The 461,373-nt window shown below is 43.0% G+C and carries 381 protein-coding genes, 3 tRNA genes and 2 riboswitches (2 of these 386 running past the window's edge); of the genes, 185 read left to right on the forward strand and 199 right to left on the reverse strand.

Annotation, left to right across the window (positions count from 1 at the left end; genetic code table 11):
- The 6 genes from FO440_RS02290 to FO440_RS02315 form a co-directional block, all read left to right on the forward strand.
- Positions 1–450 carry the final stretch of an ABC transporter permease gene (locus tag FO440_RS02290; RefSeq protein WP_144246606.1) on the forward strand. The gene continues 1,980 nt to the left of window position 1, outside the view, so 450 of the gene's 2,430 nt are visible here — the last part of the coding sequence; its start codon lies off the left edge, out of view; the stop codon is at positions 448–450.
- A 13-nt stretch (positions 451–463) separates the two neighbouring features.
- Entirely contained in the window at positions 464–2,839 is a 2,376-nt protein-coding gene (locus FO440_RS02295) for an ABC transporter permease (RefSeq protein WP_144246607.1), read from the forward strand.
- Between the two features lie 21 nt (positions 2,840–2,860).
- On the forward strand, positions 2,861–5,275 hold the full coding sequence (locus tag FO440_RS02300) for an ABC transporter permease (RefSeq protein ID WP_144246608.1): 2,415 nt from the start codon (positions 2,861–2,863) through the stop codon (positions 5,273–5,275).
- A gap of 19 nt (positions 5,276–5,294) precedes the next feature.
- Entirely contained in the window at positions 5,295–7,676 is a 2,382-nt protein-coding gene (locus FO440_RS02305) for an ABC transporter permease (protein ID WP_144246609.1), read from the forward strand.
- A 125-nt stretch (positions 7,677–7,801) separates the two neighbouring features.
- Positions 7,802–8,479, forward strand: coding sequence for an ABC transporter ATP-binding protein (locus FO440_RS02310; protein WP_144246610.1), 678 nt, complete (start codon positions 7,802–7,804; stop codon positions 8,477–8,479).
- 1 nt (position 8,480) lies between these two features.
- On the forward strand, positions 8,481–9,923 hold the full coding sequence (locus tag FO440_RS02315) for a TolC family protein (RefSeq protein ID WP_246104156.1): 1,443 nt from the start codon (positions 8,481–8,483) through the stop codon (positions 9,921–9,923).
- Here FO440_RS02315 and FO440_RS02320 read toward each other — a convergent pair.
- Positions 9,918–11,510, reverse strand: coding sequence for a CotH kinase family protein (locus tag FO440_RS02320; protein ID WP_186292550.1), 1,593 nt, complete (start codon positions 11,508–11,510; stop codon positions 9,918–9,920). The genes FO440_RS02315 and FO440_RS02320 overlap by 6 nt on opposite strands.
- A 369-nt stretch (positions 11,511–11,879) precedes the next feature.
- Here FO440_RS02320 and FO440_RS02325 point away from each other — a divergent pair, with 369 nt between their 5' ends.
- On the forward strand, positions 11,880–12,125 hold the full coding sequence (locus FO440_RS02325; protein WP_144246612.1) for an HTH domain-containing protein: 246 nt from the start codon (positions 11,880–11,882) through the stop codon (positions 12,123–12,125).
- A gap of 52 nt (positions 12,126–12,177) precedes the next feature.
- Here FO440_RS02325 and FO440_RS02330 read toward each other — a convergent pair whose 3' ends face one another.
- The 14 genes from FO440_RS02330 to FO440_RS02395 all read right to left on the reverse strand — a co-directional run bounded on the left by FO440_RS02330 (position 12,178) and on the right by FO440_RS02395 (position 34,900).
- The gene (locus tag FO440_RS02330) at positions 12,178–13,320 is read right to left on the reverse strand and encodes a 6-bladed beta-propeller (RefSeq protein ID WP_144246613.1); all 1,143 of its coding nucleotides are present in this window, start codon (positions 13,318–13,320) and stop codon (positions 12,178–12,180) included.
- Positions 13,321–13,388: 68 nt separating this feature from the next.
- Positions 13,389–13,877, reverse strand: a complete 489-nt coding sequence (locus FO440_RS02335; RefSeq protein ID WP_144246614.1) for a hypothetical protein — start codon at positions 13,875–13,877, stop codon at positions 13,389–13,391.
- 160 nt (positions 13,878–14,037) lie between these two features.
- A complete protein-coding gene (locus FO440_RS02340; RefSeq protein WP_144246615.1) occupies positions 14,038–15,372 on the reverse strand; it encodes an ArnT family glycosyltransferase in 1,335 nt (444 codons plus the stop codon).
- A 326-nt stretch (positions 15,373–15,698) separates the two neighbouring features.
- Positions 15,699–16,817 carry a PKD domain-containing protein gene (locus tag FO440_RS02345; RefSeq protein WP_144246616.1) on the reverse strand — a complete coding sequence of 373 codons (1,119 nt, stop codon included), beginning with the start codon at positions 16,815–16,817 and terminating at the stop codon, positions 15,699–15,701.
- A gap of 29 nt (positions 16,818–16,846) precedes the next feature.
- Positions 16,847–18,325: a carbohydrate-binding protein gene (locus FO440_RS02350; protein ID WP_144246617.1), complete on the reverse strand. Its 1,479-nt coding sequence runs from the start codon at positions 18,323–18,325 to the stop codon at positions 16,847–16,849.
- Positions 18,326–18,400: 75 nt separating this feature from the next.
- A complete protein-coding gene (locus FO440_RS02355) occupies positions 18,401–20,269 on the reverse strand; it encodes a DUF4983 domain-containing protein (protein ID WP_144246618.1) in 1,869 nt (622 codons plus the stop codon).
- 97 nt (positions 20,270–20,366) lie between these two features.
- Positions 20,367–21,983 carry a DUF5008 domain-containing protein gene (locus tag FO440_RS02360; protein ID WP_144246619.1) on the reverse strand — a complete coding sequence of 539 codons (1,617 nt, stop codon included), beginning with the start codon at positions 21,981–21,983 and terminating at the stop codon, positions 20,367–20,369.
- A gap of 74 nt (positions 21,984–22,057) precedes the next feature.
- The gene (locus FO440_RS02365) at positions 22,058–22,888 is read right to left on the reverse strand and encodes a fasciclin domain-containing protein (RefSeq protein WP_144246620.1); all 831 of its coding nucleotides are present in this window, start codon (positions 22,886–22,888) and stop codon (positions 22,058–22,060) included.
- Positions 22,889–22,906: 18 nt separating this feature from the next.
- Positions 22,907–24,565, reverse strand: a complete 1,659-nt coding sequence (locus FO440_RS02370) for a RagB/SusD family nutrient uptake outer membrane protein (RefSeq protein ID WP_144246621.1) — start codon at positions 24,563–24,565, stop codon at positions 22,907–22,909.
- Between the two features lie 21 nt (positions 24,566–24,586).
- Positions 24,587–27,712, reverse strand: coding sequence for a SusC/RagA family TonB-linked outer membrane protein (locus FO440_RS02375; RefSeq protein WP_246104157.1), 3,126 nt, complete (start codon positions 27,710–27,712; stop codon positions 24,587–24,589).
- Positions 27,713–27,804: 92 nt separating this feature from the next.
- Complete coding sequence (locus tag FO440_RS02380; RefSeq protein WP_144246623.1) at positions 27,805–28,941, reverse strand: DUF5007 domain-containing protein; 1,137 nt, start codon at positions 28,939–28,941, stop codon at positions 27,805–27,807.
- 28 nt (positions 28,942–28,969) lie between these two features.
- Positions 28,970–30,217 carry a fasciclin domain-containing protein gene (locus FO440_RS02385; protein ID WP_144246624.1) on the reverse strand — a complete coding sequence of 416 codons (1,248 nt, stop codon included), beginning with the start codon at positions 30,215–30,217 and terminating at the stop codon, positions 28,970–28,972.
- Between the two features lie 21 nt (positions 30,218–30,238).
- The gene (locus FO440_RS02390; RefSeq protein ID WP_144246625.1) at positions 30,239–31,825 is read right to left on the reverse strand and encodes a RagB/SusD family nutrient uptake outer membrane protein; all 1,587 of its coding nucleotides are present in this window, start codon (positions 31,823–31,825) and stop codon (positions 30,239–30,241) included.
- A gap of 48 nt (positions 31,826–31,873) precedes the next feature.
- A complete protein-coding gene (locus FO440_RS02395) occupies positions 31,874–34,900 on the reverse strand; it encodes a SusC/RagA family TonB-linked outer membrane protein (RefSeq protein WP_144246626.1) in 3,027 nt (1,008 codons plus the stop codon).
- 838 nt (positions 34,901–35,738) lie between these two features.
- Here FO440_RS02395 and FO440_RS02400 point away from each other — a divergent pair.
- Entirely contained in the window at positions 35,739–38,480 is a 2,742-nt protein-coding gene (locus FO440_RS02400; RefSeq protein ID WP_144246627.1) for a carboxypeptidase-like regulatory domain-containing protein, read from the forward strand.
- A gap of 96 nt (positions 38,481–38,576) precedes the next feature.
- Here FO440_RS02400 and FO440_RS02405 read toward each other — a convergent pair whose 3' ends face one another.
- From FO440_RS02405 to FO440_RS02550, 31 genes are all read right to left on the reverse strand, one after another.
- Complete coding sequence (locus FO440_RS02405; RefSeq protein ID WP_144246628.1) at positions 38,577–38,798, reverse strand: hypothetical protein; 222 nt, start codon at positions 38,796–38,798, stop codon at positions 38,577–38,579.
- Positions 38,799–38,899: 101 nt separating this feature from the next.
- Positions 38,900–39,070, reverse strand: coding sequence for a hypothetical protein (locus FO440_RS24290; RefSeq protein WP_186292551.1), 171 nt, complete (start codon positions 39,068–39,070; stop codon positions 38,900–38,902).
- 102 nt (positions 39,071–39,172) lie between these two features.
- Positions 39,173–40,585 (reverse strand): glycoside hydrolase family 125 protein, encoded by a 1,413-nt coding sequence (locus FO440_RS02410; protein WP_144246629.1) that lies wholly within the window; start codon positions 40,583–40,585, stop codon positions 39,173–39,175.
- A 323-nt stretch (positions 40,586–40,908) separates the two neighbouring features.
- The gene (locus FO440_RS02415) at positions 40,909–42,813 is read right to left on the reverse strand and encodes a polysaccharide biosynthesis protein (RefSeq protein ID WP_144246630.1); all 1,905 of its coding nucleotides are present in this window, start codon (positions 42,811–42,813) and stop codon (positions 40,909–40,911) included.
- Between the two features lie 310 nt (positions 42,814–43,123).
- Positions 43,124–44,260: a DegT/DnrJ/EryC1/StrS family aminotransferase gene (locus FO440_RS02420; RefSeq protein ID WP_144246631.1), complete on the reverse strand. Its 1,137-nt coding sequence runs from the start codon at positions 44,258–44,260 to the stop codon at positions 43,124–43,126.
- A 2-nt stretch (positions 44,261–44,262) separates the two neighbouring features.
- Complete coding sequence (locus FO440_RS02425; RefSeq protein WP_246104158.1) at positions 44,263–44,877, reverse strand: acetyltransferase; 615 nt, start codon at positions 44,875–44,877, stop codon at positions 44,263–44,265.
- Entirely contained in the window at positions 44,874–45,482 is a 609-nt protein-coding gene (locus tag FO440_RS02430; protein ID WP_144246632.1) for a sugar transferase, read from the reverse strand. Before FO440_RS02430 ends, FO440_RS02425 begins: the two co-directional genes overlap by 4 nt.
- Positions 45,475–46,689: a glycosyltransferase family 4 protein gene (locus FO440_RS02435; RefSeq protein ID WP_144246633.1), complete on the reverse strand. Its 1,215-nt coding sequence runs from the start codon at positions 46,687–46,689 to the stop codon at positions 45,475–45,477. Before FO440_RS02435 ends, FO440_RS02430 begins: the two co-directional genes overlap by 8 nt.
- Positions 46,689–47,831, reverse strand: coding sequence for a non-hydrolyzing UDP-N-acetylglucosamine 2-epimerase (wecB, locus tag FO440_RS02440; RefSeq protein ID WP_144246634.1), 1,143 nt, complete (start codon positions 47,829–47,831; stop codon positions 46,689–46,691). The genes FO440_RS02435 and wecB overlap by 1 nt, the downstream gene beginning before the upstream one ends.
- A 23-nt stretch (positions 47,832–47,854) precedes the next feature.
- Complete coding sequence (locus tag FO440_RS02445) at positions 47,855–48,976, reverse strand: polysaccharide biosynthesis C-terminal domain-containing protein (protein WP_144246635.1); 1,122 nt, start codon at positions 48,974–48,976, stop codon at positions 47,855–47,857.
- An 11-nt stretch (positions 48,977–48,987) separates the two neighbouring features.
- Positions 48,988–49,419 carry a WxcM-like domain-containing protein gene (locus FO440_RS02450; protein WP_144246636.1) on the reverse strand — a complete coding sequence of 144 codons (432 nt, stop codon included), beginning with the start codon at positions 49,417–49,419 and terminating at the stop codon, positions 48,988–48,990.
- Positions 49,416–50,450, reverse strand: a complete 1,035-nt coding sequence (locus FO440_RS02455; protein ID WP_144246637.1) for an SDR family NAD(P)-dependent oxidoreductase — start codon at positions 50,448–50,450, stop codon at positions 49,416–49,418. Before FO440_RS02455 ends, FO440_RS02450 begins: the two co-directional genes overlap by 4 nt.
- Positions 50,443–51,642, reverse strand: coding sequence for a glycosyltransferase (locus FO440_RS02460; protein ID WP_144246638.1), 1,200 nt, complete (start codon positions 51,640–51,642; stop codon positions 50,443–50,445). Before FO440_RS02460 ends, FO440_RS02455 begins: the two co-directional genes overlap by 8 nt.
- A gap of 85 nt (positions 51,643–51,727) precedes the next feature.
- A complete protein-coding gene (locus FO440_RS02465; RefSeq protein ID WP_144246639.1) occupies positions 51,728–52,957 on the reverse strand; it encodes an O-antigen ligase family protein in 1,230 nt (409 codons plus the stop codon).
- A 19-nt stretch (positions 52,958–52,976) separates the two neighbouring features.
- The gene (locus tag FO440_RS02470; RefSeq protein WP_222103917.1) at positions 52,977–53,678 is read right to left on the reverse strand and encodes a CatB-related O-acetyltransferase; all 702 of its coding nucleotides are present in this window, start codon (positions 53,676–53,678) and stop codon (positions 52,977–52,979) included.
- 34 nt (positions 53,679–53,712) lie between these two features.
- Entirely contained in the window at positions 53,713–54,837 is a 1,125-nt protein-coding gene (locus FO440_RS02475) for a glycosyltransferase (protein WP_144246640.1), read from the reverse strand.
- Positions 54,834–56,294: a lipopolysaccharide biosynthesis protein gene (locus FO440_RS02480; RefSeq protein ID WP_144246641.1), complete on the reverse strand. Its 1,461-nt coding sequence runs from the start codon at positions 56,292–56,294 to the stop codon at positions 54,834–54,836. The genes FO440_RS02475 and FO440_RS02480 overlap by 4 nt, the downstream gene beginning before the upstream one ends.
- Before the next feature lie 98 nt (positions 56,295–56,392).
- Complete coding sequence (locus FO440_RS02485) at positions 56,393–57,727, reverse strand: nucleotide sugar dehydrogenase (protein ID WP_144246642.1); 1,335 nt, start codon at positions 57,725–57,727, stop codon at positions 56,393–56,395.
- Positions 57,728–57,730: 3 nt separating this feature from the next.
- A complete protein-coding gene (locus FO440_RS02490) occupies positions 57,731–59,863 on the reverse strand; it encodes a hypothetical protein (protein ID WP_144246643.1) in 2,133 nt (710 codons plus the stop codon).
- Positions 59,864–59,915: 52 nt separating this feature from the next.
- Positions 59,916–62,273, reverse strand: coding sequence for a GumC family protein (locus tag FO440_RS02495; RefSeq protein ID WP_144246644.1), 2,358 nt, complete (start codon positions 62,271–62,273; stop codon positions 59,916–59,918).
- A gap of 20 nt (positions 62,274–62,293) precedes the next feature.
- Positions 62,294–63,130 carry a polysaccharide biosynthesis/export family protein gene (locus FO440_RS02500; RefSeq protein ID WP_144246645.1) on the reverse strand — a complete coding sequence of 279 codons (837 nt, stop codon included), beginning with the start codon at positions 63,128–63,130 and terminating at the stop codon, positions 62,294–62,296.
- A 113-nt stretch (positions 63,131–63,243) separates the two neighbouring features.
- Positions 63,244–65,403, reverse strand: coding sequence for a glycoside hydrolase family 31 protein (locus FO440_RS02505; protein ID WP_222103918.1), 2,160 nt, complete (start codon positions 65,401–65,403; stop codon positions 63,244–63,246).
- Between the two features lie 304 nt (positions 65,404–65,707).
- Positions 65,708–66,430 (reverse strand): hypothetical protein, encoded by a 723-nt coding sequence (locus FO440_RS02510; protein WP_144246646.1) that lies wholly within the window; start codon positions 66,428–66,430, stop codon positions 65,708–65,710.
- A 208-nt stretch (positions 66,431–66,638) separates the two neighbouring features.
- The gene (locus FO440_RS02515; protein ID WP_144246647.1) at positions 66,639–67,985 is read right to left on the reverse strand and encodes an alkaline phosphatase family protein; all 1,347 of its coding nucleotides are present in this window, start codon (positions 67,983–67,985) and stop codon (positions 66,639–66,641) included.
- 11 nt (positions 67,986–67,996) lie between these two features.
- Positions 67,997–69,199: a metabolite traffic protein EboE gene (gene eboE / locus FO440_RS02520; RefSeq protein WP_144246648.1), complete on the reverse strand. Its 1,203-nt coding sequence runs from the start codon at positions 69,197–69,199 to the stop codon at positions 67,997–67,999.
- 100 nt (positions 69,200–69,299) lie between these two features.
- Complete coding sequence (locus tag FO440_RS02525) at positions 69,300–70,463, reverse strand: 3-dehydroquinate synthase (protein WP_144246649.1); 1,164 nt, start codon at positions 70,461–70,463, stop codon at positions 69,300–69,302.
- 625 nt (positions 70,464–71,088) lie between these two features.
- Complete coding sequence (eboC, locus tag FO440_RS02530; RefSeq protein WP_222103919.1) at positions 71,089–71,979, reverse strand: UbiA-like protein EboC; 891 nt, start codon at positions 71,977–71,979, stop codon at positions 71,089–71,091.
- Between the two features lies 1 nt (position 71,980).
- The gene (locus FO440_RS02535; RefSeq protein ID WP_144246650.1) at positions 71,981–72,967 is read right to left on the reverse strand and encodes a TatD family hydrolase; all 987 of its coding nucleotides are present in this window, start codon (positions 72,965–72,967) and stop codon (positions 71,981–71,983) included.
- Positions 72,968–72,980: 13 nt separating this feature from the next.
- Entirely contained in the window at positions 72,981–73,814 is an 834-nt protein-coding gene (locus tag FO440_RS02540; protein WP_186292552.1) for an EboA domain-containing protein, read from the reverse strand.
- Between the two features lie 6 nt (positions 73,815–73,820).
- Positions 73,821–74,198, reverse strand: a complete 378-nt coding sequence (locus FO440_RS02545; RefSeq protein ID WP_246104159.1) for a transmembrane 220 family protein — start codon at positions 74,196–74,198, stop codon at positions 73,821–73,823.
- A 142-nt stretch (positions 74,199–74,340) separates the two neighbouring features.
- The gene (locus FO440_RS02550; RefSeq protein ID WP_144246651.1) at positions 74,341–75,723 is read right to left on the reverse strand and encodes a voltage-gated chloride channel family protein; all 1,383 of its coding nucleotides are present in this window, start codon (positions 75,721–75,723) and stop codon (positions 74,341–74,343) included.
- A gap of 49 nt (positions 75,724–75,772) precedes the next feature.
- Positions 75,773–75,837, reverse strand: a riboswitch (Fluoride riboswitch).
- A gap of 144 nt (positions 75,838–75,981) precedes the next feature.
- Here FO440_RS02550 and FO440_RS02555 point away from each other — a divergent pair.
- A complete protein-coding gene (locus tag FO440_RS02555; RefSeq protein WP_144246652.1) occupies positions 75,982–76,584 on the forward strand; it encodes a class I SAM-dependent methyltransferase in 603 nt (200 codons plus the stop codon).
- A gap of 43 nt (positions 76,585–76,627) precedes the next feature.
- On the opposite strand, the gene FO440_RS02560 is transcribed toward FO440_RS02555, so the two are convergent.
- From FO440_RS02560 to FO440_RS02575, 4 genes are all read right to left on the reverse strand, one after another.
- Complete coding sequence (locus FO440_RS02560) at positions 76,628–78,814, reverse strand: TonB-dependent receptor (RefSeq protein ID WP_144246653.1); 2,187 nt, start codon at positions 78,812–78,814, stop codon at positions 76,628–76,630.
- A 54-nt stretch (positions 78,815–78,868) separates the two neighbouring features.
- On the reverse strand, positions 78,869–79,183 hold the full coding sequence (locus FO440_RS02565; protein WP_144246654.1) for a DUF6660 family protein: 315 nt from the start codon (positions 79,181–79,183) through the stop codon (positions 78,869–78,871).
- 239 nt (positions 79,184–79,422) lie between these two features.
- On the reverse strand, positions 79,423–80,166 hold the full coding sequence (locus tag FO440_RS02570; protein ID WP_144246655.1) for an SDR family oxidoreductase: 744 nt from the start codon (positions 80,164–80,166) through the stop codon (positions 79,423–79,425).
- Positions 80,167–80,177: 11 nt separating this feature from the next.
- Complete coding sequence (locus tag FO440_RS02575; RefSeq protein WP_144246656.1) at positions 80,178–81,164, reverse strand: aldo/keto reductase; 987 nt, start codon at positions 81,162–81,164, stop codon at positions 80,178–80,180.
- Positions 81,165–81,341: 177 nt separating this feature from the next.
- Here FO440_RS02575 and FO440_RS02580 point away from each other — a divergent pair, with 177 nt between their 5' ends.
- Entirely contained in the window at positions 81,342–82,238 is an 897-nt protein-coding gene (locus tag FO440_RS02580; protein ID WP_144246657.1) for a helix-turn-helix domain-containing protein, read from the forward strand.
- Here FO440_RS02580 and FO440_RS02585 read toward each other — a convergent pair.
- From FO440_RS02585 to FO440_RS02595, 3 genes are all read right to left on the reverse strand, one after another.
- Positions 82,235–82,591: a DUF2304 domain-containing protein gene (locus FO440_RS02585; protein WP_144246658.1), complete on the reverse strand. Its 357-nt coding sequence runs from the start codon at positions 82,589–82,591 to the stop codon at positions 82,235–82,237. The two genes, FO440_RS02580 and FO440_RS02585, sit on opposite strands and share 4 nt — an antisense overlap.
- Positions 82,592–82,593: 2 nt before the next feature.
- Positions 82,594–83,304 (reverse strand): glycosyltransferase family 2 protein, encoded by a 711-nt coding sequence (locus FO440_RS02590; RefSeq protein WP_144246659.1) that lies wholly within the window; start codon positions 83,302–83,304, stop codon positions 82,594–82,596.
- A 112-nt stretch (positions 83,305–83,416) separates the two neighbouring features.
- Positions 83,417–85,909 carry a S9 family peptidase gene (locus FO440_RS02595; RefSeq protein WP_144246660.1) on the reverse strand — a complete coding sequence of 831 codons (2,493 nt, stop codon included), beginning with the start codon at positions 85,907–85,909 and terminating at the stop codon, positions 83,417–83,419.
- Between the two features lie 257 nt (positions 85,910–86,166).
- On the opposite strand from FO440_RS02595, the gene FO440_RS02600 reads away from it, so the two are divergent.
- Both FO440_RS02600 and pdeM read left to right on the forward strand, forming a co-directional pair.
- Positions 86,167–86,700 (forward strand): ExbD/TolR family protein, encoded by a 534-nt coding sequence (locus FO440_RS02600; RefSeq protein ID WP_144246661.1) that lies wholly within the window; start codon positions 86,167–86,169, stop codon positions 86,698–86,700.
- Positions 86,701–86,821: 121 nt separating this feature from the next.
- On the forward strand, positions 86,822–87,487 hold the full coding sequence (pdeM, locus tag FO440_RS02605; protein ID WP_144246662.1) for a ligase-associated DNA damage response endonuclease PdeM: 666 nt from the start codon (positions 86,822–86,824) through the stop codon (positions 87,485–87,487).
- Here pdeM and FO440_RS02610 read toward each other — a convergent pair.
- Positions 87,484–88,623: a TlpA family protein disulfide reductase gene (locus FO440_RS02610; protein WP_144246663.1), complete on the reverse strand. Its 1,140-nt coding sequence runs from the start codon at positions 88,621–88,623 to the stop codon at positions 87,484–87,486. The two genes, pdeM and FO440_RS02610, sit on opposite strands and share 4 nt — an antisense overlap.
- Before the next feature lie 200 nt (positions 88,624–88,823).
- Here FO440_RS02610 and FO440_RS02615 point away from each other — a divergent pair, with 200 nt between their 5' ends.
- The 4 genes from FO440_RS02615 to FO440_RS02630 all read left to right on the forward strand — a co-directional run bounded on the left by FO440_RS02615 (position 88,824) and on the right by FO440_RS02630 (position 92,682).
- Positions 88,824–89,609: a succinate dehydrogenase cytochrome b subunit gene (locus FO440_RS02615; RefSeq protein WP_144246664.1), complete on the forward strand. Its 786-nt coding sequence runs from the start codon at positions 88,824–88,826 to the stop codon at positions 89,607–89,609.
- A gap of 119 nt (positions 89,610–89,728) precedes the next feature.
- Positions 89,729–91,663, forward strand: coding sequence for a fumarate reductase/succinate dehydrogenase flavoprotein subunit (locus FO440_RS02620; protein WP_144246665.1), 1,935 nt, complete (start codon positions 89,729–89,731; stop codon positions 91,661–91,663).
- Positions 91,664–91,674: 11 nt separating this feature from the next.
- Positions 91,675–92,454 carry a succinate dehydrogenase/fumarate reductase iron-sulfur subunit gene (locus FO440_RS02625; protein ID WP_246104160.1) on the forward strand — a complete coding sequence of 260 codons (780 nt, stop codon included), beginning with the start codon at positions 91,675–91,677 and terminating at the stop codon, positions 92,452–92,454.
- Positions 92,455–92,460: 6 nt separating this feature from the next.
- Positions 92,461–92,682: a DUF7336 domain-containing protein gene (locus FO440_RS02630; protein WP_144246667.1), complete on the forward strand. Its 222-nt coding sequence runs from the start codon at positions 92,461–92,463 to the stop codon at positions 92,680–92,682.
- Between the two features lie 420 nt (positions 92,683–93,102).
- On the opposite strand, the gene FO440_RS02635 is transcribed toward FO440_RS02630, so the two are convergent.
- Both FO440_RS02635 and FO440_RS02640 read right to left on the reverse strand, forming a co-directional pair.
- Positions 93,103–93,399 carry a type II toxin-antitoxin system RelE/ParE family toxin gene (locus FO440_RS02635; protein ID WP_144246668.1) on the reverse strand — a complete coding sequence of 99 codons (297 nt, stop codon included), beginning with the start codon at positions 93,397–93,399 and terminating at the stop codon, positions 93,103–93,105.
- Between the two features lie 7 nt (positions 93,400–93,406).
- Positions 93,407–93,616 (reverse strand): hypothetical protein, encoded by a 210-nt coding sequence (locus FO440_RS02640; protein WP_144246669.1) that lies wholly within the window; start codon positions 93,614–93,616, stop codon positions 93,407–93,409.
- A gap of 304 nt (positions 93,617–93,920) precedes the next feature.
- Here FO440_RS02640 and FO440_RS02645 point away from each other — a divergent pair, with 304 nt between their 5' ends.
- Positions 93,921–94,199, forward strand: coding sequence for a hypothetical protein (locus FO440_RS02645; protein WP_144246670.1), 279 nt, complete (start codon positions 93,921–93,923; stop codon positions 94,197–94,199).
- 83 nt (positions 94,200–94,282) lie between these two features.
- Here FO440_RS02645 and FO440_RS02650 read toward each other — a convergent pair whose 3' ends face one another.
- Complete coding sequence (locus tag FO440_RS02650) at positions 94,283–94,531, reverse strand: hypothetical protein (protein ID WP_144246671.1); 249 nt, start codon at positions 94,529–94,531, stop codon at positions 94,283–94,285.
- Positions 94,532–94,562: 31 nt separating this feature from the next.
- The gene (locus FO440_RS02655) at positions 94,563–95,117 is read right to left on the reverse strand and encodes a class I SAM-dependent methyltransferase (protein WP_186292555.1); all 555 of its coding nucleotides are present in this window, start codon (positions 95,115–95,117) and stop codon (positions 94,563–94,565) included.
- A 328-nt stretch (positions 95,118–95,445) separates the two neighbouring features.
- On the opposite strand from FO440_RS02655, the gene FO440_RS02660 reads away from it, so the two are divergent.
- A complete protein-coding gene (locus FO440_RS02660) occupies positions 95,446–95,769 on the forward strand; it encodes a hypothetical protein (RefSeq protein ID WP_144246673.1) in 324 nt (107 codons plus the stop codon).
- 11 nt (positions 95,770–95,780) lie between these two features.
- On the opposite strand, the gene FO440_RS02665 is transcribed toward FO440_RS02660, so the two are convergent.
- Positions 95,781–96,674 carry a hypothetical protein gene (locus FO440_RS02665; RefSeq protein WP_144246674.1) on the reverse strand — a complete coding sequence of 298 codons (894 nt, stop codon included), beginning with the start codon at positions 96,672–96,674 and terminating at the stop codon, positions 95,781–95,783.
- Positions 96,675–96,677: 3 nt separating this feature from the next.
- Positions 96,678–98,378 carry an SMP-30/gluconolactonase/LRE family protein gene (locus FO440_RS02670; protein ID WP_144246675.1) on the reverse strand — a complete coding sequence of 567 codons (1,701 nt, stop codon included), beginning with the start codon at positions 98,376–98,378 and terminating at the stop codon, positions 96,678–96,680.
- 90 nt (positions 98,379–98,468) lie between these two features.
- Between FO440_RS02670 and FO440_RS02675 the strand changes: the two genes are divergently transcribed.
- From FO440_RS02675 to FO440_RS02700, 6 genes are all read left to right on the forward strand, one after another.
- Complete coding sequence (locus tag FO440_RS02675) at positions 98,469–99,191, forward strand: class I SAM-dependent methyltransferase (protein ID WP_144246676.1); 723 nt, start codon at positions 98,469–98,471, stop codon at positions 99,189–99,191.
- A 24-nt stretch (positions 99,192–99,215) separates the two neighbouring features.
- Entirely contained in the window at positions 99,216–99,989 is a 774-nt protein-coding gene (locus FO440_RS02680) for a M90 family metallopeptidase (protein WP_144246677.1), read from the forward strand.
- A 64-nt stretch (positions 99,990–100,053) separates the two neighbouring features.
- Positions 100,054–101,418 carry a sulfatase family protein gene (locus FO440_RS02685; protein ID WP_144246678.1) on the forward strand — a complete coding sequence of 455 codons (1,365 nt, stop codon included), beginning with the start codon at positions 100,054–100,056 and terminating at the stop codon, positions 101,416–101,418.
- 268 nt (positions 101,419–101,686) lie between these two features.
- Positions 101,687–103,057 carry a Gfo/Idh/MocA family protein gene (locus tag FO440_RS02690; protein ID WP_144246679.1) on the forward strand — a complete coding sequence of 457 codons (1,371 nt, stop codon included), beginning with the start codon at positions 101,687–101,689 and terminating at the stop codon, positions 103,055–103,057.
- A gap of 144 nt (positions 103,058–103,201) precedes the next feature.
- Complete coding sequence (locus tag FO440_RS02695) at positions 103,202–104,227, forward strand: DUF6807 domain-containing protein (RefSeq protein WP_144246680.1); 1,026 nt, start codon at positions 103,202–103,204, stop codon at positions 104,225–104,227.
- 7 nt (positions 104,228–104,234) lie between these two features.
- Positions 104,235–104,777, forward strand: a complete 543-nt coding sequence (locus tag FO440_RS02700) for a DUF922 domain-containing protein (protein WP_144246681.1) — start codon at positions 104,235–104,237, stop codon at positions 104,775–104,777.
- Positions 104,778–104,783: 6 nt separating this feature from the next.
- On the opposite strand, the gene FO440_RS02705 is transcribed toward FO440_RS02700, so the two are convergent.
- Complete coding sequence (locus FO440_RS02705) at positions 104,784–105,446, reverse strand: NAD-dependent epimerase/dehydratase family protein (RefSeq protein ID WP_144246682.1); 663 nt, start codon at positions 105,444–105,446, stop codon at positions 104,784–104,786.
- A gap of 159 nt (positions 105,447–105,605) precedes the next feature.
- Between FO440_RS02705 and FO440_RS02710 the strand changes: the two genes are divergently transcribed.
- Positions 105,606–106,961, forward strand: a complete 1,356-nt coding sequence (locus tag FO440_RS02710; protein WP_186292556.1) for an MFS transporter — start codon at positions 105,606–105,608, stop codon at positions 106,959–106,961.
- Positions 106,962–107,152: 191 nt separating this feature from the next.
- On the opposite strand, the gene FO440_RS02715 is transcribed toward FO440_RS02710, so the two are convergent.
- The 3 genes from FO440_RS02715 to FO440_RS02725 all read right to left on the reverse strand — a co-directional run bounded on the left by FO440_RS02715 (position 107,153) and on the right by FO440_RS02725 (position 109,256).
- A complete protein-coding gene (locus tag FO440_RS02715; protein WP_144246684.1) occupies positions 107,153–107,530 on the reverse strand; it encodes a VOC family protein in 378 nt (125 codons plus the stop codon).
- A gap of 204 nt (positions 107,531–107,734) precedes the next feature.
- Entirely contained in the window at positions 107,735–107,983 is a 249-nt protein-coding gene (locus FO440_RS02720) for a hypothetical protein (protein WP_144246685.1), read from the reverse strand.
- 70 nt (positions 107,984–108,053) lie between these two features.
- Positions 108,054–109,256 (reverse strand): glycosyltransferase WbsX family protein, encoded by a 1,203-nt coding sequence (locus tag FO440_RS02725; protein WP_144246686.1) that lies wholly within the window; start codon positions 109,254–109,256, stop codon positions 108,054–108,056.
- Positions 109,257–109,431: 175 nt separating this feature from the next.
- Between FO440_RS02725 and FO440_RS02730 the strand changes: the two genes are divergently transcribed.
- Both FO440_RS02730 and FO440_RS02735 read left to right on the forward strand, forming a co-directional pair.
- The gene (locus FO440_RS02730) at positions 109,432–110,652 is read left to right on the forward strand and encodes a glycosyl hydrolase family 8 (RefSeq protein WP_144246687.1); all 1,221 of its coding nucleotides are present in this window, start codon (positions 109,432–109,434) and stop codon (positions 110,650–110,652) included.
- A gap of 59 nt (positions 110,653–110,711) precedes the next feature.
- Positions 110,712–111,590, forward strand: a complete 879-nt coding sequence (locus FO440_RS02735; protein WP_144246688.1) for a PfkB family carbohydrate kinase — start codon at positions 110,712–110,714, stop codon at positions 111,588–111,590.
- A 1-nt stretch (position 111,591) separates the two neighbouring features.
- On the opposite strand, the gene FO440_RS02740 is transcribed toward FO440_RS02735, so the two are convergent.
- Positions 111,592–112,902: a flavin monoamine oxidase family protein gene (locus FO440_RS02740; RefSeq protein ID WP_144246689.1), complete on the reverse strand. Its 1,311-nt coding sequence runs from the start codon at positions 112,900–112,902 to the stop codon at positions 111,592–111,594.
- A 474-nt stretch (positions 112,903–113,376) separates the two neighbouring features.
- Between FO440_RS02740 and FO440_RS02745 the strand changes: the two genes are divergently transcribed.
- From FO440_RS02745 to FO440_RS02755, 3 genes are all read left to right on the forward strand, one after another.
- Complete coding sequence (locus FO440_RS02745; RefSeq protein WP_144246690.1) at positions 113,377–114,825, forward strand: circularly permuted type 2 ATP-grasp protein; 1,449 nt, start codon at positions 113,377–113,379, stop codon at positions 114,823–114,825.
- Positions 114,826–114,931: 106 nt separating this feature from the next.
- The gene (locus tag FO440_RS02750; RefSeq protein ID WP_144246691.1) at positions 114,932–115,867 is read left to right on the forward strand and encodes an alpha-E domain-containing protein; all 936 of its coding nucleotides are present in this window, start codon (positions 114,932–114,934) and stop codon (positions 115,865–115,867) included.
- Between the two features lie 60 nt (positions 115,868–115,927).
- Entirely contained in the window at positions 115,928–116,908 is a 981-nt protein-coding gene (locus tag FO440_RS02755) for a transglutaminase family protein (protein WP_144246692.1), read from the forward strand.
- Positions 116,909–116,917: 9 nt separating this feature from the next.
- On the opposite strand, the gene FO440_RS02760 is transcribed toward FO440_RS02755, so the two are convergent.
- The 3 genes from FO440_RS02760 to FO440_RS02770 form a co-directional block, all read right to left on the reverse strand.
- Positions 116,918–117,418, reverse strand: coding sequence for a TlpA family protein disulfide reductase (locus tag FO440_RS02760; protein WP_144246693.1), 501 nt, complete (start codon positions 117,416–117,418; stop codon positions 116,918–116,920).
- 9 nt (positions 117,419–117,427) lie between these two features.
- Positions 117,428–118,444 carry a Gfo/Idh/MocA family oxidoreductase gene (locus tag FO440_RS02765; protein WP_144246694.1) on the reverse strand — a complete coding sequence of 339 codons (1,017 nt, stop codon included), beginning with the start codon at positions 118,442–118,444 and terminating at the stop codon, positions 117,428–117,430.
- Between the two features lie 130 nt (positions 118,445–118,574).
- The gene (locus FO440_RS02770; RefSeq protein ID WP_144246695.1) at positions 118,575–120,953 is read right to left on the reverse strand and encodes an alpha-L-rhamnosidase-related protein; all 2,379 of its coding nucleotides are present in this window, start codon (positions 120,951–120,953) and stop codon (positions 118,575–118,577) included.
- A gap of 241 nt (positions 120,954–121,194) precedes the next feature.
- Here FO440_RS02770 and FO440_RS02775 point away from each other — a divergent pair, with 241 nt between their 5' ends.
- Positions 121,195–121,620 carry a hypothetical protein gene (locus FO440_RS02775; protein WP_144246696.1) on the forward strand — a complete coding sequence of 142 codons (426 nt, stop codon included), beginning with the start codon at positions 121,195–121,197 and terminating at the stop codon, positions 121,618–121,620.
- 179 nt (positions 121,621–121,799) lie between these two features.
- Here the strand turns inward: FO440_RS02775 and FO440_RS02780 are convergent, their stop codons facing one another.
- Entirely contained in the window at positions 121,800–122,612 is an 813-nt protein-coding gene (locus tag FO440_RS02780; protein ID WP_144246697.1) for an enoyl-ACP reductase FabI, read from the reverse strand.
- 180 nt (positions 122,613–122,792) lie between these two features.
- Here FO440_RS02780 and FO440_RS02785 point away from each other — a divergent pair, with 180 nt between their 5' ends.
- Positions 122,793–125,066, forward strand: coding sequence for a GH92 family glycosyl hydrolase (locus FO440_RS02785; RefSeq protein ID WP_186292557.1), 2,274 nt, complete (start codon positions 122,793–122,795; stop codon positions 125,064–125,066).
- A 30-nt stretch (positions 125,067–125,096) separates the two neighbouring features.
- On the opposite strand, the gene recN is transcribed toward FO440_RS02785, so the two are convergent.
- The 3 genes from recN to FO440_RS02800 all read right to left on the reverse strand — a co-directional run bounded on the left by recN (position 125,097) and on the right by FO440_RS02800 (position 129,464).
- Positions 125,097–126,788: a DNA repair protein RecN gene (recN, locus tag FO440_RS02790; protein WP_144246699.1), complete on the reverse strand. Its 1,692-nt coding sequence runs from the start codon at positions 126,786–126,788 to the stop codon at positions 125,097–125,099.
- Between the two features lie 117 nt (positions 126,789–126,905).
- Positions 126,906–129,023 carry a M56 family metallopeptidase gene (locus FO440_RS02795; protein WP_144246700.1) on the reverse strand — a complete coding sequence of 706 codons (2,118 nt, stop codon included), beginning with the start codon at positions 129,021–129,023 and terminating at the stop codon, positions 126,906–126,908.
- A gap of 66 nt (positions 129,024–129,089) precedes the next feature.
- Positions 129,090–129,464, reverse strand: a complete 375-nt coding sequence (locus FO440_RS02800; RefSeq protein WP_144246701.1) for a BlaI/MecI/CopY family transcriptional regulator — start codon at positions 129,462–129,464, stop codon at positions 129,090–129,092.
- Between the two features lie 234 nt (positions 129,465–129,698).
- On the opposite strand from FO440_RS02800, the gene FO440_RS02805 reads away from it, so the two are divergent.
- Together FO440_RS02805 and FO440_RS02810 are read left to right on the forward strand one after the other, a co-directional pair.
- On the forward strand, positions 129,699–130,676 hold the full coding sequence (locus tag FO440_RS02805) for a glycoside hydrolase family protein (RefSeq protein ID WP_144246702.1): 978 nt from the start codon (positions 129,699–129,701) through the stop codon (positions 130,674–130,676).
- Between the two features lie 14 nt (positions 130,677–130,690).
- Positions 130,691–131,887, forward strand: a complete 1,197-nt coding sequence (locus FO440_RS02810) for a DUF2252 domain-containing protein (RefSeq protein ID WP_144246703.1) — start codon at positions 130,691–130,693, stop codon at positions 131,885–131,887.
- Positions 131,888–132,280: 393 nt separating this feature from the next.
- Here FO440_RS02810 and FO440_RS02815 read toward each other — a convergent pair whose 3' ends face one another.
- The 6 genes from FO440_RS02815 to FO440_RS02840 form a co-directional block, all read right to left on the reverse strand.
- Positions 132,281–132,787: a hypothetical protein gene (locus FO440_RS02815; RefSeq protein WP_144246704.1), complete on the reverse strand. Its 507-nt coding sequence runs from the start codon at positions 132,785–132,787 to the stop codon at positions 132,281–132,283.
- 39 nt (positions 132,788–132,826) lie between these two features.
- Entirely contained in the window at positions 132,827–133,327 is a 501-nt protein-coding gene (locus FO440_RS02820; protein WP_144246705.1) for a hypothetical protein, read from the reverse strand.
- Between the two features lie 402 nt (positions 133,328–133,729).
- Entirely contained in the window at positions 133,730–133,954 is a 225-nt protein-coding gene (locus FO440_RS02825; protein ID WP_144246706.1) for a DUF4287 domain-containing protein, read from the reverse strand.
- Positions 133,951–134,391 (reverse strand): DinB family protein, encoded by a 441-nt coding sequence (locus FO440_RS02830; protein WP_144246707.1) that lies wholly within the window; start codon positions 134,389–134,391, stop codon positions 133,951–133,953. Before FO440_RS02830 ends, FO440_RS02825 begins: the two co-directional genes overlap by 4 nt.
- Entirely contained in the window at positions 134,388–134,789 is a 402-nt protein-coding gene (locus tag FO440_RS02835) for a VOC family protein (protein WP_246104161.1), read from the reverse strand. The genes FO440_RS02830 and FO440_RS02835 overlap by 4 nt, the downstream gene beginning before the upstream one ends.
- Positions 134,790–134,833: 44 nt before the next feature.
- Positions 134,834–135,286: a helix-turn-helix transcriptional regulator gene (locus FO440_RS02840; protein WP_144246709.1), complete on the reverse strand. Its 453-nt coding sequence runs from the start codon at positions 135,284–135,286 to the stop codon at positions 134,834–134,836.
- Positions 135,287–135,346: 60 nt separating this feature from the next.
- On the opposite strand from FO440_RS02840, the gene FO440_RS02845 reads away from it, so the two are divergent.
- Positions 135,347–135,589 carry a hypothetical protein gene (locus FO440_RS02845; RefSeq protein WP_144246710.1) on the forward strand — a complete coding sequence of 81 codons (243 nt, stop codon included), beginning with the start codon at positions 135,347–135,349 and terminating at the stop codon, positions 135,587–135,589.
- Between the two features lie 236 nt (positions 135,590–135,825).
- On the opposite strand, the gene FO440_RS02850 is transcribed toward FO440_RS02845, so the two are convergent.
- A complete protein-coding gene (locus FO440_RS02850; RefSeq protein WP_144246711.1) occupies positions 135,826–137,175 on the reverse strand; it encodes an OmpA family protein in 1,350 nt (449 codons plus the stop codon).
- Between the two features lie 399 nt (positions 137,176–137,574).
- On the opposite strand from FO440_RS02850, the gene FO440_RS02855 reads away from it, so the two are divergent.
- From FO440_RS02855 to FO440_RS02865, 3 genes are read left to right on the forward strand one after another with little or no spacing between them, the layout of a single operon-like run.
- A complete protein-coding gene (locus FO440_RS02855; RefSeq protein ID WP_144246712.1) occupies positions 137,575–139,356 on the forward strand; it encodes a sensor histidine kinase in 1,782 nt (593 codons plus the stop codon).
- A gap of 55 nt (positions 139,357–139,411) precedes the next feature.
- Entirely contained in the window at positions 139,412–140,104 is a 693-nt protein-coding gene (locus FO440_RS02860; protein WP_144246713.1) for a response regulator transcription factor, read from the forward strand.
- A 49-nt stretch (positions 140,105–140,153) separates the two neighbouring features.
- A complete protein-coding gene (locus FO440_RS02865; RefSeq protein WP_144246714.1) occupies positions 140,154–140,726 on the forward strand; it encodes a sugar O-acetyltransferase in 573 nt (190 codons plus the stop codon).
- 76 nt (positions 140,727–140,802) lie between these two features.
- Here FO440_RS02865 and FO440_RS02870 read toward each other — a convergent pair whose 3' ends face one another.
- A complete protein-coding gene (locus tag FO440_RS02870; protein WP_144246715.1) occupies positions 140,803–143,091 on the reverse strand; it encodes a GH92 family glycosyl hydrolase in 2,289 nt (762 codons plus the stop codon).
- Between the two features lie 167 nt (positions 143,092–143,258).
- Between FO440_RS02870 and FO440_RS02875 the strand changes: the two genes are divergently transcribed.
- The 13 genes from FO440_RS02875 to FO440_RS02935 all read left to right on the forward strand — a co-directional run bounded on the left by FO440_RS02875 (position 143,259) and on the right by FO440_RS02935 (position 161,752).
- Complete coding sequence (locus tag FO440_RS02875) at positions 143,259–143,837, forward strand: LemA family protein (protein WP_144246716.1); 579 nt, start codon at positions 143,259–143,261, stop codon at positions 143,835–143,837.
- A 93-nt stretch (positions 143,838–143,930) separates the two neighbouring features.
- Positions 143,931–144,362, forward strand: a complete 432-nt coding sequence (locus FO440_RS02880) for a TPM domain-containing protein (RefSeq protein WP_144246717.1) — start codon at positions 143,931–143,933, stop codon at positions 144,360–144,362.
- A gap of 10 nt (positions 144,363–144,372) precedes the next feature.
- On the forward strand, positions 144,373–145,164 hold the full coding sequence (locus tag FO440_RS02885; RefSeq protein ID WP_144246718.1) for a TPM domain-containing protein: 792 nt from the start codon (positions 144,373–144,375) through the stop codon (positions 145,162–145,164).
- An 18-nt stretch (positions 145,165–145,182) separates the two neighbouring features.
- Positions 145,183–145,404 (forward strand): hypothetical protein, encoded by a 222-nt coding sequence (locus tag FO440_RS02890; RefSeq protein ID WP_144246719.1) that lies wholly within the window; start codon positions 145,183–145,185, stop codon positions 145,402–145,404.
- A 178-nt stretch (positions 145,405–145,582) separates the two neighbouring features.
- Complete coding sequence (locus FO440_RS02895; RefSeq protein WP_144246720.1) at positions 145,583–146,134, forward strand: NUDIX hydrolase; 552 nt, start codon at positions 145,583–145,585, stop codon at positions 146,132–146,134.
- Between the two features lie 118 nt (positions 146,135–146,252).
- Entirely contained in the window at positions 146,253–148,172 is a 1,920-nt protein-coding gene (gene nagB / locus FO440_RS02900; protein WP_144246721.1) for a glucosamine-6-phosphate deaminase, read from the forward strand.
- 302 nt (positions 148,173–148,474) lie between these two features.
- Positions 148,475–148,987 carry a hypothetical protein gene (locus FO440_RS02905; protein ID WP_144246722.1) on the forward strand — a complete coding sequence of 171 codons (513 nt, stop codon included), beginning with the start codon at positions 148,475–148,477 and terminating at the stop codon, positions 148,985–148,987.
- Positions 148,988–149,471: 484 nt separating this feature from the next.
- On the forward strand, positions 149,472–150,587 hold the full coding sequence (locus FO440_RS02910) for an acyltransferase family protein (protein WP_144246723.1): 1,116 nt from the start codon (positions 149,472–149,474) through the stop codon (positions 150,585–150,587).
- 95 nt (positions 150,588–150,682) lie between these two features.
- A complete protein-coding gene (locus tag FO440_RS02915; RefSeq protein ID WP_144246724.1) occupies positions 150,683–153,541 on the forward strand; it encodes a M16 family metallopeptidase in 2,859 nt (952 codons plus the stop codon).
- Between the two features lie 97 nt (positions 153,542–153,638).
- Positions 153,639–156,308, forward strand: coding sequence for a ligase-associated DNA damage response DEXH box helicase (locus FO440_RS02920; RefSeq protein ID WP_144246725.1), 2,670 nt, complete (start codon positions 153,639–153,641; stop codon positions 156,306–156,308).
- Between the two features lie 257 nt (positions 156,309–156,565).
- Positions 156,566–157,939 (forward strand): acid phosphatase, encoded by a 1,374-nt coding sequence (acpA, locus tag FO440_RS02925; RefSeq protein ID WP_246104162.1) that lies wholly within the window; start codon positions 156,566–156,568, stop codon positions 157,937–157,939.
- Positions 157,940–158,078: 139 nt separating this feature from the next.
- Complete coding sequence (locus FO440_RS02930; RefSeq protein ID WP_144246726.1) at positions 158,079–159,875, forward strand: cytochrome-c peroxidase; 1,797 nt, start codon at positions 158,079–158,081, stop codon at positions 159,873–159,875.
- Between the two features lie 128 nt (positions 159,876–160,003).
- Positions 160,004–161,752 (forward strand): arylsulfatase, encoded by a 1,749-nt coding sequence (locus FO440_RS02935; protein WP_144246727.1) that lies wholly within the window; start codon positions 160,004–160,006, stop codon positions 161,750–161,752.
- 124 nt (positions 161,753–161,876) lie between these two features.
- On the opposite strand, the gene FO440_RS02940 is transcribed toward FO440_RS02935, so the two are convergent.
- The 3 genes from FO440_RS02940 to FO440_RS02950 all read right to left on the reverse strand — a co-directional run bounded on the left by FO440_RS02940 (position 161,877) and on the right by FO440_RS02950 (position 164,426).
- Positions 161,877–163,259: a S41 family peptidase gene (locus tag FO440_RS02940; RefSeq protein WP_144246728.1), complete on the reverse strand. Its 1,383-nt coding sequence runs from the start codon at positions 163,257–163,259 to the stop codon at positions 161,877–161,879.
- A 125-nt stretch (positions 163,260–163,384) separates the two neighbouring features.
- Positions 163,385–163,696: a toxin-antitoxin system YwqK family antitoxin gene (locus FO440_RS02945; RefSeq protein WP_144248188.1), complete on the reverse strand. Its 312-nt coding sequence runs from the start codon at positions 163,694–163,696 to the stop codon at positions 163,385–163,387.
- Position 163,697: 1 nt separating this feature from the next.
- Entirely contained in the window at positions 163,698–164,426 is a 729-nt protein-coding gene (locus FO440_RS02950) for a GntR family transcriptional regulator (protein WP_144246729.1), read from the reverse strand.
- Between the two features lie 176 nt (positions 164,427–164,602).
- Here FO440_RS02950 and FO440_RS02955 point away from each other — a divergent pair, with 176 nt between their 5' ends.
- Genes FO440_RS02955 through FO440_RS02965 form a run of 3 tightly spaced genes read left to right on the forward strand, consistent with a single transcriptional unit; the run spans position 164,603 to position 170,184 of the window.
- Entirely contained in the window at positions 164,603–166,408 is a 1,806-nt protein-coding gene (locus FO440_RS02955) for a class I mannose-6-phosphate isomerase (protein WP_144246730.1), read from the forward strand.
- Entirely contained in the window at positions 166,409–167,815 is a 1,407-nt protein-coding gene (locus FO440_RS02960; protein ID WP_144246731.1) for a sugar porter family MFS transporter, read from the forward strand.
- A 14-nt stretch (positions 167,816–167,829) separates the two neighbouring features.
- Positions 167,830–170,184, forward strand: coding sequence for a GH92 family glycosyl hydrolase (locus FO440_RS02965; protein WP_144246732.1), 2,355 nt, complete (start codon positions 167,830–167,832; stop codon positions 170,182–170,184).
- 104 nt (positions 170,185–170,288) lie between these two features.
- On the opposite strand, the gene FO440_RS02970 is transcribed toward FO440_RS02965, so the two are convergent.
- The gene (locus FO440_RS02970) at positions 170,289–170,873 is read right to left on the reverse strand and encodes a DUF1543 domain-containing protein (RefSeq protein WP_144246733.1); all 585 of its coding nucleotides are present in this window, start codon (positions 170,871–170,873) and stop codon (positions 170,289–170,291) included.
- 184 nt (positions 170,874–171,057) lie between these two features.
- On the opposite strand from FO440_RS02970, the gene FO440_RS02975 reads away from it, so the two are divergent.
- Positions 171,058–172,557 (forward strand): glycoside hydrolase family 76 protein, encoded by a 1,500-nt coding sequence (locus FO440_RS02975; RefSeq protein ID WP_144246734.1) that lies wholly within the window; start codon positions 171,058–171,060, stop codon positions 172,555–172,557.
- A 12-nt stretch (positions 172,558–172,569) separates the two neighbouring features.
- Here FO440_RS02975 and bshA read toward each other — a convergent pair whose 3' ends face one another.
- On the reverse strand, positions 172,570–173,709 hold the full coding sequence (gene bshA / locus FO440_RS02980) for an N-acetyl-alpha-D-glucosaminyl L-malate synthase BshA (protein ID WP_144246735.1): 1,140 nt from the start codon (positions 173,707–173,709) through the stop codon (positions 172,570–172,572).
- A 146-nt stretch (positions 173,710–173,855) separates the two neighbouring features.
- Between bshA and FO440_RS02985 the strand changes: the two genes are divergently transcribed.
- Positions 173,856–174,278, forward strand: a complete 423-nt coding sequence (locus FO440_RS02985; RefSeq protein ID WP_144246736.1) for a VOC family protein — start codon at positions 173,856–173,858, stop codon at positions 174,276–174,278.
- A gap of 144 nt (positions 174,279–174,422) precedes the next feature.
- On the opposite strand, the gene FO440_RS02990 is transcribed toward FO440_RS02985, so the two are convergent.
- The 3 genes from FO440_RS02990 to FO440_RS03000 form a co-directional block, all read right to left on the reverse strand.
- Positions 174,423–176,231 carry a serine hydrolase domain-containing protein gene (locus tag FO440_RS02990; RefSeq protein WP_144246737.1) on the reverse strand — a complete coding sequence of 603 codons (1,809 nt, stop codon included), beginning with the start codon at positions 176,229–176,231 and terminating at the stop codon, positions 174,423–174,425.
- Positions 176,218–177,849 (reverse strand): amidohydrolase, encoded by a 1,632-nt coding sequence (locus tag FO440_RS02995; RefSeq protein WP_144246738.1) that lies wholly within the window; start codon positions 177,847–177,849, stop codon positions 176,218–176,220. Before FO440_RS02995 ends, FO440_RS02990 begins: the two co-directional genes overlap by 14 nt.
- Before the next feature lie 92 nt (positions 177,850–177,941).
- Positions 177,942–179,105: a retropepsin-like aspartic protease gene (locus tag FO440_RS03000; RefSeq protein WP_144246739.1), complete on the reverse strand. Its 1,164-nt coding sequence runs from the start codon at positions 179,103–179,105 to the stop codon at positions 177,942–177,944.
- A 200-nt stretch (positions 179,106–179,305) separates the two neighbouring features.
- Between FO440_RS03000 and mutL the strand changes: the two genes are divergently transcribed.
- From mutL to FO440_RS03030, 6 genes are all read left to right on the forward strand, one after another.
- Positions 179,306–181,168 carry a DNA mismatch repair endonuclease MutL gene (gene mutL / locus FO440_RS03005; RefSeq protein ID WP_144246740.1) on the forward strand — a complete coding sequence of 621 codons (1,863 nt, stop codon included), beginning with the start codon at positions 179,306–179,308 and terminating at the stop codon, positions 181,166–181,168.
- An 87-nt stretch (positions 181,169–181,255) separates the two neighbouring features.
- Positions 181,256–181,900 (forward strand): rhomboid family intramembrane serine protease, encoded by a 645-nt coding sequence (locus FO440_RS03010; protein WP_246104163.1) that lies wholly within the window; start codon positions 181,256–181,258, stop codon positions 181,898–181,900.
- A gap of 18 nt (positions 181,901–181,918) precedes the next feature.
- A complete protein-coding gene (locus FO440_RS03015) occupies positions 181,919–182,779 on the forward strand; it encodes a rhomboid family intramembrane serine protease (RefSeq protein ID WP_144246742.1) in 861 nt (286 codons plus the stop codon).
- Entirely contained in the window at positions 182,776–183,888 is a 1,113-nt protein-coding gene (locus FO440_RS03020; protein WP_144246743.1) for an endonuclease/exonuclease/phosphatase family protein, read from the forward strand. The genes FO440_RS03015 and FO440_RS03020 overlap by 4 nt, the downstream gene beginning before the upstream one ends.
- A 195-nt stretch (positions 183,889–184,083) precedes the next feature.
- On the forward strand, positions 184,084–185,547 hold the full coding sequence (cysS, locus tag FO440_RS03025; RefSeq protein WP_144246744.1) for a cysteine--tRNA ligase: 1,464 nt from the start codon (positions 184,084–184,086) through the stop codon (positions 185,545–185,547).
- Between the two features lie 94 nt (positions 185,548–185,641).
- Complete coding sequence (locus FO440_RS03030) at positions 185,642–186,505, forward strand: hypothetical protein (RefSeq protein WP_144246745.1); 864 nt, start codon at positions 185,642–185,644, stop codon at positions 186,503–186,505.
- Positions 186,506–186,625: 120 nt separating this feature from the next.
- Here the strand turns inward: FO440_RS03030 and FO440_RS03035 are convergent, their stop codons facing one another.
- Positions 186,626–187,588 (reverse strand): AAA family ATPase, encoded by a 963-nt coding sequence (locus tag FO440_RS03035; protein ID WP_144246746.1) that lies wholly within the window; start codon positions 187,586–187,588, stop codon positions 186,626–186,628.
- Between the two features lie 13 nt (positions 187,589–187,601).
- Complete coding sequence (locus FO440_RS03040; RefSeq protein ID WP_144246747.1) at positions 187,602–188,987, reverse strand: peptidylprolyl isomerase; 1,386 nt, start codon at positions 188,985–188,987, stop codon at positions 187,602–187,604.
- A 171-nt stretch (positions 188,988–189,158) separates the two neighbouring features.
- On the opposite strand from FO440_RS03040, the gene FO440_RS03045 reads away from it, so the two are divergent.
- Positions 189,159–189,731, forward strand: a complete 573-nt coding sequence (locus FO440_RS03045; RefSeq protein ID WP_144246748.1) for a hypothetical protein — start codon at positions 189,159–189,161, stop codon at positions 189,729–189,731.
- A gap of 3 nt (positions 189,732–189,734) precedes the next feature.
- A complete protein-coding gene (locus FO440_RS03050) occupies positions 189,735–190,346 on the forward strand; it encodes a non-canonical purine NTP diphosphatase (RefSeq protein ID WP_144246749.1) in 612 nt (203 codons plus the stop codon).
- Positions 190,347–190,357: 11 nt separating this feature from the next.
- Here FO440_RS03050 and FO440_RS03055 read toward each other — a convergent pair whose 3' ends face one another.
- Entirely contained in the window at positions 190,358–193,069 is a 2,712-nt protein-coding gene (locus FO440_RS03055; protein ID WP_144246750.1) for an OstA-like protein, read from the reverse strand.
- A gap of 47 nt (positions 193,070–193,116) precedes the next feature.
- On the opposite strand from FO440_RS03055, the gene tilS reads away from it, so the two are divergent.
- Together tilS and FO440_RS03065 are read left to right on the forward strand one after the other, a co-directional pair.
- Positions 193,117–194,454: a tRNA lysidine(34) synthetase TilS gene (tilS, locus tag FO440_RS03060; protein ID WP_246104164.1), complete on the forward strand. Its 1,338-nt coding sequence runs from the start codon at positions 193,117–193,119 to the stop codon at positions 194,452–194,454.
- Positions 194,451–194,939, forward strand: coding sequence for a hypothetical protein (locus FO440_RS03065; protein ID WP_144246751.1), 489 nt, complete (start codon positions 194,451–194,453; stop codon positions 194,937–194,939). The genes tilS and FO440_RS03065 overlap by 4 nt, the downstream gene beginning before the upstream one ends.
- Positions 194,940–194,945: 6 nt before the next feature.
- Here the strand turns inward: FO440_RS03065 and FO440_RS03070 are convergent, their stop codons facing one another.
- Both FO440_RS03070 and FO440_RS03075 read right to left on the reverse strand, forming a co-directional pair.
- On the reverse strand, positions 194,946–195,779 hold the full coding sequence (locus tag FO440_RS03070; protein ID WP_144246752.1) for an alpha/beta fold hydrolase: 834 nt from the start codon (positions 195,777–195,779) through the stop codon (positions 194,946–194,948).
- Positions 195,779–197,293, reverse strand: coding sequence for an alpha/beta fold hydrolase (locus FO440_RS03075; RefSeq protein WP_144246753.1), 1,515 nt, complete (start codon positions 197,291–197,293; stop codon positions 195,779–195,781). Before FO440_RS03075 ends, FO440_RS03070 begins: the two co-directional genes overlap by 1 nt.
- Positions 197,294–197,441: 148 nt before the next feature.
- Between FO440_RS03075 and FO440_RS03080 the strand changes: the two genes are divergently transcribed.
- Both FO440_RS03080 and FO440_RS03085 read left to right on the forward strand, forming a co-directional pair.
- On the forward strand, positions 197,442–199,109 hold the full coding sequence (locus FO440_RS03080) for an ATP-binding cassette domain-containing protein (RefSeq protein ID WP_144246754.1): 1,668 nt from the start codon (positions 197,442–197,444) through the stop codon (positions 199,107–199,109).
- Positions 199,102–200,178, forward strand: a complete 1,077-nt coding sequence (locus FO440_RS03085; RefSeq protein ID WP_186292558.1) for a glycosyltransferase — start codon at positions 199,102–199,104, stop codon at positions 200,176–200,178. Before FO440_RS03080 ends, FO440_RS03085 begins: the two co-directional genes overlap by 8 nt.
- Here the strand turns inward: FO440_RS03085 and FO440_RS03090 are convergent.
- The gene (locus tag FO440_RS03090) at positions 200,154–201,251 is read right to left on the reverse strand and encodes a glycosyltransferase family 4 protein (RefSeq protein WP_144246756.1); all 1,098 of its coding nucleotides are present in this window, start codon (positions 201,249–201,251) and stop codon (positions 200,154–200,156) included. The genes FO440_RS03085 and FO440_RS03090 overlap by 25 nt on opposite strands.
- A 113-nt stretch (positions 201,252–201,364) precedes the next feature.
- Here FO440_RS03090 and FO440_RS03095 point away from each other — a divergent pair, with 113 nt between their 5' ends.
- A complete protein-coding gene (locus FO440_RS03095) occupies positions 201,365–202,282 on the forward strand; it encodes a hypothetical protein (protein WP_144246757.1) in 918 nt (305 codons plus the stop codon).
- Positions 202,283–202,291: 9 nt separating this feature from the next.
- On the opposite strand, the gene FO440_RS03100 is transcribed toward FO440_RS03095, so the two are convergent.
- The 4 genes from FO440_RS03100 to FO440_RS03115 are packed head-to-tail and all read right to left on the reverse strand — an operon-like array spanning position 202,292 to position 206,124.
- Positions 202,292–203,239 (reverse strand): GNAT family N-acetyltransferase, encoded by a 948-nt coding sequence (locus FO440_RS03100; RefSeq protein WP_144246758.1) that lies wholly within the window; start codon positions 203,237–203,239, stop codon positions 202,292–202,294.
- Positions 203,232–204,239 carry a polysaccharide deacetylase family protein gene (locus tag FO440_RS03105; RefSeq protein WP_144246759.1) on the reverse strand — a complete coding sequence of 336 codons (1,008 nt, stop codon included), beginning with the start codon at positions 204,237–204,239 and terminating at the stop codon, positions 203,232–203,234. The genes FO440_RS03100 and FO440_RS03105 overlap by 8 nt, the downstream gene beginning before the upstream one ends.
- 6 nt (positions 204,240–204,245) lie before the next feature.
- Positions 204,246–205,385: an amidohydrolase family protein gene (locus tag FO440_RS03110; protein WP_144246760.1), complete on the reverse strand. Its 1,140-nt coding sequence runs from the start codon at positions 205,383–205,385 to the stop codon at positions 204,246–204,248.
- Entirely contained in the window at positions 205,348–206,124 is a 777-nt protein-coding gene (locus FO440_RS03115; RefSeq protein ID WP_144246761.1) for a class I SAM-dependent methyltransferase, read from the reverse strand. Before FO440_RS03115 ends, FO440_RS03110 begins: the two co-directional genes overlap by 38 nt.
- 211 nt (positions 206,125–206,335) lie before the next feature.
- Between FO440_RS03115 and FO440_RS03120 the strand changes: the two genes are divergently transcribed.
- From FO440_RS03120 to FO440_RS03140, 5 genes are read left to right on the forward strand one after another with little or no spacing between them, the layout of a single operon-like run.
- Positions 206,336–207,838, forward strand: a complete 1,503-nt coding sequence (locus FO440_RS03120; protein ID WP_144246762.1) for a B12-binding domain-containing radical SAM protein — start codon at positions 206,336–206,338, stop codon at positions 207,836–207,838.
- Positions 207,839–207,850: 12 nt separating this feature from the next.
- Positions 207,851–208,585 carry a class I SAM-dependent methyltransferase gene (locus FO440_RS03125; RefSeq protein WP_144246763.1) on the forward strand — a complete coding sequence of 245 codons (735 nt, stop codon included), beginning with the start codon at positions 207,851–207,853 and terminating at the stop codon, positions 208,583–208,585.
- An 8-nt stretch (positions 208,586–208,593) separates the two neighbouring features.
- Positions 208,594–209,634 (forward strand): radical SAM protein, encoded by a 1,041-nt coding sequence (locus FO440_RS03130; RefSeq protein ID WP_144246764.1) that lies wholly within the window; start codon positions 208,594–208,596, stop codon positions 209,632–209,634.
- 3 nt (positions 209,635–209,637) lie between these two features.
- Entirely contained in the window at positions 209,638–211,101 is a 1,464-nt protein-coding gene (locus FO440_RS03135; protein ID WP_144246765.1) for a B12-binding domain-containing radical SAM protein, read from the forward strand.
- Positions 211,101–211,922 carry a class I SAM-dependent methyltransferase gene (locus FO440_RS03140; RefSeq protein ID WP_144246766.1) on the forward strand — a complete coding sequence of 274 codons (822 nt, stop codon included), beginning with the start codon at positions 211,101–211,103 and terminating at the stop codon, positions 211,920–211,922. Before FO440_RS03135 ends, FO440_RS03140 begins: the two co-directional genes overlap by 1 nt.
- A gap of 10 nt (positions 211,923–211,932) precedes the next feature.
- On the opposite strand, the gene cysM is transcribed toward FO440_RS03140, so the two are convergent.
- The 14 genes from cysM to FO440_RS03210 all read right to left on the reverse strand — a co-directional run bounded on the left by cysM (position 211,933) and on the right by FO440_RS03210 (position 225,281).
- Positions 211,933–212,805: a cysteine synthase CysM gene (gene cysM, locus FO440_RS03145; RefSeq protein ID WP_144246767.1), complete on the reverse strand. Its 873-nt coding sequence runs from the start codon at positions 212,803–212,805 to the stop codon at positions 211,933–211,935.
- A 1-nt stretch (position 212,806) separates the two neighbouring features.
- A complete protein-coding gene (gene epsC / locus FO440_RS03150; RefSeq protein ID WP_144246768.1) occupies positions 212,807–213,613 on the reverse strand; it encodes a serine O-acetyltransferase EpsC in 807 nt (268 codons plus the stop codon).
- A 96-nt stretch (positions 213,614–213,709) separates the two neighbouring features.
- Positions 213,710–215,686, reverse strand: a complete 1,977-nt coding sequence (locus FO440_RS03155; RefSeq protein WP_144246769.1) for an alpha-ketoacid dehydrogenase subunit alpha/beta — start codon at positions 215,684–215,686, stop codon at positions 213,710–213,712.
- 40 nt (positions 215,687–215,726) lie between these two features.
- Complete coding sequence (locus FO440_RS03160) at positions 215,727–216,287, reverse strand: dihydrofolate reductase family protein (protein ID WP_144246770.1); 561 nt, start codon at positions 216,285–216,287, stop codon at positions 215,727–215,729.
- 3 nt (positions 216,288–216,290) lie between these two features.
- Positions 216,291–217,679, reverse strand: coding sequence for a LutB/LldF family L-lactate oxidation iron-sulfur protein (locus FO440_RS03165; protein ID WP_144246771.1), 1,389 nt, complete (start codon positions 217,677–217,679; stop codon positions 216,291–216,293).
- Positions 217,680–217,767: 88 nt separating this feature from the next.
- A complete protein-coding gene (rpiB, locus tag FO440_RS03170; RefSeq protein ID WP_144246772.1) occupies positions 217,768–218,202 on the reverse strand; it encodes a ribose 5-phosphate isomerase B in 435 nt (144 codons plus the stop codon).
- Positions 218,203–218,214: 12 nt separating this feature from the next.
- Positions 218,215–219,066: a twin-arginine translocase subunit TatC gene (gene tatC, locus FO440_RS03175; RefSeq protein WP_144246773.1), complete on the reverse strand. Its 852-nt coding sequence runs from the start codon at positions 219,064–219,066 to the stop codon at positions 218,215–218,217.
- Positions 219,067–219,131: 65 nt separating this feature from the next.
- Positions 219,132–220,472, reverse strand: coding sequence for an acetyl-CoA carboxylase biotin carboxylase subunit (accC, locus tag FO440_RS03180; protein ID WP_144246774.1), 1,341 nt, complete (start codon positions 220,470–220,472; stop codon positions 219,132–219,134).
- 152 nt (positions 220,473–220,624) lie between these two features.
- Positions 220,625–221,095, reverse strand: a complete 471-nt coding sequence (accB, locus tag FO440_RS03185) for an acetyl-CoA carboxylase biotin carboxyl carrier protein (RefSeq protein ID WP_144246775.1) — start codon at positions 221,093–221,095, stop codon at positions 220,625–220,627.
- Positions 221,096–221,273: 178 nt separating this feature from the next.
- Positions 221,274–222,263, reverse strand: coding sequence for a beta-ketoacyl-ACP synthase III (locus FO440_RS03190; protein ID WP_144246776.1), 990 nt, complete (start codon positions 222,261–222,263; stop codon positions 221,274–221,276).
- 13 nt (positions 222,264–222,276) lie between these two features.
- On the reverse strand, positions 222,277–223,212 hold the full coding sequence (gene plsX / locus FO440_RS03195; protein ID WP_144246777.1) for a phosphate acyltransferase PlsX: 936 nt from the start codon (positions 223,210–223,212) through the stop codon (positions 222,277–222,279).
- Between the two features lie 15 nt (positions 223,213–223,227).
- Positions 223,228–223,416, reverse strand: coding sequence for a 50S ribosomal protein L32 (gene rpmF / locus FO440_RS03200; RefSeq protein WP_144246778.1), 189 nt, complete (start codon positions 223,414–223,416; stop codon positions 223,228–223,230).
- Between the two features lie 15 nt (positions 223,417–223,431).
- Complete coding sequence (locus tag FO440_RS03205; RefSeq protein ID WP_246104165.1) at positions 223,432–223,914, reverse strand: YceD family protein; 483 nt, start codon at positions 223,912–223,914, stop codon at positions 223,432–223,434.
- Between the two features lie 182 nt (positions 223,915–224,096).
- Positions 224,097–225,281 (reverse strand): DUF5009 domain-containing protein, encoded by a 1,185-nt coding sequence (locus tag FO440_RS03210; protein ID WP_144246780.1) that lies wholly within the window; start codon positions 225,279–225,281, stop codon positions 224,097–224,099.
- A gap of 180 nt (positions 225,282–225,461) precedes the next feature.
- Between FO440_RS03210 and FO440_RS03215 the strand changes: the two genes are divergently transcribed.
- The 3 genes from FO440_RS03215 to FO440_RS03225 all read left to right on the forward strand — a co-directional run bounded on the left by FO440_RS03215 (position 225,462) and on the right by FO440_RS03225 (position 229,809).
- Entirely contained in the window at positions 225,462–226,184 is a 723-nt protein-coding gene (locus tag FO440_RS03215; protein ID WP_144246781.1) for a 3-keto-disaccharide hydrolase, read from the forward strand.
- Positions 226,185–226,278: 94 nt separating this feature from the next.
- Entirely contained in the window at positions 226,279–227,634 is a 1,356-nt protein-coding gene (locus tag FO440_RS03220; protein ID WP_144246782.1) for a sigma-54-dependent transcriptional regulator, read from the forward strand.
- Between the two features lie 168 nt (positions 227,635–227,802).
- Positions 227,803–229,809: a KUP/HAK/KT family potassium transporter gene (locus tag FO440_RS03225; protein WP_144246783.1), complete on the forward strand. Its 2,007-nt coding sequence runs from the start codon at positions 227,803–227,805 to the stop codon at positions 229,807–229,809.
- Between the two features lie 49 nt (positions 229,810–229,858).
- Here the strand turns inward: FO440_RS03225 and FO440_RS03230 are convergent, their stop codons facing one another.
- From FO440_RS03230 to FO440_RS03255, 6 genes are all read right to left on the reverse strand, one after another.
- The gene (locus tag FO440_RS03230) at positions 229,859–230,548 is read right to left on the reverse strand and encodes a YdcF family protein (RefSeq protein WP_186292559.1); all 690 of its coding nucleotides are present in this window, start codon (positions 230,546–230,548) and stop codon (positions 229,859–229,861) included.
- 248 nt (positions 230,549–230,796) lie between these two features.
- Positions 230,797–232,305: a sialate O-acetylesterase gene (locus FO440_RS03235; protein ID WP_144246785.1), complete on the reverse strand. Its 1,509-nt coding sequence runs from the start codon at positions 232,303–232,305 to the stop codon at positions 230,797–230,799.
- Between the two features lie 305 nt (positions 232,306–232,610).
- Positions 232,611–234,125: a hypothetical protein gene (locus tag FO440_RS03240; RefSeq protein WP_144246786.1), complete on the reverse strand. Its 1,515-nt coding sequence runs from the start codon at positions 234,123–234,125 to the stop codon at positions 232,611–232,613.
- Positions 234,126–234,181: 56 nt separating this feature from the next.
- Positions 234,182–235,864, reverse strand: a complete 1,683-nt coding sequence (locus FO440_RS03245) for a PQQ-dependent sugar dehydrogenase (RefSeq protein ID WP_186292560.1) — start codon at positions 235,862–235,864, stop codon at positions 234,182–234,184.
- A gap of 164 nt (positions 235,865–236,028) precedes the next feature.
- Positions 236,029–237,012: a family 43 glycosylhydrolase gene (locus FO440_RS03250; protein WP_144246788.1), complete on the reverse strand. Its 984-nt coding sequence runs from the start codon at positions 237,010–237,012 to the stop codon at positions 236,029–236,031.
- A 20-nt stretch (positions 237,013–237,032) separates the two neighbouring features.
- Complete coding sequence (locus tag FO440_RS03255; protein ID WP_144246789.1) at positions 237,033–238,061, reverse strand: GntR family transcriptional regulator; 1,029 nt, start codon at positions 238,059–238,061, stop codon at positions 237,033–237,035.
- Between the two features lie 153 nt (positions 238,062–238,214).
- Between FO440_RS03255 and FO440_RS03260 the strand changes: the two genes are divergently transcribed.
- From FO440_RS03260 to FO440_RS03280, 5 genes are read left to right on the forward strand one after another with little or no spacing between them, the layout of a single operon-like run.
- Complete coding sequence (locus tag FO440_RS03260; protein WP_144246790.1) at positions 238,215–240,911, forward strand: glycoside hydrolase family 78 protein; 2,697 nt, start codon at positions 238,215–238,217, stop codon at positions 240,909–240,911.
- A gap of 11 nt (positions 240,912–240,922) precedes the next feature.
- Positions 240,923–242,050 (forward strand): L-rhamnose/proton symporter RhaT, encoded by a 1,128-nt coding sequence (gene rhaT / locus FO440_RS03265; RefSeq protein ID WP_144246791.1) that lies wholly within the window; start codon positions 240,923–240,925, stop codon positions 242,048–242,050.
- Positions 242,051–242,079: 29 nt separating this feature from the next.
- Positions 242,080–244,200, forward strand: a complete 2,121-nt coding sequence (locus tag FO440_RS03270) for a bifunctional aldolase/short-chain dehydrogenase (protein WP_144246792.1) — start codon at positions 242,080–242,082, stop codon at positions 244,198–244,200.
- Between the two features lie 4 nt (positions 244,201–244,204).
- Complete coding sequence (locus tag FO440_RS03275) at positions 244,205–245,473, forward strand: L-rhamnose isomerase (RefSeq protein ID WP_144246793.1); 1,269 nt, start codon at positions 244,205–244,207, stop codon at positions 245,471–245,473.
- A 1-nt stretch (position 245,474) separates the two neighbouring features.
- The gene (locus tag FO440_RS03280) at positions 245,475–246,773 is read left to right on the forward strand and encodes an FGGY-family carbohydrate kinase (RefSeq protein WP_144246794.1); all 1,299 of its coding nucleotides are present in this window, start codon (positions 245,475–245,477) and stop codon (positions 246,771–246,773) included.
- Between the two features lie 112 nt (positions 246,774–246,885).
- Here the strand turns inward: FO440_RS03280 and FO440_RS03285 are convergent, their stop codons facing one another.
- Both FO440_RS03285 and cobA read right to left on the reverse strand, forming a co-directional pair.
- Complete coding sequence (locus FO440_RS03285; protein ID WP_144246795.1) at positions 246,886–247,236, reverse strand: DUF7009 family protein; 351 nt, start codon at positions 247,234–247,236, stop codon at positions 246,886–246,888.
- 12 nt (positions 247,237–247,248) lie between these two features.
- A complete protein-coding gene (cobA, locus tag FO440_RS03290) occupies positions 247,249–247,977 on the reverse strand; it encodes a uroporphyrinogen-III C-methyltransferase (protein ID WP_144246796.1) in 729 nt (242 codons plus the stop codon).
- Positions 247,978–248,255: 278 nt separating this feature from the next.
- On the opposite strand from cobA, the gene nirB reads away from it, so the two are divergent.
- Entirely contained in the window at positions 248,256–250,748 is a 2,493-nt protein-coding gene (gene nirB, locus FO440_RS03295; RefSeq protein ID WP_144246797.1) for a nitrite reductase large subunit NirB, read from the forward strand.
- 25 nt (positions 250,749–250,773) lie between these two features.
- The gene (nirD, locus tag FO440_RS03300; protein ID WP_144246798.1) at positions 250,774–251,118 is read left to right on the forward strand and encodes a nitrite reductase small subunit NirD; all 345 of its coding nucleotides are present in this window, start codon (positions 250,774–250,776) and stop codon (positions 251,116–251,118) included.
- Here nirD and FO440_RS03305 read toward each other — a convergent pair.
- Positions 251,115–251,807 (reverse strand): Crp/Fnr family transcriptional regulator, encoded by a 693-nt coding sequence (locus FO440_RS03305; RefSeq protein WP_144246799.1) that lies wholly within the window; start codon positions 251,805–251,807, stop codon positions 251,115–251,117. The genes nirD and FO440_RS03305 overlap by 4 nt on opposite strands.
- Before the next feature lie 449 nt (positions 251,808–252,256).
- Here FO440_RS03305 and FO440_RS03310 point away from each other — a divergent pair, with 449 nt between their 5' ends.
- From FO440_RS03310 to FO440_RS03325, 4 genes are read left to right on the forward strand one after another with little or no spacing between them, the layout of a single operon-like run.
- Positions 252,257–253,597, forward strand: coding sequence for a hypothetical protein (locus FO440_RS03310; protein ID WP_144246800.1), 1,341 nt, complete (start codon positions 252,257–252,259; stop codon positions 253,595–253,597).
- Positions 253,598–253,614: 17 nt separating this feature from the next.
- Positions 253,615–254,910 carry an MFS transporter gene (locus tag FO440_RS03315; RefSeq protein WP_144246801.1) on the forward strand — a complete coding sequence of 432 codons (1,296 nt, stop codon included), beginning with the start codon at positions 253,615–253,617 and terminating at the stop codon, positions 254,908–254,910.
- Positions 254,911–254,921: 11 nt separating this feature from the next.
- On the forward strand, positions 254,922–258,440 hold the full coding sequence (locus FO440_RS03320) for a nitrate reductase (protein WP_144246802.1): 3,519 nt from the start codon (positions 254,922–254,924) through the stop codon (positions 258,438–258,440).
- Positions 258,440–259,858, forward strand: a complete 1,419-nt coding sequence (locus FO440_RS03325; RefSeq protein WP_144246803.1) for a rubredoxin domain-containing protein — start codon at positions 258,440–258,442, stop codon at positions 259,856–259,858. The genes FO440_RS03320 and FO440_RS03325 overlap by 1 nt, the downstream gene beginning before the upstream one ends.
- Positions 259,859–260,301: 443 nt before the next feature.
- Here the strand turns inward: FO440_RS03325 and rlmF are convergent, their stop codons facing one another.
- Positions 260,302–261,255, reverse strand: a complete 954-nt coding sequence (gene rlmF, locus FO440_RS03330; protein WP_144246804.1) for a 23S rRNA (adenine(1618)-N(6))-methyltransferase RlmF — start codon at positions 261,253–261,255, stop codon at positions 260,302–260,304.
- Between the two features lie 88 nt (positions 261,256–261,343).
- Here rlmF and FO440_RS03335 point away from each other — a divergent pair, with 88 nt between their 5' ends.
- Entirely contained in the window at positions 261,344–261,862 is a 519-nt protein-coding gene (locus tag FO440_RS03335) for a hypothetical protein (protein ID WP_144246805.1), read from the forward strand.
- A 12-nt stretch (positions 261,863–261,874) separates the two neighbouring features.
- Here FO440_RS03335 and FO440_RS03340 read toward each other — a convergent pair whose 3' ends face one another.
- On the reverse strand, positions 261,875–262,750 hold the full coding sequence (locus tag FO440_RS03340) for an AraC family transcriptional regulator (protein WP_144246806.1): 876 nt from the start codon (positions 262,748–262,750) through the stop codon (positions 261,875–261,877).
- A 157-nt stretch (positions 262,751–262,907) separates the two neighbouring features.
- Between FO440_RS03340 and FO440_RS03345 the strand changes: the two genes are divergently transcribed.
- On the forward strand, positions 262,908–264,419 hold the full coding sequence (locus FO440_RS03345; protein WP_144246807.1) for an alpha-L-fucosidase: 1,512 nt from the start codon (positions 262,908–262,910) through the stop codon (positions 264,417–264,419).
- 41 nt (positions 264,420–264,460) lie between these two features.
- Here FO440_RS03345 and FO440_RS03350 read toward each other — a convergent pair whose 3' ends face one another.
- Together FO440_RS03350 and FO440_RS03355 are read right to left on the reverse strand one after the other, a co-directional pair.
- Positions 264,461–265,855, reverse strand: coding sequence for a tetratricopeptide repeat protein (locus FO440_RS03350; protein WP_144246808.1), 1,395 nt, complete (start codon positions 265,853–265,855; stop codon positions 264,461–264,463).
- Between the two features lie 71 nt (positions 265,856–265,926).
- A complete protein-coding gene (locus tag FO440_RS03355) occupies positions 265,927–266,115 on the reverse strand; it encodes a hypothetical protein (RefSeq protein ID WP_144246809.1) in 189 nt (62 codons plus the stop codon).
- 334 nt (positions 266,116–266,449) lie between these two features.
- Here FO440_RS03355 and FO440_RS03360 point away from each other — a divergent pair, with 334 nt between their 5' ends.
- Both FO440_RS03360 and FO440_RS03365 read left to right on the forward strand, forming a co-directional pair.
- Positions 266,450–268,933 carry an alpha-L-rhamnosidase C-terminal domain-containing protein gene (locus FO440_RS03360; protein ID WP_144246810.1) on the forward strand — a complete coding sequence of 828 codons (2,484 nt, stop codon included), beginning with the start codon at positions 266,450–266,452 and terminating at the stop codon, positions 268,931–268,933.
- 8 nt (positions 268,934–268,941) lie between these two features.
- Positions 268,942–269,832: a helix-turn-helix domain-containing protein gene (locus tag FO440_RS03365; protein WP_144246811.1), complete on the forward strand. Its 891-nt coding sequence runs from the start codon at positions 268,942–268,944 to the stop codon at positions 269,830–269,832.
- Here the strand turns inward: FO440_RS03365 and FO440_RS03370 are convergent.
- From FO440_RS03370 to FO440_RS03390, 5 genes are all read right to left on the reverse strand, one after another.
- Complete coding sequence (locus tag FO440_RS03370; RefSeq protein WP_144246812.1) at positions 269,820–270,638, reverse strand: sugar phosphate isomerase/epimerase family protein; 819 nt, start codon at positions 270,636–270,638, stop codon at positions 269,820–269,822. The two genes, FO440_RS03365 and FO440_RS03370, sit on opposite strands and share 13 nt — an antisense overlap.
- 25 nt (positions 270,639–270,663) lie before the next feature.
- Positions 270,664–273,165, reverse strand: a complete 2,502-nt coding sequence (locus FO440_RS03375) for an alpha-L-rhamnosidase-related protein (RefSeq protein WP_144246813.1) — start codon at positions 273,163–273,165, stop codon at positions 270,664–270,666.
- Between the two features lie 37 nt (positions 273,166–273,202).
- A complete protein-coding gene (locus FO440_RS03380) occupies positions 273,203–274,015 on the reverse strand; it encodes a phytanoyl-CoA dioxygenase family protein (RefSeq protein WP_144246814.1) in 813 nt (270 codons plus the stop codon).
- Between the two features lie 125 nt (positions 274,016–274,140).
- Entirely contained in the window at positions 274,141–274,854 is a 714-nt protein-coding gene (locus FO440_RS03385; protein ID WP_144246815.1) for a LytR/AlgR family response regulator transcription factor, read from the reverse strand.
- Positions 274,844–275,902: a sensor histidine kinase gene (locus tag FO440_RS03390; protein WP_144246816.1), complete on the reverse strand. Its 1,059-nt coding sequence runs from the start codon at positions 275,900–275,902 to the stop codon at positions 274,844–274,846. The genes FO440_RS03385 and FO440_RS03390 overlap by 11 nt, the downstream gene beginning before the upstream one ends.
- 245 nt (positions 275,903–276,147) lie before the next feature.
- On the opposite strand from FO440_RS03390, the gene FO440_RS03395 reads away from it, so the two are divergent.
- The 6 genes from FO440_RS03395 to FO440_RS03420 all read left to right on the forward strand — a co-directional run bounded on the left by FO440_RS03395 (position 276,148) and on the right by FO440_RS03420 (position 281,271).
- Positions 276,148–276,765 (forward strand): porin family protein, encoded by a 618-nt coding sequence (locus tag FO440_RS03395; RefSeq protein WP_144246817.1) that lies wholly within the window; start codon positions 276,148–276,150, stop codon positions 276,763–276,765.
- Between the two features lie 25 nt (positions 276,766–276,790).
- Entirely contained in the window at positions 276,791–277,879 is a 1,089-nt protein-coding gene (locus FO440_RS03400) for a hypothetical protein (RefSeq protein WP_144246818.1), read from the forward strand.
- A 57-nt stretch (positions 277,880–277,936) separates the two neighbouring features.
- Positions 277,937–278,425: a hypothetical protein gene (locus FO440_RS03405; RefSeq protein WP_144246819.1), complete on the forward strand. Its 489-nt coding sequence runs from the start codon at positions 277,937–277,939 to the stop codon at positions 278,423–278,425.
- Between the two features lie 28 nt (positions 278,426–278,453).
- A complete protein-coding gene (locus tag FO440_RS03410) occupies positions 278,454–279,476 on the forward strand; it encodes a hypothetical protein (RefSeq protein ID WP_144246820.1) in 1,023 nt (340 codons plus the stop codon).
- A gap of 147 nt (positions 279,477–279,623) precedes the next feature.
- Positions 279,624–280,100: a hypothetical protein gene (locus FO440_RS03415; RefSeq protein ID WP_144246821.1), complete on the forward strand. Its 477-nt coding sequence runs from the start codon at positions 279,624–279,626 to the stop codon at positions 280,098–280,100.
- A gap of 112 nt (positions 280,101–280,212) precedes the next feature.
- Positions 280,213–281,271 carry a glycoside hydrolase family 43 protein gene (locus FO440_RS03420; protein WP_246104166.1) on the forward strand — a complete coding sequence of 353 codons (1,059 nt, stop codon included), beginning with the start codon at positions 280,213–280,215 and terminating at the stop codon, positions 281,269–281,271.
- A gap of 79 nt (positions 281,272–281,350) precedes the next feature.
- Here FO440_RS03420 and FO440_RS03425 read toward each other — a convergent pair whose 3' ends face one another.
- The 3 genes from FO440_RS03425 to FO440_RS03435 all read right to left on the reverse strand — a co-directional run bounded on the left by FO440_RS03425 (position 281,351) and on the right by FO440_RS03435 (position 284,704).
- Positions 281,351–282,073, reverse strand: a complete 723-nt coding sequence (locus FO440_RS03425) for a hypothetical protein (RefSeq protein WP_144246822.1) — start codon at positions 282,071–282,073, stop codon at positions 281,351–281,353.
- A gap of 287 nt (positions 282,074–282,360) precedes the next feature.
- On the reverse strand, positions 282,361–283,227 hold the full coding sequence (locus FO440_RS03430; RefSeq protein WP_144246823.1) for a metallophosphoesterase family protein: 867 nt from the start codon (positions 283,225–283,227) through the stop codon (positions 282,361–282,363).
- Between the two features lie 61 nt (positions 283,228–283,288).
- A complete protein-coding gene (locus tag FO440_RS03435; protein WP_144246824.1) occupies positions 283,289–284,704 on the reverse strand; it encodes a DUF3943 domain-containing protein in 1,416 nt (471 codons plus the stop codon).
- Positions 284,705–284,881: 177 nt separating this feature from the next.
- Here FO440_RS03435 and FO440_RS03440 point away from each other — a divergent pair, with 177 nt between their 5' ends.
- Entirely contained in the window at positions 284,882–285,964 is a 1,083-nt protein-coding gene (locus FO440_RS03440) for an MBL fold metallo-hydrolase (protein ID WP_144246825.1), read from the forward strand.
- 13 nt (positions 285,965–285,977) lie between these two features.
- Positions 285,978–288,584 (forward strand): DUF5686 and carboxypeptidase-like regulatory domain-containing protein, encoded by a 2,607-nt coding sequence (locus tag FO440_RS03445; RefSeq protein ID WP_144246826.1) that lies wholly within the window; start codon positions 285,978–285,980, stop codon positions 288,582–288,584.
- Between the two features lie 37 nt (positions 288,585–288,621).
- Here the strand turns inward: FO440_RS03445 and FO440_RS03450 are convergent.
- Positions 288,622–288,693 (reverse strand) — tRNA-Cys (locus FO440_RS03450).
- 7 nt (positions 288,694–288,700) lie between these two features.
- On the reverse strand, positions 288,701–289,831 hold the full coding sequence (locus FO440_RS03455) for a cysteine desulfurase family protein (RefSeq protein ID WP_144246827.1): 1,131 nt from the start codon (positions 289,829–289,831) through the stop codon (positions 288,701–288,703).
- Between the two features lie 56 nt (positions 289,832–289,887).
- A riboswitch (SAM riboswitch) is annotated at positions 289,888–289,996 on the reverse strand.
- Between the two features lie 261 nt (positions 289,997–290,257).
- Here FO440_RS03455 and FO440_RS03460 point away from each other — a divergent pair.
- Positions 290,258–291,202 (forward strand): PIG-L family deacetylase, encoded by a 945-nt coding sequence (locus tag FO440_RS03460; RefSeq protein WP_144246828.1) that lies wholly within the window; start codon positions 290,258–290,260, stop codon positions 291,200–291,202.
- A gap of 208 nt (positions 291,203–291,410) precedes the next feature.
- On the opposite strand, the gene FO440_RS03465 is transcribed toward FO440_RS03460, so the two are convergent.
- The 3 genes from FO440_RS03465 to metG form a co-directional block, all read right to left on the reverse strand.
- The gene (locus FO440_RS03465; protein WP_144246829.1) at positions 291,411–292,454 is read right to left on the reverse strand and encodes an aldo/keto reductase; all 1,044 of its coding nucleotides are present in this window, start codon (positions 292,452–292,454) and stop codon (positions 291,411–291,413) included.
- A 170-nt stretch (positions 292,455–292,624) separates the two neighbouring features.
- Positions 292,625–292,696, reverse strand: a tRNA-Arg gene (locus FO440_RS03470).
- 122 nt (positions 292,697–292,818) lie between these two features.
- Positions 292,819–294,888: a methionine--tRNA ligase gene (gene metG, locus FO440_RS03475; RefSeq protein ID WP_144246830.1), complete on the reverse strand. Its 2,070-nt coding sequence runs from the start codon at positions 294,886–294,888 to the stop codon at positions 292,819–292,821.
- 86 nt (positions 294,889–294,974) lie between these two features.
- Here metG and FO440_RS03480 point away from each other — a divergent pair, with 86 nt between their 5' ends.
- Positions 294,975–295,895 (forward strand): S66 peptidase family protein, encoded by a 921-nt coding sequence (locus FO440_RS03480; RefSeq protein WP_144246831.1) that lies wholly within the window; start codon positions 294,975–294,977, stop codon positions 295,893–295,895.
- Positions 295,896–295,963: 68 nt separating this feature from the next.
- Here the strand turns inward: FO440_RS03480 and FO440_RS03485 are convergent, their stop codons facing one another.
- The 4 genes from FO440_RS03485 to FO440_RS03500 are packed head-to-tail and all read right to left on the reverse strand — an operon-like array spanning position 295,964 to position 301,882.
- Positions 295,964–296,476 carry a lipid-binding protein gene (locus FO440_RS03485; RefSeq protein WP_144246832.1) on the reverse strand — a complete coding sequence of 171 codons (513 nt, stop codon included), beginning with the start codon at positions 296,474–296,476 and terminating at the stop codon, positions 295,964–295,966.
- An 8-nt stretch (positions 296,477–296,484) separates the two neighbouring features.
- The gene (locus tag FO440_RS03490) at positions 296,485–297,144 is read right to left on the reverse strand and encodes a DUF5011 domain-containing protein (protein ID WP_144246833.1); all 660 of its coding nucleotides are present in this window, start codon (positions 297,142–297,144) and stop codon (positions 296,485–296,487) included.
- A 24-nt stretch (positions 297,145–297,168) separates the two neighbouring features.
- Positions 297,169–298,662: a SusD/RagB family nutrient-binding outer membrane lipoprotein gene (locus tag FO440_RS03495; protein ID WP_144246834.1), complete on the reverse strand. Its 1,494-nt coding sequence runs from the start codon at positions 298,660–298,662 to the stop codon at positions 297,169–297,171.
- Positions 298,663–298,675: 13 nt separating this feature from the next.
- Positions 298,676–301,882, reverse strand: a complete 3,207-nt coding sequence (locus FO440_RS03500; protein ID WP_144246835.1) for a SusC/RagA family TonB-linked outer membrane protein — start codon at positions 301,880–301,882, stop codon at positions 298,676–298,678.
- Positions 301,883–302,069: 187 nt separating this feature from the next.
- Between FO440_RS03500 and FO440_RS03505 the strand changes: the two genes are divergently transcribed.
- From FO440_RS03505 to FO440_RS03515, 3 genes are all read left to right on the forward strand, one after another.
- Positions 302,070–302,402: a PadR family transcriptional regulator gene (locus FO440_RS03505; RefSeq protein ID WP_144246836.1), complete on the forward strand. Its 333-nt coding sequence runs from the start codon at positions 302,070–302,072 to the stop codon at positions 302,400–302,402.
- Positions 302,403–302,427: 25 nt separating this feature from the next.
- Positions 302,428–304,071 carry a PspC domain-containing protein gene (locus FO440_RS03510; RefSeq protein ID WP_186292562.1) on the forward strand — a complete coding sequence of 548 codons (1,644 nt, stop codon included), beginning with the start codon at positions 302,428–302,430 and terminating at the stop codon, positions 304,069–304,071.
- A gap of 373 nt (positions 304,072–304,444) precedes the next feature.
- The gene (locus FO440_RS03515; RefSeq protein WP_144246838.1) at positions 304,445–306,880 is read left to right on the forward strand and encodes an outer membrane beta-barrel family protein; all 2,436 of its coding nucleotides are present in this window, start codon (positions 304,445–304,447) and stop codon (positions 306,878–306,880) included.
- A gap of 385 nt (positions 306,881–307,265) precedes the next feature.
- Here the strand turns inward: FO440_RS03515 and FO440_RS03520 are convergent, their stop codons facing one another.
- Positions 307,266–309,758 (reverse strand): M14 metallopeptidase family protein, encoded by a 2,493-nt coding sequence (locus FO440_RS03520; RefSeq protein WP_144246839.1) that lies wholly within the window; start codon positions 309,756–309,758, stop codon positions 307,266–307,268.
- Positions 309,759–309,987: 229 nt separating this feature from the next.
- Here FO440_RS03520 and FO440_RS03525 point away from each other — a divergent pair, with 229 nt between their 5' ends.
- Positions 309,988–310,998: a beta-ketoacyl-ACP synthase III gene (locus FO440_RS03525; RefSeq protein WP_144246840.1), complete on the forward strand. Its 1,011-nt coding sequence runs from the start codon at positions 309,988–309,990 to the stop codon at positions 310,996–310,998.
- Positions 310,999–311,045: 47 nt separating this feature from the next.
- On the opposite strand, the gene FO440_RS03530 is transcribed toward FO440_RS03525, so the two are convergent.
- The 4 genes from FO440_RS03530 to folP all read right to left on the reverse strand — a co-directional run bounded on the left by FO440_RS03530 (position 311,046) and on the right by folP (position 318,081).
- The gene (locus tag FO440_RS03530) at positions 311,046–313,940 is read right to left on the reverse strand and encodes a glycoside hydrolase family 38 N-terminal domain-containing protein (protein ID WP_144246841.1); all 2,895 of its coding nucleotides are present in this window, start codon (positions 313,938–313,940) and stop codon (positions 311,046–311,048) included.
- Positions 313,941–314,039: 99 nt separating this feature from the next.
- Entirely contained in the window at positions 314,040–315,743 is a 1,704-nt protein-coding gene (locus FO440_RS03535) for an arylsulfatase (RefSeq protein WP_144246842.1), read from the reverse strand.
- 42 nt (positions 315,744–315,785) lie between these two features.
- Positions 315,786–317,174: a sulfatase family protein gene (locus FO440_RS03540; RefSeq protein WP_144246843.1), complete on the reverse strand. Its 1,389-nt coding sequence runs from the start codon at positions 317,172–317,174 to the stop codon at positions 315,786–315,788.
- A gap of 49 nt (positions 317,175–317,223) precedes the next feature.
- The gene (gene folP / locus FO440_RS03545; RefSeq protein WP_144246844.1) at positions 317,224–318,081 is read right to left on the reverse strand and encodes a dihydropteroate synthase; all 858 of its coding nucleotides are present in this window, start codon (positions 318,079–318,081) and stop codon (positions 317,224–317,226) included.
- Between the two features lie 168 nt (positions 318,082–318,249).
- Between folP and FO440_RS03550 the strand changes: the two genes are divergently transcribed.
- The 4 genes from FO440_RS03550 to FO440_RS03565 are packed head-to-tail and all read left to right on the forward strand — an operon-like array spanning position 318,250 to position 321,432.
- On the forward strand, positions 318,250–318,732 hold the full coding sequence (locus FO440_RS03550) for a DUF1599 domain-containing protein (protein WP_144246845.1): 483 nt from the start codon (positions 318,250–318,252) through the stop codon (positions 318,730–318,732).
- Positions 318,729–319,880: a BT_3928 family protein gene (locus FO440_RS03555; protein WP_144246846.1), complete on the forward strand. Its 1,152-nt coding sequence runs from the start codon at positions 318,729–318,731 to the stop codon at positions 319,878–319,880. The genes FO440_RS03550 and FO440_RS03555 overlap by 4 nt, the downstream gene beginning before the upstream one ends.
- Complete coding sequence (locus tag FO440_RS03560) at positions 319,877–320,935, forward strand: ABC transporter permease (protein ID WP_144246847.1); 1,059 nt, start codon at positions 319,877–319,879, stop codon at positions 320,933–320,935. The genes FO440_RS03555 and FO440_RS03560 overlap by 4 nt, the downstream gene beginning before the upstream one ends.
- On the forward strand, positions 320,932–321,432 hold the full coding sequence (locus FO440_RS03565) for a shikimate kinase (RefSeq protein ID WP_144246848.1): 501 nt from the start codon (positions 320,932–320,934) through the stop codon (positions 321,430–321,432). The genes FO440_RS03560 and FO440_RS03565 overlap by 4 nt, the downstream gene beginning before the upstream one ends.
- Positions 321,433–321,437: 5 nt before the next feature.
- Here FO440_RS03565 and FO440_RS03570 read toward each other — a convergent pair whose 3' ends face one another.
- The 3 genes from FO440_RS03570 to FO440_RS03580 form a co-directional block, all read right to left on the reverse strand.
- Positions 321,438–322,286, reverse strand: coding sequence for an N-acetylmuramoyl-L-alanine amidase family protein (locus FO440_RS03570; protein ID WP_144246849.1), 849 nt, complete (start codon positions 322,284–322,286; stop codon positions 321,438–321,440).
- A gap of 17 nt (positions 322,287–322,303) precedes the next feature.
- Entirely contained in the window at positions 322,304–322,735 is a 432-nt protein-coding gene (locus FO440_RS03575; protein ID WP_144246850.1) for a Fur family transcriptional regulator, read from the reverse strand.
- Between the two features lie 78 nt (positions 322,736–322,813).
- Positions 322,814–323,257, reverse strand: coding sequence for a MerC domain-containing protein (locus FO440_RS03580; RefSeq protein WP_144246851.1), 444 nt, complete (start codon positions 323,255–323,257; stop codon positions 322,814–322,816).
- A gap of 239 nt (positions 323,258–323,496) precedes the next feature.
- On the opposite strand from FO440_RS03580, the gene FO440_RS03585 reads away from it, so the two are divergent.
- Complete coding sequence (locus tag FO440_RS03585) at positions 323,497–323,913, forward strand: response regulator (protein ID WP_144246852.1); 417 nt, start codon at positions 323,497–323,499, stop codon at positions 323,911–323,913.
- 16 nt (positions 323,914–323,929) lie between these two features.
- Here FO440_RS03585 and FO440_RS03590 read toward each other — a convergent pair whose 3' ends face one another.
- Positions 323,930–324,703 carry an MBL fold metallo-hydrolase gene (locus tag FO440_RS03590; protein ID WP_144246853.1) on the reverse strand — a complete coding sequence of 258 codons (774 nt, stop codon included), beginning with the start codon at positions 324,701–324,703 and terminating at the stop codon, positions 323,930–323,932.
- 57 nt (positions 324,704–324,760) lie between these two features.
- Here FO440_RS03590 and recJ point away from each other — a divergent pair, with 57 nt between their 5' ends.
- The 4 genes from recJ to FO440_RS03610 all read left to right on the forward strand — a co-directional run bounded on the left by recJ (position 324,761) and on the right by FO440_RS03610 (position 329,377).
- Complete coding sequence (gene recJ / locus FO440_RS03595; RefSeq protein WP_144246854.1) at positions 324,761–326,461, forward strand: single-stranded-DNA-specific exonuclease RecJ; 1,701 nt, start codon at positions 324,761–324,763, stop codon at positions 326,459–326,461.
- A gap of 66 nt (positions 326,462–326,527) precedes the next feature.
- On the forward strand, positions 326,528–327,268 hold the full coding sequence (gene lptB, locus FO440_RS03600) for an LPS export ABC transporter ATP-binding protein (RefSeq protein WP_144246855.1): 741 nt from the start codon (positions 326,528–326,530) through the stop codon (positions 327,266–327,268).
- An 8-nt stretch (positions 327,269–327,276) separates the two neighbouring features.
- Complete coding sequence (locus tag FO440_RS03605) at positions 327,277–328,797, forward strand: GH3 auxin-responsive promoter family protein (protein WP_144246856.1); 1,521 nt, start codon at positions 327,277–327,279, stop codon at positions 328,795–328,797.
- A 10-nt stretch (positions 328,798–328,807) separates the two neighbouring features.
- Positions 328,808–329,377, forward strand: coding sequence for a hypothetical protein (locus FO440_RS03610; protein ID WP_144246857.1), 570 nt, complete (start codon positions 328,808–328,810; stop codon positions 329,375–329,377).
- Positions 329,378–329,380: 3 nt separating this feature from the next.
- On the opposite strand, the gene FO440_RS03615 is transcribed toward FO440_RS03610, so the two are convergent.
- A complete protein-coding gene (locus FO440_RS03615) occupies positions 329,381–330,523 on the reverse strand; it encodes an FAD-dependent oxidoreductase (RefSeq protein ID WP_144246858.1) in 1,143 nt (380 codons plus the stop codon).
- 235 nt (positions 330,524–330,758) lie between these two features.
- Here FO440_RS03615 and FO440_RS03620 point away from each other — a divergent pair, with 235 nt between their 5' ends.
- The 11 genes from FO440_RS03620 (at position 330,759) to FO440_RS03670 (ending at position 338,062) form a co-directional block, all read left to right on the forward strand.
- Positions 330,759–330,992 (forward strand): hypothetical protein, encoded by a 234-nt coding sequence (locus FO440_RS03620; protein WP_144246859.1) that lies wholly within the window; start codon positions 330,759–330,761, stop codon positions 330,990–330,992.
- Between the two features lie 64 nt (positions 330,993–331,056).
- Complete coding sequence (locus FO440_RS03625; RefSeq protein WP_144246860.1) at positions 331,057–331,479, forward strand: cobalamin B12-binding domain-containing protein; 423 nt, start codon at positions 331,057–331,059, stop codon at positions 331,477–331,479.
- A 9-nt stretch (positions 331,480–331,488) separates the two neighbouring features.
- On the forward strand, positions 331,489–332,271 hold the full coding sequence (locus FO440_RS03630; protein WP_144246861.1) for an enoyl-CoA hydratase/isomerase family protein: 783 nt from the start codon (positions 331,489–331,491) through the stop codon (positions 332,269–332,271).
- 170 nt (positions 332,272–332,441) lie between these two features.
- Positions 332,442–333,026, forward strand: coding sequence for an outer membrane beta-barrel protein (locus FO440_RS03635; RefSeq protein ID WP_144246862.1), 585 nt, complete (start codon positions 332,442–332,444; stop codon positions 333,024–333,026).
- A 234-nt stretch (positions 333,027–333,260) separates the two neighbouring features.
- Positions 333,261–333,881, forward strand: a complete 621-nt coding sequence (locus FO440_RS03640) for a hypothetical protein (RefSeq protein ID WP_144246863.1) — start codon at positions 333,261–333,263, stop codon at positions 333,879–333,881.
- Between the two features lie 142 nt (positions 333,882–334,023).
- Entirely contained in the window at positions 334,024–335,475 is a 1,452-nt protein-coding gene (locus tag FO440_RS03645; protein WP_144246864.1) for a sigma-54-dependent transcriptional regulator, read from the forward strand.
- A gap of 6 nt (positions 335,476–335,481) precedes the next feature.
- Positions 335,482–335,679, forward strand: coding sequence for a histidine kinase dimerization/phospho-acceptor domain-containing protein (locus tag FO440_RS03650; protein WP_144246865.1), 198 nt, complete (start codon positions 335,482–335,484; stop codon positions 335,677–335,679).
- A gap of 42 nt (positions 335,680–335,721) precedes the next feature.
- On the forward strand, positions 335,722–336,765 hold the full coding sequence (locus FO440_RS03655; protein WP_144246866.1) for an AI-2E family transporter: 1,044 nt from the start codon (positions 335,722–335,724) through the stop codon (positions 336,763–336,765).
- Positions 336,766–336,921: 156 nt separating this feature from the next.
- Entirely contained in the window at positions 336,922–337,188 is a 267-nt protein-coding gene (locus FO440_RS03660; RefSeq protein WP_144246867.1) for a YtxH domain-containing protein, read from the forward strand.
- A gap of 72 nt (positions 337,189–337,260) precedes the next feature.
- On the forward strand, positions 337,261–337,635 hold the full coding sequence (locus FO440_RS03665; RefSeq protein ID WP_144246868.1) for a phage holin family protein: 375 nt from the start codon (positions 337,261–337,263) through the stop codon (positions 337,633–337,635).
- Positions 337,613–338,062 carry a hypothetical protein gene (locus FO440_RS03670; protein WP_144246869.1) on the forward strand — a complete coding sequence of 150 codons (450 nt, stop codon included), beginning with the start codon at positions 337,613–337,615 and terminating at the stop codon, positions 338,060–338,062. Before FO440_RS03665 ends, FO440_RS03670 begins: the two co-directional genes overlap by 23 nt.
- Positions 338,063–338,145: 83 nt before the next feature.
- On the opposite strand, the gene FO440_RS03675 is transcribed toward FO440_RS03670, so the two are convergent.
- Together FO440_RS03675 and FO440_RS03680 are read right to left on the reverse strand one after the other, a co-directional pair.
- Positions 338,146–338,907 (reverse strand): phosphosulfolactate synthase, encoded by a 762-nt coding sequence (locus tag FO440_RS03675; protein WP_144246870.1) that lies wholly within the window; start codon positions 338,905–338,907, stop codon positions 338,146–338,148.
- Between the two features lie 90 nt (positions 338,908–338,997).
- The gene (locus tag FO440_RS03680; protein ID WP_144246871.1) at positions 338,998–340,401 is read right to left on the reverse strand and encodes a tetratricopeptide repeat protein; all 1,404 of its coding nucleotides are present in this window, start codon (positions 340,399–340,401) and stop codon (positions 338,998–339,000) included.
- A gap of 240 nt (positions 340,402–340,641) precedes the next feature.
- On the opposite strand from FO440_RS03680, the gene amaB reads away from it, so the two are divergent.
- Together amaB and FO440_RS03690 are read left to right on the forward strand one after the other, a co-directional pair.
- Positions 340,642–342,186, forward strand: coding sequence for an L-piperidine-6-carboxylate dehydrogenase (gene amaB, locus FO440_RS03685; protein WP_144246872.1), 1,545 nt, complete (start codon positions 340,642–340,644; stop codon positions 342,184–342,186).
- Positions 342,187–342,300: 114 nt separating this feature from the next.
- Entirely contained in the window at positions 342,301–343,950 is a 1,650-nt protein-coding gene (locus FO440_RS03690; protein ID WP_144246873.1) for a S8 family serine peptidase, read from the forward strand.
- 109 nt (positions 343,951–344,059) lie between these two features.
- On the opposite strand, the gene FO440_RS03695 is transcribed toward FO440_RS03690, so the two are convergent.
- Positions 344,060–345,208, reverse strand: coding sequence for a redoxin domain-containing protein (locus tag FO440_RS03695; protein ID WP_144246874.1), 1,149 nt, complete (start codon positions 345,206–345,208; stop codon positions 344,060–344,062).
- Between the two features lie 176 nt (positions 345,209–345,384).
- Between FO440_RS03695 and FO440_RS03700 the strand changes: the two genes are divergently transcribed.
- Positions 345,385–346,368 carry a pyruvate dehydrogenase complex E1 component subunit beta gene (locus FO440_RS03700; RefSeq protein WP_144246875.1) on the forward strand — a complete coding sequence of 328 codons (984 nt, stop codon included), beginning with the start codon at positions 345,385–345,387 and terminating at the stop codon, positions 346,366–346,368.
- A gap of 237 nt (positions 346,369–346,605) precedes the next feature.
- Complete coding sequence (locus FO440_RS03705) at positions 346,606–347,370, forward strand: GDSL-type esterase/lipase family protein (protein WP_144246876.1); 765 nt, start codon at positions 346,606–346,608, stop codon at positions 347,368–347,370.
- Here FO440_RS03705 and FO440_RS03710 read toward each other — a convergent pair whose 3' ends face one another.
- From FO440_RS03710 to FO440_RS03720, 3 genes are all read right to left on the reverse strand, one after another.
- Positions 347,371–348,771: a UDP-N-acetylmuramoyl-tripeptide--D-alanyl-D-alanine ligase gene (locus FO440_RS03710; RefSeq protein WP_317129781.1), complete on the reverse strand. Its 1,401-nt coding sequence runs from the start codon at positions 348,769–348,771 to the stop codon at positions 347,371–347,373. It lies immediately after the preceding gene.
- Positions 348,772–348,800: 29 nt separating this feature from the next.
- Positions 348,801–350,957, reverse strand: coding sequence for a DNA helicase RecQ (recQ, locus tag FO440_RS03715; RefSeq protein ID WP_144246877.1), 2,157 nt, complete (start codon positions 350,955–350,957; stop codon positions 348,801–348,803).
- A gap of 105 nt (positions 350,958–351,062) precedes the next feature.
- The gene (locus tag FO440_RS03720) at positions 351,063–352,364 is read right to left on the reverse strand and encodes a glucosidase family protein (RefSeq protein WP_144246878.1); all 1,302 of its coding nucleotides are present in this window, start codon (positions 352,362–352,364) and stop codon (positions 351,063–351,065) included.
- Positions 352,365–352,626: 262 nt separating this feature from the next.
- Here FO440_RS03720 and FO440_RS03725 point away from each other — a divergent pair, with 262 nt between their 5' ends.
- A complete protein-coding gene (locus tag FO440_RS03725; RefSeq protein ID WP_144246879.1) occupies positions 352,627–353,487 on the forward strand; it encodes a sigma-70 family RNA polymerase sigma factor in 861 nt (286 codons plus the stop codon).
- Positions 353,488–353,586: 99 nt separating this feature from the next.
- On the opposite strand, the gene FO440_RS03730 is transcribed toward FO440_RS03725, so the two are convergent.
- Both FO440_RS03730 and FO440_RS03735 read right to left on the reverse strand, forming a co-directional pair.
- Positions 353,587–353,660 (reverse strand) — tRNA-Asp (locus FO440_RS03730).
- 217 nt (positions 353,661–353,877) lie between these two features.
- Positions 353,878–354,120: a helix-turn-helix domain-containing protein gene (locus FO440_RS03735; RefSeq protein ID WP_144246880.1), complete on the reverse strand. Its 243-nt coding sequence runs from the start codon at positions 354,118–354,120 to the stop codon at positions 353,878–353,880.
- A 372-nt stretch (positions 354,121–354,492) separates the two neighbouring features.
- On the opposite strand from FO440_RS03735, the gene FO440_RS03740 reads away from it, so the two are divergent.
- Both FO440_RS03740 and FO440_RS03745 read left to right on the forward strand, forming a co-directional pair.
- Positions 354,493–355,632 carry an acyl-CoA dehydrogenase gene (locus FO440_RS03740; RefSeq protein ID WP_144246881.1) on the forward strand — a complete coding sequence of 380 codons (1,140 nt, stop codon included), beginning with the start codon at positions 354,493–354,495 and terminating at the stop codon, positions 355,630–355,632.
- Positions 355,633–355,677: 45 nt separating this feature from the next.
- Complete coding sequence (locus FO440_RS03745; protein WP_144246882.1) at positions 355,678–356,907, forward strand: peroxiredoxin family protein; 1,230 nt, start codon at positions 355,678–355,680, stop codon at positions 356,905–356,907.
- A 408-nt stretch (positions 356,908–357,315) separates the two neighbouring features.
- Here FO440_RS03745 and FO440_RS03750 read toward each other — a convergent pair whose 3' ends face one another.
- From FO440_RS03750 to FO440_RS03760, 3 genes are all read right to left on the reverse strand, one after another.
- Positions 357,316–358,413, reverse strand: coding sequence for a carboxypeptidase-like regulatory domain-containing protein (locus FO440_RS03750; RefSeq protein WP_144246883.1), 1,098 nt, complete (start codon positions 358,411–358,413; stop codon positions 357,316–357,318).
- 33 nt (positions 358,414–358,446) lie between these two features.
- Positions 358,447–361,206 carry a carboxypeptidase-like regulatory domain-containing protein gene (locus tag FO440_RS03755; protein ID WP_144246884.1) on the reverse strand — a complete coding sequence of 920 codons (2,760 nt, stop codon included), beginning with the start codon at positions 361,204–361,206 and terminating at the stop codon, positions 358,447–358,449.
- A 160-nt stretch (positions 361,207–361,366) separates the two neighbouring features.
- Positions 361,367–363,391 carry a YfbK domain-containing protein gene (locus FO440_RS03760; protein WP_246104167.1) on the reverse strand — a complete coding sequence of 675 codons (2,025 nt, stop codon included), beginning with the start codon at positions 363,389–363,391 and terminating at the stop codon, positions 361,367–361,369.
- Positions 363,392–363,485: 94 nt separating this feature from the next.
- Between FO440_RS03760 and FO440_RS03765 the strand changes: the two genes are divergently transcribed.
- Positions 363,486–364,055 carry an RNA polymerase sigma factor gene (locus tag FO440_RS03765; RefSeq protein WP_144246885.1) on the forward strand — a complete coding sequence of 190 codons (570 nt, stop codon included), beginning with the start codon at positions 363,486–363,488 and terminating at the stop codon, positions 364,053–364,055.
- Positions 364,030–365,391, forward strand: coding sequence for a carboxypeptidase-like regulatory domain-containing protein (locus FO440_RS03770; protein WP_186292563.1), 1,362 nt, complete (start codon positions 364,030–364,032; stop codon positions 365,389–365,391). Before FO440_RS03765 ends, FO440_RS03770 begins: the two co-directional genes overlap by 26 nt.
- Before the next feature lie 124 nt (positions 365,392–365,515).
- On the opposite strand, the gene pepT is transcribed toward FO440_RS03770, so the two are convergent.
- Positions 365,516–366,769, reverse strand: coding sequence for a peptidase T (gene pepT / locus FO440_RS03775; RefSeq protein WP_144246887.1), 1,254 nt, complete (start codon positions 366,767–366,769; stop codon positions 365,516–365,518).
- A gap of 70 nt (positions 366,770–366,839) precedes the next feature.
- Here pepT and FO440_RS03780 point away from each other — a divergent pair, with 70 nt between their 5' ends.
- Genes FO440_RS03780 through FO440_RS03795 form a run of 4 tightly spaced genes read left to right on the forward strand, consistent with a single transcriptional unit; the run spans position 366,840 to position 370,327 of the window.
- Positions 366,840–367,565, forward strand: a complete 726-nt coding sequence (locus FO440_RS03780) for a hypothetical protein (protein ID WP_144246888.1) — start codon at positions 366,840–366,842, stop codon at positions 367,563–367,565.
- A 3-nt stretch (positions 367,566–367,568) separates the two neighbouring features.
- Positions 367,569–367,928: an MmcQ/YjbR family DNA-binding protein gene (locus FO440_RS03785; protein ID WP_144246889.1), complete on the forward strand. Its 360-nt coding sequence runs from the start codon at positions 367,569–367,571 to the stop codon at positions 367,926–367,928.
- Between the two features lie 39 nt (positions 367,929–367,967).
- Positions 367,968–369,710, forward strand: coding sequence for a M14 family zinc carboxypeptidase (locus FO440_RS03790; RefSeq protein ID WP_144246890.1), 1,743 nt, complete (start codon positions 367,968–367,970; stop codon positions 369,708–369,710).
- Positions 369,707–370,327, forward strand: a complete 621-nt coding sequence (locus FO440_RS03795) for a rhomboid family intramembrane serine protease (RefSeq protein ID WP_144246891.1) — start codon at positions 369,707–369,709, stop codon at positions 370,325–370,327. The genes FO440_RS03790 and FO440_RS03795 overlap by 4 nt, the downstream gene beginning before the upstream one ends.
- Here the strand turns inward: FO440_RS03795 and FO440_RS03800 are convergent.
- Positions 370,308–371,297, reverse strand: a complete 990-nt coding sequence (locus FO440_RS03800; RefSeq protein ID WP_144246892.1) for a hypothetical protein — start codon at positions 371,295–371,297, stop codon at positions 370,308–370,310. The two genes, FO440_RS03795 and FO440_RS03800, sit on opposite strands and share 20 nt — an antisense overlap.
- 146 nt (positions 371,298–371,443) lie before the next feature.
- Here FO440_RS03800 and FO440_RS03805 point away from each other — a divergent pair, with 146 nt between their 5' ends.
- The 4 genes from FO440_RS03805 to FO440_RS03820 all read left to right on the forward strand — a co-directional run bounded on the left by FO440_RS03805 (position 371,444) and on the right by FO440_RS03820 (position 376,262).
- A complete protein-coding gene (locus FO440_RS03805) occupies positions 371,444–371,992 on the forward strand; it encodes a hypothetical protein (protein ID WP_144246893.1) in 549 nt (182 codons plus the stop codon).
- On the forward strand, positions 371,989–373,002 hold the full coding sequence (locus tag FO440_RS03810) for a dipeptide epimerase (RefSeq protein WP_144246894.1): 1,014 nt from the start codon (positions 371,989–371,991) through the stop codon (positions 373,000–373,002). Before FO440_RS03805 ends, FO440_RS03810 begins: the two co-directional genes overlap by 4 nt.
- A gap of 50 nt (positions 373,003–373,052) precedes the next feature.
- Positions 373,053–373,871 carry an MBL fold metallo-hydrolase gene (locus FO440_RS03815; RefSeq protein ID WP_144246895.1) on the forward strand — a complete coding sequence of 273 codons (819 nt, stop codon included), beginning with the start codon at positions 373,053–373,055 and terminating at the stop codon, positions 373,869–373,871.
- A gap of 162 nt (positions 373,872–374,033) precedes the next feature.
- The gene (locus FO440_RS03820) at positions 374,034–376,262 is read left to right on the forward strand and encodes a tetratricopeptide repeat-containing hybrid sensor histidine kinase/response regulator (RefSeq protein ID WP_144246896.1); all 2,229 of its coding nucleotides are present in this window, start codon (positions 374,034–374,036) and stop codon (positions 376,260–376,262) included.
- 337 nt (positions 376,263–376,599) lie between these two features.
- On the opposite strand, the gene FO440_RS03825 is transcribed toward FO440_RS03820, so the two are convergent.
- The 5 genes from FO440_RS03825 to FO440_RS03840 all read right to left on the reverse strand — a co-directional run bounded on the left by FO440_RS03825 (position 376,600) and on the right by FO440_RS03840 (position 382,672).
- Positions 376,600–377,184 (reverse strand): DUF4142 domain-containing protein, encoded by a 585-nt coding sequence (locus tag FO440_RS03825; protein WP_144246897.1) that lies wholly within the window; start codon positions 377,182–377,184, stop codon positions 376,600–376,602.
- 58 nt (positions 377,185–377,242) lie between these two features.
- Positions 377,243–378,202, reverse strand: a complete 960-nt coding sequence (locus tag FO440_RS03830; protein WP_144246898.1) for a D-2-hydroxyacid dehydrogenase — start codon at positions 378,200–378,202, stop codon at positions 377,243–377,245.
- Positions 378,203–378,206: 4 nt separating this feature from the next.
- Positions 378,207–379,961, reverse strand: a complete 1,755-nt coding sequence (locus FO440_RS03835) for an L-lactate permease (RefSeq protein WP_144246899.1) — start codon at positions 379,959–379,961, stop codon at positions 378,207–378,209.
- A 172-nt stretch (positions 379,962–380,133) separates the two neighbouring features.
- Positions 380,134–380,277 (reverse strand): hypothetical protein, encoded by a 144-nt coding sequence (locus tag FO440_RS24295; RefSeq protein ID WP_186292564.1) that lies wholly within the window; start codon positions 380,275–380,277, stop codon positions 380,134–380,136.
- A 79-nt stretch (positions 380,278–380,356) separates the two neighbouring features.
- On the reverse strand, positions 380,357–382,672 hold the full coding sequence (locus tag FO440_RS03840) for a DUF7133 domain-containing protein (RefSeq protein ID WP_144246900.1): 2,316 nt from the start codon (positions 382,670–382,672) through the stop codon (positions 380,357–380,359).
- Positions 382,673–382,884: 212 nt separating this feature from the next.
- On the opposite strand from FO440_RS03840, the gene FO440_RS03845 reads away from it, so the two are divergent.
- The gene (locus tag FO440_RS03845) at positions 382,885–385,173 is read left to right on the forward strand and encodes a GH92 family glycosyl hydrolase (protein WP_144246901.1); all 2,289 of its coding nucleotides are present in this window, start codon (positions 382,885–382,887) and stop codon (positions 385,171–385,173) included.
- A 257-nt stretch (positions 385,174–385,430) separates the two neighbouring features.
- Here the strand turns inward: FO440_RS03845 and FO440_RS03850 are convergent, their stop codons facing one another.
- Positions 385,431–385,841: a hypothetical protein gene (locus FO440_RS03850; RefSeq protein ID WP_144246902.1), complete on the reverse strand. Its 411-nt coding sequence runs from the start codon at positions 385,839–385,841 to the stop codon at positions 385,431–385,433.
- 134 nt (positions 385,842–385,975) lie between these two features.
- Between FO440_RS03850 and FO440_RS03855 the strand changes: the two genes are divergently transcribed.
- Both FO440_RS03855 and FO440_RS03860 read left to right on the forward strand, forming a co-directional pair.
- Positions 385,976–386,866: an AraC family transcriptional regulator gene (locus FO440_RS03855; RefSeq protein ID WP_144246903.1), complete on the forward strand. Its 891-nt coding sequence runs from the start codon at positions 385,976–385,978 to the stop codon at positions 386,864–386,866.
- A complete protein-coding gene (locus tag FO440_RS03860; protein WP_246104168.1) occupies positions 386,844–387,275 on the forward strand; it encodes a DUF983 domain-containing protein in 432 nt (143 codons plus the stop codon). The genes FO440_RS03855 and FO440_RS03860 overlap by 23 nt, the downstream gene beginning before the upstream one ends.
- A 1-nt stretch (position 387,276) precedes the next feature.
- Here the strand turns inward: FO440_RS03860 and FO440_RS03865 are convergent, their stop codons facing one another.
- From FO440_RS03865 to FO440_RS03885, 5 genes are read right to left on the reverse strand one after another with little or no spacing between them, the layout of a single operon-like run.
- Entirely contained in the window at positions 387,277–387,609 is a 333-nt protein-coding gene (locus FO440_RS03865) for a HepT-like ribonuclease domain-containing protein (RefSeq protein WP_144246904.1), read from the reverse strand.
- Entirely contained in the window at positions 387,599–387,901 is a 303-nt protein-coding gene (locus tag FO440_RS03870) for a nucleotidyltransferase family protein (protein WP_144246905.1), read from the reverse strand. The genes FO440_RS03865 and FO440_RS03870 overlap by 11 nt, the downstream gene beginning before the upstream one ends.
- A gap of 40 nt (positions 387,902–387,941) precedes the next feature.
- Positions 387,942–388,844 (reverse strand): prohibitin family protein, encoded by a 903-nt coding sequence (locus tag FO440_RS03875; protein ID WP_144246906.1) that lies wholly within the window; start codon positions 388,842–388,844, stop codon positions 387,942–387,944.
- Positions 388,845–388,856: 12 nt separating this feature from the next.
- Positions 388,857–389,042 carry a DUF6358 family protein gene (locus tag FO440_RS03880; protein ID WP_144246907.1) on the reverse strand — a complete coding sequence of 62 codons (186 nt, stop codon included), beginning with the start codon at positions 389,040–389,042 and terminating at the stop codon, positions 388,857–388,859.
- Positions 389,043–389,045: 3 nt separating this feature from the next.
- Positions 389,046–389,360: a rhodanese-like domain-containing protein gene (locus tag FO440_RS03885; protein WP_144246908.1), complete on the reverse strand. Its 315-nt coding sequence runs from the start codon at positions 389,358–389,360 to the stop codon at positions 389,046–389,048.
- Positions 389,361–389,581: 221 nt separating this feature from the next.
- Between FO440_RS03885 and FO440_RS03890 the strand changes: the two genes are divergently transcribed.
- The 4 genes from FO440_RS03890 to FO440_RS03905 all read left to right on the forward strand — a co-directional run bounded on the left by FO440_RS03890 (position 389,582) and on the right by FO440_RS03905 (position 394,619).
- Complete coding sequence (locus tag FO440_RS03890; protein ID WP_144246909.1) at positions 389,582–390,700, forward strand: DUF4407 domain-containing protein; 1,119 nt, start codon at positions 389,582–389,584, stop codon at positions 390,698–390,700.
- A gap of 106 nt (positions 390,701–390,806) precedes the next feature.
- Positions 390,807–392,672, forward strand: a complete 1,866-nt coding sequence (locus FO440_RS03895) for a M61 family metallopeptidase (RefSeq protein WP_144246910.1) — start codon at positions 390,807–390,809, stop codon at positions 392,670–392,672.
- A gap of 5 nt (positions 392,673–392,677) precedes the next feature.
- Positions 392,678–393,982 (forward strand): M28 family metallopeptidase, encoded by a 1,305-nt coding sequence (locus FO440_RS03900; RefSeq protein WP_144246911.1) that lies wholly within the window; start codon positions 392,678–392,680, stop codon positions 393,980–393,982.
- A gap of 10 nt (positions 393,983–393,992) precedes the next feature.
- Positions 393,993–394,619 carry a hypothetical protein gene (locus FO440_RS03905; RefSeq protein ID WP_144246912.1) on the forward strand — a complete coding sequence of 209 codons (627 nt, stop codon included), beginning with the start codon at positions 393,993–393,995 and terminating at the stop codon, positions 394,617–394,619.
- Here the strand turns inward: FO440_RS03905 and FO440_RS03910 are convergent.
- From FO440_RS03910 to FO440_RS03925, 4 genes are all read right to left on the reverse strand, one after another.
- A complete protein-coding gene (locus FO440_RS03910; protein WP_144246913.1) occupies positions 394,614–395,108 on the reverse strand; it encodes a GNAT family N-acetyltransferase in 495 nt (164 codons plus the stop codon). The genes FO440_RS03905 and FO440_RS03910 overlap by 6 nt on opposite strands.
- Before the next feature lie 15 nt (positions 395,109–395,123).
- Entirely contained in the window at positions 395,124–395,876 is a 753-nt protein-coding gene (locus FO440_RS03915; protein WP_144246914.1) for an ABC transporter ATP-binding protein, read from the reverse strand.
- A 1-nt stretch (position 395,877) separates the two neighbouring features.
- Positions 395,878–397,356, reverse strand: a complete 1,479-nt coding sequence (locus tag FO440_RS03920) for a DUF5687 family protein (RefSeq protein ID WP_144246915.1) — start codon at positions 397,354–397,356, stop codon at positions 395,878–395,880.
- A gap of 125 nt (positions 397,357–397,481) precedes the next feature.
- Complete coding sequence (locus tag FO440_RS03925; RefSeq protein ID WP_144246916.1) at positions 397,482–398,762, reverse strand: replication-associated recombination protein A; 1,281 nt, start codon at positions 398,760–398,762, stop codon at positions 397,482–397,484.
- 64 nt (positions 398,763–398,826) lie between these two features.
- Between FO440_RS03925 and FO440_RS03930 the strand changes: the two genes are divergently transcribed.
- A complete protein-coding gene (locus FO440_RS03930; RefSeq protein WP_144246917.1) occupies positions 398,827–399,483 on the forward strand; it encodes a DNA-3-methyladenine glycosylase family protein in 657 nt (218 codons plus the stop codon).
- A 33-nt stretch (positions 399,484–399,516) separates the two neighbouring features.
- Here the strand turns inward: FO440_RS03930 and FO440_RS03935 are convergent, their stop codons facing one another.
- Positions 399,517–400,428: a coiled-coil domain-containing protein gene (locus FO440_RS03935; RefSeq protein WP_144246918.1), complete on the reverse strand. Its 912-nt coding sequence runs from the start codon at positions 400,426–400,428 to the stop codon at positions 399,517–399,519.
- Positions 400,429–400,705: 277 nt separating this feature from the next.
- Here FO440_RS03935 and FO440_RS03940 point away from each other — a divergent pair, with 277 nt between their 5' ends.
- The 4 genes from FO440_RS03940 to FO440_RS03955 are packed head-to-tail and all read left to right on the forward strand — an operon-like array spanning position 400,706 to position 404,239.
- Positions 400,706–402,256: a glycoside hydrolase family 10 protein gene (locus tag FO440_RS03940; RefSeq protein WP_144246919.1), complete on the forward strand. Its 1,551-nt coding sequence runs from the start codon at positions 400,706–400,708 to the stop codon at positions 402,254–402,256.
- 35 nt (positions 402,257–402,291) lie between these two features.
- Positions 402,292–402,750 carry a D-aminoacyl-tRNA deacylase gene (gene dtd, locus FO440_RS03945; RefSeq protein WP_144246920.1) on the forward strand — a complete coding sequence of 153 codons (459 nt, stop codon included), beginning with the start codon at positions 402,292–402,294 and terminating at the stop codon, positions 402,748–402,750.
- 5 nt (positions 402,751–402,755) lie between these two features.
- Positions 402,756–403,082: a nucleotide pyrophosphohydrolase gene (locus FO440_RS03950; protein WP_144246921.1), complete on the forward strand. Its 327-nt coding sequence runs from the start codon at positions 402,756–402,758 to the stop codon at positions 403,080–403,082.
- Positions 403,083–403,129: 47 nt separating this feature from the next.
- The gene (locus FO440_RS03955; RefSeq protein WP_144246922.1) at positions 403,130–404,239 is read left to right on the forward strand and encodes an energy transducer TonB; all 1,110 of its coding nucleotides are present in this window, start codon (positions 403,130–403,132) and stop codon (positions 404,237–404,239) included.
- Positions 404,240–404,250: 11 nt separating this feature from the next.
- Here the strand turns inward: FO440_RS03955 and FO440_RS03960 are convergent, their stop codons facing one another.
- The 4 genes from FO440_RS03960 to FO440_RS03975 all read right to left on the reverse strand — a co-directional run bounded on the left by FO440_RS03960 (position 404,251) and on the right by FO440_RS03975 (position 409,021).
- Positions 404,251–404,994, reverse strand: a complete 744-nt coding sequence (locus tag FO440_RS03960; RefSeq protein WP_144246923.1) for a 2-phosphosulfolactate phosphatase — start codon at positions 404,992–404,994, stop codon at positions 404,251–404,253.
- A gap of 63 nt (positions 404,995–405,057) precedes the next feature.
- Positions 405,058–406,137 carry a glycine cleavage system aminomethyltransferase GcvT gene (gene gcvT, locus FO440_RS03965; RefSeq protein ID WP_144246924.1) on the reverse strand — a complete coding sequence of 360 codons (1,080 nt, stop codon included), beginning with the start codon at positions 406,135–406,137 and terminating at the stop codon, positions 405,058–405,060.
- 240 nt (positions 406,138–406,377) lie between these two features.
- Complete coding sequence (locus FO440_RS03970; RefSeq protein ID WP_144246925.1) at positions 406,378–408,561, reverse strand: outer membrane beta-barrel family protein; 2,184 nt, start codon at positions 408,559–408,561, stop codon at positions 406,378–406,380.
- 112 nt (positions 408,562–408,673) lie between these two features.
- Positions 408,674–409,021, reverse strand: coding sequence for a DUF6249 domain-containing protein (locus FO440_RS03975; protein WP_144246926.1), 348 nt, complete (start codon positions 409,019–409,021; stop codon positions 408,674–408,676).
- Between the two features lie 132 nt (positions 409,022–409,153).
- Here FO440_RS03975 and FO440_RS03980 point away from each other — a divergent pair, with 132 nt between their 5' ends.
- Positions 409,154–409,729, forward strand: a complete 576-nt coding sequence (locus FO440_RS03980; RefSeq protein ID WP_144246927.1) for an RNA polymerase sigma factor — start codon at positions 409,154–409,156, stop codon at positions 409,727–409,729.
- Positions 409,719–410,189, forward strand: coding sequence for a hypothetical protein (locus FO440_RS03985; RefSeq protein ID WP_144246928.1), 471 nt, complete (start codon positions 409,719–409,721; stop codon positions 410,187–410,189). Before FO440_RS03980 ends, FO440_RS03985 begins: the two co-directional genes overlap by 11 nt.
- Here the strand turns inward: FO440_RS03985 and FO440_RS03990 are convergent, their stop codons facing one another.
- Both FO440_RS03990 and FO440_RS03995 read right to left on the reverse strand, forming a co-directional pair.
- Positions 410,190–411,335 carry a lactonase family protein gene (locus tag FO440_RS03990; protein WP_144246929.1) on the reverse strand — a complete coding sequence of 382 codons (1,146 nt, stop codon included), beginning with the start codon at positions 411,333–411,335 and terminating at the stop codon, positions 410,190–410,192.
- Between the two features lie 83 nt (positions 411,336–411,418).
- The gene (locus FO440_RS03995; RefSeq protein ID WP_144246930.1) at positions 411,419–412,888 is read right to left on the reverse strand and encodes a pseudouridine synthase; all 1,470 of its coding nucleotides are present in this window, start codon (positions 412,886–412,888) and stop codon (positions 411,419–411,421) included.
- 231 nt (positions 412,889–413,119) lie between these two features.
- Here FO440_RS03995 and FO440_RS04000 point away from each other — a divergent pair, with 231 nt between their 5' ends.
- From FO440_RS04000 to FO440_RS04050, 11 genes are all read left to right on the forward strand, one after another.
- Positions 413,120–413,905, forward strand: a complete 786-nt coding sequence (locus FO440_RS04000; protein ID WP_144246931.1) for a lytic transglycosylase domain-containing protein — start codon at positions 413,120–413,122, stop codon at positions 413,903–413,905.
- A 194-nt stretch (positions 413,906–414,099) separates the two neighbouring features.
- Complete coding sequence (uvrA, locus tag FO440_RS04005; protein ID WP_144246932.1) at positions 414,100–416,943, forward strand: excinuclease ABC subunit UvrA; 2,844 nt, start codon at positions 414,100–414,102, stop codon at positions 416,941–416,943.
- Positions 416,944–417,045: 102 nt separating this feature from the next.
- On the forward strand, positions 417,046–418,023 hold the full coding sequence (locus FO440_RS04010; RefSeq protein ID WP_144246933.1) for a lysylphosphatidylglycerol synthase domain-containing protein: 978 nt from the start codon (positions 417,046–417,048) through the stop codon (positions 418,021–418,023).
- The gene (locus FO440_RS04015; protein WP_144246934.1) at positions 418,007–419,137 is read left to right on the forward strand and encodes a glycosyltransferase family 2 protein; all 1,131 of its coding nucleotides are present in this window, start codon (positions 418,007–418,009) and stop codon (positions 419,135–419,137) included. The genes FO440_RS04010 and FO440_RS04015 overlap by 17 nt, the downstream gene beginning before the upstream one ends.
- Positions 419,138–419,262: 125 nt before the next feature.
- Positions 419,263–420,372 (forward strand): ABC transporter permease, encoded by a 1,110-nt coding sequence (locus tag FO440_RS04020; RefSeq protein ID WP_144246935.1) that lies wholly within the window; start codon positions 419,263–419,265, stop codon positions 420,370–420,372.
- 41 nt (positions 420,373–420,413) lie between these two features.
- Positions 420,414–421,658, forward strand: a complete 1,245-nt coding sequence (locus FO440_RS04025; RefSeq protein WP_144246936.1) for a PP2C family protein-serine/threonine phosphatase — start codon at positions 420,414–420,416, stop codon at positions 421,656–421,658.
- Positions 421,659–421,745: 87 nt separating this feature from the next.
- Positions 421,746–422,792 (forward strand): acyl-CoA thioester hydrolase/BAAT C-terminal domain-containing protein, encoded by a 1,047-nt coding sequence (locus FO440_RS04030; protein WP_144246937.1) that lies wholly within the window; start codon positions 421,746–421,748, stop codon positions 422,790–422,792.
- 75 nt (positions 422,793–422,867) lie between these two features.
- Positions 422,868–423,476: a ribonuclease HII gene (locus FO440_RS04035; RefSeq protein ID WP_144246938.1), complete on the forward strand. Its 609-nt coding sequence runs from the start codon at positions 422,868–422,870 to the stop codon at positions 423,474–423,476.
- A gap of 85 nt (positions 423,477–423,561) precedes the next feature.
- Positions 423,562–424,788 carry a glycosyltransferase family 4 protein gene (locus FO440_RS04040; protein WP_144246939.1) on the forward strand — a complete coding sequence of 409 codons (1,227 nt, stop codon included), beginning with the start codon at positions 423,562–423,564 and terminating at the stop codon, positions 424,786–424,788.
- Between the two features lie 75 nt (positions 424,789–424,863).
- Complete coding sequence (locus tag FO440_RS04045) at positions 424,864–426,000, forward strand: lactonase family protein (protein ID WP_144246940.1); 1,137 nt, start codon at positions 424,864–424,866, stop codon at positions 425,998–426,000.
- A 45-nt stretch (positions 426,001–426,045) separates the two neighbouring features.
- Positions 426,046–426,513: a hypothetical protein gene (locus tag FO440_RS04050; protein WP_144246941.1), complete on the forward strand. Its 468-nt coding sequence runs from the start codon at positions 426,046–426,048 to the stop codon at positions 426,511–426,513.
- 251 nt (positions 426,514–426,764) lie between these two features.
- Here the strand turns inward: FO440_RS04050 and FO440_RS04055 are convergent, their stop codons facing one another.
- From FO440_RS04055 to FO440_RS04065, 3 genes are all read right to left on the reverse strand, one after another.
- Positions 426,765–427,613 carry a hypothetical protein gene (locus FO440_RS04055; RefSeq protein WP_222103921.1) on the reverse strand — a complete coding sequence of 283 codons (849 nt, stop codon included), beginning with the start codon at positions 427,611–427,613 and terminating at the stop codon, positions 426,765–426,767.
- Between the two features lie 182 nt (positions 427,614–427,795).
- Positions 427,796–428,284: an SRPBCC family protein gene (locus FO440_RS04060; RefSeq protein WP_144246943.1), complete on the reverse strand. Its 489-nt coding sequence runs from the start codon at positions 428,282–428,284 to the stop codon at positions 427,796–427,798.
- A gap of 10 nt (positions 428,285–428,294) precedes the next feature.
- Complete coding sequence (locus FO440_RS04065; RefSeq protein ID WP_144246944.1) at positions 428,295–428,600, reverse strand: ArsR/SmtB family transcription factor; 306 nt, start codon at positions 428,598–428,600, stop codon at positions 428,295–428,297.
- A gap of 166 nt (positions 428,601–428,766) precedes the next feature.
- Between FO440_RS04065 and FO440_RS04070 the strand changes: the two genes are divergently transcribed.
- The 7 genes from FO440_RS04070 (at position 428,767) to FO440_RS04100 (ending at position 437,925) form a co-directional block, all read left to right on the forward strand.
- The gene (locus FO440_RS04070; protein WP_246104169.1) at positions 428,767–430,875 is read left to right on the forward strand and encodes a CehA/McbA family metallohydrolase domain-containing protein; all 2,109 of its coding nucleotides are present in this window, start codon (positions 428,767–428,769) and stop codon (positions 430,873–430,875) included.
- A gap of 95 nt (positions 430,876–430,970) precedes the next feature.
- The gene (locus tag FO440_RS04075) at positions 430,971–431,525 is read left to right on the forward strand and encodes a hypothetical protein (RefSeq protein ID WP_144246945.1); all 555 of its coding nucleotides are present in this window, start codon (positions 430,971–430,973) and stop codon (positions 431,523–431,525) included.
- Positions 431,522–432,151 (forward strand): hypothetical protein, encoded by a 630-nt coding sequence (locus tag FO440_RS04080; protein WP_144246946.1) that lies wholly within the window; start codon positions 431,522–431,524, stop codon positions 432,149–432,151. Before FO440_RS04075 ends, FO440_RS04080 begins: the two co-directional genes overlap by 4 nt.
- 44 nt (positions 432,152–432,195) lie before the next feature.
- On the forward strand, positions 432,196–432,813 hold the full coding sequence (locus FO440_RS04085; protein WP_222103922.1) for a hypothetical protein: 618 nt from the start codon (positions 432,196–432,198) through the stop codon (positions 432,811–432,813).
- 114 nt (positions 432,814–432,927) lie between these two features.
- Positions 432,928–435,651 (forward strand): NAD(P)(+) transhydrogenase (Re/Si-specific) subunit beta, encoded by a 2,724-nt coding sequence (locus FO440_RS04090; RefSeq protein ID WP_144246948.1) that lies wholly within the window; start codon positions 432,928–432,930, stop codon positions 435,649–435,651.
- The gene (locus FO440_RS04095; protein WP_144246949.1) at positions 435,652–436,782 is read left to right on the forward strand and encodes a lactonase family protein; all 1,131 of its coding nucleotides are present in this window, start codon (positions 435,652–435,654) and stop codon (positions 436,780–436,782) included.
- Positions 436,783–436,794: 12 nt separating this feature from the next.
- Positions 436,795–437,925, forward strand: coding sequence for a glycerate kinase (locus FO440_RS04100; RefSeq protein WP_144246950.1), 1,131 nt, complete (start codon positions 436,795–436,797; stop codon positions 437,923–437,925).
- On the opposite strand, the gene FO440_RS04105 is transcribed toward FO440_RS04100, so the two are convergent.
- The 3 genes from FO440_RS04105 to FO440_RS04115 are packed head-to-tail and all read right to left on the reverse strand — an operon-like array spanning position 437,926 to position 440,129.
- Positions 437,926–439,167, reverse strand: coding sequence for a hypothetical protein (locus FO440_RS04105; RefSeq protein WP_222103923.1), 1,242 nt, complete (start codon positions 439,165–439,167; stop codon positions 437,926–437,928).
- Between the two features lies 1 nt (position 439,168).
- On the reverse strand, positions 439,169–439,582 hold the full coding sequence (locus tag FO440_RS04110) for a DUF3830 family protein (RefSeq protein ID WP_144246951.1): 414 nt from the start codon (positions 439,580–439,582) through the stop codon (positions 439,169–439,171).
- A gap of 4 nt (positions 439,583–439,586) precedes the next feature.
- Positions 439,587–440,129: a GNAT family N-acetyltransferase gene (locus tag FO440_RS04115; protein WP_144246952.1), complete on the reverse strand. Its 543-nt coding sequence runs from the start codon at positions 440,127–440,129 to the stop codon at positions 439,587–439,589.
- Between the two features lie 155 nt (positions 440,130–440,284).
- On the opposite strand from FO440_RS04115, the gene FO440_RS04120 reads away from it, so the two are divergent.
- The 4 genes from FO440_RS04120 (at position 440,285) to FO440_RS04135 (ending at position 445,689) form a co-directional block, all read left to right on the forward strand.
- Positions 440,285–441,322, forward strand: a complete 1,038-nt coding sequence (locus FO440_RS04120; protein ID WP_144246953.1) for a sensor histidine kinase — start codon at positions 440,285–440,287, stop codon at positions 441,320–441,322.
- Complete coding sequence (locus FO440_RS04125) at positions 441,322–442,038, forward strand: LytR/AlgR family response regulator transcription factor (protein WP_246104170.1); 717 nt, start codon at positions 441,322–441,324, stop codon at positions 442,036–442,038. Before FO440_RS04120 ends, FO440_RS04125 begins: the two co-directional genes overlap by 1 nt.
- A gap of 103 nt (positions 442,039–442,141) precedes the next feature.
- Entirely contained in the window at positions 442,142–444,898 is a 2,757-nt protein-coding gene (locus tag FO440_RS04130; RefSeq protein ID WP_144246954.1) for a carboxypeptidase-like regulatory domain-containing protein, read from the forward strand.
- Positions 444,889–445,689, forward strand: coding sequence for a DUF4249 family protein (locus tag FO440_RS04135; RefSeq protein ID WP_144246955.1), 801 nt, complete (start codon positions 444,889–444,891; stop codon positions 445,687–445,689). Before FO440_RS04130 ends, FO440_RS04135 begins: the two co-directional genes overlap by 10 nt.
- Before the next feature lie 2 nt (positions 445,690–445,691).
- Here the strand turns inward: FO440_RS04135 and FO440_RS04140 are convergent, their stop codons facing one another.
- Positions 445,692–446,969 carry an FG-GAP repeat domain-containing protein gene (locus FO440_RS04140; RefSeq protein WP_144246956.1) on the reverse strand — a complete coding sequence of 426 codons (1,278 nt, stop codon included), beginning with the start codon at positions 446,967–446,969 and terminating at the stop codon, positions 445,692–445,694.
- 150 nt (positions 446,970–447,119) lie between these two features.
- Here FO440_RS04140 and FO440_RS04145 point away from each other — a divergent pair, with 150 nt between their 5' ends.
- Together FO440_RS04145 and FO440_RS04150 are read left to right on the forward strand one after the other, a co-directional pair.
- Positions 447,120–449,312: a hypothetical protein gene (locus FO440_RS04145; protein ID WP_144246957.1), complete on the forward strand. Its 2,193-nt coding sequence runs from the start codon at positions 447,120–447,122 to the stop codon at positions 449,310–449,312.
- 216 nt (positions 449,313–449,528) lie between these two features.
- Positions 449,529–450,110, forward strand: coding sequence for a porin family protein (locus tag FO440_RS04150; RefSeq protein WP_144246958.1), 582 nt, complete (start codon positions 449,529–449,531; stop codon positions 450,108–450,110).
- A gap of 56 nt (positions 450,111–450,166) precedes the next feature.
- Here the strand turns inward: FO440_RS04150 and FO440_RS04155 are convergent, their stop codons facing one another.
- From FO440_RS04155 to FO440_RS04165, 3 genes are read right to left on the reverse strand one after another with little or no spacing between them, the layout of a single operon-like run.
- Positions 450,167–451,069, reverse strand: a complete 903-nt coding sequence (locus FO440_RS04155) for a glycoside hydrolase family 25 protein (protein WP_144246959.1) — start codon at positions 451,067–451,069, stop codon at positions 450,167–450,169.
- Between the two features lie 58 nt (positions 451,070–451,127).
- A complete protein-coding gene (locus FO440_RS04160; RefSeq protein WP_144246960.1) occupies positions 451,128–452,120 on the reverse strand; it encodes a glycosyltransferase in 993 nt (330 codons plus the stop codon).
- 19 nt (positions 452,121–452,139) lie between these two features.
- Positions 452,140–454,746, reverse strand: a complete 2,607-nt coding sequence (locus FO440_RS04165) for a non-ribosomal peptide synthetase (protein WP_144246961.1) — start codon at positions 454,744–454,746, stop codon at positions 452,140–452,142.
- 174 nt (positions 454,747–454,920) lie between these two features.
- Here FO440_RS04165 and FO440_RS04170 point away from each other — a divergent pair, with 174 nt between their 5' ends.
- Entirely contained in the window at positions 454,921–455,562 is a 642-nt protein-coding gene (locus tag FO440_RS04170; protein ID WP_144246962.1) for a DUF6875 domain-containing protein, read from the forward strand.
- Positions 455,563–455,565: 3 nt separating this feature from the next.
- Complete coding sequence (locus FO440_RS04175; protein ID WP_144246963.1) at positions 455,566–456,039, forward strand: aminoacyl-tRNA deacylase; 474 nt, start codon at positions 455,566–455,568, stop codon at positions 456,037–456,039.
- Here the strand turns inward: FO440_RS04175 and FO440_RS04180 are convergent.
- Both FO440_RS04180 and FO440_RS04185 read right to left on the reverse strand, forming a co-directional pair.
- Positions 456,034–457,863, reverse strand: coding sequence for a glycoside hydrolase family 35 protein (locus FO440_RS04180; protein ID WP_246104171.1), 1,830 nt, complete (start codon positions 457,861–457,863; stop codon positions 456,034–456,036). The two genes, FO440_RS04175 and FO440_RS04180, sit on opposite strands and share 6 nt — an antisense overlap.
- A gap of 21 nt (positions 457,864–457,884) precedes the next feature.
- The gene (locus FO440_RS04185; RefSeq protein WP_144246964.1) at positions 457,885–459,414 is read right to left on the reverse strand and encodes a glycoside hydrolase; all 1,530 of its coding nucleotides are present in this window, start codon (positions 459,412–459,414) and stop codon (positions 457,885–457,887) included.
- 170 nt (positions 459,415–459,584) lie between these two features.
- Here FO440_RS04185 and FO440_RS04190 point away from each other — a divergent pair, with 170 nt between their 5' ends.
- Both FO440_RS04190 and FO440_RS04195 read left to right on the forward strand, forming a co-directional pair.
- Positions 459,585–460,715 carry an acyltransferase family protein gene (locus FO440_RS04190; RefSeq protein ID WP_144246965.1) on the forward strand — a complete coding sequence of 377 codons (1,131 nt, stop codon included), beginning with the start codon at positions 459,585–459,587 and terminating at the stop codon, positions 460,713–460,715.
- Positions 460,716–460,802: 87 nt separating this feature from the next.
- A protein-coding gene (locus FO440_RS04195) for a carboxypeptidase-like regulatory domain-containing protein (RefSeq protein WP_144246966.1) crosses the window boundary here: on the forward strand, positions 460,803–461,373 show its 5' portion. The gene runs 257 nt beyond the window's last position; 571 of the gene's 828 nt are visible here — the first part of the coding sequence; the start codon lies at positions 460,803–460,805; its stop codon lies beyond the right edge, outside the window.

Here is a 461,373-nt window from a genome sequence, read left to right on the forward strand (position 1 = left end):
GAATATGCCTATAATGGCTATTTCCTTGACCAAAACATAGCAGACTTTTATAAACAGGAAAACCAACTGGCATTGATCTATAAAATATTTGCCATGATAGCCATTTTTATTTCATGCCTTGGTTTATATGGGCTGGTATCATTTATGGTGGTGCAGCGCACCAAAGAAGTGGGTGTGCGCAAAGTATTAGGTGCGTCTATAAGCAGTATTGTTTACCTGTTCTCAAAAGAGTTTATGGCACTCATTACCGTATCTTTTTTAATTGCTACACCGCTTGCTTATTACATGATGAATAGCTGGCTGCAAAATTTTGTGTTCCGTATTCCATTATCAGCAACTGTATTTATACTGGCCATAGCGGCATCAATAATAATAGCATGGTTAACCGTGGGTTATAAGGCCATTACCGCCGCCCTGGCAAATCCGGTTAAAAGTTTAAGAAGCGAATAAAATTATCCCGATCATGATCAAAAATTATCTCAAAATAGCCTGGCGCAATTTAAAACGCAACAAGGCATACGCATTTATAAGTGTAACAGGCTTAGCGCTGGGTGTTACCTGCGGCATATTAATATTTACGCTGATAAGTTATCATTTAAGCTTTGATAATTTTCATAAAAATCCCGACCGGATCTACCGTTTTTATACCGAATGGCATGACGGAACCGTAGGCATGGCCAGCGCAGTACCTCAACCTTTGGGTAAAGCATACCGGGCTAATTTTAATTTGTCCGAAAAAACTGCACGGATCATTAGTTATTCAGGTACCCTTATCTCACTACCCGGTAAGGACATCAAAAAGTTTGAAGAAAAAGACGGTGTAGCATTTACCGAACCTGAATACTTTGATATCCTGAATTTCCCGCTGATACAAGGCGATAAGAGAAATATCCTCGCCAAACCCAATCAGGCATTAATAACCGAAAATATCGCCAAAAAATATTGGGGCACAAGTGATGTTATAGGTAACACTATCCGCCTGGACAATAAGATCAGTTTTACCGTCACCGGAATATTGAAGGACCTGCCGGCAAATACGGACCGTAAGCAGGAGATCTATGTATCATACGCTAATTTGGACGAGTACACGGATAAACGTCATGAAGATGCCTGGGGTGGTGTTTACAGCGGAAGCCAGGCATTTACCCTGTTGAAACCCAATGTAAGCGTTGAACGGGTGAATGCCGCGCTGGCGCAACTCGTAAAAATGAATTTTAAAGGCCGCGACGCTAAAGTGTGGAACTTTAAAATACAGCCGCTTTCTGACATCCATTTTAACGCCGATCTGGATGGCTATGCTGACCGTAAATATTTATGGGCATTGTTTTTTATCGGCCTGTTTTTAATTATAACTGCCTGCGTAAACTTTGTTAACCTGGCTACAGCGCAGGCGCTTAATCGGGCTAAAGAGGTAGGCATCCGCAAAGTATTAGGTAGTTTGCCGCGTCAGTTATTCTGGCAATTTATAGCAGAAACTGCTTTAATCACATTGGTGGCTACTTTCTTCGCGGTAATACTGGCCGAAGTTTCTTTGCCGCTGATCAATAATCTCTTCCAGTCAAAGATGCAGTTTAACTGGGCATTACTTGCGCCGTTTATTTTTATTATCATCTTGATCGTGGTTTTTTTATCAGGGTCATACCCAGGCTTGGTGTTGGCGCGGTTCCAGCCTATTTTGGCTTTAAAAAGCAAATTATCACAAAAACATATCGGCGGCTTTTCCTTGCGCAGGGTGCTAGTTGTTGTTCAGTTCTCTATTTCGCAGGTATTGATCATCGGTACTATTATCGTAGTGGCTCAATTACATTATTCCCAAAACACAGACCTCGGTTTCAACAAAAATGCCATTGTAATGGTGCCGCTGCCAACTGATGATCTGTCAAAAATGAAAACATTGTTAAACAGGTTTAACGAAGTAAACGGTGTCGAAAAAGCAACGCTTTGTTACTCGGCGCCCGCATCGCAGTCAAACAGTACTACCGGTGTAAACTTTGACCACCGTGCCGAAGATGAGCATGGGGGCATAAATGTTAAAGCCGGCGATGTTAACTACTTGTCATTATTTGGGTTAAAATTGGTAGCAGGGCGTAATTTCTTTGCAGCTGACACCACCCGTGAATTATTGGTAAATGAAACTTTTGTCAAAAAATTGAACCTGAAACCAAAAGACGTGATCGGTAAGATTTTAAGTATTGATGGCCACCATACTACCGCGCCAATAGTTGGTGTAGTTAAAGATTTTTATAACTATTCTTTTCATACAGAAATTTCGCCGATCTGTATCTCGCCTAACTATCATAGCTATTCAAACGTTGCTTTAAAGATCAATATGCACAGCGCAAATTCGTCGCTTGCATCCATCGAGAAAATCTGGAACAACACTTTCCCGGATGAACTTTATTCTTACAGCTTTTTAGATGACAGCATAGCTAAGTTTTATGAAATGGATAACATCTTGCTTAAACTGATAGAAGCATTTGCCGCGATTGCCATATTAATAGGCTGCTTAGGCTTATACGGTTTGGTATCATTTATGGCCGTACGCAAAACAAAAGAGATAGGCGTACGCAAAGTTTTGGGTGCTTCCATACAACATATTCTATGGCTGTTTGGCAAGGAGTTTTGTAAGCTATTGCTTATAGCATTTTTTATAGCTGCGCCAATAGCCTGGTGGGCCATGAATAATTATTTAAAAGATTTTGTGTACAAGATCTCTATCGGCCCAAGTATCTTCTTATTGTCAATAGCATCCACATTTATTATAGCGGCCATAACTGTTGGCTACCGGGCAACTGTCGCGGCAGTTACAAACCCGGTTAAAAGTTTAAGAAGCGAATAAACATATGTAAAAATCAAAGTCATGATAAAAAACTACATTAAAACAGCCTGGAGAAATCTCTGGAAAAACAAGGTTTTTTCAGCCCTCAACATTGCCGGCCTTGCAGTGGGTATGGCCGCCTGTATTGTTATTATGTTATTTGTTTTTTTCGAAAAAAGCTTTGATAATTTCCATACCAAAAATATTTACCGCTTAAACGAGGTGCAAACCTTTCAGGGTATGGCCGCTCAAAAAGTGGGGCTGTCCATGTCGCCTATGGGCCCTACCTTAAAGCATGAGTTCCCACAGGTAGAAAATTTCACCCGGGTAAGATGGCTCAATAAATTTGCCTTTACATACAACGACAAGAAGCTGTACCTTCCACAGATCTTCGCAGTAGATTCGACTTTCCTGCAAATGTTTGATTTTGCCTTGATCAGCGGCGACCGCAAGACAGCGCTTCAAAAACCCAACAGCATCATAATTACTGAAGCTACCGCGAAAAAACTATTCGGCACTACTGATGTATTGGGGAAAACCCTTCCCCATTATGGCGACAATAAGGGCGATACCATCAATTTTGCAATTACCGGCGTTTTAAAGGATGTGCCAAAGAACTCGCAGATGCAATTTGACGCGATTTATCCAATCAGCACCAGTGCCAAACCTGCCGATCTGATGGCTAACTGGGGCGGCAATTGGCTGGATACCTACGTAGAGCTTGCACCGGGTACCGATATAAAAAAACTGGAGGCTAAGTTTCCTGCATACCTGACCAAATATTCGAACGATCAAAACCTAAAGAAAGTTATCCAACTGTTTCTGCTTCCCTTAAAGGATATTCATGCCGGCGCTTCTGATATCGGGCTTGATTATATCAACTTCAGGAAGTTTGATCAAAAATCAACCAACCTGTTCGCCATTATAGCCTTTATTGTTTTGGCTATCGCCTGCATAAATTTCATGAACCTGTCAACCGCGCGCTCAGCCGAGCGGGCCAAAGAAGTGGGCGTACGTAAGTCGATCGGTGCCGGGCGTTATGAGTTGGCTATTCAGTTCCTGAGCGAAACGGTTTTGCTGGCAGTTATTGCCATGGTAATAGCCTTGATCATTGTTTGGGTATCCTTACCCTATATCAACCAGTTAAGCGACCGTGAGTTGAGCCTTAACTTTTTGCAAAATCCCTTGCAGGGTGTTTTTATTATTGGTTTTACTATCGTAGTGGGTTTGATCTCCGGAATTTACCCGGCTATTTATCTTTCATCATTCCAGCCAATTAAGGTATTAAAGGGCGGTGTTGAAACGGGTAAGAACAAGGGAACATTCAGGAACATATTGGTTGTAGGCCAGTTCACCAGTGCCGTATTTCTGATGATAGCAACCGTTTTTGTAGTGAAGCAATTGCATTTTATGCAAAAACAAGATCCCGGCTTTACCCGTGAGCAGGTAGTTACCGTTCCGCTAAATGGTAATACCGATTCCAAGTATGACCTTATCAAACAAGAGCTATTGGCCAACTCGTTAATAAAAGATGTTACCGCCGCGCAGGATGTGCTGGGCAGCCACCTTGATCAAAGCGGTGTAACCTTCAGGCCATCAACCGGCCCGGCTAAAGATTTTGGGTTAACCCGTTTAATAGTTGATAACAACTATCTTAAACTATTTGATATTAAAGTATTAGAAGGGCGCAATTTTTCGACCGAAAAAGGCGCATCGGGTCGTGAATATATTATTAATGAAAAATTAGCGCACGAGTTGCTAAAAGAGATGCCGAAAAACACACCGATGTCGGCATTGATTGGTCAGCGCTTTGGGATGGATTCATTAGGGACAATTACCGGGATCTGCAAAAACTTCAACTTCAATTCGCTGCATTATAAAATAGAAACCTTGTTTATTAACTACAGGCGCGAATGGGGCTATAGCCAGTTATCGGTAAAAATAAATGGCAAACGAGCAAGCGAAGCTGTTTCCTTTATCCAATCGGTTTGGAATAAAAATTTCCCCGACAGGCCATTTGAATATCAATTTCTTGATGACCACTTTAATGAAGTTTATAAAGCCGATAACCAAGTAAGCAAAATTGTGGGCATACTGGCCGGCTTGGCTATCATGATATCATGCCTGGGCTTGTTTGGCCTTGCCTCCTACTCGGCCGAGCAAAGGGTAAAAGAAATTGGCGTACGCAAAGTACTTGGCGCATCAGTACAAAATATTGTACTGTTATTATCCGGAAATTTCTTAAAACTTGTTTTACTGGCAAATTTACTGGCCTGGCCATTGGCTTGGTATACCATGAATAAATGGCTGCAAGATTTTGCTTACCGTATAGATATTAAGCTAAGCGTTTTTGTTTTTATAGCTGTAACATCGGTATTCATTGCAGTAATTACCATAAGCTTTCAATCTGTTAAAGCAGCACTGGCCAATCCTGTAAAGAGTTTAAGAAGCGAATAACTCACAAAACCCATTGATCATGATAAAAAACTATCTCAAAATAGCTTGGCTCAACCTTTTAAAGAACAAGGCATACAGCCTTTTAAATATAGTTGGCTTATCGGTTGGGATGGGTGTGGCACTGTTGATCGGTTTGTGGGTGTTCAATGAATATTCGTATGATAGGTTTTTGCCGGATACCGATCAGCTTTACCAGGTGAAAGTGAATTTTACCAGCCAGCATACGGGCAAACATACACAAGATGCTTTGGCGCTACCCTTAGCCGAAGTTTTAAAGAAAGAGTACCCTGAGATCAAATATGTGGCCCAATCTGACTGGAACGGCACTCACGGATTAATAGCGGGCAATAAGAAGCTTTACATGGACGGCTCAACGGTTGGACCCGACTTTTTAAAGATGTTTCAGTTTCCGTTGATCAAAGGAAATGCCGGCACGGTTTTAAAAGACACTTATTCCATTGTCTTAACCCAATCAACAGCCAAGGCTCTTTTTGGCAACACCGACCCAATTGGAAAAGTTGTCAAAATAGATAACCAGACCAACATGAAGGTTACAGGCGTATTGAAGGATCTGCCTGCAAATTCTTCTTTCAGCTTTAAATACTTAATGCCGTTTAGCTTTACAGAAACACAAGAGGGATGGGGTAATACCAGCACCAATTGGGGCAACAACTCTTTTCAGCTATTCGCGATGTTACAACCCGAGGTAAGTTATGAAAAATTAGCGCCTAAAATTAAATGGATCATACGCGACAAGGGGGCCGTAATGCGTCCTTCCAAGCCTGAGGTGATCATGCAACCCATGAAAGACTGGCATTTGTACTCGGATTATAAAAACGGGGTGCCTGTTGGTGGCTTTATTGATTATGTGCGTATGTTTAGTATCATCGGTATTTTAGTATTGCTGATAGCTTGTATCAATTTCATGAACCTGTCCACCGCCAGGTCAGAAAAACGCGCCCGCGAAGTTGGGGTCCGCAAAGCAATGGGTTCGCAAAGAAGCTATCTGATATTTCAATTTTTAACCGAATCAGTTTTAATAGCTTTCTTTTCGTTTGTTTTGGCTGTAGTATTGGTGCAATTGGCCTTACCGTATTTTAACCTGCTTACCGGCGACCTGATAACCATCCCTTACAACAATCCTGTCTTTTGGCTGGTAATGATCAGTTACATATTGTTAACGGGTTTGCTGGCAGGCAGCAGGCCTGCTTTTTATTTATCCTCATTTAATCCTGTAAAGGTTTTAAAAGGCACTGCGCAGGCGGGCAAAACGGCAACGCTGCCGCGCAAAATACTGGTGGTAGCGCAATTTAGCTGTTCGGTAGCCTTAATTATAAGCACTGTAATAGTTTACCAACAGATACAGCACGCCAAAGACAGGCCGGCGGGTTACGACACCAATCGTTTAGTAATGGCCGATATGAGCGATGATCTGAACGGCAATTACGATGCGCTGAAAAATGAGTTGATGCAAACCGGTCTAATTGAAAACATTGCCAGGGCATCAAGCCCGGTAACTGATATTTACAGCCATACATCGGTAACAAACTGGCCACAAAAAACCGCGGGCGATGAATCAATTAATATAGCTACCATCCGTATATCTGATAACTATTTTAAAACAGTAGGTATGCCGATCTTACAAGGGCGTGATTTTTCGTCATCATGGGCGAATGATACCAGCAACGTATTGGTAAATGAGGCAGCCGTAGCCAGGATGGGTTTAAAAAACCAAATTAACCAGGAAATAAGCTGGAATACTGCTGTGGGTAAGGTAAGAATAATTGGTGTGGTAAAAAACGCTTTAATGGCATCGCCTTTTACACCTGTAGAGCCTGCTATTTTTAGTCATGCCAATCGTGGTAACCAGGCGCTTTACCGCCTAACCGCAAACGCAAACACACATACGGCCATGCAAAAGATCGGGAAGATATTTGATAAATATAATCCGGCCTACCCTTTTGTTTACCGATTTGCTGACGATGCCTATAATCAAAAGTTTAACCTGGAGGTATTGGTTGGTAAACTGGCCGGCATATTTGCAACATTGGCCATATTTATATCGTGCCTTGGTTTATTTGGCCTGGCTGCTTATGTTGCCGAGCAACGTACCAAAGAGATCGGAATCCGTAAAGTACTTGGCGCATCTATAACACAGGTATGGGCCTTATTGTCGACAGATTTTATTTTACTGGTATTGATTAGTTGTTTGATCGCGTCGCCAATGGCTTATTACTTTTTACATACCTGGCTGCAAAAATATGATTATCGTATCAGCATAGGCCCGGGAGTGTTTATACTATCAGCAATAGCCGCTGTCATCATTACCTTGTTTACCGTTAGTTTCCAGGCTATCAGGGCCGCTTTGGCTAATCCTGTAAAAAGTTTAAAAAACGAGTAATTTAACTGTATCAAAACCGTACACTTGCCGTACAATAGCGAACAAGCGCATTTTTGAACAATAGTCACATGTAGCTATAAATCAGCTATTTAAACCTTTGGTACACTAATTACTATACCCATACCATGTTATCACTAAAAAATATCTCTAAGTATCACAAAGCTGGCAGCTTAAAAACTACCATCTTACAAAACATCAACCTTGACGTTGATGCAGGCGAATTTGTGTCCATCATGGGCCCGTCAGGTTCTGGTAAGTCAACGCTGCTTAATATCATCGGCATGCTTGATGAGCCGTCAGAAGGTTACCAATACTTTTTGAACGAGCCGGTTCATCAATTGAAAGATAAGCAGCGCTCGGCGCTTTATAAGGCCAACATAGGCTTTGTATTCCAGGCTTATCATTTAATTGACGAGCTTACCGTTTATGAAAACATTGAAACCCCTTTGCTTTACCACGATATCAAATCCGGTGAGCGTAAGGCTCTGGTAGCCGATATGCTTGACCGTTTCCAGATAGTAGGTAAAAAAGATCTTTTCCCTTCACAGCTTTCGGGCGGGCAACAACAATTGGTTGGCATTGCCCGTGCATTAATTGTAAGCCCTAAACTATTGCTGGCCGATGAGCCTACCGGTAACCTTAACTCAAAACAAGGCGACGAGATCATGGAGTTGTTCAGCAAGCTGAACAAAGAAGAAGGCATGACCATTATACAGGTAACACACTCCGAGAAAAATGCGGCATATGGAACCCGAATTATCAATTTGCTGGATGGTACAATAGAATCATCAAAAAATATTTAAGATGTACAAAATGTTAAAGCGGTTCTTTATAGTTGCTGTAGTGTTGTTGGTTAGCGAAGTTGCATCTGCGCAGCAAATGATTACCGACAGTGTATTAACCTTGCAACAATGCCTTGACCTTGGCGTAAATAATAATTTACTTGTTAAGCAAACCGAAGCCCAAATGGAGGCGAGCCGTATTTATTGGCAACAGGCACGCGAGAATTTACTACCATCCATAAACGGATCTGTAAACCACAGTATCAGCGAAGGTCGCAGTATTAACCCATTTACCAATGGATATATTACGCAACCTATTACATCGGGGAATTATAATTTATCCGGCAACCTGATCTTATCAAGCGGTTTAACGCTTCAAAATAATATCAGGCAAACATCATTGGCTTACCAGGCCGGGAAGATGGATTTTGAACAGGCTAAAAACGATCTGACACTGCAACTCATCATTGCTTATCTGCAGGTGCTGAGCAGCGAAGATCAGCTTACGCAGGCTAATACACAGGTATTGGTAACGCAAAATCAGGAAGATCGCACCGAAATATTAAACAAAAACGGTGATGTGCCACCGTCGCAATTATCTGATCTTAAGGGCCAGCTGGCCAGCGACCAGATAGGCGTTATAAATGCTCAAAACTCGCTTGACATTGCCAAACTTAACCTGTTGCAATTGATGAATGTCAATTATCGTAAAAACATCAGATTTCAACGCCAGGCTGTCGATTTTGTAACTACCACCTATAATCAAACTGCCGACCAGGTGTATGATACTTCATTAGCAAACTTTGCTTTGATTAAGGCAGGTAAATTACGCCGTGAAAGTGCCGAAAAAGGGGTGCAGGTGGCTAAAGGCGCTTTACTTCCAACACTGTCATTATCGGGCGGCATAGCCACTAATTATTCAAGCGTGGCGCAACGTTCGGTATTTGTAGATTCTACAGTAGTTCCTACAAACCAATTCATACAAACGGCTACGGGCAGGCAACCTGTTTTTGCCGTACAGCAAAACTATGCCGGCCAGAACATTAGCTATGGCGATCAGTTCAGAAACAACTACAGCACATCAGTTAGCCTGGGCTTGAATGTGCCAATTCTTAACGCTTTTCAAAACAGGAATAAAATAAAGCTGGCCAAATTAAACCTGCAGACCGAGCGGTACAACGAACAGGCCAACCAGGTGCAATTAAAGGTTAACGTAGACCAGGCTTTTGCTAATATGACAGCCGCTTACGACAGGTATCAACTTTTATCAAAACAAGTAGAGGCATACGGTGAATCTTTCCGCATTGCTGAGATAAAGTTTAATGCAGGCGCGTTAACATCGGTAGATTTTATAATTGTTAAAGGAAACCTTGACAAAGCCAAAACAAGCCTGATAAACGCACGCTATGATTATTTGGTACGTACCAAGATCTTAGACTATTACCAGGGAAAATTAGCTTTATAAGTCGTTTATATAATTATCAAAAAGGTCATACTGGGCGCTGTACCATGTATCCATGTAAACAGCTTCAGTATTAAGGTCTTGGCTAATGTTTGTCCAGATCAATTGTTCGCGGGCAAAGGCGTTAGTGGTAACCATAATGTTCCTGTAGTTTTCTATCCTTGCGTTAACTGTTGTTTTACTTAACTGGTTTTGTTTAAGTGCAGCCCAGCGAGTTTTTAGCAAGCCTTTAAAATTAGCGACGTTTAATTGAAGTAAACGAGATAAAAGATTATTGTTAAACCCATAAGTTAATTGATTTGAATAATAACCGCCATTAGCATTTCTCCCAAATGTTCCGTCTAAATCCCATGGCGAATAAAAGAAAGCCCCGGCATCCCGATAATCGTAAAAACTAAAGTACGTATTCTTGTTCTCGTTATCGGGTGCACCAAGAACATTAATAAAGATAAAATAGTCAACCATATTATTAATATCAACCTTACTTTGAATGTTGGCACTAAAATCAGCATCAGATGATGTAGCTATGTAATTAACTTCGTTGTACAAATAACCCCAGTTGGGAGCAGGCACATCACCAATATCCGGATATTCCAATTCCCAGCCACCCCAGGTATCAATTGTATTATCATACGGTATTACGCTGGTAAAATCAGATTGATTAGTCCAAAAATCTGCCTTATACATGTTACCGTATTGTTTATTTATCTGCAACTGCTTTCTGTCAACCTTCTCTGTAAGACAATAAATTCCTTGGTATTTATTATTTAAAAATACTTCGGTCATGTACCCGTGCGTGCCATTAAGTGCCGTAGGCTCTTTAGCAATATAGGGTACATTGTTAAATGTATTCCACAGGTCTGTACAAACCCGGTTACGCATCCGCGACTGATCAATGTACATGGCATCCAGTATCCAACTATTATCGTTGCGTAACCCTAATAAAGAAACATCCTTATCATTACCTCCATTATCCACTACGTGTACCGCATATGAGCTCTTAGGATAATATCTTGACGTGGCGCCCCTTAATGCTATCATAATATTGGATGATATATCCAGCTTACTTTTCTGCAACTGGTAATCCGGATCAACCAGATCAAATGAAGCACTTATCTCATTATCGCCTATTGCAGCATTTGTTTTTAAATTCACCATAGGCATGCCGGTAATTATTAAACCATATTTAGTGGTTACATTAAGTGAATTTAGCGCATAAACATCTACCTGCTGGTTAGTTTTAAGTTCATAATTTACTGATGCACCATTAGTAATACGTGCGTTATTAATGGTTATAGCTACAGCTTGTGTTGTATCAAAACTAACGGTATAATTTGTAAGCGATGTTCCGGACGATAACGGGTAATAATAAGAGTTTGTGAGCGAATCAAAAGCGCAACTAACGCCGTTTATTTTAAAATTTGATAATTTTGCTTCAGAGGTTATTGGTACTACCGGATTGGTTTTGCCTTCGGCCCCTTTACCGGCAGAAGATCCTGTTGTCGGTTTATTAACAGTGTTTTTTTTACATCCGGCAAAAATTGATGCCAATAAAAATATTGGAACGCAAAAAGAGTAAAATTTTTTCATAAGGCGGAAGTGCCTCATTCAGACTTTAAGAAAAGTAAATGGTTTAATAACTAAATCTGTTTTATTAATTAGTTATCAAAGCTTATCCTTAAAGCGAATAAATTGTGTACGCTATTATTGCATTTTTAGCAAAATAAAATTACAGTAATCATTATTTTTTAGTAATTCTAAAAATACTCCGTTAAAAGGATCAGTGACTTATATTTCATTTTAATTAAAAAGTGAATAAAATAAATACACATACAAATCCTTTTTTGCTTTATAATTATGTAATATTTCTACCACCCTAAATTAAAACCATTATAAACTAATTACATTGCAAAATCTTGCAATGTAATTAATAACTAAACCTTATTAAACCGAATTGCTATGCCTAAATATTATTTTGATAGGCTTGATCATCTAAACAGCCTAATTAGAAAAAAAGCTACCGGTACACCGGAACAATTAGCGAAAAAATTAAATGTAAGTGAGCGTACCACATTTGAGTATTTAGATATCCTGAAATCCTTGGGTGCCGACATAAGATACAGCCGTGAGCGCCAGTCCTATTATTATACTTTGGATGGGACTTTTGATTTTCACTTTAAGCAAGGCAGCCAAGTACGTGGTTAGCTGTCATTTTCTTTGGCCTTTGGTTAAATATGTATAGTGCAATTGATACATTCTAAAAGTCTTTTAATTTAAAAAATACTAGGCGGAATGACATTTTAAGTGGTCCTGATTTTCTTTCTTTGTTAAACTTTTCGTCGGCTTTAACAGCGTTAGGAACTCCGATTAAGAAATAGTCACCATATTTTGCCAAAACCATTGAGCGGGACCTAAAGGTTGTATCCTTCTTGCTTCTAAATTCGGTAACCTGTAAGACCTTTCCCGTTTTTTTAGAATAAAACACGTTCCTTGAATGGTGCATAGACATAAAATCATATCTGAAAGACACCCAGTCATCAGTTATAAATAAAGAACTTAAATTATATAACAACTTATACTTATCCATTGTCTTCCAATAATCGAAATGATCTTTTGCAACTTTCTTTTCTTTTATTTCATCAGTTATTTGATTTTCTTCGGGTACCTCAATCTGATATGCCGGTTTCGCGCTATTAAAGCCAATATTGTAAATATTATAATCTAACAGTGGCAAAAAATATATCGAGTCTTTATAAACTTCCAATTGATGAGGAAATACAATATCTAAATCTGTTATTAAAGGAGGCGATGTAAGTCCAGGAGCATGAAAACTAAGCATGTCGCCATTTTTTTCATAAATAGATAACCTGCTAATGGCCTTATTTTGGTCGTTACGGGGTGCGGTAGTTACGTACATTTTGCTGTTTTTTGCAAATACCATCCCTAAATTTTCCGGATTAAGAATATCAGTAGTTTTCAAAAATCGACCATCGGTACCAAAAACAAAAATCTTTGTTGAAGTCTTATCCAATATATTTATTTGTTTTTGATCAGCATCAAACCAAACATCAGTCATATCCTGAAAATCTCCGAAGTTAGATCCCCTGTGGCCTATTCTATTTATTAGATTGCCTTTTTTATCATAAATAAAAACAGATCCACGTGCACGGTCTCCAATCAAAATTATACTGTCTGTTACAAAAAAATTTGTAGGCATAACCAAAGTGTTTTCTCCACCATTTTCTAAATTAACAACCGACACATCTTGTGCAATATCTTCAAGAAACACCGTAGATGTGTCCGATAGGTTAAGTTTAATTTTAGGCACATTATAACTTGTTTGGGTTTTTGAGCAAGAAATAAATAAAAAAACGGAGATAAAAAAGAAAGTATATTTCATAATGGTATATAATAAGGTTTTAAAAAGAGTTGCTATGTTGAAATAATAGCAACTCTTTTAATTAATATTTAGAAAGGGCCGTAACCTGTATAACCGCCTGGGCTGGTGGTATAGTAGGGGTATGGATAAGGATTAGGATGAGTATTGCCTCCCGGCGAATAAAGTTGCGTGTAACTACCAGTACCTGATGGGAATATGTCTCCACAGCAATTCGAACCATACATTGTAACTGTGGTTCCGCTTGTTTGTTTGTATATCACATCCGGTGCGCATTGTCTGCCATACATAGGGTCATACGTAAATTTATAAAGGCCATGTTCATACCCATAATTACCATAAACCTGATAAGTTAATATTGACCATGTACCAACATGAAGCGTAGTATCACCAGAATTACCGCACCAATGGCCACTTCTGCCACCGTGGCTGGTGCCACTCCAATCAGCCAATGCTTTTGGCGAACTTTTCATACCGCCGCTAAAAATTGCATATTCTAAGTTGCATATTAACGTTATAACTAAAGCTGCTATACCTGCTATTTTTAATACTTTTTTCATAATTATAATTTTTAATTGAAATAATTTAGTTTATCTAATAAAGTTTGCGCGTTTAATTATGTCCCCCCTTTTGGGGGTTACCAATGTTGTAATAAAAACCGGCCGGCCAATTCAGTTGACCGGGGATATTGGCAGCAAACCATATTATTTTCAGTTTGTATTATTTGGAATAGAGCTGTTCTTGTAGCTGGATCCTGTAAATAACTTCCGGAGCCAAGTCTCTTTTTAATTTATCGCTATCATGCCACATGCGGCTATGTTGGTTAGCGTAAATAGCAATTGTTGTCAGGTAAACAAAGCCAACTACTTGCACCCAATATTTATAATATTGTTTATCAATTACTTGGTTAAAAAAATAGGCCATTAAAAAAAACACGCCTATAGATGCCAGGTAAACATATCGGTCTGCCATGATGGCAAATCTGTCCATAGGTACAATGTGTAATACCATAACGAGATGAATAATGAAAAACGATATGCCAAATAATACCCATTTCTGTTTCCAAAAGTTAAAAAAACTTACAATGATTATAATAATACAAGCAGGATAAATCCAAAACCTGATTGGTACTTCCTGTCCTACTGCGTTAGGAAACAGATATATATATTGCAGTTTTACCGGGATTAAGCATTTAACCAGATATTCGGTAATAGTGTAGCATGCAAATATGACATTTTGGTAAAATGGGTAGCGTAGTTGCCGAATGTGTAAGTCACTTGGTATTGCTTTATGAGATAATAAAGTTATCGAAGTAAAAACTACAGCCAATAATATTAAAGGTAGTTTTTCGTACCAAACTACCTTAGATCTAATATCTCTTTTTAATACATAGTCAATTAGCAAAAAGCAAAAAGGTAGTATAACCGCTTGCTCTTTTGCGCCAAATGATAACACGAACAAGGTGATAATGAGCAAATAATATTTGACATGCTTTGATTTGACATACTTGACATAAACATGTAAAGCTGTTAGGTAAAAGAACGCATAGATCAAAACTTTTGACGCAGCAACCCAGGCAACTGATTCAACAAGAAATGGATGCACAGCCATTAACAAAGCCGTAATAAATGCAATGCGGTATGTAGATTTATCATCAAAACCCTTAGCTTCTGTAAGCAACAATTTAATGAAACTGTAGGTTAGTAATACATTGGCCAAATGAATTAAAACGCTAAACAAATGAAACCAAAATGGATTATAGCCAAATATGGAATAAATTATGGAGTAATATAATTGATTTACGGGTGCATACTGGCCGGCATAAAATTGCGTGAGTATCAGCCATAAATTATCAACACGTAACCCACCGCCTGTATAGCCGTTAATGACTATTACCTGGTCATCCCATCCAAGCTGAAATTTGTTTGAAAGTACGGGGATATAAACAAGAAATACTATCAGTGAAAGTGATATGCTTATGATTAGGCTTAGCTTGGTTTTAGCAATTTCTCCGCTTATGGAAAAACCCTTTTTTTGCATAATACTGCTATTCATATTATTCAGGTTGTTACTTAGGTGTAATTGATACTAACTAAGCTACAAGTTGTCGATGCAAAAAATCGGCAGTATAAAATAAAAGCAGGGATATTTATAATTATTTGGTTATAATTTTTAAGTAAACATCCACCACCTTTGGTGGTGGCTTTAATTGTCAAGTGGGCAATTCTACCAAACTATTATATCAGCTTAAAAACTAAGCTTACGGTTTCTGGCATAACCTCCACCCTTGACCTACCGCCTAGGCGGTGGTTTAGTTACTACAATAAAAAACCCCGGATCTTTTGGATCCGGGGTTTAAGTGATATCATTTTATATTCTAATTATTTATACAACCTAAATTCGCCCATTTGGAACGCACCGGCTGTTTTAACAACGCGCCACCTGTACCAGATATACGCCCCACGGTTAGCTTCGGGTATAGGGTAATACCAGAATTTCCAGTAAGTACGGTTTAGTACATTGATGTCATTTGTATCTTTCAATCCTAATGCTATCGCCATATCATAAAAACCTTTGGCAAGCGTAATATGATCCAAAACTACATAGCTGGCGTTGCTGCCACCAGGATCATTAGATCCTTCAATATACCACTCCAGCGGATCACGACCGCTACCTGTATCATTCCCGTTTTCCACGCCATAAAGGGTCACAGTTACCGGTGCCGGGAACTGAAGCGCGTAGAGCAACGGTGTAGGGAAAGGAGCATAATACCCAAATTTAGTAGTTATGTTGCCATCAATTAATTTATCTTTACCTTCATTTGGATTATTTGTATTATTATCTAAATTAGATGTATAAGTTGACCGGCTTGGAGTAATATCAACCGCTAGGCCTGCAGTTGAAACGTTCTTAGAAATAGTTACAGACGAACCTTTGTCTGTAGTAGCAGTCACAGTAAAGTCGTTGAAATCGCCTGGCGTTTGTGTTATAACCGGGGTTACATCAGTATATTTTTTATTTGTTGTCAGGGCCGGACTAACTTCATCAAATGACCAGTTGGCCTTAACTACAGTACCTTTTATTTTTAATACAAACTTATTCTGGTTTGCAACCCCGGTAGGTACAAGTTGTACCTGCATAACATTATCAGGCAACAAGTCAAAGTCAATCTGCTTTTTTGAGACAGTACCTGTTGATGAAGTCACTGCTAAAATTGCGTGGTATGGATTGCCACCGGTGGAAGTAGCAGCATATGTATGCGTCGGGCTTTCTTCAGTACTTACTGAATCGTCCCCAAAACGCCATTGCAGCGTTTTGTAATTTTTTGATAAATTTTCAAATTTGAATGTAAACGCGTCTGATGAATCAGCAACGATCTTGAAATCTGCAACAGGGTTTACTATGGTTGGGTCAACTATCGAGGTTCCAACCTTTTTTGAACAAGAAGCCATAAACCCCAGGCAAAGGATCAATCCTATTGGCTTTAATACTCTTTTCATAATTTTATATTTCATATTAAATTTCTCCTTTATTTTATTCTTGTAAGAATAGTGCCTCTATAATCGTATTGAGCGTGATTCCAAAATACCTTATAAATGTGGTAGCCTGCAGTTAAATGCAATGTTGTTGAATTAGCTTTCTGATTTCTATAGTCAGACGTATTTTGTACCGGCAACGGGCTTGGGTTTTGCAGTACACCATCCACATATATTGAGTAAGTGGTATTATCAGCACCGCTACCCAAATAAGTATCTGCCTGGTAATCACCAGTTTGTTCAACATTTATACTATAGGTCAACCACTCACCATCGCTAGTCCAGCCTACTACTGTTCGCGGGGTATAATCGCCGTTAGCGTCAACATCATCAGGCACTCTCCAGTTGGTATCCCCGTCCTTATGGTTATCGTCATGATATGCTACGCCCTCGCCGCCAAAGTCATAATTAACCGCGTAAAATATTGGAGATGCCGTGCCGATAGTACCATTAATTTCAAACGGTTTGCCAAAATATGGCCTGAAATAATTAGGATCAAGTTTAACAAATACTGTTTTGATTTTTGTCTTGGTAATTTGATATCTTGACGGGTTACTTATGGTAAAAGCCACAGTAGGAATTATAACTGTAGGTACAGCCGGAGCCGGCTGTACGGCAAGCAAAGTATTAAGTGGTACGGTAAAGGTTAAATAAGCGGTATTTGTATTTTCTAATATTTTTACCTGCGGCGTAGATAGCGAAATTTTGCTATCGGGATAAAGCACGCTGTTAGTTAATGTACCATTATTGATATATTTTGTTACACTATCAGGCGAAGAGGCCACATTCACAGTAAAGGCCGATCCCGGGTCGCCTTGCAAGACGATAGGTATTTTTACTTCAATGCCTGTCGATGTTTTACCAAAATAAGCACCATTTGCTGATGGTGTAACAATATTTGACGGCGTACCAATTGCTATATCATGGATTGTATTTGCGTCGAACAATTGTTTGGTATGTACAATCAACACCGTATTGCTACTGCCGGCTGTAATCTTGTTACCCTTTGTAGCGTTTGATATCTGGAGCACCGCGGCCATATCGCCAGGATAGCCTAGCTCTAATGACGAGCGGCTGATAATGACATTAAAATTAATAGATTTAACACCGGCAGGAACATTTACCTGTGGTGCTACCGCTGCTGAGCCGTTGGCAAACGCGATAGTACCTTTTGGCAAAGCACCTGAAGACACCAGACTTGCTATTGTATCTACATTAGATTTTAAATCGATTGTAAATGTAGTAGTAGTAGCTGATGAAAATGTGATAGCGACAGGAACGGTTAAAGCCGCGCCGTCTAACGTATAGGTACTGCCTGTGCCAATTTCCATCTTGGCAGTTACTGACGCGGTAGCCGGTGCAAAGCTCTGTGTTTTTATCGCATCGGCCACTTTCTCGCTCTTACAAGACGACCCCATTACGATAACCAAGCCCAAAAGGCCCAGCTGTAGATTAATAAATATTTTTTTCATTTCCTTTTGAAATTAAGTTTTATATCCTTGAAGGACAAGGACTTGTTTGTTTAAAAGCCCTTGTCCTTAATCATTTTAGTTGGAAGTCCAAACCTTGCCGTCAAGACTCCATGCCGACCTACGGGCGATGTTAAAGAAAGCCAATATTTGCGCAGGCAGATCAGCTCCCTGAGGTACTTGTACACGCAGGTTACTTGCCGCCGGCGAACAGATCAGGTCTGAAAAATGGTTCCATGTGTATCCATTAGCCTGAGCCTGGCTCAATTTCATATCGCCGCCAATCGGGCCTTTATCATGCACAACAGTACCTGAACCCTCGTCAAACGGCCAATAACCTAGTATATAAGGATAGTAAGGGTTACTTGCATCCAGCGTCTGGTCGCAGGCATATTGCTTAACATCTACCTGGGTCATAGCAGCTCTAAATATTTTTAATTCTTTAATTTCTACATCTATTTTACCAAACGTATTTCCTGAATTACCACCATCCATTTCGCCCGGGGTAAAACCTACGCGCATTACAGAATTATTATCCAAATTGAAATCCGCACTTAAAGATTGGTTAGTGTTGTAAATATCATATGAAACTGCACCTGGCGAAGTCTCGCTGTAACCACGGTTGGCTAAACCTAAAACACCATCAGTATAAACAGAAATGATAACGTGGTTGTCAGTAGGTCGTCTTACAACAGTCGCTGTAAGGTCATGCCAGTTCTCATCTTTAAAGTCTGGGCCGGCAATTTCATCACCAGCTTGATATCTGTTGATACCGCCTGGCATAAACCTCCATCCATTATAGAATAAACAAAAATCCCATCCTGGAGATCGGCCATTACCATCTCCCCAGCCGGTTTCTGGTGTATTATCTGTAGGACTATGACCTTTTTTACCAATAAAGCCCGGCCACTCGTAATAGTAATCACCTCTAGATACGTTAACAGGGTTTTTATGTTTCTTTACCTTTACAGAAATGGTAAAGTTACCGGTATCTCCCAAGTTATAAAAGTGTGACAAACTGTCGCTAACTTGGCCTACGCCCTTTTGAGGGTCGCCAAGGAATCTAACAGAATTACCTGTATAAACATTACCCACAAATGGTTTAGCTATAAAAGTCTGGTTATAACTCGGGTTTGAAATAATAGTAAAGGTGTTCAGTGTAGGGTCGCTAAATATGGTCTTATCATCATCAGATGCCTTTAAGGTAAAAGCGCCCCCTCTGTTTGATGTTACAATAACCAACCAGTTTTCGTTAGCGTAATTTGGGCGACTTGCAATCGATGCAAGCAATGTGCCTACTTCGGTATCAAAAGTACCTATAGCGGCTTTATAAGGTGCATACGAAATATCAAATCCTGAACCCGCAGCTTTCCCGGCGGCCTCAATACCGCTAAATTCGCCTACAACAATTGACGCGGTATCTGTTTTCAAAAAATCAGCCATTGTGCTGGTTAGCGTCGCGTCATTGCTAAGGTTTTGGGCAACATCAGTACCACCTGTTAAGTTAGCATTGAATGCTGCCGACGTAGAAAACGAGGCTATGCGCATATTTGGCACGATAGATTTGATCCGTGTAAATATGGTTGGATAATTGGTCTTGTCATAGCCCGCGAAATCCTCTGACAAAACTTTATGTTTCGCCCTGGTTACACCGGTAATCAGATCGGCCCAGTTGGTAGCATCATTACTGCCGGTATCGGCCAGCGATGACCAGGTGTAAATTGAATTTGGCAACAATTTTCCCTTAATGTTCGGGATGTCCGCATCGCGCACAGATGTTCCCCTAGCGCCGTCAGCTATGATGTAAAGCACCTTTGGAGTTTTGTTCACTATCTTGGCGCCGTTAGGTTGCGATGGTGGTAAAACTTTATCAAACTTGCTGTTACAAGCTACTAAAGTCAATACAAAAAGCGGCACACCAAATAGCTTGGCTTTAAAATTTCTCATATTAATATGTATAATTTAAGTTCGTTAAATTTAATTGGTACGTTAATGCTGTTACACAATAACTTATATTTTTATTAACGCTAATATAATAAAAACATTATTCAAATGTTACCCTAATAATATTATTATGTGGCTTGCTATCAAAACTATAGAATGAACCCATAAGTAATAACGCCCGTTTATTATCTGCGGTTTTAGTATCATAAACATCTAAAAGCTGTCCTGATATACCACCAACGTTGTTATAATTATCTGCAAGATCGCCGGTTGGGGTCAAAACAGCCAGTCCGTTTCTCATAATCCCACCATATGATTTGAAACTACCGTTTACAATGATCAAGCCATCATCCAGCATTTTAACAAAAAATGGCAGGCCACCGTCAAATGCCTTTGGTTTAAAGGTATTATCAATAGATCCATCATAATTTAGCTGTACCATGTATTTACTTGCCGTACCATTATAATTATTAAACAAACCTACTGCTATGTACTTATTTTGTACAGCGTTATAACTCATCCAATTGATAACGAAATCAGCACCTGTGCCGCCTGGATTAAATGTCGGGTCAATTAGACCACTTACTGAATTTAACCTTGTAATGTTGCTTACAGGGGTACCGTCAAATGAGCTAAATGCACCATAAATAAGGATATTACTGTTTTTATCCATGATAGTACTCATCGGACCATTAGCTGCATCGGGTGTTCTACCCGGCCTGTTTTTATAACCTGGAGTTTTGGTATTAAACCTCCAGGTGGTATCAAGGCTACCGTTAAGATTTAAACGGATGATTTTGCGTGCATATGTGCTATCAACAACCGTACTATCTTTAAAATTGTAGGTATTGGCATCATATTTTCTTTTGGTGTAGTAAAGAAAATCACCTGTAATGATCATTTTGTTGTTGCCTACGGGATAAATGCTGCGCACCCCGCCGCCTGCTACCGCACCGTTAAAAGTAGGTACATACGCAAGGTGTTTAAGATAAGTGGTAACCTGCGTGGTATCAACTTTTCCATCGCTAAAAATCCTGGTGATCCCGTTCATGTTACCCTGCTGCGCGTAACCTGAAAACTCACCTACCGGGAAAAAATACCCGCCTATTTGCGCTATATCATAAATAGTATTGTTAGCGCCGGCACCCGAAGCGAATGAACGGTCCCACGCACCGTCAGATACGGCCACCCTGGCAATCCTGTTGATTCTTCTTACAACCCCTTTATTATCGTAGTTTGAAAAGCTACCCAAGATTAATAAATTACTTGATAAAGGAATCGGGAATGCTTTCCATACCGCATTATCAGCTCCATAGGTATTTTCGTAGGTCGGGTCAATGTTCATCTTTCCGGTAACACTAAAGATGGGGCCAAAAACCAACTCGCCGTCTACAACAAACGAAGTAACACCTGAGCTGGCGTTATTAGGCACCTCTACTTTAATACCGGTTGATGTTATCTCATCGATCTTTGCATCCAAGCCATTAAACAAGAAATGCAATTTACCTTTGTATTGTTCAAGCCCGGTAGCGGTGATAGTAACTACAGTGCCGGCGCCGCCTGATGCCGGAACTGGTACTTGCTGCTGGTCTGTTACTATGCTCAATGCCGATTTACCTCCCGAGTAAGGGTTAGTAAAAGAAGTTTGCTGCTTCTTGCAACCACTAATGAGCAATCCGGCTAATGCTATTAATAAACCTGTATATTTAAGTTTCATAACGTTTATTTAATTTTCAAAAGATCTTATTTAACTTATTCATATTAAAGCTAATAATAACTTTTTTGTTTACACTATCTATTTAAAATAACCTCCTGAAAAAAATCGGGATATAATCCAAAATCGTCCATAAGTATCTCGCTAGCTCTCATAAGTTTATCGGCACCGTTATAATATGTATAAGCAGCATCATAAACAGCCAACACATGGACTACTCCGTTTGATGCCTGGATATCCGATGTAGCTACCGGTGCAGAGACATTATAAAAATTGCTCGGATTTGAGGGGTCAACAATACTGGCGATACATAACTGGCGGTAACCGGCATATCTGATAGTAGTAGTGGTATTATTGCTTGTATTTTTATTTATCACGCTATTATACACAACACCAATAGCATCAAGATCACCATTATAGCCATAATAATATCCACCCGGGTACTGCGGCCTCAAGTCAAAATCCAGTTGAGGAAAATCCTTTAACAGGTATTTTCCTTTCAATACATAGCGCATAAGGTATTTACGCCATGTTGCTTGAGGTATTTCATCAAGCGTTTTTATAGTATCTTTGTTTAATTCAAATAAGGACTGATTTAGCCCACCTGATACATATGGAATATTACTGTTAACCAAACCTATGGTCCTTCTGATAACCTCGTCAGTAGGTGCGAAGAAAGTAATATCTTCTTTTGATAGGATATCCTCCATGCCAGCCAGTTTTACAATCTGTGCTATCGTATCAAACTTAGGGTTTGATTGAAGATATTGCAAAATACTACCATTAAAGTTAGCTTTTGCAAGTCCTCCATCTTTATAATAATTATCTTTTTTACAAGAACTTACCGATACGGCCAGTAAAACTGAACATATAACGAGTGCAAGGTATTTATTGAGATTAGTTTTCATGTTCTTAATTTTTTATTATTATAAACCTCTGCCAGACGTCCAGTATTGATTAAGAGTCATATATGGATTATTTTTACTCAACACCGCTGGATCAATAGGCCATGTCCAGGCGCCACGATCAAATTTATCGCGGGTAAGCGGGTTATCGGTATATTTCTTACTCAATATCCGCTTGGTACGCACCAGATCAAAATAATGGGTGCCTTCGCCAATCAGCTCTTTTGCTCTTTCGTAAAAAATCGCATCGCCCATAGTGGCATAACCTGCATCAGATCCCTGTCCGACACCACTCCATAGCTGAGCTTCTGCTCTAAGCCTTACTTTATTCAGCGGAATAGCTGCAGCTTCTTCGTTACCAAGATCACTCTGTGCTTCTGCTTCCAATAACAAAGCATCGGCGTAACGCATAATCAAGTAGGTATTATCCGGGTTAGATTGATTATTAGGGTCGTTGGTTACGTCAAGATTCGTATTTCCGGCAAATTTCAACATTTGGAAAGTTTCAGCATTTTGATTATATGCACTTTCGAACCAGATAGATACCCTTTTATCGCTAACATCAGGGAATAATTTTTGCATATATTGCGTAGTAAATACGCAAAAACTTGCGCGCGAATTGTACTCAGGCAACTTGTAGGGAAAATGTATAAATGATACACCATTTGGGGCGAACTGGAATACCGGTGAGGTATTATTATAATTCACGGTACTAAAAAACTCAAACAAGCTTTCTGTAGAACGGCCTTTGGTTACGGTGTTCCACTCGGCAATTGGCAATAAGTCAAACGCTCCGCTGTTTCTTAGTTCTGCACCAAGTGCAGCGGTTTTAGTATAATCCTTAGTAGCATTAGCGGGGTCAAAACCGGCGTTCCACATATACATATTCATCAACAAGCCAATAATGGCTCCTCTTGAAGCACGGACACCTCTTTTGATAGGGTCATTGATAGCTACCGGTAAGTCATTTTTTGACGGCTCAAGGTCGGCAATACAATTATTAACCACTGTAACCATATTCATTCTTGGCAGTGGGTCTTTTTGGTAAGCTGCGGTATAATAAACAACATCTCCGTACAAGCGAACCATAAAGAAATAAGAATAACAGCGGATAAACTTAGCCTCGGCTATATATGCCTTAGTTTGATCTGAAGTTAAAGCAGGGATCCCCTCTTGAAGTTTGCTGATCAAAATGTTAACGCTCTGTATCACCTGGTAATATTCAGACCACTGGGTAAGGTGATAAAACTGGTAACGCACCGGATGCCCTAGATAGTTGGCATTTTGAGTCGCTGCAAGAAACAGGTTATAGTCATCAACCGCGGTATTGGCTATTGTTTGGGGGCCTACATCAAGGCCTGAGTTAGCCACCGTACGCGTATGCCCTCCTACTAAAGCCGCGTCTATAAATTCACCTCCCCAGTAATCTGTGGTTTGAGTGTTGCTGCTGGGGATCACCTCGCCAGACCGCATTTCTCCCGTTCCGCCCGCCGTGTTTGTCTGCACGTACTTTTCATATAAGCGACCATACTGGTCATTAATGAAAGCCTCGACATCATTGGCCGATTGGAAGTAATTGTTTCCGGTAAGCTTATCAATCGGTGTGAGGTCAAGGAACTTCTTACAGCCATATTGAGAAGCAACCATCACAACTAATAAGCAAATAATAACTTTTTTCATATCTTATTTTTGTAATTAAAATTAAAACTGAACATTAAATCCAAGTGTGTATGTACGAGGATTTGGATATGCCCCATCAACATCCTTACCTAAAGCGTTAACGTTTTCAACGTTAGGACCTGAGTAAGGTGTAAATATCGCTAAGTTACTTGCTGAGAAATATGTCCTTACTGAATTTAGTCCTATACGCTTAGTAAAGTTTTTAGGCACGTTATAAGATAATGTAACCTGATTAATTTTAAAGTAGCTACCATTTTCCTGGAACAGTGTTTGTGATGCTCTAAAGTTGCTCATGTATTGCTCGTGAGCATAATCATACACGTTAGCAAATTTAGCTGTAGCATCACCTGTACCTTTCCATATTCTCAGATCACTTGCTGTAGGAACTGAATTTGAACCGAACGGATCGCTAAGTAACAATAAACGCTGTGCTAAAGAAGCATTGATTACTGACCGTACTGCTGTGTATGAACAATATATGTTCAAAGAGAAGGCCTTATAACCAAGTGTGTTACTAAAACCACCAGTTAACAATGGCTGCGAGTTACCGCTTACCTGCCTGTCACGTGCGTCAATTACATAATCATGATTAGCATCCTGCAAGATAGCATCGCCACCCTGGTAAGAATATAAAGGGTTAAGTGCGGTGCCGCTGTTAGTACCGCTAACAACGCTGCGTAACCTTAAACCAGTAACAGGGTCAACCGGTACATTGGCAGTAGAAGCATATACCCCCTGGTTAATAAACAACCAGTTAGATAATGAGTTCCTGCCCACCCTGTACACAACATACTGTTTGGTCAGCTCGGGAGAGGTAACGTCCTGATCTGAATAAGTCTGCCCGTTATATTGTGAAGGCAATTTCAGCAAAACGTCATAGTTTAACGCGCCGTTAAGGTTTATGTCCCATCTAAGTTTACTTGTTTTACTTAGTGGGTGCAATGTTAATGTTAACTCATAACCATAATCAGATAGCGCAACACCATTGCTGTTGTAGTAGTTAAATCCTAACGTATTATCTAAGAATATTTTAAACAATTCGTTATCAACCTTTTTGTAATAAGTATCAAAGGTAACATTAACCGCTTCATGGAATAAAGATACGTCAAAACCTAAGTTATACTGGATAACGCTCTTTGATTTCAGGTTAGGGTTAGGTATCTCATCAAAATCAACACTAACGCGTGATTGGTTGTCATAAAACCCGTTAGAGTTATATTTACCGTAAATATCCTTTAACTCGCCTACCGGGTAGATATTTTGGCCGGCAGTTAAACGAAGGTCAGCCTGATCTAACCAACCCTTTGTCCTGTTTGAAATCCAGTCTTCATTAGTAAGGTTCCATTTGAAACCAACTGAAGGGTTCTTGGTATACAGGTTGTTCTGACCATTAACTGACGATCCGTCAACACGATAGGTAAAGTCAACTACGTATTTCTTTTTATAATCATAGGTGAAAGCGCCTGCAAATGATGCGGTCCTTAAATTAAGGAAGTTATCTAAAACACCACCACCTGTACTCAATGCACCATTGTACCCATATGGGCCTTCATAAGTATCATTTGGCGAACCAAAGATCCTGGTATAGTTTTCCTGGTTGTTTTTAATGTAAATTTCGTTAAATACACTAAAGAATAAATTGTGGTTGCCAATTGGCTTGGTATATGAAATATTATTACGGTTATACAATTCTGAATAATAACTATAGTCATTATTCATTAATGTAGTTTGACCGTTAGCGGCAGCCGGTAAAAAACTATCAGTATTATCTGTCCTGTAAGTATAGTTTGTAGTTGTACCTAATACTAAACCTTTCAACAGCTCATAACTGGCGTTTATGTTCGCATCAATTTCTTTAGGGCCTGCATTATTACGGATATCAAGTGACGATAATACATCGCTTGTAGCTAACAGGAATGAAGGACCGGGCAGCAAACTAGATTTACCAGCGCTATTGTTTACAATAGTTTGCAAAACCCCTGTACCGCTACCTGCTTGTACTTTACCTAATGATGACCTGATAGAGCCAAAGAAACTCAATTTAGGGCTTGGCTTAAATTGCATGTTCATATCCAGGCTATAGTTTTCAAATCCTGTATTGGCAATCAAACCTGATTGAGAAAAATACTTTAAGTTAGCTTTATAGTTGAATTTCTCATCACCACCATCCATCTCAACGTTGTGGGTAGTGTTAAACTTATCTGAATAATAGATACCTTGCCAATCGGTTGAATTGTTATAATAAGCATTTAAGCTATCCGATAGCGCGGGTGTATTTGAAAGTAAATATTTATCATTATTTATACCATAAGTTTGTATTTGGTTAATTTTAAAATTACGCTCATTGGTACCGCCGTATAAAGAACGAAGTTTTGGAACCGCAGACACGTAAAAGTTGGCCGTGTACATAACACGCGGGATTTTAGATTTACCCCTTACAGTTGTAATCAAAATTACACCATAAGCACCTCTTGACCCATATAACGCAGTAGCCGTAGCATCTTTCAGGATCTCCATACTGGCTATATCTTCCTGAGGGATCAATGACAGCGGACTTACTCCTGAACCCTGTTGGTCAAACCCGTATTGCGAAGCTTGATCTGCTGTTAAAGGAATACCATCAATAATATATAAAGGCGATGTTGGCTGTAAATAGGCATTATCACCGGTACCTGTTATGGCTATGGTAGACAGACCACGAATATTAACAGACCCACGCATACCGGGAGCACCTGTGTTATTCTGAATATTCAAACCTGCAACCTTACCTTGTAATAGCTGCTCAACGTTACCTACCGGGTTATCCTGCACTTCCTTACCGGTAATAATATAAGATGAACCTGTTTGCTCATCACGGTTACGCTTAACATAACCACGAACTACCACACCATTAATCTCATTTGCTGACGCTGTTAAGTTAATGTTTAATGCAACCTGTCCGGGTCTTAATTTCACAGTTTGTGACACATAACCAACGTTAGTAAATACAAGTGTTGCCCCATCATCAACAATTACGCTGTACTTACCATCTACATCAGCTTGTGTTAAACCCTTACCCGGTGTACCTATCGTCGCTCCCGTTAATGGCTCTTTCGTTGCTGCGTCTAAAATGATACCCTTTACGGTTATCTTTTTAACTTGTGCCATCAAATTCTGGCATAGAAACAAGACACAGAAGAAAATTGACGGCCAAATAATTTGTTTTCTCATTGTATATTAGTTTTAGTCATTAGGGTTTTCTAATCGTTATCAAACTTAGGGTTCTCCGTTTTAAAGTGGAACACGATCTCCCAATCGCCTGGTTCATAAATGTTAAAATCCTGAAGGATTACTCCTGTCTTTCTTATCCCGCCCTGTGCTACGCGTGAATAGCTAAATTCAACGTGTGCGCTGCCTCCGCCGTTAATATTAGCGACACCTCCTGATGTATATTTTGTAGGTATTTTAGCAAGAGGGATCGGATAAGCCACATTATATTCTACATAAGTATCTGTAAAATCAGGCCCCGGAGCTCCGTCAGCTGTAAAACCATGTACCTGCTCTAACCATTTGGTAGCAGAAAACCTTTTTGGGTTTATCTCTAACGAATCCTTATTAAGGAATTTAAACCTTAACCTGTGGCCTGTAGAATCGTCACTAAATTTGCGGATATAAACGTACACTAAACTAGATGCAGCATGCGGATCTATATTCGTGCCTGTAGTCTCGCCGTCTATATTGAAAAGTTGGGCAAAAATGTGCTGTATCTGATGCGAGTTAGGGGTACCTGTATTAGGTTGGCCTGTATAGATATTATAGTCATCAACCGGAGAGTAGGGCTGATCTACCTGCGTTGTAACAGTTAAATCTTTTATTGTCCTTGAACCCCCGCTATTGGTAAGCTTAACATCAAAGTATCTTTTTTGCTGTGGATAAACAACGGTATCAATAGTGGCCGCATCAAATGTTCCTCCGCGAATCTTACTTCTAACGTTGTTCCACCACATAACATCACCGTTACCCCTTATTTCCAGCGGAGAATGATTTTCCAATTTTCTCTTGGCCGCAATTTGCGCTAAACTGGTTTCCTTTCCTGTATATTCTTGGGTCCAAACTAACGTCGGTATTTTTTTCAGCATATCACTGGCATCCCGGCCATCACCAAACCTCGGGTTTGTAATCGTAAAATCAATCGGGAATGTTGAGTTATCTGAGTTAAATACTCCATTGTATACATAAGTCCGGCCCAGTATAAAAGAGAAATCTTTTTGAGCGTAAGTGGCTTGTGTACTCAGGTAACTTTTTTCGGTAGGCAGGTTAAATATTTTTCTGCACCCCGAAAAAGCCACCGCAGCTGTTAATAATACAAAAGCTCTATATTTTATTTTGTTTTGCATAATGTGTCTACTTTAAGCTTTATATTTCTTATTGATTAGGGTCTTGATAATTCATTGTCCACTCAGAAATCTGGAATAGTTGATCCGGAGGATTCAGACCGTCACCGGTTTGAAGTAAAACCAGGCGGTATGCCTTATAAGCCACCGTGTTATTAAAGTCCCAGCGTCTTAATTGATAGTTCGAACTCCAGTTCTGCTCTTGGCGCACATCTAAAGTTACCCATTGTGCATCAGGGACTTTATCGTTCGCGGGATCAGCAAGCGTACCTTGTACCCTCCAGGCTCTTCCGTTACGATTATATTGTTTAGAATCGTTGGCGCTGGTCATCGAGTAACTATTTACAGGTGTAGGCACTTTAGGTTTCCAATACAATGTAGGATACCAGTTGTTTTGAACACTGATGAAACAGATAAACTTTGTACCCACGGTATTGTCAAAAAGATTTTTGTATATCTCACCAGCCGATACTTGTCCGTCAGTATACCCAGAACCGGCAGGGAAAACAACCCACAGACTATCTGTTTTAGGGTTAATAACATCAGGTGGGGCAGGTATCAGCGTCATCCGCGATACAAACGAATCGAAACCAAATACGTGGTCATTATTCATCAGGTTAACAATGGCGTTTTTTGTCTTAATATCAACCGATGATGTTCTGCTTTTTGACCAATTGGAAACAAATAAGCTCCTTTTAGTATCGGCATATTCAATCAATGCTGCACCTCCGCCTACATGACCTTCGGCATCCCCGTAAATCCGTTGACCATGCATAGGGTAATTATTACGAACGGTGGCTACAGACTGTCCGTCACCAACCGAGAAATCTGTAGACGTGTATTGGTTCCGCAGAATATACATCGAAACCATGGTATCTAACTGCGCTCTGTCGCGATTAGCCTTATTCCGGGCCTTAGGGTCAGTTATACCGTCACCGCCCTTGGCTAGCTGGGTCAAATAAACAGGGGCTTGTCCAAGACTTTGGCGGATAGCGTTTAAGTTTGAAATGGCGATTTTAAAACTCTGGTTAGACGGTGCAAATACCGTAACACTACTGTCAGTTAAAGTCTGTTGGTAACCTAAAGCGTTAACAACTAATAATAGCGAATCATAAATTCCTGGCTTGCTTTTTAAATACTCGTAAGCGGTTAAGTTTCCTGAACCTGCAACAGGCGTGCTGTCATAGTAGCCTTTCTCTTTTTTACAGCCTGTTTGGACTATAAGCGCAATTGCTACAACTGCCGCAAAGTATTTTCCGAATAAAATTGATCTTTTCATGTCTCTATTCTCTTTCTTTTTTTACTTCCAATATGAATTTTGTGTCAGTAAAGGATTTTGCGCTAAAATATCACGTGATATTGGCCAGTAAATACCGCCTGAACTGATTAACTGCAGGAATTGTGGATTAGTTTGTTTAATTTTCTCCATCCGGATCCTGTCATACCAATGATCGCCCTCGCCCATAAACTCCTTTTGGCGCTCTCTGAATATGGCATCAATCAGCGGGCCGCTTGTATTTGGGTCATAAGCATACACTATACCACCTGACTCACGTCCGTGATCATCCACCGTATATCTTTCCTGCCTAACGACATTCAAATCGCTAATTGCTAAATTATCTTCTCCTAATACAGCATAAGCCTCTGCGCGTAAAAGATAAACATCTTCTAACCTTGTTAATACAATGGCACTTGAGAATAGTCTGAATGAGGGATCATTTACTCCACCCATTATACACCTGATCTTAGCGAAAATTGGATACTTTCCGAGAAAGTTTGAAAAATAACCTTTAATTGAAACCGCATTAACCGCATCTGAGTGTGTTATGCCTGTGGTATCAATATTGAACCGATTGTCTGACACCTCTTTAAAGATAGATAAGATGGAATCTTTAGGAACATAAATATCTGGTATATTTTTGTTATCGACAGGCGCTGCCAGCGCTAACGACTCCATATTACCGGTAAATGCCGACTCCTGATCACCCCATATAAATCCAAATCCAAACAATTGGTTATCATTGCCACCGCCGGGAGCCTTGGTATAAAAGAAACCGCTAGGTGAGGTTAAAGTATTTGTACTTGTAAGTGACAGATCATCGAGCGTATTATACTCGTTCAGTACCTTTTGGGTATACCTGATAACATCTGTATATTTACCTTGCCAGGCAGCCACATGGGCAAGCATAGCGTACGCGCCAAGTTTTCTAACTAAAACACCACTCCAATCAGCCCTTTTCCTATTATAATAATCACCTGGTTGCTGTATGTCACCATTGCTATATTCATATGGCAGGTCAGTTGCTGCAGCTACCATTTCTGTCTGCACAAACTCCAATATAGCTGATTGGCCAGATCTTGGCTGATTTTCAAAAGTACCCTCTCTTGATGAGGTGATAAAAGGCACATCGCCCCATATCCTAACCATATAAAAATATGCGAAAGCTCTTAAAAAACGAACCTGAGCCACATCAACAGTCATGTTATTTGCTGTATAACGCAGATCTTTGTCTTTAATCTCATGAATCCGCTCTAAAAAGATGTTGGCCGCGTTAACAATCGCATAAAACCTTCTCCAGTTAGATAATTCATTTAATACAGGGTATGCAGCGTTAAGGTTATTGTTTACAACCGCTTTCAAATCCTGACGGGTAGGGCTTACAAAGTTACCCATCCTGACATCACCATATATCCAATGGCCATTGTCATCGGCAAGAGCCGCCCTGGTTAAGCCATACACCCCCATAATCGCGGCCCGGGCGTCTTCTATTGTGTTCCAAGTGTTTGTCTCATTTACTACACTTGTTGGTGTAACGTTAAGCGCCTTCTTACAGCTATCAGCAACAAGAGTAAAAAAGATAAGACTCAGTAAAATTATTTTTTTCATTTCATCTTTATTTTAAACAGTATTCAATTTTTGTCTATGCTCATGAATTTAAAAATCCAGTTTTACTCCTACTAAATAAGTCCTCGGAATTTGCATGCCGTAACCATTGTCGTAGCCGGTGTAATCTACCAGTTCCGGGTCAGGACCTGTATATTTAGTTAAGGTAAACACGTTATTTACACTGGCATAAACATAAAATCTGTGAAGGCTTGAAAAATGCTTTTTCATTTGCGATGTCAAATCATAACCTAACGATACAGTACGCAGTTTGATAAATGACGCATTTTCTAAAAATAAATCCTGATTAACCTGGTAAGGGTCTACACTACTTGCAGGGTTATAAATAGGATATTTTGAATAATCGCCACGTTTCTCCCAATAAAAGATCTCTTTTACAGAATTGATATCATTGGCGCCGTCGTTGTTATAAAAATCAAACCTGTTTGCCATTTCCTGATTCAATACCTTACGACCCAGGTTATAATAGAAATCTAAATTCAAGCTCCAATTTTTATAAGCGAAGTCGTTGCTCCAGCCACCTGATACAGTAGGTAAAGCATGGCCCTGTAAGGTTTTATCGGCATTGGTTATTTCATTATCGCCGTTAATATCTTTCCACTTAGGGTCACCTGTTTTTAAGGTAATACCATTGTAAGTCATTGTCTTACCGTTAGCTACCGGAACTTCAGCATCTGTGTTATAAATACCTTGATTTGTTAATAACCAATAGCTATCAACAGCCGAACCTACTTTAAGGAGCGTATTATCAATTGCGATCTGATTCAAGCCGCCAGGTAAAGCGGTTAACACGTTATGGTTTAAATTAACATTTAAGCTTGTCCTCCATGAAAATTTATTATCTGATGGCAAGATAACACCGCTGATAAGCGCGTCTAAACCGGTATTACGGATAGCCATACCATTTTGAATAACAGAGGTATATCCATACTCAGCCGCCGAAGGTACGCCCAGCAACATATTTTTATCATGTTTGTAATAGGCGTTTAAGCTCAAATATAAACGCTTCTTTAAAATCTCAGCATCTAAGCCTACGCTAGCCTGATCGGTATAAGCCCATTTTAAACCATAAGGAACATAACCTTGTGAGTAAGGGCGGGTCATGGTTGAAAGTCCGCCATAACTCGGGGTAATTAAATTACCTGTATACCCAATAAATGCGGTGTATTGAGGGCCCTGAGCATAGTTGTCAAAATTTTCATAGCGACCCATTCTGCCCGCACTTAAATGTAAATTAAGTGCTGATACATCATTCTTTTCAGCAAAGAATTCTTTTTTCATGTCCCATCCCGCGCTAAATATAGGCGAGTAGAACCAACGGTTTGTAGGTTGTTGGTTAGAAGAAGCATCTGCTCTTAACATAGCAGAAAAGTTATACTTATCTTTTAATGAGTAATCTACTTTACCATAAAATGCTACCTGGGTGTTTTTTGTCTTATCTAAGAACTTATAGATCAATTGTTGCTGAAATACCTGAGAAGTAAGATAATTTCCATTGTTAGGATCAGAATTTAACAAATTTATCTTGATAAAGTCAGTGGTTCCTTTGTATGCATAATCATAAGTGTACCTGTAGGTATCATATTCAAATGTATTACCTAACGAGAAGTTAAATTTGTTATCGTCGTTTATTTTATATTCGTAAGTAGCCAGGTTGTTTACAGCTGTACGAATATTGTATCCAAAATAATCAGACGCATAGTTGGTAGTTTGCAATAAAGTCCTTGGATAGAAAATATCGCGGTAACCTTCGTTGTAATCAATGTTATAAGACGATACAAATTTAAAGTTACCCAAGTCGATAGCCGCTTTAACATATCCTGCAAATAAGTTGGTTTTGTTTTTATCAAAACCGTCGCGGAACTGGTCTAGATAGTCGGCATAGCTATCCTTATTAGGAGCAAGCGGCGTACTCAAATCCGGCAAATAGTTAACTTGTGCCAGACGGTCGCGAACATTCTTGTTCCTGTCTCTCAAAATTTGGTTAGCAGTAACCATAGCGCTGAATGTAAACCAATCTAACGGTTTCATATTCAACAGGAAGCGGGTATTATATCGATCCATGCCTGTCTTGTCAGCAACTCCCCCGTTCTTAGTGTCGCCTAACTGAAAATCAAAGTTAGCGCGCTCATCGCCACCGCTTATACTGGCATTTACGCTGTAAATTGCCTGGCTGCCATAATACAAGTCGTTCCAGTTAGCCGGACCATAAAATGAGTTATTTAAAGAGTCACTTAAAAATAATGGCAAAGCATCAAGGTCTGAAAAGCTTCCGGTAGCAGTATATTTATTATAAAACTGCTTTCTGAAATTATTTTCAAACTGACCGTTAATAGTAGTAACAGATTTAGGTGTAGCTACACCTGCATAAGAATCAAAAGTGATTCTTCTTTTTTTGCTGGCGCCTTTGCTGGTTAATACGATAGCGCCATTAGCTGCTTTTGGGCCGTAAATACTGGTAGCGTCTAACCCTTTCAAAACCTGCATCGATTCAATATTATCCATATTTACAAACGCAAGCGTATTGGTTGCAGGGCCAATTTCGTTGTATTTATATTGCTGGATATCAAAAGCAAAAGGATGATCTGCGATCAGCTCAACACCGTCTAATATAACCAGCGGCTGTGTTGAATAAGCTTCACGTGCAGATAATAGGGGCTGTGATGTACCATGTATAAACATGTTTTGAACAGTCCCGGGCTCGCCGCTAGGTTCATTCACATATAAGCCCGCAGCTTGTCCTTTTAAGTACTGCTGCAAAGAAATCCACGGACCTCTTGCTGTTTTGTCAGGGTTAACATTATTGGTCTCAGACTGGAGTCTTTTCGCAATAGCGTTTTTAAAGGGGGCAGTGATAGCGATAGCCGAATCATTCGATATCGTATCTTTTTTAGCTTTGACAGCAGTGTCTCTCCCAATTTTATGAACATACTTTAAAGGGAGCCTCCCTTTTGATGTAGTGTTGTTTGAGACACGTGCATACATAGCCGTATTGCCATAGGAGTACGTTGTTGTACATAGCACACCCAAGAAAGTTATAATTGCAATAATGCGCATAACAGATAATTAAGTATTAACTGATTAAAAAACTGTTTATTAATTGTTTGTGTAGTAGGATATTTAATATCAGGCACAATAAAATTAGTCAATCAATAAAGAAAGATTAATTTATTATACCGGAATTGAAATACAGAATCTCTTTAGCTGGCTTAGACTATCAAAATTTAGCCGAAAAAGAATCAATACTAACACCCGTCAGTAGGTTCTTTTCCAGTAATTGATAGTAAGCAGTGCCGGGAGGATTCACTCCAAAGGGTTTTTGTAAAATTTTGATCATAGCTGGTTTATAATAGTAAATAAATTGATTTGTATTGGGCAACAAAAATGTAATTGGTATACTTCTAATTGGTTCGAAAATAGGCAACCGCTCTTGCTATCTGCTATTCTCTTAGACAATGATACAAATAATAATTTGATATGTTCCAAATAAATTTTAAATTATTCTTAAAAATTCTTGAAAAAAGGGCAAAAACTATGGTTTTGTATAGAAAAGTAGAATTATCAACTGTGCGCCTCTCAAAAATCAATCTAAAATGCGTCTACAAATTAGTACACGACACTATGTGTTAACTACTTAGGCACAAAACCGCTGTTTTTTAAACCGTGTAAAATCAGTTTATTCAAAATCAAAGTTTACAAGTATCTGGGTAGTCTAATTTGATAGCCATATTATTAGTTTGCTTATATAAAATAGCTCTTAATAAAATTCTTTCCATTATTATTTTTTTTCTATCAAAAAATTTATGTTTTTTTACAGTATTAACCTAATGAAAAATTACAGACGTGTTACCCTTGGCATATCTGTGTGACCTATAACTAACCTATTACCTACATTATGAAATTAAACAAGCTTTTTCTTAAGATCGGACTGTGCTGTTCGGTATTGTTATTTTTTGCTTTTATCCCTAAAGGCGATGATCCTGTTGACAAATTAGTTGCAGCCTTACAAAAGTGGACAGACTCGTCTCCGCAGGAAAAAGTATACCTGCATATGGATAAACCATATTATGCACTGGGTGATACTATATGGTTTAAAGGCTATGTAACCGTAGGAAGCCGGCACCAGCTTTCTGCTTTAAGCGGTGCTTTATATGTAGATCTGATCACAGATAGGGATTCTTTAGTTAAAACATTAAAGCTGCCTATAACCACCGGCATGGTAGAGGGGGATTTTATTTTGGACGATGATTTAAGGCAAGGCAATTATCGCGTACGCGCTTACACCCAATGGATGCGTAATGCCGGGCCCGATTATTTTTTTGATAAAACTTTTACAGTTGGCGACCTGGCAAGTAATGATATTGTATCAAAAGTAAATTATCAATATAAAGGCACAGAAAATAAACCAGTTTTAATTGCCTTGTTAAACTACACCACACAAGATGGCAAAGCACTTGCCATCCGTGATGTACATTACGACATAGTAATTAACAATAAATCTGTATATACAAGAACAGAAAAGACCAATGCCTTAGGAACGCTGCAGGTTACGGTTGAAAATGACCACCATGTTGATTTGAACGGGTCATACATAAGAACGATAATTACAGGAGACGACAAACAACCTGTTACGCGGGATTTCCCTTTAAAAGCTGCACTATCACAAAGCGATATACAATTCTTTCCTGAAAGCGGCAACCTGGTTAATGGGGTATCATCACATGTTGGTTTTAAAGCCGTTGGGATAGATGGCCTGGGTGTGGCTGTTAAAGGCACAGTGGTTGATGAGGCAGGCAATGAAGTTGCTACCATTGAGACCCTGCATGCCGGCATGGGTAGTTTTTCTTTAAGACCAGAAACCGGAAAATCATATAGTGCCAAGATCAGCTTTCCTGATGGCAGCAACAAAACATTTGCATTACCAAAAGCAATAGATGATGGTTTTGTATTAAGCGTTGCCCAACCCAATAAGGATAGTATACTTGTAAGAATAGGCGCATCAGCCAACCAGGTAACACAAGCGCCAACACTAAGCTTTATTGCGCAAACCAGTGGTGAAGTAATTGTAGCGTCACCGGTAAAAATAGGCAGAGCAAGTACTTCTATCTGGTTAGAGAAAAAACTGTTTCCAACCGGCATCACGCAGTTCACTATTTTTAATGCTACAGGCGAACCATTAAATGAACGTGTGGCTTTTGTTAAAAGCAATGATATCATGAAGCTTGATGTTAAAAGCCCGAAAAACAGCTATAACAGTAAAGAGCCTATAAAAATAGATCTTGAAGCAAAAGATAGTAAGGGCAAAGGCGCCTTTGGCGGAAACTTCTCTGTATCAGTAATCGACGAAACCAAATTACCTGTAAATGAAAATGATGTAACCACAATTTTTTCAAGCATCTTGCTTTCTTCTGACTTGAAAGGCTACATTGAAAAACCGAACTATTATTTTGCGAATGAGGGCGAAGACGTTGAAAAAGCTTTAGATAATTTGATGCTGACCCAGGGTTATCGCAGGTTTACCTGGAAAGAGATAATTAATCCCACAAATAAAAACCCGATTTTCCCTGCAGAACCATTGACTGCAACAATATCCGGAAGTGTTACCACCCTTGGTAATAAAATACTGCCAAATGCTAATGTTAGCTTGCTGTCAATGAGAGGAAATCTTGCTGAAACCGCTACTACTGATGCAACAGGGCATTTCAAATTTGATAAAATATTTTTACGTGACAGCCTTAAAGTTACCGTTCAGGCCCGAACCGCAAAAAACAGTGACCATGCAATCCTCACTTTAGATACACTTCCAAGGCTCAGGATTAACAAAAATAAAAACTTTCCTGATCTGAGTACTGATATTGATGGAACGTTAAAGGCCTATCTTGAAAACGGCAAGAAACTGGATGACATTTACGAAAAATCAGGCCAGTTGAATAAAGTACAAAGATTACGCGAAGTACGTATCAGGGCAAGAAAAACAAGGGAAGATGCCAATATCACGCCGCAAGGCATGTTTAAAATACCTGAAGGATCCGCTGATCAGGTAATAACAATTCAGGATGCTTCAGATTATATCAACCTTGGACAAGCCCTGGAAGGCAGATTACCCGGCATAAGCATTGAATCTGTGCAAGGCTACAGTACTATTAAACTTATAGGTTCAACGCTGGGTGGCAATGTAGTACAACTTATTGTTGACGGAAGAAAAATCACTACTGCGGATGAGGTATCAGAAATATTAGAAGGCAGTATTCTGCCGGAAGACGTAGCGAAGATTGAGATGGCAAGAACAAATCAGGCAATGGTGAGCGTTTTAGGCGGGCCATCAATTCTTATTCTTACTAAGTTAGGTACTGCACGTAAACAATATAATCCAAGTGTTATAAACTTTTCGCCAAAAGGCTTTAACAAGGTGCGTGAGTTTTATTCACCTAAATACGGAACTTCGGGAAATGACGATAAATTGCCGGACTTACGTTCAACTGTTTATTGGAACCCAAATTTGAAAACAGATGTTAACGGTCAAACATCGTTTAGCTTCTTCAATGCTGACGGACCAGGCTCATACGCTGTTGTGGTAGAAGGCATCAATGCCGCCGGCGAACTTGGCCGTAAAGTATATAACTACACCGTCAAGTAAAAATACCGATAGTTATTAAGCTAAAAAGGGTGCAAAAAGTTTCATTTTTGCGCCCTTTTTAGCTTAATAACTTAATAATAGAGAATCAAACTATAACTATTGACTAATAATTTCATGAATCTGCATCGGTGTTTTTGAAGCATCTATGAACGGGATATTTTTTTCTCGTGCCATTTGTTCGAGCCATGCACCCCATACAACAGGACCATTATCGTTAGCACCCATAAGCGGATTAGGGCGTAACGGGCTTTTCAATCGTTCCATTTGTAATTCAGGGTCAATTTTAAGAAAGTATACCTTATCAAACAGCTCAAACATGTCTGAAACATTGCCTGATCCGCCAAATACATATACCTCAGAAAATTCTCGTAAAAAATTATCCAGGAATTTCCTGCTCCATAAAAAAGAGTAACTGTTGCTTATAGCTTCGTTAGCCGTATGTGGTGCAGCAACTTTTTTACCGCTTTTATCATACCAGTTTGATAACCTTCAATATCATCAGCATCAAAAGCATTTATTTCTGCTTGTTGAAGTGCTTTAGCCACAAACGTTTTACCTGAGCCTGATGGCCCAATAATTAAAACTTTCATATGCAATAATATTCCAGGTAATTAATCAATTATCCATAACAACACAAGCGCCTTATAATTTAAAATAAGACGCTTGTGATTTATATCTAAACAACTGTATAATTAAGCCAGTAATTGCGGCTTCTTTTTATAGGTTTCCCATAAAAACTCGCCAAATAATGTATTTGCCCAGGCAAACCATGGGCGGCTAAAATGCTTAGCGTCATCTTTATGGAACGACTCGTGCATAAAACCAGTACCTGCATTGCTGCTTTTCAGCATAGCTATACAATGCTTAATTTCCTGATCATTAGTACTGGTTAAGCCGCGCATAATAATACCTAATGGCCAGATCATATCTTTACCGGCATGTGGGCCGCCAATACCTTCGCCGGCTTTTCCTTTAAAAAAGAACGGGTTATTTAATGACAGCAGCATTTTACGGGTATTTTGATACACCGGGTCTGTTACCGGTACAGCATCAAGATAAGGCAACCCTAAAAGACTTGGTACGTTTGCGTCGTCCATTAAGTTGAAGCTGCCATAACCATTCACCTCATAAGCATAGATCCTGCCGTAAGAAGGATGATTAATGATAGCATATTTTTTTAACGCGGCATCCACTTCTGCAGCAAGGGCCCTAAGCTCAGCCGCAAGCGCTGCATCTTTACTAATGGCACTCACCATCTCTGCGGCATGTTTTAAGCTCACCACGGCAAAGAAATTGGACGGTACGAGGTACATATAGATCGTTGCATCATCACTTGGGCGAAAAGCAGAGCATATCAAACCATTTGGCTTTACAGGGTAGCCATACCCGTTCATGGGTACGCCATCTGTAGCCCATGCGGTTTTACGTTGAAAGCTGTATGGCCCCTGGTTTTGTTTACGCTGTTGCTCCTTAAAGGTTTTTAAAGTAAGCGCTATGGCCGACTTCCATTTTGCATCAAACGGAGTAGTATCACCAGTTACTTTCCAGTATTTGTAGGCAAGCCTGATAGGGTAGCATAATGAGTCTATCTCCCACTTACGCTCGTGCAGGCCCGGCTGCATTTTGGTTTCGTCTTTTGACCACTCTCCTACTTTGTTAGGATCATCGTAAAAAGCGTTTGCATAAGGATCTTTCAATACGCAGGTAGCCTGGTGATTAATAACACCGGCAACTAATTGTTGCAGCTTTTTATCCTGCTTTATAAAATCAAGATATGGATATACCTGCGCGCTGCTATCGCGTAGCCACATAGCATCAATATCACCGGTTATTACATAACTATCTGGTTTGCCATCTTTTTCCGTGAAAGTTACCGTGGTATCTAAAGTATTAGGAAAGCAATTGTTAAAAAGCCAGGTTAATTCTTTATCCTTTACATTTTTGCTAAACTCTGTAATAGCTTTTTCTACAGACTCGCTGCTAAAATTTCTTTTAGTAGTCCTTACCACCGGGTAGCCGGTTTCAGTAGCAAATGCAGGTATCTTACTAAGCACTAAAGCTGTGCCCAGCAAGCCGGTGTTTTTCATGAAAGTTCTTCTTTGCATAATTATTTAAGTTGAATACTAAGGTTATAACCGATGTGGGTAGTAATCTTTGTTGTATGGCAAACTAATTTACCATAACAATTGAAGCAGCCCGGCATGCAAATTATCAGCCTTTTATTTACAGACTATGATTTAAAAAGTTATTTTTAGGATTTTGGCCTTGGTTAGAAATTCAAAAACTCTCCAATACTAAAAACTTTACCCCATTAAAGCAAATTATATTTAATCTATAGAAAGCATGTAAAACCAAGCTTAGTGAAGCATTAAACAACAAAGGCCTTAACTATATAGATTAAGGCCTTTGTTGTTTAATATCTTGATACTTATTGCAGTAATATATTTTTGTTGATGTCGAGCTGCTCATAAGCAGAGTTCTTACTAATAAACTCCGGAACAATCTCCTTCATTTTAGTAACAATAGCCATTTCGCTATCTTGTTTGATTAATTCTAACAACTCGTCGATATTATCTATCACTTCTTTGTATGGATATGTTATAACTTTTGATATTCTTATCTTCTCATGATGGGTAGGCATGGTGCTTTCGCCATCATTTAATAGTTCTTCATACAGCTTTTCGCCCGGGCGTAATCCTGAGAAAGCTATCTTTATGTCTTTATCAGGTTGCAATCCGGCAAGTTTGATCATTTTGGTAGCCAAGTCTGTAATCTTAACCGGCTCGCCCATGTCAAAAATAAATATCTCACCACCTACACCCATTGTACCGGCTTCAAGCACTAATTGCACAGCCTCCGGTATGGTCATAAAGTACCGCGTAATTTCCGGATGGGTTACAGTAATAGGCCCGCCTTTCTGTATCTGTGCCTGGAAACGTGGAATAACCGAGCCGTTAGATCCTAATACATTACCAAATCTGGTGGTTATAAAGCGTGTATCTGAGGTGTTTCTTAACGCCTGAATATAGATTTCAGCAATTCGCTTTGTAGCACCCATAATATTCGATGGGTTTACAGCTTTATCTGTTGAAACCATTACAAACTTTTTGGTACCAAATTCAATAGCAAGGTCGGCAACATTTTTAGTCCCCATCACATTAGCACCAATAGCCACTGAAGGATTTTCCTCCATCATTGGAACATGTTTATAAGCCGCAGCGTGATATACCACTTCAGGATACAGCTCACTAAATAATTTGTACATACGCTGATGATTGCGCACGTCACCTATAAATATTTTTGTAGTAATATCCGGGAATTTTTCTTCAACAAAAAGTTGCATATCATGCAACGGAGATTCTGCCTGATCGCATAATATTACTAATGCCGGTTTGTATTGTAGTACTTGTTTTACTATTTCTGAACCGATAGATCCCGCAGCGCCTGTAACCAATACTCTCTTACCATAAATATCCTTTGAAATACTTGTAGTATCTATCTTAATAGGTTTACGCTGTAAAAGATCTTCGATCTTAAGGTCCTTGATCTGACTAAGGTTTAACTTACCGTAGATCCATTGATCAGCTGGTGGCACAGTTAAAACTTGAATACCCAGCACTAAACATTCTTCAAGAGCAGCTTTCTTATCAGCCTCACCAAGTTGTTTATTGATCGTTATCAATTTTTCTACCTTATGCTTTTTCATCAGCTTAGGCAACTTAGTGAAATTATAGATTTTAACCCCACTAATTTCTTTATTGATCCTGTTAGTATTATCCTCAACAAAGCCAATTATCGAGAAATTAGAATTGCTACTATTTTCAAGGGCCTGTTTAATTAAAATAGCTTCAGTATCAGAGCCATAAATTACAACGGCTACTTTTTTACCGTTAGAATAATTGGTGATATAAGAGTAAGTGCTTTTTGCGGCTGCCCTTAACAATATGAGTAAAGTACTTGATACAGAGAAATTAACTAAAGTTATCGAAGTAATATTTACCGGATTAGCCGTATAATGAGGGATGATCCATACATAAGCTACTACCATGTATATCACACTGCTTATAAATGCTGAACCAAATATCCGCAGCATGTCACGGGTATTAGAATAGCGGATAAGGCCGGTATGTATGCGCATTGCAAACATAACTACAGCTGCAATTGTAAGATATGAAGTTGTATATATAAAGAAATATCCCCTTAAAATATTAACAAATTCAAAACGATGAACGATAAAATAAGACGTTGAAAATGACCAGGCAACTATAAAAAGGTCAAGGATCATGATCATCCACCGGGGTATAACCTTATTAAAGAGTAAATAATCTTTCATAAGTGAGACTTAATGTTTTTAGTTTAAAACATTTAACGCAAAGGTATATCTTTTTGTTTAAAAAATCTTTAATATTACCAACAACTCTTTGGTTAACAGTAATTTAATATGATGCACATCACAGAAAAATATTGTAAATCATTGTTTTAAAGACAGTTATAATAGCATCATAAATTTTATATGTAGCTAACCGCTTGGCGAAATATTTATTAATATTTATTAACATTTATTAAAATATATTAAACAGCAGTATAATTTAACATATTAAAAACACTAATTCTACCTCGTGGTTAATGCTGCTTAATTATGACTACTGTTGCTGAAAAACATTCTTTATAATATCAATTACGCGTTGAACTTCAACTTCGGTAAGATTTGATCCGGAAGGAAGACACAATCCTTTGTTAAACAACTCTTCACTTGTACCGTCAATATATGAAGGGCAATCTTCAAATACGGGCTGTAAATGCATCGGTTTCCATAATGGCCTTGACTCAATATTATCTTTTTCTAATTCCAGCCTTATAGTTTCTCTTGTGATGCCATCCGACTTAGATGGATCAATTAAAATAGTACTCAGCCAGCGATTGCTAAAATAACTTGCCGGTTCAGGCAAAAAAGATATTGCAGCTATATCGGCTAATTGTTCTGTATAAGTTTTATAAACGTTCCTGCGTTTTGCGATATGGTCTTCTAAAACCATCATTTGCCCACGCCCAATGCCGGCACAAACATTACTCATTCTGTAATTATATCCAATTTGCGAGTGTTGATAATGTGGTGCGGCATCACGTGCCTGGGTTGCTAAAAACCGAGCCTTTTCAACAAATTGTTTATTATCAGATATTATTGCACCACCACCGCTTGTAGTAATAATTTTATTGCCATTAAATGATAATATACCTATCGCACCTAAAGTACCGGCTGCTTTTCCGTTTACTGTTGACCCCAAAGCTTCAGCAGCGTCCTCAATAACAGGAATATCATATTTGGCTGCAATTTTACTGATCTGCTCAATTTTAGCCGGCATACCATAAAGGTGTACGGGTATAATTGCCTTTGGCTTTTTTCCTTTATTAATCCTGTCAATAATAGCCTCTTCTAAAAGCCCCGGAGACATATTCCATGTTTCAGGCTCACTGTCTATAAATATAGGTGTTGCACCTAAATAAGCAATTGGGTTTGCCGATGCAGAAAAAGTAAAACTTTGACAAATGACTTCATCCCCGGACTGGATGCCCAGCATGATCAATGCAAGGTGTATTGCAGCAGTACCCGAACTTAATGCTGCCGCATACTTGCTTCCGGTAAAAGCTTCAAGATCATGCTCAAAGTTATTTACATGAGGGCCCAAGGGTGCTATCCAATTTGTATCAAATGCTTCCTTTACAAAGTTAAATTCCTGGCCGCCCATGTGTGGGCTGGATAACCATATTTTGCTATTCATTTTTAATCAACAGATTTGTTATACTTAATTATTTTACCCGGATTACCTACTACAATCGCATAGTCCGGAACGTCATTAATAATCACCGCCCCGGCTCCAATAGTTACCCAATTACCAACTTTAACTCCTGGTATTATGCATGCCCCAATACCAACATGAGTACCCTCGCCTACATTAACATTGCCGGCAATAGCGGCATTAGGTGATACATGAACAAAATCACCTATTACACAATCATGGTCTATGGAACAGTTGGTATTTAAAATGACGTGCCTGCCTATTGTAACCTCGCTGTTTATTGAAACCCCTGCCATAACAACGGTACCCTCACCTACGAAGATTCTTGTAGAAATGTTTGCCGAGGGGTGCACGGCTGTAGTGTATTTTACATGTAACTCGCTCGCAATTTTCTTCCGTATACCATTATTACCAATACTTATCACAACCTCTGTATCATCCATAAAAAATGATTCTTGAAACGATGAATAAACAGGATAATCAAAAAGTTTAGTTATAGCAGGATTAACATCAATCAAGCCTGAAACAATACGTTGTTGTTTTTCAAAAAGCTCAATAATAACTTTGGCATGGCCACTTGCGCCGTATAAATAAATCATACCAGGGTTCCCTTAAATTTTTCAACAGTAACATGCCCCTCGGCACTTATGCCTTCTGATTTGAATACTTTTATCACAGTCATCCATAATATTTTTAAATCAAGGGCTAAAGATAAGTTATCCACATACCATACATCATATTCAAATTTTTGTTCCCAACTGATAGCATTACGTCCATTAACCTGTGCCCAACCTGTAATGCCTGGCCTAACCAAATGCCTGCGGCTTTGGGTTGAGTTATATAAAGGCAAGTACTCAACTAATAATGGCCTTGGTCCAATTAGGCTCATATCGCCATTAATAATATTTAGTAATTGGGGTATTTCATCTAATGATGTTTTGCGGATAAACTTACCAAGTGCCGTGAGCCTGTCAGCATCGGGCAATAGTTTTCCATCGATGCCGCAGCGGTCATTCATTGTTTTAAATTTTATTACTTTAAAAAGTCTGGTATTTTTTCCGGGACGGGCTTGCAGAAAAAATGGGGCACCCTGATTTGCGATTGTCAACAAGAGTAAAACAATCAAAAGCACCGGAAGCAATAATATCAGACCCATCAAAGCCACAGTAAGATCAATGATCCTTTTAAATATAATCCTATACATTGTCAAAATGCCGTATTATAGTTTGATATGAGTTATTAACCGAATAATGTGATCTTAAATATTCAAAACCGTTATTACCCATGGTTTTCCAATTATCTTTAGCACCACATAGTTGACTTAAATTGTAGTTAAAAGCTTCTAAATCTCCGCTTTGACACCACAGGCCAAAGCTGTTTTCCATTATTATCTTACCCATATCAGTATTCAGGTCAGTAGCAGCCAAAATGGGCATTCTATATTCCATATAGGAAAGTATTCTTGAAGGAAAATTAGGGATCGTAAATCTTTTATCTAAAAAAATCAGGCCAACATCGCAACACTTCAGTAAATCGTCGTACTTGTTTTTAGGTAAATTAGCTATCAGTTTTGAATTTTCAGGGCTGTTTAAGGTATACCAGGTTTGTAATTTAGAGAACTCTGTGCCTGAACCAACAATAAGAAAATAAACATCTTTATTTTTGATATTTGACTCAAGAATGCTGATTAGAAAATCTATACCTTGCGGCTTGCCAAGGTTACCACCATAAATAAACAATGCAGCTTTTTCCGGAATTTTATATTCCCGTTTAACCTTTTCCTTGTCAGCAACGGACACCCCTGCTGTAGCTATAACCTCTACACTATTAGGATTTACTTCTACTATACCGGGATTTATATGTTTATTGTGGCTGATAACAAAGTCTGCATTTGCTGGAGACATGCAACCTATATGATCTGAAATTTCATACATTTTCCGCTCTTTTTTTTCAAAGAACCTGTGTATCAAAGAATTCTTTTTAATTAATCCCAGATCAACTGCATTTTGCGGAAAAATATCTTTTAAAAGTAGATATGACTTAGCTCCATCGCGTTTTTTAAAGAACCTAACAACTTTTGTAAACGTAATTGGCGGCGTGGAGTAAAGCACCAAATCAAATTTGGTGTCCTGATAATACTTTATGGCTCCCTTTAAAAACTGCCGCCCCAGCATTAACGTTCCAATCCCTTTTTCAACAATATTTGTTTTTTGGAGATTTAGTGTATTTATATGCAATACACTTATACCATGATCAATTTTTAACGAAGTCTTTTTCTTATGTCTTCTTTCTGACGGACATATTATGTGAACACGATGCCCCTCATCCCTAAACTTTCGCATAAGGTCTGTGTACAATCCGCGTTCAGCAATATCAGTGAGATTTAATATGGTCAGGAAAAGAATATTCATTACCTACTTTCGCTCCAAACTACCCTTTTTATATAATCAACATAGCTAATAATTATTCTGACTACTTTTTCAGAAACATTTGGCATAGAATAATCAGCAACGCGCCTAAAATTTCTTTCCGAGCCCCTTTTTTGGTATTGTACCTGAATTAGGCCTTGCATAATACGTTCTGTGTTCATCCCAACCATCATAACTGACGCTTCTTCCATCGCCTCTGGCCGCTCATGGGCATCTCTAAGGTTTAATGCCGGAAAATTTAAAGTTGATGATTCCTCAGATATAGTACCACTGTCAGAAAGCACAGCGTATGAATGCATCTGAAGCGCATTATAATCATTAAAACCCATTGGCTTTAAAAACTGAACCTCAGGCCTCATTGCTATGTTTTTAGCTTCAATCATATTCCTGGTACGTGGGTGAGTACTTACTATGATGGGATAGCCATACTTTTCGGCAATTAAGTTTAAACTATCCATTAAACCCTTAAAGTTTTTTTCGCTATTAATATTTTCTTCTCTGTGAGATGAAACCACAAAGTATTTATGCTTTTCAAGCTTTAAACGCTGCAGTATATCAGAGCCCTCAATATCCGGCAAATAATGATTCAGCACTTCAAACATCGGTGAACCTGTTTTAATTATTCTATCCGCCGGCAATCCTTCACGTAATAAATACTCCCGGGCAATATCGCTGTAAGTCAAATTTATATCAGACACATGGTCAACTATCTTTCTGTTTGTTTCTTCAGGTACGCGCTGGTCAAAGCAACGATTTCCGGCTTCCATATGGAAGATAGGAATATGGCGTTTTTTTGCCGGAATGGCGCATAAACAGCTATTGGTATCACCCAAAACCAAAAATGCATCAGGTTTTTCTGTTTCCAAAAGTGGGTCAATCTTTATTAATATCTGACCTACCGTTTCTGTGGCTGTTGCACCGGCTGCGTTCAAAAAATGATCCGGCTTACGAATATTAAGATCTTCAAAGAAAATCTGATTCAACTCATAATCATAATTTTGGCCTGTGTGTACAATGATATGCTCAATGGCATCAGACGTATCAAGCGCCGCCATGACTCTTGCTAATCTTATAATTTCAGGCCGTGTACCTACAACGGTCATTACCTTTAATTTTTCTTTCATTATATTAATGTTGTGAATTTTAATTATACGTTTTCAAAGTAAGTGTCAGGATCATTGGGGTCATAAAATTCATTGATCCAAAAGTTAGTATATAATTCTTCCTCGCCTATATTTTTAATATTGTGTGTGTACCATATTGGCATATCAACATAAGCGGGGTCATTGCCATCCAGATAAAAATCAAACACCTCATCTGTGCCTATTTTTCGGAGTTGTATTAAAGCTTTGCCCTTAATTACCGCAAAGCGTTCAATCTTACGTGTATGATAATGATTTCCTCTGGTTATCCCCGGCACTGTGGTAGAAAATGAAACTTGACCTCCTACATTTAACCGAATGATCTCAACAAAAGCGCCCCTGGGATCTGTATGCTTAATAAACTTAACCGGAAAATGATTCTTATTATCTATGTAGCTTCTAAATGTGTTAAAAAGGTTAAGATCAAATGAGTTTGCCAATTCCGGGATTATTCCTGATTTTAAGTATTGTTCTTTATAAATCTCAAGCAGTGCCAAAACTTCAGAAACTTTACGTTCTACAGTGTGTGCAATTGTTAATAGTCCATTACCCTTCTTATTTCTAATCTGGCTGATTATGCTCTTAATTAATTCATCCACGTAAATAAGTTTTACTGAACCATCTACGTCAATTTTAGGCTGTTCGTTATGACAAAGCTGATGGGAAAACGTTGCGATGAACGAATTATAATATGGGTTACCAAATGGACCAAACACATTAGGAATAATCATGCCTGTAAATGTGCCTTCATTTTTGTTTGCCCACTCTATAAGTAATTCACGCCCTTCCCTTTTACTCTTCCCATAAAGATTATCCCGCTCTTCCTGAGACGAGGATGAAAATAGCACATGGGCCTTACTTTTGGTGATTTCTAGTGCGGATACTAATTGTTTTATTAATCCAACATTGTTATCATATATTATCTGTGGATCATTATGCCTGTTCATAGCCGCCAGATGTACAATGACATCACACTGGCTTACAAATTCAATAAGTTGGCGTTCGTCTTTAAAAAAATCACGCTCAAATTGTATACGCTCAAATTCATCCGGAAATAAGCCTAATGTGTTATAAAGATGTTGCCCTACAAATCCGCTCTGCCCTGTTATTCCTATTCTAAGTTTCATTATTATATATATTATGCTTCAAAATAATCTTGTGGATATAAAAAATCGTCCTTTGTTGCATTTTCAATCCCGTAATCAGCAAATACTATTAGTTTGGACTTTTCAGATATAGCTTGAATTGAACTGCCATATCCAACTGGGATAGATAATACCTGATCTTGATCCGCAGACAATATAAACTCTTCAACAGGCAAGTGTTTATCAGGATTTTCCCAATTGTCAATCTTTACTATACGTATCCTGAATGCACCATCGGATACATAGAACCATCGCCTTTCAATACGATGGGCCCGCCATCCTCGGGTAATTTTAAGATCAGCGTTTTGTATAATGTAAAATCTTTTTACATCAGCCATATCAAAATCATTGACAAAACTCAACGTCCCCCTTTGATCTGTATGATGGCTGCCCTGGATCAATGCTGGCTTCGAATTCGTGATCATCCGGGGTATTGTACGGCATTTAAATCACCAAATACTTCTCTTTGCACATACGGCTGTTTAGACAAAAGCGCTTTCATCCCTTCAACGCCCAATTGCTTGGTGTTATGAGAATGATAATCTTCTATTGCCGATAGATCCGTTTCACCCTCAGAAAAATACCGGCTGTAATTTAAATTTCTATTATCTGCCGGTATTCTATAAAACTCGCCCATATCTTCAGCTTTTTGCATTTCTTCACGGGTGCACAGAGTTTCATACAATTTCTCGCCGTGCCTTGTACCAATAACCCTAATTTCGTTATTAGCATTGCATAATTCTTTTAAGGCCACAGCCAAATCACCAATAGTACCTGCCGGTGCTTTGTTAACAAATAAATCGCCTTGGTTTCCGTTAGTAAAAGCAAATAAAACAAGCTCTACAGCCTCTTCTAATGACATCAGAAATCGCGTCATTTTTGGATCAGTAATAGTTAGTGGGCCTCCCTCTTTTATTTGTTTTAAAAACAAAGGTATTACAGAGCCTCTTGATGCCATAACATTTCCATATCTTGTTAAGCAAACTTTAGTGTTGCCAGTTATGTTTCTTGAAGCTGCGATGGCAACTTTTTCCATCAAAGCTTTTGAGATACCCATTGCATTAATTGGATAAGCAGCTTTATCAGTACTCAAACAAATAACTTTACCAACATTGTTGGCTACTGCAGCATTAATGACATTCTGTGTGCCAAAAACATTAGTTTTTGTAGCCTCTATCGGAAAAAACTCGCAAGATGGTACTTGTTTTAAAGCAGCAGCATGAAACACGTAATCAACTCCATGCATTGCCTGCTCAATACTATTATAATCTCGTACATCACCAATATAAAATTTGAGCTTTTCATTTTTTAGCTGATTGCGCATGTCGTCTTGCTTTTTCTCATCGCGACTAAAGATTCTAATTTCTTTAATGTCGGTATGTAAAAAACGATTCAATACAGCATTACCGAACGATCCTGTGCCACCGGTAATTAAAAGGGTTTTGTTTTCAAACATTGGTATATTTTTTAAGCATTAAATATATTTTTTCACTTTGCCTGTGTGCAGACTTTTCATTTAATATAAATTGCTGAGCCTTTGCGCCAAACTCATATAGTTCACTTTTATCCTTTTCGCAAACGTAAATCAAAGTTTCATATAAGCCTTCAAAGTCTTGTTTTTCAGCAACAAAACAAAAATCAAAATACTCTTCCGGAATACCTTCAAGCCTATGGAGAATACAAGCTGTTCCTGATGCCAGATATTCCATAGTTTTAGACGGAAATGAGTATTTAGTAAATTCTCCTTCAGAGGTTCGGGGATTGACAAGCACAGTTGCCTTTTTTTGCAATTCTAAAATTCTTTCTCTTGGTAGCTGCCCCATAAAAATTATTCTACTGTCAAGCTTTGCCATAGCCTCAATATCAGATTGAGCCTCTCCTGCGCCACAAATAATCAATCGATAATTTTTATTTTGTATTTTCTTAAATGCATTTAACAGGTTTACTATACCATATTGTTTTGCCAATGTTCCTGAATAAAATATATCTTTAGTTTCGGGAAAAACCTTCTCTCCAAAATCAATACTACCAGCGATACCTTCTACACAGACCCAAGGCCTTGCACCAATATTTAAGGCTTCTTTCATGTGCTTTGAAAGAATTACAAAAAAATTTATTTTTAACAGAGCCTTGTCAATAAAAACCTTTTCAATTTTTTTAAATATTGTATAAAATATATTTTGGCCTCCTCCCATAAATTCAGGTAGGTCAGGTACAACTAAGCATATTTTTAAATTAGGATTATTCTTTTTTAATGCAACAGCTGCTTTAATAAAGGGCAAATGCATTGAGTATATAACTACAACCTCATTACCTTGCGTAATTTTTTTCTTCAATGCTTTTTTAGCGTTGATATATCTTGAGTAAAGCTTGTATAAAGATAAATTATTAAAAGCAACATTTATATCATTGGCCCCGGGCTTGTGTGAAAACTCAAACCCCGAAGTATTAATTTCTTTGTACCTGGTAGGGTATGATCCAATATAGGGTAAATTGACAATTGTTAAATCATTTACAAAATCGTCCAATCCCCTTATCATATTCCATTGCAATGCATCCGCAGCATATTGGATAACACCGCTGCTTTTCTGTTCTATTTCTTTTCTATACTTGTCCGGGAAAAGGCCGCCAAGAAATATTATTTTCATTTTTTGTTATTAATATTTTACAGTTCAAATTCAATTATTGCTTATAAGCATACGTTTGCCAATTAGTAACATTAAAATAAATTACTTAAGAATAAGAAGTTACCCTGCGCCTATTATTGTGATATATGTATTCTGCTTTCTTATTTTTTATTATGCCTGATAGTAATCCAACAAATGCGCAAAACAATAAAAACATTAAAAACATGCCATCAATTATAGGCTCGACACTGAATTGTAAAATGAAACTACAGAATATAATAATTACAACTGTTTTAATAAAAACATCATTTCTTAATATCTTAATTGATTTTAAGAAAAGCTTTATAGATGATATAGTATAAAAAACAAGAAACACCATAGGTATAACTCCTGCAGCCCGTGCAACATCCAGCCATAAATTATGCGCATACCCAAATCTGTTGAGGTCCCACCCAAATGGATCTGTTACAATAGAACTTAAAGCCCCAAACCATCTTTCTGTTCTGCCTCCAAGCGTATTGATACCAACACTGTCATCATTTAATCTGTCCTGGTAGAATTTAAAAAATTCAGAAAGCTTATCTAAATTATACACAACTACACCAAGTGCTATTATAAGCACAGATATGATTATGATATTATTTTTTACAGATTGTTTTTTAAAATTCAGGATGTAAGATATTATTAATGATGCTAATGCAATGCCCAATTGCGTTCTACTTCCTAAGCGCAATACGCATACAAGTGACAGCATGAACATAACTATGCTGGCATAGTAAATTCTTTTTTCAATAACTGTATTTTTTTTGATGTTTATTAAACCTATAAAAGGCATATTTAAAACAAAGTAACCAGCCAGGCCTGTCGCATTTAATTCTGTACTGCTATCCCAAATCAAATACATACTCCTCGTTCCTTCAGTAAATCCATTTTTTAAAATTTGGTCCAAAATTGAGATTAACGGGATTATGGAAAATGAAAAGCTGATAAAAAATATAAAGAATAATCTTATTTGATTAGATAAATAACTACAGCTTATATATTTCCCTGTTAAGTACAGTATCGATGGTAAAATTGCATTTGTTAAGACAACTATTGGAGATTGGTTTAAGATACTAGGGTGCAACGCTGAAAATATTTCATACGATAATCCAAAGAATAACAAGTAAACTACATTTCTGTCAATATTCTTCAAAAGAAAATTTAAATTAAAAAAAAGAAAAACTACTAACGTTAAAGCAAATCTATACCCATATAAAAATGGATTTATAAATACTATAAATACAATTAGCAGTAAAAAAAACTCCCTCTTTATAAAAGACTTTACGATGTTCATTTATAGTTTATCTTCATTCTTAAACAATAGGATGGCTTTTTTCAATAGCCTTTTCAAAAACTTGAATATCTTTAAACAATTCTGAATTTTGTTTTATCCACTCTGGTGACCTATTCCACCATTGGATTTTATTTAAAAGTTCTATTTGTTCAGCATTAAATCTGGAGTTGATAACCTTAGCAGGAACACCACCGACAATATCAAATGCCTTAACATTTTTTGTAACTACAGACCCTGCTGCTATAATGGCGCCATCGCCAATTTCAATACCTCCCATTATTAAAACATTGGTACCTATCCAGACATCATTGCCAATCTTAAGGTGTATTTTTTTCTCTCTATCAAAAAATAACTCTTCATTAAATAGTTGTTGGGTTGTATAAGTAAAGCCTGCTTGTTTTAAAACCGAAAAAAAAGCAGGATGAGTAGATACAAAAGTTGATGATGGGTGAGTATAAGGCAGCACTTCAACATTATTTGCTATTGAGCAATAAGCACCAACATGAGTGTTTGCTAATTTGCTTTTTTGCCCTATATAAGTACCATAACCTATAGAACTGTTGGCAACAACAACCTTTGAATGAATTGTACAGTTTTCAGAAAGAAAGGTGCTTCTTGACAAAACAGCACTTGCAGATACTTTTGCCTTATATTTAAAGTAAATGTAAGGCTTGTAAAAAACCATAAATAAATACCGCAAGAAAAACTTTACTTCGTTCATAACATTTCTTCCTTACTGAAAGCAGGTGTTCTTTTCAACTCAAAACCTTCCTTAAAACTTCAACCTGATAATTGGGGTTATACTTCTCATCTATAATTGCATATGCTGATTGTCTGACTTTTTCTCTTTTTGGAAGATCAAGTGATATCCAATCTTTAATTTTTTTACATAAATCGGTGACATCTCCTTCTTTGAAAAAGCCGCCATTTACATTTGATTTTATAACTTCAAATTCAGGCATTTGATTATGAAAATTTGAATGTGTTATTACAGGTGTACCATAAGCAAAGCTATGTACAGCTGTCAAACCAACATTGCCTGGAGAAACGCAAACATCGGCATTGTATAACAGCTCAGCAATTTCTGCCTCATCGTAACTTGGTCCGTAAAACCAAACATTTTTCTCCAAGTGTTTTTCTGATACAAGGTTATTAAGATTAACTTGTTCTTTATCTTCACCAACTATTACAAAATTACAGTACACTCCTTCTTCTTTAAGTAAAGCCATAGCTTCAATAACCAAATCAATTTTTTTTGACTTTTGAATTCTGCCGATATAAATTAAAACGGGCAAGCTATTTTTAAAAAAATCACTATATATATTAGACGATTTTACTTGTTTTCTAATTACAAGTTGATTTTCATAATCAAGTGAGTTATATATACAAACCATCTTTTCTCCATCTCTGCCATCCTTGATCATAAAGTCTCTGGAAAAATTACCATATAATAACACTTTAGTAGCCATGCCAAAAAATGGATAAGTCATTAATTTTTCTTTCCAGCTTAATGGTCTTTTATAGCCATGTGTCCATAAATACGTCTTCTTTCTTAAAATCTTGCATAGTAAAACTATAATCCAATTGGATATATAACTAGTATCACCATATAATATAAAATGTTTGTAATTTTTAAAGACAAGCCCAATTGCGCCCTTTTGCCATGTAAATTTTCCTCCTAATAGTTTTATATTTTTTATCTTTTTTTTAAAGCCTTTTAATTCACTAACATTCATTTCTTTTATATCTGGTGCCCAATATAAATGGTCGCCAAAGTAAAAGTCAAAACCCATTTCATTATCCATTTTTTTAAAAACAGAAGCCCTGTAGTGTTGAGCAAAATTATATATCAGGCAATAACTGGTATTTTGTTGGTTCATGTCAGGTTTGTATTGGGTACCTTTATTAAAAGTTTTACTTTATTTAACAAAATAAAAAACTCTTTTATTCGAAACACATAAAGTGCACTCAGATATACCATAGCTCCAATTACAGGGGCAACAAGAATTTTTATTATATTTTTATCTATAACAACCATTGTTGCATACATACTTATTACCATAAGCATGCTAATTAAGAAAATAGGCATCAAGTCTTTTATCTGTTTGACAGCACCATACTCTAAAATTTTGCCAGGCGAATAACAGTTTATAAAAAAGTGTATAATTGTTGACGACAGTTCTGCCAGCGCTATATAGAAAATGCCAAATTTAAACGAGATCATTAATAATGTTATTCTCACAATAATCTTCACATAATCCTGCTTTAAAGTTAAGTCCGTACGCCCTAGCACATATAAAATATTAATATTTATACCCGCTATTATGGTAATGAGCCTTGCTATACAAATTATTTGCATAATAGGCACTGCAGGCAACCATTTGTCTGTTAAGAGGGTGCTTACCAGCGGATTCGCTATAGTTGCTAAACCAATCAAAACAGGAGTTGATATTAATGCTGTTGATTTAATTACAAACCGCGTCATCCCAACTAAATTTTCTTTTTCATTTTGTATTGTTGAAAGCCCTGGCAACAGTACACTATCCAATACTGAATTAAATGTACCAAAGACAACATCTGCAAATTGGGTGCCGCGTGTATAGTAACCCAATTCTTTGGCGTTAATAAGTTTTGCTATAAAAAGTGCCGAAATATTATTTACCACCATTGACAGAAGGGCTGATAAAACATATTTGGATCCAAATCCATACATTGTTTTTAAGGCCTGTATAGAAAATACAAATTGGGGCTTCCACTTTATTTTGAGCCACATTAATATGATTGTAAAGACTGATCTTCCAACAATTTGAAATGCTAAAGACCATACACCAAAGCCTTTATAAGCAGATACTATACCTATACCTCCACTCAATATAATTGATATCAGATTAATTTTCGCTATCGATTTAAAATCGATTCTAATTGTCAGGATAGTTAACGGTATAGCAAAAAATGCATTTAATATCATTGAAAATGATAAAAATCTGGTAAGGCTTGTTAAAATAGGCGCTGCATAAAAACGAGCAATGAATGGGGCAGCAATCCATAATACTATGTAGCAAACAACACTTATTAATATGTTGAAGAAAAAAATAGTTGATAAATCCGTTTCCGTCCTATTTTGTTTTTGAATAAGGGCTTTAGTAAAGCCGCTGTCTATAAGTACTGTAAAAAAGGCAATAAAGACAGCTAATAATCCTATAGTACCGTATTCAGAAGGAGATAATATGCGGGATATGATAATACCAATTATAAATTGCACAAGTTGCACAGAAAGGCGTTCAATCGTACTCCAAATTGCCCCCTTAAACATTGAACTACCTAAACTTGATACCATTAATCTTTGTGGTTATAAATAAAATTATAATTTGTTTGTATAGTTAATTTGCGGTTGTAGGCTGTTCTTAATAAGATATAATTTTGATTTGATGATTTTTATAGCCTTGAATCAACTAAGTCGCGGTCTAAAAAACCTTTAGAATCAAAAATAATCCCATTTTTATTTAGCATATTTCGATAATCAAGCCTTAAAAACTCATCATGAGCCACCGTTAATATAATTGCATCATACAATGTCAATTCTTTTATTTCATTTAAAATAGCAATTCCATATTCATCTTTTACCTTCCGGATATTAGCCCATGGGTCGTAAATTGTCACAGACATCCCAAATTGTTCCAACTCATTGTAGATATCTACCACTTTAGTATTTCTTGTATCCGGACAATTTTCTTTAAATGTTATACCCAAAATCAAAGTTTTACACCCGGCAACCTTGTGGCCTTTATTTATTAAAAGTTTTACCACCTTACCTGCAATAAATAAACCCATGTTATCATTTACCCTTCGGCCTGATAAAATCACTTGCGGATGATATCCCAATGACTCCGCTTTGTGTGCCAGATAATAAGGGTCAACTCCTACACAGTGCCCCCCTACCAGTCCTGGTCGGTATTTTAAAAAATTCCATTTAGTACCTGCAGCTTCTAAAACATCATTGGTATCAATACCCATTTTATCAAATATTAATGCAAGTTCATTAACAAAGGAAATATTAACATCTCGCTGGGCATTTTCAATAGATTTTGATGCTTCTGCAACCTTAATACTTGGTGCTTTATGCGTACCTGCCTTAATTATTGAGGCATATAGGTTATTAACCAATTCGGCAATTTGTTCGGTTGAGCCTGAAGTTACCTTTTTTATACTAGTTAGTGTATTGACTTTGTCGCCGGGGTTTATTCTTTCCGGCGAATAACCTACGTAAAAATCATCATTATATTTAAGCCCTGAAAATTTTTCCAAAACAGGCACACAATCTTCCTCTGTACATCCGGGGTAAACTGTAGATTCATATATTACTACATCATCTTTTTTTAAAATATTACCAAGCATTTTTGATGCTTCTAACAAAGGGGCAAGGTCCGGTGATTTAAACTGATTTATAGGCGTTGGCACTGTTACTATAAATACATTAAATTCACTCAACTTTTCAACATCGTAAGAAAATTTAAGGCCAGTTTGATTACCTTGTTTTCCATGCGTTACAATATTCAAGCTTTCAAGATCAGCTTCTTTGGTACTGTCATTACCCCTGCTTAATTCATCTATCCTTTTTTTATTGATATCAAATCCCAAAACATCATATTTTTTGGCAAATTCAATAGCCAAAGGCAATCCCACATAACCTAATCCAATAATGGCTATCTTTACATGATTAAGACCATTTAAATCAAATTGATTGTTAGGGGCAATGTTGCTAAAAGACATTTCTTATTTTAAAATTGATAATGACGATAAAATTTGATTCCTTATTGAATCAGCCCTGGTGATATCATCAGGTGAATTAATTACACTTTCCGCCATTAACTTTGCTTTACCTATGCCGCTCTTTTCGGCGTACAACTTCAGTAATTTAAAGTCCTCAATACCTTCACTAAATGCTTCCCATCTTCTGCTTGCTATAAAGCCGGGTCCAGAACCTCTATATATAACTGAATAATTTGTGTTATTAACCCCATCAAAACTATTTAAATTAAGCTTATTGACTGACGGATTGTTTATATCAGCATAATTCCAAAAACCAACGCCATCCATATTATATAAAAAGGCCTTCCAGGATATTAAACGATAATATGTATATGGTGATAAGGATTCTGCATTAGGCTTAGTGTCATAAATCCAAACATCATTATGTGCACTACCATTAATTTCATCTATCACATCTTTGCTATTGATGACTTGTGCTATAGATAGCAATGGCACTATTTTTTTAATAGAATTAATTTTGTCGATAGTTGCAAATGTATGTATCGCAGGATAATTGCTTTTTATCCAGGCCAAAAAACTATAGAAATCGTCAACATCTTTAGCCCCTATTTCGTCATATGGATATAAATATATTTGAGATTGAGAAAATCCGTAAAGTTTTGATGATGCTAGTATCCCATTGTACCATTTAATAAAACTTCCTTGCCATTCTGCCGACATAAAGGAAGTTCCCTTAAAGTTGTTTTTATTATTAAAATTTACAAAAAGGAATAGTTTCTTAAATGATTTAAGCTTTGAGATATAAGATTCATAGCTTTTAAAATCTGAGCTGCCAATTAGTGGTAATGCTGTTGGAGGAATTACCATTGTATTAATTCCATGCTTAAGTAGGTCATTAATTGCTTCTTCTGACCTATCACTAATAAGCGGATTATTTAAGTATGCCCAATTTACAGCGTTTATTGAATCCTTATTTAAAGAATTATTACTCCATACAGTATTATCTACCTGTAAGTTTGTAACGAATGTCTCTGAACTTATTTTAATTGTTGCGGTTGTTTTACCAGCAGATTTACCCAGTACAGTAAATAAAAACATTTTTGACTCACCCGGTACTAAAACCACTGGGGTATTGTAAACTAATAATGGATCTGCAACTTCCTGGCTTTCTTTACCAGACATCACAAAAGGTACTGTGTACAACTGTAACCTGTTAACTGACAATGCTGTATTATTAATCACGCAATTAATTGTGCGAGTAGCATTTGACAAATTAGTTACCACAAAGGCACCATATGAAGTACCATTTACCGGTGTATAAAGCCTGTATTGATAATCATTCGAATTTATTGGCTTATATGGTGTTAATAAATTTGTCCAGGGGCTAACCTTATCAACTATAAGCTCTTTTTTATATTGTTCCTGATACGAATGCAACCTGTCTGCCTTTATCTGTTTTAAGTTTTCGCTTATTCCGGCGTTTAGCGCATAATTATTCCTTTTTAAATCACTTCGATATCTTGTAATTGATAAGAGTGAATTGACGTAACCATTAACATCGTCAGGTTTAATGATATCAGGCGAACTTTTGCCTATTTGGCTACCTTTAAAAATTTCAATTTCATCACAAAAAACATAATATCCTTTAGGAATTATGATTAGTTTTACATACTGTGCTTTTTGTTTTACAGCCGGTAATGTAAACTTTTTAACCTCATAATTACTGCCAGAGTTAGAGGTATCAGAAATAGCATCACCAAAATAGCTGTAATCAAGCTTATTAATTGAACCGAATGCAAATATATGAGCAGGAAAATGCACATCAGAATTGTTTCCTCTAGCGGTGTTAAACGCAATATTGTCAATTATTGAAACTTGTTTAAGGTCAATATCAATTACAATTCTTTGAGTGTTTTGCCAACCTACTGTTTTATCAGACACCCAAAAAGGATTGCCAGAACTGTTAACTCCATCTGTTAAAATAGTGTTATTGACATCCTTTGCTGATAAAGAGTAGTTTGGTGAAGGGGAAACACTATATGGTTTGCTTAAAGCAATATCTTGTGCCTCAACCTTGTACCTGCAAGAACAATATAATAACAATAAAATGTTTAAAATTACTTTAAATTCCTTCATCACAGTCCTTTTATTAATACACTAATTATTTTATATCGTTTCTGCAGGAAGACTATTTTTTACCCTTTCTAAATAACCCACTAAGCCCAGACAGCCCACTTTTTTTAGTGTTATCTTCCTGATAATAACCACCGTACCCATAACCATATCCATAACCGTACCCATAACCGTACCCATTTTTTACATCAATAGAGTTCATAACAATATTTAAATTGCTAAACTTTTTGCCTTTATAAAGATTGTCTATTAAATGTATTTGAGCTTTTGCGGTATAGTTATGCCTTACAATAAAAATAGTTGCATCCGCATACCGCCCTAATATCTGTGCATCTGTAACAAGGCCTACAGGTGGAGCATCTAAAATTATATAGTCAAAGTCTTGCTTAAGCTGAATTACTAATTCATTTATCCTGCCATTTACTAATAACTCTGCCGGGTTAGGAGGAATAGGGCCACTAGTTATAAGATAATAATCCTGTTGCAATGATATTGGCTTGAGTATGTCTTTATAATCGGCTTTACCTATTAAATAATTAGACAGACCTTTAGCATTTTCAATATTCAGACCGGTGTGAAGTTTAGGTTTACGCAAATCAAGTTCAAGGATCACTACCTTTTTTCCTGACATTGCTAAACTTGCGCCAAGATTAAGAGAGACAAAGGACTTTCCTTCGCCACTCATATTGGATGTAAAAAGTATTACCTTATGACTTTCATCAGGTATAACAAATTGCAAATTAGTACGAAAAGCCCTGATCTGTTCTGCAACCATTGAACGTGGTTTACTAGCAACCAATAATGGGCTCGAATCATCAGAATGAGATATTTCGGCCAATATTGGTACGTTTGTAAAGCGTTCAATATCTTGCCTTCTGCTAATTTTAAAATTCAATGCCCCTCTTAAATAAATAATTATGGTTGGTAAAATAAGCCCCATAAGCAAAAAAGCCAGGTAAATGATATTTTTTACCGGTTTAACGGGATACTTGCTACTTAAAGCAACATCTATTATTCTACTATCCGCCACACCAGATGCTAGCTGCATTGCTGTTTCTTCTCGTTTTTGCAGCAGGTAAGTGAATAAATTATTTTTGATTTCCTGTTGCCGCATCACGTCCAACAAACCCCTTTCTTTTGAAGGGACTTGCGTAATAACAGATTCAAACTGGTTATTTTTAGATTGCAATTGTTGTTTTGTTATTTCCAACCCACTTTTTAAATTAACTGCAGATTCCTGTATCGCCCTTTTTAGTGAATTTATTTGATCGGTAAAGGTTACCACTAAAGGGTTGGTTTCAGGTACTGTTTGTAATAAACTTTGCTTTTTTAATTGTGTCTCACCAAGTTGCGAAACAAGCCCTAATAAAGTCGGGTCATCAATACCTAACATTGATGGCAAAGACGATGCCTGATTATTATTTTGATTTAAATATTCTTGTAAATTTTTTAGTATACTAAGTTGAATTAAAACCTTATTTAATTCCTTATCATTGTCTTTTACAGTTTCTAAGAAAGCTTGAGATTGCGCACTTATATCAGTAATTCGATTACTTGATTTAAAACGCTCTACATTTTTTTCTACAGAACTTAGTTCTGAAGCTATACCACTTAAACGGTCATTAATAAAGGCTAGTGTTCTTGAAGTTTCTTTATTTTTATCTTCTAAAGCCGCTCCATTATATTCTTCAACAAGCCTGTTCAGAAAATCCTTGCCTCTTTGTGGTATAGCATCTTCTAAAGTAATTATTAATGATGTTGCTTGTTTACTAACAGGATCTACCTTTAATTTATCGCTGTAATCATTAATTATGTCCCCCATTTCATTAAATTTCACATCAAGGAGTTGACTCAATTCTCCTTTGCCTGTTGGTTTAATCAAAATTATACCTGCTCCGGTTTCAATGGGTGTATTAACTGCATATGTCTTGCCATTTACCATTACCTGGCTAGCGCTTAAAAGTTTTACAGTGAGTTTTATCTTGTAAGCATTACTATTAGGCTTTAGCAACGTTGCTTCAAAAGGTAAGTTTACATATACCTCTTCCTCTCTTATTCTACCTTCAAAAATGTATGAAGTTTGCAATTTTAAACCCTCTGCCACCTTTTGCAGTAAAGTTTTGGACTTTAGGATTAATATCTCATTATCAATTATTTTATCAGACGTAAATAAGTCAAGGTCTTTTAATAAATCATTCTGCCCGCCTTTAGTACCCTTATTATCCTTAATAAGCAAATCTGTCTCAATTTTATATAGAGGCGTTTGAAACTTTGAATAAACATAGCCTAACACCAAAAAAAACAAAACTGACACCACAAACCATTTCCAATGTTTTAAATAAGGAAATAAAACTTCGCGTAAATTAGGCTCGTTATCTTTTTCAATAAATCCTTCGGTATTCTCGTAGATCATTTTGGTAAATCGAATTTTGGCTATTTGTGGCCGTAAATAACAATAATAGAAATAAGCGATAATGCACTTAATATCACAGGTAATATTTGATAGATCTTATCCGTTTGCGCAATCCGGCCTTTGCCTGGTTCTACATATACAATGTCATTAGCATGCAGATAATAATATGGAGAGGTATAAACCTCGCGCGAGGTTAAATCTATATGGCCAAATTGCTTTTTACCATTTTCATCACGTATAATCAGCACATTTTCTCTTTTACCAAAAATGGTCATATCACCAGCCATACTTAAAGCCTCCGGTAATGTAATACGTTCATTGGGTATTACATATACTGATGGTCTTGCAACTTCGCCCATAACAGATATCTTGTAATTTAAAAATCTAACATTTACAGTCGGTTCTTTAAGATACGTTTTAAGTCTATTTTTTATCGTATCACGAGCTTCAGAAGTATTAAGACCAGCAATTTTTAATGATCCGATAAGAGGTAACTCAACAGTTCCTGATGGATCTACTAAAAATCCCTGTGCGGTAGATTGCGATGCCGCCGGGGCTATACCCGCAGATCCTATAGCAGAAACGCCATTGGCTGCGCCCGATGTGTTATCAGAAATTATTGGAGTACTTGAGTATGGATTAAAAAAACTACTTGCAACAGGATTTAATGACCCAACGTTTATAGCAAGAATATCGCCAGGTTGTATCTTAGGTACGTAAGCTTTTGCTACGGCCATGGTGTCTGACCCATTAATACCTTTTTGAAAATAAGCTATCTGTTTTTGATTAACACACGAAGAAAAGAGTGCAATGAATATCAATAAGACCAGCAGGCTTCGTTGTAATGTTTTTTGCATTTTATATAACTAGGTACTTAATTATTGGCAACAAAAGTAGTTTTTTTTTATTAACTTCATATCATATTCGATTAACTTAACGTCAATCGTTTATTAACTTTTAGTAGAATGGCTTATAAATTAACCCATTTTTCAACATTATACAGGTGTTTCTTATACTCACCTTTTCTTGTAATATTTCCTTTACCATTTTGCCAGCCTAAGGTAAGTATATTATAATTACCGGCCTTTTCATAGTCAAACGAAGTCCCATCATCCTCGAAAAGCTGGATTGGACCTGCCGTTTTTCCGTACACCAAACAAGTAATGCTAAATATTGTTTTAGAAGAAAAAATAAATTCAACAGGTTTTGCAATTGGCAATATTGATCCTTCCTTGATAAATATAGGTATTTGATCTAAGCCTGTAGCAATTTCATAGCTCTGCCCGCCGACATATAGTTTGTTGGTATTATAATCATACCAGTTGCCTTTTGGCAAATACACTTTACGAGTAGAGGCGCTATCGGCTAAGGGGGCGGCCAAAACGTTATCGCCTATAATATATTCATCCCATACATCATAAGTGTTCTTATCGTCGGGATAATCAACCACAAGTGCTCTGAACGGCGGCACACCCTCCCGGTTATATTTGGCAAACGCTGTATACAGATATGGGATAAAGCTCATCCTGAAGTTTAATAAGGTACGGATGTGCGTTTCGGCCTCTTTGGCGTTTGGCAATAGTTCGCCGCGGTTGTTCTTATCTCTGTCATACTGCAGCCAAGGCGGGCTTTTTAAATACCAGCTGTTAAATACCGTTTGTGATGACAATATAGCCGTCTGCGTACGGCGGCATAGCTCCGTTATAGAGGCTGATTCCCTAACCTCTGGCGACCACAGCAACCCTGAAAACCCGGCATTGCTGATCATCCGGATATACTCTTTATGCACATAGGTATCGCTGTATAATGATACCGGGTATGATGACGCGAAACCGTTCAACGACCGGATATTGAAATACGAACGCTTGTTGGCCTTTTTGTACAGGTTATACATGGTTTGAAAATACAGCGTACCAAACTGCTGGTGCATCTGCTCGCCGTCGATACCCGACGGGAACTGAGACATCTCCGGGAAGGCCCAGGTTTGATCGCCCATGGCGATGTTTGAGTTATCGCACTCGTCCATTTTAAAGGAGGCGATGCCGTGGTCTACAAAGGTCTTTTTATGGTAATCGCCAAAGATCTGTGACGCGGTCTTTCCGGCGAAATCAGGCACCAGACCGTTCCAAACCTTGTAGTCGCCAGCGCTGCTTGCTAACGACGCGTAGATGGGCGATACCGGCGAAGTGTAAGCATGCTCCCATAAGTTAAGATGAATGCCCTCGCCCTGCATCTTATCGATCAGTTCTTGCGGGGCCGGGAAATGCTCGGGGTTCCACACGTATGAGCAGGAATACGCAGCCGTTTGCCATTGTGGTTCTAAGCCAAAGACATCACAGGGGATATGGTTAGTTCTGAAATAGCCGGCCATGTTATATACATCCTGCTGCTTGCTATCAGCTTTCATGCGGTATTGCACGCCAAGGCCCCACATAGCAGGCAGCGCGCCGCCGCCTGCAAACAAGTTGTACCGCTGTAAGGCGTTTTTCAAGGTAGGCCCGTTAAAAATGAATACATCGCCCCCCTTGGCGCCCGGGATATCCACGATCACTTCGCCCGATTGGCTACCGGTATTCTTGTAAAGGTCGGCTACAGATTGCCCGTTACCGTTGCCCGCGCCTGTGTTGATATTGGCGTTGCCCTTTACCTGTTTATGCGTACCGGTGTAAAAGGTAGTATAGCGCGAAGTATTAATGAATATGCCATAGCCTTTGTTGGACAAGTAAAAAGTAGTGGGCGCATGCGTATAGCCCAGATCATTTAACGGGTTATCATTCACGATGGGCTGCCTGCGCATGCCGCGCTGCCTGAACGAGTTCATCTGCAAACCAAAGCCATACAGTTCCTCCTTATCATCAAGCGGGATGTGTACTACTGCGCCACGCGGGGTAAGTTCAATGCGGATAGCTTTCGGATCGATCTCTGCACCGGGTGCAGGTAACTGGTTTAAGGCGGCAAGCTTGGGCTTTTCCTGCAGGATGTTGTAAGGCGAGAACTTATCGGTTTCGCCCAGGGTTACCCGTGTAATACCGGGTGCCATTTCCTGGATTTGATTGCCTTGCTGTGCCCTTGCCGTCAGCCCGAAGCAAACACCAAGCATTACTATACTCCACGTGAAATTACGGATCATTTTGCGCTATAATTAAGCCCGTAATTTACATGATTGAGGTGATAATAAAAATGCCCTTTTTGGGCGACGCCTGTTCCACGCGAATGTGTGACAGATGATTCACTTGATACACCCGTTTTTGCAATTAATTGATAATAAAATAGTTAATTTTAAGCTGCGGGTTTCATGATACAGTTTGGTACAAAATCACTGCTTTTCAGGCGATTTTTGATGATGTATTTAATGACAAAACAGCGCCACCATTATTGACTTAAAATTATTATATTAACGCAAGCAGCATGCCTACTTGAAAAATTCAAACAATCTAAAAATTAAATATCCCTAAAGGAGATTCATCAAGACGAAATTTAATGTAGCCATTATCTACTTTGTGAACGGTACCGTCATGCTCAAATAAATTCATCGAAAAACGGGCTTCCAGCAAATACCCATTGGTTTCTTTTTGAGAGTTTATAATTTTAAATTGCGCTTTTTGCTGAGCATCAGCATTTACAACAACCGGGTAGCCTGGCGCTGTTTGATCATAAGACGTCAGTCTTATATTCTTAGAAAGTGCAATAGCAATACCGTCATGAGCGTTTATTCCGCTATAGTCTAACGGAAACCCGTAAGTTCCCGCCTTAAATAAATCGCCTTCGTCGGTTGGCATAAGTACGCCGTAACCAATAGGCTCATGACTAACAATTAACTGCTTTGTGGCAAATCTTTTAAAAAAAGCAAACGAAATTTCTCCTGATTTACCTTTCAGTGAAAAAAGTCTATAAAACTGCAAGGTATCCGGGTCGTTAGAAATATAACGGTGCCCGGTTTTATCAATAGAATCAACCTTCAGGTTAGCCTGGTTATTGCCAGTGCCTATCATATCTACGTCGTTATAGCTATAAAAAGTTCCGTCAAGATTAAGTGAAACAGAGTCTTTAAATGTTGCTAAGGGCGGATCTATTTGTTTTTGAGGAGATTGCTTATTATCTTTTTTACAAGCGGCAAATAATAACGTAACGGCTGCTGCCATTAAAACTTTATTCATTTAGTTTAGGTATATGTTAACAGCCACGAAAATAATAAAACTATTGATAATTATAATTTCAAATAGCAAAATTTTGCGGGCATTTTTATTCTGCCCGGTAAAGCGTCCACGCTTTACTGAAAATGTTTTTTTGGCCAGCGAGCGTAGACGCTCGCAATTTTATTCGTTAAAGCGTGGACGCTTTAACGGGCGTATGCTAGGCAGTTTCTTATCTCTTCAAACTCTTCCAGATCACATTAAACACATCCGTTGGCTGCACTTCTTTTTGTACATCATCGGTGATCAGTACCGCTTTATATTCATCAGCAATGTTGGTACGGCCGTGCGAGCCTTTAATTAACGTGGCATCCAGCGGGATCACGTCCATCACATATCTGAAACCGGCCAGCTTGCGCAGTAATTTATAGGCTGCGCGGCCCTTCGAGGTCATAAACATTTCTACAGGGTCATAGCCCGGTTTTTTGTGGATATCCACGCAACGCGCGTAATCCGGTGCTACGGCATCGTCCAGCCAGAAATAATAGGTGAACCAGCTTTTTTCATCGGCCACAACCACAATATCGCCCGCGCGTTCATGGTCTATATGGTATTTCTTTTGCGCTTCGCGATCAAGTATCAACTCTATCCCTTTAACACCTTTCAGCAAAGCGATAACCTTTTCAGTAACCGATGTGTCATTGATATAAATATGCGCTATCTGGTGATCGGCAACAACAAAAGCCTTTGACGCGCCTGCGTCCAGCAACTCTAAGCCCCGCTCTACACGGATCTGCAGCAAACCATTCTCGCGGAACAAACGGTTTAAATGTACCGGGTTATTTACCGGTGCAATGCCGTATTCTGACAGGATAATAATTTCGGCATTCTTCTTTTTATAAAATGTCACCAGTTGCTCAATAACCGTATCTATCTCATTCAGTTCCTTGCTAATCTTTTCCAGGTCCGGGCCAAACTTTTGCAGACAATAATCAAGGTGCGGCAGGTATATGGTGGTCAGAGTTGGATTATGCAGATCGTCATTAAGCATGCTTGCATCCGCAATCCACTGGGTTGATTTGATATTGGCACCCGGCCCCCAAAACTGAAATAAGGGGAACTGACCCAGCTTTTCCTGCAATACATCACGCAGGTCGGCAGGTTCAGAGTAGCAATCGGGCATCTTACGGCCATCAGCCAGGTATTGCGGGCGCGGGGTTACCGAATAATCGGCGGTAGAATACATATTGTACCACCAAAACATATTGGCGCTGGTAAAAGCCGGGTCTTCTTTTTTACCCTTATCCCAGATCTTGTCGCCGTTTACCAGTTTGTTCGATTGTTTCCAGAATTTCACTTCCAAGTCGGTACGGTCATACCAGCCATTACCTACAATGCCGGTATCCGTTGGCCACTTGCCGGTAAGATAGGTTGACTGTACCGATGTAGTAACCGCAGGTAAAACCGGCTCGATAGTAGTTAAATGCCTGTTGGCGATATATTTTTTCAGGAACGGCGTATGCTCGCCTATTACAGATTTTGATAAGCCTACAACATCTATTACAACCGTTTTCTTCATGATGGTAAATTTTATAATTGATCTTTAACCCAGTTCAGTTCGCGGGCTATCGAATCGTTAATTGGTAATTTTTTAGCATCGGGCAAAACACCCCAGGTATAGGTTTCTACCTCTAAATGATTGGTAAACGATTTTGCTTTCTGAATAGCCAGCACATCTACAATGTCCGACTGTGTTGATTGCACCAAACCGTACTCGCCGGTAAATATAGGCACATGAAAATGCGCGCGCCATTCTTCAACCATTGGGTTATCAATATCGGCCAAAGCCTCGGGCAGGTCGGGGTAACGTTTTACATGGCCGGTAACTTTTTTAGCTACAACCTGGTGCAGATAGGTAGGCTCATCAAACCTGTCAAAAGCGGCCCTGATCTCACTCCTGTCGGCGTCTTTGGGCAGATCGGCTTTAAGTGCAGCACTGATCTGTATTTTACCTATCTCTATACCCTTCTCGGCCAGTTCATCAATAATTTGCTGATGCGGCTCATATCCAACGGCAAAATGGCAAACATCATAACATAAAGTGATGTGCTGTTTGATCAGGTTTTCGGCTTCGTCGGCATCAACATCAAACTGCTCGGCAATCTCTTTTCGGCCCATTGGCAAAAGCACCCGCTCATACCAGTTAATAAACTCTTCGCCGGTTTCTAAAATACCATCAGGCTCCGGTTCAATATCCAAGTGCATGATCACACCTGTTTCGCGGTATTTCCTGATCAGCGCGGCGGCAACCTGTAACATATTGTGAGTGCCTATGCGGGTGGCCTCCTGTAATTCTTCAGGCGTGCTGTGCCAGTGGCGATAGCTTATCGGCGACGTAGAGATACCGCCATCCATGCCTTTTGGCAGCAATTGGTACAGAATGCGGAACATACGCTGCGTGTAGTCAACACGGCGGTTGGTTGTCCAGTCGGGTGCGTGAACCTGGTCTTTTACCACGGTATGATGAAAATCGCCATAAGGGAAACCGTTCATGGTAAACACATAAGCATCGTTGTCGGCCAGCCATTGTTTAAATTCAGTCAGGTTAGTAAACTGATCCAGCTCGGTGCTGGCTACGTTAGATAGCCGCAAGCCGATACCCATAGGACCATCAGGCGATAATTGTTTTTTTATCCCCGGAAAATTCTTTTTCAGCGCAGCAAAGTGCGACGGCCAGTTTTCGCCGGGATGAATATTGGTACAGTATGTTAAATGTCCGGTTGATGTTTGCATAATACCTCTCCCCGACCCTCTCCCAAGGAGAGGGGGCTTCCTTATTTATTTATAATTCTATTATTCAAAGTCCTCTCCTTTGGAGAGGATTTAGGTGAGGTCATACCGCGCTAAGCGCGTATTCCGTCTTCAATATCTCTCCCGCGTGTTTAATCAAAGCGGCATCCATTTCATGCACCTCTACTCCCGTGCCAATTTGGGTTAGCAGCATGATGGTCAGTTCGCCGCCCAGGTGCTCCCTAAACTCCTGCAGGCCTACCAGTATCGGGCTGTCATTGTTGGTTACTTCAAGTAAAGGGTGCGTAATTTCAAAGCCGACCTTCTTAATCAAATTGATCACACGGTGTGTTTCGTCTGTTGATAAGCGGCCCGAAAGATTAGAATAAACCGTATCCAGTGCTATGCCCATAGCGACCGCCTCGCCGTGCAATACTTTGAAGTTGGTCAGTTGTTCTAATTTATGCGCGCTCCAATGCCCAAAATCCAGCGGGCGCGATGAGCCTTTTTCAAAAGGATCCAGCCCGGCAATATGGTTAAGGTGCAGTTCGGCACAGCGTTTTATCAGGTAGTTCATGGTATCCCCGTCACGGGCTACCAATGCTGTCACGTTGTTTTCAAGCCATTCAAAAAATTGAGCGTCCTTGATCAGCGAAACCTTAATGGCCTCAGCTATACCCGAACGATAATCGCGATCGCTCAGTGTCAGCAAAAACCGGTCGTCGTTAAACACGGCTACCGGCGGAACGAACGTACCCAGGAAATTCTTTTTACCGAAATAGTTAATACTGTTTTTTACCCCAACACCCGAATCGTTTTGCGACAGCACCGTAGTAGGGATACGGATATGTTTTACCCCGCGATGCGCAACCGCGGCTGCATAACCGGCCATATCCAACAACGACCCGCCGCCGATGGCCGCTACATAGCTATGCCTGTCGATATTGTAATGGTTAATGATATCCAGCAATTTGCTGAAATAGCTTTCGTCGTTCTTGATGATCTCGCCTCCCGGCATAGATATGATCTCAGGAATAAGCTGGGCAGCCTTGTAAGTTGTGAAATAAGCTTTGATCTGACCGGCAAGCGCAGGGTTGGCTTTAAGCACATCCTGGTCTGCCACGAACAATATCTTTTTTACTGAGGTCGATGTTGAATCGGCTTCTAAAAAATCATTAAAACCGGTATTGGTTAATTCAAAAAGGCCTGTAGTAAAAAATACCTTGTACTCAAACTTTACACTAAACGACTGCTGCAAAAATTCCATATCTAAAAGCGAATATCTAAAACATAAAATTAATATCCCCTATCTAACCAAAATTTGACGAAAATATTGAGGTAGGATTAGAATAGGGTTAAACATTGCAGTTGGTAATGGTTTTAAAGCTATCACTATGGAACCCTAACGCACGAGGCTTGCCCCGCTATGGCCGCGGAGGCCTTTGTTCTTTTCCTTGATGAAAAGAACCAAAAATCAAGTCAGCAAATAGGCTTCTTTGCGCTCTTGGCCTTTGCCCGGCAGTACAGTTAAAACCTCGGACCGCGCCTCTTTTGCCCCGCTATCGCACCCACAAATCCCACGCTTCAGCAAAACCTGCGAATGCCCGTTCCTGCGCGCAAAGCCACCATTGTTTTACCTTCCCTCACCCGAAGCTTTTTTGCTGACATTTCGTTTTTTAACAATGATTTTGTATCGGACCTAACATAAAAGAGCGTAAAGGCCCGCCAATTCGCCGGGCCGGGTGTCTGGCCTGTGCGGATGAAGCGATCGAATTGGCTTGATGTTTGGTTACTTTGCATCTAAGGTAAAGTAACTGGCCTTAGCGGCCAAGAGCGTCACCGAGCGATAAATTAGTCGTTATGTCCTACATAGAGATTGCGTTCCTAGATTTTTACGTAACCGCAAACACCTTAGCAAACCGCATAGAGACAGGCAGTAAACACGCAATAAACACAGCGGCCCATATAGCGCCAAAAGCTGCTGCCCATGCAGCATCCATTAATATCAGGGAGATAACTCCGGCTTTAACGGCTTTGCCGATATTGGGGCCAATGGGATTTTTGATAGCATTAGCCAGCGGACGATATATCATCCATGCAAATGGCAGTAAAAATGCGATAGCGGCCGGTTGTGCCTGGTTAATGGCGAAGAAAGTTATAGCGCAAATCACGATGGCGTAAAGCACCCCGCCGATGTATAAATTACGTTTATTACCGCCATGAACTTCACCCTGGCTGATCATGGTGATAGAGAATATGTAAATAATTGGCACTACTGCCAGGTAATAAAAATGCTCAAGCATAGGTACCGCAATGCTTATCCCCAGCAATAAATTTAAACCGCGGCATAAGCCCATATTCAGCGGACCAACAAATGGGTAATGCTTGCTTACCTTGTTGTACAGCAATGCAAAAAAAGCAACTCCTGCAGCTAAAGCGCCCGCATGGTTACTATACGAAAAAGCGAACCCGATACCCCACAATAATAAAAATGCCCCTAAAAATGTCGCCTCTTTCAGACTTACCAAGCCGCTTGGGATGGCACGTTCCGGGCGTTCTACTTTGTCAAGTTCGGCATCAAAAACATCATTAAAAACTATGCCGCCGCCGTATAAACCAATGGTTGACAGACATAGCAGCAAAACAGGGTAAAAGCTGTTGGCAGTAAAAGTAAGGTGACTAAAATAACCGGCTATAGCAATGCCCGCCAGCACATCCGCAACCGAAGTTACGATGTTTGCCGGGCGCATCAGCCTTAAATAAACGGTTAATTTACCCGCCATGTTAGCTGATGATAATAGATGATTTATCTACCCGTGGTTGCTGGCCACCACGTAAAATGGTATTGCCTTCAAATTTCTGGCTTTGATCTATAGTATTGCTAACCGACGCAAAATCTGCTTCATCTATTTGTCCGCTTTGCGCAAAAGCGGTGATGGTATTACGGTAAGTGATCAGTTCGATATCTGCGTCGCTTATACCGCGGATCTTCATCAACGCGGCAGTTTTTGGCACAGCCAGCGGGTCGCTGATACCCCAGTCGGCAGCCGAGTTTACCATAATCCGCTCCGAACCATATTGTTTGGCGATCTCTACCATACGCTCATTACCCATTTTGGTGAACGGATAGATGGTAAACGCGGCCCAGAAGCCACGGTCTAACACCTCTTTTACAGTTTCTTCATTGTTATGATCTACGATCACTTTATAAGGGTCGAGGCCATGCTCTATGGCAATATCCATGCTCCGTTTGGTGCCGCCTTTTTTGTCGCGGTGCGGGGTATGGATCTGCACCGGCAGTCCCGATTCTTTTGCCAGCTCTAATTGCAGGCGATAATATTTTTCTTCGGCGGCGGTCTGATCGTCAAAGCCTATTTCGCCTATACCTACCACCCCTTCCTTGTAAACAAACAGCGGCAGTATCTCCATTACTTGTTCGGCTAAAGCTTCATTGTTCGCTTCGCGGGAGTTTAAGCCAATAGTGCAATAGTGCTTGATACCAAATTGCGACGAGCGGAAACGCTCCCAGCCAATCAAACTGCTGTAATAATCGCGAAAACTATCTATACCCGTACGCGGCTGCCCCAGCCAAAAGGCAGGCTCTATCAGCGCTACCACACCGGCATCGGCCATGGCCTGGTAATCGTCCGTCGTGCGCGATGTCATGTGCACATGCGGGTCAAAAAACTTCATGCCTTTTATGCCATCCAGGCTAACAGCCGGCGAAAGCGGCTCGTTCTTTACTTCTTCAAACGAATGGGTACAACACATATCTTTTCTGTATTTATTGGCCGGTTAAAGTATCCCAGCTTAATTTTTGACTATCTATAGCTGTTACCAGCTCGGGGTATTTATTCACTAATTCTTTTGCAGGCGGGTAAGTCGATTGGCTGATGGCCAGCGCGCCGGCCTTACGGTCGACAAGCGTACCATCGTCAAACAGGCGTTGAATGTCTTCAAACAGTTTATCGTCAATAAACGGACCAACCAATCGCCATAAATTAGGGTTCACCTCGCGTTTCGCGGCCCAGCGCTCGTGCGCGTAATCGCTCAATATGTAAGCCAGCTCTTTATTGGCACGGGTATCAATACCCGTTATCTTGCCGATCTGCTTATCGGTAAAAAACGCTTTCAGCACCAGTTGGTTCCAAGCACTTTGATCCAGGTTTTGCGCAGGGTAAGGGTTGTGGTACATAATGGCCTCCAGCACGCTACCAATATTACTGCGGATCCCTTCAGAACATCTTTTCACCCAGATCTCCGGGTAAGAAAGTAACGGCAATGCAGAATATAAAGCTACTAGCTCGCCCATTTCGGCAGCCAAAAACAGCGCTTCAATAACCCGGAAGTATTCGTCTTTATCTGTTGCGTCAACATTTAGCAACAGGTAAGCACGGCCCAAACGGTCTATGCTCCAGCCGTCAACCGTAAAACCCGGTATGGCGGCGCTTATTTGCACGTTTTGTTCGGCAGTAATGTTGATAGTAGCCTTACCTGTTTTGCGGGGCAGTAATACAAAGGCGGTATTTAGCGGACGTTTTTCTTCCAGCCAGGCAAAAACATCAGGCGTGGTATTGGCCCTTATAATTTCTTTTAATATCGATCTGATCTCTTCCACTTTGTATTAAATATGCATCACCACAAAATAATCAATGATCAATGCTGCGGATATGATCAGCAAACCAAAAAACTCGCGGGTATTTTCAATAAAAGGCTTTTCGGCCTGCATGGTTTCAACCAGGCTTGGGGTACGGTATTTAACTATCCAATCCTTAACGCCATCTTTCTCAAAGAAAAGCTTAACCGCGTAAATCAAATAAAAGGCAGTAAGCCCAAGGTATACATTAGGATAGTACATGCCAAAACAAGCCAGTCCGCAGCAAGCCGCTACTGCTACGTATATCGGCACCCATAAATACCAGTCAATATCATTCAAATTCAGGTAGGCAAATACCAGGAACGACAGGCAAAAAATCACATTGATAATAATAAAGGCAATCATGGTAAATTTTTAATAAAGATACAGCAGGGTTTACAGACGGGACATGACCGCCGTCACAATTTGTAAAATTAATACACTAACGTGCAATTATACTAATTTAATGCAAGGCTTATGTAAAAAAGCAATTACGGCGTGGCAAAACCTATTTTTTACTGCGGATACGATATTTAGCCATCCTGCTGCGCCTTTGTTTCTGCCTGCGCTGCTCGGCTTCCGCTATACTTTCTGCTGAAGATTCATCATCAAAGATCTTGGGTACGGCAATGCGTTGCGAACTGTAAATGCCCGATTCACCACTGAAAAAGTAAGCGGTAAAACATGCCACCGCGAAGAACAAAGCATACTCGCTGCCAAAAAGCTCTACCCCCATTACGGTACTGGCCAGCGGTGTATTGGTAGCACCCGCGAAAACTGCAATGAAGCCCAGTGCGGCAAACAAACTTACCGGGGCATTCATTAAACCAGATAAGGTATTGCCCAAAGTTGAGCCAATATAAAACAGCGGCGTCACTTCGCCCCCTTTAAAACCGGTGCCGAGTGTGATGGTAGTGTAAACCGTTTTCCATAGCCAGCTTAGGGGATGTGCGCCGCCCGGGTTAAATGAAGAAGATATAGTTACAGCACCGGGGTATGGCGGCTTAACGCCCAGGCCCAAGTAATCCGGCTTGCCAATGATCAATGTTAAACCTATTACAATAAGGCCACCGATGAACGGGATAAGCCATTTTTTTGATACCAGGCTATTAAATACCGTTTTTACACCGTGTACAGCTTCGGCAAACAGATAGCTGGTTAACCCAAAAGCTATGGACGCTACAATAACCTTAGCCAGCAACAAAATATCAAGCGGTAAATAAACAGATAATATGCTGCTTCCGGCAGGGACAATAGCGATGTGATAAGTTTCGTGGTGTACACCCCAGGCCAATACGGTAACGTCACCAACAATAGCCGCGACCAGGCAGGGCACCAGCGCCGTATATTGAATGCGGCCGATGGTTAAAACTTCCATGGCAAATATGGCACCGGTTAACGGCGTACCGAATACAGCGCCAAAGCCCGCCGCAATACCCGCGGTAAGCAGTACCCGGTTATCATTATCATTTAATTTGAACCACTTGCTGAACATCTGGGCAATACTGCCGCCAATTTGCACAGCCGTACCCTCGCGCCCTACCGAGCCGCCAAACAATTGGGTAACCACCGTCGAGATCAGGATAAGCGGGGCCATGCTTTTAGGCACACCACCACCGGGGTTATGGATCTCGTCCATAATGAGGTTATTGCCTTTGGCGGCTGTTGTACCCCACCATTTGTAGGCAAAGTAAATAGCAATACCCGCTAACGGTAAAAAATAAAGCACGTACTGGTGAGCAAACCTGAAGTTAATGGCCAGGTTTAACAGCCATAAAAACAGCGTGATCATACAACCAATCACAAAGGCAATAGGCACGGTAATAGCCGTCCAGCGGATAAGGTGTTTTAAAGTTGCTAAATGAGATGTGTTGAAGAATTTGTTTTTCATGATATATCCTACAAAAAAATAAGCGCAGCAAATACTGCTAATTAATTAGTTTTTTGTAGGCGCCATCAGCTTTTTAAGGCGGTTAAATCGGAAGACACCATTTCCGTTTTTGTCGAGCCCAAATGTAGCAATTAATGCGCGGATAAAAAATGAGATTTTTATAAAAGGGAGATCAACCCTTTACCGGTTTTTAAAAGGGCAATAAAATGCCTATAATTGACCCTTTAAAAAACAACCGCGTAAACAGGATTTTCCCGTATGATAAAGCATATTTTATTGAGATTGATAGGATCGTTAGAGATCAGGTTTAACTTTCATGTATTGAAGAAAAGAAAGCTGACTATTGGCTCATCTAAAATAAAGTTGGGGAAAGAATGGATATTGTCTGAATACGACGCGCTGGATGCCAGCAAAGCGTCAGACTGGCAACGCCTGTTTGGCGATCAACGACTTACCAATATCCTGGCCGAGCACGTTTGGGAGCACATCCCCGACGAAGAAACCCGCCTGTCAAACCAAAACTGTTACGACTGGCTTCAAAAAGGCGGCCGCCTGAGAATTGCTGTGCCCGACGGCAACAACCCCGATAAAGAATACATTGAATGGGTACGCGTCGGCGGTACCGGTGTGGGTGCTGATGATCATAAAATACTCTACACCTACGACGTAATGAAAAGCCGGCTTGAAAAAGCAGGTTTCAGGGTGGAGCTATTGGAATATTGGGACGAGAACGGCAAATTTAACTACACCGACTGGACACTTGACGGCGGTATGATCCACCGCTCACGCCGGTTTGACCCAAGAAACCAGGATGGAAAGTTGGGTTATACTTCGTTGATTGTGGATGCAGTGAAGGATTAAAAGGGACTCGCAAATTCACGAATCCCTTTAATCTATTTCTATTCTACAATCTGATCTTTATCCCGCCGTTAACTACAAACCCATCCAGTGGCGCGTAGATGTCCTTAAACTCGGGGTTGGTGATGTCGCCTGTATATATCGGGCCGAATTTGGTTTGCCTGGTATCGGTTAAATTTTCAAAGTTGATGAAGATCGAAAACCTCTCCCAGATCTTTTCGGCCATCAGGCCTGCCAGCCAATAGCCACGGCCGGTTGTGCCATCATTTAACTTTTGCGGGCTGAAATAGTAAGCTTCGGCACCTATTTTAAATTTATCCTCTACCTCGTAAACCAGTACGTTGTTCAGCCTGTTTTTTGATACCAATTGGTACGCGCTGATCACATTATTAACGTGCTGCGATACATCAGCCAGGGTATATCCCAGGAACAATTTAAAATCGTCATAGGTTAATTTGATGTTTGTCTCCATTCCTTTAGTGTTCAGGTCGCCGCCGGGCTGCAGGTATTGCAGGTTGCCGTTATTAAGCGTGGTAAGCAGTATCGGGTTTTCTATCCGGGTATAAAAAAACAACTGGTTAATGCTAAAACCAACCAGCCCGTTAAATAAACCGGTTCGGTAATTCAGGTCATAATTTGCCCCGTATGATCGTTCTGCTTTTGTATTTGCAACATCAATTGGCAATACATTTCTAAACTCAATACGTTCCGCGTCCTCGGTAAATACCGTCGGCGCCTTATAGCCCAGGCCACCGCCTAAACGGGTAGATAAATGGCTATTGATCTTATAAAGGCCGGATATGCGCGGCAGTACAAAAGTGCCGTACTCGTTATGATGGTCAAGCCGCAGGCCCGATTCAAGGATCAGCTTATTTGTAGCGTTCCAAGTATTCTGCACAAAACCGCCTACGGTATGGTAATCATAACTGCGCAGCGGGAAACTGCTGTTCCGGTCTTCATTAAAATGATCTGTTAAATAATTAATGCCTGCCACCCAGTCGGTATTTTCACCATTGTATGCATAATTGGCTTCGCTGTAGGTTGAGGTTTGTTTACCTGAAAAGCGATAATCGGGCAAATTGATACTGCGGTCGAAATAGCTTACACTATTTTTCAGGGTCAGCTTTTCCTTCGCGTTAAATTTATGATCGAGCTCAACCTGCGAACTATAACGCCCGGTTTTATTCAATTCGTAGTAGGAATGCTGCGCGCCGCCGTTACCTTTCAGGTATTGCATATCACCGCCTATTCTGTTTTCTATAGTTGAATTAATACCGGTTATTAACGTTGTCTTGTCACTTAAATAAAAGAACAGTTTGGGGTTTAACGTATATCGATTGTACCTCGGGATGGCAGACAGGCCGATATTTGACGGATCATAAGGTGTACCATGATTATAGCCGCCATACAAGGTGATGCCCAGCTTTTTAAATTTCTGCGAGTAAAAACCGGTTGCATCCAGCCCCAGGGCAGACGTGCCGTTTAACAAAAAATCCAGGTGGCGTTCATCTTCCGGCGTTTTAGAAACCAGGTTAACCAGTCCCGCAATTGCCCCGCCGCCATACAGCGTAGAAGACGAGCCTTTAATTACTTCTACCTGTTTCAGGTCAAGCGGGGCAATTTGCAGCAAACCCAGGCCGCCCGAAAATCCCGAATACAAGGGGAAGCCATCACGGATGATCTGTGTGTACTTGCCATCAAGCCCCTGTATGCGGATACTTGAATTGCCGCTGGTGGCCGAGGTTTGCTGTGTCTGGATCCCGGTGCTTTCGGCCAGCATCATGCGGATGTCCCCGGGTTTCATGTTGCCTTTTTCGTCGAGTTCATCGCCGGTAATAACCTCAACACGGGTAGGCGTGTTGGTTATTGTACGGCTGCTGCGTGTGGCGCTAACAACTACAGCGTCAAGTTCCGCCCCATCACCTTTTCCAACGGCATTAAGCATGATAAATTCAGGGCCACTTTGTGTAAGCGGAAATATTACCGTATCCAGCCGGGTTTCATAACCTATATAGCTGTATTTAATAATCTGTTTGCCATCGGGGATTTTAAACAGGGTAACCATGCCTGCGGTGTCTGCAACTGCACCCATGTTTGTACCCTGAACGGATACGGTTGCGCCGATCAGGGTTTCGCCGGTCTTGCTGTCTTTTATTATCGCTTTAAAAGTATTTTGCGTATAGGCTATTGCACTATAAAGCAGTACTGTTAAAAGCACGAACGTTTTTTTCATGAATTTATGGTAATTAAAGTTAATACAAAACATCAGCCTAAGCTGTAAAGGGTATTAACTTAATTGAGGGGGCTGCCAGATAGAAAGCGGCACATGCGTAACATGCGGCTGTTGGTAATCGGCATAAATTTTTGCGGGGCTTTCGGCAATCAATTTGAGATCAAGCGAAAGAGGTTTAGCTACCACAAAACCCACGCAGGTACCGCAGGTAAAAAATGGTGAGCAACCTGGGCACTCTTTACTTTTGGAGGGCAGTTTGCCGGCTTGTTCTGTTTTTGTAGCCTGTTCTGTACGGCAATCATCTGCGCAACACGGCTTAACAGTAAGCACGATGACGTAAACAGACAGAATGAAACAAAGCAAGCGCATGGTGCAAATGTACAAAATGCGATTGTTATATCTATTTATATATGCCGGCGCAAGTATGTCGGGCAGCCAAGCGGGCAAAGGCTACTTGTGCCTTCAAATTATACAAAAGGCACAAGTACTCCCTGCTAATGCCGTCGCTGCATACTTGCGCCGGCATTAAGAAGAATCCTATCAAGCTTTAGGGCAAAGCGTATAAGATCCTTCGCCATGCTCAGGATGACAAAGTGTGTTAAGAGAAATTACAACTCCTGCGCCGTAGGTCTGAACAGTATTTCATTAATATCCACATCTTCGGGCTGGCTCATGGCAAAGCTTACCATACGAGCAAATGAAGCTGTGGGGATGGCAACCTGGTCGTAAAACTTTTTAATATTATCTGCCATATCCTTGTCGGTTACACTATTGGGCAATTCGCTTTCAACCGCGCCGGGCGAAATAATGGTGGCGCGGATATTATAAGGCTTAACCTCCATTCGCAAGCCCTCCGAGATCACACGCACCGCATGCTTGGTAGCCGAATACACCGCCCCGCCCGCGCGCACCTTATGCCCCGCTACGGATGATACATTAATGATCTGCCCTGACTTTTGCTCTTTCATGTAAGGTAACGCAGCAGCAATGCCGTACAACACGCCTTTAATGTTTACATCTATCATGCGGTCCCAATCCTCAATGCGCATGCGTTCAAGTAACGAATGGGGCATCAACCCGGCATTATTAATGATCACATCTATACGACCAAATTCTTTAACGGCCGCGTCAACCAGTGCTTTTACCTGTTGGGCATCGGTTACGTCGGTGGCGATAGCCAAAGCTTTAGCGCCACTGGCTTTAAGGGTATCAGCCAATGCCTCGATGCGGTCAGCACGCCTGGCACCTAATACTACGGTAGCGCCTTGTTCTGATAATAATTTGGCGGCAGCTTCGCCCAGGCCGCTGCTGGCGCCGGTAATTACTACTACTTTTCCTTCTATATTATTCATATGTGTTTGCTTTATATGCCGGTCATTTTTTCCTGTGTTTCAGGATACCTGTCACCAAGGATCTTTATTTCGGCCGCGGCCTTATCAATTTTTTGCAGATCGTCTGCTGTTAATTCAACATTTACCGCGCCTATGTTTTCTTCAAGCCGCGACAGTTTTTTGGTACCCGGAATAGGCACTATCCATGGCTTTTGAGCCAGCAGCCAGGCCAGGGCGATCTGCGCCGGTGTGGCATCTTTTTCGGCAGCAAACTTACCCAGCAATTCAACCAAAGCCTGGTTAGCCTTCAAAGCTTCCGGTTGGAAACGCGGGTTATGGGTGCGAAAATCATGGCTGTCAAATTTAGCGTCGGCGCTGATAGCTCCTGTTAAGAAGCCCCTGCCCAGCGGACTAAACGGCACAAAACCGATACCCAGTTCTTCAAGCGTTGGCAATACGGTTTCTTCGGGCTTTCTTGTCCATAACGAATATTCGCTTTGCAGGGCGGTTACCGGTTGCACGGCATGCGCCTTACGGATAGTTTGCGCGCCCGCTTCTGACATACCGAAATGTTTTACTTTGCCTTCGGCGATCAGGTCCTTCACCGTGCCGGCTACATCTTCAATAGGGGTATTGGGGTCGACCCGGTGCTGGTACAGCAGGTCTATAGTTTCAATATTCAGTCTTTTAAGCGATGCCTCAACCACCTCTCTGATATGCGCGGGCTGGCTGTTTACGCCGGCAATTTTTCCATCCTGAAAGTTAAATCCAAATTTGGTGGCAATAACTACCTCATTTCTGAACGGGGCAAGCGCTTCGCCTACAATTTCTTCGTTGGTATAAGGGCCGTATGCTTCTGCTGTATCAAAAAAGGTAACGCCTTTTTCAACCGCTGCACGTAATAAGGCAATGGCATCTTTTTTCTCCATCGGCTGCCCGTACGAGAAATTTAAACCCATGCAACCTAAACCCAGGGCCGATACCTCAAGCCCGCTATTTCCTAATTTTCTTTTTTCCATGTCAGTATTTTAATTATTTGGCAGATGTGTATTAATGAACAGCACAAAGGTGCGGCCTGTTTTTTATTTAAGGCTTATACAGATTACGGTATTCCCTACCATAATTACTGATGCGCTTCCGCACCCATAAAACAAGCCGGTTTATGCCCTATCTTTGATCAGCAAATAACCCAGCATATGGAAAATTTCATCAGCTTTGATACCATCAGCCAGTACAGTGCCTTTAATAATACTACCACGATGCACCCGCTGGTTAACGTGGTAGACCTGTCAAAAGCATTGCCGCGTACGCAAGGCCGTTATCGCTTTGGTTTTTATACCGTGTTTTTAAAGGACATTAAATGCGGCGACCTGCGCTATGGTTGCAACTATTACGATTACGAAGAAGGCACGCTGGTTTTTGTAGCACCGGGCCAACTACTTGGCGGCGAAGGCGACGGCAAACAATTCCAGCCGAAAGGCAGGGTATTGGTGTTTCATCCCGACCTGATCCGCGGCACATCGTTAGGTAAACATATCCAGGATTATAGCTTCTTCTCGTACGATGTTCATGAGGCGCTGCACCTGTCAGAAACCGAGCGAAAGATCATCTTTGATTGTTTTGATAAGATAGAGTTTGAATTGCAGCACGCTATTGATAAACACAGTAAAACGCTCATCATCTCAAACATTGAGCTGTTCCTGAATTATTGCACCCGCTTTTACGACAGGCAATTTATCACCCGCGAAATTCCGCATAAAGGGGCTATCGAGCGCTTTGAAACCTTGCTGAATGACTATTTCCAATCTGACAGGCCGCAAACCCTGGGGCTGCCGTCGGTTGGTTATTGTGCCGATGAACTAAACCTGTCTGCCAATTATTTTGGCGACCTGATCAAAAAAGAAACCGGCAAATCGGCACAGGAATATATCCAGTCGAAACTGATAGATACCGCCAAAGAAAAGATCTTCGATCCCAATAAATCAGTAAGCGAAGTGGCGTATGAGCTGGGCTTTAAATATCCGCAGCATTTTACACGCCTGTTTAAACAGCGCGTGGGGCATACACCGCAGGAGTATAGGATGTTAAATTAATTCTCTATCTGCTTATCCTCACTATAAACCTTTTCTTTCAGCAAAGCGATATCCTGCGCCATTTGCTTATTTTGCTTGTGCAGTTTTGAGGCTACTATGCTTAAATGCAGCAGGTAGATCAGTATAACGAAGATGCAGGCTGTAAATACCAGGTTAGGCGCTTCGTAAACGCCGAAGAGCTTTGACATTACCTCTAATCCGCTGCGCCAAAAGGAGAAGATCACCAGTATCAGCGTACAAACGCACCAAACAATTGAGTACTCTTCGCGCAGTTTGCCTTTTATGATCAGCCTTGAAATATAAAGCAGGAACAGCAAACTGATAATGATGGTGATGATTTGGATCCGGGCCATAGCTATTGGGTTTTACGTATCGCTGAAAAAAGCATCGCGAGGGTAACTTTTATACAATAATACAAAGAAGCAAAATTTCTGATAGATGATTGACCACCCATGCGGCCGGCCATTATTACCGGAGTTTCGCTGATGCGCAAACCGGCCTTTGAGAAATGTACCAGCGATTCGGGTTCGGGATATTCGTCGGGGTAATAGCCGGTAGCCAGTTCAATTGCCTTTTTATCAAACAAACGAAAGCCGGATGTGCTGTCAAAAACATGAACGCCGGTCAATATCCTGGTTAGCCAGTAGAAATAACCGATACCCAGCCTGCGGGTAAATGACGACTGAAAGCCCTCCTTCTCAATAAACCTTGAGCCGATAACCAGGTTAGCGCCTGTAGCCTCATTATGGGCCAGTAGTTTGATCAATTCTTTTGGAGGATGCTGCCCGTCGCCGTCCATTTGTACTGCAAAGTCAAAATGATATTGCCCGGCGTATAACAAGCCACTTTGCACCGCGCCGCCAATGCCCAGGTTAATAGGCAGATCAAGCACCTTTGCGCCATGTTGTTTGGCAACCGCGTAAGTATTGTCTGTTGAGCAATCATTAACCACCAGCGGGGTAAGCTCATAGCCCGGGATTTGCAAGCTACCCACGTTTGCCAGTAAAGCCGGTAATGATGCCTGCTCATTATAACATGGAATGATGATCAACAATTGCTTCGGCATCGGCATTGTAATAAAACACAAAGAGACACAAAGTATTGTGTCTCTACAAATTTTTTAAACACCCTCCAGAACGCGTTGATAGAGACGCAAAGTATTGCGTCTCTACAGCGTATTATTTCCGTTTGCCGTTCATTTCTATCTCGCGGTCCATTTCAAGGATATCAACAGGTTGCGAGTAGTCGCCTAAAAGGTGTTGTACAAAGTAATCGGCCTTGCGCCAAAAGAAGTATTCGGTCATATCGCCGTAGGCATGTCTTTGGCCCGGTAACAGCACATAGTCAAAACGTTTATTGGCCTTTATCAGCGCGTTGATCACACGGATGGTATTGGCCGGGTTCACATTGTTATCAATATCGCCAGTAGACAGCATTAAATTACCTTTCAGGTTTTTGGCGATGTCGGGGTTCTTGTCAATCGTGTATTGGAAGGTGGTATCGCCTTTGGCGGTCACTACCTCTTTAACCCCGTTATGTTTTTCGCTCCACCAGCGGTTATACACGCTGTTATCATGGTTGCCCGATTCGGATACTGCCACTTTAAAGAAATCAGGGTACACCAGCATAGCCGCGCAGCTCATAAAACCACCACCCGAGTGGCCCGTAATACCCACCCTGGTAATATCGATAAAGCTAAAGCGGTCGGCCAGTTGTTCTACAGCGGCTTTTTTGTCGGCCAAGCCGTAATCACGCAGGTTGCCGTAACCATAGTTATGGTACCATTTTGAACGCTCGGGGCTGCCGCCACGGTTACCTACGCTCACCACAATAAAACCTAATTGCGCCAGGCGGTCAACATAGTTCATGCTTGAGGTGAACGACGCGTTGATAGCCTCGGTTTGCGGGCCGGGATACACGTACTCAATAATGGGATATTTGCGGGTAGCGTCAAAATCAAATGGCTTATACATTACGCCATACAGATCGGTAATACCATCATCAGCCTTGATCTTAAACGGCTCAGGGAATTTATACCCTGCAGCCATTAAGCGTGACAAATCGGCTGTTTCCAGGTCCATAATTTTGCGGCCCATATTGTCATACAAAATCGATTTAGGCGCGGTATTAACCCTCGAAAAGTTGTCGACAAAATAGCTTGGGTTATCATTCAAACTGGCGCTATGGTTAAACGCACCGGGATCTAATAGTTTCAATCCGCTGCCATCTAAATTAATGCGGTACAGGTGTACGTAGTATGGGTTCTCGCCCGGCTCACGGCCCGACGCGGTAAAGTACAGCACCCGGCTCTTTTCGTCTATCTTCACAATATCATCGCAATGGAAAGAGCCCGATGTGATCTGGTTCTTTAAATTACCTGCATCGTCATATAAATAAAAATGCGCCCAGCCGTCGCGCTCGCTCCACTCAACCAGTTCCTTGCCTCCGTTGATCAGGCCCGGTGTGGCTATCTCCACATAAGTATTCATGCGCTCCTGGGCCTGCACTTTTACGTTGCCTGTATTAATGTCGACACTGCATACATCAATGCGTTTTAAATCACGCGCGGTACGGTAGAAATAGAATTTGCTGTTGGTACCTAGCCATACCGATGGCGTAAACTCGTCGTCACGATTCTTTTGCAGGCTTGGCGCGCGCCAGATACCCAGGTCCTCATCTTTAAATAAAGCAGTGTTTAATTTCTTATAAGTTTTGGCGCCAAAGTCAAACAGCCACATTTCATTTAACGGCGATTCCTTTTCGCCCGGTAAATGGTATTTGTAGGTTTCCAGCGTAGGGCGCGGGTCGGCGATGCTGTTGATCACCCACATATCTTTCACCTTACGCTCATCCACCCGTTCCATGGCAAAATACTTCGAATCCGGCGACCATAAAATCCCCGCCGGCCGCCTTTTCTTTTTGGCTTTTTCTTTGTCCAAATTGGTCTCATCATCGCCCCGCGAACTGCCGAAAGCATAAAACTCCACGCCCTCTTTAGTTAACTGGTGATCGACAATGGTACTGTCTTCTTCGTTCTTAACTGCCTTTTTATAGTTCTCTTTATCCATCCAATACAGGTTAAAGTCTTTAGAGAAGATAATGGCCGAACTATCCGGCGCTATAGATGCCCAATTGGGTTTTGGTTTTACCTTGTTAAAATCCTTTAATTCGGTAAGCTTATTGGTTTGCAGGTTATACGTGAAATAGAAAGTCTTTTTTTCGAGCGAGTCGGCCGCCTTTTTATCCTTACGGTCTTTCTTTACTACGTCGATGGTGCTCTTCAGTTCAAACTGTACAGACTTTTCATCCTTGGTGAATTTCAAATTCTCTATCGGCAGGTGCTGCGCATCAAAGGGGTCCTTCACAATTAGGGTGATGGCAGCGGCTAACTTGTCGTTATCAAAGATCCGTTTTTTCGAATGCATGGCCGGGTCAACCACGTACCAGCTTTTGATATCGCTGGTTTCATACACGTACCAAAACCGGTTGGTGAGCTTTAACCAATGCGGGTCGACCGCGGTGGAGAAAACCATTTTCTTTATTTTATCGGCCGAGAATTTGGATGCCAGTTGATAATTGCCTTTTGCGGGTGCAGGCGCAACTGCGGGAGCTTGTGCCTTAACCTGTACAAGGGCCAAAGCAAACAGCATAGAGAAGTAAAATTTCTTCATAAATATTAATAGCGTATTGAGAGATCAGCAGCGATTTTTATTTCGCTGCCTAAATGTATAAAAAGATACCCTAAACCAAAAGCCACCCGGATGGATAGCATTTGTTTGACAACTTTATAGCAGAGAAGTTACACACCCAGACATTGTGCTTAAAATGATTTTAGAAAGTTGAATAGGCGCACAACAAATGCAACAATATTGCGTTAATAAATAAAACCTGAATTATTAACCAGCCTTACGGCACAAAACCTAAATTTATGGCAGAGTTAGAAACCAAACCCGCCGCTGGCAATAACAGCGGCCGTGTTAAAACCAACAAAAAATCAACCCGGGTAGATCTGACAGCTATGGTAGACATGGCTTTTTTGCTGATCACCTTTTTTATTCTCACCACCACCCTGCAACGGCCGACCGCGATGGACCTTACCATGCCAGACAAAGGCGATGTTATGCCGGTGCCTGAAAGCCGCACAATGACGGTACTGTTAGGTGCCAAAAACAAACTGGAATGGTATATGGGGATGCCCGACAAACCTTTAACGCAACCCACAGTTGACAATTTTGGCAAAGACGGAATAAGAAAAGCATTATTTGAACAAAGCGCACGCATAAAACAGCAGCAAGGCAAAGAAATGATGGTACTGATAAAACCCAGCGACAGATCAAACTACAGCGACATGGTAAGCATGATGGACGAATTAAACATCACCAATAACAATATCCGTGCTGTTGTTGACATTACTCCGGCTGATGTGAGTTTGTTGAAGCGGGATCATATTTATGAGCAGTGACATCTCCCCAACCCCTCTCCAAAAGAGAGGGGCTTAATAACCAAATGATTTATAATCTGCATCGAAAGTCCTCTCCTTTGGAGAGGATTTAGGTGAGGTTTTTAGTAGTTTTGCATCCATCATGACGATCAGTGCGGGTACTCCTTTTACATTATTTAACCAGGATCTTTTACTATTACCACAACGGGCTATTTACTGGCAACAGGAAAATGCTTTGATTGCTGCTGATGTACATTTGGGCAAAGTGGGCCATTTCAGAAAAGCTGGCATTGCCGTTCCGCGTGATATGGAGCAGGATGACCTGGCCGTATTATCAGACCTGATCCATGAGTACCGCCCAAAAAAGATCATCTTTCTTGGCGACCTGTTCCATAGCGATATGAATGCCGATTGGGAATGGTTTGCGCTGTGGCGGCAGCAATTCCCAAAACTGGAGATCATATTGATAAGGGGAAACCATGACATTGTGCATGATGATCACTATCATCAATTAAATGTGCAATTACACACATCGCTATCAGTAGGGCCATTTATCATGCTGCATCATCCGCAAAGCGAAGAAAAATTGAACGGGCTTGATGGTTATGTATTTTGCGGGCATATCCACCCCGGTATCAGCCTAAAAGGCAGGGGCCGTCAAAGCTTGACGTTGCCCTGTTTCGCATTTGGTAAACAGCAGGGCATATTGCCCTCGTTTGGTAAATTTACCGGGCGCGTAGCTATCCGCAGCCTTGAAACCGACCGCATTTTTGCCGTACTGAAAGATAAAGTAATGGCTATTGATTAATGCTTTTTTAAATAGTCATCAACAGCGGCGGGTACATCAGCAAAATCATTAATGCGGCTTACTATTTTACCGTCGCCATCTATTAAGTAATAAGAAGGTATGCTTTTAATGCCCCAGGTTGGGCCGTTGGCAGAGTCGTCGCCTTTTAAGTCGGTTATTTGCGGCCAGTCCATTTTATCGGCAGAAACCGCCGACAACCATTTTTCTTTATCCGTGTCGAAAGATACGCTCACTACCCCAAAACCTTTGTCGCTTAACTGTGATAGCTGGGTAATGATCTTTTCGTGATTATCGCGGCTTGTACCATCGCTTGAGCGCCAAAAATCAAGCAGAATGATCTTTTTGTGCATGGCTTTAAAGTTGATGTACTTACCGTCGTTGGTCATTCCATCGATATTAGGTGCCGGGCTGCCGGGTGCAAGTTTTGATAGTTGCTGTAGTTTTTCGTCAAGTTCCTTGCCATCATCACTGCTTTTGGCAGCGTCGCTAAATTTCTGGAACAATTGATAATAAGCTACCGGGTCATCCTGGTAATCTAATGATTTCATGATGTGTGCAGCTACCTCGTTATCAGGGTATTTGGCCATGAATGTTTTAAAACCTTCCAGCTCATCAACCTGGTTTGCCTTTAGCTCTTCTTCCTGCAGCTTACTGATGGCACCTATGTCAGACGTTGCTTTAATATCCTCGCCATTAATACTCTTCATTTTATTATTAATAGAGATCACCTTTTGGCGCGACTGGTGGCGCATAGTATCTATAATAGTATAATACGCGCTCAATTGAGTTTGTATTTGTGAAGATGAGGTGATGGTTGGATAATCGTTGATCTTTTTCTGATCGATATTAACAGTATAAGTGCCGGGCTCAAGGTACACTTCTACCTCGCGGTTAGTACCTTTTGTAGCGCTTGACGCAAACAGAAATTTATAATAACCCGAGTATTGTAAAAATTCCTTTACTTTAAATTTACCGCGCTCAATATCGGTCCTGAAGACGTTTGTATTAGCCTGATCCCTGATAATTACGTTACCAAACGTTACGCCATTTGCAGTGCCTGTTATCTCAATATCACCCTGTGTTTTCTTACATGAAGCAAATAATAATACAAGTAATACGCAACTGATATATTTCATACTAACGCAAATAGATTTTGGTTGCTACTAAAGTAATATAATTACTGTTATAAGCAAAACCGGATCCGAATTTACACTTTTAAGCGGGCTAATTTTAGATTGTTTCTAAATAGCCAATTCACTGCTATTTAATATCAAGCATTTATATCTTTTGGCTTTTAATAAATACTTTTGCGTAAATATTCATTTATAATAAACCAATGAGCGAAATTAAACAAACCTTTAACTCATCGCTGGGCAAAAAGCTTATTATGGCTTTAACAGGCTTGTTTTTATGCACCTTTATCATAGTGCATTTGGGCGGCAACCTGTTCCTTTTTAAAGATGATCAGGGTTACGGCTTTAACGTGTATGCCAATTTTTTGACACATTTTCCGCCGATAGAAGTTATAGCCTATTTACTGTACCTGGCTATTATAGTACACGCCTTTTATGCGCTGATCCTTACATTAAGCAACAAAAAATCAAGGCCGGTGGCTTACGCGTCGCAGAGCAAATCGCCTGCATCATGGTCGTCAAAAAACATGGGGCTGCTGGGTTCTATCCTATTGCTGTTTATTGTGATACACATGGGCGATTTCTGGTATAAATACAAATTTACCGATACCGTAGGTTTTAAAGAATACCGCACCAATGTTTTAACAAACCAACGTACGGTTGCAGATTTTAAACCTGTTGACCCAACTTTCGAACATTCAGTTACCACCGTAAATGACGAAGAAATTGTACGGGTTAAAGACCTGCATGCCAAGGTTGCTACAACCTTTAGCTGCTGGTGGTATGTGCTTATTTATGTAATTGCTATGGTTTCGTTATCATTTCACCTGGTGCATGGTTTCCAGAGCGCGTTCCAAACCCTGGGCTGGACACACCGCAAATATACCCCGGTAGTTAAATTCATTGGCACCTGGTTTTTCGCGGTCATCATACCATTAGGATTTGCATTGATGCCGGTAGTTTATTTTTTTCAAAGTATAAGTAAGTAGTAGAATCAAGAGGTAAGAATCAAGATTCAAGACAAAAAAATTAAAGACATAGGGAAGCTAAAACCAAGTCAAAATATCTTGACTCCTGGTTCTTGACTCCTGACTCTAAAATAAAAAATATGAGTTTAGATGCTAAAATTCCGCAGGGCCCATTAGCCGAAAAATGGAGCAAGCATAAATTTAACTTAAAGCTGGTTAACCCTGCCAATAAGCGTAAATACGACGTAATAGTTGTAGGTACCGGTTTAGCGGGCGCATCAGCAGCAGCATCGCTGGCCGAGTTGGGTTATAATGTAAAAGCATTTTGTTTCCAGGATAGTCCGCGCCGCGCGCACTCTATTGCTGCGCAGGGTGGTATCAATGCAGCAAAAAATTATCAGAACGACGGCGACAGCGTTTACCGCCTGTTTTATGATACCATTAAAGGTGGTGATTACCGTGCCCGCGAAGGAAACGTTTACCGTTTGGCAGAAGTGTCTGTAAATATTATTGACCAGTGCGTTGCACAGGGCGTACCATTTGCCCGCGAATACGGCGGCTTGCTGGATAACCGTTCGTTCGGTGGTTCGCAGGTGTCGCGTACGTTTTACGCGAGGGGACAAACAGGACAACAATTATTGTTAGGTGCCTACTCGGCACTGAACCGCCAGATCCACAAAGGCAAGGTAAAAATGTATACCCGGTCTGAAATGTTGGACGTGGTTACTATCGACGGCCATGCAAAAGGCATCATTACCCGTAACCTGGTTACAGGCGAGATTGATACACACAGCGGCCACGCGGTGTTATTATGTACAGGTGGTTATGGTAACGTATTCTATTTGTCTACAAACGCCATCGGATCAAACGTTACTGCCGCCTGGCGCGCGCACAAACGCGGTGCATTTTTTGCCAACCCATGCTATACCCAGATCCACCCAACCTGTATCCCGGTAAGCGGCGATCACCAGTCTAAGCTAACCCTGATGTCTGAATCGTTACGTAACGACGGACGTGTTTGGGCGCCAAAAACTGTTGAGGTAGCGGCAAAACTGCGTAAAAAAGAATTAACTGCCGACCAGGTAAAAGAAGAAGACCGCGATTACTTTTTAGAGAGAAAATATCCATCATTCGGTAACCTTGTTCCGCGCGACGTTGCATCACGTAACGCTAAAGAAATGGCTGATGAAGGCCGTGGTGTAGGCACATCGGGCTTTGCCGTTTTCCTTGACTTTGCCGACGCAATAAAACGCCTTGGACAGGAAGCAGTAGCTGCCAAATACGGTAACCTGTTTGATATGTATTACCAGATCACTAATGAGGATCCGTACAAACAACCTATGCGTATTTACCCTGCCGTACACTATACCATGGGCGGCCTTTGGGTTGACTATAACTTAAGCACCAACGTACCGGGGCTCTATGCTTTGGGCGAATGTAATTTCTCTGACCACGGCGCAAACCGCCTAGGTGCCTCGGCATTGATGCAGGGATTGTCTGACGGTTATTTTGTGATACCATATACATTAGGCGACTATTTAGCTACCATCGGCCCAAAACCGGTTGATGCCAACCATCCTGCTTTTGCACAAACTAAAAAGGATGTAACCGACCGCATTGCTAAGCTGCTTGCGCTGAAAGGTACCAAAACAGTAAACGAATATCACCGCGATCTTGGTCATATTATGTGGGAATACTGCGGCATGGCGCGTACTGAAGAAGGCTTGACCAAAGCTAAAGGCATGATCCAGGCCCTGCGTGCCGACTTCTGGAAGAACGCTATTGTGATAGGCGCTAACGAAGAAGTAAACGCGTCGCTTGAAAGAGCCGGCCGTGTTGCGGACTTCCTTGAACTGGGCGAGTTAATGGTTGATGATGCCCAGATGCGTAAAGAATCATGCGGCGGCCACTTCCGTTTAGAATCGCAGACCGAAGAAGGTGAAGCCCTGCGTAACGATGATGTATTTGCGTTTGTAGGTGCATGGGAATATAAAGGCGACAATCAGCCTGAAGAATTACATAAAGAGACATTAGAATTTGAATTTGTTCACCTAACACAAAGGAGCTACAAATAATGAGTGGTAATATGAATTTAACCCTGAAAGTTTGGCGTCAAAAAGATGCTAACAGTTCAGGTAAAATGGTAAGCTATAAGGCCGAGAATATCTCGCCTGATATGTCTTTCCTTGAAATGCTGGACGTGGTGAACGAGAGCCTGATCCATAAAGGTGATGAGCCCATACATTTTGACCATGATTGCCGCGAAGGTATCTGCGGTATGTGTTCATTATATATTAACGGGCGCCCGCATGGCCCTAAACGTGCCATCACTACCTGCCAGCTGCACATGCGCAGCTTTCATGACGGCGAAACCATCACCATAGAGCCATGGCGCGCGGCAGCTTTCCCGGTAATAAAAGATCTGGCGGTTGATCGCTCGGCGTTCGACAGGATCCAACAGGCGGGTGGCTATGTGTCGGTAAATACCGGTGGCGTGCCTGATGCAAACATCATCCCTATCCCTAAGGTTATTGCCGACGAAGCTTTCAACTCGGCCACCTGTATAGGTTGCGGTGCTTGCGTGGCGGCTTGTAAAAACGCTTCGGCAATGCTATTTGTATCAGCCAAGGTATCACAATTGGGTATGTTGCCACAGGGACAGCCTGAGCGCTGGAGCCGCGTGCAAAGCATGGTAGCCCAAATGGACGAAGAAGGTTTTGGTAACTGCACCAACACCGGCGCATGCGAGGCCGAATGCCCTAAAGAAATTACGCTGACCAACATCAGCCGTATGAATAATGATTTTTTTAGTGCAAAATTATTCCGCGAAGAAAAGGTACATGACCACAGTGGCGGCGGCGAATAGTTTGTCATGACCAAAGTATATTTATTATACCATACACATTTTGACAAGAGGCTTATCAGCGGCGAGGATGTTAAACTGATAGGTGTATATAGTTCGGAAGAAAAGGCAAAAGCAGCGCAAGCAAGAACAGAAACGCTCCCAGGATTTAAAGACGCAAAAGCAGGCTTTGAAATAACTATCAATATCATTGATAAAGACGAATGGACAAGCGGTTTTATAACTGCATAACGATAATTAACTTACAACAATTGTAAAAGGCTTGGGAATAATCCCGGGCCTTTTTGTTTGACGGGTGTAAAGCCATTTGCCCGTAGTAAAAAACATCACTTTTCAGGTATCATGCCTTTTACCGGTAGTAAAAAAGGCCGCTTTTCGGGTATCGGGCATTATGCCGGTAGTAAAAAGTGGCATTTTTCGGGTATCAGGCCTTATACCGGTAGTAATGTTTCGATTTAACATATTGACAATCAATGCATTAAATAAAATCCTTCAAAGAACTAAGCAAAAAGATATTTGAAATAATTGTGTTGATTTGCGCGCAGAATGCGAGCGCCGGGTGTATTCAAAGATACGAAAATTTGGAGAGAGGGGCAAGTAAGGGTGTAAGCAATTGTAAATTACTATGCCCGGGGATGGTCTTCAGCCTTTTTAATATACATCATCGTGAGTACCGATGTCTAATAATACTATATTTTCGATACTGCTATCATTAAGGTCCTTTTCAATAACAAAGATTATACGGCAATCATAACCGCATGAACATGCCAGGTAGGCAGCTAATTTCCCGCTTAATTTATGCGTTCGCAAAGCCGGGTCATAAGCATCCTTTTGTAATTTGATTAACGCTTTCGCGATAGATGCTTTTAGTGACTTATTCTTATTGGTGAACTTTTGATAGGATTTTTCAAACGTTTTTGATAAAACCAATTTCCGCTCTGAAGGCATGGCGTGGTTACAGCGAGTTTAGTTTTTTAACCACTTCATCAGCTGTTAAAGGTTGTAGTTTTCCTGCTTGATACTCCTTTAAAGTTTGACTGGCCGTTTTAGCCATTTTATTACGACGAGCTTCAACCTGTCTTTTTTGTAATATCTCCAGCAAAATCTCTCTCGACTTAAAGTCAAGTTCCATAACGCTCTCTAAAGCAGAATCTATAGTTGTCATTTTTCGCGATTGTTATTCAAAAATACACAATAAATATAAAAGTGCATTTTTAACTTCGAACTATTCTGCAAAGAAAGGGCATTTGACCGCAGCGGTGGCGGCGAATAATACTTACAACAGTTGTGGAAGGTGTGGGTGATCCGAGACTTTTGTTTTTTACTGTAGTTGCAAACTACCGGCATAGTCATCCGAAGTTATAAACTTCGAACAGCGGAGAGACAAGTAAGGGTGTAAGCAATTGTTTTACTGTAGTTATAAACTTCGGACAGCAGTATAAATAAAATTATTTTTGTAAAAAAAAGAAATGATACTTGAAGATTTAATAAAGGTTATTGATGATGTTGACGACAAATTTGTTATTTTTCAAAAGAGTGAGCTATCTATCAATTCTGAAATAGCCTTATTTGAAGGAGAAGATAGCGCCAACGTATCGATACAAAAAAATAATATCAATTATTTGTATTTATTGGAGGTTGACATAGTTAAAGAATTTTTAGATGGTTGGCTTAAAAGGATAGATATTAAACCTAGCGCTCAAGAAATTGCTTTGAGAGTCTTTCAGTATGCAATAAATGATGCATAGCGGTTGTGGTGAGATGTAGCATTAAATAAGCTTCAAACTTACCCGCTGTCCGAAATTTATAACTTCGGACAGTGGTAGCCTTATCAACTACCCTGAAAATCTTCAAAATCTTCAAAGGTAAACTCCCCGTTATCTTCCTGCATCCGGCCGGCGTTGAAAGCCAGTTCTTCTAAGTTTGCGGTCATATTGGTAATAACCTGCGCCAGGTTTTCAATTTCGTTATCAAAATTGGTGTCGCCTTCGTTTTGGAACGCAATTACAATGTTGTTTTTTAGCAGGTGTAGTGCTTCTTTTATCAGGTCCTTAATATCGGTTTGTTCCATAGTTGCCATTAAATGTACGGCAAAGATCGCTGTTTAATCCCTATCTGTAAACAAACACCGTAAAATCCTCGGTATCGTAATCATCTACCAGTACCACATTATCGCTTAATGTGCGACAAGATGCAACTATATCTTGGGGATCATAGGCTACCAGCAAGCCTTCATAAGGAACTTTGCGCAATAAATTAAAGCCAATACCGAACCGCGACAATTCAAACAATCTATTGATAGCTTTATAAATGTAAGCAGGGTCGGCGCTTGCGTAGTTTAGCGATCCGCTGGCCAGCACGTAATCATGCACGGGCAGATCCGGCGACATAAAGCTTACCGGCCAAAACGAGGCTGTTGGCGATGTAAAACGGCTGCGCGCGGCAGTGATCATCTCGGGGATAAAATCAACACCGCAATAGCCCATTATATCCGGATAACGCTCCAAAAGAAACGCAAACAAGTCGCCGTGGCCGCAACCGGCATCCAGGATGGTTTTCCCGTTCAGGTCGGCAATGGTTGCCAGGGCATCAAAGCGTATCAGCTGGCTATTACGGTCGCGCCAGCCAAGGGCAAGGCTGTTGTCCCGGCCGTATTGCTTTAACATATCACGGTGGTACTTAAAAATCCACGACGAATCCATAACCTTAAATTAACAAATTTTAAACTTACCTGCCGTGCCTGTTCTAAATTGCCTTACCAATCGTCTGTAATAATAGACGAAAACATGCCCTAAAGTTAAAAAATGCCCTTTAAAGGGCCTGTGGCATAGTTTTAGTAATTATCTCGATATAAAATTTACCATTATGCAAAACACAGACATTATCGCCACTTTATTATTAAAGGCATTAGACATTGAGTTAAAAGAACTGTTGATGCAAGACTTAGAACAATTCAGGTTAAAACAAGCTGCCTAATCTATAAAACGAACACATATGCAATATTACAATCAAAACGCATCGGTTATATATACCGACGACAGGGGGAGAAAGATCGATACGTTCGTGATATTTGACACCGACCAAAAAACCGGGCTTACCCATATCAATCATGAAAACTTAAAGGTCCCGGCAGATACATTGGTACTGCATGAAAAGACTGTAGGTAAATATCATTTACCCATTAGTGATGCCTTTAGTTTTGAGATGATCAACAAGCTACGCGAAAAATATGCCGAGCGCGACAGGTTGCCACGCAAAAAAGCTTCGGTTGCAACACCGGCTGTTCCGGGAATGATGTTGCTGGCAAAAGCGTCTTAAATAAAAGCTGGTCATACGCTTACAAACTCATATAGTTTGTAAATATCATTGCCCTGCCCGTTTGTACACTTAAGCCAGTTTTGCATGGCAACGTGTGGCGAGCAAGGCCCATAAGTATAGATCCTGATGATACGTCGTCGGGATTTTTTGTTTAGCAGGCTTATTACCTCCTGCAACATTTGCCCCTGAAAAGGTGTGTACATGAAAAATACGTTACCGGCAGAGTAATCAACCACACGGGCATCCGCATTTATAAATTCAACATTGGGCAGATTTAGCTTTGCAGCGCAGTTTACGGCATATTCATGGCAAGCAGTTTCAAATTCAACACCCTTGGCGATAATGCCGCTGATCAGATTGACCAGTAAAGGAACCTGCCCTAATCCCGAGCCAATATCAAAGAAAACATCCCCGGGTTTTAATTGCGCTATTTCGATAAGTTCAAATACAACCCTCGCCGGCGTTTTCTGGTAGAATACCATTTCAGGTTCAAGCTCATTTACAGGTCGGGGAATAGTTGCAGCAGTCAGCAAACCGTTAATAAAAACATCCAGGTTATCATAACCGGGTTGTTCATAGCTTTTATTATCGGGCTTTGTATAGGTATCGATCACTGTTCTGAACGCCGTACCATTACACGCTCCTGCCCTTATCTGTTCACGAAGCCCGGCAAATAAATTATTGTCGATCTGCTCGAGTTGGGTTTTAAGGTTTTCGGCCTGTTGTTTTAATAATCGTAGTTCTTTAATTATTGCCGACTGCTGTATTAAACTATCAATACGGTCGATGATGTGAAATTCAATAAAATCTATAGCGTTTGCACGGCTATCAAAGTTGATCTCCTCAAACAGCTTTGCATCGCTTTCAATAGTTTGGATATCAGATCGAATTTCAGCTATGATCATTGGCTATAATTTGCCGGGTGTCATGCTCATCCATGGAGTAAAAGCACCTACCGCATGCGTTTTAAGCTTACGCTGATAGATTTTATCGCCGCAAAAGGCAAACAGCATATCCATATCCTTACCACCAAAACACATGCCCGTAATCCGCTCGCCGGGTGATGGCAAGATAACCTGTAGCGGCCCGTCATGCGTGCAAACCTGTACGCCTGATCGGGTTGCCGCGTACACATGGCCCTCTTTGTCATAACAAACAGATTCTGCGCCGCTGTCATCATCCCAATCCTGTACAGAAAGCCAAAACAGGCGCTCCTTGTTTTGCAGCTTGCCATCGTCGGCAATGGTATAACTATACACCCAATGCGAATCGCGGTCGGCCACAGCAAGCAGCCATTGGTCGGGCGCCATAGCAATACCACTGGCGGCTTTAAGGCCTGCGTCAACTACGGTCTTTTTACCATCTTTTATCAGCCAGACTTTTGAGGGTTCACCGGTCGTAGCTGCCGTAGTTGCATACAACCCACCGTTTGGTCGGGCCAAAATATATCCGGCCTTAATATTTTGCGCATATAACGTGGCTTTACCATTATCAGTATACCGCATAATTTTGCCGGCGCTTTTAGATGCAGCATATAACCCGCCATCGGCACCAAACGAGAGCGAATTACAATGCCCTGTATTAGCCGCAAATACCGACAGCTTGCCATCATTGCCAATACGATAGATCTTATCATCGGCCGGGTTAGCAAAAAACACCTCACCGTTTTTATTGCAGGCAGGCCCGTAAACCTGGCTAAACCCTGACTTAACCAATTGCCAGCCCTCGCCCGGCAGAATAATATCATTTACACGTGGCGCACCTGTCTCTGCTTTAACCGGCTCGGGCCAGCCTTTCCAGAGGTAACGCATGGCGGCGGCAAAATGCTCGCGGTAGCCCGTAACATGGCCGCCATTTAGTAAGTGGAACTGATAATCGTAGCCCGAAAACTTCAGGGCCTTATCCATCTCCTGGTTGATCAGCGTCCAGTCGCCGGCGCAGTTTTCCATATCATAAGTACCGGCCGTCATATAAAACCTGATTGGCTTAGGCTCTGTTTTCCGCACCAGGGTTGGGTACTCATTACCGCCACGAAAAGAAACAAAGCTGCCGCTGTTGCAATACACCCGGCTAAAAACGTCAGGACGTTGCCAGGCCGTGTTAAAGGCCGAGATGCCCCCGCTGCTGGCACCGGCAATACAATGGTCGTTACCGCTGTCGCTAAGGTTTAATTTGTATTTAGCTTTAACATAAGGGATGATTTCTTCTGTTAAAAAACGCACATAATTATTGCCCACGCCGTCATATTCAAACCCGCGGTTAGGCCGCCCTATTGTTTTTGGGTTTGCGGGATTAACATAACCGGACTTAATAAAAATGCCTATGGTTACCGGGATCTCTTTATGGGCTATCAGCGTATCCAGGATCAGATTAAAGCCCGAGTTTGGGTCAAAGCCATCCTGCTGAACATACAGGCAGGCAGGTTTCGTGGCATCTATCTGCTCAGGAATATAAATATCAACCTGTCGCTGCGTGCCGGGGAAGATCTTACTTTCGGTGTAAATAAAATTGACCATCCGGCCGTGCGGTATACCGGCTGCAGCTTGCCCGAAAGATGATGTGGCAATAAACAGGCAGCTTATTACCATTAAATAAAGGCTTTTCTTCATTGGTTTGATCTTGGTAAAATAAATATACGCAGCAGATCATATTATCCATGGCAATTGAAACAAAACAACATTAATTTTACTTGTATGTTAATGCAATTACTCAGGCCCTTATTATTTGCTTTGATTTGCCTTTCGGCGATAAAAGTGTCTGCGCAATCGCATCCGGCAAATGATTCTGTTTACACTTACAAAACCGCCTCGCCGGATGGTACAGGCAAGTTTTACAAAGGCCGCGAAATTGCACAGGTAATGGGCTTTGAAGGGGCTGCCTGGCTTGAACGCAACACGCGAGATAAAGAAGAAAACACCAAACTGGCCATATCAAAACTGCCTATTACAGCCAATAGCGTAGTAGCTGATATAGGCGCGGGCACAGGTTATTATACTTTCCCCATTGCGGCCAAAGTACCGCAGGGCAAAGTTTACGCGGTAGAGATACAGCAAAGCGCGATAGATTATTTAGAAAAGCGCAGCAAAGAGCTTAAACTGAATAACGTCATCGTAGTAAAGGGTGCCGAGAAATCGCCCAACCTGCCCGACAATACCGTCGACCTTGCCATGATGGTTGATGTGTACCATGAGCTATCTTATCCGCATGAAATGCTGCAGGCTATTAAGCGCTCATTAAAACCCGGTGGTAAGATATTATTATTGGAGTACCGCGCCGAAGACCCAACCATAGATATCAAAGAATTGCACAAAACCAGTATTTCCCAGCTAAATAAAGAATTTAAGGCCAACGGCTTCCACCTGGTTACCGATGGCGAGTTTTTACCGATCCAGCATTTTTTGATCTACCAAAAAGATAAATAGCTTCATAATCCCTCATCTTAAACCATGTACTTTGTTATTGTAATACCTGTTATCGCCCTTATAGCCTGGATCATTTTTCATAAAAGGAATAAGCCAAACCCATCGGTATTACAAAAGCTGGACAAATCACTTATTTCTATCCTGGATAGCCATGTCAACTATTACCATAAGCTGAGCAAAAGCGAAAAGAAAAGGTTCGAGTCGCAGGTGTCTGTCTTCCTGCAAAATGTAAATATCGAAGGTGTGGGTACAGAGATAACCGATGTGGACAGGGTCCTTGTTGCATCGAGCGCGGTGATCCCGGTTTTTGGTTTGGGCGATTGGGAATACAGCAATTTAACCAACGTGATCCTATACCCTGATACCTTCGATCACGAGTACCAGTTTGAGGGCGGCAGCCGCAATATCCAGGGCATGGTTGGGACAGGTTATATGAATGGACAAATGATCCTTTCACGTCCGTCATTACTCAAAGGGTTTTCGCCCATGTCGGGCAAGGAAAACACGGCCATACATGAGTTTGTACACCTGGTTGATAAATCAGACGGGGCAACAGATGGCGTACCCGAACAACTAATGGAACACCAATATGCCGCACCCTGGCTTAGCCTGATGCACCGCGAAATGCACCGGATAAGAGACGGAAAATCAGACATTAACCCATACGCCATTACCAACGAGGCCGAATTTTTAGCCGTAGCGTCCGAATACTTTTTTGAGAAACCCGAACAGTTCAAACAAAAGCACCCCGAACTTTACCAACAACTGAGCCTTGTTTTCAGGCAAAAACCGGTATAAATAAATTCTATTAATTCAGTAGATTTAACCCGGATTTTATATCCGTGACAAAAATCTACCTGCCATGAAAAAAACTATCCTGCCTGTTATCGTAATCGCCGCTATCGGCTTAGCCTCGTTAGGCTACACACCTGCCAAAAAGCAAGCTGCCAAACGCCCCAATGTTATTGTTATTTATACCGATGACCAGGGTTATGCCGATATGAATATCTACGGATCAAAAGATCTGTACACCCCTAATATGGATGCACTAGCAAAAAGCGGTGTAAGGTTTACACAATTTTACGCGGCGGCGCCTATTTGTTCGCCATCGCGGGCCTCGCTATTAACCGGCAGGTACCCGCAACGGGCGGGACTGGCGGTAATGGCTTCATCCAAAGAAGGCGAGGCAGGTATGCCCGGCTCGCAATATACCATGGGTGAGTTATTTAAAGATGCAGGCTACAAAACCGCGCACATTGGTAAATGGCACGTAGGCTATACCAAGGAAACCGAGCCAAACGCGCAGGGTTTTGATTATTCGTTCGGGTTTATGGGCGGATGTATTGATAACTATTCGCACTTCTTTTACTGGGATGGCCCTAACCGCCACGACCTCTGGAAAAACGGCGAAGAGATCTACGAAGCCGGCAAATATTTCCCTGACCTGATGGTTGACGAAGCGGACAAGTTTTTAACCGAGAACAAAGACAAGCCTTTCTTTTTATATTGGGCTATTAACAATCCGCACTACCCGTTACAGGGCGAAAAGAAATGGCTGGACTACTACAAGAACCTGCCATCGCCGCGCGATAAATATGCCGCCAGTATCTCCACCATGGACGAGAAAATAGGCCTGTTGCTGAAAAAGCTTGACGAACTGGGTTTGCGTGAAAATACCATCATCGTTTTCCAGTCGGACCAAGGATTTTCAATGGAGGAACGCACCTTTGGCGGCGGCGGTTCGGCAGGGATTTTCAGAGGATCAAAGTTTAGTTTGTTTGAAGGCGGAGTTAGAGTTCCGGCTATCATCAGCTGGAAAAACCACGTACCTGTTAACCAGGTACGCACACAGGTGGCTACCAATATTGATTGGTTCCCTACCCTTGCAGCCTATTGCAATATTAAACTGCCGGCCCGTAAAATTGACGGCGAGAGCCTGCAGCCCATCATTAATTCCGAACAGGCAAAAACACCGCACCATCAGTTTCACTGGCAAAGCCAGGGCGGTAAAAATAACCCGCAATGGTCTGTACTTGACGGCGACTGGAAACTAATGCACAGCCCTTTTGAAGCAAAAAAAGAAGAACTAAACAGCCAAAACTATTTCCTGGTGAACCTGAAAGACGACCCATCAGAAAAACATAACGTTGCCGACCAGCACCCGGATATTGTACAGCGCTTAGAGGCCGCGCATAACCAGTGGGTGGGTGAGGTATTGACGCAATAGGCAAAAAATGAGCCTGGGCTGCGCGATTCCTTCCTTGGGGAAGGAGGAGGAAGGGGTTTAATAAAGCCGCTAAACCCCTCCCTGCCGCCGCTACGCCCTACACACCCCTCCCAAGGGAGGGAATTGAACGTGTGAACATAAATCCACCGCAAACGTGTGCGTACTTTTTAAGTTACAAAAGGCGTTTTTTATTTATTTTAATAGATATTTGATTTAGGCCGGGTTCACATACCGGCACAAAACCAATTAATCAAATATCTTAACCTGTATGGAAAAATCCCGTCGTACTTTTATCAGGCAGGCATCAATTGCCGGTGCCGGTGTAATGTTTGCCAAAACCGGCTTAAGCGCTAAAAGTTATAAACGTGTTATAGGCGCTAACGACCGCGTAAGGGTGGGTGTGGTTGGCTTTTCAGACCGCCACCGCAGCTCGCATATCCCCAGCTTTATGAATCATTACAAAGAGCTTAACTTTGAGGTGGTAGCCGTATCAGATATCTGGAATAAGCGTCGCGAAGAAGGGGCAGCCATCTGGAAGGAAAAGATGCAGAACGATGTAAAGGCGTACCGCAATAATGAGGAACTATATGGCAGCAAAACCGTCGACGCCGTGTTTATCAGTACCGCCGATTTCCAGCATGCTCGCCATGCCATTGAGGCTGTACATGCCGGCTGCGATGCCTATGTAGAAAAACCCTTTGCCGAAACTATGGAAGATGCGCGTGCAGCGCTTAAAGCGGTGAAAGAAACAGGCAAGATCGTACAGATAGGTTCTCAACGCCGCAGCGGGGCAAATTATCATGCGGCTGACGATTTTATAAAATCAGGCAAGTTTGGGCCGATAACCATGGTTGAGTTGACCTGGAACGTTAACCAACCGGGCCGCTGGCGCAGACCTGAACTGCTGAACGTTTTAAAAGAAAAAGATACCGACTGGAAACGCTTTATCATGAACCGCCCTTACGAGCCGTTCGATGCGCGTAAATATCTGGAGTTCCGTTTGTTCTGGCCATTCTCTTCAGGCCTGGCGGGGCAATGGATGAGCCACCAGATAGACACTGTACACTGGTTTAGCGGGTTAAAACATCCGCGCAGCGTAGTGGCCAATGGCGGCATTTATATGTGGAAAGATGGCCGTCGCAACTGGGATACCCTGATGGCCGCGTTTGATTACGGCCCGCTGGATGATCCGTCGACAGGTTTCCAGGTGACGTTTGGCTCGCGCATGCACAACGGCGACGAGAACCCTGCCGAGATCTATTACTCTAACGGCGGCGAACTGAACCTGATCACCAACAAGATCTCGCCTGTAGGCGGACTGACAGAAAAAATGGCCGCGCCAATGGGTATGAAGGCTAATTTACTGCCAGAGATCAGCCTGAAAAATACCGAGCATGTAGTAGCATCTGCCAATACAGGCGGCGATGTGCTGACCTCAAACCACGTACGCAACTGGATGGAATGCGTACGCAGCCGCCAGCAACCCAACGCACCGGTTGAAGCCGGTTACAGCCACTCGATAGCCAATATCATGACCAACGCGGCTGTGCATACCGGCTACAAAGCCACCTTTGACGAAGCAACGCAGGAAGTTATGGCAAACGGCAAAGTGTTTAAGTGGGGAGATATTAAAGCGTAATTTCATTAAAAAACGTTGTCATATTAAAAACTATTGTCATTTCGACGAGGAACGAGGAGAAATCTTATACAAGCGATCCTTAGTATATCGTATAAGATTTCTCACTTCGTTTCGAAATGACATGGTTAATTAAAAAAAATAACCATGAACAGCAAACTAATAACTCTCGGAATTATGCTATTGGTATCAAGCATGGCATTCGCACAAAATGTTACAGTTACCCCGTCAGCAAATAATAAAAAAGTGGATATCGCCATAGGCGGCAAACCGTTCACCAGCTTTTTATACCCGGATAATTTAGAAAAACCTGTTTTGTACCCTATTCGCGATGCCGCCGGCACTGTGGTTACCCGCAGTTTTCCGCTGGATAAGCGCGACGGTGACCCTACCGACCATCCGCATCATATCGGCCTGTGGTTTAATTACGAGAATGTTAACGGGCTTGATTTCTGGAACAACAGTTATGCTATCCCCGCCGCTAAAAAGAGCGGCTACGGCTGGATAAAAACCGATAAGGTATTAGAAACTAAAAGCGGCAAAACCGGGTTGTTAGCTTACCATGCCAACTGGACAAACCAAGCCAACGATGTGCTATTAGAAGAGACCACCCAATTTGAATTTAGCGGCACGGCTAATCAACGCATCATAGACCGCACCACTACCCTGAAAGCAAATACCGATGTAAAGTTTAACGATGCCAAAGACGGCATGCTTGGCCTGCGCTTGGCGCATGAGCTGCAGATCCCCACCAAAGAGGATCAGAAATTCACCGACGATAAGGGCATTGTAACCGTTGTAAAAGGCGGTACTGATAACCTGGCCAATGGCAACTATTTAACCAGCGCCGGCAAAACCGGCGACGATGCCTGGAGCACCCGCGGCGTTTGGTGCAAGGTATATGGTAAAATAGGCGCAGATTCGGTGAGTGTCGCTATTATCGATCACCCTAAAAACCCTAATTACCCTACCTTTTGGCATGCTCGGGGGTATGGGCTTTTTGCAGCCAATCCACTGGGCGAAAAGATCTTTACCAATGGTAAATCCGAAAAAAACTTTATGTTGAAAAAGGGCGAATCTGTTACTTTTAAATACCGCATCGTGATCAATAATAGCAGCACACCATCGGCTGGTCAGCTAAATAAAGAAGCTACCGAATTTGCTAAGAAATAATAAATATATGTCTACAATTATATTAAAGAAATTGTGGCTGTGCGTAATACTATTAACATTCACAGTTTATGCGCATGCACAACACAAATTAGACGAAATACCTTTATTAAAAGTTGAAGATTACAAAGGTAAAATTCCGGAAAATGCGCCTTTCCCTATTTATACAAATTCAAGGGTGTATTTCAGGATAGATACTGTAATACAAAAGGATCCTCATCAATTCCAGGTTGGTATTAAAACAAAGGTAGAAATGTATCAACCCGGTAGCTTTTGGAATACAGCGCTTGTACCTGAAAACACAGTACAACGCATGTTAAAGCACGAACAGGGTCATGTTTACATTGCATACATTGCTGCTAACCTAATAGAAAAAGAAATGCTGACATTTACCTTTACGGATAACTGGCGAACTGAGGTTGGGCAAAAGTTCCATGAATTGACTCAGAAGTACGGTAAAATGGATGGCGACTATGATAATGAAACCATGCATAGCAGAGATCTTGCCGAACAGGAGAAGTGGAATAAAAAATTAGTGAATATGCTAAAATAATTCTCTTTAATCTTTAGCCAACTCCCTGATATCCTCAATCTCCAAAACAGATTTAGCATATCCTTTGGTAACGCAATTGATCATGGCCTGCCCCACTTCGTTTAATGTAAGCGTAGATTTTGGCGCAAAGAAATGTACCACCGGGTACAGCCAGATAAACCAGCGATAAGTACCTTTCAGGCTTTGCTGTGCGTCTACAGGTTTCATAATACCGGGGCGAAAAGCATAGGCTTTTTTAAAGGGCAATTTGAACAAAGCATTTTCGGTACGACCCTTTACACGTGCCCACATGGTCGATCCTTGTTCGGTACTGTCTGTACTGCTGCCCGATACATAGGTAAATACCATATCAGGATTTAAGCCCGCGACAGTTTGCGCGAAGCTGAGGGTGACATCATAAGTGAGATGAGTATATTCAGGTTCTTTCTTACCTACAGAAGTTACACCCGCGCAAAAGAAACAAGCATCATAACCTTTAAGCTGATTGGTTACTTTAGTCAGATCCATAAAATCGGGTACCAGCAGTTCTTTTAGCTTAGGATGCTGCCTGTCGTAATGTTTGCGGTTTACTATCAGCACCTGTTCTACATCCGGGTTATCCAGGCAATGCAGCAGTACGCCTTCGCCTACCATACCTGTGGCCCCTGTAATAATTACTTTAATTTTCATGATCTCTTGTTATAAGTCGCGCGTCTTTATTTAGGTAGACGATCAGCTATATAAAACATTTTAAATTATTTTGTTTGCGTCATAATTTCGGCACATCCTAATTTAGTGATGGGCAATACCATTTGTTGCCTACCTTTGCCGCTTCTAACACACACCGCTTTGAAAAACGCTAAAACCGGTTTTTGGTTCGTGGTATTTACCACCAGTCTGGCCTTCGTGGTATCGCAACTGGATGTCTCTATTGTTAATGTTGCTTTGCCGCAAATAGGCCGGGCCTTTACCGCGGGTATCAGCACGTTGCAATGGATAGTTGATGCGTACACCATAGCCTTCGCGGTACTGATGCTATCCGCAGGTGGCATGAGCGACTTGCTGGGTTCAAAGCGCTTGTTCCAGTTAGGACTGTTGATATTTGGTATTGCTTCTGTTGGTTGCGGTATCGCATGGAGTCCGGAAGTTTTAATTGGCTTTCGGGCTTTGCAGGGTGTGGGGTCTGCTATCATGATCCCCAGTTCATTATCCATCCTTAACAACACCTTTGCCCACGAACCAAAGTTACGCGCGCGTGCCGTTGCTTATTGGACTGCCGGCGGCGGTATCTCTATCGCAGCCGGACCGGTATTGGGCGGCCTGCTTATCCACATCAGCAGCTGGCGGTGGATCTTCCTGGTTAACATCCCCATTTGCCTTGCCGGCTTGCTTTGCAGCATCTATTTAATGGACAGCAAGAAAAACGAGAAGCGCGGATTTGATATCCCAGGCCAGTTTATCTGGATGCTGGCACTTACCGCCTTTATAGCAGCCATTATCGAGTGGCATAACCTGGGCGCGCAGTCGCCTTTTATTTATGGCGGGATCATATTCAGCGCCGTAATGCTGGGGTTATTCTTATGGCGCGAGTCGGTAGCCGAATCGCCCATTTTGCCGCTCGACCTGTTTAAGTCGACCAATTTTAACGTGTTTATTGGTCTGGGGATGGCCTTTAACGGCGCTTACTACGGGACGGTATTTGTGCTGAGCCTGTATCTGCAGGAAGTATTGCATTACTCGGTAATTGAGGCCGGGATGGCATTTCTGCCTTTAACCGGTGGCTTTTTAATAGCCAACATTACCAGCAGTTTTATTATGGATAAATACGGTATCCGTGTGCCTATTCTACTGGGGCTATTGGTGTTCTCTATCGGCTTTGCCAGCTTGCTTTTAGCCAAACAGGGTACGCCTTACTGGCAACTGCTGCTGCCCTTTTTTGCCATGCCGCTGGGGATGGGTGTAGCCGTACCAGCCATGACTACGGGAACCTTGGCAACAGTTAAAACCAACCGGTCGGGCATTGCGTCGGCGGTATTAAATACCACAAGGCAGGCAGCCGGCGCGGTAGGAGTTGCAGTGTTTGGCACCATGGCGAGCGGCGGCCCGGATCATATCATTAAAGCGATAACAGAAATAGCCATTATCGCCGCCATATTTATGTTGTTTTATGCCGGGGTGGTGTTTAAGTATTTGAGGGATTTGTAAGAGAATCATTAACAAAAGTCACTGCTTATGCAAGTGGTTATCTGATAACTCTAAGTATATTTGTTATCATTAATAATGCATATGTTTTGGACTCCATTTAGATTAATGCTACTTATTTTAGCTATGAGCATTTTTACTTTATGGCTAATTTATTATTTTTTTAGCCATGTGGGATGTTGCTAAACTTATAATTAATCTTTTGGTTCCCAAAGCTCTATAATATTGCCTTCGGGATCAAGGACGTGTACAAAATTGCCATAGTCATACTCAGCAATTTCATCGACTATTTGTACACCTTCTTTTTTTAATTCTTCTACCAACTCTGCCAGGTTTTCTACCCGGTAGTTGATCATAAACGGCTTGTCCGAAGGGTTAAAATATTTTGTATCGCTTGCGAATGTACACCAGCTTGTCGAACCTGTTTTTAAAGGGTCGTCGTTTTCCCGCCATTCAAATGTTGTTCCGTACTCGCCGCTTGGCAGGCCCAGGTTTTTGGCATACCAGTCGTTCATTGCTTTCGGATCGGCGCATTTAAAAAATACGCCTCCAATACCCGTTACTTTTTTCATAGTGTTTTTCAATTAGTTATGACCTAAATATCAGTAAAAATTATTACATGAAGATTTAGTGAATATGAAATATTTGATGATTCATGAAAAGTGTTAATGGTCTAGTTGATGATGGCGAAGCTGTTGCTGGATTTGAATATATTTACAAATAAATCAGACTACATACTTACTATTCATAATAGATTGGCAAAAAGAAATTGATTATCAAATATCAGTGCCACTTAAAACATATATAAAGTCTTTAAATTGTTTTTGTTTCTCTTCCGTTAAACCGAGCAAGATTTCTAAAGAATATTTAATAAACTGTCTTTTGTCTAAATCATTATTTAATGTAGAAAGAAAATACTTCAACTTAGTTTTGAAACCAACAAGCCCTATTGGGTTATTCCCTGTAATTTCATCTACGAAAAAAGTCGCTTTTTCTTTTAGATATACAACACGATCAAATGCCATAGTTTTTAAGAATAGAAAATTCTAATTTAACACCTTTTTGTCAGCTTCCTGAAATAAAGCTTTACAAGCGCTACTTCCCATCCACAAACACATTCTTTATAGCATTTAAATAGCCGTAACCATTCACATTGTCAGGTTGCAGATAACTAGTTTCTGTCCATTCGTTCCAGCTGTTAATGGTGATGAGCGGGGCTTGTTTAGGGTGCGCGTCAACGTAGGCTTTGGCCATTCTCAGGCCTTTTTCAAAGTTGTCGGGCGTGTTGTTTTTAACTACCGCGCTTTGGCCGGTACGTGGACTGTTGTCCCAACCTACGCTGATGTGCGGGTAATACGGGATATCAAATGTAGCGTCTATATGGTCCCATTCCTTTTTAACATTGTTCAGGATGTTGAGGTAATCGTCGTTCACATTTACAAAGTGTGCAAACTGGTAATGGGTTGAACTGGTAAAGCCTAGTTTTTTAACAAAGTCGTTCTCAGGCCGGGTGGTTTTGCTGCCGTCAAAGCCGCTGTAATTAAGGTTGATGCCCCACATGGTCAGTTGTAATTCAAGTCCCGGAAAGCCGGCGCGCTTAGTTTCTTCTTTAAACCATTTAAGCGCGGCGGTGGCTTGTTCTATCCCGCCGAGGCCGTTTATAAACTGCGGGATATCATAGATCATATACACCGGTTTGCCGTTGATCTTATAATAGTTAGGCTGCTTAAAATATTTTTCGATGGTACGTTTAGCTATTTTTTCAAACTCGTCGCGGCTTACCCTGCCTTGCCAAATCACGTTGTTCTCGTTAAACTTATTTAAGCGGGTATCCCAGGTGTTTACCACATCGTGGTTGGCCCACATCAGGTAAAACTTCATTTTATTGTTGTTGTCGGCCTTTAAAAAGCCGTTATCCAACGTGGTTTCCATAAACGGGCGGCCATCATACCAATACCAGTCGAAAATAAAAACATTAACCCCATGTTTGGTAGCCTCGTTGATCTCCATGGACATGACAGCCGGGTCGGCTTCATTAATGGTGCCCCAGGTAGGTCTGCGGTTCCAGTAAAAACCGGGGAAGCGGTCCTGCACGCTGGTCACGGTTTCCCATTCGCCAATGCCCTTTGGCCAGAAAGGGCGAAGACGCGGATCGTCATTCACATAAGCAGGGTACAAAAATGCGGCTATATCATATTTCTGGCCTCCTGCGGGTTTGCTTTGCGCTGTTACGCGATTATCGGTTAATACAGCAATAAACAACACAAACAGCAGGGCATATTTTATTTTCAGGTTCATATATTATCAGGTCAATTGGTTATTGATGTTTCAAATCTGTTCTTTTTCTTTTATAATGCTGTCATGTACTGTCTGATACCCCTCCCAACCCTCCCTCAAGGGGAGGGCTTAACAATACGAAAAATTAAAGTCTCCCCTTGGGGGAGATTAGAGGGGTCTTTACTAATTTTGCACCATGCGGCACAAACATTTCTTCATGCTGATATTTCTATTGTGCTACTGTCTCGCGACATCAGCGCAGCAAACGGCAAAACCCTTTCCGCAGCATACATTATATTTTAGTGGTTCGATCAAGCCCAATCATATCAGTCAAACCAAACTGGATAATACCGTGCGCGATTTTTATGTACAATGGAAAAATCGCTATATAAAAAACGTACCGGGTAAACCCCAAAGCTATGTTTGGTTTGAGGGCAAGGGCGGCAAGCAATGCGTATCAGAAGGGCAGGGATATGGCATGGTTATCACCGCCTTAATGGCAGGGAAAGACGGCAAGGCAAAAGCAATCTACGATAACCTCTACCGGTACTACAAAGCGCATCCCGGCATCCGCAACAAGTACCTGATGGCCTGGGCGCAAAAAACAGACGGTACAGACCTGGACAGAAGCTCGGCATCAGACGGCGACATAGACATCGCCTTTTCGTTGTTACTGGCTTCAAAACAATGGGGCGATAAGGGTAGCATCAATTACCTGCAGGCTGCTAAACTGATGATCGATGCCATTATGCAGGACGAGATCAATCATAAAACGTGGACGGTGCTGATCAGCGATGCCATTGAGAGCGAAAGCAAGGATTATTTTACCACTCGGTCGTCTGATTTTATGCCGGCACATTTTAAGGCATTTTTGCGCGCTACAAACGATGTTCGTTGGACCAAAGTTATTAATGCCGGGTACCATTTGTTCGACTATTTGCAGGAGAATTATAGTCCCGATGCCGGCCTGCTGCCTGATTTTATAATCAACCTGAATAAAGAACCCAAACCTGCCGGCCCGCATTTTTTAGAGAGCCAGTATGATGGCGAATATAACTACAACGCCTGCCGCGATCCATGGCGCATAGCTACCGATTATTTAATGACGGGCGATATGCAATCAAAAAATATCGTCAGTAAAATAAACCACTGGGTGCGCGAAACTACCAATAACGATACCTATAACCTTTCGGCAGGCTACACGCTGGCCGGTAATGATATCAAAGATCGCTATTTTGAGGCATTGAGCTTTGTCGCGCCGTTCGCGGTGTCGGCCATGGTCGACAAGAAAAACCAACAATGGCTAAACCATGTTTGGGATTATCTTAACGGCTTTAAGCTAAAGGACTATGACTATTACGATAACAGCATCAAGCTGATCGATATGATCATCATATCCGGCAATTACTGGCAATAAAAGCAAATATGTTGCAATTTAGGTTTTAGGCCTTGTGCAAAATCATTATCTTGCCGGCTATGTTTGATATCTGTTGCGTAGGGCACATTACTTCTGATAAAATTGTTAACACCCGCAGTACCATGCACATGCCTGGCGGCACGGCACTTTACTTTTCGTGCGCGGTAAATAAACTTGATGTAAAATATGTTTTGGTGACGGCCCTTGCCGAAGCCGAAATGGAATATGTCACCTACCTGCGCGGCAAAAACATTGAAGTGAGGATCCAGCCCAGCAGGCATACCGTGATCTTTGAAAACATTTACGGCGAGAACCAGGACGAGCGCACCCAAAACGTACTGCAAATTGCCGATAGTTTCACTATGGACCAGCTACAGGATGTTGAGGCAAAGATTTTTCACTTAGGCCCATTACTTGCAGATGATTTCAGTACCGATCTGATAAAAACTTTATCGGCCAAGGGCAGCATCGCGCTTGACGTGCAGGGCTACCTGCGCAAGGTGATCGATCAAAAAGTTTACGTTACCGACTGGCCCGATAAAAAAACGGCCCTGCAATACATAGATATTTTAAAAGCCGACGTAGCCGAACTGGCGGCGCTTTCGGGCTATGACACCGTTGCCGATGGTGTTAAGTTTTTGGCCGACCTGGGTGTAAAAGAATCGGTAATTACCAATGGCAGCCAGGGTTCTGCTATTTACAGCGATGGCATTTTACACCAAATCCCCGCTTATCACCCCGAAATGGTGGTAGATGCAACCGGCTGCGGCGATACTTATATGGCCGGTTATTTATATCAGCGCGTTAAGAAAAATGCCCCCATACAACAAGCCGGCGAATTTGCAGCCGCCATGGCCGGGCTTAAAACCATGTTACCGGGTCCTTTTGTTGGTACCGAGGACGAGGTGATGCACTTTATGGCATCCCGGGGGATTTAATTCAGCTGTTTATTTCAAGGATCTTTTTTGCAGCTTCGGCTCCGCTGGTTAGCGCGGCTTCTACCGTGCCCATAGCAGGGCCGTCATACAGGTATTCGCCGGCAAAAAACAAGGTACCGTCAATCGGTTCGCTCAAGATCTTACGGGCGTCTGCCGATGCTACCATATCATAAGCGTACGAGCCACGGGTGTATGGATCGGCGGTCCAGTTGGCACAATTGAATGCTACCAGTTTATCGCGCAAGTCCTGAACATCTTTCTGAAAAATATTTGCAAGCGACTGTAAAGCCAGCTCTAATATTTCTGCGTCGGCTGCCTGCTGTTTTTGTGCAGCCGGCGGTCCGCCGAGCCAACCGGTAAGTACCGTGCTGCGGTTTGGGTTTTGTGTCCACCAGGTGGGTATCGCTTCGTCCGACAGTAAAAAACTCATTTCTTTAGGGTCTTTTCCGGCAAGTCGGGCAATATCATCACCCTCCCAAAAAGGCGAATCAAATTCAAGCAGTAGTTTTATAATGGCGCCAAAGCCAATGTCTTGAAAGGCCTGCATTTGTTGCACCGGTAGCGGATGAAATTTAACAACACCCTCACCTGATGCAGCTTTTAATACGCCAAGCGGCAAAGCCACCACTAAATGCCGTGCGCTGTAAACATCGCCGCCTGCAACTTGTGCCTGCACTTTGCTGGGTTCATGCTCAATATCGGTTACCACAGCATTAAGCATGATCTCGCCGCCATGTGCTTTACACTGGGTCGCTAAATAATCTATCATTGCAGCGTATCCGCCTTTTAATCGGTGCTGCGCGTCATCATCTTCATTTTGCCATTCGCGGCGCAATGCAAAAGCGCTGGCATCGCGGGTGTCGGCCGAGTCATAGCCGGCAACAAAACGCCTTACCGAGTTACATAATTCTTTATGTTCATCACCGTCAAATTCACTTTGTAAAAAGTCTTCAATATTCAGGTCTTCCTGCAGTTGATCAAGCCGTTCCATCAACAAACCCCAATCGGGCGTAGCCCCATGTTCGCTATTAAACTTTCCATCCGCGAAGCGCCACATTTCGCCCGACGCAGGTTCTACCCCGATACCTGCTGTTTTAAGCAACTCAAGCGTAACCGGCAGGTCGCCGTGGATAAATTCGGCGCCGCGTTCGGCCTCTTTAAAGAAATTTTCGTTTTGTAAAGTATGGATGCGGCCACCCAAACGCCCCCTGGCTTCAAGCACTATCACGCTTTTGCCGGCTGACGATAATTTATAAGCCGCCATTAACCCGGCAGCACCGGCACCAATAATCAATACATCGCAATTCTTCATGGTTTATGCTGATAAAACATTGCGCCGCCAAGATAGTTTGTTTGGCTAAAAGCTATGCTAAGATGATGTTAATAATGTGTTGGCCTTAATTTAAATCCGGCCTGACATGACCTTAGCAATATTAAATTTATAATAACCATTACACACAGCTAAACTTTATTAGCCGTATTTTTGTTATCTTATCATCGCATCTATTAACCCGATCGGTTTTTATCATTATTTAAAAGAGAATTTTTTGAAATAAGTCAACAATCAGTTTCAAAAAATTATCCTTTATTTTAATAATCTTCGTATCATTTAATATAGAATATAAAAAAATGGTTGAAATTCATCTATTTTATGGCGAATTTTATAAAATAGGTTATAAATAATTATAAATTTTTCAAAAAAACTTGCAATTATTTAAAAACAGTTTCTATATTACGTCATTATAACAAAAAACGGTTATAAAATTAATTTTAACCTAATATTTTCATGCAGGAATCAGCTTATTTTGATAAATACAATCCGATTGGCGGCGTTTGGGACGAAATGTATGGGGCTGATGCCAATGTGCGTGACCATTACCGCAAGGTAATAGAGTACATTTCAAATGAGTCGGCTGACGATCTGAACAAAAAAGAAGAGCTGGCTAAACGGCTTTTCATGAGCCAGGGTATCACTTTTACGGTTTATAACAGTGGCGAGGGTATTGAAAAGATCTTCCCGTTTGATATTATCCCGCGTATTATTACCGCTGCCGAGTGGGCCTTTGTTGAGAAGGGTATTAAACAACGCCTAACCGCGCTTAACCACTTTTTAAAGGACATCTATCACAACCAGTTTATCATCAAGGATGGTGTAATACCTATTGATATTATCTACTCGTGCCCGCATTTTTTGCGCGAGATGTACCAGTTGCAGGTGCCTTATGATATTTATGTCCATATCTCGGGCATCGATTTGATCCGCGATCATGACGGCACGTTTTATGTATTGGAGGATAACCTGCGCACCCCATCGGGCGTAAGTTATATGCTGGAGAACCGCGAGATCACCAAGCGTTTGTTCCCAGACCTGTTGCCGCAATGCGGCGTACGCAGCGTTACGGAGTACCCGACCATACTTTACAAAAACTTACTGGCTTTATCGCCGCGGCAAATTGCCAACCCTAATATTGTTTTGCTTAGCCCGGGTATTTACAACTCGGCTTATTTTGAGCATACTACGCTGGCCCGTTTAATGGGTGTCGAGCTGGTTGAGGGGCGAGACCTGGTGGTGAACAACCATAAGGTGTATATGAAAACCACCATCGGCCTGCAACAGGTAGACGTGATCTACCGCCGTGTTGATGATGAATACCTGGACCCATTGGTTTTTAACCCAAGCAGTATGCTGGGCGTGGCAGGTATCATGGGCGCGTATCGTAAAGGCAACGTAGCTATTGTAAATGCCATAGGCAATGGCGTAGCCGACGATAAGGCGGTTTACACCTATGTGCCTGATATGATCCGTTATTATCTGAACGAAGAGCCTATTTTAAAGAACGTACCTACCCACCAGTTAGGCAATGACGACGAGCGCGAGTTTGTATTCAAAAACCTGAACAAAATGGTAGTGAAACGCACAAACGGCAGCGGCGGCTACGGCATGCTGATGGGCCACGCGGCATCTGAAGAAGAGATAGACGATTATAAAAAGGAAATACTAAAAGAGCCGCGCAACTTTATCGCGCAGCCAACCATTAGCCTTTCGGCGGCGCCGTGTTATATGCAGGGCGAGCTAAAACCGCGCCGCATCGACCTTAGGCCATACGCTCTGTGCGGGCCTGACGGCATCGAGATAGTACCCGGCGGACTAACTCGTGTAGCGTTAAAAGAAGGCTCACTGGTGGTAAACAGCTCTCAGGGCGGCGGCAGTAAGGATACGTGGGTGCTGGCTTAAGCCCCCCGACCCCCTGAAGGGGGAGTAAACAAACAAAACAATAAATGATAAGAAGCAATAAAATAAGTATTCATTATAACTCCCCCTTTAGGGGGCTGGGGGGCATATGTTAAGTAGAGTAGCAGCAAGTTTATATTGGCAAAGCAGGTATATTGAACGCAGTGATGGTATGTTGCGGATGCTTAAGATAAACTACGCGTCGTCGCAGGATGCCATACAGGAGTTTACCTGGGAGCCGGTTATCCGCATATTTGCCGGGCTGGATGATGACGAGGGCGAAAACCTCGGTAATGACAGCCGCGCCGTATTAAAATATATGGTGATGGGCCGCAACAACTCCAACTCGGTATTGAACATTATTACCCTGGCGAGAGAGAATGCCCGCAGCGTACAGGAACACATCACCAAAGATCTGTGGCAGTGCTTAAACGAGTATTACCATACCGTAAAAGACAACAAACTGGAACGCGCACTACAGCGCGAGGACCCCATTAGCGTACTCGACGTTTTAATAAAACAGGTAATGCTTTATTACGGCACTGTAGAGATCACCATGGAACGCGGTGAGGGTCGCAGTTTTATGAATATCGGCAAATATTTGGAACGTGCTATCCAGTCGGTTGATATATTGGATACCAAATTTGGCTCTATCAGCGACAATCCCGATCTGTTGACCGATACCACTTACTGGAAGCATTTATTGCTTTCGCTGGGTGGATATGAGCTCTATTTAAAGACTTACCGCGAAGGGTTTGAAGCCGAGAACGTATTGGAACAGGTAGTGTTAAACAACGATTTCCCGCGCTCGGTTATCTACTCGGTAAATAACATTCAGCGTTATTTTGAGCGCCTGCAAAACGACAGTAACATGGACGATTTCAGGGATATGATCTTTAAGATAGGCAGGCTGCAAAGCCGCATTAAATATAGCTCGGTAAAAACCATCAGGCAGGAAGGATTGCACGCTTTCCTGACCCAGATCCGCGGCGAACTATACGGCATAGCCGATGCCCTGAACGAACATTATTTTGCGAATAGTTAACAAGTAGTTGATTAGAGATTAGTTAATTAGTGGTTAGTGAATTATTAAAAAAGAATACCAATGCCCGAATTTGAGATACAACATATTACCCGGTATATTTATGACAGCCCGGTGCGTGATAGCGCCAACCAGATCATTTTGTTCCCGATAAAGGACGAGTACCAGGATGTTTTAAAGCAGGAGATCATTGTAACAGGCCATCCGATCATTGACAGCCATATTGATTATTACGGCAACGAAGTGGGTAGCTTTACTTATAGCGACCCTCACTCATTATTGGTTATCAACTCAAAGATATTAGTAAGCACCAGGCACCGCCCCTACCCGGTTAATGATATTTTCCCGGCTCAACAATGGGAAGACTTGAAACCTTTACAACACATGGTGCCTTATATCGACTTTTTAAGGCAGGAATATTTTGAAGGGTTTGAAGAGTTGAAGGAATTGGTTGACAAATTAAAAGGTCATGACGATATCCCCTACCAGGTTGCCTTACGCTTTTGCGAGTATGTGTACAAAAACTTCAATTACATAAAGGGTGTAACCACTGTTGAAACTACCCTTGACGAGATCTGGAAGCTCAAAGCCGGAGTTTGTCAGGATTTTGCCCATATTTTAACAGAAATGCTGCGCATGATAAAAGTGCCGGCACGGTACGTGAGCGGTTACATCTGTACCGACAAAAACGGCATGCGCGGCGAAGGCGCTACCCATGCCTGGACCGAAGCTTATATACCTGACTACGGCTGGCTTGGCCTCGACCCAACCAATAACATCATCGCTAACGAAAACCATGTACGCCTGGCAGTAGGCCGCAATTTTATGGATTGCTCGCCGGTTAAGGGTGTTTACAAAGGCTCGTCTGGCCACAGGCTTGAGGTTGCTGTAACATTTGGCGATGATGGGTTATTATTACACAAAGAGGAAGTTGCAGACACCCTTGCGCCGCAACCGGTTCCTGCTGTCAATACAGTGGTTAAAAACAGTTATCAGCGCCATATGGAGTTACTTCAACAGCAACAACAGCAGCAGCAACAATAGTTGGGCAAATTAGCTTTTCTTACTGTCGGCGGCTTTTACGGCTTTTACAATATCGTCAATATCAGGTGCTTTTCTGAATGATTGAACAAGTTGGCTTTTGCTGTCATAAACGGCTATGTAAGGCGTGGTTTCTATCTTAAAGTATTTTTGCACCAGGTAAGTATAACCCTCTGTGCCTATGGTGATATTAGGATATTTAGCCAGGCCATAATCTTTTACAAAAGCTTTGATAGCCCTGATATCGTAATTATTTGACCACGTTATCATCAATATCTGGGTATCGCCAAACTGTTTCATTACCTTTTTCATTTCGTTGGTAAGGTGCTGGCAATGCGGGCAATCGGGCGAGAAATAGATCAGCAGCGTCCTGCGGTGCTTTAAATTAGCAGGCGTAGCCCAGGTACTATCCGTTTTAAGAATTTTGTAAGGCGGTATAGCAGTTGGCTCTTGCGCCTGGCTGCAGCCGGCAGCTATGATCAGGCAAAAAAATAAAATTAGTTTTTTCATCATTGGTAAATATTAAGCCTCAAGCAATTCCATTTGCCAGGCCATGTGTTCTTCAGTTATCGGATATAACGCGTTTTTACGGATAGAATGATAAACCGCGTAAAATAAATCAGCATATGCGCCTTTTACAGACGGTATAAACTCAATACTCTTTGTCCCATCGGCACCCACGGTAACCAGTTTGCCTTCCATACCTGCCGGCTCAATACCATAAGCTTCGTCGGTTGGCAGTACGCCGTCAATTAACTGGGCTTCCTGCACATCGCAACGGTATTTAGTATAAGTGCCAACATATCCATTCACGGTAAATGCAGGCAGCGGATCGGCAATTAACAGTCCCGATGTTAAATATACAATTAATCCTTCAGGGTAAGTTAAGCGAAAGTTCACATAATCGGGCACTACAGAATTGTCGCGCTGTATGGTGGTCAGCTTATCAAAACTCAGCGGCCTGCCAAATAAATGGATGGCCTGGTCTATCAGGTGCGGGCCCAGCTCATATACAATGCCGTTTATTGGCGTTTCCTTTGTTTCTTTAAAGGGCTTTACATTAAGCTGCGGCTTGTAGCGGTCATACCTGAAACTTACTTCGGTTAGTTTACCCAGTCGGCCGCTTTCAATTACCTCCTTTACCGACAGGAAATCGCTGTCCCAGCGGCGGTTCTGATAACAAAAAACGTGTCGGCCAACTTTGCGCGCCAGGTCAAACAGTTCTTTGATCTCGGCAACGTTTCCTGCGGCTGGTTTTTCTATCAGCACATGCTTACCCGCGTTTAACGCCTGCTTGGCAAAATCAAAGTGCGTAAAATTAGGCGTATTAACTATAATGAGTTCTATCTCATTGTCATTCAAGATCTCATCGACCGAATCATAGCTCACAATATCGGGGTAATGCGCTACCATTTTTTTTTGGTTACGCTCAACCACCGCCTTTAATTTAAACTGCGAATTAGTGCTTAAGAACGGCGCGTGAAACACCCTGCCCGACATTCCGTAAGCCAATAAACCGGTAACAATAGGTGCTGACATGGTAGTTTATCTATTAAAGCGCCAAATTATTGTTTTAATCAGGGTTATGCAAAAAATCCATACTCATAAAATTAAAAAATGTCATTTAGATGAGCCCGCCTGCTGGTAAGAACGAGAAGAAATCTATACCCTACATCCTAAACACATTTTCCCCGCTCTTTAACACCAATGTTTTGCCCTTCCAAACAAATATGCCGGTGGTTTTGGGCGGCAGGGTTAGCTTGATGTTCCATATATTGCCGTTAAGCGCATAGTCGGCGGTTACTTTGCCGTTAGGATGGGGTATTTCTCCCGAGGCTATCTTCAGGTCGCCCAGGTGGGGTTCTATTTTTATTTTAGCGAAGCCGGGGGTGTAGCTGTCAATGCCCAATATCGTACGGTAAAATTCTATGTTAGGGCTGGCTCCCCAGGCATGGCAGTCGCTGCGGCTACTGGCTACGTCGCTCATTTCGGCCCAGGTGGTCAGGCCCAGTTTGATATCTTCACGCCATTTGTTAAGCCATTTCAGGTAGTCATTACCCATGCCGGCCTGCACAAGCGCCAGGTGCAGGTAGTATTTAAAGTAAATGGTACATTGGGTAAGCGTGGCGTCGGTCAGCATCTTTTTGCCGATAGCAGGGGCCTGGGTTTTGCCTGCCACACCGGTCAATATCGCCAGCGAATTAACATGCTGCGAGAAGCTGTTCTTATCCTCGTTATCGGCATACAGTTGTTTTGTCGGGTCCCAATATTTGGTTTGTATGGTGTGCTTTAATTTTGCGGTCTGCGCGCGATATAAAGCGGCATAGGCCGGCATGCCCATTTTGGCTTCCATATCGGCAGCCTGCTGGTAAGCCGTAAGCAATTGCAGATCGAACATAGCTGAGCCGCCCTTGCTGCCTATCGGGGGTACGCCATTATTCCATTGGTCGGCCCAGTCTACAAATGTCCAGTAGGGCGTACCTTTTAACGAGCCGTCCGCTTGCTGATATTGGTTAAAGAAATCAAGCACAGCGCGCTCGCCCTGTAGTTTGCCTTTTATAAAAAGACTATCAGGCCGGTACATCCAGTAATCATGTAACACCCCAATGTACCATAATGAAAACGTAGAAATTATCTGCGGACTAAACGACGGGTGCCTGCTCAGCGTCAATCCTTCGCCAATGCGCGAGTGGTCCATCAGGTTAATGGCATTGCGCATCAGGCGGTCGTCGCCGCTGTTGTAGTAGCTCACCATGGCCTGTATGCGGGTGTCGCCAATGTATTGCAGCTGCTCGTAATAAGGGCAATCCATATAGGTTTCAATAGCATCCATGCGGGCGGTGCGCCAGCCTATATCCAGCATTTGCTGCATTTCGGGATTGTCGGTTTTTAGTTTAGCGTTGAGTTTAAACGGATAACCTGTAGCTGTACCATAAAGGTCGTTAATCACTAATGACTCATCCTTTGTATGCACAATCAGCCTTACATAGCGGAACGTGCGCCAATATAACGTAGTGAAAGTTTGCCCGTCGGTGCCATCGGCAAGCAGGCTGTCTTTGCGGCCACCAAAATCTTTGCCCTCAACCGCGTTACGGTCGCCTTTGCGGTTGCCGTATTTTTTCAAATTGTCAAAAAGCGATTCGGCATAAGTGAGCGAAATACCCGCGCCGCTGCCCTTGTTAAAATTTAAGGTAACATAGGCATTAGTTAAATAAGTTTGATCCAATATCAACGTAGCGATAGTATTGGCGGGGATGGTTAACGCGGTCTTCGTCCCCGGGAAACCCATAGGAACGTCAATCCCTACAGCCTTGCGCACCGTAGGGATACGCTGGTAAACCCGTTCCATCTGCGGGATCTGCGATGGTACCAGCATCCAGCCGAAAGCATCTGTCATGCCTTTGGGTTTACCGTGGTCAAGATTGGCGGCAGCAGGCCAGGCGCCATCATCCAACGTAGCCGACGTGGCGTTTTTTATCACCTTGCTTTCAGTTATCATTTCGCCCGGGCCTGCAACATAGTAAGCACCATATCCAAGGTTTACGCCGAGAGGCTGATAACCATTATCGCGCATAACCTTCCAGCTATTGTTGGTATTCAGTATCTCTTCGGCGGCGGTTGCCCCCTGCAAAATAAAAGCGGTACGCAGGCTTATCTGTGCTTCGGGCCTTGCTTCGGCCTCGTTCCATACCTGTGCGGCTACCACGTTTTTACCTGCTACAAGGTAAGGCGCCAGGTCTACGTGTTCATAGTTCCAGAAATAAGTATCGCCCCGCGCCGGGCCTAACGACACCAGTTGCCCGTTCACAAATAGTTTATACCGGTTATCTGCCGATACATTGACGAAAAACGTAGCCGGTTTGGCAGGCAGATCAATGGTTTTACGGAAGTAAAATACGCCGTAATCTCGTCCGGTTTCGTTACGGGCATTTATCCAAAAAGCGTTCCATGGTTTGGCAGCTAAAGGCAGGTCTGCCCGTTGTGCAAAGGCGCTTTGGTTATACAGCAAAATGCACATTAGTGCGAAGGTGGTAATAATTAGTTTCATGCAGGTATATACAAGTGGTGATTAAAGATAGACTAAGATTTTCAGGATTATATCTATTGTAGGATTTTTTCTCTCAAATATTGTCAACTGCAAACTAAAAACTGCCTACTGAATAATGGCGTTTCTTAATAGGGTTTTGCGGATGAACTGTCAATTATGACAAAAAATAAAAAAAATCAAACTAATTATTAAACCTTTGCGTTCTAATTGCATCACAGAGATGTATAAAACAATTATGACTATGAAAAAAATCTTATCTATCGCTTGTATAGCCCTTGTAGTAGCGGCTTTAGCTTCTTGCAAAAAAACATATGTAACCAACGTAGTAGCTAATCAAACATGGATCTCAGACCCAATCCAAACAAGTGACTGGACGCAAACTGCGGACGGAAAAGCAGACTCTGTTGATTTAGCGGTTAACGGGAGTTACAATTTTTTCGATAATAAAAGCGATGCTACATTGGTTTATTTCTCTTTCGTTTCAGGTGTTTATGAGCAAATACCCGAAGTTTATAACGGCGTATCTTATAGCTATTTTCACTATTCCGACAATCAGGGAGCACACATCGTATTGTACTCACAGCCTGTTAACGGAGGTACGCCGGTAAAGCCAACGTCTTCTGTTAGTGTTAAACTGGTGTTAATACCTTCTGAGCTTCAGAAATAAAAGAAATTATATTTTGGAAGAGGCCAGCCTTTCGGCTGGCCTCTTTTTTTGCCGAATACCAGGAAATAAAAAGACGCAAAGTATTGCATCTGTACTTGTTTGGCAACAAAAAAGGCCAACCCTAAGGTCAGCCTTTTAAAAAATCCGATCCCGATAGCTATCGAGACGAAAATCAAATATTATTTCTCCATCTGCTCAATTACAGCCTGCGTTACCCCGGTAAAAGAGAAACCGCCGTCATGGAAAAGATTTTGCATGGTAACCATTCTGGTAAGGTCAGAGAATAAGGTAACTACGTAGTCGGCACATTGGTCGGCATCCGCGTTACCCAGCGGGCTCATTTTTTCGGCATAGTTGATAAAGCCGTCAAAGCCTTTAACGCCCGACCCGGCAGTAGTGCGGGTTGGCGATTGTGATACGGTATTGATCCGCACTTTTTTCTTTGAACCATAGAAATATCCAAAGTTACGGGCAATGCTTTCTAATACTGCTTTATTATCGGCCATGTCATTATAATCAGGGAACACACGTTGCGCGGCAATGTAAGTTAACGCTACTACTGATCCCCATTCGCTGATGGCATCCAGTTTCATAGCGGTTTGCAGCACACGGTGCAGGCTTAACGCCGATATATCAAAACCCTTATGGGTAAACTCGTAATTGTTTTCGTAATAAGGAATGCTTTTGCGCACGTTAATGCTCATGCCTATCGAGTGCAGAACAAAATCCACCTGTCCGCCAAAATGTTCCATGGCTTGGGTAAACAGGTTTTCAATATCCGCGGCAACAGTAACGTCGGCAGGGATAACCGGGGCCTGGATCTCTTCGGCCAGTTTATTTATTGTACCCATACGCAAAGCGATAGGGGCGTTGGTTAATACAATCTGGGCGCCTTCTGCGTAGCAGTGCTGGGCGGTTTTCCAGGCGATAGAGTTTTCGTCTAATGCGCCAAAAATTATTCCTTTTTTGCCTTTTAATAAATTATAAGCCATGTGTTGATTTTTGTTTATAATGTGGGCAAAGGTATGATTTTATTGAATTACAATTAAATATAAAAACAGCGGATACCACTGTAAAGCAAGGGCTAATAATTACCTGTCTGCCAATATTATTTATCAAAGAGTTGCCAACACAGCTATGAAATGCTTTCTTTGGATCACCAATTATTAAAAATGAAAAGATCGTTTACCCTTATAGCCGCGTTAGTGGCCTGTTTTAACTTTGCCCGCGCGCAGGATTATGTTAAATATGTAAACACCCTGCAGGGTACCGATTCAAATTACGGCCTTTCGTACGGCAGCACCTATCCTACCATTGGCTTACCATTTGCCGAGCATTTTTATTCGCCGCAAACCAATAAAAATGGCGAGGGCTGGAAATACCAATATGATGCTCATGAGATCCGCGGGTTTGAGCAGGTACACCAGTGCAGCCCCTGGATGGGCGATTACGCGGTATTTTCGTTAATGCCGGTTGAGGGCGAACTAAAAGTTACCGACGACGACCGCGCTGCCGCTTTCAAACACGAAAACGAAATAGCCAAACCAAGCTATTATAAAGTAAAGTTTGATAACGGCATGGCTGCCGCCGTAACGGTTACTGAACGCGGCGCAAACATGCGTTTCAATTTTACCGGCAAAGCGGACAATTATATAGTTTTTGATGGTTACAGGGGCGATTGCCAGCTACAGATCATCCCCGAAGAACGAAAGATAGTTGGTTATGTAACCAACGGCACTTTCATCCCCAAAGGGTTTAAAAATTATTTTATTATACAATTCAACCAGCCGTTTACCGCGTTTGGTACCTGGCAAAAAGAGAATAACCTGATAACCAAAGGCGAAAAGACAAAGAGCGGCAAAGCCATTGGCGCTTACTTGCAATTTAAAAAGGGCGCGGTGGTTGAGTGTAAAATGGCATCATCTTACATCAGCAGTGAGCAGGCGCAGTTAAATTTTGACAGGGAGTTAAAGCCATTTAAAAGCTTTGAACAAACACAGGCGGCAGCCACAAAAATATGGAACGATATGCTGGGCCGCGTGGCGGTTGAAGGCGGCACGGAAGATGAAAAGGCGACTTTTTATTCTTGCCTGTTCAGGGCCAACTTATTCTCGCGTAAGTTTTATGACCTGGATAAGGACGGCAAACCTTACTACTACAGCCCGTACGACGAAAAGATCCACAACGGCTATATGTACACCGACAATGGTTTTTGGGATACCTTCAGGGCACAATTTCCATTAAGCAATATCCTGCATCCAGAAATGGAGGGCCGCTACATGCAAAGTTTGTTGGACGCGCAGCAGCAATACGGTTTCTTCCCTGCATGGTCAAACCCGGGGATGTCTGGCGTAATGCTGGGCAACCACGCTATTTCATTACTGGCGGATGCCTGGGCGAAAGGTATCCACACGTTCGACCCTAACCAAGCGCTGGCCGCCTACCTGCACGAGGCTACCAATAAGGGTTTTTGGGGAGGATCAAACGGGCGTGAAGGCTGGAAAGAATATTTCTCCTTAGGTTTTGTGCCTAAAGGCGAGGTGTATGAGTATGGCGCCAAAACACTGGAATATGCTTATGATGACTTCTGTGCCTATAACCTGGCCAAAATGACCGGCAATACTTTTTATCAGCAGATCTTTGCCCGCCAGATGTATAACTACAAAAACCTCTACGACCCAGAAGTTGGTTTTATGCGCGGAAAACTGCGTGACGGCAACTGGCTGCCCGATTTTGATCCGATAGAATGGGGTGGTCCTTTTACCGAGGGTAACTCGTGGCAATATAGCTGGTCGGTTTTCCAGGATGTGAATGGCTTGGTAAAACTAATGGGCGGCGAAGAGAAATTTGCCACCAAACTGGATACCTTTTTCACCACTAACAGCAATGTTAAGGTTGGCACCTACAAACAACAGATCCATGAAATGACCGAGATGCAGTTAGCAAAAATGGGCCAGTACGCGCATGGCAACGAGCCGGATATGCACGTGCCCTACCTGTACAACTACGTAGGCCAGCCATGGAAAACACAATACCGTGTGCGGCAGATCATGGATAAATTATACAATGCCGGCCCTAAAGGCTACCCCGGCGATGAGGACCAGGGGCAAATGTCGTCATGGTACGTCATCAGCGCGCTGGGGCTGTACAGCGTGTGCCCCGGTACAGATCAGTACGTAATAGGCAGCCCGGTATTCAATAAAGCTACCGTTAGTTTAGAAAACGGAAAGAAATTTACGGTGATAGCCAATAACAACAGCAAGGCCAACGTCTACATACAATCAGCCACGCTAAACGGTAAAACGCTTAATGCAAATTATATTACTTATGCGGATATCAATAACGGCGGCACACTGGTACTGCAAATGGGCGACAAGCCTAACACAAGCAGAGGGATTGGTGTTGAGGCCAGGCCTTTTTCATTATCAGCACAAACGAAACAGTAAAAATCAGTACCCGGCGCTATTGTTCCCCCTTCAGGGGGTTAGGGGGCCTAGAAGCTCCCTCGCATTTTGCAATGCGCTTTCGCCGGGCTTATCGCCGCTTAGCATTTTGGCTATTTCTAAAATGCGTTCGCCGTTATCCAGTTGTTTAATGCGGGTGCGGGTAGTGTCGGCCTCGTCATCTTTGTAAACAAAGTAATGACTCTGGCCCTTGCTGGCAATTTGCGGCAGGTGGGTAATGGTGATCACCTGCAGGTTATTGGCCAGTTGTTCCATGATCTGTCCCACTTTGTTGGCTACCTCGCCGGATACACCCGTATCGATCTCGTCAAAAATAATGGTAGGCAAGGCCGTGTTTTTAGCGATGAGCGATTTAATGCTCAGCATTAACCGCGACAACTCACCACCCGATGCTACTTTGCTCATCTCAGCCAAAGCATGCCCCTTGTTGGCGCTGAAAAGAAAACGAACAGCATCTACACCATTCTCCCCCAAACCCTCTAAAGGTGTGTTACGTCCTACGGTATGGGCGTTGGTCAATTCAATTTTTAAAGCCGAATTACTCATCCCCATTTCTGCAAGTGTCTGCAGCACTTCGGTTTCAATAACGGGAATAGCTTTTATACGGTTGGCGGATAATTGTCCGGCCAATTGTTCAAGCACTTTTTTGTCGGCATCCAGTTGCTGTTGCAGCTTTTCGATCACTTCATCGCCAAAAACAGCCTGCTGAATCTTGTCGGATAGTTCGTCCTGTAATTGCAGTAATTCGGCATTGCTGTTTACGCGGTGCTTTTTCTGCAGGTTATAGATGGTGCTTAAACGCGTATTCACATCGGCCGCGCGCGGCTCGTCAGTATGGGTACGTTGTTCTATGGCTTCAATTTCGGCGGATATGTCTTTTAGCTCGATGATGGTGCTGCTCAGGCGTTCTTGTAATTCTTCTATCTGCGGGTTAAACTTAGCCAATGACCCTAATTGTTGCCCCGCCTCGCGTAATTGCGACAAAGCCGCCGCATCGCTATCTTGTACCAGGTAGTTGGCGCTTAATAAATTACGTTTTATCTCTTCGGCATTGTTTAGCGCGTAAAGCTCCTGCTCCAACTGCTCCTGCTCATCGGCAGACAGGCCGGCTTTCTCCAGCTCATCATATTGGAACTGGTAATAATCAAGGTCGGCTTTGGCCTTATCGCTTTCTTCGGTTAATTGCTGTAGTTTGGCAACAGATTTTTTATAAGCGCGGAATTTAGTTTGATAATCATCCAATAACTCCGGGTGTTTGGCTACCGAATCGACCACCAATAACTGAAACTCCGGGTCGTTAATTTCCATGGTGGCATGCTGCGAGTGGATATCGATCAGCTTTTCGCCCAATAGCTTCAACGCGTTAAGATTTACCGGGGTATCGTTCACAAACGAACGCGATTTACCATCGGCAGAGATCTCACGCCTTAGTACAGTTTCGGCTTCGTAGTCCAGGTCGTTATCCTCAAAAAAGTCCTTTAACTGAAAATCAGTAATGCGGAAAGTACCCTCAATCACACATTTTTTTTGCTGGTTAAAAAAGTAACGGCTCTCTGCCCGCTGACCCAATATTAAGGATAGCGCCCCCAGGATAATTGATTTACCCGCGCCGGTTTCGCCGGTGAGGATATTCAGCCCCTTATCAAAACTGATCTCGAGGTTATCAATTAAAGCGTAGTTACTTATACTGAGTTTTTGAAGCATACAGGTACCAATGGTGTTGGGGCTAAATTACGAAATACACCTTGTTATCGGCACAAAAGTATGGAAAAACAAAAAAGAGGGTTACCCCTCTTTTAACTAACTCAATAAACTATACTACTATTGCTTTTGCGTATTTGCTGTGCTATCGGTAACTGCTTTTTCTTTATCAGCGTTTTTCGATCTTTCTTCAATAATTTGTTTCTGCGCCTTTTTTGCTATTTCGAGAGCCTGCTTCTGCATTTTCACCAATTGTTTTTGCCCTTCGCCCGACTGGTAATACTTACCCATCTCTACCGCCTGTTTTTGTATAGCTTCTAATTGCTTTTTGCCTTCGCCGCTCTCGTAATATTTACCCATTGCTTCCCCCATATCTTCGCCATATTTCGCCATGGCGTCAAGTTGTTTTTTACCCTCCTCGGTTTCAAAATATTTACCCATAGCTTCTCCAGATTTCTGGATATCTTCTATCTGTTTTTTGAACTTGGGGCTCTGGTAATATTTAGACATTTCTTCTGCCTGTTTTTGTAAGTCAGCTAACTGTTTTTTACCTTCAGCGCTGTCATAAATTTTGCCCAGATCATCTGCCGACTTATCAACGTCCTCAGAATGTTTTTTAAATTCAGGGCTGTCATAAAACTTCGCCATATCCGCGCCCGATTTAGCCATTTCAGCAATATATTTTTGCCATTGGGCATCGGTGGTGAACTTTTTAGCCAAGGCTAATGATTGTTCAACCATCAGTTTTTGTTGCTTTCTAAACTTTTTGCTGTTAAACTGCCTGGCAAACTCGGCGGATTTCTTTGCCATATCTGCCTGTTGTTTTTTCCATTCAAGGCTGTTAAAGTGTTTTGCCATTTCGCCCTGTTGTTTTTTCATTTGTTCGCCAAACTCGCGCATTTGTTTGTTAAAGTGCGAGGTGTCGCCAAACAACACTTTCATATTATCCAGGTTGGCATCTTTTAAAAAGTCACTCTTTTCATCAGCAGGCAGGTCATTTACCGAGTTATACTCGTTTTTTGTACCATTGTCGTTTTCAATTACGATCTTGTATTTCTTGTGCTTGATGGTGGTATCATTCAGCTTAGCCTGGCGTTCAGTATCAGGCAAAAACTTAATGCTGATGTGTTTTTTATGTCTTACCGGCGGTACAGGGGCCACCGGCGCGGGTGCTACAGGCGCAGTAATAGCCGCGGCAACCATGCGGATAGCCGGCGCGTTTTTAATGATCACCTTACCATTTTTGATCTCCGGGTTTAGCCAGGCAATGCTGCTTATGGCGCAGGTAAGGGCCAGTACCGTAACCAGTACCGGGCGTATATTTACGGTGTGTGTTTTAGTTTTCATGATGCGTTCAATTCGGTTTAATAATTCATACTTTTTTCCGGTAGCGGCAAGGGCCAGTTGCCACTGGGTTTGTTTATTTTCCTCGAGTTTTAACAGCGCTTGTGCATATATAAACGGACTGCCGGTGACGCGCACAACCATATCGTCGCAGCAGTTTTCTCTTTCTTCGTTAATCAACTTATTGATCAGCCTGGCGAAGGGATTAAAAAATAAAAGGATACCGATAACCTGCTGAATGAAATTTAACAGGTAATCGTTTCGTTTTATGTGGGCCAGTTCATGAAGCAGTACCGCTTCAATTTCTTCGGTAGTGAGGTAACAGGTTAACGTTACCGGTAATAATATAATAGGTTTAATAAAGCCGGTTACGCAGGGCACGTCAACCCATTCGCTAAAGGCGGCTTTAACAGTTTGTTTGATATGAATTGTTGCCGACAAACGCTTAACCGTTTGCGCAAACCCCGCGTCGCTGATATTTTGGCGGATGCGGTAAATATTGTTCCACGCAAATGTAAGCCGCAGCGTATTAAAAACCAGGCCAACAACATACAACATGGTTAGGTAAGGCATATAGCCTGATATGGTAAAGTAAAGCTTATTTGCCGGGGCGTCAACATCTTGCATAACCGCAGGCAGGGCCAAAGGCGGCAGCTTGAGCGCAGTGGTTGATAGCCAGTCGTAATGATCAAGTTCTTTAAACAATGTTACCACAAACCAGCCCAATGTAAAGGTAAGCGCAGCATAGCTAACCCAATATTTTACCACAGCCGACCTTGCCGGGAAGATCAGCATAAACAAGCGTAATGCTATAAATACTATTAACCCCTGCCACAACGAGTGGATAATGGTTATACCTAAAACCTGGCTGATGTTGTATAACAGATTTTGCATATTATTAATGTTTACGGCACTAAGCCTAATCTTAAATCTTTAATAACCAATCTTCAACACTAATCCCTAATTTTTACTTTCAAACTGCTGCAAATACTTCTTTATCGCGTCGATCTCGTCAGACGATGCGCGGTGTTGGCCCAGCGCCTGGATCACCAAATCGGCGGTCGAGCCTTTAAATACCGTATCGCGGATCTTGTCCAGCGCGCTGTTCTGCGCCTGCTCACGGCTGATCACCGCGGTATACAAATGCGTTTTGGCGTTGGTATCACGTGCCACTAATCCTTTATCAGCCATGATCTGCATCAGTTTAAGCGTGGTGGTATAACCGGCTTCTTTATTTTTTATCAATTCTTCATGCACGTCGCGCACGGTGCACCGGCCCAGTTTCCAGATCACCTGTAATATTTCCAGCTCGCTTTCTGTCGGTTTTAATTCCATCTTTTTCCTTTACTACGAATATCTTCGTACAAAGATGTACGATAGTTTTCGTATATGCAAGAGTTGTGTTAATTTTTTTTTTTAAAGTTGTTAATCAGCTTGATGCAGATAAGAGATTGAAAAAGCAAAAATGTTACAGTGATATCTAAAAGTCTCTCATCTAAGAATTAAATCTCCTGCGAACTTATTTTATAAAAATGGGTTATCTTTATTCATAACCTGCTTATAAACCAAATGCAAAACCTAAAATCATCAGCCAAAAACATTATTTGTTCAATAGCATTAATCTTATTTTTTACGACCCTTTGCCGTGCGCAGGAAACCGTTGCCGGCTGGGTAAAATATGATGGCAACCCGGTTTTGGGCGGCAGCTTCGGGACCATATTTGATATTACCGTTCTGCGTGAAGTTGGTGGCTACAGCATGTGGAGTTCGTGGCGGCCGCAGAAAAGTATCGCGCTGTCCACAAGTGCCGATGGATTAAAGTGGACCGACCCGGTATCGGTACTTACCCCAAATGCGGATAACAAATGGGAGTCGGACCTGAACCGGCCCTGCGTGGTAAAAAAGGACAGGCTGTACCACATGTGGTATACCGGCCAGGCCGATGGTAAGTCATGGATAGGCTACGCTACAAGTGCTGACGGAAAAGCATGGACGCGCATGAGCAAAACACCTGTACTATCTGCCGAATCGCCATGGGAGAAAACATCGGTAATGTGCCCGAGCGTGATTTGGGATGCAAAAGCCGACATCTACAAAATGTGGTACTCGGCCGGCGAACAGTATGAGCCCGACGCGATAGGCTATGCCACCAGTACCGATGGCATCAACTGGAAAAAGAATACCGAAAACCCCATCTTCAAAAACGATCCTTCAAATAAATGGGAACAGGCAAAGGTTACCGCCTGCCAGGTAATTAAACAGCAGAACGACTACCTGATGTTTTACATAGGCTTCAGGGATGTTGATTACGCGCAGATAGGGCTTGCCAGGTCGCCAGACGGGATCCACAATTGGGTGAGGCATCCGCAAAACCCCATCATTAGGCCCGGCAATGGCTGGGACGCAAGCGCGGTTTACAAGCCTTACGCCATATTTGACGGTAAGAAATGGCTGCTATGGTACAACGGCCGTAAAGACGGTAAAGAACAAATTGGCGTTGTATTGCACAAAGGCCGCGATCTGGGGTTTACCGCAAGTCCTAACTAAACAAAAAACTATCCATGTCTAAACTATCACAACGCCTGCTTGATTTTAATGCCGGTTTATTGCCCGAAATGGTGCAGCTTAAATATGAAGCAATGGCCGAAAACCCTTTCCGCTTTTACCGGGGAACCTGCCACCTGTTTTATGAGGACCTGCAAAAAGCAGAACTGCCGCTGTCGCCACATACCTGGATCTGCGGCGACCTGCATATAGAAAACTACGGCAGCTTTAAAGGCGATAACAAGCTGGTCTATTTTGACATGAACGATTTTGACGAGGCCTTGCTGGCACCGGCAAGCTATGACCTATTGCGCATGCTGACCAGCATCTTCATTGCTTTTGATTCACTGGGGTTTGAGAAAGAGAGGGCTTTGAAAATGGCGCGGCTCTTCCTGAAAAGCTATTCGACCACGCTGGCCCGGGGTAAGGCCTTTTGCATTGAGCCGCGTACGGCCAAAGGCATTGTCTGCGATTTCCTGACCCGCGCCGACCAGAATAAAGGCAAGGATATCCTTAAAAAGCGCACCATCAGCAAAAATAAAAAGATCTTCCTGTCCTTAGAGGACGAGCGGCATACCAAGGTAGATAAGAAACTGAAGGCCGAGCTCTCCGCGCATATTAACCAGTGGATCAGTACCAGTAATGACGGCCCTTACAATTACGAGGTAAAAGGCTGTGTGTTCCGCATAGCCGGTACGGGCAGCCTGGGGTTAAAGCGTTACCTGTTCCTGCTAAAAAGCACCAACACCAAAAACAAATACCTGTTGGTGGATATGAAGCAGGCGCGACCATCGGCAGTGGCGCCGTATGACCCGGTTAAGCAACTGGCCTGGCAAACCGAGGCCGAACGGATCACCACCATTCAGAAAAGAATGCAGTATGCTTCGGCGGCATTGCTTAGCCATTCGTTGTTCCGCAATGAATCGTATGTTATACAGGAGTTGCAGCCGGTAAAAGACACCATCAAATTTAAACAGCTTGAGGATTACCGGGATATGTACCAGGTGATAGACGACATGGCCGGCATACTGGCCTCGGGGCAATTGCGCAGCGGCGGCATCCAGGGTTCTTCTATCATTGATGAGCTGTCTGCATTTGGGCAGTCGGCAGACTGGCAGGACGCCTTGATTGATTATGCCCGCAGCTATAGCAAAAAGGTTAAGGCCGATTACCGGCAGTTTGTGAGGGATTATAAGAAGGGCGTGTTTAAGTAAGATGAGACTAAAGCCCCGGCCTTGCGGTTCCCCTCTTGAGAGGGGTGTAGGGGTGTGTCCTGTCGCGCGTATAAACACACCCCTGCTACCACTCCGGGCTAACCCGCCCCCTCTCAAGAGGGGAACATATAGCGGCGTGCCTGTTTACTTGATCGTAACAGGGGTACCAAACTGAATGTGTCCCAATGATACACTTTGACACACCTGTTTTTGTAAACAATTGATAGTTAGTAAATTGATTTTATAAAATCAATTTCATGATACAGTTTGGCACACTTTTTCTGACTTATAAGTAGTTTTTGGTAAGGGTGTTTAATGACAATGCAGCGTCACCATATTTTTAATTAATGTTTACTATGGCGCATGCAAACGATACAGGTATCTAAATTTAATTTATGGCTGAATCGGCAGGTTGAATGTACCATTGGTGATAGACTTAATAGTTCTGTCCGGCCCTGACCATTCGAGTTGACCATTAAAAGTACCCTGAATATTGGTACTGGTAATTGAAGTGACAGTAACGGTACAGGTGTTATATTTACCTAACTCCGTACCGTAAAAATCGTACTTGGTAGGAGTGTTATCAGGGGCAGTATATACTATTACGAGTTGAGTGTTTAGGTCGTTATGATATGCCCCTTTGGCAATTGTTGAATTTGATTGTACTGTGAGTTCAATTTTTTCAGGGCTATTATCAAAGTAGCCTACAGCAAACATAGTTGAAGATAACGTAGCAGCATTTTTTATTTGCACAGCAGCTACAGGAAAGTTTTTCTCTACACCATCGAAAGTAAAATTTATTCCAACTTTCGGAGTGGTCATATTACTTTTCTTTTCTGATTTTTTACAAGAGAAGAAAAAAAGGGAAAAACAGAAAGCGATAAATAAGGCAGGTTTCATTTGCAATTGTTTTAGCCAAATATACCCCGGATCATTTAATTATTGCGGAATATCGAAATTGAATTTGCCATTATCAACATTTATAGTTGTGTTGTCATCTCTCATTAACTGAGCACTGAATGTCCCCTGAATATTAGTTTTACTTATTGATGTAATTGTTATTGTACTTTTATGAGTACCACCTAAATCAGTTACATAAGCTTTCGGCCCGAAAATATTAAAATTAGGTACGAAATAAATAATAGTAAGATACTTATTACTCCCATCATTGTAATATGTACCTTTTGTAAGGGGTGAATTAGCTTTAATTTCCAGTTGGAAACTGTCTCCAATGCTTTCTTTATTACTCGCAGCAGTAAGTATGATATTTGAACCTTTTGCTTCACCATCATAAAGGTTTGCATAAGGAAATACATTATAAGATTTATCTGCACCATCGATAGTTACAGATATTCCTGATGGTTTTTTGACTTCGGATTTCCTATCGCAAGAAAATAAGAAAAGCGAAACACAGATTACAGTGAGTAAGGTTTTTGTCATTTGGTTTTAATCGGTTGAACCAAATATAACAATTTCCTATAAGACACCCGGAATTTAAGGCAGTGCTAAAACTCCGGCTGGGAAGTGGCCGTTTTGCTCTCCAAACCGTCATCGCGAGCGATAGCGTGACGATCTCTACATAAGCTAAGCAACTGGTAAAGTCACGACGACTGTGGCATAAGCTGTATACTCACGCTAGCTGATGTGGGGAAACACTAACCAACGGCTAAACAACCCAAGAGCGCTACTGACTCATTACATGGAGCATATAAGGAAGTGGTACGGTGATAACACCGACCACAGGCTGAATGTAGAATTTATCGTCATCTGCTTTCCAAATTGCCATCAACTTTAGGCTACATAGTGTCCAAAACGTATCAAATTAAAACCCGCGCTTGTGGTTTACCCAGCATTATTTAAACTATGATAAATAGCTAACCCATGCCCGTGTCCCAAGCCGAAATCGGCTTTTAGCCAGGCAATAATTTCAGCAGCTTTTACAGTTGGTTTTAAAACGTCGTTTTCAAAATAGCCTTTGTTAATTGCCAGGGCTTTAAAGTCAGCAGGGGTTTTACCTGTTTTCTTTTTGATCGTCGCGTAATAAGCGGTTAGATTGATCTGGTTCATTGGTTAAATTGTCTGAGATGGTGATCAATATGTTTGTAGGCCATTTGGCCGGCCTGTTCTGCGGTTAGCAGTCCAAAGAACGGGTGTATAAAACCAACAGGCGTTTTGCCGTTATGTTCGCTTATTAAATTCAGCCATTCTTTTTTGGTCGCAGCCACATTTCCGTCACCGTTGACCTTAAAAGAAGGAACAGTTGGTAAATTGTGTTTTAAGGGTTCATCCTTCATCATATCTTTTAGGGCAAATTTGCCAACAATGCGGCCCAGCAATGATTGCTTATAGGTTGTTTTACCTAACAACATATCTTCCCATTTTACACAATGTTTGATCATTTGGTAAACCGTCATTTTACCCCACTGTGCCTTGCTCTGCTCATCAAGTTTATTAATCCGGGCAACAACCTCGGCTCTGGTTTTATCATCAAACAGAGTTTTCATACGGTTACAGGTGTTAATTGCGCTAATGAGAACCAGTTGCCTGAGTCATCCTTAAATAAAGCTTCTGTTCCGTAAAATTCCTTGGTAGGTGGCTTGATAAATTCAACTCCTTTAGCTTTTAATTCTTCATAAGTGGCCATGATATCTGTACAGGTAAAAATCCCCACGCCAAAAGTGCCTTTTTTAATCAGATCGCGTAACGCTTCTGCTGTATCTTTAGAATGCAGGATGCTCTCATGGACTGGTGTCAGGTTAATTTCAAAACCGGGCTGTTCAGTCGTGCCGACGGTAAGCCAGCGCACTTCTTTGTTCATCGGTGCATCGATAATGACTTTCAGCCCCAACTTATTAATGTAAAAGTCAAGTGCGCTGTCCTGGTCCAGGACATAGATATTCATGTGGGTCATTCGTGTTATCATAACACAAATAAACAGCTAAAAGATCAGATTTTATTTGTCTGAAATTGCTCTTTTTCGGTCCAGCCATATTGGTAAGCAAAGCAATGCGGTACCAATGTTAAGGGCGCCTCTGTGATTTGTTTTTGAATGTATTTGTGCCGTTGCAAATAAGCTGATGGGTTAATACCGACTTTGCGTTTGAATAATCTGCTAAAAGAACTCAACTCCTCAAAACCTACAGCTTGGCATACGGCAGCCACAGACATTCCAGAGGCAAGTAATTTTGTTGCGTTTTCGAGGCGGACTGAGATCAGATATTGGTGCGGCGTTTGCAGGTAGACATCTTTAAATTTCCTGGAAAAATGGAATTTGGAGTAATAAGCCTCGTCAGCTATATTATACAACTCTATGTTTTCGGCGAAGTGCTGGTCAATAAATAGCTTGGCCTGAACGATCCTTCGGTAGAAATAAAGCTTCGGGTAGGCTTGCTGCTCCATATACAAACTTAATAATTTATACTTTAGCCACAAGATAAACCTCAACCCTACTTTATCCCAATGTTGGCGCAAGTATATCGTGTTAGTGCCGCGCAAATGCTACCTGTGCCTTTTTGCACCAACCACAAGCTAATACTAAATCTATTTGAAAATATTTGTTTTTATATACCCCACGATCTGCGCATTCGCACCGTAGTTAAGGTATATAATCATGAAAATATTTTTTGTATTGCTGGGCCTTATAATGGCATTGACATTCCTACTATTACTGGTGCTGATGATAGGATATACCTTTTTCAATGACGTCCGTTTTTTGCCATACTTACGGATATTGTTTTTAGTATTTATGGCCGGTATCCTCCTGTTTATTGGGGTGCTTACAATTATCCCTCACGGAAAAATTAAAAAAAAATGAAAATTCGGTACCGCCTTGCCACAAGCGGGGACGCTTGCGGTAGCAGATAGTATCCTAATATCCCACACAAAAAAAGCCGCCCCTTTCGGGGCGGCCTTCGCTGATCAACTTAACAACAAGTATTTTAGAATAATGAGAATTCAACCCTGCGGTTTTGCTGACGGCCGGCGGCGGTTTTATTGCTCGCGATAGGCTGGTTAGGGCCGTAACCTGTAGCTTCAATGGTTGAAGCGTTAGCGCCTTTTGATACCAGGTAAGCTTTTACAGCCTCGGCACGGTTTTTTGACAGGGCCAGGTTTAAAGCCATTGAACCTGTATTATCGGTATGGCCGGCCAGTTTCAGGCTAAAGTTCTTTTGAACCAGCAGGTCTGCAACACGGTCAAGCGTTGGGTATGATCTTTCTTTGATGGTAGCTTTACCCAATTCAAACTCCAGGTTTTTGATCGCTTCGCCCACTACCTTGCGGTCGGCTTCGGTAACGATCACTTTTTCACGGATCACCGGTGCCGGAACTTTTAACGGGCAGCCTGCGCCGTCAACAGTTGTATTGGCAGGTGTGTTAGGGCATTTGTCAAATTTATTGGCAACACCGTCACCGTCGTCATCACCCATATCTTTGGCTAATTGCGCTGCTGCAGCCGCGCTGGCGGCTTCGTCGGCTAAACGTTTCTGTTCAGAAATGGCTAAACGGGTGCGCAGCTCATTACTTTCGGCAGCACTTTCTTCGCGCAGCGCGGCAATGGCGCTAAAGTTTTGCAATTGCGAGCTTTTCTTTTTGCCTAAAGCTATCTCGATACCGGCATGAGCGTATGAGTAACGATCATTCAACGGACCAACTACGCCATCAAAATCACGCGATTTCATGAACGAAACGGTATAACCAAAGTCAAGATTCACCACTTTTGATAATCCCAGTTTAAAACCTGCACCTACCGGTACAAACCAGTTATTGTGGTAATTGGTATTGTTACCTGCCGGTACATTATTTACATGCGCGCTTGACGACATATAGCCGGCACCCGCGGTTAAATAAGGGGCAAGGAAACTGCGTTTTTGATTAAGGCTTACATTGGCAACCGTAAAGTTTGCCGCCAGGTCTGCCGACCATTGTATGCGTGTTGCATAGCTGCTGTTAAGCTGCGCTGCCGAACCTGAAGGCAATGAATTGGCATTGGCGCCTTTTATTGTACCGGCCAGGAAATCTGCCTGGATACCAAAGCCCGGTAAGATCTGTTTTTTAACATAGCCGCCATATCCCCAGCTAACCTGCGGGCTTTTAAAATCGCCGTTATCGGTACCGTTAAACGGGGTGTAATGGCTCAGGATACCGCCGTTAAGGCCAATTGACCAGGTGCGGAAATCTCTTTTCTGAAAACGGGTGGTTGAATCACTGCTCATGGTTTGAGCAGACGCTGCTGCTGACAGGCTTACTAAAGCGATAGTCGACAGCGATTTTGTAAAATTGAAATTCATAACAAATTATTTAATACCACCGCGATCATACGCGGCAATGCGGTACTTTCAATAACCCTGCCCTGATGGCTGCAGAGGCCAAAAGCATAAAATAGCGGAGTATGCGGGCTGTAAAACATATAACTATTTTAATTAGAACCAAAAAAATTGTTGTATTATTTAACAGACACCCTGTTTTGTGGTTGCGGCAGAAAGCGGATATAAATCCGAAGGTTTCGACCTCATTATTCAGAGTTGAGGACAAGCCGATGTTTTACAGGCAATATTAATGGCTAACATATGTTAAATATTGTTAAATGCCGATATTGTAGCTTTATTTAAAATATTTTTGTTTGGGATAATCGCCCTATTAGCATAACCAGGTTGAAAAAGAGTAGCATACGTATTATAATTGGCTTAATGAGCTTTGCACTGATAGGTGTGGTTGCTATGCAACTGTACTTTCTGAAGCAATCGTATGATATGCAGTCAAAGATCTTTGACCGTTCTGTTAACGAGGCGCTGGATGTTGTGGTAAATAAACTAAGCCTGCAGGATGCCGATAATTTCCTGAACCGTAAGGCCAGGTATCGCAACGCTTTAAAAAGCCAGGTATACAAAGCAAACAGCGTCAGCGAAGCAGCCTACAAAAATGATCCTGAAGAGAAAAGGATCCTGATAGACGATTCTGCAAAGAAACTAAAGCTTAAAAAGCACCAGACTTTACGCGAAAAGCAGCTTGCTTTGCTACGCGATAGTTTAAGGCGGATGATCAACCATCAACGTATGGACGACGCGCTGGGCTCGGTTAACGTACAGGTGCGCATAGAACAGTTTACTGACGAATTTGGCGAGGTACACCTGCGCTATATCCCCATTTTAACAAACAACGTTATCAACAGCAAACACAAGCTGCAGAAATATGACACCCTGCGCTACTACTACCAGGACCCGCAATTTGGCAACCAGGTAATGTCGCAGATCCGTATTAACCCGCTTTGGGTGGCCGATCAAAAACGCAGGCAAAAGGAAAGGCAAATGCAGCAGGTAAAACAGTTACTGATGGCGGATTCTATCCAGAACTTACAGGCCGGCAAGCCTACGGTAATGAACAGCTTGTTTCAGGAATACCAGAAATCGGGCGAGCCGTTGCGCAAACGCCTTGATCCTTTTTGGGTAGATTCTTTACTGCGTTTCGAGCTGCATAATAAAGGCATCTATCTGCCCTTTAGTTACGAGGTAACCAGCGCTAACAGTGATTCTGTTATCTACTCGAAGGCCATGGACCTGAAAGGCGACAGGCCAACGTTTACCCAGGAAGCCAGTTACCAGACCCCTATTTTTACCAAAGAGGTTATTAACGACCCGGGTAAGATCAGGCTTGCTTTCCCGCAAAAAAACTCGCTGATATTAGGCCGTATGGGTGCCGCCATGGGTATTACCGGCGCTTTATTATTGGTGCTTATATTTTGTTTCGGGTATACGCTTTTCTCTATCATCAGGCAAAAGAAGATCTCTGAAATGAAGACCGACTTCATCAACAACATGACCCACGAGTTTAAAACCCCGGTATCAACCATTATGATAGCAAGCGAGGCTTTAAAGGACAGTGAGGTTGCCATTGACAGGGGCCGCATAGCACGACTGGCTAACATTATCTACGAAGAGAACGAACGCCTGGGCAGCCACATAGAGCGGGTACTTAACATTGCCCGGATAGATAAAAATGATTTCAAGCTGGACAGGAAACCGCTTGACGTAAATGAAATGATAAGCGTAGTGGTTGACAGCATGGCGCTAAAGCTGCAAAAGTGTAATGCCAACTTAACGTTAGATCTTGAGGCCGAGAACGCTGTTATCAGCGCGGACGAGCTGCATTTCTCGAACGTGTTATACAACCTGATAGACAACGCCATAAAATACAGCGAAAACCAGCCGCAGATCACCATAAGCAGCTCGAATAAAAACGGGCATGTTATCATTAAAGTAGCCGACAAGGGCATAGGCATGAGCCGCGACCAGCAAAGCAAGATCTTTGAACAGTTTTACCGCATCCCGACAGGGAATGTACACAATGTTAAGGGCTTTGGGCTTGGCTTAAGCTATGTTAATACGGTTGTGAAAAGATTAAACGGTACAATAAATGTACGCTCAGAAAAGGATAGAGGATCGGAGTTTGAGTTGAAGTTTCAGGGCGCATAGTACAATTACCATTGCATACGCTTTATAATAATATATACTACATACACCTCTTCCTATGAAAAAAATATTACTGGTTGAAGATGATCCTAACCTGGGCCTGCTGCTCCAGGATTACCTGCAATTAAAAGGAAAGTTTGATGTGGTTTTATGTACCGATGGTGAGGAAGGTTTACAGGCTTTTACCAAACAAAGCTATGACCTGCTGATACTGGATGTGATGATGCCTAAAAAGGATGGCTTTACTTTGGGTAAGGATGTCCGAAAGATAAACCCGCACGTACCTATAATTTTTGCAACCGCCAAAGGGATGATCGAGGATAAAACCGAAGCATTTACTTTGGGAGGAGACGATTATATCACCAAGCCATTCAGAATTGAAGAACTGTTATTGCGCATAAACGCTTTGTTAAAAAGAACGGATAACGCCGAAAAGAAAGAAGAGCAGCAGCCTACACAGTTTAAAATAGGCCAATACGATTTTGATTATACTACCCAGCTCATCGGCATTAATGGTACACAGCAAAAGCTGTCGACCAAAGAAGCCGAACTGCTGCGCCTGCTCTGCCTTAAAAAGAATGAGGTACTAACCCGCGAAGAAGCGCTGCTGCATATCTGGCATGACGACAATTACTTTAACGGCCGCAGTATGGATGTGTTTTTGAGCAAGATCCGCAAATATTTAAAAGATGATCCGTCTGTTGAGATCATTAACGTGCACGGTAAGGGCTATAAATTGCTGGTCAATTAATTGATCCGGAGCAATAGTCTATACATCTCCCCATTTACTTTGTAACCTTATGAAAACCGAAAAAGAAAAAATGCTTGCCGGCGAGTATTATATAGCTAACGACCCGCAATTATTACAGGAACGCACAGATTGCAAGAAGCTTTTGAAACAGTTAAATGTTGATGAGTTTGTTGTAAGCGAAAATACAGACCAAATCCTGCGTAAACTGATCCCCAATGCGCCCGCCAGTTTATACATCGAGCCGCCTTTTCATTGCGATTACGGTTATAACATTACCTGCGGCGAGAACGTGTATTTTAATGTTAACTGCGTTGTGCTTGATGTAATGCCGGTAAAAATAGGCAACAATGTATTCTGCGCGCCCGCGGTGCAGATCTACACGGCATCGCACCCGTTAAACGCGGAACACAGGCGCAGTAAAGAAAATGCTGAGGCTGTAACCATTGGTAATGATTGCTGGATCGGCGGTGGAGCCGTTATATGTCCGGGTGTTACCATCGGCAATGGTTGTGTGATAGGCGCAGGCGCGGTTGTTACAAAGGATATACCTGATAACTCTTTAGCAGTAGGTAATCCTGCCCGCGTAATAAGAAAACTCAATGAAGACGACAGATTAGCCTGAAACCGGAATACCTGTTATAAAAAAGCGGCCTCCCCATTTGTATGAAGAGGCCGCTTTTTTGCATTAATAAGATTGCTTATTTATGCTTCGGCCCCATGAAGAAGGTGATCTCGCCGCCGTTCATAATATCGGCATGACTTAAAAACATTTTGTCTAATGGTTTGCCATTAAGTACGATCTTTTGGATGTACACGTTTTTAGCGTTTTGGTTATTTACGTGGATAGCAAACGTTTTGCCGCCGCCAACCTGTACGGTAGCGCCATCAACAGCCGGACTGCCTATAGCATATTGGTCTGATGCAGGTGCTACCGGGTAAAACCCTAACGAGCTGAAAATATACCACGCGCTCATTTGGCCGGTATCATCATTACCACCCAAACCATCAGGAGTTGGTTTGTACATCTTAGGTAATATCATACGGATCTTCTCCTGCGCTTTCCAGGGCTTATCGGTCCAATCGTACAAATAAGCTACGTGATGCGATGGCTCGTTACCATGCACATAGTTGCCAATGATACCGTCTTTGGTGATATCCTCAGTTTCGGCAAAATATTTATCCGGCAGGTTATAGCTGAATAAGCTGTCCACATAAACAATAAAACGTTTGTTGCCACCCATCAGTTTGATCAATGATGCCGGGTCGTGCGGAACGTACAAAGTATAGTTCCAGGCGTTACCCTCAATAAAGCCCTGGTTGATGGTAGTGAACGGATCAAAGTTTTTGCGGAATTTGCCGTCGGCAGTTTTAGGGTGCATAAAACCCGATTTAGGGTCATACACGTTCTTATAGTTTTCAGATCGTTTTATAAACTCGTCGTAAATGGCAGTATTACCCAATTTTTTCGCCATTTGTGCTATGCACCAGTCGTCATAAGCATACTCCAGGGTTGATGATACTGAGTTGGCATCTTTCTCGTCAGGGATAAAGCCCATGTCCATATAATAACCTATACCCAGGTAATCTTTATGGCGGGCGGTGGTTACGCAGTCTTCTAACGCCTTATTGGCATCAAAAGGCGCGTTGCCTTTTACAACGGCATCAGCAAGTACAGATACGCTGTGGTAGCCGCTCATGCACCAGTTCTCATTAGCCGAGTTGCTCCATACCGGCAGCATGTGTTCAGGGCTTAGGTCAAAATGCGCCATCATAGATTTTACCATGTCGGCATTGCGCTCAGGGTCAATGATGTTAAACAGCGGGTGCAGCGCACGGTGCGTATCCCATAAACTAAAAGTAGTGTAATTGGTAAAACCATCAGCTTTATGGATATTCTGATCTAAACCTTTGTACTGTCCATCCACATCCATGTAAACCGTAGGGTTGATCATGGTATGGTACATGGAGGTATAGAAATTCTCTTTTAATTCTTTATTGCCCGATATGGTGATCTTATGCAATTCTTTTTCCCATTGAGCCTGGCCATCGTTTTTAACTTTGTCAAAATCCCAGGTTGTGGCTTCGGCATTCATGTTGGCCACTGCCCCATCCATGCTTACCGGCGATATGGCGAATTTGATCTTGATCTTTTCACCCTCTTCGGTCTTGAAATCAAAGTATGCGCGCAATTGCTTTCCGGCTATTTCAGGGAAATCTTTGGTTTGGTTAAACTTGCCCCAGAAACCGCCGTACACCTCGCGTTTTGAGTAGTTTTTATACCCGTGGGCTATAAATGGTTTTGAAAAGGTCATGGCGAAATACAAAGCACGGGTACGTGCCCAACCATTGGTTAAGCGATAACCTACAACGTGCGTATCATCAATAACACGCATATAGGTCCACACGTTTTTATCCGGGTAATTGTAAATGCCCGACATCAGGTCCAAAATAATATGCGCGCTGTCTGATTTTGGGAAAGTATATTGATGAAAGCCCACGCGGGTAGTGGTGGTCATTTCTGCAATAATATTATGCTCATCAAGCTTTACTTTATAGTAGTTAGCTTCACTTACCTCGTTAGCGTGCGAGAAAGGAGAGCGGTAACCACTATGCGGTTTATCTACTGTACCCGGGTTAAGCTTTAATTTACCTACGGTTGGCATAATTAAAAAATCGCCAAGGTCTGAGTGGCCTGTGCCGCTAAAGTGCGTATGGCTAAAACCCACAATGGTTTTGTCTTCGTACTGATAGCCTGCGCAATACTCATAAACTTTAGGGTTATAGTGGCCGTTAAGGTCATAGCTTGCGGTATCGGTTTCGGGGCTTAATTGTACCATCCCGAACGGCACGGTAGCACCGGGGAAAGTATGGCCCATACGTTGCGTACCTACAATAGGCTTAACGTACTGGACTAAGTTTTCGGTTGATTTTTGCGCGTTGGCAATAAAAGCCGTGCAAATAAAAAAGACGGTAAGTAATTTCTTCATGTAAATAGAAAGCAGTTAATTAATTTACCGCAAATTATAAAATGTAATTGATTAATTGATTTAATTTATATTTACCTAAGGCAATTGCCACAATGGCATACAAAACATATTTTGTAACAACGGTACACGTTTTGCGTTCTAATCATTAAAATAAACAAAAGCAAAAAATGAAAAAGCTATTCACAGCAATATTGGTTATTGTGGCAGCAATGTCATTAAGCTCATGCAGCTATAACAGCATGGTGCAAATGGACGAAAATGTTAAGGCCAAATGGGGAGTTGTACAGGCGCAATACCAACGCCGGTCAGACCTTATCCCTAACTTGGTAGCGTCTGTAAAAGGTGCGGCTAATTTTGAAAAAAGTACGTTAACCGCTGTTATCGAGGCCCGTGCCAAAGCAACCTCTGTTCAGGTTGATCCTACCAAACTAACCCCCGAATCTATAAAAGCCTTCCAGGCTGCACAAGGTCAATTAGGGTCGGCTTTAGGTAGACTGATGGTAGTGTCAGAACAATATCCGCAGTTAAAAACAAACGAAAACTTTTTGGGCCTGCAAGCGCAGATAGAAGGCACTGAGAACCGCATTACCGTAGCACGCAATGATTTTAATAGTGCGGTGCAGGATTATAATACCAAAATCCGCTCTTTCCCGGCAAATATCACGGCTAAGATGTTCAGCTTTACCGAAAAGGGATACTTTGAAGCAGAAGCCGGAGCAGACAAAGCGCCGAAGGTGCAGTTTTAAGATAGAGATTAGAGGTTAGTGAATGGAGATTAGGTCCAATCACTAACCATAGTTAAAACTAATCTCTAAACTCTAATCACTAATCTCTAACCCATGCCCATATTTAACGACGAAGAGCAACAGCGTATCCGCGAGGCAATTGCCACTGCCGAGAAACATACATCGGGCGAATTGCGGGTTTGTATTGAAAAAACCTGCAGCGAGGATGTGCTTGAACGGTCAGCCAAATATTTTTACCAGTTGGATATGCACAAAACCAAGCTGCGCAACGGTGTACTGATATACGTTGCTGTTGTCGACCGTAAGTTTGCCATCATTGGCGATGCCGGTATAAACCAGGTGGTAGCTGCTGATTTTTGGGATAGCACCAAAGAGGATATGCTGAGCCATTTTAAAAACGGCGATATTATTGAAGGCATTGTTACCGGGCTTAAAATAGCGGGCGACCAATTAGGTAAATACTTTCCGCACGGCCAGGATAAAAACGAACTGTCAGACGATATTGCCTTTATGGATGGCGATTAAACCAAATATCATGTTCAAAAAAATTATATTGTTTGTTGGTTTCGTGCTGGTGCTTGTATCAGCATTTGCGCAGCAGTTGCCTCCAAAATCAAACACCTTAGTAACCGACTATACCAATACTTTATCTGCTGATGAAAAGCAAAAGCTGGAAAATAAGCTGGTTGCTTTTAGCGATACCTCATCAACCCAGATCGCCATTGTAATGATCCATTCTATTGGCGAATACGATGTAAACGAATATGCTCAAAAGCTGGGCCGTGCCTGGGGCATAGGACAAAAGGGCAAGAACAACGGCATCATTATATTAGTTGCTTTAGATGACCGCAAACTGTCTATACAAACCGGCTACGGTGTTGAAGGCGCCTTGCCGGATATTATTACCCAACAGATCCGTGTAAACGATATTAACCCGCGCTTTAAGAAAGGCGATTATTATGGAGGATTAGATGCCGGCACCGATGACATTATCAAATACACCAAAGGCGAATACAAAGCCGAGAAAAAAGCAAAGCAAAAAGATGATGACGGTGGCGGCCCTATCGGCTTCATCATTATCATCGTCATTTTTATATTGATCCTGGTGTTCAGAAACCGTGGCGGTGGTGGCGGCCAGGTTATAGGCAGTCGTGGCGGCGCCAGTCCGTTCTGGTGGTTTTTGGCAGGCTCGGCACTTGGGCGTGGCAGTAACGGCGGTGGCTGGGGAGGCTTTTCCGGTGGTGGTGATAATGATAGCGGCGGTGGCGGCTTCGGCGGATTTGGTGGCGGCGATTTTGGCGGCGGCGGATCAGGCGGCAGCTGGTAGTTCATTTAACAAATCATTATGTATCGACGGGATATGGTTATTGACGAGATGCGCCGCATGGCGCTGATCATTGCCAAATTATTGGGAATAAAAGCTACAGGCACCAATCTTGAATTAGAACAGGAATTTAATAATATCCTGGAGAGCGAATACAATACAGAACTTGAAAAACTGCTGGGTTTAAATGAACAGGATTTAATAGCCTCATCACATCAGACCAATACGGCCCTGAAAAGTTAAACGCGCTGGGCCAGATGCTATACGTGTTTGCAGAACCTTTTAACCAGGACAATGAAACTCAATTATTGTTAAAAAAAGTCATGGCAATTTTTGATGTTTTGGAAGAAAAATACCACTTTCAGTCTTTTGATAATATTAGTAAAAGAAATGCCATATACAGGTATTTCAACATCAAACTATGAGCGATAATTTAAAATGGACCACCATCGGTTCAGAATACATACATAAAGGCCCATGGGCAACATTACGGACCGACAAATGCCAAATGCCTGACGGCCGTATAGTAGATGCCTATTATGTATTAGAATACCCTAACTGGGTAAACGCGGTAGCGCTTACCACAGAAAATAAAATTTTGATGGTGCGCCAATACCGTCACGCGGCAAACATCGTATCGCTTGAAATACCGGGCGGAGTAATAGATGGCGATGAAGCGCCCATAGATGCCGTACGCCGCGAATTGCTGGAAGAAACAGGTTATCAATTTGACGATATCGAGCCCATCTGCACCATCTACCCTAACCCTTCTACTGCAAATAATCAAACTTTTTGCTACCTGGCAAAAGGCGGCATTAAAGTACAAGGACAATCACTTGATGAGCACGAAGAAATAATAGTTGAAGAATATACTATTGACGAGGTAAAGCAACTCTTGGCCGATAACAAGATACCGCAATCATTGCATTGCACCGCGCTGTTTTACGCTTTGATAAAGTTAGGTGCGCTGTAAGTATTCTAGCCCCGCATCTCTGATAGTCACTTACCTTAAATCAGTAAAATAGAAATCGCCGGTAAAACTTAAATTAATATTTTCCGATATTTGCCGCGCCCATCTAAACTATTCAATTATGGCCAGACTAAATCTATTGGAAGAAACCAGGTACGAAAAACTACCGGTAACCGTTTATGCAAACCCTGCTGCCGGCGCTGTAGCTGTAGCGCAACGTATTGCTGCCCTTATCCGCAGTAAACAAGCCGATGGCGAAAAGACCGTGCTTGGCCTGGCTACCGGTGTTACCCCAATTGCTGTTTATGCCGAGTTAATAAGGCTGCACAAAGAAGAGGGTTTGAGCTTTAAAAATGTGGTCACCTTTAACCTGGATGAATATTATCCTATGCAGCCCGGTTCTGTACAGAGCTATGTGCTGTTTATGAACCAAAACCTGTTTGACCATATTGATATAGACCGCGATAACATTCATATTCCGGACGGCACACTGGCCGAAGATGAAATAGCTGCTTTTTGCCTTAACTACGAACGCCAAATTGAAGAATTAGGTGGGCTTGACCTGCAAGTTTTAGGGATAGGGCGTACCGGCCACATTGGCTTTAATGAGCCGGGATCGGCACCAAATTCGGGTACACGTTTAGTAACCCTTGATGACCTGACCCGAACCGATGCCGCCCGCGATTTTGGTGGCAAGGAAAATGTGCCTACCAAAGCCATCACCATGGGCGTAGGCACCATATTTAAAGCGCGCGAAATTATTTTGATGGCCTGGAGCAAGAAAAAAGCGCCCATCATTAAAAAGGCTGTCGAGGGAGAGATCTCCGGCGATGTGCCGGCTACCTTCCTGCAATTGTCTGACAATGTAGAATTTATATTAGATGAGCCTGCCGCATCAGAACTTACCCGCTTTGATACACCTTGGCTGGTAAAAGATTGTATTTGGGATAATGACCTGAAAAAGAAAGCGGTGATATGGCTGGCAGGCAAGGTTAACAAACCTATCCTTAAATTAATTGACGAAGATTATAACAACAATGGCATGGCGCAACTTGCAACAGAGCAAGGGCCGGTTTACCAGATCAACATAGATATTTTCAGTCAGATACAGCATACCATAACCGGCTGGCCCGGCGGCAAACCAAATGCCGACGACAGCCACCGGCCAGAGCGTGCACAACCTGCTAAGAAACGTGCGGTAATATTCTCGCCACACCCTGATGATGATGTAATATCTATGGGTGGTACGTTTATCCGCCTGGTTGACCAGGGGCATGATGTGCACGTGGCTTATCAGACATCAGGCAACACAGCCGTTTGGGACGATGATGTATTACGCTACGTAGAATTTGCTATTGATTTTAATAAAAGCATAAACGACGACAGCACCAAGCTGCAGGGCATACATAATGACATGCGGGCGTTCTTTGCTAAAAAACAGCCTAATCAAATTGATGCCCCTGAAGTACGTGCAGTAAAAGGCTTTATCCGAAAAAGTGAAGCCATTGCAGGTGCGCGTTATGCGGGCTTGCATGACGACCATATCCATTTTATGGCGCTGCCATTCTATGAAACAGGCAAGGTCAGTAAAAATTCGGTAAGCCAGATTGATGTGCAAATGACTGTTGACCTGCTGCAAAAAATAAAACCTCACCAGATTTTTGCCGCAGGTGATTTTGCCGATCCGCATGGTACGCACATTGTCTGCTTTAACATCATATTAGCCGCGTTAAACCAGCTTAAAGAAACCGAAGACTGGGTAAAAGACTGCTGGCTGTGGATGTACCGCGGTGCCTGGTTTGAATTTGCTACGCACGAAATTGAAATGGCGGTACCCTTATCGCCTGATGAGGTATTGCGCAAGCGCTACGCCATATTTAAGCATCAGTCGCAAAAAGACCCTGCCGTTTTCCCGGGAGAAGACTCACGCGAGTTTTGGGTACGTGCCGAGGACCGCAACCGCGAAACCGCCGAAAGCTATGACCAATTGGGCTTTGCAGAATACGCGGCAATGGAAGCATTTAAAAGGTATTTTTATTAGGATTTTGATAGAGACGCAATGTATTGCGTCTCTACCGACGTAACTCCGCTGTTCGAAGTCTCTGACTTCGAACTACTATGCAAATAGTCTTTAGACTATTGATTAATAAAATCCATAATGTAGTCGCAGACTACAGGCATAATCGTCCAATTTGCAAACTTCGGACAGCGAAAATCATCCAAAACTTACCTCTGTAACTTGTTTGTAGCAGTCGCCGGTTTGTTACAAAAATGACCATGCTTATCGGCAGTTGCCAAGGTCTTAGATTGTAAATTTACATTGAAATTAACACATCTAAAACCATGAAAAAGCCTTATTTAATTACGCTTATATTAGCGTTAAGCACCTTATTTGCACAAGCCCAAAACAGTACACCGCATCATTCGCAGCCTGACAGTCTTATCAAATTAATACCTGTCGGCGAAGGTAACCATTCATCCTATTTATACACTATTGGCGGCAAACTGCAAACTCCCGAAGATGTTAAGATGAAAATATTGGCCTATGCACCATCAGCCCTGGAATATCGCGCGGCTAAAAAAAGCGCGGTGTGGAGTTGGGTATCTTTGGGCGGTTTCGCTGCATCGGGCACAGCCGCAACCATTGAATACGCCACCCACAATAAAAGCGCGGGCGAAACAATTGGTGTTGTTAACGGTAAACCGGAGTTCATCTATCAGCACCATAACCTTACCGGCGCATATATTTTTACAGGATTAGCCAGCGCGTTCCTGGTATCTACAGTAATAAATTTTGTTAAGGCAGCCAGGCATGGTAAAAAGTCCATAAAATTATATAATGCGCAATATGAATAAGCAGAAATCGCATATCCAGAACAGCGCTTTTCGGCCGTTGTTGGTGTTATCAGGTAACTATATAACTGTCAGAACAAGCCTATCAAAAAGTTAGGTAACAAAAATTATTGAAGTCTCGTAAAACATAATGGCCGTACAGATATAATTTTTTGCCAATCCCCATGCCCGTCATTAGTGACGGGCTTTTTTCTTATCTAACGTTCGGCAATACAATCAATAAGTATAAATGTTAGAAGTAAATGCCCCGTCAGTATCGCGCATAAAGGGCATTCCCCATTATTTTACCCCCGCTGTTCGAAGTCTCTGACTTCGAACTATTATGCAAATAGTCTTTAGACTATTGATTAATAAAATTCACAATGTGGTTGCAAAATACAGGCATAATCGTCCGATTTGCAAACTTCGGATAGCGAAATAGTTGTCATATAATCCTGCATTTTGCACCTTAGCATAGAATAATTACTTTAGGCGATTATAAATCGCCATGCCGAAAAAAGTAAGATCATCCTCACAAACTTCACGCCTCCTATCGCTCGATGTATTTCGCGGGGCAACTGTGGCAGCTATGATACTGGTTAATGATCCCGGCGACTGGGAGCATATTTACGCGCCGCTTGAACACTCCAAATGGAACGGCTGTACCCCTACCGACCTGATATTTCCGTTCTTTTTGTTTATCGTTGGGGTATCTATAGTTTACGCCATGGAGCGCAAGGCGCTTAACCCGGCCAACCACGCCAAAATGTTGTGGACTGCATTGCGCCGCGGCGTAGTGCTGATCGCTATCAGCTTGGCTATACAACTGATATTGCATCCCGGTTTTGAGCACCTGCGTTTCCCCGGGGTGTTGCAGCGCATTGGCGTAGTATTTTTTATTTGTACGGTGTTGTATCTAAAAGCATCGCAAAAAGTGCGCGACTGGCTGTTTGCAATTTTATTGATTGGCTACTACCTGCTGATGACTTTTGTACCCGTACCTGATACCGGCGTAGCCAGCCTGATACCCGAAACCAATATGGGTGCCTGGGTTGACCGCATGGTTTTTACAACCAATCATCTCTGGAACGAATCGCACACCTGGGACCCTGAAGGCTTATTGGGCACATTGCCTGCTATTGCCACCGGCTTGTTCGGCATCCGCGTGGGCAACTGGTTAAAACGCCCCAATCGTGAGGATAGCGTTAAGGTAAGCTGGATGTTTATCTACGGCGTATTGGCCGTGGTTGCAGGCCTGATCTGGGATCTGTTCTTCCCCATCAATAAAGCACTTTGGACAAGCTCATTTGTGTTATTTGCCGGCGGCTGGGCAACCATCGCGCTAGCATTTTCTTACTGGATAATTGATGTGCAGGGGCATACGCATTTCACAAAATTCTTCTTGCCGTTTGGCGCTAATGCCATTACGGCTTACGTGTTGTCAGATTTTGTTCCGCATTACATCAACAAGATCCGGATCGGCGGCTCGTCGCTATACCAGATCCTTTTTCAGCCCTATTATTCGCCAAACAATGCCTCTGTTGCCAGCGCTGTTGTAATGACGCTGCTTATTTGGGTACTGATGTGGATACTGTACGTCCGCAAGATCATCATCAAGGTATAAGTTGATGTTAAAGTATTAAAAATTAGCTTATAAATAATTTTTAACTAACCTTTGCGTTTTTGCATCTTAGCGAAAATATTTTCCAGGTACTAAACATGAATTTTAAAAAGACCATTTTTTTATGGGCTGTAACCGCACTTGTTACAACAGGCGGCGCGTTTGCCCAGGTTAAAAAGAAAACTGCCGCGCCTGCTGCACGTAAAACCGCCGCGGGCGGTAAACAACAGGCAAAAGCAGCAGCGCCAAATGTATTGACCATTGACCCAAACGTTAAGACCGGCAAATTACCAAATGGGCTTACTTATTATATCCGCGCTAACAGTCAGCCTAAAGGCAAAGCGCAATTAGTATTGGTAAACAAAGTGGGTTCTGTAATAGAGACCGATGCGCAACGCGGCCTGGCAAACTTTATACAGCACATGGCATTTAAAGGTACCCGCGATTTTTCAAAGAGCCAGTTGAATAGCTACCTTACCAAGCTGGGCAATCCGTTTGGCCCTGATACCAGTGCCTTTACAACTTATGATGAAACCGTTTATCAGATAGCCGTACCAGCAGATGCCAAAGAGCTGAACAATGGCTTTAACCTGCTGGCTAACTGGGCGGCGCGCATAACGTTTGATCCCGCTGCCGTAAATACCGAAAAAGATCTGCTTGCCGCTAAAGCTGCAGCAGGCGGCACAGCCGACGATCGTTTACAATTGCAAACTTTACCTGTGGTACTAAATTCGCAATATGGTAACAGGTTACCTATCGGGACAGAAAGTGCTATAAAAACATTTACAGCTGCTACCGCTAAAGGCTTTTATACAGAATGGTACCGGCCCGATCTGCAGGCTATCGTCGCCGTTGGCGATTTTGATCCGAAACAGGTAGAGGAAATGATAAGAAATAACTTTGGCACATTAAAAAATCCTGTACCAGAGAAACCGCTGCCACAATACACAACACCTGCAACGCCGGGCACAACGGTTAAGGTAGTTACCGAAAAAGGTTTCCCGTACACACTTTTCCAAATTATTGTAAAACATCCGCAAACTATAGTAAAAACACCATCGGATATTTTGCAATCTATCCGCATCAATATATTTAACCAGATAATTGGCGCGCGTATCACTGATCTTACAAAGATCCCATCGGCCCCGATAACTTATGGGCAATCATCTTACACCGAATTTACCGGAAAACAGGATGTTTTCTCAACTGTTGCTGCAACAAACGGCCCACAAGGCCTGGAAGCCGCGGTAAAAGCCGTTACTTCCGAATTAGAACGGGCACGCAAGTTTGGTTTCACCATAACAGAGCTTGAACGGGCCAAGCAAAGCGCGCTTGAACGGATGTCCGGCGAGTATAGTGCAAAAAACAATATACCATCGGGCAACTTTGCCGGCGCTTATGAGCATAATTTTTTAACCAAACAGGCAATCCCGGGTATTGATTATGAGTACAATTACTATGTTAACAACATAGGCAAAATAAGTGTTGAAGAAATGAACGCGCTGGCTGCCCGTTTGATCACCGACCAAAACCGCGTGATCTTGTTAGAAGCTCCGGATGCTGAAAAAGACAAGTTGCCATCAGAGCAAACTTTGCTAAAATGGATGACAGAAGCCAGTAATGGTCTGACGGCGTATGTTGATGAAAGCGAAACACCGTTTATGGCGACAAGGCCAAAATCCGGGCAAGTTGCCGCCTTAAAAACAGACAGCGTAATAGGCGTGGCAAATGTTACCCTTAACAATGGTGTAAAAGTAATTTTAAAACCTACCCGGTTTGCACAAAATCAGATCTTGATCTCGGCTTATAGCCCGGGCGGTACCTCACTGGCAAGCGACCAGGATTTCGTATCGGCAAATTTTGCAGCGCAGGTTATCGGCAACAGTGGTGTGGGGTCATTTAACCAGACACAGGTTGTTAAGATGATGCGCGACAAATCTTTTAGCATCACCCCATACATCGGCGACGTAACTCAGGGTGTTTCGGGCTACTCGGTTCCGGGAGATCTTGAATCGGCTATGCAGATGTTAAACCTTTATTTTACCAATCCGCGTAAAGACGCCGATGTATGGCAAAGCTATATCAGCAAAGCAAAAGCCGGTCTGACCAGAAGTAAATATGATCCTGCTGTAATATACCAGGATACCGTACAGGCAGTGTTAAATGGTTATGCCCCACGCGCCATGCCGTTAACTGAAGAACAGTTAAATGCCGCCAGTCTTGACAAAGCCTACAGCTTTTTTAAAGACCGCTTTGCCGATGCCAGCAACTTCACCTTTACTTTTACAGGTAACTTTACCGTAAATGAAATAGTGCCTTATATAGCTACCTACCTGGGTAGCCTGCCGGCCTCGCATAATGCAGAAACGTTTAAAAACTTAGGCCTTCGCCCACCTGCCGGGCAAATCACCAAAACTGTTTACAAGGGCACCAATGATAAAGCTACTATACAGTTGATATACAATGGCAGCTATGATTTTAACGAAGCCAACAATATTCAATTAGATGGTTTAGAAGAGATCCTGAACATCCGCCTTGTTGATTCGCTTAAAGAAGGAAATGGCATCTACTCGCCAAACGTACAGGTAAGCTATGTTAAAAATCCCGAGGGAAGATATAAAGTTACCATAGGCTTTTTAGCCGATGCCAATAATGTAGACAAAGCTGTAGCCACCATGGTGGGCGAAATAAACAAGATCAAGCAGAACGGCCCTGTATCAAAAGATGTTCAGTTATTTATTGCACGCGATGCACGTAACAGGCAGGCGCAGTTTAAGCAAAACTCATTTTGGGAAGTTTCATTAAATACAACGTCGCAAAATCAACAGGACCCAGACAAGTTGCTGACCCGCATACAGGAGCTTAGCCAGGTAACCGATCAAAGTATTAAAGATACAGCCAATAAATATTTAGGCAATAACTTAATAAAAGCCATACTGATGCCTGAGAAGAAATAATCAGGTATTTATCAGACAAACTAAAAAGTCCTGCCCTCAAAACGGCAGGACTTTTTTATTTCAATCACAAAACATTTATTATTTTGTTAGTTGAATAATGATAACGCCCGGGCAAAAGGTTATACAGCAATGGTACAAGCAAAAAAACTGGCACCAGTTTCCGTTTCAAAAGGAAATGGAGACGGTTTATTTAGCCGGATTTTCGGGCTTGCTTAATGCACCTACCGGCAGCGGTAAAACCTTCGCGCTGTTTCTGCCTTTCCTTGCTGATTTTATCAACAAGCATCCCGACTATAAAACCCGACAGAACAATGGCCTGCAAATGCTTTGGATAACCCCGTTGCGGGCACTGACCAACGATATTCGCAAAGCGATGCAGGAGGTCTGCGACGATCTGCAGATTCCCTGGAAAATAGCTACCCGCACCGGCGATACCCCTGCTGCAGAAAAAGCTGCCCTGAAAAAGAAACTGCCCGAAGTACTGCTCACCACCCCCGAAAGCCTGCACCTGATGCTGGCGCAAAAAGAATACCCTAAGATCTTTCAAAGCCTGCAGGTTTTAGTGGTAGACGAATGGCATGAACTACTGGGCACAAAACGGGGAGTGCAGGTGGAGTTGGGATTGTCCCGCCTCAAGGCCCTTGGGGCAGTGGGCGGTGAGCAGTTTTCAGTTGGCAGTTCTCAGGTTGCAGTAGGCAGACAGTCTGCAGTGGGCAGTAGGCAGTTAGCAGATAGCAATGACTATGAAAAAAGCCAACTGGAAACTGCCAACTGGAAACTGCCAACTGAAAACTGCCAACTAAAAATCTGGGGTATCAGCGCCACTATAGGCAACTTAGAGCAAGCAGCAGAGGTGCTGTTAGGTACCGACTTCCCCCCGGATAAAATCAAAATGGTGCGGGCCAATGTGGATAAGAAACTGGTTATCGAGTCTATCATCCCGGAGAATATCGAAAACTACTCCTGGGCCGGGCATATCGGTTTAAAACTGCTGCCGCAGGTGATGGAGATCGTGGCCAAAAGCAAGACCACGCTGATATTTACTAATACACGGTCGCAGTCGGAGATCTGGTACCATGCTATTTTAGACAACTACCCCGAATATGCCGGCATCATGGCCATGCACCATGGCTCGCTGGATAACGAGCTGCGTAACTGGGTTGAACAGGCCCTGCACGCCGAAGCGCTGAAGGTAGTGGTCTGTACCTCGAGCCTTGATTTGGGTGTAGATTTCAGGCCGGTTGATACCGTGATACAGGTGGGCAGCCCCAAGGGGGTCGCAAGATTTATGCAGCGCGCAGGGCGCAGCGGACACCATCCCGGCGCGGTATCAAAAGCCTATTTTGTACCGACGCATTCGCTTGAACTCCTTGAAGGCGCGGCACTGAAGCAAGCCATAAAACAAGGCATTTTTGAAAGCCGCGACCCTATGCTGCTGGCTATGGACGTATTGATCCAGTATATGGTTACGCTGGCCGTGTCAGACGGTTTCAGGGCAGACGAGTTATATAACGAAGTTATCACTACCTATGCCTTTGCCGACCTGCGCCGAAACGAGTATAATCAACTACTGGATTTTATTACCAATGGCGGCAAAACACTGGCACAGTACGACGAGTTTTTAAAAGTAGAAGTAGAGAACGGTTTGTTTAAAGTATTTAGCCGGCGCGTGGCCATGCGGCACCGCCTAAGCATCGGTACCATAACCAGCGAGATGAGCATCAGGGTTAAATGGCTGAGTGGCGGCAGTTTGGGTACGGTAGAAGAATCATTCATATCAAAACTAAAGCCCGGCAATACCTTTTGGTTTGCGGGGCGCAGCCTTGAATTTGTAAGGATAAAGGAAATGACCGCCTACGTCAAAAAATCGAACGCCAAGAAAGGTATGATCCCCAGTTGGAACGGCGGGCGCATGCCCTTATCATCGCAGCTATCAGCAGTGTTCAGGGACAAACTGGACGAGGTGGCCCATGGCATTGAGAAAGATATTGAAGTGATTGCCTTAAAACCACTATTCAATCTGCAGCAGGAACTATCACACCTGCCGCAGAGCCATGAGTTTTTGATCGAATCGTTCAAGTCGCGCGAAGGGCATCACCTGTTGTTTTATCCTTTTGAGGGGCGGCTGGTGCATGAGGGTATGGCTTCGTTACTGGCTTACCGTATTTCGCGCGTTAGGCCTGCCAGCTTTTCCATTGCCATGAATGATTATGGCTTTGAGTTATTAACCGATGAGGACGTGCCTATTGAACAGGTACTGGAAGACGCGGATTTTTTTTCGATAGACAACCTGCTGGAAGACATCCAGCATAGCCTGAACGCCAATGAGATGGCACGCCGTCGGTTCAGGGATATAGCCCATATTGGCGGACTGGTTTTTACCGGCTATCCCGGCCAGCAGGTAAAGAACAAGCATTTGCAGGCATCATCATCGTTATTGTTTGATGTGTTTAGCGAGTATGAACCGGATAACCTGTTGGTGCGCCAGGCCTATAACGAAGCGCTGGCTTTCCAGCTAGAAGAGTTCAGGCTGCGCGCGGCTTTGCAACGCATTGCCAAACAAAACATCATCCTTAAAGTGATAGAGCGCCCCACCCCCTTCGCGTTCCCGATCATGGTAGACAGCCTGGGCCGCGAGCGACTAACTACCGAAAGCCTGGAAGACCGCATAGCTAAAATGGCCCGCCAATACGGCGCCGAAGGTGTTGCCGGTAATGAAAATAAAAAGGTGCGTAAGGTTGGCGTAACCAGGAAGAAAGGTTTTTAAGCACTGCAGGTGATCCACATGAGAATATGAACCACTTGAATCACCATTTTTAGTTAAATATCTGATAGCAAATGCTTTGACAAACAAAATCGGCAATGCACTATGTGTATTTAATTTAAAGAAATTACGCTATCGCTTCATTAAAATAAACAATCTCCTAACATAATATTGACAAAAGCATTACACCGCAATAATGTTATGTTTACCCCAACGCCCGTTGTTTGCATAGAATAAAACACAGAAAAACCTTCATTTCCATGAAACAAACCTTTCCCTTTTTAAACATGCGTGCGGTTGCAGCTGTTGCTTCAGTCGCTCTTTTAAGCGCCACATTTGTTGGCTGTAAGAAAGACAAGGGCTCAACTACCCCGGTTAAAAACTCTATTAACGATGTAAAACACGTAGTTGTAATTTATATGGAGAACCACAGCTTTGACAACCTTTACGGTTCGTTCTCAGGCGCTAATGGTTTATCAAACGCAACCGCTGCCAACACCACTCAGGTTGACGCTACCGGAACACCGTACACCGTTTTACCGGCCATCCCTAATTCGCCGGCATTCCCTACCAACCTGCCTAACACTTATTTCAACATCGATCAGTATGCTGCCAATAACGTGTTAACACAGGATGTATTACATCGTTATTACCAGGAGCAAATGCAGATCGATGGTGGTAAAATGGATAAATACTCTGCGTACAATACCTCATTCGGTTTAACACAAGGTTACTATAAAACCAGTTTATTGCCTATGTTGCCATTCGCTCAGAAATATGTGCTTTGCGATAACTTTTACCACAGCGCATTTGGCGGATCATTCCTGAACCACCAATGGCTTATCGCTGCAGCAAGCCCTACTTTTCAAAATGCACCTGCAAGTATGGTAGCAGTATTAAATGCTGATGGTTCAGTTAAAACCGACGGAGCTGTTACTCCTGACGGCTTCGTGGTTAACACAAGCTACACCGTTAACGCGCCTCACCCGGCAACTGCTGTAGTGGCAAACCTTGTTCCTAACCAAACCAATCCAACTATTGGCGACAGGTTAAGCGACAAAAACATTTCATGGGCCTGGTATTCAGGTGGCTGGAATGACGCGCTTGCAGGTAATCCTGATCCGCTTTTCCAGTTTCATCACCAGCCGTTTGCTTACTTTGCAAAATATGCAGATGGCACACAAGCTAAAAAAGATCACTTAAAAGACGAAATTGATTTTATTGCTGCTGCTAAAGCAGGTACATTACCGGCTGTATCATTTGTTAAGCCTATTGGTAAATATAATGAGCACCCGGGCTATGCTAATCTGGCTGATGGCGAGAACCACGCTGTTGAACTGATCAATGACGTATTAAACGGCCCTAATGGTAAAGACGCGGTTATTATTGTTACTTATGATGAAAACGGTGGTTTCTGGGATCACGTTGCTCCGCCAAAAATTGATGCTAAATGGGGTCCGGGTACACGTGTTCCGGCTATCATAGTTTCTCCGTTTGCAAAAACAAGCTATGTTGACCATACACAATATGAAACCGTTAGTATCCTTTCTTTCATAGAAAAAAGATGGGATTTAGCGCCGCTTGCTACACGCGATAAAAACGCAAACCCGTTAAACAACGCGTTTAATTTCTAATAAAACATACAACCTGAAAGCTTTAGCAACAGGTTAAATATGAATACAAAAGGGAGTGGCCAAATAGCCGCTCCCTTTATGCGTTTTTGCAGGATTGGCCTCAAAACTATCCCAAAAGCCCGATGCAGATAATTATTTAATGAAGAAACTTGTTTTTATACCCTTACTGATCTTTGTTGTTACAGGATACACTATCTACTCCTGTAAAAAAAGTATCGCGCCCGAAAAAGCCATCGCCCAAACTGTGGCTGCACAGATTGATGACTTTATTGATGCTACGGGCAAACTGCTGGATAGAGCGCAAAGCGGCAATGCCGATGAAAAAGCTTTACAGAATCAGTTTCTGCAACTGCGCCTTAACTATAAAAAATTTGAATGGGCTGCAGAATACTTTAATTCGGGCGTAGCACGGTTTATCAATGGTCCGCCGGTGCAGGAGGTTGAAGTAGCCGACGGTGCGATATTTGAGCCTGCCGGCTTACAGGTTGTTGAGGGGTACCTTTTCCCCAAATATAATCCTGCTAATAAGAAGGATCTTATCGCTCAAATAAAAACACTGCAGGACAACGCACGTAAGATCAAGCCATTTTATACCAATATAGATATGTTTGACTGGCAGGTATTTGATGCCGGTAAGCAGGAAATTTTCAGGATACTGGCGTTGGGTATAACCGGCTTTGATAACCCGCTTACGCTTAAAAGCTCGGAAGAGAGTATAGCAGCCCTGAATGGCGTAAAAGCGGCTATGGCTTATTATGAGGATAACGCCGGCGATGAAAACCTGTCTGCAGAGTTTACCGCGGCGGCTAAGTATTTAGCCGAAAACACCGATTTTAACGGGTTTGATCGTGCCGCGTTTATTACAAAATACGGCAACCCCATTACCACCGGGATCACCGATCTGCAAAACAAGCTGAACATTCATGGCGCGACTTATAACCGCCTGCTAAAAATGGATGCGAAGACCCTTTTTGATAAAGACGCTTTCAACGTAAATGCCTACGCGCCTGATTTTAACTCGTTTGTTACCGAAAAGAAAACGGCTTTAGGCCGGCTGCTGTTTTCTGATCCCATTTTATCAGGCAATGGCAAAAGAAGCTGCCAAAGCTGCCACCAGCCGGATAAGGCCTTTACAGACGGATTGGTGAAGAACATCGTCATAGATGGCAATAAGCCGGTAAAAAGAAACACGCCTACGTTACTGAACGCGGCGCTGCAATCATCGCAATTTTATGACTTGAGGGCGGCTACCTTAGAGGACCAGGCGCTTAGCGTGGTACAGAACAAAGACGAGATGCATGGCTCGATGAAAGCCGCCGCTCAACGCCTTTGGGAAAACAAAAGCTACAGGCAGCTATTTACAGATGCCTTTAAAACTAAAAACCGTACCGGCATAGATACGCTTGAAGTAATGAACGCCATCGGGTCATACGTGCGCAGCCTTGTATCATTAAACAGCCGGTTTGACCAGTATATGCGTGGTAATAAAGCGGCCTTAAACCAGGAAGAAATTAACGGGTTCAATATATTTATGGGCAAGGCCAAATGCGCCACCTGTCATTATATGCCGCTGTTTAACGGGGCTTTCCCGCCAATGTATATTTTGAATGAGAGCGAAGTAATTGGCGTACCGCAAACCATTGCTAAAACAGCCATCGATACCGATATGGGCAGGTATAATATCCTGAAGACAAATTCATTTAAGCACGCGTTCAAGATCTCGACCGTACGCAATGCCGCCCTTACAGCGCCGTATATGCACAACGGTGTTTTTACCACGCTTGAGCAGGTGATGGATTTTTACAATAAAGGCGGCGGCGCGGGCTTAGGCTATAAAGTGGATAACCAAACCCTATCGCCCGATAAATTAAACTTAACGGATAAAGAAAGTAAAGAAGTGATAGCGTTTATAAAAGCGCTAAACCAGGGTAGTTAGCAAGCAAGATCATATACCTTCAAAAAAGAAAGCCCGGTAAATCGCCGGGCTTTCTTTTAAATATTATTTTTTTAATATTTAATTATATGTTTGCATATAATCTACTACACCTATAGTCTTTATATAATATGAAAACATTAAGATTTTCCAGCGCGATAGTTTTACTTGCCGTACTTGCAACGTCCGTTATAGCATGGCGCAATAAACCTGTACATCCGGGTCATAAACAAGTACAACCGAAACGCCCCAATATCATCCTGATCTTATCTGATGATATGGGATATTCTGACCTTGGCTGTTATGGCGGCGAGGCCCAAACGCCCAATTTAGACCAACTAGCCAAAGAAGGTCTACGTTATACGCAATTTTACAACACGGCAAGGTGCTGCCCGTCACGCGCGTCATTAATGACAGGTTTAGACCCGCACCAGGCCAACATGGGCTGGATGACCTCGGAAGATTTTAAACTACCCGGCTACCGCGGCGACCTGAGTCATAACGCGGTTACGATTGCCGAAGTTTTAAAATCGGCAGGTTATGCAACATATATGACGGGTAAGTGGCACTTAAACCTTGACCCATCCCTAAACAACGCCAGCAAAGAGAACTGGCCGCTGCAGCGCGGGTTCGACCATTATTACGGTATCATCTTAGGTGCCGCAAATTATTATGATCCGGGTTATTTATGCCGTGATAATACCCAAATCAACACAACCAACGACCCTGAATACAAACCTGCCAACTACTATTTTACCGATGCTGTATCAGACAACTCGGTGAAATATCTTAAAGAAGTTGATAAGCAAAAGCCATTCTTTATGTACGTGGCCTACACAGCGGCACACTGGCCAATGCAGGCACCCGAAGCTGCAATTGCCAAATACAAAGGCCGTTTTGATAAAGGCTGGGAAGCTTTGCGTAAAGAGCGTATTGAGCGCATGAAAAAGTTAGGCGTTATCAAACAAGACGAAGACCTGTCGCCGTTTGATGGTAAACCATGGGCAGACGAAAAAGAGAAACCTGCCCTACTGCGCCGCATGGAAACTTATGCAGCTATGATCGATATTATGGACCAGGGTATCGGCCGCATCATCAAACAACTAAAAGCTAACGGGCAGTATGATAACACGCTGATCTTCTTCTTACAGGATAACGGCGCCTGTGCCGAAATTATAGGCGATGGCGAAACCAAACCCATAGCCCCCGATCCTGCTCATGTGCGCAAGCTAACGCCTGAATCTTTGATCTACTCGAATAAACCGGTTACCACCCGCGATGGTAAACTGGTAATGCAGGGCCGTAAAGTAATGGCCGGTCCGGCGGATACTTATGTATCTTACATGCAGGAATGGGCAAACGTATCAACCACGCCTTTGCGCAAGTTTAAACACTATGTGCATGAGGGCGGTATTTCTACCCCGCTGATCGTACATTGGCCTGATGGCTTAAAAGCTAAAGGCGAGTTACGCGCGCAAGCGGGCCATGAAATGGACATCATGCCAACCATACTGGACATTACCAAAACGCCATACCCTAAAACCTTTAACCAGCATGACATTACCCCGGTTGAGGGTATAAGCCTGGTGCCAAGCTTTGAGAACAAGCCCCTGCAGCGCGAGGCAATTTACTGGGACCATGAAATGAACAAAGCCGTCCGTATGGGTAACTGGAAACTGGTAAGCGAGGCCGATCTGAATTTTAAAGCTAAAACCTATACATCGGCACCATGGGAACTATATGATATCAGCACCGACCGCAGCGAGTTGAACAATGTGGCGGACAAACACCCCGACCTGGTTAAAAAGATGAATGATATGTGGGAGGCCTACGCCAAACGGTGCCAGGTATACCCATCACCGTGGACGAAATTGAATTAGGTTTACGGATGATAAATGAATGTCATCTGGCTCATGTGAGTGTGAGCCAGATGAGTCAGTGTTTTTGGCCAACTTATTTAAAATAAGTGGCTTGCAAAAAACAGATGAGCCAAAATGAGCCAAATCATTTCCTTTGGTTGTCAATATATTCGAAAGCACGCTGCAATGCATTGTCTGCAGTTGTTTGGATGTCGGGAATTACGCCGTGCCAGTCCTGCTCAGCAGCACCTGCGTTATAATATAGTTTGCTAGATATAACGAGTTTAAGCTTTGAGTTAGGCAAATATACCGGGACAATGTCGCCGTAGCTTTTAACAAGTCCGCCGGTTTCTTCGCCAATGATAATTCCTCTTTTATAATATTTGAAACACTGTGCAAAATCAGCAGCCGACGAATAGGTTTCAATATTGGTTAACAAGATAACCTGGCCATTATAGCGCAATGGATTTTTGCGGATAGCTATTTTATCACAATACACTGTGTCAACCGACCCATTAGGTTTAGCCAATATAGTTTTGTCTGCATCGCTAAATACTTTTCCTTTACTATGGTCGCGCAAGCGATTCTTTAAAGGTTCGCTGTTTTTTTCAAGTATTTTGGCATACTGGGTAAAGGGTGTATCTAAAAGGTATTGAAAAAACTCATCACCTATATCAGAATCGCCGCCCCCATTGTCAATCAGGTTAATGATAAGATGCTGAATGTTTTTTTCTTTCAGTTGTTTGAAAGTCGTGTCCATAAATTGAGGAAAGCCCTCCCAATCAAAACTTTTGAAATTGATAAGTGCGGTTTTATTTTTCGTCAAAAATTTTGCTGAATAAATCGGCTCAGCCTTTTCATTGGTTGCTTTTTCGTTTTTGTGCAGTGCATCAAGTCTCGATTTACGTAACCCATGTATGGTTACAGTTTTAGCCGTTCCACGTATTTTATATTTAATGTGGTAAATTCCATCCAATTTATAAAGGGCCTCGAGATAAAAATCAAATTTCGAAGCACCAAACTCAGCCCTGAATAAACGGTTTTCGCCGGTATTCACATTAACAATATCATTAACTATTGTTTGTGCCGGTATAGTATTGATACTGATAATCTCAGCCCCTGCAGGTAACTGTGATTGTATAACAGACGAAGCACTTTTGCAAGTTATAAAAGGCTTTTTAGTAGACAATTTAACATTATAAGGAAATATAAAAGGATCTGAATCATAGTAATCAACGGGGAACGCCAGGTCCGTGTGTCCGTCTTCCAGATGCCCTAATAATGACTCTATCCGAAGGTAAAGGTCAATTTTATTAAGGCTTCCGGTAAAGCCTGATTTAACAAGTTCGATGTCTTTTAAAAATTTATTTTTAGGGTATCGGTAAAAAGGATTTGGGTGCACATCTTGCAAGTATTTAACCAGGCTGTCAATATCCTGGCGCATTTCCGCCGGTGTATATTTTGTTTGCGCAAAAGAGATGCTGGAAAGCAAAACGAAAAGCGTTGCAAGGAAAATTTTTTTAGTCATAGGTAAGGTCTACGGTTATAAAGATATAATTTAAACCGAACCGACACAAGTCAAGCATTTACCCAATCCTTCCCGCTAAGACTTGCGCTATGTTAGGTTGATGACATTTTTTTCAGATCGGTTTATTACCCAATTTGAACACCATTTTTCCAATAAGTTTGACTTGTCACATTACCATTTTTATCCCATTCGGTAAATGTGCCTTCAAGTTTATTAAACCAAATGGTATACTCTTCTTCTATTTGACCTGAGGAATAAAAAAGTCGCTGAACACCTCCGATATGACCATCCGTAAACTCGGACTCACCGACTACAATCCCGTCAACAGTTTCCCGAATCATACCTGTTAACGGAAAGCCTTTGTAGTAGTATATAATTCCTCCACCAGAGTCTGTTCCTCTCTGTTGAACATCATCATATGTTACGATTAAACCCATTCTACCTTGAGCTCTCCACCGTATAAACAAAGCTATCGGCTTTGTAAAAACCAACGTTGTATTCAATGGGGCGTTCGCCGTGGTCGTATACAAAACGCTTGCGGAACAGCACCGGGCTGCCTGTGGGTATTTGTAATTTGTTGGCTATAAAACCATCGGCGGCTTTGGCGCTGATCTCTTCTTTAGATAGTGTGGCAATTACCGAATGCTCATGCTCCAGCATTTCATACAAGGGCATTTTAAAATCTTCCTCGCCGGTTAAACCTACCCTTGGGTGAAAGTAGGATACAAAATACACAAATGGCTCATCGGGCTTGCCGCGCAGTTTTTCCATTTTCAGCACCTGGCGTTCGGCTTTTATTTCAAAAAAATCGGCCACCTCATCATCAGGCAAAACCCATGACACCTGCGTTTCAAAGTTTTTTATGGTGATGCCACGCAGCTTCATTTCCTGCGAAAAGCTAAGCCAATTGTTCGATTTCGAGCTGACCACACTTTTGGCAACCTTGGTACCACTACGCTTTTTGCGCACCAGCAATCCTTCAAAAACCAGTTTATTGATAGCCTGCCTTAATGTTGAGCGCGATATGGCAAGCACCTTGGCCAGTTCTATCTCGTTAGGGAAAACTTTACCGTTCTGGTATTCTTCCTCACTGATCATATTACGCAACAATTGCTCGGCCTGGGCGTGCAGCGGGATTGGACTTTTATGATCTATGGCGTGGCGCATGTTCTGTAATAATTTACAATAATAAGTTTTTGCGTGATTTGGTTGATAAAAAATAATTTATATGTTTGTACATATTATAAACAAACCAGCCAAATATTAATTTTTCATGTATAAATATCCCCTAACCCAATATTTACAAGTGGCAAATAATATGTACATACATTACAACATTTAAAATGAATAATTCTTCTGCCTTTTCCCCGGATACCCTAACCCCATTGCGTAAAACAACGCAGTATTTAATGCCGCCCAAACTAGCTGATTTTAACGATGGCGAGTTTTACAATATCTACCCCGTCACCAAACTCGCCGCAGGCAAAATATTTAACGGCTATGCCTCATTAGCACAATGGATCATCTCACAAAAAACTGTGGTTATTGAAGGCTATGCAGGTGTTCTATGGGATTTGGTAAAAGATGCCTTACAGGCAGAGATCGAATCCGCGGAACTAAAAGTAAACTTTATTGAAAGCGCCAATTACCTAAAAACATCCGCAGAAATTGAAGAATTGGTACAGTCATTTTTAGGTACGTCAACGTCGGTATGGGGCACAAAATGTACGCTTGAGTTAAAAGATCTGTATAACATGGATCGACTTACCGCGCAACAACCTGATCACAAATACGACATTAATATAATAATAGGCACAGGGGCCACGCTGGCCAACTGGAATGCGCCGATAATTTATATCGATGTACCTAAAAACGAGATCCAGTTCAGGATGCGGGCAGGTGCGGTAACCAATTTGGGCAGCAATAAACTACAGGAACCCGCACAGATGTACAAACGCATGTATTTTGTTGACTGGGTATTATGCAGCACGTTAAAGAAAAACATCCTTAATCAAATCAGCATCATTGCCGACGGGCAATGGGGCACGGATATCAACTGGATGTTTAAAAATGATTTTATCGATGGCTTAAACAAAATCAGCCGGTCCGTTATCCGTGTGCGCCCATGGTTTGAGCCGGGCGCATGGGGCGGGCAATGGATCAAAGAACGCATCCCGGGCTTAAACAAAGACGCGGTCAATTATGCCTGGTCGTTCGAGCTGATCGTACCTGAAAACGGCCTCGTATTTAAAAGCGATGATAATCTATTAGAGGTATCTTTCGATTACCTGATGTTCAACAACAATCAACAGGTATTGGGCGATCACGCGACTACCTTTGGCGACGAGTTCCCTATCCGCTTTGACTTTTTAGATACTTATGATGGCGGCAACTTATCTATCCAGTGCCATCCGCATTTAAAATATATTCAGGATAACTTCGGCGAAACCATTACTCAGGACGAAACCTATTATATCCTTGATTGCAAGCCTGACGCGCAGGTGTACCTTGGTTTCCAGGAAAGCATTGAGCCTGTCGCATTTAAAGAAGCATTGGTAAGCAGTCAGCAAAACAATGTGGCGTTAACTATTACCGACTACGTACAATCGCACACCGCCAAAAAGCACGATCTGTTCCTGATCCCTAACGGCACCATCCATAGCGCCGGGGCTAACAATTTGGTATTGGAGATCAGCGCAACACCTTACATTTTCACTTTTAAAATGTACGACTGGCTGCGTCTTGATCTTGACGGTAACCCTCGCCCAATAAATATCGATCATGCCTTTAACAACCTGGTGTTCGACCGTAAAGGCGACAAGGTACAGCAAGAACTGATCTCAAAACCGGCGGTGATTGAAAGCGGCGATAATTACCAACTCATCCACCTGCCAACACACGCCGAGCATTTTTATGATGTGCACCGTGTAGATTTTGACGGCACAGTAAGCATTGAGAACAACAACAATTGCCACGTAATGATGCTGGTCGAAGGTAATAAAGTATTACTGGAAACGGCCGATGGCACCCAACATGTATTTGCCTATGCCGAAACATTTGTAGTGCCTGCGGCGGCACAAAATTACACGCTTACCAATTTGGGTAACAGCAAGGCAAGGGTTATAAAAGCATTTTTAAAAGATCTATAAATGACAACAGAAACAACAAAACAAAGCGGCACCTACCTGTATTTGGTTTGCCTGGTAGCCGCGCTTGGCGGGTTTTTATTCGGGTTTGATACTGCGGTAATATCCGGTACGGTAAGCCTGGTAAAAAAAGATTTCAACCTTGATGTATTGCACGAGGGCTGGTTTGTAAGTTGCGCTTTGCTGGGCTGCATCATCGGTGTAAGTATCTCGGGTAAATTGAGCGACAAATACGGCCGTAAAATTATCCTGATCCTGTCGGCAGTATTGTTTTTCGCGTCCGCCTTGGGTTGTATGCTGTCAGGTTCATTTACCCAGTTGATCACCTTCCGCCTTATCGGCGGCCTGGGTATTGGCGTAGCATCAATGGTATCGCCATTGTATATCTCCGAGTTTTCGCCGTCAAGGTACCGGGGCATGATGGTATCTTTATACCAACTGGCATTGACCATCGGCATCGTACTCTCCTATTTCTCTAACGCTTACCTGGCCAATCATGTAGGCGACACCTTCAGCAGCGATGCTCTCCATAAGATCTTTTCGGCCGAGGTGTGGCGCGCCATGCTGGGTTTGGGTACAATCCCTGCGGGGATATTTTTGCTGTCGCTATTTTTAGTGCCCGAGTCGCCGCGCTGGTTATTATTGCAGGGGCAGGAAATTAAAGCCACCAATATTTTGGTAAAGATCGACGGCTGCGATGCCGCGACGAATGAAATAAAAGCATTTAAAGAAACCCAAAGCGCCGAACAGGATACTGACCTGAAAGAACTGTTTAAGCCGGTTTACCGCAAGGCTCTCTGGATAGGTTTGCTGCTACCCTTCCTCTCGCAAGTGTGCGGTATCAATGCCGTTATTTATTACGGCCCAAGAATTTTAGAACAGGCAGGTTTTACCCTGAATAGCGCCCTGGGCGGGCAGGTTACCATAGGCCTGGTAAACGTAGTATTTACTTTTGTAGCCATTTTTACGGTTGATAAATGGGGCCGTCGCCCGCTGTTGTTTGTGGGGATAGGCGGCGCGGTACTGGCATTACTCATAATTGGGGTGTTGTTTGCGTTGGGTATCACATCCGGCCCGTGGATCCTGATATTTATCTTGTTGTTTATTGCCTGTTTCGCGTTTTCATTCGGGCCGGTTTGCTGGGTGGTTATCGGCGAGATCTTCCCTAACGCCATCCGCGGCAAAGCCATGGCATTGGCTACCCTATCGTTATGGATAGCCAATTTTTTGGTGGGACAATTAACGCCCTTAATGTTAGAGGACCTGGGCTCATCCTTCACCTTTTGGATCTTCGCCATTTGCTGTTCGCCGGCCTTATGGATCACCTGGAAACTCATCCCCGAAACCAAGGGCCGGTCACTTGAAAATATAGATAACTATTGGAAAGAAAATTATAAAGGCGCTCATTAATCATAACATAGCTCATGAAAACAGCCATCAGATCAGGTTTTGCTATCGCGATATCTTTTGTATCCGCAGGAAAATTAATGGCACAGGACCTGCTAAAATATGTAGATCCTAACATTGGCACGGCGCATAGCCGCTGGTTCTTTTACACCCCCGCCGCGGTGCCTTACGGCATGGCAAAGCTGGCGCCGTCAACCAACGGGCATTACGGCAATCCAAGCGGCTGGGAGGCTGTTGGTTATGATACCCGCCATAATTCGATAGAAGGTTTTGTACATTTCCACGAGTGGCAGGTGGGCGGCGTGAGCGTGATGCCTGCAACAGGCGAGCTAAAAGTAAAACCCGGCGAACTGGAAAAACCCGGCAGCGGTTACCGGTCGCATTTCGACCGTAAAAATCAAATAGCCCAGCCCGGCTATTACAAAGTATTACTGGATGATTATCACATAACTGCCGAACTAACGGCTACCAAACACGTAGGTTTTCACCGGTATACATTTCCTAAAAATGACCGGTCGCGTTTAATCTTTGATATCGGCAATACCCAGGGCGAAAGCGGCGACGTTACCGACGCGGGCGTTAAAATGACCGATGCCACCCATTTTGAAGGTTATGTTGTCACCTATCCAAAATATGTAAAGAAGTATGACGAGGACGGCAAGGTAGCCATGTATTTTTATGGCGAGGTGAGTAAAAAGCCCTTGTCGGTTGGTTCATTCACGGCAGAAGGGATAAAAGAAAACACAAATTCGGCAAAAGGAAAAGGCGCGGGTTTGTACCTTAATTACAAGACCCAACAAAACGAAGCTATTGAGTTAAAGATCGGCTTATCTTATACTTCGATTGCTAATGCCAAAATAAATTTATCTGCCGAAGCCACCGGGCTAACCTTCGAAAAAGCAAAACAACAGGCCCAGGCCACCTGGCGCGCCGAACTTGGCAAAATTGCCGTTCAGGGCACTGATCACAACAGTAAAGTTAAATTTTATACCGGCCTGTTTCATGCCTTGTTGGGCAGGGGCATTGCCAATGATGTAAATGGCTCATTCCCTAAACATGACGGTACCATTGGTGTGTTGCCGAAAGACAAGCAGGGTAAATTCAGCTACAACTTTTACAATACCGATGCCATCTGGGGCGCTTACTGGAACCTTACGCAACTTTGGGCGCTGTCTTACCCAAGCCATTATAATGATTATGTACATACCCAATTAGAGATCTATAAAGAGCGCGGCTGGTTTGGTGATGGTATTGCCAACAGTAATTTCGTATCGGGCGTGGGTACTAACATGGTTGGGCTGGCTATTGCCGGGGCTTACCAAACCGGCATCCGCGATTACGATACGCAACTGGCCTACAAGGCTATCCGTGCCAATGAACTGGATGGCAAAAACCGTAAGGTTGGTTCAGGCAAAATGGATGTGGAGGCATTTGTTAAATATGGCTATTCGCCATTTATAGATGGAGATAAGACCGACTCGACAGGCTCGCAATTCTCGGCATCGCATACTTTAGAGTATAGCTTCAGCGCCTTTGCTGCCGCGCAAATGGCCAAAAGCATGGGTAAAACGGCCGATTATCAACTGCTCATTAAAAACTCTAACGGCTGGCAGTATATCTTTGATAAGGACCAAAAACTGATGCGCCCAAAACGGGCCGACGGCAAATTTATAGACAAGTTTGACCCTAACGAACCATGGCGTGGTTTCCAGGAAGGTAATGCCATTCAGTACACTTTTTTTGTCCCGCAAAACCCTAAGGGCTTGATAGAGGCTACCGGCAAGGACGAGTTTAATAAACGCCTGAATGAAATTTTTGAAGCATCGGAAAAAGATGGCTTTAGCGGTGGTAAAACCATTAACGCGTTTGCCGGCATCAAATCGCTTTACAACCAGGGCAATCAGCCGTGTTTGCATGAAAGCTGGTTGTTCAACTTCTCGGGCAAACCATGGCTCACCCAAAAATGGACCCGCGCAATCTGCGATGAATTTTATGGCGTAGAACCCATTCACGGCTATGGCTATGGCCAGGATGAGGACCAGGGGCAACTGGGCTCATGGTACGTAATGAGCACCCTCGGCATCTTCGATGTAAAAGGCTTTACCGACCTGAAACCGATTGTTGAGTTAAGCAGCCCGGTATTTAACAATGCAGCCATTACTTTGGGCGATGGTAAAAAGCTTACCATACAGGCAATCAATAATTCAAAAACCAATGTTTATATCCAGTCGGCCACGTTTAACGGCAAACCGCTAAGCAACTGCTGGCTGTACCGTGATGAGTTGATGCGGGGCGGTAAGTTGGTGTTTACTATGGGTAGCAAGCCAAATACTAACTGGGGTGTTAAGGTTGCGCCGCCTTCGGTGCAGTAGGGTAAAGAAAAGGATGGAGGGGTGTCACCCTGAGGCCCTCGAAGGGTGAGCGTAGGCCTTTGCCCGCATGTTTCGAGAGCCTCAACACGACACCCTTATGTGCTCTACAACCTATCCAACCTAAAATACCCCAAATGCACCTCATCCTCCGGCAAGCCGGGCGACGGAGTTATTTCAATATGGTATTTAGCTTTTTGGACGGGCGATAACATTTCGGCTATTTCATAAAGATCATCCACGTCAATGCCGTATTTATCATCGATGTGCGCCCGGGCTTCGTTGGTGTCAACGGTGGTACTTGTTTTAAAGAAGACCGTGTTCTTGGCATCCTGTATGGCCTGTGCCCGGTTTTTTCTGACACTTAAGATCACGTGGTGCTGCTCTTCAAGTTTCCCGGCCTGGTAACCGCCGAGATTGATAAAGAACAACCGCTCTTCTGTTTGGATATTGGTTTCATCTTTCGGCACAACATTTATCCGGTAGCCATCGACATTAGCAACTTCGCGATAACCATCGATATGGATATTACCTGCCGCGCCGCGCCAGAATTTTTTAATATCAGGTACCAGTTCTTTGAGTTCAGTAGCTATCCCAAAGAAAAAATCATGCTGCTCAACATGCCGGCCCGGCGCTTTTGAGCCTAATAGCAGCATATAGAGTTTTAGCGGTTTTGATGGCTGGTCATTCATATGCTAAAAGTATTAAAAAAATAGTGACTGATAACTTCTATAGGCACCTCATAAAAATTAAATGTACTAATGTTTTATGCAAACGTTACCAATGTAACATATTCAAAACATTGACCCGTAAATTTATTTTTATACTCAATATTACCGTAATTGCCCACTGATTACTTATTTAAGCGTCCCCGTAATGAAACTATTTTACCTACTTGCAACTACCGTTTTATTAGTAAATGCAGACTTAAGCTTTGCACAGACAAGCGGCATAACTTCCGGCGGTATCTATTCGCTAAAGTCAAAGTCAAGCGGTAAAATGTTGGATGTAAGTAATGCCTCGGTTGATAATGGCGCTGCGATAGACGGCTGGACCGATACCAAAACCGATGCAGAGCGCTGGATAGTAAAACTCATCAGCAAAAACACTTACACCCTCACCAATGTGGGCAGCGGTAAACTGTTACACGCAGGTGCCAGCCCTGCCGATTCTGTCAAAGCAGACCAGGCCGATACCAACAGCGATGATGTTAAATGGGTGATTAAAAAAGCCGGCAGCGGCGCTTATTTTTTGCAGTCGGCAGCTAACCCGGCCTTTGCCCTTAATCTAGGCGTGGGCGCGGTAGATGGCGCTAAAGTTACCTTTGCCAAAGCCGGCAATGCAGATGCACAAAAATGGATCTTTAAAAAAGAAATAGCGCAGGAAACTGCCCCTACACTCGCCACCGCCGAAAAAGCTTTTGACGATTGGTACAACGGCTACAAAGTTGAAACCCTTAAAGGCTTCTGGGGCCAGGCCGAAATGATGGAAGTAGTGCTTGACGCTTACGAGGTAACCAAAGACCCTAAATACAAAAGTAAATTTGACGCCCTGTACACCAACTTTATCCAAAAGAATAAAGAGGACTGGATGTACAACAATTACAATGACGATATTTCATGGGCGGTGCTGTTTTGCGTACGCGGCTACCTGCTTACCGGCAACAAAACCTACCTTGCAAAAGCAAAGGACCAGTATGATAAAATGTATGCCCGCGCTTTTAGCAATACCTACGGCGGTGGTTTGATCTGGTTCCAGACCAAGACATCAAAAAACTCGTGCATTGAAGGTCCAGCCATGGTAGCGGCCTGTTACCTGGCACAAGCCACCGGCGACAAAACTTATTATGATAAAGCCATTGCTTTGTACAGCTGGTCTAAGATCTATTTATTCGACCCGGCTACGGGCAAGGTGAATGACAATGTGGACCTGAACAAGAAAAGTGAAAAACTGAGGATCAGTAACTGGAGTTCCACCTATAACCAGGGCACTTTTATGGGCGCCGCGGTAATGCTGTATAACTATACCAAAGAATATACTTATTTGGACGAGGCCGAAAAGATAGCCCAATACAGCCGCGATGTGATGTTTAAAGGCAAAGTGATGGATAACGAAGACGGCGGCGATGACCTGCCCGGTTTTAAAGGCATATTTGCCCGTTACGCGCATAAATACACGGTAGAAACCGGTAAAACTGAACTGGTAGACTGGCTGGCCCTAAACGCTAAAGTAGCTTACAATAATCGTAACTCTGCCGGTATTATCCATACCAAATGGGCAACCCGTACAACAGAGGACGCGGCAAAACCAAAAGGCAGCTTCGGCGCGTCGACAGCAGTATCATTGCTGATCAATTCTTATTCGTTAAAGAAATAGATAGAAGTATTATTAAGCGCTGGTTTTAGTTTTTTCTATTACCTCTCTGTAATAATTCTCGTAAACAGGTAAGATCTTAGCCAGGTCAAATTCTTTGGCGCGGGCAAGGGCGTTCTCTTTAAATGTCGCCAGGCGTTCGGCATCTTCTAAAATATAGATCGCACTTTCGGCCATACCTTTTACGTCGCCAACATCTTTCAGGAAACCGGTTACACCGTCCACATTCAGTTCGGGCAAACCACCGGCGTTCGAGCTGATCACAGGTACTTTGCAGGCCATAGCCTCTAACGCAGCCAAACCGAAGCTTTCAGACTGCGATGGCATCAAAAACAGGTCAGATACGGACAGGATCTCTTCGATCGCATCCTGTTTACCTAAAAAGCGGGTGTCGTCTCCCACACCCAAGTCGCGGCACAGCTGCTCGCAATCGCTCCGCTCGCCGCCATCACCAACCATTAACAGTTTTGACGGGATCTTTTTACGGATCTTCGCAAAGATCTTAATTACATCCTCAGTACGTTTAACCTTGCGGAAGTTTGATGTATGGATCAGTATTTTCTCGCCCTCGGGCGCTATGGCTTTTTTAAAATGATCTTTAGCCTGCAGGTTAAAGCGCTTCAGATCAATAAAGTTAGGGATAACCTTAATATCGTTCTCGATATCAAAAAACTCATAGGTATCTTTCCTTAAATTCTCTGATACCGCAGTTACACCGTCAGATTTATTGATAGAGAAAGTTACTACCGGCTTATAGGTACGGTCCTTCCCTACCAGCGTAATATCGGTACCATGCAGAGTAGTTACTACCGGGATATAAATGCCGTACGTTAACAAAATTTGCTTGGCCATAAAAGCGGCCGAGGCATGAGGTATGGCGTAATGCACATGCAGGATATCCAGTTTCTCAAACCTTACCACATCAACCAGTCGGCTGGCCAAGGCCAGTTCGTACGGCGGGTAATCAAATAAAGGGTATTTAGATACAGAAACTTCGTGGTAAAAAAGATTTTCTGAAAAGAAATCCAGTCGGGCCGGTTGGTTATAGGTTATAAAATGAACCTGGTGGCCATTGTCGGCAAGCGCCTTGCCTAACTCTGTGGCTACAACCCCGCTACCACCAAAGGTTGGGTAACAAACTATTCCGATCTTCATTGAAGTAGGTTTCTGCTGCTGTGATAATTAATTGTGCAAGTTTAACAGCAAATTATGGAAATAGTGTTTGCATTTTGTAATATTAATTTCGAGGCAATAAATCCTAAACCACTCTTTTTACCGTTATTAAATCACATCTTTAACAAATGGAAAGTGCAATACATTTAGACATCAAGGCCATACAACATATTGGCATACCCGTAACCAATATTGTAATGTCGGCATTGTTTTACAGCAAGCTGGGATTTGCCAATGTGATGGAGAAGCCGTTTGACCATAATGGCGAGCAAGGTACTTGCATTATGATGAAACGCGGCGATATGATCATTGAGCTTTACCAGATGCCCAACAGCGTTTTGCCGGAGATAAGCGCACGAAAAGACGGGCATGTAGATCACGTTGCGTTTGATGTGGCCGACATTGACGAAGCCTACGCCATTGTAAAAAAGGGTGGCTTCAACATCATTGAACCCGAACCTGTATTTTTAAACTTCTGGAAAAACGGCTGCAAATACTTCAACATCACCGGGCCTGATGGCGAACGGCTGGAGTTTAACCAAGTGTTGTGATGTCGGATTTCGAATATCGGATGTCGGATTTATATTATTGATCGAAATATTACGCAATCAAAAAAAAGAAAATTCGAAATTGAACATTCGAAATCCGATTATACAAGAAAACCAAATCCGAAATCGAACATCCGAAATCCGATATCAATTAAGTCCTTTCGCAATAGCTTTATAGATCACATCCTGGATGCGTGGCCTGATGTTCAGGCTTGAAAGTTTGCTGCTTACCTTTGGATAGGTGCGGTTTGATAAAAATATGTACACCAGGTTATATTTAGGGTCAACCCAAACACAGGTGCCTGTGTAACCCGTATGCCCGTAACTATCCGGCGATGCCAGTTCTGACGGGTAATGCCTGTCGGCTATCGGGTCCCATTTATCAAAGCCTAACCCCCGGCGGCTGATAGGCGATTGTTTTGAGGTGAACAGGTCGACCGTTTCAGGCTTGATAAACAAATCGCCACCGTATGATCCTTTGTTTAACAACATCTGGTAAAGTATAGCGATATCATTGGCGCTGGCAAAAACACCGGCATGCCCCGCTACCCCACCCATTAACGCGGCGGTTGGGTCATTTACATAACCAATCAATTCTGAATGACGGTATTCCTCATCATCTTCAGACGGAACGATCTGCCCGGGCTGAAAACGGTAAAGCGGCAAGAAGCCCGCTGTTTGCATACTTAACCTATTGTAAAACTGTTGCTGAACATAAGTATTGATCGGGGTGCCACTAACTGCCTCTACCACCTGTTGCATAAAGATCATACTCAGGTCGCTGTATACATATTGCCCACGGGTTTTAAGCGGTGAGTTCAACATAGCAGGCAGCATTATATCTTTGAAATAATCTTTCCGCAGATAATAGCCGTTATTCACTTTTATAGGATACAAAGCAGATGAATCGGCGGTATGGTCCGTTGCTTTTATTTTATCAAAGGTGGGGATATCGGGGATCAGCCCTGCCTGGTGGGTTAGCAGTTCGCTGATCTTGATGCTGCTTTTGTTGGTGTTGCGCGTAACCGGCAGGTAATAACTCAGGGTCGAATCGATATTTAACTTCCCCTCGTCTTTAAGCAACATGGCAGATACGGTGGTCGCCGAGATCTTGGTCATAGACGCGATATCAAAAATATCGGTTATTTTATCCGGTACATCAGCAGCATAAGTATGATAACCGTATGCCTTATTAAATATTACCTTTCCGTCTTTAGCTACCAACACTACGCAGCCCGGCGTGGCATGGGCCTGCATGGCTTCGCGGGCTATTTTATCAATATCCTGCAGGTTGTCGGCATTAATACCAACAGCCTCGGGTACGCTGTATTCCAGCCGGGTTTTATCCGTTAAAAAGCCCATGCCATACCTGTACCGCTGGGTAATAGTGCCCGTTAGTTTTTGGGTGATAGCAACCCCGCCAAAAATAGCCTGCGCGCTAAAGCAAGCCGCTATAACCGATCCGCGTTCCGAATATAATATCGGCGCGGTAACGTCATTCAGTTTGTCAAGTGCCGAACCCTTACCAAAATAAGCGACGATCATGTTTTTTATTTGCTGGTTGTCTGTTATAAATTTAACCAAACCGGCATTGTTCAGGTCGGCTTCATTAAGTTGTACGATGATGGTATTGTACAGCCGAAGGTCTGCCGAGAGATTACTGATACGTTTACCTGTGTAATCGGCCGCGTTAAATGATGTTACTTTGGCGTATTTGTTGAGCAGGCTGTCAAACTGGGTAGCGAAAGTGTATGAAAGGTGAATACTGGCAATTTTAAGGTTACCAACATTTCTTAACGGGATAAGGTAATTGGCGTTATTTAATAGCATGGTTGATTTCTCAACCAGTTTTTCTTCTTTTATAAAAGCCTGACCGGGGCCTTGCGCACATGCAGAATTAAATAAGGTAAATGCCAGTAAAAGTAACAGAACCCAACGGGTCTTATTTTCGCTCATATACCTTCTCTCCGTTTATATAGGTTTTTAATACGTTAACTTTTGGCAGCGCGTTAGGCTCAACTTTCATCAGGTCCTGGTCTGTTATTACAAAATCGGCGTATTTGCCTACTTCAATGCTGCCTTTTTCTTTCTCTTCAAAATTAGCTTTTGCCGCCCAGATGGTCATTCCTTTCAGGGCCTCGGTCCTGCTTAGCGCGTTTTCCATCTGGAAACCATTTGCCGGGAAACCTTTCAGATCTTTACGCACCACCGCAGCATAAAATGTATATATCGGGTTGATATTTTCAACCGGGAAATCTGTCCCTAATGGCAGCCACCCGTTTTGATCTAATAACTCTTTTAAGGCATAAGCCGATTTTAAACGCTTGTTACCTAAACGTTGCCCGGCCCAGTACATATCAGAAGTAGCATGCGTTGGTTGCATAGACGGAATAATATTGTACTTGCCAAATAGGGCTACATCTTCGGGTGCTACCACCTGCGCGTGTTCTATCCGCCAGCGGCGATCATTTTTACCTTTTAACACACCGGCATAAATTTTTAGCATCACCCGGTTTGCCGAGTCGCCAATGGCATGGGTACACATCTGGAAGCCTTTCTCGGCTATTTTCTTTGCCACTTCCTCAAAATGGCTTGGGTTACTTAATAAAAAGCCGTTCCAACCCTTTTGGTCCTCATAGGGCTTTAATAAACAAGCACCTCTCGAACCGAGCGCACCGTCGGCATAAACCTTAAATGCACGCACATTCAGGCCCGGTGTCTTAAACACGCCGCGTTTAAACAGGTAATCATAGTTCTCCTGCCTGTCAGCCAGCATTACGTACATCCGCATTTTTAAAGAGCCTTTGTGCTGCATCTCGGCAATGGTATTTACCATAGTGTAGGGTAAACCGCAATCGTCAACAGTGGTGAGGCCCACAGCAAAGCAGTTGGTTTGGGCACTCAATAAGGCATTTCGTACCAGCGTATCTGTAGGATCCGGAATTTTACGGGTTACAATGCCTACCGCGTTATCAACCAATATACCGGTAAGCTTGCCGTTAATGGTTTCAATTTCGCCACCTACAACAGGCTGGCCGGGTTTAATACCTGCAATGGTTAAAGCTGCCTGGTTAGCTATAACCGCATGGCCATCAACCCTGTTTAGTATTACCGGCCTTACCGGGAATATAGAATCCAGCTTTGCCTTGTCCGGGAATTTCCTGCCGGCCCATAAGTTCTGGTCCCAGCCGTTACCAATTATCCAACCTTCGGGGTTACGATCGGCGTAAGCTTTAACGGTATCTATAACCTGGGCCCAGGTTTTTAAGCCTTTTAAATCGACTTGCTGCAAGCCCATCCCATACTCGTAAAAATGCGCGTGAGCATCAATAAACCCCGGATACACGCTTTTTCCCTGTGCATCAACAACCTCGCGGGCATGATATTTATCTTCTAAAGCAGCGGCATCACCAACAGCCAGGATCTTCCCGCCACTAACTACAAATGCGTTGGATGTAGTGAACGCGCTGTCAACCGTGTAAACCACCGCGTTTTTCACTAAGAGGTCGGCATTATACTCTTTTTGCTTACAGGCTACTACAAAAAGCAGCAAAATGGGCCATAATTTTTTCATACGATGTGGCTGTAAAGATATCACAAAGTATATACAACTTTCAAATGATAAAGTTGGGTGTGCCCGCAAAATATCCGTTTTACAACTGCAGGCTATTCTTTATTAATGGTTACTTTCCGGGTATTGCCGGCGTCGTCTTTCAATGTCAAAACCGCGGTTTCTTTACCATAAAGCGGCGGCTTGTTATTTACCAGGTCGCAAATAGTAACGTTGCTGTAGTCGGTATTATCAATAGCTGTTATCTGTTCGCCCTGCTTTACCAGGCCATCCGCTTTCTGCCATATAACACCGGCTATGAGTTTATTACCGGCAAAGGTTGTACGTAAGGGCCATTGCTTTTCGCCGACATCGTTCACAGGAGTATTTGCATCAAAATAAAATTTAGCGTTTATAAAGTCGAGCGTAACTGTTCCGTACTCCAATAACTTACTGCCTATGGCCGGGATGGCGTCTTTATTGCTTTCTGCAATTAAATTATTGAATATGCCATTACCTACGCTAAAAGAAGCTACCTTAAACAGGTACTTATCAGCAGCAGTTTGCAGCCCCATCAGCCCAATAGTGCTGGCACCGTAACCCGTGGTCAGAGTATCAAAAATTGCGTATTGTGTAAGGGATGAAACCATTTTATCATTTATCCGCAAAAACTCATTATCGCCGGTATCAAAGGGAATAGTAAGTGTAACTTTTTTATTCATCACAATTTTTATCTGCGGGTCACTTTGATATCCCTCTTTAAAAACCAGGTCGGTGCTGTATTTTGATTTGAGGTTAAGTTTGTTTTTCTGATCAGTAAATACAATAACGTGTTTGGTATTATTAATGCTGATGATAGAATTACGCAGCAGGTTACTGCCAATTACACCATCAATATGATAGCAATTATAAAAATCAGGAAACAAGGTAATGGCCGGGATATGATTAAAGCTAAGGCTGCCTAACTTCAGATCATTCAGCTCGACAGTAGTTACCGAATCGGTATGCAAAAAGGTATCATCTATTATATCCTTATGAAGCACTTTGGCATTCAGCTGCAGAGCCAGCTCTTTGCTGATGGCCACAGGTGCGCCGGTGTCAAATAAAAAACGGTGTTTTTTACCCGCTATCTCACCCTCCAAAAATATTTTTCCGTTAATGTATTCGTAGGGGATCTCTTCATAATAATTCTTTGAACTGGTGCCACCCTGGTTAAATGTGAAAACCTGGGCAAAGCAAACCGGCGATGCTAATAGCAATAAACAGGTAAGTAGTTTCATAAGCAGGATTTGATGATGTAAAATACGGAATTAATAACGCTATTATCTGTTCAAAATTCTTTCACAGGTAAAGGAATTTAACAATCATTTATTCCCCTCTGTTTTGGAGTGGAACCTGGAGAGCCCGCAAAAAAAATCAAACTTGTGCTGTCAAATCTTTAATTTAGCATCGAAAACGAAATTGAAGGGAAATTTTATAAATGTCAGATATAATTCAGCTTTTACCAGACTCCGTAGCTAACCAGATCGCCGCCGGCGAGGTGGTGCAGCGGCCTGCATCTGCGGTAAAAGAACTGATAGAAAATGCTATTGATGCCGGTGCGGATAAGATCCAGTTGATCGTTAAAGATGCCGGCAAATCATTGATACAGGTTATTGATAACGGCTGCGGCATGAGCGGTACCGACGCGCGCATGAGTTTTGAGCGCCATGCCACCTCAAAAATTAAAAAAGCCGAGGACCTTTTTGCTATTCGTACCATGGGTTTCAGGGGCGAGGCTATGGCATCCATAGCGGCCATAGCGCAGGTCGAGTTAAAAACGCGCCGTCATGAAGATGAACTGGGCACACAGATCTTTATCGAGGCATCAGAAGTAATGAAACAGGAAGCCTGCTCGGCCCCTGCAGGAACTTCGATCTGCGTAAAAAACCTTTTTTACAATATCCCGGCACGTCGCAACTTTTTAAAAAGCAACCCGGTTGAGATGCGCCATATTATCGACGAGTTTCAGCGCGTGGCACTGGCCCATCCCGAGATATTTTTCACGCTGCACCATGACGGGCAGGAGGTTTACCATTTACCGGCCACTACCTTAAAGCAGCGCATTATCCACCTGTTTGGCAATAATTATAACCAGCGCCTGGTACCGGTTGAAGAAGATACCACCATTATTAACCTGCGCGGTTTTGTAGGCAAGCCCGAGTTTGCCAAACGCACCCGCGGTGAGCAGTTCTTTTTTGTAAATAACCGATTTATTAAAGACCCTTATTTAAACCATGCCGTACTAACCGCTTTTGAAGAGCTACTGCCTGACGATACTTATCCACTGTATGTGCTGTTTATCGATATCGATCCGTCAAAAATCGATATCAACGTACATCCAACCAAAACTGAGATCAAATACCAGGACGAGAAGGCCATTTACGCCATTATCCGCTCGGCGGTTAAAAGATCATTGGGCAGGTACAATATTACGCCAAGTTTAGATTTTGACCAGGAGAACAGCATTGAACACCTGATCACGCCGAAACCTTTTGAAGAGATCGTGGCCCCGTCTATTGCATTTAACCCCAATTTTAACCCATTCACAAAAACCGAGCGCGAGCTGCCGTTTTTACGGGATACCGGCGGAGGCAGCAGCCATAGCAACAGGACCAATCCTATCCCGAGCAACTGGGATACTTTATACGAGATCAGCAAAAGGGAAGAACCCGTACAACAGCAGATCCACACGGAAGAAACCGTAGCCGTTAACGAGCAGGAAATAGCCAAAACCAGCGACAGGCAGTTTTTCCAGATCCATAATCGGTTCATCATGTCGCAAATTAAATCGGGCTTTATGCTGATCAACCAGCAGGCCGCACATGAACGGATCTTGTACGAACGCTTTTTGCAGCAATTGCAAAACCACTCAGGCGTAAGCCAGCAAAGTTTATTTCCGCAATCGCTCACACTAAACAGCAGCGATTTTGAGTTATTGAGAGAGCTTTTGCCTGATATCAGGGCGCTGGGCTTTGATATCCGCGAGTTTGGCAAAAATACGGTAGTGGTTGAAGGTATCCCGGCCGACCTGAACAACGTAGGTGAACATGAGCTTTTGGAACGCCTGCTTGAAGGGTTTAAAAATAATCTGTCGATATTGAAATTAGACAAGCGCGATAATCTGGCAAGGTCGCTGGCGCGTAACGCGGCCATAAAGGCCGGCACTAAACTATCGTCAGAAGAGATGAATTTATTGACGGATCAGCTCTTCGCGTGTCAAATGCCAAATGTTGCTTTAAATGGCAAGCCTGTAATTAGTACCTTTACATTAAATGAATTATTAGAGCGGTTTGAAAAATAACCGGTATATTATACCACTATGCAATCACCTTTCGCAAATTTACCCCCGGTTGTAAAAAACCTGCTTATTATAAATATTATTTGCTTTTTGCCCTACCTATTGTTTAAACAGGGCATGGTCGACCAGATCTACAACCTGGTATCCGCACATTATTTTGATTCGCCTTATTTTAAACCGTGGCAGCCTCTCACCTATATGTTTTTTCATGGCGGGTGGATGCACATTATCTTTAATATGTTCGCGCTTTACTCGCTCGGTGCCATTCTTGAATATCATATCGGTTCTCAAAAATTTGTAGCATTTTACTTTATCTGTGGTTTAGGCGGTATAGCCTTACAGTTAGCTATACAGGCTTTTGAGGTACACCAAATTATTGGCTCTTTCACCACACCTAATATTGATGCTACACTAAATTTATTACCTGCTGCGGCACAGAGCAAGCTTGCAGGGATTTATGTTTCGTCAATGGTGGGTGCATCGGGGGCAATCTTCGGTTTGTTTATCGCCTTCGGTATGATCTATCCAAATGCCGAATTGATGATCATGTTTATTCCTATCCCGGTTAAAGCAAAATATGTAATGCCGGTTTATGTTTTGGTTGAACTTTCATTAGGCATAGGACAATTTGGGGGTGATGATGTGGCGCATTTCGCGCACCTTGGCGGCGCCATTTTAGGTTTTATACTGGTAAAGGCTTGGCGTTTACAAGGCCCGGGGAATTACATTAATTAAAACGTTTTTAGAGGATATATGACGTTCTGGGAAAATTTAAATTTTAAGGTATTCCGCTCAGGTAGCAAGCTTTACCTGCTTATCGGTATTAACGTTATTGTCTTTTTCACTATCGGCATACTCTCGGTATTTGAGAAGTTAGTATTCCGGACAACCATTGTTGATTTTTACAGCCAGGAATATCTTACGCTACAAGCCTACCTGCCTAAACTGGCTGTCCGTTTCTGGACGCTGTTTACCTACATGTTTATGCATGCAGATATCTGGCACCTGCTGTTTAATATGCTGTGGTTTTACTGGATGGGCCAGATCTTTGAAGAGTTTTTAGGAAATAAACGTATTTTAGGACTATACTTACTGGGGGGCTTATCGGGTGCGGTGCTATATGTAGTTAGCTTTAACATCTTCCCCCTGTTTTCACGGGACCAAGCACTTTTGTTGATACCGACATTAGGATCCTCGGCAAGTGTGATGGCTGTTATTGCGGGTGCGGCCACCATTACGCCCAACTATACCATCATGCTGTTTGGAGTTATCCCCATTAAATTAAAATGGATAGCCATTTTTTATGTGGCGATGGGATTTTGGGGCATAACCGGCCCTAACGCCGGCGGCGAGATAGCACACATAGGCGGCGCGTTATTTGGATTTATATACGTAAAGCAATTGCAAAACGGGCGCGATATGATAGGTACCATTGCCGGCATTTTTAAGTCCAGGTCAAAATTAAAAGTGGCGTCAACCAACAGGGATAGGCCCGCGTCTGACGCGCCAAGACAAGAAGAAGTTGACCGTATTTTAGATAAAATTTCAACAACAGGATATGATAACCTGAGCAAACAGGAAAAAGAGACGCTATTTCGCGCCAGCAAAAAATGAAGGCTAAAAAAAGATTACCTTTTATTGATAAGGTGTTTTTGTGGATAAACTGCGGTTTATGCCTGGCTTTGCTTACCAGTTATTTTGCCCCAATAACCGATCCGAACAAATACTGGATAATAGCTTTTTTTGGTTTAGCTTACCCGCCCTTGTTGCTGGTTAATATCATCATGATAGCCTACTGGCTGTTACGTAAAAAATGGCTGGCGCTGTTATCGGTATTGACCATTCTTTGTGGTTTTAGTGTTTTAAAAAACAATATCGGTTTTAACCCGGGTAACAGTAACATCATTAAGCCGCAAGGCGACAACGATGTACGGATGATGACCTATAACGTACATGAATTTAATAAATACGGTTACACAAGTGACATATCTACCAGGGATGAAATTTTAAATATCATAGCCAAAGCGCAACCTGATGTTATAGCTATTCAGGAGTTTTTTACCCGTAAGCGCGGACAATATGCCATGATCGATTCTGTAAAGAAAAGGATGGGGTGTACTGATTTTTATTATGAATGTTTTGTCGGCACTAAAGAAGATGGTTTAGGCTTGGCTATATTTTCAAAGTTCCCGATAATTGCAAAGGGGCTTATCCAATTGTCGGCCATGACAAGCGATAACCAATGTTTATATACCGATATCAAAAAAGGTGCCCACGTGATCAGGTTATATAGCGTGCATCTGCAATCTATCAATTTTAGACCAGAAGATTACCGTTACATAGATAGCGTTAAACAAAAAGGAAAACCTGATTTTAGCTCGACAAAACGTTTAGGCGGAAAATTGAAAAAGGCGTTCATGAAACGTGCCGATCAGGTTGCCAAAATTAAAGAACACGCAAAACAATGCCCTTACCCTTATATCATAGCCGGCGATTTTAATGATACACCAACATCATACGCAGTAAATCAAATGGCAAAGGGATTGAAAAATACGTTCCGTGAAAAGGGCTTTGGCCTGGGGCGCACCTATAATGGCGATTTCCCTAATTACCAGATAGATTACATTATGGCCTCGCCGCAGTTTGACGTTGCCAGCTATACTATTACTGAAAAAAAGCTGTCAGACCATTACCCGGTGTGTGCGGATTTGCTGTTGAAGTAAGTTTGTGAGTTGGCAGTAAGCAGTTTGCAGTGGGCAGCCGATTTGGTTATCAACACCATATTTGTTTACGTTTCATTCACTACTAACAACTCCCTACTGCCAATTGCCCACTGCAAACTGCCAACTCACGACTGCCCACTCACTTATTCACCAATCACTATTCTCCATTCACCTGAAAATCGTAAGTTTGCCGCTATGGAGCAAAATTTATTTGTTTACAACACTTTAACACGTAAAAAAGAAGAGTTTAAGCCACTTAATCCGCCGCATGTAGGCATGTACGTTTGCGGCCCAACCGTTTACAGTGATGTACATTTAGGTAATTGCCGTACTTATATATCTTTCGACCTGATATTCAGATACCTTACCCAAATTGGGTATAAAGTACGTTATGTACGCAATATTACCGACGCGGGCCACTTAGAAGGTGATGCCGGCGATCAGGGCGAAGATAAGATCTCAAAAAAAGCTAAGCTGGCGCAGCTTGAGCCAATGGAAATTGTTCAAAAATACACCGTTGGTTTTCGTGATGTGCTGCATACCTTTAACACTTTACCGCCAAGTATTGAGCCTACGGCTACCGGCCATATCATTGAACAAATTGAGCTGATAAAAATAATGCTGGACAGGGGTTATGCCTACGAAGTGGACGGCTCTGTGTATTTTGACGTTGAGAAATATAATGCCAACCATGATTACGGCGTATTGAACGGCCGTAATTTAGAGGACCTGCTCAATAACACCCGTACGCTTGGCGGCCAGGAAGAAAAACACGGCAAACTTGATTTTGCCTTATGGATAAAAGCCAAGCCCGAGCATTTAATGAAATGGCCTTCGCCATGGGGTGTCGGTTTCCCGGGATGGCATTTGGAATGCTCGGCTATGAGCCATAAATACCTGGGCGAACAGTTTGACATTCACGGTGGTGGTATTGACCTGGTACCAACACACCATACTAATGAGATAGCGCAAAACTTTGCCTGCTGCGAAAAAAATCCGGCCAATTATTGGATCCATACCAATATGCTGACCGTTAACGGGCAAAAAATGTCAAAGTCATTAGGTAATAGTTTTTTACCGCATGAGCTGTTTAGCGGCGAGCATTCTATACTTGACAGGGGCTACAGCCCAATGACGGTGCGTTTCTTTATTTTACAGGCACATTACCGCAGCACGCTCGACTTTGGCAACGAAGCCATGGAAGCGTCAGACAAAGGCTTTAAACGCCTGATGAACGCGGTTAGTTTGCTTGATACATTGAAAGCATCAGCCACTACAGATGTTGACGTGGCACCGCTTAAACAACGCTGCTACGACGCCATGAACGATGATTTTAACAGCCCGGTTTTAATTGCCGAATTGTTTGAAGCAACCCGTATTATCAACTCGGTGCATGATGGTAAAATGAAGATAGATACCGCTAATCTTGAAATTTTAAAAAACATCATTAAAACTTTTGTGTTTGATGTGTTGGGTTTAAAGAACGAGCAGGCTGCCGACGATGATTTGCCAAAAGTGCTTAATCTGGTGGTTAATTTACGTAACGAGGCTAAGAAAAACCAGGACTATGCCACATCTGACAAGATCAGGGATGGCTTACAAAAAATAGGTATCCAGCTTAAAGACAGCAAAGAAGGAACAAACTGGAGTAAAATTTAATTCATAAATCAGCGTTATTAAAAACAAAAGCCGAAACTTGACCCAAACTATTTGGATATTAATTAATCATCAAATCTCCCCCAAATCACAGAAAATGAAAAAAATTGCATTAGCTACCCTCTCCCTTATTTGCTTTGCGGCTACTACCTATGCCCAGATGCCTGCTAAGGTTAACACTGTTGTTGAGGCCGAGGATAACTTTAATAAATTAGTTGCACGTAAAGGTATCAAGAATGCCTTTTTAGCAGTTGCCGATGTTGACGGCATTGTATTTAAACCCAAAGTGGTTAAGATAACCGATTTTTACAGCAGTGTTGAAAAACAACCCGGCACACTGCAATGGCAGCCCAAATTTGCCCGTATATCTTACAACGGCGACTTGGCATTCAGCGCTGGCCCTTATGTATACCTTAACGGTAAAAACGAAGATGATAAAGTTTACGGCGATTACGTTTCTATCTGGCGCGCTGATCCGGACGGTAAGTTAAAACTATTGATCGACCTGGGCATACAGCACCCTGAGGCCGAAAAAGAAGCCCCAATAGACTTTAAAGAGCCGGATGCGAATAAGAAACCGGTAATTAACAAAGATCCGTTTAACGGCAAACTGGTTATTCTGAATACCGATAAATCATTCAACCAGTCTTTAACTTTGTCGTCATTAGGCGCATACAAAGAGTTTTTAAGCCCTGAAGGCCGCTATTACTTCCCCGGCTTTGAACCTATAACAGGTACAGACCAAGTATTGAAATTTTTAAATAACGAAGCGATAACTATATCGGCCGAAAACATCAGCGGTGGCCGCTCAACCAGTAATGACCTGGCCTACACCTATGGTCGTGCCCGTATTAAAAAAGGTAACGTGGTAAGCAACTATAACTACGTACGCATCTGGGAATTAGACGCGTCGCACAAATGGAATATCCTGCTGGAAGTTTTCTCGTCGATTGAGAATTAGGCATTAGTTGATTAGAGGTCAGAGATTGGGCCTGTCAATCAAAATAAAAAGGGGCTTGTCGATTTGATAAGCCCCTTTTTTATGCGTTAACCTAATCTCTAATTAACTAATCTCTAACATCTAAAACAACTGCTCAATAATATCATCCGTCGATAACCCTTCTGCTTCGGCATGATAGCTGCGTACAATACGGTGGCTTAAAATAGGTTTGGCAACGGCACGTACATCTTCAATATCAGGCGAGTATTTACCGTGGATAACCGCGTGGCATTTAGCGCCTAAAATTAAAAATTGCGAAGCCCTCGGGCCCGCGCCCCAGTTTAGCAATCTTTTAACCTGCGGGGCGGCAAACTCGCCGTCAGGGCGTGTTTTGGCTACCAGCTTTACGGCATATTCGAGCACATTATCTGCAACGGGTATATTTCTTACTAATTGCTGAAAAGCGATGATCTGCTCGGCATTTAAGATCTTGGCGACACTTTGATTTAAAATACTGGTAGTATTTTTTACGATCTGCAACTCCTCTTTAAACGAAGGATAATTTAACGACACCTTGAACATAAAGCGGTCAAGCTGTGCTTCGGGCAATGGATAAGTACCTTCCTGCTCAATAGGGTTTTGCGTAGCCAGCACAAAAAATGGCTGCGATAGCTTGTGGGTAACGCCCGCCGCAGTAACTGCTTTTTCCTGCATGGCCTCTAAAAGCGCTGCCTGGGTTTTAGGAGGCGTACGGTTTATCTCGTCAGCAAGGATAATGTTTGAAAACACCGGTCCGGGAATAAACTTAAAATTGCGGTCTTCGCCCAATATTTCAGATCCGATAATGTCTGATGGCATCAGATCGGGCGTAAACTGGATCCGGTTAAAATCAAGGTCAAGCACCTGTGATACGGTTTGCACCAGTAACGTTTTTGCAAGACCTGGTACACCCACCAGTAAACAATGCCCGTTGCTGAAAATAGATATCAGCACAAACTTTACAACTTCGTCCTGTCCAACTATAACATTGCCTATCTCTTTGCGTATTTGCTCATACGCGTGTTTTAAAGCATCGGCGGCCTCTACGTCAGATCGGTGTTGCATAGGTTGTTAGTTATTACGGTTTGGCCTGGGCTGTAGGCGCTTCAGGCACTGGTGTAGACCAACCTGTTAATACCGGGCAAGCCTGGTATTGCGGATCGATCTTGATATACGTTTGTTTTCTCTTTTTTGCAAACCACTCGCTAATAGTACGGTTGGTTTTATCCTCGGTAGCATAAGTCTTTATTTTCGGAAAATCCTGCTCCAAGTTAGCTTTATGCGCATCGGTCACAGATTTTAAATGATATATCCGGTAGCTTTTTTGTCCCCTTTGGTCAGTATATAAAACAGGTTTTGAAATCCCGCCGGCTTTCATGGTATCTACAACCAGTGCAATTTGCGGATCAAGTTTATCTGTAGGGATACGGGTTGTTCTTACCTCAACATTCTCGGGATTCAATATTAAACCGCCGTTATACTTGGTTTCCTTATTGTCAGAATACAACGATGCCGCACTCGAAAAGAAATCAACCTTAGTGTTTTTTATCAACAGGTTATAAACGGTATCGGCCTTACCCTTTGCGCGGTCTAAACTTTCGGGCGTTACAGGCGGGCTGATCAATACGTGACGGGTATGTACCTGTTCGCCGCGACGCTCCAATACCTGCAAAAAGAAGAAACCAAAATCCTGTGTTTCAAACACAGGCGAAAACTCGCCGGCTTTCAGTTTAAATGCCCAGGCTATAAATTCTTTTACATAACCATTATTACGGTCATAAAAGCCGTCGTCGCCGCCTTGCGGCGCTGTTCCCGGATCCTGAGAATAAGCTGTAGCTAACGTAGCAAAATCCTCACCTTTCTTTATCCTGTCAAGCAGGTCCTGCGCTTTTTGCTTATAAACCTCTTTCTCCTCTTTGTTAAGTTTCGGCTCAAATACAATTTCGGCTACTTCTACCTCTTTATTAAAAGTTGGCAGGCTGTCTTTAGGTATCTTGTTAAAATAATCTCTTACATCCTGCGGTGTAGTAGTTAATTTTTCAGTAATATGCGATTGCATCTTCTGGGCAACCAGCATCTCTTTTATATCACCGTGGATCTCTTCTTTATACTGCAATATAGACCGACCCAAAAACTGCTCCAGTCTGTCCTGGCCACCTGCACGTTGGGTCATGTTGCGCATCCTTCGGTCTATCTCGTTCTGCACCTCATCTTCCTTTACATCAATACTGTCAATAGCCGCCTGTTGTATCAGCAACTTCTGTGTGATCAGGTTTTGAGCAAGCGCGCACTTATCAGGGTGCATATTTTGCATCACATACTGCGCATTCATCAATTCAATATCTGATTGCAGTATAACACTGTTACCAACCACCGCTATAATCTTATCCAACACAATTTTCTGCGCGTTAGCAACAGATGCAAATAAAACAATACCTAAAACTACTATCCCAAACTTTCTCATTTATGCTACTTAAATAAAACAGGCAGTGCCTGTAAAAACGCCCGAATTTCGGTAAAAAATATCAATTATAACTGCATATCAAGGTCTTTTAATGTATGCGGTTTTATAATTATGCGAATATGCCAATAAAGCTTCAAACACTTTAACTATTTTTGGTTAAAATTTGTTAAAGTGAGAGCAGAGAACCCGGCAGCGTTACGATTTATTTTACAGGATGATATTTACCTGTTAGCAAACGATAAAGCATTTATCAGATCGGCCGCTGACAACCCTGTTGCCGAGGTTATTCCTGAACCTGCTTCGATACCTAAAACTGAACCCGTTGCCTCGTCCGTAACCGAACCTGTTGTAGAAACGCCGACAATATCATTTAATTACCTGGGCAGCAACAAAAAGAAATTTTTAATAACCACTTACTATACCAACCAGGAATTTATTGCCGACGAGCATTTAACCGCTTTACAAAATATCCTGAAGCGTAAAGCGTATGATATTGATGACGTGGCCATATTAAATCTTGCCAAAAACCGGGCGAACAACTTCGATGAGCTATTGACGTATTTTAAACCTGAAAAGCTGTTGATATTAGGTAAGGAAGCTATTCCGGCAAATATGGATGTCCTGATGCTTAACCAGCCCAAGCAACTGGCAGGCAGCGTCACACTGTATAGCTTTAGCTTTGACGAAATGATGGACAACACCGACCATAAAAAAGCTTTCTGGGAACAAATGAAAAACTTGTAATACATGCAGCAATTAGTATTTGCCACCAATAATGCCCATAAATTGGAAGAGGTCGACGCTATCCTCCGAAAGACTCAGGATGACAGACAGGCTCAGAATGATAAACGCATACAGTTATTAAGCCTTAATGATATTAACTGTCATGATGATATTGCCGAAACCGGTACTACCTTCAACGAGAACGCTTCTATTAAAAGCCATTATATTTTCAACAAATACCATGTTAATTGTTTTGGCGATGACAGCGGGTTAGAGATAGATGCCTTAAATGGCGAACCCGGCGTTTACTCGGCACGTTATGCAGGCGAGCATGGCAACCATGCCGCCAATATGGCTAAAGTATTAGAAAAGCTGACTGACGTAAGCAATCGAAGGGCCCGTTTTCGCACTGTTATTTCATTACTGTGGGACGGCGAGGAACATTTTTTTGAAGGTACTATAGAAGGCACCATTCGCACCGAGCTGAGCGGCACGGCAGGTTTTGGGTATGATCCGATTTTTCAACCCGATGGTTACGACGTTACCTTTGCCGAAATGACACTGGCAGAAAAAAATAGCATCAGCCATAGGGCAATAGCGGTCGACAAACTGATCGTGTTTCTTAATAACATATAGCCAAGTATATTTTACTTCGGCTTTAAGATGATCGATTTTTTAATTGCCGAGGTGTCTTTGGCTACACTATCCTTTTTCAGTTTAAGATTAGGCGGTGGCACAGCTAAACTGTCTTTACCTGTTTTTATAACGGGTAATGGTTTAGTAAGCGTATCGCGTTTTAAATTAAGGGTAGCCGGTTTGTTAGTGGCCGTATCTTTATTTAGTTTGATATCATGAGGTTTACCTTTAACCGTGGTATCTTTATCCGCTTTTATGTTACCGGTAGTATCTTTTTCTACATGCGCATGACCTGATCCGCCGCCTGTACTATCCTTACCTGTGCCGACGCCACCCGGTTTCTTGGACAACGGCTTACCCGATTTATCGGTAGCTGCACTATTTTTACTTTTTAAAGCTTTTTTCCGGTTATATGAGGATAAAATCGACGCTTTTGATACCGGCCTGTCTTTGGGTTTCCAGATAAATCCTTTCAGGATCTTGTTGTCTTCTTTAACCTTAGCAATGGGCAGTCCTTTGGCCTCATATTTTTCTACAAAAGCATTACTGGCTATTTCGCCCTTATCAAAAGTAAAATAGGCCTTGCCGCTTAACGTTCGCGACATATCTGTTACGACGTTTTTAACCGTATCCCGTTTAAAATAGATGGTTTCCGCGTTGCCTATAATTACAAATGTGTTTAGCTTACCATTTTTAAACGTGCCGTGCATTCGCTTGCCCCCCGCCTGGTTAAACACCGTCGAGTCATTTTTTTCGATATTCACGATAAAGGCGGACGGGTACATATCCAGGTTATCCAGCTTTCGGTTCTTCATCTGAAGGTTCACCGTATCGCCAGATAGCTGCGACGACTGTGTCCAGATCATTGGGTTGGTATACATACGGATGGTCGAGTCGCTACTGGCATAAAACATCGAATCGGCCTTTGCCTGCAGGTCTGATTTATATATTTTGGCGTTGTTATACGCGTTAACTATCCTGATCCTTGCTGTATCACTCAAACCTTTTGGCGCGTGCAACGCAAGCGAATCCAATCGCTTCTGCTTTAAAGAATCGGCAACCTGTTTCTTTAACAGGGTCGCTTTTTCTGCCTTGCTCAATACTTTAGGTTTCGGAGGATCGGGCTTACCAAAATAATCGCGGTGGTAAAAGCTGGTATCAACCGGCAACTGCATTGGCTCATACTCAATAAACTTTGGCGACTTGGTATAAACAATGGGCGCGGCTTTTTTTACTACCTTAGTTGATGTATCCACGTGCGTAGCATCATATTGCTTTTGTTTCAGGATCTTTAGATCCTTGTTGGTAATTATCTGCGTTTTTAAAGTATCGGCCACTAAAAAAAGCGAGTCGTAATGAATATTGGGCCGGGGTTTTTCTATTTGCTTTAACGTGTCTGCAAACCTGTAAACTACTTTATCAAACAATATGGGCGGTGGCGGTGTCCGAGCAGGTACATTAACCGGCACATGGGCATTGGCAGCAGGCTTTGCTTTTGCAACAACTTTTGGTTTGCCCGATTGTGAAATGGCCGGCTGTGGCGTTTTTACAACTTTAGGGGGTGCCATTTGTTTGATCAGGGAGTCTGTAATGCCTTTTACCGAAACATTATTTTTAAGGGCATCTGCCTGGTTGGCAATTGCCGGTAATTGTTTGGCGGCCGCAGGCAGTTGTTTGGTAACAGAATCTGTCACACCTTTTAAGGTCAGCTGTTGATCTTTGGACTTGCCTTTATTTATTGCCGTCAGCTTTTTATTCAGGCTGTCCGCACCTGTAAGCGCTTGTTTTTTTATTTCTGCTACGGTGTCAACCTTTTTCGCGCCTGCTTTTGTTGCTGTGCTATCTTCCGTCACAAATATCATATAGGCATTTTGCGTTACAACGGCAAGTTCATTCTTCTTAAAATATTCGCCGAGATCGCCTTTTAACGTTATTTTCTGTTCGCTGTCATTAAAGGTTACGTGTTTAACCGCCTTGCCATAACCTTTTAAACGATCGTAAAATAAGCTGTCGCCCCTTAGTGTTTTGGTTAGCTGTGTATATAAATTCCTTTTGCCGAAAAATGCCTGTTCGGTAACGGTGTTATAAGTGCCGTTTTCGGTATACAAGTTGTCTTTGTCTTTACCTAATATGATCGTGGGGCCGTAAAAGTAAGAGATACGGGTACCGGAGTTGTAACGCATGGTATCCGTTTTTATAACGGCATCCGGCGTAGTACAGATCACATCGTACTTAAAATAGGCGTCGCGTGTAAAGGCAAAATAATAGCCATTTGTACTGGTCAGCGTATTCCCTTTATTTACCAGTTTACCACCATCGGTATAGATCCCTATTCTTGTTGCGGTATTGTAAGTAAAGTTATCGGTCGTTAACGTGGCGTCTTTATCAACCATAATAACATGATTGGTTAAAATGGCAATTTTGGTATTGCCGTTGTAGTTTAGTTTGTCTGAATAAATATGCACGGTATCGCCCTGGTTTATCACCACATGGCTAAACGCGTCAACCATGTTCAGATCAGGGTAAAAATAAGCGCTGTCTGATGTCAGCGTAGAATAATCCTGTTTAAATACGCCATTGTGTACCTTGATGATCCGTTTACCATCCGCGCCCGGCATTGACTCCATTGTGGTCGAGCTAATCAAGTTCACTTTTGATTTGCTTTGGCCCCAAACAGACACCGTTACCAGTAAAAACAATAAACTTAAAACGTATTTATTCACTACTGCAAAATTAGTTTTTTGTCGGGGTTATTAAATTAATAATTTTGATGATGCTCCCGGATAAAAAATTTGCCGATTTTATTAACCAAAACAAGCTGTTTGAACCTGCAGACACTATACTGACTGCCGTAAGTGGTGGTATGGATTCTGTGTTGATGGTTCATTTATTAAAATCATCCGGCTATAACTTTGCTATTGCGCACTGTAATTTTCAGCTACGCGGGCAAGAAGCAAATGCCGACCAGGAGTTTTGTAAAGCGCTTGCCAACGCGCACCAGGTACCTTTTCACACCATAAACTTTAACACCCAGCAATATGCCGAAACCAATAAAATATCTATCCAGATGGCCGCGCGCGACCTGCGGTATACTTGGTTTGAGCAAATAAGGCAACAATATAATTATACCGCCATCGCGCTTGCGCACCACCAAAACGATGCAATTGAAACAATATTGTTAAACCTGGTACGCGGCACAGGTATTGCCGGGCTGCACGGCATTTTGCCAAAAAACGGGTTATTGATAAGACCGTTGCTGTTTTTAAAACGAGAGGAGATAGCGCAACTAGTTAAAGATAATGGCTATAATTATGTCGAGGACAGCTCGAATGCCTCGGTAAAATATGCGCGTAACAAGCTAAGGCATGAGGTGGTACCAAAGCTTAAAGAGCTTAACCCGCAGCTGGAAAAAACTTTCGAAAATAACCTTAAGCATTTCAGGGAGTTGGAAACATTGCTTGAGCTGCGCGTGGCCGAATTAAAAGCACAATTATTTACCTATCGGGATAGCGATGCGTTTTTACAGTTGGATGCGGTCAAGGCTTTGAATCCATTAAGGCTGCTTTTATTTAAACTATTGCAGCAATATGGATTTAATGAAACTACGGTTGATGATCTGATATCGGCACTAAATAAACATTCGGGCAAAGTATTTGAAGCAGCCGGTTTTAAACTGATACTTGACCGCGATCAATTGATCATCACCCCAAAAAGTAAAACCGTATTTGAGCCGTTGAGCATAGCCACTACCGATCACAGCTTAAACTTTGGCAATTATAAATTAACCGTATTGCATGACGATACGCCCTTGATCATTAAAGACAATCCCATGGCGGTTTCTGTTGATAGCGCTAAACTGGTTTACCCGCTAAGTATCCGGGCGTGGCAGCAAAGCGACAGCTTTTATCCGCTGGGGATGAAAACCCGCAAGAAATTGAGCGACTTTTTCATCGGCCTTAAAATACCTTTGCATGAAAAGGATGAAGTGCCTTTATTAGTAAACGGCAACGGCGAAATTATATGGGTAGGTGGCTATCGCCCCGACGAACGTTACAAAGTATCTGAAAACACCAAAAAAGTAACTATCTTCGAATTGTATAAGATATGAGCGAGAAAACAATTTACACCGAGAAACAATACCTGGGCCGGGAATTTATCCCGCTTTCTATACGTTTGGTATTGGCTATATTTTGTTTTGCAGCCTACGCTTTAACCGATCCGGGCGATAAAAATGGCGACCTGCTTGCCGTAGTTGGTTTTGCTATCCTGATCATATCTATCATCATGGGGTTCCTGTTACATTTCAGGACACGGGTTGAAAACAAAAGCATTTTTTTGAACGGGCTGTGGACCACCCGCCTGGTAAAAATAGACCTGAACAGCATTGTTAAAGCCGAGATTGCCCCGTACAGCCGTTATTTATTTAACAACCCCGTTTATAACCTGCATAGCAAAGGTACCATACGCTTTTTTGCCGCCGGTAAAGATGCCCTGCACCTTACAGACCGTGATGGCCTGGTTTACATCATAGGGTCGCAACACCCGCACGAGTTACTGCGCGCTGTAAAAGCCGAAATGAGCGGCAAGTTATAGTGCTTACTAAAAACCGTGCTTTTTAAACGGTTCTGTAAAAAATTTATCTACTAATTTCTCAAACTCATCCTGGTGTTCATAAAGCGTGGCATGGCCCGAGTTGGGTACTATCCATAAAAAAGCGTTAGGTATGTTTTCATAGATCTGTACCGTGTGGTGCACCGGGATCAGGTCATGGTCGCCGCCGATAATGAACGATGGGGCTTTGATAGCGTGCAAGGCACTTAGCGGGATGTTTGGTTGTACCCAATCCAGCATAAATATCTTGTAAGTGTTTTTATCGCCGGCTTTGGTTAAAGGCATCCGCTTTTGCCAGTTGTTGTAGTCGCGTTGTTCGCCTTTCCAGTACGATGGAATAAGCCCGGTAGAATCGGGCCATAAATTAGCACCGGTTGATGCCAGTTTTATCACTTTATCAGGATGCCGCATGGCCAGCACAATTGCGTTGATACCCCCATCGCTCCAGCCCAAAACATAAGCCGAATCAATATGCATCGCCGTAAGCAAAGCGTCAAAATCATCAGCCATCTGTTCAAAGCTTAACGAGTCGCGGTCGTCTTTACTGCGGCCATGTGCCCGACTGTCAACCGCAATAACTTTGTATTTTTTAGCGAAATAAGGTATGATACCGCCAAATGCGCCTATGCTGCCACCATTACCATGGATCATTAACAGCGGTTTTCCGCTGCCATAAACCTCGGTGTACATTTTAATGCCGCGCACACTGTAAAATTTGCCCACGCTATCATTACTACCATAATTGATCTTTTTAGACTGACAAAAAGCGACAGATGTAAAAAACAATAATATCCCTGAAAATAAAGTGATCTTTTTAAGCATTACTCTTTGGTGTTTTTAATAATAAAAGAAACTATTTGTGCAGGGTCACGAGGCGTTTTCGGAAAATGCCCTTCGCCGGGGATGGTGATCACCGTCATACTGCCGCCAAGCGCTTTGTAACGTTGTTCGGCCACGCGGGTATCAGTTGCCAGCCAGGGATCGTTAGCGCCGCTTACGTGCAGCGTTTTAATACCTGCTTTTGCCAATGGCGCCAGTGTATCTATAGGTGCTTTCTTTTCCATCAGGCTGCGCATAGCCACATTATCTGTATAAATGCAGGATACCTTATCCGGGTTATAGATGGCCCATTCGTATGCCTCGCCACCATAAGCGCTGGTACCCATCATCACCGGTTTTTTTGAAAACCCTTTACCGATAAGCGTGGTGTAAATATTATCCCAATCCTTACCTACCGGACCAGACTGCGAAGTGATAGACGGAATCACAATGTAATATCCCTTAGCCAACAATGCCTGCTCTACGGTTGCATCGCGGCCAATTGTCCTGTCGGCCCTGAAAACCCAGGGATTACCCGCGGCAGGTTTATTGGGCGCTATTATCGTCAAGCCTTTAATACCGAATATAGCCTTGATCTTTTGCGTGTAAACAGCGTAGGTCGGTGTAAACCATGGCCCGCGTACGGTGGCGTACGTATTTTCTTCTTTAAGATATTGGTATTGGTTCTCTAAGTTGTAGTAATAAGTTTTTTCATAGACAGCAGTATCTGCAAACAACGGGTCGTTTACTGCCGGTTTTATATTTTGCTCCACCCAATCGGCAATAAACTTAGAGTTACGGATGCTATGCGGATGGTGCGGCGTACCTTCCTTGATCATCATGGTCATGCGTCCGCCAAACCGCAGGTAAGCATCTTCAATAGGCAGGGTATTGGTTGGCAGCAGAAAATCCTCAGTACCTACCAAACTCATTACAGGTATATCATACTTGACTAACACGCTTAATTTAGCGAAACTCTCCGGGCGGATAGCCGGGTTGTCGGCATACAGGCAGGACACCTTGTCGGGGTGTGTCGTGGCCCAGGCATACTCATTAATACCGCCCCGGCTCATGCCGCTAAACGCAGGCTTTTTTGATAAACCATGTTTGGTAAAGAAATCATACCAGGCATCCCAGTGTTTATCGGGGTCGATATTGATGTAAACCACATGAAACCCGCGCTTAAGCAGTTCAACTTCTGACTGCGATTCATGATCCCAATAAAAACCACGCCAGGTGCAGGGGTTACCGGCAGCAGCAGTTTTAGGCACGATCACAATACAGCGGACCATTCCCTTTGGCGTGTTGGCATCGTTCATCCCTGTGCCCTCCTGGGGTGTGGCCTGTATGGGTTTAATGGTCATGGTTTCCATATCCATCAGGTAATCGTAACGGTCAAACCCATGCCAGCTGGATTTTTCTCCTTCGAACGTGGTAAGATTTTGTGCCGATATTTTATCCGTAATTAAAAAAAGCAGGCAAAGCCCTGTTAATATAGCTTTGAGGTTGGTCTTCATATTTAGGTTTATAATTGGAATACCAATTTATTAATACGCTCATTACTAAAGTTAAAGCATTATTGCGATTTTATAATCTATTTTAACAAAGGCAACGCGGGCCAAATTTTAAACGTATTGTTTAAACATTAAACAATAACCCTTTGCCTTGAAACAAACGTTAAGCAATATTTTAAACATACTTGAACAAAAGGAAAAAACAAAGCTGGTTAAGCTGATTGCGTTTGACCTGGTGATGGGAATACTTGACGTAGCCTTCCTTGCAGCAATGCTGGTGGTGATCAATTTTTATACAAAAAGCCAGCAACCTGCCGCTATTTCTTTTCTGCCGGCGGCTTTGTTAAACCGCGACTCGTTATTATTAATTACCGTTTTCCTGCTGATGTTCGGTTTAAAAAACTGGCTGGGCTACCTTAATACCAAAGAGCAGCAGCATTTTTTTTATGACATATCCTCAAGGCTATCCGATCGTAACATCCGGAATTATTTGAAAGACGATTACCTGCGCTTTGTCAATATCGATTCGTCCGTATTGATCCGGCGGATCAGCCAGCAACCTATCGAGTTTAGTAATTATATCCTGACCAATGTACAACAGGTAGTATCACAGAGTATCCTGATCCTGGTAACGGTTATTGGTATTTTGCTTTGGCAGCCGGGCTTGTTTTTGATGCTGTTTTTATTGCTGACACCACCGGTAATATTGCTTGGCAATTTTATCCGCAAAAAGCTGCAATCAATCCGTAACAGCACGCAGGTTGTCAGCCAGAAAACCATACAGCATTTGCAGGAGTCGCTGGCCGGATATATAGAAAGCAATGTTTACCGCAAGGATGATTTCTTTGTAAAACGATATAATGATCAACAGGTTCAGCTCAATAACAATATCGCCACACAACAAACCCTGCAGGGCCTTACCTCACGCCTGGTGGAGGTTTTTGCCATATTGGGCTTTTTCATTTTAATAGCTATCAATAAACTATCGGCAGGGACACCATCCGTTAGCCTGATCACCATCGGCGTTTTTATGGCCGCCAGTTATAAGATTATACCCGGCATTGTTAAAATACTGAACAGCACCAGCCAGATAAAAACCTACAAATTCACCATTACCGACCTGCAACCTGCCGAAAAACCGATCACTATTGTTGATGAAACCGTACCGCTTACATCCATACAATTTGAACAGGTAAAATTCAGGTATACCGATCGCAAGATCTTAAACAATATCAACTTCGAGATCCGCGCGGGTGATTTTGTGGGACTGTCGGCGGCATCGGGCAAGGGTAAAACAACCATCATACACCTGATGCTGGGTTTCCTGAAACACCATAAAGGCAACATCCTGTTTAACGAAGAAAAAACCAACTGGATAAAAAGGCAGGGCTTTTTAAGCCGGGTATCTTACGTAAAGCAGCAATCGTTTATCATCAATGATACTGTACTTGAGAATATTACTTTGACCGATGGCTATTACGATGCCGAAAAAATAGATGAAGTATTGTCTTTTTGTGGGTTGGAAAATCTGGTAGACCAATATCCTGACGGCATAAACGAATTTATAAAAGAGAACGGCAAAAATATAAGCGGCGGCCAAAGGCAGCGCCTCATGCTGGCAAGGGCTTTATACCATGATTTCGACCTGCTGATATTAGACGAGGCATTTTCTGAAATGGATGAAAAGTCAGAACAGCTTATCCTTTCAAAATTGAAACAACTGGCAAAACAGGGTAAGATGATCATCCTGATCACCCATAACAATGCCAGCCTGAGTTTTTGCGATAAAGTAATTTCATTTGATGTGGCTTATGCGTAAAACACTGGTCATACTAACGCCCGGTTTCCCCGAAAATGAGGCCGATACCACTTGTATCCCCGAAAGGCAGATCTTTGTGCGGGTTTTAAAAGAAACCTATCCCGAGTTGAATATCGTGGTAGTGAGCTTTCAGTATCCCAATCAACCGCGTGAATACCGTTGGAACGGTATTAAGATCATAGCCCTCGGCGGAAAAAACAAAAGTGGCCTGCATCGCCGCATGACCTGGATAGGCGCCTGGCAAAAACTAAAAAAGCTTAATAAAGACCACGAGGTTATCGGGCTGTTAAGTTTCTGGCTTGACGAATGTGCTTTTATTGCCAACAAATTCTCTAAAAAGTACGCTGTAAAACATTATAGCTGGCTGCTGGGCCAGGATGCACGGCCGGATAACAAATATGTTAACCAGATCATGCCCGACGGCGAAAGCCTGATAGCATTGTCCGACTACCTGGTTGATGAGTTTGAAAAGAACTACGGGATAACCCCAAAACACGTAATTCCCGGTGCTGTAGATATTACTTTGTTTAAACCTCAATCTACACAGAGGGATATTGATGTATTAGGCGTGGGGTCGTTAATTCCTTTAAAGCAATATGGCTTATTTATCGAAACCATAAAGTTTTTAAAAGAATCTCATCCTGATGTTAAAGCCGTTATTTGCGGCAAGGGGATAGAAATGCAAAAGCTTAAAGACATGGCGGCACTTTACCAATTAGAAAACAACATAACCTTTAAAGGCGAATTGAGCCATCCGGAAATACTGGAACACATGCAGCGGTCAAAGATCCTGCTCCACCCTTCAAGGTACGAGGGGTTTAGCACGGTGCTGCTTGAAGCGTTATATGCCGGGGCACACGTGGTTTCTTTTTTCAGGCCCATGAAGGATGTGTTTTTACACCATCACGTGGTTAACAATATTGATGAAATGAATGCTAAAACCCTGACCCTGCTAAACGATACAGGCAGGGGCCACGACCCGGTTTTAGTTAACAGCATGACCCAAATGGCCGATAGTGTGGTAAAATTATTCGGTAACGAGCTTTACAGGGAAGTGGCAATATCCTGAATTTTACGTGCGATAGCTTTAAAAGACAAATTAGCTTCGAAATAGGCAAGCGCCTTGGCCCGCTCTTTTTGCAGATCAAGTTTTTTGGCTTGAATCAGGGCATCAAATAACTGTACATCATTTCCGGCTGGGTACAGCAGGCCAATGTTGCCGTTATTAGTAATCATCCTGAAAGAAAAAATATCCGTAATAACAGGTACACACCCGCATGACATGGCCTCGCAAACCGCCGTGCCGCTGCCTTCATAATGCGAACCTGAAACTACAAAATCAGCGCTGTTATACCAGTAAAGCATTTCTTCGTTGGGGATTTTACCGATCAGTTTTATAGCGTTGGAATTGGGCGTGGTACTTAATAGCTGTTTAATTTGAGGCAACAATTCTTCTGTATGATAGAGCATATATAAGTATGCACCCGGGTTTATTGCGGCAAACTTCAGGAAAGCTTTGATAACCGTTAACGGGTCTTTATTTTGATCTAAGCGGCCTACCCATAAAAACACCCGTTCACCCTTAATGTTAGTTTTTGCTCGCGCGATATCCCTGTCGACAGGGTAAAAAGCCGAAGACATTTCCATCACCTCATGAATTTTATCCGGTGATCTTAAATTCCCGTTGCTTACCCATTCCATCCCCATCGCTTTTGATGCAAACAGGTAGGCGCCAACATATCGGTCAGCAATTTTCTGTAAAAATTTTCTTGGGCCATTAGCTGGCTTTTCGGCATGGTGTTGCACAATGATCTTTACACTTTTATTAAGGATCAATCCTAAGTGGATCAACTGCAACGGCACATGCAGGCCATGAACCAATACAACATCAGGTTTCAGGCTTTTTACATACTGGTTAATCCGGTAAGAAAAATAGGGTTCTTTACTATTAAAGTTTACAAAATGGTGGTGTATCCCGCTATGCAAATATTTCCCCTGGTAGCTGATCTGTTTTATGCAGATAACCGTATTGGTTTTGCCCAGGCATTCCAGCAATCCGTTATAACTACCGGTACGCTTTAACCACGCTTCGGGTGTGGTATAATCGGGCGAGTAATTATAACTGATAGAAACAAAGACCATGCTGTTGGCAATTTAATTTTTCTGATGGATAAGCGGCACTACTGTAAGCAACCTTAAATGAACTACACCCGTATTTGAAATAAACATACGTAACATATACTTGTAACTAAGCGATGGGGTTGTCTGTAAAAAATATATTTTTCAAATACACGGATATAAAGACCTTTTTTATAACCCGCCTTACCGAAAGCCAGATAGCAGAAAAGGTTTTGATAAAAAAGGGCAGCATAGTTATAGATGTTACCCAACGTCAAAGTATGATCTGCCTTGATCCGTTTTGCATTTCTGTTTGGTTACCTTCAGCGCAAACAGGCGCCTTTAATGCTGGTGGGGCGACCTTATTTTTTAACAAGGGGGGCAAAACCACCGCATCCCTAAAACTTAGCCTGATAGAAACAGTACCCACAGATAACGGAACATTGCTGCTGTATAAAATTGAGCAGGTAAAAAATCACCAGTTAACGTTGATACACCGGGTAGCTTTGCTGGGCTATTTGTTACGCTCAAAGAAAAACACTTACCGAAGCCGAAGAGTGATCAGCGCATTATATTCGTACCCCCGTAAGATCATCATTGTATCCTACCAGGACAGCGAATATTACAATATTTTCCCGATGGATATCCAGGGCTACATTCCCGAAGAGGATATTTATATATTAGGTTTGCGCACCACCAATGTCACATTAGATAAGATCCTCGCCGCAAAAAAAGTAGTGATATGCGAGAGTGACGAAATGGATATTGAAACCATTTACAAACTAGGTAAGCATCCCAGTACATCGCCCACAAAGAAAGAGGAAATGCCTTTTGGTATAACAGACAGCGAACTGTTCGGTTTCCCGGTGCCGGCTGCCATAGGGGGGTATAAAGAGGTTGAGATATTTTATAACCGCAAAATGGGCTATCATATGTTGCTGGCAGGTAAAGTGGCAAATAATAAGGCGATTAGAAAAGAGCCTGCATCACATTATCACGTAGGATTTTTGCAATTTCAAAAAAGCGAATACCAAAGCATCGAGGGCATTTATTAAAGCCTTTCCTCAAAATATATCTATATCGGCAAAAGTAAATTTGATGTTTTCTATGCTGATACCTGCTCCCAGGTCTTTAAACCCGATAGCATAAGACGGATGTGCAGGATAATGTTTGCTAAATAATGAATACAGTTTGTTTTGCGGGCTTACCTGGAAATGAATTTCCCCTATACCCAGTTTACGGGTAAGCGAAATCAATTTCTGCATCGTATCCTCAAAATCATCGCCGATATTTTCTATATCGCCTATATGCAGACCGTTTTGCAGTTTGACCCATAGAAGAGCTTGCCCAATCCGAATAACAGAAGTGCCTGTAAACGTTTTGTATTTTAAATATCGAGCGTCGCGATATACGCCGTTGTAGCCATCATCTAATACAGAATTGGCGATACCATGTTGTGGTACTAAATGGTCTTTCAGGATCCACTTCTGGTAATGCTGATAAATAGGCTTTACTACAGTGAATTTATTGGCTATCCTTTCCAAAGGGAACCGCGTTTTAACCGGAACTTTAAAGCGCAGCATTACTTCAGGAAATTGCCATCCTAATTTGTTAGCTAAGCCCGGGAATGAGTTTTGGTTTGGAAAGCCAAATATTAATCGAATCCCTTCCGCCCCACAGATACGGTAAGTTTGTTCGGCGAGTTTTACAAATAAGCCCAATCCCCGGTAATCCGGATGCGTCATCGTATCGACAGATTGCGCTGCCAGGATAGTGCCGCCTTTATACCAAAGCAATGTTGGGACAAGTCCGTAGAACGCAATGGGCAAATGCTTTAAATTATAAGCAATGAAACCAACGTGGCTTGTGCCGGTATAAACCGTATCATACTTTTTTTGAAAAAACCCTAGGGGCAATTCGCGCCCGTAAACCGCCATGTTCAGTACAGCAAGATCGGCTATATTGCTTACGCTTAGCCGCTCAGTTGTATAGGTTTTGGCGGCGTTAGTCATATTTACGGGTAATGGTTGCGTATAACTGGTTAACCGGCGAAATGAATGGATTTACAGTAAAGCGTTCGCGCAATGTTTTATCTGAGGCATCGTTAGCATTGTAAAAGTCCATTGCCAAAAGTTGGTCATACCCTGCTTTTTGGGCCTGATGTATTACCTGCTGGTCATAGCTGCCATAGGGGAACGCTATCCTGTTAACGGGTTTACCGATCAAATCTTCCAAATATTGCTTTACTTTCTGTAGCTCATACAGGGCGTCGCAAGGCGTTATTTTAGCCAGGTCATTATGGTAATACCCATGTGCTCCTATTTGTGCAAATGGCGACCGGGCTAATTGTTTGATCTGCTCGGATGTCATTTGCAGCCAAAAATCTTTGTCGGCCTCCTTGTTTTTAAATGGTGAGATCCAATAAAGATCTTTCATCATCCCTGCCTTATCTTCAAAGCCGGCAGCACGCAATTCGTCTTTGAGGGCGGTGCCATTATCGACAGAGAAGTATTGATCGAACCGGCCTTTATAGTACGCTTTATTTTTATAGGTAATGTTTTTGGGACCATACTTACTGACAATGCCCAGGAAGTCATTCCACAAAATATCATCACCCTCATTGGCTATCCCGGTAATGAAAAAGGTAGCCGGCATCCGGTACTTTTCAAGCAGCGGCAAGGCATATTTATAATTATTGGCAAAACCGTCATCAAATGTTAGGCAGACGTTAAATTTTTCATCGCTTAATTTCCCGGCGTAAAAGTCATCCAGCGAGACTACGTTACAATGTTTCTCATAAAGCTTGAGGTGCGCCTCAAATATTTTTGCAGTTAAGAATATGGGGTTGAACCGGGTATGATCTTCTTTACAAATGCCATGATAGATCAGGATCCTGCTGCCCCGCGCGTTTTGGTAAAAGGACTTATCTAAACCTAAAAAATACGACATATCACGCTTAAGCCCTTTAAACTCCCGGGCCAATTTTGCACGTATTTTTGAATAAAGGGCCATACAGATTTAATTAGCCGTTACCGGGAAGTTAGCTGCCGGATAATATGATTTTACCTGCTTTATTAACCCCGGCAAATCGCCCTGTACATATTTATGGGCACCGTTTACCGAAATTTTGCTATATCTATCCAGATTGAGATGTTTAAGCTGGCCGAGCATACTATCGTCAAACAAACGAATTTCATTAGCATGCACCACCAATAATATCGCAGCCGGGTCGGTTCCGTAAAAAGAATCGAAAGCCGATTGACCTTCTTCTTTTTTGGCGACTACAATAGTCCCGTTATTTGTTTTTTTACCAGCTGTACTGCCTGAATGTAATGAATCGTATAATTCGGCATCGGTAAGCATGTTTGTTTTGCGTGCCAGGCGGATATGGTCCCAGATATTCCAGTCACCGGTAAGTGTAGAATCGGTACCGAACAAAATGGTGGTATATTTTTTAAGGTGATTGGCAGGCGCGGTTTTATTCAGCAAAAAATAGTTCGACTCGGGGCACCATACCAACGCTTCAAATTTTTTTGCCTGCGACGGGCTCATGGCAACCCCATGTATGCCGATCAGTTTTTTATTGATCAGGTTCCAGTTCAGCAACTGGTCTATTTCATTTTTCGACGATTTATCGCTGCCTTCGCCCACATGGATCACCGCGGGTACCTTTCTTTTAAACGGGTTGTTAAGCTTGATCTTCCAAAGTTTTTCAAACTGTACCGAATGGATGCTGTGGCATTGCTCTACATTAATTGGTGCGTTAACGATATCCAGTTGTTCGCCGTGGTTTACCACCGTAGTAACACCACAGAGCAGGTTTTTAAAGATCCCCCAGTTAACCCGCAGGTCAAGCGGCACCTTTAAAACGGCTGCAATTTCATCCTTATAATTTGCGTGGATATAACTACCCCACTCGGTATAGTTGTTGTATACCCTATCGCCTAACTGAGGGAACAAATTAAAATCTAAATGGTCATGCCAGTTAACCAAGCCCGGAAAAGCTATTGCATCTGTAAAATTTAATTGCAGTTCGCTCACCGCATGTTTATCGGCAGGTATAATTTGCCCGTTCTTTAGTTGAATATTTACCGGGCCGTTACTGTTAATGGTAGTAACATTATTTAAGATCATGGCTTCTTCTAAGATGTATGCCATAAATAATACGCGAATCTTTAAATTTCTCGTAAACCGGCAAAGCGTTTTTAGCCTCGTAATAATGCTTTACAGATTCGTCAATTTTCTTTTCCAACTTATTCACTATCTGGAACCCTTTTTTTAACAGGACCCCTTCAATATCATACACATAATGCACAAAGTTTTGTATGGCAATACTGCTGCTGTTATGCTGAAAGGTCCGCCTGCCACCAAACGCCAAAGCGTTAGGGTGAAAATCGGTAATAATGATATCGCTGTTATATTTTAAAATGCGGCCCCATGCCTGTAGGGCCTCGTCAATGTTTTCAATATGCGCCACGGTAAGCGTCGATACGATCACATCATAAGTAGCCGCTTCAATATCAGAGAACAGGTTATCGGTGATCTGGTTGGTCTTTGCTTCGGGGAATTTTTGTTCTAACCGTTTCAGCATGCCGGCAGAAACATCAAAACCTGTAATGCCTGCCGGTTTGGCGTCAAACATTTTTGGCCAGTGCCTGCCTGTACCGCAACCAATATCGGCAACCTGTTTACCTTCTATATTAATTTCTGAAAGTAGTTCGGCAAATACTTCTTCATCCATATCCAGCATCAAATTGCCGGGTTGCGCATCGTAATTTTCTGCCCAAAGGTCGTACGCTTCAACCGACTGTTTTTCTTTTACCGGGTTAAAAAAACGGTTCTTAAAAGCAGCTACCAGGCTGCTAAACGGGTTGGCGGTTGCAATGGCGGTATTCATAATTCAGTATTTTTTAAGGGCATACATAACAATTACGGCCTGCTATTTACAAAGGTTGCCCCGGCAATTTATTTGATTTAGTGGGCAACCTTTGATTAAAACAGGGCGTAACCCTTTTGATAATTGTGTAATTGTTGATTAGTTCATTTTTAATAGTGGCGGGTTTAGGGTTCCTGCCACTATTAAATTTTTGCCGCTGAAAAAACTGAAAATGAATAAAATACTGTTGTTTAATCCCAAAAGCGCTAACGCCAAGTACAGGATCCCGAATTCTATTCTAAACATCGCGGCCTCGATCGAAGGGAAATATGAATGGGTTATTGTTGATGGAAATTGCGAGGCCGATCCTTTAAAAAAGATAGAATCATACCTGGACACCGGCGAATTTAAATACCTGGGGTTTACCGTAATGCCAGGTCCGCAATTGAGGCAGGCCATAACTGCGGCAAAAACAGTTAAGCAAAAATACCCTTTTACCAAAATGATCTGGGGCGGTTATTTCCCGTCCAATCAGCCTGATGTGGTATTGTATTCAAACTTTGTAGATTTTATTATAAACGGCCCCGGCGACCACGCGTTCCCGGCGCTGATAGATGCCTTGGAAAATGATCAGCCTTATGAGTTTATTAAAAACCTGATCTACCAGGGCACAGATGGCCGCATTGTAAAAACCGCTAAAGAGGACCTGATAGAACAAGACACATTACCGCCACTACCCTACAATAAGCTGAACGAAATGTACCCTATCCCCAAGTTTTTAGGGAAAACCTACCTGGGCGAAAAAACACTAGCTTATCATTCCAGCATTGGCTGCCCATTTACCTGCTCATTTTGCGCGGTGGTACCTATTTATGAAGCACGATGGAAAGCAAAATCGGCACAGACCGTTTATAAAGACGTTAAATATATCAAGGATAAATGGGGAGCTACCGCCGTTGAGTTTCATGACAACAATTTCTTTGTATCAGAAAAACGCGCGGTCGAGTTTTCAAAACTGATGGAACCCGAAAACATGACCTGGTGGGGCATGGCCCGCATTGACACCATGAGCAAGTTTAAAGATTCGTCGTTAGAAGCTATCCGCCGCGGCGGGTGTAAAATTATATTCTTCGGGGCCGAAAGCGGTAACAATGCCATACTAGAGCAAATGGACAAAGGCGGCACCCAAACCGGCGACCAGATCTTAGAGTTTGCCGAACGTTTAAAGAAATTTGACATCATACCTGAATATTCATTTGTATTGGGTACGCCCGCGCCGACAGCTGAGCAGGTAATGGCACAAATTGATTTTGAAATAGATTTTATTAAAAAGGTAAAAGCCATCAACCCCAAAACAGAGATCATTATTTATACCTACAGCCCGGTACCTACCGAGGGGTCTGAAATGTATAAGCAGGTTTTGGCCAGTGGCTTTAAATTTCCGCAAACGTTAGAAGACTGGATAAGCCCGGCCTGGGAGAATTTCGACCTGCGTAAAAACCCGCTGACTCCCTGGTTAACCGCCGAGATGATAGACAAGATCAGGAATTTTGAAACGGTGCTGAACGGGGTTTATCCTACAACAACTGATATCAGGCTGAACGCTTTGAAACGCGCGGCCATAAAGGCTGTATCAACCTTAAGGTATAAAATTAATGTATATAAATATCCGTACGAGATAAAGCTGTTGCAAAGGGTATGGAAATATCGCCAGCCCGAGATACAGGGATTTTAAATAGATTGACCGTTGGACCTGAGTATTGAAAATAAAGCATTAAGACATTCAAAACGCCGCAAGCCGGATTTTGAAGAGCTTTATATTGCCGTAAGAGAGCATGAAAAAAAGGTATACACCGACGCGCAGTTACAATCATTACCAGATTTTGACAGCCACTCGAAAGAGTGGGAAATAAGAAAGCACTCATGCGACCGGCTGTTTGCTTATCTGCTTAAAAAAGATAAGTTTTTACGCATACTGGAAGTAGGATGTGGTAATGGCTGGCTCTCGGCAAAAATGGCGGCATTGCCTGAATGCTACGTTACCGGCCTTGATGTGAACATGGCAGAGATCAGCCAGGCCAACCGGGTATTTAAAAAGCCAAACCTTGAATTTGTGTACGATGCCTTTAACGACAACACGTTTGAAAAAGAGCGGTTTGATATCATAGTTTTCGCGGCATCGTTACAATATTTCCCATCGGTGGTGAGTGTTTTACAACAGGCTGCGCGGATATTGAACCGTGGCGGCGAGATCCACATTATTGATACACCGTTTTATAACCCTATGGAAGCCGCCAGGGCCGCGGCCCGTTGCCGCAGCTATTATGCCGATATGGGTATTCCTGAAATGGCCGATCACTATTTTCATCACGACATAAGCGAGTTTTGGGGCTTTAATTACCGGGTATTGTTTAACCCGGCGGGCCTGTTAAACCGCCTGTTTAAAAAAGATCCGTTTTACTGGATCGCTATTAATAAATAATAGAATAGATGCAATCCATAGCACATACCTACAAACGTTACCGCACGCTGCAAACGCACCGGATCTCGGCCCTGCCAATAGTAATCCTGATGCCGCATAGCGCCTGTAACTGCCGTTGCGTGATGTGCGATATCTGGAAGGACAATAAAAACCTGAAGCAGCTAACCGAACAGGATGTTACCGATCTGTTGGTATCGCTTAAAAAACTCGAAACCAGGCGGGTGGTTATGTCGGGCGGTGAAGCATTGTTGAACACCAACTTTTTTAAGCTTTGCGAGATCCTTAAAAACGAAGGCATCAAGGTAAGCCTGCTTACCACAGGACTGTCCATAAAAAACAATGCAGACCAGCTTTTAAAATGGGTGGACGATATGGTGGTATCCTTAGACGGCGACGAGGCCATGCATGATGCTATCCGTAACATCCCTAACGCTTTTAAAAAATTAAAAGAGGGTGTTGAACATATCAAGGCTTCGGATCCTACATACCGAATCACGGCGCGCACAGTGATCCATCGTCTAAATTTCAGGAATTGGCCGGCAATAATTGATGCTGCTAAAAACATGGGGATAGACCAAATAAGTTTTTTACCTGCAGATGTAAGCAGCCATGCCTTTAATCGTCAAACCGCCTGGAGCGAACCAAAACAGCATGAGGTACTGGTACAGGAAAAAGAACTGGGCGAATTTGCCGAGATCCTGATCAAACTGATCAGCGATCATGTGGATGATTTTGAAAATGGTTTTATAGCCGAGTCTGTTGATAAAATTGAGGATATCTACCATTACTATGCGGCATTTTACGGGCTAAATCCCTTTCCATACAAACGTTGTAATGCGCCGTGGGTATCAACCGTAGTTGAAGCCGACGGCAGCGTACGGCCCTGCTTTTTCCATGATACTATCGGCAATATCAGGAATAGTTCACTGGATGACATTTTAAATACCCCGGAGGTTATCAACTTTAGGCGGACGCTGGATATGAGCGCTAACCCAACCTGTGTAAAATGTGTTTGCAGTTTAAATTTATCACCGCTTGCATCATTATAGGATATGAATAATATACTTTTTTCACATTCCTATTTCTTACGGTTCGATCCTAAACAATGGTCGATAGGCCAACCCTATGCTCCGCTGGGTACATTATATGCAGCGTCATTGATGCGCGAGAATGGTTACAACGTGTCTTTATTTGATACCATGTTTGTTGCCGACCCAGCCGAGGTTGAATCGGTATTGAAAGAGCTTGCGCCTGATTTTTTTGTGATATATGATGATGGCTTTAATTACCTGACAAAAATGTGCCTCACCAACATGCGCGAGGCCGCTTTTGATATGTGTAAAATGGCAAAAGCCAGGGGCTGTACCGTAATTGTTTCGAGCTCTGATTCGACTGACCGTTACGAAGAATATTTAAGAGAGGGCGCTGATTTTGTGCTGATAGGTGAAGCCGAGCAAACTTTATTAGAATTAGTTAATCATATTAAAGCGGGTGATAAGGATACCGAATTTATCCCCGGGTTGGCTTTTATTAATAAAGCAAGTAAAGTACAAAAAACGCTTGCGCGCCCTGTTTTAAAAGACTTGGATAGTTTGCCCCTACCTGCCTGGGACCTGGTGAATCTTGAACCCTATCGCGATAGCTGGCTAAAAAACGCGGGCTATTTTTCTATCAACATGGGTACTACGCGCGGCTGCCCTTTTAAATGCAACTGGTGCGCCAAACCTATTTACGGCAACCGGTATAACTCGCGCAGCCCGCAAAATGTGATCAAAGAATTGAAGATGCTCAAAGAGCGTTACCCTATTGACCACATCTGGTTCTGCGATGATATTTTTGGTTTAAAACCGGGCTGGGTATTAGAGTTTGCTCAATTAATTCAACAGGAAAATTTGCGGACAAGGTTCAAGATCCAGTCGAGGGCCGATCTGTTGATTGAAGAAGAATTGGTTAACGCGCTGGCCGCTGCAGGCTGCGAAAATGTTTGGATAGGTGCCGAAAGCGGATCGCAAAAGATCCTGGATGCCATGGATAAGGGTACAACTATCGAGCAGATCCATATCGCTACAAAAGCCATGAAAAAAGCCGGTATTAAACCATCCTTCTTTATACAGTTTGGTTACCCCGGCGAGGAAAAGGCAGATATCGCGAAAACCATAAAAATGATAAACGAACTGTTACCTTTTGAAATTGGCATCTCGGTATCATACCCGTTGCCCGGAACCGTATTTTATGACCGCGTGAAAGCCGACCTGAAGAAAAAAACAAACTGGACAGATTCAGACGAAATGGCGCTGATGTTTACCAATACTTTTGCCCCAACCTATTACAAGCAATTGCATAAATACGTGCATAAAAACTATCATATGCACCTGGCAAAAAACAGCCTGATTAAACTGATCAAAAATCCATTGGACATAAGTATAGTTGGCTTAAAAAAAGCCTTATCTGTGTTTTACTACACCCCGGCAACTTTTATTGAGTGGCTAAAACTTAACCAGTTAGAGAAAGCGTAATGGAAATGGTTGCGAAAAACATCAACGAGCAATATGCAGCCGAAGCATTCTCGGCGCAATCGGCCATATTTGATGAGATCTATTCGGGCAACACGATAGTAAATTACAAGCGTGACAGGGTGCGCGCGCATGTTTTGAAATACCTTAGACCTAATGCATCCATCCTTGAACTAAACAGCGGCACCGGCGAGGATGCTACATTTTTCGCAGGGCTGGGCCATCATGTGCATGCCACTGACATAGCCGAAGGCATGCAACAAAAACTACGCGAGAAGGCTACTAAACATGGCCTCGATAGTTTAATAACTACCGAATTATGTTCGTTCACAGAATTGGACGGACTTAAAAAAAGGGGGCCATATGACCAGGTCTTCTCCAATTTCGCAGGGCTTAACTGCACCGGCGAATTGGATAAAGTTTTGCTTTCTCTCTCCGGTTTGCTTAACAAGGATGGGATAGCCACATTGGTAATCCTGCCTAAATTTTGTTTATGGGAATCGTTATTGCTGTTTAAGGGTATGTTTAAAACAGCTACCCGCAGATGGTTCAGCAAAAACGGGGTAACGGCGCATGTAGAGGGTACTTATTTTACCTGCTGGTATTATGATCCGTCGTACGTGATCCATACTGTCAAAGAATCATTTGACGTATTATCGGTTGAGGGCTTGTGCACCATTGTGCCGCCATCATACATCGAACATTTTGCCGAAAAGCATCCCAACAGCTACCGTTGGCTAAAAAAAATGGAAGACCGTTACCGCTTTAGCTGGCCATGGCGTTTTATTGGCGATTATTATATTATCTCCTTAAAAAAGAGATAACGTAACCTATTTATCCAAAAAGATCAGTGCTTAAATACCTGTCGCCACGGTCGCAGCAAATAAATACAATTACGCCTTCTTTTAACTCGCCGGCTAATTTTACAGCTGCCGATAACGCGCCGCCACTGCTCATACCTGCAAATACACCCTCTTCGCGGGCCATTCTGCGGGTCATATTTACGGCGTCTTCTTCAGCTATGTCCATAACCCGGTCAACCATTGATGGATCAAAGATCTTAGGCAAATAAGCCTCGGGCCATCTGCGGATACCCGGGATTGACGAACCCTCTGTAGGCTGGCAACCGACTATCTGGATAGCCGGATTTACTTCTTTTAAATATTTTGAGCAGCCCATAATGGTACCGGTAGTACCCATGGCGCTTACAAAGTGCGTAATTTGCTGATCAGTATCACGCCAGATCTCAGGCCCGGTACTTTTGTAGTGCGCCATGTAATTATCATGGTTTGCAAATTGATTCAGGATAAAATAGCCTTCTTTTTCAGCCTTTTCTTCAGCATAGTCGCGAGACTTTTCCATGCCATCGTGCAGGCTTACCTTAGCTCCAAAAGCCTCAATAGCAAGAACGCGTTCTTTAGTGGAACTTGCCGGCAAAGCCAACTCAATCTCCAATCCATATAAACAGGCTATCATGGCTAAAGCGATACCGGTGTTACCACTGGTAGCTTCAATTAACTTGCTGCCCGCTTTAATATCACCACGCTCAAGCGCGCTGCGGATCATATTCAACGCCGCGCGGTCTTTTACACTGCCACCGGGATTATTACCTTCCAATTTGCCGTAGATCTTAACGTTTGGGTTAGGGTTAAGCCTTTTGATCTCGACCAACGGCGTATTACCTATAAGGTCAATTAGTGTTGCCATGTTATTTGCTGTTTTTTAGAACCTTTATCAACGGCGAATGATAAACCGTAGAATAGGGCTCTACACTCTTGGTTAACCACACGTTACCCCCGATAACACTGTTGTGCCCTATTACGGTTTCGCCGCCCAATATGGTAGCGCCCGAGTAGATCACTACATCATCCTCAACGGTAGGGTGGCGTTTGGTATCGGCCATATTTTTTTCAACGCTTAGCGCGCCTAATGTTACCCCCTGGTATAGCTTTACATTCTTGCCTATCCGGCTGGTTTCGCCTATAACTATCCCAGTGCCGTGGTCTATGTAAAAATATTCGTCGATATCCGCTGCAGGATGGATATCAATGCCCGTTTTTGTATGCGCGTATTCGGTTAAGATCCGTGGCAGCAAAGGCACATCAAATTGCCATAAGCTATGCGCCAGTCGGTAAAAGGAAATGGCGAAAAATCCGGGATAAGTGCGGATCACCTCAAACTCGCTGCGCGCGGCCGGGTCGCCCCTAAAAATAGCCTGTATATCGGTATTTAGTATGCGGTATAATTCAGGCAATTGCTCAAAAAAGCCTTTTGCCCTGTTCTTATTGTCGCAGTCAACACAAGCCTTGGTAGCATTCATAATATGCAAAAGCTCATCCTCCAGCTTTGCAAATTCGTCCTGTAATTGCCCTATAGAAATAAATACTTTCTTAGACTGTTCGGGGAACAATAGGCGAATTACCTGCATAGCCCAGGCAGTAATTTCCTTGTTAGAAGGTACGGCTTCTGCCAGTTGCTGCTTATTTAAAATTTGCCGGTAAAATTCGTCGTTCATCTTATTACAACAGCTGGTTACCTGTTGAACTGCAAGTTTATATAAAAATTTGTTGTCTGGATGTAAAAAGTATCGGGATTTTGTGGATGCAGGTGATTAATAACTTAACAACCGTTCCATCGTCTCATCCAGTCTCGATTTCCCCAAGAACTGATTTTCCAGGCCTTTATCCATTGGTACCGGCGTATCAAGGCTTGCGCAGCGCATAACCGGGGCGGTAAGTTCTTTAAAACAATGCTCGGCAATAACGGCCGCTACTTCAGCGCCAAAACCACAGGTTAAGGTATCTTCATGCAATACCAACGCGCGGCCAGTTTTTTTCACACTGGTTATTACTGTCGCACTATCCCAGGGCTGCAAACTGCGTAGATCGATAATTTCAACAGACAGTTCGGGGTGATTATTCAGATATTCAAGCGCCCAATGCACCGCGTAGCCATAGGTTACAATAGTTGCCTGCGTGCCTTTTCTGACAACGCGCGCTTTACCTATTTCAATGAAAATCTCATCCTCGGGCACCTCGCCGGTTAGGTTACGGTATAGGTATTTATGTTCAAAATACATCACCGGGTTCGGGTCGGCAATGGCCGACATGAGCAGGCCCTTTGCATCAGCCGGGAAAGCCGGGTACACCACTTTTAGCCCGGGTGTTTTGGTAAACCAAGCCTCATTACTTTGCGAGTGGAACGGCCCGCCTGCCGTACCTGCACCAGTAGGCATACGGATCACTAAGTCAACATTTTGCCCCCAGCGGTAGTGGGTCTTGGCCAGGTTATTTACTATCTGGGTGAAACCGCTACTCACAAAATCGGCAAATTGCATTTCAACAACTGCTTTGTAGCCATTTATAGAAAGCCCCATGGCCGTACCCACAATGCCAGATTCACAAAGGGGCGTATTCCTTACCCTGTCCTTACCAAACTCCTGCACAAAGCCTTCAGTCAGTTTAAAAACGCCACCATAGTCGGCTACATCCTGCCCCATAATAATCAGGTTGGGGTACTTACGCATAGCCAACCTTAAACCATCGCTTATGGCATCAATATACCTCACTACCTTTGATCTTTCCGAAAGCTTAAATGCCGGCCTTGATGACGGTTTGTAAACATCTGCCAATTCGGTGTCGATATCAGGCTGCAGATCCGGTTCGTTCAATACCGACTCAATAATGGGTTCTATTTGTTTTAAAAACTGGCTGCGCAGGTAAGTGATCCACTCGGGTTTAAGCGCTTTCTCAGCGATCAGGAAATTCTCAAAACAGGTTATCGGGTCTTTATCCTGCCATTCGTTAAGTAGTTCCTGCGGCACATATTTAGTGCCCGATGCTTCTTCATGCCCGCGCATTCTGAAAGTAAGGCATTCCAGCAAAACGGGCCTCGGGTTTTGGCGGATCTCTTTGGCTATCTCGCTGATGGTATGATAAACTTCCAGTACATTATTACCATCTATCTGCCGGCCTTCCATTCCGTAGCCTATTGCCTTGTCAATTAAATTCTTTGCCCCGTATTGCTCGTTGGTTGGAGTGGATAGCGCATAACCGTTGTTCTCTATTAAAAAAATTATGGGCAGGTTCCACACAGCGGCAATATTTAGCGCTTCGTGAAAATCGCCTTCGCTGGTGCCGCCCTCGCCGGTAAATACCAGGGTAGCTTTTTTATTCCCGGATAATTTATCTGCCAACGCGATGCCATCGGCCAGCGCCATTTGCGGCCCGAGATGCGAGATCATCCCGATAATTTTATGTTCCTGCGTACCAAAGTGAAACGACCTGTCGCGGCCTTTGGTAAAACCTGATGCCTTGCCCTGCCATTGCCCTAGCAGGCGGTTAAACGGAACGTTACGCGTAGTAAAAACACCCAGGTTACGGTGCATGGGTAAGATATATTCGTCCGGCTGCATGGCCATTGCCGCGCCTACGGCTATGGCCTCCTGGCCTATGCCCGAAAACCATTTACCAATGCGCCCTTGTCTTAACAGGATCAGCATTTTTTCTTCGATGACACGCGGAAAAAGCAATTTTTTATACATCGCTACCAAAGCATTATCGTCCAGGTTTTTCCGGTCAAAGATCATATACTAAGCTACAGATTATTTAGGTTATGCGTAAGCGATGCTAATTTAAGGACGATAGTTGCTGATCTAATATACTGAAATCAAATTTTGGTTTGATAACATATTTAAGCTGCACTAAGCCACTCGAAAAGGTTTCTGTACCTAACAGCAACAGGTCAAGTTTTTCACGGATCTCATGAAACAGCGGCTTACCGCCACCCAGTATAACCGGGTGCACCGATATTACAAAATCACTGATCAGTTTATGGTTGATAAAGCTGGACAACAACGCGGCGCCACCAAACAGCCAGATGTTCTCGCCCGGTTCTTCGCGGATAGCTTGTACATCTTTCAGGAAATTTTTGCTGGGAACAACCTTGATATCATGATCCTGGATCAGGAATGGTGAATCTGTAAACACATAGATCTGCTTGCCGGCAAATGGGCTGGGCAGACCATCTATCATGTCATAGCTTTTGCGGCCCATAAATATGGCATCGGTACTGGCAAAAAATGCCTCCATACCGTAGTCCTGATCGGTTAAGCACCAATCTGTTTCGCCATTTGGCCCTTCAATGAAACCGTCAAGGCTTACCGCCAGGTTTAAGATTATTTTTCGCAAAGCTTATTTATTTTCTGTTTGATTTTTTTCCTTCCACTGCTGCGCGAATGATTTTTCGGCAACCTGAGGCATCTCTCTAAAATGGCCCCATGTTTTCTGGAAAAACTTACGCATGAAATAGTTCTTTGTCTTACCACTGAAAAAGTCTTCCAGCTTACGGCTCAGCATCCCTTTTTTCCAGATGGCCCAGCCCCATTTTTCTTTGGTGGGTACTAACCCATCTTTAACCGCGTCGCGGCGGTTAAGCAGCAGCATTTTATGGATATCTATTTTTACAGGGCAAACCTCGGTACATTTACCGCATAGGCTTGACGCGTAGCTTAAATGCTTAAAGTTTTCCATGCCCTGCAAATGCGGGGTGATGACAGAACCTATGGGCCCGCTATATGGTGCATTGTAAGTATGGCCACCCACATTTTTGTAAACCGGGCAGGCATTTAAACAGGCCCCGCAGCGGATACAGTATAGTCCCTGGCGCTGTTCTTTTTGTGCCAAAAGATTGGTACGGCCATTATCCAGCAGTACCACATACATTTCCTCAGGGCCGTCAGTTTCATTAGCCTGGCGTGGGCCGCTTAATATGGTATTATAAACCGTTAAGTTTTGCCCGGTACCATGGGTTGACAACATGGGCCAAAACAGGTCGAGGTCGTTTATTGAGGGGATGATCTTTTCTATCCCAACTATGGCGATATGTATTTTAGGGAACGAGGTACTTAACCTGGCGTTGCCTTCATTTTCGCTGATGGCTATACTGCCGGTATCGGCTATTAAAAAATTGGCGCCGGTTATACCTACATCGGCTTGTACATATTTATCACGCAGTAATTCGCGCGCTTTTTGCGTAAGCTGTTGCGGGGTCGAATCTATCGGCATACCAAAGCGTTCGTGGAAAAGCTTTGCGATATCCTCTTTTGAAAGGTGCATGGCAGGCGTTACAATATGGTAAGGCTTTTGCCCCAGCAATTGCACAATGTATTCGCCTAGGTCGGTTTCTAATGATTCAATTTGGTTATGCTCCAGGAACTCGTTCAGTTCGATCTCCTCTGTAACCATCGATTTGGATTTTACAACAGTTTTGGTGCCTGCTTTTTTCAGGATGTTCAGGATCTCCTTTTTCGCCTCATCGGCATCATTGGCCCAGATCACCTTACCGCCGCGTTTCTGAAAGTTGGCTTCAAACTCAGGCAGTACCTTGTCCAGGTTCTCCATCATCTTCCACTTAATGACGTGGCCCTTGCGTTTGGCGTTCTCCAGGTTTTCAATTCTTGACAGTCCGCGGCTAACAGCGGCATCGTATTTACCAATGTTGTAATTGATAATTTTACGATGGCCAATGTCAAAAGCCTTATTCTCAGCGTCGACTAAAAACTCTTCGGCGATACTTGTCATCCTGCTAATTTAGGGAATTACATTAACAAAAAAGCGATGGACTAAACCCATCGCTTTTTTCAACATATCTTGAATGTTATTGTTTGATCTACGCGCAAGCTATCTTACCCACACGCCTTGCATGCCTACCACCTTCAAACTCGGTATTAAAAAATATCTCTACAATTTTTTTAGCCTGCTCAAGAGTTACAAAGTTTGAAGGGATGCACAATACATTGGCATCGGTATGGCTGCGGGCAGGTTCTGTCACCGCTTCATTATAGCACAATGCCGCGCGGATACCCTGGTGTTTATTAGCCGCAATGGCTACGCCGTTAGCGCTGCCGCAAAGCAGGATACCATAATCAAACTCGCCACTTTCCACCGCCGAAGCAACAGGGTGGGCAAAGTCGGTATAATCGCACGAGTCTTTTGAGAATGTCCCGAAATCCTTTACGTTCTCGCCCAGGATGGTTAACAGGGCATTTTTCATTTCGAAGCCGGCGTGGTCCGCTCCAATGGCAATTTTTAATCCTTCTATCATGCTGTAAAAACTTTATGAATTCATCAGGTCGTCATGCGCTTTTGCACGTCTTCTTTCCACCATCGATGCCACAACAATTCCCACCTCATACAAGGCAAATAACGGTATAGTAGCTATCATGGTAGTTAAAAAATCAGGCGACGGCGATATGATGGCACCAACGATCAACAGGATCACTACTGAATAACGGCGTGTCTTTTTCATGAATGTGCCTGTTAATACACCTAACGATGCCAGGATGAAGATCAATATGGGCAACTCGAAAACAATACCAATAATAAGCGTTATGGTTGCCACCATTGATAAATAAGAACTTATGGTAATTGTATTTTTAATGGTATCGCTTATGCTGTAAGTAAGCAGGAAAGAGATAGACTCCGGAGCAATAACATAATATCCAAACAAAATACCTATCAAAAACAGTAATGATGCATAAAACACAAACCCCCTGGCCGCTTTTCTTTCCCGTTCAAGTAAGGCGGGCTTTATAAAGCGCCACAGCTCCCATAAAATATACGGGATACCAGCAATGATGCCCATCAATACAGATGAATTGATCTTCAACATAAAAATCCCGGCAACATCGGTATTAATTATAGTAGCATTGATATGTTGAACACAGAATCCATCACCCAGCTTACACAACATCCGGTAGGTCCAGAAATCGGTATGCATGGGCCCCATGATGAGTGTGCCGAAAATAAATTCATATTGCCACCACGCAATGCCCGTAAAAACAACAACGGCAATAGCCGATCTGATCAGGTGCCACCTTAAAGCCTCCAAATGGTCAAAGAATGACATTTCGGCCTCAAGGTTTTTGCCCTTATCCTTTATTGCTTTTACTAAATTGTTATCGCTCATTGTTTTTTATCCCGGTATCAATCCCGGAATGATAAGTACGTTTTATTGTGGTCAGGCAGTTTTAATTATTCGGCGTATTCAAACGTTTCCATAAACTTGGTAGTAAAGTTACCGGCACGGAAGTTTGGATCTTTCAATAATTTTAAGTGGAATGGTATGGTAGTTTTAACCCCTTCAATAACAAACTCGCTCAGCGCGCGCTCCATGGTGCTCAGGGCTTCTTCGCGGGTTTGTGCCACGCAAATTACCTTGGCTATCATCGAGTCATAATTTGGCGGGATGATATAGCCGGTGTAAACATGGGTATCAATACGTACGCCATGACCGCCCGGAGAATGGAAGTTGGTTATTTTACCCGGTGACGGGCGGAAGTTGTTAAACGGATCTTCAGCATTGATACGGCACTCGATGGCATGCATAGTTGGCTCGTAATTTTTACCGGAGATAGGGATGCCCGCGGCAACCTTGATCTGCTCTTTTATCAGGTCGAAATTGATCACCTCTTCGGTAACCGGGTGCTCCACCTGGATACGGGTATTCATTTCCATAAAGTAAAAGTTGCGGTCTTTGTCAACCAAAAACTCTACTGTACCGGCACCTTCATATTTTACAGCTTTAGCGCCTTTAATAGCAGCCTCGCCCATTCTTTTACGCAGTTTTTCTGTCATAAAAGGTGATGGGGCTTCTTCTACCAGTTTTTGGTGACGGCGCTGGATAGAGCAATCACGCTCTGACAAATGGCAAACTTTACCATACTGGTCGCCTACTACCTGGATCTCGATGTGGCGCGGGTCCTGAACATATTTTTCAAGATACATGCCGTCGTTACCAAAGGCAGCGCCTGATTCGGCACGGGCAGAATCCCAGGCGTTTTCAAACTCTTCATCTTTCCAAACTATACGCATACCGCGGCCACCGCCACCCGCAGTAGCTTTAAGGATTACAGGGTAACCAATTTTTTTAGCTATCGCGATACCTTCTTTCACGCTTTCTAACAAACCGTCAGAACCCGGAACAATTGGTACGCCGGCTTTTTTCATGGTATCTTTAGCCGAAGCTTTATCACCCATGGAATTGATCTGATCGGCAGTAGCGCCGATAAATTTGATACCATATTCTGCGCAGATGGCAGAAAATTTAGCATTCTCTGACAAGAAACCGTAACCCGGATGGATCGCATCGGCATTGGTTAACTCGGCAGCTGATATAATGTTGGGGATATTTAAATAAGAATCTTTACTTGCAGGCGGGCCTATACAAACAGCCTCATCAGCAAAACGAACGTGAAGACTGTCACGGTCGGCAGTAGAATATACAGCAACCGTTTTTATACCCATTTCTTTACAGGTACGGATTATTCGCAGTGCAATTTCACCACGGTTAGCTATTAATATTTTTTTAAACATAGTATTGTTAAGATTACACCGATTATTTTAATGATTGCACTGATTTTAAAAGACAAATACACCGATTTCTTTCGATTTCACTGATGATAAAATCACCTGTCTAATCAAATTATAATCTGTGTGATCAACTCATAAATCTGTGAAATCTAAAATTAAATAGGTTCTACTAAAAATAATGGTTGATCGTATTCAACCGGCGATGCGTTATCAACCAGTACTTTAACAATGCGGCCTGATACTTCTGATTCGATCTCATTGAACAATTTCATCGCTTCAATGATACAAACCACGGTACCGCTTTTTATTTCGTCGCCAACGTTAACAAACAATGGCTTATCAGGCGATGCAGAGCGGTAAAAAGTACCGATCATTGGCGACTTGATGGTCACATAATTTGTGGTATCAGCAGCGGCAGGTTCTGCAGCAGCGGTGGCAGGCAACGCGGCCGGGCTGGCAGCGGCAGGTGCAGCTACGGTTTGTACCGGTACTGTTGCCTGGTAAACAACCTGCTCCTGGTTGGTTGTTTTAATAGTGATCTTAAAATCTTTTTGCTCGATTGCTACTTCGTTTACGCCTGATTTGGAAACAAAGCGTATAAGATCTTGTATTTGTTTAATATCCATTGTTGCAGATTATAGGGTTTTTGGATAGTGTGTTTTAATCTAAGTTATCGGTTAATATGCAGATGTGCAAATGTGCAGATATGCAGTTTGATTATTAATGATTTAACGTGTAATGCGCGGTATGGTTTTTATTTTTTAATGAGCGTATTGAATATTTGCATATCCGCATATCAGCACATTAGTAAGCCCATTTTAAGTAAAGAGATCCCCAGGTAAAGCCACCACCAAAAGCGGCTAATATCAGGTTATCGCCTTTTTTAAATTTGCTTTCCCACTCCCACAAACATAAAGGTATGGTTGCGTTGGTGGTATTGCCATAGCGTTCAATGTTTACTATCACTTTATCTTCGCTTAAACCTGTACGGGCAGCGGTAGCATCAATAATACGTTTATTAGCCTGGTGCGGTACAAGCCATGCAACATCATCGGCAGTAAGGTTATTGCGTTCCATCACTTCGGCGGCAACATCGGCCATGTTGGTAACGGCAAACTTAAATACCGCTTTACCTTCCTGGTAAGCATAATGCTCGCGCGCATCAACAGTTTCATGGCTTGCCGGTTTTATAGAACCACCAGCTTTCATATGCAGGAACGGAATACCCGAGCCGTCGCTTTTTAAAACAGAATCAATAACGCCATAGCCATCATAATTAGGTTCTAATAAAGCAGCTCCGGCGCCATCGCCAAAAATAATACAGGTAGCCCTGTCCTGGTAGTCAATTATCGACGACATTTTGTCGGCACCTACTACCAATACTTTTTTATGTTTTCCGCTTTCAATAAACTGTGCGCCGGTGGTAAGGCCAAATACAAAACCTGAACAAGCCGCCTGCAGGTCAAAGCCCCATGCGTTTACCGCGCCAATTTTATCGGCAAAAAGGTTAGCCGTTGCCGGGAAAGGCATATCCGGCGTTGTAGTACAAAAAATGATCAGGTCAATTTCTTCGGCACCTATACCGCGTTTTTTTAATAAGCCCTGCACGGCAGGTACTGCCAGGTCTGATGTACCCAGGCCTTCGCCCTTTAAGATCCTGCGCTCTTTAATACCTGTACGGGTGGTTATCCACTCGTCATTGGTATCAACCATTTGTGACAGCTCATGATTAGTGAGTACATAATCAGGTACATAACCATTAACAGCCGTAACGGCTGCAGTAATTCTACTCATAGTTTATAATTGTTTATTGAAAGGCCTGCGTTATTTTACCAACCAGTTCGCTTTCAACCATATCTTTTGATAAAAGTACCATATTTTTTATTGCCTCGGGGTTTGAAATTCCGTGGCCGACAACAACAGCGCCGTTTACACCCAAAATAGGGCTGCCGCCGTATTGCTCATAATTAAACCTGTCGAAAAATTCGTCCTTTAACCCTTTTTTGCGGGTTGCCACGTAAAACGATTCGGCAAGTTTTAAGATAATGTTCCCCGTAAAGCCATCACACACAAAAACGTCAGCATTGTCGCTAAACAGATCGCGCCCTTCGGCATTACCCACAAAGTTAAAAAGTGAAGTTTCTCTCATGAGGGGATAAGTAGCTTGGCAAAGCAGGTTGCCTTTTTCCTCTTCTTCGCCAATGTTCATCAGCGCTACGCGGGGATTATCGATATTGTAAACGTTTTGCGCCATTAAGCTGCCAAGTACGCCAAACTGCACCAGTACTTCGGGCTTGCAATCAGCATTGGCGCCAACGTCCAGCAAAATACCCAGGCCTCCTTTTAGCTTGGGTACAATAGTGGTAATGGCCGGGCGAAGAATGCCCGGTATGGTTTTAACGCTAAACATGGCGCCAACCAGCATAGCGCCGGTATTACCTGCCGATGAGAATGCCTGGATCTGGCCTTCTTTTAATAGTTTAAAACCAACGCTGATACTTGAATCAGGCTTTTGAACAACCGCTTTGGTAGGGTGTTCGCCCATGCCAATAACTTCGGTGGTATGAATATACTCGAAGTTATCAGGGTTAAAGTTGTTTTCACGAAGAATGCTTACAGCCGCGTCTTTGTCGCCTATAAGCACCAGTATATGGCCCGATAAAACCTTATATGCTTCGATAGCCCCTAAAACAGTTGCTTTGGGGGCGTAATCACCGCCCATAATATCTAAGCCAATCTTCATGTTAGAAAATTAGTGTTAGGCTACTGCTTTTTCTATCAGTAATTTACCGTTGTAGTAAACGTTACCATCTACAGTATAAGCTCTGTGCGGCAAGTGTACAGCACCGGTAACTTTGCAGGTAGTTAAAGTTGGAGCGATAGCCTTATCATGCGTTCTACGCTTGTCTCTTCTTGATTTGGATATTTTACGTTTTGGATGTGGCATAACTTGTAGTTATTATTATTTAATTTTTTTGAGCGCGTCCCACCGTGGGTCCGGGTTCTCATCTTGTTCATTATTAGCCGATAGGTCATTCAACTTATCCAGCATTTCTTTATCACAATACGGGGTGTTACCCTCGTCGCCGCAGCTCGCTATAAACGGTACTGCAACATTTATGTATTCGTAGATCAGCCCTGCAAGCACTATTTCATGCTCATTTTTACCCAGGGCAATGATCTCGTCATCTTCGTCTATTGCCTCGTCGCTAAACTTGGCTATCTGCTGTTCATGCACATCCAGCTCATGCGGATATTGCGACAAACACTTATCACAGGTGGCACCAATTGTACCGGTGATATGAAAATCCAGGATCATCATAGTTTCCTGTTTTTCCATTTCGACCCGGCATTTAAGGTCTGCCTTTTTTACAAGCGAGTATTCAAACTCATCAAAAAAAGCATCGTCAACATCAAATTCAAAATGATGCTTTCCCAGTGCCAAGCCAGTAAAAGGAATCGAATAATTTCTTAGCGATTTCAATGAGCAACAATTAGCCTGCAAATGTAGAGAAAAATACTAATACGGAAAAGGGTTTTTTTAAAATGGTTAAATGAGTTCAAAACCCTGTCGAAATCTGACCGGACTAAGGTCCTTTAATAAGGACAAGTCAATTGGAGGATGCCTTATATTTTCAACTTGATATTCACCTTTTCAAGCAATCCCGTAAGCCAAACCATGGCAAAAGCAAATACCAGGCATTTAATTAAACCGCCCGTGCCCTGGCTTATATAGCCCGGGTATTGCAGGTTGGTCATTTCAAAAAGCGGGTAAAACAAACCCGGGATGATATAGCAGGTAAACGCGTTGGTACCCGCCGGCTCAATGGGCTTGACCCAGTTGTATTTCTTTTTAAAATCAACAATAAAGATAAACACCGCGTACACTACCAGGCTTATAGCTGTACAGATCAATACCCATGACGGCGTATCCCTCATTTTTGATATGCCGCCGCTAAAGTAGCGTACTATAAAGCCCAGGTTAAATAGTATCACAGCCATTAGCAGCATGCCTATCCAAAGCAATTTAAGTTCGTCGCGCTCGCGCAAACGCATGTATAACACGGCCACAAATACCCCCGCCATGGTGAACGATTGCATGGCCCCGTTGCCCGACAGCCATACATAATCGCGCAGCGGGTTCAGGAAATCAAGCATCCCGAAATGAAAATCGATATTGAAGAACATGAAGAACATCCACGCCGCGGCCTGGATCCAAAGATGGCCTTTGGAGTAATAATAGATCAACGCGCAGATCAGGTATGACCAACCTATCAGCCCTAAAATTTCCCACCAGGTAAAGTGCAGCCAATGGTGCACGGGGTCCTTACTTTTATATAACAGTGATAATACCAGCAGCAGCGCAACCCCAAAGCCCTGTAGCAGGTATTTTTTTAGCGCAGATGTGTTTTTACTATAATTTAAGAAGATAAAGAAAAAGCTGAATACCATTAAGCTTTCCCAAACCGGTCGGGGTAACAGGGCAGTCGCTTCGCTGTAGCTATCAACGTTCGAGAAAAAGAAGCCCATAAAGATCAGCGCGAACGAGCGTACTACAATACGCAGCGGGGTATGGTAGTCGCCGCGGATCAACCGGTTTTTAAACGCGAAGGGTATAGATAACCCTACGATAAATAAAAAAGCAGGGAAAATAGTGTCGGCCAGGCCCAGCGCATCAGCATTTATTTTAGCATGATGGATCCATTGCGGGGTATTGGGCACATCATCAAGATCATTCACAAAGATCATCAAAAACATGGTTACGGCCCTAAAAGCATCAATTGACCGTACGCGGCTCGGCAAACTATTCATTGAATAGTTAATGCCTGTCAGTTAAAAATGTTTCGATTAATTTGTTAATTTTTGTTAAAACTTACGTTAAAGGCAGGCAGACAGGCAGGCATTGTAACTCATTATTTACCTGATAAATTGGTAAAATATGTTGCGCCTTTAAAAATTGTTGTAGATTTACCCTAACCATTTTATTTAAACATGAAAAAAATACTTTTATTAAGTTTTGTAGCATGTATTGCTATAGCGCCTGCTGTTAAAGCTCAGGACAACACTTTAACTAAAAAAGAAATAAAGCAAGGCTGGAAATTGCTTTTTGACGGCACCGACCTGAAAGGCTGGCACTCATGGCATAAAGATGCCGCTGCTGCTAACTGGACAGTTAAAGACGGCCAGATCCAATATGATCGCGAGCATGACCGTGATGGTGATGACCTGTTAACTGATGGCGTTTACGAAAACTACGAGTTGCAACTACAATGGAGAATAACCAAAGGCGGTAACAGCGGTATCATTTTCGACGTGCAGGAAGACCCTAAATACAGCGCTACTTACCAAACCGGTGCAGAGATGCAGGTATTGGATAACATTGATGCCGACGACAATAAAAAACAAAACCACCTTGCAGGCTGCCTTTATGATATGATAGGCGACGCTACCGTTTCAAAACCGGTACCTGTTGGCGAGTGGAACCAGGTAAAACTGATTCAAAACAAAGGCCAGTTAACTTTCTGGTTAAATGGTATCAAAACTGTTGACGTTAAAATAGGCAGCCCTGAGTGGGATGCAGCAATTGCGTCAAGCAAGTTTAAAGACAAATATTTTGTGGACTTCATGAAAATACAAAAAGGCCACATTGCTGTGCAAAAACACCCGGGATCAAGCGGTTGGAAAAACATCAAGATCCGGGAGATAAAAGACTAAGTTATTTTGACTTATTAAAAACCCGTTACTGCAATGCAGTAACGGGTTTTTTGTTGCTTTTTAATCACAATAAAATTATACAGATTTGTACAACATGAGCACGGCAGCAAAAGGTAAGATTTTAATTATTGACGATGAAGACAGGTTAAGGCAACTGCTTGCCCGCATTTTACAGTTAGAGGGTTACGATTTGCTGCAAGCCGCCAATGCCAAAGAGGGCTTACGCTACCTGGATAATAACGTTATTGATGTAGTAATCTGTGATGTTAAACTGCCCGATGCTAACGGAATAGAACTTACCAAAACTATAAAGGCAAGCCATCCTGCTGTAGAGATTATTGTGCTTACCGCCTATGGTACCATTAATGACGGTGTCGCGGCTATTAAAAACGGGGCTTTTGATTATATAACTAAAGGCGACGATAACGAAAAGATAATCCCGCTGGTAAGTAAAGCGATGGATAAAGCCATTTTACAGCGCCGGGTGCTTGAACTTGAAAATAAACTGAATTTAAAATTCGGTTTCGAACGGATAATTGGTAACTCGGCGGGAATAACAGCGGCAATAAAGCTGGCACAAAGGGTATCAGCAACAGACACCACCGTTTTGCTATTAGGCGAAACCGGCACAGGCAAAGAAGTTTTTGCAGAAGCCATTCACCAGGCCAGTCCGCGAAATGCTAAGCCTTTTGTCGCCATAAATTGCAGTGCGTTTAGCAAAGAGTTGTTAGAAAGCGAATTGTTTGGGCACAAGGCAGGCTCATTCACCGGGGCGGTTAAAGATAAAAAGGGGCTGTTTGAAGAGGCCAATGGCGGCACCATATTTTTAGATGAGATAGGCGAGTTGGACCACGACCTGCAAGCCAAGTTGTTGCGCGTGTTGGAGTCGCAACAGTTTATCAAGATAGGCGATACCAAGACAACCCAAGTGAGCGTACGCATACTTGCAGCAACCAACCGCGATCTGCAGGAAGAATCAGCTAAGGGAAATTTCAGGTCTGACCTTTTTTACCGGCTATCAGTATTCCAGATCATATTACCCCCGGTGCGCGACCGCAAAAAGGATATCGGATTATTAGCCAATAGTTTTATCCAAACCTTTGCAACCAAGGTAAACAAACATATAAAAGGCTACACTCCTGATTTTTTAGAAAAGTTGGAGGCCTATAACTGGCCCGGCAATATCCGCGAGCTAAAGAATGTGATCGAGCGCGCGGTAATCTTATGTGACGGAAATGAGCTTGACGCATCATTATTGCCCTACGAAATTGAGGCATCGGCCACAAAAAATAGTAATGCTGCTTCGGCTTTTGACCTTGCTGCCATAGAGCAGCAACATATTATCCGTGTGCTTAAACACACGCAAAACAATCGTGCTGAAGCCGCCCGGCTTTTAAATATCGGCGTAGCTACACTTTACCGTAAGTTAAAAGAATACGGGTTAGAGTAATTATCCCAAATATTCATTTTGATAAAACCCTATCAAAATGATATGGTGTACTTTTTACACCTTTTATCCATAACATATTTAAACTATTATTTATCAACCAATTACGGCCAATTGCCTAATAATGGCACTTGATTGGCAATGGCGGTTTCATTTACAATTAATACTATAATGACTCCCCACTTAAAAAAGATCACAGCCGCAGGCATACTTGTAACACTCGGAATAATTTTTGGCGATATAGGTACTTCGCCGCTATACGTTTTTCAAACATTGCTGATAGAGGGCGGAAAAGTAAACCAGGCATTGGTGCTTGGTTCTATCTCCTGTATCTTCTGGACGCTTACCCTGCAAACCACTTTTAAATATATCTTCATTACCCTGCAAGCCGATAACAAAGGCGAAGGCGGGATCTTTTCATTATACGCGCTGGTTAGGCGCTATGGCAAATGGCTGGCCATACCTGCTATAATTGGCGCGGGCACCTTACTGGCCGATGGTATTATCACCCCTCCTATCTCTGTAACTTCGGCTATTGAAGGGTTAAATAACGTTCCTGCACTATCGGCTGCATTTGTACCGGGCAATAATTTGATCCTGGGCATTGTGATCGGCATTATGTTGTTGCTCTTTTTCTTTCAGCAATTTGGCACCAAGGTGGTAGGTACCGCTTTTGGGCCGGTAATGCTACTATGGTTTTTAATGATAGGCGGCTTAGGCCTGTTGCAGGTAATACATGACCCGGGCATTTTTAAAGCATTGAACCCATATTATGGCATACGCTTATTGATAGACCACCCTAAAGGTTTCTGGTTATTAGGCGCGGTGTTTTTGTGTACTACAGGTGCCGAAGCGTTATACTCAGACCTTGGGCATTGCGGCCGCAGAAACATACAGGCAAGCTGGATCTTTGTTAAAACAACCCTCGTGCTTAACTACCTTGGGCAAGGTGCCTGGGTATTGATGCAGCCTGCAGGATTCGATTTTAAAGGCCTTAACCCTTTTTACCAGATAGTGCCTAACCCGCACTTATTTATGATCCCCTGCGTGGTATTGGCTACGTTGGCAACCATCATTGCCAGCCAGGCATTGATCAGCGGGTCATTTACCTTGATCAGCGAAGCGGTCAGTATGAACTTCTGGCCGCGCATTACCATCAAATATCCGTCAAACATCCGCGGGCAGATCTATATCCCCAGCATTAACTGGATCCTTTGCTTCGGCTGTATTGCGGTATCGCTATACTTTCGCACATCTGAGGCTATGACCGCCGCCTATGGTTTCTCTATCACCATAGCCATGCTCATGACCACCATCCTGATGTATTACTTTATGCGTTATGTTAAGCATTGGCCGGTATGGTTAGTCACCATCATCTTATGTGCTTTCTTAACCGTAGAATTCTCGTTCTTTGTGGCCAATGCAGTTAAGATCCTGAAAAGGCTGTTCTTCCTGGTGTTTGAGTTTGGTTTGATATTTACCATGTACATCTGGCACAGGGCCCGCAAAATCAACAATCGTTTCCTGAACTTTGTCGACCTGCGGGAACACATCCCCTTGCTTAATGCATTAAGCGCTGACGAGAGCGTTGCCAAATATGCCGGGCAGCTGATCTACTTAACCAAAGCCAACAACAGCAGGCATATAGAAGAGAAGATCCTTTACTCTATCATGAGCCGCAGTCCTAAACGCGCGGATACCTACTGGTTCATCCATATAGATACTACCGACGAGCCCTATACCATGGACTACAGCGTTGAACAGATTGAAAAAGGTAAGATCATCCGGGTTGATTTCCGCTTAGGGTTCAGGATACAGCCGCGGGTAAATGTGCTGTTCAGGAAAGTGATCGAGGATATGCTAAAGCGTAATGAGCTGGATATTATCAGCAAGTACGAATCATTAAACAGGTTTAAGATTGTGTCTGATTTCAGGTTTGTGATCCTGGAGAAATTCCTGTCATACAACAATGTGTTCAGCCTTGCCGAGTCGTTTATACTAAACAGCTATTTCAATATCAAAAAGCTGGCCCAGTCTGACGCGAAAACCTTTGGACTGGATACCAGCGAAACACATGTAGAGAAAATACCGATGGTGGTAAACCCGGTAACCAGCTTTAAATTAAAACGTATTGATCCGCACAGCGGCGAGGTTGTTCCTGAATTGGTACATGCATAGTTAATAATACCCCTATCTCATAATAAGCGGGCGAAATTGTTTTGCCTGCTTATTTAAAATAGTTGACCACATAGCCCACCACTTCTTTGGTATAAAACTCCCAATTATACAGCACATTCGAATCAGGCAGGAAATTCATTATACCGAAGCTGACATCGATGCCAAAGAAATTGCAGGGATAAGGCACTACGTCTATTCCCGCTTTTTTAAAGATCATAGATGCCCTGCGCATATGAAAGGATGATGTAACCAACAAATACGGCGGGGGCAAATGGCTTTTAGCTAATACTAATTTAGAGAATTGCGCATTCTCAATCGTGTTCTTCGATTGGCTTTCTGTAAGGATCAGGCTGTCGGGGATATTGAATGCAAGCAGTTGTGTTTTTACCCATGTAGCTTCCCTAAACTGGCCGGGCATCAATATGCCGTTACCACCGCTGATCAATATGTGCGATGCCTGTTTGGTTTCAACCAGCTTAACGCCTTGAATAAACCTGTCGGCCGAGTTATTAAAATGCCCTTCAGCATCTGTTGCGCCTGATGAAAACCCACCTAGTACTATGACACAGCTATACTTCTTGTTGCTATCAATAGTATAAGGCTTTACATCCCAGATCTTTTGAAAACATAGCAGAAAAAAGGGTGCGGTAAACACATAAGACACCAGAATTGCTGCTATAAAGAACCGCCTCTTCCGCCTACGGTTTTTGCTTAGCACGCCAATAATTACCAAAGCCATTATCCAATAAATTGGCAATAACATAAAAAGGAATACTTTCGATACTATAAAATACATAAAGGCTTATTACATTAATTGTCTTTACCTGCTCGCGGGCATATACCCGCTTCTGCAAAAGTGCAAAATAATACTTAAGAGTGTTTATCGAAAGCGGTTTGTCGCATAATCCTGCTACCGCAGGGACAAAAAAGAGACGCAAAGTATTGCGTCTCTACAACAAAACAAAAGCTTTACGGATTAAATTACCGCTACCAGTTATCTGTCCTGAATGGTGAAGCCGGCAGATTGGCTGCATTGAATAGATTTGGCCTCGGCACAAACTTCCATGCAAAGCGTACGGCCACCGGTTGGGTAACATCCGGGCTTGATACAATGATGGCATCACCATCTATAGTAGCAGTGGCAGGTACAAACTTTTTATCGGCACCGGCAATAGTAAATTCCTTTAGCGCACCGTTTTGCGCGTTAAGGCCTTTAGCAAACTTAAAGTAGATCTTTACTTTATCGCCCTGCGTTTCCATTTTTTCATAGATTGGACCTGAGTAATCAATACTACTTTGATGGTAGGTTTTAACCAAAGCCCACGCAGCCAAACGTTTGCCTACAATTTCCTTATTACGCGGGTGGATATCCAAAGAATCAGCAGCATCGGTAATTACGGTGATACCGGTGTTGTTAACATTTTTATAGGTATAAAGCTGCGCATCCCGGACATCCGGTGAGACCACTACGTGCGGTGCCACCTGTACAAAGTAAAATGGCAGATCACGATTCCACAACTCACGCCAGCTTTTGATAAGCGCCGGGAACAGGGTTTTATATTGCTCGGCACGCGGTGAATTTGATTCGCCCTGGTACCAGATAACGCCTTTTATTCCGTATGGAGGCAAAGGAGCGATCATCTGGTTATAAATCTTAGCGGGTTTAGTCGGATTAGTTATTGGGTTCCATGGTTCGCCGGGTTTTTGAGGCAATGCGTTGGCTGGTTTACCAACAGTATCCAGCTTCCATTTGACAAGATCTTTTTTATACTGTTCAATTTTTGCAGGGTATTCGCTTGCTTCCTTGTCGTACGTATCAATCAGTTCGGTTTTTAAGTTGGGATAGCTTTGCAACACATCCCGACTTACCCATGATTCGGCTGGTGTACCTCCCCATGATGAGTTGATTATGCCTACAGGATAACCCGTGGCCTGGCTCACTTCCCGCGCGAAATAATAGGCCACTGCCGAAAACTCGTACGAGTTTGCCGGGATGCAGGTTTTCCATACACCTATCAAATCTTGCTGCGGCGTTTGCGCAATATTTTGCGGTATTTGGAACATGTGAATCTTAGGGTTGTCTGCTTTGGCTACTTCGGCTTCATAATTGTTTACGCCGGTGCGCCAGTCGTGATAACTGCCCAGGGTAAACTGCATATTTGATTGGCCCGAAGCCAGCCAAACCTCGCCTAACAAAACATTTTTTATATCGATATGATTTTTGCCTTGCACGCTTATGGTGTAAGGACCGCCGGCATTGCCGGTTTTGAGCCATAATTGCCACTTGCCATCAGCACCGGTAACGGCGCTTACTTTTTTGCCATTCCAGCTGCCGGTTATGCTGATGTTTTCGCCCGCATCGGCCCAGCCCCATAATGCCACTTTCGATTTTTGCTGCAGTACCATATTATCGGTAATGATGGCCGGTAATTTGACATCGGCAACTGCCGCCAAACAAATAAAGCAAAATGAAACAAGTAAAAATATGCGACGCATAATGGATTATTTAGGTGTGTTTTACAAACATATCTAAAATATTAAAACGCAGGTATGTTATCCATTATACAATTTGATCAATTTGAAAAGAAGCTGTCATGCTGAGGAACGAAGTATCTGCCGGGCGGAGATTGCATAGTTTGCAGATCTTTTAGTTCCCCTCTTGAGAGGGGGCGTGTTGAGTGTGCGGCTGCCGGGGTGTGTTATCACGCGAAAAGGACACACCCCTCCGCCCCTCTCAAGAGGGGAATCGCACTACCCCACGCTTTCAGGGTTCAGAATGACAATAGCTTTAAAAAAACACCTCACCCTTTCCCCTCATAAAAATCATTCACCGCCTTGGCGCCTCCTGCTATGTTGGGCAGTTTCATTTCAGAATATTTACGGGCGAAGATGATACCCTGGGCACCGGCCTTTAGCGCGGTCATGGTAGAGCGATAAGCATCTTCAGGAGTGGTTTGTTTGTTCTTGGCAGCGTTAGGGATATCAATATCCAACCCAGCGTAGATCTTGCATTTGCCTTGTACACTGTCTAAGGCGCGCTTGGTTTCTTTGGCGACATAATCCTGCGGCATTCCTTCTTTACCTAATGTTGCCAGGTCCATATCCTCATAATTCATCAGGCGGTTATTCAGTTTCAGGTATTCTTCTTTGCTCAAATCGCCAAAAACGGTCGACGCGTTTGAATTGATATAACCGGCATATCTTGAACCGCCTACAATGTTATAGATCACTGGTTTAATAAAATCGGCATAAGCTAATCGTTCATAAGGCATTTCGGCTTTGGTGAAGGGGCTAAGACTGTTGGAGTGCCAGATATGAAACCCCGCCTGGATATTAGGTTTGACAGCTTTGGCCGAATCATATACATTGCGATAAGTAGCATGGTTAGCATCTGTCCACAGTTTTTCGTAAGCCAGTATCTCCGGATAATCGGTCATGATGCGCCAAAACTGCGCGAAATAGCCATCAACCGGGCGCTGTCCAAGTGTCGACGCCTTGGTAAAATCAACCAGTTTATGGTAGCCTTCTAATGCCCGGTCTACATCAATACCCCGTTCTTTGGCAGCTTTGCGATGGTAGGGACAAAAACAGGTGATCCTTGCCGAGGGCCGCTCTCCTTTAAACGGTGCTATGGCGTTATTAAACGGCCCCTGCCTTTCAGAACTCCACATCAGCCCGTCAATATCATAACTTGAGCAGATATCTTTGGTCATACCGCTTACAAAGTTGATGTAATTGGGGTTCAGGTCGCAGCAGCTTTCTACATGCTGTCCATAAATACCGGTTTCCTGTAGTTTGGCAATGTTGGGCACATCTTTATGCCAGGTAAAACTATCCTGGTTGAAAACATAGGTTTTAAGTCCGCGTTTTTTGGCTTCTGGTAATACGGCGGCCAGCATATCCCAGTCGCCATGATCCGGCGCTTTGGTGTCTTTTAAAATGGTGTTCTTGTAAAATTGCGGATGCGGGGTAGCAAAGTTGCCGCCTTTAAAATCAAGATACTCCTGTTTGCCGTGATCAGGAAAAGGATAGCCCGGTATCTGTCGCCCGCCAATGCCTGTATCATAAGTAAACGTAGCCAGGAAAAGCGTATTGATAGGCCCGGCAGCCTGTATATTATCCAATACCTGGTTTACCCCCTCGTCAATAAAAGAAATAGCGCCAACCTGTATGCCGATAACATTGTCAATTTTAGCAGAAGGTTTAAGCATGGCTGCCTTAGTTAAAGCCGATGGGATCATAGCGGCTGCGCCTAAGGTCAACCCTCCTTTAACTATATCACGGCGCGTAAAATTGCTGTTTATTTCTTTTTCCATAAATTAATTGAAAACGATGTCATCTCGACCGATAGTGAGATGACAATTTTGTTTTGTTAATTAGCCACACAATCCTTCACCAGCCACATCTTACCATTCGTCTTTGCCCAGATGTACAGCACATTGTCTTCGCCAAGACCAAACCGAAGGTCAGCTTTTTTATTTTTTACCATGTCGCAAAAGGTCGATTTTTGATCACCAAACTGCAGGTCGAATTCTTTGATAACCGACTGCTTACCTAATTTCAGGTCAGCATTTTCAACGTAAAAAACACGCCCTTTTACAATATCGCCAAAAACATATTTGCCTTTTAATAATGGGATATCGCCGGTATAAACAAAGCCGCCGGAGATGGAATTGCCCTCGTCATGGTCATACTCGGCAACAGGGTAAGTATATTTTGGGTCGTCATGTGCAGGCAGGTGATAGATGCCGCTTTTCTTTCCGTTAAAGTTTAACAGGTACGTTCCTTCACGCGCGGGCCAGCCATAGTTAAGGCCGGGTTTAAGGATATTGATCTCCTCAACATTACTAAAACCGATATCTGATACCAGGATCTTACCGTCAGGCGCCCAGGTAATTTTATTGGGGTTACGGAAGCCCCGCGCGTAGACCTCGCCTAAAATTTTCGAATCGCCGGTTTTAGCCCAGGGATTACTTGCAGGTATGCCATATTTACCGTTACGGCTGTTCCTGCCCATCGGGTCGATGCGCAGGATAGAACCGCGTGGGTTTGTTGAACCATTACATAACCATGGATATCCTAATTCGCCCGAACCGCCATCGCCAAAGTCAAGGTATAGTAATCCATAGCCCGGCATGCCCGGTTTAAGCATAGGGTCAAATATAATTTGCTGCATACCATGCATGGCAGAGGGGTTATTCATCCTGATCAATTCGCGCGGGGTGGCTTCAAAAACCGCCGCGGTTGGGTCTTTAACTTTCCATTCGGTAACTACCCATTGTAAAGCCACGGGTATCGAATCGGCATAAGCAAAGTCAGCCGGTGCCGAGCCCTTTTTTTCGGTATGCGTGGTGTACATCAAACCATTCTTTAAAAAATCGGGATGAAACGCGAACGCTCCCCATCCTGTCCCAAGTCCTGGTTCATTAATAAAGTTTTGCTTCAGTTTAGCCATATCCATCACCACGTTAAACTGCTTGTTTTTTATTTCATACAGCTTGCCCCGCAGATCAAGCATGAACATGCGGTTACCTTGGTCTGTCTTTAAAATAAATGTCTGGTTAATGCGCGTTAACGGGTTTTTTGTGGATGTTGCCGGGGCGGTTGCCCATTCTTCCAGCTTTAAGGTAAGGCCGGCTTTAGCTATTTTGGTTGGGAAGGGATCTGTTACAGGCTCGCCCAATCCCGCGGTATTATCTGCAACCTCGGCCACTTTTTTATGGGTATTGATAAAAGACAAAAGCGCTTTCAGATCGCCGGGGGTAAGCTGCGGATGAGCGGGCATAGGCACCTTATATTCGGCAAATAAGGCTACGGCCCGTTTATTGCCGCTTTTTATTACCTGCTGCGAGTTGATAATGAATTTGCTCAGGTATGTATATGATGCATCGGCGGTAACCCCGGCCAGGTCAGGGCCTATCCCCCGCTGCCTGAAGTTGTGGCACTCGGCACAATTTTTCTGGAACAGCGCGTCCCCTTTTTCAATTACCTGCTTATTGGCCGAATAGGTAGCCGCGCTTTTTTGAGCGAAGCTATTACCCGCTAATAAGCACAAAAACGCAACTGTATAACTACAAAAAGCCGGCAAAAAACTATTCTTTTTTAGCCCCATATAAAAGATAATTAAGTGGTTTTAATTGGTATTGCCCCTTACTCCATCTAAGATATGTAACAAAGAATGCTTTTTGAGTTTCGTATCAAATTAAATACATTTTCGAGCTATTTTATTGGTGATGACGGCGGCGGCGAATCGGTCATTACCACCGGCACAATTGTACCATCGGCATTGTAGATCAGTTTTTCAATAGCTACCCTTCTAACTCCACGGAACGGGCCTTTCTCGTCTGTTCTGTCCCAGCGGTGGTAAATAATGAACCATTCTTTGGTTTTAGGGTTCATCACAAAAGCATGATGCCCCGGCCCTTTGTGTGTTGCATCACTCACTAAAATAGCGCCCTTATAGTCCCATGGCCCCAAAGGCGATTTTGACATGGCATAATGCACCGAATAGGTAGCATTGTTGTAACTGCCATGGCTGTATGATAAATAGTAAATACCATTACGCTCGTGCATAAATACCCCCTCGGTAAAGTGCGGCGGCTGGTCTACTTTTATTTCATGGTCTATCTCCACCATGTTCTTCTTCAATTCGAACACCCGCAACGTTGATCCTGCACTGCCGCCGGTATAGAGGTATGATTTCTTAGTTTTCGGGTCGTCATAAACCATCGGGTCAATGGCCTCAAAATGATCTCCGCCGGTAAGCAATGGCTTGCCCGAGTCTTTAAAATCTTTGTTAGGGTAATCAGAAACAGCAACACCTAACCTGCTCGGCTTTGGATTTTGCGGGCCGACAGAATAGTATAAATAAAACTTGCCCTTATGCTCCAGCACATCGGGCGCCCAAAGGCCGTGGTTTTTTACGCTGTCGTCTTTTATCCAGCTTATATCTTTGATATTGATCAGCTCGCCGCGGTTTTGCCAGTGTACCAGATCGGGCGATGAATAGCCAAAGAAACGGTCGTCCCTGCGGAACCTCCCCGTGTCTGATCCATTGGTAGGATACACCCAGTACTCTTTACCTATTGTAATGGCATCCGGGTCAGCACCGGTAATAACCGGGTTAACCTGGGCATTGGCTTTTAAAAAAGATATGGCTATCAGTGCAGTTAAAGCGGCTGATTTGATCAGTAGGTTCTTCATGATATGATTGTTCAGTATTGTTATAATGAGTCGCGCGATGTTACTTTAAACGGAATAGCTATATGCTCTTTGGTGTTATTCAGCGCCATCTCGGCGGCTTTTTCGCCCATCATTTTAAAATCGGTCGATATCGTGGTGATACCATTCAGGATCACCTTTTTTAATGGGGTTTCGTTATAAGATATCACACCAATGTCCTTCCCTATTTTTAATTTACTGCTGATGATCTTTTCAACCAGTTCCACCAGGTCATCTTCCATCAGGTTAATATAAACCGTGCCCGGCGTTAAGGTTTCCTGCTGCAGATCGTGGATGGTTTCATACTCAAAAGCGTATTGCCTGCAAAAACTGATGAAGCCTTTTAATATCTCCTTAGAGTAATAGCTATTTTCCGGAAAAACGATCTTGAGCGTATGATATTTGCTTAGCTTATCTAAAAGTTCTGTTAAGGCATCATAAATATCCTGCTCAAAGTTTTCATACACAGCGCCAAAGTCACCGGTTATATTTTCCAGGAGTTTATCCATCAATATCAGCTTTTCTTTTGGCAGGTCGTTTATGATCGCGCGGGCCGCGTTTGCCGGGTTCTCAATAAAATGAGGTATGATGATCAGTTTTGAATAATGATCGATATTGCCGGTAAGCAGCTTTTTAAAAAAATTAAAGTTGTTGTTGTAGATATAAAAATCGATCGCGGCGTTACTGCCCAGCACTTCGGCAAAGGCATCATAAATAATCTTTTTATGGCTGCTTAACTTATTGAACAGCAGCAAAACTTTAACGGGCTGGTCAAACTGCGTGTTGCTGATAAAGTAACCCTTACCCGCAACCGAATTAATGACATTGTATTTTTTAAGCTCTTTATAAGCCCGTTCAATGGTGTTGCGGGCTACCTCAAGCGCGATGCTTAAATCATTGATAGATGGTAAAATATCTTCTTTTTCAATTTTTTGTTCTTCAATACCCCTTAGTATCGAATTGCAGATCTGCAGGTACTTTGGCGTAATGGAGTGCTCATCAATTTGAATTATTTTGAGATAATTTTTCATCGCTTTATTAACATGCTCTGGGGACTTAAGTTTTACCAACTCTTTACCGCTTTCGCGAAAAGAGGGTTATTACTTAAGACAGTAGGGGACGGTTAACCAAAATCATTTTCGTTAACTTGCCATATCCAATTATACATTCTTTTTTAGTAAACAATGAGAAAAACCTTCTTTTTATTTATCGCCTTACTTGCCGGACAGCTCTGTTCTGCGCAAATTAAGGTGCAGCGTTTAATGACCGAAAACCTGGTAAACCCTGTGGCTATTGATGCCTTGGGTCCCCGTTTTAGCTGGCAGCTGGATGGCGGCCAGACACGCGGGGTAATGCAGACAGCTTACCAGATCAAAGTTACCGATGAGGCCAACCACGTGGTTTGGGCACCTGCAAAAGTAAGCAGCGACCAATCCATGTATGTAAACTACCAGGGTAGCGCTTTAAAATCGGGCCAGAAATATACCTGGCATGTTAAAGTTTGGGACAACCACGGCAAATCGGCAGAAAGCCTGCCGGCAACCTTTGGCATGGGCTTGCTAAAAGCCGACGACTGGAAAGCGCAATGGATAGGTCCCGCCCGGGAAGAAGCATCAAGGCCAAGCCCTTTGTTAAGAAAAGGATTCACTGTAAATAAAAAAGTTAAAAAAGCCATAGCCTTTATCACCGCGCATGGTTTATATGAGGCACACATTAACGGCAAACGCGTAGGCGAAGATTACCTGACCCCAGGCTATACCAGCTATAACAAACGCATTCAATACCAGGCCTATGATGTAACCAACTTATTGCAGCCCGGCGCTAATGCTGTTGGTGCAAGCCTGGGCAGCGGCTGGTACCGCGGCGTTTATGGCATAGGTACGCGCCATGAAATTTATGGCAAGGATATATCGCTGCTACTACAGATCAACATCACTTATGCTGATGGCAGCACTGCAACTGTAGCAACTGATGATAGCTGGAAAACATCAACCGGCGAGATTCGTTATGCAGAAATATATATGGGATCGACCACCGATGCCCGCAAGGAACAAAAAGGATGGAGCACCGCCGCGTTTAACGATAGCGGCTGGAGCAAAGCTGTAATTGGTAACTATCCAAAAGACGACCTGGTGGCTACCGTAAATGAGCCGGTTAAAAAACACGAGATCTTTAAAGTGGTAAAAATGTTCACCACACCTAAAGGCGAAAAGGTGCTTGACTTCGGCCAAAACCTGGTAGGCTGGGTTAAATTTAAGGTAAGTGGTAAAGCAGGCGACAAGATCGTGATCTCACACGCTGAGGTGATGGATAAAGCCGGTAACTTTTATACCGATAACCTGCGCGACGCAAAAGCGCAAAATACCTTTATTTTAAGCGGTAATGGCGTAGAGACTTTCGAGCCGCAGTTTACCTGGCAGGGGTTCCGTTATATTCGCATTGAGGGTTACCCGGGCGATATTAAACCTGAGGACTTTACGGCAACTGCCGTTTATTCTGACATGGCCCCTACCGGTAGTTTTAGCTGCTCAAATCCAATGATCAACCAGTTACAGCATAACATTCAATGGGGACAGAAAGGCAATTTCCTGGATATCCCTACTGATTGCCCGCAGCGTGACGAGCGTTTAGGCTGGACCGGCGACGCGCAGGTATTCTCGCGCACCTCTACCTTTAACATGAATACGCATAACTTCTTTGCTAAATGGTTAAAAGATGTTGCTTTAGATCAGTTTAGCGACGGCAGTTTGCCACACGTTATCCCTGATGCTTTTGACAACGGTCGCCCAACCGGCGGTGGCGGCAGTGCGGGCTGGAGCGATGCTACTACCATTATCCCGTGGAATATGTATTTGGCCTACGGCGATAAACAGATCCTGGAAAATCAATATAACAGTATGAAAGCCTGGGTAGGCTTTATGAAAAGCCGCAGCCATAACAACCTATGGAACGTAGGCGATCACTTTGGCGACTGGCTGTTCTATACCCGTAATGATGATAACGATGGCAGCGCGGCTATCACCAGTAAATACCTGATCGCGCAATGCTTTTATGCACACTCAACGCAGTTATTGATCAACGCCGCTCAAGTTTTAGGTAAAACCGATGATGTTGAGACCTATACCAAATTATTAGCCGATGTAAAAGGCGCTTACCTGCGCGAGTATGTTACGCCAAACGGCTTGATCTCGTCAGATACGCAAACTGCTTATGCCGAGGCCCTGGAGTTTGATATGTTGCCTGAAAATTTAAGGGAGCAAGCGGCAGGCCGTTTAGCAGACAATATCCGTCGTTATGGCAATCACTTAACAACCGGCTTCTTAGGTACACCTTACCTGTGCGATGCCTTAAGCAAATACGGCCATGCTGATGCAGCCTTCAGGTTGTTATTGCAGGAAGAATATCCGTCATGGTTATACCCTATCAAAATGGGCGCTACCACTATCTGGGAGCGTTGGGATGGTATCAAGCCTGACGGCGAATTAGAAGTTCCATCAATGAACTCATATAACCACTACGCTTATGGCGCCATTGGCGACTGGATGTATCGTACCGTTGCCGGTATCGACACCAAAAGCGAGCAACCGGGTTATAAAGGCATCACTATAAAGCCGACCGTTGGCGGTAACTTTACACAAGTATCTGCCGATTACGAAACGCCTTATGGTAAAGCCAGCTCGCATTGGAAAGTTGAGAACGGTAATTTTGTTTTGGATGTGGTAATACCGGCCAATACTACAGCTACCGTTTACATCCCTACAAAAGGCGACAGCGCGGTTACAGAAGGCGGCAAACCGGTTACCAAAGCAGCCGATCAAATTGCGGGCTATACAGCCGTTAACGTAGGTTCAGGAAATTATCATTTTAGTACATCAATGTAATTTTAAAAAAGATGGAAGTAATTTTTGGAGTAATATTTCACTTTATCGGCGGCTTTGCCTCCGGTAGTTTTTATATCCCTTATAAAAAAGTTAAAGGCTGGGCCTGGGAAAGTTTCTGGATTGTAGGCGGTATCTTTTCATGGCTGATCGTTCCGCCTGTTGCGGCCTGGTTAACCATACCGCATTTTATGGAGATCATTAAGGCAACCAACGGCGGCATTTTAGGCCTGACCTATTTCTTTGGTTTATTATGGGGGATTGGCGGTTTAACTTATGGCTTAGGTGTGCGTTATTTAGGCGTTTCTTTAGGCAGTACCATTATGCTCGGCCTGTGCTCAGTATTTGGCGCTTTGGTTCCAGCAGTATATTATCAATTTTCGCCACAGGATGGCAAAGATAGCATTGGATTAATGGCTTCAACAGAATGGGGCCACTATGTATTAATAGGCATCATTACTTGTGTTGTTGGTATCATCATTTGCGGTAGAGCGGGGACACTTAAAGAACGTGACCTTTCTAAAGAAGGTGCCGCTGCTAACGAAAACAAAGATTACCGTTTTGGGATGGGCCTTTTGGTTGCGATAGTATCTGGTGTATTAAGCGCTTGTTTTAATTTCGGACAGGAAGCAGGCAAAGTTATGGCCGATAATGCCAACCACTTATGGCAAGTAGCACACCATACTACTGATAGTTTCCTGTTTCAGAACAACGTAATATATGTTGTTATACTTTGGGGCGGCTTAACAACCAATTTTATTTGGTGTATGATACTAAATGCACGTAACAAAACCTTTGGTGATTATTCCAACAAACAAACACCATTATTAAAAAACTATATCTTCTCGGCATTGGCCGGCACAACGTGGTTCCTTCAATTCTTTTTTTATGGAATGGGAGCCAGCAAATTAGGAAATGGCGCAAGCTCGTGGATATTACACATGGCGTTCATTATCCTGGTAGCCAATATCTGGGGGATAGTTTTAAAAGAGTGGAAAGGTGTTAGCAAAAAAGCGCTTACAACTTTAATAATAGGTATAGCTGTTATTATTCTTTCCGTTTTACTGGTAGGACGTGGTAATTACATTCACGATCAGCTGAATACCCCGCCTAAAACAGCGCAAATTGAAGTAAATAAATAATAAATACGATCAACACAAAAAGTACAATAATGTCTATCAAAGAAACAAATTTTAAGCATGTAAGCTATTTATGGGACGATGCGGAAGCTGCAAAGCTTGCCGGTGACGAGGTCGCCCTGTTAATTTATCGTTCAAACCTTTTAGGTGCCGATCTGCGCTTAACCAATTACGGTGGTGGTAATACCTCATGCAAAGCAATGGCAAAAGATCCGTTAACCGGGCAAGAAGTTGAAGTAATGTGGATCAAAGGATCTGGCGGCGATATTGGCACTTTGAAAAAAAGCGGCCTTGCTGCTTTATATGTAGATAAATTACGCAGCCTTAAAAACGTATACCGCGGCCTGGAACATGAAGACGAAATGGTAGAGTTATTTAACCATACCATCTACGATCTTGCTTCAAAAGCGCCGTCTATCGATACACCGTTGCACGGGTTTTTACCGTTTAAACATATTGACCACCTGCACCCCGACGCGGCCATCGCTATCGCGGCAGCAAAAGATGGTAAACAGATCACTGCCGATCTGTTTGGCGGTACTATTGGCTGGGTTGAATGGCAAAAGCCGGGCTTTGACCTTGGCCTGCAGTTAAAAGCCTGCTTAGATGCCAGCCCGAATATTCGCGGTATCATGTTAGGCTCGCACGGGTTATTTACCTGGGGCGATACGGCTTATGAAAGCTATATCAACACTCTTGAGGTAATTGAAAAATGCGCCGAATACCTGGAGCAAAACTATGGCAAAAAAGGGCCGGTATTTGGCGGCGCCAAAATACAAAGCCTTGATGAAGCCGGCCGTCAAAAACAGGCTATAGCTTTAGCACCTATATTGCGTGGTTTCTGCTCGTCAAAACAAAACATGATAGGCCACTTTACTGATGACGTGCGCGTATTAGAGTTCATCAACTCGAATGACCTTGACAGGCTTGCACCATTAGGTACCAGCTGCCCCGATCACTTTTTACGCACCAAGATCAGCCCGCTGGTGTTAGGGTTAGGAAAAGACGAAGACCTGAGCGATGTTGCAGCACTTAAAGCACGCCTTGCTCCTGCTTTCGATGCTTACCGCGCCATGTACACTGAGTATTATGAAACCTGTAAACATCCAAACAGCCCTGCTATTCGTGATGCCAATCCAGTAGTTATTTTATACCCGGGTGTGGGCATGTTCACCTTCGCAAAGGACAAACAAACCGCCCGTGTAGCTGCCGAGTTTTATACTAACGCCATCAACGTAATGAAAGGTGCTGAGGCAATATCTGATTATACTTCATTACCGCGCCAGGAAGCATTTAATATTGAGTACTGGTTGTTAGAAGAAGCTAAATTACAACGCATGCCTAAGCCAAAAGCTTTATCAGGCCGCATTGCCTTGGTCACAGGCAGTGCTGGTGGTATTGGCAAAGCTATCGCCAAAAAATTCGCCGAAGAAGGTGCCGTTGTGGTATTGAATGATATGAATGCCGAACGCCTTGAAGGTGCCGGCGAAGAGTTTAAAAAGCTATTCGGTAAAGATGGCTATACTACAGCTATTCTTGACGTTACTAAGGCAGACCAGATTGCTGATGCTATTGGCAAAGCAACACTGGCATTTGGCGGTGTCGACCTGATCGTTAATAACGCGGGCCTGTCTATCTCAAAAACCATAGCAGACCATACCGAAAAAGATTGGGACCTGTTATATGACGTACTGGTGAAAGGCCAGTTCCTGGTAACACAAGCTGCGGCCGGCGTAATGCAAAAACAGGATATCGGTGGAGATATTATCAATATAGTAAGTAAAAACGCGTTGGTGAGCGGGCCAAACAATGCCGGTTATGGCAGTGCCAAAGCCGCGCAGCTACACCTGAGCAGGCTAAACGCTGCCGAGTTAGGCGCAGACAAGATCCGTGTTAACGTGGTTAACCCCGACGCGGTGATCAGCGACAGCAATATCTGGGCAGGCGGCTGGGCAGAGGGTCGTGCCAAAGCTTATGGCATTACCGTTGCAGAATTACCTGCATACTATGCTAAACGTACTTTATTAAATGAAATGATCTTACCTGAAGATATAGCCAATGCCTGCTTTGCTTTTGCAGGTGGCTTATTAAATAAATCTACAGGGAATGTGTTAAATGTTGACGGCGGTGTTGCAGCTGCATTTGTAAGATAATTATATGGAACAGTATAAAATTGATGAGTACAATCATCAGCATATTAATGACCACCAGCGCAAATTTAATTTTGTTGCCGAATATGTGGCTCAATTAGACGATGTACTGCAAAAACTGCAGGCCTTTAATATTGCTATACCAAGCTGGGCATTAGGTACCGGCGGTACCCGTTTCGGGCGTTTCTCGGGTGGCGGCGAGCCGCGTACGCTCGAAGAAAAGATCTCTGACGTAGGTACTATCCATGCTTTAAACAGGTCAAGTAATTCCATCTCGTTGCATATCCCCTGGGATATCCCCGAAAATGCAACGGCTATAAAAGCGCATGCCGCGCAATACGGCCTGCATTTTGATGCTGTAAATTCAAACACCTTCCAGGATCAGAAAGATGCTAAACTGAGTTATAAATTTGGCTCATTGCACCATACCGACAAAGCGGTGCGCGACCAGGCTATTCAGCATAATATCGACGTTATAAAATACGGCGTTGAACTGGGTTCAAACGCATTATCGGTTTGGCTGTCTGACGGATCAAACTTCCCGGGACAATTAAACTTCCGTAAAGCTTTTCAAAATACACTGGACAGCCTGCAGCAGATCTACGCGGCATTGCCCGACGATTGGAAAGTTTGGATAGAATACAAACCATTCGAGCCAAATTTTTATTCGACCACTATTGGTGATTGGGGCCAATCGCACCTGCTGGCATCTAAACTGGGCAAAAAGGCGTTGACCTTAGTTGATCTTGGCCACCACCTGCCAAATACCAATATCGAGCAAATTGTTTCTTTATTGCTGATGGAACAAAAGCTGGCAGGTTTTCACTTTAACGATTCAAAATATGGCGATGATGACCTGACCGTGGGCAGCATCAATCCGTACCAGTTGTTCCTGATATTTAATGAACTGGTTGAAGGTATGGATGCCCGTGGCTTAAACCACGCCACAGGTATAGGCTGGATGATCGACGCATCGCACAACGTTAAAGATCCGATAGAAGACCTGATCCAATCTGTCGAAGCTATAAAGATAGCGTACGCGCAGGCTTTACTGGTTGACACCAAAGCATTGGTTGAAGCACAGCAAAGTAATGACGTGGCTAAAGCGCAGGAAATTTTACAAGCGGCGTACCGAACAGATGTGCGCCCGCTGCTTGCTGAGGCCCGCTTACGCGCGGGTGGCGCTTTAAACCCTATCGCTTTATACAGGGAATTGGGTGTACGTGATACTTTAATAAAGCAACGCGGTGCAAAAACCGTAGCAACAGGTTTATAGCATGAACCCTATACCAGTTATCGCGGTTTTTGATGTAGGCAAAACCAATAAAAAGCTTTTCCTTTTTGATGAGAGCTATAATATTGTTTTTGAACGCTCGGCAAGGTTTAATGAAGTTACCGACGAGGACGGATTTGCCTGCGAGAATTTAGACGCACTGAAAAAATCAGTTTTTGATTCGCTGAACGAGGTTAAGCGCTTAAAGCAATTCAGGCTTGAGGCGGTTAACTTTTCAGCCTACGGGGCAAGTTTTGTATATTTAGACGAAGATGGGAATACGATAGCGCCGTTGTATAATTACCTGAAACCATATCCCGAGGTGCTTAAAAAGCAATTTTATGATACTTATGGCGATGAAGCGACAATAGCTTTTGAAACTGCGTCGCCTTCATTAGGGAGTTTAAATTCGGGATTGCAGCTGTACCGTATTAAATACGAGCAGCCCGAGTTGTTTAAGCGCATTAAGTACGCGCTGCATTTACCGCAGTATTTAAGCTACCTGGTAAGCGGCAGGCCGTTTTCTGATTGCACCAGCATTGGTTGCCATACCGCTTTGTGGGATTTTAACAAGAACGATTACCACAATTGGGTGAAGAAAGAAGGATTGACTAAGATCCTTGCACCCATAGCACCATCAAACGGTGTGGTTGAACCGAAAACCGAAGGTGAGCTTTACCAGGTAGGCATTGGCTTGCATGATAGTTCCGCAGCGCTGATACCTTATTTAGCCAGCTTTAACATGCCATTTGTGTTACTGTCGACGGGCACTTGGGCTATTAGCCTTAACCCGTTTGACAGTTCGCCGCTTACGGTAGAAGAACTGGACCAGGATTGCTTAAACTACATTCAGTACCGTGGCAAACCGGTTAAGGCTTCACGCTTATTTAGCGGGCATGAATTTGATGTGGGTATAAAAGCCATTGCCGAGAAGTATGGCGAGGACGTGATCAAATACCGCAATATCCCTTACAGTACAGAAACACCGAAGGAAGAAGACGTAGCGGCCTATTATGACCTGGTACACGAGATCATTGGCATGCAGAAAAAAGCGACAGAACTGGTACTACGAAACACACCCGTAAGGCGCATTTTTGTTGACGGCGGATTCAGTAAAAACTCGGTGTTTATGCACCTGCTGGCAAAAGCCTTTCCTGATGTTGAAGTATATGCGGCTTCCATGGCACAGGCTACGGCGCTGGGTACAGCCCTATCCATCCATTATAGCTGGAATACCGCACCAATACCTACCGATCTGATCAACCTTAAATATTACTCAGCCATACAGCCAGCTATTTATTAGGCTTGTTTATACCGGCTTTATAGACACAGGCGACGTGCCTGTGTTTATAAATGCCAATATTACAGTATGCTGATGAAACGGCAAAAACAACTCGTTTCCCCGGCAGATATACCTATTTTGCCGCTAACGGGTTTGGATAATTATCGCTCTGATCTTCGATCACATCATCCAGGCATTGAAAATCTTTTTCTATCAACAGGTATAATTCACCGTCTTTGCCATCAAATCCTACCCGGTCAGTTTGCGCCAGCTCGGCCAACTTAATAACCGGAATTGTTACTGTAATTATATTATCTGCAAATAAAGCCGTCAAGCTATCCTGTTCTGCCGCTTCAAGCCTGTAAATTAATTGCCGGTTGCCAAAATTTGTACTATCCTGCAAATACTGATTTTTATAAAATAAGTCTACATCCGTCTTAGTCAAACGATAGCGTACGAAATTGCCTTTGATCCTGATCTTCATAGTAAATTGCGTTTAAACAGATAGATTAGTTACTCCGCCGATGATTATAATAGCCGGATGTTTTAATTGTTTGCTATCGGCCATAGCTACCAGGTCTTTTACCGCCCCTTTAACAGATTTTTGTTGAGGCAAAGATGCGTGCTGAATAATGGCCGCAGGCATATTGCCATGCCCGGCATCTAAATATGTAGCCGCTATGGATGCCAGTTGTTTCATCCCCATATATATAACTACAGTAGCATTGCTTTGCATGGCCAGTTTTAGATCGGCCGATAATGAGCCGTCCTTTTTAGTACCGGTTACGGCCCATATGCCTTCGCTAATGGCACGATGGGTTAGCGGTATATCTTCTAACCCCGAAGCCTGCATGCTGGTAATGCCGGGTATGTATTGGGTGTCAATACCTTGCTCGCGGGCAAATAGTATCTCTTCAAAGCCACGTCCGAAGATAAACGGATCACCACCCTTTAACCGGATAACGCTCCCCTTGACAAATGCGAAATGTTTGATCAGGTTATGGATCTCTTCTTGCGAAGTGTAAGCGCCATAAGGCTGTTTGCCTACGTAAATATGCTCGCAATCTGCTGGTGTAAGGTTTAGCAACTCTTTATTGGCCAGGTTATCGTACAAAACTACTTTTGCTTCTTGCAAAAGGCGATATCCCCTTACTGTTATCAGGTCTGCACTGCCTGGCCCGGCACCTAAAAGATATAATATAGGTTTTTTTAAACTATCTGACATTATTTTTAGTATATATTTAAAATATCTGTTCAAATAAGTGATTAAATAGATAAATTTTTAATTGATTTTAGATTTTTTACAAAAATTATAATCATTAATGATGCAAATTATGTTTTTTAATCTATTATTATGTACTATTTAACAAAATATATGACCAATATAACAATAATTATTTGATTTTTCAGATTAATTTATTTATAATTGCTATTGTAAATGCAATATAGGTCGCACTTTAATTGAATTTACTTAATAAAAACGCTTTAACAAACAAAAACGTCATGATAAAACCTACCATTATAGTAGTTGGCAATGGCATGGTTGGATACAAGTTTTGCGAAAAGCTTGTATCCAAATCGTCAGGGTTCAACATAATCGTATTTGGCGAGGAGCCACGCCAGGCTTATGATCGCGTACACTTGAGTGAATATTTTAATGGAAAATCGGCAGATGACCTGTCCATGTCAACCCGCGAGTGGTATGATGAGCAAGGTATTATGCTGCGCCTTGGTGATCCCGTACAGGAAATAAACCGCACCACAAAAACCGTTCATTCATTATTAGGTGTCAGCATACAATATGATTATTTGGTACTGGCTACAGGTTCATCAGCGTTTGTTCCGGATATTCCCGGGATAGAGAAAGACGGCGTTTTTGTTTATCGCACTATAGAAGATCTGGAACTGATAAAAGCCTATGCCGCTAATGCCAAAACCGGCGCGGTAATGGGAGGTGGCCTATTGGGTCTTGAAGCCGCCAAGGCATTAATAGACCTGGGCATTGAAGATACACACGTAATTGAATTTGCGCCGCGCTTAATGCCAAGGCAGATCGACTCGGCAGGCAGCGGTATGCTGCAATCAAAATTAAAAGAGCTTGGACTGAACGTGCATTTAAATAAAAGCACATCATATATAGGCGGCACGCACAAAATAGACGCGCTGCATTTTAACGACGAAAGTTTATTGCCTGTCGACATGCTGGTTATATCAGCGGGCATCCGTCCGCGCGATGAAATAGCCAAACTTGCCGGCCTGCAGGTTGGCACACGCGGCGGCATTATGGTTAACGACAAAATGCAAACCAGCGACGAAAGTATTTTTGCCATTGGCGAATGCGCCTTATACGAAGGCATGATATACGGCCTTGTAGCGCCCGGCTATGAAATGGCCGATATTGTGGTATCGCAATTAACCGGGGGCAGTAAACTGTTTTACCCCTATGACATGAGCACAAAGCTCAAACTAATAGGCGTTGATGTTGCCAGCTTTGGCGACGCGTTTATTACCGAGCCTGATTGCCGCACCATTGTTTTTGAGGATACCCACAAAGGTATTTACAAACGTATTAACATTACCATAGACGGCCAATACCTGTTGGGTGGCATTTTAATTGGCGATGCGGATGCCTATAATATGCTACTGCAAACCGTTAATAACAAACTGGTATTGCCTCCTAACCCGGAAGACCTGATCTTAGGCTCAAGAGGCGGCGCAGAGAGCGAAGGCGCAGGCATCATGAGCCTGCCTGACGATGCACTGATCTGCTCATGCGAGGCGGTTAATAAGGCTACCATTTGTTCATCTGTTACTGATTTAGGCATAACCGATATTAACGGCATAAAAAAATGCACTAAAGCCGGCACCGGTTGCGGGGGCTGCGTGCCGTTGGTAAAGGACCTAATAGCCGGCACCATGAAAGCCAACGGGCAATATATTAAAAACGTATTATGCGAGCATTTTGAATACTCCCGCCAGGAGCTTTATGACTTGGTCAAAATCAATAATATAAAAAATTACGATCTGGTACTTGATCACTTTGGCCACGGCGATGGTTGCGAGGTGTGCAAACCTGCAGTGGCAAGTATACTGTCAAGCCTTTGGAACGATGTTATTGTTAAACAAGATACTATCCAGGATAGTAATGATCGCTTTTTGGCGAATATTCAAAAGGGCGGCACATATTCTGTAGTGCCACGCATTCCGGGTGGCGAGATCACCCCGGATAAGCTGATTGTGATTGGGCAGGTGGCTAAGCAATACGGTTTATACACCAAAATTACCGGCGGCCAGCGGATAGATCTTTTCGGGGCGCATTTAAATGATCTGCCCGATATTTGGGAGCAACTTATTGAAGCCGGTTTTGAAAGTGGCCACGCTTATGGCAAGGCTTTGCGCACGGTAAAAAGCTGTGTCGGCAGTACCTGGTGCAGGTTTGGGTTGCATGACAGTGTATCGTTCGCTATTGAAATTGAGGATAGGTATAAAGGTATCCGTGCGCCGCATAAATTAAAGGGCGGTGTAAGCGGCTGCATCCGCGAATGCGCAGAGGCAAAATCAAAAGACTTTGGTGTTATTGCTACCGAAAAGGGCTGGAACCTATATGTATGCGGTAATGGCGGCTCAAAACCGCAGCATGCCGAGCTGTTCGCGACAGATATTGACAAAGAAACTTTGGTTAAATACCTGGACAGGTTCCTGATGTTTTATATTAAAACCGCCGAGCCATTATCGCGCACAGCTACATGGCTAAATAAAATGGATGGCGGATTAGCCTATTTAAAAAATGTGGTGATCAATGATAGTTTAGGCATTTGCGGCCAATTGGAAGAAGAAATGCAGGCCTTGGTAAATACCTATCACTGCGAATGGAAGGAAGTTATTGAAGACCCCGCCCTGCGCAAACGCTTTACACATTTTGTAAACGCGCCCGAAGAAAAAGACCCTTCAGTACAATTTGAACCGATGCGCGAGCAGGTAAAAGCAAAATGGTAACCTTATTATTTAAACAGACAAACACATGGAAACATTAATAGATAACTGGGTACTGGCCTGCTACGTTGACGATGTGCCCGAAAACGGCGGCGCCTGCGTAAAGTTAGGCGATGAACAAATTGCGGTTTTTAATTTTACGCGCCGGGGCGAGTGGTTTGCAACGCAAAATCTCTGCCCCCATAAACAACAAATGGTATTATCAAGAGGAATGATTGGCAGCACAGGCGAAAACTGTGAACCAAAAGTAGCCTGCCCGTTTCATAAAAACACCTTTTCGCTTTTAAGCGGACAGTGTTTAACTAATGAAGAATTGTCAATTAAAACGTATGGGATACGGGTTGAAAACGGAAAAGTATTTATAAGCATTTAAGCAGCGTCTTCTGTTAGCTTTGAAAGCTTCTCGAAGTTTGCTATCGAGATCCTTTTGCCTGAAAGCACCAACAGATTTTCACTGATCAGTTCGTTAATAACCCGGAACACGGTTTCATAAGTAGCGCCCGAGAACGAGGCTAGATCCTGGCGGCTCAGTTCAATATTAATATAACCGTCGTCGGTTAGGCCAAATTGGTCTTTTAACATGATCAGCGCTTCGGCCACCCGCCCCTTTACCGGCATGTGCGCCACATTACGAGTTTTCCGTTCAGACACCCGCAGGTCATAAGCCAAGAACATTAAAAGCTTATAGGCAAAATCGGTGTTTACTTTTAGTGTTGTTTCAAAAAACTCCATATCCACGTAGCTTACAATACCCGCCTGGATAGCGGTGGCAGATATAGAATACACACCATCGCCACCTAAAGCGCGGTGGCCAAATACCATTCCCTCGCTGGCAAAACGTAAAATAAGTTCTTTATCTGCACCCCAGCGTTTATGCACTTTTACAATTCCATTATTTACAAAGAAAATTCCCTTTACAGGATCGCCTTCCTTGAAAATAATCTCTCCCTTTTTTACTTTGTAGTTCTTTTTATGTGCCAAAATTGCCGGAATCCACTCCTTAAGGCAGTTTTTGCACAAAAAACAGGTTTTCTCTTCGTCAATTATAGCTACTTTTTTCATTTGATCTAATAAAATCAGTTAATAACACAATATTACCCAATTTTATACTGATTTACATCATGATATTTATAACATTTAGCACAATTAAGTAATTTTTTGATTGTATTTAATATAATAATTGATAAAATATAACAATTTAATGAAAAAATCAGCAGTTATTTTTTAGTAAAATCATATTAATCACATTTTATATCATCTTATATTTTAATATTTATCAATAAACTGAATAATCAATTATATAAATCATAAAAATCACTCAAAATTCAAAGTAAAAATCAAATATTACATTAAATTAAATATATTTATCCTAAACAAACAGCAACTAATTTGAAAAACAAAAAATATGGAGAAAAATAATTAAGAAAATATAAAAAAAGCCTTGCCGGGAGGTCGCATTCCCAAACAAGGCCAAGTAGTTTTATCGCTTTAACAACTCAAAAACTAATCAAATGTATAAAAATCAATTAAATCAACGTATAGTTGCGTTAATTCTATTGTTTTCGTCATGCTTTTTAACCAAAAAGTTAAATGCGCAAATAATAAGTGCGGCTTCCCCGCCAACTTATGCCGATGCAAATACCAATAGAAAGACCAACCCCTCCTTATTAGATGAGACCACAACCGTAAAGCCTGCAGCAACAGACACCACCTGGAAACCCATAAGACGTCTTTGGGGATACGCATTTGGCGATTTTTACTATAATGCCCATGCCGACGCCGGCAACCGGGGCGCAGAAACCAATTATAACGGTGTACCTACCTACAGGAACGCGTTCCAGTTCAGGCGCATCTATTTAGGATATGACTATGATATTGACCGTAAGTTTTCTGTAGAGCTTATACTTGCGTCAGAGCCCAATGCCAATACCGCCGTATCCGGCACCACGATTGTATCCAATGGCGATAACCTGGCCGACAACAAAATGGCCTTCTATATTAAAATAATAAACTTACGATGGAAGAACATCTTTAAGGGAACAGATTTTGTAATTGGCCAAATGTGGACCCCCGGCTGGCCCTTGTTAACCGAAAAAATATGGGGGTACCGCTTTATAGAAAAAACAGTTGCCGATGTTCACAGAAACAATCCTTATGATTTTGGCGCAGCTTTACAGGGAACCTTTGACCCGGCCACTAAAAACTTTGGATATAATGTAATGGTTGGTGATAATACCCAGGCCAGCTTACTATCTGCCGCGAATGCCAACACGGGCTTTTTTAAAGCATTTTATGGTGATGTGTATGCTAAATTCCTGGATCAAAAATTAATTTTCGACCTGTATGCAGATTACATGCAAACCGCAAGCAGTGCAGGAACCATTGGCCAGCAGGCCCGTAATATGGTTAAAGGATTTGCAGCATACACTACGCCAAAAATCACTTTTGGCGTTGAGGCATATACACAGCAAATAAAAAATGGTGTAACCAATAAAACCGCCGCTTCTGTTGCAAATGCAACGGTGAACGCCATCTCGGTTTATACCCATGGCGCAATAACTAAGGATAAGCTTGGCTTTTTTGCCCGGTATGATGGCTACAATCCAGACAATAGCTTTAACGCGGCGGATATTTACACCATCAATACTAACCTACCGGCATATAGCCCATACACAAAAGAGCATTTTGTTACAGCCGGTTTAGATTTTACACCAAACAAAAGCGTGCATTTTGCACCCAACATCTGGTTCATACAATATAAGGATCAGCGCGATCCATCCACAACCGGTTACATACCTGATAGCCACGTATTAGTTTACAGGGCAACTTTCTTTTACACTTTTGGAAAATGATCTTAAAGGAAAAAATCATGAAAAATCAACTTACCAAACTCAACATATTTTCATTAAAAGGTGTGCAAATGCGCACTTTCCATACCACCTGGCTTATGTTCTTTGTGTGCTTTTTCGGATGGTTTGGCCTGGCACCGCTGATGCCTACCATCCGTGCCGAACTGCACTTAACGAAGGCTCAGGTTGGCAATACCATCATCGCCTCTGTAGCGGCAACTATTATAGCCCGACTGCTAATAGGCAAGCTTTGCGATACCTGGGGGCCGCGTAAAACCGCTATCAGGCTATTACTCATCGGCTCAATGCCAGTGTTCCTGGTGGGATTGGCACATGATTACACATCGTTCCTATTGTTTCGCCTCGCGATAGGTGTGATCGGGGCATCGTTTGTAATTACCCAGTTCCATACATCCATGATGTTTGCCCCTAACATTAAAGGCACGGCAAACGCGGTAACCGGCGGCTGGGGCAACCTGGGCGGCGGGGTAACCAATATGGTTATGCCTTTAATATTCGCGATCATAGTGGGCTTTGGCTATACCAAGGCCGAGGCCTGGCGCTATGCCATGATCGTTCCTGGTGTAATGATGCTGATCATAGCGTTCTTGTATTTTAAATATACCAAAGACACCCCTGAAGGTAACTACGACGAGATAGGCTACACCAAAGCACAAGCCACAAAAACAGACTGGTCGGTACTGGCCGACTGGCGTATCTTGGCACTCACCATGGCCTACGCTATGTGCTTTGGTATGGAACTGACTTTTGATAACGTTGCATCATTACACTTTGTAGATACATTTCATCTTAACCAAAGCGCTGCCGGTTTCTGGGCAGGCGTATTTGGTTTTATGAATTTGTTTGCCCGTGCATTAGGCGGTATAGCATCAGACAAAGTGGGTAAAAAATTCGGCATGCGCGGTAAGGGCCTATTACTTGCCGGAGTATTATTATTAGAAGGATGTGGCTTGATATTGTTCGCGCAGGCAGGTTCATTGTTTATGGCCATTACCTGTATGTTAACCTTTGCGTTATTCTTAAAAATGTCAAATGGTGCTACGTACGGCATAGTGCCTTTTGTTAATGCAAAAAATGTGGGGCTGGTAAGCGGCATTGTTGGCGCAGGCGGTAATTTGGGCGGCATGCTGTTTGGTTTCCTGTTCAAATCAACTTCTATTACCTACGTACAGGCTTTTACTTATATAGGTTATACAGTGATGGTGGTTTCAGTAATTGTGCTGATCACCCGTTTTCAGAAACAGCCTGCAGTTGATGAGAAATTAGAAAGCAGCAAACTGGCCGGGGCCTTATAATCGGTTAAGACATGTCAAAACCAAGGCACGCCACCAACCAACTAAGCACCACCTGCTGTTATTGCGGGGTTGGTTGTGGTGTGCTTTTGCACAAAGAAAAAAATGGTTCGGTAACCCTTGAAGGCAATAAAGATCACCCTGTAAATAAGGGCGCGCTTTGCAGTAAGGGTCTTAACCTGCACCATACCGTTAATGACAAAACCGACAGACTGCTTTACCCGCAAATGCGGTATAACAAAAGCATGCCCATGCAGCGTGTTAGCTGGGACGATGCGCTTGACCGCACCGCTGCGGTCTTTAAAACATTTATTGATAAGTATGGACCGGATTCGGTAGCGTTTTATGCATCCGGGCAATGCCTCACCGAGGAGTATTATGTGATCAATAAACTCATGAAAGGGTTTATCGGCAGTAATAACATCGATACTAACTCGCGTTTATGCATGAGCAGTGCGGTTGCCGCCTATAAGCTGGCTTTAGGTGAGGATAGCGTACCGCTTTGTTATGAAGATATTGAGCTGGCCGATTGCTTTTACGTAACCGGTGCCAACCCGGCCTGGTGCCATCCTATTTTATGGCGACGCGTTGAGGCACACAAGGCCGCCAACCCAAACGTAAAAATAATTGTAGTTGATCCGCGTGTTACCGACACCGTTAGCGTTGCCGACCTGTACCTGCAATTAAACCCGGGCACGGATATTACCCTTAACCATGCTATTGGCCGTGTGCTGATCGAGAACGGGGATATCGACCTTGATTTTACAACCAACCATGCCGAAGGCTTTGACGCTTACAGCAAACTGGTATTTGAAAAATCAGTGAGCGAAGCCGCGGAGATCTGTGGTGTTAACGAGGCGGATATTCGCCTTGCGGCAAAATATATAGGCGAGGCAAAGGGCTATATCGCCATGTGGACCATGGGCCTGAACCAAAGTGCCATAGGCGTAAATAAAAACCTGAGCCTGATCAACCTTAACCTGATTACCGGGCATATCGGTAAACCGGGATCAGGGCCATTATCACTAACCGGTCAACCCAACGCCATGGGCGGCCGCGAAGTTGGCGGATTGGCCAATTTATTGCCTGCTCACCGCGATCTGGGTAACCCGCAACACCGCGAGGAGGTACAAAAGTTTTGGGGCGGCACTACCATCAGCCCAAAGCCGGGCCTGTCTGCCACAGAAATGTTTGCCGCTTTAAATGACGGAAGGTTAAAGGCGATATGGATCCTCTGCACCAACCCCCTAACCAGTATGCCCAATGTGCGCTTGGTTGAGGATGCTTTAAAGAAAGCCAAATTTGTTGTGGTGCAAGAGATCACCAATAAATCTGAAAGCCTGGCTTTTGCCGATGTGATACTGCCTGCCGCTGCCTGGGCCGAGAAGGAAGGCACCATGACCAATTCAGAGCGCCGTATCAGCTACCTTAACAAAGTACTTGACGCGCCGGGCGAGGCTTTGCCTGACGCCGAGATTATTTGTCGCTTCGCGCGAAAAATGGGTTACAAAGGGTTCGATTTTGAAAACAATGCCGCCATTTACGCCGAACATGCGCGCCTAACGGCTAAAACCAATATCGACATCAGCGGCTTAAGTTATGAACTGTTAAAGGAGCATAAAACGGTGCAGTGGCCCTACAAAAAGAAGAGCCCGCCTAAAGGCACGCCCCGCTTATTTACCGACAGGAAGTTTTATACCCCTTCGCAAAAAGCGATCATCCACCCGGTGCCGGATACGCTTACCAGCGAAAAGCCCGATACCGATTTTCCATTTATCCTTACTACCGGCCGTATCCGCGACCAGTGGCATACCATGAGTAAAACCGGCAAGGTAAATAAGCTTAACCAGCATTATGCCCAGTCGTTTTTAGAGATAAACCCGGTTGATGCAGGCAGGTTAAATATCAATGAAGGCGATGTCACCGTGATCACGTCAAAACGTGGGTCGGTACAGGTAAAGGCTAAAATATCGCCCCAAATAAAACAGGGTGTTGTGTTTTTACCCATGCATTGGGGCAAGATACTGGGGAATGACCTTAACCGCGCCAATAATATTACCAGTGATAAGATAGACCCGATATCAAAGGAACCCGATTTCAAATTCTGCGCGGTAAATGTGGTTAAGTTTAAAAAGCCTTTTCAGCGTATTGTGGTTATTGGCGCAGGTGCCGGTGCCTACGGTTTTGTTAAATCATACCGAGAACTTAACCAGGATGATGAGATCACCATCTTCAGTAAAGAAAACTATCCGTTCTATAACCGGGTAATGCTGCCCGACTACATCAGTGGCGAGCAGCAATGGGAGCAGCTGGTAAAGATGAAGGATGAGGAAGAACCTGAATATAAAATAAAGATGCTGCGCGGCGTAAGCATTGAAAAGATAGACCGCGAAAACAAGCAGGTGTTAGATTCGAGAGGTGTTAAAAACTCTTACGATGTTTTGTTGATAGCCACGGGCAGCAGGGCCGCGATACCCAGGCACGTGCCCTCGCTCCCTGGCATTTTTACCATGCGTAACCGTAACGACGCGGATAGCTTTAAAAAGCACATCCCGCCGGATGGGCATGTAGTTATTGTGGGTGGCGGCTTATTAGGGCTGGAGATGGCTGCATCTTTACGCGAGATAGGTAAAAAAGTGACCATCATACAGCGTACCTCGCGTTTCCTGAACCGCCAATTGGATGCATTGGGCAGCCAACTGCTGCACGAAGAAATGGTTGATCAGGGTTGCGACATTTATTATGACGACGAGATCCAATTGTTTTACGGTCGATCAAAACTGACCGGCATAGGCCTGAAAAGCGGTCGCAAAATTAACTGTGATGCCATGATACTGGCCATTGGCACTACGCCCAATCATGAGATAGCCAAAGCCTGCGGGCTGGAATCCCGGCGCGGGGTAATTGTTAATGAGCGTTTACAAACCAGCGACCCTGATATTTATGCCATTGGCGAAATAGCCGAGTTTGAAGGTACACTATACGGTATTACCGCCGCCGCAGAGCAACAAGCCCATGTGGTGGCTACCTACATGAACGGCGATATAGCCAGTTATTACAAGGGTAGCCTGTTTATGAATATCATTAAGATCCACGGGTTTGACCTCTGCAGTATAGGCCTGTCTGAATGCCCTGATGATGTTAACTATGAAGAGGTAGTATTTACTGACAAAGCCAAACGGTACTACAAGAAATGCATTATACACCAGGACAGGCTTGTAGGCGCCATACTGATAGGCGACAAAAGCGAGTTCCTCGAATTTCGGGACCTGATAGCCAACAAAACAGAACTGAGCGACAAACGCCTGCAACTGCTGCGCAGCGGCAATAAAGCCGACCCGGTTTTGGGCAAACTGGTTTGCAGTTGTAACAACGTAGGCAGCGAGAATATCCGCAAGAAAATAGAAGACGGCAGCCATAACCTGAAAGATTTATGTGCAAACAGCGGTGCGGGTATGGGCTGCGGATCATGCCGTCCCGAGGTAAAACGGTTACTGGAAGAAGCATTGGATAATATGGCTAAAGCAGTTTAATGATGGCGCACCTAATAAAGATCAATTTGCCGGGGGGCTTTGTGTCAGCCGGCGACCTGTATGAGATCCTGCTGATAGCGGAGAGCGCCGGCGCTGCACACATCCGGTTCGGCAACAGGCAGCAGTTGTATTTTACCATTACCGATGACCGGTTGGAGGACCTGGAACTGGATATGCTGAAATCAGAGATCAGCTATGAAGTTGATGAAGACCGGCACCCCAACATTATCAGCTCGTACGTGGCAGACACCATCTTTAATCACCAGGAAGGCTGGCTGCGCGAAGGAGTTTACAAGGATATTTTCGACCAGTTTGATCATCAGCCGCAGTTAAAGGTAAACCTGGTTGACGCTAACCAAACGTTTGTTTCTTTTTTTAGCGGCAACATTAACTTTATCGCATCAAGCACTAATAATTACTGGTTCACGTATATCCGTTTTCCAAAGACGGACCAGTTATACTGTCTCCCGGTATTGGTTTATTCGGAAGATATCCCGGCTTTGGCTAAAGCGGCCGAGGGTGTGATCTTGCGGGCAAAGGAACTGTTTTACAACAGGCTGGATATAGACGAAGACCTGTTTTATAACACTTTGCTGAAGGAAGTAAACGTTGCCTTTAAACCGGTGATCGAACCTTTAAAACTCCCCGATTTTTACCTGCCCTATTACGAGGGTTTTAATAAGTACAGCAACAAATACTGGCTGGGCGTTTACCGCCGCGACGAATTGTTTTCGCTGAGATTTTTAAAAGACGCTTGCCTGCTGTGTTTAAATACGCGGATAGGGCAGATCTATACTACACCCTGGAAATCTATCATCATTAAAGGTATTGAACAGGCCGACCGTAACCAATGGGGGGCTATATTAAGCAAGCACCGCCTTAACGTGCGCCACGCGGCCAACGAGCTTAACTGGCAGATAGAAGATATCTGCAGCGAGGGACTGGAATTAAAGCAACAATTGGTGCGCCGGTTTGAAGATGCCGACCTGCGCACTTACCAGCTTTCCTTCGCCATTAAAACGCAGCCCAAAACCGGTTTGCAGGCATCAGTTATATTGAAAAAGCGCGCGGCGGGTTTATATGATATTTCGCATACGCGCGATTTCAACCCTAACCTTAAAGATGAAGTTATATACAAAAAAAGTGTTAAACCCCGCGATCTGGGGAAGTGCTTAATCACATTATGTGATCAGTTTTTTGACGGTAAAAGCAATTTATTGCCTGCAATTGCATTGCCTGATGATCCCGCCGTACAGGAAAAAGCGGTTATTTATCAATGCAACTGTTGCCTTACCCGTTACGATAAAACTTATGGCGACCCGGCAAATAACATAGATCAGGGCACCGATTTTGAAACCCTGAAAGATTACACCTGCCCCGTATGTGATGCGCCAATGGCCGAGTTTAGCCTTGTGTAAATTCAGAATCTATTTGCCCTAATGTAACGTTTTGTTTCACGTGAGTGTGAAACAGATGAAACAAGCGAAACAAAATTTTGAGATAAAATACTGTAAATAAACTAATTAAGAAAAATTAGTGAAACAAAATGAAACAATATCACTGATCAATCTGATTCCCACTCTTTGTTATTAGGGTTGTTATAGTAACGTTTATCGATACCTGTGAACAAGCTTTTGGAATAGATAGCGCCTGCCAAAATTATAAGGATACCACATGTGCCTATTGTATTATTCAACCAGTCAATTGGTGCAACACTAATTATTGCTAAGGAAAACATAACAACTCCAATTATTATAAAAATCAAAGTAATTATTTTTCGATGGAACTTAGTCATGTATGCCGTATAACACTAATATACAAATGTTTGAATTATGCTCTTTGCAAGTTGGCATCCCAAAATCTATTTCGAATATTTATCTCGCCACGCAGATTGCTCCTCAGGCGACAAAAACGTCCAGGCAATAATGCGCGAGTTTTTTTGCCCGTGCGCCATATTGATGGTGCGTACATCTGTTGCCTTTACCCAGCGCAGGGTGCTGTAGGTGGTTGGCAGCGTATCTTTTTTTGATACCAGCGAGGTAAACCATAATACCTGCTTACCAAATTTGGCGCTTTCTTCTATCATCCGGCGTAAAAAACCGGCCTCGCCGCCTTTTGTCCACAATTCATTTTTCTGGCCGCCGAAATTAAGCAGCGTTGGTTTGGTCATCACACCCAGCTTTTTCCATTTGGTGGCAGTTACTTCTTTGGCATCTTTAAATGAAGCATGGAAAGGCGGGTTGCATATGGTTAGGTCATAGTGTTCGCCGGGTTTAATAATACCGTCAAATATTTTACCCCAATCATGCTGCATTTTGAGTTGAATGCGGCTTTGAAATTCTTTGTTGGCAGACAGTATCTTATTGGCATTCTGTAAAGCGGCCTGGTCAATGTCCGATCCGGTAAATTTCCAGTTGTACACACTGTTACCTATAAGCGGATACACCAGGTTGGCCCCAACACCAATATCAAGCACTTCAATTTGGTTGCCTTTAGGTATCTCGCCACTGTTAGTTTCAGCCAGCAGATCGGCCACGTAATGTAGATAGTCAGCACGGCCGGGAATTGGGGGGCATAAGTAGCCTTCGGGTATATCCCAGTCGCGCACCCCGTAATACTGCCTTAGTAAAGCTTTGTTTAATGTTTTTACCGCCAGCGGATCACTAAAGTCTATCGACTCTGTATCATATTCGTTTAAGCCGACAAACTCTTTCAGTTCGGGCGTAGCTTTGGTTAGCTGTTTAAAATTATAACCGTCGCGATGGTTGTTACGGGGATGCATGTTATCTTTCGGGGCGGGCTTCTCTGGCGTCATTTTGCGAAGGTCGGCATTATTAATTAAAAATAGCGATGTGTGATTTTTAGTTGATTTGTTTTACCTTGTGTTGTTAAACCTTACACCTATGTACAAATCCTTGCCGGCGATTATTTTATGTTTTTTACTTGCTTCATGCAGACAAAAAGAAAAATTTGATGAGAGCAGGTATCGAATTGTGTTTAAAGAATGGAATTGGGCTAAAATAGACCTGAAATCACAAACACTAACCGCTAACTTTTACGATTTAAAATCTATTGATACCCTTGATTTTACACCGCTTGAAAAGCAAAAAATATCCAGATCATTCAGTGAAAGTGATTTAGCTGATTTAAAAGGAACTTTTAAATATGAACCCTATACTACTATTGAGCCGCCCTTTTATACTACAATCGAAATTTTTAAAGACGGTAAGCTTAGTTCAATGTTAAAAATCAATAACCAATGTAACCGATCTGATCCAAACATCTTAGTTTTTGGTCAAGGATATAGGGCAATTCAATTTCGTGATGTTATTAACAACATATTAAAAAAGAATAGAAAATACATAAAAGCCCATGAGCTATACTTGAAATATCTAAACGACCATCATATAAGTTATCTTTAATTGTTGCAACTATTAAACCTTCCCGTCCTTATATGCCTTTTGATACACCTGCGGTGTTTTACCGGTAACCTTTTTAAAAAACTCGTGGAAGCACGAAAAGCTGTTAAAGCCGCTTTCATAACAAACCTCTTTAATGCTTATTTTATTGGAGATTAATAGTTTGCAGGCATAACCCACGCGGATCTCGGTAATAAAATCTGAGTAGGTTTTACCCGTATGGTTTTTAAAGAACCGGCAAAACGAATTAGAGGTCATGCCTGCAATTTCAGCAATCTCGCTTTGCTTTATCTTTTTCTGAAAGTTATTGAACGAATAATTATAGATGGCGTTAATGCGCTTGTTCTCTGATTCGGGGAAATCATATTTAAAACCGATGGACGACAACAGACGCGGTTCTTCGCAAAGCGCTATTTCAGATAAACAGGTAATTAAGGCTATAATTTGATTGATACCTTCTGCCCGGTATATATTTTCTACCAGGTTGCTGATCCTTGCGGCTACTACCCCCTTAAACAATACGCCCCTTTTCGCTCTTTCTAACAAAGCTTTTATGTGCCGGGTTTCGGGCAGGTGCAAAAATCGTTCGCCAACAAAGTTTTCAAAGAAATGGATAACGGTAGAATATGCCCCTGTGCTTTCCTGGTCATGGTAATAAACATCATCATACTTCCAGAAATGGGGCAGGTTACAGCCTACCAACACCACATCCCCCGGTTCAAACTGCGATATATGGTCGCCCACAAACTGTGTTCCAGACCCTTTATGAAAATGGATCAGCTCAATTTCGGGATGATAATGCCACCTGTTATTGATATTGGGCATCATTTCCTTACGCACGCCAAAAGAATGGTCGGGCGTGTAAGGTATTTTAAGCAGCTGGGGTTTCATAATTACTCACAATTTAACCTTATTGTTTGATATAAAGGTAAAATACCGCAATAAACGGATACTTTTTTTATCCTCCAATATTTAAAAACGCTTTTATTTGATTAACCAATTAATTACGCTTAACAACAAACGGGATCAAAAAACTAACCACACCATTATGAAGCTATACTTAAAGCTAATTTTAACCGGGGCCGCCGCAGTAAGCCTTTCGACCGCAAAAGCGCAGGATCTGCCCATTAACCCCGGACCCTACAAACCCACCGAAGAATCACTGAAACAATACAAATACCCTGAATGGTTCAGAGATGCCAAGTTTGGCATCTGGGCGCATTGGGGACCGCAGGCCGTACCACGCCAGGGCGACTGGTATGCTCGTAACATGTATGAGCAAGGCAGCCGCCAAAACCTTTGGCACGTGGCCCATTACGGCCCGCCGTCAAAATTTGGCTATAAGGACATCATCCCGATGTGGAAAGCTGAGAAATGGGATCCTGAAAAGCTGATGGCGCTTTATAAAAAAGCCGGCGCTAAATACTTTGTAAGTATGGGTACCCACCACGATAATTTCTTTTTGTGGAAATCAAAACTGCATAAATGGAACGCATACAACATGGGGCCGCATAAAGATGTAGTAGGCACATGGCAAAAAGCGGCTCAAAAAGAAGGGCTTAAATTTGGCGTGTCTGAACATTTGGGCGCCAGCTATACCTGGTTCCAAACCGCGCACAGAGCTGATAAAACCGGCGATTTAAAAGACGTTCCTTATGATGGAAACGACCCTCAATATGCCGACCTGTACCATCCAAAAGCCGCACCTGATGATCACGACTGGCTAAGCAAAAACCCGGAATGGGCCAAAGAGTGGTATGGCGAGATCAAAGAACTGGTTGACAATTACCACCCCGACCTGCTTTATTCTGATAGCGGTTTTCCGTTTGGCGAGGTGGGCCGCAGCATGGTTGCCAATTTTTACAACGGCAACATCGCACATAACAATGGCCAGTTAACCGCTATTTACAACTGTAAGCAAACATCAAACGGTACCTGGGTTGAAGATCTGGAGCGTGGTGTACAGGACAACATCAACCAATATCCATGGCAAACAGATACCTCAATAGGCGATTGGTTTTACCAAACCGGGCAAAAATATAAAACCGGTACCGAGGTGATCCAGATGCTGGTTGATATTGTGAGCAAAAACGGCAACCTGCTGATCAACATCGTTCAAACCCCTGAGGGTGACCTTGAACCTGATGTGTTGAAGATAGTACAGGAAATTGCCGACTGGATGCCTGCAAACGGTAAAGGTATTTACGGAACACGTCCGTGGAAGATCTATGGCGAGGGACCATCAACCATTAAAGAAAACCTGCAAAAAGGGCCATTTTCCGGGATAAGCGATACCCGCCCTTACCAACCAACTGATATCCGTTTTACTACCAAAGGCAATAACCTGTACGCGTTTTGCATGGAGCCGCCACAATCTGAGATCCGCATTACTTCATTAGGTAAAAACTCAAAACTTAATGATAAAAAGATAACCGGCGTATCAATGCTGGGCAGCACCCAAAAACTAAAATGGGTACAGGAAGACGACGCGCTGGTAATTACCAAACCGGCAAACATACCCAACTGGAACGTTGTAGGCTTAGAGATAGCCATGAAGTAGTTTATAGTTAGCCCTGATATATTTTAAACTTGAAGAGCCCGTTAATTAGCGGGCTCTTTTTTTTCTTCTGCCGGTGGATCTTTAGGCTTTTCGGGATGCAGATGGGGCATATGCTGTAGTTTTTCACGCATCCAGTGTGTAAGCTTATGGTGCATGGGCACTAATACAGAGGCCAGCGCTACAAGTATGACCAGTTCGAGCAATGGCAGGTGGTTGCTTATGCGCAGCACAAACGGGTGGATAAACAGGTTAATAAACTCGAACGTAAGCAGTAATGAAAGCACGCTCATAAAATCGATCACCTTACGATGGGTGCGGCTTTTGTTAAGCAACAATATCATCAGGAAAAAGAAAGGTATAAATATGGCAATCCCTATCAGCTGCAGGTTAATGATCCTTGTTTCTTCTTCATGATGCTTTTCTTCGGCAATTTCTTCCTGCCGGGCCGCCTCGTTAAAGCTCAGCTTTTGGATCTGCTTAACTTTTTCGGCATTGAACATGCTGTCTTTAGCCGCCAGGGCAATCTTTAAGTAAAAGAGTTCAAAATGATCGTCCTTGCCCTGGTAAACGTTGGTAAGCAGGTTGCTGGCGTTATAAATACCTTCGGGATACATGGCGGCCTTTGCCGCGTTTAATCCTTTGGTAGCATAGTAGATACTTGAATCGGCCATGCCTTTATGCTTATACAGTTTACCTATGCTGTTGTAAGTGTCGGAAACTCCGCTTTGGTCGTTATTTTTTAAGGCCAGGTTTATGCTTACGCGATAATAATCAAGCGCTAACGCTTCATGCCCCAAACTATAATTAATATCGCCAAGAATAGATAACGTATTGGGCAAAGTGCTGACATCATTGATAGTTTGCTGGATGCCATAGGACTGCATGACATAATAAAGCGCGGAGTCGACCTTGTTTAGTTTGATATAGCAGTTACCAATGTTTGAAAGGATAATGCCGAGCCGTCGTTTTTCATGTAACTGCTCAGCAAGTGTTTTAGCCCTGAAATGGTAAGACAACGCCTTTGTATTATCCATCTCGTCGGAATACACGATTCCGATATCGCTTAAACTTTTCAGCATACCCAGGCGGTCATTGGCCTCCTCCCTGATGGCTAATGATCCCAATAAAAATGAAAGCGCGCGGTCATATTTACCATTTTTCCATAGTACCACACCAAGCCGGTTCATGCAATCGGCTTCGCCCCTTTTTAAAGAATGCTTCCTTGACAGATCAAGCCCCTGCTGGGCATAGATCAAAGCACTATCCGGCCGCATAGCCTGCGACAGGCGGCTTAACTGCAACAACAAGTCAACACCTGTAGTATCGTTTTCATGCTGCGCAAACTGAGCTTTTAATTGAGGGATGGTGATTTTTTGGGCAACCGCAATCGTCGTAATAAAAATCACCAGGTATACACTAACAATCCCTTTAAGCATACAGGTTAGTACGTATTAAGCCCTTACAGGACTATGTAAAATCTATTTTAAACTAAAACAATAACGGCGAATTAGTTTTGCGTTGCCGTTGTGTCGCTGGTATCGTCAGACGATGGCGGGTTGATTATTTCTTCGGCGCTGTTTGCAGCTTCTGAATCTGATTTACCCATAGAAATGTTTTTGTCAGGCACCGCTGCTGTAGCGGTTGCTGTACGCCCCATAGAAACATTTTTGTCAAGCGTAGTTTTTGAAGTAGCCATGGTTATAATTTTTGTGGGTTAAATAAGGGTTAATTAGCTTAAATGTACACAATATATATACCTGATAGCTAATAATTTATAAAATATTTCCTTGAAAGAAATTTAATAACACAGCCGTTGAAATGAATAACTAATAAACTACCCGGCATCCCAATTTAACACACGTAAATCCAGCTTTATAAAATATCAAAAAGTACAAAAAAAACTGCAACGCGTATACTAAACACACAGCAAATGGATTGTACATTAGCTATTATAAACCAATTATGCTAATTTCCGTTCGTAGTTAATCCGAAACGGATCATGACATTCGGGGCCAAACCAATAAACGTTTATGAAAATTAATTTTTTAAGATTTTTATGCTTCGCGATTTTCACATCGTTTATTCTGGCGCGTCCCTTCATCCTGCAGGCGCAGGTCAATAAATATCCGCCGGTATCAGGCCATGCAACAGGCGCGACGGTGGCACTCTCACCCGATCCTATTGTCCGTATGAGATGGGCAAACACGACCGCTGCAGACGGCCTGGAAAGCTACCCGCTGCGCCCGGTTAAGTGGACCGTTTCTGATCCGCGGAGCTTTAACATGCAGCAGTTTAAATCTAAAAACAGTATTGAAGTGACCGGGAAAGGCGAGATCCGTTTTGATTTTGGCCAAATCAATGCCGGCTGGCTGGAATTTGATTCGGACGATCTTACTGACAGCGTTACCATGAGCATCAGCGAGTACAATGAACCCGCCATTGTAAACACCGGCGCGGTCCATCCTGTAAAGACATTACCGCCCGTAAAATACGGACATACCTACCGTTTAGAGTTAAGCCCCGATCTTTATGAAGGTGTACGCTTCGGCTGGATCCATGTGTTGTCGCATCAAAAAAAATGGCATATCAAAAACCTGCGCCTGGTTTGCCAGATAAAACCTGTTAACTACAACGGGAGTTTTTCATGCAGCGACCCTGAATTAACTAAAATTTGGTATACCGGGGCCTACACCGTAAAGTTGAACCTGCAGAAAGATTACTTCGGGGCGATACTGATGGAGCGAAGCGACCGCTTTTCGTGGACGGGCGATGCTTACCCCTCGCAAGCCGCGTCGATGGTGGCGTTTGGTAATTATGATTTTGTAAAAAAGAACTTGGTAAACACCTCTAAATTAGATAATGGCATTGCCAGCTACGCGCTTTACTGGGTGCTGAGTGTTATTGATTATGTTAACTATACAGGCGACATTACTTTTTTAAAGGGTTACACAGATAATGCCGCGCAAAAGTTAGACAACGCCTACAAAAACTTTGACAACCCCAACAATCTTGGCTTTTACGGCTGGGACGAGCGTTTAGGTGCAGGTTTTGAAAACCCTACTAACCCTGAAACACGGCACGCTTATACCATGCTTGCCATAAGAGCCTGGCTTGAGTTTGGCAACCTGCTAAAACAAACCGACGACGAAAAGCTGGCCGATAAATACTTGCAGTATACCCAAACTAAAATGGATGAGGAAAGAAAAAAAGGCACCTGGCTAAATGATTTTGGCCTCCATGCTTCGGCAGACGCGATCAATACAACACTTACCACAGCACAGGAAAACACAACATTTTATAAACAGAATTATACCGACAGAGTAAACCGTATATCTTACTCGCCTTTTAATAATTATTTTATCATTGGCGCTTTGGGTAAAATGGATAAGTACGACGATGCGATAAGCGCGATAAAAGATTGCTGGGGCGGGCAAATCAACTATGGCGGCACCACGTTTTTTGAAGTGTACCGCCCAAGCTGGAACCAGATCCTCGGTAAAAACGACGCGCCTGTAAATAACCAATGCGGCTACACCAGCCTAACCCACCCCTGGAGCGCCGGTGTTGTAAAGTGGTTGTCTGAAGAACTGTTGGGTATAAAACCGACCTCGCCGGGGTTCAAGACATTTCAGATCGTTCCGCATTTAAGTGGTGGCCTTACATCTGTAAAAGGCGCAACCCCTACTTTATCCGGGAATATTTCTGCGGATTTTAATGAGCTATCAGGCATTTCTACGATTACCATACCTCAAGGTACCGTAGCCGAAAAAGTTGCTATCCCCACAGGTAAAAATGCAGTTGATAAGATCAGCCTGAATGGCGTGATAGTATGGAGTAATAATGCAGCTACCGGGAATAGATCTTTTACCCAGCATATTGAAAACGGCTATATCGTTTTTGAACATTTAAAACCCGGCAAATATAATTTCAAGGTTACTTACAAATCTGCATTTAAACGGTCTATAGCAAAGCAATTGCCCTGGAAATATGTCATCAATCAATTTAAACAGGATAGCCTGACTGGTGGCAAATGGACCGGTAAATACGGCACTGAGGGCTATATGTTGTTTAACTATTTCAAAGCCGGTAAGCACCTGCAAAAACTGCCCGCTTATGTTGATTCGGTGGTACTAACACGCGGTAAAAATGTTTATGCTGATCTGCCCGCCGCCAACAGTACATTAACAGATACCGCAGGCTTAAACAAACCTTTAGGTGCCATTGCAACGCAAGACCCGATGGCCTGCCTGCAAACCATGACGATGGATCTTCATGCCTCGGACAACTCGGTGCACCAGATGGCTTTATATTTTTTAGATTGGGACAATAAACAACGACGATCGGCTATTGAGATCTTTGACCTGAAAACTAAAAATCTGCTGGCGCCTGTACAATTGGTAAAAAATTATACAGGCGGTAAATACGTAATTTTTAATTATTCGGGCAGCATCCGCATCAGGATCAACCAGGTAAGGGGCGAAAACGCGGCCGTAAGCGGCATCTTTTTTAAATAAGATCATTAATGCTAAACAACTACTTTAAATATTTAAACATCACACCGACCGAGGAACGCTGGGGACTGTATGTGACCTCGGTTGGCTATTCTAAAATTGAGCCGAACGACCAATACCCCAACCAGGTACACCCGCAAAGCCACCATTTAACCTGGAACAGGGGCCGCATTTTAAATGACTATTACGTGGTTTTTATCTCCAAGGGAAAAGGGCTTTATGCCTCGGCATTGACCCAGCCCTTTGAGCTGAATGCAGGCACCTGTTTTTTTCTTTATCCGGGTGTGCTGCATCGCTACAAACCCAACCCTAAAATAGGCTGGGAAGAATACTGGGTAGGCTTTAATGGCTATTACGTTGAGCAGCTAATGAACCACGGATTTTTTGACCGCCAGCATCCGTTTATTTATCTTGGATTGAATAAAGATATTCTCATACTCTTCCGGGAACTGATCAACGCCGTACAAGCTTCATTAACCGGCTACCCGCAGCAAATTGCCGGGATAACTTTACAAATATTGGGCCTAATCAACAATATTGCCGAACACCATGAATACAATGATGACCCGGTTGGCAAACTGATCTCGAAGGCAAAATTTATCATCCAGGAATCTTTTGAAGATAACCTCGATATGGAGAACCTCGCCCGCGAATTACCTATGGGTTATTCGGCTTTCAGAAAGGCGTTTAAGCGCATCACCGGCGAGTCGCCTAATCAGTACCATCTCAACCTCCGTCTTGAACGGGCTAAAAACCTGTTAGCCACTACGGTACTTAACATTAGCGAGATCGCTGATCAGACTGGGTTCGAGTCGGTATTTTACTTCTCTAAGCTTTTTAAAAAGAAAAACGGTATCTCGCCTAATACTTTCCGTAAAATGATCCCCAATCAAGAGATCTGATAACGCTGCCTGAGCAAATCCTTCATAAAACAATTTACCTGGAACTGATCGGCTGCGGGTGTGCCGGTAAACGGCAGCACAGGCATATAAGGCGGCGGGCCAAATTCGGTTGTGATGGTTAAAACCGACCGGTTAATTTCCTTGTTATGTGCCACTATCCTATCCCACCATCCCAGGAAATGATCCAACGCGTATTTCCATTCGGGTGCCGATGGGTCTGCCACCTGCGGTCCTTCTTCAAAGCCAACACGGGCATGAATATGCCGTGCTCTTGGTATCGCTTTATTTAAAATACCCGTAAAGTTCTCCAACATGCTTTCAGTAACACAAACCCAGTGTGATAGGTCGGCAGTTAGTAAAAGTTCTTCTCTAATATCCAAAAATTCATCTATCATTTGGGGGCAATACCCAAACCGCCCGCGGTGGGTTTCGTGCGCTACAATGATCCCGGTTTTTGCGGTAAACTCTTGCGCTATATCTATCAGTTCAAGATTTTGCTGAAACGAAAAATAATCCCTGCCGGTATGCGAGTTGATAAGCAGCGGGCCGGGTTCTGCACATTCATATAGATTGGCTAAAAATGATTGTTTAAATTCCTCAAACGTATTGCCATGTGCGGCGTGCTGATGGGTTACGATATGAAAGCCGTACTGCTGCAAGTAATCAAATAATACCTTCTTGTCATTTTTATCTGTAGGTATCCAGGTATCAATACCGTCATAGCCAGCCGGCCTGATCTTTTCAAGAAAAGTTTCCAGCTTAAGGTGCTCATGGCCCCATAAGGGGCAAAGGATCTTTATATCCATTTAAAATGAATTTAGAACAATATGGTCAGGCGCTTTTTGTTACCACAAATTTTGTGATTGCGGCACATTGCTGCTTTATGATAAGATTGCCTGCACTGTCAGACTTTATGTTTTTTGATACATTATTGATCTCAACCTTATAATTTATGCCAGGCTGCAAACTGCTGACGGTAAACTGGTAACTATCGGCAGATGTCATTGTCCATGAATATGCGTTGGGTTTCCATGAATTTATTTGCATTTGTATCCGTTTTTTTGGTCCGGCATTTACCTGTAACCCTTTATCGTCTTTATTGCCCGGGTAAAATGTCAGCACATCAGCGTGTTTACTTGCACCAAAACCTTCTTTGCTTTTTATGGAAAAACTCGAAGTGCTCATGGTATAATCATTTACACTTAATTTAAGCTGATATACCGTATCCCTAAGTGTGTATGAAAACGCTGCACCGTTTAATGAAGGCGATAGATTAGGCTCAATACCCATCCGGTTCCATTTTGGGCGGATACCGTAAATATCGCGGTATAGTGCAGTTATGGTGGTTGATATGCCTGCTAAGATATCATCGCCCTGGCCGGTTTGAGTAACGCGGTCATAACGCTGCGACGATAAACCGTCCTTTTTGTATTGCTTCAGAATGTTATTGATGTATTTAAGCGCAACGCCTTTATCGTAATTAGCATAAGCCCTGATACCCAGATAACCCCAGGTTGGAAAAATATCGCCGTTTTCATATCTTGGGAACGGCCAGTTGCCGCCCGATACTTCTTCTTGTTTAAACGAATCAAAACAAAGCGGCCAGTGAAACAAATTTTCTTTTACTGCCCTTGCTTCTATCTGATCCAATATCTGTGCTATACGTTGCTGATCATCGCAAAGCCCAAACGCGATAGCCGCGAAGTTCACAGGCGTAACCAAGTTATCGCCATGCACAGAACCATCATCATCGCGCCAGTAAACATATTGCTTTTTCTCGGGCGACCAGAATCCGCCTTCGGCGATCGGCTTGTTGAAGGCATCCTTCAGGCGTTTGGCCACGCCTGCGTAGTAGGTTGATTTCTCCTTGTCCCCCAATACCTTTTCACAGTTTGCCCATAGTGTTAACGCTTCATACATCTGCGCGTTAACAAACGAGTTTTCATAGCTGGCCCAAACAATGTCCAGCCAGTCGCTGGCTTTTTTTTCTGAAATGTTGTTATTCATCATTTCAAAGATGCCGTTATGGTTGGCATCACGTTTTATCAGCCAACCGAGGGCTTTTTCGCAGGTGGTTTGATGCGCCCGCAGCCATTTGGTGTCGCCACTCAGATCAAACTGCTCGCTTGTGTTGATGACAAAATCAGGCTGCGAATCAATGGTATAACCCCACATGGCTTCATAATACCCGGTTTTGGCATTATAGGTGCCGGCTATTTCATCACCCGGCACATTATGCCAGCGTGATAACACACGGCCGCTCGGCAAAACCGCTTCATCACGCTCCTGGTCGAGCGTTGACGCCATATTTTTTGTATAATTCTTATCGTCAACCGCCATCCCTATCTGGGCAAAAAAAGGCTCATGCAGGCATTTCCAGTTAGATACCCAGCCGTTAGCGCCTATGATGTTGTTGTCCACCACACCGTATCTTCCTGTTGTATTCAATAATTCGCGTACAGCCACCGCGTCTATTCCGGGTAAAGTGCCCCGCGAATAGGTTTTAAAATAATCGATGTATTCCAGGTCAACCTCCAGTTTAACCGTACCTTTTTTAATTTGAAAAGGTGCAAATACATCGGCCCTGCCCGATACAAAGCGGCTTAAATTATACCGCTGATCTAAGGGGTTATCGGTAACATATTGCGTGCAGGTAAACTCGTTATTGGGGCTATGCGAGTATTTTGTGGCGATGTTGTAGCCCTTGTCTGTTTTGGTACTGATGCGCAGGGCATTGCCTGATTCGGCATTCCAGAAGGTAACGCCGCCTGTATGTACCCCATAGGTGTCGTTTACCTGCTTAAGGTATTTGCACCAAACCATCCCGCCATTATCTAAAATGCCGCCCTTCCATATGGATAAATTGGCGAAGTTGTATTGCGGCATAGCCATTTCTTCAAGGCTGGTAGTGTTGCTGTAATCGCGGATGATATTCCAGTGGATCTTACTGCCTGTTAACCTAAATTCCCAGGTTTCAGCAACGGTAATTGCACCATCGCCATATTTTAAGCCGGATAGTTTGATTATCCCATTATCTTTTGTCAATATGATACCAGCTGCTTTGCCATTCGATAAAAACGCGCCGTCTTTGGTTTTGATCCAGGTGTAAATCCCGGCAGGGGATAAAACATTCTGCCCTTTAATATTTAACTGTTTGATCAGGTATCCTGACGAGTAATCGATCACGATGGACAAATTTTTATCCGGCGCGGAGATGGTAATTGTCTTTGCCGGCAAATCATACTTTATATCATCAGCCAGTACCGGTTTCGCGCAAAAAATCGTCCCGATAAAAAAAAAAGTAAAAATATTCCGAAGCTTAATTAAAGGCATATCAATAAATAAGGTTGACCGACAATGAATTTAGGTATTATTTTTTACTGTAGATCAACGGGGTAACCGCATCATCATTTAACAGATCACCAACCTTTAGATTTGCCAATATCTCTTCCGACAAAATATTGGGTGTACCGTTAAATGTATTTCCATCGGGCATGTAAGCGCAAGTCATGGCCCTGCGGAAACCCGGTGTCATATTCGCGTGGGCACCGTGGATAGTCAACCCGTTGTGGAACGAGCAGCTACCCGCCTTCATAGGCGCAGCTATCGATTTATGTGTTTTAAATTCAGGGTAAGTGGTGAATATCGCACCCATATTTTTACCGATCCCGGGATTTTCGAACGTGGTTTTTTGATAAGATTCAGGGATAAAAAACAGGCAGCCGTTTTCATAAGTAGCATCATCCAACGCTACCCAGATGGATATCGCCCTCCTGTCGCTAAACGACCAGTATGGTGTATCCAAATGCCATGACGTTGGGTTTGCCCACGGCTTTTTTATCAACGCCTGGTCATGCCAGATCCTGATGCCATCAACACCGGCCAGTTCAGCAGCCATTTTACCAAGGCGTTCGTCTAGCATGATCTGTTTGATCTTTTCATTATCCTGCCAAAGGTTGATGAGTTGGTCAAAAACATTATCGTAATAAGATTTATCACTATCATCACCTTTACCATAAACTTCTTTGCGGTCAGGCATTTTGTTGCCACCCCTTTTCTTTACGGCCTCATCCAGCGCGGTGCGCCAAAAGTCCAATTCATCGGGCGATAAAAAATTCTCAATTACTAAAAATCCGTCACGGCGGTACTGTGCAATTTCTTGCGGCGATAGATCACTATTCATTTTGGGTCTTCTTTGGTTTATATTTCAAAGCTATCTGTAAAACCGTTAAGCAGTTATAACAGGCTTAACTATTTTTTGTACTTTTTGATATATAATACCAATGACCAAACAGAAGATCTGTCTAACTATCTTTTAAAAAGGTCTTTTTCTATCCGTTCCATTACTGCATTCCTGTAGCTTTTGCTTATCGGCAGCATCTTATCAGCTACCAATACTTCATAACTATCAATACTGGAAATGGCGCTTACTGCTACTATAAATGATTTATGGATCCGTAAAAACGAGTCGGGCGGCAACTGGCTTTCAATACTTTTAAAGCTCATGTAAACAATATGCTTTTTGCTTTTGGTATACAAGATCACATAATTTGACATGGCCTCGATATAAAGGATCTCATCGATATTTATTTTTTCAAGCTTTTGGTTGGATTTGATGAAAAAATAAGAGCCTGCTACAACAGGGGTTTCCTGTTTTCGTTTCAGACTGAGTTGCGCCTGCGCTTTATTCACAGCCATAAAAAACCGATCGAAGCTGATGGGTTTTAGCAGGTAATCCAACACATTAAGCGTATAACCTTCAATAGCATATTCAGGGAAAGCGGTTGTAAATATTACCAATGGCGGATTGGCCAGGTTTTTTAAAAAACTAACCCCTGTAATTTTAGGCATCTGGATATCTAAAAATATCAGGTCAACCCGGTTATTTTGTAAAGCCAGGCTGGCCTCTATAGCGTTTTTGCAAACATCAACCGGGTGCAAAAAGTCTATCTGCTCTATGTATTCAAGCATCCCGTTGCGCGCTATAGGCTCGTCATCAACTACCAAACAGTTAATTATCATATTGTAATTTAAGGGTGGTTTTATAAATATCCTCGTTTTTATCTACAAGCAACTCATGTTTGCCCGGATATATCAGTTCAAGCCGTCTTTTCAGGTTTTTCATGCCTAATCCGCCAGATTCAATCAAATATTTCTGCCCGCTGGTTTGGTCATAGGTATTAATGGCTTCAACTACAAAAGTGTGATTACCGTCTTCTTTTATTGCCAGGAACACTTTATTGGCTGTTGGGTCTTTATAGTTGGATATATGCTTAAAGCTGTTTTCAATAATTGGCAGTATGAGTAGCGGCGCTATCATAAAGGGCTTGATCTGTTCATCTATCAGCAATTGGATATCGGTATCTTTTTCCATACGCAGCGTTTGTATAGCAACGTAATTTTCTATGTAATGCAGTTCCTTATCTATCTGTACCCTATCATCTGTACACTCATAAAGCTGGTAGCGCAGCATTTCAGAAAATTTTTCGACAGTTAAACGGGCATCTGTGTTTTCTTTATCTATCTGGAAATAGATGGTATTCATGATGTTAAACAAAAAGTGCGGGTTAACCTGCGAGCGTAAAAAATTAAGTTCGGTACTTACCTTTTCTTTTTCTATCTCCAGCATTTTCTGCTCCATAAAAAAGCGGTCGCTTATTATTTTGACTATACAACTTATTATGATCAGGACGATATCGATAAGCAGGGTTTCAACCAGTAATGCGAAAATGTAAAAGGCCGAACGGAAGAAAGGATGGCCACTGATTAAGTGATAAATATATAGCGCGATTACCGTGGTTAGTAAAGCATTTATTACGGCGGCTAAAAACAAATAAAGTATAAAACGCCAGATCCTGCGCTTATATAAATAGTGTGGTGTAAGCGTATAAGCGGCATAATTACATACAGGTATAGCCAGGCCTGTTAATACCAAAAAACCTATCCATTGCGGAAATATGGGCGTATTATAATCGTAGCTGGTAAACATTATCAGGAATGAAACTATCATCCATGCTATAATGTAAAAGATCTTGTATCGATTAAAAAATTGCGAAATGCTTATACTCATCAAACGGCGTTAATTTATAAAGGCAATTTACAATCTAATCCTCGAGTTGCAATTTCCTGATGTCAAGTATTTCAGGCACTTCGTCACGTTTATAACTCCTCTTGTATAATCTAAAAAAATCGCGTGCCGCGCAACTCTATTTTAGAAGAAGAAAACAAAAAATTATTGTTTTCAGCACCCTGCAAAACTTGCTGATAACATATAAACAATTAATTATTTAAAACAAACCATTAAAAATTAAGATCATGAAAAAACTCAGACCTATCCTTATTGCATTATTGATATGCACATCAATGTTTGCTGCTAAAACGGCCCACGCCCAATTTACCGTTGGCGCGCGGGCCGGTGCAAACTTCGCTACCGAGCCTGTTCCTGACCTGTATCATGTTTTTTTAGCCAGGCCTTATGCCGGCCTGTTTGGCCAATATAACTTCAGCGGGCTGGGCATCCAGCTAGGTGTAAACTACTCAGGCGAGGGTGCTAACTACAGGGACCTTTCAACAGAAGATATTTATCATATCAGGCATTCGTTTCTGACCATTCCTGTTTTGGTGTCTTACAAATTTGGTTTTGGCGGATACATTGAGGCAGGACCGCAATTTGGCTTACTACTATCTGCAAAAGAGCAGGATGGCGGCGATCCGTACATGGATACCAAACAATACTACAAAGGAACTGATGTAAGCGCCGGCGGTGGCTTCGGTTATGATTTCAAGGAGACATCGGCCCTTAAAGGTTTCGGCCTTAGTATACGTTACATGCGCGGCCTTACTAATTTCAACAAAGAGGTTGTTGGCAATAATGTCGGGATAAAATCAAGAGTATTGAGCGCGGGCCTAACCTACAAGCTGCCAAAATTATAATCATTAAGCATATAAGATCCGGTTTATGAAAACATTAAAGTTACTTGCTGTATTGGCCGCTTTTACCGCTTTTGCTTCTTGCTCTAAAAAAGACAACGGCCCGGCAAAAACCACTGTTACTGACACTACAAAAACAACCACTACAACTACCGGCACGCAGGATGTATATGTTGCCGGATACCAGGCAATCGGGATCATTGACGTGGCTACGGTTTGGAAAAATGGCGTGGCAACCAAGCCTACTGACCCGGCAACAGAGTACGCTCATGCTAATTCTGTTGCAGTTGTAGGGTCAGACGTATATGTGGGCGGCGACCTGTCAAAAACCGGCCAGCAAATGGCCGTGATCTGGAAAAACGGTACGGAGATACTGCTGACAGACGGAACAAAAAATGCTTCAGTAAACAGGATCTTTTGTGTAGGCAATGATATATATGCAGCCGGATATGAACAGAACAGCACCAGCAGTAATGTCCTTGCGGCAAAACTGTGGAAAAATGGCGTTGCCGTTACCATAACAGACGGGATCCAGTTTGGCGCTGCAAACGCTGTGTACGTATCAGGTACGGATGTGTACGTTGCGGGTTATGGTTTTAGTGTGGACAGAACCATAGCCAAATTATGGAAAAATGGCACGTCCACTAATTTTAACGTCGACGGGGTGAGTTCTTTGGCTACCAGTGTTTTTGTTTCGGGCGGTGTAGTTTATGCTGCCGGTTCTGAAAAATATGGGAATATCAACACGGCCAAAATATGGAAAAATGGTGTTTCGACACCGCTAACCAATGGCACTTATGATTCAGGGGTTTTTGATCTGTTTGTTTCCGGCAACGATGTATATGCTGCTGGCTATGAATATAATGCTAATAATAAACCGGCAGCGAAATTATGGAAAAATGGTACCGTATCAGCCCTTACCGACGGGAGCAATTATGCCTCGGCTAACTCGGTTTTTGTTTTCGGATCAGATGTATACATAGCTGGTTATGACACTAACGGTAACAAAACTGTGGCAAAGATCTGGAAGAACGGTGTAGCTACTGCTTTAACTGACGGAACGACGTCAAGCACTGCTAACTCGGTGTTTGTGGTAAACCAGGTAAAGTATCAATAAGTAGCATCAGTCGAAAGTAAATGCAATTTTTAAACTAAACTCAACAGGCATTTTAAAATGAAAACAATTAAAAACTTACTGTTCATACTGCCAATAGCAGCTTTATTTGTCCTTACATCGTGCTCTAAAAAGAAAGCTATCGCTCCTGCTGTTATTGATACTGCAACCACTATCGGTAATTTTTATTATGGTAGTATCCTTGGATCTCCAAACACCATCATAGGCCCCGGGAATGCAATTTTATTAAGGAATAATGGTACCATGAGAGAGTATGCCAACGATTATTATTCTTTAGGGACAAGCATTGCCGCAAAAGACACCGCGAGCGCTAAAATAAAGATCGATGGTACTTATACCGTTACTAAAATAAACGGTGTTACTACAATTACCGCGATCTGGTACCTGACAACCGGTTCACCGGCTTTAACTTATACACTGGTAGGCGCGGTTGCCGGGCATAACCTGACAGGCACCATTACAGACGTGGGCACCGGGATAAGTACTACCGCGCAGTTTTCATTTACTGATACTGCGCCAAGTATATAAATTTTTACTTTTTATAAAATAACCCTATATGAATAAGTTAAAATTATTAATCGCTGTTTTGGCCTTTGCGGTTATAGCATCGTGTTCAAAAAACAAAGCGGTATCACCCAATACTGTAGACAACCAGGCTGTAAATGTTTATGTAGCCGGTGTTGATGGCAACGTAGCCAAACTATGGAAAAACGGTGTACCTATTGCATATACAGATGGCAAACAGCCGGCCGGCCTTTCATCAGTATTTGTGAGCGGTACAGATGTTTATACAGGAGGATTTGAAGGTAATTTCGCCAAAGTCTGGAAAAATGCCGTGCCTGTATCACTAACCGATGGTAAGTACAGCGCGGTTGTAAATTCTATCTACATATTAGGCAGCGATGTTTATGCTGTGGGCAGTGAGGCGTTAAGCACCACCAACACTGTAGCAAAGATCTGGAAAAACGGCGTGGCAACCTCACTTACAGATGGCACCCAAAACGCTTCTGCCAGCTCGGTATTTGTTAGCGGAACGGATGTATATGTTGTGGGTTTTGAAGCTAAAATTGCCAAACTTTGGAAAAACGGCACGGCAACTAACCTTACCAACGGTGCCTTTGCCGCAGAGGCAAATTCAGTAGTTGTATCGGGTAATGATGTTTATGTAGCAGGCGATATTTTAAATGATGACGGCAATGAAGTGGCTACACTTTGGAAAAATGGTGTACCTAATGCCTTAACCAGTGGTTTGTACACCGCCAGCGCGTCTTCTGTGTTTGTATCCGGCACAGATGTTTATGTATCTGGCACCGAAAGCAGTGATACGCCTTTTGGGCCATCAGACGTTTATAACAGCATTGCCAAGATCTGGAAAAATGGTGTACCTACCACATTGACAAACAATACAAAAGCTACCGGTTTAGGCGGAGTATTTGTTTTGAACGGTGCAGTATATACTGTAGGTTTCCAGGAGTCAGGTGATGTAAATACCACTGCCATGTACTGGAAAAATGGCGCTTCAAACGCGCTGACAACCGGCACTACAGAAGCGGCCGCGATTTCTGTATTTGTAAAATAGGATGACTAGTTAATAATAGATCAGTTAATAGAATGCAATGGGGCCGTACTTTTTAGTATGGCCCTTGCGCTATTCTGAGAAGATTAATTTAAATGCTATGATTTTAACAACTAATTCATAATTTTATGACAACCTAAAAAACCTATTATGAAAAAACTTACCATTATCGCAGCATTACTTTTTACAGCCTATTGTTCAAACGCTCAAAACACAGATTGCAGCAAAATTAAAAAACACGTAAACCCGGTGCAAGGCACAACTGAGTTCAGGTCGCCGTCAAAAGATGTAGGCTTGATATTTTATAAAAAAATCTCAAAGGCCGACACCACTTACCAGGTAGAAGCTTATGGACAAAGCCAAAACGTAAATTATAAAGCAAAAGGCATATATATTGAATTAGACAAAGGCGATTTTATAATGGATGAGATCCTGCCGGCAGAATTTACCGCCCTTGATTCTTATACCCATCAGTATACCGCTACATTAAAGCTAAACAAAATGGAGTTAGACGGATTAAAACAATACAAAATAGTCAAATTTGGTATTGCAGGTATAGATTATGATGTAAGCCAAAAAGATGCTGACAAGTATCAGAACTGGGTTATATGCTTGCTTGGTGATTAAAGATCAAGCCGGGCATTGCTGTTATTGAAGCTAACACTGATACAAATTTATTTCCTATTTTGGCGGCATTGATAATTTCAAATTATCGCCGCAATTTATTATAAAAACAAATATGCCTGCATTCACGCCATCTGTAAGGAAAACCCTTTTGCTGTTTTCTGTTTTGCTGATAACTTCTTTGCACACGGCGATGGCACAGTCTAAGGACATGTGGATGCTCACTTATTTCCGTCAGCGTTACCCTACACGGATAGAGATTGACGCGCAGGGTAAGACCATCGAGGTGCCCCTACCCAACCCCATGTTGGTAGCGCAGCTGCATATCGCTTTATCAACCGATGGCCGCCATTGGACACCATTAAACGACAATAAGCCCATTTGGAATCAGCAAATGCGTGATCAGTTTATCCATAAAGGACCTGATGGGATCTGGCGATTGGTAGCGACAGGTGGCGGCAAAGACGTTCCTGACCATAAACAGTTTGGGCCAAGCTGTATCTATGCCACATCAAAAGACCTGATCCACTGGCAGTTTGAAAAGTACCTGCCGCTGATGAAGGATGTACGTGACAGTACCGGCGCAATGGTAAAAAATATCTGGGCGCCCGAATATTTTTATGACGATGCTACTAAAGAATACACTTTACTCTGGTCGTCTACCTTTAAAAGCGAGGGTTGGCAGGAAAGCCGCTTGTGGTATTGTAAAACAAAGGACTGGAAAACATTTACACCAGCCAAAGTGCTTTTTGCGCCTCCATATTCTGTAATAGATGGCACATTAATAAAACATAATAATGTTTATTACCTGTTTCATAAAGAAGAAGAGTTTGGTGCAAAAACCGGCGAACGCCGGGGCATCAGGGTAGCGACATCTAAAAACCTGGAAGGCCCCTACACTGTTTACCAGGGGCCACTAAACAACGGGCAGATAGCACCAACAATTACCGAAGGGCCAAGCGTTATGGCCGATCCGGTAAACTCCAAGGGATGGCTGTTGTATTATGATTACCCAATGGCCGATGATTACGGTATTTCATCATCGCCCGATCTATTTAACTGGACAATTGAAAAGGACGTAACCCTGCCACCCGACGCAAGGCACGGCAGCCTGTCACGCTTAACATCTGCAGAAGCAAAGGCTTTGCAGAATGCTTTTCCGAACAGCAAATAATAACCAGCTTATTCGCCATCCTGTACTATTTGGTATATAGCAATATAGTGTAAAAGAAGTTAACAGATCTTTACTAACCCTATTGCTCTTTTTTTAAAGCAGTTTCAATTATTGTGTAGTCTGCGTCTGATACTTCATGCAGACTTAGCGGATTTGATGTGATGTAGAATATCTTTATAAATTTGCTGCCCGACTTTACGCTGTCAGCATAATTCACCCGGATACAAACAAAAGAATTACGCGATATAAACCCTTTATGTTTTAAAGCCGCCGCCTGCAATAGTTTTGTTTTCCCTAACGGATTTATAACCAGTGTGCTATCAGTATCTAAGGGTGGAATTGACGAATCTATATATACTTTTTTATGCTTTAAGTGCCCGTAAATGGTTTCGTCATGGATATGAAAGGCTGATGTATTACCATAGTTGGCTAATTCATAAGTTACTTTGACAGAATCGCCTTTTGCTGTTTTTGAAATTACCGGGTTAGGCGTATTTGGCACCGTCCATAACCCTAGTGAAGAAAATAATGCCGGGCGTTTGTCCTGTGTGACTGTATCAGTTTTCGCATTAGTTTTACGGGCTGCGCTGGCACTTTCCTGCATCGCGGCGTTATCGGCGATTTCATCAAGGTACCCTTTTGCCAGGTCATAAACCCCTCCGCCGGATAAAGCAATAAATCCCGTTATCAGCAGGGTTTTGTACCAACCCCACTTTTTTTTATTGTACCAGTCCCTGATAAAGGCGACAGTAATCACTCCGGCTCCGAAAAAAAACAAGATTATAGTAAAGGTTAAACTCATTGTGAAGGTAATTGGCACAACAATATAATACAAAAAGTCAGGAGATTACAACCCTTTTTAAAATTTACAAAATCATAATCTATACCTGATTTATTTTTTAAATTATAGCTTTAAGGAATAACGAGGCGCTAATTATCTCCATAACAGTCAAACAGTTGTCTTCAAGATGTTTTTATTTAACAATCTCCATTTACTATTAATTAACAGGCTGTTGCGGTATTATTAAGCATGAGCCGACAATCGCTAACCAATTGAGGGCAAGCAGCATTAGTTTTAAAAGTTCAAAATTATTGGCCTGCAGCTTTAATGAGAAAAGTCAATCCATCATCAAATCCTGAAAAATCTGCTTTGAGGCGTCGCGATAGGACGTTCAGATCATTACCATCCCTGCTAATTTGTAAATAATGAAAAGCCGGTTTATAATTCGGCGAAAGGTCATGCATTTGCTCGTTATTCGCCTTTAATGGCTGATGGAGGCCGCCTCCACCACCTATCACCAGGAAATCTTTTCCCAACACGTTGAATTGCTCGAAATTATGGGAATGACCTGACAGGAACAGCACCGCTTTTTTTGACTTGATAAACGGCGGCACGAAATATTTCCGTACATTTTCAGAGGGCTGTACAATGGAGCTATTGGTGTACGGCGAATGGTGGCAACCAACAACAATCATTTTTATAGCCGGGTCATTATCCAGCCTGCTAAGTTCGGCCTGGTACCAGTTGTTTTGGCTGGTTATTTCAGCGGAAGACATGGCTGCAAAGTTGGAATTAACCAGTACCACAGCAATCGAATCAACTACCTTCATATAGCCCTTAGGATCATAATCGGGGAAGCGCTTTATAAAATTAAGGGTTCCACGCCGGGCATTAAACATCACTTCGTGATTGCCCAGTGTGGCATAAACGGGTATGGAATCTTTGGTCGTACGGGCTATATACTTGTCGATATTTTTCCAGCTATATTTACTTTTTCCAAGCGAAACAACGTCGCCCAAAATAAAGAGCGCTTTTGGCCGCAGGCTGTCCACATCGGTAAAGATCATTTTTGTGGCCAGAAGATTATGATTGGGTTTAAGCAACAGTTTTTCTACCCACATTGGTTCTTGGGTATCGCTGGCAAATGCAATGACCGGCTTTTTACTTTGCGCCATGAGCAACTGCGAACAGCACACAAGAACAAGGAATAACCGGCAGGGAAATTTCATTTTGCTTTTAAAGATTTACCGAATATTTTAAAGACCCTTTAAAATACGGATAGTTTTTAAAAATATCCGGGTAATGCCGGTATCTGCCCGATAAAGAATAATAACCAGGCTCGCCGCATATGGAAAGGCCTTTTACAAACATGTAACTTAACTCGCCCGATACTGTGTGCAGAAAATAATGGGAAGCATTACCATTTATGGTAGACAGCCATCCTCCCCTGTAATTCAGGTTGAAAAACACTTTACCGGCTAAATTAATAGCCGCGCTGCCATTAATGCCCAGGCCCATGGTGTAATCATAATCCCTGCCGTTTGGCGTGATGTATTTATCGGGCGCGGCACCAAGTATGATAGGCCCCATGCCGAATGTAGTGTTGATGATGCATTTTTTTGAGATATCATACTCTGATAAAAGGTTTATACGCACACTTTGGCCGCTGTAAAAGAAAGCCACGTTACGGATATAATCATAATTGGCAGACAATACAGCCAAGTGTTCTACTTTTTCTGTCGACTGGATCTCCCAACCTGCCAGTGAACCGTAAACACTGATCACATTTACCTTGGTACTGTCGTCCTTACCTATCTCGGTATTGATCAATATATTACTGAACGGAGTTTGATAATCTTCATAAGGATCGCCGTAATAAATCTTTACGTGGCCATACCAGCCACTATGCCACTGGTTATTTAGTTGGATATTCCTTATCCCGCCATTAAATTCGGCCATTATTTTTGTGGAATCTCTTAGCGATGTGTTTGGCGCTAACTTACCCCATTTGCCGTCAAGTATCCGTGAAAGCCCGTTCATAGGGTCAACCAATGCCCCAAATACTTCATTAACCTGCCTTTTAAATCCAACAAGTTGATTGTTGATGATCCTGTTTGATAAGCGATAGGTCATCTCGCCTAAAACGGCCCCGCCAAAGCCGGTATTAATAAAATCATTTGGCGCAGGCGGCTGGTTTTCGGCATAGGTTTCCCAGATATAACTGCCTGCAAAACTTGCAGTGGCCGACTGCCAGAAATTATAACCGTTTGTACGGAACGAGTTAAAAAAGTAGCTGCCATGGTAAGGGTGTCCAAACTGATTGGTCTGAAGCGGGTCATTATCAAACTGCCAGCTGCCCGGGTTCAGGTTATGGCCAACCGTTTTAAACGATATCTGGGCGTAATCTTTCTTGGTTACAAATTGGTCAAGAAGCTGGGGCATTATTTCGGCCAGGCCAAACTGTAGCGCGGCATGGCCAAATCTTTTCTTCGTAAGCGAAGTATCAGGAAGGATAACACGTGAGCTGTCCTTCACCGTCTTCTCGATAATGCGGATCTGTGTTTGCGCTGACGAAACAAATGAATAAGTTACCAGGAATACAAATATCAAATTTGGTATAAGTAAAGATTTTTTCGGGGTATGTAAAGTCATTTTGTGTACAGGTATATCATGAGCGGCTATTAGATGTTAAGTAATTATTGAACATTCATTAATTAATTTGGTTTTTAGCAAAAATCAATAGATACAAGTAGCATAAATCCGACTCATAACGTATAACCAAGAGAAACAATCACCGATTTCCCCTGTTAAATCCATGCTAAGGAACTTATGATAAAACATTGCTTGTGGGTTGGGGTATCCGCGTTATTACTTATTGCCGGCTGTAGCCTGGTAAAACAACTGGGCAGAAACCCCAGGGGCGAGGAACTTGCACGGCTTGACACGCTACCTAATTACAAAAATGGCAGTTTTGAAAACCTGGCAGAAAGTTCTAATTCGGCAAATAAGCACAACCGCTGGCTTTTTCTTCATAAGCGCCCTAAAACGGTCAGGCCCTCGCATGCGCTGCCTTGGGTTGAAACCGATCTGAAAAAACTGGCGGCTCCTGCGCCTACTATTGTTTGGTTTGGGCATTCATCATTGCTGATAAAAACCGGGCAGGGTAATATCCTGATCGATCCTGTTTTTAGTAATCACGCCGGGCCGGTACCGGGTTTGGTTGAGGCATTCCCCGGCACTACCAATTATCACTCGCCGGATATGCCACCCATAGATGTGCTGATCATATCGCATGACCATTATGATCACCTGGATTACCGTACGCTTAAAAAATTAAAAAGCCAGATTAAAATGGCTGTTGTGCCTATGGGCGTTGGCTCAGACCTGGTATACTGGGGCTTTGACCCTAAAAAGATCATCGAGTTAAACTGGAACCGGTCTGTCACGCTGAATGGCGGGCTGCAGATCACAGCTACCGAGACACAGCATCGCAGCAACAGGTCTTACAGCAACGAAAACAAAACACTCTGGGCATCATATGTAATACAAGCCGGCAATTACAGGCTATTTTATGGCGGCGATGGTGGCTATGGCACCTATTTTAAGCAAATTGGAAAGCAGTACGGCCCCTTTGATCTGGCATTGCTGGAATGCGGGCAATACAGCCCCAACTGGCCCTGGACACACCTATGGCTGGGGCAGGCTGCACAGGCCGCCGTCGACCTGAATGCCCGGATGCTACAACCTATTCACTGGGCCAAGTTTGTTGAGGCCGACCAGCCGTGGAACGAACCTATAGAAAAACTGTTGCCTGCCGCCGAAAAGCTGGGTATTCCGGTAAACGTTCCGCAGATTGGCGAACCTTATACCTTAGGTGACCCGCCAAAGCAGAAAGTTTGGTGGGATTTTTAATAATGTTGAGTTAATGGTTACTATTTTGTTTTATAACGATATTCATAAGGGTTTACAAATTTTAAAGAGCGTTCCTTTAAAATGGGCCGGCTGTATTTACCTGCTTTTATTTAGCTTAAGCACCGCCGCTCAAAAAGCCGATACCGTTACTACCATTAAAGGCCAGGTTACAGATCCCGTAACCGGCAAGCCGCTCATCTACGTTAATGTAAGACCTGAAGGCAGTGCTAACGCGCTGGTCACAGACTCGGCAGGGAAATTTAACTTTAGCAGACCCGGCGCTTTTGCAAAAGTAACGTTTTCGCGTATCGGCTACCAGGCCGTGGTAAAGACTGTAAAGCCTGGCCAGGTTAACGATTTGCATATCAGTATGCACAATAACCAAAACCAACTTAAAGAAGTGCTGATCACATCTAAAAAACAAAAATACCGCAATAAGGATAACCCGGCAGTTTCACTCATTCAGCAGATCATCAATCATAAAAATGAGAACCGCATGGAAAGCGCCGCATACCTGCAATACGACCAATACGAGCGGATAGGCCTTTCTTTTTTTAACCTGCCGCAAAAATTTATTAACGGCAATTTTTTCAAAAAGTATCAATTCATGCTGGATACCATGGTTGATGCGAATGGTAACAAACAAACTTTGCTACCAGCATTGCTGACCGAAAAGCTATCGGAAGTATATTACCGCAAGCAGCCTGAAAAGACCATACAGATACTCCACGCTGAAAAAGGGATTAACATTATTAAGTTTGTTGACACTGCCGGGGTAAATGTTTATTTAAACCAGCTGTATGGCAATAACCTGGATATTTATGAGAATAACATTTTTATCATCTCCAACCAGTTTTTGAGCCCCATTGCTGATCATTCGCCCAATTATTACAAGTTTTTTATTACGGATACCATAAGCACACCTACAGGAAAACAGGTTGAAGTATCATTCGTACCCCGCACCAAAGGCGACCTGCTTTTTGAGGGTAAACTAACCGTAACGCTTGACGGGCATTATGCCGTTACCGCCTGCCAAATGGATGTGAATAAGCAGATCAACGTTAGTTTTTTGCGCAGCCTTAATATCATGCTGAATTTTACCCAACAGGCAAACGGCAGGTACCAGTTGGCCCGCAGCGATGTAAAAGCCGATTTTGGCCTTTCGAAGACAAAGGGCTGGGGCGTTATCGGCCAGCGCACGGTGTCCTACAGTAACTATAAACTTGACACCCCACAATCCGAAGCTTTTTATAACGGTAAATCACTACAGGTTGCACTGCATGGCGGCAAAACAGATACGGCTTATTGGTCAAGCCATCGTACCGATACCTTAAGCAAACAACAGGCGCGGGTTTACAGCAATTTGCACAAACTGGAACAAATGCCATCCTACAAACGTACCATGTGGTGGCTGTCAACACTTACCGGCGGTTATGCCGATTCCGGGCCGGTGCAGATAGGGCCTATCGGCCAGTTTTTTTCATTCAATAGCCAGGAAGGCCTGCGCTTTGAGGGTGGCGCACGTTCAACACCAAAATTGGACAGTACATTTTATTTCCAAGGCTATGCAGCCATCGGCACAAAAGATAAAAAAGCTAAAGTTGATGCCATTACCTATATCGCTTTAAACAAAACCGCGCCATATCGTTTCCCGAATGATTATTTCAGCCTGAGTTATTTGTATGATGTAGATGTGCCTGGGCATACTTTTTCGATCACTAACAAGCAGGCCGCTTTCTCATCTTTTCAAACAGGCAAAACCAACTACTGGCTATACAGCGGCATTTTCCAAGTAAAATATGTAAAGGATTTTGAGAATCATTTTTCATATAACATCACCTTTAAAAACTGGAACCAGTCGCCGGCTGCGCAATTGGTTTACCAAATGAATGATGCTGCCGGGACGCTTGTGAACAATCTTACCACCAGCGAAATAGACCTGCACTTGCGCTACGCCCCGCACGAACAGATTATCCAGGGTACTGAAGAGCGGCATAGCATCCACAATAAATATCCCATCTTTGATTTTCAGCTTAACCGCGGTCTCAAGGGATTTATGAATGGCGCTTACACCTATACGGATGCCGGTCTGAATATTTATAAACGGTTCTATTTTTCGCAGCTCGGCTTTGCCGATGTGACCGTTATTGGTGGATACGTGCAGGGTAAGCTGCCGTTCCCGCTGCTTAATATTAGTCCGGCCAATCAATCATTTGCTTATAACCGGGATGCCTACAACCAGATGAACTACCTCGAATTTGTGAGCGACCATTACGCGGGGATCAATTTCACACATACTTTCAATGGCTTTTTGCTGAATAAAATCCCGCTGATACAGCACCTTAAATGGAAGGAGTTTATATCTGCAAAAATACTATACGGTGGGCTGCGTGCGGAAAATAATCCCGAACTGACTAACGGCCTGTACCGCCTGCCGCCTGCTACCAACGGTGCTTATGGCACCTACGCGTTAGGAAGCACCCCCTACGTTGAAGCTGGCGTTGGGATAGGCAATATCCTTCACTTTTTAAGAGTGGATGTGATCAGGCGCTTCAACTACCTGGACCATCCCGGCGCTTCGGCATATGGGGTGAAGTTTAGCTTTCAACCTGAGTTTTAGATGATGGGGAGGGGCTGCGCGGATGTGTTTTTTCATGAGGTGTGAGGGCGGGATCGAACCGCCGTTAGAAGTTTTGCAGACTTCCGCCTAACCACTCGGCCACTCCACCTTATTGTTTAAGCGGCTACAACCTGGTATATCACGGCCAGCTTTTCTATAACCTGGTCTATATCTTCCATGGTATTAAACCGTGAGAAAGAGAACCGGATAGTTGTCCTTTTGGGATCAGTCCCCAAAGCCTGTAAAACTGAAGATGCAGCCCCCGTACAACACGCGCTGCCACCAGACACCGCAATGCCTTCTGTATCCAGGTAGTTAATTAAATTAATGCCACCGCTGGCAAAACTTGCACTTAATACGGTGTAAATGCTCTTATCAAGCGATGCTGAGCGGCCGTTAAATTGTACCTGGGGTACCAGGCTAACCAGATTGCTGATCAATTTATTTTTAAGTTGTTGTATGTGTTGCTGGTGGGTATCGCGTTCAGCATAAGCAAGCTTCAGCGCTTTGGTCATGCCAACAATTCCGGCCAGGTTTTCTGTTCCCGCCCGTACTTGTTTTTCCTGACCGCCGCCATGGATCAACCGGGCTAAATGTGCCCCTTTTCTACAATACAAAAAGCCAACGCCTTTGGGGCCATGAAATTTATGCGCTGATGCAGCCAGGTAATGAATGTTCAAGCCTGAAAGATCAAACGCTACATGGCCCGTGGTCTGCACAGCGTCTGTATGAAACACTGCCTGATATTTTTCGCAAAGCCGGCTTATTGCGTTTATATCATTAAGATTACCTACCTCATTATTGGCGTGCATAATGGTAACCAGGTTACGGGTATTGGTGCGTAGTAAGTATTCAAGGTGATCAAGGTCAAGATCGCCAAATTCATTGTACTTAACGTAGCTTATCCGGGTATGATATTGTTTACTTAACGACTTTAAGGTTTGTAACACCGCAGGATGTTCAAACGCGGTTGTGATCACATGATCAATTTTTTCGCAGGTTACTGCCGATACGATAGCCAGGTTATCGGCTTCTGTTCCGCCTGAAGTAAAAGTGATCTCTTCTGCATCTGCCCCGATCAGGCCGGCAATGGTTTTACGGCATTGCTCAAGTGTAGCTTTTGCTTCACGCCCATACTGGTGTTGCGACGAAGGGTTGCCAAAATTAGCTAATAAATGTGGGGTCATTGCTGTAAATACAGCCGGATCCAGTGGCGTAGTAGCCGCGTTGTCTAAATAGATACTCATGCTTTTTTATTTTACTGTTTCTGCCAGAAAGCACCATGCGGCGGCTCTTCTTATTTAGCTTATCTTTCTCTTTTACAGAGCAGGATTTGGCACCTTTTAATGTAGTTAACAGTACAGGTTGCCAAGACGTCAAAGGGCCTTTCCCTCGGTCTTTCTGGATAAATTTTGTTAAAGAACTGGGGCAAATATACAATTAATCTATAATTCCCATAGAATTTATAGATTTTTTTTGAAAAGAGAAAATTATGCTTTACGTTTGTGGTGTTATCATTAACAAGATGTCGAAAAATAGTATTTCTAAGCAGCCCCCGTTAGCCACTTCAACTATGAAAGTGCCGGCTTATTGTTGTTGTCGATAAGGCTCATCACCGCCCCTGTCCTGTCACAAAGCACGTTTTGTGCAAAACCACATTAAGTTCTGTTTATATGAAATATAAAAAATCAAGCTATTTACTGTTTCTGCTGATGCTTTTAAGCACGGCGAATATTTTCGCACAACCCGGTCAACGCATCCTGGCAGTAATAGCACATCCTGATGACGAAAGTATATTCTCAGTCACTTTATACAAACTGGCTAAAGAGCAGCATGCCACGCTTGACCTATTTGTGATCACCAACGGCGAGGCCGGTTATAAATATTCGACCTTGGCAGAACAGTATTATGGTTGCAAACTGACTACCGCCGCTGATGCAAAAAAACGCCTGCCCACAATCCGCAAAAAAGAATTACATGAAGGAGGAAAAGTAATTGGGATATCCAATTATTATTTTGCAGATCAGTCTGACAGCCACTACACGCTTAATGAACGTGAGCCTTTAGATACAAGCTGGCAGGTAATAAAAGTTAGAAAACAATTGCATGAGTTGCTACTACACAATCATTATAATGAAGTATTCTGCATTTTACCTGAAGCTGAAACCCATGGCGGACACAAAGCCGCTACACTTTTAGCATTAGACGAAGTTGCTGCACTCCCTGCGGATAACAGGCCGCTGATCTTCGGCGCGGCCCTGCACGATAAGGGTGATACTGCCAGAAAATTCAGTGCATTAAAAGGATATTCGTTAACTAAAACTACGAGTTCACTCCCATCATTCGTGGTAGACCGCACAGTAAGTTTCAGTTATCTGAACCGCATAAATTATAAGATCATTGCTAATTGGGAACTGGCAGCACATAAAAGCCAGGGAGCCACACAAATGACAATGAATGACGGTGACCTGGAAGAGTTTTGGTCCTTTAACATCAATACCGTTAACAAAAAAGATGAAGCGGACAGTTTATTCGCAAAGCTCAATCAATCGCCTTATAAAACTGATGAGCCAAAGTTGGTTAACCCGGCACTGGCTTTACAATTACAGCAAAAATGATTTTAACATATAAAGAAACACCGCGTTACATTTAACAACTATTAATTCGCTCTCTTCTATTGGTTTATATTGGTTAGTAAATGCCCCTGCCCATCAGGGGCTTTACTTTTATATCAAAGAAATATAAGCCCAAAGAAATAAGAATAATTTACAAACAAAAGCCCATCACAAAGGACGGGCTTGAATCATTTACCTATATCAAAATGCTTTAGCTTAGTTTACCGTAAAAATCAGGCAGGGGATTAAGTTTGGTATTTTGCCGCTGGTGCCAGTACGGGTAAATTGGGTCGCGATTGCTGGCCGCATCCAGTTTTTTTACCTGGTCAAGAGTCAGGTTCCAGCCTACCGCAGCTAAGTTCTGTTTCAATTGTTCTTCATTACGCGCGCCAATGATCAGGTTAATCACGGTTGGTCTTTGCAGCAACCAGTTAAGGGCCACCTGCGCAACGCTTTTCCCGGTTTCTTCGGCTACTTCATCCAATGCATCCACAATGTTGTATAAATGCTCAAAGTCCGTAGCAGGGCCATGGGAACCACCCTGGCTAATCCGGTTGTCTTGCGGCAACTCCACGCCCCGGCGGAACTTTCCGCTAAGCCTGCCTGAAGATAAAGGACTCCAAACGATTGTGCTTACCTTTTGATCTACACCAACCGGCATCAGTTCCCATTCAAACTCCCGGTCAAGCAATGAGTAATATGCCTGGTGGGCAACATATCGCGCCCAGCCATAACGTTCTGAAGCGGACAAGGATTTCATTAAATGCCATCCGGAGAAGTTGGAGCAAGCGATGTAACGGATCTTGCCTGCGGTTATGAGGTCGTCCAAAGCATGCAATGTTTCTTCTACCGGTGTATTGCCGTCAAATCCGTGCATGTGGTAAATATCAATATGGTCGACACCCAGGCGTTGCAGGCTGTTCTCGCATTCTTTAACCAGATTATACCGTGATGAGCCTACGTCGTTCGGGTTATCGCTCATGGGGAAGGTTGCTTTGGTAGAGATCAGTACCTTATTTTGTATGCCTTTTATTGCCTGGCCCAATATTTCTTCGCTGATGCCCCGCGAATAAACATTGGCCGTGTCAAATAAAGTAACACCGACATCCAGGCAAAGATTAACCAGGCGTTTAGCCTCTGTCACATCCGTATTGCCCCAGGCTTTAAAAAATTCATTACCGCCGCCAAAAGTGGCTGTGCCAAAGCTCAATACCGGTACGTAAAAGCCGGATGCGCCCATTTGTCTGTACTCCATAATTTTGATAGTTGATGATAATCAAAGATATTGATCAGGTTACAAGGGCGTTTCACCCGGATGTCATTTGTTGAAGGCTGCCAAACCTTATTTACTAAAAAAGCCTCCAGATTTTCATCTAAAGGCTTTTCAATAATCTTTCCTATGCCACTCAAATGGATAGGTGTAAGTGGTCCCGACGAGAATCGAACTCATATCTAGAGTTTAGGAAACTCCTATTCTATCCGTTGAACTACGGGACCATTCTGATTTCGTCCCGATAGTTATCGGGATCGATTTTTCAATTATGTGCAAATGTGCAAATTATCGGCGAGTTGTCAAAACCATTTGCACATCTCCATATTTGCATATCTGCACATCAACATTATCGCACTACCGATCCGTTGTGCAGATCGTCAATTGGCGCTACAAAGCTTAACTTGCCTTCGCTGTTCTCGGCCATTAGTATCATGCCTTGCGACAGGATACCTTTTATTTCGCGCGGTTCCAGGTTAACCAGTATGCTTACCTTTTGGCCTATAATGGCCTCGGGCTCATAAAACTCTGCAATGCCCGATACTACGGTACGTTGATCAATACCGGTATCAATGGTAAGTTTTAACAGTTTTTTTGTTTTGGCAACTTTTTCGGCAGTTAAAATGGTGCCGGTACGAATATCCATCGCGGCAAAGCTTTCGTAGTTGATATTATCCTTTGCCGGGGTAATTGTTATTTCTTCCACTACCGCGTTGTCTTGCTTTTTGTTATTCAGCTTTTCTATTTGCTGCGTAATTACATTATCTTCTACCTTTTCAAACAGCAATGCCGGTTCATTAAGCTGGTGGCCGTTTTCTAAGGTTATTTCAGCCGCAAAGTCAAGCTCTGCAGGTAAGTTTACCATACCGAAGATCTTTTTGGCAGTGCCCGGTAAAAACGGCTGCAGGCAGGTTGCCAAATGCGCAATTATGAACAGGCAGTTATGTAAGGCGTCTTTAGCTTCTTCCGGGTCAGTTTTAATAGATTTCCAAGGCTCTTTTTCAGTCAGATATTTATTGCCCAAGCGTGCAATATCCATCACGCTCTGCAGGCCCTGCCTGAAACGGTAGTTTTCCAGGCTGCTTTCAATGCTATCGTAAAATATGCCTAACTCATCGTTCAGGTAACCGTCTGTCAATCGGATCTTACCGCTTTCACTCTCCACCTTGCCGGCATAAAACTTATGCATCAGTATCATTACGCGGTTAACAAAATTACCCAGTATGGCTACCAGCTCATTATTTACTCGGGCCTGGTAATCTTTCCATGTAAATTCGCTATCGCTGGTTTCGGGCAATATCGAGGTTAGTACATAACGCAACTCATCCTGCTTACCCGGAAACTCTTCAAGGTACTCATGTAGCCAAACAGCATGATTACGTGACGTTGATAGTTTATCACCTTCTAAATTCAAGAACTCGTTTGCAGGGACGTTTTGCGGTAAAACATACTCGCCATGCGCATGTAGAATAGAAGGGAAAGTAATACAGTGGAAAACAATATTATCCTTACCAATAAAATGGATCAGGCAGGTATCGTCAGCCTCGTTCTCTTGTTTCTTCCAGTATAGTTTCCAGTCCTTACCGTTATCAAGCGCCCACTGTTTGGTGGCCGATATATAACCTATCGGTGCATCCATCCATACGTAAAGCTTTTTACCTTTTGCTTCTTCTAACGGCACATCGATGCCCCAATCCAGGTCGCGGGTCATTGAGCGTGGTTGCAGGCCTGATTTTAGCCATGATTTGCACTGGCCAAAAACATTTACCTTCCAACTGCCTTCTTTTTCATCTATCCATTGTTCAAGCCATGGCTGATATTTATCCAAAGGCAAATACCAGTGCTTGGTTGGCCTTAAAACCGGCGATTTGCCGCTTAAGGTAGATATCGGATTGATCAGGTCCGTTGGATTCAATGATGTACCACAACGCTCACACTGATCGCCATAGGCGCTCGGATTGCTGCAATTCGGGCATGTGCCTGTAATGTATCTATCGGCAAGGAACTGGTTAAAATCCTCGTCGTAATATTGTTCAGAGAAACGCTCTATAAACTCATCCTTCTCATACAGGTTCAGGAAAAACTCCTGCGACAGGTCATGATGAATAGGTGATGACGTACGGTGATAAATATCAAATGCTATCCCAAACTCTTCAAAACTGCTCTTTATCTGGTTATGGTATTTATCAATGATGGCCTGCGGAGTGGTCCCCTCTTTTTTAGCTTTAATAGTGATAGCCGCGCCGTGCTCGTCAGAGCCGCAGATGTAAACTACATCTTGCTTTTTAAGGCGCAGGTACCGCACAAAAATATCGGCAGGTAAATACGCCCCGGCTAAATGGCCTATGTGTAGCGGGCCGTTGGCATAAGGCAAAGCCGACGTAATGGTATATCTTTTAAATTTATTGAGTTGTGACATAATGGATTTGGCAAAGATAAGCTATTTGCTTATAAAGTCGGGAAGCAGGTAAAGCGTAAAGTCAGAAAGTTTTTATAATATTGAATATGCATAAAGCTGATCACTCATCTGCCATACAACCGCCACATTTAAAACCTGGCGATAAGATAGCCATTACCTGCCCGGCCAAGAAATTACCTAAACCTATGACAGATGCCATAGCGCTACTTGAATCATGGGAGTTTGAAGTTGTTTTGGGCGAAACTGTTAACGCCGGCTATCACCAGTTTGCAGGCGACGACGAATTGCGCGCCCGCGATATGCAACGCTTTATTGATGACGACAGAATAAAGGCCATTATTGCCGCCCGCGGTGGTTACGGTACTATCCGGATGATAGATAAAGTCGATTTCAGCCGGTTAAAAACTAACCAGAAATGGCTCATCGGGTTTAGCGATATTACCTTGCTGCACGCGCACTTATACAACAACTATAATTTACAAACCATTCACGGTCAAATGCCGGTCAATATTCCTGATGCTTCAGCCAGGTCATTGCAGACGCTTAAAGATGCCTTGTTTGGTAATGAAATAACTTATACTATTAATCCAAACCACCTGAACCGCACCGGCAAAGGCGAGGGCGTATTAATAGGCGGTAACCTAAGCCTGTTAATTGCGTCATTATGTTCTGTATCCGATTTTAATTATGACGGTAAGATCTTGTTTATTGAAGATGTAGGCGAATACCTATATGCTGTCGACCGTATGATCCGTACCCTCGACAGGGCAGGTAAACTAAAACACCTGGCCGGGCTAATTGTGGGTGGCTTTACCGATATAAAAGACAACGACATCCCATTTGGGCAAACCGTGTCTGAAATTATTATGGATGTGGTAAAAGATTATAACTACCCTGTTTGTTTTGATTTCCCGGCGGGGCATTTGCCAGATAATTGTAGTTTGATTTTAGGGCGAACACTTAATCTCTCGGTTTTAAAAGCTGTAACAGCTATTAATTACAAATAATTAATAGCTAACAAAAAATGCCCAATGCAGTAATTGCACCGGGCATTTTTATTATTTATCAACCGAGATTAATGATCATCCTGAGCAAATCCGGTTCGCCTGTAGCCTTTTGCTTTTACTGTATTATGCGTAACAACGCCTTTGTCAGTAGTGTCATAAGTCAATGTAAATGATATTGCATCAGCCTTATCACCTGTACCTGAAGCAGTGGTTCCGTTTGGAACAACTTTACCATCAGTTAAAGTAAAAGTCGTTATACCGTCATCGTACAGGCAAGGTGTATTTGTAATGGAAAAAGTTAAAGCAGATGGATTACTAAGTACCCGCCCTTTTAAACCTAGCACTGATTCGTTATCATCAACCCATAATGAATCATTGTTGGCTGCAGTGTTATATAAGTTAAATGAATAATAACCATCGCTGAAACCTGTTCCGTCATCAAGCTGAACCCAATATTCGCCGGCAAGTTTTTCAACTTTGGTGCCGCCATTTTTATAGTCCTTCTTACAGGCACCTAATGATATTACTAACAGAATTGATACAGCCGTTAGTAAAGAATATATGTTAAATTTTTTCATCATGTTAATTTTTATTGTTTTAACCAATTACGTAACCTGGCAGTAATACCCTGATCCGGCAAGTTTAGTGTATAATTTAACGCGCTACCTGAAGTTGATCCAAGAAGTACTCCTGTACCGTCCAATTCGCCATAAGCTGTACTTTGCGAAGGTATAATAATGTTTTTACCGTCTACAGAAATCAAATAAGCCGATATGGTTAATGAACCTGAATATACATTTGAAGCATAATAGAATCCGGCAGCTACTTTGGTAATGGTCGCATTAGGACTTGCCCCGCCAGCTTTATAAGTATAAGCACCTGATATATTTGAACCCGCTACTTCTGCAGAAGGCAGTACTGCTACATACCTGGTAGCCGTACCGGCAAAACCATCTACGTTTGTGGCAGAATAGGTTATGGTATATAACCCTGCTTTAGTTGGGTCAACACTGCCGCTACTTGTAACTTTAAGCGGCGAAGTACCTTGCAATGCAGTTGCGCCGGGGTCTGTATAACTTCCGCCTACTACTATTGATGTATCTGCTCCGCCCGTAATAGTAAAGTCTGGGTAATGCGTAATTTTAGATATACCTACATATCCATCTTTATAGTTAAAATTGTCTTTCTTGCACGAGAATAATAACACCCCTGCAAGCACCAATCCAACATATTTTATATATTTTTTCATGATTTTTCTCAATTAAATTGTTAATTACTTGCTACCGCCTATGCCCCACCAAACAGGTGTTGTAAGCGGCACCAGTGTAGGTGTGTTTTTATTTGTCGTATACTCTGATTCAGGGAAGATCAATCTTTTTGGGAATGCCTTACCTACGGTAACGCCGTTAAGTGAATATACCCACTCGCCCGGAACATAATTAGCATTTGTAGTATATACCGCGCTGTTTTTAGGATACCCGGTACGCTGTTGATCAAAGAATGATTCCAACGCATGACAACCCTGGGCATTAGCCACCCATTTTTGCATAATAATAGCTCCTATCTTAGCATCTGTGGTTCCTGCTGCAGGGAAAGCAACAGCGGATGTGGCTGCAAATGTTGCACCATCACTGGCCGAAAGTCCGTTGGCTGCGAAAGATGCAGACACACCGGCCACGTATTCAGCAGCTGCATTACCTGCCACACCATATCTTACAATTGCTTCTGCCTGTAAAAAGTGAGATTCGGCTGCCGAAATGAACCAAACAGGGTCAGTTGGGCTTTGGGCCGGGTTAGTAGCCTTAGCATAAGTAGCGTCGCTACCATTATAGTCACCCTGGTTAATTCCTACTACCGGGCTGGGACCAAACAGAGGAGTTATCCGTGGATCTTCGGTAGTAGTAAGATACAATAGAAAAGTTGTACTTGCCTTAATGTTAGTAGTAGTGTTTAATGACCTTTGGTTATACTCAAAAAAAGGATTATCCTTATTAGGTGTATTACTAAAAGTGCTGCTTGGTATACCTGCATCAACATTTAAAAACCCAAGGCCATTAGCGAATAATTTAGTTACCCCTGCCTGTGCATCAGCCGGATAAGCGTTTACCATACGCAGATACAACTTCAACTCAAGGGTGTTAGCAAATTGAGCCCATTTGGTCATATCGCCATTAAACAGAAAATCTGTAGCAGCGTCTGCTCCTGCAAGATTTACATTATAATTAGCAGCCAGTGCAGCATCAATTTCTTTTATTAAACCTAAATATACATCATGGCCTTTATCAAAAACCGGTTGCGTAACAGTTGCACCTTGCAAAGCTTGTGTGTATGGCACTTGGTCATATAAATCAACCAACACTCCATAGGTGTAGGCTTTCATACAAGTGCTCATTAGCACATAATTGTTTAAGCCTTTAGCTTTTGCCTGGGTGATAGACAATTGATAATCTTCTAACGCTCCCTGAAACAACTCGTTCCAATTGGCATTCAAGTCATTTTGAGTTAGGTTATAAGAGTCAATATTTCTAAATTGGTTAGCAGTTGTATACTGTGTATAATACTGTGACCAAAACCCTCCCAATATCTGCAATTCGCCTCCAATACGGCCGGCGCTTGAAGCTACGGCAGATGGAAATAACACCTGTGGCGTCGCCGCGCTTAAAGGCGGGTTATTGGGGCTGGTATTTATATTCGTGATCTTCTTACATCCAAACGCAATAAACGTTAATGCAAGGATCGCTATCGTTTTTAAATTATTTTTTTTCATGATGTTAATTCAATTAAAATACAACATTTAATTTGGCGCCATAAAACCTCACTGAAGGGCCTGCAGCATCTTCGCCCATCTCGCCTCCAAGGCCGGTGCCGTAAATACCCTGGGTACCAATGTTACCTACCATTTCCGGATCAACATATTTGTTTGAAGCAGGCAACCATGTGTAAAGGTTTCTGCCAAATACGGATACCTTTACAGAAGAAGCACCGATATGACGGGCAACTGAAGCCGGTAGTTTATAACCTAATGTCGCCTCACGTAATTTAACGTAAGTTTTGGTAAGGATCAGGTTCTGAAAAGATGTTGCAGGGTTATCAGAAATGTTGTAGTATGAATAATAGTTGCTATGGGTTATAGGCGTTTGGTTTTCAACATAACCACCATTACCATCAGATTGTACTGAACCTGGAATAATGAAAGGATTACGATCATTATATTTAGTATCGGCAGCGGCGCCTATAAAGTTTAGCAGGTAAGCTGTATTTGAATACATTTTACCGCCTTGTTGGTAATCAAGTGTAAAGCCAAAATCAAAGTCTTTAACTACTAAATTACTGCTAAGACCCATGTGGAATTGTGGTTGAATACTGCCAACAAGTGCCTGATCAGGATCCTGAACCGGTAAACCTTGTGTATTAACAACGGTGTGTCCGTTTTCTATCAAAGGCTGAGGTATTTCAAACTCGCCCAATGGATGATTTTTTAGCGCGTAAAGATTTACACTGTAAATGTCATTTAAAAGTATTTTGCTTGCTCCGTCAGGTAAAGACAATACCTGGCTTCTGTCTTCGGCAAACTGGTAGCTTAAGTTCCAGGTGATATCTTTAGTTTTAACCGGTGTTACACCAAGAGATACCTCGATACCCTTGTTTTGTGTTTTACCAAAGTTTATTACTTCGCTTGCATAACCGCTAGTAGCCGCAATTGGAACTGCCAATATCAGTTTATCACGTTTTCTGTTGTAGAATGTCGCATCTAACGTTACGCGATCATTCAGGAACCTGAACTCACCACCAATTTCTGTTTCGGTAATTTGCTCTGGTTGTAAAGCCGGATTATACAATGTATTGTTAACACTGTAACCAGCTACGCCATTAATAGGGAACAATAATGAACCGAAACCTAATGGAGAGTTAGTTGCTGATAAAGTGTTGCTGGTTTGGTATGGGCTTGTATCACTACCTGTACGACCGTAAGCAGCACGGATCTTAGCGAAAGTTATACCAGACTCAGGTGTTAAACCCAATGCTTGTGATAATACAAACGATACGTTTGCTGCAGGATAGAAATAACTGTTATTTCCAGAAGATAATGTTGAGGTAACATCATTACGAGCTGTAACAGTAGCATATAAATAATCTTTATAACCTACAGTTGCTGTACCGTAATAACCAAATTGCCTGCGATGAGAATCAGTTTCTGTACTGGTTGCAGGCGCTAAGCTATTGTTGATCTGGTAAAAACCCGGTATTGCCAGGTTAGTAATATAAGTACTTAGTTGGCTATACCCCCTGTCATTGTAGGTGGCACCTACTATACCGTTTAATGAGAAATCAGAGCCGAATTTTTTATCAAAAAGGGCCTGTAATTTGGTATCATATTCGAAGCTATTATACGCTTGCTCATAATCACTACCGGTATCGTTAGCCCTTATGGCGCTTTCTACGTTATTACCGGCGTTCCAGCTCCCTGCAGTTGGTATACTTACATTACTCCATCTTTTGTTATGTTCTGCAGTAACATCAGCACCTTGCTGGAAATTAAGTTTCACCCAATCAGTAAGTTTATAAGTGACATTTAACTGACCAAATGTGTGGTTATTAGTGTAACGAGAGCCGTTTTCTGCCAAATCATAATAAGGATTTTCTGCATACGGCGTAAAATAATTATCTGTATTAAAGAACACATTATTGTAATCCCTTAAATCTTTGATCGGAATATCAGAAGGGATCTGTAATAATGATCCGTAAAAACCATTACCTTGTGTTGTATTGTTACCACCACCAGATACCGGAACAGAGCCTGTTCTGGCCGAATAGTTTAAAGTACCGGAGATCTCAAGATTTTTATATGTGGTTGATGCACCAACTGAAAAACTGTTCTTTTTAAAGATGTCATACGGACCTGGTAAAATACCATTACTATAAACATTGGTATAGCTAAAATTGTATTTTGTAGTTTCGCTACCACCACTGATCCTAACGTTGTTATCCATTTCAAGACCAGTGTCATAAGTATTTTGCACATTATCCTTAATAAAAGAAAATGGTTTTATCAACTGCATGTTACCAAGTGTAGCACCTGTTGCGCCCCATGGCCTTAATACGCCATCATATTTAGGACCCCAGTCGCCGTTTTCACTTAATATGAAAACGCCACCCCAGCCTTGACCAAATTCGTCCTGCGGAGTGTAAGTAACTGATGCCTGCGTCGCTGTAGTAGTTGAGTTAAATTCAACTACTGGTTTACCGGCCTTACCTTTTTTGGTAGTGATCAAAATAACACCGTTTGAACCACGATTACCATAAAGCGCAGTAGCTTCCGCACCTTTCAAGATACTGATGTTATCAACGTTGTTGTTGTCAACGTCATTGGCGTTGTTACCAAAATCATAATAAGCATTCTGGCTTGGTGTAGAGTTATCCAAAGGCACACCATCAATAACATACAAAGGCTGGTTATCACCATTGATCGAACCGTAACCCCTGATAATTACTTTGGTAGTAGCACCAGGAGTTGAACCTGTTTGAGATATGTTAACACCGGCAACCTTACCCTGGATACCACTTAAAAGGTCAATTGGCGATGACCGGGTCATCGTTTCGCCTTTTACAGTAGTTTGTGAATAACCCAATTGTTTTTTTGACTGGCTAATACCCAATGATGTTACAACAACTTCGTTTAGCTGTTTGGTATCAGTTGATAGCGCTACGTTAATAACATTGCTACCTTTTAAAGTAACCTCTTGTGTTAAATAAGAAATGAAGGAAAATACAAGTGTTGAGCCTGCCGGCGCATCTATCGAGTATTTACCATTAGCATCTGTCGGAACCACGCCAACACTTGATCCTTTGATTTTTACTGTAACTCCCGGAATGGGTAGGCCATCATCTTTGGCCGTAACCGTCCCAGTAACAGTACGGTTTTGTGCAAATACTTGTGTTATACATAACACCAGAAAACACAAACTTACTAGTAGAAGTTTTTTCATGTTTTGTTAATAATAAGATCAGTTAATAGTTAATTAATTATAAAAGTACTGTTCAATTGTCAAACTCACAAATAAAATTAACTAAAAACAAAAATATTTTTTCTGAAAAATGGGTTTTATTCTCAATTTTAATTTTTTTTAGTACTATGTATTGCATAATACAATTTTAAACATATATCTTTGTTTTATGATCGCAGAAAACACTCAAACACAAATGCGTAAGGGTATATTAGAGTACTGTATACTATCCATCATCGCCCGCGATGAAACCTACGCGTCTGATATAATTGCCGAGCTAAAAAAGGCGCAACTGCTTGTAGTTGAGGGCACATTGTATCCCCTATTAACCCGTTTAAAAAACAATGGGTTGTTAACTTATAACTGGGTTGAATCAACTTCAGGCCCGCCACGCAAGTATTATGCGCTGTCTGACGAGGGCCGAAAAATGCTAGAGCAACTGGATAAAACCTGGCATGAACTGGCGTTTGCCGTGCAAACAGCTACCGGAAAAAAGAAATAATACCCAACCTCAAAAAAATCACATCATGAACAAAACTATCATCATAAATATAAACGGCACCGTCTTTCACATAGAAGAAGATGCTTACGAAGTGCTAAAAAATTACATGACGGATGTAAAACGTCATTTCCTTAACTCGGCCGACAGCCATGAGATCACAACCGATATTGAAAACCGCATTGCCGAAATGTTTACTGAAACATTGATCAGCGAAAACAAACAGGTTATTGTTGAGGCGGATGTAAAAAAAGTTGTTGAACAAATGGGCACCGTCGAGGATTTTGAAAATGCCGAAAATGGCGACGACCATACATCCGCCAACAGTAAATACAACTATTCAAACACAGGCACCCGCACGCTCTTCCGCGATCCGGACGACCACCTGTTAGGCGGTGTTTGTTCAGGCCTTGCCAATTACTTCGACATACAGCCCATATGGGTGCGGTTATTATTTGCAGTAGCTGTAGCATTTTTCGGGGGTGGTATATTTCTATACATTATATTATGGATAGTAATACCCAAGGCCGTTACGCGGGCAGACCGTATGGCCATGAAAGGTGAGAAGCTAAACCTGCAGGGTTTTAAAAATAACTTAGAAGAAGAATTGAGCGCGGTACGCGGCCATCTATCTGATCTGCATAACGAAGCAAGGCCTATGATCTATAAATTCAGGGACTTTGTAGGCGAACTGTTTCACCACCTCGGCGAGTTTTTCAGAGGCGCCGGCCGGATCTTAATTAAGGTTATTGGCGTTGTTATATTATTGGCCTGTTTAGCCGCCTCAATAGGGTTAATAGTATGCCTGGCAATGGTAACTATTTGGGGCGATACACATACCCATATGTTTCCTTTCGGTATAACAACCAGCCAATATGCAAACAGGATCTTTGTAGCCGGCTTTGTTGTGGCGTTTATACCGGTTCTGGCGCTTTTTATATTAATTACTAAAGCCATATTTAACGCACGCTCTGTAGACAGGTCTGTTGGCTCTGTGATATTTATTATCTGGTTATTTGCAGTAGGGGTAGTTACCTATTACGGAACAAGGGTAGCGGCAGGCTTCAGGTCGTCGGCCAGTTTTGACCAAACCATCAGTTTAGTAACCCCATCAAAAAACACCTATTATTTAAAATTGAATGATGTAAAATATTTCAGTCATGATGACAGTGTGCGCCTGAATATGAAATCGAATTTTAAAGGCATGGTTGTTACCAATGATATTGATTATGGCGATTACGAACACAATAGTGTTTCTGTACGCATAGAAAAAAGTGACGTTAGCCAGCCTGTATTGGTTGAAACCTTTCGTGCAAAAGGCAACGAGTACGAAGATGCTTTGTTGAATGCCCGTAATACCAAATATATATTTTCACAGCAAGATTCGGTTTTAAAGTTTGACCACTACCTGCAACGTCAGCCGGGCGCCTTTTGGCATGATGAGGAAATAGAGGTTACCTTAAAAGTACCAATGAACGCAGTTATAGTGATCGATGATAATATGGCTGATTTTCTACGGGATGGTATTGACATCCATCAGTGTAAAGACAAAAACAAACAACCAGATGCATCGTCAGCGTCATTTATCATGACGGCCAATGGCCTGGAGTGTAAAGTGGATACTCTTGTGACATCAAAACCCGATACCACAAAAGCTTTAAAAGTAAAATAGTAAAGGCGTTTGCTATATATAAGGTATATAAGTCTGCCGTTATGCGGTGGGCTTATATTAGCCTTATGTATTTATATACTTGCCGCTAAACACCCCAAAATCAATACCGCCACTACAGAAAAAGAAATGGCTAACAACCCTGCGCCAAACGCTTTTTCAATTTTAGATGATGTAACGGCAACCTTTATCCCTTCGCTAAAAAATGCTATACCGTGTAACCTTTACCGGGTTTGTGGCATCTTAATACCAATAGCTTAATAATACTGATCGCTTAATTTTCTTTGACCGTGGTATAGTTTGTTTTACCGACTATTCGCCCCCGTTCCCCGATTTGTATGGCGAACGGTTTTAATAACGCACCTACTTTTATCGTATGAAAACAATCTTTACCAAAATATATTACACCGCCTCGCTGCTGTTTATTGGCTTAAGCAGCACATTTGCACAAAGCCAGGCCACCATTAATGGCAAGCTATTGAATGAACAGGGAGCCATTGTTGACTACGCTTCTGTAAGCTTATTAAAAGCTAAAGACTCGACCATAGTAAAAGGCACCTTAACTAACGACAATGGAGCCTATGTGTTCGATAATATTAAACCCGGCAGCTACATTATTAAAGCAACTAACGTTGGTTATGCAACTACAACAAGTGCTGTATTTTCTGTAAGTGGCGATAAGAACAGTTTTTCTGTACCCGACCTAAAAATGCAGATCAGCAGCAAAACACTCAACACGGTTACCATTACATCAACCAGGCCGTTAATTGAACGCAAGATTGACCGCACGGTAATGAATGTTGAAAACAGCCCGCTCGCTGCCGGAAACACAGCCATGGAGATTCTGGAACGTGCTCCTGGAGTTACCATTGATAAAGACGACAATATCAGTCTTAAAGGCAAACAGGGGGTAACGGTTATGATCAATGATAAGTTAACTTATCTATCTGCCCAACAATTAGCGACCCTTTTACGGTCGACAGACGGCAGCACCATACAGTCTATCGAAGTAATCACTAACCCTTCAGCTAAATATGACGCGGCAGGCAATTCAGGTATCATCAACATCAAACTAAAAAAGAATAAACAAAGCGGCACCAACGGCAGTATCACCGCCGGTGTGGGCCGCAGTAAAGGTACAAGGGATAACATGAGCCTTAACCTGAACCATAAAGAAGGCAACCTTAACGTATTCGGTAGTTTTAGCCATGGCGACAACCCCAGCTATCGTGTGATGGACCTGCTACGTAAAATTACCCAGGGCGACACAACTACTTATTTTACCCAGGCCACCCAAATGCCGCAGACTTATCATTATACTAATTTCAATGTCGGCGCCGATCTGGATATGACCAGCAAAAACACCCTTGGTATAGTAATAAATGGCAATACCAATAAGGAATTTGACCGAAATTATAATCAAACCAGGATCGGCTTGTTTCCGGGCGCCGTTGATTCGTCGCTGAATACCAACTCAAACATCGACCAAACTTTTAGAAACTTTGCTGTTAACCTTAACGACCGTTTAAAGCTTGATACCTCAGGCCAAACCATCAGTGTCGACCTGGATTACTCCAAGTTCAATAATAATAGCAAAGCCAATTATGTGACCAACTATTTTTTACCAAACGGGGATATGCAGCACGACCCGGAGTTGCTGCGTAACGAAACACCTTCTGATATCGAGATCCACTCGTTTAAAGCTGATTATGCCAAGCCCTTATCTAAAACTATAAAACTGGAAGCCGGTGTAAAATTCAGCAGTGTTAAAACGGATAATGATCTGAGGGCCGAGAAAGCAATTAACGGCGTATACGTTAATGATACTACCCGCTCCAACCGTTTTATTTATACCGAAAAGATTGATGCAGGTTATTTAAACCTGAATAAAGAATATAAAACAGGCTCTGTACAAGTAGGCCTACGGGCCGAGTACACCCAATCAAACGGGAACCTGGTTGGCAGCACACCGGTTGATCGCAGCTATCTTAATTTCTTCCCAAGCTTGTTTGTTAACCAAACTTTGAGCAAAACAAGCGAGCTTAACTTTTCATACAGCCGCCGGATAGACAGGCCCAGCTATGGCGAGCTAAACCCATTTGTATATTACTTGGATCCGTATACTTTTAACAAGGGTAACGCTTTTTTAAAACCTCAATACACTAATAATTTTGAGTTAGGTTACGTCTACAACAAAACTATAGATATTTCCTTTGGATACAGCCGTACTTCTGACGCCATAACCGAGATTATTTTAACACAAGGTGATAAAAGCTTTCAGACTAACCTGAACCTGGCTACACAAACTAATTATAACCTAAACATCTACACACCATATACCATTACCAACTGGTGGACAGGCAACGTCAACTTTAATGGCTTTTACATGGGCTTTAAATCAAGCGATGTAAATGGCGGCAATATCAACAATGGGCGTAAAGCATTTGTATTGAAATCAACCCAAAACCTTTTGTTTGCAGGCTTTAAAGGTGAGGTAAGCGGCAATTACCGTTCTGCGTTAACCTATGGCATTTATGATATCCATGCCAGGTATAATGTAGATGCCGCGATTAGCCGTTCATTTACAAACAACAAATTCAATGTCAAATTTGGTGTGGACGATGTGTTCAACCTGTTACGTAACAATATAGACAGCCACGAATTAGGCAATGATTTTAGCATCAGGCAAAAAAGAGACACCCGACTGTATAAATTAAATATAACCTACAACTTTGGCAGTGCCCAGATCAAAAAACGCGAACACCGTGCCGGTGCCGAAGATGAAAATAACAGGGTTGGCGGAGGTAATTAACCCTCGCCCCCCAGCCCCCTAAAGGGGGAGTTGATTAGCATATTTTTAAACGCTAAACTGTTATTGGTGTGATCCACTTGAAAATATGGATCACTTGGATCACCATTTTTAGTCAATCTATTGAAAATAAACAATTTAACAAATTGGGTGAATCACTTTGGATCACCACTAAAAGTCAGGATTGTTTGAGTATATCAGTTGGATAAAATACTGGTAGTCAAACTGATGAAAAAAGACTGTTTTCTGATATTTTTTGATGTGTGGATCATCAAAAGTGGATCACCTTTTTAAAATTTATTGGGATGTTTTGGTTAAACCCTCAACTTTTGTAATTAGTGCTTATTAACATTAATTAAAAAGTTCCCCCTTTAGGGGCGGAGGGGGTTTACGGTATCATAAACACCGCGTTGCTAAACAATAGCTTGCCATTTTGCCAGAAACTGCGGAACAGCGGGTCGTCCACCATATAGATCACCGCCCCACGACCCATTGGCTGGGCACCTAACAGTAAGCCGTCTTTTATTTTGGCTTTGCTTTTTTCGCCTACAAAGCCTGCAACATAACCATCTTTTTTTATCGTGCCTATGTTCCAGTTGCCATCATCAAACAGGGTATAGATATCATCGCTTAATTTAAGCGTATAATAGTAATCAGGATAACCAAATCCAAGCGGGTGGGTGTTATCCAGGTTCATTTTATAAATAGCGCCTGCAACGCTGCTTTTTATCGCGTCGCGGTTACGCGCTGCGTACGATTTTACCGACGGTTTGATCTTTGTCGAGTCGACCTCTTTTGCTTTGATATCAAACCCCTTTTTGCCGGCCAGCTGCGAAACCGCGCCTTGTAAGGCAATTAACTTGCCGCCGTCCCTTATCCAGGTTTGCAACCTGTCCGACGGGAAATCGTCATAGTTACCATCCGGGAAAATGATCACATCAAAATCGCCAAGCTTGGTACGGTTTATATCATTATAATTAACCAGCGTAACCGGGTAACCCAACTGTTGCTCAAAAAACTGCCAGATCTCCCCCATACTTTCAGACGAAGCGGCATCGCCGCTCACCAATAGCACATTTGGCGGCTTGATATAATGTATAGAGCCCGAACCCAAGTCAACCCCCTTATCTACAAAGCCTGTTGTTAAAGGTGTAAGTTCCCGGTTGGCTGTGGCGGCCGCATTGTGCACATCATCATCAAAGCTTGCCCCGGTATTGCCCGCCCTGGTAATGATCAATGAACCTGCCCCAAACTTTTTACCGGCTGCTTCAAAAGGCATTTCGGCATAGCGAACTTTAAGGTTTTTCTTAAACAGCTCAACCAAAAACTTAACATCATTTACAGACTGCCACTTGGCTACGTAGGCATAAGCATGTTGTTTTGTCGCAGCAGGCGGCGGTGTAAGCGTTACATCTGTAATTTGTTTGGCATCTGATTTTATGCCGTCCTTAAGCCCGTAGGCCTGTAAACCATAAGCATAAGGAAGTGCCCAGGCGGTAATATCATAAGTGTTCGAATCAGTAACAAAGGTTTTTGGCTCCATCAATACGTGCATCAGTACTGATTTTGGCTGATAGGCGCTGATCACCATATCATTGATACCGATATCTACCGGGTTGCTCTTTTTAGTGACGTAGTTATAGCCCGTCACGCTGCTTTTAATACCGAAACGGTATTGAATCCCATTCCGGGTCAGTAACTCGGCCAGCATATTGATATTATCCTGGTTATCATTTTTGATCACATAGGCTTTGTACTCGCCATCTGGGTTGGCTCGGCTGTTATCAAAGTATTTTTTAAACTCCCCTACCGCTTTTTCCGCATTGGCCGACACGGTTTCTATCGTGCTTAAGCTATTGGAATGATGATGAGCTATGCGGTCCTTCAGCGTCAACGTATCGCCATTGCGCAGCTTTACTGCCAGACCCGCACCAATGCCGCCCTGCTCATACGTCATCCCTATCGAACCATTGTAAATTGGATAAGTATCGCCGTATGATGGATACAACAGATCAAATTCTTCTTTGGTAAAGTACAGCCAGCCGTTCTGATCAAAGTATTTGGCATTGTTTTTACCTATAATGGTTTGAAACTCTTTTTGCCATTTGGTAATATCCTTATGCATTGGCTCGGCAGCCGGGGCGAAATAGTACGGGGCATTATACCCTTGTTCATGAAAATCAACATGCACCTGCGGCAGCCACGAGTTAAAAAGGCCAACCCTTGCCTGTGTTTCTTTTTGTGTTTGCCAAGCCCAATCGCGGTTCAGGTCAAAACAGTAATGATTAACGCGCCCGCCGGGCCATGGTTCCGAGTGCTCGCGCGATGATGGATCAGCATCGGGCTCTGCCCCTTTTACCGAATTATAAAAATTGACATACCGCTCATGCCCGTCAGGATTAAGGCAGGGGTCTATCACCACCACCGTGTTTTTTAACCATGCTTTGGTTGCAGTGTTTGCAGGGTCAACCATATCAAATAAAGTCTGCATAGCAGCCTCGCTTGAACATGGCTCATTACCATGCACGTTGTAGCTTAACCAAACTATTACCGGTGTACTTGTTGTGGCTGTAGCGTTGCCGTTTAAACCGGCCAGGCCTAAATTATTTTTGCGAATGTCTTCCAGCCGGGCAATGTTTTCATCTGACGCGATAAACATAGCCATTAAAGGGCGGCCCTCGTTTGTCGTGCCGTATTGTATCAGCTTTACATTTTTAGCTTCGGCTGCTATATATTTAAAATAATCGGCTATGCGATACTGGTAGGTAAACTGCGTACCTAACTGATAACCCAAAAATTCTGAGGGGGACTGGATTTTTTGTGCGAATGCCGAAAAGGCAAAACAAGCAGCGATAAGGATCAGTGGTAATTTTTTAAACATATAAGAGTGAAGATAATAATAATCTGATTATTAGCCGTCACCGCTCATCTATTTTACAGGCATGTTCTTCCGTAAAATGAGTTCTAATGACCGCCGGTAAAGCTATTCAACCATGTTTTTCCATTTTAATGTAGTAGTTTTCAAAAAGATAGCCCGTTTTTTACAGATATTATCTTTTGATGAAAACTCTTTCTAATTTTGCGCCTTTATTATAGACACGACTATATTAGTGAAAGACACGACTAAAATAACAGCGGAGATCACCGCGATAGGGGGCTTTGTACCGGAAACAGTATTGGATAACAAAGCGCTTGAGCAAATGGTTGATACTTCGGACGAATGGATCATTTCCAGGACCGGGATACAAGAAAGGCGCATTTTAAGCGACAAAAGCCTGGCAACTTCTGATATGGCCGTTTTTGCTATTCAAAATTTACTGGAGACTTCTGGTTTAAATGCTGATGAAATAGAATGCCTGGTATTGGCTACGTCAACTCCTGATCATGTACTTGCACCGGCGGCAAGTATGGTGGTTAATAAGGCAGGTCTTAAAAATGCCTGGGGCTTTGATCTTAATTCGGCTTGCAGCGGTTTTTTATACGCTTTGTCTATTGGCTCAAGCCTGGTTGAAAGCGGCAGGCATAAAAAGGTTTTGGTTGTTGGTGTCGATCAGATGAGTGCTATTGTTAATTATAAAGATCGCAATACCTGTATCCTGTTTGGCGATGGCGCCGGCGCTGTGCTGTTAGAACCTGCGCAAGGCGATACAGGCATAAAAGATCATTATTTTAAAACGGACGGCAACGGTGTCAATTACCTTTCTGTTCCGGCAGGAGGTTCGTTATACCCGGCATCGCAGGAAACGCTTGACCAGAAAAAGCACTATGTTTTCCAGGATGGTCGCACGGTTTTTAAAGCTGCAATAAAAGAAATGAGCAATAGCTGCCTTGAAATTATGCAGCGCAATAACCTGGCATCAGACGATGTGCAATGGCTGGTACCTCACCAGGCCAACCTGCGCATCATCAGCGCCGTTAGCCATGCTTTAGATTTCCCGATAGAAAAAGTTAAGATCAATATACAGCGTTACGGCAATACCACGGCAGCTACTATACCATTATGCCTGTGGGATTTTAAAGATGATTTTAAACCCGGTGACAACGTACTGCTAACCGCTTTTGGCGCAGGCTTTACCTGGGGATGCACCTATTTACGCTGGGGCAAACTAAGAAAAAAATAACCGGACCTTTTTTTAAAGATCCGGTTATCCGGTATATTTGGCGTTTGTTATTTCTCTATCCTGACGGTTAAAACCCCTTTTGCCGGTATTGTAAAGCTGTTGCTTAATGGAGTTCTCTTTTCTTCGTTCAGATCGCTCTCCCATATTTTTATGGCTGGTACGGTTTGCGGGCTAACTGTTATTTGGCTCTCCTGCGTACCGCTGTTTACCAGTTGCGCGATAACGCCATTGCCATCATCCGCAGGTTTTATTTCTTCTACATATAAATTGCTGCCGGTGATCTTGAAAAACAATTTGCCTTTCCCATCTGTCGAAGCGGCGGCAACAACTAAAGGTTGATGATTGTTCAGTCCTGTTTTATTGGCCCCGAAACTATCATAATCATTAGCATGTGCCTGGAAAATATAATGGAAAGTAGCCGGGCCTTCCTCCTGCTCTGCCCTGAAATTGGTATGCCATAAATTATTCATCACCCACGAATACAAGGTTGACGATTGCGGCGTAAAATTGATCCACTGCGGTGCATGGTGCAGACCGCCTAAAAGATCGGCCGTGGTGATCTTTCCGATCTCGAACAGTGGCGCGTCAGGGCTTGACCATGTTACACCGAACGAGTTATTTGACACATCGACCCAGCGTTGCATGGTGTACCAGTTACGGTTGGCATTGGGTAATTGGTCGGCCTCGGCAGTCATGCTTCCCCATGGGATGTTGTAGCGCACCTGCGCCCCCGGCACTTTAAACGGAAATGCAAAGTGAACGCTCTCTTTACTGCGGATAGCTTTTTTATCGATAGTATTGATCAGCTCAACCTTGTCAATACCGCTTACCAGCCTGATTTCGCGGGTAATACCATTAGTACCATAAGCCGCTGATTTAGCAATTAAACTAACTACCAAAGGCCCTTTTTCTTTTACGCTAATGCTTGCAGCCGAGCTTGTTTGCAGTTTTTGAAGCGAGTCGCCGGGCATATACAGGTATTTGTTAAAACCTGTAGTATCTACCAGGGTAATACTTTTTCCGTTTTGCGTTTTTATTATCCTACTGATATTACCCGATTGCTTATCTACATTAATAGCATATAAACCGTTGCTCAAACTGCCGCCGGTAATTTTTGAGACACCTTGCACATAAGCTTTGCCTGCATTAATAGTATATGTTCTTTTACCAAACTCGGGTACATCAGCAGCTATGAATGCGAGTTCGCCGGTGCTTAAACGCTGCGATGGTACTTTTACACCTGCATCCGTTTTAACCAGGTCGCCGGCTTTGCTTAACGTTGCAGGTACATAAACCACATCGGTACGCGGCCATGACAGTGTGTTGTAAACATCTACGGCATTGGGTTTGGTTGCAGCAGCTGCCAAAACCTTCGCAGTTATAGTATCGGTTAATCCCTTAGCATGTAATACATAACCTTTTTTAACCGCCCATTCGCTTTTTACTTTGTCGTTATCCGGGTCATCGGTACTGTTGTAAGCTCCCCAGGTATGTTCATTGTACAGTAACAGGTTTTTCCATGTTTCATCAAAATCAGCAACAGGGTAACCCGCTTTGTTTCTAATAGCCCAGATGGCATCAGCCTGTTTAAGCTGATCGGAAGTTTTGCGGCTTAATGCGGTTTCGCACGCGGCTGATGAAACACCGTCGGTCCAGTATTCGGTATAATCACCTGTAAAATTCGGGATCTTATCTTTGTATGAAGCCTCAAAATCAGCAAAGAATTGTTTGGTTGAGGTAATGATCAGTTTCGGCGAGGCATAGCGTTCATTCCATGCTTTTACCGCGTCAGGTAGTTCAGGGTCTATCGGCGCGTTGTCGCTCATGGCCCAAGTCAGTATAGACATATTATATGGGAACTTGCTTTGCTCCAATCCCCCCAAATAGTCAAACAGGTAAGGATTTAAAAAATTATCTGACGGATGGCCGGTATAATACGGCTTAGGGTCTTCCATCGTAAAAAAGTTAGGAATTTTGTCGCCCTTTAACGCGTAGCCTATTGAATATGGCTGACATTGCCAGAACAACAGCTTTTGTTTGCCTGATGGCGATAACCAGTAAAAAGGCTTGTCCTGCCATTTGGCAAGATTGCCTATCCTGTCAGACGCGTTCGGTCCCGACAGGAAATATTTAATGCCCGTTTGTTCGCTTTGCGCGGCAAGGCCCCATGAGGCCCCCGGTACATCACCCTGGAACATAGTATGGATTTCAAGCCCATGCTGTTTAGCCAGTTTCTGCGACATAGCAAACATTTTCATCAACTGGCGCGAATCGGTCATACTGGTATTGATGTTACCATAAGCACCGTCAAGATTGATCCATCCTTTTTTAACGGCATCCCAAAAACGTGCTTTCTTGGCTTCATCGGCCTGCTTTAAATAATTATCAACCACCCAAATGGCTTCGGTGGTCCATTTATATTGCGCTTCTTTTGGATAATCTGCTGTTTTCTTCGCCAACTCTATTGACTCGTCAATATTATCCATATGCAATTTTAAAACCTTAGCCTGCACATTGGTATAACCGATATCCACATGCGAATGCGGCAGGATATACATATGCCAGTTGTTCCTGGCCGGCTCTACAATACAGCGCGCTACATAAGTTTGCCCGTCGACATGCAGCGTAAGAGTTGCCTGTGTGGCTACGGTTACAGGGGCACCGGGTAAGCCGATTTCCATATTATCCGTTCCGTTTTTATCAGCCGGGATCTTGATCGTTTCCGTTTGCCCGTTAAAGGCTATTTGCGCTTCGGCATCGTTAAAATTCTTACCATCTTTAAATACAAGCCGCACCATTCGTTTGTCGCCATTGCTGCTTTTCAGGTAAGCAATGGTAGGTTGCAAAGTAATTGATCCGAAATGGTGGTCGGCTTTTTGGGCGTTGACCTTCGAAAAAATAAAAGAGACCAATAAAAATGGAATAGCAAATAAGCGCTTCATAGATAATTTTAAATGTAGTATTGTATGAACATAATATTTCTGCTAATATAGTTCAAGTCGGTCATAAATTATACCCGACTTGATGTTTTAATTAAATTATTACTTACTTCTTCCCGGTTTTGGCAATACCATATGAGTATTGGCCCACAAATTCCATAAGCTATCCAAATGTTTTACCTTGTCAGGATATTGATCTTTCAGGTCCTTGGTTTCGCTGCGGTCCTCGGCCAGGTTAAACAAATGCCAGTTATGGTCGTTGGTCGATACCAGTTTCCAATCGCCTACACGCGCATAACGTGCCTGGAAATGCTCATTAAATAACTCATCATGGCCGGCAACCGCCTTGCCTTCAAACGCCGGGACCAGGCTTGCCCCCGGCGTCGGCGGGATGGCATGACCTTTATAGGTCTTGGGATAGGTCGCACCAGCCAGTTCGGTAAAAGTGGTCATAAAATCCATTACGTGGCCAACCTGTTTACTAAAGCTTCCTTTTTTTGCAGTAATACCTTTTGGCCAGAAAGCGATCATTGGCGTATGCACACCGCCCTCGTACGATTCGGCCTTCCATAACCGGTAAGGCGTATTTGCCACATTGGCCCATCGCTGCCCTATCGACGAATAAACCAGTTCTGACCCCGGGATATTATCTTTCTTTAAAGAGTAGCTGATCTTGCGCCCGTCGCGGGTTTCGTCGGGGCGGTCAAAGCCCGGCCCGTAACCAGGCGCGCTTTCCGCGCTGGCTCCGTTATCAGACAGGAAGACGATCAGCGTATTATCCAGTTGCCCCGTTTGCTTCAGCGTGTTGATGATACGGCCTATGCCCTGGTCCATGCAATCAATCATAGCGGCATGTACAGCCATTAACTGCGCGTCATAATCTTTATCCGGGTTATTTTCCCATTTCAGGTTATCGTTCCAGCGTTCAGACAGTTTAGTGGTAGCCGGGTCTATCAATCCCAGTTTGATCATTTTTTGATACCGCGCTTCGCGGATGGCATCCCAGCCTCCTTTGTAGGTGTCTTTATATTTGGCAATATCCTGCGGCTTGGCCATTAAGGGCCAGTGCGGCGCATTTTCGGCAACATATAAAAAGAAGGGCTGCTTACTTTTGGAGAAACCTTTTATATAGGCTACCGCGGTATCGTTAATGGCATCGGTATGGTAATAGTTTTTAGGTACAGTAGCAATAGGCTTCGTGCCACTCACCAGACTAAAGGGATCAAAAAAATCAACTACGCCCCAGATCGTCCCAAAGAATTTTTCGAAACCACGGCTGGTTGGGTATTGGCTGATGGGCGAAAACTCAGGGTATTGTTTATGATGATCCAACCAGGCCAACTGCTCTTTTGGGTCGGGCTGCCCGTTAGTATTTGACACATGCCATTTGCCCGACATAGCGGTATGGTAACCTGCTGATTTTAAAACTTCAGCAAGAGTTACGGCATTTTCGGTGATATGGCCCAGGTAGCCGGGCTCGTCTTCTGCATCCGTCATTTTACCAATACCGGCTTGATGGTTATACAACCCGGTAAGCAATGAGGCCCGGGTTGGACAGCAACGCGATGTATTATAAAAGTTAGTGAACCTGATACCGTTTTGAGCAAGATAATTGATATTAGGCGTATTGATCTCGCCCCCGTAGCAACCTAAATCGCTGAAACCCATATCATCAGCAAGGATAACTATAATATTGGGTCGCTTTGGCGAAGGTTGAACCGGCTTTGGTTTATTTTTCCAGGCCAGTAGGCCTGCGGTAGTTAAACCTGCACATAATAAAGCGGTATATACTTTATAATTTTTCATTTTATAACATGAAGCTTTTTACGTTATTCTCTATCCCTTTAATTATTTTAAATGCGGAATGGTTTTCCACCAGGCCATCAGTTTATCTTTTAACTCATCAACCTTTTTAGGCTCATTAGCTGCGAGGTTTACAGATTCTTTTTTGTCTTTAAGGATATTGTAAAGCTGGATATCGGTGCCATCGCTATTCATTAATAATTTCCACTCGCCCGAGCGCACGGCCAGGTTAGGGCTCTTGTCAATTGGCCTTGGGTAATTAAAGGCGATATTGTTACGGCCGTATTCCCAAAACAGGTCTTTGCCTCTTAATGATGGTTTGCCCAATAGCGCCTCGCCCCTGTCCATTCCGTCGCCCTTATAACCTGCCGGTAATTTGATGCCCGCAAACTTGGTTAATGTAGGTAGCAAGTCTGTCGAGCTTAGTTCTGAACTTTCATCAACTGTACCCGCCGGCACATGCCCCGGCCAGCTGATGATGAATGGCATACGTGTACCGCCTTCATATAAGGATAGTTTTGACCCGCGTAAACCCATCGCCCGGCTCCCCCTAAAACTTGGCAGCGGGCCGTTATCGCTGGTAAAAATAATGATGGTGTTTTTATCTTGTCCCATTGCTTTAAGGCCGTCAAGCAGGCGACCTATTTGTACATCATATTCTTTCAGCACCAGTTTAAACGCAGCCTCCTCTTCAGGGTTCATGGGATATTGGCCCGTATATTCAGTCACCTTGCGCGGCACCCAAGGTGTATGCACATCATCGGGCCAAAGGTTAACAAAGCACGGCTGGCCCTGGTGCTTTTGCATAAAGGCCAGTGTTTTATCTACAAAGTATTTGCTGCGGTCCCAGCGTTTAATACTGTCCTTGTCAGACCAGATCCAGGCAGTAGCCGTTAACAGCGGATCAGGGTCGGGGCTTTCGTAAGTGCTATTGTGTTCGTCTATCCCATAGTTTTCAAAGCCCGGCGCGTTCTTTACATCGCGGCCACCGCCCATGTGCCACTTGCCAAAATGCCCTGTAGCATAACCCGCGTTTTTAAAAATACGCATAATTGACGGCGCGGCAGGGTCCAGAAAATCTGCCTGTTCTGCATTCTTATTGTGTTTACGGGTATCTAAAAAGGTAGAGAAATTCCACCTTGCCGGGTTCATGCCGGTAAGCATGCCCACTCTTGAGGGCGAGCAGATTGGTGCAGCACTGTAGTACTGGGTAAACTTACGCCCGTTTTGCGCTATGCGGTCGATGTTAGGCGTGGGCACAAAATTACCGCCAAAACAGGCTACATCGCTAAAGCCCATATCATCCGTTAAAATAATTATAATATTGGGGCGTGCGGGTTGCTGTTGTTTTGCCGGTTTGGGTTTGGCTTTAAAAGCTGATAATCCAAAGGCTGCGCAAATGATCAGCACAGCTAACAAGCTCAATTTTTTCATAGGATGTAGATTTATTACAGGTAGCGCCCGGCAGGCTTTGCTAAATTAACTATTCGTTATGTAATAGCTGCATCAATTTTACAGCCTGCACCGCTTCTTTAACATCATGAACCCGCAAAATGTTGGCGCCTTTTGTAAGCGCTATAGTATTTAATACTGTAGTACCGTTTAAGGCTTCAACGGCAGTAAGGCCTAATTGATCATAGATCATTTTTTTGCGGGATACGCCAACCAGTACCGGCAAACCCAAGCGGTTAAATTCTTCTAAACGGTTTAACAAGGCATATCCGTGCCCGGGCTTTTTGGCGAAACCAAAACCGGGATCAAGTATCACATCATTAACCCCAAGCTTTTTTAACTGTAGGTAACGGTCAGTAAAATAGTCAAGCACCTCGTTAAAAACATCGTCATAAGTAGCCAACTGGTTCATGGTTTTAGGATTACCTTTCATGTGCATTAAAATATAGGGCACCTGTAAGCGGGCGACTGTAGCAAACATGGCATCGTCCAATTGCCCGCCTGATATATCATTAATAATATGCGCGCCTGCTTTTATAGCTGCTTCAGCAACTTGTGCCCTAAAGGTATCTATAGATAAAACCGCATCGGGAAATTGTTTCGCTATTGCTTTCACAACAGGCAACAGGCGGTCCGTTTCTTCCTGCACAGAAATATCGTCCGCCCCGGGGCGGGATGAGTAAGCACCCAGGTCAAGAAAGGCAGCACCATCGGCCAGCATTTTTTCTGCCTGTTGCAGTGCGTCGGTAACCGCCGGTTGGCGGCTGTCCGCATAAAAAGAATCAGGCGTAAGATTAATTATACCCATCACCTTGGGAATGCTTAGGTCAATGAGTTTGCCGCCTGCATTAAGCGTTACCTTTTTATGAAAAAATGTATCTTTAGCCATCGATTGTTGGAAGGTTGCAATGTTTTAAAGTTGTAAAGTTACTTTAGAATTTGTGATTTATATTGCACCCGCAAAACCTTGCAACATTTCAAATTAAAACGTTACAACATTTTGAACAACACATCAGCCGAATACGAAGCCGTAATTAATGTTTGCAGAAACCTTTTCATGAAAAAAACGCATGATTATGGTACGGCCTGGCGCATTCTTCGCCTTCAATCCATCACCGACCAGATCTTTATCAAAGCGCAGCGCGTACGTACGCTCGAAGAAAAAAAGATCTCGAAAGTGGGCGAAGATATCACCGGCGAATATATTGGCATTGTCAATTATTGCGTTATTGCTATGATGCAGCTGGAGTGCGATTCGGCAACAGCGCTTGAGTTGGCGCCCGACCATGTAGGCCGTATGTTTGATGAGAAAGTAAAGGAAACAAAAGAACTGATGTTTGCCAAAAACCATGACTACGGCGAAGCATGGCGCGATATGCGCATCAGCTCGTTAACAGACCTGATATTGATGAAGTTGCTGCGTGTAAAACAGATCGAAGATAACCAGGGGCTAACCCTTGCATCCGAAGGAATAAAAGCTAATTACCAGGATATCCTGAATTATTCGGTATTCGCATTAATAAAACTTGGCGTAAAATGAAAAACGGGTTACTGTGGTTCTGCAGAATTGGCGTAGGCTTGCTATTTATTTTCTCGGGCCTGATCAAAGCTAATGACCCGCTCGGTTTCTCTTATAAGCTCGAAGAATATTTTGAAGTTTTTCATATCACCTTTTTAAACGGACTTGCATTAAGCCTTGCCGTATTACTTTGCGCCTTAGAAATGATTTTAGGCTTCGCCCTGTTGATTGGTGTCCGCGGTAAGCAGGTAGCCTGGGGCCTGTTGCTCATTATTATCTTCTTTGCCTTTTTAACTTTTTACTCGGCATTTTTTAAAGTGGTGCAAACCTGCGGTTGCTTTGGCGATGCTATTCCGCTTACCCCATGGCAATCGTTCAGCAAAGACCTGGTGTTGCTATTGCTGATCATCGTTATCTTTAAAAACAAGGACCAAATTAACCCGTTATTCAACGCCAAAACCGGTGAGCGTTTGCTGATAGCTTCTGTTGTCGTATCTGTGGGTTTCGGGCTTTTTACGTATAACTTTTTGCCGATAATTGATTTTCTGCCTTATAAAATTGGTGTGAATATCCCGGACGAGATGAAAACACCACCCGGTGCCATGCCCGACCAGTTTGAGCTGACCTATAATTTAAAGAACAAGAAAACGGGCGAAACCAAATCCATGACCGATAAGGAATATCTTAAAACGGGCATCTGGAAAGATAATACCTGGGAGATAGTGGGTAACCCCGAAAGCAAACTGGTAAAAAAAGGTTTCATGCCTAAAATAGCCGATCTTACCCTTGAGGATGCTCAGCGTAATGATTATACCAAAGAACTGTTAAGCAATCCGTTTTACAGCCTGGTAATTGTAGCTTACGATCTGAAAAAGACCGATGGCGCGGCCATAAACTGCTTAAATGCTCTGGCTACCAATCTTACGCAAAACTTTAATATGCGTACCATATTGCTTACTTCGGCATCGCCGGCAGATGCAGGGGCTTTTGCCAAACAATACCACCTCATCAGCGAAATATTTTACGCCGACGGGGTGCCGCTAAAATCAATGGTTCGCTCAAATCCGGGTGTTATCCTGCTTAAAAACGGCACTATCGTCAATAAATGGCATTACCATACCGTGCCGGATTATGACCACCTGGTAAAAACATATTTGCAACAGCAATGATCAGCTATCTTGTCCGCAAGTTCTTTTATGGCTCGGCAGTAATGCTGGGTATTGTGGTGGTGGTATTTTTTCTGTTCAATGTTTTGCCTGTCGACCCAGCCCGGATGACACAGGGCCAGCGCGCCGATGTGCAATCACTACAGGCCGTGCGTAAAGAATTTGGTTTGGATAAACCCTTGCCCGTACAGTTTGCTTATTATATAAATGATCTGTCGGCCATTGGCATTCATTTAAATACACCGGCCGAACGGTTAAAGTATCACTATATACCTTTGTTTTCTATTTCGCAACAAAAGGTAGTGGCCTTAAAGTGGCCCTATTTAAGGCGATCATACCAAACCAGCAAAGACGTGGTATCCATGCTGCTGGCAGTTGTGCCCAATACCTTAATATTAGCAACTACTGCCATGATCTTTGCCATTGTGATAGGTGTGTTTTTAGGGATATTGAGCGCGGTACATAAAGACACGTGGATAGACCGATCGGCATTGGCTTTTTCAACACTGGGTATCTCTGCACCGTCATTTTTTGCGGGCATCATCATCGCCTGGATCTTTGGATTTGTGTTAAGTAAATACACCGGGCTCAACATGTCGGGCAGTTTATATAGCTATGACCCGTTCAAGGGCGAGGTAATTACCTGGAAGAATTTGGTGTTACCTATGATCACCCTTGGTTTCAGGCCGCTTGCCATTATTGTGCAGCTTACCCGCAACGCCATGCTTGATGTTTTGGGGCAGGACTATATCCGCACGGCAAAAGCAAAAGGTTTGAGTAATTATACCATTATTTATCGCCATGCTTTAAAGAACGCGCTTAATCCGGTAATTACGGCCATTGCTACATGGTTCGCGTCGTTATTGGCGGGCTCTTTTTTTGTTGAGTACGTGTTTGGTTACAACGGTTTAGGTAAAACCACGGTTAACGCGCTGGAGATGTCAGATTTCCCGGTAGTAATGGGTTCCATATTATTTATTGCTTTTATTTTTGTGGTGATCAATATTTTGGTTGATGTTGTTTATGTTTGGATCGATCCAAGAGTAAAATTACAATGAGGCTTTTTTTTATAGGATTTATGGGATGCGGCAAAACCACCTGGGGCCGCAAATTGGCTAACCACCTGGGTTACGAGTTTATGGACCTTGACCACGTGCTTGAAGAAAAAGCCGGCATGACCATAGCCGAGTATTTTACCGCGCACGGACAAGATGCTTTCAGGGAATTAGAATCATCCATATTAAAGGAAACCAATTACCCGGAGAATGTTGTTGTATCAACAGGCGGAGGATTACCGTGCTTTTTTGATAACATGGATTGGATGAACGCCAACGGCAAAACGCTGTACATAAAACTATCGCCAAAAACACTGGCAGAAAGATTAGATAAAGGTAAAACTACCCGCCCTTTATTACACGGCCTGCATGGCGAAGAACTGGTAAGCTTTATTGCAGAAAAATTAGGCGAACGCGTAAGCTTCTATGAACAGGCTACGCATATTATTAATGGCATTGACATGACGGTTGAGGGCTTGGCCACAACTGTAAACCAATAAACAATTTATTGCTGAACGGTAGTTTTCCGCTTATAATCTTTAAGTGCACTTACAATTACCTGTACAATTTCATTTTGTCCATCCTCTGATGTCAGGTAATCTTCGTCGCTTGGGTTGTTTATAAAGCCTGTCTCTATCATCACCGCAGGCATGGCGCTGTGGGCCAATACCAATATTCCCTGTTCCTTTACGCCTATAGTTTGGCGGTTCTGTCTTTTAAATTCGTCATTAAGCAGGTCGCCAAAAAAGATACTTTGCTTACGGTATTTTTGCATGTAAGCATTTAACAGGATCCGATTTACCGGATCGTCCTCGTCGTAACTTTTGTATTTGGTCTTATAATCCTTTTCGATCATGATAGACGCGTTCTCGCGGATAGCCTCTAACTGTTCCTTAACCCTGTGAAAACCATAAACCAGCATCATGGTGCCTTTTTGTTTATGATCGTTATGGCCGGTACCCTCGGGTGATGAATTGCAGTGGATTGAAATAAACAGGTTACCGTTATGTTCGTTCGCTATGGCCGAGCGCCTGTCCAGCGGAATAAAGGTATCGTCTGTGCGGGTCATTACTGTTTTTATGCCCGGCATCTGGTCTTCTATAGCGGCACGTAATTTCCTGGCGATGGACAACGCGACCGTTTTTTCGTTAGAATGTAAGCCATGTGTACCCGGGTCCTTGCCGCCGTGCCCGGCATCTATCACCACAGTTTTAAACCTGAAAAGCCCTTCGCCTAAGGTGTCTGAGTTTTTTGAAGAATCTCGCGGATTAGTAAACGAGCTTAATGCGAAGATCAGAGCCAGCAGTACACTATTTAGGGTAAGTAACTGTAAGCGTGTAAAGGTTTTGTTCATTTAACCGGGGTGGTATATTATAATTTTTTATTGACGCATTTTGGGCATAATCCCGTTGCGCTGAAACTCAGGTTCTCTAATTTAAAACCCGACGGTAATACAATAGGCGGCATATCCAGTTCATCAAGGCAATAGACGTTTTTGCAGTTGGTGCAATTAAAATGCAGGTGCTCATCATGGTGGTCATGCTCGTCACAATCAGACGAACACAGCGCATAATTAGCCGTACCATTCAGGTCGAACACTTTATGGATGATGCCTTTTTCTTCAAACGCGCTTAGTATGCGGTATAGCGTAACACGGTCTACATCGCCAATTACGCCTTCAAGATCTGGCTGTGAAGTAGCCACTTTTTTATCAGCCAGCAAAGAAAGTACACGCAGCCTTGGTTCTGTGCGTTTAAGCTGGTGCTTTTTTAATAGATGCTCAAAATGTTGATTGTGGTTCATCTTATAATTATGCTCACAAAATTACTAAGAATAAGTGAGTTTGTTTAACAATTAATAACTTAGCAATGCCATGGTAAGTTATAATCGTTTAACTAAATGTTTTTTGGGGTGATTATGTTTTAAATGAAAAAAATGATCGGCATTGGTACATGCACCCACATATTTAAAATTGATGAAATGCGCTAACGCTATGGTCAGGCCTCCTATAGGCACAACCACAGCTTCGATCCATCCTTTCAAATAAACATGGCCGGCAATTATGATTATAAACCCGGTAACCAGCAAAACCAATGGCAAGGCCCTATGATGGGTTCTGAAATAGGAAAGAAAGATGGATGAGACGCCAAGCAATAATGCCAAAATAATCATGCCCCATTCAAATAACGGGTTAGCCAAAAACCCAAGACCGGCTAATGGCAGGCAGGTAAGTAAAACAGGCACTACCGCGCAATGTATCGCGCAAAGTGTTGATGCTGTCATGCCAATACTGTCTAATCTTGAGCCGCGTTTTTTTGATACCATACGCAAATATATAAAGATGCAACATAATTGCGTTTTTATTTACTTAATATTACACTCTTTTTACAGTATTTTTCGTGAAACGAAATAAATGATTGTCCTGCGTTTTTATTTGTAATTCTTACTAATATTTATCTAATATTGTTTGTATATTTCAGCTTAATAAAAGACTTTTGTTTTTCCCTGCTCCTACAACGTATAGGAATATGGTATTTTTTGAAATATCGAGCCAATATTGATCTATGAACCCTGATAGTAAACCAGTTAGTATATTATTAGTTGATGATGATGAAATAAACAACTTCATCTCTATTAAATTAATAAAGAAAGCTTTAGACAATACAAACATATCTTCGTGTTTAAACGGAAGGTTTGCGATTGAGGAGCTTGTAGAAATTCAGAAGAATAACCCCTCTTTATTGCCCGATTTTATCCTGTTAGATATCAATATGCCCATTATGAACGGTTGGGAGTTTTTAGACGAATACAAACGTCTGAACCTTGATCCGCTGGGTAAAAGCAAGATCTATATTATATCGTCATCGGTATTTAGCAATGATATTAACAAAGCACGCTCATACCCGCTGGTAAAAAACTTTATTTCAAAACCTTTAAGTGTTGAGAAAATAAAAGAAATGCTTGCCGCCAACTCCAACTAACAGGCCTATATCTGATTTATTGAACCGGGATGATCGTAAAATGATCTCCGTTATAATTGATATTACCCACCGGGTTTGTTTTTGCATGATAAAATAAACAGGTCCACCCCTCTGCCGCCGCTTTCTTGCCATATATATCGCGCAATTCCATCGCTTTTTGGGCGTCAAAATCATATTTCGCTTTAAACCTGCGAATCAGTTGTTCAGGCTCGGGCAATTCATCGCCGCCAAAAAAACATTTATCTTCACCATCTTCTATCCAGAAAACCTGGTGGTATTGACAGTGGCCTCCTGATAATTCATACTTTATACCGGGTTTAAACTCGCCCGATCCTTCTACAAAAGTAATTTGCGCCGAGCGCTGCAGCGAATCGAAGATCTCCTGATGATACGATGATGACCTGCCGCTGAAAGCAGTTTCCCATTCGCCGCGTTGTATCACATGCTCTGCACCGGGGAAACTTGGTTCGAGCTTACCATTACGTTCAACCACCAAACCGCCTGAATGATCATAATGCAGGTGTGACATCAATACCAGCGTAACATCCTCCGGGTCAAACCCGGCGCTGCGGATATGCTGGTGCAGGAATAATTCGTCGCGCGTATCTTTATAACCCAGTCCGCAATCAAATAAGATCAGATCTGTAGCGGTTTGCACCAGGAACGGGTTAACATGTATAAATAATGAACCGGGGCGGTCGCGGTAGTTATCGATCTGCGGATCAAAAGGAACAAATTTTTTAGAAGCATCTACCGAGTAAGAACCCTCGCCAAGTGGGAAAATTTTCATACGAATTTATAAATGTGCAGATATGCACCTATATTTACTGTTTTAAGCAGCAAAGATATGAATAAACGTTGGGCGATAAGGGAAGTACCGGCAATTGATGACATAAATCATCTGGCTACGGGGCTTAACATTGACCCGGTTTTAAGTACTTTGCTATTGCACAGGGGCATAAAAAACTACGACGAAGCCAAATACTTTTTCAGGCCAGATATTCGTCACCTGCATGATCCTTTCCTGATGCAGGACATGGAAAAAGCTATCGATCGCATTGAAACCGCCATCGCCGCAGGCGAAAAAATAATGATATACGGCGATTACGATGTTGACGGCACCACAGCGGTTGCTGTGGTATATAGTTTCTTTAAAAATCACCATAGTAATATTGAATATTATATTCCCGACAGGTATAAAGAGGGTTATGGGATCTCAACACAAGGGATAGATTATGCAAGTGCCAATGGTTTCTCGCTGATCATTGCGCTGGATTGCGGTATAAAATCAGTAGATAAAATTGCCTATGCCAATAAGCTAGGTATTGATTTTATCATTTGCGATCACCATACCCCCGGCGAGGAACTGCCGGACGCGATTGCCGTGCTCGATCCCAAACGTGCGGATTGCGGTTATCCTTTTAAAGAACTGTCGGGATGTGGCATAGGCTTTAAGCTTGCTCAGGCTTATGCAGAAAAGAATGATTTACCTTTTGAAGACGTTAGTCGGTATTTTGACCTGGTAGCCGTAAGTATTGCCTGCGATATTGTACCCATAGTTGGCGAAAACCGTGTGCTGGCCTATTTCGGTCTGCAAAAATTAAACAGCGATCCTTGCATAGGTCTTAAAATTTTGATGGGAGTAGCAGGTAAAAGTATCAGCTATACCATATCAGATATTGTGTTTTTGCTGGGGCCGCGCATCAATGCGGCCGGCCGCATTGATGATGCCAAACACGCGGTCGAATTATTAATTGCCTGTAATGACGAAGAAGCCCAGATCAAAGGTGATCTGATCAACATAAAAAACACAGAACGCAAGGGCCATGACCTGCAAATAACCGACGAAGCTTTGGGGATGATTGGCGACAGCCAGATCCTGATCGACCGGAAATCGACCGTGGTATTTAATGAGAATTGGCATAAAGGTGTTATCGGCATAGTAGCCTCGAGGCTTACCGAAAAATATTATCGCCCTACGGTGGTCCTCACCCGATCAAACGGGCATGTAGCCGGGTCGGCCCGTTCTGTTTTGGGGTATGACCTTTACGAAGCCCTGTGCGGTTGTAGTGACTTGCTGATCCAATTTGGCGGGCATAAATATGCTGCCGGCCTGACTATGCATCCGGAAAATGTGGAAGCATTTATGGATAAGTTTGAGGAAGTGGTAAGCGCTACAATTACAGCAGAACAATTAATACAACAGATACAAATTGACGCCGAATTACGTTTAACACAGATCGAACCTAAGTTTTTTAGAATATTGAACCAGTTTGCGCCGTTCGGCCCGGAAAATATGTCGCCGGTGTTCCTTACCAAAAATGTGTATGTTAGCGGCAATCCGGTACTGGTTGGCCAAAATCATATTAAAATGACGGTAATGCAGGAAGGATCGGCATTGTTTGATTGCATTGCCTTTGGGCAGGGCGAACAACTGTCGCAAATAAAAAAGGATGTACCTTTTGATATTTGCTACAATATTGAAGAAAACGTATGGCGCGAAAGGCGTACCATACAGTTAAATGTAAAAGGAATTAAGGTTAGTTAATTAGAGATTGGTGATTAGAGATTAGCCGGGTAATCCGCTAATCCTAAAAACCATAGTTCAAACTAAATGAATTTAAGAGCAGAAAATTTAATTAAGAAATATAAACAGCGCACCGTTGTAAGCGATGTATCGTTCAATGTGTCGCAGGGCGAGATAGTTGGGTTACTGGGGCCAAACGGCGCTGGTAAAACCACATCGTTTTATATGATAGTAGGTTTGATAAAACCTAACGAGGGCAAGATCTTCCTGGATGATGAAGAAATAACTACCGACCCGATGTACCGCCGTGCGCAAAAAGGCATTGGTTACCTGGCGCAGGAAGCTTCTGTTTTTCGTAAACTGACTGTCGAGGATAATATTAAAGCTATCCTTGAAATGGGGCCTATGCCTAAAGATAAACAGGAAGAAAAGCTGGAAACATTGATAGATGAGTTCAGCTTACACAAAGTACGCCGCAATCGCGGCGATCTGTTGTCGGGTGGCGAGCGCCGCCGTACAGAAATTGCACGTGCCCTGGCAGCCGAACCCAATTTTATTTTGCTGGATGAACCATTTGCAGGGGTTGACCCGATCGCGGTAGAGGAGATCCAGTCGATGGTGGCTAAGTTACGCCACCGCAACATAGGGATATTGATAACCGACCACAACGTACAAGAAACTTTGTCGATCACAGATCGCGCTTATTTATTGTTTGAGGGGAAAATTTTAGAGTCGGGCGTGCCCGAAGTGCTGGCAGAAAATGAATTGGTGCGCAAAGTATATTTAGGTGCCAACTTTGTATTGAAAAGGAAAACTTTTGCCCAGTAAATTAGCTCATGACAATTTTTAACTCTGTTTTTACCTGGTTCATGAAAAAGCGTATCCACCAGATAGAGCTTTTCATGAAATACCCCAACGAGGTACAGGAAGAATGGTTTGAACAATTGATATCAAGAGCAGAAAATACCGAGTGGGGTAAAAAGTACGGTTATAAAAGCATTACCAATTTAAGCGAATTTAAAGAGCGTGTACCCATACAAAACTACGATACGCTAAAACCTTACATAGAGCGGATGCTTAAAGGCGAGCAAAATGTGCTTTGGCCGTCAGAGATCCGCTGGTTTGCCAAATCATCGGGCACAACCAGCGATCGCAGTAAGTTTATTCCCGTTAGCGAGGATTCACTGGAAGAATGCCACTTTAAAGGCGGCAAGGATCTTTTAACCATCTACTTTAACAACAGGCCCAATGCCAAGATGTTTACTGGCAAGATCTTAACACTTGGCGGCAGTCACCAGGTTAGCCAGTTAAGCCCCGATACTTCTTTTGGCGACCTGTCGGCTGTTATCATGAAAAACCTGCCGCTTTGGGCCGAATTTCACCGCACCCCACACCTTGATATTGCCCTGCTTGAAGATTTTGAAGAGAAGATAGAAAAGATGGCTTATGCCACCAAGGATGTAAATGTAACCAGCCTGAGCGGCGTACCCACCTGGAACCTTTTGCTCTGCAAACGCATTCTTGAAATAACGGGTAAAAACAATCTGTTAGAGGTTTGGCCAAACCTGGAGATGTATTTTCATGGCGCGGTTAATTTTACACCCTACCGCGAACAGTTTAAAAAGCTGATCCCGAGCGACGATATGTATTACCTGGAAAACTACAACGCGTCCGAAGGTTTCTTCGGGATCCAGGATACGGTAGAGCCTGGTGAAATGCTGTTGATGCTTGACTATGGCATTTTCTACGAGTTTTTACCTACCGAGAATTTATATGACGAAAACCCGCAAACATTAACGCTTGACGAGGTAGAACTGGATAAAAACTACGCGCTCATTATCAGCACCAATGCCGGTTTATGGCGCTACTTAATTGGCGATACCATCAGGTTTACCTCGCTTGTACCCTACCGCATCCAGGTTACCGGCCGTACCAAGCATTTTATAAATGCCTTTGGCGAGGAAGTCATCATTGATAATGCCGAGCGCGCATTAGAAGAAGCCTGCAGCCAGACAGGTGCGGTTATCCGCGAATACACTGCCGCGCCGGTTTATTTTAACGGCGACGAATGCGGCGCGCATGAATGGCTGATAGAGTTTGAGAAAAAACCTGCCGAGTTTGAGCGCTTTGTCGACCTGTTGGACGAAACTCTGCGCCGCATCAATTCTGATTATGATGCCAAACGTTTTAAAGACATGGCCCTGCGCCGGCCACTTGTACGCAAAGTGCCCGAAGGCACGTTCTTTAACTGGATGAAGGAAAAGGGTAAGTTAGGCGGTCAACACAAAGTGCCCCGTCTGGCCAATAACCGCGAGTATGTTGATGCTATTTTAAAAATGGTTGAATTAGTTAGTTAATCTTTACCCCATGAAAAAACTGTTACTTATTGCCGTATTATTTATTACCTGCACTGCATCTGCACAGGTAATTGTCCCTAAATTCAAATCCAATTCGTCAGACAATCCATTCACCGCGATAAAAAACTATGACCTGCTTATTGCCTGCCGCGCGTATGATAACGTGGCGCACAACATTACATTTAATGTAATGGTTTTAAAAAGCGGGCACTGGCATAAACTAACCTATAAACAAGATGTACCGTCTGCGCCATTATCGGTTACAGAACCTCCGCTTAAAGATGCGGCCGCTACTGATGCACAATGTCAGTCTGTTTACAACGATTTGGTAGCCGGTAAACTTTTCACCATTGACGACGATAGCAACCTGCCCAAATGCAATGAAAGCACAGATAAGGTTGATGGCCAGGAACAGAAAGTTAGTCACTCTACAGAAGACGGATCAGAATACCGCATCTGGATGATCACACCGTCAAAAACAAGATATCTTTATTATTATGCCCCTGAATTTTTTGCCACTTTTTGCCCCGATAATAAAGAAAGGAAAGAGGTAGTGAAAATTATAGGTTTGTTGAAGTAATCTCTACCCCCCAATACTCATCATAAAATCAATAGCCGCAGGCGAGTGCAGCGCTTCTGTTGATACCAATGTATCTGCCGCTGTTTCAGATGCTCTTGACCGCATTTGTTGTTCATAGGCGCTAATTGCCGAGTGGATATCGGCAAAAGAATCATTCAGCAAACATTCGCTTAACTCAAGCGCGTCAAGCATGGCCATATTAACACCCTCGCCCGCAAATGGTGGCATCAGGTGGGCGGCATCGCCCAGCATGGTTAAATTAGGCTGCGCTTCCCAGCATTGGTCAAGCGGCATGCAGTATAACGGGCGGGGTATAAAATTACCCGTACAGTTTTCAAATAACTCGATCCAAACCTCATTCCATCCTTCGTATTCGTTTTTAAACCAGGCCAATACCTGCGTTTTATCTGTAAAATCTATTCCGCTTTGTTTTACCCAATGTTCGTTTGTTTTAAAGCTGGGGTAAAACACCAGGCTGCCGTCACCCTTCGAGCTTACAATTAAACTTTTACTATCGCCAAAGGCGAAGATCTTGCCGCCGTTTAATAATTGGTGAATTTGCGGGCAATTAACCGCCGAATCATAAACTGCCCCTTCCAAAGCAGTAACACCCGAATAAAAAGATCTGATAGGCGTAATATATGGGCGGATCTTTGAGTTTGCCCCGTCTGCCGCTATTACAATATCTGCAAAAGCTTCAGTGCCGTTTTTAAATTCTAATTTCCATACATGGTTTTGTTGTGTCATGGATATGAAATGGCTGTCCCAAACAACCGTACCCGGCTGCAATGATTTTAACAATAATTGTTGCAATGGCCCTCTGTCAATTTCGGGGCGCGACGTATCATTTTCTCCTGCTACGCTTTCTTCCAATAGTGAGTTGGCGTGTTTGTCCATTACATGCATCAGATCCGCACCCGGACGATAGTTAGCCCTGAAAGCATCCATTAACCCGGCTTCGCGCAAAGCTTTTAATCCCGACTCATCATGCAGGTCCAGGGTGGCGCCTTGCGGGCGTATACTGCTGTCCTTATCACGCTCGTAAACATTCACATCCGCGCCTTTAATTTGTAAAAGCCGGGCAAGGGTTAAGCCGCCCGGTCCGCCGCCTACTACGGCTATCTTTTTGTCTTGTAAGTTATTCATACTACTTGTATTAATAAGGCAGACGATCAGGAAGCAGAAACATTTTAAGAAAGATGAAAAAATTATACATCAATGTCTGTATTTCCATATAGCCTTCTATTTCTACACTTTGGGGTGTAAAATATACACTTACTTGCTAATAAGGTTGTTAAGATGAAAATATTCGCTATTACCCAACATGGTATCATTTTTGAATAGGTGCTGATATAAGATTAACTGGAAAAAAATTTATCACATGAAAACAACAACTACCTCTCAAAAAGCTAACTTTTCTTTAAAGACCATATACAAAGGCAAGCAAATGGACCTGAACATTGTTGCCAGCGACGATAAATACAGCGTTTTAGAAAACGATAAAACCATAGGCCACATTAAGCTGGGCAACGACAGGCATACCTGGATAGTTGTTGATAGCTTTTATGTGGCGCCACAACTGGTAAATGAAATTGCAAGAAGCATAGCTGCTTAAGCAAAAGCGTACCTGATTGAATACGTTAGGGTAATTTGCTATATTGCATCTTGCAAAAAAGTAAATGACCGCCAAACCTTTTAATCGCCCCATAAGAATTTTAGTAGCCAAGGTTGGGCTTGACGGCCATGACCGCGGCGCACGCATTATTGCCACTTCGCTGCGCGATGCCGGTATGGAGGTGATCTATACCGGGCTGCGCCAAACAGCCGAAATGGTTGTCAATACTGCGCTGCAGGAAGATGTTGATGCCATTGGCATTTCTATCCTGTCTGGCGCGCACATGACGGTGTTCCCCAAGATCCTGGCCCTTATCAAAGAGAAAAAGATGGATGATGTGCTGGTGACCGGCGGCGGTATCATCCCCGAAGAGGATATGGCTGCTTTAAAACAGCTTGGGGTCGGCGAGCTCTTCCCGCCCGGGACCAATACGCATGATATTGTAAAATACATCACCGCCTGGGTGCATGAGCATCGTAATTTTTAACTTTGCGCTATGGTGTACCAAAATTTACTCGTCGAAAACAGGGGACGGATCCAATATATAGTTATTAACCGCGAAGGCAAACTCAACGCCTTAAATAAAGACACCCTGTTTGAGCTGCATATTGCGCTTGCCGATGCTTTGCACAATGCCAAAGTAGGAGGCGTTATCATTACAGGGGCCGGCCCAAAGGCATTTGTTGCCGGGGCAGACATTGCCGAGTTTGAAGGACTTGATATAGAAACTGCCCGCAACCTGGCACATGAAAATCAAAAGAACATTTTTAACTTCATAGAGCAATTTAGCAAACCTGTTGTAGCTGCAATTAACGGTTTCGCGTTAGGTGGTGGGCTTGAACTGGCTATGGCCTGTCATATCCGCATTGCGTCTGATAACGCCAAGATGGGTTTACCCGAAGTAACACTCGGCCTTATACCGGGTTATGGCGGTACCCAACGCTTAACCCAATTGGTAGGCAAAGGCCGTGCTTTAGAAATCATCATGACCGCCGATATGATCACCGCGGCAGAAGCTTACCGGTTCGGGCTTGTAAACCATGTAGTTAGCCAGGACAGGCTAATTTCAAAAGCAGAAGATATCCTGCAGAAAATTTTAGGCAATGCGCCGCTGTCCATTGCCGCTGCCATTACCGCGGTTAATGCCGCCGGGCAAACTGATATCAATGGATTTGATGTGGAAATAGATGAATTTGCCAAATGTTTCGGTACCGAAGATTTTAAAGAAGGCGTTTCAGCCTTTTTAGGAAAGCGCAAATCTGCCTTTAAAGGTAAATAGATCACATTTAATTACATTAAGCTGACTAAAATACCCATATGGTCAAAAAAATAAATTACTGTTAATCAATCGATTGAATAATCGTGACATTTGGATGAAAAATCGTATTATATTTCTGTTGTTACTTTGCTGCGTGTTAAACAAACACACAACAAATAATATATACAACTATGAAAAGTACATTAAAAATCACAGCACTTGTTTTAGCCTTAGCCGGTTTTACCTTAGGCGCTAAAGCACAAACCAACCCTACATCTACCAAAACAACAACAAGCGGCATTCGCTTAAGTATCGGTGTTGACGCCGGTATCCCTACCGGAAAATTATCAGACAATTATAACTGGAACCTTGGCGGTTCTGTACAGGCAGACATCCCGGTAGCTTCTCAACTATTTGTTACTGTTAATGCCGGTTATAACAACATCTTCGGTAAAGACGTAACTGTGGGTGGCGTAACAGCTTCTGCTACAAACATCCAGTTATTACCTGTTAAAGCCGGTTTAAAATACTTCCTTGTTAATAAACTGTATGTACAAGGCGAAGCCGGTGCAGCATTTGTTTTAAACAAAAAAGATATTGGTGCCGATAACTCAGCAGCATTTATCTGGGCTCCACAAGTTGGTTACCAATTCCCTATTGGCGGCAGCAGCTATATTGATGCCGGTGTACGTTATGAAGCAAGCACTAAATTAAACAGTGGTATTGACGACAGCAAAGTAAACTTCTTTGGTTTACGTGTTGCCTACGGGTTCTAAATACAGATACTCACAACTACCTATAATGAAATGGCCCGCCCACAAGCGGGCTTTTTTTATGCGCTGATCGTTGTGAGCAATGCCATAAAATTTAACATTTTTTTACATCCGTTTATAATGAGTTATTCAAAAGGGATATTAGCTTTGCACAAATTAAGTTTTACCGATAATTTGCGGTGAATTATACGTTGTTAACTCATTGAACGTTTTAACACATTAATCTAAACAACAATTATGAAAATAACCGTTAAAGCGTTTATCTACTCGTTTCTTTTTATATGCCTTGGTTCGGCGGCACATGCACAGATCAACATGCCCGATAGCGTCCGTGTAGGTTTGGGTGCAGAACTTGCCTCGGCAACTGGTACAGGCTTTGGTACCGGTGTAACTACTGATGCCGGCGGTACTGCCGCTGCAGCCTACAGCTATGGCGTGGGTCTTGTTTTAAGAGGCGACATACCGGTAATGTCGCATTTATATGCTACAGCAACTTTAGGTTATATCAGTTTTCTTCCTACAGGAAAATCATCATACAGCCAGCAAGCCATATTAAAAACATCATTGCCTGATTTTAATACCATCCCTATAAAAGTGGGTTTAAAGTGGTTATTAGGTAACAGGTTTTACGTGCAGGGCGAGATCGGTGAAACCTTTTTAGCAAATAAAAAAGAGTTGTATGCTTTATACGGCAACTCGGTTACCTGGTCACCGCAAATAGGTTTGGTATTGCCGCTTAAAAAACGCCATACCTATATTGATGCCGGCTTACGCTATGAGCGTACCGAAAGTTTTTACAACGATTCAAATCATAATACATTTTGGGCACTGCATATTGCCTATGAATTTAATTTATAGTTGGCTACCCCTCTGCTTATTGACAGGTTAATATCACAGAACGCAAATCTTAACTAATACTTTATTTAGAAAACATTAGTTGGATTAGCAATTTTGTGTAACTTAACATTTTAAAATTTGCCGGATAAACTATAATTCCTTTATGAAGAAAATCCTCATCATAGATGATGAAGTAAACGTTGCCTTATTACTGTCAAAATTTTTAGCGCGCAACGGATTTGACGTAAGTACCGCATCAAGCGGCAATAGTGGCCTGGAGTACCTGCAAAACAGCGAGTTTGACCTTGTACTATGCGATTATAGACTGGAAGACACTGACGGCCGCGAGATACTGCGCAAGATCAAGACCCATTACCCCAAAACAGGCGTTATTATCATAACAGGTTACTCAGACATTAAAATGGCTGTTGAACTGATAAAGATGGGCGCGTACGATTATATCAGCAAGCCCCTTTATCCTGACGAAATATTAAATACCATTACCAAAGCCATTGAAACGCGCCAGGCGCTGATGGAAGATGAGCCGGTAGTTGCGCCCCCTGTTAGCAAGCCGGGTAAAAAACCGGTTTTACCGCCTGATGGTATTGTTGTTGGCTCAAGCCGTGCATCAAAAGACCTGGCAAGGCAGATTGAACTGGTTGCACCAACCAATTACAGCGTAATTATTTTAGGCGAAAGCGGCACAGGTAAAGAAGAAGTTGCCAAAAGCATCCACCTGCATAGCCACCGTAATAATAAGCCCTTTATCGCTATGGATTGCGGGTCGCTAACCAAAGAGCTTGCAGCCAGTGAGTTTTTCGGGCACGAAAAGGGATCATTTACCGGCGCGCTGGCTACCAAGATAGGCCATTTTGAAATGGCTAATGGCGGCACCCTGTTTTTAGATGAAGTAGGTAATTTATCCTACGAAATCCAGGCCGCTTTATTACGGACCGTACAAGAGCGCAAAGTAAAACGCATAGGCAGCACCAAAGAGATAGATCTTGATGTACGCATAATAGTGGCTACCAACGAAAACCTGGTTGAAGCCATACAACGCGGTCGTTTCCGCGAAGACCTTTATCACAGGTTTAATGAGTTTAGCATTTACATGCCGCCATTGCGAGATCGCGGCAGCGATATCATATTAATGGCCGAACATTTTTTACAGGCCGCTAACCAGGAACTGGGCCGTAACGTAACCCATTTCTCGCCGGAAGTGATAGAATGCTTTATGAACTACAGGTGGCAGGGCAACGTTCGTGAGCTTAAAAACATTGTACGCCGTGCCGCGCTGATCACAGAAGGCGATGAAATTACCACTAAAGCGCTGCCGCTTGAGGTCTCCAATTATAAGATGCCTGCATACGATTATGGAAACCAGGCAGGTAATCATAATCAATCCAACAATTATAGCCCCACAACGCAACAACAAAATCAATCTGACGTAAAAGAACCTCGGCACGATCTTAAAAATGCGGCTTTAGAAGCTGAGTACGAAACCATTTTAAGAGTATTGCGCGAAGTTAATTTTAACAAGACCAAAGCAGCAGAGATCCTAAAGATCGACAGAAAGACGCTTTATAATAAAATGAAAGCAATCAACCTAAAATAGGCATATATGAGCAATAACCCGGTTGATGCAGAAGCTATACGTATGTTCAGGCACGAGGTCAGGAACCAGCTTTCGGGCATCCACCTGGCCTTAGAAGCGCTGCAACGCGAAGCCCCCGAGAATGCAGAAGATTTTAACTTTTGCCTGGAAACTATTTTTAATAGTGCCGAAAAAATAAACGACCTTTTGAAGGACCTCGGCTAAAACTATTCAGGGTTACTTTGTTATAGTATTATACACCCGCAAATGTCCATTTTTAATTATAAACAGCGTAACACCATTGTACTGGTCAGCATTGTTGTGCTGGGTTGCTTTATATTATATGCGCTGAGCGGTTTGTTTAGTTCAATACTGGGTGCAATTGTGCTGTTTACCATCTTCAGGCCGTTTTATTTATACCTGGTCGACAAAAAGAACTGGAACCGGTCTATGGCCGCCATTAGCATTATCCTGATATCGCTTATCGTTATCGTTTTACCATTTACCGCTTTAAGCTTTATGGTGATAGGTAAGATCTCTGAGATAAATATCCATACATCAGAAATACAACAATGGTTACAGAAGATAGATACCTTTGCCGACTCTAATTTTAAGCAGCCCCAATTTGCAGAGAATACCCTGCAGAAACTTGGGGACTATGCCACTGGCCTTTTCCCGTCATTAATTGGCAGCGCGGCCAATATTATTTTAACACTGCTGGTACTCTATTTTCTGCTGTATTTTATGTTTGTGCAAAACCGCGAGTTTGAGGCCGGTTTGTTACGGTATGCGCCATTTAGAGAACAATACGCGCTTAAGTTTGCTATAGCGTTGCGCAATTCAACTTACTCGAATGTATTGGGGCAGGGCATAATCGCTATTACTCAGGGTATTTTGCTGGCCAACGGTTTCTGGATCTTCGGCGTTTCCGATCCAATATTTTGGGGAGTTGTGGGAGCTTTTATTTCGTTTTTACCGGTTGTGGGCGCACCTACGCTTTGTATACCCGCAAGTATTGTGCTTTTTGCAAGTGATCATACAGTAAAGGGTGTCTTACTTTTAGCTTATGGATTATTGTTTATCGGCAATATTGATAATGTGCTGCGCATGATCATTAATAAGCGGGTGGCCAACACCCACCCGTTAATTTCAGTAATAGGTGTGTTTATCGGTTTGCCCCTGTTTGGGATATTAGGTTTGGTATTTGGACCTTTATTACTATCTTACTTTTTATTACTGGTTGAAATTTATGAAACTAACAGGATGGCTGCCGACAGGTTAAACCGGATCCAGTCAAGCAATGAAGATTGACCTGTTAGCTGAACAGTTTTGAAAACAATTAAGCCGAAATGTCAGTTCTAAATAAATTAATTACAGGTAAATTAATACAAAATATCCTATTGGCTATATTTGGCAGGATATTTAACCGTTATATAAATCATTGTGCAACTTAAAAACTTATTTTATATGAATAACAACACAAAAGTAGTTGTGGCCCTGCTTGCAGGGTTGGCAGCTGGAGCGGCTTTGGGAATTTTATTTGCCCCGGACAAAGGCGATGAGACACGTGATAAACTGAGCGAATCATTAAAAAACTTAGGTGATTCAATTAAAGAAACCGCAGCAGCCGAAATAGATAACCTGGTTGGCTTTAAAGACAAAGTGGTTGAGAATATCAAATCAAAAATTAAAGGTGCTGAAGAAGAATACCAGGATGACCTGGAGCACGCATAAATTTAGCCCTAAGTCTTAGGTCCTAAGTCTATTGACTATAGGACTTAAGACTATAGACTTAAAACCAACCACATGGAAGAAGCCAAAAAAGAGCCACAACAACCATTGATCGAGCAGCTTAAAGAGTATGCCGAAATTCGCTTTAAACTAGCGAAATACAAGGCTGTTGACAGCGGTTCAACAATTTTTGCCAGCCTTATTGCCGATGTTGTTGTTGTAATAAGCATGGTGCTGGCTTTTATATTTGCCAGTTTTACGCTTGCATTTTATTTAGCGCATGTGCTTGATTCTGACTGGGAAGGATTTGGCTGTGTAGCTTTACTGTATTTACTGATTGCCATTGTTATAAAAGTTAATAAAGGCGGCATTGAAAAACCACTTGCTAACGCATTTGTGAAAAAGATATTTAAAAATAAAAACAGCAATGACGGACCAGCCAATATATAGCCACACCGACCTAAAAAACGAGATATACCGTTTACAGGGACTTGAGCGCGAAAAAGGGCTTGAGCTGAAACAACGTTTTAGCAGCCCGGGAGCTATATTTTCAAGCATATTTTCGCTATTTAGTGGCAATGATCATGCTGATGCCAAAGATGGTGGGATATTTAAACAGGACTTTTTAGGCGTGCTATCGCGATTTGCCCTGCCTTTTACGTTAAACAGGACGCTATTTAAAAATTCAAATTTTATAGTGAAAGCATTGGTGGGCCTGGTATCACAAAAAGCCTCGCATTTTATCTCAGAAGATTCGGTTGAAGGCGTATGGGATAAGGCCAAAGGATTATTCGGCAAGGTTACCCACCTGTTTGATAAATCTGACAAAAAGACCAAGCCTGAAGTTACTTCATTCAGGAAGATCAAGAAGGATTAAGCTTTTAGTTGGCAGTAGTCAGTTCTCAGTTGACAGTTTTAGATTTATTATTCTCTGCAAACTGCCAATTGCCCACTGCAAACTTACAAGTCCAGGAAATGATCAAACGTATCGCTCCTGATACCTAATCTTAAAGTTTCTAAAGGGATCATATCCGCCGGGGCTATATTACCCAGGTTTACGTTTGCGCCTATCAGTTTGATAAACCAAACCTGCTGCGCTTTTTGCGGCGCTTCCCAAATAATGGTCTGCTCAGGTATCTGCGTTAATATCTCATCAACAAGCCCCTGCCTAACCTCTCCCGAGTCGCGATAGATGCCTACATTCCCGCTTTCGCGTGCTTCGGCAATCACCTTCCATGAACCGGCTTCTATTTCAGCCTTCATCAACTGGATCCATTTATAGGGGGCAAAGATCTTTTGCACGTCTTTTGACCCTACTTCTGATATTACAGTTACCTGTTTTGCCAGTTTGCGAATGTACTCGCATTTCTCATTATGACCTATTGTGATAGATCCGTCTGATACTTCGGCATGTTCAAGCTTATACTTATCAAGTATACGGCAGTAATCATCAAACTGCCCGCGAACGATCATCGCTTCAAATAAAGTACCGCCAAAATAAACAGGAATCCCTGCGTCCTGGTAAAGTTTTATCTTGGTATCAAGGTTAGGGGTAACGTATGATGTTGCCCAGCCCAGTTTAACAATATCTGTGTATGAACCTGATACTTCCAAAAAATCTTCCACCTGCCTTAAGCTAAGGCCTTTGTCCATAACCATTGTGATTCCGCTTTCCCTTGGTTTCTGCGTACGCTCCGGAAGATTATTGATAGTATAATTCATAAATAACTTTAAAGGTAGTAATGGCTGTAAAAGTCATAAAAAAAAGCTAAACCGTAAAACGATTTAGCTTTTTTAACACTAAGTTAACTGTTACTTAGAGTATCGGTTAATAATATCCAGTATTACTTTATTTTCCTGCAACTGGGGCAAATAGTCAAAAAGTATGTAGTGCTTTTCGGGGTCTGCCGACAGTGCCAGCTCCAGGTAATTCAGCGCTTCGTTGTATTCGCCTTTGGCAAAAAGGTAAGCAACCATCCTGTAATACAGTTCTGCAGCTTCAGGATTGTTCTTTATCGCCTGCGATATGATCTCGATAGCGCCGGTAAGCCTTTGCTGCTCATAAAGTATTGATGAATAATCCAGCCAGGCATCAATATCCATCGGGTTAAGTTCTACCACTTTTTCGTAAGCATCTTCTGCTTCCTGTATATGGCCCAGTTTATATTCGGCATCTGCTATGGCAAACCAATAATCGGCATTGGTCAGGTCGATATCTAAAGCTTTTTTATAAAAATGTAATGCCTCAAAATAGCGTTCTTCAAAATCAAGCGTCACCCCTATCCCAAACCAGGCATCGGCCAGCTTAGGGTCCATCTTAACCGATTTTTTGTAGAATGCCCGCGCATCATCCATCTGCTCCAGCTTTTCATAGCATTCGCCAATGGCGCAATAGGTATCTGCGTTTGGCTGCTCGTACTCGAATGTATGACGGTAAACCTCAATAGCCTCGGCATATTTCTCCAGGTTAACCAGCGCGTTACCCTTGTTAAAGTAAGCAGATGCGAAACTGTCTTTGATCAGAATGGCGTAATCATAAGCATCAATAGCTTTTTCAAACAGGCCCAGCTTGGTAAAAGCGTTACCCAGGTTATACCATGCGGCATAACTGTAAGGTTCGGTATCAATATATTGCTGGTAAAATTGTACACTTTCTTCCTGGTTGTCCAATACGTCATAGCAAAAAGCCAGCTCGTAAAGGGCATCCTGGTTCTCCATGTTTTGCTTTAAGCAAAGCTTAAGGTAAGTAATAGAGGTTTCATAATCGCCCATGTTCTGGTAAACGTAGGCAATGTGTAAAAGGATCTCGTCGGTTTCTTCGGCCAGGTCAAGCGCCTTTTCGTAGTTCTCTAAAGCCTCGGCATAGCGTTCCATGCTTTCATACATATTACCACGGATAATATATATGTCCGCGTCAGACGCTTCAAGCATAGCCGCCTTATCCAGGGCGGCAAAGGCCGCGCCGGTATGGTTGGTTATAGCCAGCAACTGGGCTTGCTTAATTAAAAATACTGCGGCAAAGGGATGTTGATTAATGGCATACTCGGCTACCTGCAGGGCCTTGGCGGGGTCGTTTTTTTCGATGTAATAATCGATAATGTTCTCAAACGCCTGGGCATCAAAAAAGTACTGGTCGTGATTCCTGATCATTTCCTCGTACCGCTCTACCGAAAACTTTGGATCTTCGGTAAAACCAAATTCAAATTCTTCTTCCATTCATTAGTGTTTCAGAACATTGGTTTAACAATCTGTTTTTTGTTAGACTATTAAACTTTAGCTGTGTTTAAATTACAAGTAAAAGTGCCCATAAAGCAATTAAGTTTTCAACATACAAACATTTTAAACATCGCTATTTGCAAAGCATTGATTATTAATACAAAGCGTTTGTGGGGCGGTGAGATGAGTTGACAATAATTGCCTTAAAGATTTTTACCTTTGATATACAAATGTACGATTATGCGCGTGGATATCAGCAATACCCTAAAACATTTACATATAGACAACATAAACCAGGCTTACAGCACAGGCAACACTTGGGGCGGAGGCAAGGATAATGTTGTAAAAGAGATCATATCGCCGGTTGACGGGCAAAAGATAGCATCGGTAAAAATAGCGACGGTAGATGAGTATGATTTAGTGGTTGAGCAAGCTGCCACGGCTTTTAAAAGCTGGCGCACCGTACCTGCGCCAAAGCGTGGAGAGATAGTGCGGCAGATAGGCGAAGCGCTCCGCGAAAATAAAGAGCACCTGGGTAAACTGGTATCGTACGAGATGGGCAAGAGCCTGCAGGAAGGCCTGGGCGAGGTACAGGAGATGATCGACATAGCAGATTTTGCAGTCGGCCTTAGCCGCCAGTTGTATGGCCTGACCATGCACAGCGAACGGCCCGACCACAGGATGTATGAGCAATACCACCCGCTGGGGATTATAGGCATCATATCGGCCTTCAATTTCCCGGTTGCGGTTTGGAGCTGGAACGCCATGCTGGTATGGGTTTGCGGCGATGTCTGTATCTGGAAACCGTCAGAAAAAACCCCCTTAACGGCAATTGCCTGCCAGCACATTGCGCAGCAGGTATTTAAAAAGAATGATGTAGCCGAAGGCGTATCGTGCTTAATTATTGGCGACCGTAACATAGGCGAACTGATGGCTGCCGATAAACGCCTGCCACTGATATCGGCCACTGGCTCAACCCGAATGGGCAAGGCCGTAGGCGCGGCAGTAGGCGCAAGACTGGGCCGTAGTTTGTTAGAGCTGGGCGGCAACAACGCTATTATGATCACCGAAGATGCTGACCTGGATATGGCACTGATAGGCGCCGTATTTGGTGCGGTGGGCACTGCCGGGCAGCGTTGCACCAGCACGCGCAGGTTGATCATTCACGAAAATGTTTACGAAGCATTTAAAGCTAAACTGGTAAAAGCTTACGGGCAAATCAAGATTGGCAACCCTTTAGACGAAAACAACCATATGGGCCCGTTGATAGATAAAGACGCTGTCAGCCTGTATTTAAACGCTATTAAGCAGTGCAAAGCAGAAGGTGGCCGGTTTGTAGTTGAGGGAGGAAAACTGGAAGGCGAAGCCTACGATTCAGGCTGTTATGTTAAGCCTGCTGTGGCCGAAGTAGAGAATAATTTTAAAATTGTTCAGCATGAAACATTTGCGCCCTTACTTTATCTAATAAAATATAAAACATTAGACGAGGCTATAGCGTTTCAGAACGATGTGCCTCAAGGTTTGTCGTCGGCCATTATGACGAACAATTTACGCGAGGCCGAAACGTTCTTATCCGGTGCCGGTTCTGATTGCGGTATTGCCAACGTCAATATTGGCACATCCGGGGCAGAGATCGGCGGCGCTTTTGGCGGCGAAAAAGAAACCGGCGGCGGCCGCGAATCAGGCTCTGACGCGTGGAAGGTTTACATGAGGCGACAAACTAATACAATTAATTATTCAACTAAGCTGCCGTTGGCACAGGGGATAAAGTTTGACCTCTCCTAAGGAGAGGACTTAAGAAGCAGGTTGAATTGGCGAATTTTACGACATTGGCTAATTAAGCCCTCTCCTTTGGAGAGGGTTGGGAGAGGTTTAACACATTACAAAAAACACATATACATGATCAATATCCGCAAATACGTTTTCGGCTCCGCAATATACGGGGCATTATTTTTTAGTCTGAATGCATCGGCACAAACTGCACCGCCGGATGCTATGCCCGATCTGCCAAAAAACTGGCACCAATTGGATTTAAAAGCTGACGGCTTTTATGGCATCAGCCTTAATAATGCTTACAACTTTTTAAAAGGTAAAAAAAGCAAAACAGTGGTTGTAGCTACTATTGACAGCGGCATTGACACCACGCAAACCGATCTTAAAACTATTTTATGGGTAAACCCAAAAGAGATCCCAAACAATGGTATAGACGATGACCATAACGGTTATGTGGACGATGTACATGGCTGGGATTTTTTAGGCGGCCCGGGCGGCAAGGTTAATTATACCGAAACAACCGAAGAGATCAGGGAATACAATCGCTTAAAGCCGAAATATGAAAGCATAACCACTGCACCGGCAGGCGGCGAAAAGGAATACGCTTACTGGGTAAATGTAAGGTCGATCCATGATTCTACCTATGCAAAGTCAAGCGCCGAGTTACAGCAGCTTAGCCCTATGATGAACGCGCTGATGGTGACCAGCGGCTACATTAAAAGAGAACTTAAATTAGCGCCCGACGCCGGTTTTGTTAAAGCCGACCTGGATAAGATCACGAATCCATCAAATGATACTATCGCCCAAAGCAAGGGTTTGTGGGAATCAATGTTCGCGCAGATCAATGGCGATAACAGCAAAGTTATAAAGGAACTGAGTGACTACTTAGCCAAGCTTAACAATGATGTAAACCCCGACCTGTCGGCACGTAAAAATATTGTAGGCGATGATCCTAATGTACAAGACGGCAAGCCTTATGGTAATAACGTACTGAAGAACCCTGACGCTTCGCATGGTACGGGTGTAGCCGGACTTATCGGCGCTGTCCGTGGTAATAGCTACGGTATTGACGGCGTGGCAGATAATGTGCGCATCATGAGTATTAAAGGGGTGCCTAACGGCGATGAGTATGACAAGGATATTGCTAACGCGATACATTACGCGGTTGATAACGGCGCCAAGATCATCAACATGAGCTTTGGTAAAAAGATCTCGCCGCACAAAGATTGGGTTGATGAGGCATTTAAATATGCAGCAAAGCATGACGTATTGCTTGTACAGGCAGCAGGTAATGACGGCGAGGATATGGACGTTAAACCGCAATATCCAAACGACACATTTATTGATGGCTCGTCAAGCGATGCCGATAATGTGATCGATGTGGGCGCATCGGCTGCAAAGGTTGACGAGAACCTGGCTGCTACTTTCAGCAATTACGGCAAAAAAAATGTTGACGTTTTTGCACCCGGTGTAAAAGTAACCTCAATAGATACCAATGCCGAATTTAATACTGCCGACGGCACCAGCTTTGCATCGCCAATAACCGCGGGTATTGCCGCTTTGGTTTTAGAATACTATCCAAACCTGAGCGCTAAGCAATTAAAGCAAGTTATCCTTGAATCTGCAACACCGGTGGCTAACACCATGGTGCTTAAACCGGGAAGCAAAACAGAAAAGGTTGATTTTGCCAGCTTATCAAAAACAGGCGGTATTGTAAATGCTTATAAGGCGGTGCAGATAGCTTCGAAATTGAAAGGCGAGCGGAAGGATAAATAAGGATATTATTCAGATTGCAATCCGCAAAATCACATAAGTGAGATATAAACTTAGCGATGACAAATAGCGCTGGATTTAAAGCCCATCGCTATTTTTTTTTAAAGATGGCTTATCTCAACGCATCAATACTGGCGGTCATTTTATTCTCAAAATCTTCAAAATACCCCGGCTCAGACCAATTGATCCGGCCTTTTTTATCGATCAGATAAAAGGTTGGCCCGGCGCTTACATGATATAATTTTGAAACAGCCTTTCCATTGATATAGATCGGGCTGTTTACTTTATTTCTTTTAATAAAATCAGCCACATCGTCTTTGCTGTCTAAAAAATTTACCGAGACAATGGCAACATCAGAGCCATCATATTTTTTATGCAACTTTTCAAGCGATGGCAGCGCCATCATGCAGGCAGGGCACCCATTAAAGGTAAATTCCAATAAAACAACTTTACCTTGCATATCATTTAATGCGAGTGCTTTTCCTTCTGTTGATGTCAGTGTCCATTGTGGTGCTACGGTGCCATTATCTAAAAGCGGCAGAGATTTTACAGGCGGTTTAAACCCTTGAGGAATAACCAGTTTAACAGGCTTGGCAGAATATGTATTTGAGATATGAATATCCGAGTAAAGATATGATACATCCATACTCATCACCCCTCCTTTAACGCCTCCTTTTTCAACCGTTCCCTTGGTCTCATCCCTCGAGGCAAGTATCAGGTTGTTTTTCTTACTGATAAATAAATGATACTTAAAATAAGACTCGTTGGTAGCATTTTTTGTGGCAAATAAAACATGATAGCAATGCTCTTTATTGATGGTGCTATCGGTCAGCATAGTGATATTATATCGGTCTTTCTTTTTATTTAATAATTCTTCTGCATTCAAGGCAGCCTCAATGAGCGGTGTTCCTGAGGAATTTTGCTTACGCTCAGGCAAAAGCACGTAGGTGCTGTCTTTAAAATATAGTTCAACCTGTTGATTGCCGTCGTCTATATAGCTTATTTTTCCGCTGGGAAATATCTGATCTATGTTATAAAACTCATAATTTCCATTGGCCTGCCTATTATAAAGATGAACGTTCGTTTTAAGATGAACCGCCCCTCCAAACTCCTCGCCGGATATAGTTGCGGTGTAACTTATGTTTTGGGCTGATTTTATTTTATCAATTGCCTTCTGAACGATCTCCTGCTGTGCCTTTGCTGTAAAAGCGGTTAACGAACATAAAACTAAGGCGAATATTTTGAAAAATGATCTGGTCATAATAAGGTCTTATTGAACCAAATATAACCTTGGTTGTTTATAAAAACTAATGCGGCTGCAGTTTTAACATTTGCCGGCTGATTGTAACATAAAACATTACAATCAGCCACAATTGCATTTAACACATTTGTACTTATATTTGCGCCTGCAAAAGCATCATTTATTTAAAACATACGATGAGAGAAATACAATTCAGAGAAGCACTTCGTGAGGCGATGGTCGAAGAAATGCGCAACGATGAAAACATATACCTGATGGGCGAAGAGGTTGCCGAGTATAACGGTGCCTACAAAGTTAGCCAGGGCATGTTAGACGAGTTTGGTGCTAAACGTGTAATAGATACGCCTATATCTGAATTAGGTTTTGCCGGTATCGGCATTGGCTCGGCTATGAATGGTTTAAAACCTATCATCGAGTTCATGACCTTTAACTTCTCGTTAGTAGCTATCGACCAGGTGATCAACGGCGCTGCAAAGATCATGTCAATGAGCGGTGGCCAGTTCTCTGTTCCCATTGTTTTTCGCGGTCCTACCGGTAACGCGGGGATGTTAAGCTCACAACACAGCCAGTGTTTTGAAAACTGGTATGCCAACTGCCCGGGCTTAAAGGTAGTTGTACCGTCAAACCCTGCAGATGCTAAAGGTTTATTAAAATCAGCAATCATTGATCCGGACCCGGTTATTTTCATGGAGTCGGAATTGATGTATGGCGATAAAGGACCTGTTCCTGAAGAAACCTATTATATTGAAATTGGTAAAGCTGCCGTAACCAAAGAAGGTACTGATGTTACTTTGGTTGGTTTTGGTAAAATAATGAAAGTGGTTAACGCTGCCGCTGCCGAGCTTGAAAAAGAAGGCATCAGTGCAGAGGTTATTGACCTGCGCACAGTACGCCCTATCGATTACGAAACGGTGATCAATTCGGTTAAAAAAACCAACCGTTTGGTATTGGTTGAAGAAAGCTGGCCTTTAGGCTCGATAGCTACCGAGATTGCATTTAAAGTACAAAAAGACGCCTTTGATTACCTTGACGCTCCTATCCTGCGCATTATGGGCGGTGACGTTCCGTTGCCTTACGCGCCAACACTGATCCAGGAATACCTGCCAAACGCCGAAAAGGTGGTTAAGGCCGTTAAAGAAGTAATGTACGTTACAAAGTAATTTACACACCATAATATTTGAAAGCCTCCTGGTAAATCAGGAGGCTTTTTTGTTGGCTTACCGCCCGGAATGATGGCGAAGGTGTATCAAAGTGTATCATGAGCCCAGAGTCGGCAAATTAATTATTTAATTATCAGCATTTTGCAAAAACAGGTGTACCAAGTGTTCCATTTGTTTCACATTCGCGTGGAACAGCGCGCACTCTTTACTATATTGCGTTACCAATTATTACCAGTCATGAAGATCAAGGGAACCCTACTGCTGATAGTCTCTATTTTAGTAAGCAGCTTTACCATCTTTAACGCTAAACGCGATGTCAATATCGTTTTCATCGGCGATAGTATTACCTATGGCGCAGGCCTGCCTGATGCTGCCAAACAAGCGCCCCCGGTTATCTGCGCCAACTATTTAAAAACGCAGGCCAACATTGGCTCGGTTGACTTCTCGAACCAGGGCCACAGCGGTTACACCACGTTAGACTGGCTGCCGGGCACAAAAGCTTTCATTGATGCAGAGAACGCGGCTAAGGCATTTGCCAACCAGCAGGCACAATTGGTGTTCTCCATAAAGATTGGTACCAATGACAGCGCCATGAAAGGCACACATGGTGCGCCGGTAGCGGTTGATGATTACAAGGCAAACCTCAAAACGATCATCGATCAGCTCTTAAAAGATTTCCCCGGAAGTATGGTGGTGATTGAGCACCCGATATGGTATAGCCCTAATACCTATAACGGCTCTATGTATTTGCAGGAAGGGTTAACCCGCTTACAAACCTATATCCCGGCAATGGATCAGCTGGTTAAGGAGTATAAGGCTACTAACCCTAAACGTGTGTTTATTGGCGATACTAAAGCCTTCGATTATTTTAAAGCGAATGCAGAGACCGATCTTCAGCACGAAGATGGCAGGCAAGGTGTTTTTTACCTGCACCCTAATCCAAAAGGCGCCGTAGCATTAGGCGAGTTTTGGGGTAAGGCCATAGCAAAGGTCTTAAAGTAACTAAAGCAGTTCCACCAATCGTTCTAAAGCCATCCCCCTTGATCCTTTGATGAGGATGGTTGAGTCTTTAATCGGATCGGCTTTTAAACCGGCTATAGCGTCTTCCGCAGTAGTGTAGACGGTAGTTGATGGCCGATGGCTGATGGTTTCAATAGCTTTGGCAAAGTCCTTCCCGATAAAGATCCGCTCATCCACTTCTGTAGCCAATGCTTTTTCGATGATAGCTTTATGCTCTTCAACCGACTCTTCCCCTAACTCGAACATATCGCCCAGGATCAAAACTTTACGCGACGCGGTTATTTTACCGATATTCTCTATAGCCACCGCCATACTGCTCGGGTTGGCGTTATAGTAATCGCAGATCAGCGTATTAGTAACGGTCTGCACAATTTGCGACCGGTTGTTTTTAGGTTGGTACCCCTCAATACCGGCATTGATCTCGGCCGGTGTCAGTTTAAAATAAATGCCGATGCTTATCGCCGCTAATATGTTATCCAGATTGTAAACACCTGTAAGCTGGGTTTTAACATTATGGCTCTCGCCTGTGCTGTTGTTGGTCCATTGCAGGGAGAGTAATGGTGCGTTTTCAGTGATCTCGCCGCTAACCAGGTCGTCAATAGCGTCGCCATAAAACACCGGCGGAACAGCAAACTTGCGCGCGGCCTGCATAGTCATCAAAATAGGATTATTACTGTTAATGAAAGCGACACCATTCTGTGACAGGAAATCGTATAACTCTCCCTTGCCTATCTTCACTCCCTCAATACTGCCAAAGCCCTCCAAATGCGCTTTACCAACATTGGTTATCATGCCGTGTGTGGGCTGTGAAATACTACATAGCAGTTCGATTTCTTTAATATGATTGGCCCCCATTTCTATCACGGCCACCTGGTGCGATGCATTAATGTTTAAAATGGTTAAAGGCACACCGATATGGTTATTCAGGTTACCCTGCGTAGCCAGTGTTGTAAAATGCTGTGACAACACCGCGTTGATCAATTCCTTGGTAGTAGTTTTACCGTTAGTACCCGTAAGCCCCACAACGGGAATGGTTAATTGCCTGCGATGGTGGCGTGCCAGGTCCTGCAAAGCAGTTAATACATCGGCCACTAACAGGCATTGCTCATTAACCTGATATGCCGGGTTATCTATTATAGCAAAAGCAGCACCCTCTTCAATAGCCTGCTGCGCGAATGTGTTGGCATCAAACTTATCGCCCTTTAAGGCAAAAAACAAACTGCCTGCCGCTATTTTACGAGTATCGGTACTGATAACCGGGTGTTGCAGGTAATGTTGGTATAATTGTTCGGTAGTGGTCATGTCCATTGTGTATTTGGCTGTCATCCTAAGCTCGTCGAAGGATGCGGACGAGCCTTTACGCTCACCCTTCGACAGGCTCAAAGTGACACCCCCTTATTAGTAAACCAAAGTTATTGATTTCTGTTTATCCAACCCAATACGGCCTTTATTTCGCCGTAACTAAAATCGGGGCCTAAAATTTCTTTTAGCGGGGCAAGACGCTCGGCGCCATAGCTTTCAATGGCATCTTGTATAGCAGGCATCTTATCCGGCGATACCATTTCCGACACGTCCAATTCGCCGGACTCAACAAAAAAACTTAAATGGCTTTCGACAGTAGATACGTTAAGTCCGCGTTCCGCGGCAATTTCGGCAATGCTTTTATCTTTTTTGTAAAGCTCGAGGCTCGCCCTGCGGGTATCGCTGCTACGGGGTGTAGGCGTTCGTTCCGTTTTAGGTTTACGTTCTCGTTTTCGGCTTTTATTAGCGATCCTTGAGTTTAAACCCCGCTCGTGAGTATATACCTTTACGGGATTAACAAATTCGCGACCATATCTTGCCAGTTTAACATCGCCAAAGCCGGAAATAAAGCGCAGTTCGTCTAAGCTTTGTGGCAGGTATGTAGCAATCTCCATCAGCGTAGCATCTGATACGATGACGTAGGCCGGTACATTCTCATTCGTAGCAATATCCCTGCGGATGTTTTTAAGGATACTGAACAGCTGGTTTTCAAACGGCAACGTTTCAGTAGGGCCCTCTTCCATGGTTTGCGTAGCCACCAGATCTACCTTTTGCAAGCCCTTTAAAACAGCCTCGCTTTTTGAGGTGAGGGTCAATACCGGGTATTCGGTTTCTGTAAACTTCAGATAGCCCAGCGCAACCAGCTCGCGGATGTAGCGCTGCCAATCGGCTTTGCTGATATCTTTACCCACGCCATAGGTCTTTATTTCTTTATGCTCTTGGCGGATCTTCTCGTTTTTTGATCCACGCAAAAAATCGATCACGTAAGTAGTGCCGAAGCGTTCTTTTAATCGGTATACCGCAGACAATGCCTTTTGAGCTATCTCCGTTCCATCGAACGTGGTGATCTCGCTCAGGCAAACATCGCACGAGCCGCAATGGTCGGGTGCTTGCTCATCAAAATAGTTAAGCAGGTATTTACGGCGGCATGTGGGCAACTGGCAATACTTAGCCATATCGTTCAGCTTGCTCAGCATTACCTGCGTTTGTTCAGGGTCGCCATCAATAGCCACAAAACTTTTCAGCTTGATGGCATCGCCTGGCGAATAAAACAGCAGCGCGGACGATGCCAAACCATCGCGGCCCGCGCGGCCGGTTTCCTGGTAATAGCCCTCGATGTTTTTAGGCATATCCATATGCACCACGTAGCGCACGTTTGATTTATTAATACCCATGCCGAAAGCTATGGTAGCCACAATGATCTTTACATCATCGCGCAAAAATGCTTCCTGATTGCGAGCCTTTGTGGCGTTATCAAGGCCTGCATGATAAGCCTCGGCCGAGTAACCCTGAGCTTTTAAGTCTATAGCCAAAGCTTCAACAGATTTACGCGACAGGCAATAAATAATACCTGATTCGTCTTTCTTATCTCCTAAAAAATCAAGTAGCTGGTCAAAGCTATTTCTTTTTGGGTTGACCCGATAGGTAATATTGGCACGGTTAAACGAAGAGATGAATACAGCCGGATGTTTAAGGTTCAGCTTCTCAAGGATATCCTTTTGCGTTAGCTTATCAGCAGTAGCGGTAAGAGCTATTACCGGGATATTCGGAAAATGATCTTTCAGTCCTGCCAGCATCAGGTACTCCGGACGGAAATCGTGCCCCCAATGCGAGATACAATGTGCTTCGTCAATAGCTATTTGCGCGACCGGAACCGGCAGCGACCGTAAAAAATCAACCAGTTTATTGCCTGACCCAAACAGCCGCTCGGGCGCCAGGTATAAAAGTTTAATATGGTTACTGTTCAGTTTGGTAATGATGCGACTTTGTTCGTCAGGGCTTTGCGACGAATTTAAAAACGCCGCCGGTATACCCGCTACGTTCAGGCTATCCACCTGGTCTTTCATCAGCGCGATTAGCGGCGAGATAACAATAGTTAAGCCGTTTAACAGCACAGCAGGTAACTGATAGCATAATGACTTGCCGCCACCGGTAGGCATCAGCGCCATTACATCGCCGCCGCTTAAAACATGTTCAATAATAGCTTTCTGCTCGTGTCTGAACTCACTGTATCCGAAATATTTTTGCAGGGCCTGCGTTGGTGTCATGTTTGATATGAAGATATGCAAATGTGCGGATTTTTGTCCAGCCCAACTCAAGAAAGCAGTAGATACTGTCCCGAAAACTCAATTCATTCCTGAATATGAGAATAATTACCGGTTATGATTTGCTGCCCATTGTTTTAACTGCCCTATGGCGTCATATAACACCCCGGCCTCGCCCCTGAAACTGCCGGAGCCGCTTGGAGCACCAGTTTGTACATTATACCATTCAAAAAAGCCGTTGTTTTTAATCGTACGATCCGTCATTGGGGTAAGATCCGCATAGGCTTCTTTGGCCAGGTTGTACTTTAACAATGCTTCGGGCATTCTGCCGCCAAACCAGGTCCAGTCGCCTGCGTTTTGGTAGTTGTAAGGCGGAACGTTAGGATATAGTTCTTTTGGGTATGGCGGGTAAACCGTCATGCCAATGGTAGCAAATTTTTCTTTAGCCGCAGCGGCCAACATTTGCCTGTTGATCTCAATTACCTCTGCTTTGGTATTGAAACCAGCCAGGATCGCACAGATGGAACCGCCTGTATACAGGATCTCATTTTCATTAAACTCTTTAGGAAACGGGCTGCCTTCAAGGTACAGGTGCGGGATATACTTGTTTGTCGCAGGCTGCCACAAATACTTACGCACATTGGCTTTGAGCGATGCGGCAACGGCATTCCAGTTCTTGTCGGTCTTGTAACCTTTGGGTTTAAAAGCTATAAAATCTCTTATCGCCATAGCGAACATGGCATTGTCATAAATATCAATGGCCCATTTGGTTTTTTTGTTAATGGCGACGCCCCAGCCACCATCGGCTTGCACATCGCCCCAGTCAATGGTAGTCGCGCCGGTAACCAGTCCATATTTTGCCGACCAGCGGTCTTTCATGATATAATTCAGCGCATCTTCTATCCTGCTGATCACGGATTTACCGCCTATCTGCTCATCAAGGATGGACACATCGCCGGTAACATCAATATATTTACGAATGGCCTGAACCAAAGATGATTCCTGGTCAGTCTCCACTGTGTTTTTATGTGCCTGCCAGCCCGGCAGCAGGTCAGAATGTCGATAATCATAGCCTACATTTGCCTTGGTGGTTTCAACTACACCGTCTACAATATTGCCGTCATCTCCCTGGATCTTAAAAAACATCAGCAACATTTTTTTTACCTCTTCTTTTGGATGTGCTTTAAGCGACCCTTTGATAAACGTATTAAAATCGCGGATCCAAACCTCGTTATACGACGTACCGGCCGAGAAGCCGGACAGCAACTTAACTGCCTTTACCTGCACGGTATCGAAATCTTTATTGGTTAAAATTGTTTTTGCAAGTGCGCGGTCGGCGTTTACTTGTGCAAGGGCACCTGTATTAACTATAAATACAAGGAGAAAAAAATAAAAAACTGATCTGATCATGGCTTATAGGCTATAAACATAGCAATAAAACAGCTAAACCGGAAACCGGTAAGCAATGTTGTCATTTCAAGCTCTTAACTTCTTGACATCCAATCAACACTCTTTTTTTGTTTTGTGCTTATCTTTGTGCGTTAAAGATTTTTATATATCCTTTCTACCGCAGGCACCAACTATTTAGTTGAAATCTCTCAGAGAATCATTTTGTTTTCCGCGCATTCTAAGGCACTGAATCTTTATCATTCACTTAAAATATTTCAAAAAAATGAGGCAACTTAAAATAAGTGAGTCGATCACCAATCGTGAAACAGCGTCATTGAATCAGTATTTGTCAGACATTGCAAAGATTCCAATGATCACACCACAAGAAGAGGTGACACTGACTCAAAAAATCAGGGAGGGCGATATGGCTGCGTTGGAAAGATTGACGACTGCAAATTTGCGATTTGTGGTTTCTGTTGCAAAACAATACCAAAGCTCCGGTCTGACGCTTGGCGACCTGATCAATGAGGGCAACCTTGGCCTGGTTAAAGCCGCAAAGCGCTTTGACGAAACAAAGGGATTTAAATTTATATCATATGCCGTATGGTGGATCCGTCAGTCTATCTTGTCGGCAATAGGTGAACAATCGCGAATGGTGCGGTTACCGTTAAACCAAGTGGGTGATCTTTCAAAGATCGCAAAAGCCGCTTCAAAACTGGAACAGGTTTATGAAAGGCAGCCAACACCTGAGGAATTGGCAGAGGATTTAGAATTGACCGTTGAAAAGGTGAGTAATTCATTGTCGCATACGGGCAAACATATTTCGTATGACAGTCCGTTTTCAAGTGATGAAGACAATACCTTACTTGATGTACTGCAAAGTGCCGAGCCGGGAACAGACAAAGAAATGATGAACGAATCGCTTAGCATTGAAATATCTGATAGTATGCGTGTACTTGGCGAAAAAGAAAGAGAAGTTTTAGAATTGTTTTTCGGTTTGAAGAACCAACACGCGCATAGCCTGGAAGAAATCGGTGATAAATATAACCTTACCCGCGAACGCGTTAGGCAAATTAAAGACAAAGCTTTGGAAAGATTACGTCACAGCACCCGTACAAGAACGTTAAAAACTTACCTGGGATAATAATTAGGTCAGCCGCCTGTCTTTTCAATCTTAAAGAAGATCGCAAAATGTTATAAAACGTAAAAAGCCTTACTTTTCAGTAAGGCTTTTATTTTTTAGCGGAATGGACGGGACTCGAACCCGCGACCCCATGCGTGACAGGCATGTATTCTAACCAGCTGAACTACCACTCCGTTTGGGACTGCAAATATAGCCTTCATTTGTTATTCCACAAGCTATTTTTTTAAAAAAATATTAAAATACAAATAATCAATGTTTTATAGTGTATTTTAATTAGTTAGCTATGCATTACTATCACTTACTTTTAAGTGCAATGTGCTTAAAACGGCACATTGAATGTATACAATAGCAGAAACCTGTATAGTTTTTATGCAGTGATTTGCCCGCATTTTAATAGATACCTCTGAAAAATCCGGATAAAGAGACATCAAAGTAATAACAAACCTTGCGCAGGGTTTCAATACGTATATCTATTTTACCCGATTCAAGCCGGGCAATGTTAATGTTTGTGTCAGAATAAAACTTCTCCTGTGTAACCTGATTTTGCCTTCTTAGTCGTTTTATTTGGAGCGAAATTTTGCGTTTAAATGCATTATCAGAGTTATCCAGGTATTCAAAATCAGTTAATAGCATAGTTTATGGCAATTTTAAGTTTACTATCTAATAATAATTGGGCCTTTCGGGAAAGCTAAAATAATAAAAATTGCCAAACTTTTATTTTCAAATTCTGACGAATAAGTCATTGTCGTAATGATTTAATGGCAATACATTTGTTCATACCGTTTGGCCCTGCATATACCTATGAAAACATATCAAGGCGGTAACATATAAATATTGAATTCTCAGACACCCAAGCTGAGGTTTTTTGTTCTTTGTTTTGGGTTTAATCAATAGTTTAAATTAATTAGGGGAAAGGGAGCTTCAAAAAAAGCTCTCTTTTTTTTGGCCTAAACTTTTGCTATGCATGCATAATAATCAATATATTTACTTTATATAACCTATATAATGTATTTCGAATTTTCCGAAGAGCAATTGATGATACGCCAGGCTGCCCGTGATTTTGCCCAAACCGAGCTGAAACCCGGCGTAATAGAACGGGATGAGCACCAAAGATTCCCGGCAGAACAAGTTAAAATGATGGGCGAACTGGGGTTTTTAGGCATGATGGTTTCGCCTAAGTATAGTGGCAGCGGCATGGACGCTATTTCATACGTATTGGTAATGGAAGAGCTTTCAAAGATAGACGCCTCTGCATCTGTTGTGGTATCGGTTAATAACTCGTTAGTGTGTTACGGCTTGGAGAAATATGGCACCGAAGAGCAAAAGCAGAAATACCTGGTGCCCTTAGCTAAGGGAGAGGTGATAGGCGCCTTCTGCTTATCTGAACCCGAAGCAGGCTCGGATGCTACGGCACAATCAACTACGGCTATTGATATGGGCGATCACTACCTGCTTAACGGCACCAAAAACTGGATAACAAACGGCAGTACCGCGTCAACCTACCTGGTAATGGCGCAAACCGATGCAAGCCAGCGACACCATGGCATCAACGCTTTGATCGTTGAAAAAGGCATGCCCGGATTTACGGTGGGTGCTAAAGAAAATAAGATGGGCATCCGTGGGTCAGACACGCATTCGCTGCATTTTAATGATGTTAAGGTGCCCAAAGAAAACCGGATAGGTGAAGAGGGCTTCGGGTTTAAGTTTGCCATGACTGTTTTAGCCGGCGGGCGTATCGGTATAGCGGCGCAGGCTTTGGGCATAGCTTCGGGAGCTTATGAGCTGGCTTTAAATTACGCTAAAGAACGTAAGGCTTTTAGTAAAACCCTGAGCGATCTGCAAGCTATCCAATTTAAACTGGCCGATATGGCTATCGAAATTGAGGCCTCTCGCCTGTTGTGCCTGAAAGCGGCATGGTTGAAAGACAAAGGTCTGCCCTACGCACAGGCAAGCTCAATGGCTAAGTTATATGCATCGCAAACAGCTATGAAAACTACGGTTGAGGCGGTACAGATCCATGGCGGATATGGCTTTGTAAAAGAGTATCACGTTGAGCGTTTAATGCGCGATGCCAAAATAACCCAGATCTATGAGGGTACTTCAGAAATTCAACGCATTGTCATATCGCGCGAAGTGCTGAAATAAAGCGACCTGTTTTCGTTAATTTTGATGTGTATAAAATCATCTATCATGAAAATCAGATCGCTGTTTACCTTACTTTTACTCATACTGGCTTTTAACCTGGCATACGCACAGGCAACACTTAAACCAGGCATCTGGCGCGGTGTAAGCAAAACAGCCACGGGTGTCGAGATCCCTTTTAACTTCGAGGTAAGTACTGTTGCCGGGCAAACCCGTCTGGCTATTATTAACGGTGCCGAACGTTTTAAGGTGACAGATGTAAAATATAAAGGCGATTCTGTTTTCATCCACATGCCTTTGTTTGATTCCGAGTTCAGGTTAAAACTAAGCGCGGGTGTACTTACCGGTAAATGGATCAAGAATGGCGGTACCAAGTTTACTATCATGGACTTTACCGCTACCCCCAATACGCCATGGCGATTTAAGACCCCGCAAAAACCTGCAGCCAATATCACCGGCAGATGGTCCGTTCCCTTTGTGAGTGATGGCAAAACGGACCTGACTGTGGGTGAGTTTAAGCAAGTTGGCGCAAAGGTTACCGGCACATTCCTGTCAACCACCGGGGATTACCGCTTTCTGGAAGGTGTTATTACCGGCCATGAGCTGTACCTGTCCACTTTTGACGGTGGCCATAACTACCTGTTTACCGCTAACATTACCGGCGACAAGATAACGGGCGGAAAGTTCTATGCCGGCCTTACCAGTGTTGACGACTGGAGTGGTGTTAGAGACGCCAATGCCAAATTGCCTGACGCCTTCTCGCTGACCGCGCTTAAGCCCGGTTACAAGAAACTGGCCTTTACGTTTAAAGACATCAACGGCAAAAAGGTGTCGTTAACCGACGAGCGTTTTAAAAACAAGGTGGTTATCGTGCAGATATTGGGTTCATGGTGCCCTAATTGTATGGACGAAACCGCTTACATGATCAACTATTACAAGAAGTTCCATTCAAAAGGGGTTGAAGTTATTGGCCTGGCGTATGAGCGCACTACCGATTTCGCAAAATCACAGCGAACGTTGCAGCAACTTAAAACCCGCTTCAATATACCTTACCCTTTATTGATCACCGGCTATACTCCTGCTAATGGCGACCCTGCCAAGAGCCTGCCCATGATGGCAAAGATCCTGGGGTTCCCTACTACTATCATGATCGACAGGAAAGGCGATGTACGTAAGATCCATACCGGTTTTAGCGGACCCGGCACCGGCGAGCACTATACCGATTTTATCACCGAGTTTGAACGCCTTACCATCCACATGCTGGAAGAACAGGGCTAAAAGCATGGTGAACTGTTCCACGTGAATGTGATACAAGTGGAACAGTTGGTACACCTGTTTTTGCAATAAACTGGTAGTGAAATAGTTAATTTATTGATTTCCGGCTCATGATACATTTTGAAACAAAGGATAAGTCAGTAAACTTACAGCCAAAAGCCCCACAAACAACTGTTTATCAGATTATTGAAAATTCGATAATTTAGAATTAATAAAAATGTCATTTCGATAGAGCTTGAGGAGGGACTTGGGAAGGCCGCGAAAGAGAAATCTTTGACAAAATACAAGGCAAAAATGCATAGCGTACAAGATTTCTCCTCACTCCAAAACTCCACGCTCCTTGGGTTCGTTCGAAATGACATCGCAGTTTTCTTATGCCGGACTCACGTTAACTAAGCGATGTGTTACTTTCTATTTTGGCGGCTGATACTCAAGCGGCACCTTATCCCCCAGCCTGCTCATCCCCCAATCGCCGGTAATGCTCATGCCCTCGTAGTCTTTAAAAACTCCTTTACGGTCAATCGCCGTCTCGTTCCCCGGAAAGCTTATTAAGGTACTTTTACCAGTCATTGTTACTCCTTTTAACGAAAAAAGCTCCTTTCTGTCCACAATTTTTGCGGCTTGTTTCGGGTCGTATCTTACCAATAAGGGTATGGCTTTAAATGTCAGGAACGCGGTATCTACTACGTTAAAAAGGCTGTCAAATTTTACAGGCCGCGGGTCAATATATACCAGGTTATCATTGGCATTTTTGGCTGGTTTAGGGTATGTTTTGTAAACCAGGAAACCTTCTTTAAGTACCGTATTTGTATAAACAGCCCTTAAAAAATGCACCAATGATCCGTTATAAGCTTCAAGGCGCTTTTTTGCCCATTTCTGTTTCATTTTTTCTGTGCCGGGCATTTCCTCAAATAAAGCGTCGCCACTATAATCTGTTCTGTCAGTAGCCGCGTTGTACCAAAAACTCTTGAGCATGTACCTGATCTTATAACCTAAATTTTTGTTTTCAACCACCAGGAATTCGTCCGCGTCGGCCATTAAAAACTCTTTTTTTGTGCTGAAGTTTACCGCGCCGGGGTTTAGCAGAACACAAGCCTGTCCATTTTCGGTCGCGCCTAAAAACTGCTGTTTAAAAACCCTCATAAAAAGGTCTTTACTTTTGGATTTACCTATAACTACCTCTTTTAGTTGATTTGTTTTTACCTTTAAGGATATGTGCAGGTCGGCAGGTTTGTCTTTGATCTCGATGTTTTGCGAATAAGGAAGGTAGCCTAACATTTTTACCGACAGGTTGTAATACCCGGGTAGTATGGTATAAAATGTAAACTCGCCGGCATCATTGGCCGAGGTTATTTTCTGCGACCCGCTGATGAAAATGGTAGCACCTTTTACCGGTTGGTTGTTCTCGTCCTTAATCGTCCCTGAAATTGCATAACCCTGTTGGGCCATGGCATGCGCATTTACAAAGACAAATAAAATAAGCAGTAAGCGGCAAGCCAATTTTTTCATTTAGGTATACTTGATATTTTTTACGATAGCTGTTTATTCCACACTGTATTTATACACCTGTCTGCCCAACTGCCCATCAGCATTGATGCCCTCCACCACTACCTTGTAAGTTCCGGGCCCATCGGCATTAAAAAAACTGAATGAAGTTTTACCCGACTCATTGGTTTTTAAATAGGGGTTCCAGTAAATAGTGGTGCGCAGGTCAGGCAATTTGTTTTCTTTACCCGGCGTGTATCGCGGCGAGTAAAACTCGCGTACTTTATTAAAGCCCTTAGGGGTTATGTTAACAATGCTTGGATTATATCTTCGTCTTATCATGCCGCGCTTAGTATAGATCAATATAGTGGCTCCACCAAATGTTGATAATAATGCCTGGTTAGTACGTATAACGTCAATTTTAACAATATCTTCCGGTTCTATGATATTGTCATCAAAAAAGTCTCCCACATCATGCATCTTCATTACAATGTTTCCGTCAATGATTAATTTCATTGGCCCCATGCCGTTAGTTTGACGGCAAAAGGGATAATTATTGTAATGGTAGGGAAAATCGTCTTCTATAAAGTCGTATGGTTTAAAAACTACTCCAGGTAATGCTCCCTGTAAACAAATCCCCAATGTTGCACAGTTTTCAGGGTTTTTTACTATGTAAGTAAAATCAGAATGGCCCTCGGGTACTCGGAACATTCCTTGCGCAGCATAAGCAGGCGGCGCAATTTTCTGCGCCCTGATCTTAACTTCACGTAACTTGTGTACCTGGTCAAGCCTTCCCAGTTTTTCATTGATTTCATCTTCTTTTTTCCCATTGTCGAGATAAGTTTTTAAGGTTTGCGCAATGTTTGTATTAACATCGGGCAGGTTAAGATTTCTGCTCATCTTCACCGCAGGAATGCTGTCTAAGGAGATGATCACCTTATCGCTATTCTTAGCCGTTCTGGCCTGAAGTGCAAACTTTACACTGTCCAATAAAAATATTTTATCAAACTTAAATCTACCTGTAGCATCTGTTGTGGCTGATTTGGCTATGCCTGCTTTAACCGATACCAGGTTTACCATAGCATTTGGCAATAACTTACCACCCAGCGTAGTTACCTTGCCTGAAATAGAAGCCCCGAGGCCCTCTGCATCAAAAACAGGTTTGGTACTAACAACATTGTTCAATTCCTTCCATTCAAACCTGCGGTAGCCTTGTGTCAGCATCAGGTTGTCCAATGCTTTATCTGTTTCTTCGTCATTATCCTTTATAAAATAATAGTTGGGCTTTTCTACATAGCCTTTCAGGTCGGAGGTGAGGAGCAGGTTTGAAAAGATGGTACTCTCGGCACTTTCATCAATGGGTACTTTACTTTCATCAATTACCGCGACACTAAAATTGCCCGCGGTGGGTTTGCCTTTGCTGTCTTTTACTTCCATATCTGCCAGTACAGCTTCTTTACTGCTGTAGGTGTTTTTGGAGGCTTTAAGGGATAACTGCATGCGGTCATCATTCCTGATAAAAGCTATCCGCTCATTCAATGGTTCGTTATTGGTATCGAAAATGGTGAATTGCGCTATACCGGTTGGGAACAACTTTTTCTGCAACCAAACCGATGTAAGCGCGTTTGCTATCTTTACCGGCGCGGCAAATATCACTTCGCCATTGGTATGGGCTACCAGGCTGATGTTACTGTTTTGATTTTTTGGTGACGCGTGGATCCGCACCAATACACTATCCTTATTGGGCTGGTAAACACTGAGAACATAACCTTCATCTGTCGCTTTGGGCAGGGGAATAGCTTTTGTAGTACCGTCAGCAAAAGTAATATTGGCCGTGTAGGTTTTACCCGCTTCGGGTTTGAAGGGGAAACTGCCCATACCGGCATGCAGGGTGGTAAATTCGGCCTGCTTTTTATTTTCATTATCGGTTACGATTCCTTTAATGTCTAACCCTAATCCGTCAATGCCTACCGCCTTAAAGGCAACTCTTGAGGATATGCCGTTTACCAGGTTACCGCTTTCAGGGAAGAACTGCACATCGCTTTGTGAAAGCATGGCCTTTATCGGGAAATCACGTTTTACAGTATTTTTATCGCTTCCGTCTAATTCGGTGGTGATGTAAGCGCCTGTAAGGTCGGTGTTTTTGGGGTTTGCAATCCTTACCGGCATGTTACCCTGCGCGTCCGTCTTAGCGTTGGCCGACCACATGACCTGTTTATTAATTACGATCTGGTAGTGTATGTTTTTGCCTCCGATGGGTTTACCATCGTCATCTGCGTAATTAAGCATCGCGGTAAGCACAGGCTTGCCTGCTTCGTCTTTATACTGATAATCCGCCTTAGTTACAATGTTATTGCTCAGCAGATCGCCAACGGTAAAGGTATGGTCATAGAAATATTCAGGCCCGGCATTGCGCATCCATTGGGTATAGGCGCGGATACGGTAGCTGCCTGCTTTATAATTATCCCCTAAAATAAAATCGCCCATCACCATGCCCGAGGTTACCGGCAATTTGAGCTGTTGAATAAGCGAGTCTTTCTCGGTGATCAACTCTACATACATTGCCCCGCTTAATGCCGAAAGCTGGTGCCTACTGCCAATGGTGAGATAGCCTTTAAACCAGATGGTATCGCCCAGAGCGTAATATGGTTTATCCATGTGCAGGTATACTTTTTCCTGCGGGATGCTATCCGTCCAGCGTTGTAGCATTGTTACCAGTTTATCAACAGGTTCGTCCTGACGGGGGATAAAAGCAAACAGTGATAAAAACAAACAGAACACACCAATTTTAATTGGCAAAGAGGCAAGTGTTTTCATGATAGACTTAGGTTTAGGGTAAGTCTAAGTTAACAATAGTTTTTTATTATTTAGCAAGCATTATTTTAAGTTCAATGCTCCCCGTCAGTCTAAATTAAATTGTTCAATAATGCTTTGTGCCGATTCAGGGTGAACCGGCACAAAGCCTATCGATGCCCGCTTATTTGGCGGCAGTTACATCAGTTGTTTTCATCATATTTTTTGTGCTTTCCGCAAGGCGGATAAACTCGGCCCGGTAGCCGTCGTCGTCCTTGCCCTTAGCGCTTTTAGCCATAGTGATCAGCTGATCGAACTTTGAGTTTTGTTTAAACTCCGATTCGCGCAACAGCATACCATATTCGGCCACTGCCGCGGCAAACCTGAAATCGTCGGATGTTTTATCCGTCGGATTATCGTTAACTACTACTGATTGCATTTTGCTTCGATCAGAATCGGGGTTTTTGTACCTGAACTTAATGGTCATGACCTCGTTCGAGTTGTTATTGTGAACAGACGCTGGCGTTTTCTGGTATTTTAACGGATCAACACTTGCCGTAAAGCTATCCTTAACGCCAACAGGTATAATTTCATACAAGGCGGTAACCGTATGCCCCACCCCCATATCGCCGCCAAGCTTGGTATCGTTGTTAAAATCTTCCTTCGCCATCAACCTGTCCTCATATCCCAACAAGCGGTAAGACTGTACTTTGGCCGGATTAAATTCAACCTGTAGTTTTACATCCTTTGCTACGGTAAATAAAGTACCGCCAAATTCGCTCACCATTGATTTTGTAGCTTCGGTAATGTTATCAATATAAGCATAATTACCGTGGCCCTTATCAGCCAGCAGTTCCATTTTGCTGTCTTTGTAATTGCCCATACCAAAGCCAAGTATCGATAAGCTAATACCTGTTTTACGCTCTTCTTCAATTAACTGCTCCATATCCTTATCGCTTGACGCCCCGACATTAAAGTCGCCATCGGTTGATAAAATGATGCGGTTATTACCTTTTTTAATAAAGTTTTTCTGGGCCACCTCATAAGCCATCATTAATCCCGCTCCGCCTGCTGTACTGCCGCCCGCGCCTAACTGGTCAATCACCTGTTTGATCTTATCTTTCTGATCGCCTGGGGTCGATTCAAGTTTCACCCCAACTTCGCCGGCATAAACTACGATTGCTACGTTATCAATAGGTCTTAGTTGATCAACCAGCATTTTCATTGATGTTTTAACTAAGGGTAATTTATTAGGCTCAAACATTGACCCTGACACATCTATCAAAAACACAAGGTTTGACGGCGGTAATTTGTCGGTCTTTACGTTTTTTGCCTTTAGCCCTATCCGTACCAATTGGTGTTGAGGGTTCCAGGGCGCGGCAGCAAGTTCGGTCTGAATTGCTACCGGATCGCCGCTGGTTGGTTCAGGTAGGTTATATTTGAAATAATTGATCAGTTCTTCAATACGCACGGCGTCTTTTGGCGGCAGTTGTCCGCTATTAATAAACCTGCGAACATTAGAATATGACGCGCCGTCAACATCAACAGCTAAGGTTGACAGCGGCGTAGTTTTAGGGTCAATAAATTGATTTTCTGCAATACCGGCGTATGACTCATTACCCGGCACGGCACGGTTGTTATAACCAATAATTCCCTGATCCCTAATGCCGGACGGCAATCTTTTCAGGGCTTCGCCGGCATTGCCGCCATTATATTCCTTGCCGTTAATTTTAGATTTTTTGTCCTTTTTAGCATTTGGGGCAGCTACCGCGTTATTGGCAACCGGATTATTCCCGGTGATGATGTATGATGAACCGGTCTGTTCGTCGCGATTACGTTTAACATAACCACGTACAACCACTTCATTTAATGCGGTTTCTTTAACTATCAGGTTTATATTTAGTGTAGTTTGCCCGGGCCTGAGTTGTATAGTTTGATCGGTATAACCAATGCAGGCAAAAGTCAGCGTTGTTTTTTCTTTCACCTTTATCTTGTACTGTCCATTAACATCAGTCCGGGTTATTACTTTACCGTCTACAGAAACGGTAGCGCCGACCACTGCTTCGCCCGACATAGCGTCGGCAATTTTACCCCTTACGGTTGTTAATTTATGGCCACGGGTATGGGTCGTTCTGTTTGATTTTTCGGCTGGCGCTGCAAAGCCGGTAAATGTTACCAGGGCTAAAAGCATGATCAAATAATTTCTCATAATTATTTTTTTAAGATTTATGGATTTTGCAGGTATGATGCATCCTATTGATGATTTCCATAAATCATTTAAAAAAATTATTTTGTAGCTCTGCATGAACTTCTTAAAAAGCCAAGCCACCATAATTGATTTAGCCGACGAAAGGCTATTACTGGCGTATAAGCAAAACGGCGATTTAAAAACGCTGGCATCGCTTTATGAAAAATACATGCACCTGGTGTATGGCGTTTGCCTTAAATATCTGCGCGACGAGGAATTGAGCAAAGATGCCGTGATGCAAATTTTTGAAGAACTGATTGATAAAGCACAGCGGCATGAAATAAAAAACTTTAAAAGCTGGCTGCATGTACTAAGCCGTAATTTTTGCCTGATGCAATTGCGCTCTGATAAAAAAATGCCTACCGAAACTTTGCCTGACTTTATGGAATTTGTTGATGATACGCATCTGTATGAGGAGCAGGAGGGCGACATGCAATTGCTTGAGCGCTGCAAAGAAAAGTTACCATCGGCACAAAAAATAAGTATCCAGTTATTTTACCTGGCAGAGAAATGCTACAAAGAAATTGTTGAAGAAACAGGGTATACGCTTAATGAGGTTAAAAGCTATATCCAGAATGGTAAACGAAATTTAAAAATTTGTGTGGAGAAGAACCGTGAGCGATAAGAATAACAACATACAACAAATTGACAAGTACCTTAAAGGTAAGCTTGATAATAAGGCCATGCACCTAATTGAACGAGAAGCACAGGACGACCCTTTCTTTACCGATGCCCTTGACGGCTACGAAAAAGAAGGCGTTTTCCCTGCTCAGAGCTTTTCAGACCTTAGATCAAGACTAAATGAACGCGTCGCCAAAAAGCAAAGAAATAAGCTATTGCTGTGGCGCATTATACCTATTGCGGCTTGTTTATTGCTGACGGTAGGTGCAGGTTACTGGTTCTCTGCTCATAAACAAAAGCAGCTTCAATATGCAAACAATGTTCCGCCGGTTACACACAAAGCCCAACCACAGCCTGTAACCCCTGCTACAATATCAAAAGACACAAGCAAAGCTATACTTGAAAAACCTGCATACATTGCTAAGAGCAAATCTGTTAAAAAATCTGCGCCGTTAGCTGACATCCTGAAGAAGGTACAGCGTATAAAAGTTGACAGCGACGGAAAAATAGCTGAAAAAGGTGATGCAAAGTTAATAGCCCGGGTTAATGCTAAAGAATATAAAGGCGGCAGCGTCAGTGATGCCTTGAAAAAATTACCACGCGACATTGCAGAAAATGAGCCGGCTAAGGGATCATCGTACCCAATCACCGGTAAAGAAGTTCAGGATAATCCTATTGGAAATAAAGAACAGCTTTTACAGGGTAAAGTTGCGGATTTGAACATTCAGAACGGCAGCAAATCAACAAATGATCTGATAACAATAAGCGGCATAGTTACCGATAACAACGGCAAAGCAATAAGTGGCGCTAACGTTTACAACGGAAGCCGTGGCGTTGCCAAAACCGATACAAATGGCAGGTATCACGCCTTGGTTAATAAAGACTCTTTGATAACATTTACCAATCTTGGATACGGGACGCAATCATTTAAGGCAGCTCACGAAAAGTATAACGTAGTAATGCAAGAGCAACCTACCAGTCTTGCCGAGGTAAACATTCGCGGGTATGTTAAACGTAACCGCGACGAACAAACCGGTTCATCTTACATCATAACCGGGAAAGCCAATCCATGCAAAGAAAACGCGCACTTTAAACGCAGGTTCTTTAAGAAGATAGCTATTGCCGAAAAATATGTAACAGAACACGCCAATAAGGATACATTAACTATAAGTGACGGTAAGTTCTATCGCGCCTTAAAGTTTATTACTAAGCATGCCCCATCAACCATTAAGGCCGACAAAGCCGGTAATGCGGGTTATTCCGATCTTAAAATATTCGAACTAAATAAAACCGGGTGGCTAAACTGGTATGAAAGCAATAAGTGTAATAATTTGAAATAGGTAAGTCAAGTTTTCATTTCGATACGAGGAACGAGTGAGAAATCTTATACATGCGATCCGCAGCATGTCGTTTAAGATTTCTCACTTCGTTTCGAAATGACATTTTTTCCTGTATAAGAGAGGATTAACTCTTCTCTTCCCAAATAGTGCTTAAATACAAAATGGTTTCAACCGCTTTCTGCATATCCTGTACAGATACCCACTCCTGCTTGCCATGAAACGCGTGTTCGCCGGCGAAGATGTTGGGACAGGGTAATCCCATGAATGACAGCCTTGAGCCATCTGTGCCGCCGCGGATACTGCATAGTTTGGCATCCAACCCGGCGCGCCTGATGGCTTCCATACCGTATTCAACAATCTGCGGATGCTCATCAAGCACTTGTTTTATGTTGCGGTATTGTTCTGTTACCTGCAACTCATAGGTCGAGTTGGGGAAATCTTCCAACACCTCTTCGGTTGCTTTCCTGATCTCGTTGGCGTACCTGGTCAAATTTTCCGCATCAAAATCACGGATTATAAAATCAACCGTAGCCTGCTCAACATGCCCGCTGATGCTAACCGGGTGAATAAAGCCCTCCATCCCATCCGTATTCTCCGGCGACAACTCAAACGGTAACATCGCCACAATTATCGATGCTATTTTTATGGCGCTTTCCATTTTATCCTTAGCAAAACCGGGGTGCGAGCTCACCCCGTTAATGATCAGCCTGGCACCATCGGCGCTAAATGTTTCGTTCTCCATGTTGCCGGCACTTTCGCCATCAATAGTATAACCGGCATAAGCGCCCAGCTTTTTAATATCCACCTTATCAACGCCACGGCCTATCTCTTCATCGGGTGTAAACAATATCCTGATGGTACCATGTTTTATTTCGGGGTGATTGATCAGCTGATAGCAGGCATCCATAATTTCGGCTACCCCTGCTTTGTTGTCAGCACCTAATAAAGTTGTCCCGCTGGCGGTAATAATATCGTTATTGAGCTGGTTTTTCAGGTCGGGGTGCTCGCTCATTCGCAGTACCTGTGTAGGGTCGTCGGGCAATACCAGGTCCTGCCCCCGGTAATTTTCATGCACAATTGGCTTTACCCCTTCGCCGCTGCAATCGGGCGAGGTATCCATGTGCGAGCAAAAGCAAATAACAGGTACATCCTTTTTTTCGGTGTTGCCGGGGATGGTGGCATACACGTAACCAAACTCGTCTAAATGCGCGTCATTTACGCCCATGGCTAATAATTCTTTCACCAAAAGCGCCCCGAGGTCCTTCTGTTTTAAGGTTGACGGATACGTTTTTGAACCGGGATCTGACTGTGTATCTATAGTCACATAGCGCAAAAAACGCTCTTTTACAGTAAATTCTATCATCGAATTTAAGTTCATATCTTTGAAATTATTATCTTGGTACCTTATTAGCTAATTAATGCGTATAAAGATTGATTAATATTTGGTTTTGAGGAAAGCTTTACTACTTTTTATTTTAGTTTTTTCAGGGCTGATATCAAGGGCCCAGGATAGTTACAACTACACTCCTTACGGTGTTGGCTTTTTTGGCAGTTTTAACACACCTTACGACGATTTGAAGAAAGCAAACAACGGCATCACCGTTAACGCTACCGGGTATTATAACGCTTCACCATACACATCACTTGGCCTTGAATTGCAGGCCGGCGGCCTATCGGGCGGCAGCATCGTTACAGACCCTAACAGGCGGGAATACAATAACCATTACATAGCACTTGCTTTACATGTTGACTTTGCACTTGGCGAAATAATTGATTACAGCCGCAGCGATTTTTTAGACGCTGTAAAAGATTTTTACATCGGTTCCGGTGTTGGCGTTATCAATAACAATATGGCGTTTATACAACGTACAAATTTACTGCCTACCGGCTATCCTGTCGGCGGCTACGTCTTTCCAGGTAAAAACAGCAGTTTAAATTTCATGGTACCTCTGCGTTTCGGGTATGAGTTTAAGATCTATAACGAATGGGCCGAACCTTATCTTGGCATACAGATAGGTTATATCCACAATTATACTTTTGGCGAGGGCCTGGATGGTTATGCCGATCCGCCGAGCAAATTCAGGAACGATTCGCCCGATCAATACCGGCAGATCTTTATCGGCGTAAAGTATAACTTCGGTAACCCTACGTCATACATCAAACGGATAAATTAAGCGTTGAACATAGAAGAATTGCGTGATCATTGCCTGGAAAAACCCGGTGCCACCGAAGGGTTCCCCTTTGGCGAGGATACTTTGGTTTTTAAGGTAGGCGGCAAGATCTTCTTAATTACAGGCTTACAAGAAGGCGACCGCTTTAATGTAAAATGCGACCCGGAACTGGCCGTTGAACTGCGCGAACGCTACACCGAAGTGCAACCGGGTTACCACATGAACAAAAAAATGTGGAACACCGTTTTTATGAACGGCTCTTTAACACACAAACAACTGCTTGAAATGGTCGACCATTCTTACGACCTTGTGTTTAAAAGCCTTCCTAAAAAAACACAGGCAGAAATAACGGGGTTAAACGAATAATACATCCTATAACGGGACATCATCTTTTCAAAATCATTTATGAAAACAGGAATACTGGCGCTATTTGCCTGCTTAACCGTTGTTACAGCCAGGGCACAATTAACGCCGTTTGAGTTAAGCAAGGATAAAAATTACAGTGCCACCTATCCCGAGGTGATCAGCTATTATACCAAGCTGGCGCAGGCCAACCCGCAGATGAAGCTGATCAATTACGGTATGACGGATATTGGTAAGCCCTTAACACTGGTGGTATTATCGCGCGATAGGATTTTTGACCCAACGTTGATCAAAAAACAAAACAAGCGCGTGCTGCTCATTAACAATGGTATCCATCCCGGCGAACCCGAGGGCATTGATGCCAGCATGATGCTTGCCCGCGACCTGCTAAAAAAGAACACGTTGCCTAAAAACGTGGTGATCTGCATGGTAGCGCTTTATAATATTGACGGCAGTTTAAACCGCGGCCTTAGCCGCATAAACCAAAACGGGCCGAGCGCTTATGGCTTCAGGGGCAACTCGCGCAATTTAGACCTGAACCGCGATTTTATTAAGGCGGATAGCCGCAATACGTTGGCCTTAGAACAGATCATTAATACCTGGCAGCCCGAGATCTTCCTGGATAACCATACCAGCGATGGTGCCGATTACCAATATGTAATGACGCTGATAGAGACACAAAAGGACAAGCAAAACCCCATCCTGGCTGAATATACCTCAAAGACATTATCGCCCGAGTTGTACAAGCGCATGAAAAAAAGCGGGTTTGAAATGACCCCTTATGTGGAGAGCGAAGAGAACACACCCGACTCGGGTATTGCAAGTTTTTTGGAGACGCCACGGTTTGCTACGGGTTATACATCGCAGCATAATATCATCAGCTATATTACCGAAACCCATATGCTCAAGGCGTTTGATAAGCGCGTTTACGCCACCTATGATTTTATGCAGGCCCTGGTAGACATTAACGAACGCGATGCCAAAATGATTGGCGAGGTAAAAGCCAAAGCCGATGAGCAGGTAAAAAACCAAAAGACATTTGCCCTGAACTGGACACCCGACACTGTTCATTATGACACACTGAACTTTAAAGGTTTTACCGCCGCTTATAAACCCAGCGAGGTGAGCGGTTTAACCCGCCTATACTATGACCGTAGCAAGCCTTACACCAAACCCATAAAGTATTTTGACAATTATGTAGCTATCGCGACAGTAGATAAACCCATAGCCTACATCATTCCGCAGGCCTGGGGCAAGGTTATAGACCTGTACAAACTGAATAAAGTAGCCATGCGCCCGCTTGCGCATGATACCACCTTACAGGTGCAGATGTATTACATAGCCGATTATAAAACGGCCAAACAACCCTATGAGGGCCATTATCCGCATACCGGGGTTAAGCTTACACCGGTTAACCTAAACATCAAATTTTACGCCGGCGACTATGTAGTTTACACCAACCAGGCGCTTAACCGCTTTATTGTTGAAACGCTGGAGCCGCAGGGTGTCGACTCCTATTTTGCCTGGAACTTTTTTGATTCAGTGTTATCCGAAAAGGAATATTTTTCATCTTATGTTTTTGAGGATGTAGCTGCCGACCTGCTTAAAAAAGATCCGGACTTACGTAAAAAACTGGAAGACGAAAAAGCGAAGAACCCGGCAATATCCAAAAGCGCTGAGGCGCAGTTATATTTTGTATATCGCAATTCGCCTTATTTTGAAAAAACATATCTTCGCTACCCGGTGGGCCGCTTAATGCAGCCTGCTAAACTTGATCTGAAATGATAGAATATATAACATTTGCGCCAGTCGCCTCATTTATTTTTGCATTAACTATCGGCGCGACTTTGTGGGTATTTAGTAATGAAGATCTGTATGGCAAATTAATGATGCACCCTTACAGCGTGTACCGCAATAAAAATGTGTACACGTTACTAACAAGCGGGTTTATCCATAAAGACTGGATGCACTTGTTTTTTAATATGTTGTCTTACTATTTCTTTGCCTTTGTATTAGAAACCCGCATAGGGCACTGGCAATTTGCAGTATTGTACATAGCCAGCCTGATATTGAGCGATCTGCCATCTGTAGTAAAACATAAGGATGATTATTATTACCATAGCCTTGGCGCATCGGGCGCGGTAAGTGCTGTTATTTTCAGCTTTATCTTATATGATCCCATGACCAAGATGATGATCATTCCGTTCCCATTCCCCATCCCGGCAATAATATTTGGTGTGCTGTATCTGGTTTACTGCCATTTTGCTTCAAAACACGCGCGCGACAACGTTAACCATGACGCGCACTTTTTCGGCGCGTTATGCGGAATTTTTATAACTGCGATTTTGCACCCGGATGTATTGGGTCAGTTTATTCACTCCCTTAGCGGGCAAGCTCGATAGAGGCGGAATCAACAAAATTGCCGTCGGCGTCAAATAGAAAGCTCATGGGTTCTTCGGGATTTTTAATGATCTCTAACAATAGGAAGCCCCAGTTTTTCCAGAAGTTTTCAAGCACCTGCCCGTATATTTTGTTTTGCCAATGGTCAAACATCGGCTTGCTGCTCATGCCGCGTAAGGGCATGGCTTCAATGTATAACTCATCAGCAACGGGTAAAAGATTATATTCCGGCAGGCGGTTAAACAGGTAGGCCGAATAAAAAACCCGCCCGCTAAACTCCTCAAACTGTATAGGGTGTAATACCTGGCCAGCTATCTTATCTAAAATCTCGCGGTGATATTGCTGGTTGGCGCCATTATCCTGGAAACAGATGATCAAACCAAAATCCTTTATCCGCAATGAAAACGTAAGCGTATTGATCTCATCGCGATAGCCAAACTCCTGCTCGTTATTATCAACCCTGAATAAGAAGATGCTGTAGGGCTTAAAATCTTCAAAAAACACCGGCAGGTTAATGCTTTGCAGCATTAAATGCAGGTTGCTGAATTTATGAATGATAGACTGCGAAATATTAAACTCCTCGCCCTGCGCAAATTGCTGACGGATACCGGCCTGGATCTCGTTAAAGATGATCCCGTATAACAACTTGCCTGCCCACTGAAAAAGTTTAAGTTCGTCTAAAGCTTTAACGGCATCATATCCGCCGTTAAACGCCGCCGAGATCTCTGCCTCCAGTGGTTCTAAATAAACTTCATTAACTGTCGCCGAGCAGGGCAGCTTGATATCCTTGTAAGTGGCCATGCTCTCGTCCAGCAGCTTAAAAGGCTTTTCCTCAAGATCATAAAGGCTCATTAACCATTGCGGAAATACCTGGATCTTTTCTTCTTCGCTCTTAAGCGCTTGCCCGGTTAAAAAACAGGTTTTATTGCTAAAGTTTGAGGTTTCGAACGGGGCGTATGGTTTTACAGGCATATTTTAATGTTTAGTGCGCCGTTTTATTTTACTCACCCCGATCAGCGAAGCAAAGACCGGGTGAGTCAACTGTCACGCGCAATAGGCGGCAAAGATAGCCATCATTTTAAAAAGAATAATTTAGCTTTGAGATTTATGTTTTGGATATGACTAATTCGCTTCGTGAACTTTCAGATAATGAACTGCGGCTATCGGCAAAATCGGTTTTTACTTATGCTCACGCCGGTAATGTGTCGCCCGAAATTTTGGACTCTCCCATTTTATTTGCTGATTACAGGTCTCTCCACAACCAATACTTAAGTTTATACAATACCAGCGATGACGACACGGTTAAAACAGAGGCTTTAAAAAGGTTGATCTTTTTAAACTGGTATTATTTGGCCGAGCCTAACCTGTTAACCAACATTCCGCAACTGGATGATGAAACCATGTTTGAGGCTTACCGAATATTGAACGATTTGCTAAAGGCAGGCACACTTGATGATGAGTTTAATTGGATGCTTGCCTTTTACAGTAAGTGGGATTATACCATCCTGCAATTTGCCGAAGATGGATTGGATGAATTGATGACTTTTGTAAAAGACAACCGCTGGGAGATCAGGCGGCCACCGGCTAAAGAGTGGATAACAGGCAAGATGGATAACCGCGGGCAAATGGGCAAATATTTAACCGCGCTGAGCGAAACGATACTATGAAGCTGACTTACCAACCGTTCGAGCTTGAATTAAAGCACCCGTTTACCATAGCCAGGTTTTCGCGTACCTCAACGCCCATTATGTTGGTACAACTTGAACATGAGGGCCACATAGGCTATGGCGAAGCATCTATGGTGCCATATATGGGCGAGAGCCATGAAAGTGCCGCTGCATTTTTAAACAAGGTAGATCTTAACCAATTTAAGTTCCCATTTGATTTTGCAGGGATCATTCATTACCTGGACGGCATAGCGCCCGGCAACCCTGCAATTAAAGCCGCTATAGATATTGCCCTGCATGACCTGGAAGGTAAATTGCTAAACAAACCCTGTTGGCTGCTGGCAGGCAGTGATCCTGCAAAAATGCCTGTAAGCAGCTACACCGTAGGGATAGCCGAACCCAATATTTTCCTTGAAAAAGTAAAAGAGGCCGAAGGCTTTAAGGTGATCAAAGTAAAGCTGGGGCGTGATAACGATAAAGAGCTGATCAAACTTATCCGGTCGGTTACGGATGTACCTATTTATGTTGATGCCAACCAGGGATGGACAGACCGGCAGCAAAGTCTGGATATGATCTGTTGGCTGCACGAGCAGGGCGTAGTACTGGTTGAGCAGCCCATGCTTAAAACCGATGTGGCTGGTAATGGCTGGTTAACAGAGCGCAGCCCCATTCCCATTATAGGCGATGAAGCCGTGCAGCGTCTCGCCGATGTGGACAAAGCCTTAGGCATTTATCATGGCATTAATGTAAAGCTCATGAAATCGGCAGGAATGTATGAAGCAAAGCAAATGATTGCTAAAGCAAGGGAACTTGGCTTAAAAGTGCTGATAGGCAGTATGAGCGAAACCAGTTGTGCATCGTTAGCCGCGGCAGCCCTTGCCCCCCTGTGCGATTGGGCAGATATTGACGGGCCATTTTTAACCACTAACAACCCCTATAAAACACCCGAATTTAAGGACAGTAAATATGTGTTAAGTAATGCCCCGGGCTTAGGCCTATTAACCAAATAAATTTAAAGTTAAATTTTTATCAAAGCCCAAAAACAGGTTAATTTGTATAGATGTCCTTATTTGTAGCCTCGTTAAATTCCGGAAGCAATGGTAACTGCTATTACGTTGGTAATGAGCACGAGGCTGTGCTGGTTGATGTAGGCATCTCCTGCCGCGAAACAGAAACACGTATGGCGCGGCTGGGTTTATCCATGCGTAAGATAAAGGCCATTTTTATTTCGCATGAGCATTCAGACCATATCCGTGGCTTAACCGTACTGGCAAAAAAATACAAGCTACCGGTGTATATCACCGCGCTTACTATGCAACACGGCGGTTTAAGGTTAGAGGACGAACTGGTATCAGAATTTATTGCCGAACAAACCGTTCAAATAGGTGATTTGCTGATTACCCCCTTTATCAAGCTGCATGATGCCGCGCACCCGCATAGTTTTACCATAGCCTGCGGCGATATCAAGGTGGGCGTATTTACGGATCTGGGCGCTGTTTGCGAGAACCTGATCCATCATTTTCAGCAATGCCACGCGGCTTTTCTTGAAGCCAATTATGACGAAGAGCTATTAGAGCGCGGCAACTATCCCTACCATTTAAAGCGACGCATCCGTGGCGGCAAGGGGCACTTGTCCAACAAACAGGCGCTCAATTTATTTATGGATTATAAACCGGCTTACATGAGCCACCTGTTTTTGGCCCACTTGTCGAAAGATAATAATGACCCTGATCTGGTACATAACCTGTTTACCACCCATGCACGCGGTGCAGAAATAATTGTCGCTTCGCGCTATCATGAAACGGCGGTATATCATATCAGCGGGGCTGATGTCCCGGCTTATGCACCCTTGGCAAGCCTGCAGACCAGTTTATTTTAGACAATAGATTTTTGTCTTATTTGCACAATTATTTACTTCAAGTTACAATATTTTTCTATAAATATTTGTAGTTTTATTCCTGAGAGGGGTTTAAACAACTCTTTTCGCCCTAAAATTAATTTAAACGGTAAACCCCGCTAACTTTTTACGCGTATTGTAAATATGAAGTTATCGCCGCAACAGGATAATAGAGAACGAGTTACGTCCCTGCTTAACGAAGCATACAGCTGCAGGACCAACAATTTAAAGCGAAGTATAGAACTGGCGAACCAGGCACTAACCATTAGCCGGCAAATTAACGACCCTGCTTTAATTGCAAAAAGCCTGAGCAATTACGCGCTATTTTCCATGATCATTGGCGAACATGAGCGGTCGCTTAATATGTCGGCAGAAGCTATTGAGCTTTACCGGGTTTTAAATGATGACAAAGGCATTGCCGATGCCAAGTATAACATTGCCGGCGTACATTATAAAACCAATAATTACCATTTAGGACTGGTTAACCTGGTTGATTGTATCAATACCTACCGCAGGCATAACGATTACCATAACCTTGCCCGTTCGCATAAATCATTAGGTACAGTTTATGAATATTTTGGCGACGAAAAAAACGCCATTATCACCTATGAGGATTCTATAGCCGCAGCTAAACAAGCCGGCGATCTTAATCTTGAATCTAACGCTTACAACCCGCTTTCAGGCATTTATCTTAAAAAGCAGGACATTGCCAAGGCTGCAGAACTGATAGAACGGTCGATGGCAATAAAAACACAAACCGGCGATATCCGCGGGTTGGCATTTGCCTATTATGGCCGGGGAAAGGTACATACCGCGCAAAAAAATTACGCACAGGCCGAAGACGATTTCAAGGCATCGATCAACATTCACCTCGAAATGGGTGAAACGCTGGGATTAGGCATGGCCTATCATAAGCTGGCTTCATTGTATGTTGAAATGGGGCGGCTGTCTGAGGCTAAAGTAATCTTGCAAAAAGGCATTGACCATAGCACAGAATACCGGGTTTCCATGGTGATGTTTAAGTGCTACCACCTGTTTTACGATATTTACAAGATTGAAAATGACCCTGTTAACGCGCTTAGGTTTTTGGAATTATACCTTAAAGAGCGCGAAAGCGTAATCAACGCCCAGACACTAAAAGTTATTGAGAATTATGACCTCATTAACAAAATGGAAACGGTTAAAAAAGAGGCGCAACTACAGCTGGAAAAGGCCGAGATCATTGAGAAAAAGAACCATGCCGAGCAGGCCGCTATTGTTAAGCAGGAGTTTTTATCGACTATGAGCCATGAGATCAGGACGCCGCTGAACGCGGTGATCACCATCTCCGCATTGCTGGCAGACAAGGCTGATAAAGAAGAACAGGAACTGATAAACGCGCTCAGGTTTGCATCAAACAATTTATTATTGCTGATAAACGATATCCTTGATTTTACAAAACTCGAAGCCGGCAAAAGCAAGCTGGAACCAAGGCCTGTAAATTTCAGGCAACTGCTGGATAATATCCGCAAGACGTATGATAACCTGGCCCGCGAAAAAGGCCTCGCCCTGAACCTGGTGATCGGTGAAAAGATTGCGGAATCATACGCGCTTGACGAAACCAAACTGGCGCAAATACTGGGCAACCTGATCACTAATGCCATAAAATTCACTTATTTGGGCCGTGTGGATGTGTTGATTGAAAAAGTGAGCACCATAGGGCCGTTTGACGAGATCAGGTTTAAAATAAATGATAGCGGTATAGGCATCGCATCGGCATACCTGCAGGATATTTTTGAAAGCTTTTCGCAACCCGAGTCCATCACTACACGCAAGCAGGGCGGGTCGGGGCTTGGGCTGGCCATTGTTAAAAAGCTGGTAAATCTGCACGGCAGCGATATTGAAGTAAGCAGTACTGAAGGTGCGGGTTCAAGTTTTCATTTTGTGCTGAAGCTTAAAAGAGCCGAAAATCCCAACAAGAAAAAAACTACTTATGTAGATAACCTGGAAGGTAAAAAGATCCTCCTGGCCGAAGACAACATGATCAACGCCATGGTGATCAGCAAGTTATTATCCAACTGGAAAATTAATGTGGTGCATGCAAAGAATGGTGTCGAGGCTGTAGAAAAATCACGGCAATGTGTGTTTGATTTCGTGTTGATGGATATCCACATGCCCGAGATGGATGGCTTTGAAGCTACCCGGCTTATTCTTTCAAATGCTGATAACCCAAATTGCAAAACACCAATATTTGCCCTTACGGCAGATGTTACGGCCGAATACCAGGATCAATCGCAATCTTTATTCAATGGGTTTTTAAGAAAACCGATAGAACAGGATAAATTACATGAAGCTTTAATGGTTTCTTCGGGATTTAATGCAGGGGTGCATTAAATCGCGGTTATGCCTTTATTAAGAGTAAGAGCGTTAAAAAAGGAGAAGTCCGCTAAAACTTCTCCTCTAAAATTAACTGATCTCATTATTCTCATAAAGAACGAATTGGTTTAGTCCGATTGTAACAAGGCTACAAATGTAGAAATTTCTATATACTAAGTAGAATAAATTTTAAAATAATTTTTTTTCTGATTTGCCAAATGTTATTCTGCAAAGCTATCGCAAGGCAAACTATTAGTTGTTTTGCAATTTTTTCAAAAATTAGCCAAAAAATTAAAAAAGCGTACAGTTTAGCATTTTGCTACCCCGTACGCTTTATAAAAAATATAATTTCAGCTTATTTCATGCCGGCTTTAATTTTATTAATATGATCTAAGTGGCCTTTAATGGTTGGCAAAGTTTTATCAACAAATGCTTTCAGATCCGGGTCTTTTAAACTTTTTGACGCGCTTTCAAACATATCAACGGTCGCTTTATGGTCGGCTACCATCTTATCTACATAAGCTTTGTCAAAATCTGCGCCTGATTTTGCAGAAAGATCTGCTATCGCCTTCTTCGAATCCGCGTTAACTGAATCAGGCAGGGTGATGTTCTTGGTTGTTGCCACAGCTTTTAACGAATCGCCTGCTTTGGTATGATCCGTGATCATCATATTGGCAAAGTCCTTTACTTTGCTATTAACAGCCTTGGTAGTTGCAAGCTGGCTTAACTGGATCTCTGTCATACCACCGTTTGCTGCGTCTACCGCGAATTTAGCGTCGTCTGCTACTACAGCTATGCCCGTTTTACCGGTTGTAGTAGTGTCTTTTACCGCATTTACACTATCTGCAGATGAGGTGCTATCCTTTTTGTTGCCATTGCAAGCCTGCAGCATTAGCCCGGCTACTGCTGTGATCATTAAAATTGAACTTAACTTTTTCATAGGTTTACTTATTTTCTTTCTAAGTAAACCAACTGTAAATTAATATGTTTCAAGAAAATTATTTATTTACAACATTAACCGGTTGCCCTGCTATAAATGCTTTCAGGTTACTGATGACCGTATCCATTAAGCGGGCACGGGCCTCTTTGGCGGCCCAGGCAATATGCGGCGTTATAATGCAGTTTTTTGCAGAAAAAAGCGGGTTCCCGTCAGTTGGCGGCTCTTTTGATAATACATCGATACCCGCACCGGCAATAACTTTATTATTTAACGCATCGGCCAGGTCGGCATCGTTAACAATAGGCCCGCGTGACGTATTGATCAAAAACGCAGACGATTTCATTTTCTGCAGATTACCGGTGTTGATCAAGCCCTGGGTTTCGGGGGTTAACGGGCAATGGATACTGATCACATCGGCCTGCTGCAGCAATTCATCCAGGTTTACCCATTTAAAACTTTTGCGTTGCGACTGACCTGTTTGACGTCTGCCCGTAGCGATAACGTTCATATCAAAAGCCATTGCAATATCCGCCACCTTTTGCCCGATGGTGCCAAACCCGATAATGCCCAGCGTTTTCCCGGCAAGCTCTATCAGCGGGTAATCCCAAAAACTAAAATCAACAGAGCGGGTCCACTTGCCATCAAAAACGGCATCACTGTGTTTTTGCACATGCAGGCAAAGCTCTAACAGTAAAGCAAAAACAAACTGGGCCACCGCACCGGTACCATAACCCGGCACATTACTAACCACAATCCCTTTCTGTTCACAAACAACCGTATCAATGATATTATAACCCGTAGCCAAAACACCAATATATTTCAGATTGGGTAGTTGGTTCAGGGTAGCTTCGTCAAGCGGGGTTTTGTTGGTGAGCACTATTTCAGCGCCGACACAACGCGGGGCAATATCCGCGTAGGGTGTTCTGTCATATAAGGCAACATCGCCTAACTGGTTTAACGCATCCCATGACAGGTCGCCGGGGTTAAGCGAGTATCCATCCAATACTACTATTTTCATCGTTTTATATTGATCTTTTTTTACCTGCTATTTTAAGCAGGCTAATAGAAACGGCTATAATCAAACCGGTAATTATTAGCCAGGTATATCCCGGTAAACCGGCATTTAAAGTTACATTATTTAAGGGCTTTGTCGCTTGCATAGCAACCGGGACAAGATCTTTTAACCAATAAGCCTGTGCCAGCACCAGTAAACAGATAAAAAGCAAAATAAAAAAGCTGTGCTTAACGGTAAACCTGAACAATGCCGACTCCCTGCCCACCAAATTACCCGCAGCCGCGGCAACTGCTATCGACTGTGGCGAAATCATTTTACCCACTACCCCGCCCGAGCAATTTGCAGCTACCGTAACTACAGGAGCTACCCCAATTTTAGTGGCTGTTACATATTGCAGTTTGGCGAACAAAGCGTTTGATGCCGTGTCTGATCCGGTAATAAACACGCCCAGCCAGCCCAGCACAGGGGCAAAGAACGGGAACAGCGGGCCGGTATTTGCCAGCAGCAAAGCTATAGTGGTAGTGATGCCCGAGTCATTAACGATATAGGCAAAACTTAAAACCGACATGATGGTAATAATTGGATATTTAAGCTGTTTCAGCGTATCGCCAAATACAATTACACCTTGCCGATAGTTTAAACCCACAACGGGTATAGCTATAAGCGCCGCAAAAAACACCGCCGTACCAGCTGCCGATAAATAATTAAACTTGAAGATATGTGGTAGCAGAGTGCCTTTGGCATCGGCTATGGCATTGTGCAAGCCCGGGAACTCAAATTGTACCTGACCTTTGGCATTTAAAAATTCTTTTACCGGCGGCAATCCCCAGGTTAAAATAATTAGGGTTAGCAGTAAAAATGGCGACCATGCGGTAATGACCTCATTCAGCGTGTAAGCGTCTTTAACCACCGTCAGCGGGAAACGTTCGTTTTTAAAACGCCAGATAGTTTTTGGTTTCCAGAACTTAAGGAATATTACCAATGTTATGATAGACCCGATACCGGCAATGATATCAGGCAAAGCCGGCCCCACAAAATTTGAAGTTGCAAATTGAAGGACAGCGAACGAAGCGCCTGAAACCAGTATAGCCGGCAAAACTTCCATTGCTTTTTTAAAACCCGACATCAGCACCACCAGGTAAAGCGGAGTGAACAAAGATAAAACAGGCAGTGTACGGCCTATCATCTGCGAAAGCTGCATTTCTGACAAGCCCGAGACCTGCGATGCTACTGTTATAGGTATCCCCACCGAGCCAAAGGCTACGGGTACGGTATTGGCAACAAGGCACAGGCTTGTGGCGTACATCGGGTCGAAATCCAACCCTACCAGCATAGCCGCAGTTATAGCCACAGGTGCGCCAAAGCCGGCCGTACCTTCTAAAAAAGCACCGAACGAAAAGGCGATCAATATGGCTTGCAGTCGCCTGTCGGCAGTGATGGACGCCATAGAATGTTTAATAACCTCGAACTGCCCGCTTTTAACGTTCAGGTTAAATAGGAACACCGCGCTGATCACTATCCAGCAGATCGGGAAGAAACCATACAAAGCGCCATTAGTGGCAGATAGCAAGGCCAGCTTTACGGGCATTTCATAAATTACTAAAGCTATGAGGATGGCGGCCAGGCAAGCCATTAAACTTGCTTTATATCCTTTTGTTTTTTTGATGACCAGCGCCCAAAAAATTACCAATACGGGTACCATTGCAACCAGTGCAGAGAGGGGTAAACTATTAAGCGGATCGACAGGCTGTATCCAGGTCATGGTGATTGATATTATAAATTTAATGGATTAATTTATAATACAAACCCAAGCCCCTTAATGTAGCATTATCTTTACGCCGTTGTTATTTATCAGCAATAAAAAAGCCTTCGGAGAAGGTCCGAAGGCTGTACATATATGCAGATCCCTGAAAGGGAAGTTTAATTGCTCTTAGTTAAAATTTACCTAAGGCGCATAATACTGTTAAGGCAGGGATGGCCAATAAAATATAAACTCGCCCCATTTGCTGATTGTTAGCGTTGCCTATTACAAATACGTTATATAAGTCGTTTTTTAAATTGTTGATTTTAGTTTTCATAGCCGTAAAAATTAAATTGTGTTACGTTGTAATTTGTAGTTATGACTATGAAAAAATGCCGTAGTTTAATGCACGGGGACTAATTTGTTTTTATTGACGGATCTTCTTTTACGGGCATGCCCAGCTCGTCCATTGTAAATGATTTTTGGCGCGATTCCAGCTTTTTACGTTCGTTCATCACATCTTTAGCGGTAACCTTATCGCCTTTGTTTTGCCATGAGCGGCGCACAAAATTCATCACTTGCGCCAGATCGTCATCTGTAAAATCTTTGTTATCGGCAAAGCCAGGCATCTCGCCGCCAATTTCGGGCGCCTTATAAACATGGCCCGCGATCTTAACCGGCCCGTTTAAGCCTTTCAATAAAATAGAGATCATCACGGTTTTATTACCGTTTACAATTTCCGACTTGTTTAGCGGCGGCGCCAGTGATGCTACCCCGTTACCATCTTCGCCGTGGCAGGTTTTACAAACGGTACCAAATATGGCCACCCCTTTCGGGTAATATTTGGCCATCAGTTTTGGGTCGCTGTTTAGTTTGGCTTCTTCTATGGCGGTAACCACGCGGCCTATACGTTTGTTAATAGTAAGGGCAGTATCAGGTAAGTAAGCCAGCATTTCTTTTTGAAATGCCTCTTCCCTGCCCTGCAGGTTTGAAACTATGGCATCAGACACGAATATGTTTTTAGGATATTTCTTAGCCAGGCTAAACAATAATTCATCTCCGGTTTTTTTATCAAATTGCTGGATGGCATCGGTTACATACCCAACATAAGGCGCCGCGGTAGTATCGTTGTTCGCGACCATTTGCTGCAGCACATCAGCAAATTGACGGTAATTACTTTTGTTGATCACTTCGGGCGATGCCGTCAATGCCTGCATCCTGATGTTCCATTGCTGCGCTTTAAGTAAAGTCAAAACTTCGTCGGCCTGTAAAACACCAAAACCCTCAAGCGTCCACAAAGCATGTGTTACCAATAACGGATTGGCCGATTGCATAGCCTGGCGCAAAGCCGGAATTGCCTGCTGCGGTTTACCGTCAACCAGGATCTGCTGCGCTTTGTCGCGCACGTAACCGTTAGGGTTTCCTAACAGCGCAACCAGCTTTAACGGGTCGTTAGGAAAAGTAACGCTTACTAACTTTTTTCCTTCGGGATATACTTTATATAATCTGCCGCATGACAGCGGCTGGGTCAGTTTGCGCTTATCTATCTCGCCGGCAAGGTATGGTGTCAGATAGGTTTTATGCTGAATGATCCCGCGGTACATATCCACAACATATATAGCGCCATCCGGTCCGTCATACAAGCTTACCGGGCGAAAACGTTCATCAACACTGGCTAAAAACTCGCGGCCGTGGTAGGCTTCGCGACCTTTAACCACGTTGCCTTTTTCTGTAAGAATATCGCGCTTTATCAGGTTGGCAGATGGCTCGGCCACAAAAGCGTTAAACGCGTAATCAGGCCCGAACAATGCACCGCGATAGATCATTGGGCCACAGGCAGCAGTAAAGTTTACCAGTCGCAGGCTATCATCCAAAACACCCTTCATATAGCCCCGGTTAACACCCGGCGTAGGCCTTATGGGGAAGGTACGATTATCAGCAACCGTGCGCTCATTAAACCCGGCCGGGTCGCGCAGGTTTTTGTTGGTAAGCCCCAGGCTTGGCGGGAAATAATCGCCCTGCAGGTTGGTCGAATTGTCGTTGGCGTACATGCGGCCCTGGTCGTCCTGGCTTATGCCCCACTGCCCTTTTTCATGCGCTTTTTCTATCAACCATTGGTCGCCTTTTTTACGATAGCGTTTGTTTGAGTTAGCATTGTAGATCCAGTTATCCAATGCGCGGTACAAACCATTAGGCTGGTGTTCAACATTACCGCCGTCAGTGTATTTGGCATCAACAAGGGTACGTTTTACAGCCTTGTCGTTTACCAGGTCGTAATAGTAAAGGCGTGGAGGTTCGGCCACCAATATGCCGTTTTCAACCAGGCAAAAAGCGCGCGGCATCACCAGCGAATCGATCACCACCTTGCGCTCATCCATTACACCATCCTTGTTTTTATCTGTGAGGATGACCACTTTGCCATTAGGTACATTTTCACCGTGGCCTGCGGTGTCAGGCATATAATCCTCCATCTCAAGCGCCCAGATACGGCCATTTTTATCAAATGTGATGGCTACCGGCGTGCTGATCAACGGCTCTGAAGCGATCATTTTTATCGCCATGCCGGGCTCCAGTTTCATTTTACTGATGGACTCATTTGGCGGCACTACCGGCGACGAATTGATATCGGCCTTAGGCGGGTTATTGTAAGTTGCTAACAGTTTATGTGTCGTACATTGGTATAAACCAGCGACGGCCAACAGTAATAGAAATATATAACTGTACTTTTTCATGCATTATAGGTTATTGACAGGTAAACAAAACAGAGTTCCTTGTCAAAATAATTTATAAAAATGGTTCTATTTTATGAGTTAAATAGAAATGTAACTAAGAAATTAGCTTCGTAATAATTATTTTACTTTAAAGCCTGTCATCGAAAAAATGGGCAGGCTGATTTATTTTACCGACATTTAGACCGCTAAACCCAAACTATAACCAATTTAAAATGAAAAAAATATCGCTGTGCGCCGTTGCTTTACTATGCGCCACACACCTATTGGCACAAACAAAAACCCCTGCTGATTATGTAGATCCTTTTATTGGCGCCAGTACAAGCGCCGCAGAGGCAGGTGTTTTTCATGGCCTGGGCAAAACATTTCCCGGCGCGGCAACGCCATTTGGCTTGGTGCAGATAAGCCCTAATACCATAACAGGCGGCGATAATGGTCCGGGCTACAGCTATGAAATGCAATACATTGAGGGTTTCGCGTTTACACAAATGAGCGGCATTGGCTGGTATGGCGACCTGGGAAATTTTTTAGTTACGCCAACAACCGGCCCGCTGCATGTAGTTGCAGGCCGGCATGAAGAGCTGCCGGGCTATCGCTCACGCTACAGCAAAAAGGACGAGGTTGCCAAAGCGGGTTATTACGCTGCTACCCTAACTGACTATAAGGTGCGAACAGAAGCTACCGCGGCCACACATAGCGGCATCATCCGTTTTACCTTTCCTGAAAACAAACAATCACGCATACAGATTGACCTGGCGCGCCGGGTTGGCGGCACCTCTACAGAGCAATATATTAAAGTAGTTGACGACCATACCATTGAGGGTTGGATGAAATGCCCGCCCGAAGGCGGTGGCTGGGGCGATGGCGCGGGTAAAGCCAACTATACCGTTTACTTTTACGCCCAGTTTAGCAAGCCATTAAAAAACACCGGCGTTTGGAGTGCCGAGATCCCTAATGGCATATCAAGAAAAAGCGAAAGCGTTACCAGCTTAAAGTATGATTCGTTAATTGCAAAAGCGGCTATCCTGCCAAATGTTAAAGAAAAACAAGGTAAACACCTGGGCTTTTATACCGAGTTTGCAACCAAACCCAATGAGGTTGTTTTGATGAAATCTGGCATTTCTTTTTCAAGCATTGCCGGGGCCAAACTTAACCTTACCAGCGAGATACCTGCCTGGGATTTTGACAAAACCCACGCGCAAGCCAAAGCATTGTGGAACAAGAGCCTGTCGGCAATCAGCGTTACAGGTGGCACAGAAGACCAAAAGAAGGTCTTTTATACCGCGCTATATCATACCCTGATAGATCCGCGCGCTACCAGCGACCTGGATGGCACCTATATGGGTGGCGATATGAAACCGCATCATACCAATAAGTTTATCAAGCGTTCGGTTTTTAGCGGCTGGGATGTGTTCAGGAGCCAGTTCCCCTTGCAATCTATCATTAACCCTACGGTGGTGAGCGATATGATCAATTCGCTGGTTGAGCTTGCCGACCAAAGTGGCGAGGGTTATTTAGAGCGCTGGGAGTTTTTAAATGCCTACTCGGGATGTATGGTGGGTAACCCGGCACTACCGGTGATAGCTGATGCATACACCAAGGGTATTCGCAATTTCGACCTGCAAAAGGCTTATAAATATTCGCATAATACAGTCGAAAAGTTTGGTAATAAACCTGAGCCGCATGATATGGATATATCTACCACTTTAGAATATGGCTTTGACGAATGGTGTATGTCTAAACTGGCCGTTTGGCTGGGACATCCTGAAGATGTGAAAGTGTATGCCGACAGGGCGCAAACCTATAAGCAGATCTTTGACCCTGAAAAGGGCTGGTTCAGGCCTAAGAATGCCGACGGCACCTGGAAGTCATGGCCCAAAAGGGGCCGCCTGCAACAGGACTACGGCACGGTTGAAAGCAACCCCTACCAGCAAGGCTGGTTTGTACCGCATGATATTGACGGCATGGCCAAGCTAATGGGTGGCCGCGAAAAAACCATTGCCGACCTGAACTCGTTTTTTGAAAACACGCCTGATAACTTCTCATGGAATGATTATTATAACCATGCTAATGAGCCGGTGCATTTGGTTCCGTTTATGTTTAACAGGCTGGGTGAACCTTGGCTAACCCAAAAATGGGTACGCAAGATCTGCGCGGACGGGTATAAAACAGGCGTTGAAGGTTTGGTGGGCAATGAAGATGTCGGCCAGATGTCGGCGTGGTATGTTTTGGCTGCAAGCGGCCTGAGCCAGGCTACCCCGGGCAACCCGCGTTATGAAATATTCAGCCCTACCTTTAACAAAGTGGCTATCCGTGCAGGGGCCACCGGGAAGATCTTTAATATCGTAGCCAAAGGTAATTCGCCGACTAATGTGTATATCCAGTCGGCTAAGCTAAATGGCAAGCCTTATAACAAATGCTATATCAGCCATCAGCAAATATTAAATGGCGGTACATTAGAGTTTGTAATGGGTCCGCAACCTAATAAGAAATGGGGGATATAAACGTCATAGCCTTGCAGGTGATTCATATTAAAATGTGAATCACCTGAATCACCATTTTACTCTATCATTTTGTAAATAAGCTATTTACGGATTTTAGTGAATCACTTCTGAATCAACATATAAGTCAAGATTTTTATACTTAAAACCTATCTAACTAATTGGCAATCAAAACACTCAAAATCAATGACTTTTGACCCTTTTTGGGCGAGTGAATCAGCAAAAATGAATCACTCTGAATCAATGTTTTTTATGTAAGCTTACAAAAATATCAGCTTAAACAACAAAGGCACAACAATAATACCTAAAGAAATTAAAGCATATAAGCGGTAAAGCTTACCTTTTCTGTCGCCATAAGTTTTTGCTATCTGATTGTATTTGTTATTATAAAAAATCAGCAGGTAATTAAGTATCACGAAGGGAAGAAAATAAGTTATTAAAACTGACACCCCCGTATTAAAGCCGGGAACATTAAAAATATGTACCGGGAATAAAATCAAATACCGCCCCTTACTCAACAACCTTAATAAAAGCAATACGGCCAGGAAGTTAATTCCCTGCAATACCGACATAGCGGTAATCAACATTAATTGCCAGCCGCTCTCCCGTCCCTTTTTTGACCGTGCCTGTATCAGCGCATCTGCCCATATTTTGTAATAGAGACTTATCATATTAGAATAACTGCAACCGGCCTAATTGGTTTTTATTAAATCGAATCAAGGCAAAATCATAAAATCAGTAAATAGTACCACAATCGCCACAAACAGTACCACTAACAGGAATAAATAGTATTTATCTTTGGGTAATGAAAACGGCAATACCTATATACGACATCTGTAGCCTTACCCAAAGGCAGGATGATTTGTTGATCAGCCGTTTCGCGCCATATTTAAAAAGTCATCGTAACTTACACCTGGCGCATAAGCATTCGTTTTATCACTTGGTGTTTTTTACCAAAGGCGATGGTTCGCAAACTATCGATTTTCAGCAGGTACCGGTAAAGCCCTTCCAGATCTACTTTATGATCCCCGGACAGGTGCATAACTGGGCTTTTAAGGGCGAAGTTGACGGCTATATCATCAATTTTTCGGTGCCGTTTTTCCAATCGTTTTTGTTGAAAGCCAATTACCTGGAAGAGTTTCCATTTTTTACGGGGATAGTTGACGACGCGGTTATTGACATCCCTGCTGCATCGCAGCAGAAGATCATTAGCCTTTTTGAAGATCTGATCCGCGAAAGCGAAGAACCAAATGTTTTGGCAGATGATATGGTAAGGGCTATGATGTTACAGTTATTCATCAGCGTTGCCCGCTTAAGCATGACAACAGTAAATAAAACCATACCGCCTTACAATTACACCCTGCTGCGCAGTTTTCAGAAGTTGATAGAAAAAAATTATACACTGATCAAATTGCCTAAGCAATATGCCGAGCTGCTTTACATCACTCCCAACCATTTAAACGCGTTGTGTAATGATGTGCTGGGCATACCTGCCGGCGAAGTCATCCGTAACCGGGTTGCGCTTGAAGCAAAGCGCTTATTGATCAATAATGACCTTACGGTATTGGAGATAGCCAACCAGTTAAACTTTGCGGATAACTCTTACTTTACCCGTTTCTTTAAAAAACAGGTTGGTTTAACTCCAGAAGAATTTAGAAAAACAACCAATAATCATGAACACTCTACACATAAATAATACAACCATGGTACCATCACAATTATCAGCCGCCGTACATGCCAAATGCCCAAAATGCCGCCGTGGCGATATGTTCGCCAATAAAATGTACAGTTTTTCATCGCAAAAAATGAATACGCAATGCAGTCACTGCGGATTTACGTTTGAAATTGAGCCGGGCTATTTTTATGTAGCGATGTTTGTGAGCTATGCCTTTAACGTGGCACAAATGGTAAGCATGGCCGTAGCTATATATGTGCTAACCGGCAGCCACAACCCATGGGCTTATGTGGGTGCATTGTTAGGTGTATCGGTTTTGTTATCGCCGTTTAATTTCAGGTATTCAAGGGTGGCATTGTTGTATTGGTTAACACCAAACTTATATTTTGACCCGGACAGGGCGAGGGATGATTATAAGAAAATAGGATAAATCAGTTTAAAAGCGCAGCTACTTCTGATTGCAATACGGGTAGGTATTTAACAACAATAGACCAAATAACTTCATCAGATACGCTATCATATCCATGAATGATCCTGTTCCTGGTGTCAATGATTTTTTTAATGTCGGTGATATTGATATCAGGTTGTTGCTTTAAGATTCTATTGGCTGCTTCGCCAATTATTTCCATGTTTCGCTCTATAGCCCTTTTGGTCTTAAGATCTTTTTGAAAAAGGAAAAAGTCTTTTTTGTCTGGCAAGAAATCATTAATCTCATTTATTGCCTGCCGGATATCTGACAACCACGTCTTAATCTCATCTTCCATAAACAAGCACCTTGGTATTATCAATTTGTTGTTTAAGGAAGGGGTTTTTTATGGCTTTGTCTTCTAAAAGGTCTATCGGTCGTTTTAAAATCCCTTCCAATTGAAATTTTAAAGCAAAATAGTTGTCCGTATAATTAATGGGATCATTGTTATCAATATCGACAATCAGATCGATATCGCTGTCAGACTTTAGTTTCCCTGAAACTACAGACCCAAAAGCAAAAAGAGATCTTACATCATGCGCGTTACATAACTCTTCTATCTGCTTTATATGGTCTCTTAATTCTTTCACAATAATCAAAGTTAATAAAATTAAGACAAAGCAATTATTGTTACTTATCGGTCAACATGATAGGGTTTTTACCCCCCCCCATAATAATGATCTTGGTATTTGGCGATAGCGCGATCTCCTTTTGGGCGCGGATATATTCGTACTGCAATTGTTTATCAGACAAGCCTGTAGACAATATCTTTTGATAATCGGCAATACCCTGCGCTTCTACACGCTTAACATCGGCTTCCTGGCGGGCTTTGGCCAGTACAAACTGCATTTTCTGCGATTCCTGTTCAGCCTGGATCTTTGATTCGATACTGGCACGCACCGTTGCCGGCAGCGTAATATTCCTTACCAGGATCTGCTGAACTTCTAAACCGTTCTTGGCAAAATTATCGCTGATGGTTTTGTTGATCCTGCCTTGAAATTCTTCCCGTTTGGTGGAATACAGATCAACAGCAGCATAGCTAACCGCATTGTCACGGATGGCAGTACGGGTCACCGGGCGAACGATCTTATCCACATAATCATTACCGATATTTTGTAGGATGTACGGCGCTTTTGCCGGGTTTACCTTGTATAAAACAGACAGATCTATGGTAACCTCTAACCCGTCTGACGATAGAACGCGGATAGCGTCGTCACCTTCAACAGGGCCTTCGCTGCTTTTGGCGCTCATAGTATAATTTTCGGTTTGGATACTGAACGTGGTAATTTCAACCAGCGGATTAATGACATGCAGGCCACTCTCCAATGGCTGATCCTCAACCTTGCCAAACAGAGTTTGTACGCCAACCTTACCCGGCTCAATAACTTTAAATGCCGACGACAGCAGCCCTAAAACCAGTACTACCGCGCCAACAATGGTGACTGTACCGGCAAACTTGTTACCAGGCTCGGGCGAGCGTTTAAGCACCGCGCCGACCACCAGCACAATGACACCTAAAATTAAAATGACCATTTCGGTTTTGGGTTAAGGTTTAAGCGTGCCGCGTACTTCTTTAAGCAGCCTTATTTTAAGCACCACAAATATCACCCCGCCAAATACAGCGGCCGCTATATATTCGTAACGCTTGTCGGTAATGCCGGTGTACGCTAATACCAGGCATCCAAAAATGCACAGGGTATAAAGCGTGTTTAGTGCAATTTTACCTTTCATAACTTAATATACAGAAAGCTCCGGATCTATCTCTGCTGCCCAGGCCAATATACCGCCCTGCAGGTTTGATAAATTAGTATAACCCAATTGCTCCAATTGCATAATGGCAGCTGCGCTGCGTTTTCCGCTACGACACATTACTACTACCGGTTTGTCTTTGCTTATTTTATCTGCCTCAATTACAATACCGCCAAGGGGTATTAACTGGCCGCCAAGATTTGAAGTTTCGTACTCAAAATCTTCCCTAACGTCTATCAGTTGAAAATCTTCTTTGTTGTCAAGTTTCTCTTTAAGCTCTTGTACAGTTATTTCTTGCATTGCTTTATTTTTTGATATGTCAAATGTAGTTTATTTAAATATTAAATATCGTCTGTTAAATGTAACTTACAGTGTGCAAGTTTATAGGGATAATATTTTTATCCCTGATAAAAGGCATTTCGTCACATCATCTGCATTAAATATAAAACATTCTTTTATTTTGTAACAATAAGTGGCTATGTGCGTTTCATATATGTTTCACAAAAATTAGACAATAATAAATGGATAAAGTTACCCGGTTTTTTTGGTTCTGTTCGGGCGCACATGTTGATACTTTAAAAAAATATCCTATAGAGCATAATAAGTATGTCGGTATCGGTGCAACCATATTTTTTACCGCGCTCTTTGCCTCTTTATCAGGCGGCTATGCCATGTATTTTGTTTTTAACGGCGATGCTTTCGCGGTAGGCTTTGCCATATTATTCGGGTTATTATGGGGTACGGCCATTTTTAATATGGACCGCTATATTGTATCCAGTATTAATAAAGAAGGCAGTACCAACCAGCAGATCCTGCAGGCATCGCCCCGTATTTTATTGGCTATAATGATAGGCATCGTTATCTCCCGTCCGTTAGAGTTAAAAATATTTGACAAAGAAATTCGCCAGAAATTAAAGACCGCCTATTTAAAAGGCCAACACAGTAAGATCGATACGCTGCAGAAAACGTATAATCAAAAATACACCATGGAGCTGGGGAAAACGTCAGACCTGAAGAAGGAAAAAGATTCCCTGGAAAAAGATATTAACCGCTCAAGGGTTCAGCTGAATGAAGAGGTATTTGGCGAGAAAAACAACCAAACATCGGGCATTGTAGGTTACGGCACCTACGCCAAACAAAAGCAGGGTATTTTGCAGGAAAAAGAGGCCCGCCTTAAAACGGTTACCGACAATGCCGACAAGATGGACCAGTACCTTGCCCGACGAAAAGAATTTGAAGGCGTTAATGACCTGCGTTTGTTTACTGACCATCAGCTGGACAGCCTTGCAAAAATTGCCGGTTTTGCCGATCGCAACTGGGCATTGGGGCAGCTTACTTACAATGAAAACGGCACCCGCGACTTGGATACTTACCTGGCCATATCATTTATCGGCTACCTGTTTATTTTGTTTGAGTGCTTGCCGGTATTTGTAAAGTTGATGTCGCCTAAAGGGCCATATGATGTGGCGATGGCAAAAACTTATGAAGCTAATATACACTTTGCTGAGCGCGATAAAGAGCGGGATATCTCTGTTATAGACGAGGTTTACAGAGATCATGTGGATGAGGACGTGAGGCGGCGCCGAAACACGCTGGCCAATCGTACTGACCATGATAAGGAAAGGCATAGATACGACTAAGGGCAACCTTAACATTGATCATAAAAACAGCCGGGCTAACACAATAGCCCGGCTGTTTTGCCTTTGTTTATATTTAATCGTAATTTGAGCACGATTAACTTATCTCATGAAAAAACTATTCCCCGGCATTGTTAGTGCTTCATTATTTGTGGGTGCAGCGTTTGCGCAGCCTTCTCCCAAACCTATTTACTACGCTATTTCTTTCCCTAACGCAGTACACCATGAGGCCGAAATTGTGATGACGGTACCACAAGCAGACGGCCCATTGCGCCTGCATATGAGCCGGTCGTCTGCCGGCAGGTACGCGACGCACGAGTTTGGTAAAAATATTTATAATGTAAAAGCATATAATGTAGACGGCACGCCGCTAACTATAAAACAAACAGAGGGCGATGTATATGAAATTGCAGAGCATGGCGACGTAGTAAAAGTAAGTTACACACTTTTTGCTAACTGGACAGACGGCACCTATGCTGCTATTGACCCCAGCCACGCGCATTTAAATATGCCGGCTGTTTTTATGTGGCTTGTCGGTGCAGACCAACGCCCGCTAAAATTTCAATTTGATGACCTGGATAAATATGGCTGGAAAGTAGCTACACAGTTAAAGCACGAAGGCGCTAACATCTATTCGGCCCCCAATATGCAGTACATGATGGACAGCCCTACAGAGCTTTCGGCTTTTAAAGAAACCAGTTGGGATGTGACAAATGTCGACGGTAAAAAGCAAAAGATCAACCTGACCATACACTCGTCTGACGATCAAAGCACGATAGACAATTTCGGCAAAATGGTGCAAAAGGTAGTGCAGGAAGAGAAAGCGGTTTACGGCGAATTCCCGACATACGATTACGGCGAATATACTTTCCTGGATGATGTTTACCCAACCAACTCGGGGGATGGCATGGAGCACCGCAATTCTACCTGTATTGTTGACGAGTCTGAAAAAGTTGCCGGTAACGAGATAGATCTGTTAAGCACCTTTTCGCACGAGTATTTTCATAGCTGGAACGTTAAACGCATCCGCCCGAAATCATTAGAGCCGTTTAACTTTGACCATGCCAACATGAGCAACGAGCTTTGGTTTGCCGAAGGATTTACGCAATACTATGGTGAGCTGTTGTTGGTGCGTGCCGGTTTTCACACGCCTGAAGAGTATACCAGAATATTAGGCGGGCTGGTTAATTCCGTTTTAAATACACCCGGCGCGGCAAAATACCCGGCGACTGAAATGAGCCGCAAGGCTGTATACACTGATGCCGGTGTAGCCATTGATCCAACCAATTATACCAATAACTTTACTACTTATTATTACTATGGCGGCGCCATTGCACTTGCGCTTGATCTGCGGTTACGGAGCGAGTTCAATTTAACGCTTGATGATTATATGCGCGCCGTTTGGCTGGCACGCGGCAAGGTAATGAAACCTTATACCGTACCTGATCTGCAAAATGACCTGTCTAAACTGACCAAAAACCCCAAGTTTGCCGAGGAGTTTTTCAGCAAATACATTTACGGGATAGAGAAAAACAATTACGAACAATTGCTGGCCAAGGCCGGGTTTGTTTTACGCAAAGCGCAGCCTGGTAAAGCCTGGATAGGTTTGTCACAATCTGCGGGCCGTAACCGTTCGGGACAATCGCGAGGCGTTGGCGAGGGGCTTACTATTAGCTCGGCTACATTAATGATCTCGCCGCTGTATAAAGCAGGTATTGATGCCGGCGATGTGATAAAAAAGGCAGACGGTAATATTATAACTGATGCAGCATCATTTACCGCTGTATTGGCCAATAAAAAACCGGGTGATAAAATTACAGTTGATTACACCAACCGTACCGGTGCTCACACCACAACGGTAATAGTAGAAGAAAGTCCGTATCTTGAAGTGGTAACTGCCGAAAAAGCCGGCAGCCAGCCTACGGCAGAGCAATCAACATTCAGAAGTAACTGGTTATCGTCAAAAGTAAAATAAACACCATGAAAAGATTTGTAACGATACTTGCCTTTTTAGGCGCTGTAAATACCGGCTTTGCGCAGGATGTTGACAAACTGATAGGCCAGGATGATGTGACGCGGATAATCAAAACTTTATCTGCCGACGATATGCAGGGCCGCGCCACGTTTACACCAGGCATTGAAAAAGCGGCAAAATTTATCGAGAATGAATATAAAACCATCGGCCTGCAACCCATGGCCGGTAATAGCGGTTTCAGGCAAAACTTTAGCATGATCAGGTCATCGGCAGTGAAAACATCTGTTAGTATAAATGGCGCAGATGTTCCCACCGATAATTACATTATGGCATCGAACACTTCATTTAGCTGGACCAAAGCAGAAGACGCCACGGTGGCTGTTATAACCGCGGATATGGACTTTAGGAAAGAATACCGAAAATATCTTTCAGCGGGCAAAAGCACTTTAGTTATTGTCGACCCTAAAAACGAAGTCTTTTTTAAGCGATTGCAAAACTATCTGAAAAGCAACACTTCATTTAAAGATGAGCCAACAGCGCCACCTTTGGTTTTTATCCTGGGTAAGTATGACGAGGTAAAATCATTTAACGTTAGTGATGAAGTTAAGCGCGAAGAGTTGCCGTTATTCAATATCGCCGGCATTATCCCGGGTAAAACAAAACCAGATGAGTTTGTGGTGTTCTCAGGTCATTATGATCATTTAGGAATATTGACAGGAGCAAATGTGATGCAAGGCGATAGTATAGCCAATGGCGCTGATGATGACGCATCGGGCACAACAGCGGTGATCACATTGGCCCGGTATTTTAAAAAGCTGAACAACAATGCCCGCACACTGGTATTTGTAGCCTTTACTGCCGAAGAGATCGGCGAGTATGGTTCGGCCTATTTTGCCAAAACCGTTAACCCGGATAAAGTGATGGCCATGTTTAATATTGAGATGATAGGTAAAGCCTCAAAATGGGGGATCAATTCGGCATTTATAACGGGTATTGAAAGGTCGGACTTCGGCCCTATCCTGCAAAAAAATTTAGAGGGCACCGCGTTTAAGTTTTATGCGGACCCTTATCCCGAACAAAACTTATTTTACCGCAGCGACAACGCGTCATTAGCCCGGGTGGGCGTACCGGCGCATACCATATCTACAGACCAGATTGATAGCGACAAGCTGTACCATACGGTAAAAGACGAGTTCAGCAGCCTGGATGTTGCCAACATTACTGCGACCATAAAGGCCATAGCTTTAAGCTCAAAAACAATTGTTTCAGGCCAGGACACACCAACACGGGTAGCCAAATTAGAAAACTAACCTAAAAAATATGGAAAACCAACCAAACCTTATCCCTCGTATAGCCATAACCAGTATTGCAAGCGGACTTATTTTGATGGCCTTTTTTACCACCATGTGGGCCGGTATTGCCAGCGGCAGTTTACACGCAATGGAAAAAGGGATTGAAATAGGTTTCTTTGGGGTATTAGTTATCGCTTTCATAACCTTTGCAATTTATTTCTTCTCTGTGGCCAAACGTTTCCCTAAAATAAGTACGGAAGAAGATAAAGCGCGCGAGAAAAAGGAAGGCAAATGGTTCGGGATAATTTTTGGCGCAGAAGGTTTGGGTATTTTTTTAGGGATAAACATAGTTGTTAACCTTGGGCATCCCGACCTTACCATCCCGGTAATTGCTTTGGTGGTAGGCCTGCATTTTTATCCCATGGCCAAAATATTCAGGCGCACTATGGATTACTACGTGGCCACATGGTCAACCATTATTGCTATTTGCAGTATTGTGCTTACCTTAAATAAAACCATGACTCCTGCTAATATTATTTTGTTTTTGGGGATAGGTATGGCACTATCTACCTCATGCTATGGTTTGTATATGATCCGTACCGGGCGGGGTTATGTTAAAAAAACGCCTATTGATGTGCAGGCAGCAGTATTATAATTCTTTTTGCATGATATAATCATTCAGAAAATATGGGCCAAAAGGGATATCCACCACTTGTACAATTTTGAAGCCCATTTTTTCATAAAACCCTTTAGCCGGGTTTAACCGGTGTACATTTAGCTCGAGGATGTTTTTACCCGCCGCGAGTACGCGCTCATAAATGGCGTTCAACAGCATTTTGCCAACTCCTTTGCCCTGGGTAGCGGGTAAGCTATATAATTTATGCAGACGGTATATATCAGGATTAATATTATCTGGTGAAAAAGCAGCGAATGCAACAGGCGACTCATCGTCCAATACTATTAAATAAATCTGTTCATTTTTTTTTATCTGGTTAGACAATGTTTCGGTAGCATACCGGTCCGCCAGCATAAATTCAATCTGGTCATTAGCTAAAATTGGCGAGTAAGTAGGTGGCCAGATCTTATGGGCCAATTGATGGATGGTTTCAGCGTCGTTTACAGTTGCTTCTTTGATGGTATACATGAAAGGGTATTGGTATTAATGATTCTCTTCCGGGTCAATATTTAACTCTGCAGATGCAGGCGGCTCAATAGAATTGCCGATAGCAAAGTATGCTTCCAGTTCGGCAAGGGTTGATGAGTTAGTGGCAATATCTTTAATGATCTTCCCTTTTTCCATCAGCAGTATCCGGTCGCAAACATCGGTTACATGGTTAAGGTCATGGCTTGATACCAGCGTGGTCACGCCCTTTCGGTTAGCGTCTTTAATTATATTCTTTAACCTGAATTGCGTTGTGGGGTCAATGTTTGCAAAAGGCTCATCAAGCATTAACAGTTCCGGGTTTTGCAGCATACATGAAGCTATCCCAACCTTTGTCTGGTTCCCTTTTGATAGATCGCGGATATATTTGCCGCGCTTTAAGATCTCGCCGTTAAAAAAGTCGCCATAGCCTGCCAAAAAATCATCAACATGGGCACGGGTTTGCTGGTGCAGGCCGCCGATAAAATAAAAGTATTCTTCAGGCGTAAGATAATCTATCAGGAAACCTTCATCCAAATATGACGCGGTGTAATTTTTCCAATGCTCGTGCCCGGCTACCGGTTCATTATTTGATAAAACTTCGCCAGCTTCGGGGCGGATCAAGTCCAACATCATGCGGAACAGGGTTGTTTTACCCGCACCGTTATTACCCACCAAGCCAACGCTTTCACCTTTTCTGATCTCAAGTTGTGGTATGTTTACCACAATAACGCCACTATAAACTTTTTTAAGCTCTTTTACCTGTATCATCTTATTTGTTTCTAAAACCCTCCAATATGGTGAATTTACGTTTGTAAAAATCGGCTTCCAGGAATTTTACCCAAAAGCTGCGGGTAAGAATACCCGTTAAACCAATAGCGCCTATTAGCGCCAAGCCAACATCCTCATATTTAAAATATTTAAACGGAATATAAATAATGAGCGGTGGTAACAACAACAAAAAGGATAGCATTAATTGTGTCGCGCCCACGCCCTCCCAGTTAAATGACGCGCCCTTGCTCAGATCTATTCGCTTTGCGTTGCGGTTGGCAAAGTATAATACCACGTTTACGGTAAAACCTAAATTCCACAAATACATGATAAAATGAATAAGCAGCACGCGCCAGCCAAAATATACGTAAGGTATGGTTAACAAAAAGGCCACGGTTGATGCTGTGGTGAACAGCAAATATTTTCCCCTCAAAAAATCGGCAAAATTTACCTTACTTACCATCAGCCCGTCAAAGTGCGACGCCTGCCAGCTAAACATAAACTGCCCGTAGTTAATAATAAAAATACCTGTCATGAACATGCCTACAAATATTTTAAAGCCCTCATTGCTACGTAATGCCGGGTTAGGGTAAAAAAACAATCCGTAAAGCAAAAAGAACAATGACATAACGAGCGCGGACCGCGGACGCTTGTTACGCAGCACAAGTTTTATCTCGTTAGCCACCAGGTCGCCTGTCGAACCGAAATAACTTAAAATGGGGTATTCCGTGCTGCTTTTAAACTTGTCTTTTTTGGTGCTTAATTCTTCCAGGTAAAGGTTCTTTTTTAAATAGGTAAAGTTTAAAAAATACATACCCGCGCCCAATAACACAGGTAATAAAGCCAATACCGGGTAACTCATTAAATGGCCAAAAAACAGGTAAGATATATTACGGATGGATATAATGTGCCATTTAAAATCAGATAAACCTATCAATATCATTATGGCTGCGACAATTAAAAAGATCCAGCCGTTTAAATTGGCTTTACGTTTAATATACAGGGCCAGGTAATTGTTTAAAACGGTTATCCCCAAAATGGAAACTATAAATGCCAAAGCGGTTACCAGGCCGGCGTCATGTAATACCACTTTAAATATAAACGGGAAAAACAGCACTATTGGCCACAAATTAAATACTGAAAAAAGCGCGGTTAACGCAAGGTAGCCTACGATAGTATTGCGTTTTATAGGTAATTGCAGGTAAGGCTGCACCCGTAAGGTAGGCAGTTCCTGCAGTTGTAATCGTGAAAACAATTCGCCCAGGAAATAGATCAGGATTATCCCGCAAAAAGAAAGGATCAGACCATCATGCGGAAAAACACTTTTCAAAACATTGTCCATAAAAAAACCTATCACTACTACGTTAAGCAGCAGGTATAAAATTAAAACAGCCATTACTATGCGCACGGCTAAATTTTTACCGGTATTTTTTGAGCGCCAAAAGGCCTTTAATTCATGCTTTAGGAAAGTTGATATCATACGCCGGCCTTTGTGGGGTGTTGTTTTCTAATTATGGTTAAATTTAATTAAACCTCGCCAAAGGAGAGGACTTTTTCTGTCAAAGTCTATTCCCCCCTCTCCTTTGGAGAGGACCGGGGAGAGGTCTAATATTTATACCTGTCGCCCCATAATTTCTTTAACCGTTCTTTTGACTCGTGTTCACGTGCGTTGTTACCGGGTTCGTAAATTTTTGTGCCTTTTATGGCGTCGGGTAAAAAATCAAGGTCTACAAAGTTGTTTTCAAAGCTATGGGCATATTTATAATCTTTGCCGTAACCAATGTTCTTCATCAGTTTAGTTGGCGCGTTGCGCAGGTGCAGCGGCACGGGCAGGTCGCCGGTTTGTTTTACCAGGCTCATAGCAGCCCCAATTGCCGTAGTGGCCGAATTACTTTTAGCCGAAGTTGCCAAATAAATTGCTGTTTGCGATAAGATCAACTGCGACTCAGGCATGCCTATTACATTTACCGAGTTAAAACAAGCCTGTGCCAGCAGCAAGGCGTTGGGATTGGCATTGCCGATATCTTCTGACGATAAGATCAGCATGCGGCGGGCGATGAATAGTGGGTCTTCACCTCCTGCAATCATCCTGGCCAGCCAGTAAACCGCACCATTAGGGTCGCTGCCCCGCATGGATTTTATAAAGGCCGATATGATGTCATAATGCTGTTCGCCCGCTTTATCATACAGCGCCATATTTTGCTGTACGTGGTCAAGCACTACTTTATTGGTGATCTCTATTTTTTTGCCCGAAATAGCGTTTACCAGTAGTTCAAATATGTTGAGCAGCTTACGCGCATCACCGCCCGAAAGGCGCAGCAATGCCTCGTACTCTTTAATATCAATATTTTTTTTGCTGAGGACCACATCTTCTTTCCGGGCTTTGTTTAACAAATTCACCAAGTCCTCTTCGGCCAATGGCTGCAGGATATACACCTGGCACCGCGACAACAAAGCCGAGATCACTTCGAACGACGGATTTTCTGTAGTGGCACCTATCAGGGTTACTATACCCCGTTCAACCGCGCCCAGCAGTGAATCCTGCTGCGATTTTGAAAAGCGATGGATCTCATCAATAAACAACACCGGCAGGGTGTCACCTTCTTCTTTTAAACGCGACGCCGTTTCAATAACCTCACGCACATCCTTTACGCCCGAGTTAATGGCGCTTAATGAAAAGAAGGGCCTGTCCAGCGTTTGCGATATGATATAAGCCAGCGTTGTTTTACCCACACCCGGCGGCCCCCAAAATAACATTGACGGCAGCGCGCCGCTCTCAATAGCCTTACGTAACACCGCGCCGGGGCCAACCAAATGCTGCTGGCCGACATAATCGTCCAGTGTTTTGGGGCGCATACGTTCTGCTAATGGCGGCAAATTGTTCATGTAGTAAAAATCCGAAAATAAAAGCTAAATCCTAAATTTTTTAGTATTTTTAAATAACAATTAAATGATCAACAAGTTTACCCACGCCAATTTTCACGCCATCTGCGATGAGCTGGCATCCGCCGATGCAGATTTAGCTACAATCATAAATGCATATGGTTATCCGCCATTATGGTCACGACCCAACACTTTTGAAACCCTGGTGCATATTATTTTAGAACAGCAGGTATCGCTGGCGTCTGCGCTATCAGCTTTAAACAAACTACGTGAGCGGGTACAGGAGATCACACCTGCACGGGTATTATTACTAACCGACGAAGAATATCGTGCCTGTTATTGCAGCCGGCAAAAAACGGGCTATATCAGATACCTGGCAGAAGCTATACTAAGCGGACAAATTAATTTGCAGGCTTTTGAGCATATGGAAGACGACGAGATCCGCGCGCAAATGGTTACACTAAAAGGCATAGGTAACTGGACGGTTGATGTTTACCTGATGTTTGTATTGCAAAGGGCGGATATATTTCCTGCAGGCGATCTTGCCGCAGTCAATGCTTTAAAACGGGTTAAAACCCTTCCGGCAACAACTACAAGAGAAGATGTTATAAATGTAGCAGCAAACTGGCAGCCCTACCGAACCGTATCTACCATGATATTATGGCATTACTATTTATCATCGCCGGCAAAAAGGGTAACCAAACAAAAAGAGCAACCTTTTTAGTGGTTGCTCTTGTATAATTTGAATCAGTAATGATTATCTGAATGTTACGCTTGTTTTACCCATGGTATAACCATCAGCATATAAAATGATGGTGTACATTCCTTTTTGGAAAGGTGAGGCATAAACCCAGTCTACAGTATAACCAACACCATCATCTTTAAAGTCGATTGATGTTTTATAGGTTGATTGCAGGTCCTGGCCATCAGCATTAAATGTTCCGCTATCAGTACCGGTTATCAGGTTGCCTATCGGATCAATAATGCGGATATAAATATCATGTAAGCCTTTTGTAGCTATCGCGTTGCTGGCAACTGTAAAGTTGATCTTTAATTTATTTACGTTTTTGGCTTTGGTTTCGTCAACCTCTTTGCCGTTCTTTTTAACCTTATACCCGACGACACTTGTTGTCGCGACTTTTAGCGCCGACGCCACCTTTACTTTCGAATCAAGGTCCTGGTTTTGTTTTTCAAGCGTGGTCGCTTTTTCGCTTACCGCGCTCAGGTTAGTTTTTAACGTATCCCTTTCGGTAGTTAATGATTGATTTTCTTTTTTCAGCTCATCAATGTCAGCAGTGTATTTGGTAACAAAATAGCGCAGTTGTTTTACGTCTTCCTGTGCTTTGCCCAATTCGGCAGCTGTTAACTTGCCTTTAGCCAGCTCGCTTCTTAAAACTTTGATCTTAGCTTTAAGCGAATCGTTTTTTGCCTGCATTTCAGCAGATAGCTTGGTTTTACCCAGATTTACCTGCTCTATTTGTGCTTCTAAGCTATCAAGCTCTGTCTGTAGCTTTGTTTTTTCGTCATTCTGGTATACAATCCTTTGGTCAGAGTTGCTTTTTTTCATGTACAAATACACGTCAGTGCCTAATAACGCAATAATCACAACAACGAGGAAGTAGATGACGTTCGAATTTTTTTTAGGCTCTTGTGTTGGTTGGTTCTCCATAAAAATTAACTGTTTTGGTGCTTTAAATAATAATTAATCCGGCAGGTGTCTTAAAAAAGGTTTGACTTAAATTTTTATCCGCATTTATTATTGTTAACTATTAACATATACGTAATAATGTAAATTTTATGATAATGTTTTACAAAGACGATAAATATTTGAATATAATTTTTATAAAAGTATGTACAAATTGATTAAAACGCAATTATTATTTGTCATAATAAAGCGTCGTATCAATGAGTTTATATCTTTGCAGTTCCTTAAAGAAAGACGTTTAATGCTACATCTTCGCCATATTATATTCCTGTTTACATTACTGAGTTTAACCAAAACATACGCGCAAACAGATACCCTTGAAGAGGTAAATGAAGACCCGAAACGCGAGTTTAGGGGGGTATGGGTAGCTACAGTAGGTAATATCGACTGGCCCAAGCCCGGCTCAACGCCCGATCAGCAAAAACAGCAGCTTGTTAGTATATTAGACCAGCACCAACGCACCGGCCTTAACGCGGTAATGTTCCAGGTGCGCCCTGCTGCCGATGCTTTTTATGCCAAAGGCCGCGAGCCATGGTCAAAATGGTTAATGGGCAAGCAGGGGCAAGCCCCAAACCCGTTTTACGATCCTTTAGAATTTGCCATTACCGAGGCACATAAACGGGGGATAGAACTGCATGCCTGGTTTAACCCCTATCGTGCTACTACCGATAACCGGTATGCTGCTTTAAGCCCTGACCATATCACCAACAAGCACCCTGAATGGTTTTTTACCTACGGCGGAATGAAAACCTTTAACCCCGGCATCCCCGAAGTGCGCGAATATATTGTACGCGTTATTTTAGATGTGGTTGATAATTATGATGTAGACGGGATCCACATGGATGATTATTTTTACCCGTACCAGATTGCCGGGCAAAAAATAAATGACGACTCAACCTATCACCAGTATGGTGCAGCTTTTAGCGATATACGGGACTGGCGCCGAGATAATGTTAACCAGCTGATAAAAATGCTGAGCGACAGCATTCATAAACATAAACCATACGTTAAGTTCGGTATTAGTCCGTTTGGCATTTGGGCAAATAAATCTCAAAACCCTGAAGGGTCTGATACACGCGGTGGTGATTCTTATTATGAATTATATGCCGATTCGCGTAAATGGATAAAGGAGGGCTGGCTTGATTATATCAATCCGCAAATGTACTGGCCTATCGGCGACAGGCTTAACCCATTTGAAAAGCTATTACCGTGGTGGAGTGACAATACATATAACCGGCATTTATATGTGGGGCATGCGGCGTACCGGATCAATGAGCGCAAGATCAGTGGCTTTAAACAGGCCGCAGAAATGCCTGACGAGATCAATATGTTACGCGCTAATCCACGTGTACAGGGCAGCGTGTATTTCAGTTCACAATCATTAACTGATAACAAATTAGGTTTTACTGATTCTTTGCGATTAGATTACTATAAGCACCCTGCTTTACCCCCGGTAATGTTATGGCTTGATTCTATCCCGCCAAATATCCCGCAAAATATAAAAGTAACCCGGGTACCCAATACCAACAACGTTCAGCTGAATTGGGAAGCGCCGCCGCCGGCAAAGGATAATGAACTGGTTTACGGTTATGTTATCTACAGATTTGAGGGCGACGAGGAGATTGATATTTCAACCGCTACCAATATCCTGCATATCCAGTATAATAACACGCCGCAGTTTACTGATACTACTACTCAAAAAGGCAAAACTTACCTGTATGTAATTACGGCTATTGACAGGTTGAAGAACGAAAGCGACCGGTCGCCTACAATGGCTATTACCATACAATAATACCTATTTGCTATATTGCTGATTGATTATTCAAAATGAGAGCAGTAATACAACGCGTTTCTGAAGCAAGCTGTAAAGTTGACGGCGAAATAACCGGGCAGATAGGTTTGGGCTTTATGATACTATTGGGTATTGAAGATGCCGATACCGACGAGGACCTGCAATGGCTGGCCCAAAAAATAACCGGCCTGCGTATTTTTGGCGATGAGAACGGCCTCATGAATAAGGCACTGGGCGATGTTGATGGCAGCATTTTATTGGTATCTCAATTTACGCTCTTCGCTCAAACCAAAAAAGGCAATCGTCCGTCATTCATCAAGGCGGCCCGGCCGGATAAGGCTATCCCGCTATATGAACAGATGATAGATAAGCTCAACAATCTTACCGGCAAAAAAACCGCAACAGGCATATTTGGCGGTGATATGAAGATAAGTCTGGTGAACGATGGGCCGGTAACCATCATTATGGATACGAAAGATAAAGACAATCACTAAATATTATGGAATTAGCCGAAGCACAAAAACTGGTTGACAACTGGATCCAAACCACAGGTATCCGCTATTTTAACGAACTCACCAATACGGCTATCTTGATGGAAGAGGTTGGCGAAGTCGCCCGGATCATGGCGCGGCAATATGGCGAGCAATCTTTCAAAAAATCAGATACAGAAGTTAACCTGGCCGATGAAATGGCCGATGTTTTATTTGTGCTCATCTGCCTGGCCAACCAAACCGGTATCGACCTTACTGATGCCCTCCTAAAAAACATGGAAAAGAAAAGCATCCGCGATGCCGACAGGCATAAGAATAATGATAAGCTAAAATAAGTTGTGGGCCTGGCAATTAAAGAAATTAATATCTTTATATAATTGTCATGAAAAAATTAGCCCTAAATTTGGTTGCGATTGCATGTTGCCTGGGATTGATTTCCTGGAAAACACCAGATTACCGCCCCGCTTTTGCAGCTACTCAGCGTGGCCTTACCGATTTGACTAAGAAAGGGCTGCTTAAGTTAACTGGTAATCAAACATTGACATATTTGGGAACAAAACTAAGTACGGCGGTATTAGATACGGTTAATAAGTATGTCAAACCTATCAATAATTTTAAAATGTCCAGGCCTTATACCGTACAGGACGCACAAAAGGTCGTCAATCCATCATTTTTTGCAATTACCCGTTTCGAAAAAAAAATTTCAAATACAAAACTTAACAACAACCAACGGGTATTTGCTTTAAAAGTGCTGATAGCGCTGAAAGCCGGCTTAAACATGCCCTTACAAGACGTTGGCGAACTACCTCCGCGGGACACATTTATCAAACACGATATTTTTGTCGAGAGTGAACAGTTAAATCACAAAAGTGTAAAAATCAGATCTCCTTTCCCTTACCGCGCTTATTGGAGTGGTTTACGGGTAGCCCAGGCTAAGGGCGACGCCCGAATAGTTGCTTATTATATGAACCAGGCTTATGAAGAGGCCGGCGAAGAGGTTGCCGGTAAATTAAATGATATATTTTTTCAACTGGCTTATCCTGCACCACCGGGTAGCATAAATGAACCCTTGGGCGATGATGATTATGATCCTGTTCCACCTGGCCAGGAACGGGTTTATAAATTTGGTTATGCACAGTTTCCCGGAACGGATATTGAGATGAAAAAGTTTTTTAACGATCATTTAGTTTACCCGAAAAATGAATGGGAATGGGGTATGGAGGGCTTTGTTTACGCAAGTTTCATCGTGGAAAAAGATGGCTCGATATCTACTATTGAAGTTAAGCATGGAATCTCGCCGGATATAGATGCGGAAGTAATCCGTGTGCTAAAACTTTCACCCAAATGGCGCCCTATGGAAATGGAGGGCAAAGGTGCCGTCCGTTCAGAAGCTGCTGTGCGCTTTTATTTTTTAATCTATGTTGATGAGCAAAGAAAGCGCAGTTTAGTATTTGACGGACTTAAAAAAGTTTTATGTTCAAAAACGGACTGATATCTACGGCGCTACAACTTCACCAATCTCTCGCCATCCAAAACAGGTATCGCGGTAGCAATATCCACATTCAAACAAAAAGCGATATCGGCTTCAATACCCAGTTTTTTCAGGCGTTCGCTGTGCGATGTTTTTTTCAAGTAGCCATCCAGGTCGTCTTTGGCCAGTTGGTAAAGGTCATTAGCCGCAATAGCCGAATCATCAATCACGAAACCACTGTTTTTGAGCTGCTCAACCACCGCGCCTGCAAATAAGGTATCTTCCAGGTTAAAGTTGTTCTTCCAGCCCGAGCATACCAGTAAAACGTTTTCGTTTTGTTGCTTAAGCCAGTTGCAAAGGCTTGTAATGTTAATAAAAGCCCCAAGAACTATTTTTTTTGCGCTGCGCGAAAGGTGTAAAGCATGTGTGCCGTTGGTAGTAGTGAGCACAATGGTTTTACCGGCTACCTTTTCCTTAGTGTATGAGAACGGCGAATTACCAAAATCAAACCCTTCGACTACTTTACCGTCACGCTCCGCCGCCAGCAGGTAATCAAACCCTTTTTCATGGTAAGCGCTACATTCTTCAACCTGCGATACCGGGATAATAGCTTCAGCACCGTTTTCAATACCATAGCAAATAGAAGTAGTTGCCCTGAAAATATCAATCACCACCACAATATAATCCTCGACCTTATAAAGCGGGATCAATGCAGGTGTAAGGCAAACTTCGAGTTTAACGCCCCCCCCGCCCCCTGAAGGGGGAGCTGAATGCATATTGATATTTGAAATCATTTCTTTTATACGTTTTATTCCCCCTTTAGGGGGTTAGGGGGCGAACTATTTGTAAAATGGTGGCTTAACTATTTTAGCTTTTACGCTGTTGTCACGAATTTTAACAAATATCTCTGTGCCTTCTTTGGCAAACTCGGTTTTTACGTAGCCCAGGCCTATCGCTTTTTGTAACGACGGCGATTGTGTACCAGAGGTTACTTTGCCAATTACATTACCTTCCGCATCAACTATTTCATAATCATGGCGCGGTATGCCGCGGTCTATCATTTCAAAGCCAACCAGCTTTTGGCTAACACCGGCAGTCTTTTGATCCTGCAAAGCGGCCGAATTGGTAAACTCTTTATTAAACTTGGTTACCCAGCCTAAACCGGCCTCTAACGGTGACGTCTTATCGTCAATATCATTACCATACAGGCAGAAACCCATTTCAAGGCGTAAGGTGTCACGGGCACCTAAGCCTATCGGTTTAATACCAAAAGGTTCGCCTGCTTTAAATACAGCGTCCCAGATAAATTTAGCATGCTCATTATCAAAGTAAAGCTCGAACCCACCAGCACCGGTATAACCCGTTGCCGAAACGATAACATTATCAATACCTGCAAACGTTCCTTTTTTAAAGGTGTAGTATTCCATTGAGCCAAGGTCAATGTCTGTTAAGCTTTGCAAAGCCTCGGCAGCTTTAGGCCCCTGTACCGCTAATAACGATGTACGGTCAGAAATGTCTTTCATCACCACACCTTCGGTATTAAACTGGCTGATCCAGTTCCAATCCTTTTCAATGTTCGACGCGTTTACAACCAGCATGTATGTTTTTTCGTCAATGCGGTAAACCAACAGGTCGTCAACTATGCCGCCATCCTTATTAGGCAGGCAAGAATATTGCACCTTGCCGTCATATAATTTTGAAGCATCATTACTGCTTACACGCTGGATTAAATCAAGCGCGTTATCCCCTTTTAAAATAAATTCGCCCATGTGGCTAACGTCAAACACGCCTACGCCTTTGCGCACGGTTTCGTGTTCGGCATTTATACCTGCGTATTGTACGGGCATGTTGTACCCTGCAAAAGGCACCATCTTGGCGCCGGCTTTAATATGGACTTCGGTAAGAGCTGTATTTTTCATCAGTTAATTTGTTTTTACATTGCTGAAATTTGACACCACTTTTTGTTAGCGGCAGATGATGTCAATCTCGCACAAAATTATATTTGGTGTAAAAGTAATAAAAGGAAGCCAGTTTAGGCGTAATCAAAAAAGGAAAAAGCGATAGTTTGAGTGCTATCGCTTTTTACATAAGTCGGGATAGAAAGCTGTCCCTTTTATACCGTTATTTAAATAACTGATGTTGAAAATCAGCGAGCTTATTTACCTTGCCCCATCATCATTATTTATACCCCTCCTGGTTTTCTTAATGGCATCTTTCAACTTGCCAAAATTATAGTTCAGGCTAATGGTATAACTTCTGAAATAGTTTTGGTTGATAATGGTTTGTGTAAAATCTGTACCCGATGTTTCGGTAATGTTATTCCTGTATTTGGTGAACGGGTTACGTACACCTGCGGAGAGGGACAGTTTGTTTTTTATCAGTTGCTTGTTCACACTTAACCCGGTACTGACCACCCCGTTTGACGAACCCTGCAGGCCAGTTGGGTTACGCCCGTTAATATCTACATTGGCATTAATACGCCAGCCTCCATCTAAGGCATAACCCAGCGATGGATAAATACCGACTGTCACAAAGCTGATATTTTTCATCACACCATCAACCGGGCCATCCAGCGTAAAATACATGATGTTGCTATTTACGCTAAAATTCAGGCTTTTGGTAAAAGGATAGCTGAAGCCGATGAAATTACCAATGCCCGTTACCTTACCCAAGTTTTTATAGGTAGAATAAGTGATGTTTGTGGCTTTATCAAAATTGCTGACCAGCAGGTCAAGGTTACGGCCAAAATCATAAAACACTGCCACGTTTAAGCTGGCTTTGCCGGATAGGTTGTAGCCCAGCCGGATATCGCTGATCAACACACGTCCCAGGTCTGGGTTACCGTATGATTGAAAGTTAGGGTTTGACCGGTCGACAAACGGATTCAATTTATTAATGCCCGGCCGTTTTAACCGCTGTGAAAAACCCAGGTTTAATCCGCTGTTTTTATCAACCAGCATATTTATGGCTATTGACGGAACAATATCCAGGTAGCGTTGATGCGCGGCAGAAGCGGTCGAAATAAAGTCGGCATCAGTAATAGTTTGTTCAACGCGCACCCCGGCTTTAATGGTTAATGATTTTGTGGCATACTGCCAGGTATTATAGGCGGCTAATATATTCTGGGTGCTGTTGTATTGGTTAGATAACGAGCTATCCCGTTCAAATTGATTGGCAGCGGCATTAAACGTGTTGTATTGAAAATCACTTTTATTATCCCTGAAAATGCCTTTAACCCCCGCCTCGACACTCCATTTTTTAAAAGATTGCACAAAATCAAGCTGTACGGTTTGCTCGGATGCGGATGTAATATCATCCTGGTCGTAATCGGGCGCATCATAATTTACCCTGTCCGTGGTTTTTAAATATGCCTGGTTCCTATTATCATATTTGTAGTATCGGTAAGAGAATGTCAGCAGCTTTGATTTATTGTTTTTAAAACCTAGTTGGTAGTTTAATGCTGCATCAAATCCTTTTCCATGTCCGTTATTGGTGTTGGTAAGGTCATAGCCGGTTATATCATCCGCAGGCCCGGCAAGTATCGATTGCTGTGTACTGTTGCCGTTTGATTTGCTGCCGTTGATATTAAATTGCCCCGATACCAGGTTAAGCGAATCTATCTCGTAGCTTAACTCCGTCCCTAAATAACCATTGTTGCCGTTTGATCTTGACGTACCTTGTTGGTTTAGATAAGTAAGATCAGTACCCGTTGTGTTACGGACATTTAAATTGGTAGTTAACGGGCTATTGGAAAGACTACCGCCGCCAAATGCCGATAAACCAAATTTGCCCGATTTAACCGAAACAGAGGTACCAAATCCCGGGCCGGAGGGAGTGCGTTCATTCAGGTCTACGGTTCCGTTATAGCCATCAACTATCTTTTTGTAGGTAATGATATTGATGATACCGCCCAGCCCTTCTGCATCATATTTCGCGGGGGGTGTGGTGTAAACCTCTATCCGCTGTATGGTTGATGCCGGGATGCTGCGCAATACGCTTTTGGCATCGCGTTCCATCATGCTTGATGGTTTCCCGTTGATCAGGAACTTATAGCTGCTGTTTCCTTTCAGCAGGATGTTTTCATTAGCGTCTAAAGTAACAAATGGCACTTTGCGCATCATTTCAAGCACGTTACTCACTTTGTTTTCCGGGTCGGCCTGCAGGTCGTAAGTAATCCGGTCTACTTCCTGTTTAATAATCGGTTTATCCGCTTTTATAGTAACTTCTTTTAAATTTTTACTTTTCGCGGTATCGGCATTTTTTGTTTGCGCTATTAGCTTTGATCCCGACAGGATCAATAAAGCAATCAATAAAGTTTTATAGTTTATGGAGATCTGTTTCATGGTGATTTTTAGGCAAAAGGGGTCTGGTAAGCAGCTAAAAGCTGCCTTTAAATAAGGGTTATTAAAAATTCAATTAAGCCCCTGAAAGAACTTTCAGGGAAAAGGGACGTGATTAGTTAGCGCTGCTATTCTTTTTATTATGGAGTATAAAATAGCTGATGATAAGGCTCAATCCGCCAAACAAACAAACCATTGACAGGTAGCCGGTGGCTTCGTCAACCCCGCAATTGTTGTATAACACCCATCCCAATAAAAAACCTACGGAAATGCCAACTAAAAAAAGTCCGTATTTCAAGGTTGATGCCCCGTAATTGGCGCGCGGAAAAGGTGAGGTGGTCAGATTTTTCTCCAATATGGTCATCCGCTCTCTGTGGCGGGTCATTAAAAATACGTACACCATGCCGAACACGGCGGCAAATGCGGCTAAGGATACTACGGCGTCTCTGGTAACTTCTTGCATGATTTCTATTTTTTAAATTAAAAGCCATTTTTAACGGCTTACCCATATGACAGGCTTTTTTTGAAACCGGATACAAAATATTTAAAATAAATTTATTGTAACCAATCCGTCGATTTTTCACTCTCATGTGTAATGGTGCATACAGAAGATCTTTACTATATAGATAAAGTAAAAAACGGAGATCACGCTTCGTATGCTTTCCTTGTTAATAAGTACAAGGATATGGTTTACAGCATAGCCATGAAAATTCTGCGCGATGCCGATGATGCCAACGACATTGCCCAGGATTGTTTTATAAAAGCTTATCAGCAAATTCATAAATTTGAAGGAAAGTCAAAATTTTCAACCTGGTTATATACTATTGTTTACCGTACCAGTGTAACCAAGCTTAAAGAGAATAAGGTTGAAACCGTTACCATGGGCGATGAGATCAGCGAAATTTCTGATCATTTACCCGGTCAGTTTGAACAATTACAGGCCCGGCAGGTTAAACAATACGTACAGGCAGCTATACAAAAGCTGCCACAGATAGATGCCTTGTTGGTTACCTTGTATTATATCAATGACCTGCCGGTAAAAGAGATAGAAGAAATTACAGGGTTATCAAAACCTAATATAAAGATCAAACTATACCGTGCCCGTAAAGTGTTAGAAAAAGATTTAAAGTTTTTGTTGGACAGTGAAATGAAAGTTGATCATGAAAGCTAATAAAAAAGATGTTTTTAAGCGCGTTTTAAAACTTGCCCCTGCTGACAGGCCCGCTGCTGATTTCACAGGATCGGTAATGGAGATGATTGAGGCTGACGCAGCACGTGAAGCGGCGCTGAAATCGCTTTTACAACAACCAACAACAGAGGGCCCTGCATTTAATTTTACCGCCTCCGTTATGGCACAAATAACTGCGAAGAATCAGCCGGTTATTTTTAAGCCCATTATTACCCCAAAAGCCTGGTACGGTATTGGTGCTGTCGCGATGCTTTTTTTATTGCTGATAGGACTGTCTAATTCGCCTGCGCACACCGTTACAGATCAAAGCCGGGTAGCCGACCTTTTAAAACAGATCGATCACCTGCCGTCAATATATTTTATGGCTATTATTGCAGTTGGGATGTTATTATTTATAGATTACTTGTTTACCCAGCGCACAAGCAAAACAAAAGCAGTGTAGTTATTCTACCGGTATCATTTTTAAACAAACAGCCGACTCCATCACAACGCTCCTGTTATGGTTTTGTATAAGTCTGCCTGTTTTTTTGTCAATCCTGAATACATTAACACGGGCCCTGGTACCAATCAATATGAAATTGCCTGTCGGGTCGATCACAAAGTTACGCGGGTTGTCGCCGTCTGTCTTGGTACGGTCAACGTAAGTTAACTTGCCGCTCTCCTGGTCAATAGCATAAATTACAATTTCGTTGGCGGTACCACGATTGGTAGCATACAAAAACAACCCATCCGGCGATACATGGATATCGGCTGCGCCGTTTATGCCTTTAAAATCGTCGGGCATCATTTTAACGGTTTGCAATTCTTTAAGCGCGCCATCATCATAACTAAAGGCGGTAATAGTAGCCGTCATTTCCTGTACGTTGTACATGAATTTTCCATTCGGCGAGAAATCGCTGTGGCGAGGACCTGAGCCGCCCGCTGTACTTGTAAAAGCAGGCGTGGCAGGTGATAACGGCGGTGTTTTCGATGCGCGATAGCGGAACACATTTATTTTATCTGTACCCAGATCAGATGCAAGTAAATATTTATCATCAGGCGACAAAACAGTCGAGTGCACATGCGGCTGTTGTTGCCTCAATTTATCAGGCCCGGTGCCGCTATCCTGTATCGTTTGGGTTGATGCACCTAAGGAGCCGTCTTTGCCTATCGGGAATACCTGCAAATTACCCCCGCCATAATTGGCGATGAATATATTTTTTTGTGCTTTATCAACCGATACATACGCCGGTGAACCGACAGATTTCTGTGTATTTATTTGTTCCAGCTTCCCGGTAGCTTTATCAAACTTAAAAGCGGTTACTCCGCCGGACCCATCCGGATTGTTTTCATTTACGGCATAAACATATTTGTAATCCTGGGTTATGGCCAGGTATGAAGGGTTTGACGTTTCAATTTCGCTCAAATAAGCAAGCTCACCACGCTCGGCATAAAAGCGGTAAACATATATCCCCCTGCTGCCATTGGCATCGGGGCTGGTGTAAGTACCAATCAGCACATCAAATACTTTAGGACCGCCCTTGCCTTTTTTCTGCGCGAAACCACATACAGGTAATGCAAGTACTATCAGGAATAATAACTTTTTCATAGCATCAGGAAATTTATTAAACGCAAGGTAATAAAATCCATAAAAAAACGCCCCGTGATCGCGGGGCGTTTTTTGTGTAAATATTATTTTATCAAATGCTTTAACTGTATAACTTCCTTCTCGTCAAGGAAACGCCAGCGGCCGCGTGGCAGGTCTTTTTTGGTAAGGTTGGCATATACTACCCTGTCCAGCTTTACAACCTCGTAACCCAGATGCTCAAACATACGGCGAACAATGCGGTTTTTTCCGCTGTGGATCTGTACACCAATTTCTCTTTTTGATCCGCCGGTTACATAAGCTACCGAGTCAGGTTTTATCGGGCCGTCTTCCAGCTCGAGGCCAAATTGCAATTTATTCAGGTCGCCCTGTGTTAAGCTTTTATTCAACTCAACCTGATACAGCTTAGTAATGTTGCTACGCGGATGCGAAAGTTTATCTGCAAGGTCGCCGTCATTGGTCATTAATAATAACCCTGTCGTATTACGGTCAAGCCTGCCTATCGGGTAGATCCGCTCGCGGCTGGCTTTTTCAACCAGGTGCATTACTGTGCGACGCTCCTGCGGATCTTCTGTTGTAGTAATATAGTCTTTTGGTTTGTTTAGCAGTACGTAAACGTTCTTTTCGCGTTTCAGGGTTTCACCGTTGTAACGGATCTCATCCTTCATCGGGTCAACCTTTAAACCCAGTTCGTTCACTATCTCGCCGTTAACAGATACCACGCCTGCAATGATCAGCTCATCAGCCTTACGGCGCGAGCAAATGCCTGCGTTAGCAATGTAACGATTAAGACGGATCAGCCCGTCGTCCTCTGCTTTTTTTGTCGGCTTTTTGGCGCGTAATGTCTTTACCGGCGCATCCTTGTCGCGGGTTATTTTATCATAAACCGGTTTGTCACCAGTTTTGCGGAATGGTTTATCACCGGTTTTAAACTCGCCCCTCGACGGTTTTGCGCTGCTAAACTTACGCTCGCCCGCGGGTTTATCATTGCGGCTAAAACTATCCGGGTTTCTTTTTGGCTTATCCCCAAAATCAGGTCCTGTTGGTTTCCTGTTTCTTGGGGCATCGCTGCCAAAGCTCTTTTTGGGGCGATCATCACTGCCATTGTCGCGGGTACCGTATGGTTTGCTACGCGGTGCAAAAGAATCACCGCCACCCCTATAGCTATCGGGGGATTTTTTCGGGCGATCATCGTCATTACCAGATGACCTTCCACTATATGGTTTGCTGCGGGGCGTAAAACTTTTCTTTTCGCTTGCTTCGCTGTTACCGTAAGATCTTTTTGGCTTTTCTTCGCCGCCGACGGTCGGTCTGCCACTGTAAGGTTTACGCGGACCGAAACTTTTCTTTTCGGCTGCGCCTGATGAAAAAGAACTGTGCTCTGCAGCCGGGCCGCTTGAGTATCTTTTTTTCGTGCTGTCGTTACCGGGTTTATCTGTCTTTCCTGAAGACTTTCCGCGAGGGGAAGAAGATCGTTTATTGTCGCTGTTTTTTGAAGGCCCGTTTGATCTTCCGTTCCTGTCTTCGCGACCGTTTGTTGGTCTTTTAAATACCATAGTTTTTAAGTTTGCGCTTTCGCAGCGTGAAGGTCAAAAGTACGGTTTTTCGGTGGTTTATCCGTTGTTTTTTCTTTTTTTTTCATCGGTTCAAAAACCTGTTTTAAACCACTTTAAACGCTGATTTGCAGGTTATTTTCAAATACTCAAAACACTAAGCCTGTGTTAAGTGTTTGACAATCTGCTTAATATACCATACCTTTGTACAACATTTACCAAAATGTATGTTCTATGAATAGAAAAAAAATGATCAACAAACACTTACTTACGTGCTCCGTAATACTGGTGCTGGCCATCATTTTCAAGCTTAATATCTGGAGCACAACAGTGGCTAAATCGGGGCCAAAATCAACACAAAAAATCTCCCGGTTTATCGCTTGCGCTGATGTTGCATCAACAGATTACAGCTTCGCTAATGAAACTCTTCCTGCTAATAAAAAAGTGTACCGCAAAATGCAGTACTCGCTGAATAAGCATAATTACAGGACCATACAATCGCATATACTGCAGATCAAAGCCGAAAAATTATTTCCGATAATTGAGCCAATTTTAAGAGCTTACGGTATCCCCGAAGATTTTAAATATTTGCCATTGGTTGAGTCAGGTTTGAAAGAGGGCACCTCAACAAAAGGCGCGGCGGGTTTATGGCAGTTTATGCCGGGTACCGCGCGTACGTATGGCTTAAAGGTAGGACATGGCATTGATGAGCGCTTAAACGTTCGTAAAGCAACTATTGCCGCCTGCAAGTACATTAAAGGCTTGCATAAAGAGTTTAACAGCTGGACACTGGCAGCCGCCGCTTATAACAACGGCTCGATCAAATTAGCACGCGCCATTAATAAGCAAAGCGAAGACAATTATTTCAGGATGAAACTAAACCGCGAAACAGGCACCTATGTGTATAACCTGATAGCGATGAAAGCTATAATTGATCATCCGCAAAATTATGGCTACAGACAAAGCCTGGCTTATTTACAGCCTAAAGATCAACTACTGACAAATAGCACAGTACTGTAAATTTTTATTACGGAGCACCAAACGGCCCGACCTGTCCAGATGGCAGATCGGGCTTTTTTATTTATCTTTGCGCGCTGTTTAATGATTGAATTAGTGAATTATTGAATGAGTGATTAACAGGTACTTATTAAACCTGTCTGTCGATAATTTCTCATTCAATAATTCACTGATTCGCTCATTCACTAATTAAATACATGAGCGAAAAACATATAGACCTGGGCGAACAAAGTGAAGTTGAAGTTTACGGCGCAAGGGTACATAATTTAAAAAATATCGATGTTTCTTTTCCGCGTAACCAGCTGGTAGTTATTACCGGGCTGAGCGGCAGCGGTAAATCATCCCTGGCATTTGATACCATTTATGCCGAGGGTCAGCGCCGTTATATGGAAACATTTTCGGCTTATTCCCGCCAGTTTATGGGGGGGATGGAGCGCCCGGATGTAGATAAGGTATCAGGCCTTAGCCCGGTTATCGCGATCGAGCAAAAAACAACCAGTAAAAACCCGCGGTCGACAGTTGGTACCATTACCGAGATCTATGACTTTATGCGTTTACTGTTTGCCCGTACCGGCGACGCATACAGCTATGTAAGCGGCGAAAAAATGGAGCGCATGAGCGAGGACCAGATCCTAAAAACCATTTTTGAGCGTTTTGACGGGCAACCTGTAAATATCCTGGCACCGGTAGTTAAAGCCCGAAAAGGCCATTACCGCGAATTATTTGAGCAGATCCGCAAGCAGGGTTATTTAAAGGTTTGGATAGATGGCGCCATTGCCGATGTGGAGCCTAAAATGCAATTGGACCGTTACAAAATCCATGATATCGATATTGTAGTTGACCGCCTGGTGGTAAGCGAAGCTGATAGTAAACGCCTGTATACTTCTATTCAATCTGCATTAAAGATAGCCAAAGGCATTATCCGCATAGCGGATAAAGATAATAATGTAGCCTACTTCAGTAAATATTTGATGGACCCGGTTTCGGGCATCTCGTACGACGAGCCACAGCCAAATACATTTTCTTTCAACTCGCCTTACGGCGCTTGTGAGAAATGCAACGGCCTGGGTTATATTTTTGAGGTAGATGAAGCTTCGGTTATCCCTAACCCAAAGCTAAGTATCCTTAACGGCGGGCTTGCACCGCTGGGTGAGTATCGCGAAACCTGGATCTTCCAGGTGTTGAAAGCGCTGGCTAAGAAGTTTGATTTCTCGTTATCTACCCCGTTAGAAAAACTGGAAAAAGAAAAGCTTGACATCATCCTGAACGGTACCAATGAAATGGTGACCGTATCTGTTGAATACAACAAATGGAACGTACAGAGTTACCAGATCACCTTTGATGGTATCATCCGGATGCTGGAAGAGCAGCAGGAACGCCGTGGCGATGAAGGCATGGACGATATGGAAAACTATCGTGTGCTGAAAACCTGCCCGGTTTGTGATGGTGCAAGGCTGAAAAAAGAGTCGCTTAACTTTAAGGTTGACGGTAAAAATATCTTCGAACTGGCTACAATGGATATCAACACCTTACAGGATTGGTTTGAGAACCTGGAAGACAGATTATCCGAACGCCAAAACGTCATCGCCAAAGAAATTTTAAAAGAGATTCGCGCGCGCATTGTGTTTTTGATGGATGTGGGATTAAGTTATTTAACGCTTGATCGTACGGCAAAAACGCTGTCGGGCGGTGAAGCGCAGCGGATAAGACTGGCTACACAAATAGGATCTCAATTAATGAACGTGATGTATATCCTTGACGAGCCAAGCATAGGCCTGCACCAGCGAGATAACGAACGTTTGATCAATGCCCTGAAAAACCTGCGCGACCTGGGTAATACCGTTTTGGTGGTTGAGCACGATAAAGACATGATCCTTGAAGCTGACCACGTAATTGACATGGGCCCGGCAGCAGGTGTACATGGCGGCGAGGTTGTTGCACAAGGCACGCCAAAAGAGTTAATGGCGCACCATACTCTTACTACCTCATACATTAATGGTGAGCGCGAAATTGCAATACCAAAGAAAAGGCGCGAGGGCAACGGCAATGTATTGTCGCTTAAAAAAGCCACCGGCCACAACCTGAAAAAGGTAAGCGTGGATTTTCCTTTAGGTAAACTAATCGGTATCACCGGGGTATCAGGCAGCGGTAAATCCAGCCTTATCACCGAAACGTTATACCCGATATTGAACTATCACTTTTTCAGGGCAAAGAAGCATCCGCTGCCTTATGATAAAATTGAAGGCCTACAGCATATCGATAAGGTAATTGAGATTGACCAAACAGCCATTGGCCGTACACCACGGTCAAACCCGGCTACGTATACCGGCGTGTTTTCTGATATCAGGAACCTGTACGTAGCGCTGCCCGAGTCGAGAATCAGGGGCTATAAACCGGGGCGTTTCTCGTTCAACGTTAAAGGCGGCCGTTGCGAAACTTGCCAGGGAGCTGGCATGAAAGTTATCGAGATGAACTTCTTGCCTGATGTGCAGGTGCCTTGCGAGGAATGCGGCGGCAGGCGCTATAACCGCGAAACCTTAGAAGTGCGTTATAAAGGAAAATCAATAAGCGATGTACTTGATATGAGTATTGAAGATGCCGTTCCTTTTTTTGAGCATATCCCGTCTATCTACCGTAAAGTAAAAACGTTACTGGATGTTGGCCTGGGCTATATCCGTTTAGGGCAATCGTCGACTACACTGTCCGGCGGTGAAGCACAACGCGTTAAACTGGCTACCGAGCTTTCTAAAAAAGATACGGGCAATACCTTCTACATTCTTGACGAACCTACAACCGGCCTGCATTTTGAAGATATCAACGTACTACTCGGCGTTTTATATCAATTAGTTGATAAAGGCAACACCGTACTGGTTATTGAGCATAACCTGGATGTAATTAAGGTGGTTGACCATGTTATTGACCTGGGCCCTGAAGGTGGTTCGGGTGGTGGAAACATCCTTTTTTCAGGCACGCCCGAAGGTTTATGCAAAGTTAAGAACAGCTTTACCGGGCAGTTTTTGAAAAAGGAAATGGGGTTGTAATAACTCGCCATTAAAACAAAATAAAATAAATTTTGTAATGAGATATCGGGCAAGCCAATGGCTTGCCCGCTTTTTTTGTAACATTGCACAAATTTTACCCTATTGCTAACCACCATCGCCAAGAAATTTTTTTCGTACCTGCTTAAGGCTACCATATTGGTACTGGCTTTTGTCTTTATTTATCACCAGTATCTGATAAAAGGCAATAATTTAAAAGAGTTTCAGAAAGCTGTAAACCGGCTAAATCATCAGCAGGTTACTATTATTATGTCGGTTGTTGTGGCATTAATGCTGGCCAATTGGCTGGTTGAATGCCTGAAATGGCAGCATTTAACAAAAAAACTGGTTAAAATAAGCCTGTGGGAATGTATTGAAGGCGTTTTTTGCGGACTTACCTGGGCCATATTTACCCCAAACCGTATTGGCGAATACGGCGGCCGGGTGATGTTTCTTCCTCCACGCAAACGCATCCATGGTGTTTTTGCCATGGCGGTAGGATCTTTCGGGCAGAACGTAATTACCAATGTGCTGGGCGCGGCGGCACTGATCTGGTTCTGCTTTACCTTTTTGCATTTGAATGGCTGGCTGCTGGCCGGTATCACAGTATTGGGGATAGTCTTTATGACATTGTTTTTAGTGTTGTACTTCAATATAAAGTGGTTGGTGCGGTTGCTAAACAGCATATCCTTTTTAAGAAAGTATCACCGCTTTTTTGATATCATGGGGGCCTATAAGTTTACCGACTTGGTAAACATCATGTTTTTTTGCCTTACTCGTTTCTTCATCTTTTCATTCCAATACTACCTGGTTATCCATCTGCTGGTGCCCGATATTCCGTTTGTTGATGTGATACTGATGGTGTTCATCGTATTCTTTATCCAGTCGGCTTTACCATCTCTTGACCTGCTGGATGTACCGGTACGTGCCACGGCTTCTGCTACCTTATTTGCCTATGTGACACATCAGCAAATAGCCATAATTGCGGCATTTACGTCTATTTGGCTTATAAATCTAATTATTCCCGCTATTTTAGGCTCCTTGTTTATTTTTAACCTTAAGTTTTTTGATCGCAACGTATAGTATAATTTGTTTGGTGCTTACAGGTATTTACCTGTTCCTGTTGTCGTATTTTATTAAAGGCTGGGCTAATTTAAAGCGCTTTAATGTCAGCGTTGACACTTTCAGCACCAAAGTGACCATACTGATAGCGGCCCGTAATGAAGCCGAGCGAATCCATCTTACCATTGAAGATATCCTGGCGCAGGATTACCCTAAACACATTACAGAAATAATTATTGTTGACGACCACTCGACCGATAACACGGCCGCCATTATCAGCAGCTACGCGTCAAGGGGGATCAAACTTTTGCAACTGAATGAAGCCGAGCCACTGAACTCTTATAAGAAAAAAGCGATAGCCAAGGCCATCGGCATGTCTACAGGAGATTTGATGGTAGCTACTGATGCCGACTGCCGAATGGGAACAAAATGGCTGTCATCTATTGTTGGGTATTATGAAACAGAACATCCGTTAATGATCTCCTCGCCGGTGACTTACTTTGAAGAAAAATCATTATTTGAGCGGATGCAAACCCTGGAGTTTTCCTACCTGATCGGCATAGGCGCATCGTTCATTGGTAATAATCGCGCGTCAACCTGTAACGGCGCTAACCTGGCTTATCGTAAAGATACCTTTTATGAAGTCGGCGGGTTTGCGGGTATTGATGACCTTGCATCGGGCGACGACGAACTGTTGCTGCAAAAAGTGGCCGAGCGTTTCCCAAATCGCATCGGTTTCCTGAAATTGCGCGAAGCTGTAGTGTATACCCATGCCAAACCTAATTTAAAAGAGTTTTTACAGCAGCGCAGGCGCTGGGCATCAAAATCAACCAAGTATAAAGATAAAAAGATAGTGCTGCTGGCCGTTTGTATCTGGTTGTTCAATGTATCTTTACTGGTAAATGCGGGCTTAAGCTTTTTTAGCGGCAGCTTCTTTTACCTCTTCCTGCTGCAGTTCTTCCTTAAATATACGGTAGAGTTTGTCTTCCTGCTGCCCATCACCCTGTTCTTTAAACGACAGCAGCTGATGTCTTTATTGATCTTGCTGTCGCCGGTGCATATTTTATACTTTGTTTATGTGGGCCTGATAGGTAATACCAAAAAATACATGTGGAAGGGCCGAGTGGTTAGATAAGCACTAACCGGCAGGCTAGATGGTGGGCTTTGTTATCATAATCTCATAAATCCTGAATTTTAAAAGACAGGCATTGTCAATGCTCTTTAATTAAGCGATATTTAGCCAAACGGAATAGCATACACTTGGCAGAACTCACCCCCGCACAACGTACCTGGAAGATCTTTAAACGCAATAAATTTGCCGTTGCAGGTATAGTGTTTATTATGCTATCGGTAATTGTTGCCGTACTTGGCTACCTGATCATGCCCGACGACACGCCGCTTGCCAATAACCAGACCATACAATTGAGCATTAAAAAACCGGGCGTTAAATTTATGATGCTGCACTTAAAAAAGGCAGAGCATATTGACACTGTTAACCTGTTGAGCAAAATGCTTTTTGGCCAACCCGCTTTTTACCGCGATATCCCCATAACAAGCTACACGCCCTTAAAAAATGGCGTACAGGTTTCCGAATATATCGGCGATGAGGATAAGCCGGAAAAGAAGACATATACGCTATCCTCCGAGCTGATCGCTAAAGGGCCATCAGCATACATCACACATAAAATTTTTTTGCTTGGGACAGATGTTTACGGGCGCGATATGCTTAGCCGTTTGATATTGGGTGCGCGTATTTCATTATCGGTTGGTTTAATGGCCGTGATCATCAGTTTGCTTATTGGTGTAACCATCGGCGCCGTCGCCGGTTATTTTGGGGGCTGGATAGATGCCGCATTAAGCTGGCTCATGAATATCCTGTGGGCATTGCCTGCCCTGCTGCTGGTTATCGCTATATCTTTCGCGTTGGGTAAGGGCTTGTGGCAGATATTTATAGCTGTTGGCCTGTCTATGTGGGTTGAGGTTGCCCGCCTGGTACGCGGGCAGGTAATCAGCGTTAAACAAACCGAATATATTGAAGCGGCGCGTTCATTGGGCTATAATAACCTGCGCATAATCCGCCGGCATATCCTGCCAAACATTGCCGGGCCTATATTGGTAATGGCTTCATCTAACTTTGCCTCGGCCATTTTACTGGAAGCAGGGTTAAGTTTTTTAGGCTTTGGCGCACAGCCGCCCATGCCTACCTGGGGCAGCATGATCAAGGAGCATTATGGTTATATTATCATGGATTCGGCCTATTTATCCATAATTCCGGGGCTGGCAATTATGCTAATCGTTTATGCGTTTAATCTCGTAACGGTTGGATTAAGAGACGCTTTTGATATAAAATCGCAAAACACTCTCATTTAAATTATATTTTTTATATAAATTTAGGCTCTCTGAGCCCAAAGATGCAAAATCAAGATCATTCTTCAGAAGAAGAGGAAGATGAATTAATACGGTTGCTGCTAAAACGGCAGTCCGAGCTAAACTCTTTACTTGAGGTTACGCGGGCTATCAATAAGAATGTGGCTACGCCCGTGTTAATACAAATGCTGGAGGTAATTTTGCAGAATTATCTGCAGGTTGGTGTTTTTCGTTTCTTAATTGAAAAGAACGGCACTTTTGCCTGCGTATCAAAATATGGCGGCGAAGTTGAACCAACAAGCGCCCTTAACCGCGCATGCGCCACGCTAAACAAAGTAAAGTCTCCTGAATCATTGGCCGGCAACACCAATGATGTCCTAAAAAAATACGACTATTTTATCCCTATATATGTTAAAAGCAAGGCAGTAGCTTTCGCGCTGATAGGTGACTTCAACACATCGGGCGAGATGTTAAACAACGACCTGAATTTTATCCAAACCATGATAAACGTTGTTGTGGTGGCTTTAGAGAATAAGAAGTTGTTCCGCGAGCGTTTGCAGTCAGAACGTTTACGCCGAGAGATGGAACTGGCCGCCGAGGTGCAGAATATGCTGATCCCGCTCAGGATGCATAAGGACGAAAGTGTTGAGATTGATGCCAAGTACCTGCCACACCAGAACATCGGCGGCGATTATTACGACTTTATGCGCCTTAACGACCACGAGTTTTTATGGTGCATTGCCGATGTATCCGGCAAAGGAGTATCGGCGGCATTGCTGATGGCTAATTTCCAGGCCAGCCTGCATGCCTGGGTGACGGTTGAGGATGACCTGACCAACATTATCCACCGGTTAAACCAAAAAGTGATTTCTGACACCCAAGGCGAAAAATTCATTACCCTGTTTATTGCCAAATACAACGAGCAAACCCGCAAACTTCACTATATCAACGCGGGGCATAACGCCCCTATTTTATATGCCAATGGCCAAACCATGCCGCTTAAATTAGGCACCACCATGATAGGCGCCTTTGAAGAGTTGCCTTTTTTACACGAAGGCGAAGTAGACATAGAACCCGGCTGCCTGTTGGTTAACTACACAGATGGCTTGCTGGATATTGAAGCCTATGGCGATAACCTTTGGGACGAGGACGAACTGATGAATTTTGTGGCAATGAATGGCGAGCTATCGCCGGAAACTTTTAACCATGACCTGCTTGACCATTTAAAAACCCAGGTAAAAGGCAAGCCTATTGATGATATTACGATATTGACCTTGCGGATATTTTAATTACATCCTTTTAATTTTTTAATTAATAGTAACTTAACGATTGGCACGGTGTCTTATTAATATCTTTTTCAGAACCGGTCTATTACAATGTTATATAAAAAATTTCTTCCGATTTTAAGTTTTAGCTTCATTATTCTGGCTTTAGCCGGTAAAGCCCAACCTGTAAAACCTGCCGATCACGGGTTAAAAGAATTTACTTTGAAGGATGCAAAACTTGGTTTGATCAGGTTTTATGTAGACACTGTAAATATTAAAAAGAAACAGCCGCTATTTATTGAAATTAACGGAAGCGGCGGACTGCCATTATGCATTTTTATTAAGGGCAAAGGTTTTGGCAGTATATACAACACATTAAATGAGCAGCTTAAAGCAGTAACTCAAAAAGATTATCATTATATTATTTTAGGTAAACCGGGTACGCCTTTTTGCGATACCATCAAGACTAATGATGATGCTAAGCATTTTGACGCACATAAGCTTATTGACAATTACAAATACTCTGCCGAGTACACCCGGCAACTTAGTTTAGGCTGGCGCGTTAATGCTACAAAAAAAGTGATAAGCTACCTTATTAGTCATGACTATTGGGACGGGACAAAAATTGCGGCTTATGGCTATTCTGAAGGAGGCCAGGTAGTGCCGTCTTTGGCTGTTGCCGATAAACGGATAACGCATGTTATTGATGTGGTTGGAAGTGGCTTAAATCAATTTTATGATAATATTATGGCTTGGCGATTGAAAGCGGCAAAGGGTGAGGTTTCTTATCAAAAAGCGCAAGACAGCATTGATGTTGAACTTAAAAAGATCAAAGAAATTTACGCGGACCCCACTAACACCCAACTGGAATATGCGGGTCATACCTATAAAAGATGGGCCAGTTTTGGCCTTAATCCGTCGTTCGAAAAGTTACGATTGCTAAATATTCCTATTTACATGATTGTGGCAACTGCCGACGAGAATTCGCCTATTTATGGGCTTGATTATGTTCCGCTGGAATTTATCAGGCTTGGAAAAACAAATTTAACTTACGAACCATGTGTTGGCTGTGACCATTATTTGAATAATGTTGATACGGCCAAAGCAAGTGTACATGAAAACTATAATGCTAAAATCTTAAAGTGGCTGGCTCAATAAAGTCTGCATTGTTAATAAATCACTAAAAACACCATCCCTCAAAATAATAATTTTGTAACATACGTTTGAAGGCCAATGTTATTAGCAAGGTACCAGCATGAATTAATTGAGGCCGGTTGTGATGAAGCCGGGCGGGGCTGCCTAGCCGGGCCCGTGTTTGCCGCCGCCGTAATACTGCCACATGATTTTGAACATGAGCTCTTAAACGACTCTAAACAAATTGCCGAAGGGTTAAGGTATGCCCTGCGCACGGAGATCGAGCAAAGGGCAATAGCATTCGCGGTGGCATCTGTTGATAGCCTGGAGATAGACGAGATCAACATCCTTAACGCGTCGTTCCTGGCCATGCACCGGGCCATTGAAAAACTGCATTTGCAGCCGCAATTCCTGATCATTGACGGCAATCGCTTTAACAAACACCCCAGCATCCCCCATGCCTGCATTGTAAAGGGCGATAGTAAATACCACAGCATAGCTGCGGCATCCATCCTGGCAAAAACCTATCGCGACGACTATATGAAGCAAATAGCTGCCGAACTCCCGGAGTATGACTGGCATAACAACAAAGGCTATGGCACTTTAAAGCATCGTCAATCTATCTTAAAGAACGGGTATACGCCTTATCACCGCAGGTCTTTCAGCGTAAGCCTTGAAACAGATGGTGTGATGATCCAGGTGTTATAATATTACTTTTATATTATCATCGCCTTTGCGCCGTTTCTTGATACTCTAACCTGAGAATAGTATTTTTGGTAAAAACCCACAAACTTTGAAGATCTTAATACTAAGCCATCGTGTTCCATTTCCGCAGAATGGCGGATACGCGATTGTGGTAGCCAATACCATAAAAGGCCTGGTTAATAGCGGTCATGATGTTTCGCTGGTTGCTCTCAACGCTAAAAGGAACAGTCATGCCAGCCGTCTGCCCGACGAAGACCTTATGGGTAAAATAAATTACCGCGCTTATGATATCGATACTACAGTTACTGTTTTTGGTGTAGCGGTAAACCTGTTCAGCAAGACCTCTTTTAATATCGACCGTTATTATGACCCGGAATTTGAAAAACTGCTGATCCGCGAGTTGCGCAACAGCGATTATGACATCATCCAGTTTGAAGGTCTATATGTTTCTTTATACCTGCCTGCTGTACGCAAACATTCTAAAGCGAAGCTGATATACCGGGCTCACAGTATCGAGAACCAGATCTGGCAGCGCCTGTCGCAGCAAAAGGTTGATCCGTTTAAAAAATCATACCTGCGGATGCATGCCCGCCGTATAAAAAACTACGAACAGCAGCAACTTAATAAGTTTGATGCCGTGGTAGTATTTACCCAGCAGGATAAACTGACCTTGCTTGAATATGGGATAAAAGTACCAATTGAAGTTATCCCCGTAGGGTTACGGCTTGACCAATATGTGGCCGATGTGAGTAAGACAGAGTTTCCAAGTTTGTTCTTCCTGGGATCACTCGACTGGCTGCCAAACCGCGAGGGCATGGAGTGGTTCCTGGATACTTTTATTAAAGACCTTACCGACGGCGACCTACCCGTTAAACTGTATGTTGCCGGCAACGATATCCCCGAGCGCTTTGATGATTATGAGGCATTAGGGAAAATATTTATACAGGGCGAAGTTGATAACGCGCTCGAGTTTGTAAACAGCAAATCCATCATGATCGTACCTCTGCTATCCGGAGGTGGTATGCGCGTAAAAATTGTTGAGGGGATGGCGATGCAAAAGTGTATCATATCTACCTCATTAGGTGCAGAAGGTATCAACTTTACCGACGGCCATGATATCTTGATAGCGAATGATAAGGACGAGTTCTTTGATGCCATAACCCGCTGCATAACCGACGAGGAATTCTGTATACAGTTAGGCAAAAACGCCCGCCTGCTTGCCGAGCGCGAGCATGACGTAAATGTGGTTATTAAAAACCTGACCTGTTTTTATGATGCCTGCTGTAATGGGCTTCAGGCTGCTGTTAATAACTGATACAGCGGTTGGATACCCTGTTTTTAAAGCCATATTTTATTAACTTGCATTATAAACCAATTGTCCCGTTTTATCATGAAGAAGTTATTGCTTGCAACATGCCTGCTATTCCCTGTAATTAGTTTCTCGCAAAAATCCGTGCCACATGCCAAAATCTATGACCTGTTACTTGGCGGCTATACCGGACCAAATGCAACCAAGGGCATAACCGTATACAGGTTTAATGCAGAAACAGGCCAGGCCACTTTATTAAACCAATTGGACGGTGTTGAAAACCCTGATTTTTTAGCCATTAGCAATAACCACAAATTTGTGTATGCCTGTAATGTTGATACCAAAGGTGGTGAAGGATCTGTAAGCGCCTTTAAGTTTGATTACTTAACCGGTAAGCTTGAACTGATCAATAAACAACCCGGCGGCGGATCAAACCCTGTACATATTATTTTAGACAAAGGCGATAAAAACGTATTGGTATCATTTTATAGCAGCGGCAGCTTAACGGTATTGCCGGTAAATAAAGACGGATCACTAGGAACCGTATCTCAAACTTTACAATATACAGGCTCCGGTCCGCATAAAAATCAAAAAGGGCCGCATGTGCACGCGTCACTGTTTTCGGCAGATGGCAGCAAATTAATGGTTGCCGATCTGGGTACCAATAAAATAGATCTGTATAACTATGATGCCGCTAAAGTGCAGCCGCTCACACCCGATAACCCTGCTTTTAAAATGACAGCGCCCGGCGATGGCCCGCGGCACATGGAATTTTCGCCGGATAAGAAGTTTTTATATGTGATACAAGAGCTAAGCGCATTTGTACGGGTGTACAGTTATAATGACAACAAACTCGCTTTTGTTCAAACTATTGCCATGATGCCCGATGGTTATGATAAAAACGGTGCTGCCGATGTGCATTTAACGCCCGATGGTAATTTCTTATATGCGTCGGTACGTGGTAATGCAGACAAAATTGTTTTATATAATGTAGACAAACAAAGCGGTAAACTAACGTTTGTTGAACGCTACGATGTAAGCAAAGCACCACGCGGCTTTACTATTGACCCTACCGGTAGCTTTCTGCTAAGTGCCGGGCAAGATGGCAATACCATTAATATATTTAAGATCGACAAAGCAAGCGGCAAGCTTACCTTAACGGATAACAAGATAGATATCCCGCAGATAACCTGTTTAAAATGGGTCGCGGTTAAATAATAAAATAGTTTAAAATATTTTTGGCTGATAATCGTCTGCCTTGATATGTACGCAACCTTATTAGCTTTACACTCATTAACCCGCTGGCTGGTGTTGACCAGTTTATTGTTCGCCATCTTTTGGGCCTATCGTGGCTGGCTGCTTAATAAGCCTTATTTACGGTTTGATGACGGCCTAAGGCATATTACTGCCACCATCGCACACATTCAACTTACATTAGGTTTATCGCTGTATTTTATCAGCCCGATAGTGTCGTATTTCTTGCATAATTTTAGCACGGCGGTGCATGAACGGGCTATCCGCTTTTTTGGTATGGAACACATTACCATGATGCTGATCGCCATCACGCTGATCACTATCGGCTCGGCCAAAGCAAAACGAAAATCAATCGACAAAGAAAAGTTTAAGACAATGGCCATATGGTTCACCATAGCGCTATTGATCATTCTAAGCTCTATACCATGGTCGTTTTCGCCGTTGATAAGCCGGCCCAACTTCAGACCGCTTTTTTAATAAGAAGCGGATAGCCAGACCCTAAACCAGCTACCCGCTAAACAATTAATATACAATCTCCGTCAAGCAATCATATAGCAACAGCATTGCCCATTTTGCTATTGCAAATACTTAGCTTTAAAGGATATAGTAATAACGTAATTAATTCCATTTTAGTTGCCCGGCCTGTAAATCAGGCACATCTAATGGATTTATAAACAAAAAAAGCGGGCAGCCGACCCTAAACAGCTACCCGCCAAACTATACAACAATTACAATGCGGTAGTATTGTTATTTACAACTTTCCAGATGGCCGCTCCCGGTGTAGGGAAGCTGATGCCTTTGGTATTACCCCTGATAGCTTGATCCTGGCCAAACTGGTATAATGGGTGCCCCTTATATACCAGTTGTGTTTTGCCAAATACGGTAATGGTGGTAAACTGAGTTTTATCTAAAACAGTGGGGATACTTGTTACTGCTGTAACCTCATCCACCGGCCATACGGTGTTATTACTCAGGTCGGCCTTGGTAAAGGTGTTGGTGTTATGCGTATCCTTACTAAACATATACAGCGTACGGCCTGCCGGATCCGTAAAATATTGCGAGACTACGGTGCCTGCAATACCCTGATCGGTGTAATTGGCGCCATCCAGACCTACAAGTTGCGCATTGGCAAACATCACCGCATAATCTGCTTTTGCTATGGCCCAAAAGTTGGCAAAAGCATCGCCCTTGGTGTCACCAGCATTAACATCGAGCGAATAATAGTATAGCGGCCAGCCTTTATAGGTGGTTTGCTGAGTACCGTCGGTTCGGGTTATCACACCAAAATCCGTGGCGGACAATCCGGTACCCAGCGTTGGGTTTGCCTGGTAAAATGGCGGCCAGGTAACCGCGCAGGCCCCTACACATGCCGAAGTGGCCGCGGCATCCTTCGAGAAGAAATACACAGACCTGCCTTTGTTATCGGTAATGATATTACCCAACGTGGCATTGGCGGTTAATTGTAACCCGGTAACCGCTACAGGCGTTGGCGTAACCGGGTTTTTACTCTTTTTGCACGAGGCACTTAGTAATGCTATCGCTACAAGTGACGCGATAATGAATTGGTTTAATTTCATTGTTTTCATAATGTCAGTATCTGGTTTCTGAATTAGTTTGATACTATTCATTACGCAACTCAGTTGTAAGCCGTTGCTTTACAAAGAAAATATTTTTTATATGTATCTAATAATCAGCACAAAACAAAAAGAGGCAGCCGATAACGGCGGCCTCTTGTAATTTATCCCTGCGGACAATTTTATTATTCGGCAAGTAACTCGTCCAAATTTCCAAGCCCCATAGAAAACCCTTCTTTGAAGCCCATTTTAACAATTTGTTCAAGATCGGCCTCGCTATCAAACGAAAGCTCAATTTCTACTTTTGATCCTGACATTGTCGGCATAAATTGATTATGCCAATACATCGGCGGGAAGTTTTTGTCTATGTTTCCATCCTTGTCGCAAAAAGTTGCGGTGGCATCAAAGCTTTGGCCGTCATTGATAGCGGTAAAGTCAACCCGGCACCATGCTTTTTCGCCATTGGGGCCGGCCATACAATAAAGCCAGAAACCGCCTACTTTAAAATCCATAGATTTAGTGATAGCCTTCCACGGTTTTGGTGCCCACCATTTGTCCAATTGTTCAGCCTCGGTCCAGGCTTTCCATACTTTTTCAACCGGCGCGCTAAACTCGCGGGTTATGTTTAACTGTTTGTTGTTAGCGTCTTTTAAAATTTCTGTTGTGTGTGTCATGATGATTGTTTTAAAGGTCATTTAATACGTTGTCTAATTGGTCAAAGCGGTCCTCCCAGATCTTGCGGAAGGTATCCAACCATTTGTCTATCTCTTTCATTTTATTGGCGTTTACATGGTAATATATTTCCCTGCCATTTTGCTTTTGCGTTACTGCCTCGCACTCGGCCAGGATCTGAATATGTTTAGATACGGCCTGCCTGCTGGTATTAAAATGTTCGGCCAGCGCGTTAGGGGTCATGGCACCTATGGCCAGTAACGCCAATATGGCACGGCGGGTTGGATCGGCTATCGCTTGATAAATGTCTCGTCTCATCTTATTTGCAACTGATTGATTGCAAATATATACGCAACCGATCAATTGCGCAAATTTATTTTAAATATTCTATCAAAGTATTGTTACAAAGCCAGGTGCATCAGGCGGATGTTAATTAAATTTTATGGTTACTTTTAATCAACCAATAAAACCATGTATACCTATTATGCCTGTACTGACCCGACAAAAACTGTTTAGCCTGTTTGCTACCGCGATGTTAATTGCAGGTAATGCCAACTTATCCATTGCACAATCCGCAGTAAACTTGCAGGGCTTTGATAAAAAAAGCGGCGTTACCATAAAAACAACCGGTTCAAAAATCGACCTAAGCTGGCCTACGGGTACTGCAGAGCATGGCCGAGTAGTATTCGACCTTGATAAAAACAACCCGCTGTTTAAAAGCATCGGCGCAAGCAGCAAAGGCGTAGATAAAGAGGTCGCGGCAAACCTCGATCCTGAGTTTATACTCACTATTGGTAAGCGTGACCTGATCTCGCAAAACGGCTGGAATATCTTTTTCGACCGGGTACCGCTAAAACCATTCAAAGCATACCGGGTGCAACTGGATAAAAAATCCGCATCTGTAAAAAGCGATGGCTCACGCACCATTGTGAGTATTAGCGGTGTACATGCAAGTACTTTTACAGGGCATATAGAGGTTACTTTTTATAACAACAGTCCGCTGTTTAACGTCGCCGCGGTGATGACCACCGGGGTTGATTCGACCGCTATTGTTTACGATGCCGGTTTGGTAAGCGCAAAACCTGCCTGGAGTAAAATTGGCTGGGCTAAAACCAATGAAGAGTTTACTACCACAGCCATCACAACTGCTGATACGGCTAAAAACGTGGCGGTAAAATATCGCACCATTATTGGGCAAACTGTAGGTGGCAGTCTCGCCATCTTCCCCGCCCCGCACCAATATTTTTATCCGCTTGATGAAGCTTTTAACCTGAAATTTACATGGTACGGTACCAACTACCGCAACATGATGCCGGGTTATGGCATGGGTATCCGGCAGGACCTGTATGGCGACCACCGTTACGTACCATGGTTCAACGCCCCGCCGGGGACCCAGCAAAGGCTAAACTTTTTCTGTATGGTTAGCCTGACCGATGGCAGCAATACTTTAGAGAAAATAAAACAGTTTACGCATGGCGATAAATTTATCCCGCTGCCCGGCTATAAAACTATGGCCAGTCATTTTCATAATGAATACACTCAGAAATTGTTAAGGGGCAAAGGTGAAGCTGGTGAACCCGAATATGTAAGCGTATTTAAAAACCTTGGCGTTAACATTGTACACCTGGCCGAGTTTCATGGCACCGGCCACCCCAAAGGGCCGGATTCTTTAAGGCTTAAGGAATTGAACACTTTGTTTAAAGAGTGCGAAAAAGAATCTGGTAAAAACTTTATGCTGCTGCCCGGCGAGGAGCCCAATGAGTTTTTTGGCGGCCACTGGCTCGAGTTCTTCCCGAAACCCATTTACTGGGTGATGTCGCGTAAGGATGGTGTGCCGTTTGTCGAACAAAACAATCAATACGGTAAGGTTTACCATATTCGAGATAAAGATGATATGTTGAAGCTGTTGGAAACCGAGAACGGGCTTGCGTGGACAGCACACGCCCGCACCAAGGGGTCAACCGGCTACCCTGACCTGTATAAAGATGAAAAGTTTTATAAATCGGATCACTTTAATGGCGCGGCGTGGAAGAATATCCCGGCCGATCTGTCGACCGAGCGAATGGGCAAACGTGTATTTGACCTGATGGACGACATGAGTAACTGGGGATTGAAAAAGAAAGTATTAGCCGAGTCGGATATCTTCAGCATCACCCACGAAAATGAAATGTATGCCCATGTAAATATTAATTATTTAAAGCTGAACACCCTGCCCGAATTTAAAAATGGCTGGCAACCTATTTTAGATGTCCTTAAAAATGGTACTTTCTTTTCGACCACCGGCGAGATCCTGATCCCGACATTTAAGGTGAATGGTGCTGAAGTCGGCTCAACAATCGAGACAAACCAAAGCACGAAGCCCGTTTTTGTTGATTTTTCTGTAAAATGGACCTTCCCGCTCAACTTTGCCGAACTGGTAACCGGTGACGGCAAGAATGTTTACCGCCAGCGCATTAACCTGAAAAACACTACGGCATTTGGCGGGCAAAACTTTCATATCCCCGTAAATTTAAAGGGCAAAAAATGGATCCGCCTTGAAGTTTGGGATGCCGCGGTTAATGGGGCCTTTACGCAGACGGTTTGGATAAATTAATCGTATCCTGATTTATGGAATGATCAGAAATTAAGCATCTATATAAGTAATTAAGTTTGCTATATTAGATCAACCAATTAAACCAAACCTACACAATGAAAAAATCCTGCTTGTTTAAATTGCCCTGCGTTTTTGCACTGCTATTTTTCAGTCCGGATGTTTTTGCACAAAATGCCCGGCTTTACATGAATAAGCAGGAGATTGCCCCGCAATCAGTTCATTTTTTAGAAGCTGCTACGATAGATTCTATAAATTTTTATTCCGGAGCCGAAGCTCATGAAAAATTGAACCTGCAAACTCAGGGTGTTGACAGTGTTTTTGTGATCTTTAAAAAGGATTTATCAGACGTGGTATCTTATTATCAGTTGCTTGATCTGTTTCATTTAGATAAACGAGCACGTAAATTGCAGTTACATTGGGGTTCTCCCAATCACCCATACGTTAATGATCCACAATCGATGGTGTTTAACATGAAATTCGTGCGGGATGTAACGGTCATAAAGCAAAATGCCAATACGGATTGTGTAAGTATGTGGTGGTTAGGAAGAAACCCCTATTATACTAATGCAGGTAAAATGCTTACCTGGTTGCAGGGCTATTTTGAAAACTTGGGTAACAATCCTTATTATCGAAATTTTAAGAGAAAATGAAAAAGACCATAACCATTTTTTTTAGCCTGTTAATAAGTGCAATTGTTGTAAAAGCACAGAGCGCTCTTTTTAACAGGATAGACTCTCTTGATAGAAGGCCATTGGTAATTATAAACGGTAAAACAGTCGACCCTTTATCTTTTTTAGCATTGGATGAGCAAGACTTTCAGGACGTAAAAGTATTTACACGAGAAGAAGCTATGAAAATTTTTGGTGATTCTCGCGGTAGGTTTGGTGCAGTAAAAGTCACTTTGGTTAAAAATGCTAAAATTTTTACCTGGGCTGAATTGGTAAAACGATTTTATTTTATCCCCAGCCAGGTCCCAAGAATAAATGCCAGGCTCAATTACCTGGACTTTGTTGATCCGTTGCAATTTAATGACTCGCAATCATTCATAACATCACTATCAACAGTAACTGGTATGGGGATCTATATGTGGGGTTATCCCGATTGCCTGCCAGATAATCCCATGATTTTGGTATATCTTAAAAGCAACATATTGTATAAAAAGGACAAGACGCCTGGACCTTTCGACAAGGAAATAGAAGCTATAAAACAAAATTTTTATAATGAAAGCTCAAAAAGGCAAGAGATCAGATCCGCAAAAACTACAATAAGAGGATGATACTTATTTTAACCAATACTATCACACAAACCAAACCTAACCACATGAAAAAACTTAGCTTATTAATTATCCTGTTTTTTACGGCAGCTATCAGCCATGCTCAAACAGCAACTATCGACAGCACAGATGTAAAATTTAAAAAAGTACTTGATGACGGGCAAATGGTTTTTACTATGCCGCCGGGATTCGGCGCTACCCCAATAGTAAAAAACCGCCAAATGCATTATGAATTTGCTATAAAATCTATTGATAAACCTTATGAGATCCGTTACTCGATTGCGCCAATGACTATTAAAGCCTTAGCCGATATGTATGCCAGGGATAAAAGCAAGGAAGAACTTACTGCTAAAACATTATCCATGACAGTGGCGCTTAATGTCGGCGGTGGTGGCTGGGACCCAACGATGGGCTTCGGCCCATTTCCACCGCAATCTGTTAAAAGTGAATTTGGTGCCGATTGGGGTGGCACCTGGTTTATCAACGTTAAAAATAATTCTTTTGGTACCGAATATAAATATTGTGGTATGACCACACTCCATAAATCCGGCGTTGCCGACGCTTATATCATGTATTTATGTAACTCGAAAGAAGATCTGATTACCCTGATGAAAGAAAACATGAAGATAGACGGCCTTTTTTATGCTCTTAAATTTAAACAGTAGCACTATCTGTGTAACAATTAACTAACATATAGCGGTTTATGTGCCGGGGATATTGTGTTTTAAACCCGTGATAGCGTAAATTGGTATTAAACCAAATATAACCGCTTTACCGTCATGACAGAGAACAATATCCCCGCAAACCAAACGGGCTATGACTATGATGCCGACCGCCGTAATTTTTTAAAAATTATGGGCATCACTACGCTTGGCTTGCCTCTTGCCGGCTTTACAAATTTTAGTGCGCAGGGCGTATCTATCATTGTTGATCCGAAGGATGGACTTGCTGTATCAGCCAAAGTACAATGGGCGGTTGCCGAGTTGGAAAACGCGCTTAAAGAAAAAGGCATTACGGTTCAACATAGCGCAGGTATAGATAAAGCGTCTACAGATAATCTTGGTATTCTCGTTTCCGGACCAGCGGCAGCAAAAGCATGGCTTACCAAAGCAGGTGTAACTATCCCATCGGTTCCCGAGGCCACCGCGCTTATTCCCGCTATGCATGGCGTTCGCCCGGTACTGATCTCAACCGGGTTTGACGAGCGCGGCCTGATCTATTCGCTGCTTGAACTAACTGACAGGGTAATTTATTCGGCATCGCCTTTGTCGGCTTTACATATTTCAAAACCCGTAATTGAGCAGCCGCTAAATAAAGTGCGGTCTATCAACCGTATGTTTTGTACTGACATAGAAGACAAACCCTGGTACAATGACCGTGAAATGTGGCCGAAGTATTTGACCATGCTGGCCACCCAGCGCTTTAACGTTTTCAATTTATCGCTGGGTTTGGGGTACGATTTTTTAAACGGGGTAACCGACGCTTATTTTCTGTTCGCCTATCCGTTCTTGATATCTGTACCCGGCTACAACGTCCACGTACCGCAATTGCCGGATGCCGAGCGCGACCGGAACTTAAAAATGCTGCAATACATCAGCGAACAAACTGTGGCCCGGGGCATGGAGTTTTACCTGGGGATTTGGATGCATGGCTATGAGTGGATAAACTCGCCCGACGCCAACTATACCATTGAGGGCTTGACAAAGGAAACCCACGCAGCTTATTGCCGCGATGCCATTAGCCTTTTATTAAAAGAGTGCCCTGCAATAAGCGGTGTAACCTTACGCATTCACGGGGAAAGCGGGGTAACAGAAGGCAGCTACGAATTTTGGAAAACCATTTTCGGCGGGGTAGCAAGTTGTGGGCGCATGGTGCCCATTAACCTGCATGCAAAGGGCCTCGACCCCGAAATGCTGAACAATGCCTTGGCTTCGGGCGTACCTGTTTCTGTTTCGCCAAAGTACTGGTTAGAGCATATCGGCATGCCTTATATGCAGGGCGATATCCGGGCTATGGAAATTCCGAAGCCTGATAAACGCACTTCAAAACTGATGAACCTGAGCGAAGGCTCTCGCAGTTTTACCCGCTATAGCTACGGCGACTTTTTGAAAGAAGATAAAAAGTACCAGGTAGTTCACCGCATCTGGCCGGGTACGCAACGCTTTTTATTATGGGGCGACCCGGTAATGGCGGCAGCGCAGTCAAGGGCATTCAGCTTTTGTGGCAGTTCGGGGGTTGACCTGATGGAGCCGCTGTCATTTAAAGGCCGAAGAGGGTCTGGCGTACCGGGCGACCGCTGCGCATACGAAGATGTCGCCTTAAGGCCGCGCTGGGACTGGGAGAAATACCTGTACAGCTTGCGGGTTTTCGGTCGTACTTTGTATAATCCTGATACGGATAATGAGGTATGGCACCGGTTTTTAGCTAAGGATTTTAACGCAGGAGCTACCGGCGCGCAACAGGCGCTGGCGCATGCAACGCGCATATTGCCCACTATACTTACCGCTCATGCCGAGTCGGCGGCTAATAATGCTTACTGGCCCGAGATGTACAGCAATATGTCGATAGTGGCGGCCGTGCGCGACCAGCTCGGCGATACACCTTCGCCGCATGTGTTTGGCACGGTTAGCCCTGCCGATCCGCAATTATTTTTAACCATAAATGATTTTGCCAAAGAGTTGTTAAGCGGTAAGCACAGCGGAAAATACACTCCGCTTGAAGTGGCAAAATGGCTCGATGATGATGCTGATGCCGCTGAACGGGCTTTACAATCGGCAGCAAAAGCGACCAGCAAAACCAAGCCTGAATACCGTCGGCTGGTAGTTGATGTAGCGCTGCAAATAGGCTTAGGGCGTTTCTTCGCGGCTAAATTCCGCGCAGCGATATTATATCATATTTATGAACAAACTACAGATCATACTGCGCTTGAAGAAGCGCTTAAGCAATACAAGCAGGCCCGAAACTTTTGGGAAAAACTGGCAAATACCGCCAAAGGCATTTATATGAAGGACGTTACCGCAGGCGAAAACCCGTGGCTACGCGGCCATTGGCTTGACAGGCTGCCGGGAATAGATAAGGATATTGACCGCATGGCTAAAATATTGGAAGAGGCAAAACCGAACGATACCCGGCAGTCGATAGCTGTAAATGCGGTAAACAGTGTGCTGGCCCCTGTTAAACGAATGGCTGTTAATTGCATGCATAAACAGGTAAAGACATTCAGCCCGGGTAACGATATTAATTTGCAGATAGCATTTGAAAAGCCCCCCACTTCGGTACGGTTGTTTTACCGGCATGTAGATATGGCCGAGCGGTACGAGGTTGTAGAAATGATGGCTACCGGCAATAATTATAAGGCTACTATTCCGGTGGCGTACACGCAATCGCCCTACCCTTTAACTTATTATTTTGAGGTGGCAGAAAGCCCCGCGTCGGTTACGCTGTACCCGGGCTTTAATGAGCTGCGCGATAACCAACCTTATTTTGTGATCAGGCAGGCATAAATGAAAAAGCTCTTGCTAATATTGCCATTATTGCTGCCGATAATTTGTATGGCACAGGGTAATAGCAAGATCTATGATCTGGTTATGGGTACCCGCACCCGTGGTACAAGTGATGGTATCTACGTGTACCGTTTTAATTCAGAAACCGGCGAGGTATCCTACCTTAACCATGTCGACGGTATAATTGACCCAACCTATTTATGTATATCTGCCAATAAAGGGTTTGTTTATGCTGTAAGCGATCAGGCCACCGGCAATGGCGGCGTATATGCCTATAAATTTGATGCTGTGACAGGCCGGCTCGACTCGGTCAATAACCAGCCGGCTTTTGGCGGCCCGCTTTATTTATCGGTTGACAGGGATCAGAAAAACTTGTTCGCGGCGCATTATTTAGGCGGTAATCTGTCCGTTTATCCTATTAATGCCGATGGTTCATTAAGTCCGGCATCGCAGCTTATACATGATGAAGGCAGCAGCATCAACAAAGAACGGCAGGAAGGCCCGCATGTACATACGGCAATGCTGTCGCCTGATGAAAAGTATTTGATAGCTACCGATCTGGGTACTGACAAATTGTTCATTTATAAATTCGATCCATCACAAAAACAGGTGTTGACGCTTTTTAATACCGTGAACGTCACACCCGGCAACGGACCAAGGCATGTTGAATTTTCTGCCGATGGAAAATATTTGTACCTGCTACAGGAAATGGCCGGGTTAATAACCGCCTATCAATTTAACGGTGGTAAACCAACCGCCCTGCAAACCATAACCATGCTCCCCGATAATTTTAAAGGAACTATACAGGCTGCCGATATTCACTTGTCGCCCGATGGTCGGTTTTTGTATGCGTCCAATCGTGGTACTGAGGATAAAATTATTCAATACGCGGTTGATAAAAGTACCGGTAAGTTAACTTTTATTGACGGATATAGCAGCATGGGCAAATCGCCCCGTAACTTTGTGATCGACCCGACAGGAAATTTCTTATTCATATCTAACCAGTATTCAGACAGCGTAACGGTTTATAAAATTGATAAGTCAACCGGTAAACTTACATTGACTCAAACCGCCATAAAGATCGATGGGCCAATGTGTATCAGATTTGTGCCGGTTGATGAAAGCAAATAGCTAATTTGCATCATGAACATCCTCATCGCCCCAAATGCTTTTAAAAACAGCCTCGATGCGCAGTCTGTAGCTGAAGCAATAGCTTTAGGGCTGCAGCAAAGTAAAGCGGATTGTAAGTGCCAACTTTTCCCTGTCGGGGATGGCGGCGATGGCACCGGAGAACTGTTAGTTAAACACCTGAACGGTGAAAGAATAGAAGTACAGGTACACGATGCTTTAGGCAGACCCATCACATCGCACTTTGGCTTGGTTGATGATGGACGGACAGCTATTATTGAAATGGCTGATGCTTCAGGGCTTCGCTTACTAAGGCCCTCGGAGTTAAACCCTTTGTACGCCAATTCTTATGGTACCGGCGAGCTTATCAAAGCCGCGCTTGATAAAGGTGTTAATAAGATCATTGTTGGCATGGGTGGCTCTGCTACAGTTGATGGCGGAGCGGGTATTTTGCAGGCGCTGGGTATCCGGTTCATAAATGTGGATGACGAGGTTGTTACCGGCGGACCTTCATCGTTTAGTGAACTTAAACATATTGACACAATGGGTTTAGACAAGCGTATTCTCAATTGCGAGATCAGCATTTTATGCGATGTGGATAATAAATTAACCGGGCCGGAAGGAGCTGCGGCAATATTTGGTCCCCAAAAAGGAGCCGACCAGATAGATGTGATGTTATTAGATTCATTGCTTTTATGGTTCGCTACTATACAGGCTCACCAAACCGGCCGCGACATCATCAATTTAAAACACGGTGGCACAGCAGGCGGCGCAGCCGCGGGTATGTTTGCATTTCTTAACGCTAAGCTGATACCCGGCGCTGATAACTTTTTAAAGCTAGCCCATTTTGATGAGGCGCTAAAAAATGCAGACCTGGTTATAACCGGCGAGGGCAGCATTGACGAACAAACATTACATGGTAAAGCCCCTGCGGCAGTTGCAATGGCGGCTAAACAAAAGGGCATAAAAGTAATCGGAGTAGCAGGTAAGGTTCCTGAGGATACCAGTGCCGCATTAAATCAGTATTTCGACAGGCTGATCTCTATCAATAAAGCACCTGTCGACCTGGAAACCGCGCTTAAAAATACCCGTCAAAACCTCATTGCTACAGGTAAAGAAATAGGCGATTCTATAGCTGATGCTTGATCAATTTCCTTCATTCGCCGCCCAGATATCGCGGATAGTATCTTCGTCACCATGCCCGTTGGGTACGGCTTCGCTTTTGTTATTGGCATAATACCAACGTTTTTTATCAAGCGGCGATGTTGTTTGGCGGCCACCCGGCATTTCAACATGTCCGTTAGGGTCGGTTTTCTTCACCCAATCGTACGCGTAATGCAGCCAGTTTTGGCGGTACGGCGCAGGCTGATGAGCAAACCAGCTTATCTCGTCATAGCCCCAAACCCATATAGTTAGCCCGGCCGCTTTTGCCTGGCTGGGTTGTTTGCTTACGCCATAATTGTCAAACTCAACCAAATAAGGCAGGTGCTCGCAACTCCAGCCGCTTGGCGTAATTCCGCCCTTGCTACGTAGAAACAAGGCATCGGTATGGCCAACTTCCAGTTTTGCTTCTTCGGGTTTATCAGGGATCTCCTCTATCCTCAGCGGAAAAGCATGCACATCCATCAACAACTTACCATCCTTTACAAAACCGCCGCTTGGCACATGCGAATCGCAGATCACCATTTTACGGCGGGCATGTTTATGCGCGTAATCGCGGATCAGGCCTAAGATCTGCGTATAATGGTCAAGGTTCTTGTCATTCTTATTCATCAGCTCTACCTGCCCAAAATGCAGGCCCTCTATACCAGCGTCAATGTACGATGCGCCGAGGTAATAAAAAAACAGCTTGGTTTCGTTCTGGCTTACATCAGGTACTGAACCCCGACCCCATTGCCCTTTAAATTTTCCATCGGGATACAGCATGGCATCATAACTGAAATTCCGTTTTTCAACTGGCAGATTTAACGCTTTAAAAGCCCAGTCGGGTACGGTCAACTGGTTAACCTGCGGGGTTACGATCTCAAATATGCAAGCCTGTAAAATGATATCGGGGTCTGCCGCATGCACTTTTTCGGCCAGTTCTTTTTCTTGCGCCAGGTTTTTGGGGATATCGGCTTCCTGCCCCCACTGGCATATTGCCCTGCCGATAAACTTGGCACCAATATTTTTGATCATCCTTAAATTATCATCAAAATTACCCTGGCCTACCAGCAGGCTTTGCATGGTAATGGCACGGTCAAGATAATTTTCCAGCACCTCGCGGGATATAGTGGTTTTAAATTTATAGTTCGGCTTTTTTATAACAGGTACAGGCGTTGCCGCAACTGTTAAAGCTAAGCTAAATAAGCAAACCGGGGTAAGTAACAGGTTCTTTAAGGCTTTCATATCAAAGTAGTTGAAAGGTTAGGTTTTGGGTGCCGTTCATCCAAATATTAATTCCAAGCGATTTAAGCAAATCCATGTCTTCATCAAAAACTTTAGCAAAAATATTACAAGCGTCAAGGCCTTTACCCTCGCCATAATAAATGCCCATACAGTTTGAGGTTTTTGCCCGTTTAGGATTAAGCGGCCCATAAACAACCTCGCCTGGAAGGGTAAAAACTGAAGCGTTTTCCTGGATAATATCCAGTTCGGGCGCATCATCAATCCAGATCTCCTGTCCTGATATACGTGCATGCATAAACGTCCGGTTAAATGGCAACAGCTCGGTAAACGCCTTACAGGTAACCAGCGCTTCTTCGGTATAAAATTTAAAGCGGACAATATTGTTATCAGACGTAATTAACTTAAACCCTTGCATAAAACTAAGTTAGTGCTTTTTGATCTGTATCCCTGTTTAACTCAAACCAATAGTGCGGTAGATCATGGTGCGTAAATGTTTCTTTACACACAAAGCCAACTTTGCCTAATACCTTTTTTGAATTTTTATTTTCCACATTGGTCATTGCATATAGCGTAGGCTGATCAAATTGTTTAAACCAGTAATCACGGCATGCAATAGCAGACTCGGTAGCATAACCTTTACCCCAATATTTCCGAATAATACGGTAACCGAGGTCATAAAAATCTGTATGGTTATTTATCGTATCCCTAATGAGTTTAAAACCGGTCCATCCCATAAAATTACCGCTTGCTTTTTCAACCATTGCCCAACGGCCAATGCCGTTATCCAGGTATTGCTGCCGTACCATCGCTATAATTTCGCGGCTTTCTTCGATCGTTTTTACAGGCGAATTACCCAGGTAACGGTGCACTTCGGGGTCGGCGTCAAGCTCGAACATGGCCGAGTCGTCCGTCGGCAACAATTCACGGATAATAAGCCGTTCGGTTTCAATAAAAATCTGCATGTTATTGGATGATAGACTATACCTGGCGCACTAAATTAAGTATTTAAGTTAAATAATGTTAAAAGCGGCCCGGTTTGGCGGCTACGCCTAATCACACATACTTTTTATAGCGATAATTGCGTCTGTAACAGACACAATCAGACCTTTAGTATATTATGGTGTTTAGGCGCATAAAAATTGTTCCGCTTGTTGAGGTGCTATTGCACATTCTCTTCTGGACATTTATTACCCTGCTGCCTATCTTAACCAGGCCGCCTGCATCGGGCTTCCGCATGCTGCTTTCACCATGGCACCTGGTGTTTATCAATTCTTTGTTTGCCGCGCATTTTTACCTGAATACATTTCTACTTATTCCGGAATTTTTAAATAAGCATAACCGGCCGTTTTTGTATTGCCTTTTATTAGCCCTATCACTTATCGCCATTGATTTTTGCATTGTACACGCGCAGCCACCAATGGGTATGTTTAATCGTCTGCACCGTTTTGGGCCGCCGCCGCTAATGGCACATTTTAATTTGCTGCCCATGGCTGCCATTACAGCCGCAAGCTTTGCTTACCGTTACCTGGCCGACAGAGCCCGGCTGATCAATAACAACCGCGACATTACCAATTCGGCATTGGTATCAGAGCTGGCCTTTCTTCGCTCGCAGATCAGTCCGCATTTTATTTTTAATGTGATCAACGGCGTGGTAGCCTTATCCCGATTGAACCCGCCTGCTGTTGAGCCTACGCTGATGCAGCTATCACAACTGTTGCGTTATATGCTTTATATCACCGACGAGGAAAAAGTAACCATGGGGCAAAAGTCTGATTACATGGGCAGCTATATCGATCTGCAAAAAATGAGGTTTGATGATCAGATCATAGTCGATTTTATATTTGACATTACACATCCCGAAAAAACGATCGAGCCGATGCTATTGGTTCCCTTCCTGGAAAATGCCTTTAAATACGCCGGCAGCATTGATTCAAAGCCATATATAAAGGGCTATTTAAAAGTAGATCATCGTATGGTCAACTTCAGCGTCTCCAACAATTATGATCCTGCACACACACATACCGACGAGCACCATGGCATTGGCTTAAACAATGTTAAACGCCGGCTTGACCTTCTATATCCGGGCAAACACAGCCTTGAAATAAAACAGGACCAAAATAACTATACCGTTAACCTTCAAATACAATTTAAATAATGATGCAATGCCTGCTTGTTGACGACGAACCACTAGCGCTACAGTTAATGGAAGATAATTTAAAGGATGTTAGCTACATTAAAATTATAGGCAAATGCCGAACAGCAGCCGACGCCCTCACCATTATGCAGCATGAACAGGTTGATCTTTTGTTTTGCGATATACATATGCCCGGACTTAACGGGCTGCAACTGGTAAAAAGCCTGATTAGCAAGCCGCTTGTAGTATTTGTTACCGCCTATGAAAAATTTGCCATAAACGGTTTTGAGCTTGAAGTGCTTGACTACTTGGTGAAACCCGTGCCGCAGGAACGCCTTTTAAAAGCCTGCCAAAAGGCCTATCAGTTTTTCGAGCTTAAAAATACCACAGCTGTAATACCGCCAAGCCTGTCAAAAGCTTATTTCTTCGTATCGTCCGATTATATGCTGGTTAAGGTTAATTTTAACGATATCCAATATATACAAGGGCTTAAGGACTATGTAAAGATAGTTTTGAACAATAATCAAAAACCCATACTGTCAAGAACCAGCCTTAAAGCGATAGAAAAACAATTGCCGCCAAGCCTTTTTTACCGCATCCATAAGTCATACCTGATAAATGTCGATTATATATCGCACATCAGGCGCGGAAAAGTGGTAGGCGTAAATGTTGAACTGCCGCTAAGCGATAACTACAGGTTAACCATCAATAAAATGATAGGCCGCGAGTTAGAGTAGCTACAAATTAGGGCGCTTCGTCTGCATTCTGGTCGCTTTTATCTCATTTATTTTCTTTAGCAGCCGCCGTGGTGCAACTTCGGCCAAATAGCTATAGATAAGAATGAGAAAATTGTTACTTGCAATTGTATTTACGGGATTAGCAACCGGGTTATTTGCACAGCAAACCCAAAAAACATTAAAGAAAATATACATCACCAAGTTCTTCACCTGTTCGCTTGATCAGTTGATGGATACCCTATCCACAGACTATCATTTAAAGATAGTTTTTGAGCGCGACTCGATCCGCAAATATGACGTGGTGGATCATTTTTTAAATGAGCCATTAAAAAATGTACTTGACCAGGTTTGCCGGAGCAACAGCCTGCACTACTGGATCGAAGCAGACGGTACCATCTATATTTTACAAAACACCGACGACCTTGACCGGTTAAAGAAACTTAATACGCTCAATACAATAGCCAAAGCATCAAATTTAAAGCGGGTGGCGCCGCCAAGCGGGCCACCCAAACATTTCAGTTTTTCCATCAGCGGGAAAGTGGTCGACCAAACCACGGGCGAAACGTTACCGTCTGCAACGGTACGGATTCTAAACAGTTCGCTTTCTGTATCTACCCGGTCGGACGGATTATTTGTATTTTTCGATGTACCCTCAGATACCTGCGTAGTCGAAACCAGCTATTCTGGCTACCAAACAGACCGTTTCAGGTTAACTGCTGACATGATCAAAAAACCTATCACTGTAGAGTTATTCCCGTCGCTAAACACACTTAATGAAATTACCATCCTTGGTAAAAAAAGCGGGGTAATGAATACCGATGTGAAAAAAGTAGGCGTATTGCAGTTAACCCCGGCCAGTTTGGATAAACTACCTACCATGGGCGAAAAAGACGTGCTTAAAGCTTTCCAACTGATGCCGGGTGTAAGCGGCACCAATGAATCATCGTCCGGGGCCTATGTACGCGGCGGTACTCCCGACCAAAACCTGGTTGTTTTTGATGGTTTTACTGTTTACCAGGTTGACCACTTATACGGCTTTTTTAGCGCCTTCAATGCCAATGCCGTAAAGGATGTACAACTTTACAAGGGTGGTTTCTCTGCAAAATATGGCGGCCGCTTATCCAGCGTAACCGAGATCACCGGCAAGGACGGTAACAGCAAAGACGCTACTTTTGGTGTGGACTTGAGCTTGCTAAGCTTAAACCTATATGCAGAAACCCCGGTTACTGATAAATCGTCATTGCTGGTAGCCTTTCGACGCTCATACCAGGGGCCATTGTATGATAAGATCTTTAAACAATTTAACGCGACCACCATACCGGGTGGCGGCGGCGGAGGTGGTGGTGGATTTGGCGGCGGCGGCGGACGCGGCGGCTTTGGCCAGCAGGTAACCCCGGCATCGCACTTTTATGATGCTGACTTACGCTATACCTATAAGCTGAATACAGACAACACACTTGCTCTAAGTTTTTATACCGGCACCGATAAAACTGATAATAGCAGGGACCTGCCTTCTTTCAGCTCGACCGTGGTGAGTGATAAGATCACCGATTATACCAAATACGGTAATTTAAGCAGCAGCCTTAAATGGTCTTCATCATGGAGTAAAAACGTGCACTCAAACACTTACCTTACTTATTCATCTTACTTTAATGACCGCAACCGGGGCAACTCGGGCGTTAATGAAACCGATGGCGTTGATGTGGCTTTCAACAACGGAACGGTAGAAAACAATAACCTGAAAGACTTAGGCTTCAAATCTGACTGGGAGTGGCAAATAAGTAACTCTTTCAAATTGTTGTATGGCGGTTTTGGCTCGCACCAGGAAACCAATTACACCTACACCCAAAATGATACCAGCAAGCTGATTGACTCGCACAACAAAACATTTTTAGGCGGAGGTTATGCCGAGCTTGAAATTGACCCTACCAGTAAGCTACACTTACAGCCGGGCATCCGCGACACATGGTTTCAGCCTACAAGCAAAGCTTATTATGAGCCCCGCTTCTCTGCCAGTTACACGTTAAGCGATCATTATACCTTAAAATTTGCCACGGGCCAGTTCTATCAATTCATCAACCAGGTTACCCGCGAGGATGTATTGAACGGTAACCGTAATTTTTGGGTGATATCGGACGGTAATACCATACCTGTAGGCATGGCCCGGCATTATATGGGCGGTATCAGTTATGAAAACAAATTGTTTTTGGTTGATGTGGAAGGTTATTATAAAACCCTGTCGGGCCTTACGCAATATACTGTTAAACAAGAGGGTTTCGGCCCGGGCAGTGCCAGCGCTACCATTGAGCAATCGTTTTATACGTGCAATGGTACTGCTAAAGGTGTAGAAGTACTCATCCAGAAAAAGATGGGATTGTACACCGGCTGGTTAAGTTACACTTTGGCTAACGCGCAAAACCGGTTCGCGGTTTACGGGCCAAATTATTACCCGGCCGATCAGGATGTAACGCATGAGTTTAAATCCATTAACATGTACCATTATAACCGGTGGAACTTTGCCGCGGTATTTATTTTCAGTACCGGCCATCCGTATACAGTGCCTCTATCAAGCTACACCATTACATCTGCAGATGGCAATAATACTACGGCATTTAACGTAGGCGCCAAGAATGTTGAGCGCCTGCCTGATTACCACCGGCTTGACCTTTCTGCCACTTATGATCTGCTTAAAATAAACGGCAACAAAGTGGGTAGTATAGGCTTATCGCTATTTAACGTATACAATCATAAAAACATTTGGTACCGCGAGTACCAGTTACAAAACAACCAGTTAATTACTACAGACGTTACTTACCTGGGCTTTACACCAAACCTGACACTTAGCTTAAGATGGAAATAAGAAAATACCTGCCTGCAATTATTTTACCGGTATTTATAGCCATAGCTATGCTTACCGCCTGCACGAAAGAAAATACCGATAATAAAACAACCAGCCTGCCGGTCATCCAGTCATACCTGGTACCGGGGCAACCTATTTCTGTAAAGCTATCTACGCAGAAGGCTTTAACAGATACCGCTACTTATGGTTCACCCATCACCGGGATAAGCCTTTACCTGTCAGATGGTTCACAAAAAGTACAATTAACAGAATCGACTCCGGGCACTTATACCTACGCCGATCAATCATTTTTGGTTACGGGTAAAACATACAGCCTGCAGTTTACTTACCAGGGTAATGCGGTATCGGCAAGTACGGTAATGCCTGCAAAGCCGGTAAATTTTAGTTCGCAATATACCGGCGTAACAGTAACAACCGGGGGTGGCCCGGGCGCTGCAAGTACTGTTTTAAATACTTTTGCATGGTCAAACCCCGACTCATTAAATCATGTTCTGGTATTTAAAGCTATAAATGCTACGTACGCTATTAACAGTTTTGGTGGTACGCGACCGGCAAACTCGCAAACAAATACCAACCGGGGATCCACATACAACGTCACGGAAAACAGCTTTTCTTACAGAGGAACTTACCAGATCATTTTGTTTAGCGTAAATCAGGAGTACATTAACTTATTAAACAACAACGCCAGGACATCATCGCAGAACCTTACCCAGATACCTACCAACATAGTAAACGGGTTTGGCATTTTTACAGCTATGCAAGCCGATACACTGGCCTTTACTGTTTATTGATATTATTTATGCCGCCACAACATCAGGGGGTTAGGGTCATGAAAAAAACCATGCAGCGAGGTTATAATACTTGGCAATTTGTCTTTGCCAATTAATCCTACTTTTGAGTTGAAGCCTCCTGCTGCATAATCCGGGTATTGGGTTAATATCTGCTGACGCCAGTTTAAGCCTTTACCATCTATGTTATAAAAAATGCCTAACTGTTGTTTGGTTGCGCTGCCGTCCTTCCTGTCTTTGCTTTGGTCTTGTTGGGCATAATTCACATCAAGGTGCCCATCCCCATCAATGTCGGCCAGTTTAATGGATGAGGCATGCACCCACGCTACAGAAGCGTTGATGACGTGCTTGATCCAGTTTCCGCTACGCGGATCAGCGGGGGCCTCATACCAAACCAACCCATCACCTATCTGGCGGTTATTATCGCCCTCGCCGGGGCCTTCGCCCTGGCTGGCGCAAACCAGGTCAATTTTACCATCTCCGTTAATATCACCTGCGGTAAAAGCCATGGTGGTCATTTCAAAATTGCAAAGATCTCCGCCCGGATTAGAATCAATAACATGAGGAACCCATTTACCGGTTAACGGGTTACCGCCTTTATGCCCCGGGTTTTCAAACCAGGCCACCTTATTTGTTTCTCCGTCTATGTATAGTGCTATCACATCGCTGTAGCCATCTTTATTGTTTAGTACATTGGCCGCAAAAGTTCCCTGGCCTTTTCTCCCAATATCAACAAAGGTCCATTTAGACGGATCAGCTCCCTGTATATAAACGCCTGTGGTGGTTATAATATCCGGTTTGCCGTCGTTGTTAAGGTCGGCGATACAAACCTCGTGCGAGAAACGTTTGTTGTCAACCACGAATAATTTCCATTTGGTAGTATAAGGATCAAACCCCTGCCCTGACGGATTTTGCGCCCAGATCACCATATTGCTCCAGCCGCCAATAACGATATCGTTCCAACCGTCGTGGTCTATATCGGCTATTTGCGCGTCTTCAAAGCCTCCCGGATCACCCGGGCTAAATATGAGGTAAGGTTTCCAGCCTTCGCTGTAGCGGTACAGCTTAAACCCTTCTTTATCCATACTGCCGATATCATTGTAAGGATCTTTTGAAAACTTACCCAGCACTTTAGGCTTGTGCGACCCAAATTGGGCGACACTATCAATCACGATACGTTGAAATGCCGGCATTTTTGCCTTTTTTTTATTTGCAGGCGATTGTGCCGCCGCTATTTTAACGCCACATATAAGCACCAACAGCCCTATCCATAATGCTTTCATTTAAAACCAGGTTATTTGTTTATAGGTTGATTATCAACAATTATACTATTTATTTTTTCGAATCGGGCACCTAATAACTGGTCGTTTTTTATATGCCGCCTTTAATTATAAAATGTATTTTTATTGTTGACAATACCTGCGTTAACCTATATGAGAAAAATCACCTGCCTGTTTTTCTTTCTTTTATCATTTACGCTGACCAAGGCACAGGTGCCGGATCAAAGCTGGTGGACATTTTCTTATCCTGTTAACCACGGATCAGACAGCAGCTTGCTTGATCTGCGGTACTTGAATGAGCGGTTTGCAGGCGAACATGGCTTTATCCGCTTAAGCAAGGATGGAAATTCGTTTGCAAACGGGCAAAACCATGAGGTCAGATTTTGGGCCTGTAATGGTGGCAGCCTGGCCAGTGGGTTTGATGATAAGAAACTGGATAGCCTGGCGCGTTTTCTGGCTAAAATGGGGGTTAACCTGATACGGTATCATGGCGCTATTAATCCCAAAGGCAAAAACACAAAAATTACCGATGTAGACACCACCGAAGCCCGTAACATTTGGCGCTGCGTTGCCGCGATGAAAAAACAGGGGATTTATACCGTAATATCGCCCTACTGGGCAAGTAACGGGCATATGGGTGGCTGGATCCCAAAAGAATGGGGGATTGATGGGTATAGCGGCGAAACTGATATGTGGGGAGTCATTTTTTTCAATGACAAATTAAAGAATGCCTATAAAGCCTGGGTAAAATACCTGTACACCATACCTAATCCATATACCGGTGTCGCGTTAAAAGATGAGTCGGCGGTGGCGGTTATACAGGTGGAGAATGAAGATTCTGATCTGTTCTGGACCATGAGCGCCATAAAACCCGAACTGGCAAAAATGATTGGCGCACAATACTCCCGATGGCTTAAAAACAAGTACGGTACAACCAAAGTCATTAAAGACACCATGGCGCTTTTGCCCATGTATGAGCTTACTTTACCACCCGGCCGCGCTAACCAACAACAGGTTGATGACCAGGTAGCTTTTTTTGCGGATGCACAACGGTCTTTTTATGATGACATGGTGCATTATTACCGTGATATATTAGGCTGTAAACAGTTGATTAACGGCAGCAACTGGCGTACCGCGTCGCAAAGCCGATTGCTTGACCTTGAACGCTGGACGAACAGCGGGGCAGATGTTATTGCGGTAAACAAATATTTCGATCCACAACATAAAGGGCCTAATGACGGCTGGCGGGTAGATCCCGGTGATTTCTACGGAGCACCATCGGCGCTGAAGAATCCGGCAGATCTGCCAACAAACCTTAAACACGTTGATGGTCACCCAATGATGGTTACCGAAAGCGGCTGGAATCTGCCCAACAAATATCAAACTGAAGGGCCTTTATTGGTTGCCGCGTACGGCGGGCTAACCGGGCTTAACACTTTCTTTTGGTTTACGCCTACAGCTGTGAATTATGCCCAGCTACCCTACTTTACCTTTTTGAATATACAGGGTCAGCATCCCATGAATAGATGGACGACCTCAACACCCGGCGAAATGGGTATGTTCCCGGCAAACGCGTTGATACAGCGGCTTGGCTACGTACAGGAAGGCCATGCGGTAGCCGAGGAGCGGACCATGAGCAGTATGCTTAGCAGATCTATCCCCCCAATTTTTGAAGAGCAGCCTTTTGACCCCAACCGCGATTTTGTTCAACGCAACAATAATGACGAACGTAAACTATCGGCCCTTACTTTTTTAACAGGTAAGGTGTCCACCACATATCGCGCTAAAAAAGACACGGTTAAATTATTGGCTGATCTGCAGGCATTGATAGATACGAAAAACTCCAAAATAAGATCCGTGACAGGCCAGCAGTTACTGAATTACCGCGATGGCCTTTTTACATTAAATACGCCGAAGGCTAAAGCTGTTACCGGGTTTTTAAATACTCAAAAGGCATTTAAACTGAGTGAAGTAACAATCAAATCTGATAACGATTACGCAACCATTGAATTAGTGAGCATGGATGGCTTGAATCTTGACCGATCAAAGAAAATATTATTGCAGGTAGGCACCGTGTTCAGGCCTACCGGTTGGAAAGAAGAACCGGCGACTATTACGGATGATCACAAACAACTTACAGGCTTTAAAATATTAAATACCGGCACAATGCCGTGGCTGGGTATGCCAGCCAAAGGTAGTATCAGCCTTAAAAACAAAGCGATCAAAAAAGCAATACAGTTGGATGTAGCAGGTTACGCCATAAAGCAATTAAACATAACGCATACAACGGACGGTATATCCTTACAGCTGCCGACTGATACCTATTACATCTTATTGGAAAATTGAAAGCAACGCAATTCTTTCTCCAAGTATGCTAACAACCCCAGGACAATAATTTTTAGTACCCCCTGTGCCAGGATGCTATCCCCAGATAAAAAATCATTTATAACCAACTAAAAACGAAGACAATACGGTTATATTTTCTTGATCTGTTAAATTATACCCGGTGCTTGGCATACCAATTGTGAGTTGCCAGGTATCATTTACTTAATTTAAAATATCATGAAAAAGTTTACTTTCCTTTTCCTGTTGGCGTTTTCTGCAATAGGATTTACCGCAAATGCCCAGATCCAGAGGGGCAATGTATTGGTTGGCGGCGACATTGCCGGCTTAAATTTCGGGCTAAATTCGCCAAATGTTTTTAACGTAAATATTTCGCCAAAAGCAGCCTGGTTTGTTGAAGACAATGTTGCACTGGGTGCTGCTGTAAACCTGGGCCTTCAAACCGCAAAAGGCCACGGTACCACTACTACTTATGGCGTTGACGCATTAGGGCGTTATTACACCGGTAATGACGTCAGCGTTTTAAAACACGGACGCTTTTTTGGCGAGGGAACCGTAGGTGTCGGCGGTGTTAATATCAGCGATGGTGGCGGCAATACTAACGGGCTTGACTTTAGCTTTGGCCCCGGTTTCGCTTATTTTATTACGCCAAATATTGGTTTAGAAACGTTATTAAAATATAATGGTGTTGTTGGCTTTGGCAGCCAGACCTATCAAAACAATTTGGGATTGACCTTTGGTTTCCAGATCTATCTGCCGGGTAAAAGCACCGCGAATAAGGTTAAAAGCGATATGAAATAACGTCTTATCAGCATAACAAAGAAAGCCGGTTAAAACTCAGCCAGCTTTCTTTGTTATTAACGGATCAGTAGTTTGTTAAATGCGATGCTATCCCCTTTGAAGGTGTCAAAGTCCACATCATGGTTAATGCCGTTAACCCTCGCTTTGTCCGAGTGTTGCCAGAACGACCAGTTTGCCGCTTTATTAATGTCCGCTTCGCGTTTGTAATAGTGTGCTATCCAAATAGTATAGTTATCATAATACCCTTTCAGGTTATCCTGGTAAAAACTTAAGCCCGAATAGATAATGGGCGTGATGGATGTTTTCAGGCGGATATAAGCTATAAAGTCATTTAGCGTTTGGTGTAGTTGGGCCGGGGTAGCTTTATCCAGCGTTTCCACATCTATCACCAATGGCAGATCGCTGGTTTCGGGCTTTACTGTCTTTAAGAAGAGTTTTGCCTGTTCTTTACCATTTTGTTCGGGCCTGAAGAAATGGTATGCGCCACAGATCAGTCCCGCTTTAGCTGCTTCGCGCCAGTTGCGCTGAAAATAGGTGTCGATCAAATGTGTACCTTCGGTTGCTTTTATAAATACAAAGCTGATGTGCACGCCATCGTCATTCATGGCTTTTACTTTTGGCCAGTCTATTTTGCCCTGCGCATAGGATACGTCGATCCCGTGGATGCTATATTTCTCTGAAACATAAATATTCAGCTCGCGATAATGCCGGTAATCAGGGTCCTCGCCCAGGTCAATCACCCAATGCCATGCAGCACCAAATCCGCTTAACACATATTTATAATAAAATGGAGAAAACAGCACCAAAAGAATCCCGGCCAACCCGATCTTCCAGCTAAACCCGCGCTTCGGCTGTTTCTTTGCCGGCGCACGTTTTTTTGCCGGCGCCTTTCGGGCCGTTATGGTTTTGGCGGGCAATTTTGCTTTAGCAGTTGATGAGTGTTTGCGTACGGTGGTCACGCAACAAAAGTACTAATAGCAGCAGGTATAAATCTACTGAAAACAAAAAAGCTGAGGGTTATTTGTAAACTTCAGCTATAATGTCCAGCATTTTCTGCGCGCTTATTTTTAGGGACAGGTTGTTTACTACATATGCTCGCGGGCTAAATTTGCCTTTCTCTAGCTGTTGCCAAAAAACATCTACCTTGTTTAAGAAATCATCCTGATCCTTGAAGGTCATACCGCAACTTTCATCAAAAAACGGCACCGAGGTAGTTTTAATAACCGGGTCATTCCATGAAAAACGGGCAGGGTCAAGACAAAAACCCTGATCCCAGGCAAAAACCGGCACATTTGCCGACATGGCCTGGCACAAGGCAAAACCCTGTGTTTCATGCGCGCTGATGTAAACCATAGCCCGGCACTGTTTAACCATTTTAAAATAATCTTTCTCTTCGTACCGGCCATAAACCACTTCGCGATAGGTTAAACCCAACGCGGTAAGCTTTTCGATAATGGCGGCTTTCATGTCCGCATAAACATGGTCTGTATCCCAGCGGATCTTATCATAGATCAGGACATCAAATTTCTTTTCTGATTCAGTGCCCGGGGTCCATTTGTCGGTTTCTACTCCGGCTGGCCACTCTACACATACATCCTTACCATAATAGGGAATAAAAAGATCATTTGCCCAACTACAGTGCTGCAGGTATTTGGCAACGGGATATTGTTTAAGCAGGTCGGGCCATTCGGCAGGGTGGGTCATCAACGCTATACCTGCTATAACTGGATTAGGTTTATCATAGCCCTTTATAAACTTTTTACTATTGTAAAGTTCGTCGCCCAATATAATTACGGGTTCACCGGGCTTGATATCTTTAAACGGCGGATTTTTGGTGTAGGTCACACCTAAAATGTCAAACCCTGCACAAAGGTTCAGAAAAACTTTTTCAGCGCCATTTACCGGCCTTATATTTAGCAGGCTCTTTAAAAAACGGGCTATATGCCTGTCACCGGGGATCAGCTTATAGCCTATAGGATATTTAAAAAAGTAAACGTTTATATTATTCACCGTTAATACGTATGCTGTTTTAACTGTTGATCTCGTCTAATCGTTTTTTCAATAAATTTGCCAACTCCTGGTGATACGGTGCATCAAACATGGTGTTATGACTGCTTGAAACAGGATATACATTTACACCCTGTAAAGCGTACTTACGCCAGCCTAAAAACTCCGGATCGTCCAGGTAATACAATTTATTGCCCGAAAAGAGATCAATTTTAACATCGTAAGGTACTATAACATATTGATCAAATGCGTTTTTTAGTCGAAAAATAGTTTGCTGCATGTAATCGGGCAAACCATAGGTTTCATGTTTGTGATAAAACCCTTTTGCAAACTTCTTACCGTACACCGCTTTTATGTAGTCTATATTTTCTTTCGGCTGTTTCAAAAAAGACGCTATCCTGAATTTCAATTTAGGAAGCTGCCGCATGCTTTTCGCCCAGATCTTTTTAAGCAAAGGATATTGATGGGTAGGGATCTGTATAGCGGTATCAAACATAATAAGCAATTTAACATCCTTACCGGCGGCTTTAAGCTGCTTTACCATTTCATAAGCAATTACACCGCCTATAGAGTAGCCGGCAATTACATACGGCCCGGTTGGGTTCTGTTTAATGATCTCGGCATTGTAAAACTCGGCTGTTTTTTCAATGGTGTTTAATGATTCCTGTTGCCCGCCCAACGATACTCCCTGTAACCCATAAATAGGCTGATCTGGGCCAAGATCAGTAGCCAGCGTCCTAAAATTCAACACATTTAAACCAATACCATGAACAATATACATCGGTATTTTTGAGCCCACGGGCTGGATAGGCACTAATGAATGATAGTTATCTTCTGTAAAATCATCAATAGCCAAAGCCAATTGTTGTATGGTTGGATATTGAAACAGGACAGACGGCGACAACCTTTTGTTGGTAATTTTTTCTATTTTGATCTTAGTTTTAACCGCTATCATAGAAGTACCGCCAAGTTCAAAAAAATCGTCAGTAATGCCAATATTTTTAATGCCGATGTATTCTTCCCAAATCTCCGCAAGCATTTTTTCAATCCGGTTAGTTGGGGCAACAAAGTCTTGAGTAGTTTCCTGAATATTGGGCTTAGGTAATGATTTTACATCCACCTTGCCACTGGGTAATAACGGTATCTCTGTTAAAATTTCATAATTAGTTGGCACCATATGCTCGGGCAAGACTTTTTTTAGCCCTTCCCTGCAATTGTTAATAATGGAGGCGGTGTCGCTATCCGATGTTTTAAGTGTCAGGTATGCTATTAACCGGGCGTTTTTTACGCTATCCTCGTACACCGTAACCAGCGCATCCTTTATGTTTTCCTGTTGTTTTAGCTGGTATTCTATTTCTTCTTTTTCAATACGATAACCTCTTAATTTTATCTGGTTATCAACCCTGCCTATAAATTGGATCTCGCCATTTTTAAGCAATCTTCCCAAGTCGCCGGTTTTGTACATTTTCCTTCCGGAAACAGGCGAGAATTTATCATCAATAAATTTTTCGGCAGTTAGCTCTTCGCGGTTGATATATCCTTTTGTTACACCTACACCACAGATATAAAGCTCGCCTTCGGCGCCGGGCATAACTTTGTTTAAATGCTCGTCTAAAATATAAACGCCGGTATTGTCAATAGGCTTGCCTATGGTTATAGGCTCATTACTATCGGTTATTTTTTTAACGGTAGTACATATGGTGGTTTCGGTAGGGCCATACATATTCCAAACCTCACGGCACCGACCTAATAATTTTCCGGCCAGTTCATTGGTCATTGCCTCACCACCACAAAATGCTTTGATGGGTAGTGGCGTGTCCCAACCTGATTCCAGCATCATTTGCCAGATATATGGCGTGGCCTGCATTAACGTGATCTGCTGGTTCTTAACAATTTCAAGCAGCGCACTGCCGTCGCGGGTTATTTCTTTGTCGACAATAGTGAGTAAAGCTCCGCAGATCAATGGCAGGTATAACTCTTCCTGCGCAATATCAAACGACATGGTAGTAAGTCCAAGCACATTATCATTTGCATCCATACCGGGCGAGTGCAGCCTGTACTTTAAAAGATTGATCAGCCCTTTGTGCGATACGCCCACCCCTTTTGGATGGCCTGTTGAGCCTGATGTATAAATGATATAAATCAGGTCATCCTCACCCGTTTCAACAGGTACAAAATCTTCAGGATAATCTCCCCGGTTCAGCCAGGCGTCTTCAAAAATGATCTGGCTGCTGTTGTGATTTATAAGATCACGGTATTTTTCAGATACGATCACCTTTTTTGCGGACGAATCTTCCAATAAATAGGCAATTCTTTCTACAGGTAAATTAGGGTCTATAGGTAAATAAGTGGCTCCGGCTTTCATAATTGCCAACAGGCACACCGCCATATGGATAGACCTATCCATAGCTACGGCAACAACATCGCCAAATGCAATGCCTTTATCCTGCAATAACGCGTTTATCTGGTTGGTACTTACTTCCAGATTGCTGTAGGTAATGCTGTCTGCATTATGTTTTATAGCGATGGTGTAAGGCGACTTATGTGACTGCCAACGGATGAGCTCATGGATACTTCCATGTTCAGGATTGTAATATTCCGGATTACGCGCGTCAGATCTTAAAGCCATGAAAAATATTAATAGTTTAAATATTTAGTATTAGGTTTACAAAATATACTAATGCTATATACGAACTTTATACGAAAAACTATGCCATTAAGTTTTTCGTAGATTTGATTGTAAAGCTTGGTACAACTTTTGGTTATGCGAATATTAAATTTTTTACCCCTAAATTAATTTGCTTTGAGTATAAACCCCGCATCTGACATATCACTTTTTAATGTCGGCGATGTTGTTTTTAATAACATACCGCCCGCCTACAATGCTTACAAACAACACTTATTGGGTTTTGGTAATTGGGTCAACGAGTTCCTGGCGAAGCCGAATCCGGGCCTGGGCCGTACTGGTGCCGTGTGTCCTTATATTCAATATTCAAAGGAACAGCAGTTTTTTAAGGTTGGTGTATACACAGAACCACACCCCGAACAAGACCATATTATAAATATGATCAGGAACCTGAAAGACAGGTTTATTGAGATGCTGCCGCTTGACGAAAAAGATAAGCGCTTTAAGGCCATAGCCATTCTTTTCCCCAACCTGGAAGACAATGAGGTTGTCAAAATAATTGACGAGGTGCAACTAAAATTAAAACCCGAATTTGTGCATCTTGGGCTGATGATAGGTCAGTTTCACGAAAATTGCCAGCAACCGGGACTGCGAAATGCGGATTTTAAACCCCTGCAATCGCCCGTACCACTTTTAGCTATACGATTTATGGTAGAAACCGACTGGCCTTTTTTAGCCGGCGATCCTATATTAGAAGAGGCTTATTACAATAATTTCGGAACGGTAAATTTCGGCAAGAAAAAGAAGGCCCTCGATTAATATATGCACGCTAACGTTTCTAAAGTTTTAAATGAAAACGGGATCACCTTTCGAGAGATAAGGCATGATTCGTTTAGTTTTGCAATTACTTCACCGATGGATTTTGCGAACGCGTTGGGTTACAGCCTTGACCGGATCACAAAATCCGTTTTTTTGCGCTCAAAATCAAGGGACAAATATGTAATGGCCGTTTGCTCCATGAGCCGGAAATTAAACTTTGCCGAACTTGCCACATTAGCCGGCGCAGCAAAGCTTGAAGTTGCCGAGAAACAAGAACTTGCAGAATTGGTTGGCTATCCCGTTAACGGCGTATGCTCTATCGGTTTGTCACCCGCGATACAGGTATTCGTAGACGAGGCCTTGCTAACTTTTCCAACGATATTGGTAGGATCAGGCGAGGCCGCCGTCGAGATCGAATTATCCCCGGCAGACCTCGCTGAAATATCAAAAGCTACTTCAACCAATATTAGCTTATAGCGGTTTTAACTCACTCAAAATAGGCTTTGTTAAGCCCGATACTACATTTTGATCTGTTTTGATCAGCTCTAAAATCTCAATTTCGTTATTACCTGCTTTCAACCATTCGGCAGGGAGGTAAATGGTTTGCTGCGGGCCTATACCCCAATAACGCCCCAGGTTATGGCCATTAACCCATACAATGCCTTTTCCCCAGTTTCGCAGATCTAAATAGGTATCCGCAGGCTTTTTGATGTTGAAAGTGGCCTTTTTAATTACCGGCTTGCCTGAGCCTGTTTCAAGGGTCTTACCGGATAAACTTAGCGTGTTTAATGGCAGACCATAGCTGTACCAGTTTTTAAGCTCGGTATTGTTAAACAACACTTTACCGGTAATACCTTTTTTATTTTTAAGTAGGTACGGGCCAAAGTTGATGCGGCCAAGGTTTTCCACCAGGATCTCAATTTTCACTTTGCCTTTAGGCAGCACCAATTGCATACTGTCCTGTTTCAGGCGACGGTCAAGTATGCCAACGCGTTTCCCGTTAATATAAATAATTCCATAATCGCGCAGGCCATCTATTTTAAGAGTTCCTTTTTTGCCGCCATTCACTATTGTCCTGTATAATACAAAACCATAAGCCTGGCTAAGGTCTTCAAATGTTTGGGGACGCGCACTTAGCTTAGCAGCCGGTAAATGATCAAAGAGCCCAAATGTTTGCGTAAAATGGATAGCCGGTATTTCCATCGCCGGTTTAGCGGCCGGTACTTCAGGAAGCGTTTCACCTGCCGGGAGGTGCTTTTTGATCACCGCTCTAAACTTCATAAATTTATCGGTGGCGTTACCGGCTTCGTCTAAAGGGGCATCATAATCATAGCTGCTTACCTGTGGCTCATAAGGTGCCGAATCGTTATAATTAGCGCCATTCATAAAGCCGCGTGTAGTACCTCCATGAAACATATACATATTGATAGAAATACCTGCCGCTAAAACAGAATCAAGTTTTGGCAAATATTGTTCGGCAGGCACGGTATGGTGTTTTGTGCCCCACCAGTCAAACCATGCGGGATACCATTCGGCTATATAATACGGGCCTTTTCCGCCATGGTTTTCATTGATGATCCGTTTTACTTTAGCAACATTATCCACTCCGTTAATAGCCGGCAATAAGCCGGGTAAATGGCCGTCTTTAACAGCTACGTCCGGGTCGCAAGTGTATAATAAACCATCAAAGCCGGCCTCGATAAACATTTTGCGGTTAAGAGCAAGGTATTCCTTATCGGCACCGTATGACCCGTATTCGTTTTCAATTTGCACCATCAGGATATTACCGCCATGGTTTATCTGCAGCGGCGCCAGTTGCTTGCCCACCGCCATAATGTATTTGTGATAAGCCTCCAGGTACTTAGGCTCTTTACTGCGTACCTGTAAACCCTGTTCTTTTTCAAGCCAGTAAGGATATCCTCCAAACTCCCATTCGGCACATACATAAGGGCTTGGGCGAAGTACCACCCATAAGCCTTCTTCCTTTGCAATCTTTACAAACTCGGCAATATCATTATTGCCGGTAAAATCATAATGGCCTTTTTGCGGCTCATGCACGTTCCAAAAAACGTAGGTACCAATAGTATTAAGACCCATCGCCTTGGCCATTTTCATCCGCTGGCGCCATGCTTCACGTGGAACACGGGTATAATGCATTTCGCCCGAAATGATCTGGAAAGGTTTGCCATCAAGCAAAAATGCGTTATCACTCAGCGCGAAGGTGTGTTTAGCAACCTGCGCATTTATTGTGCCCGCCATAAATAGCGCGACAACAAATACAAATGATCTTATTAGTTTCATGTATTGGGTTTATATGATTGGTTATTTGATAATTCCTGTAAAAGTAGTGACCGACCTGGCAGTAATTGTGGCATCATCCCCTGATATATTGCCGGCTTTAAGGTCTTTATCTGCTGATGTTATATATACCTTATCGAACTTCACTTTAGCGGCGTTGGTGTTCAAGCGGAACTTAACATCCTCTGCATTAGGGTTAATAATAACTACTGTTAAATTTACTCCATTTTTAAACGCCGAAACAAGAACTGACTTGTTTTCTGCGGACGATTGCACCCGGGCATCTACCCTTAACGCGCCCGGCTTGATGAACCTGCTATAGTTTCCCAAAGCCCAAAGCATTTTGGCGGGATAGTAATTACCATCGGTTTTATTTTTATCGATATAGATCAGGCCATCTTTATAATCAGACACAGAAATAGCCGTCCACCATTGCCATGCGGATGCATTGGCGACAGTGAGGTCTGTATGAATTACCGAGGCCATGTACAGCGCCGAAGTCATGCCCAGATCGCGTTTACTTCCGTTTATTTCGCCACTGTTATCGCCCAAGATACAGTATTCAGATTGCCAGAAATTAAGCCCTTTTATCGTGCTAATCGTATTGGCCAGATCTTTACGCCTCCTTACTGCTTCCTGTATCGGCGATGTTGTAAAGTAACTATGCGACGTTATGGTATTACTTACATTAGGCAAGCCGCCGATATAATTCGCACCGCCTGGACTAAAAAAATCTTTTACCTGGTTTCCCTTCGCCGGCTTATTACTTTTGGCATACAGGTAATCGATCTGCCCGGATTCACCGATAATGATCTTTGAAGAGATCTTGTTGCTGACAAACGTCTTGCTGATGGATCTTACCAAACCCGCTATTTCCGTATTAGTATAAGGGCAGCCTTCCTGGCCGCCGTCACTCCAGTCCCATTGGGGCTCATTTACCGGGCTTATGTAATCAAACTTAATGTTGCTTACCTGCTCAACTCCTTTTACAACATTGGCTAAGTAGGTGCCAAAGTCATCATATTTATCAGCGGCTATATTTGTTTTGCCGCCCGTCGCGTAAGCTTTACCGTTGGTAGTAAACTGCACCGGCGGGCTATTACTAAAACCTAAAAACTGTTTTACACCACGCTTTTTAGCAGCCTTTAAGAACCACATTTGCCCGGCCTGGTTTTGCCAATTATATGTACCTTCAGTATTTAAAAATGACTCAGCCCGGCGCCATTCATCCCTGATTCCACTTGCATTGCCTTGTTGTGTACTGCCCGCGCCGATATTGAACCGCCATAATGTTAAGCCGATTCCTTTAGGTGATCCATCCTTATCAATATCACGGCTAAAAAGCAGATCGGCTATCTGATTGCGTTTAGCATCCGGCCAATTACCCACAAATTGACATTCCCAGGCATCAGAAGCTCCGAAGTTGTCAATAGTTTGATAGGTTTTTGAAAGATCAATATCGATAACCACATCCTTAACCTGTGCTTTTGCAAAACGGACCGTTGATACCACACAGAAAATAAGCAGAAGGGCTTTTGTTAAAGTAAATCGCATTATCATAATTGAGGACGATACAAATGTAAATCTATCCAACCATCAGAAACTATGCGATATTATCTATCTAATTAGATATATTATCTTATAAAACAGAGGAATAATGATAATAACGTGATTGAAATTGTTTAGCTTTATTTTTAAATAATCCTAAAAATCACGATCAAACTATGGCTGCAACTTCCCCGGCTGATGATTTTCAGCAAACCCCTACCCGCTTGTATTCATTAGATGCCCTGCGTGGCTTTGACATGTTTTGGATAATGGGCGCCGAAGAGATCTTCAGCAAACTGGCCGAAACAACCCATTTGCCCATTTTTGAAGGGATAGCCAATCAGCTTACCCACCCGGCATGGAACGGTTTTCATTTGTATGATCTGATCTTTCCGCTGTTCTTGTTTATGGCGGGGGTATCTACGCCGTTTTCAGTAGGCCGTGACCTGGAGAAAGGTAAATCGCGCAATCAACTACTTTTACGGGTTATTAAACGCGGTATTATCCTGGTTTTACTAGGGATTGTTTACAACAACGGCTTAAACATTAAACCCATTGCCGAGATCCGTTTTGCATCCGTATTAGGGCGCATTGGCTTGGCTTATATGTTTGCCAATATCATCTTTCTGTATGCTTCTGAGCGGATGCAGATCTTTTTCTTTTGGTTCTTTATTATTGGGTATTGGCTGTTGCTTAAGTTCACCGCGGCACCGGGTTTTCATCCAGGCGATCTGACTATGGAAGGCAATTTTGCATCGTATATGGACCGTTGCTTTTTACCGGGCAGGCTTTACCTGGGCATACATGACCCTGAAGGCTTATTTTCCACCATCCCGGCAATCAGCACCGGGTTGCTGGGCATTTTAACCGGCACCATGCTAAAAAAGACCGGCCTTAGTCAAACCAAAAAGGTGCTAAGAATGGTTGTTATTGGGGTTATTTTCCTGGTGCTGGCACAGATCTGGAATCTTGATTTTCCCATCAATAAAAACCTGTGGACAAGCTCGTTCGTGCTGAATGTTGGCGGCTTAAGCCTATTGCTGATGGCTTTGTTCTATTATATTATTGATGTGCTGGGTCACCAAAAATGGGCATTCTTTTTTAAGGTGATCGGCATAAACTCTATCCTGATCTATATCTCCGGTAAGTTTATTAATTGGGAGTACGCCACCGGGGGATTTTTTAACTGGCTGTTTCAGTTAGTTGGCAATCCGTACAATGTAGTGGTGGGCGCGGTTTGTTATGTGATGCTCAAATGGCTGTTTCTGTATTTTATGTATAAGAAGAAGGTGTTTTTGAGGGTGTAGTTAAACAGTCCTCGTTAATCTGGCGGCAATAATAGGCTGTAAATAAAAAAATAGCTAATTTTATAGCAAACAGCATTTTAAGTCGCCATGCCTAAACAGGATCAGAAAAATGTTTCATCATTAACCTGGGTTATCATTACCGCGTTAGGCTTTGTGCTGTTTGTCGCAGCGGCTGTTGTGCTGATGATCTTTAGCGATAAGGCCGCTAATTTAAGCCCGCAGGTTTACTTTTTTTTACTGGTATTTGTCGGGCTGATAGCGGCGGGGTTTTTGTTTGGTGCCTTAAAGGCACACGCAAAATATAGCGGCAAGTTTTATGGCGGCACCCTATCGCTGGGCGGGCCTGCTGTAATTTTATTTCTGATCATTTACTTCGGGCTAAAACTTGCGCCAACGGCAGGCTCATTCGACGCTAAATTCATGGTGTTTGGCGATACAACCAAAAACGAACTGGTAAGCGGCGGTTTACTCAAAGTATTACTTAACAAACCCGATTCGGCAAGGATTGAAAACGGCGTAGTGACATTTACTGATATATCAAGCGGTTTATTGGGTAAAACCGTTACCGTTATACCATCTGTTCCGGGTTATTATAAGATCAGCCAGCAGGTAACGTTCCCTGCTGACGGCCATAGCCCTATCGAACTCCACCTAAAAA

Source organism: Mucilaginibacter corticis (genome assembly GCF_007558865.1).
In the GTDB taxonomy this organism is placed as follows: domain Bacteria; phylum Bacteroidota; class Bacteroidia; order Sphingobacteriales; family Sphingobacteriaceae; genus Mucilaginibacter; species Mucilaginibacter corticis.

Bases quoted from the DNA above. Each gene is read 5' to 3' on its own strand.
- FO440_RS02400 (WP_144246627.1), top strand. From the start codon at position 35,739: ATGAAATTAAACAAGCTTTTTCTTAAGATCGGACTGTGCTGTTCGGTA.
- FO440_RS04180 (WP_246104171.1), bottom strand. From the start codon at position 457,863: ATGAAACTAATAAGATCATTTGTATTTGTTGTCGCGCTATTTATGGCG.
- FO440_RS03400 (WP_144246818.1), top strand. From the start codon at position 276,791: ATGAAAACATTAAAGTTACTTGCTGTATTGGCCGCTTTTACCGCTTTT.
- FO440_RS03980 (WP_144246927.1), top strand. From the start codon at position 409,154: ATGGTGCATACAGAAGATCTTTACTATATAGATAAAGTAAAAAACGGA.
- acpA (WP_246104162.1), top strand. From the start codon at position 156,566: ATGAAACAAACCTTTCCCTTTTTAAACATGCGTGCGGTTGCAGCTGTT.
- FO440_RS02430 (WP_144246632.1), bottom strand. From the start codon at position 45,482: ATGTATAGGATTATATTTAAAAGGATCATTGATCTTACTGTGGCTTTG.
- FO440_RS03220 (WP_144246782.1), top strand. From the start codon at position 226,279: ATGAGCACGGCAGCAAAAGGTAAGATTTTAATTATTGACGATGAAGAC.
- FO440_RS04070 (WP_246104169.1), top strand. From the start codon at position 428,767: ATGCCTGTACTGACCCGACAAAAACTGTTTAGCCTGTTTGCTACCGCG.
- FO440_RS02625 (WP_246104160.1), top strand. From the start codon at position 91,675: ATGAATTTAACCCTGAAAGTTTGGCGTCAAAAAGATGCTAACAGTTCA.
- FO440_RS04095 (WP_144246949.1), top strand. From the start codon at position 435,652: ATGAAAAAGCTCTTGCTAATATTGCCATTATTGCTGCCGATAATTTGT.
- FO440_RS02375 (WP_246104157.1), bottom strand. From the start codon at position 27,712: ATGGCACAAGTTAAAAAGATAACCGTAAAGGGTATCATTTTAGACGCA.
- FO440_RS03110 (WP_144246760.1), bottom strand. From the start codon at position 205,385: ATGGCATACATCTTAGAAGAAGCCATGATCTTAAATAATGTTACTACC.
- FO440_RS03070 (WP_144246752.1), bottom strand. From the start codon at position 195,779: ATGCTTAAAAAGATCACTTTATTTTCAGGGATATTATTGTTTTTTACA.
- FO440_RS24290 (WP_186292551.1), bottom strand. From the start codon at position 39,070: ATGAAAGTTTTAATTATTGGGCCATCAGGCTCAGGTAAAACGTTTGTG.
- FO440_RS02580 (WP_144246657.1), top strand. From the start codon at position 81,342: ATGGAAAATTTCATCAGCTTTGATACCATCAGCCAGTACAGTGCCTTT.
- FO440_RS03520 (WP_144246839.1), bottom strand. From the start codon at position 309,758: ATGTTTAAAAAATTACCACTGATCCTTATCGCTGCTTGTTTTGCCTTT.
- FO440_RS02335 (WP_144246614.1), bottom strand. From the start codon at position 13,877: ATGAAAAAAGTATTAAAAATAGCAGGTATAGCAGCTTTAGTTATAACG.
- FO440_RS03890 (WP_144246909.1), top strand. From the start codon at position 389,582: ATGGATAAAGTTACCCGGTTTTTTTGGTTCTGTTCGGGCGCACATGTT.
- FO440_RS02565 (WP_144246654.1), bottom strand. From the start codon at position 79,183: ATGCGCTTGCTTTGTTTCATTCTGTCTGTTTACGTCATCGTGCTTACT.
- FO440_RS03270 (WP_144246792.1), top strand. From the start codon at position 242,080: ATGTCTATCAAAGAAACAAATTTTAAGCATGTAAGCTATTTATGGGAC.
- FO440_RS03085 (WP_186292558.1), top strand. From the start codon at position 199,102: ATGCGTAAAACACTGGTCATACTAACGCCCGGTTTCCCCGAAAATGAG.
- FO440_RS03825 (WP_144246897.1), bottom strand. From the start codon at position 377,184: ATGAAAAAGTTAAGTTCAATTTTAATGATCACAGCAGTAGCCGGGCTA.
- FO440_RS03230 (WP_186292559.1), bottom strand. From the start codon at position 230,548: ATGGCTTTGGTAATTATTGGCGTGCTAAGCAAAAACCGTAGGCGGAAG.
- FO440_RS04135 (WP_144246955.1), top strand. From the start codon at position 444,889: ATGGAAATAAGAAAATACCTGCCTGCAATTATTTTACCGGTATTTATA.
- FO440_RS02700 (WP_144246681.1), top strand. From the start codon at position 104,235: ATGTCTACAATTATATTAAAGAAATTGTGGCTGTGCGTAATACTATTA.
- FO440_RS03680 (WP_144246871.1), bottom strand. From the start codon at position 340,401: ATGGAAGAAGAATTTGAATTTGGTTTTACCGAAGATCCAAAGTTTTCG.
- FO440_RS03705 (WP_144246876.1), top strand. From the start codon at position 346,606: ATGAAGATCAAGGGAACCCTACTGCTGATAGTCTCTATTTTAGTAAGC.
- FO440_RS02855 (WP_144246712.1), top strand. From the start codon at position 137,575: ATGAGCTTTGCACTGATAGGTGTGGTTGCTATGCAACTGTACTTTCTG.
- FO440_RS02915 (WP_144246724.1), top strand. From the start codon at position 150,683: ATGAATTTTAAAAAGACCATTTTTTTATGGGCTGTAACCGCACTTGTT.
- FO440_RS03425 (WP_144246822.1), bottom strand. From the start codon at position 282,073: ATGAGTTTAACCTTTACTATAATCTTGTTTTTTTTCGGAGCCGGAGTG.
- FO440_RS03415 (WP_144246821.1), top strand. From the start codon at position 279,624: ATGAAAAAACTTACCATTATCGCAGCATTACTTTTTACAGCCTATTGT.
- FO440_RS03490 (WP_144246833.1), bottom strand. From the start codon at position 297,144: ATGAAAAAATATATAAAATATGTTGGATTGGTGCTTGCAGGGGTGTTA.
- FO440_RS02865 (WP_144246714.1), top strand. From the start codon at position 140,154: ATGAAAACCGAAAAAGAAAAAATGCTTGCCGGCGAGTATTATATAGCT.
- FO440_RS02300 (WP_144246608.1), top strand. From the start codon at position 2,861: ATGATAAAAAACTACATTAAAACAGCCTGGAGAAATCTCTGGAAAAAC.
- FO440_RS02635 (WP_144246668.1), bottom strand. From the start codon at position 93,399: ATGCCTTCAGAGCGGAAATTGGTTTTATCAAAAACGTTTGAAAAATCC.
- FO440_RS02340 (WP_144246615.1), bottom strand. From the start codon at position 15,372: ATGAATAGCAGTATTATGCAAAAAAAGGGTTTTTCCATAAGCGGAGAA.
- FO440_RS02305 (WP_144246609.1), top strand. From the start codon at position 5,295: ATGATAAAAAACTATCTCAAAATAGCTTGGCTCAACCTTTTAAAGAAC.
- FO440_RS03215 (WP_144246781.1), top strand. From the start codon at position 225,462: ATGAAAAAAATACTTTTATTAAGTTTTGTAGCATGTATTGCTATAGCG.
- FO440_RS03935 (WP_144246918.1), bottom strand. From the start codon at position 400,428: ATGGAGAACCAACCAACACAAGAGCCTAAAAAAAATTCGAACGTCATC.
- FO440_RS02705 (WP_144246682.1), bottom strand. From the start codon at position 105,446: ATGAAAATTAAAGTAATTATTACAGGGGCCACAGGTATGGTAGGCGAA.
- FO440_RS03350 (WP_144246808.1), bottom strand. From the start codon at position 265,855: ATGCTTAAAGGGATTGTTAGTGTATACCTGGTGATTTTTATTACGACG.
- tatC (WP_144246773.1), bottom strand. From the start codon at position 219,066: ATGAGCGATAACAATTTAGTAAAAGCAATAAAGGATAAGGGCAAAAAC.
- FO440_RS02880 (WP_144246717.1), top strand. From the start codon at position 143,931: ATGCCCATATTTAACGACGAAGAGCAACAGCGTATCCGCGAGGCAATT.
- FO440_RS02970 (WP_144246733.1), bottom strand. From the start codon at position 170,873: ATGAATGACCAGCCATCAAAACCGCTAAAACTCTATATGCTGCTATTA.
- FO440_RS02415 (WP_144246630.1), bottom strand. From the start codon at position 42,813: ATGAAAGATTATTTACTCTTTAATAAGGTTATACCCCGGTGGATGATC.
- FO440_RS02420 (WP_144246631.1), bottom strand. From the start codon at position 44,260: ATGAATAGCAAAATATGGTTATCCAGCCCACACATGGGCGGCCAGGAA.
- FO440_RS02930 (WP_144246726.1), top strand. From the start codon at position 158,079: ATGAAGAAACTTGTTTTTATACCCTTACTGATCTTTGTTGTTACAGGA.
- FO440_RS03385 (WP_144246815.1), bottom strand. From the start codon at position 274,854: ATGATAATTAACTGTTTGGTAGTTGATGACGAGCCTATAGCGCGCAAC.
- FO440_RS03765 (WP_144246885.1), top strand. From the start codon at position 363,486: ATGAACTTCTTAAAAAGCCAAGCCACCATAATTGATTTAGCCGACGAA.
- FO440_RS02860 (WP_144246713.1), top strand. From the start codon at position 139,412: ATGAAAAAAATATTACTGGTTGAAGATGATCCTAACCTGGGCCTGCTG.
- epsC (WP_144246768.1), bottom strand. From the start codon at position 213,613: ATGAACGACGAATTTTACCGGCAAATTTTAAATAAGCAGCAACTGGCA.
- FO440_RS02320 (WP_186292550.1), bottom strand. From the start codon at position 11,510: ATGAAAAAATTTTACTCTTTTTGCGTTCCAATATTTTTATTGGCATCA.
- FO440_RS02465 (WP_144246639.1), bottom strand. From the start codon at position 52,957: ATGAACATCGTAAAGTCTTTTATAAAGAGGGAGTTTTTTTTACTGCTA.
- FO440_RS03130 (WP_144246764.1), top strand. From the start codon at position 208,594: ATGCAATCCATAGCACATACCTACAAACGTTACCGCACGCTGCAAACG.
- FO440_RS03375 (WP_144246813.1), bottom strand. From the start codon at position 273,165: ATGCCTTTAATTAAGCTTCGGAATATTTTTACTTTTTTTTTTATCGGG.
- FO440_RS04030 (WP_144246937.1), top strand. From the start codon at position 421,746: ATGTTATATAAAAAATTTCTTCCGATTTTAAGTTTTAGCTTCATTATT.
- FO440_RS02685 (WP_144246678.1), top strand. From the start codon at position 100,054: ATGAAAAAAACTATCCTGCCTGTTATCGTAATCGCCGCTATCGGCTTA.
- FO440_RS03810 (WP_144246894.1), top strand. From the start codon at position 371,989: ATGAAGCTGACTTACCAACCGTTCGAGCTTGAATTAAAGCACCCGTTT.
- FO440_RS03500 (WP_144246835.1), bottom strand. From the start codon at position 301,882: ATGAAAAAACTTCTACTAGTAAGTTTGTGTTTTCTGGTGTTATGTATA.
- FO440_RS03075 (WP_144246753.1), bottom strand. From the start codon at position 197,293: ATGAAGACCAACCTCAAAGCTATATTAACAGGGCTTTGCCTGCTTTTT.
- FO440_RS02385 (WP_144246624.1), bottom strand. From the start codon at position 30,217: ATGAAAAGATCAATTTTATTCGGAAAATACTTTGCGGCAGTTGTAGCA.
- FO440_RS02665 (WP_144246674.1), bottom strand. From the start codon at position 96,674: ATGATCATAGCTGAAATTCGATCTGATATCCAAACTATTGAAAGCGAT.
- FO440_RS03720 (WP_144246878.1), bottom strand. From the start codon at position 352,364: ATGATCAGATCAGTTTTTTATTTTTTTCTCCTTGTATTTATAGTTAAT.
- FO440_RS03395 (WP_144246817.1), top strand. From the start codon at position 276,148: ATGAAAAAACTCAGACCTATCCTTATTGCATTATTGATATGCACATCA.
- FO440_RS02550 (WP_144246651.1), bottom strand. From the start codon at position 75,723: ATGAAAAACAAATTCTTCAACACATCTCATTTAGCAACTTTAAAACAC.
- FO440_RS02690 (WP_144246679.1), top strand. From the start codon at position 101,687: ATGGAAAAATCCCGTCGTACTTTTATCAGGCAGGCATCAATTGCCGGT.
- FO440_RS03990 (WP_144246929.1), bottom strand. From the start codon at position 411,335: ATGAAAAAGTTATTATTCCTGATAGTACTTGCATTACCTGTATGTGGT.
- FO440_RS03860 (WP_246104168.1), top strand. From the start codon at position 386,844: ATGAACACTCTACACATAAATAATACAACCATGGTACCATCACAATTA.
- FO440_RS02525 (WP_144246649.1), bottom strand. From the start codon at position 70,463: ATGGAATTTTTGCAGCAGTCGTTTAGTGTAAAGTTTGAGTACAAGGTA.
- FO440_RS03515 (WP_144246838.1), top strand. From the start codon at position 304,445: ATGAAAACAATCTTTACCAAAATATATTACACCGCCTCGCTGCTGTTT.
- FO440_RS03585 (WP_144246852.1), top strand. From the start codon at position 323,497: ATGAACCCTGATAGTAAACCAGTTAGTATATTATTAGTTGATGATGAT.
- lptB (WP_144246855.1), top strand. From the start codon at position 326,528: ATGAATTTAAGAGCAGAAAATTTAATTAAGAAATATAAACAGCGCACC.
- FO440_RS02480 (WP_144246641.1), bottom strand. From the start codon at position 56,294: ATGGTATCAAGTTTAGGTAGTTCAATGTTTAAGGGGGCAATTTGGAGT.
- FO440_RS03285 (WP_144246795.1), bottom strand. From the start codon at position 247,236: ATGAAGATCAGGATCAAAGGCAATTTCGTACGCTATCGTTTGACTAAG.
- rpiB (WP_144246772.1), bottom strand. From the start codon at position 218,202: ATGATAGAAGGATTAAAAATTGCCATTGGAGCGGACCACGCCGGCTTC.
- FO440_RS02745 (WP_144246690.1), top strand. From the start codon at position 113,377: ATGCAGGAATCAGCTTATTTTGATAAATACAATCCGATTGGCGGCGTT.
- FO440_RS03360 (WP_144246810.1), top strand. From the start codon at position 266,450: ATGAAAATTAATTTTTTAAGATTTTTATGCTTCGCGATTTTCACATCG.
- FO440_RS03225 (WP_144246783.1), top strand. From the start codon at position 227,803: ATGACTCCCCACTTAAAAAAGATCACAGCCGCAGGCATACTTGTAACA.
- FO440_RS02575 (WP_144246656.1), bottom strand. From the start codon at position 81,164: ATGGAAAAAAGAAAATTAGGAAATAGCGGGCTTGAGGTATCGGCCCTG.
- FO440_RS03760 (WP_246104167.1), bottom strand. From the start codon at position 363,391: ATGAGAAATTATTTGATCATGCTTTTAGCCCTGGTAACATTTACCGGC.
- FO440_RS02500 (WP_144246645.1), bottom strand. From the start codon at position 63,130: ATGCAAAAAACATTACAACGAAGCCTGCTGGTCTTATTGATATTCATT.
- FO440_RS03325 (WP_144246803.1), top strand. From the start codon at position 258,440: ATGATGGCGCACCTAATAAAGATCAATTTGCCGGGGGGCTTTGTGTCA.
- FO440_RS02995 (WP_144246738.1), bottom strand. From the start codon at position 177,849: ATGAAAAAATTATGGCCCATTTTGCTGCTTTTTGTAGTAGCCTGTAAG.
- FO440_RS02545 (WP_246104159.1), bottom strand. From the start codon at position 74,198: ATGATTGCCTTTATTATTATCAATGTGATTTTTTGCCTGTCGTTCCTG.
- FO440_RS02315 (WP_246104156.1), top strand. From the start codon at position 8,481: ATGTACAAAATGTTAAAGCGGTTCTTTATAGTTGCTGTAGTGTTGTTG.
- FO440_RS02610 (WP_144246663.1), bottom strand. From the start codon at position 88,623: ATGAAATATATCAGTTGCGTATTACTTGTATTATTATTTGCTTCATGT.
- FO440_RS03340 (WP_144246806.1), bottom strand. From the start codon at position 262,750: ATGAAACCCCAGCTGCTTAAAATACCTTACACGCCCGACCATTCTTTT.
- FO440_RS02875 (WP_144246716.1), top strand. From the start codon at position 143,259: ATGAAAAAGCTATTCACAGCAATATTGGTTATTGTGGCAGCAATGTCA.
- FO440_RS03105 (WP_144246759.1), bottom strand. From the start codon at position 204,239: ATGGCCCTTTATTCAAAAATACGTGCAAAATTGGCCCGGGAGTTTAAA.
- accC (WP_144246774.1), bottom strand. From the start codon at position 220,472: ATGTTTAAAAAAATATTAATAGCTAACCGTGGTGAAATTGCACTGCGA.
- rhaT (WP_144246791.1), top strand. From the start codon at position 240,923: ATGGAAGTAATTTTTGGAGTAATATTTCACTTTATCGGCGGCTTTGCC.
- FO440_RS03020 (WP_144246743.1), top strand. From the start codon at position 182,776: ATGAAGGCTAAAAAAAGATTACCTTTTATTGATAAGGTGTTTTTGTGG.
- FO440_RS03975 (WP_144246926.1), bottom strand. From the start codon at position 409,021: ATGCAAGAAGTTACCAGAGACGCCGTAGTATCCTTAGCCGCATTTGCC.
- FO440_RS03465 (WP_144246829.1), bottom strand. From the start codon at position 292,454: ATGGAGTACAGACAAATGGGCGCATCCGGCTTTTACGTACCGGTATTG.
- FO440_RS03495 (WP_144246834.1), bottom strand. From the start codon at position 298,662: ATGAAAAAAAATAATTTAAAAACGATAGCGATCCTTGCATTAACGTTT.
- FO440_RS02390 (WP_144246625.1), bottom strand. From the start codon at position 31,825: ATGAAAAAAATAATTTTACTGAGTCTTATCTTTTTTACTCTTGTTGCT.
- FO440_RS03690 (WP_144246873.1), top strand. From the start codon at position 342,301: ATGATCAATATCCGCAAATACGTTTTCGGCTCCGCAATATACGGGGCA.
- FO440_RS03135 (WP_144246765.1), top strand. From the start codon at position 209,638: ATGAATAATATACTTTTTTCACATTCCTATTTCTTACGGTTCGATCCT.
- FO440_RS02515 (WP_144246647.1), bottom strand. From the start codon at position 67,985: ATGAAGAAAACGGTTGTAATAGATGTTGTAGGCTTATCAAAATCTGTA.
- FO440_RS03370 (WP_144246812.1), bottom strand. From the start codon at position 270,638: ATGGATATAAAGATCCTTTGCCCCTTATGGGGCCATGAGCACCTTAAG.
- FO440_RS03660 (WP_144246867.1), top strand. From the start codon at position 336,922: ATGAATAACAACACAAAAGTAGTTGTGGCCCTGCTTGCAGGGTTGGCA.
- FO440_RS03910 (WP_144246913.1), bottom strand. From the start codon at position 395,108: ATGTATACCATCAAAGAAGCAACTGTAAACGACGCTGAAACCATCCAT.
- FO440_RS24295 (WP_186292564.1), bottom strand. From the start codon at position 380,277: ATGAAAACTAAAATCAACAATTTAAAAAACGACTTATATAACGTATTT.
- cobA (WP_144246796.1), bottom strand. From the start codon at position 247,977: ATGTCAGATAGTTTAAAAAAACCTATATTATATCTTTTAGGTGCCGGG.
- FO440_RS03740 (WP_144246881.1), top strand. From the start codon at position 354,493: ATGTATTTCGAATTTTCCGAAGAGCAATTGATGATACGCCAGGCTGCC.
- FO440_RS04090 (WP_144246948.1), top strand. From the start codon at position 432,928: ATGACAGAGAACAATATCCCCGCAAACCAAACGGGCTATGACTATGAT.
- FO440_RS02380 (WP_144246623.1), bottom strand. From the start codon at position 28,941: ATGCAAAACAAAATAAAATATAGAGCTTTTGTATTATTAACAGCTGCG.
- FO440_RS03590 (WP_144246853.1), bottom strand. From the start codon at position 324,703: ATGAAAATTTTCCCACTTGGCGAGGGTTCTTACTCGGTAGATGCTTCT.
- FO440_RS04110 (WP_144246951.1), bottom strand. From the start codon at position 439,582: ATGCAAGGGTTTAAGTTAATTACGTCTGATAACAATATTGTCCGCTTT.
- FO440_RS03455 (WP_144246827.1), bottom strand. From the start codon at position 289,831: ATGAGTATCTATTTAGACAACGCGGCTACTACGCCACTGGATCCGGCT.
- rpmF (WP_144246778.1), bottom strand. From the start codon at position 223,416: ATGCCACATCCAAAACGTAAAATATCCAAATCAAGAAGAGACAAGCGT.
- FO440_RS02840 (WP_144246709.1), bottom strand. From the start codon at position 135,286: ATGGAGCAGCAAGCCTACCCGAAGCTTTATTTCTACCGAAGGATCGTT.
- FO440_RS03540 (WP_144246843.1), bottom strand. From the start codon at position 317,174: ATGAAAAAATTGAGCTTGTTAGCTGTGCTGATCATTTGCGCAGCCTTT.
- FO440_RS03925 (WP_144246916.1), bottom strand. From the start codon at position 398,762: ATGAACAATTTGCCGCCATTAGCAGAACGTATGCGCCCCAAAACACTG.
- FO440_RS03745 (WP_144246882.1), top strand. From the start codon at position 355,678: ATGAAAATCAGATCGCTGTTTACCTTACTTTTACTCATACTGGCTTTT.
- FO440_RS02800 (WP_144246701.1), bottom strand. From the start codon at position 129,464: ATGGAATTAAAACCGACAGAAAGCGAGCTGGAAATATTACAGGTGATC.
- FO440_RS03735 (WP_144246880.1), bottom strand. From the start codon at position 354,120: ATGCTATTAACTGATTTTGAATACCTGGATAACTCTGATAATGCATTT.
- FO440_RS02630 (WP_144246667.1), top strand. From the start codon at position 92,461: ATGACCAAAGTATATTTATTATACCATACACATTTTGACAAGAGGCTT.
- FO440_RS04065 (WP_144246944.1), bottom strand. From the start codon at position 428,600: ATGAGACGAGACATTTATCAAGCGATAGCCGATCCAACCCGCCGTGCC.
- FO440_RS02950 (WP_144246729.1), bottom strand. From the start codon at position 164,426: ATGCGCCACGCCATAGATCATAAAAGTCCAATCCCGCTGCACGCCCAG.
- FO440_RS03315 (WP_144246801.1), top strand. From the start codon at position 253,615: ATGAAAAATCAACTTACCAAACTCAACATATTTTCATTAAAAGGTGTG.
- FO440_RS03985 (WP_144246928.1), top strand. From the start codon at position 409,719: ATGAAAGCTAATAAAAAAGATGTTTTTAAGCGCGTTTTAAAACTTGCC.
- FO440_RS02535 (WP_144246650.1), bottom strand. From the start codon at position 72,967: ATGTGTTGTACCCATTCGTTTGAAGAAGTAAAGAACGAGCCGCTTTCG.
- FO440_RS02485 (WP_144246642.1), bottom strand. From the start codon at position 57,727: ATGTCTTTTAGCAACATTGCCCCTAACAATCAATTTGATTTAAATGGT.
- FO440_RS03120 (WP_144246762.1), top strand. From the start codon at position 206,336: ATGAATAAAATACTGTTGTTTAATCCCAAAAGCGCTAACGCCAAGTAC.
- FO440_RS03420 (WP_246104166.1), top strand. From the start codon at position 280,213: ATGCCTGCATTCACGCCATCTGTAAGGAAAACCCTTTTGCTGTTTTCT.
- FO440_RS03065 (WP_144246751.1), top strand. From the start codon at position 194,451: ATGAGCGAGAAAACAATTTACACCGAGAAACAATACCTGGGCCGGGAA.
- pdeM (WP_144246662.1), top strand. From the start codon at position 86,822: ATGACGATCAGTGCGGGTACTCCTTTTACATTATTTAACCAGGATCTT.
- pepT (WP_144246887.1), bottom strand. From the start codon at position 366,769: ATGAACTTAAATTCGATGATAGAATTTACTGTAAAAGAGCGTTTTTTG.
- eboE (WP_144246648.1), bottom strand. From the start codon at position 69,199: ATGCAAACATCAACCGGACATTTAACATACTGTACCAATATTCATCCC.
- FO440_RS03155 (WP_144246769.1), bottom strand. From the start codon at position 215,686: ATGATCTTTGACCGGAAAAACCTGGACGATAATGCTTTGGTAGCGATG.
- FO440_RS02760 (WP_144246693.1), bottom strand. From the start codon at position 117,418: ATGATGAAAAAACTAATTTTATTTTTTTGCCTGATCATAGCTGCCGGC.
- FO440_RS03050 (WP_144246749.1), top strand. From the start codon at position 189,735: ATGCAGCAATTAGTATTTGCCACCAATAATGCCCATAAATTGGAAGAG.
- FO440_RS03280 (WP_144246794.1), top strand. From the start codon at position 245,475: ATGAACCCTATACCAGTTATCGCGGTTTTTGATGTAGGCAAAACCAAT.
- FO440_RS03345 (WP_144246807.1), top strand. From the start codon at position 262,908: ATGAAGCTATACTTAAAGCTAATTTTAACCGGGGCCGCCGCAGTAAGC.
- FO440_RS03755 (WP_144246884.1), bottom strand. From the start codon at position 361,206: ATGAAAACACTTGCCTCTTTGCCAATTAAAATTGGTGTGTTCTGTTTG.
- FO440_RS03655 (WP_144246866.1), top strand. From the start codon at position 335,722: ATGTCCATTTTTAATTATAAACAGCGTAACACCATTGTACTGGTCAGC.
- metG (WP_144246830.1), bottom strand. From the start codon at position 294,888: ATGTCACAACTCAATAAATTTAAAAGATATACCATTACGTCGGCTTTG.
- FO440_RS03820 (WP_144246896.1), top strand. From the start codon at position 374,034: ATGAAGTTATCGCCGCAACAGGATAATAGAGAACGAGTTACGTCCCTG.
- FO440_RS03365 (WP_144246811.1), top strand. From the start codon at position 268,942: ATGCTAAACAACTACTTTAAATATTTAAACATCACACCGACCGAGGAA.
- FO440_RS03510 (WP_186292562.1), top strand. From the start codon at position 302,428: ATGAACAAAACTATCATCATAAATATAAACGGCACCGTCTTTCACATA.
- rlmF (WP_144246804.1), bottom strand. From the start codon at position 261,255: ATGACGCCAGAGAAGCCCGCCCCGAAAGATAACATGCATCCCCGTAAC.
- FO440_RS02945 (WP_144248188.1), bottom strand. From the start codon at position 163,696: ATGGGTTTAATCGTAACATATGATGATGTTCAACAGAGAGGAACAGAC.
- nirB (WP_144246797.1), top strand. From the start codon at position 248,256: ATGATAAAACCTACCATTATAGTAGTTGGCAATGGCATGGTTGGATAC.
- FO440_RS03565 (WP_144246848.1), top strand. From the start codon at position 320,932: ATGAGGCTTTTTTTTATAGGATTTATGGGATGCGGCAAAACCACCTGG.
- FO440_RS02775 (WP_144246696.1), top strand. From the start codon at position 121,195: ATGAAAAAAATCTTATCTATCGCTTGTATAGCCCTTGTAGTAGCGGCT.
- FO440_RS02435 (WP_144246633.1), bottom strand. From the start codon at position 46,689: ATGAATATTCTTTTCCTGACCATATTAAATCTCACTGATATTGCTGAA.
- FO440_RS02905 (WP_144246722.1), top strand. From the start codon at position 148,475: ATGAAAAAGCCTTATTTAATTACGCTTATATTAGCGTTAAGCACCTTA.
- FO440_RS02960 (WP_144246731.1), top strand. From the start codon at position 166,409: ATGACAACAGAAACAACAAAACAAAGCGGCACCTACCTGTATTTGGTT.
- FO440_RS03855 (WP_144246903.1), top strand. From the start codon at position 385,976: ATGAAAACGGCAATACCTATATACGACATCTGTAGCCTTACCCAAAGG.
- FO440_RS02600 (WP_144246661.1), top strand. From the start codon at position 86,167: ATGGCAGAGTTAGAAACCAAACCCGCCGCTGGCAATAACAGCGGCCGT.
- FO440_RS04185 (WP_144246964.1), bottom strand. From the start codon at position 459,414: ATGCGATTTACTTTAACAAAAGCCCTTCTGCTTATTTTCTGTGTGGTA.
- FO440_RS03355 (WP_144246809.1), bottom strand. From the start codon at position 266,115: ATGGCTACTTCAAAAACTACGCTTGACAAAAATGTTTCTATGGGGCGT.
- FO440_RS03815 (WP_144246895.1), top strand. From the start codon at position 373,053: ATGTCCTTATTTGTAGCCTCGTTAAATTCCGGAAGCAATGGTAACTGC.
- FO440_RS02495 (WP_144246644.1), bottom strand. From the start codon at position 62,273: ATGATCTACGAGAATACCGAAGGATTTATTGAAAAAGATAACGAGCCT.
- FO440_RS03460 (WP_144246828.1), top strand. From the start codon at position 290,258: ATGAAATATAAAAAATCAAGCTATTTACTGTTTCTGCTGATGCTTTTA.
- FO440_RS03625 (WP_144246860.1), top strand. From the start codon at position 331,057: ATGACCGCCAAACCTTTTAATCGCCCCATAAGAATTTTAGTAGCCAAG.
- FO440_RS03885 (WP_144246908.1), bottom strand. From the start codon at position 389,360: ATGCAAGAAATAACTGTACAAGAGCTTAAAGAGAAACTTGACAACAAA.
- FO440_RS03695 (WP_144246874.1), bottom strand. From the start codon at position 345,208: ATGACCAGATCATTTTTCAAAATATTCGCCTTAGTTTTATGTTCGTTA.
- FO440_RS03485 (WP_144246832.1), bottom strand. From the start codon at position 296,476: ATGATGAAAAAATTTAACATATATTCTTTACTAACGGCTGTATCAATT.
- FO440_RS03845 (WP_144246901.1), top strand. From the start codon at position 382,885: ATGAAAAAAATATCGCTGTGCGCCGTTGCTTTACTATGCGCCACACAC.
- gcvT (WP_144246924.1), bottom strand. From the start codon at position 406,137: ATGAAAAATACAGCTCTTACCGAAGTCCATATTAAAGCCGGCGCCAAG.
- FO440_RS02295 (WP_144246607.1), top strand. From the start codon at position 464: ATGATCAAAAATTATCTCAAAATAGCCTGGCGCAATTTAAAACGCAAC.
- FO440_RS03640 (WP_144246863.1), top strand. From the start codon at position 333,261: ATGAAAATAACCGTTAAAGCGTTTATCTACTCGTTTCTTTTTATATGC.
- cysS (WP_144246744.1), top strand. From the start codon at position 184,084: ATGGAGCAAAATTTATTTGTTTACAACACTTTAACACGTAAAAAAGAA.
- FO440_RS03390 (WP_144246816.1), bottom strand. From the start codon at position 275,902: ATGAGTATAAGCATTTCGCAATTTTTTAATCGATACAAGATCTTTTAC.
- FO440_RS02410 (WP_144246629.1), bottom strand. From the start codon at position 40,585: ATGCAAAGAAGAACTTTCATGAAAAACACCGGCTTGCTGGGCACAGCT.
- FO440_RS02645 (WP_144246670.1), top strand. From the start codon at position 93,921: ATGATACTTGAAGATTTAATAAAGGTTATTGATGATGTTGACGACAAA.
- FO440_RS02330 (WP_144246613.1), bottom strand. From the start codon at position 13,320: ATGAAATATACTTTCTTTTTTATCTCCGTTTTTTTATTTATTTCTTGC.
- plsX (WP_144246777.1), bottom strand. From the start codon at position 223,212: ATGAAGATTGGCTTAGATATTATGGGCGGTGATTACGCCCCCAAAGCA.
- FO440_RS04145 (WP_144246957.1), top strand. From the start codon at position 447,120: ATGAGAAAAATCACCTGCCTGTTTTTCTTTCTTTTATCATTTACGCTG.
- FO440_RS03570 (WP_144246849.1), bottom strand. From the start codon at position 322,286: ATGAACAAAACCTTTACACGCTTACAGTTACTTACCCTAAATAGTGTA.
- FO440_RS03700 (WP_144246875.1), top strand. From the start codon at position 345,385: ATGAGAGAAATACAATTCAGAGAAGCACTTCGTGAGGCGATGGTCGAA.
- FO440_RS02505 (WP_222103918.1), bottom strand. From the start codon at position 65,403: ATGATCCGTAATTTCACGTGGAGTATAGTAATGCTTGGTGTTTGCTTC.
- FO440_RS02445 (WP_144246635.1), bottom strand. From the start codon at position 48,976: ATGAAACTTAGAATAGGAATAACAGGGCAGAGCGGATTTGTAGGGCAA.
- FO440_RS03895 (WP_144246910.1), top strand. From the start codon at position 390,807: ATGAAAAAACTATTCCCCGGCATTGTTAGTGCTTCATTATTTGTGGGT.
- FO440_RS02425 (WP_246104158.1), bottom strand. From the start codon at position 44,877: ATGATTTATTTATACGGCGCAAGTGGCCATGCCAAAGTTATTATTGAG.
- FO440_RS03480 (WP_144246831.1), top strand. From the start codon at position 294,975: ATGCATAAAGCTGATCACTCATCTGCCATACAACCGCCACATTTAAAA.
- FO440_RS02655 (WP_186292555.1), bottom strand. From the start codon at position 95,117: ATGTTAAAGCAATACGGCCGGGACAACAGCCTTGCCCTTGGCTGGCGC.
- folP (WP_144246844.1), bottom strand. From the start codon at position 318,081: ATGGCTAAAGATACATTTTTTCATAAAAAGGTAACGCTTAATGCAGGC.
- FO440_RS03405 (WP_144246819.1), top strand. From the start codon at position 277,937: ATGAAAACAATTAAAAACTTACTGTTCATACTGCCAATAGCAGCTTTA.
- accB (WP_144246775.1), bottom strand. From the start codon at position 221,095: ATGGATATTAAACAAATACAAGATCTTATACGCTTTGTTTCCAAATCA.
- uvrA (WP_144246932.1), top strand. From the start codon at position 414,100: ATGAGCGAAAAACATATAGACCTGGGCGAACAAAGTGAAGTTGAAGTT.
- FO440_RS02985 (WP_144246736.1), top strand. From the start codon at position 173,856: ATGGAAAGTGCAATACATTTAGACATCAAGGCCATACAACATATTGGC.
- FO440_RS03840 (WP_144246900.1), bottom strand. From the start codon at position 382,672: ATGAAAAAGTACAGTTATATATTTCTATTACTGTTGGCCGTCGCTGGT.
- FO440_RS02475 (WP_144246640.1), bottom strand. From the start codon at position 54,837: ATGAACCAACAAAATACCAGTTATTGCCTGATATATAATTTTGCTCAA.
- dtd (WP_144246920.1), top strand. From the start codon at position 402,292: ATGAGAGCAGTAATACAACGCGTTTCTGAAGCAAGCTGTAAAGTTGAC.
- FO440_RS03210 (WP_144246780.1), bottom strand. From the start codon at position 225,281: ATGAATAGTTTGCCGAGCCGCGTACGGTCAATTGATGCTTTTAGGGCC.
- FO440_RS03445 (WP_144246826.1), top strand. From the start codon at position 285,978: ATGGTTACTATTTTGTTTTATAACGATATTCATAAGGGTTTACAAATT.
- FO440_RS02355 (WP_144246618.1), bottom strand. From the start codon at position 20,269: ATGAGAAATTTTAAAGCCAAGCTATTTGGTGTGCCGCTTTTTGTATTG.
- FO440_RS03880 (WP_144246907.1), bottom strand. From the start codon at position 389,042: ATGAAAGGTAAAATTGCACTAAACACGCTTTATACCCTGTGCATTTTT.
- FO440_RS03635 (WP_144246862.1), top strand. From the start codon at position 332,442: ATGAAAAGTACATTAAAAATCACAGCACTTGTTTTAGCCTTAGCCGGT.
- FO440_RS03140 (WP_144246766.1), top strand. From the start codon at position 211,101: ATGGAAATGGTTGCGAAAAACATCAACGAGCAATATGCAGCCGAAGCA.
- FO440_RS03950 (WP_144246921.1), top strand. From the start codon at position 402,756: ATGGAATTAGCCGAAGCACAAAAACTGGTTGACAACTGGATCCAAACC.
- FO440_RS03630 (WP_144246861.1), top strand. From the start codon at position 331,489: ATGGTGTACCAAAATTTACTCGTCGAAAACAGGGGACGGATCCAATAT.
- FO440_RS02310 (WP_144246610.1), top strand. From the start codon at position 7,802: ATGTTATCACTAAAAAATATCTCTAAGTATCACAAAGCTGGCAGCTTA.
- FO440_RS02730 (WP_144246687.1), top strand. From the start codon at position 109,432: ATGCGGCACAAACATTTCTTCATGCTGATATTTCTATTGTGCTACTGT.
- FO440_RS02895 (WP_144246720.1), top strand. From the start codon at position 145,583: ATGAGCGATAATTTAAAATGGACCACCATCGGTTCAGAATACATACAT.
- FO440_RS03905 (WP_144246912.1), top strand. From the start codon at position 393,993: ATGGAAAACCAACCAAACCTTATCCCTCGTATAGCCATAACCAGTATT.
- FO440_RS02350 (WP_144246617.1), bottom strand. From the start codon at position 18,325: ATGAAAAAAATATTTATTAATCTACAGCTGGGCCTTTTGGGCTTGGTT.
- FO440_RS03115 (WP_144246761.1), bottom strand. From the start codon at position 206,124: ATGAATACCGCCATTGCAACCGCCAACCCGTTTAGCAGCCTGGTAGCT.
- FO440_RS02815 (WP_144246704.1), bottom strand. From the start codon at position 132,787: ATGAAACCTGCCTTATTTATCGCTTTCTGTTTTTCCCTTTTTTTCTTC.
- FO440_RS02680 (WP_144246677.1), top strand. From the start codon at position 99,216: ATGTACTTTGTTATTGTAATACCTGTTATCGCCCTTATAGCCTGGATC.
- FO440_RS03920 (WP_144246915.1), bottom strand. From the start codon at position 397,356: ATGATATCAACTTTCCTAAAGCATGAATTAAAGGCCTTTTGGCGCTCA.
- FO440_RS02365 (WP_144246620.1), bottom strand. From the start codon at position 22,888: ATGAAAACTAATCTCAATAAATACCTTGCACTCGTTATATGTTCAGTT.
- FO440_RS02990 (WP_144246737.1), bottom strand. From the start codon at position 176,231: ATGAGCGAAAATAAGACCCGTTGGGTTCTGTTACTTTTACTGGCATTT.
- FO440_RS02805 (WP_144246702.1), top strand. From the start codon at position 129,699: ATGCAAAACCTAAAATCATCAGCCAAAAACATTATTTGTTCAATAGCA.
- FO440_RS03795 (WP_144246891.1), top strand. From the start codon at position 369,707: ATGATAGAATATATAACATTTGCGCCAGTCGCCTCATTTATTTTTGCA.
- FO440_RS03410 (WP_144246820.1), top strand. From the start codon at position 278,454: ATGAATAAGTTAAAATTATTAATCGCTGTTTTGGCCTTTGCGGTTATA.
- FO440_RS04055 (WP_222103921.1), bottom strand. From the start codon at position 427,613: ATGAAATTAAACCAATTCATTATCGCGTCACTTGTAGCGATAGCATTA.
- FO440_RS02965 (WP_144246732.1), top strand. From the start codon at position 167,830: ATGAAAACAGCCATCAGATCAGGTTTTGCTATCGCGATATCTTTTGTA.
- FO440_RS03875 (WP_144246906.1), bottom strand. From the start codon at position 388,844: ATGGTCATTTTAATTTTAGGTGTCATTGTGCTGGTGGTCGGCGCGGTG.
- FO440_RS02405 (WP_144246628.1), bottom strand. From the start codon at position 38,798: ATGTTTGAGCTGTTTGATAAGGTATACTTTCTTAAAATTGACCCTGAA.
- FO440_RS02935 (WP_144246727.1), top strand. From the start codon at position 160,004: ATGAAAACATTAAGATTTTCCAGCGCGATAGTTTTACTTGCCGTACTT.
- FO440_RS03915 (WP_144246914.1), bottom strand. From the start codon at position 395,876: ATGATACAGGTAAAAGAGCTTAAAAAAGTTTATAGTGGCGTTATTGTG.
- FO440_RS03165 (WP_144246771.1), bottom strand. From the start codon at position 217,679: ATGACAAGTATCGCCGAAGAGTTTTTAGTCGACGCTGAGAATAAGGCT.
- FO440_RS02370 (WP_144246621.1), bottom strand. From the start codon at position 24,565: ATGAAAAAAGTTATTATTTGCTTATTAGTTGTGATGGTTGCTTCTCAA.
- FO440_RS03805 (WP_144246893.1), top strand. From the start codon at position 371,444: ATGACTAATTCGCTTCGTGAACTTTCAGATAATGAACTGCGGCTATCG.
- FO440_RS03275 (WP_144246793.1), top strand. From the start codon at position 244,205: ATGGAACAGTATAAAATTGATGAGTACAATCATCAGCATATTAATGAC.
- FO440_RS03335 (WP_144246805.1), top strand. From the start codon at position 261,344: ATGTACAAATCCTTGCCGGCGATTATTTTATGTTTTTTACTTGCTTCA.
- FO440_RS03380 (WP_144246814.1), bottom strand. From the start codon at position 274,015: ATGAATAGTGATCTATCGCCGCAAGAAATTGCACAGTACCGCCGTGAC.
- FO440_RS03560 (WP_144246847.1), top strand. From the start codon at position 319,877: ATGATCAGCTATCTTGTCCGCAAGTTCTTTTATGGCTCGGCAGTAATG.
- FO440_RS02460 (WP_144246638.1), bottom strand. From the start codon at position 51,642: ATGAAAATAATATTTCTTGGCGGCCTTTTCCCGGACAAGTATAGAAAA.
- FO440_RS02450 (WP_144246636.1), bottom strand. From the start codon at position 49,419: ATGATCACGAATTCGAAGCCAGCATTGATCCAGGGCAGCCATCATACA.
- FO440_RS02470 (WP_222103917.1), bottom strand. From the start codon at position 53,678: ATGAACGAAGTAAAGTTTTTCTTGCGGTATTTATTTATGGTTTTTTAC.
- FO440_RS04120 (WP_144246953.1), top strand. From the start codon at position 440,285: ATGGTGTTTAGGCGCATAAAAATTGTTCCGCTTGTTGAGGTGCTATTG.
- FO440_RS02615 (WP_144246664.1), top strand. From the start codon at position 88,824: ATGAGCGAAATTAAACAAACCTTTAACTCATCGCTGGGCAAAAAGCTT.
- FO440_RS02360 (WP_144246619.1), bottom strand. From the start codon at position 21,983: ATGAAACTTAAATATACAGGTTTATTAATAGCATTAGCCGGATTGCTC.
- FO440_RS03320 (WP_144246802.1), top strand. From the start codon at position 254,922: ATGTCAAAACCAAGGCACGCCACCAACCAACTAAGCACCACCTGCTGT.
- FO440_RS03830 (WP_144246898.1), bottom strand. From the start codon at position 378,202: ATGAAAATAGTAGTATTGGATGGATACTCGCTTAACCCCGGCGACCTG.
- FO440_RS02795 (WP_144246700.1), bottom strand. From the start codon at position 129,023: ATGCAAAATCTGTTATACAACATCAGCCAGGTTTTAGGTATAACCATT.
- FO440_RS03580 (WP_144246851.1), bottom strand. From the start codon at position 323,257: ATGGTATCAAAAAAACGCGGCTCAAGATTAGACAGTATTGGCATGACA.
- FO440_RS03575 (WP_144246850.1), bottom strand. From the start codon at position 322,735: ATGAACCACAATCAACATTTTGAGCATCTATTAAAAAAGCACCAGCTT.
- FO440_RS03670 (WP_144246869.1), top strand. From the start codon at position 337,613: ATGACGGACCAGCCAATATATAGCCACACCGACCTAAAAAACGAGATA.
- FO440_RS03865 (WP_144246904.1), bottom strand. From the start codon at position 387,609: ATGGAAGATGAGATTAAGACGTGGTTGTCAGATATCCGGCAGGCAATA.
- FO440_RS02595 (WP_144246660.1), bottom strand. From the start codon at position 85,909: ATGAAGAAATTTTACTTCTCTATGCTGTTTGCTTTGGCCCTTGTACAG.
- FO440_RS02955 (WP_144246730.1), top strand. From the start codon at position 164,603: ATGAATAATTCTTCTGCCTTTTCCCCGGATACCCTAACCCCATTGCGT.
- FO440_RS02885 (WP_144246718.1), top strand. From the start codon at position 144,373: ATGTTCAAAAAAATTATATTGTTTGTTGGTTTCGTGCTGGTGCTTGTA.
- FO440_RS02570 (WP_144246655.1), bottom strand. From the start codon at position 80,166: ATGAATAATATAGAAGGAAAAGTAGTAGTAATTACCGGCGCCAGCAGC.
- FO440_RS04130 (WP_144246954.1), top strand. From the start codon at position 442,142: ATGAGAAAATTGTTACTTGCAATTGTATTTACGGGATTAGCAACCGGG.
- FO440_RS03555 (WP_144246846.1), top strand. From the start codon at position 318,729: ATGAAAAACGGGTTACTGTGGTTCTGCAGAATTGGCGTAGGCTTGCTA.
- FO440_RS02555 (WP_144246652.1), top strand. From the start codon at position 75,982: ATGATAAAGCATATTTTATTGAGATTGATAGGATCGTTAGAGATCAGG.
- FO440_RS02850 (WP_144246711.1), bottom strand. From the start codon at position 137,175: ATGAATTTCAATTTTACAAAATCGCTGTCGACTATCGCTTTAGTAAGC.
- FO440_RS02835 (WP_246104161.1), bottom strand. From the start codon at position 134,789: ATGAATATCTATGTCCTGGACCAGGACAGCGCACTTGACTTTTACATT.
- FO440_RS03305 (WP_144246799.1), bottom strand. From the start codon at position 251,807: ATGAAAAAAGTAGCTATAATTGACGAAGAGAAAACCTGTTTTTTGTGC.
- FO440_RS03605 (WP_144246856.1), top strand. From the start codon at position 327,277: ATGACAATTTTTAACTCTGTTTTTACCTGGTTCATGAAAAAGCGTATC.
- FO440_RS03235 (WP_144246785.1), bottom strand. From the start codon at position 232,305: ATGCGTCGCATATTTTTACTTGTTTCATTTTGCTTTATTTGTTTGGCG.
- FO440_RS02890 (WP_144246719.1), top strand. From the start codon at position 145,183: ATGTATCGACGGGATATGGTTATTGACGAGATGCGCCGCATGGCGCTG.
- FO440_RS03800 (WP_144246892.1), bottom strand. From the start codon at position 371,297: ATGCCTGTAAAACCATACGCCCCGTTCGAAACCTCAAACTTTAGCAAT.
- FO440_RS02695 (WP_144246680.1), top strand. From the start codon at position 103,202: ATGAACAGCAAACTAATAACTCTCGGAATTATGCTATTGGTATCAAGC.
- FO440_RS02560 (WP_144246653.1), bottom strand. From the start codon at position 78,814: ATGAAAAAAACGTTCGTGCTTTTAACAGTACTGCTTTATAGTGCAATA.
- FO440_RS04115 (WP_144246952.1), bottom strand. From the start codon at position 440,129: ATGCAGATTTTTATTGAAACCGAACGGCTTATTATCCGTGAATTGTTG.
- FO440_RS03995 (WP_144246930.1), bottom strand. From the start codon at position 412,888: ATGGTATTTAAAAGACCAACAAACGGTCGCGAAGACAGGAACGGAAGA.
- FO440_RS04100 (WP_144246950.1), top strand. From the start codon at position 436,795: ATGAACATCCTCATCGCCCCAAATGCTTTTAAAAACAGCCTCGATGCG.
- FO440_RS03610 (WP_144246857.1), top strand. From the start codon at position 328,808: ATGAAAAAACTGTTACTTATTGCCGTATTATTTATTACCTGCACTGCA.
- FO440_RS02590 (WP_144246659.1), bottom strand. From the start codon at position 83,304: ATGCCGAAGCAATTGTTGATCATCATTCCATGTTATAATGAGCAGGCA.
- FO440_RS03040 (WP_144246747.1), bottom strand. From the start codon at position 188,987: ATGAGAAAGTTTGGGATAGTAGTTTTAGGTATTGTTTTATTTGCATCT.
- FO440_RS02675 (WP_144246676.1), top strand. From the start codon at position 98,469: ATGCAATTACTCAGGCCCTTATTATTTGCTTTGATTTGCCTTTCGGCG.
- FO440_RS03095 (WP_144246757.1), top strand. From the start codon at position 201,365: ATGGGGTTGTCTGTAAAAAATATATTTTTCAAATACACGGATATAAAG.
- FO440_RS02735 (WP_144246688.1), top strand. From the start codon at position 110,712: ATGTTTGATATCTGTTGCGTAGGGCACATTACTTCTGATAAAATTGTT.
- FO440_RS04125 (WP_246104170.1), top strand. From the start codon at position 441,322: ATGATGCAATGCCTGCTTGTTGACGACGAACCACTAGCGCTACAGTTA.
- nirD (WP_144246798.1), top strand. From the start codon at position 250,774: ATGGAAACATTAATAGATAACTGGGTACTGGCCTGCTACGTTGACGAT.
- FO440_RS03260 (WP_144246790.1), top strand. From the start codon at position 238,215: ATGAGAAAAACCTTCTTTTTATTTATCGCCTTACTTGCCGGACAGCTC.
- FO440_RS03255 (WP_144246789.1), bottom strand. From the start codon at position 238,061: ATGAAAAATTATCTCAAAATAATTCAAATTGATGAGCACTCCATTACG.
- FO440_RS04080 (WP_144246946.1), top strand. From the start codon at position 431,522: ATGAAAAAGACCATAACCATTTTTTTTAGCCTGTTAATAAGTGCAATT.
- FO440_RS03835 (WP_144246899.1), bottom strand. From the start codon at position 379,961: ATGACCTGGATACAGCCTGTCGATCCGCTTAATAGTTTACCCCTCTCT.
- FO440_RS03250 (WP_144246788.1), bottom strand. From the start codon at position 237,012: ATGAAGAACCTACTGATCAAATCAGCCGCTTTAACTGCACTGATAGCC.
- FO440_RS02725 (WP_144246686.1), bottom strand. From the start codon at position 109,256: ATGAACCTGAAAATAAAATATGCCCTGCTGTTTGTGTTGTTTATTGCT.
- FO440_RS02975 (WP_144246734.1), top strand. From the start codon at position 171,058: ATGAAACTATTTTACCTACTTGCAACTACCGTTTTATTAGTAAATGCA.
- FO440_RS02750 (WP_144246691.1), top strand. From the start codon at position 114,932: ATGTTAAGTAGAGTAGCAGCAAGTTTATATTGGCAAAGCAGGTATATT.
- FO440_RS02395 (WP_144246626.1), bottom strand. From the start codon at position 34,900: ATGCGCATTATTGCAATTATAACTTTCTTGGGTGTGCTATGTACAACA.
- FO440_RS03675 (WP_144246870.1), bottom strand. From the start codon at position 338,907: ATGAATTATACTATCAATAATCTTCCGGAGCGTACGCAGAAACCAAGG.
- FO440_RS04105 (WP_222103923.1), bottom strand. From the start codon at position 439,167: ATGAAAGCCTTAAAGAACCTGTTACTTACCCCGGTTTGCTTATTTAGC.
- FO440_RS02720 (WP_144246685.1), bottom strand. From the start codon at position 107,983: ATGGCATTTGATCGTGTTGTATATCTAAAAGAAAAAGCGACTTTTTTC.
- FO440_RS03530 (WP_144246841.1), bottom strand. From the start codon at position 313,940: ATGAAGCGCTTATTTGCTATTCCATTTTTATTGGTCTCTTTTATTTTT.
- FO440_RS03550 (WP_144246845.1), top strand. From the start codon at position 318,250: ATGAAAAAAACGCATGATTATGGTACGGCCTGGCGCATTCTTCGCCTT.
- FO440_RS03620 (WP_144246859.1), top strand. From the start codon at position 330,759: ATGAAAACAACAACTACCTCTCAAAAAGCTAACTTTTCTTTAAAGACC.
- FO440_RS03955 (WP_144246922.1), top strand. From the start codon at position 403,130: ATGAAAAAATTAGCCCTAAATTTGGTTGCGATTGCATGTTGCCTGGGA.
- FO440_RS04060 (WP_144246943.1), bottom strand. From the start codon at position 428,284: ATGACACACACAACAGAAATTTTAAAAGACGCTAACAACAAACAGTTA.
- FO440_RS03190 (WP_144246776.1), bottom strand. From the start codon at position 222,263: ATGAGTAGAATTACTGCAGCCGTTACGGCTGTTAATGGTTATGTACCT.
- FO440_RS03790 (WP_144246890.1), top strand. From the start codon at position 367,968: ATGAAAACAGGAATACTGGCGCTATTTGCCTGCTTAACCGTTGTTACA.
- FO440_RS03505 (WP_144246836.1), top strand. From the start codon at position 302,070: ATGATCGCAGAAAACACTCAAACACAAATGCGTAAGGGTATATTAGAG.
- tilS (WP_246104164.1), top strand. From the start codon at position 193,117: ATGATGCTCCCGGATAAAAAATTTGCCGATTTTATTAACCAAAACAAG.
- FO440_RS04025 (WP_144246936.1), top strand. From the start codon at position 420,414: ATGCAAAATCAAGATCATTCTTCAGAAGAAGAGGAAGATGAATTAATA.
- FO440_RS02640 (WP_144246669.1), bottom strand. From the start codon at position 93,616: ATGACAACTATAGATTCTGCTTTAGAGAGCGTTATGGAACTTGACTTT.
- FO440_RS03970 (WP_144246925.1), bottom strand. From the start codon at position 408,561: ATGAAACAGATCTCCATAAACTATAAAACTTTATTGATTGCTTTATTG.
- FO440_RS03100 (WP_144246758.1), bottom strand. From the start codon at position 203,239: ATGACTAACGCCGCCAAAACCTATACAACTGAGCGGCTAAGCGTAAGC.
- FO440_RS02620 (WP_144246665.1), top strand. From the start codon at position 89,729: ATGAGTTTAGATGCTAAAATTCCGCAGGGCCCATTAGCCGAAAAATGG.
- FO440_RS03930 (WP_144246917.1), top strand. From the start codon at position 398,827: ATGATCAACAAGTTTACCCACGCCAATTTTCACGCCATCTGCGATGAG.
- FO440_RS03240 (WP_144246786.1), bottom strand. From the start codon at position 234,125: ATGGAAAAAGAAATAAACAGCAATTTTACGCGCCGTGATATAGTTAAA.
- FO440_RS03435 (WP_144246824.1), bottom strand. From the start codon at position 284,704: ATGACTTTACATACCCCGAAAAAATCTTTACTTATACCAAATTTGATA.
- recQ (WP_144246877.1), bottom strand. From the start codon at position 350,957: ATGACACCAACGCAGGCCCTGCAAAAATATTTCGGATACAGTGAGTTC.
- FO440_RS04140 (WP_144246956.1), bottom strand. From the start codon at position 446,969: ATGAAAGCATTATGGATAGGGCTGTTGGTGCTTATATGTGGCGTTAAA.
- FO440_RS03535 (WP_144246842.1), bottom strand. From the start codon at position 315,743: ATGAAAAATTATAAAGTATATACCGCTTTATTATGTGCAGGTTTAACT.
- FO440_RS03645 (WP_144246864.1), top strand. From the start codon at position 334,024: ATGAAGAAAATCCTCATCATAGATGATGAAGTAAACGTTGCCTTATTA.
- recJ (WP_144246854.1), top strand. From the start codon at position 324,761: ATGAATAAACGTTGGGCGATAAGGGAAGTACCGGCAATTGATGACATA.
- FO440_RS03960 (WP_144246923.1), bottom strand. From the start codon at position 404,994: ATGCATTCAGCTCCCCCTTCAGGGGGCGGGGGGGGCGTTAAACTCGAA.
- FO440_RS02940 (WP_144246728.1), bottom strand. From the start codon at position 163,259: ATGACTAAAAAAATTTTCCTTGCAACGCTTTTCGTTTTGCTTTCCAGC.
- FO440_RS02820 (WP_144246705.1), bottom strand. From the start codon at position 133,327: ATGACAAAAACCTTACTCACTGTAATCTGTGTTTCGCTTTTCTTATTT.
- FO440_RS04075 (WP_144246945.1), top strand. From the start codon at position 430,971: ATGAAAAAATCCTGCTTGTTTAAATTGCCCTGCGTTTTTGCACTGCTA.
- FO440_RS04085 (WP_222103922.1), top strand. From the start codon at position 432,196: ATGAAAAAACTTAGCTTATTAATTATCCTGTTTTTTACGGCAGCTATC.
- FO440_RS03015 (WP_144246742.1), top strand. From the start codon at position 181,919: ATGACGTTCTGGGAAAATTTAAATTTTAAGGTATTCCGCTCAGGTAGC.
- mutL (WP_144246740.1), top strand. From the start codon at position 179,306: ATGTCAGATATAATTCAGCTTTTACCAGACTCCGTAGCTAACCAGATC.
- FO440_RS02770 (WP_144246695.1), bottom strand. From the start codon at position 120,953: ATGAAACTAATTATTACCACCTTCGCACTAATGTGCATTTTGCTGTAT.
- recN (WP_144246699.1), bottom strand. From the start codon at position 126,788: ATGCTTCAAAAACTCAGTATAAGTAACTACGCTTTAATTGATAACCTC.
- eboC (WP_222103919.1), bottom strand. From the start codon at position 71,979: ATGGCGGGTAAATTAACCGTTTATTTAAGGCTGATGCGCCCGGCAAAC.
- FO440_RS03430 (WP_144246823.1), bottom strand. From the start codon at position 283,227: ATGGCGCAAAGTAAAAAGCCGGTCATTGCATTTGCCAGCGATACCCAA.
- FO440_RS03030 (WP_144246745.1), top strand. From the start codon at position 185,642: ATGAAAAAAATTGCATTAGCTACCCTCTCCCTTATTTGCTTTGCGGCT.
- FO440_RS02920 (WP_144246725.1), top strand. From the start codon at position 153,639: ATGATAACGCCCGGGCAAAAGGTTATACAGCAATGGTACAAGCAAAAA.
- FO440_RS03665 (WP_144246868.1), top strand. From the start codon at position 337,261: ATGGAAGAAGCCAAAAAAGAGCCACAACAACCATTGATCGAGCAGCTT.
- FO440_RS02670 (WP_144246675.1), bottom strand. From the start codon at position 98,378: ATGAAGAAAAGCCTTTATTTAATGGTAATAAGCTGCCTGTTTATTGCC.
- FO440_RS03900 (WP_144246911.1), top strand. From the start codon at position 392,678: ATGAAAAGATTTGTAACGATACTTGCCTTTTTAGGCGCTGTAAATACC.
- FO440_RS02650 (WP_144246671.1), bottom strand. From the start codon at position 94,531: ATGGCAACTATGGAACAAACCGATATTAAGGACCTGATAAAAGAAGCA.
- cysM (WP_144246767.1), bottom strand. From the start codon at position 212,805: ATGGCAACACTAATTGACCTTATAGGTAATACGCCGTTGGTCGAGATC.
- FO440_RS02780 (WP_144246697.1), bottom strand. From the start codon at position 122,612: ATGGCTTATAATTTATTAAAAGGCAAAAAAGGAATAATTTTTGGCGCA.
- FO440_RS04050 (WP_144246941.1), top strand. From the start codon at position 426,046: ATGTACGCAACCTTATTAGCTTTACACTCATTAACCCGCTGGCTGGTG.
- bshA (WP_144246735.1), bottom strand. From the start codon at position 173,709: ATGAAGATCGGAATAGTTTGTTACCCAACCTTTGGTGGTAGCGGGGTT.
- FO440_RS02830 (WP_144246707.1), bottom strand. From the start codon at position 134,391: ATGAAAACTCTGTTTGATGATAAAACCAGAGCCGAGGTTGTTGCCCGG.
- FO440_RS02810 (WP_144246703.1), top strand. From the start codon at position 130,691: ATGTCTAAACTATCACAACGCCTGCTTGATTTTAATGCCGGTTTATTG.
- FO440_RS03940 (WP_144246919.1), top strand. From the start codon at position 400,706: ATGCTACATCTTCGCCATATTATATTCCTGTTTACATTACTGAGTTTA.
- nagB (WP_144246721.1), top strand. From the start codon at position 146,253: ATGGCCAGACTAAATCTATTGGAAGAAACCAGGTACGAAAAACTACCG.
- FO440_RS03750 (WP_144246883.1), bottom strand. From the start codon at position 358,413: ATGAAAAAATTGGCTTGCCGCTTACTGCTTATTTTATTTGTCTTTGTA.
- FO440_RS02765 (WP_144246694.1), bottom strand. From the start codon at position 118,444: ATGTCAGCACCTATTGTTACCGGTTTATTGGCTTACGGAATGTCGGGC.
- FO440_RS02325 (WP_144246612.1), top strand. From the start codon at position 11,880: ATGCCTAAATATTATTTTGATAGGCTTGATCATCTAAACAGCCTAATT.
- FO440_RS02785 (WP_186292557.1), top strand. From the start codon at position 122,793: ATGAAAAGATCGTTTACCCTTATAGCCGCGTTAGTGGCCTGTTTTAAC.
- FO440_RS04045 (WP_144246940.1), top strand. From the start codon at position 424,864: ATGAAGAAGTTATTGCTTGCAACATGCCTGCTATTCCCTGTAATTAGT.
- FO440_RS02870 (WP_144246715.1), bottom strand. From the start codon at position 143,091: ATGAAGAAATTACTTACCGTCTTTTTTATTTGCACGGCTTTTATTGCC.
- FO440_RS04190 (WP_144246965.1), top strand. From the start codon at position 459,585: ATGGCTGCAACTTCCCCGGCTGATGATTTTCAGCAAACCCCTACCCGC.
- FO440_RS02510 (WP_144246646.1), bottom strand. From the start codon at position 66,430: ATGAATAAAGTTTTAATGGCAGCAGCCGTTACGTTATTATTTGCCGCT.
- FO440_RS02845 (WP_144246710.1), top strand. From the start codon at position 135,347: ATGTTGGCGCAAGTATATCGTGTTAGTGCCGCGCAAATGCTACCTGTG.
- FO440_RS03615 (WP_144246858.1), bottom strand. From the start codon at position 330,523: ATGAATAACTTACAAGACAAAAAGATAGCCGTAGTAGGCGGCGGACCG.
- FO440_RS02740 (WP_144246689.1), bottom strand. From the start codon at position 112,902: ATGAAGAATTGCGATGTATTGATTATTGGTGCCGGTGCTGCCGGGTTA.
- FO440_RS03725 (WP_144246879.1), top strand. From the start codon at position 352,627: ATGAGGCAACTTAAAATAAGTGAGTCGATCACCAATCGTGAAACAGCG.
- FO440_RS03000 (WP_144246739.1), bottom strand. From the start codon at position 179,105: ATGAAACTACTTACCTGTTTATTGCTATTAGCATCGCCGGTTTGCTTT.
- FO440_RS02490 (WP_144246643.1), bottom strand. From the start codon at position 59,863: ATGAAGGAATTTAAAGTAATTTTAAACATTTTATTGTTATTATATTGT.
- FO440_RS02910 (WP_144246723.1), top strand. From the start codon at position 149,472: ATGCCGAAAAAAGTAAGATCATCCTCACAAACTTCACGCCTCCTATCG.
- FO440_RS03310 (WP_144246800.1), top strand. From the start codon at position 252,257: ATGTATAAAAATCAATTAAATCAACGTATAGTTGCGTTAATTCTATTG.
- FO440_RS02585 (WP_144246658.1), bottom strand. From the start codon at position 82,591: ATGGCCCGGATCCAAATCATCACCATCATTATCAGTTTGCTGTTCCTG.
- FO440_RS02455 (WP_144246637.1), bottom strand. From the start codon at position 50,450: ATGTTTGAAAACAAAACCCTTTTAATTACCGGTGGCACAGGATCGTTC.
- FO440_RS03850 (WP_144246902.1), bottom strand. From the start codon at position 385,841: ATGATAAGTCTCTATTACAAAATATGGGCAGATGCGCTGATACAGGCA.
- FO440_RS03035 (WP_144246746.1), bottom strand. From the start codon at position 187,588: ATGCAACACCGATCTGACGTAGAGGCCGCCGATGCTTTAAAACACGCG.
- FO440_RS02755 (WP_144246692.1), top strand. From the start codon at position 115,928: ATGCCCGAATTTGAGATACAACATATTACCCGGTATATTTATGACAGC.
- FO440_RS04150 (WP_144246958.1), top strand. From the start codon at position 449,529: ATGAAAAAGTTTACTTTCCTTTTCCTGTTGGCGTTTTCTGCAATAGGA.
- amaB (WP_144246872.1), top strand. From the start codon at position 340,642: ATGCGCGTGGATATCAGCAATACCCTAAAACATTTACATATAGACAAC.
- FO440_RS04175 (WP_144246963.1), top strand. From the start codon at position 455,566: ATGCACGCTAACGTTTCTAAAGTTTTAAATGAAAACGGGATCACCTTT.
- FO440_RS02825 (WP_144246706.1), bottom strand. From the start codon at position 133,954: ATGAACCAGATCAATCTAACCGCTTATTACGCGACGATCAAAAAGAAA.
- FO440_RS04035 (WP_144246938.1), top strand. From the start codon at position 422,868: ATGTTATTAGCAAGGTACCAGCATGAATTAATTGAGGCCGGTTGTGAT.
- FO440_RS02345 (WP_144246616.1), bottom strand. From the start codon at position 16,817: ATGAAAAGAGTATTAAAGCCAATAGGATTGATCCTTTGCCTGGGGTTT.
- FO440_RS02715 (WP_144246684.1), bottom strand. From the start codon at position 107,530: ATGAAAAAAGTAACGGGTATTGGAGGCGTATTTTTTAAATGCGCCGAT.
- FO440_RS04165 (WP_144246961.1), bottom strand. From the start codon at position 454,746: ATGGCTTTAAGATCTGACGCGCGTAATCCGGAATATTACAATCCTGAA.
- FO440_RS03090 (WP_144246756.1), bottom strand. From the start codon at position 201,251: ATGGTCTTTGTTTCTATCAGTTATAATTACTCGCCCGATTATACCACA.
- FO440_RS03650 (WP_144246865.1), top strand. From the start codon at position 335,482: ATGAGCAATAACCCGGTTGATGCAGAAGCTATACGTATGTTCAGGCAC.
- FO440_RS03440 (WP_144246825.1), top strand. From the start codon at position 284,882: ATGATAAAACATTGCTTGTGGGTTGGGGTATCCGCGTTATTACTTATT.
- wecB (WP_144246634.1), bottom strand. From the start codon at position 47,831: ATGAAAGAAAAATTAAAGGTAATGACCGTTGTAGGTACACGGCCTGAA.
- FO440_RS04000 (WP_144246931.1), top strand. From the start codon at position 413,120: ATGAATAGAAAAAAAATGATCAACAAACACTTACTTACGTGCTCCGTA.
- FO440_RS02660 (WP_144246673.1), top strand. From the start codon at position 95,446: ATGCAATATTACAATCAAAACGCATCGGTTATATATACCGACGACAGG.